This window comes from Propioniciclava sp., from assembly GCF_047602245.1.
Classification (GTDB): domain Bacteria; phylum Actinomycetota; class Actinomycetes; order Propionibacteriales; family Propionibacteriaceae; genus Propioniciclava.
Genome location: NZ_JASGHT010000001.1, coordinates 795,031 through 1,245,917, shown reverse-complemented (window position 1 = coordinate 1,245,917; position 450,887 = coordinate 795,031). Strand labels below are relative to the sequence as shown.

The window sequence follows — 450,887 nt, the reverse complement described above, 5'->3', positions numbered from 1 at the left end:
GTTCCGCATGATCGGATCCGACTGGTACGGCATGCGCATCGAGATGCCGTCGACGGCGGCGAGGGCGCCATCGTGCTCCGGTGCGGTCGAGGCGCCGGTGTAGGAGGCGATCTTGAACTCCTCGCCCCGGTCGTGCGCCTCCTTGATGCGGGCGGCCAGGGCATCGGGAAGAGCCTTGGGGTAGCCGGCACCGGTGAAGCCGGAGAACCCGACACGATCACCGTTGTTGATGAACTTGGCGGCCTCCTCGGCCGACATCACCTTGGAGCGGTACTTGTCGCTAGCAATGCGTGACATCCATTTCCTCCCTGAAATGCTCGGTGGGCACACAGTAGCCAAAGACCGCCCGCGTGTGCGCATCCGTGAGTCCGGACGCCGCGGGCGGCCCTTGAACGTGGGTCAGGCGAGCGTGATGCGCTGCTTGAGGCAGTGCACCTGCCCGGGCAACAGCGTGATCGCGTCGCCGAGGACGTTGCCAGCCTCGATGCAGACGAACTTCGACCACTCGTCGTCACCGATGTCGGCCACCTCGGCGGCCTTCTCGGCCCACGGGTTCCACACGATGGTGTTCGCCGAACCCGACTTGCTGATCACCAGCTTGCGGCCCAGGCCCGGATCGTCGACGACGACATCGGCGGTGCTGGAGTAGACGCGGTCGGTCTCGCCGGTGAGGGTGAGCGGGCCGTCCTGGGTCTCGGTCTGCCCGGTGAGCTTGTCGAGGTAGCTGGAGCCCTCCAGCCCGGTGATGGTCACGTTCTGGACATCGCTGACGGCCACGTAGGTGTGCAGCGCGCCGTCGAAGGTGATCGGCTCGTCGCCGACATTGGTCACCTCGAGCTCCACCCGGACGTACTCGGGGGTGAACTTGGCCCGCACGTAGGCGCGATACGGGTGCGGCCAGTTGTCCTGCTGGCCGGTCATCGCCTCATCGAGGCTGTATTCGACGATCAGACGGCCGTCACGATCGAGGGTGTCCTTGGTGTCGGACAGATGCCAGGTGTGCAGGCGCGCGAAGCCGTGCGACGGCTGCAGGTCGCCGCTGCTGCCCGGGCCGAACCACGGGAAGCAGACCGGGACGCCGCCGCGGACGGGCTGACCATCGGCGAACCACGATTTCTCGCTCAGCCACAGCACCGGGGCCGCGCCGTCAGGTTGCCAGGACCATACTTGCGCGCCGTGTTCGAACACGCCGTAATGCCCGGAACCCGGCTTGGCCTCGACGCCTCGAAGCGGGTTCGTGGTGATCTCATACGCCATTGGAAAGACCTCCTCGTTGTCCTTGAACCTTGACCCTAGCCCTCCGCAGAGGGCCGTGCACCCCCGTAGGGAAAACCTTTCGGGGGCCGGTCTTCGCGGTCGCGGATCAGCCGAGCGCGGCGGTCGGGCGCAGCACCAGTCCGGTGCGCAACTTCGGGGTGAAGAAGGTCGACTTGGGCGGCATCAGCAGGCCTTCGCGGGCGGTGCGCTCGATCTCCTCGATCGAGGTCGGGCGGATCAGCACCGCGGCGGCGACGGCACCCGAGCGCACCAGCGCGGACACCTCGTCGAGGCCGTGCTGGTAGTTCACCTCGGCGCTGCTGGCGGCCAGCGTGTGCTCCAGCCAGGCCCCGTCGAGGGCCCGGACGCCGTCGAAGGCGCCCGCGCGCGGCGTCAGCCAGTGCGCGCCGCCGGGGGTGAGCAGGATGAGGCGTCCGGTGGCGGTCATCTCGGCCAGCGTCGCCGGCGTGGGATCGGCGGCCGGCGTCAACTCGAAGGTCGAGGCCAGCTCACTGGCCAGCTGCTCGGCGGTGGTGTTGGTGTAGATCCGATGGATCGCCTCGATGGACAGCTGCTCCTCGACGAGCTCGTTGACGAAGGTGAGGGTCAGCTCGGCGTCGGTCTGGTTGCTGCCGGACGCCGCGCGCACCTGGTCGCGGTAGGTGCGCGAGATGGCGTAGCGGTGGTGGCCGTCGGCGATCAGGACGTCGTCGGAGCCGACGATGGCACGGATCTCGGCGATCCGCTCCGGATCGGTGATCCGCTCGACGGCGTGCGTCACACCGTCGACGACGAGCGATCCGACCGGCTCACCGGGGGCGCGCAGGGCGTCGGTCAGACCGCGGGCCAGCGACAGGCCCCACACCGGCGAGAGGTTCACCGCGGTCGCGCGGGTCAGGTCGAGACGGTCGGTCTTCGCCTTCGGCGTGGTGCGCTCGTGCGGCAGCACGCCGCCCGCGCCCTCGTCGACCACCTCGAGCCCGCCGAGCACGCCGACGATCTCGCGGGCAGCCCCCGTGGCGTCGGTGAACGACATCCGGTACACGGTGAAGCTGGGCTGGTCGTCGGTCACCAGTGCCCCCTCGGCCAGCCAGGCGTTCAAGGTGGCGGACGCCTGCTCGTAGCGGTCCTCGCCGCCGCGCGGGACGTCCACGTGCACGATATTGCGCGGGTCGCGTGCGGCCAGTGCGTCCACGTCAGCGTCGCTCAGCACGTCATAGGGAGGCGCGATTACGGCGTCCAGGTCGGTCCCCGGGGCGTAGCGATGGGCGCGGAAGGGCTCGAAGGAAGGCATGAGGGCAAGCCTAAGGCACCCGTGCGCGAGGACGGCAGCGCCCGCCGCGCGGCTGAACGAGAGCCCACCCCGATCGGGGATGGGGGACGGTTCAGGGTCACGAGTCGTCTGTGAACGGTTGTCGCTTCGGGGAGCACGCACCAGACTGGAACGCATCCGAGCAGGAGGAGTGAGATGTCCGAGCAGAACAACGAGACGCCCCGTCCCGACGAGGACGCCGTCGTGGCCCCGGAGGCGGACGAGCACCTGACCGCCGGTGAGAAGTTCACCCCCGAGAAGCTGGGCGAGGCGGCGCTCAAATTCGCTGCCGAGACCGTGTACGCGGCCGCCGGTGTCGCCGACATGATCGCGGCCAAGGCCCGCGAGCTGTACGAGATCCAGCGTGCGCAGATCGCGGAGAAGACGCCCGAGGGGGTCGACCCGAACTTCCGCAAGATGGTGGATTCGATGCCCGACCAGTTCAAGGGTTTCCTCGACGAGGCGACCAAGGCCTACCACGAGATGGCCGAGCGCGGCCGGCATGCCGTCGCCGATCTGCAGAACCAGGTGGCCGCGGCGCGTGACGCCAAGCCGGAGAAGCCGGAGCCCGTCGGTGTGTTCGACCTGAACGACGACGCGGGTGCGGACGCCGAGGCGGCGGACGCGGTCGCGCCCGAGGAGCCGGTCGTGGACGAGCCGGTGGAAGATGCCGCCGAGGCCGCCCCGGAGACGGCACCCGAGGCGTCCGGAGCGCCCGAGGACGGCGAGCAGCGCTGAGGTTCCCGCGCGAGTTCAGCCGCAGGTGACTCCGGTGGCGTGCACCGGGCAGTAACCGTGCGGGTTCTTGACCAGGTACTGCTGGTGTTCGGCCTCGGCCGGATAGAACGGCATCGGCCCGGTGATCAGTTCGGTGGTCACCGGGCCGAACCCTGCCTCGGCGAAGGCCGCGGTGGAGCGGGCGAGCACGGACGCCGCGGCGTCCGCCTGGCCGGGTGAGGCGAAGATCGCCGACCGGTACTGCGTGCCGATGTCGTTGCCCTGGCGCATGCCCTGGGTGGGGTCGTGGTTCTCGAAGAACACCGCGAGCAGCTGCTCCAGGCTCACCTGGGCGGGATCGAAGCAGACCCGGACGGCCTCGGCATGGCCGGTGCGGCCCGAGCAGACCTCGGCGTAGGTCGGGTTCGGCGTGAAGCCGCCCTGGTAGCCGACCGCGGTGTTGGTGACGCCGGGCGTCGTCCAATAAAGCTTCTCGGCGCCCCAGAAGCAGCCGAGCGCGAGATGCACCACCTCGGATCCCGCGGGGGTGGCCAGGATGTCGCAGCCGAAGATCTCGTGACGGACGCCGGCGGGCAGGATCGGCTGATCGCGCCCGGGGAGCGCGACGCGCGGGTCGACCATGCGCGGGGTGTAGCGGGCCCAGGGATTGTTCATCGCTCCAGGGTAGACGGCGTCGGTTCCGGGGCGTCCGCACCGTTAGGCTGACCCCCATGACTGCCGCCTTCGCTCCGGGCTTCTACACGACCTCAGCCGACGCCGCGTCCGTGTCGGGCGACTGGCGGCTGGCCGGCTGGACGCCGAAGGTGCTGCGGCTGCCCGACGAACTCGGCGCCCACGCCCGCCGTGAGGTGCTGCTGGAGTTGGGGCGCGCGCTCGGCGCGGCCGATCCCGTCCTGAACACGGGCGCCCTCGATGCCGCACTCGGACGCCTCGAGCCGCAGACCGTCGTGGTGTGGGCGCGCGGCGCCGCCTTCGCCGACGAGCATGCCGCGGTGTGGTCGTCGCTGGCCGACGTCTTCGTCGCGCGCGCCCGGCGCGCGCCTGCGTTCGCCGTCGTCCTGGCGGGCGCCGACAAGAAATCCAAGGAGAGGGACCGGTGAGCCGGATGAAGAAGACCATCGGACGCCGCGGCGCGATCGCCCTGTTCGCCGCCGCGGGCGTCGTCCTGTCCGGCTGTGCCGGGGCCCCGACCGTGGGCGGGACGTCCCCGAGTGCCGCCGCGCCCGCCGAGAAGGTGCTGGAGATCGGGATCGCGCAGATCGTCGACCATCCCTCGCTGAACTCGCTGCGCGAGGGCTTCAAGGAGGGCATGGCCCAGGCGGGCTACGCCGACGGCATCCAGGTGCGCTACGAGAGCCGCAATGCGGCCGGCGACATGAGCACCCTCACCTCGATTGCCGCGTCGTTCGAGGCCAAGGACCTGGTGGTGGCCATCGCCACCCCGACCGCCCAGACGATGGCGCAGAGCATCACCGACAAGCCGATCTTCTTCGCCGGCGTGACCGATCCGGTCGGCGCCAAGCTCGTCGAATCGCTGGAGGCGCCCGGCGGCAACGTCACCGGCACGTCCGACTACCCGCCGGTGGCCGACCAGTTGGCGCTGATCCGCGACATCGCCCCCGACGCGAAGACGATCGGGCTGCTCTACAGCTCGGCCGAGACCAACAGCCACATCCATGCCGAGCTGGTCAACCAGGTGGCGCCCACGCTCGGCTTCGAGGTGAAGGAGGCGACGGTGGCGAACTCGTCCGAGGTCGCCCAGGCCGCCGAGTCGCTTCGTGACGTGGATGTCTTCTTCGTCGGCACCGACAACACCATCGTGTCGGCGATCGAGTCGGTGGTGCAGGTCGCCGAGACCGCCAAGATCCCGCTGATCGTGTCCGACCCGGACTCGGTCCCGCGCGGTGCCGCCGCGGCCTACGCCGTGGACTACCGCGCCCAAGGCGTCCAGACCGGCCGGATGGCCGCGGACATGCTGAAGTCGGGCCGCACCCCGGCGAGCGTCCCGGTTGAGCGGGTCAAGGATATGAAGCTGTCGGTGAACCCGGCCGCCGCGCAGCGGATGGGGATCACGATTCCTGAGATGGTCCTCAAGCGGGCCGACCATACGATCGACTGAGCTGGCCCGGGCGGTTCGTCCGCGGGCGGTTCAGGCCGCCGGGCGGGCGAGGCCGTCCACGCGTTCGGCGTTCGGCAGGCTGAGCAGGGACGCCGCGGTGAGGAACAGCTTCGAGCCGCGGATTCCCGAGCCGATGCACAGCCAGGTGGTGTCGGCGACCGCGCCGTCGACCCACACCGGCCAGTCCGCGGGCGCGCCCACCGGATTGATCCCGCCGTACTCCATGCCGGTCGCCTCGACGGCGTAGTCCATCGGCGCAAACGACGCCTTGCGCGCGTCCAACCGGCGCCGGACCAGGCCGTTCACGTCAACGCGATGGGTGGCCAGGGTCATGCAGACGGCGTGCTTCTCGACGCCCGCGCGGGTGCCGCGCACCACGACGGCGTTCGCGCTGGCGTCCATCGGGACGCCGTAGGTCGCGCACAGCGTCTCGGTGTCGGCGTGCTCGGGATCGATGGCCGCCACCAGCGCGTCCAGGCCGATCGCCTCGATGGCTGCCGCGACCGGTGCGGCCAGCAGGTCGGGCCGGGTGAGTGCGGGGACGGCGTCCAGATGTCCGAACACGGGATTGCTCATGGCCCCAGTGTGGCGCCCGGGCGGGGTGAGGCCTGGTCCTGTCGAAATGTCGGACGCGGCTGTCACGATGCTGACGTCCGTGACACGCGGGCCATGACCGAAAGGAAGTCACCCCATGTCCCAGATCCTCAATCCCTACCTCACCTTCCCGGGCACCTGCGCCGACGCGATGAGGTTCTACGCGGACGCCCTGGGCGGCACGCTCACCCTGACCACGTTCCGCGAGTCCGGCATGGACATGGACGGCGTGATGCACGCCTCGGTGGACACCGAGTCCGGCTTCCATCTCTTCGCCAGCGACGACATGCCCGGCATGGGCCCGGAGTACGTCCACGGCAACAACATCCAGATCAGCCTGTCCGGCGACGAGCCCGAGCCGCTGCGCGCGATCTGGGCGGCGCTCGGCGAGGGCGGCCAGACCGTCGTCCCGCTGGAGGTCGCCCCCTGGGGCGACGAGTACGGCCAGCTCATCGACCGTTTCGGCATCGCCTGGCATCTCAACATCACCCCTGCCGCGAGCTGATCCCCGTCGGTTCGGCGCCCTCGGGTTGTGCCGGTTTTCGTTTGCTCGCGGGGATGTGAGGAGTATCGGGTCGGTACCCACGCTCGATACTTCTCACTTCGGTTTCAAGGGGTGCTCTTTACCCTTGTCGCAGGCGCCTCCGATCACCAGCGGACGCCGTCATCCGCAGTGGTGATCCACATGGGTGCGCTTCCTCTTGCCGCAAGCAAGTCCGATCGCCAGTAGGGGGTGGCGTCCCGCCCGGGGTCCGCACCGACGCCCGGGTTATGCACGGACGCCCGTCACACCGCCCGGCTCCGGCTCAGTCGCCCGGGCAGGAAACAGGGCGACAGCGCGGAAACCGGGCGACAAAGCCGCGGCCAGGCGACAGCGTCACCCCGCATCCGGATGCCACCGCTTCTTCGGCCCCCATCACGCCCAGTGCAGGCTCTTGGTCCGAACGCAAACCAAAATCCCGCACTGGGCCTCCGGGCATCAAGGGACGCCTCCATCTCACCCGGGGTGAGCGCGACGACGACGGAGCGTAGGCTCCGTCGTCGCGCCCTGCTTATTCGCTCCACGCGCATGCTGCAACCTATGCGCGACGACAACTTCTCGCGTTTGAGCGCGGAGCGTACGCTCCGTCGCCACCACAGCAGGCACGATCGCAGGCTTCGGCCCGTGTTGGCCTGGGGTTTGATGGCCCCGTCGGGGCCATTGGGTTGGTGATAGCCGCGGACTTGGTCGTGACCAGGGTCGGGGGTCACCACCGGCTGGGGCGTCGTGAGGACGGTGCCCGTGGGCCAGCCACGCGGGTGCCTTGGAGGACGCGTCCTTTGCCGCCTGGCTCCCGTGCATTCGCCCGGGTTCCTCCCCGGGCGAATGGGACTACGCCGGGCGTGTGTGCGTAACCCGGGCGAACGTGCCGGGGCCGGGCGGCGCGGCGTAGGCGATCGTGAACTCGGGCGAGGTGATCGGGACGCGATGTGGGCGAGGTGATCGGGACGCGGACGCGGACGCGGACCGGGGCGCACCCCGGGGAATACCCTCGGTGTTCCCGTAGTTGAGTCGGGTGAACTCAACTTGTCGATTGAGTCTGCTAGGCTCAACGCGAACCACCCGATCAATGGAGGTAACCCACCATGGCCCGTGCAGTCGGTATCGACCTCGGCACCACCAACTCTGTCGTCGCCGTTCTTGAGGGCGGCGAGCCCACCGTCATCCCCAATGCCGAGGGCGCCCGCACGACGCCGTCGGTCGTGGCCTTCGCCAAGGGTGGCGAGGTCCTGGTCGGCGAGGTCGCCAAGCGCCAGGCGGTCACCAACATCGACCGCACCATCCGTTCGGTCAAGCGCCACATGGGCACGAACTGGACCGTCGACATCGACGGCAAGAAGTACACCCCGCAAGAGATCAGCGCCCGTGTGCTGCAGAAGCTGAAGCGCGACGCCGAGGCCTACCTGGGCGAGCCGGTCACCAATGCGGTCATCACCGTCCCGGCCTACTTCTCCGACGCCGAGCGCCAGGCCACCAAGGAGGCCGGCGAGATCGCGGGCCTGACCGTTGACCGCATCATCAACGAGCCGACCGCGGCCGCGCTGGCCTACGGCCTCGACAAGGGTGACATCGAGCAGACCGTGCTCGTGTTCGACCTGGGTGGTGGCACCTTCGACGTGTCGCTGCTCGACATCGCCGACGGCGTGTTCGAGGTGAAGGCCACCAAGGGCGACAACCGCCTGGGCGGCGACGACTGGGATCAGCGCGTCGTCGACTGGCTGGTCACCCAGTTCAAGAACAACAACGGCATCGACCTGAGCAAGGACAAGATGGCCCGCCAGCGCCTCCAGGAGGCCGCCGAGCGCGCCAAGATCGAGCTGTCCAGCGCGCAGGAGACCCAGATCAACCTGCCCTACATCACCGCCGGCGCCGAGGGCCCGCTGCACCTGGACGAGAAGCTGACCCGTGCGGAGTTCCAGCGCCTTACCCAGGATCTGCTCGACCGCTGCCGCGCCCCGTTCAACAACGTGATCAAGGACGCCAAGACCACCGTCGGCAAGATCGACCACGTCATCCTGGTCGGCGGCTCGACCCGCATGCCGGCCGTCGTCGACCTGGTCAAGGAGCTGACCGGCGGCAAGGAGCCGCATAAGGGCGTCAACCCCGATGAGGTCGTGGCCCTGGGCGCGAGCCTGCAGGCCGGCGTCCTGAAGGGCGAGGTCAAGGACGTGCTGCTGCTCGACGTCACCCCGCTGAGCCTCGGCATCGAGACCAAGGGTGGCGTGATGACCAAGATCATCGAGCGCAACACCACCATCCCGACCAAGCGGTCGGAGGTGTTCACCACCGCCGAGGACAACCAGCCGTCGGTGATGATCCAGGTCTACCAGGGCGAGCGTGACTTCGCCCGCGACAACAAGTCGCTGGGCAACTTCGAGCTGACCGGCCTGATGCCCGCCCCCCGTGGCGTCCCGCAGGTCGAGGTCTCCTTCGACATCGACGCCAACGGCATCGTGCACGTCAACGCGAAGGACCTGGCCACCGGCAAGGAGCAGTCCATGACGGTGACCGGCGGCTCGGCGCTCGGCAAGGACGACATCGACCGGATGATGAAGGACGCCGAGGCGCACGCCGAGGAGGACCGCAAGCGCCGCGAGTCCGTCGAGATGCGCAACGAGGCGGACGCCCTCGCGTTCCGCACCGAGAAGCTGCTCAAGGACAATGAGGAGTCGATCGGTGACGACGTGAAGGCCCCGGTCCAGGAGTCCCTCGACAAGCTGAAGGAGGCCCTGAAGGGCACCGACAACGACGACGACGTGAAGGCCGCGATGAACGACCTGAACGAGAAGGCGTCCGCGATGGGCCAGGCGATGTACGCCGCCGCCCAGGCCTCGCAGGCCAGCGCCGGCGACGACCAGGCCTACACCAGCGAGGGCTCCGGCGATGCCGGTGCGGCCGGTGATGACGACGTGGTGGACGCCGAGATCGTCGACGAGGACAACGACAAGAAGTGACGCGCGGCCGGCTGGGTAGGCTCCGATGCCAGGACGCCTACCCAGCCGGCGCCGCACTCGAACGAGGAGCAGCAGCACTGTGACCGAGAACCCCACGGGTGAGAACTTCGACGCCCCCGACCAGTCCGCCGGCGATGCCGAGGAAACCACCTTCGAGGTGCCCGACGACCTGTCGTCGCTGACCGAAGAGGGCGCCCCCGTCGAACCGGCCGCCGGCCAGGCCGCGCCGCCGGCGTCCGCCGATGGTGATCTGCGCGCCCAGCTGGACGAGCGCACCGCCGACCTGCAGCGCCTGCACGCCGAGTACGTCAACTACAAGCGTCGTGTTGACCGTGACCGCGACGTGGCTCGTCAGCGCGGTGTCGAGCAGGTCGTCAACGACCTGCTGCCGGTGCTGGACGCCATCGAGATGGCCAAGCAGCACGAGGGGCTCGACGGCGGCTTCAAGCTGGTCGTCGACGCTTTGGAGAAGGTGACCGGCAAGTACGGCCTGGTCGCCTACGGCGAGGTCGGCGAGGTGTTCGACCCGACGGTCCACGAGGCGCTGATGGCGATGCCGATGGAGGGCGACCACACCGAGCAGGTCGTCGCGGCGGTGATGCAGAAGGGCATCAAGCTGGGCGAGCGCATCGTCCGCCCGGCCCGCGTCGGCGTCGCCGACCCGAACTGAGCCGTCCCACGAACCAGGAGAGGAGGCGCCGATGAGCACCAAGGACTGGCTTGAGAAGGACTACTACAAGGTCCTGGGCGTCTCCAAGGACGCCAAACCCGAAGAGATCAAGAAGGCGTTCCGCAAGCTGGCGCGCGAGAACCATCCCGACCAGAACCCGGGCAACGAGGCGGCCGAGCGCCGCTTCAAGGAGGTCTCCGAGGCCAATTCGGTGCTCTCGGACCCGAAGAAGCGCAAGGAGTACGACGAGCAGCGTTCGCTGTTCGGTGCGGGCTTCCGCTTCCCGGGTGGCGGCGGGCGTCCGGGCGGGTTCGGTGGGGCGTCCGGGCCGTCGATGGAGGACGTGTTCCGCAATGCGACCGCGGGCGACCAGAACATCTCCGACCTGTTCAGCAACCTGTTCGGCAACACCACCAGCCGGCGCACCACCCGGCAGCCGCGCCGCGGCACCGACATCGAGGGCGAGGTCAGCATCGACTTCACCCAGGCGGTCGAGGGCACCACGGTCTCCATGCAGACCGTGTCGGACGCCGCCTGCGCGTCCTGCCGTGGCACCGGCGCAAAGGCGGGCACCGTCCCGAAGGTGTGCACGTCCTGCCAGGGCTCGGGCATGAAGGAGGCCCGCTCGTCGTCGGGCTTCTCGATCGCCGAACCGTGCCCCGACTGCCGTGGCCGCGGCCTGGTCGTCGACGATCCCTGCCCCGACTGCCTCGGCTCGGGCCGCGCCCGTTCCACCAACACCATGCAGGTGCGGATCCCGGCCGGCGTCACCGACGGCCAGCGGATCCGGATCAAGGGCAAGGGCGGTGCCGGTGAGAGCGGCGGCGCGCCCGGCGACCTGTACGTGCTGGTCAACGTGCGCCCGCACCGGCTGTTCGGGCGCAAGGGCGACAACCTGACCCTGACGGTGCCGGTCACCTTCACCGAGGCCGCGCTCGGCGCCGAGATCGAGGTGCCCACCCTGAACGGGCCGCGGGTGCGGTTGCGCGTGCCGCCGGGCACCCCGAACGGGCGCACCTTCCGCGTCCGGGGCAAGGGGGTGCGCAAGTCCAACGGCGAGCACGGCGACCTGCTGGTCACCGTCGAGGTGCAGGTGCCGGCCACGCTGTCCAGCGACGCCACCCAGGCGCTGCGCGCCTACGCGGACGCCGTGGGCGCCACCGATCCGCGGGCCGCGCTGTTCCGCGGGTGAGCGACATGTCGGAGTTCCTGCCCGCCCGGATGGACGTGGACGCACCCCTGTTCACGGTGACGGTCGCCGCCCGGCTGGCCGATATGCACCCCCAGACCTTGCGCGGCTACGACCGCCTCGGCTTGGTGGTGCCTTCCCGCTCCAAGGGCCGCGGACGCCGGTACTCGCTGCGCGACGTCGCCCGGCTGCGGCACATCCAGACGCTGTCCCAAGACGAGGGCATCAATCTGGAAGGCATCCGGCGCATCCTGGCGCTGGAGGCCGAACTCGACGACGCTCAGGCCCAGATCGCCCGGCTGATCGAGATCGTGGCCTCCCGCTCCGAGGAGCCACGCGAGGGCGCGCGCACCTTTACCGCGGGCTATGGCACGGTCCATCTGGGCCGCACTGTCCGCGCCCGCTCGCCGCGGGCGCTCACCTCGGGGCGTTGACGTCCGGACCCGGAGACCCAGCCCGGCGCGGTGTGCCGGTCAGCGTAGGTGGCGCAGGAATCGGCCGGGATCGGCGAGGAAATAGCGCTCGTTGACCACCAGATCCAGGTCCTCCCACGGGCACCGGCTGAGGCCGTCGCCGTCCAGTTGCACGATGGTCGCGCCCGGCAGGGACGACAACACGGGGGAGTGCGTGGCCATCACGATCTGAACCCCCGGGTCGGCCAGCAGGTCGACGAGAATCGCGAGCGCGTGCAGGCTCGAGGTGAACGACAGCGCCGATTCGGGCTCGTCCAGCAGATACAGACCGGGGCGGATGCGGCCGCGTCCGTCACGCGTCTTGTCCTCGAGCACGGCCCGGAACGATTCCCCGTGACTCAGATGATGGAACGAAGGACCCGAGGAAGCCAGATAGGTGAACAACCCGTGCATCGTCTCGGCGCGCAGAAAATACCCACCCCGGCTGCCGCCCGCCCCGCGTACCAGTTGCAGGCATTCGGCCAAGGGCGATTCGGTGCGTGCCGTCGAGAATCGGGCGCCCGTGGAGCCGCCCTCGGGATTGAGCCCGTACACCTCGGCGATCGCCTCCAGGATGGTCGACTTGCCCGACCCGTTCTCGCCCACCAGCACCGTCGCCTGGCCCAGGTCGAGCCCGTCGGCCAGCAGCGCCGATACCGCCGGAATCCGGTAGGGCCACGCCTTGCGGTGCCACTGCGCGCCGGTGCGCGCCTCGACCCGGCGCACTGGACGCCCGACGCCGGCGATGGTCGGCTTCGCCATGGTTGCCCCCTCGTGTCTTCCGCTCTTCGGCCTGTCTTCGGTTCATCCTCGTCATCGACGACCTTAGGATGCGGCACCGACGATTTGCCGGGGCGGGCAAATCGGGCGACGCCAGCCGAGGCGAGCACCGGTGCAATACCGCAAAGGCGACGGTCACGTCACGATTGGTCCATCTGCCCGCTCACCCGGTGGGGAAACTCCGATCGGTGTGGTTGAATCTGCCCTGGGGGACAGGCTCGCGGTATTCGGCGAGCCCGCGTCGAGAAGGGGACCATATGAGTGGAACGGCGGCGTCAGCGAAGGTATGGCGACGTATCGGGTCGCTCGCTCGTGACGCCCTGTTGAAGTCACTCGCCCCGCTCGAACTCCGCGCCATCCTCGCCGATGTCGCGCGTTCGCGCGCCCTCGACCAGACCCCGGCCGACATGATCAAGCGCTGGCGTGAGGACCGCCTGCTGGCTCCGTCCTTGCTCGATCCGCGCGAGGCGTTGCCGATCACCGGCAAGCTGTGGGAGCTGACGCCCAAGGAGTTCGTCGGGGTGACGTTGTCTCAGCTCACCTCGCTCGGCTCCGGCGTCCACCTGGGCGGGCGCGGCCAGAACCGGGTGATCAGCACCATGCGGCTCACCGAGGTGCTCGCCGACCCGGTGCACGGGCTCGCGCTGGAGGCGTCCCGGCGCCGGCGCAACGGTCATTCCCGCGTCCATCTCGCCACGCACGCCCGCTGCACCCACGCCTGGGATTCCACCGAGGAGTCCTCGCACGAGCTGCGGTTCTCCCTGGTCTCCAGCGCACCGGACGGCGGCGGGCTGAGCACCGAGGCCGAACTCCTCGACCTGCACCTCGACTTCTGGCGCGAGGCGATCGGCGCCATCGTGCCCGGCGGCCGGATCGAGCTGTCGGTGTGGGATGCGACGCTCGCCGCGCTGGTCGCCGAGCGCGGCACCTGCGACGGCATCATCGTCATCGACGGTGACGCCCGCGGCACCAGTTCCGAGCGGACGCCGTGGCGCAACCCCTACGCGACCGCCGCGTTCCGGTTCGTCCTCGACGAGGACGGCCAGAGTGTCGAACTCGGCGACGGCGGCTTCGTCACCTGGACCCAGTCGCTCACCCGCAACCGCAAGGACCGCTGCCTGGTCTCGGGGATCAGCGTCGACGCGATCGTCGCCCACACCTGGGAGAGCGAGTAGTCCGCTACGACGCCAGCCAGGCCGCGTAGGCGTCGAAGCTGTACGGACGCCCCAGGAAGTCCTCGACCAGATCCGCGGCGTCCTTGCGCCCACCCTGGGCGAGAATCCGGTCGCGGTACCGGGTCGCGACGTCCACATCGAACAGATCATCGGGGTCGAACGCGCTGAACAGGTCCTTGGCGATCACCAGGCTCCACATGTAGGTGTAGTAGCCCGAGCTGTAGCCGGTCAGGTGGCCGAAGCTGGCCGGCATGCAGGTGCCGGGCAGGTAGTCGAACATCGAATAGCGCGCCTGCAACTCGGCGGTGCGGCCGGGAAGATCCTCCGGGTTCTCCAGGTGCAGGTAGTAGGACAGCGCCGCGTAGAACATCTGGGTGCGGGCGATGTAGCCCTTGCCGAAGTCGTCGGCGCTGCGCATCCGGTCCACCAGGTCGGCGGGAATCGGCTCACCGGCCGCGTCGCGCGCGAAGGTGCGCAGCACGCCGGCGTCCCAGGCCCATTCCTCGAGCATCTGGCTCGGCGCCTCCACGAAGTCCCATTCGGTCGCCACGCCGGAGAAGTCGACCCACTGCTGGGCGCCGCCGACCAGGTGATGCACCAGGTGCCCGAACTCGTGGAACAGGGTGACCACATCGCTGTGCTCCATCAGCCCGGTCGGGAAGTTGCAGACCAGGACGCCTTCGGGCAGCTGCTGCCCGGCGACCCCGTTGCTCAGCGTGAACTGGGCGGCGTGCTTGAACTTGCCCTCGCGGGGGTGCAGGTCGAGGTAGATCCGGCCCAGCGGCGCGCCGTCGTCGCGGCGGGCGACGTCGAAGGCGACCACGCTGGGGTGCCACACCGGCACCTGCACCGGCGTGTAGGCCAGGCCGAACAGGCGTCCGGTCACCTCCAGCAGTCCGGCGCGCACCCGGGCGGCGTCGAAGTAGGTGCGCACCCGCTGGGCGTCCACGTCGAGCCGCTCGCGGCGGTGCACCTCGGCGTAGTAGGCCACATCGGACGCCTCCACGCGGGCGGCGTCCGGGCGGTCGGCGCGCAACCGGTCCAGCAGGACGGCCACATCGCGGCGAGCGGGGCCCTCGGCGGCGTCGGCGATCTTGTCGATGAAGGCGGCGATCGCCTCGCCGGAGCCGATCATCTTCACCTCGGCGTCGAAATCGGCCCAGTTGGCGTAGCCGAGCAACGCGGCGTACTCGGCGCGCAGGGCGAACAACTCGTGCAGCACCGGCACGTTGTCGGGGTAGCCGATGGTCAAGGACGCCTCGTGCAGCGCCCGGCGGGCGTCCGCGTCGTGCGCGAAGGTGCGGAACGGGATCGAGTCCGGGTAGTCGGTGGTGATCGTGACCAGGCCGTCGTCGGCGGCCGGGTGGGCGTCGATCCAGTCCTGCGGCATCCCGGCGAGCTGGCCGGGGGTGACGGTGATCGAGCGGGTGCCCTCGCGGATGGTGCGCGCGAAGGTCTGGCCGAGCACGGTGAGCCGGTCGTCGATCTCCTTGATCCGGGCCCGCACCTGTTCGCCGGCGGCCACACCCGAGCGCCGGAACGACCGCAGCGTGTGCTTCAGCAGCCGGGCCGCGTCGGCGTCCAAGCCCTCGGCGTCCAGCCCGGCGAAGACGGCGTACAGCTCGGTGTCGAGACCCAACTCACTGGACAGCTGCCGTGCGGCCAGGGCGGCCTGCTCGGCGGCGGCGCGCACCTCGGCGTCCGGGTGCACCTCGCTGAACAAGGACGCGCGCGCGGCGGTATTGCTCAGCGCGACCGACACCTCATTCCACGCGGTCAGCGCGTCGAGGGCGGACGCCGGCGGCGCGGCCTTGAGCGCGGCGGCCCCGGCGCGGGCGGCGTCCAGGGCCTCGTCGCTGGAGCGGGTGATCCAGGGGTGGTAGGCGTCGGCGGCGGGCAGGGTGAGGGGGGTGAGGTCTGTCACGCGCCCACCCTACCCACGGCGGCGACGAGCGGTCAGGGGCACGCGGCATCGTTCGGTGCGACAATGGGTTCTTTGGGCCGAGCCCGGGGAAGAGGAGCGTCATGCAGTCGGAGAAGCGCGCAGACACGGGCGCGGACGCCTCGGGCGAGCGAATGGGCACGCCGACGGTGGCCGGACGACTGTCGCCGGCGTTCGGCGTCCTCGCGGTGGTGCTGCTGGCGATCAACCTGCGCCCCGGCGCCACCTCGCTCGGGCCGGTGCTCGCCGAGATCCAGCAGGACCTGGGCATGAACGCGGCCGTGGCGGGGATGCTGACCGGCGCGCCCGGGTTCGGGTTCGCGATCTTCGGCGCGACGGCGGTCGCCCTCGGCGTCCGGGTCGGCTTGGCGGCAGGGTTGACGATGGGGGCGATCGCGGCGGCGGTGGGACTGCTGGGCCGCTCGGTGGTCGGCTCGGTGCCGCTGTTCCTGCTGCTCACCGTGGTCGCGTTCGCGGGCATGGCGATCGGCAACGTGCTGGTGCCGGCCTACATCAAGAGCCGCTACCCGTCGCGGATCGCCTCGGTGATGTCGGCCTACACCGTGAGCCTGGCGATCGGGGCGACGAGCGCGACGATGCTGTCGGCGCCGATCGCCCATCTTCCGGGCAGCAGCTGGCGGGTCTCGCTCGGCATGTGGGGGGTGGTCGCGGCGGTGGCCGCCGTCCCGTGGCTGGTGCTCGCGGTGCGGGAGCGCCGGCGGCGGGCGTCCGGCGAGATCGGCCCGCGGGTGTCCGGGTCGGTGTTCGCGGTGATCCGCTCGCGCAAGGCGCTCGCGCTGGCCTTGTTCTTCGGCATGCAGTCGATGCACGCCTACATCCAGTTCGGCTGGATCGCGCAGCTCTACCGTGACGGCGGTCTGCCACCGACCTACGCCGGCGCGATGGTGTCGCTGCTGGCCTCGCTGGGCATCCCGGCCGGGTTCGTGATGCCGTGGGTGGCCGCCCGGGTGCGGGATCCGCGCCCGCTCGTGGTCGCGCTGTTCGTCTTCATGGTGTCGGGCTACCTGGGGGTCTGGCTGGCACCCACGACCATGCCGTGGCTGTGGGCGATCCTGATCGGCCTGGCCGGTTGCGCGTTCCCGCTCGCGATGACGCTGATCACCGCGCGTACCCGGGATCTGCACATCACCACCCAGGTGTCGGGGTTCACCCAATCTGCGGGCTACCTGCTCTCGGCCGCCGGCCCGCTGCTGGTGGGCGTGCTGCTGCAGGTCACCGGTTCGTGGACGGCCCCGATGATCTTCCTGCTCGGGTGCGCGGTGGTGTTCCTGATCGCCGGGCTGCTCGCGGCCGGTCCGGGTTTCGTCGACGACGAACTCGCCCAGGCCTCCGCCGTGGATGCCGGGGCGAGGTAGCCGATGCGCACCGAGGACGCCCGCGGCCGGGTCCTGCTCGCGGCCGGCCTGGTGCCAGTGGGGCGGGTGGCGTCCTACGGTGACCTGGCGCGCATCGTCGGGATCGGCCCGCGCCAAGTGGGCGCCATCATGGCGACCTGCGGTCCGGGGGTGCCCTGGTGGCGGATCGTCGGGCACGACGGCGTGCTGGCCCCGCTGGAGAAGGCGCGCCCGCACTGGGAACGCGAGGGCATCGAGGTGCGCCCGGACGGCCGCGGCTGCCGGATGCGGGTCTACCGGGCCGATATCGCCGAGCTGGCCGACGAATACCGCTTCGCGCTCGCCGAACGGGGCTGAGCGGCGGCGTCCGGGGCCAGCGTGGGGTCGGCGAGACGGTGTTGCCGTGCGGGCGGCGCGCGCTGCGGAACGGTGGAATACTGGACCTCGGAAGCAAGTTGAGTCTGGTGATATCAACTTCGCCCCGAACCTAGGGAAGGACCGTTCGTGGACACTGCCAAGCTCACCACCAAGAGCCGCGACGCCGTGAGCGCCGCCCTGCGTCACGCCCTCACCCAGGGCAACCCGCAGGCCGAACCCAGCCACCTGCTGCACGCGCTGCTCATGGTCCCCGACAACACGGTCGGCGCGCTGCTCAGCGCCGCCGGCGCCGACCCGGCCGCGATCGATTCCGCCGCGCAGGCCGTGATCGCCAAACTGCCCAGCTCGACCGGAAGCTCGGTCAGCCAGCCCGGCCTGTCCGGCTCGCTGGCGCGCGTGCTCGCCGACGCCGAGACCCGGGCGGCGAAGATGGGCGACGAGTTCGTCGCCACCGAGCACCTGCTGATCGCGCTCGCGACGGTGGCGTCCGATGTGCAAGCGGTGCTGCGGCGGGCCGGCATCACGCCCGAGAAGCTGACCACCGCGTTCAACGACGCCCGGGGCGGCAAGCGGGTCACCTCGGCCGAGGCCGAGGGCGGCGAGTCGGCCCTCGACAAGTACTCGGTCGACCTCACCGAGCGCGCCCGCGACGGCAAGCTCGACCCGGTGATCGGCCGCGACGCCGAGATCCGCCGCGTGGTGCAGGTGCTCAGCCGCCGCACCAAGAACAACCCGGTGCTGATCGGCGAACCGGGCGTCGGCAAGACCGCCGTCGTCGAAGGGCTCGCCCAGCGCGTCGTCGCCGGCGATGTGCCCGATTCGCTGAAGGGACGCCGCGTCGTCTCCCTCGACCTGGCCAGCATGGTCGCGGGCGCCAAGTACCGCGGCGAGTTCGAGGAGCGGCTCAAGGCGGTGCTGAACGAGATCAAGGAATCCGAGGGCCAGGTCGTCACCTTCATCGACGAACTGCACACCGTCGTCGGCGCGGGGGCGTCCGGCGAGGGCGCGATGGATGCCGGCAATATGCTCAAGCCGATGCTGGCCCGCGGCGAACTGCGGATGATCGGCGCCACCACCCTGGATGAGTACCGCGAGCGGATCGAGAAGGATCCGGCGCTGGAGCGCCGCTTCCAGCAGGTCTACGTCGGGGAGCCGTCGGTGGAGGACACCATCGCCATCCTGCGCGGCCTGCGCGAACGCTACGAGGCGCACCACAAGGTGCGGATCACCGACGGCGCCCTGGTCGCCGCCGCCCAGCTGTCCAACCGGTACATCACCTCGCGTCAGCTGCCCGACAAGGCGATCGACCTGATCGACGAGTCGGCGTCCCGGCTGCGGATGGAGATCGACTCCAGTCCCGAAGAGATCGACCAGCTGCGCCGCCAGATCGACCGGATGACCATGGAGCAGTTCGCCCTCGACAAGGAGCAGGACGCCGCCAGCACCGAACGGCGTGCGCGGCTGGCGTCCGACCTGGCTGATGCGCAAGAAGAACTGCGCGGCCTGGAGGCGCGCTGGGAGGCCGAGAAGCAGGGCCTGAACCGGGTCGGTGAGGTGAAGGCCGAGATCGACCGGTTGCGCGCGGACGCCGATCGCGCCCAGCGCGAAGGCGACCTGACCCGGGCCTCGGAGATTCTCTACGGCCAGATCCCGGCCCTGGAGGGCGAACTGGAGAAGGCGTCCGCCGAGGACGCCTCGCGCGCCCCCATGGTCGCCGAGGAGGTCTCGGCCACCGACATCGCCGAGGTGGTCAGCGCCTGGACCGGCATTCCCGTCGGCAAGATGCTGCAAGGCGAGAGCGAGAAGCTGCTGTCGATGGAAGACCATCTGGGCGAGCGGCTGATCGGCCAGCGTGAGGCCGTCCAGGCCGTCTCCGACGCCGTCCGCCGCTCGCGGGCCGGGATCTCCGACCCGAACCGCCCGACGGGTTCGTTCCTGTTCCTCGGCCCGACCGGCGTCGGCAAGACCGAACTGGCCAAGTCGCTGGCCGCGTTCCTGTTCGACGACGAGCGCGCCATGATCCGGATCGACATGAGCGAATACGGCGAGAAGCACTCGGTCTCGCGCCTGGTCGGAGCCCCTCCGGGCTACGTCGGCTACGAGGAGGGCGGCCAGCTGACCGAGGCGGTGCGCAGGCGTCCGTACTCGGTGGTGCTGCTCGATGAGGTCGAGAAGGCGCACCCGGACGTGTTCAACATCCTGCTGCAGGTGCTCGACGACGGACGCCTCACCGACGGCCAGGGCCGCACGGTCGACTTCCGCAACGTCATTCTGATCCTCACCTCGAACCTGGGTTCGCAGTTCCTCGCCGATCCGGCGCTGAGTGCCGAAACCAAGCACGAGGCGGTGATGGGCGTGGTGCGGCAAGCCTTCAAGCCCGAGTTCCTGAACCGTCTCGACGACGTGGTCATGTTCGACCCGCTCACCCAGGACGACCTGACCCACATCGTCGGCATCCAACTGCGCCGGGTCGCCGATCGCCTCGCCGACCGCCGGATCACCCTCCAGGTGACCGACCCCGCCAAGACCTGGCTCGCCTCGACCGGCTTCGACCCCGTCTACGGCGCGCGCCCGCTGAAGCGGCTGATCCAGACCACCATCGAGGACGCCCTCGCCCGGCGGATGCTGGCCGGCGAACTGCACGACGGCGAGACGATCACCTTCGACGTCAACCCGGATTCCTCGGGTCTGATTGTCGCCTGATCTGGCGCTGTTTGGTTCGGACGCCCCGGTCGCATGGCCGGGGCGTCCGGCATGTAACGCGGCGTGCGGTGCTGGACATGATGAGGGTGTGCACCCACCACCCTCGCCCGAGGAGCGCTTCAACGCGCTGTTCGCTGCCCACCGGCTCGCGCTGATGAGCTATGCCGTGCGGCGAGTCGCCGATCCGCAGGATGCCGCGGATGTGGTCGCGGACACCTTCCTGGTCGCCTGGCGGCGGATCGATGAGGTGCCGCCGGGTGAGGGGGTGCGACCGTGGCTGTTCGGGGTCGCGCGCCGAGTGCTGGCGAACGTGCATCGTGGCGAATCGCGCCGGACGGGGCTCGCGCGACGGCTGGGCAACGAGTGGGGGCGGGTCTGGATCCCGGCGCCCGAGCCGGAGCCGCCGACGGTCGTCCGTGCGCTGCGGCTGCTCAGCGACAGTGACGCGGAGATCGTGCGCCTGCTGGCCTGGGAGGAACTGGCCCCGTCCGAGATCGCCGTGGTGCTGGATCTCGCGCCAGGGACCGTCCGGGTCCGGCTGCATCGCGCGCGCCGGCGCCTGGCGGCCGCGATGGAACGGATCGAGGCCGAGGAGACGCGAGAACCCGATGGAAAGTCCGCGGCGCCGACGAAACGCTGGGCGGCGTCCGGACATGTGATGAGTGAGCCGTCACCCGCCGGCTCCGGCAATGAGGAGACGGCATGAAGCGCGATCCGCTGGCAGCACTGAAGCTCGCCGATCCGGCGCGACGGGTCGACCTCGACGCCGTCGACGACCGGGCGTTCGAGACGCTCAGACAGGCCATCACCATGACCCCAGGAACCACGCCGCAGACTCCCCGCACCAAGCGCGGACGCCGCATCGTCGCCATCGCGGCGGCCACGACGGTGCTCGGCGGAGGCGTCGCGTACGCCACCTACTCGACCATGTTCGCCGGCGGTGCCAGCGACGGCCTCACCTGCATGGCGGCCTTCGTCGACCCCGACACCCTCGACCGTGCGAACAACCCGACGTTCGGCGGGGTCAAGCTGACCGCCGACCCCGTCGCCGACTGCGTCACCTACGCCCGCGAGGCGGGGGTGGCCACGATCAAGGATCCGGTGGCGTTCCGGTACAAGGGATTCCTCGTGGTCGCTCCAGCGGATCAGGTGCCGCAGGGCGCCGAACGATTGCTCATCCCTGGCTTGGGTGACGATGCTCCCGCCTCGGACGCCGCCGCGGGTGACCGCGTCCGACTCGCTCAGGCGCTCGACGATCTGGTCGATCGCCCGGCCGGCTGCATGACGGCGGAGCAGGCCCGCGCCTTCGCGGCATTCGCGTTGAGGGAGACGGGGCTGACCGGATGGACCGTGGATGCGGAGGTGGAAGGATCCGGTGAATGTGTCTGGCCGCTGGCCGACGGCGCGCAGCCGGTGATTCGGCTCAGGAGCGATTCGGCGGAGCTGGAGAGGAATGTTCCGGAACAGCCGAAGGCGACGGAAGATCCGAAGTACGCCCGCATCGATGCTCAGTCGGCGTCGATGAGGGAGGCGCTCAGGACGGGCATCAGCGAGGGCTGCCTCAACCTCACCGACGCCCGGAAGATCGCCGAAGTCCAAGCCCGCGAATCCGATCGGGTCGTCCGTGAAGTGCTGGGCGCGGCGGGTGCGGAAACGCCCGTGATCGGCGAGCGGGACGATGCGCTGGCATGCAGCACCGTGGACATCAAGCCCGGCGGCGCGTTCACCGTCGTCGTTCGCGGGCCTCAGACGGCGAAGGGGTGAACGAGGACGCGCCGGGGCGCGAATCCGAGAACCGTCAGCGCGGCCAGATCGTGCGCAGGAAGGTCTTGGACTCGGCGATCTCGGCGCCCGTCAGTTGGTGCATCACCTCGACCGAGAGGGTGTCGTCGTAGCCGATCGCGGCCAGATGGCGGGCGAAGGCCGGGTAGTCGTACGCGCCGGTGCCGGGGTGGCGGCGTCCGGTGTCGGCGGTCTGGATGTGGATGATCCAGTCGCCGTAGGTCTCGATGTCCTGCAGGGGCACCTTTTCCTCGTCGTGGTGGTAGAAGTCGAGGACGACCTTGATCGAGGGGTGATCGACCGCGACCGCGTACTCGACGGCCTCGGGCAGGGTGCGGACGATGTTGGCTTCCTTGAGGTTCTGCGGCTCGATGCCGACGGTGCAGCCGGAGCCCTCGAACGCGTGGGCCGTCCAGGTGAAGGCGTCGATCAGCTGCTCCTTGGCGCGGGCGCGATCCCAGCCCTCAGGCACATTGCGCGACCAGGCGGCGCCGAACACCGCCTTGGTGGCGCCGACGGCCTGGCACAGTTCGGCGGCGCGGCCCAGATAGGTCTTCACCCGGTTCTCGTCCACCGCGGGGCCGCTCACCGGCAGTTCGCGGGGCAGGAACGACTGCGCGACCGTGCAGGGCAGCGACAGCGAACCCATCAGCGCGCGGGCCTCGGCGTGGCGTCCCTCGTGCAGGCCGAGCGGGGCGAGCGGGAACTCGAAGAAGTCGTAGCCGGAGCGCCGGGCGACCTCGCACACATCCCTCATGTTCTGCGGCGTGGACAGGGGTGCAGCGAAACCGACCTTCATGCCCGCGATGCTAGCCCGCGGCCGCGGCGTCCGCTGTGATATACCAGGGGTGAGATCGCCTGACCGCCGGATCTTGATCCTGAGCGTGATTGAAACCGTAACAAGGCGGTAGCGCACGGGAAACTGACTGGTGACAAGGCGCCCATAGCGTCCGTGCCATGAAGATCATCATCATCGGAGCGGGTATCGGCGGGGCGAGCGCGGGCATTGCGTTGAAGCGGCTGGGGCACGAAGTCGTCATCTACGACCAGATGCGCGAGAACAAGCCAGTCGGTGCAGCCCTGTCGCTGTGGTCGAACGGCGTCAAGGTGCTCAACTGGCTGGGGCTGGCCGACGAGGTCGCCGCACTCGGCGGAGACATGGCCGACATGTCCTACGTCGACGGCCTCACCGGCGAGACGCTGTGCCAGTTCTCGCTGGCTCCGGTGACCGAACAGACCGGCCAGAAGCCCTACCCGGTGGCGCGCGCCGACCTGCAGGCGCTGCTGATGGAACGCTTCGGCATGGACGATATCCACCTCGGCATGCGCATGGAAGGCATCGCCGACGACGGCGAAACGGTCACGGTGACCTTCGCCGACGGCTCCACCGACACCGCCGACATGCTGATCGGTGCGGACGGCGCGCGCTCGCTCACCCGCGACTACGTCACCCCCGACGGGGCGCCGGCGATCGAACGCGAATACTCGGGGTACACGAACTTCAACGGGCTCATTCCCGTCAACGAGGCGATCGGCCCCGCCACCCAGTGGACCAGCTATGTCGCCGATGGCAAGCGCGCCTGCGTGATGCCGGTCGCCGGTGATCGCTTCTACTTCTGGTTCGACGTCACTCAGCCGTCCGGGCTGCCGTACGACCGCTCGGAGGGCAAGGCTCCGCTGGAAGAGGCCTTCGCCGGATGGGCGCCGGGCGTGCAAGCGCTCATCGAGTCGATCGATGCCGAGAAGTCGCTGAACCGGGTCGAGATCTGGGACATCACCCCGTTCCCGAACTGGGTCAAGGGCCGCGTCGCGATCCTCGGGGACGCCGCGCACAACACCGCTCCCGACATCGGCCAGGGTGCCTGTTCGGCCCTGGAGGACTCGTTCGCCTTGGCGATCGCGGTGTCCACCAACACGGTCAGCGTCGAGGACACCCTGCTGCGCTACGAGAAGATCCGCGCCGAGCGCGCCGGTGACCTCGTGCTGCGCGCCCGCAAGCGCGGCGAGGAGACGCACGCCTACGACAAGGCCGCCACGGACGCCTGGTACGCAAGCCTGCGTGGCACCGACGGCGCGGGCATCATCAAGGGCATCGTCGGCAACATCGTCGACAGCCCCGTGAATTTGGGAGGCGGCATCCTCGTCTGAGGACCGTCTCGGGGGAGACGGCGCACGCTGAGGAGGCTGTGACCTCGGGAGAGGTCGCTCGCGCCTACGTTCTGCACCGTTGCGCACGAAATTTCGTGCGCAACGGTGCAGAACGTGCGTATGGGCACGTGGCTGCCGAGGCATCTGCGAATGGGGTAGTTAAGGTCCTGCGAATGGGATACTAGAACGCCTGCGAATGGGATAGTAGGGTGGACGTGTCCTAGTCAGGTAGGAGTCGCCCGTGAGCATCGAGTACATCCCCAGGATTTTGGACGCGGAGCTCTCTGAGCTGCTGGCCGAGATGCCTGCGATCCACATCGCCGGCGCCAAGGCAACGGGAAAGACCGCGACTGCCTCTCGGCGAGCGGGTTCGATGGTGCGGCTCGACAGCGAGGCCGCGCGTCTGCGGATCGAGGGTGATCCCGGTTTTCTTCCCTCCCTGGTCACCCCCATCCTTCTCGATGAGTGGCAGCGCATGCCGTCGGTGTGGGACACCGTCCGCCGTAGCGTGGATGATGGCCCGACCCCCGGTCGATTCCTCCTCACCGGGAGCGCGCATCCGAGGGACGCCGTGATTCATTCCGGTGCCGGACGCATCATTTCGCTGAGGATGCGCCCCATGGCACTCGCAGAGCGCAGGCTCGTGAGCCCGACGGTTGGGCTCACGAGCCTGCTCGCCGGCGCTGCCACGATTGAGGGGGCGAGCCCGCTTGTGCTGCCGGACTACGTTGAAGAAGCGCTGGCGTCGGGTTTCCCTGGTATTCGACGCCTGTCAGGCCGCGGCCGGGCGAGTCAACTGGCCTCGTATGTCGAGAACATCATCTATCGCGAGTTCCCCGAGCAGGGCTATCAACTACGAGCGCCCGACACCCTCCGGCGCTGGCTGCGTTCATACGCGGCGGCGGCAGGGACGACCGCGAGCTACGCGAAGATTCTCAACGCGGCAATGCCCGGTGAACTCAACCCGGCCAAGAAGACCGCGGCCGCCTACCGCGACGTCCTCGATAGCCTGTGGTTGCTCGACTCGATCCCTGCGTGGATGCCCGGAGTGGAGCCGCTGGGACGTCTCGCCGAATCTCCCAAACACTTCCTGGCTGACCCGGCACTCGCCGCGGTCCTGCTGGACGTGACTGCTGACGACCTCCTTGATGGTGATGCGGATCGTGATCCGGTCGTGCAAGCGGTTGCGGACGGACAAGGCCGCATCGCCGGCCGTCTCTTCGAACAGTTGGTCGCATTGAGTCTCAAGACCTACGCCCAAGCTGCAGGTGCGCGTGTTTCGCACCTGCGGACCCGAAACGGTGACCACGAGATCGACTTCATCGTGGAGCTTGGTCGCTCGACTGTCGCGTTCGAGGTGAAGCTGTCCCCGATCGTCCGCGATGAGGATGTCCGTCACCTGATCTGGCTTCGGGAACGGCTTGGTCCGCAACTCAAGGACGCAGTGATCGTGACCACTGGGCCGGATGCTTACCGCCGCAGGGACGGGGTTGCCGTCGTCCCGGCTGCGCTTCTCGGTGTCTAGGCTTCAGGTCGCGGAGAGGGGCGGCGGTCACTGGGGTGGCTGGGCTTCGATTCGCAGAACGAAACGGTCGGAGGAGCCCGGTATGTTCCCTCGGTTATGCCAGCGGAAGGATGGCGGGCGATGCTGCGGCACTGACATCGGGTTCGATCCCGTCCGGACGACCTTGATATGGGCGGCTTGCGTGTCCGGAAATGGCGTGAGCCTGGCTCGTCGACCGTCCGGAAGACTGCCAGGCTCGCTTCGCGGGGCTACTGCCCGTTGCACTGACTACTTTAAGTGATCATCTGGGAAGCGGCAAGGATGAGGGTCTGCGACGGACAACATATTCGCTTGTCGGACAACACTTTCCGGGGGTGATTCCCTTGGTTGGGAACCTGTGTTCGAATAGAATTGAGGCATGTCCACCACCCCCGGCATCGAACTCGCCAGCGTCGCTGACGCGCTTGCGGCGCTCGATCATGCGACCGGCATGATCGTTGCCGGCGAGGTCGCGCAGGTGCTGGCGATCGCGGCGGTGTGTGACCTGCATCAGGTCGATGAAACGGTGCTGGTCGAGGGGTGTGAGCGGTGGGTGCCCGGTGGTGCGGACGGTACGCCGAAGATCGGCGAGTTCATCGCGGCCGAGATCGGTGCCTTGCTGGGCGTGAGTCCCGGCAGCGCGATGGTGCGCATCGCCCGGGTGCTGAACGTGCGGCACCGGCATCCGGTGCTGTGGGCGTCCGTTCTCGCCGGTGACGTTCGTTTCCATGAGGCCGCACGGGTGGCGGACGCCTGCGCGCAGGCCCGGCTCGACGCGCGGGCGTGCGGGTGGGTCGACCGGCAGTGCGCGGTCGCGCTGCTCACTCAGCCGTGGGCGCGGGTGCGCAACCAGATCGACGGCTGGATTCTGATGGCCGATCCCGCCCTCGCCGCGGAACGCGCCACCCGGGCCGCCGAAGCCAGGCGAGTCGGTATCGGGGCCATCGTCGACGGTCATTGCGACCTGTGGGGTCGTCTGGACGCTGCGGACGCCATCGCCTTCGACCAGGCTCTCACCGTGATCGCGCAGACGCTGCCGGCCGGTGACCTTGACGCACGCGCCGGCGGTGATGGCGGTGACCGTGTCTGCCCGGGCGAAACCGAAGGCCGAGGGGATCTCGGGCTGGGTGGCGCCGGTCGGTCGCTGGATCATCGCCGCGCCGCAGCGGTGGGCGTCCTGGCCCGTCAGGCGCTCGGTCAAGCCGAACTTCCGCGCGCGGCCGAGATCATCGTGCGTATCGACGCGACGGTGGCGGGCGATGTCGGCCGCGACGAGAATCTGCGGATCGCGGCGGCTGCTGGCCATGCGGCGTCCGGACGCCCGATCCATCCCGACCACTGCAATCAGACTCCGCGGCTCGCGCCTGTGGCCACCGTCCAGGGCTGGGGTGCCGTGCTCGCCGGGCAACTCCGCGATCTGCTGAGTGGCTGCAAGGTCACCGTCCGGCCCGTGGTCGATGCGCGCACCCTTCCCGTCGCGAGTAGTTATCAGATTCCCGACGCGATGAGGCTGGCGGTCACCGAACGCTGGCCGGTCGATGCCTTCCCGTACGGAATGAGCGCCTCGACCATGTGTGACCTCGACCACTCGGAGCCCTATGGAGCCGGCGGGCGAACCGAGGTGGGCAATCTCGCACCGCTGAAGCGCTTCGGTCACCGCGTCCGTACCCATGGCGGATGGCGACTCGACCAGCCGGCGCCGGGTGTCCTGACCTGGACGTCGCCGCACGGTTACACCTACGCCACCACACCATCGGGAACCATCCGGATCGGCAGGCCATCCCCACGCGAGTACCGGTGGTGGCAACAAGAACCACCCGACTGGATCGACCCCGGCACCGCCACACCCGAATCGATCGGATCGTCGTCGGCGCGAGCGCCGTCGTCCAGAATGATGCTGCGCGCATCCGATCGCCAAGATGACCCCGGGCCACAGCAACCGCTCCTCGCGTTGGCGCCACTCGCCACAGTGTGATCAGGTGGCCCGGGAGGACTCCCGCTAAACTCCCAAAACTTTGGTTATCGAGCCGCTGAGGCTTGTTTGCGACTGCGCTCCCTCCGGAGAAGATCCTTGTCCGGAGGAGGTTCTCAGGGCGAATTCGACAGCGTGAGTGAGCTTCGATCGTGTAGCCAACTCCCATAACTTTGGTCGTCAGACGCGGCCGCAGGAACCGGAACTGCCCTGGTCAGTGGTGTTCGCCGGCCAGGTGCAGGACGGCCTCGGCGAAGGCCCAGATGCCGGCGGCGACGTCGTTGACGCTGACGAACTCGTCGGGGTGGTGGCTGATGCCGCCGGGGTTGCGCATGAACAGCATGCCCACGTCGGTGATGTCGGCGATCGACATTCCGTCGTGGCCGGCGCGGCTGAACAAGGTGGCGGGGGCGTCCACCCCGGCGGGCAGGGTGGCCATGATGCCGGCGCGCACCACGTCCTGTAGCAGGGGAGCGCAGAACACGGCCGGCGCACTGTGTATCTCGCGGGCGCGCCAGCGCAGGCCGCGGCGTCCCATGATCGCGTCCAGGTCGCGGGCGATCGCGTCCCAGACCTTGTCGCGCGAATCGTCGAACTCGCCGCGCAGGTCGAGGCTGAGCCGGGCTTCGCCGGGCACGACGTTCACCGCGCCGGGGAAGGTCTCCAGCTGTCCGACGGTGCCGATGATGTGGTGTTCGGCGCGGCAGATCCGCTCCACGGCGAGTGCGGCCTCGCTGGCACCCAGCAGGGCGTCGCGGCGGGTCTCGTACGGGGTGCCGCCGGCGTGCCGGGCCTCGCCCTCGATGGTGATCTGGAACCGGCGCGCGCTGGCGATCGATGACACTACGGCGAGCGATTCCCCGCGCGCATCGAGTTCGGGGCCCTGCTCGATGTGCGCCTCCAGGTAGCCGACCAGCTGGTCGGGACGGTAGGCGGCCTCGCCGATGCGTCCCGGGTCGAGACCGAAATCCAGGAAGGCCTCGCGCAGGGTCACGCCGCTCTCATCGGTGAGCCCCCACCATTCGTCGTGCCAGCCGCCCGCGGACGCCGCCGAGCCGAGCAGCGCCTTGCCGAACCGGGTGCCCTCCTCGTCGGAGAACGCGATCACCTCCAGCGCGAACGGCAGCGGCACCCGCGCGGGGCGTCCCGAACCGGCGGGTGCGCGCAACAACCGGACCACCTCGAGCGCCATCAGCACGCCGGCGATGCCGTCGAAACGTCCCGCGTTCGGGACGGTGTCCAGGTGCGAGCCGAGCAGCAGCGCGGGCGCCTCGGGATCGCCGTAGAACGGCAGGATCCGGCCCACCTGGTTGCCGGCGGCGTCCTGGTGGGTGGCCATGCCGATCTCGCGCATCCACTCGGCGACCAGCCGGTTCACCCGGGCATGCTCCGGCGACAAGTAGACCCGCTCGATGCCGGCACCCGGCGTCGCCGTGGCCCGCGCGAGCTCGTCGCAACGCGCCACCACGCGGCGCGCGGCGGCGAAAATACGGTCGGGACTGACGTCGGCCAGGCGTTGGTGCTCGTTCACCGGACTCACCCCGCCCGGTACACGTCGCTCGCCGCCTGGACGCCACCTCCGCTCGGAACCGGGACGCCGAAGCGCCGCAGCGCCGCTTCGAGTGCGGCCAGCGTGGTGTAGACCGCGTCCGGGCGGGCGTTGTAGCCCATGGTGCCGATCCGCCAGACCCGGCCGTGCAGCGGGCCGAACGAGGTGCCGATCTCGATGCCGAAGTCGTCCAGCAGCATCGCGCGGACGGCGTCCCCGTTCACCCGCTCGGGGATCTCGACGGCCACCACATTGTTCATCTTGTGCGCGATGTCGCCGAATACGCCCAGCCCGAGGGCCTGGACGCCGGCCAGCATCGCCGCGCCGGCCAGCCGGTGCCGGGCGATCGCCTGCGCGCGCCCCTCGATCAGCATCAGTCGGGCGCATTCGCGGGCCGCGTACAGCATCGAGGTCGCCTCGGTGTGGTGGTTGAGCCGGCGCGGTCCCCAGTAGTCGAGGATCATGCCGAGATCGAAATAGTTCGACCGGATGAAATCGGACGCCTGTGGGTCGCCGTCCTCGCGGATGCCCGCCTCGACCCGGCCGCGGGAACGGATCACCTCGACCGCGCGCTCCGACAAGGTGATCGGCGACGAACCCGACGGCCCGCCCAGGCACTTCTGCAGGCCGGCAGTGGCGGCGTCCAAGCCCCAGGCGTCCGTCTCGAACGCATTGCCGCCCAGCGAGGCGGTCGCGTCGGAGTAGAACAGGACGCCGTGACGCGCGCACAGCGCGCCGATCTCGTCCAGCGGCTGCGCCATCGTGGTGGACGTGTCACCGTGCACCAGCGCCAGCACGGCCGGCTTGACCCGGACGATCGCCTCCTCGATCACCGAGACCGGGAAGACCTGGCCCCAGTCGGTCTCGATGGTGTGCACCTCGGCCATCGCCCGCTCGGCGATCTCGGCGAGCAGATGCCCGAACCGGCCGAAAACAGGCACCAGCACCCGGTCGCCGGGCCGCAGCAGCGACACCAGCGCGGCCTCGATGCCCGAGCGCGAAGTGCCGTCCACCAACAGCGTTGCCTCGTTGGCGGTCGCCCACACGCCTCGGTAGAGCTGCTGGGTTTCGTTCATCATCGCGGTCATGAACGGGTCGTATTGGCCCACCAGCGGCGCCGACATGGCGCGCAGCACGCTCGGGTAGGCCGAGATCGGGCCGGGGCCCATCAGCAGGCGGGCCGGCGGATCGATGGGGCCGGGGACGGTCATGTGGGTTCCTCCTGAGGGGGAGCGGGGTGATGAGGTCGGGGCGGTGGCGGCGGGGCTCACCGCGGCCGGCCGGAACGCTGGACGAGCGGACTCATGCCAGCAACGCCTCGATCCGGCGGGCCAGGCGCACCAGCGCGATGTCGGTGCCCTCGCCCGAGATCAGCGCCACGCCGACCGGGGCCGGGCCGAGTTGAGACATCACGGTCATCAGCGGCGCCGACAGCGACGGCAGTCCGCCGATCGCGGCGGGCGTGGTCATCCGCAGCGTGGCCGCGCGGACGGCGTCCACCTGCGAACCCGACCGGGTGCGCATCGGCGCGGGGCCGGGCACGGTCGGCATGATCAGGACGGCGTCGGCGACGAGTTCGCGCAGCGAATCGCGCAACTGGCTCAGTTCGGCGCGGGCGGCCGTCTCCTGCTCGCGGGTGATCTCGGACGCCGCCCGGAACCGTTCGGCCACGGCGGCACCGGTCGCGCCCGGATGCTCGCGCATCCATTCGCCGTTGTTGCGCCACGCCTCGGCGCCCTGCACGATCCGGAACGGCTCGTAGTAGCGGTCGAGATCGCCGATGTTCACCGTGCGGATCTCGGGTGCGCCCGGGGCGTCGGCGAGCTGGCCGAGCAGCGCGCCGAAGGCCTCGCGGGTGGCCGGTTCGGCTGCCTCGACCGCCTCGGCGACCACCAGGAAACGCCAGGGCAGATCCTCCCCTGAGGAGCCGTAGACCCGCTCGGTGGACGCCGACCCGTCGTAGGCCAGGCACCAGTCGGCAACCCGCTGCAGCGTCGCCGAATCACGGGTCAGCCAGCCGATGGTGTCGAACGACTGCGCGAGCGGTAGCAGCCCTTGCCGGGGCACCAGATTGTGCGTGGTCCGCAGCCCCCACAAGCCCTGATAGGACGCCGGCACCCGGATCGAGCCGGCCGTGTCGGTGGCCAGGCCGATCTCGGTCTGGCCGGTGGCGACCGCGCTCGCGGGCCCGTTGGAGGAGCCGCCGGGCAGCGCGCCCGGCACGGCGCCGTTGGGCGGCGTCCCGTAGTGCGGGTTGTCGCCGGCGATGCTGTAGGCGAACTCGTCGGTGCGCGCGATGCCGCGCAGCGAGGCGCCGCCGAACAGCAGATCGCTGACCGCGGGCGCGGTGGTGCCCTCGGGGCGGGCATGCCGCAGATAGGTGGGATTGCCGGCGCCGATGCGGCGTCCCTGAATGGCGAACAGGTCCTTCACCGCGAAGGTGAGCCCGTTGAGCGGGCCCTCCGCCTGGGCGTGCCAGAACGGGTCGCCGACATTGCGCCACACCGAACGGTCCAGCGGCTGGGAGCGCGGCGTCACGTGCGCGACGGTGATCAGCCAGCGCCCGTCGATCTTCTGCCACAGCTGCGTCTGCAGGCCGGTGCCGCCGGCGGCATAGCGGGAGATCGACACCAGCAGCACGGCGTCCTCACCGAGCGGACGGCTCTCCAGACGCTCGATGCGCCGCGCCGGGACGCCGCCTCGGGTGCCGCGGAACGCCGAGATCGCATCATGGCCGACGAGCAGGCCCGCCGCGTCGCCGCGCATCGTGGTGGGGGTGTCGGCGAACGAGTCGTCGAGCACGTCGAGGTCGTCCTCCATGATCGCCCGCTCGTAGCGCCAGAACGCCTCCAGCAGGTCGGGCGGCACCTCGGACGCCCCCCGCACGCCGCTCAGCGGGCCGGCGGAGTCACTGCGCTCGGTCACGGAGCACCTCCTCGAAGTCGGATTCACGGATGCGGGCGTGCACGCCGCAGGTGATGTCGACCACCTGCGAGATGTCGAAATCGGTGGCCGCGCTCAGATAGGCGTAGGCGAGATGCTCGTCCATGCCCCAGCGGGCCCGCAGCAGCGACAGCGCCGCGCGCACGCACGCCCGCATCGCCTCGTTCAGGTCGGGATCGAGCCCGGTCGGCACCAGATAGCCCGCCGCGCGCACCAGCGGGCCGGTCACCTCGCCGAACTCGGCCAGTGCCTCGTCGCGCGGCACCACGTCGAAACGCAGCGTGGCGCGCAGGGACGCCTCGAGCGCGGTGAGCGCCACCTCGCCGTCGCCCTGGGCGAAGTGCGGGTCACCGACATAGGCGAGCGCGCCGTCCACCTGCACCGGCAGGTAGAGCACGCTGCCCTCCACGAGCAGGTTGATGTCGATATTGCCGCCGTGCGCGCCGGGCGGCACCGAATGCGGGCGGATGTCGTCGTCGACGGCGATGCCCATCGTGCCGAGGAACGGCGCGAGCGGGAACTCGACGATCCGCGGGCCGCCCTCGGTCACCGGCAGCAGCCCGACCAGCTGGCCGGCCCGCTCCTCGACGGGGCAGAACACGCTGACGTTGCCCGGGGTGCGCGGCAGTTCGCCGGCGAGCGCGCCGCGTCCGTGCCGGTTCGAGATGACGCCGTAGGGCACGCGCGGGGTGAGCGTGACCACGGTGACCTTGAGCAGGTCGCCCGGGCGGGCGCCCTCGATACGGATCGGTCCGGTGACCACGTGCGGGCCGTCGGTCGCCGGATCGTGTCCGGGGCCGGCGGCGATCTCGATCGCGTCGCCGAGCACGGACGCCGCGGGCACCCCGTGCCCGGTGAAATACGCCAGCGGGTCGCGTCCCTGGTCTTCGAGGATGCCCTCGTGGCTGACCGTGTCGATCGTCACCGTCGTGCCGGGGGCGATGGTCAGCACCGGGGCGTCCGTGCGGCAGGGCAGCCGGCCCCACAGGACGTGCGCGGGCGTCGCGGGAAGGTAGACCTCGCCCGGGATCGGGCCGGTACCGCGCTGCAGGATGGTGTTGGGCGCGGTGTCGGTCACGCCGGGGCCGCCGTCCCCGCGCGCAGCAGATGCCCCGCAGGCGGACGCCGCAGGTGCGGTGCCTCGCCGGCCTCGCCGAGGGCGGCGTCGAACACGACCTCGCCGTGCAGCCAGGCGCGGCGGACGCGGCCGGCGAGGGTGCGGCCGTCATAGGCGCTGATCGGGTGGCGGTGCTCGAGCTGCTCGGCGTTCACGGTCATCGGCTCCTCGGGGGCGAACACGGTCAGGTGTGCCCGTCGACCCTCGGCGATGACGCCGACGCCGTCAAGCCCGGCCACCGCCGCCGGGCCGGTCGTGTAGAGCGGCAGCACCGTCGCGAGCGGGATGCCGCGGCTTTGGGCCTCCGTCCACGTCGCCGCCAGCCCGACCTGCAGGCCGGCGATCCCACCCCAGGCCAGCCCGAAGTCGCCGTCGCCGGCGCGCTTGAGATCGACGGTGCTGGGGGAATGATCGCTGACGATGGCGTCGATCGTGCCGTCGACGATGCCCTCCCACAACTGATCGCGGTTGCTGGCCTCGCGGATCGGCGGGCAGCACTTGAACTCGCTCGCGCCGTCGGGGATCTCCTCGGCGACGATGGTCAGGTAGTGCGGGCAGGTCTCCACGGTCAGCGGCAGGCCCTCGGCCTTGGCCGCGCGGATCGCGGGCAGCGCGCTCGCGTCGCTCAGATGCAGGATGTGGGTGCGGCAGCCGGTGCGCCGGACGCCGTCGATCACCGTCTCGATCGCCGAGCGTTCGCTCTCGGGCGGACGCGAGCGCAGGAACCCGTCATAGCTGGCGCCGAGCGCGCCCTCGCCGGCGAGCAGCGCCGGATCCTCGGCATGCACGATCAGCCGCGAGCCCAGCCCGGTGATCTCGGTCATTGCGCGCAGCAACTGCTCGCGGTCGAGGTGGCCGAACTCGTCGACGCCGGAGGGGGACAGGAAGCACTTGAACCCGTACACGCCCGCGTCGTGCAGCGTGGCCAGCGTGCCCAGATTCTCCGGCACCGCGCCGCCCCAGAAACCCACATCCACGTAGGACGACCGCCCCGCGCACAACCGCTTGATCCGCAGCGCGTCCGCGGTCGTGATCGGCGGCCACGAGTTGAGCGGCATGTCGACGATGGTGGTGACACCGCCGGCCGCGGCGGCCAGGGTGGCCGAGCGGAAGCCCTCCCACTCGGTGCGCCCGGGCTCGTTGACGTGCACGTGCGAGTCGACCAATCCAGGCAGCAGCACCGCATCGTCGGGAATATGGACGATATCGGTGGAATCCCCGTCACCGGGCTCATCGAAGGCGCGCTGCGCGAGCGTGATCTCGGTGATCACGCCGTCGTCGATATCGAGGCGTGCGGGACGGAAATCACCGTCGATCCAGGCGTGCCGTGCAATGATCGCGAAAGGGCGCGCCAAGGCCATCTCGTGCCTCTTTCCTGATGTGTCGGTCGTGTCGTCCAGCAGGCTAATCCGGGCATATTGCGTGCGTGTTTCGATCGCCTTACCGTGGATCGGCCGATTTCGGAACGTGGTTGTTACACGCCTGAAATGTCCACCACTTAAGTTCGGGCGAATGGACCTCGACGAGTTCAACCTGGCCCCGCCCGCCGACGCCCGCGCGGTCGCGATGGTGTGGGCCGCGATCCCGGCCTGGGCCGATGCGCTCGTGGCCGGACGGCCCTACCCGACGGTGGACGCCGCCGCCGCGGCGGCCGAACAGGGGGCGGCGTCCTGGACCGTCGACGACCTCGATGCCGCGCTCGCGCACCACCCCCGGATCGGGCAGCGCCCCACCGGCGGCGGAGCCGAAGCCGCGGCCTCCCGCCGGGAACAGTCCGCGATGGGGGCGGCGTCCGATGAGCTCAGCGCAGCGATGGCCGAGGCCAACGCCGCTTATGAGAACCGGTTCGGGCGCGTCTTCCTGATCCGCGCGGCGGGGCGGACGCCCGAGGAGATGCTCGCCGAGGCCCGCCGCCGGCTGGGCAACGACCCCACCGCCGAAGCGGCCGAGGCCCTCGGCCAGCTGGCGCAGATCGCCGTGCTGCGGCTGCGGCAGGCCCTCGGTGCCGGCGTCCGGGCCGGCGGCGCGACGATAGGAGCACGATGATCAGCCACCTCACCACCCACATCCTCGACGCCACCTCGGGCATGCCCGCCAGCGGCGTCGAGGTCGTCCTCACCACCACCTCGGGCGACGAGATCGCGCGCGGCCTCACCGACGCCGACGGACGCCTCGGGCTCGGCCCCCAGGTGCTCGCCGAAGGCGACTATGCGCTCGTCTTTGCGACCGGAGCCTATTTCTCCTCCCACGGTGTGGAAGCGTTCTACCCTCAGGTGAGCGTCGCGTTCACCGTCGGCGGGCGGGCGCATTACCATGTGCCGCTGCTGCTCAGCCCGTTCGCTTATTCGACCTACCGCGGCAGCTGATCCTTCGTGAGGTTTCCGGTGGTCTGAAACGCGATTTTAACGCGACGGAAATCGGCCGTCGATCTTCGAGTCATAACTTTGTCGGGTAAGCCGCAGCTGACCGATCGAAATGGAGATCGACCCATGACTCAGACCACCAACCCCGTCGTGGAGGCGCCGCCCGGCGCCAAGACGACCCGGCCGGAAGACGAGAGCCTCGGGCTGGGCCGTACCGTCGGTTACGGCGTCCAGCACATTCTTGCGATGTTCGGCGGCGTCATCGCGGTGCCGCTGATCGTGGGCGGCGCCGCCGGCCTCGACACGGCAGAGAAGGCCCTGCTCGTCGCCTGCGGCCTGTTCGTCAGCGGCCTCGCCACCATGCTGCAGACCCTGGGTGTCCCGTTCTTCGGCGCCCAGTTGCCGCTGGTGCAGGGCACCTCGTTCGCGGCGGTGTCGACGATGCTCGCCATCATCGGCGACAACGGCGCCGAAGGGCTGCAGCACGTCTTCGGCGCGATCATCGTCTCGGCGATCATCGGCCTGGTGATCGCACCGTTCTTCGCGAAGGTCGTCCGGTTCTTCCCCGAAGTGGTGACCGGCTCCATCATCACCATCATCGGCCTGTCGCTGATGCCCGTGGCCGCCCGCTGGATCACCGGCAACGAGATGATCGTCGTCAACGGTGAGAGCGTGGCGAACCCGTCGTTTGCGTCGCTGTCCAACATCGGTCTGGCCCTGTTCACGTTCGCGGTCGTCATCGTGCTCAGCAAGATCCAGACGCTGTCCCGGCTGGCCGTCCTGCTCGGTTTGGCGGTCGGCACCATCGTGGCGCTGATCCTCGGCATGGCGGACGCCTCGGTCGTCACCCAGTCCTCGGTCTTCGCGTTCCCGCAGCCGATGGCCTTCGGCATGCCGCTGTTCGAACTCGGTGCCATCATCTCGATGACCATCGTGATCCTGGTGATCATGGTGGAGACCACCGCCGACCTGCTCGCCGTCGGCGAGGTGATCGGCTCCAAGGTCGACTCCCGCCGCGTCGCCGACGGCCTGCGCGCCGACATGATCTCGACGCTGTTCGCGCCGGTGTTCAACGCCTTCCCGGCGTCCGCCTTCGCCCAGAACGTCGGCCTGGTCGCCCTCACCGGCATCAAGAGCCGGTTCGCGGTCGCGGCCGGTGGCGTGATCCTGGTGGTGCTCGGCTTGTCTCCGATGGCGGCGGCTGTGTTCAGCCTGATCCCGGGCCCGGTGCTCGGCGGCGCGGGCATCGTGCTGTTCGGCACTGTCGCGGCCAGCGGCGTCCGTACCCTGGCGAAGGTCAACTACCAGGGCAACAACAACCTGGTCATCGTCGCGGCCTCGATCGCCTTCGGCCTGATCCCCGTCGTGTCGCCCGACTTCTGGCACGCGTTCCCGACCTGGTTCGTGACCATCTTCCACTCCGGCATCAGCGCGGCGGCTGTCGTCGCGGTGCTGCTCAACCTGTTCTTCAACGTCCTGCTGCCCGGCAAGCCCGAGGATCCCAGCGGCTTCGCCGCCGCCCCGGCGCTGCGCGTGCAGCAGGCCGAGTCCGAGATCCTGCGTGCCGGTGGCACGCTGGATCCTGATTCCTACGAGCCGGACGACCGGGTCGAAGGTACTCGTGCGAAGGGTCCCGGCGCCTTGCACTGAGCGTCACGGGAAACCGGCAACACGAGTAAGTTTGCCGGGGCGGCTGACCATCGACGGCCGCCCCGGCAACGCATGTCAACACACCGGCGGCCGTCGAGGACGGTCGCACGACCACGAAACGTCACCCAACGAATCACGAATCACGAAGAACGCGGAGGGTTTTCTTCCATGGACCAGCCTGTGCGCCCGGGCGTACTGCCACTCCTTCTCGTCGGCGTCGCCGGGGGCCTGCTGTCGGGCATGTTCGGCATCGGCGGCGGCACGATCATCGTCCCGGCCCTGGTGCTGTGGCTCGGCATGCAGCAGAAACTGGCGGCCGGCACCTCGGTGGCGGCGATCCTGCCCACCGCGGTCGTCGGCGCGACCAGCTACGCGCTGCAAGGGCACGTGGACTGGATCGCGGCCCTCTGCATCGCCGCCGGCGTGATCGGGGGTGCGCAGGTAGGCACGCTGCTGCTCGCCAAGCTGCCCACCGGCGTCATCCAATGGTCGTTCATGGTGTTCCTCGCCTTCGTGATCGTCAGCCTGTGGTTCGTGGTGCCGTCGCGGGCCGACCGCCTCGAACTGGACGTCCTCAGTGGCGTCCTGCTCGCCGTGATCGGCTTCGTCACCGGCATCCTGTCGGGCGTCCTCGGCGTAGGCGGCGGCATCATCGTCGTGCCGGTGTTGATGTTCTTCTTCGGCGCCAACGACCTGCAGGCCAAGGGAACCTCGCTGCTGATGATGATCCCCGGATCGATCTCGGGAACGCTGGGCAACATCCGCCGCGACAACGTCGACCTGCGCGCCGCCGTCTGGGTCGGCCTCGCCGCCTGCATCTGCGTGCCGCTGGGCACCTTCATCGCCGGCTGGGTCGATCCGTTCTGGGGCAACGTGATGTTCTCGCTCTACCTGGCCTTCATCCTCGGCCAGATGATGGTGAGAAAGCTCCGCGCCAAGAAGGCTTGAGCCGACGGTATGACCGGGTCATACTTGGCGCATGAAGGCGGCGATCTCTGTACCCGACCACCTCTTCGACCGGGTCGATGAGGTGGCCAAGAAGCATGGGATGAACCGGTCGCAGTTCTACGCGGCGGCCGCCGCCCGTTATGTGGATGAGCTCGAAGCCGCTGACCTCACGGCGGCGATCAACGCGGTCGCCGACCTGGTGAACGCCGACGATTCCAACGAGTTCGCTGTCGCCGCAGCGCACCGGCTGGTGGTGGGGGCCGACGACGAATGGTGAGGCGCGGCGACATCCACTGGAGTGATCTCGGTGATCCTTGGGGTAGTGCGCCCGTGAAAAGGCGTCCAGTGCTCATCCTTCAGGCCGACAGCTTCAATCAGAGCAGACTCGCCACCACGATCGTCGTAGTGATCACCTCGAACACCGCGTTGTCGCAAATGCCGGGCAACGTCTTCCTTCCCGCGCATGCCACGGGATTGCCGAAGGATTCGGTCGCCAACGTCACCGCGCTCATGACGGTTGACCGGCGCCATCTCGATCCGCATCCTGTCGGAGACGTTCCACCCCACCTCCTGGCTGATATCGAACGTGGTGTCCGGGGAGTCCTCGGTTTGGATGTCACTCTTGGCGGAACTCGATGACCACGCGCCGGTTCTTGGCTCGGTTCTGTTCGGTGTCGTTCGGGTAGGCGGGGCTCGACTCGCCGCGTCCGGTGACCTGCTGGCGGCCGCTCGCGATGCCGTGCTCGCCGAGATAGCCGGCCACCGCATGAGCCCGTTCCTCGGATAGCCGCTGGTTGGACGCGTCGTCACCGGTGTTGTCGGTGTGGCCCTCGATGCGCACCTGGCCGTCGAAACCCTTGTCCTTCGCGTCGGCGAGGATCGCGTCCAATGCCTGTGCCGCGTTCGGCAGCAGGATCGCCTTGTTGTACTCGAACAGCACCGACTCGGACGCCTCGTACGTCACCGAATCCTCGGCATCGACCGCGCTGACCGCTGAAGTGAGCTTGCGCCAAGGCAAGTAGCCGTGCGGGACGTATGCGTGGCGCAGGTAGACATGGGGCACATACAAGCTGGGGATGTAGACGCGGGGCACATACTCGCCGTCCTCATTCACGCTGTCACGGGATGAGGATGTCCGAGTGTCGCTGGGGCGGGTCATGCTGGGGCGCGTCATGCTCGGCCGGGTGACGCTGGCCGCGGAGCCGTCCTGCTCGACCTGGCAATACTGCGGAGTGGAGGTCGCTTCCTCCGTGATGGCGGGAAGGTCGAGGCCGGCTCGCTCGAAGAGGCGTCCGCCCGCGTCGCGGAATGAATACCCATCGATCCGGGCGGCCGGGATCCACGCTCCGGAGATGGTCACGGCCGGCAGGCATCCTGCGGGGGCGTCATAGGTGACGATGCAGCCGGCTTCGGCTTTCGTGGACGGAATGCTGACGGCCGGGATGTCGATGGCCGGCACCACCACGCGACCGACGCGCCATTCCGGCTCGGAGACCCGGGACCACTGCACCGCCGGGATGGTCTCGTCGCGGAGCATCTCGATCGTCTTGCCCGGGCCGGGCGAACACAGTTCACGCGTCTCGTCGATGAGGCGCTGTTCGACTCCCCAGGTCGAGGTGTCCGCCGCCGGTGTGGGACTGGCGGGCGCCGGGGGAGTGCCGGGTGGGGTGAGCGGCGACAACGAGCATCCTGCGAGCAAGAAGGTGGCGACGCAAGCGGCAGTGGCCGGGACGTTCGTGAGCGGATGTGTGGCGCGAGATGAGTTCATGGGGCTGGCCTCCTTGGGATGCGACCAGTCTTCCGAGGTGGATCTGAGCGGGGCCACCAACCCGCAGCCAAGCTGTGGATAACTCCGAGAGGCAATCGCTTCCGCCGCCGTCGGCGGCTGGATAGGGTCATGGCCAGAGGACATTTTCCGCAGCGAGGAGGAAGCCATGCCCCGATTGACCGTTCCCGGCGACACCCCGATCACGCTGTACTACGAGGATTCCGGCGGTGACGGACGCCCCGTCGTCCTGATCCACGGCTGGCCGCTGTCCGCGGCGGCGTGGCAGACGCAGGTCGGGCCGCTGGCGCAGGCCGGCTACCGGGTGATCGCTTATGACCGCCGCGGCTTCGGGCGCTCGGAGAAGCCCGCGTCCGGCTACGAGTACGACACGCTCGCCGCCGACCTCGACGTGCTGATCACCCAACTCGACCTCACCGGCGCCGTGATCGTCGGCTTCTCGATGGGGGGCGGCGAAGTCGCCCGCTACATCGGCAGCTACGGCGAAGAGCGCCTGGCCGGAGCCGTGCTCGCCGGTGCGATCACGCCCGCGCTGTGCATCACCGAGGACAACCCCGACGGCGGCATGCCGATCGAAGGGTTCGAGGGACTGCGCGACGAATGCGCCGCCGACCGCGAGGCGTTCCTACGCAAGTTCATGACCTGGTTCTTCTCCAACCCGTCCGAGCTGGCGATCACGCCCGAACAGTTCGAGCAGGTGCTCGCCATCACCGCCGAAGGCTCGGACGACGCGCTGCTGCAGTGCATCATCGCCTGGGCCACCGACTTCCGCGCCGATGTTGAGAAGTTCACCGTGCCGACGCTGGTCATCCACGGAGACTCCGATAACAACGTGCCGTTCGAGCCCTCCGGCAAGCGCGCGGCCGCGATGATCCCGTCCGCGACGCTGCACGTGGTCAAGGGTGGGCCGCACGGATTCAACGTGTCCCACGCCGGCGAGTTCAACGAGGCGCTGCTCGCCTTCCTGGCCGGGTTGCCCGCCTGACAAGCTGGTTGCCGCCGCTCGTCGGACGCCGTGGGCTCGCCTGACCCAGGCGCGGCCTGAATGATCCCGAAGCCCTGTCGGCTACGGGTTCTGCGGGCCCGGTGGCGCTACACACACGAGGGCCCTCCTCCCGCTAGGGAAGGAGGGCCCTCGTTGCTGTGCGACCGCATCACTCGGCGGTGCTGGTCGCCCCGGCGTCCTCGGGCCGCCGCGCGTTGAATCCCTGCGCGAACCCTGCCGCGAAGCCACGCTCGTACGCGCGCAGGATCTTGCGGCCGTGCCCGCGGCCGCGCCCATGGCGCGGACCGTGCTCGTGGTGATGGTGGCCGACGTCAGCGCCGGGACCGAATGGCCGGCGGGGCGCGAAGTCGGTGCCCGGGCCGTACTCCGGACGGGGATCGAACGGAGAGTGCAGGCCCGCGTCGCCCTCGGGACGTTCCTCCCGTGGGCCGCGACGGCCGCGGCGCCGCCCGAACTGCGGAGCAGAGTCGGAGTCGCCCTCGGGGTGGCTATCCCACGGACCGCGGCGGCGTCCGCCGCCGCGGTGCTCGCGCTCGCCGCGGCGCTCCTTGCGTGCCGTGCGGCGCTCGCGCCGTTCCGCGCACTCAGGGCAGGGGGACTCGGTGTCCGGCTCGCTGGGGTGGGTGTCGTGTTCGTTGATGTTCTCGGTGGTCATGATGTGCTCCTCGGATGTCTGGTCGCGCCACCCGGTGCGGCGCATTGCATGTCATGCAGCATGTATATGTAGAGTGACATGAGTTCAGATGCATGTCAAGTGGCATGTAATGGTGGATCGTGAGGGTGGACTGCCGGGATCGTCACAGGAATCGTCGTCGCGGACAGGTTTGGAGCCGGTGAGTGTGACGATTTCGGCATTGGCATTGGCATTGGCATCGGCATCGGCATCAGGCGAGGCGTTGGCATGCGTCGATGCATGTCATGTCGCATGTAGTCTGCTGCCGTGAGTGAGTCAACTGCTGCCAGCTCCGCCGAGCGCATCGCCGCCGCGCTCGCGCGTCTCCGTGGCCCTCGCCCCGGTGGTCCCGGGGGCGGATGGGGCCGGCATCACGGCCACCATGGCGGCGAGGCTCGCGGATTCGGTGGTCCCGAACGCAGTGGATTCGATGGTCCCGAACGTAGGGGACCGCATCCCTCCTTCGAGGGTGGCCCGGATGGGAGAGGCCGGGGTGCCGGTCGTGGGCCAGGTGGAGGGCCTCCGCCCGGCTTCGAGCCCCAGCGTGGTTTCGAGCCTCAGCGCGGTTTTGGCGGTCCTGGCGGTGCCGGGCGCGGGCCGCGCGGACCCTGGCACGAGGGTGGCCCGCTCGGCCGGATGGCCGCGCGTTTCCGGCTGCTCGAGGTGCTCGCCGCCGCCTCCGCTCCACCGAGCGTGAGCGAACTCGCGGTGTCGATGGGCGTCGATCAGCCGCGTGCGAGCCGCTTGGTGCAGGCCGCCGTCGAGGCGGGGCACGTTCGCCGCGAGGCGGATCCCGCCGATGCCCGCCGCACTCAGGTGGTGCTCACCGACGAGGGCCGCGCCATCGTGGAGCGCACCCATGGCGAACGGATGTCTGCCGTCGAGCGGGCGCTGGATGGCTTCACCGACGCCGAGCGCGAACAACTCGCCACGCTGCTCGGCAAGCTCGCCGACGCCTGGCCCCGCTGAATCCACCCGGGCCGCAGACGCCTCCCCGCCGACGGCCCCCTCATGGGGCGCGTCTCCCAAACCCGACAATGACCGATGTAGCCCCGCGTGGCCCTCACGCGGGGCTACATCGTGTTCAGTACATCGGCACCGTCGTGGTGTTGGGCTTTCTGGTGCCGCGTGGCCCTCACGCGGGGCTTCATCGCGTTCAGCCGTGGCCGTTCAGGCGGAGGTGTGTGCGCTCGCGTGGTCGAAATCTATGTCCAGTTTCGAGGCGGGGTGCTGCGACAAGGGGTGATGCGCGCGGCGATGAATCTGGACATAGAAAATGGACACGCGACGCCCGTGACGCCCACGCAGGGGTGCGCCCACGCCGAGGTGCGCGCCGGGGAGTTCACCCAGGGCCGATAGGGTCGCCGCATGCCAGCACGCGTGGAGGCCGACCCGTTCAACCTCGGGGCTTTCCGCGTCATGGCCGGCGACACGGCCCAGTCGTGGGTCGACCCGAACGACCCGCTCCGGCTGGAGTTCGAGTACGTGCAGCGCATCTGCGAGGCCCTCGATGCCACCGTGCTCGCCCGGACGCCCGAGGAGCGGGTCCGCGTCGTGCACCTGGGCGGGGGCGGGCTGACCATTCCGCGGTATGTCGCGGCGCGCCGCCCGGGCAGCGCGCAGATCGTGTGCGAGCCGGATGCCGACCTGATCGACGAGGTGCGCCGGCTGATGCCGCTGCCGCGGCACTCCGGGATCAAGGTGCGCACGGTCGATGGGCGCGGGGGTCTTGCGGCCATGCCGGCCGGCTATATCGACGCGCTCGTGCTGGATGCCTTCGACGGCCCGCGGGTGCCGGCGTCGCTCGCCACCGCCGAGTTCTTCGACGAGGTCGCCGCCAAGCGGCGGCCCGGAGCCCTGTTCGCGGCCAACGTCACCGACAAGGCGCCGTTCGCGTGGGCGCGGCGTTTTGTGGCCGGCGTCCGCGCCGTGCACCGGCATGTGATCGTCAGCGCCGAGGCTCCGGTCTGGAAGGGCCGCCGCTACGGCAACCTGGTCGTCGTCGCCTCGGATGCCGCGCTACCCACGACGGCCCTGTCGCGGCACGCCGCGCGGGCGGCGTTCGCCTACCGTGTGCTGGCCGGCCGCGAGGTCGCCGACTGGGTCGGCGGGGCTGAGCCGTTCACCGACGGCGAGCCGCAGCCCTCACCGGTGCCGCGCAAGGGCACTTGGTTCTCCTGAGACCGGACCGATCGCGACGCCCCCGGACGAGAAGCCACCGGGGCCCCGCCGCGACGAACCGCGGGACCCCCGGTGGATCGGATGAAAGCTCAGTCCGCGGCGTCGGCCTTGGCGAACTGCGCTTCGAGCGCAGCCACGTTGACATCCTCGGCCGAGACCAGTTTGGTGCCGTTGTAGACGTCCTTGTCGAGTTCGCCGTTCGCGTTGGCGACCATCATCGCGACGAAGGTGTCGCCGTTCACGTTCAGGAAGGTGCGGAAGATGCCGGCGAACCAGTCGACGGCGATCAGCAGGCCGACGGCCTCGAACGGCAAGCCCAGCGAGGTGGCCAGGAACATCGCCACCACCGGGAAACCGCCCGGCACGGTGATGGTGCCCATGTTCAGCAGAATCGCCAGCGCCATGCCCATGAAGATCTGCCCGACGCTCAGCTCGACGTTGCCCGACTGCGCCAGGAACATCACCACCAGCATGTAGTTGAGCACCGCACCGTAGGACCCCATGGTCAGGCCGACCGACAGGGTGAAGTTGGCCACCCGCTGGCTGACGCCGATCTTCTCGATGGTGTTCTTCAGCACGGTCGGGAAGGTGACCGCCGAGCTGGTGGTGGTGATCGCGATCAGGGTCTGCTCGGTGAGCTTGCCGGGCAGCAGTGCCGGGTTGATGCCGGTGCGCAACCACACCACCAGCACGAACAGCGCGGTGACGATGAGGACGCCAGCCAGCGTGGCCCCCAGGTACTTCAACCCGGTCGTCACGACGGCGATGCCGACCTCGCCGGCGATGGGCGCCAGCAGGCAGAACACGCCGATCGGGGCCAGGTGCATCACGAAGCGGATCATGGTGAGCACCACCTGCTGCACCTGGTCGAGCAGGTCAACGACCGCACGGTTGCCGGTCTTGCTCACGTAGCTGTTCAGCGCCACGCCGAACAGCAGCGAGAACACGATGATCGGCACCATCGCGGCACTCGACATCGCCGCGAAGACGTTGGTCGACACGAACCCGAGGATCGTCGCCTGCCACCCGGTCGCCGCACCCGCCTGGTCGGACAGCGACGGGTCGACGCCGCCGTCGAAGGTGATGCCGGCGCCGGGCTGGATCGCGGTGCCGAGCAGCCACGCCACGATGGCGGCGACCACAGAGAAGCCGATCATCCACTTGAACGTGCGGAAGGCCATCTGCCCCATGCCGGATCCGGTCATCGAGCCGGTCGCCACGATGACCGAGGTCATCACCAGGGGCACGATCGACATCTGGATCAACCGGATGAACAGGTCGCCGACGAACTTGATGTTGCCGGCCCAGTCACCGACGATGAGGCCGAAGACGATGCCGAGGACGGCCGCGCCGCCGATCTGCGCCGCCGGGTGTTTGAGGAATTTCATCACTGCCTCCGCAGGTGGTGGGGGAAGGTCCCGGTGGTCCGGTTGTTGCCTGACGCTACGAATGGCGTGTGATGCCGGTGATACGTCCGTGTTCCGATCTCGTGTCGGTGGCGGACGCCGGGCTGGCCGGTGTGCTTCCGGACGCCGGACGCCGGCCCCTGGCCCCTGGACCCGGACGCCGGGACGCCGCGACGCCGGAGCCCCTCGACCCGCGCGGCGAGGAGGCCGGTCGGTCCGCTGGCATACTGGCGCCCATGACCACCGAATCCGCGCCGGACGCCGCCCCGCGGCGGGCCGAGCGTCGGCGCGGACGCGGGCTGCTCATCTCGGGCGTCCTGTGCCTGGTGCTCGGGTTCGGCGGACTGGGCTGGTCTGCCTGGGATCTGTTCTGGAACCCGCTGGTCGACCCCGGCGTGGCCGCCGCGCAGGCGTCCGGCCTGCGCGAGGAGTGGGCCGCACCTGCGGAAGCGGCCCGTCCGCTGCCCGGGGACGCGGTGGCGCTGCTGCGCATCCCCGCGTTCGGGGCGGACTTCGAGCAGCCGGTGCTGGCGGGCACCGATCAGCGCACCCTGAAGAAGGGGCTCGGCTGGTACGCCGGCACCGCGGCGCCCGGCGAGGTCGGCAACTTCTCGGTGGCGGGCCACCGCGGCGCCACCGGGCCGTTCTCGCGGATGCACGAGCTGAAGGCCGGCGACGAGGTCGTCGTGGAGACCCGCGAGGCCGTCCACACCTACCGGCTCACCAACGACCCCGCCGAGACCACCGTGATGGATACCGACACCTGGGTGATCCAGCCGGTGCCCGGACGCCCCGAGGTGAAGCCCACCGAGGCGCTGATCACGCTGACCACGTGCAACGACCTGTTCCGCTCGCCGCGCCGGATGATCGCCTTCGGGGTCCTCGCCGACACCCGGTCCAAGTGAGGCCGCACGCTCTCCGGGGGACCGGTACGCGTCACGACACCGGCGAACACCCGCGCGTGGAAGGCATCGCGGGGCACTAGGCTCGGCGGCATGTCCGACCGCGAGCAGCTCATCACCCACATTCTCGATCTGGCCGTCGTGCACGGCCGCGTCACCCTCGCCTCGGGTCGCGAGGCCGACTATTACATCGATCTGCGCCGGGTCACCCTCGACGGTGCCGCCGCCCCGGTGGTCGGACGCGTGATGCGCGAGCTGGTCGCCGACTGGGACTTCGAGGCCGCCGGAGGCCTGACCCTAGGCGCCGACCCGGTCGCCGTCGCGATGCTGCACGCCGCGGCCGCCGCGGGCGAGCGCCTGGACGCCTTCGTCGTCCGCAAGGCGAGCAAGGCGCACGGCCTGCAGCGCCAGATCGAGGGCACCGAGGTGGCCGGACGCCGCGTGCTCGTCGTCGAGGACACCTCCACCACCGGCGGTTCGGTGATGCAGGCCGTCGAGGCCGTGCAGGCCGCCGGGGGCGAAGTGGTCGGCGTGGTCACGATCGTCGACCGCAACACCGGCGTCCGTGAGCGCATCGAGGCCGCCGGCCTGCCCTACCGCTACGCAGTCGACCTCACCGACCTCGGTCTCGCCTGATCCGGACGACCGGCGGCGCCGCCGCCGGTCGCGAGGCAATCTCGCCCGTCCGCCCCATGTTTTCTGTCAGGGGGAGGGGTTAGGGTGGCCAGCATGGAGTTCCTGCCCATCATCCTCGTGGTCATCCTGCTGGTCGCCGTCGGCGGTGTCGTGTGGGCGATCGGCGCCTACAACGGGTTCATCAAGCAGCGCAACCTGATCCAGGAGTCCTGGCGCCAGGTCGACGTCGAGTTGAACCGGCGCTACGAGCTCATCCCCAACCTGCTCGAAACCGTGCGCGCATTCGCGGCGCACGAGCGCAACACGCTCGAGGGCATCGTCCGGCTGCGCACCCAGGCGCAGCAGCTGGCCTCCACCGAGCGCGGCGCCGTCCCGTCGGCGCAGCGCGCCCAACTGGAGGAACAGCTCACCAGTGCGGTGCGCGGCCTGATGGTCAGCGTCGAGGCCTACCCCGAGCTGCGCAGCAACCAGAACTTCCTCGAGCTGCAGCGCCAGCTCGCCGAGACCGAGGACCGGATCGCTGCGGGCCGGCGCTACTACAACGCCAACGTGCGTAACTACAACACCCGCGTCGAGTCGGTGCCCTCCAGCCTGATCGCGAACTCGTTCAAGTTCGAGAAGGCCACCTATTTCGAGGTGAACGAGGCCGAGGTGCGGCGTGCGCCCGAGGTGAACTTCGGCGAGATCAGCTACCGCGGTGACGCGCCGGGTGCTCCTGCGGTCGGCGGTGGCCAGCAGCCCGGGGCACTCCCGGCGCCGCAGCCCCCGCAACAGGTGCCGTACCAGGCTCCCGCGCCGCAGCAGCAGGCGCAGCCGGCCCAGCCTCCGTTCCCGCAGGCGCAGCAGCCCTACCAGCCGCCCAGCTACGGCTCCCAGGCGACCCCGCCGCCGTCCAATGAGCCCTACCGTCCGCCGAACTACGACGCCCAAGGCTGACCTGGAGTGACCACGTACCCCACGCCCGCACCGTTCGAGTTCGCGAAGGTGCGGTGGATCTACTACGGCCTGATGGTGGGCATGTTCACCGCCTCCATCAGCCAGACGATCGTCAGCCCGGCGATCCCACGGATCATCTCCGACCTCGGTGGCGTCCAGTACTACGCCTGGCTGTCGACGATCGTGATGCTCACCTCGGCGGTGATCACCCCGATCAGCGGCAAGCTCGCCGACATGTTCGGCCGCAAGCGGTTCTACGTGATCGCGCTGGTGGTGTTCATGCTCGGCTCGATGCTCTCCGGTGTCGCGCAGAGCTTCACCTGGCTGATCGTGTCCCGCGCCTTCCAGGGGATGGGCATGGGCGTGATCATGGCGCTGTCGCAGACGATCCTGGGTGACGTCATCCCGCCGCGCCAGCGCGGCCGCTATGCGGGCTACATGGGCGCGATGATGGGGGCGGCGCAGGTGGCCGGCCCGCTCATCGGCGGCGTGGTCACCGACGCCTTCACCTGGCGGGTCCTGTTCTATATCAACCTTCCCGTCGGCCTCGCGGCGCTGTTCCTGATCGTGCGGTTCATGCACGTGCCCGAACTCGACATTCCGCGCACGATCGACTACGGCGGCATCACGACCATGACGATCGGCGTCACCGCGGCGCTGCTGGGCATCAGCTTCGGCCCCGACCGGGGCTGGCTCGACCCGCTCGTCGTCGGCCTGCTGTTCATCGGCGTGGTCGGGCTCACGTTGTTCGTGATGATCGAGCGCCGTGCCGCCGAGCCGATCGTGCCGATGTACCTGTTCCGCAACTCGATCTTCACCTGGTCGGTGATCGCCGCCTGCCTGATGAACGCTGCGCTGATGGTGCTGATCATCTACACGCCGGTCTACGCCCAAGGCGTCCTGGGGGTTACCGCGACGGTGTCGGGGCTGATCCTGATCCCGATGAACGTGGCGCTGTTCCTGATGGGCGTGGTCATCGGCAACCTGGTCACGCGGACGGGGCGCTACAAGTCCTTCATGGTGGGCGGTGCAGCCCTGGTGATCCTGGCGTCGATCCTGCTGCTGCGGCTCGACAGCCATTCGTCGCCGTGGGAACTGGGCGGCTACACGCTGCTGTTCGGGCTCGGTACGGGCATGACCTTCCAGCTCTACACGCTGGTGGTGCAGAACGCGGTTCAGCGCCGCGACCTGGGCCCGGCGACGGCGTCCCTGCAGTTCTTCCGCAACACCGCCAACACCCTCGCGACCGCGGTGGCCGGCACGCTGATGACCTCGCATCTGGTGCAAGGCATCGACGCGCGGATGACCGACGAGGTACGCGAGCACCTTCCGCCCGAGGGTCTCGACCCGAACGTGGTGCTCAACCACGATGCGCTCCTCGCACTCGCCGAGCCCGTCGCGCAGGTGCTCAAGCTGGCGCTGGCCGAGGCGATGCACGGCGTCTACCTGCTGCTGCCGTTCCTGGGCGTCGTGGTGCTGGCCGCCACGCTGGCGATCCGCGCCATCCCGCTGCGGGACTCGTTCGAAGGAACCGAGGAACGCGGTCTCGAGGCCGCCACGCGCAGCAATGCCGACCCGAATACCATCCAGACCGCGGCGGCTCATCACGCGCGCGGCAAGGAGCGGATGATGGCGGCCCACCTGATCCTGCTGGCCGATCACGCCTCGCGTGGCGGCAACGAGATCCTGCGTGCCGCGGTCGCGGAGTTCGGCGGGGGAGACCTGGCCCGGGGCGTCCGGTTGCTGCATTCGACGGCGACGATGCTGCTCGCCGAGGATCCCGACGTCATCGACGAGCATGAGCGCTTCGCGGTCGAACTGTCGGCGCTCGGACGCCGCGAGCAGATGCTGAGCCCCGGGCTCACCGCGCGCCTGGACGACATCGCGACCCGGGTGGCGGCCCGGGCCGCCGACGTGAACGAGCCCTCGCCCGCCACCGAACCGCGGCTGGCCAGTGTGGAGGGCGTCGACGTCCGGTCGCTCAACCGCGCCGTGTGGATGCTGGACACGGCCTTGGTGGCGGACGCCGCGGCCCGCTACTGGCTGCTCGACGACGAAGACGAAACGGACGCCGAGTCGAGAGGATGACCCGACCATGACCGCGATCGATCTCAATTCCGATCTGGGCGAGAACGTGCCCGACCGGGTGGTCGGTGACGACGAGAGCATGCTCACGATCGTGACCAGCGCCAATGTCTCCTGCGGCTACCACGCCGGCAGCCCCGAGGGCATCCGCGCCACGTTGACCGCCGCCGTCGCCAACGGCGTCACCATCGGGGCCCACCCCGGCTACCGCGACTATGAGAACTTCGGCCGGCGGCCGATGGAGGTCGGTTCGGCCACGCTGCAGGCCGAGGTCGAATACCAGCTCGGCGCACTCGCCGGCCTGGCCAGCGCGGTGGGCGGCCGGGTGCGCTACGTGAAGCCGCACGGCGCGCTGTACAACACGATCGCCCGCGACGAACGCCAGGCCAAGGCGGTCGTCGCCGCGATCAAGGCCTTCGATGCGACGCTGGTGATGCTCGGCCTGGCCGGCGGCGTCGCGCTGGACGTCGCCCGGGCCGCGGGCCTGGAGGTGGCCGCCGAGGCGTTCGCCGACCGGGCTTATGCTCCGGACGGGCAACTCGTCTCGCGCACCCAACCCGGGGCTGTCCTGCACGACCCGGCCGTGGTGGCCGAGCGCATGCTGCGGCTGGCGCACGAGGGCGTCGTCCGCGCGATCGACGGCACCGACGTCGCCCTGTCGGCGCAGTCGATCTGCGTGCACGGCGACAGCCCGGGATCGGTGGCGATGGCCGGCGAGATCCGCCGTCTGCTCGAGGACGCCGGCGTGCGGATCACCCCGTTCGTGCGCTGAGGCGACCCGGTCGTCCGGGGTGGAAGGGGCTCGTCAGCGCCCGGACTCGATCGCCTCGCGCTGGTCGGAGTAGCGGTCCTCGATCTTGCTGAAGCCCCAGGAGGCCAGGATGCCGAGCACCAGCATCACCGCGCAGAACGCCAGGAAAATCCCCAGCCCGAGGCCGGCCTTGTCGATCGCCTCGGCGGTGAACACCACGGTCGGAAAGATGGCCAGCGACGAGCCGGCCACCATGCCCAGGATGAAGTGGTACATGCCGGCGTAGTGCGTCTCGAAGGCCCAGTTGGCGGCCTTGGCGAACAGCACCACGCACAGCGCGAGACCGAGGAACAGCGGGATGAACACGACGGGGTCGAAGTCCTTGATGCCGTCGGTCATCTTGGAGTAAAGACCGAAGTAGATCAGGAAGTTGGACGGGCTCATCCCGGGCACGATCACGCCCAGGCCGATCAGGGCGCCCGAGCCGAGCCAGACCGGGATCGACGGCGGCACCTGCAGGTTGAGCCCGCCGCCGGCCATCATGATCGCGAAGATCACCACGGCCGACACCGCGAGGATCACCAGGTGCTTGGTGGCGCGCCCGTTCTTGCCGGCCTGACGCCACAGCGACGGGAAGGTGCCGATCACGAAACCGATGAACAGGCAGACGAAGGCCGCCTCGTAGCGTTGGAATGCCGCCGACACCGCATAGGAGAACAGCACCACGCCGACGATGCCGCCGATGCCGACGGGAAGGAAGTAGCGCACCTGGGTGACGAAGTTCTTGAACGGGTTGGCCAGGAACTTGATCAGCGGGTCGTAGATCTTGAAGATCACCGCCAGGACGCCGCCGGACAGGCCGGGCAGGATGAAGCCGATGCCGATCGCGATGCCCTTGAGCAGGCGCACCAGCCAGGCGCCGATACCGCGCTCGTCGGGGAGTGTGGCGTTCGCCGGGTTGGGGCGGTCGGGGGTCTGGTCGGTCATCCGTGCTCTCTCGATTGGGTCCAAGTCCGTCGTTCAGGGTACAAGGCTAAGGTTGCGGCCCATGAACGAGTCCGACGACCCGACCGCACCCACGGTGGGTGTCGGGTCGCACCCGCACCCCTGGCCGGACGATCCGCGCCTGGACCCCGGTCTGCTGGAGCAGGGCGACCGGCGCAACGTGATCGACCGCTACCGCTATTGGCGGATGGAGGCGATCGTCGCCGATCTCGATTCCCGCCGCGCGCCCCTGCATGTCGCGATCCAGAACTTCGAGCACGACTTCAATATCGGTTCGGTGGTGCGCACGGCCAATGCGTTCAACGTGGCCGGCGTCCACATTCTCGGACGCCGCCGCTGGAACCGGCGCGGGGCGATGGTGACCGACCGCTACCTGCGCGTCCACCATCACGCCGACGCGGACGCCTTCGCCGCCTGGCTGGCCGAGCGCGGCATCACCCCGGTGGGGGTCGACAACCTGCCCGGCTCGGTGCCGCTGGAGGCCGCCGAACTGCCGCGTTCCTGCTGCCTGGTGTTCGGCTCCGAGGGCCCCGGCCTGACCGAGGAGGTGGTCGCGCGGTGCGCGCGCCTGGTCGCGATCAGCCAGACCGGCTCGACCCGCTCGCTCAACGCGGGGGCGGCCGCGGCGATCGCCATGTACCACTGGACCCTGCAGCACGGCGAGGGTGAGCGCTGGTTCCGCGGGTAGGATCGCCGCCATGAGCCAGCCCACTCCCGCGCCACCGGCAGGCCCCGCAGGCCCCGGCGCGGACGGGTCACCGGCACCGGGCCTCGCGCCGGCGACGGCGTCCGCCCCGCGCTGGACGCCTCCGCCGCGGGAGGCGCTCGACTTCCCGGTCTTCTACGACCCGGCACCCGCCGTCGCCTGGTGGCGGGGGCACCGCCGGGTGATGATCGGCCGGATCATCGGGCTGGGCATCTCGGCGGTGATCTGGGGCGTCATCGCCTGGTTCAACCGCGACAACCTCGACACCGTCTTCTGGGTGATCCTGTCGGTCAGCCTGGCGATCACCCTGGTCACCCTCGTGGTCGCGATCGTGCGCACCGTGCGCGCCAAGCGGGCGGTGAAACGGCTCAACGAGGGCCTGGCGCTCGGCATCGGCCGCGGCGGGCTGCACCTGGACACCTACCTGGCCTGGGAGGACGTCGACCATCTCGTCGCCGTCCCCGGCGGTGGGCGCGGCAGCGGACGCCTCATCGTGGTGGCCCGCAACGGGGCCTGGCGCGAACTGCCGATCGACTGGCTCAGCCATGCGCCGTCCGCCGTCGACGGGGCCGTCCGTGCCCTGTCCGGCAACCGGTTCCGGATCGACCTCGATCCGCTGGACGCCTGAATCTCCACCGCCGACGACGCCCTCACTAGGGGGCGGGCGGTGCGGCGTCCACCACCTGGATCGAAGATGGCACGCGCGCCACCGTTTTGCGGTTGAATGGTGAGTGTTCGTCGCCGAGCACCCACCAAGGAGTGACATGCCTATTGCAACACCCGACGTTTACGCCGAGATGATCGACCGCGCGAAGTCGAAGGGCTTCGCCTACCCGGCCATCAACGTGACCTCGTCGCAGACCCTCAACGCGGCCATCAAGGGCTTCGCGGACGCCGGTAGCGACGGCATCATCCAGGTCTCGACCGGTGGCGCGGAATACGCCTCCGGCCAGAACGTCAAGGAGATGGTGACCGGTGCGGTCGCCCTCGCCGAGTTCGCCCACGTGGTGGCCAAGAAGTACTCGATCAACATCGCGGTGCACACCGACCACTGCCCCAAGGACAAGCTGGACACCTACGTCCGTCCGCTGCTCGAGATCTCCGCCGAGCGCGTCCGCGCCGGCCAGGATCCGCTGTTCCAGTCCCACATGTGGGACGGCTCGGCCGTTCCGATGGCTGAGAACCTGGACATTGCCGAGGAACTGCTCGCCAAGACCTCCTTCAACAAGCAGATCCTCGAGATCGAGGTCGGCATCGTCGGTGGCGAAGAGGACGGCGTCGCCCACGAGATCAACGACGAGCTGTACTCCACCGTCGAGGACGGCATGGCCACGGTCGCCAAGCTCGGCCTCGGCGAGAACGGCCGCTACCTGACGGCGCTCACCTTCGGCAACGTGCACGGCGTGTACAAGCCCGGCGGCGTCAAGCTGCGTCCCGAGGTGCTCAAGGAGATCCAGGACGCCGTCGGCGCCAAGTACGGCAAGGACCGCCCGTTCGACCTGGTCTTCCACGGTGGCTCCGGCTCCTCGCCGCAGGAGATCGCGGACGCGGTCAAGTACGGCGTCGTGAAGATGAACGTCGACACCGACACCCAGTACGCGTTCACGCGTCCGGTGGCCGACTGGATGTTCAAGAACTACGACGGCGTCCTCAAGATCGACGGCGAGGTCGGCAACAAGAAGACCTACGACCCGCGCGCCTGGGGCAAGACGGCCGAGGCCGCGATGGCCGCGCGCGTCGTCGAGGCCTGCGAGAACCTCGGCTCGGTCGGCACCCACGCCTGATCCGGTCCGCTTCTCGCTGACAAGCACGCGGCGCCCCGTCCTCTGCGGAGGGCGGGGCGCCGCCGCGTGTGCGGACGCCGAGCGCCGCGGGCGGTGCGGGCGTGCGTTGGCGGTGCGGCCGGCTGAGGTCAGGATGGTTGACGGTCGGCGATGCCGAACGACAACCCGGGCAGCCCTTGGACCATGCCCCAGTTCGCGAACGAATCCCACAATGGAGCGAGCAGGCGTCCGGCCATGCCGAAACGGCGCCGGCCCGCGGTGCGGGTCAGCTCGGTGCCGCCCGGCGCGGGGGTGCAGGTGAAGGTGTCGTACAACAGCGCCTGGCCCGCGTGCGGCGGATCGAGCATCTCGGCGATCCAGGTCACCGTCTCGATGTCGCCGGTGCGTTCGTGCTTGTGGTGATAGCGCAGGGTGAGGGTACGGTCACCGCGGCGGTGCCGGATCGTCTCGCCGTCATCGCTCAACTCCGACTTGGCCGGATCGGCCGCCCACAGCGCCAGCGTGCCCGGCTCGGAGAGCACCCCGGCCACCAGCGACGGCGGCGCCGCCACGAAGATGCGGGCGCGGTGCGCGCGGGCCGGTGCCGCCAGGATGCGGTCGTCCACGGCCACCCGCTCGGTCGAGTACAGGTCGTCGGAGCCCTGACGCAGCTCGGGCACCAGCGATTGGGGCAGGACGCCGTCGGTGCCGACCAGGCGCCGCACCGTCGCCGAGGGCTCCTTGAGCAGCGCGATCAGCAGGCCGAAGGTGTCGGGGGCCTTGGACGCCGCCGCGATGAGCTCCTCGGCACGCGGGGTCGCCGGCCAGGTGCCCTCGCCGAGCTCCCGGATCGTCAGCGGCGGCAGATCGACGGTGTCGCCCACCGCCAGGACGTCGCGGACGCGACGGCGAGCGGACGCCAACGTGATGCCATGGCGTCCCAGCAGGCGGGCCGCCGACCCGCCCAACAGGAACAGGCCCAGATAGAGGTGAGGCAGGTCGATCTCGGCACAGCCCAGGCGTGCCGCTTCGCGCGAGGAGGCGTGCGACCACAAGGCGGGCAGCTTCACGCTCACGAGGTCTCCCTTCTCCCGGTGAGGTTTGTGCGAGCCTAATGCGCGGCCCACCGGCGGGGGTGGGTCCGTCTCACGGCTGCGGCGGGGTGAACGGACGCGACGGCACCGTCGGCACCCAATGCATCGAGACCGCGAGCGCCAGCGAGGCGAGCACCAGCCCGCCGGCCAGCGCGGCCACCGCCGGCCAGCCACCCGACGACCAGGCCTGCCCGGCCAGCGCCCCGCACGCCGAAGAGCCGAAATAGTAGAACGCCAGATAGAGCGACCCGGCCATGCCGGTGCCGCGGCCCTTCGCGGCAGCCCGCGCGGTCACCCACCCCGAGGTGGTGCCGTGCGCGGCGAAGAACCCGAAGGTGATCAGCATTACCCCGGCCGCGATCGTGGGCAGGCTGTCGGCGAGCGTGAGTGCGACGCCCGCGCCGAAGACGAGCAGCGACAGCGGCACCACCGTCCGGGAGCCGTGCCGGGCCGCGAGGCGTCCGGCCAGCGGGGAACTGAACGAGCCCACGATGTAGGTGACGAACACCACCGAGGCCGCGCCCACGCCCAGCCCGAACGGCGGTCCGACCAGCCGGAACGCCAGCCCGTTGAACGCGGCCACGAAACCGCCCATCGTGGTGAAACCGATCGCGTACAAGGTGAGCAGGCCACGGTCGGCCAGCATCCGGTGGGCATTCGCGCGCAACTCGTCGTGCCGCAACGGCGTCGGCTCGAACCGCAATGCCGGCGGCAACAGCAGTCCCAGCACGACCGCGATCAGCAGCGCCATCGCGCCGACCGCACCCAAGGCCGTCCGCCAGCCGAACCACTCGGCGACCAGCCCGGTGAGCAGCCGGCCCGACATGCCGCCGATCGCGGTGCCGCCGATGTAGAGGCCGGTCGCGGCGGACGCCCACGCGGGCGCGATCTCCTCGCGCAGATAGGCGGCCGCCACCGCGGGCAGGCCCGCCACCGCCAGCCCGACCGCCGCACGCAACACCAGCAGCAGCACCCACGAGGAGGCGAACGCCGACCCGATCGCCAGCAACGCCGCCGCCAGCAAGGTGAGCCGCATCAGCGCGAGCCGGCCCACGGCGTCCGACAACGGGCCGTAGAACAGCAGCGCCACCCCCATCGCGACCGTGGTCACCGACAGCGACAACGTGGACGCCGCCGGCGTCACCTCGAAACCCGCCGCGAGCACCGGCAGCAACGGCTGGGTGCAATACACCAGCGCGAACGTCGCCAAACCCGCCAGGAACAACGACACGGTGATGCGCCGGTACTGCGGGTCGTCCGGAAGCCACCCGCCATGGCTGGACGCAGGGATGGGCACCATCCCATCCTCCCACCGCGACCCGTCCCGCGGTGACCTTCGCTTCGCGGCCTCCGGCCCCGGGACGCGTAGGCTGGGGTGCATGTCGGACGATGCGCGCACCCTGTTGCTGGCCCCCGCGGTGGGGCGCACCGAGCTGCCCGAGGACCCCGCACTGGCCGAAATCCTCGGTGGCGACCAAGGCGACTTCCTCGAAATCGTCTCCCGCCATCCCGACTCGTCACTGGGCTGGGCGCTGCTCGCCGAAGGCGCGCTCAGCGCCGAATCGCTGCAAGGCGACCTGAGCGCCTACGCGTTCGCCCGCACCGGCTACCACCGCGGCCTCGACGCGCTGCGCCGCGCCGGCTGGCGGGGGACCGGGCCGATCCCGTGGGCGCACGAACCCAACCGGGGATTCCTGCGGGCGCTATGGGCGCTGGCCCGCGCCGCGCAGCGGATCGGCGAGACCAGCGAATACCAGCGCTGCGTCGACTTCCTGGCCGAGGCGTCCCCTGAGGCGCATGCCGAGCTGACCGCGCTGGCCCAGGCCGACGAGCATGCGCGTGGCAAGCGGCGCAAGCGGCGCTGAGGCGTCCGCACCTCGTCGATGAGAGGCCGGATCGGCGTTGCGGGCGCCCATCGGCTAGAATGCCGTGGTAAGAGCCCGGGCGCTGAGAACTAGGTGCCGGGCTTTGTCCATGCGCAGAGGGGCAACGTATGCCAGGCATCGTCGTGATCGGAACCCAATGGGGGGACGAGGGCAAAGGTAAGGCCACCGACCAACTCGGTGACGCCGTCGACTACACGGTTCGCTACTCGGGCGGCAACAACGCCGGCCACACGCTGGTGGTGAACGGCGAGAAGTACGCGCTGCACCTGCTGCCGTCCGGAATCCTGAACAAGGGTGTGCCGGTGATCGGCAACGGCGTCGTCGTCGACCTCGAAGTGCTGTTCGAAGAGATCGACGCGCTGAACGCGCGCGGCATCGACACCTCGCGCCTGATCATCTCGGCCAACGCCCACATCATCGCGCCCTACCACAAGGTGCTCGACAAGGTCACCGAACGCTTCCTCGGCAAGCGCAAGATCGGCACCACCGGACGCGGCGTCGGTCCCGCCTACGCCGACAAGATCAACCGCGTCGGCATCCGCATCCAGGACCTGCTCGACGAGCAGCTGCTGCGGGACAAGGTCGCCGCCTCGCTGCTGCAGAAGAACCAGCTGCTGGTCAAGGTCTACAACCAGCTCGCCGTCGACCCCGGCGAGGTCGCCGACCACCTGCTCAGCTTCGCCGACCGGATCCGGCCCATGGTGCGCGACGTCGCCCGCGAACTGAACGACGCGCTGGAGGCCGACAAGCTGGTCGTCTTCGAGGGCGCGCAGGCGCACCACCTCGACGTCGACCACGGCACCTACCCCTACGTCACCTCGTCCAACCCGATCGCGGCCGGCGCGTGCACCGGCTCGGGGGTGGGGCCCAACCGCCTCGACCGGATCGTCGGCATCGCCAAGGCCTACACCACCCGCGTCGGCGAAGGCCCGTTCCCGACCGAACTGCTGGACGCCGACGGCGAGACCCTGCGCCAGGCCGGCGGCGAATTCGGCACCACCACCGGGCGTCCGCGCCGCTGCGGCTGGTTCGACCCGCTGGTCGTCGAAGCCGCCTGCACCTACAACGGCGTCACCGACGTGTTCTTGACCAAACTCGACATCCTCACCGGATGGGAGAAGATCCCGGTGTGCGTCGCCTACGACGTCGACGGACGCCGCGTCGAGCACTACCCGGTGATCATGGACGAGATCGTCGCGGCCAAGCCGATTTATGAATACCTCGACGGCTGGACCGAGGACATCTCCGACTGCCGCACCTTCGACGAACTGCCCGCCACCTGCCAGGCCTACGTGAAGCGCCTGGAGGAGCTGATCCGCTGCCGGATCTCCGGCATCGGCGTCGGCCCGGGCCGCGAGCAGACGATCTTGATCAACGAGCTGATCTGATGGTTGTTGACGGCGATCCTGCTTGTGCGGGGTCGCCGTCGGCTTTTTGCTGGGGGAGGTTTGCTGTGGTGACGTCCGGTGAGAGTGGGGTTGCGTCCGGTGAGGGTGGCGGGGGCCGTTCCCGCCCACGGCCTGGCGATGCGCGTTCGCGCATCGCGGCCGGTATGCCCGACCACGCCCTGAACGGCCCCCGCCACCCTCACCTCTGCTCGTTGGTGCTGTACGACTCCGACTGCGGGTTTTGCACTCGGTCGTCTCAGTGGCTCGCTCGGATCACTGCGGCGCGGGTTGAGCCGTTGCAGGCGGCCGACTTGGGGGCGCTCGGTGTGTCACCGGAGCGGGCCGAGCGTGAGATGCCGGCTGTTCTCGCCTCCGGGGCAGTTGTGTATGGCGCGGATGCTGTTGCGGCCGCGCTGGCGTCTGGGCCCTGGTGGGCGCGCGTCGGAGCGTTCTTGCTGCGCGTTCCCGGGCTTCACTGGGGCGCGGGGATGGTCTACGGCTGGGTAGCGCGCAACCGACATAGCCTTCCGGGTGGTACCGGGGCCTGCCGGCTCCGCTGATCGCGGGGGTCTCCTGGTGTCGGCGAACGCCAGGCCTCGGCCATTCGGCCGGCTCCGCTGATCGCGGGGGTCTCCTGGTGCCGGCGAAGGCCAGGCCTCGGGCATTCGGCCGGCTCCGCTGAGTGCCGGGGTCTTTGCGTCAGGCGCGCACGGCCTCCGGGATCAACTCGTCTCCGTCGTTGAAACGGATCGTCCGGCGGATGGTGGAGTCGTCTTCCAGAACGGCGGCGATGACGCCGGCGACGTTCGCTCGTGGGACGTGGCCCGATTGGGTGGTCCGCGTGTCGATGCGGCCTGTCGGCGCCTCGAGGGTGAGGGTGCTCGGGCCGAGGATCGTCCAGTCGAGATCCGTCGCGGCCAGGTAGACGTCGGCGGCTGCCTTGGCTTCGGCGTAGGCGAAGAACGGGTGGTCGGGCGCGACCCCATGGTCGGGGGAGGCGCCGAAGTAGGACACCATCACGTAGCGACGTACGCCGGCGAGCGCGGCGGCGTCCATCGAGCGGATCGCGGCATCCTGATCGACGGCCTTCGTGCGGGCCGGGTTGCCGCCACCGGCACCGGCGGACCACACCACGGCGTCCTGATCGGCGATCAAGCCGGCGATGCCGGCCACGTCGAGGCGTTCGAGGTCGGCGACGAGCGGGGTGGCTCCGGTCGCCTCGACATCGGCGGCGTGATCGGGATTGCGGATCACCGAGGTCACCGTCTCGCCGCGCCGGGTCAGCATCGCCGAGGCGATGAGAGCGACCTTGCCGTGTCCACCGAGAATGAGGATGCGTGCCATGAACCCACCCTACGTGCGATCGCTAGGTGCCGACCGGCGAGTCAGCCGAAGCCGCCGGTGGCGAGGTGGTGCAGTTCGAACGCCTGGGCTACTTCGCCGCCGCGACCCGGGGTCATCGTCGACGGGAGAGTAAATCGCTTCACTCAATTTTGAAGAGGCCGCCAGAACATCAGTCCCACTGATGTTTTTCGGGACCGGCCGAGAACGAGTGAAGCGATTTACTCTCGTGCCGCCGCTGACCCGGCGCCGCGACGCTGTCGGCCGGCGCTCGGTGGGCCGAAAGCGGGCTCGGGCGGATACTCTGTGCGGGTGCCCCGTGATTTGAACGTTCTCGTCCTTGGCAATGGCGGCCGCGAGCACGCACTCGCGCTCGCGCTGCACCGCGATCCTTCGGTGGTCGCCCTGCATTGCGCGCCCGGCAATCCCGGGACGGCGTCGATGGCCACCAACCATGCCGTCGATGCCTCCGACGGCGCCGCGGTGGTCGCGCTCGCCCGCGAACTCGGCGTGAACCTGGTCGTGGTCGGTCCCGAGGCGCCGCTGGTCGCGGGCGTGGCGGACGCGGTGCGCGAAGCCGGCATCGCCTGCTTCGGTCCTTCCGCCGAAGCCGCGCAGATCGAGGGCAGCAAGCAGTTCGCCAAGCAGGTGATGGTCGCCGCCGACGTGCCGACGGCCGCCTCTGTCTACTGCACCAGCGTCACCGAGGTGGCCGCGGCCATCGACGAGTTCGGCCCGCCCTACGTCGTCAAGCAGGACGGCCTGGCCGCCGGCAAGGGCGTCATCGTCACCTCCGACCGCGCCGCCGCCCTCGCGCACGCCGAAGGCGCGCTGCCCGCGATCGTCGAGGAGTACCTCGACGGCCCCGAGGTCAGCCTGTTCGCCGTCACCGACGGGATCACCGCGCTGCCGCTGCAGCCCGCCCAGGATTTCAAGCGCGCCCTCGACGGCGACGAAGGCCCCAACACCGGCGGGATGGGCGCCTACACGCCGCTGCCGTGGGCGCCCGAGGGCTTGGTCGAGGCGATCATGGCCGACGTGGTGCAACCCACCGTCGACGAGATGCGCCGCCGCGGCACCCCGTTCACCGGCCTGCTCTACGCCGGGCTCGCGCTTACCTCGCGCGGTCTGCGCGTGGTCGAGTTCAACTGCCGCTTCGGTGATCCCGAGACCCAGGCGGTGCTCTCCCTGCTCGAATCCCCGCTCGGCGAGGTGCTGGACGCCGCCGCGACCGGCCGGCTGTCCGAGGTCGGCGAGCTGGTGTGGGCACCGGGCTCGGCCGTGATCGTCGTGCTCGCCGCCAACGGGTATCCGGGCGTTCCCGACCAGGGGGGACGCATCGCCGGCCCCCGGTTGTTCGCATCGGATGACAACGTTCACCTCGTGCATGCGGGCACCGCGCTCGACGGCGACGACCTGGTCGCCTCCGGTGGCCGGGTGCTCGGGGTGGTCGCCCGGGCCGCCGACCTCGATGCGGCTCGAGCGGACGCCTACGCCGCCGTCGACGCGCTCGACGCGCCTAGCCTGTTCTGCCGCCGCGACATCGCCGCGCGGGCGGCGTCCGGCCTGATCGAAACGCCGACGCTATGAGCCAGTACCGGCTGCGATCCTGGCGCTCGGCGGATGCCCCGGTGCTGCTGCGCAGCGTCGCCGAGCCCGAGTTCGCGCGCGACCTGCCTCCGCTGCAGCACCTCGCCGACGCCAAGGCCTACGTCGCCAAGCTGGCCGGCGACGACGACCTGATCGCGTTCGCGATCGTCCGTGACGACGAGGACGGCGACATCGTGCTGGGCGGCGTGCATGCGCGGATCGACCGCGTGATGCGAACGGCCTGGGTGTCCTACTGGCTGCTGCCGGACGCCCGCGGCCTGGGGTTGGGTTCCCGAGCAACGGTGGCGCTGGCGGACCATCTGTTCCGCCAGGATGTGCACCGCCTCGAGGTGGCCAATCGCCTCGTCAACGTGTCCGCGCGCAGGGTGGCCGAGCGGGCCGGCTTCATTCCCGAGGGCATCATGCGTTCGGAGCTCGAGATCGACGGCGTCCGTTACGACACCACGCTGATGAGCCGGCTGGTCACCGATCCGGCGCCTGCGACCGAACCGCTGCCCGGCCTGAGCTGAGTCACGCCGGGTCGAGGACGATCGGGACCTTTGCCCAGCCGCTCACCGGCGGGCGCTCGCGGATCGGGCCGCGCTCGCGCGACATCGTGATCCGGGTGGTCTGGGCGAGTAACTCCCCGATGATGACGCGCAATTCCATCAAGGTGAGCGCGCGGCCGGGGCAGACGTGCGGGCCGATGCCGAAGACGAGATTGTCCTCGGCGTGCGCGGCCGGGTTGAAGGCGTCCGGGTTGTCGAAGACCTCGGGATCGCGGTTGGCGGCCGTCCAGTTGAGCACCACCCGGGTGCCGGCCTTGATGGTCTCGTCGCCGACGGTCACGTCGCGCGTCGTCACCCGGCGGTTGGAGACGAACGGGTCGTCGATGCGCAGGATCTCCTCCAGGGCGTCCTCGACATCACCGGTGCGCCCGGCGGTGATCAGCGCGCGCAGGTGATCCTGCAGGGCGACGTCGCTGGCTAGGTGGTGCACGATCACGCCGACGCAGGCGGCCAGTGAACTGAGGTCACCGGCGGTCCAGTTGCGCAGGATCGACACGATCTCCGAGTCCGGCAGGGCATGCCCGTCGACCCGGTCGCGCATCAGCCGCGCGGTGACATCGTCGGCGGATCCGTCGCGGCGGGCGTCCAGCAGCCGGGTGATGATCGCGTCGAAACGATCGGCCACCTCGGCCAGCCAGGCGCGATCGCCCGAGCGGGACGCCTCGCGGTTGTCGGCCACCCAGGCGACGAGCTCGTCCTCGATGGCGGCCGGCCAGCCCAGCCAGGTGCTTTGGGCCCGCACCGCGAACGGGGTGCCGATGTCGAGCACCGTCCGGACGGTGACCCCGCGCGGCAGCGCGCCGACGATGGCACGGGCGTGCTCGCGGCACTGCGGCTCCTGGGCGGCCACCTCGGTGGGAGTCATGTAGGCGTCGATCAGCGCGCGGTAGGCCCGGTGCTCGGCGCCGTCGAGGCTGTTGGGCAACGCCCGGTGCGCCGACACCGCGCTGGAGAAGGTCGCTGCATCGAGCGCGGCCGCCTTCACGTCGGCATGCGCCAGCAGGGTCACGGTGCCGTCGGCGGCCCGGACCACCGGGCAGGCCGCGCGTTGGGCGTCCAACTGGACGCGCAGGTCATCGTGCGCGCCGGCCTCCGCGTGCGGATCGGTGTGGGCTCGGCCGGCGGTGGTGGTCATACATCCACCCTAGAATCCGGACGCCGCGCCCGGGCGCGGTTTCTACCGATAGCGCGACGACTGGGCCGAGGTCAGGACGCAGGCCTCTTGATGATGCGCAGCTGGGTGAGGGCGCCGAGTTGGTCCACCCGTGACGGTGGCGGCACGGCGGCCGTCCGGGACCGGGGGTTATCCCCACCTCAAGTCGGCGGCCCGGCCCCACGCGGCGGACGCGGGCGCTCGGCGAGGCTGACACCTGTGAATGGCGCGCCCTCGAATCCTTGTCGACTTCTGGTGTGGATCAGCGCGGTCGTGGCCGCCGGCGTCCTGCTGTCCGGGTGCGGGGCTGGCCCCGCACCGGCCGAACCGGACGCCTCCGCGCGCCCGATCAGCACCGGCGGCGGGATCATCCCTGAACCGTTCGCCGCCGTGCTGGCGACCGTGGACGAGCATGCGCGCGACCGGCACGACCGGGTGGAGGCCGAGACCGTCCGGTGCATGGCGGCCCAGGGATTCACCTACACGCCCCTTCCGTTCTGGCAGCGCGAGCAGCGTTTCCAGCGCTTCGGGGATATCGAGCACGCGTCCCGGTACGGTTTCGGCCTGTCGCCCGAGGAGGACCGGCGCGGGCGGCAGGACTCCCTTCCCGACGACACAGCGAAGCTCTCCTCACAAGAGAAGGAGGCCTGGTTCAGGGCACTGCTCGGCGACATGGACTCACCGAACCGGATCAGGATCGAGCACCGCGACGGCAGCGTCAGTGAGGGTCCGGGTGAAGGGTGCGACATCGAGAGTCAGCAGGCCCTCTACGGCGACTATCGAGCGTGGCGTGTGGCCCAGGTCTCGTTCGAAGAACTCGACCACCTGGTCCGCCAGGGCACCGACAGCGACCCTGCCTGGCAACGGGCGTTGGCCGACTGGCGGTCCTGCATGACGGACGCCGGCTACGCGCGCTACGCCACGGACAGCCGAGTCGAGGCGTCCGAGCTGCTGTCGGAGGAACACAGGCGTGGACGGGTGTACGAGCCGGACACGGTCGTGCCGGTCGACCCCGCCGACGCGAAGCACGAACGCGAGGTCGCGGTGGCGTCCGCGACGTGTGAGAAGAAGCTCGGCATGGCCGACACCTATGCGCGGGTGCAGGCCGTCCACGAGAAGAAGGTGAGCGAGACCGAACAAGGCGTCATCACCGGCTACCTGGAACTCGTCGTCACGGGCACCGCGAAGGCCGGCGGTGAGGTGGAGGCTTCCCCGAGCACGGCCTGATGCCGAGGCGGACGCCGCCAAGACCCCGGCCACGCGCCGGCGGATCCATGCCGTCACCGCGGCCGGCGTGGGCGTCCTCGTCGTCGCGGTCATCGCGGCGCTCGCCTTGCTGCGCCCGCCGCAAACCCTCGACCAGCGCAAGCCGCCGCCGACCGAACTCACCGTGCCGGTGGAGCGTCGTGCGCTGACCTCGACGGTGGTCACCCGCGGTACGGTTGGCAGCGTCGGTGACGTCCCGGTGAGCTGTCTGCCGTCCTCGGCCGGCGGGGACGCCACCGTGTTCACCCGCCGCCCCGAGGCCGGTGCGCAGGTCGCCGAGGGCGGTCTGCTCGCCGCCGTGAACGGACGCCCCGTCCTGGCGCTGCAAGGGGAGACGCCGGCCTTCCGCACCATGCTTCCCGGCGCGAAGGGCGCCGACGTCGCACAGCTTCAGGCCGGCTTGAAGCGGCTCGGCCACACGATCACCGACGCCGAGGGCGTCCTCGGGCCCAGCACCCGGCAGGCGGTCAGCCGCTGGTACGCCGAGGTGGGGTTCGCCGCGAACGAGCCGGCGCCGGAGGCGTCCGCTGCCCTGCGCGCCGCCCGCGACCAAGTCGCGCAGGCCGAATCGCAGGTGGAGACCGCCCGGCGCGCGCTCCGCACCGCGCAGGCCGGCCCCGCGCGCAGCGCCGTCCTCGCCTCGGAATCCGCGCTCGCGCAGGCGCGCGAAGCGGTGCGCGCCGCCACCACGGACGCCGAACGCGCCGCCGCCACCCGGCAGTTGCAGCTCGCACAAGCCCAGGACAAGGAGTTGCGCGCGATCGACCTCGGCGAGCCACGGGCGGCCGTCGCCGCGGCCGAGCAGGCGCTCGCCCGCGCCCAGGAGGACCACGCCGCGCTCGTCGCCAGCACCGGGGTGTCGGTGCCGTTCTGCGAGGTGGTCTTCCTGCCCACGATGCCGGTCCGGGTCGTGCAGGTCCGCGATACCACCGCCGCGGGGCAGGCGGCCGAGGGGGCGGACCCGGGCGCGGGGGCGTCGGAGGCCTGGGTGAGGGTGGCGTCCGGCGAACTGCGGTTGCTCGCCGAGGTGAGCACTGCCGAGACCGCGCTCATCTCGGCGGGGGCGCAGGTCCGGTTCCGGACCGACGCCCAGACCAGTGAGCGCACCGGGACGGTCACCGCCGTCAGCGCCGCTGAGGGCCGGGCGCGGGTCGAGATCGCTCCCGAAGAGGCCTTCGACGCCGCCGAACAGGGCCAGGGCATGAGGGTCGCCATCGAGGTGGGCGCCACCGAGGGCGAGGTGCTGGTGGTGCCGCTCGCGGCGGTCTCCGGATCGGCGAACGGCCTGGCCCGGGTGCAGCGGCGCGGCCCGAACGGGCGCACCGACATCGAGGTGCGCGCCGGGCTGGTGGCCGACGGCTACGTCGAGATCGCCCCCGTCGACCCCGGCACCCTGGACGCGGGGGACGAGGTCGTGGTCGGTGGCTAGCGCACTGCTGGAACTGCGCGGCGTCCGCCGGGCATTCGACGGACTCGAGGTGCTGCGCGCCACCGACCTGGCCATCGCCCGCGGCGACTATCTCGCGATCAGCGGCCCGTCGGGTTCGGGCAAGTCGACGCTGCTCAACCTGCTCGGACTGCTCGACCGGCCCTCCTGCGGCAGCGTGCTGGTGCGGGACCAGCCGGTCGATGACCTGCCCGACCCTGCGCGCTCGGCCATCCGCGGGCGGACGATCGGCTTCGTCTTCCAGGCCTTCCACCTGCTGGCCAGCCGCACGGCCGTCCAGAACGTCGAACTCGGGATGATCTACCGTGGCATCCCGCCCGCCGAGCGCCGCGACCGGGCCCGGCGGGCGCTGGCCCGGGTCGGCCTGGAGCACCGCCTGGACGCCCGGCCCACCACCTTGTCGGGCGGCGAACGCCAGCGGGTCGCCATCGCTCGCGCGCTGGCCTCCGAGGTCTCCTTGCTGCTCGCCGACGAGCCGACGGGCAACCTCGACTCCGCCACCGGTGACCGGGTCCTCGCGCTGTTCGACGACCTCCGCGCCGACGGGATGACCCTGGTCGTGGTCACCCACAGTCCCGAGGTGGCTGGCCGCGCGGCCCGCCGGCTGAGCATGGCCGACGGCGTCCTGACGGAGGAATCATGACCGAGGCTTCCACGCTGACACCGCGCGATGCGATCCGGGAGGTCGTCCTCGACCTGCGCTCGCGCCCGGCGCGCGCCGCGCTGACCGCGGTGGGCACCCTGATCGGCATCGCGGTGCTGGTCAGCACCCTGGGGCTGGCCGCGAGCCTGGACGCCCAGATCGCCGCGCGCTTCGACGCGCTCACCGCCACCGAGGTGACCGTGCGGGCGCGCTCGGCCGACCCCGGCCTGCCCCCGGCGCTGCCCGCGGACGCCGCCCGGCACGCCCTCCGGATCGACGGCGCCGTGGCGGCCGCCACCTTGTCGGAGGTGAGGGGCATCACCCGGGTCACCGGCACGCCCGGCTACGACCCGGCGGCCCCGGCCAGCACCGACCTGGCGGTGTTCGCGAGCAGCCCCGGGCTGGCGCGGCTCGTCCACGGCGAGGTGACCGGAGCCTTCCTCAACGACTGGCACGACGAAACCCGGCAGCCGGTCGCCGTCCTCGGGCGCGACGCGGCCGACCGGTTGCACATCGACGACGTCACCCGGCGTCCGGTCGTCTTCCTCGACGACCGCCCTGTCGTGGTGATCGGCATCCTGGAGTCGGCCGCGCGGCACCCGAGCCTGCTCCGGGCGGTGATCCTGCCGCAGGGCTACGCCCACGCCCTGCTGGGGCTGGCCGGCCCCGAGGCGCTGCACGTGGAAACCGAGGTCGGCGCGGCGGAGGTCGTGGGCGGGCAACTCGGCCTGGCGGTGCGGCCCGACCAGCCGGACCTCCTGAACGCCGAGATCCCGCCGTCGCCCGAGACGACCCGGCGCCAGGTGGCCGGCGACACCCAGGCGCTCTTCCTGGTGCTCGGCCTGATCAGCCTGGTCATCGGCGGGATCGGCATCGCCAATATGACCTTGGTGTCCGTCCTGGAGCGCACCGCCGAGATCGGGCTGCGCCGCGCCATCGGGGCCCGCCGCCGGCACATCGTCGCCCAATTCCTGCTCTCCAGCGTCGTCACCGCCTTCCTCGGGGCGCTGGCCGGCACTGCGCTCGGCCTGATCGTGACCGCCGGCGTCGCGCTCGCGCAGCACTGGCCGCCCACCATGCCGCCGGCGGTGCCGGCGTCCGCCCCGCTGATCGGCGCGGTGATCGGACTGGCCGCCGGCGCCTACCCCGCCTCGCGGGCGGCCCGGATCGAACCCATCGACGCATTACGGGTGGCGTCATGACCGCTTCCTCCTTGCGGCGCGGTCCGTGGCAGGCTGAGGTCATGCGCCACGTCCTCCGCCCGTTCCCATGGTGGTCGCTGGCGCACCTGGCCCTCGGCATCGTGCTGGCGCCGGTGCTCGCCCTGGCCGGGGTGGCGGTCGCGCTGGTGACGCCGCTCGCGGTCTTCGTGACCTCGCCGTTCCTGCTGCTCACCCGGCTGTTCGACGCGCTGATCGGGTTCGATCGCGCCCGGTTCGCCGTGCTGCTCGACCGCCAGGTCGGCGTCCCGCTGACGCTGCCCGATGCCGCGGACGCCCATGCGCGCGTGCGCGCGGTGCTCGCCGATCCCGCTCATCAGCGGGCGGCCGGCTATGCGGTCGTCCGGGTCGCGCTCGCCGTGTTGCAGGGATGGGTGCTGACCGCGGTGGCGCTGGTTCCCGCCCTGCTGCTCGCGACGCTGGTGGCGTCCGTGGTGATCGGCTACCAGCCGCACGGCAGGTCCTACTACATCCCGGATCCGCAGACCATGGTGGTCGGCGTCCCGGTGCTGATCGGCCTGGTGACCATCGCCACCCCGCTCGTCATCCGCGGCCTGGCCTGGCTGGATGCGTGGGCGAGCCGGGCGCTGCTGGGCAGCGTGGACGCCGAGGAGCTCGAACGCCGGGTCGGTGAGCTGGTGGACGCCCGCGCCCGCACGGTGAATGCCGCGGACGCCGAACGCGCCAAGCTGGAGCGCGACCTGCACGACGGCGCCCAGCAGCGGCTGATCGCGCTGTCGGTGCTGCTCGGCCAGGCCGAGGCGCGGCTCGCGGACGCCGAGGCCGACGACGGCGCGCTGGCGCTGGTCCGCCGCGCCCGCGCCGAGACCACCGGCACCATCGACGAACTCCGCACGCTCACCCGCGGGCTGCGCCCGCCCATCCTGGAAGCGCGCGGCCTGGACGCCGCCCTGTCCGCGGTGGCGGCGCGGCTGCCGATGACGGTCGGGCTCGATATCCGGCTGCCCGAGCGCCCCGACCCGGCGCTGGAGGCGATGCTCTACTTCGCCGTCACCGAGGCGCTCACCAATGTCGCCAAGCATGGGGGCGGAGCCACGGCGTCCGTCACCCTGGAACGCGACGGGGGACTGCTGCGCGCCACCGTCGCCGACGACGGTCCTGGTGGCGCCGACGTCGCCGGCGGCACCGGATTGCGCGGCATCGCCGACCGGTTGTCCGGGGTGGACGGCCGCCTGTTCCTGTCCAGCCCGCCCGGCGGGGGAACCGTCGTGACCGTGGAGGTGCCATGCGCGTAGTGCTCGCCGAGGATTCCGGACTGCTCCGGGAGGTGCTCACCGGGGCGCTGATCGACCGGGGCGTCGAGGTGGTGGCCGCGGTGCCGGACGCCGAACAACTGCTGCGCGCCGTCGAGTCCACGCCGCGGCTGGACGCGGCGATCGTCGATGTCCGGATGCCGCCGACCTTCACCGACGAAGGGCTGCGCGCCGCGCTGGTGCTGCGCAAGCGCTGGCCTGACCTGGGGGTGCTGATCCTCAGCCAGTACGTCGAGGAGCGCTACGCCACCGAACTGCTGGCCGCAGGCGCCCGCGGGCTCGGCTATCTGCTCAAGGACAAGGTGGGCGACCTGGCCGAGTTCTCCGATTCGCTGGCGCGGGTCGCGGCGGGCGGCACCGCGCTCGACCCGGGCGTGGTCACCCAGCTCGTCGCCCGCAGCCGGCACACCGGACCGCTGGCCCGGCTCACCCCGCGCGAACGCGACGTGCTCGCCGGCATGGCCGAGGGACGCTCCAACGCCGGCATCGCCGCCCAGCTGTTCATCGGCGAAGGGGCGGTCGAGAAGCACGTCACCAACATCTTCGCCAAACTCGACCTGGGTGTCGCCGAGGGCCAGCACCGCCGCGTCCAGGCCGTGCTCGCCTACCTGCGTGGGGACGCCTCGTGAGGGCCCGTGCGGTGAAGGCCGCCGCGGCGGTGTCCGTGCTCGTGCTGCTGGTCGCCGGGGTGTGGAATCAGCGGCACCTGTTCGTCGAGCAGGTCTACCGCAGCTTCACCCTCCGCATGGTGGACGGCACCGAGACCACCTGGGTCGAGGGCAGCGGCGGATGGTTCCCCGACCCTCCTTACCTCATCCCGCCGGTGGTGGAGGTGGACGCGGGCGACGGCGTCCGGGTGCGGGTGGAGCGGGGCTCGGCGCCCTACATCCAGGTCGAGGGCCGGGCGACGCTGGCTCGCGTCCTGGCCGGTGGCACCCCGACCGGCGTGGTCGCGCGGTGCGAGACCCCGACGCCGCTGAGCCGCTGCGCGATCTGGGTGAACGTGATGGTTCCCGACGGCGGCACCCGGGTCACCATCCTCCAGCGTGCGGGGGCCGACGTGACCGACCTCGATCCGCGCGTTCCCGTGGACGTGGTCACCGCCCCCTGAACCTGCGTCGCCGCGACGGCAGCCGGGGGATAGCCCCCCGGTCTCCGGTGGCTCGCCCCGGCGCGACCGGACGCCGTCCGCCGCGAGGGTTGAAGCATGCTTCCCGTGCTGCTGCGTCCGCCCTCCCGCCGGGTCCATGGCTGGCTGATCGCGTGGGTGGTGATCGCGGCCTGTGCGATCTCCCTGGGGGCGGGATCGATCGATTTGGCCGTCTATCTGCGCGCGGCGCAGGCGGTGGCCGCCGGTGGTGATCCGAACCTGACGCCGCCCGGTGAACTGCCCTGGTTCTACCCGCCGTTCGCGGCCGCGCTTTTCGTGCCGCTGCTGGCGTTGCCGTTCCCCGTCGCGGCGATGGCGATGGCGCTCGCGTCCGCCGCCGCGCTGGCCCGCCTGCTGCACCTGGTGATGGCGCGGCTCGGCCACCCCGAGCTCACCCTGGTCGCGCTCGCCGGCGCCGTCGTCGCCGAGCCGGTGTACGCGACGCTCGGCTACGGGCAGGTCAACCTCATGATCGCCTGGCTGGTCGCCGAGGGTTTCCTCGGGCGGCAGCGCTGGCTGATCGGCGTGGCCGCGGGCATCAAGCTGACCCCGTTGGTGTTCCTGTTGCCGCTGCTGGTCCGCCGTGACCTGCGCGGCGCTGGGCTGGCCACTGCCGGGCTGGCCGGCACGATCGGTCTTGGTTGGGTGGTGGCACCGGCGGCGTCCGGGGAGTTCTGGTCGGGTCTGTTTCTCGGTGCCACCGAACGGATCGGCACCTCGTACGCGGCGAACCAGTCGCTCACCGGGGCGCTGTGGCGCGCCGCCGGGCCGGGCGGTGTCCCGCTGATGGGGGCGGCGCTGACCGTCGCGGTCGTCCTGGTGGGCGCGGCCGTGCTGCGGCGTCCGGACATCGACGACATCCTTGCGCTTGTCGTGACCGGCATCGCCGGCCTGCTCGTGTCGCCGCTGTCGTGGGTCCATCACTGGATCTGGGTGCTGCCGCTGGTGCTGTGGTCGGTGACGAACGGACGCCGCCGGCTCGCCCTCGCCTGGTCGATCCTGCTGGTGGGGCGGGTGACCTGGTGGTTCCCCAGTGGGGGCGAGGCCGAATACGCCCACGGCCTGGTGGGCAAGCTCACCCAAGACTCGTGGACCATCCTCGCGCTGATCACCCTCGGGGTGCTCGCCTTCGCGCGGACGTCCGTCCGCGGAGTTGCCGCCTCCGGGTCGGCGTCCGGCTTGCGCGGTCGGGATGAGTGCCTCCGGATCTCCGGGGAGGGTGAGGTGGCGCCGGACCGCACCGGCGGTGTCCTCGGCGAACCGGCGCTCGATATCGGCGATCCTCGCGGCGTAGCAGGTGTCCGTCGGGAGATGTCCGGCGCGAGCGTGCGGGATGCGCGATGAGAAGGGCGATCGTCCTGATCGGGGCGCTGATCGTGGGCCTGCTCGGGGTGTGGGGCGGCGTCCAGGCGCTGGCGTCGACCGGCTTCGGCCAGCCCGGCGGACTGCCGGTGCTCCCCGACGACCGGGCATCGAGCGGCCATGCCCGGCCGTTCGAGGTGAACGGGGTGGTGCTGGTGAACGCCCGGCATCCGGTCGCGCCGGAGTACGTGCCTGAACTCGCCGAACCGCACCAGCTGACGCCCGCGGCGCACCGGGCGTACGTGGCGATGGTGAAGGCCGCCAAGAAGGCCGGCCGGACGATCGTCTGGAGGGTCGGCTACCGCAGCTACGACACCCAGGCCGAGGTGCTGGCGTCCTCGATCGAAACCCGCGGAAGCTACCGGGCGGCGCTGGCCTACACCGCCGAACCGGGGTGCAGCGAGCACCAACTCGGCCTGGCCGTCGACATCGCCGCGCCGAAAGCTCGAGGCCTGGCATTCGCCGACACCCAGGAGTTCGCCTGGATGCGGGAACACGCCCACGAGTACGGGTTCATCCTGCGCTACCCCGACGGCAAGAGCGACATCACCGGCATCGCCTACGAGCCCTGGCACTACCGCTACCTCGGCGTCGACCACGCCCGCGCCTTCGGGCCCTGGTCGTCCCTGACGCTGGAGGAGTACCTCGGAGGACGATGAATGCTCCTACGGAAGGAGGTCGAGCATGTGCGGCCGTGCTTTCATCGCGTGGATCACGAGTTCGTTCCCGCTGTCGAAGACGAGCACGATGGTTTCAAGGAGGCGCCCACGAGTGTCGAAGCCGAGCCTGAGCTGCCGTGATGGGCTCTCGTCGTCGAGGTCCTCAATCCACAGTGACCATGTCGCTGCCTGAATTGCGTCATCGGCGGACACTCCGTGCTTGAGTGCCGAAGGGTGGACCTTCACGCCGCTGATGCTGCTAGTGCTTCGCGGATCACTTCGGAGCGAGTCTTGCCCTCGCGCTTGGCCCGTGCGTCGAGCGAAGCGAGTTCGTCCGGGGTGAGTCTCAGTGCGACGACCAGGGACGGTTCGGCGCCGCGGCCGGGGCGGCCACGGCCGCGGCGCTTCAGTGCCTCGACGTCGTAGCCGGATTCGGCTTCTGCGACCCAACCCGCAATCTGCTCCTCGGTCACGGGCACGCCGTTGATCGTCTCGTTCATCGACATGGGTTTAATGTAATACGCAAATCCTGAAGAGTCGAGAGCGGTTCGGAAGGTGCTCACTCGGGCCCTTGCTTATCCTGTGTGCCAGGTGCGAGTGGCGCCATGTGTGGGGGCAGCCGGCCTGCAGGGCGGGTTGCCCGCACGAGACCGTGATCGTCACTCGAGGAACGGTCTCCGGCGTTGTTCGCGCACGACCCGCCAGCGGAACCACACCTGCGCGACGATGATCAGCACGCCGCCGGCGATCTTCTGTGGCGGAAGCTGCTCGCCGTACCACAGGGTGGCCGCGAGGGCGGTGAACACCGGCTCCAGCATCATGATGATCGCCGCGTTGGCGACGGCGGCGTACTTCTGCCCGCGCAACTGCACGGCGAACCGCAAACAGGTGGTGATCAGGATCGATGCCGCCAGCCATCCGAACACCGGGAGCGTCATGGGTTGTGTCCAGGTCTCCGTGGTCAGCGAGATGGTTACTCCTGCGATGCCGGTCATGCCCATCTGCACCGCGCTGAGCGGGAGCAGGGGCACCTCGCGGGCTCGGTTGCTGCTGTAGACGAACCAGATCGACTGGCCGGCCGCGGTGAGCAGCCACCAGCCCTGGCTGGGATGGGTATGGATCGGGATCTGCAGGCTCAGCAGCGCCAGACCCACGATCGCGACCGGAAGGCACTCCCAGTAGGCCCGTGAGGGGCGCGTCCTCATCATCGCCCAGGCCGTCAGCGGCACGAACACCATCGACAAGCTCATGATGAACGCGCCCTCGCTGAGGGTCGGCGAGACCGACAGCGAGAACACCCACAGGCACAGGTTGAGTGCGAATAGGGCTCCGCTGATCAGCATCGGGCGCCAGTGTTCACGGCGGAGGCCGGCGCCGCGGCAGAACGGCAGCATGATCAGCGCGGCGCAGGTGAACCGGATGCCGAGAAACGCATAGGTGGGCATGCCCGAGATCGCCTCGCGCGAAAAGACCCAGCCGAACGCCGCCAGGATCGTGGTGACGATCAGCAGCAGGTCGGCCTGGCGTTGCCTGGCCATGAAAACCTCCCCGGCGACGCTACCCCCGTGCCGCGCCGTGAGCCGCCGGTGTCCACGGAGCGGTGCCGGTGCGGGATGAAGCCTGCGGAATGAGGCGGTGTGGCCTGAGGGTCGGCTCCGCACCGATCTCGGCGTGGTGGGCGCCGGGCGAGGTCGCGCCCGGGCGTGGTCGTTTTCTATGTCCAGATTCACGCTCCTCGGCGTTTCCCCTTGTCGTGAGACCCCCCTCCGAATCTGGACATAGAAAACGACCACGCGATGCCGGCGCCGCATCCGACGGGTGGGCGCCGGGAGCCCGCTGAGTGCCAGAATGGGCGGGCCGTCGTCCTGCCGAGGAGAACCATGACCGTGCCCAACGTGCTGGCCACCCGCTACGCGTCGCCTGCGATGCGCGACATCTGGAGCCCCGAGCACAAGATCGTCGCCGAGCGGAAGCTCTGGCTGGCCGTGATCGAGGCCCAGCGTGACTTGGGCGTCGATTTCGGCGGCGCCGACCCGGAGGCCGTGTTGGCCGACTACCGTGCGGTGCTTGACCGGGTCGATCTGGGTTCGATCGCCGCCCGCGAGCGGATCAGCCGGCACGACGTGAAGGCGCGCATCGAGGAGTTCAACGACCTCGCCGGGCACGAGCAGGTGCACAAGGGGATGACCTCGCGCGACCTCACCGAGAACGTCGAGCAGTATCAGGTGCTCACCTCGCTGAAGCTGGTCCGCGAACGCGTCGTCACCGTGCTGGTGTCGCTGGCGCGGCTCGCGGTGCAGTACCGCGACCAGCCGATCGCCGGGCGTTCGCACAACGTCGCCGCGCAGATGACCACCCTCGGCAAGCGCTTCGCGACCGCGATCGACGAGTTGCTGATCGCCTACGACCGCATTGACGACCTGATCGGCCGCTACCCGGCCCGCGGCATCAAGGGCCCGGTCGGCACCGCGCAGGACATGCTCGACCTGCTCGGCGGCGACTCCGCCAAACTCGCCGACCTGGAGGAGCGCGTCGCCCACCATCTCGGCTTCGAGCGCGTGCTCACCTCGACCGGCCAGGTCTACCCGCGTTCACTCGACGTCGACGTGCTGTCGGCGCTCACCCAGGTGGCGGCGGCACCGTCCAACGTGGCCACCTCGATCCGGCTGATGGCCGGCGCCGAACTGGTCACCGAGGGATTCAAGGAGGGCCAGGTCGGCTCGTCGGCGATGCCGCACAAGATGAACACCCGCTCCTGCGAGCGGGTCAACGGCCTGGCGGTCGTGCTGCGCGGCTACCTGTCGATGGTCGGCGAACTGGCCGGCGACCAGTGGAACGAGGGCGACGTGTCCTGCTCGGTGGTGCGCCGGATCGCACTGCCGGACGCCTTCTACGCCCTCGACGGCCTGTTCGAGACCTTCCTTACCGTGCTCGCTGAGTTCGGCGCGTTCCCGGCCGTCATCGAGGCCGAACTGCAGCGCTACCTGCCGTTCCTGACCACCACCAAGGTGCTGATGGCCGCCGTCCGTGCGGGCACCGGACGCGAGGAGGCGCACGAGATCATCAAGACCAACGCGGTCGCCGTCGCCCTCGACATGCGCCACAGCGGCCGCAAAGACAACGACCTGCTCGACCGGCTCGCCGCCGACCCCCGCCTGGGCATGACCCGCGAGCAGCTCGACCGGGCCGTCGCGAACCCGCTCGAACTCACCGGATCGGCCGCCGCCCAGGTGCATGCCCTGGTCGGACGCGTCCGCGAGCTGGCCGTGAAGCACCCCGAGGGCGCCTCCTACGCGCCGGGCGAGGTGCTGTAGCCCGAGCGTGTGCGCCCTGGTGCTGCTTTTCGTACCCCAGCGGGCAGGTCATGCAGCACCGAACCGCACACCCCAGGGGCGTCCGACGGAGCCCCCGCGTAGCCTGCTCCCATGAGCACTGAGCAACCCGCCGAGCGGACGGCCCTGCGGGTCGGGTTCGTGCCCGGGGTCACGTTGCGCAAGTGGCGGACGATCTGGGAGGAACGTTTCCGCCGCGTCGACCTCGACGTCGTCGAGGTGCCGCAGAACGAACAACGCCGCATGCTGGACGCCGGCGAGGCCGACCTGTGCTTCGTCCGTCTTCCCCTGGACACCGACGGCCTGCACCTGATCCCGCTGTACGAGGAGATTCCGGTGGCGTGGACGTCCAAGGACCACGCCATCGCCGCGGTCGACGACCTCGCCCTCGACGATCTGGACGGCGAGGTTGTGCTCACCGAGGTCACCCCGGACGCCCTTCAGCAGGCGGCGTTCGCCGACGCCGTCCTGGTCGTGCCCATGTCGATCGCCCGCACCCATTCGCGCCGCGACCTGATCTACCGCCCGATCACCGACGCCCCCACCACCCGGATCGGCCTGGCCTGGCGCGTCGATGACGACAACCCCTGGATCGACGAGTTCATCGGCGTGGTCAGGGGCCGGACGGCCAACAGTTCCCGCAGCGCCCAGGAACGAGCCAAGACACCGAAGCCCGCGCCGGCGAAGACCCGTGGCACCAAGCAGGCTCGTCCTGCACACTGGAATCGTGGACGCCGCTGAGAACGAAACCGCTCAAGCGATGTCGCTGGAGGACGCCTACCGTGAGGCCGATGAGGAGTGGCGCGCCTCCGGCGAGGCCGAGGTGTGGGATGGCTTCGTTGGCGACGTGATTGACGACTGATCGATCAGAGTGTGTCTGCTGTGCGAGGTTCGGGTGGTGAGCTTGCCCGGGGCAGGCTCCTCCGTTTCTGGTCTTGCTGTGATGGTTTCAATTAAGATGCTTCCATGGCGCATTCTGCGAGTATTGAGAGCCGGATGAAAATTCGGCGAGCCCTTTCGGACGGTGAAACGCTGTCGGTTGTGGTCGAGGATGAAGAGCACGGACGGTTGATTGCAGCTACCGATCGGCGACTGTTGATAATCGAGAGGGACGGGTCCTGGCCGGCGATTAATCGATCCCACCTATCTGTCGTAGAGGTGAGGCCAACTGGCCGAGGGGAAGAAGTACTCTTCACGCTCCTTTTTGGCGGTGGGCTGGAACGTGTATTGGGCGTGCCCGACGAGGCACAGGCCTTGATGCTTGCTGCTGCCCTGTCCTAAGGTTTGATCTCCTGCGGTCGTTAGTTCGGTTCGGCGTGCAGGACCGGGGAGGGTGTGGTGGTTTCCTGGGGGTGAGGTGCTTCGGGTAGGCGTTTCTCTGGCGGGGTTATCGGAAATCCTGGATCTGCGTATACGGTGGGGTTTCCGTGTCGCGGTGGTTGGGTGGGGAAGGATCGAGCATGAGTGCGAGCCCGATCCTTCCAACCTCGTCCTCGTTCCATCAGGCAGGCCCCAGAGCCCGGGGATGTGAGAACAATCGGGTTGGACTGCCGGCCCGATTGTTCTCAGGTCTTCGCCGAGTGCCAGCACTGACGCGCGACCGACGACGCCAGTTGCCCATCGCGGCGTTTACGCAGATCGATGCCTAATGCCAGTCCCTCGCGGCGGTGTTCAGGCCAGCCTGCCTCAGTGATGGTGACGGAGCGCAGGCCCGGTGGCGTGGCGCTGCTTAGTAAGTTGACGGCATTGGGTCTAGGGCGGTCACCTACAAGCAACGCAACACCGTGGAGCGCTCGTTCAACGATCATAAGCAATGGCGCGGCATCGCCACCCGCTACGAAAAACTCGCCAACGTCTACCGGGGTGGGGTCGTCCTACGCGCGGTCACAATCTGGCTCCGTGAATAAGGAGACAGCCCTAGGGCTAGCCACCGTGCCCCTGGCAGGGCGCCCGTTCTCGGAGGAAAATGGGGCTGTGCTCGCCCGGTCGACGTCGTATCGCCCTTGGCCCGTGATGAGGCCGTGGACTAGCCAGAACGCGGGGACCGGCCATGCGCCCTTCACTGTTGCCGTGACCGCCAGGTCACGAGCACGAGATTCGCTGTTACCTCAGGTCCCCCCGGGCGAGCAGCCGTCCCTGTCCCGACACACCCAGATGGAGCCGCCCACAATCAACTGAAGATAGGCCAACCCCGCTGCGGCCCGCCGCGGGGGCTGCTGGTTTGCGTTATCACCCCGGGATCTTTTTCGGATCAGCGCGTCTCTTCGGCATCTAGGAGGTTCAAGGCGGCCTTGTAGAGAGCCGAGTCCCGGTCTGCTTCCGGGAAAGTCACTACCTCGATAAACGCCTGCCCCTTGTGGAAGGAGGTTTCGAAGATCGCGATCTCCTGTGAGAACCCCAGGTATGCCGGGATGCTGATGTGATCTCCCCGGTAGGGGTTTTCCGTGTAACCGCGTTCGTAGTCGTCACGGCTGCGGAAGTGGCGGCTGAGAACGAACACCGGGTGGATCTCGTCATTCTCCGGGTTGTCAGGCATGGGGATCATCACCGTGCTACCCGCCGGATTCCTGTACGGGATGGGCCGGCGGCTCGGTTTTCCGAATTCGCGGACCATTGCCTCGAATGCGGAGCGAATTAGCTCAGTACGGTCGACAGTTGTCATATTCAGTTCCTTGCTCCGGAAGTGATCCTCTGCTGGCGCGTGCTCGGCAGTCAGCGGAGGTTGGACCCCCAGTTTACCAGAGACCTGATTGACTCCTCCGGGCTCGTGTGTCGCACCACTCTCTGCTGTCCTACGGTCTCGGCCTGGCGCATGCTGCAGCATGCGCGTGGTGCCCCTTTCTCGCCAGCCAATCGGGCAGATGTGACCACGGTGGCAGCAAGGCGATGTCGCGAATGCCGACGTTCTGGTCGGAGGTGCCGCACGCCGCCCGGTTTCCGCTCTGTCGCCCGGTTTCCTACCCGGGCGACAGTGATTACACCGGGCGGTATGCCGGGCGAGTGTGACTAACCCGGGCGAATGTGACTAGCCCGGGCGGTGTGGTCGGACCACTTCCCCCAAACGAAGGTTCCGATAACCCTCGTGGTTCGGTGGGGCTGAATGGTCATTCGAACTCGACGCGGCAGGCGCCGGGTTCGGCGAAGGGGATCAGGCGTACTTCTGATTCGCCGGAGGCGGCCTCGATCAGGCCGGCGTGGATCGCGCAGACCACCTCGGGGTGCGCCGTGGCGGCCCCGAGCAGCGGGCAGGAGCGCAGGTGGAAGGCGTCGGCGTCCTCGGCCGGGTTGAAGCCCAGGTCGGTGAGGATCGCGAGGGCGTTCGCGCGCGAGGGGCGTCCGCCGCGCCGCTGGCCCCATTCGCGGCCGATCCGCCGGGCGAGGCCGGCGGCGTCCGGTTCGTCGGCGAGGTGGGCGGCCATCGCGGAGACCAGTTCGGAGTAGGCGTCCCGGGTGGGGTCGCCGGCGAGGCTGCGCTGCCCCGACGGGGTGAGCGCGTAGCCGAGCGCGGGGCGCCCGCGGCCCTCCGGCGGCAGCCGGGAGGCTGAGACGTGCCCGTCGGCGACCAGGTGTTCCAGGTGGGCGCGGGTGGCGTTGGGGTGGCCGCCGAGGTGGCGGGCGAGGGTGGCGAGGGTGACGGTGCCGCCGAGTTCGGCGAGCGCGGACGCTACCCGGGCGCGCGCGGCGGGCATCGCGGGCGCGGCTGGGACGGGGGCGGGCCCCCAGTCCTCAGGGGTGGGATCCGAGGTCACGGGTGAATCTTACTGGAATAAATACATAGAACTATGTAACAATCTGATCAGGGGTCGCCCTGCTCGAATTCACCCTGGGGGCGACCCCTCCGCCACGCCCGGACGCCGTCCGCCGCCACGCCCTGCCCCGTGCAGTGAGGAGAGACCTCTGATGTCCCGTCCGGACCTTCCCCGACCGGCCGGTTCCGCCGATGATCGTGACGGCCACGGGCGGCCGGCCGGCCCTGATCAACCGGGCGCGGGCCAGAGGGGTCCGATGAGCCGGCGTCCGCGGCGGCGCCGCCTGCGCGACCATGTCGCCATCGTCTGGCTGGCCTCGGCAGTCATCGTCGCGCTGGTGCACCGGTGGGTGCAGGCGTCCACCTGGCTGATGATCCACCTGGTGCTGCTCGGCGCGCTCACCCATTCGGCGCTGGTGTGGAGCGAGCACTTCGCGCACACCCTGCTGCGCACGCCGCCCGATGAGTCCACCAGCCGGCGCCAGGACGCCCGGGTCGGCCTCAACGCCCTCGGCGCGCTGGCCGTGTTCGCCGGCGTCCCGGGGCAATGGTGGTGGCTGGTGGTGGCCGGCGCGAGCCTGGTCGCGGTCGCGATCGGCTGGCACGGCGCCCATCTCGTCGCGACGCTGCGCCGGGCGCTGCCCAACCGGTTCCGGGTGGTCACCCACTCCTACGTGGCGGCGTCCGCCTGCCTGCCGATCGGCGCCGGGTTCGGGGTGGCGCTCGCCTTCGGGCTGTCCGAGGAGTGGCACGGACGCCTGCTCATCGCGCACATGGTCACCAACCTGCTCGGCTGGATCGGCCTCACCGTGACCGGCACCCTGGTCACCTTCTGGCCGACGATGCTGCGCGCCCGCATGGACGACCGTGCCGAGCAACTCGCCCGCGAGGCGCTCCCGATCCAGCTCGGCGGCATCGCGACCGTCGTGGCCGGCGCGCTGTTGGGCTGGCGTCCGCTCGCGGTCGCGGGCCTGGTCATCTTCGCGCTGGGACTGCTGTGGTGGGGGCGGGCGCTCGCCCGGCCGCTGCGCGCCAAGGGGCTGCGCGAGTTCGCGCCGGCGTCCGTGCTCGCCGCGCTCAGCTGGGGCGGCGTCGGGCTGGTCTGGGTCGGCTGGCTGCTGGTCTCGGCCGGTTCGTGGGCGGCGCTCGCGGACGCCGTGCCCACCGTCGCCGGGGTGTTCGCGGCCGGATTCGCCGCGCAACTGCTCTCCGGGGCGCTGTCCTATCTGGTGCCGTCGGTGATGGGCGGCGGGCCGTCGGTGGTGCGTGCCGGGCGGGCCTGGTTCGACCGCGCCGCCACCGGGCGCCTGGTGGTGATCAATGCCGGGCTGCTGCTGTTCCTGCTGCCGGTGCCGTCCTGGGTGAAGGTGACCGTCTCGACGGCCGGGCTCGTCGCGCTGGCCTCCTTCCTGCCGCTGCTGATCGGCGGCGCGAAGGCGTCCGCGCGGGCGCGGCGCGCCATCGCGACCGGAGCGCCTGCACCCGAGGTCGCCGAACCCCGGGTGTGGTCGTCGCGGCAACTCGTCGGCGGGCTGACCGCGCTGGCGCTGGCCGCCGGGCTCGGCATCGGCCTCGACCCCACCGCCGCCGGGATCGTCCTGCCGGGCGCCGGCGCCGGGGCCACGGTGGCGCCCACCGGGCGCACCACCCGCGTCGAGGTGGTCGCCGACGGCGTGGCGTTCATCCCCAACCGGATCACCGTTCCCGCGGGCGACCGCCTGATCGTGGTGGTCCGCAACGCGGACCCGCGGATGTCCCACGACCTGATCATCGGCGCCGCCCGCACGGCCCGGCTGTTCCCGGGCGAGACCACAGAGCTGGACGCCGGCGTGATGGCCGCCTCCACCCAGGGCTGGTGCTCGGTCGCCGGCCACCGCCAGATGGGCATGACGCTGCAGGTCGTCGTCGAAGGCGCCCCCGGCGCGAGCGTCCCGGAGCCGGGAACCCCGAACGATCCCGCCGCCGGGCATGCCCTGCATGCCGGAACGAGCGGTGCCTCGTCCGGAACCGGGGCGGTCATTCCGCCCAATCCGTCGGATGTCGTGAGCCGGACGGTCGACCCGGTGCTGCCGCCGCTGTCCGGCGACCGCGTCCGCAAGGTCACCCTCACCGTCACCGAGGCGCCGCTGGAGGTGGCGCCCGGACTGTGGCAGACCCGCTGGACCTACAACGGCGCGAGCGCCGGCCCTGTGCTGCACGGGCGGGTCGGCGACGTGTTCGAGGTCACCCTGATCAACGACGGCACCATCGGGCATTCGATCGACTTCCACGCCGGCGCGCTCGCCCCCGACGTGCCGATGCGCACCATCGCCCCTGGTGAGAGCCTGGTCTACCGCTTCACCGCCGAGCGGGCCGGCATCTGGATGTACCACTGTTCGACGATGCCGATGAGCACCCACATCGCCGCGGGCATGCACGGCGCGGTGATCATCGAACCGGACGGCTTGGCGCCCGTCGACCGCAGCTACGCCCTGGTGCAGTCCGAGGTCTTCCTCGCCAACGCCGCCACCACGGCCGAGCAGGCCCAGGAGGTGGACGCCGACAAGGTGAACGCCGAGCGCCCCGACCGGGTCGTCTTCAACGGCATCGCCAACCAGTACGACCTGGCGCCCTTCGCCGCGAAGGTGGGGGAGCGGGTCCGGTTCTGGGTGCTGGACGCCGGCCCCAACCGGGCCAGCGCCTTCCACATCGTCGGCGGCCAGTTCGACACGGTCTGGACCGAGGGCGCCTACACCCTGCGCGGCGACCCGCGCACGGGCGCCCAGGTGCTGCCGCTCGCGCCGGCCCAGGGCGGCTTCGTCGAACTCACCTTCCCCGAGGCCGGTCACTACGCGGTGGTCTCGCACGCGATGGTGGACGCCGAACGCGGCGCCCACGGCATCGTCGCCGTCACCGAATGACAGCCTCCCGCGAGGATCGTCCGCGAGCGGCCCGCGCCTGCAGGGCCGTGATGGCCCGGATGGTCAGGGCCAGTCCAGCGCGATCCGGGACGCGAACGATCGCGGCACGCCGTCGACCGGATCGGTGAAGGCCAGGGTGCGGGCGACCAGGCGCAGCGGCGAGGCCGGATCCTCGGGGGCGTCCGAGACTGCCGGGTAGAGGGGATCGCCGAGGATCGGCGCGCCGAGTCCGGCCAGGTGTACGCGCAACTGGTGGGTCCGGCCGGTGACCGGTTCGAGCCGGTACCGGGCCAGGTCGCCGCGGGACTCGACCAGGGTGATCTGGGTCTCCGCGTTCGGTGCGGCGTCCGGCGCCTCGATCGCCTGCAGGCTGCCGCGCGGCTTCACCAGATGGTTGCGGACCGTGCGTGGCCACGGCCCGGGCAGGGCGGGCGCGAGCGCCTCGTAGGTCTTGGATGCGGCCCGCTCCTGGAACACCCGCTGGTAGGTGGCGCGCCATTGGCGCGTGGTGGTGAACAGCAGGACGCCCGCGGTGAGCCGGTCCAGCCGGTGCGCGGGGGCGAGCTCCGGAAGGCCGAGCGCGGTGCGCACCATGATCAGCACGGTCGCGCGCACATGCATCCCACCCGGGGTGGTGGCGAGGAAGTGCGGTTTGTCGACCACGACGATCCTCTCGTCGCGATACAGCACCGGCACCTCGCCGGGGAACGCGGGCTCGGGGCGAAGGTCCTTGTGGAACCACACGAACGTCGCCGGGGTGTACGGCGCACCAGGCGCCAGCGGGGTGCCCGCGGCGTCCACGAACCGGCCCTCGGCCAGCCAGTGCTCCACCGGGACGCGCGCGGGCAGCCGGTCGCGCAGGAAGGCGTCCAGGGTCGGCCAGGGCGCGGGTTCGTCGCCGACGCGGGCGGGGGTGCGCACCCAGACGGCGTTCCAGCCCGTGCTGCTGGGGCAACGGCGAACGCCGTCTCCCGCGGGCGGCGTGGTTCATCCGGCCATCCTGGCACGGTGTCTCGGTGTGGTCACCCCGCCGGGTCGAGGCGCAGCAGGCGTCCGCTCGGCGCGTCCTCGAGCAGCCACAGGGAGCCGTCCGGGGCCTGGGCGACCGCGCGGATGCGGGCGGCCAGATCCCACGTGTCGGCGATCGTGGCGCGCTCACCGTCCAGGTCGATCCGGATCAGCGCCCGGCCCGACAGGGCTCCCACGAACGCGTCGCCGGTCCAGGCCGGGAAGCGGTCGCCGGAGTAGATCAGCAGCGAACCCGGCGAGACCGACGGATTCCACCAGGCCACCGGGGCGATGAAGCCGTCACCGGCTGCATGATCGGGGATCGCGCGGCCGCCGTAGTGCGAGCCCTGCGAGGCCCGTGGCCAGCCGTAGTTCGCGCCCGGGGTAATCAGGTTGAGTTCGTCGCCGCCCTGGGGGCCCATCTCCGTACTCCACAGCCGCCCGTCGGTGTCGAAGGCGAGCCCGAGCGGGTTGCGGTGACCGTAGCTCCAGATCTCGGCGGCGGCCCCGCCGCGATCGGCGAACGGGTTGCCGGGCGCGGGCGCGCCCTCGGGCGTCAGCCGGACGATGGTGCCCAGCGTGGTGCCGAGATCCTGCGCGGGCTCCATCTTCTGCCGGTCGCCCGAGGACACGAACAGGTGCGCGCCGTCGGGGGAGAAGGCGATCCGGTGGCTGAAATGCCCGCTGCCGTCGGTCTTCGGGGCCTGGCGCCAGATCACCGACAGCCCCTCCAGGTGGGCGGTCGCCCCGTCTGCGACCAGCCTGGCCCGGCCGACCGCGGCCCCCACGCCACCGTCGCCGCGCTCGGCCCAGCTCAGATAGAGCAGGCCGTTCTCGGCGAAACCCGGAGCGGGAACCACGTCGCCGAGGCCGCCCTGCCCGGCCGCGACCACCGCGGGCACTCCGGTCACCTCGACGCGGGCGCCGGTGTCCTGGTCGCGCAGCCACAGCGTGCCGGTGCGTTCGGTGACCGCCAGCCAGCGGGTACCGGGCAGGAAGCTCATCGCCCACGGATCGCCGAACTGATCCTGAGCCGTGACCGCGAAAGGGCGCCCACCGGGCGCCGGAGCCGGCGAGGAGAGTGCGGAGGGTGAGGATGCCGGGATCGAGGCCGGATTCGGCGCGGGCGTCGGGGCGGAGCCCGTGCAGGCGCTCAGCGTGGCCAGGGCCGCCGCCAGGGCGGCCGAAGCGAGAGGTCGTCCCATGGCTCGACGCTACCGGATGGTCGAAATCCCATTCCAGATTCACGCCCGCGCGCATCGCCCCTTGTCGCGAACGACCCCCGGCGAACTGGACATAGATTTCGACCACCGGACCGAGGCTGCTGTCCGGCCGGGCCCGCACACTAGGATCGACGCGTGATCGACGACTATGGCCTCGACCTCCCGCTCGTCCATGCCGGCAAGGTGCGGCGGCTTTACGCGCTGCCCGACGCCGAGGATCCCGGCGACCGGGCTCCCGGCCGGCTGCTGATGGTGGCGACGGACGCCATCTCGGCGTTCGACCATGTGCTCAGTTCGACGATCCCCGACAAGGGTGCGGTGCTGACCCGGCTGAGCCTGTGGTGGTTCGAGCAACTCGCCGACGTGGTCCCGAATCACGTGGTCTCCACCGAGGTGCCGGCCCCGGTGAAGGGCCGCGCGGTGATCACCGAGCGCCTGGAGATGATCCCGGTCGAATGTGTCGTCCGCGGCTATCTGACCGGCTCGGGCTGGGCCGAATACCAGAAGTCGGGCACCGTGACCGGCATCCCGCTGCCCGAGGGTCTGCGCGACGGCGACCGGCTGCCGGGGCCGATCTTCACCCCCGCGATCAAGGCCGAACTCGGCGAACACGACGAGAACGTGCCCTTCAGCACCATCGCCGATCTGCACGGGTTCGCCGCCGCCGAGCAACTCCACGACACCTCGCTGGCCATCTACGAGCGCGCCGAGCAGATCGCCAGCGAGCGGGGCGTGATCCTGGCCGACACCAAGTTCGAGTTCGGGCGCCGCCCCGACGGCGCCCTCGTGCTCGCCGACGAGGTGCTCACGCCCGACTCGTCGCGGTTCTGGGACGCCCAGCAGTGGCGGCCCGGAGGCGCGCAACCCAGCTTCGACAAGCAGTTCGTCCGCGACTGGCTCGCGCACGAGTCGGGCTGGGACAAGAGCTCCGACCTCGCGCCGCCCCCGCTGCCGGCGTCGGTCATCGCGGCCACCCGCGATCGCTACGTGGAGGCGTACACCCGGCTGACCGGGCGTCCGTTCAACTGAGATGGGCCGGCTCGGCGCGCCGGCCGGTTCGGATAGGATCGCGGGCATGGCGCGAGTGATCGTTGACGTGATGCCCAAGCCCGAGATCCTTGACCCGCAGGGCAAGGCCGTCACCGGCGCGCTCAGGCGCCTCGGTTTCGATGGCCTCACCGTGCGCCAGGGCAAGCGGTTCGAGGTCGAGGTCGAAGGCGAGTTGACCGACGAGCGGCTCGATCAGGTGCGCGAGGCGGCCGAGAAGCTGCTGGCGAACACGGTCATCGAGGCGTTCGACGTGCGGGTGGAACAGCAGTGACCCGCATCGGCGTCGTCACCTTCCCCGGTTCGCTCGACGATCACGACGCCGCGCGCGCGGTCTCGCTCGCGGGCGCTACGCCGGTGCCGCTGTGGCACGCCTCCCATGATCTGGAGGGTGTGGACGCGGTGATCCTGCCGGGCGGGTTCTCCTACGGCGACTACCTGCGCTGCGGCGCCATCGCCCGGTTCAGCCCGATCATGACCGAGGTCATCGATGCGGCGAACAAGGGCATGCCGGTGCTCGGCATCTGCAACGGATTCCAGGTGCTGTGCGAGTCGCACCTGCTGCCCGGCGCGCTGATCCGCAACGACGTGCGCACCTTCGTGTGCCGCGACCAGAAGTTGCGCGTCGAGACCCGCGACACGGTCTGGACCTGCGCGATGACCGAGGGCCAGGAGATCACCATCGTGCTGAAGAACGGCGAGGGCGGCTACATCGCCGACGCCGAGACGCTGGCCCGCCTCGAGGGCGAGAACCAGGTCGTCTTCCGCTATCTGGAGGTCAACCCGAACGGCTCGATGAACGACATCGCCGGCATCACCAACGAGCGCGGCAACGTCGTCGGCCTGATGCCGCACCCCGAGCACAATGTGGAGGAACTGACCGGCCCCTCCACCGACGGACGCCTCTTCTTCGACAGCGTGATGGGTTTCGTGGTGGCCGCCGCCCGCTGAACCGCTCCAGCAACACTTCCCCGCCCGTCACGGTTCGCCGTGGCGGGCGGTCTAGCGTTCGGCGATCGAGAGCTGGGGGAACAGCGGATGGCCGGGCGGCAGATCGAACAAGGCGTCCGCCCCGTCGATCCCGGTGCCGATCGGCTCGGTGAGCGCGAACTCGGGCCAGTGCAGGGTCAGGTATTCGGTGAACCGGCGCAGGACGCGGTCGGAGGCGAACACCCCGCCGAGGGCGGCGACCTTCGGCGCGGCCGGCCCGTGCAGGTGCGCGCGCCGGATGCCGGCCTGCACCGCCTCGGACAGGTGTGCGGCGGCCTTGTCGAGGATGTTGCCCGCCACCCGGTCGAACTCGGCCATCGCGGCCACCGTCTCGGCGAACGCGGCGATCCGCGCCACCCGGTCGGGTGCCGACTGTAGGTCAAGGTAGGCCAGCTCGAGGTCGGGATACAGGTCGGTCAACGCGCCGGTGAGCGCGGTCATCTGGCGGCGTCCGTCGTGACCGCGCAGGGCGGCCTCCATGCCGGTGCGCCCGATCCAGTACGCGGAACCGGCATCGCCGAGCAGGTGGCCCCAGCCGTCGACGCGGGCCCAGTGATCGGGGCCGACGGCCAGGCAGATCGATCCGGTGCCGGCCGCGATCACGCAGCCGTGCTGATCGCCGAGCGCGCCCAGGTAGGAGGTGATGGAGTCGTGGGCGACGATGATGTGGTGGACGCCGTCGTCGGCGACCAGGCACATCAGGTCGTGCGCCGTCTCCCGGCCCAGCCCTGAGGATCCGATCGCGACCGAATCCACGCTCATGCCCGGTTGCTGGGCCACGACGCTGTCGACGATCGCCCGCCACTGCTGCGGAAGCGGCTGGGCCGTGTTGACGCCGGCGGCCCTACCCTCGGCGCGCACACCAGCACCGCCGGTGGCGGCGGACATACGCCACTTGGTCGATGTCTGACCGACATCAAGTGCGAGACGAACCTTGTCAGCCAACGGAAACCCCTTTCGTGGCCCGCCCGATGACGGGCGTGCCCGCGACATTCCCCAGACTACCTGCGGGGCGCCCGCGGCGGGGCGAACCGGCGAGGAAAGATGGCCGGGCGCGCTCGGGCACCGGCGCCCGCCCGCGCCGTCTCGCGCTAGATTGTGTGCGTGGTCGACACCGTAGAAAACGCCCTTGCCACCCCGGACGCCTCGCAGCCCTGGTCCGAACTCGGGCTGAAAGCGGACGAGTACGCGAGCATCCGCGAGATCCTCGGGCGCCGCCCGACCGGCTGCGAGCTGGCGATGTACTCGGTGATGTGGTCGGAGCACTGCTCCTACAAGTCCTCCAAGGTGCACCTGCGCCGCTTCGGCGTGCTCGAGCCGCACACCCCGCGCGGGCCTCTGCTGGCGGGCATCGGCCAGCAGGCCGGCGTGGTCGATGTCGGCAACGGGCTGGCGGTTACCTTCAAGATCGAATCGCACAACCACCCCAGCTACGTCGAGCCCTACCAGGGCGCCGCGACCGGCGTGGGCGGCATCGTCCGCGACATCATCGCGATGGGCGCCCGCCCGATCGCGGTGATGGATCCGCTGCGCTTCGGCCCCCTCGACGCCCCCGACACTGCCCGCGTGCTGCCCGGCGTGGTGGCCGGCATCGGCGGCTACGGCAACTGCCTCGGCCTGCCCAACGTCGGCGGCGAGGTCATCTTCGATGAGACCTACTACGGCAACCCGCTGGTGAACGCCCTGTGCGTCGGCGTCCTGCGCCACGATGGCATGTACACCAACGCGGCCACCGGGGTGGGCAACCAGGTGATCCTGTTCGGCTCGGCGACCGGCGGCGACGGCATCGGCGGCGCCTCCATCCTCGCCTCGGAGACCTTCGACGCCGACGGCCCCGCCAAGCGGCCCAGCGTGCAGGTCGGCGACCCGTTCATGGAGAAGCTGCTCATCGAGGCCTGCCTGGAACTGTTCGCCGCCGACCTGATCGTCGGCATCCAGGACTTCGGTGCCGCCGGCATCTCGTGCGCGACCTCCGAGATGGCCGCGGCCGGCGACGGCGGCATGCACGTCGACCTCGACAAGGTGGTGCTGCGCGACCCGACGCTGTCGCCCGAAGAGATCCTGATGAGCGAGAGCCAGGAACGGATGATGGCGGTCGTTACCCCCGAGAACGTGGACGCCTTCATGGCGATCTGCGCCAAGTGGGATGTGCTCGCCACCGTGATCGGCGAGGTGATCGAGGGTGACCGGCTGCTGATCGACTACCACGGCGAACGCGTCGTGGACGTCGACCCGCGCACCGTCGCCGACGACGGCCCGGTCTACCAGCGTCCGATCGCCCGCCCCGACTGGATCGACGCCCTCAATGCGGACGCCGCTGAGAAGCTGCCGCGGGCGGCGTCCGGCGACGAACTCGGCGTGCAGGTGCTCGCCCTGGCCGGCTCGCCGAACCTGTGCGACAAGAGCTGGATCACCGACCAGTACGACCGCTACGTGCGCGGCAACAGCGTGCTCGCCCAGCCTGAGGACTCGGGGATGATCCGCCTCGACGAGGAGTCCGGCCTCGGCATCGCGCTGGCCACCGACAACAACCCGCGGTTCTGCCTGCTCAACCCGTACCTGGGTGCGCAGCTGGCGCTGGGGGAGTCCTACCGCAATGTGGCCACCACGGGCGCCGAGCCGGTGGCGATCACCGACTGCCTCAACTTCGGCTCGCCGGAGGATCCCGAGGTGATGTGGCAGTTCCAGGAGGCCATCAAGGGCCTGGTGGACGGCTGCCGGGCGCTCGGCACGCCCGTCACCGGCGGCAATGTGAGCTTCTACAACCAGACCGACGGCACCAACATCCATCCGACCCCGGTGGTCGGCATGCTGGGCGTGATCGACGATGTGGCCGACCGGATTCCGATGGGGTTCGTGCACGCCGGGGACGCCGTGGTGCTGCTCGGCGACACCAAGGAAGAACTGTCGGGCTCGTCGTGGGCCGACGTTGTGCACGGCCATCTCGGTGGCGTGCCGCCGCAGCCGAACCTGGACGCCGAGATGGCGCTCGGCCGGGTGATGATCGCCGCCGCGAAGGGTCACCTGCTCAGCTCGGCGCACGATCTGGCCGACGGCGGGCTCGCCCAGGCGCTGGTCGAGTCGGCGCTGCGCCGCAACCTCGGCGTCGCGCTCACCCTGCCCGAGGGCGACCCGACGGTCGCGCTGTTCTCGGAGTCGCCCGCCCGCGGGCTGGTGTCGGTCTCCGCCGAGCACTACGCCGCGTTCGAGACGCTGTGCCGCGAGCACGGCGTCCCCATCGAGCGCCTGGGCGAGGTCGTCGCCGAGCCGGTGATCGAGGTGCGCGGCCAGTTCACGCTCGGCCTCGCCGAGGTGCGGGCGCGCTGGGAGGCGCCGATCCGCGACGCGATGACCGCCCACTGATCATGACCCAAGAGCCGCAGCCGCCCTACGGTGCGCCGCCGGGTTATCCGCCGCCGTACGGGCAGCCGCAGCAATCCTACGGTCAGCCGCACCCGCAGCACGGGACGCCGCCGCAGGGGCCGTATGGCGCGCAGGCCCCGGGCCCGTGGAGCCAGACGCCCGGGCCGCCGTGGCCGCCGGCGCAGCCCTGGCCCCACCCGGGCACGACGCCGGCGTGGCCCCCGTACGACCCGAAGGCGCCGCGCAGGCTCGTCGGTGCGGAGCGGTTCTGGGTTCCGGCCGCGCACTGGCTGGCGCTGATCAGCAGCTGGTTGGGGCCGCTGGTGGTGCTGCTCACCGTCGGCGAGAGCCATCCGCGGGTGCGCGAGCACGCCAAGGAGTCGCTCAACTTCGAGGTGACCATCGCGCTGGTGATGCTGGTGGTCGCGCTCGCCGGGCTGCAGACGGCCGGATCGGTGCTGTGGGTGGTGCCCGTGTGGGTGCTGTGGATCGTGGCCCGGCTGTGGGCGACCGTGCACGCGGCCGCGGGCCGGACGGTGCGCTATCCGGTCAGCCTGCGCATCGTTCGATGACCGCGGCCCGAAGGGGACCTTCGCCCGGGTAGACTGCTGCAGTGAGTCACGCCCTGCACCTGCTGGATCCGGTCGGCGACCCCAAGCCCAAAGAGGAATGCGGCGTCTTCGGCGTCTGGGCTCCCGGCGAGGAGGTCGCCAAGCTCACCTACTACGGTCTCTTCGCCCTGCAGCACCGCGGGCAGGAGTCGGCCGGCATCGGGGTCAGCGACGGCGACCGGATCATGGTCTACAAAGACATGGGCCTGGTCTCGCAGGTGTTCGACGAACCCACCCTCAACTCGCTCACCGGGCACATCGCGATCGGCCACGACCGCTACTCGACCACGGGCGCGTCGGTGTGGAAGAACGCCCAGCCGACCTACCGGGCCACCCCCAACGGCGGAGTGGCGCTCGCGCACAACGGCAACCTGACCAACACCGGCGAATTACAGGCCTGGCTGCGCGAGCGCGACGCACACGCCCGGGTCGCCGCCAAGGACCGGATGGACTCCACCAACGACACCTGGCTGGTCACCGCGTTGCTGGCTAGTCTCCAGGGCTCCACCTGGGACGCCGCCCTCCAGGTGCTGCCGCGGCTGCAAGGGGCGTTCTGCTTCACCTTCATGGACGCCGGCGCGCTGTACGCCGCCCGCGATCCGCAAGGCGTCCGCCCGCTCGTGCTCGGACGCCTCGAGCGCGGCTGGGTGGTCGCCTCCGAGACCGCCGCGCTCGACATCGTCGGCGCCACCTTCATCCGCGAGGTGGAGCCGGGCGAACTGATCTGCATCGACGACGGCGGGCTGCGCTCGGCGCGGTTCGCCGAGGCCAACCCGAAGGGGTGCCTGTTCGAGTACGTCTACCTGGCCCGTCCCGACACGATCATCGCCGGACGCCGCGTGCATTCGGTCCGGGTGGAGATCGGCCGCACCCTGGCGATGGAGTCGGCGGTGGACGCCGACCTGGTCATCCCGACCCCCGAGTCGGGCATCCCGAGCGCCATCGGCTACGCGGAGGCGTCCGGCATTCCCTACGGGCTCGGCCTGGTGAAGAACTCCTACGTGGGGCGCACCTTCATCGAACCGAGCCAGACCATCCGCCAGCTGGGCATCCGGCTCAAGCTGAACCCGATCCGCGACATCATCGAAGGAAAGCGGCTCGTCGTCGTCGACGACTCGATCGTGCGCGGCAACACCCAGCGCGCGCTGGTGAAGATGCTGCGCGAGGCGGGCGCGGCTGAGGTGCACGTGCGGATCAGCTCCCCGCCGGTGGAGTGGCCGTGCTTCTACGGCATCGACTTCGCCACCCGCGCCGAACTGATCGCGCCCGGGATGAGCGTGGACGAGATCTGCCGCTCGATCGGCGCCGACTCGCTGGCCTACATCTCCCTGGAGGGCCTGGTCGCCTCCAGTGGCGTGTCGAAGCGGCGCCTGTGCCGGGCCTGCTTCGACGGGCAGTACCCGATCCCCGTGCCCGAGGGCACGGCCGAGAAGATGCGCCTGATCGCGCAGGAAAGCGACGACGATGAGTGAGCAGCCCACCTCCGCCTACGCGGCGGCCGGCGTCGACATCGAGGCCGGCGATCGCGCGGTCGAACTGATGAAGGCGCACGTGGCGCGCACGCGGCGTGAGGAGGTGCTCGGTGGCCTGGGCGGCTTCGCGGGCTTCTTCGACGCCAGCGCGTTGAAGAACTTCGAGCATCCGGTGCTGGCCACCTCGACCGACGGTGTCGGCACGAAGGTCGCCATCGCCCAAGCCCTCGACAAGCACGACACGATCGGCTTCGACCTGATCGGCATGCTGGTCGACGACCTGGTCGTGGTCGGCGCCGAACCGCTGTTCGTCACCGACTACATCGCCTGCGGCAAGGTCGTTCCCGAGCGGATCGCCGCGATCGTCTCCGGCATCGCCGCCGCCTGCGAGAAGGCCGGTGCGGCCCTGCTGGGCGGCGAGACCGCCGAGCATCCCGGCCTGCTGGACGCCGGCGAGTACGACATCGCGGGCGCCACCACCGGCGTGGTGGAGCGGGCGAAGATCCTCGGCCCGGACCGGGTCCGCCCCGGCGACGTGGCCATCGCGCTGGGGTCCTCGGGCCTGCATTCGAACGGCTACTCGCTGGTGCGCCACGTGCTGTTGCAGCAGGCCGGCTGGTCGCTGGAGCGACACGTCGACGAGCTGGGCACCACCCTCGGTGAGGCGCTACTGACGCCCACCACGGTGTACGCCCGCGACATCCTGGCCCTGATCGAGGCCGCCGAGGTGCACGCGATCAGCCATGTCACCGGCGGCGGGCTGGCCAACAACCTGGTCCGGGTGCTGCCCGAGGGCATCACCGTCACCGTCGAGCGGTCCTCGTGGACGCCGCCGGCGATCTTCTCGCTGGTGCAGTCGGTAGGGGCGGTCAGCCGCCCCGACATCGAGGCGACCCTCAACCAGGGCGTCGGCATGGTGCTGGTGGCCCCGGAGGCGTCCGTGGGCGCCTTGCTGCGCGAATCCGCGGCGCGCGGGCTGGACGCCTGGGTGCTCGGCCGCGCGACGGCGTCCGGCGCAGCGGCCCGCGTGGATGTGGTGGGGGAGCACGCCTCCGCCTGAGGACGGACGGCCGTGGCGCCCGCGTCCACGGTTCTGCTTTGTCCGGGGTGGGAACTCGGGTAGCATCTGCCTCACGACAGATACATCCTCACGCGGCTAGACCGCCACAACGCTAAGGGGGTCGACCCGGATATGGGGCGCGGCCGTGCAAAGGCGAAGCAGACCAAGGTCGCTCGCGATCTCAAGTACCGTACCTTCAATACGGACTTCTCCTCACTGGAGCGCGAGCTCCGCGGTGAGAGTTCCTACCAGGTGTACCAGCCCGACTCCGACGAGTACGACGACGCGTATTCCGACGACGGCGAGGAGGAGGACTACCCCTCCTATGGGCGAACCTCCTGACGGTCGTCCTGGTCACGCCGAGGGGTGGTCGCCTGACGAGCACCTGGCGGGTTTCGAGTGTCTGAGGCTTCCCCTGGCAGCCGACCCCCTTCCTGAAGAGGACGGCGCTCCGCTGGTCGGCACCCTGATCCGCCGCAGCGATCCCGCGTTGCGCGCCCATGCACGGGCCATCCTGCACGTGCACGGGTGGAACGACTACTTCTTCCACGGGCATGTCGCGGAGTTCTACGAGGCCCAAGGCATCGCGTTCTACGCGCTCGACCTGCGCCGCTACGGGCGCAGCTGGGTTGAGCCCCAGTTGCGCGGTTTCATCACCGATCTGTCGGACTACACCGAAGAACTCGCCGCTGCGCTCAGCGTGATCGGTGCCGGCCATCCGGTGGTGCTGCTCGGCGGGCACTCGACCGGGGGGCTGGTGGTGACCCTGTACGCCTCGGATCATCCCGGGACGCTGGCCGGGCTGGTGCTGAACTCGCCTTGGCTCGATATGTGGGTCACCCCGGCGTTGACCTCGGTACTGCGCCCGGTGTTGTCCCAATGGAGCCGGCGCAACCCGACCTTGCCGCTGCCGCTGCCCGACAGCGACGAGACCCCATTCTACGCCCAAGCCATGCACTCGGCCTACGGCGGCGAATGGAACTACTCCCTCGACCTCAAGCTGGAGCGCGCCGATCACCCGAGGGTGGGCTGGCTGCGCGCGGTGATCCAGGGTCATCGTCGCGTCGCGCGGGGACTGAACCTCGACTGCCCCGTCCTGGTCACCACCTCGACCAAGGACGCGTGGCTACGGCCTTCGCTGGAATCGGCACGCGAGTCTGACATCGTGCTCGATGTGGACCGGATCGCCGCGGTCTCCTGGAGACTGGGCAACGTCGTCGCGCTGGCGAGGATCGAGGGCGGCACCCATGACCTGTCGCTATCGCCCTCACCCGCGCGCGAGCGCTTCTTCGAGGCGGTCACCGCCTGGTTGCGCGGGTACGTCCCCGCACCGTGAAACGGCCTCAGAGCGTGAGTGCCGCGGACGCCGCCCGCGCGGCCTGCGCCCCGTAGCCGCCCCCGAACAGCATCGCGTGCACGAGCAGCGGATGCACCTGATGCAGCGGGATCAGCGCGCGCCAATCCGTCGGCAGGTGATCGCTGGCCCGCGCGTAGGCGTCCAGGATCTCGTTCAGGTAGGGGACGGCGAACAGCGCGAGCATGGCCAGGTCGGTGATCCGGTGGCCGCCGTGGGCGGCGGGATCGATCAGTGCCGCACCTGAGGGCGTCCACATCACGTTGCCGCTCCACAGGTCGCCGTGGATGCGTGCGGGTGGTGCCGGATCGTCGAAGTCGCCGCGCTCCAGACGTGCGCACAGCGCGGTGAGCGGCCGGTACTGCTCCAGGGTGAGCGCGCCGCGGTGGTGGGCGCCGTCGGCGTAGGGCAGCACGCGGTGGCGGGAGTAGAAGGCGCCCCAGCTGGGTTCGGGCCGTAGCGGGAGCGGGGCGTCGCCGATGAAGCCGTCGCCTGCCCAGCCGTCGGGCGGCGACCCGAACGCGGCGGCGCCGGCGTCGTGCATCGCCGCGAGTGCCCGCCCGAAATCGCGAGCGTGGCTTGGGGTGGGGGAGGCCGTCGGGAGGCGTTCGAGAACGATGCTGTCGGCGTCCACGCTGATCACGGACGCGACCTTGACCGCGCGGGCGGACGCGAGCCAGTTCAGCCCGGCGGCCTCGACGGCGAAGAAACCGTCCGGGGCCCGATGGCGGTGCTTGCGGAACGTCTGCATGGCTCCAGTGTGCAACGGGAGAGCGGGAGCCCGGGCGCTTCGGGTGAGGATCGGTGCCGCTGCCCGCCCTGGCGCCCCCAGAGCGGGGCGGGCGCGGCCACCTTTGATCCCCCCGATGTTCGCTGGCCGACTTCCCCCCGGAATCGGCCAGCGGCCCGTCGATGCGGCGTATCTATTCTCGCCGGCCGGCGCTCCGGAGAGGAGGCCCTCGCGGGCCTCGTGCCGCAGGGGTTTGGGACGCGAGTCCCACATTCAGGGACTGGGCGCGCGCCTGCGCAATGTTCGGGTTCCTGCTGTGCGCCATCAACCCCTTCGATAGGGTCGAATTGCCTACGGAGAGGGTGAACGTGCGACAGAAAGGCGCGGTGACCGGCCGGCGTGGGGTGCGCCTCGCGGCGGCTGCGGGCGCGGCCTTCTTCGCTGTCCTCCTCATTGCGCTGCAGCGGTGGGCTCCCTCGGAACCGCCGTCGGGGCGGGCTTGGGCCCCAGACGCATCTGGCACGGTCGGGGTGATGATCATGCTCGTCAGCGCCCTCAGCGCCTGGGGAGTCACCGCCTATCAGCGCTGCTCCGACGCGACGATCCGCCGCTACGTGGCCTGGGCGACTGCGCTGGCGGTGTGGTGGATGATCGTGGCGCTGATCAAGAGCTCCGCGCGAGAACCGCTCATCGTGGAGGCGTGCTGGTACCTGTACTACATCCCGATCCTGTTCCTTCCGCTGCTGGTGATGTTCGGCGTGCTACGCGCGGCGGCGCTGGACGACGGGCCGCGGGTGCGCGCGATGATGCGCGCCGCGATCGTGTTGTGCGTCCTGTGCGCGACTTTGGTGCTGACCAACGGGCTACACCAAGCGGCCTTCCTGTTCGACCGTGCGGATCCGGGGTTCGTCACCCACTACAGCTACGGGGCCGTGTACTGGGTGATCGCCGCCTGGACGCTGCTGGTGCTCGGCGTATCCGGCACCATCCTGTTCGCCTTCGCCCGGCGGCAACTACGGCCGGCGACGCTGTTGCTGCTCGCCCTCATCGGGGTGGGCGTCCTCTACTCGGTCCTCTACGCCTTCGGGATGCCGTCGGTGTTCGCGAGCAACCTGGCGCTCATCTACGTGCTGATCTTCGTGCTGGCCACCGAGGTCTCGCTGCGGCTGGGCGTCCTGCCCGCCTACGCCTGGGATCAGGAAGCCTTCCGCACGCTGCCGTTGTCCCTGTGGGTGCTCACCCGGCAAGGCCGGATCGCGTACGCGACCGCGCGCGCCGGTGACCTGGACGCCTACGTGGCGACGACGGTCGCCGCGCTCCGGGTCCGCGGACACGGTGCCGTGTCGTTCAGTGACCCAGGCGACGTCAACACCGAGTATCTGGCCTACGGCCTCGACGGGGGCGTCGCGCTCCTGGCCACGGACGTGTCGCGGATCACCGCGCGCCGCAGCCTGCTGGACGCCAAGCGGCGCCGCCTGCAACGGCAGAACCTGTTGCTGGAGCAGGACCAGCTCGTGCTGGCCCGCTTGCACAAGCTGTGCCACGAGCACGATCTGCTCGACGAAGTGGAGGGGACGCTGGCCGCGACGGCCGACAACATCAGAGAACTCCTGGCGGAGCTGGCGACCCTCGAATCCCCGGCCGGTGACGCAGAGCGGAAGCGGCTGTTGACCGCGATCAAACTGCTCATCGCCTACTGCAAGACCAAGGGCAGCCTGATCCTGACCGAGCGGGAGGATGCCGTCCTGGACCGGGAGCGGATGCAGCTGATCGTCGCGCAGACCGTCGCCGATCTGCGCAGCTGTGGCGTCCGGTGTGCCGCCACGGTCGACCTGACCTCGCCGCTCCCGCCCGCGCCTGGCAGCGCGCTGTACGACTGCTTCTACGAGATCGCGATGGCGTCCTTCCTCGGCGGCGACTCCGCGCTCATGGCGCATTTCAACGACCGCGAGCCGGGGATGGCCGAACTCCGCATCGCCCACCAGTGTGAAGGGTCGTGCCTGGTGGCCCCGCTGGTGGCCTCGCCCGACTGGTCCGATCGCCTACAGCAGGACAACCTGACCTGCGAGGTCGAGGGGGAACCAGGCGCGCTGACCCTGCGCATCCTGGCTCCCGTGGGCGGAGGTGGCCGCTGATGGGTGTGCTCGCCACGCTGAACCTCGCCACACTCACCGTGGCGCTGGTGGCCGTGTGCCTGCTGATCGCTGGCCAGACCTTGCACGTGCACGTGGTGGCCGCGCGCAGACAGGTGCGTGCGGGCGTCCTCGCCTATGAGGTGCTGCTGGTCGGGCACCTGATCGTCACCGCGGCGATCATCACTGCGGCGGCCCACGGGGAGTGGTGGACGCTGCATACCCTCGGCCTCCACGTGCCGCTGGAACCCCTGCTGTGGGGCAACGCGGTGGTGGCCGTGCTGGGTGCGGCCCTGCGGTGGAGGGGGTGCCGGATCGCGCTGCTCGAACTCGGTGTGCTGCTCGCCTGCACGCCACCGGTGTTGCGCCTGTCCGGCGACGGCGCGTGGATCGTCCTTCTGGTGGTGTTGTGTTTCTTCGCCGCCCGGGTGGCGAGCGAGCTGGTGCTCGATCTCGGGCGGCCGAGACGTGAGCTGTCGCAATGGTCGACGACAGAGGCGATCGTGCGGTTGCCGCAGGGACTGCTGCTCGCCGATGACAGCGGCCGCATCCGCCTGATGAACGACGCCATGCGCGCGTGCCTGATCGCCCTCGGCTTCCCGACCGACCTCGCCGACGCCCGCCAGGTGTGGACGGCGCTGCGGGCGAAGGCCGCCGACGAGCAGGACGTCATCGCTGAAGACAGCGTGGTGCTCAGACTCCCCGACGACCGGATGTTCCTGTTCTCGCTCGACTCGTTCGACATGGGCGGCGCCCCCTGTTGGCGGCTGCTCGCCCGCGACATCACCGACGAGGACCGCCTGATCAGACGTCTGGCCCGCACCAACGACGAACTCGCGCGCGCGGCGTCCGAACTGCGCGCATCGCTGGCCAACGTGCGTGACGTGGCCAGGGGCGAGGCGCTGCTCGCCGCGCGGGCGCGCGTGCACGACGTGATCGGGCAGCGACTGTCGATCCTGCACCGCTACCTGGAGGATGACGAGATCACCGACGCTTCGCTCGCCTCGCTGGAGCCGATGCTGCGCGCGATCCTGTGCGACCTGTCCGAGGTCGGCCGTACCGAGAGCGCCGCCGAACTGGACGGCATCGTGACCTCGTTCTCGCTGATCGACGTCCGGGTGAGCGTCGAGGGTGAGCTTCCCGCTGCGCCTGCTGCGGCCGACACGTTCGTGCAGGTGATCCGCGAGGCGGCGACCAACGCCGTCCGGCACGGTCAGGCGCGCGCGATCACGGTGGTGATGACGGCCGCGCAGGACGCCTGGCGCCTGTCGGTGAGCAATGACGGAACCAGTCCCGCAGCGGTGACGCGGGAGGGCCTCGGCCTGCGCGGCATGCGCCACGCGGTGTGCGAGCTGGGCGGGACCCTCAGCGTGATGCCGAATGCGCCGTTCACCGTGGAGGTAGCCGTGCCGCGCCGGCGCAGCGTCGAGGAGGCGGTGGCCGAGAGCATCCTGGCCCACGAGGCGGCCGTATGAACGCTCCGCAGAGCAGTGAGCGACCCACCAGGATCATCGTCGTCGAAGACCAGACCATCCTGCGCGAATCGCTGGTCGCCGCCATTGACGGCGAACCTGACCTGGAGGTGATCGCCTCGCTGGCGGACGCCGCCGACGCGGTCGAGTTGGCCGAGCGGCTGCGCCCCGACCTGATGCTGATGGACGTCTACACCGACCACGGCTCCTCCGGCATCGTGGCCGCGCGCCGGATCAAGGCTTCGCAGCCGGGCGTCTACGTCGTGATCATGACCGGGATGCCCGAGATCACCTTCGTGCGACAGGCGCGGGACGCCGGCGCGGACAGCTTCATCTACAAGAACGTCGGCACCGGGGAACTCCTCGGCGTGCTCCGCTCGACCCGCGACGGCTACTCGACCTACCCACGTGATACGATCCCCACTCGATTCGGTGCGGCGGGCCTGACCGACGATGAGATCGAGATCCTGCGCCTGGCCTGCGAGGCCAAGTCGCGCAAGGAGATCGCCGCCGAGCTGTACCTCAGCGAGGGGACCGTCAAACGCCGCATTTCCGAGATGCTGGCCAAGACCGGCTACGACCACATCCTCAACCTGGCCGTGGACGCCGTCTCGGACGGCTATATCGCTCCGAGGATCGAGCGCGAACGCTAGGCCACGGCGTCCTGGTTGCCGGGGCGGTCGGGCATGAAAAAAGGGATCACGCGCGACGTGATCCCTTTTGGAAACTCTGGGTGGCCAGGACCGGGGTCGAACCGGTGACCTTCCACTTTTCAGGCGGACGCTCGTACCAACTGAGCTACCTGGCCGGTTGTTCTCTTCAGAACAGCGACCCCGACGGGACTCGAACCCGCGACCTCCGCCGTGACAGGGCGGCGCGCTAACCAACTGCGCTACGGGGCCTTTTGAAGGCCGCTCCCCTCGCGGGCAGCTTGAGAAGCATAGCGTGCCCCTCGCGCCGATGTGAAATCGAGCCGCTGGGTAGGCCTGAACTCGTGCGAGGGGCGGAGGTGATGTCAGTGATCCTGGTTCTCGTAGATTCTCGCGGCGATCGGGTAGGACGCGAGGTAGGCGAGGATGCCAACGGCCGGTCCGGCCCAGGGCAGCCAGGACTCGCTGCCTTCCAGCACTCGGGTGAGGGTGAGGCCGATCGGCAACTGTCCCGCCAGGATCGCGATCCCGGACAGGCCGAACGCGAAGAACAGGAAGGCGAAGCCAGCGAAGCGGGTTCCCCAACGCAGATAGCACGGCTGCATGATGGCCATCATGGTCAGGAAGGAGGCCGTGGTGACCGCAGTGGCCAGGCCCAACTCGGCGACCGGCTCCCCGCGGAAGGCCGAGGTCGCGGCGGCGATGAGCCAACCGAGTGCCGTCGCTGCGACCACGACGCCTCCGGAGATCAGGTAGTGCGCCTGCACGACCGTCCGGCGCCGGAGCGGAAGGGTTCCGAAGAGAAGGTTCAGCCGGTTGCTCTCGCCGACGCTGAACAGGTTCATGCTGACGATCACCCCGGCCAGGCCGACCATCGTCAAGCCCATCTGGGTGCCCAAGGCCACCATGTACACGATGGTGAAGCCGAGATAGGCCGGCAGAACCCGGCGTAGTGAGACTAGCGACATCAGGTCGAGGCGCAGCATCGGGGTGAGTTCAGACATGGCTCGGCTCCTTTCCGAGATGGACGACGATCTCCTCCAGCGTGGGCGCTTCGGCGAGCGTGCGGCGTCCGAGCGCCACCGTGTCGTCGGTAGCCATCAGGCCCTCCCATCCGGCACCGTGCTCGCGCAGACCGAGGACCAGCGGGCGCACCGCGTCCAGCTCCGCAGCCGGGCCGCGGACGAGGCGGTAGCCGTCGATCAGTTCGTCGCGGGTGGTGGCGCTGACCACACGCCCCGCGTGTAGCACGGTGATGTAGTCGGCCACCTTCTCCAGATCGGAGGTGATGTGGGTCGAGAAGAGCACCGAGTGTGACGCGTCGGTCATGAAGTCGGCGATCATCTCCAGCAACTCGCTGCGGGCCAGTGGATCGAGGCCACCGGTCGGCTCATCGAGCACGAGAAGCTCCGCGCCATGGCTGAGTGCGACGGCGAGTTGCAGCCGCATCCCCATGCCGCGGCTCAGCTCCTTGACCTTCTTCGACGGCTCGATGCCGCTCCAGGCCAGGAGTTCGGCGTAGCGGTCGGCGTCCCATTCCGGGTAGAAGGGCGCCAGCGCGCGGCCCACGTGGGTGGCTGTCCAGTCGCCGACGTAGCTCGGCTGATCGAACACCACCCCGATGCGCGCCTTGTCGATCAGGTGCGCCTCCCCGCTGTCCGGCCGGACCAGGCCGAGGGCGATCTTGATGGCGGTCGTCTTGCCCGCGCCGTTGGCCCCCACCAAGCCCGTCACGTAGCCGCGCGGCACGGTCAGGTCGAGGGGGCCCAGGGCGAAGGTGGTGGTGTCCTTGCCTTTGCCGCGCGCGTACCGCTTGGTGACCGCGTGCAGCCGGAATGGATCGGTGGTGGTGGGCGAGTGCATCACGGCTCCTCGGGGTTGCTGAGCAGGGAATCGAGCACGGCGTGGAGTTCGGCGTCGGTCAGGCCGGCGAGGCGGGCTTGGCGAACGCCGTCGGCGAAGTGCTGCTCGACCTCGCGCAAGATCTGCTCGCGCACGAGCGCGCTGTCACGCGGGAGCACGTAGCTGCCCTTGCCGGGAACGTTCGTGATGAAGCCCTCGGCGGCGAGGTCGGAGTAGGCGCGGGTGGTGGTGATCACGCTGACCTGCAGGTCGCGGGCGAGTCCGCGGATCGAAGGCAGCATCGCACCCTCGGCCAGGTCGCCCCGCAGGATCGCGGCCTTGAGCTGAGCCTTGATCTGTTCGTAGATCGGCACGCCGCCGGTGTTCGCGAGCACGATGTCGACCACCCCACACCTCCTTACTGTCTATATGCACTATATACAGTTGGCTTGGGTTGTCAACGACTCTCGGCGGGTGGATGGTCGATTTCTATGTCCAGATTCGAGGGGGTGGTCTGTGACTAGGGGTGATGGCGGAGGGCTTCGATCTGGACATAGAAAATGACCATGCGAGGATCGTGACGGTGCGTGGAGCCGGGAACAACCGCCGGCCGGCCCGGCGTTGGCCCGGCATGAGGATTGACATCTGGTCCGATATCGCCTGCCCGTGGTGCTACATCGGGCTGGCCCGGTTCGAGCAGGCCCTCGCATCATTCGCGCATCGTGACGGTGTCGAGGTGCGGCTGCACAGCTTCCAGCTCGACCCCGGCCTGCCCGAGGTCTACGAGGGCGGTGAGGCCGAGTACCTCGCCTCCCGCAAGGGGATTCCCGTCGAGCAGGCGCGGCAGATGTTCGCGCAGGTGGCCGAAGCCGCAGCCGGTGACGGTCTCACCATGGACTTCGACGCGCTGTCGGTGGCGAACTCGCGCCGCGCCCACCGGTTGCTGCACGCGGCTCGCGATGTCTCGCCTCAGGCGGCGTGGGACCTCGAACGTGCACTGTTTGGGGCGCACTTCACCGACGGCGAGTCCATCGCCGACGCCGAAGTGCTGGTGCGCCTGGCGGTCGAGGCGGGCCTGGACGCCGAGGCGGCGCGCGCGGCCCTTGACGATCCGGAGCGAGACGCGCAGGTCGCCGCTGACATCGCCCAAGCCACCCGGCTAGGGATTCGCGGCGTGCCTTTCTTCGTACTGGCCGAGAAGTACGGCATCTCCGGCGCGCAGCCACGGGAGGTTTTCGGCCAGGCGCTGACGCAGGTGTGGGACGAACTCCATCCGGTCGTCCAGCCGCTCGCCGTGCCCGGCCTGGAGGGCTTCGGCGGGGGAGCGGCCTGCGGTCCGGAAGGGTGTGACTGAGACGTCGAACGCGAATCGGGTGAGTGGGCATGATCCCCACTCACCCGATTCGCGTTCGGTCCTCCGGTGCCGGACGGCCGTCGGTCAGCCCTTGACGGCACCTGAGGTCAGGCCGCTCACGATCTGCTTCTGGAAGACCATGACCACGATGAGCAGCGGCAGTGTGACGATGACGGACGCCGCGCTGATCGTGCCGATCGGCATGTCGTATTCGTTGGCGCCGCTGAACATCGCGATCGCGACCGGAATGGTCTGGGCGTTGATCGTCGAGCTCAACGTGGCCGGCAGCAGGAACTCGTTCCACGACGAGATGAACACCAGGATCGCCGTCGTGGCGATGCCCGGCATGGCGACCGGCAGGATGACCTGCCAGAACGTCCGCCACGCGGAGGCTCCGTCGATCGAGGCGGCCTCCTCCAACTCCATCGGGATCTCACGGAAGAACGACGTCAGCGTGAAGATCGCCAGCGGCAACGCGAACGTGAGCTTCGGGATGATCAGGCCCAGGAGAGTGTCGTAGATCCCGATCAGGCTCCACAGGTTGAAGATCGGCGCGGCGATCGCGATCACCGGGAACGTCGAGATCGACATCACCATGGTGAGCAGGAATCCCTTACGGCTCAGCGGCAGCCGGGCCAGCGCATAGGCGGCGGACGCCCCGAACAGCAGCGCGAGCGAGGTCACGGACACGCTGACGATGATCGAGTTACGGACAGCGAACCCGAACTTGGGCGTATTGATGACCTCGACGTAGTTCTGGAATGTCGGGCTGGCCGGCCACAGGTCGGCCGACGACAGGCCCGCACCGGACTTCAGCGAGGTGTTGACCAGCCAGTAGACGGGCACCAGGGACCCGATCATCACCAGTGCGATCAGCACCCACACCAGCGGGTGGATGTACACGGCGGTCGGCGATGTGCGGCGGCGGCTCATTTCTCCCCCTTCGAGACGTCGCGCAGGTTTCCGCCCGCGAAGCGCAGGTAGACCATGGCGACCAGCATCACTGTGGCGAACGTGAGGATCGACAGCGCCGAGCCTTCGCCGATCAGCCGGTTCTCGCGCAGTTGCACGTAGGAGATCAGCGACATCGTCGAGGTTCCGTTCGCGCCGTGGGTCAGCACGAAGGGCAGGTCGAAGATGCGCAACGCATCCAGCAGCCGCAGGATCGCGGCGAGCAAGATGGCAGGCCTGATCAAGGGCAGGGTGACTTGGAAGAAGGTCTGCATCTTGGTCGCGCCGTCGATCGCGGCGGCCTCGTAGACATCCGCCGGGATCACCTGGAGTCCCGCCAGCACCAGAAGCGCCACGAATGGTGTCGTCTTCCAGATCTCGGCGATGATCACGATCGTGATCGCGTAGCCCGGCTCGGCCAGCCAGATGATGTCGCCCGCGGGTAGACCGAGCGTCTGCAGCACGTTGGTTACCAGACCCAGGCGGGGATCGAACATGCTCTGCCAGGTGATGGCGCTCACTACGGTGAGCACCGCGTACGGCACCAACAGCACCGACCGGAGTACCGCTCGCCCACGGAATGCCAGGTTCAGCAGCATCGCCATCATGGTCCCGAGCACGACCTCGATCGTGACCGACACGAAGGCGATCGTGAACGTGGTGGACACGGCTTGCCACCACTGTCCGGAGGTGAGCGCGGCGATGTAGTTGTCGAGCCCGACGAAGCGGCTCAGGCCTTGGACCCGGACGCTGTACTGGTGGAGCGACAGCCAGATCGCGTAGGCGATCGGTGCCGCGGCAACCACGATCATCAAGATGATCGCTGGGGCGACGAACAGCCGGGCGGTCCGGCGGGCATCGGCATCGATCTTGCCTGCCCGCCGGGCCTTTCCGGCTGCCGCTTCCCCGCGTGAGGAAGTGGTGGCCGTCATGGCTTAGAAGGTCTCCTGCGCCTTCTGGATCTCGTCGGCCATCTTCTTGATGGCGGCGTCCACATCGGAGCCTTCGCTGAGGACGGCGTAGACGTTCTCATAGATGGCCCGCGAAATCTGGGCGTAGACCGGCGACTTCGGGCGTGGCTTGGCGTTCTCCAGAGAGGTCTTCAGCTGGGGTGCGAACGGGATCTTGGCCACGACCTCCGGGTCGGAGTAGAGCGCCGCGCGGATCGGAGACTGAGCGGTCTCCAGCACCATCTGCCTCTGGGCTTCCTCACTGGCGACGTACTTGATGAACGCGACCGAAGCGCCCGGGTTCTTCGCCTTCTGCGCGACCGCGAGGTTCCATCCGCCGAGGACGCCGGCGGGCTTACCCGTCCCGTCGAAGGACGGCAGGGGCGCCACGGCGGTCTTGGGGCCGGCCTCGCTGGCCTGCGTGCCGTTCCACGCGCCCGGCCAGTTCCGCTGGAAGCCGCCGAGGCCGGACTCGTAGGCGCGGCGCACACCGGTCTCGTCGTAGGTGAGCGATGCCGGATCGATCGAACCGTTCTTGAAGCCGTCACGCATGAAAGTCAGTGCGGTGCGCGCCTGGGGCGAGTCGATGACGACCTTGCCCTGCTCGTCGATGACGCTGCCACCGGCCGAGTAGAGCAACTCGAGGAAGTTCACGGTGAGGCCCTCATAGGCCTTGGCCTGCAGCAGCAGCTTGTGCTCCGGGTCGGCGGCCGCCTGCGCGTAGAGATCCTTCCACGAGGTGGGGGCCTTGACGCGGTCGGTGCGGTAGTAGATGAGCGCGGAATCGGTGTAGAACGGCATCGCCCAGTTGCGGCCGTCGTATTCGGTGGTGGAGAGAATCGACGGGATGATCTCGCCGCCGACCGCCTTGACCAGGTCGGTCTGGTCGTACAGCCATCCCTGCTGGGCCCATTCGGGCGTCCACACGACATCGGTCATGTAGATGTCGCAGTCGGTCGAGCCGCCCTCGAGTCGCTGGATGGCCGCGGTACGCGCGGCGCTCGTGTCGGCGCCGAGCTCGAGATAGCTCACGCGTATCGCGGATTGCATGGCGTTGAAACGCTTGGCGGTCGCCTCGCGGATGCCGGTGTCCTTGCCGCCGCAGAAGACGATGTCGCCGGTCGCGCCTTTGTCGGCGTCGGGTGCGAGCATCGGTGCTTGAGGAGCGCGGGCCTGCGGCGCCTGGCCTCCGGCGGCCGAAGGAGCCGCACCCGGGGAACTGCACCCGGAGAAGACGAGCGCGGCGACACCCGCGGCGGCGATGAACGGAGTAATGCGGCGCCGGCTGGCGCGGGTATTCGACTTCATTCGCAGATCACTTCCTTGTAACTGGCGACCGTCATGGACGCCTCCGCAAATTGGCTGCTGGATCGATGCAGCAGTGGCGTCAGAGTCGCACGCCGAGATGGCTGTGTCAACGGCTCGCGGCGAAATGAATCAGAGGTGTGCCGCTGCCCCGCGTGTGCGCCCGCAGCCGCACGACTCGCGTACGACGAGGTCGGGCTCGGTGTAGTGCACCTGGGGGGCGGGTCGCTGTCCTTCGAGGCGCTGCACCAGCAGCCGGGCGGCCAGGCGTCCCATGCGATCGGGATGCGACGACACCGTTGTCAGGCTCGGGTCGCAGTAGGACGCCAATTCGACGTCGTCGAACCCGACGATGCGTGGCAGCGTGCTGAGGCCCGCCTCGCGGAGGGCGCGGATGAACCCGAACGCGATCGCGTCGCTCAGGCAGATGATCGCATCCGGGAGCGGTCCGGCCTCCAGCAGGGCGTGGCCGGCTTCGTAACCGCCCCGCATCGAGGCTTCGCAGGTGGTCGAGATGAGGGGGGTGCGAATGCCGGCTTCGTCGAGCACGCTGCGGATCCCGGACTGCCTCATGTGGGACACCGAAGAAGGGCGTTGCCCGCCGACGAAGGCCAGGGTTTTCGCGCCGTGAGTGAGCAGGTGCTCCGCCGCCAGACGGCCCCCTTCGACGTCGTTGGGTCCGACGTAGTCGACGGCTGGGTCGTAGCGGGTGTAGCTCAGGCATGCGACGCCGGCCGCCTCCAGTTGGGCCGAGGTGTCCGCGACGGCGTCGCCGACGGATGCGAAGATGACGCCGGTCACGCCGAACTCGCGCATTGAGCGCAGGACCTCCTGCTCGCGCATCGTGCTGCGCAGTGAGGACGCGGTGATCACACCGTAGTCGAGCCGGGCCAACTCGACCTCGATGGCCTGCAGTGATTGGGTGTAAAAGGGGTTGTCGAGCGTGGAGAGGACGACTCCGACGAGGCGGCGGTTCTTCTCGCGAAGGGCGGCGGCCGAGCGGTTGTAGACGTAGCCCAGTTCGTCCATCGAGCGCAGAATGCGCTCGCGGGTCTGTTGGGCCAGTCGGCCGTCCCCGCGCACGGTCAGTGACACCGCCGACCGCGACACGCCTGCGTGCGCCGCGATGTCGTTCAGGGTGACTCGCTTGACCATGGTCCCGAGGATAGGCCAGCGCCGCCTCTGCGGCATCGCGCGTGTCTGGCTGGCCGAGAAGTGTGGGCACTTCGTCCCGGGTGCCTATTTGTCGCTCCCTCCTACCTTTCATCCGCCGGAACACCTAGGCTGGTGGATCGTTCTAGTTAGTCGTTCCAGGAGCAGTCTGACATGTGCAAGGAAGCACCGCAGATCAACAAGCAGCCCTCGCTCGAGGCGTCCGATGCGCCGTGGTGGCAGGCGGCGGTCGCCTACCAGATCTATCCGCGCAGCTTCGCCGACGGCAACGGTGACGGCATCGGGGATCTGCGCGGCATCATCGATCACATCGACCATCTGAGTGACCTCGGGATCGACGTGCTGTGGCTGTCGCCGATCTATCCGTCACCTCAGGATGACAACGGGTATGACATCTCCGACTACTGCGACATCGAGCCCGACTACGGCACCCTCGCCGACCTCGACGAGTTGGTGGCGGCGCTGCACGCGCGGCGTATGCGGTTGATCATGGATCTGGTGGTCAACCACACCTCCGATGAGCATCCCTGGTTCGTCGAGTCGCGCGCCTCCCGCGACAATCCGAAGCGCGATTGGTATGTGTGGCGCGATGGCAAGGGCGAGGACGGCCTCGTGCCGCCCAACAACTGGGAGTCCCACTTCTCCGGCCCGGCTTGGACCTACGACGAGACGACCGGGCAGTGGTATCTGCGCATCTTCTCCTCCAAACAGCCCGACCTCAACTGGGAGAACCCCGAGGTGCGCGAGGCTGTCTATTCCATGATGCGCTGGTGGCTCGATCGTGGGGTCGACGGGTTCCGGATGGACGTGATCAACCTCATCTCCAAGCCCGACGGTCTTCCCGATGCGCCCGCCCAGCCGGGGCAGAGCCTGGCGAATGGGCGTGCGCTGTACTCGAACGGGCCACGCCTGCTGGAGTACCTGGACGAGATGCGCCGCGCGGTGCTCGACGCACACGAAGGATGCCTGTTCACCGTCGGGGAGACGCCGAACATTGAACTCGACACGGTGAGGAAGATCACCGATCCCGGCGTCGGCGGGCTCAAGATGGTGTTCACGTTCGAGCACGTCAACGTGGACCAAGTCGGCTCCAAGTGGAATCCCGTTCCGTTGGAACTGCCGAGTCTGAAGCGCACGATGGACCGGTGGCAACGTGGGCTGGAGAGCTCCTGGAACAGCCTCTACTGGAACAACCATGATCAGCCTCGCGCCGTCTCTCGCTGGGGCGACGATCAGGACGGCCGGGTCGCGTCCGCGAAGGCCTGGGCGACCGTGCTGCACCTGCATCGTGGCACGCCGTATGTCTATCAGGGTGAAGAGATCGGGATGACGAACATCGACATCCGCAGCGAGGACGACCTGCTGGACGTCCAGTCCCGCAATTTCTTCCGTGGTGAGAAGGAGGCGGGCTCGGCGCCCAACGACGAGATCCTGAAGCGGATCCGGCCGATGGCCCGGGACAACTCCCGTAGCCCGATGCAGTGGACGGCTCAGGCGCACGCCGGGTTCACCACCAGGACGCCGTGGATGCCGGTGAACGCCAACCACGCCACCATCAACGTCGAGGACGATCGCCGCCGCGACGATTCGGTGTTCGCGCACTACCGCGCGCTGATCGACCTGCGCCACACCAGCCCGGTGGTGGCCCTGGGCGACTGCCACCTCGAAGACCTCGACGACGAGCGGCTCTACGTGGTCGTCCGTGACCTCGACGGACGCCGCGCGGTGATGATCGCCAACCTGTCGGGTGAGGCCACCGACGCCTCGGCCGTCGCCGCCCGCCACGCCGGGCGCGGCCTGGTGGTCGCGCTCGGCGGCACCGGGGGCGTCCGTCTCGACGATGTCACCGAACTGGCCCCCTGGCAGGCGATCGTCGCCCTGCCGTCCGATGACCCCTACCTGGACGGCCGCGCCTGATCGTGCGTCGTAAACGGGGTGATCCCGGGCGGGGCATAGCCGCCGGGATCACCCCGTGGTCACTCAGGTGTCCAGCCAGACCGCGGCATCGGGCGGCAACGCATGCCCGGTCAGCGGGACGCTCGACAGCAGCACCGTCGCGTCACCGGGAAGAGACAGGTCTCGGCCGGAGAAGTTCAGGATGCAGCGGAATCCGGGCGCCCGGCTGAAGTCCAGGATCTCGGCCCCGGACTCGTTCCAGGCCATCGTGCCGTCGCCGAGCGCGGGGTGGCTACGGCGGATGCTCAGCGCGGCCCGGTACAACTCCAGGGTCGAGCCGGGATCACCGGCCTGATCGGCGACGGTGTGCCCGGCCCAGTCGGATGGCTGCGGCAGCCAGGGTGAGGCCGGCGCGGCCGTCCCGAAGCCGTAGGGTGCCCGGTCGCCCGACCAGGGCAGCGGAACACGGCAGCCGTCGCGTCCGCGGCGGGTGTGACCGGTGTTCTCCCAGATCGGGTCCCTCAAGGCGTCCTCGGGCAGGTCTTCGACCTCGGCCAGGCCGAGTTCGTCGCCCTGGTAGATGTAGCAGCCGCCGGGCAGCGCGAGGGTGAGCAGGGCGGCCGCCCGCGCCCGCCGCCGGCCCAACTCCAGATCGAGGGGGCCCTCGATGGCGTAGTACCCGCCATTGCCCCACCCCTTCGGGGGGCGCCCGAACCTGCTGACATGCCGGACCACATCGTGATTCGACAGCACCCAGGTGGACGGGGCGCCGACGGCACCCAGCGAGTCCAAGGTGTCGTCGATGACCGCACGCAGCGCCACCGGCTCCCAGGGGGTGCGCAGGAAGTTGAAATTGAAGGCGGTGTGCAGTTTGCCCGGTTGCACGTAGCGGGCCAGCCGGTCGGTGGAGGGAACCCAGGCCTCGGCGACGAAGGTGCGGTCACCGTCGTACTCGTCGGCGACGCTGCGCCATTCGGCGAAGATCTCCTGCAGCCCGTCCTGGTCGCGGTAGGGATGGCTGCCGTCGCGCGCCTCGTCGGCCCCCGGCTGAACGTCGGGCAGGCCCTCCTGCTTGATGTTGCCGTGCGCCACGTCGATGCGGAAGCCGTCGATGCCGCGATCGAACCAGAACCGGAGGATGTCGCGGAACTCGGCGTGCACTTCAGGATTCGCCCAGTTCAGGTCGGGCTGCTCGGGTGCGTAGAGGTGCAGATACCACTCGCCGGGGCGTCCGTCCGCCTCGATGACGCGCTCCCACGCGGGCCCGCCGAAGCGCGAGGGCCAGTTGTTGGGCGGCAGTTCGCCGTCGGCTCCGCGGCCCGGACGGAAGAGGTAGCGTGCCCGCTCGGGGCTGCCCGGGCCGGCGGCCAGTGCGGCCTGGAACCAGGCATGCTGGTCGGAGGTGTGGTTCGGCACGATGTCGGGAAGCACGCGCAATCCCAGTGCGTGGGCCTCGGCGACGAGTTGCTCGGCTTCTTCGCGGGTGCCGAACGCCGGATCGATGTCGCGGTAGTCCGCGACGTCGTAGCCGTTGTCGACCATCGGGGACCGGTACCAGGGCGTGATCCAGATCGCATCCACGCCGAGGTCGCGGAGGTAGGGCAGCCGAGACCGAAGGCCGGCGAGATCCCCGTACCCGTCCCCGTTGCCGTCGGCGAAGCTCTGCAGATAGACCTGATAGATCACGGCGTCACGCCACCACGGTTTCGTCATGCTTGAGGATAATCGTTTGCGGCCGGCGGTGGTTTGGTCGAGAATCAAGACAGTAGATCGGTCCATCCCGTGCCCCGTCAGGGTGGGGTCACGCGCGGAGGCGTCCTTCCGCACGGATGTGCGGCTGCCTCGACCGTCGAAGGGAAATACTCATGATCGCCATGTCGGACGGGCGTTTGGCGCCCGCGCACCCGGATGCCGTCGTCCGCGGGGACACCTACCGGTTCACCGTGCTCAGCGCGGGATTGATCCGGATGGAGTGGGCCGAGAACGGCGTCTTCGTCGACGAGCGCACCCAGCTGGTGGTGAGCCGCGACTTCCCGGTGCCCGACTTTACGGTGACGCACCGGCCCGAGGGCGGGCTGGAGATCGTCACCGACAACCTGGTGCTGGCCTATGACGGCCAGGAGTTCTCCTCGGCGGGGCTGACCGTCACGCTGCGCCGCGGCGCGACCGACAACCACTACTCGGTGTGGCGCTACGGCTACGCCTACCCGCAGGAGCTGCCGATGCGGGGCAACCTGTTCGGCACCGCGCGCACCGTCGACCTGGCCGATGGCGCCGTCCCGCTCGAACAGGGCGTGCTGTCCACCTTCGGGTTCACCTCGCTCGACGATTCCACCTCGGCGCTGCTCACCTCCGACGGCTGGATCGCCGCCCGTCCGGACGCCGGATCGCGGCCCCGCCAAGACCTCTACCTGTTCGGGCACGGCCGCGACTACGCCGCGACGATCGCCGACTACCACCGGCTCGCCGGGCCGATCCCGCTGGTGCCGCGCTACGTGCTCGGCAACTGGTGGAGCCGGTACTGGCCCTACAGCGAGACCGAATACCTCGACCTGATGGACCGCTTCGCCGCCGAGCAAATTCCCTTGTCGGTGTCGGTCATCGACATGGATTGGCACATCGTCGATGTCGATCCCGAGATCGGCACCGGCTGGACCGGTTACACCTGGAACCCGGAGCTGTTCCCCGACCCGCAGCGTTTCCTGGACGCCTTGCATTCCCGCGGGCTCGCGGTCACCTTGAACGTGCACCCGGCCGACGGCGTCCGGCGCCACGAGGACGCCTACCCGCAGATGGCCGAGGCGATGGGTATGGATCCCGACAGCGGGCTGCCGGTGCCGTTCGATGTCACCTCGCGCCAGTTCGTGGACGCCTACCTGCGCTACCTGCACCATCCGCTGGAAGAGCAAGGCGTCGACTTCTGGTGGCTCGACTGGCAGTCCGGCGGGGCCACCGCCATCGACGGCCTCGACCCGCTGTGGATGCTGAACCACATCCACTACCTCGACTCGGGGCGTGACGGACGGCGTCCGCTCACCTTCTCGCGCTACTCGGGCCTGGGCAGCCACCGCTACCCGATCGGGTTCTCCGGCGACTCGGTGGTCACCTGGGCCTCGCTCGACTTTCAGCCGTACTTCACCGCGACCGCGGCCAACGTCAGCTACACCTGGTGGTCGCACGATGTCGGCGGGCACATGTTCGGGGCCAAGGACACCGAACTGGTGGTGCGCTGGTTCCAGCTGGGCGTGTTCTCGCCGATCAACCGGCTGCATTCGACGCTGAGCCCGTTCATGAGCAAGGAGCCGTGGAGCTTCGAGCCGCGCGCCCACGGCATCATGGCGCGCTTCCTGCGGTTGCGGCACCGGCTGATCCCGTCGCTGTACACCGCCGCCTGGCAAGCGCATACGGACGGCGTGTCGGTGGTGCGCCCGATGTACCACGACCACCCGCTGACCCGCGAGGCCTTCCGCGTCCCCAACCAGGCGATGATGGGGGAGCACCTGCTGCTCGCCCCGATCACCGCCCCCGAGGACGCCGCCGCGCAGCTCGGCTCGGCGCGCGCCTGGCTGCCCGAGGGCGCCTGGTACGACCTGTTCACCGGCCAGCGTTACGCCGGCGGACGCCACGTCACCCTGCATCGCCCGCTGGAGCAGTCCGCGGTGCTGGCCCGGGCCGGGTCGGTGCTGCCGCTGGCCGACGCCTTGGCGCCGATCGTCGATGCGCCCGAGTCGTTGACGCTGCGCGTCTTCCCCGGCACCGGGGTCTCGCACCTGATCGAGGACCGTGGCCAGGGTGCGCCCGAGGCGTCCGACCGGAACGTGACCCGGTTCGTGCAGGAACTCATCACCCGCGACGACGGTTCGGTCGACCTGCACCTGGTGATCGAACCGACCACCGGGCCGGACGCCGTGGTGCGGCGGGATATCGCGCTCGACATCGTCGGCGTGGCTGGGTTCACCAGCGCCGCCATCAGCGGCGACGTCGATCCTCGCGTGCGCCAGGCGATTCTGGTCGGCACCGATGAGATCCTGTCGCCGGCCCTGCACATCCCGGTGCGGTCGATGGACTTCACCACGCGCAACGAGGTGCTGATCAGCGGTGTGAGGTGGGCCCCGGTCGACGTGGTCGCCGAGGCCTTCGCGGTGCTGGACGCCGCCGAGATGCCGTTCCTCGCCAAGGACGCCGCCTGGAAGGCAGTCAAGGAACTGCGCGGACTGGCGTTGGCTCAGGAACTCTCCACCATCAAGGGCCTGCCCCCGGTGGTGCGTGACGCGATCCTGGAGCGTGCCGATGGATAGACCGGCATGAGCCGGGTCCTCGGCAGGCTACGGGACGGCACTGCCGTGAGTTCAACCACGGTCAAGCGGGTGATCGGGCCTCTCTCACCGCCACCGTCCGCGTACACCGAGGACGCGGTATTCACCCACCCTGGCGGCGACGCAGAGCTGCGGTGCACATACGAGCGCGACGGCGAGCTGTTCATCGGCGGCCTGCGGTTCCGGCGGGTCCGTGCCTACCGATTCCGAGCGGAGGGGCACTGCACGCTCTGGCACATCGAAGACGCCTACGACACCCTCGTTGAGGTCGAGGGTTCGGACTGGGTCGGCGAACTGCTCGCGGCCGAGCCGAGTGAGACCGGGGGTCACTGGAAGATCCGGCACTTCCTGATCTACATCGATGGTGCGGGTGCCTACGAGGTCGCTGCCGAGGACGTCGAGTGGCTGCTGGAGGTGTCCGCTTCGTGAGTTGGGCGATGCTGACCTGAGCCGGGCCGTCTCTCATGCCTTGCGCCAATTCACGACGACGGTTTCCGGGTCATCAATGCAAAATCGTGGTGCGTCTACTCGCCACATCTTTACATTGACGGAGACCTGGATCGAGATCCAGGCTCATGGGCTGTTGCCGTTGGGGCGCCAGTTCGTGCACTTGTGGGTTGACCACGGGGTGATCGTCGAACTCGACGGCCGCCTTCGCCACCTCCGAATCACGAATAGCGGGCGGATCTCGGCACAGCAGTTGGTGCCAAGATCCGCCCACTATCCAGAAGCTCCCTGGTGGCCTCAGTTGCCCAGGATGGACGCCGTGTCGGAGATCGTCAGCTGAGGCGGATAGAGGCCCATCACCTGCAGCGCCGCCGCGTTGTTATCGGCGGTCGAGCCGGCGCAGGCGTCCGCGGCGATGACCGCGTAGGCGCCGGCGTCCGCTGCGGCCAGTGCCGTGGACAGCACGCAGCAGTCGGTCGAGACGCCGGTCAGCACCACCCGCGGGGCGTGGCCGACGATGGCCTCCATCTCCGGGCCCCACTTGCCGAACGTCGGCCGGTCGAGGGTGGGACGCGTGGTCAGGTCCTGGACGGCGGGCACCAGGTCGAAGATCGGGTCGGTCGGCGGACGGTCCGCGAACGGCCAGTCGGTGAAGTACTCACCCCACGAGGTGTCGCGGTCGGCGGTGGGCAGCCAGCGGGTGATCAGCACCCGGTCGCCGAAAGCCGGGGCCAGCCGCCGGATATTGGCGACCGCGTCGTCGAAGAACGGCGACGCCCAGTCGGAATCGGGTGCGGCGAAGATGTTCTGCGGGTCGATCACGACCAACCAATGATCGAGGGCGCGGAAGCCTGTCGAGGGAGTGTTCATGCGATCTCCTGTTGTGGGGGTGTGCGCACTGCTTCGTGCGGTCAGGCATGGTCATTGAACCACACGTGTTCTGGGATCGGCTAGGGGTGATACTTGAGAATGGGGCGTTGGCTAACCCATTCGACGGCCTGGTCCGAGAGGGCTTGGCGGGTGGAACGGGTCGGGTTTCGCTGTTGCGCACGAGTTGCACCGTTGCCTACGAAATTTCGTGCGCATCGGTGCAACTCGTGCGCGTGAGCATGGGGTAGGGGATGCGTGACGCGCCAAGGCCGCGAGAGGCCGTCCGAGGCGATCTGCGGGTCGTCGCGCATTACGGGATTGTGAGAGGTTATGCCCATGCAGGGAATCCGTCTGAGTACTGTCACGCTGGGGACCTCCGACCCGGTGACGCTGGCGCGGTTCTACGCGCGATTGCTGGGCTGGACGCTGGGGCCGACCGACGACCCGGCCTGGGTTGGGGTGTGGAACCCGGACGGCGGCGTGAGCATCGCCTGCCAACTCGAGAAGAACCACGTCCGGCCGACCTGGCCCGGCGCGCCCGGCGATCAGCAGATGCAGGTCCACCTGGAGATCCAGGTGGACGATCTGCAATCCGGCCTGCAGCACGCCCGGCGATGCGGAGCCCGGATGGCCGGCAACCAGCCGCAGGCCAACGTCCGGGTCTGCATCGATCCCGCCGGGCACCCGTTCTGTCTATGGGTCGCCGGCTGAAGGCTGCGCGCCCGAAACCGCAGCATGGCACGCCGGCGTCGCCCGGAGCGCACGTGGGTGTGGCTTCAGTCGGTGTGCTGGTGACGAAGGCCCTGCCGGACCGAGGTGGTCGGGCAGGGCCTTCGCGTTGGCATCCCCAACGGGATTCGAACCCGTGTTGCCGCCGTGAAAGGGCGGAGTCCTGGGCCACTAGACGATGGGGACAGGGCCGGGTTCAGCATAGTGCACGCCCCGCGGACGCCCCAAGTTGGGTTCGGCCGGCTCTGCTCAGGGCTGAGGTGCCTCGTCCGTCCGGTTGCGGGCGGCGTCGATGGTCGCCTTGGCTCCGTCGAGCCAGGTCTGGCACAGCGCCGCCAGTTTCTCGCCGCGTTCCCACAGGGCCATCGACTCCGACAGCGGCACGCTGCCCGATTCGAGCTTCTGCACCACCTGGACCAACTGTTCGCGGGCCTGCTCGTAGCTGAGCTTCTCGTCGCTCATCGTTCCTCCTGGTCGTGGTCGTGGGGTTCGACGTCGATCACCGCGGCGGCGATGTCGCCGTCGATCAGCCGGGCGATGATCGCCTCGTCGGGCTCGACGTCGGTGATGGACGCCACGGTGCGGCCGTCGTCGGTGGTCAGGATCGCGTAGCCGCGCTGCAGGGTCGCCTGCGGCGACAGCGCGCGCACGCGCGCCCGGCTGGAGGTGACGAAATCCTGCTCGCGGACGATCGCCCGCCGGATGCCGCGGTCGAGGCGTCCGGCCAGGTCGGCGATGCGCTCGCTCTGCAGCGCGATCGCGCCGCTCGCGTCGCGCAGCACCGGCCGGGAGCGTTGCGAGTCGAGCCAGTCCTGCTCGGTGCGCACCTTGCGGACGATCGCGTCCCGCAGCCGCTGGCGCCCGGTGGCGATGACGCGGGCCTCCTCGGCGGCGTCCGGCACCACGCGTTTGGCGGCGTCGGTGGGGGTGGAGGCGCGCACATCGGCGACCAGGTCGAGGATCGGGGTGTCGGTCTCGTGCCCGATCGCGGACACCACCGGCGTCCGGCACGCGAACACCGCGCGGGCCAGGGACTCGTCGGAGAAGGGCAGCAGATCCTCCAGCGAGCCGCCGCCGCGGGCGACGATGATCACCTCGACGTCTGGGTGCGCATCAAGGGCGCGCAGGGCGTCGGTCACCTGTTCGGCGCACTGCTGGCCCTGCATCAGGGCATGCCGGATCTCGATCCGGGCGCCCGGCCAGCGGCGGCGGACGTTCTCGACCACGTCACGCTCGGCGGCGGACGCCTTGGCGGTGACCAGGCCGATCGCGCGGGGCAGGAACGGCAGTCGCTTCTTCAGGTCGGGGCTGAACAGGCCCTCGGCCTGCAGCGCGCGCTTGCGCTGTTCGAGATGGGCGAGCAGGCGTCCCTCACCAGTCGGGCGGATCTCGCGGCACTCGAACCGCAACGATCCGTTGCCAGGAAACACCGTCGCCCGCACCCAGGCGACGACCAGCGTGCCCTCGGTGAGCGGGCCCGCGGCGTCCAGCACCGCCGTGCTCACCCCCACCTGAACGCTCACGTCGGCGAGCTTGTCGCGCAGCGTCAGGAAATGGATCGAATACCCGACCCGGCGTTTGAGCTGGATCACCTGACCCTCGACCCACACCGGCCCGGTGCGCTCCACCCAGCCCTTGAGCAGCGTGACCACCTCGCGCAGCGGCTGGGGCTGCTCGGGAGAGGACGTCAACGGCATGGCACCCACCCTAGAGTGCGCCGCCGACGTTTTCGGCGCGGGGCTTCACGCCTTCTTCTTGAGGTCCTTGCGGAGCTCGGGCGGCAGGGCGAACGTCAGGTTCTCTTCGGTGAGACGCTCCTCGACCGCCTCGGGGAACCCGTTCTCGACCAGCAGATCGAGGACGCCCTGCACCAGTTCGTCCGGCACCGAGGCGCCCGAGGTGACCCCCACCTTGCCGACACCGTCCAGCCAGGCCAGGTCGATCTCGCCGGCGTTGTCGACGCGATAGGACGCCTTCGCGCCCGCCTCGAGGGCCACCTCGACCAGGCGCACCGAATTGGACGAGTTACGCGAGCCGACGACGATGACCAGGTCGGCGTCCTGGGCGATCTGCTTGACCGCCGACTGCCGGTTCTGCGTCGCGTAGCAGATGTCGTCCGAGGGCGGACTGGTCAGCAGCGGGAACTTGGTCTTCAGTCGTGACACCGTGTCCCACGTCTCGTCGACGCTCAGCGTGGTCTGCGACAGCCAGACGATCTTCGAAGGATCCTCGACCTCGACATGCTCGACGTCCTCGGGACGCTCCACCAGGATGGTCCGGTCGGGAGCCTCGCCCATGGTGCCCTCGACCTCTTCATGGCCGGCATGCCCGATCAGCAGGATCTGATTGCCCTCGCGCGCGTACCGCTTCGCCTCGTTGTGCACCTTGGTGACCAGCGGGCAGGTCGCATCGATCGTCTTCAGCTGTCGCTGCGCCGCCTCGACATGCACCGTCGGCGCCACCCCATGCGCGGAGAACACCACGGTGGCACCCTCAGGCACCTCATCCAGTTCCTCGACGAAGATCGCGCCGCGGGCCTCCAGGTTCTCGACGACGTGCTTGTTGTGCACGATCTGCTTGCGCACGTACACCGGAGGACCGTACAGGTCGAGCGCCTTCTCGACGGTCACGACAGCACGGTCCACGCCCGCGCAATACCCGCGGGGCGCGGCGACGACAACGCTTTTGGTCATGCGTTCCAGGGTACAAGGACGCCGCCCGCGCGCCCGACGCCGATCCATCCACGCGCCGAGGATCGGTGCCGAGTAGATCGGGCGCCGCTCAGAGACCGAGCTGCTTCGACAGCTGCTTGGCCTCCTTCTTCGGTGCGCGTGAACCCCACCAGTCACCGGCGCGGAACTTCGCGTCGCCCAGGTTCTCCAAAGCGGCGACCAACTCGGCCCCGTAGCCGGCGGGGTCGGCATCGCCGAGCGGGCGGAGCGCCTCCACCAGCGCGGTCGCCGCTGCCAGCACCTGCTGCCGGTTGCCGGACGCCCGCGCGGCCGCGTACTCCGAACGCGCCGACTCCAGTTCCGCGAGCGCCGGGGGCCCCGCCGGCGCAGCGGACGTCGCAACCGTCCCGGGCTCCACCGCAGCCGTGGTTTCTGGTTCGGCAGCGGACGCCGCGGGCTCGTCCCGGTGTTCCCAGGCAGGAGTGGGCTCGGCGTGGGCCGCGGGAAGGGGCTCTGCTACGCGCCGTGGCGCGGACTCGGACGAGGTGGCCGCTGCGTCCGGAGCCGGTTCGGCCGCGCGGCGTGGTGTGGACTCGGCCGCAGGCGCCGCCTCCGCAACGGGCTCGGGCGCCACCATGCCGACGGGCTCCGGCTCGACGTCTGCCAACGCCGGTTCCACGACCGGTGTGGGTGCCGAGACCGGTGCGGGCTCCGCGATGGGGGCGGGTGTGATCGCCGGAGCCGGAGCCGGAGCCGGAGCCGCAGCGGGCGCGGGCGCGGGCGCCGGAATCGGAGTGCCCGTGCTCGGAGTGACCGGCGGTTCGGGTTCGGGCAGCGGCAGCGCGGACCGGGTTGAGGCGGTGAGCGCGAGGGCATCGGACAGGTTCGACCACGAGGGGGTCGGGAGCGGCGAGCGGGTCGCCACCCCGCGCGCGCGATCGCGCGCATAGACCAGGTTGGGCACGTCCGCGTACAGCGCGGCGGCGGTGCCGGATGCCGCGCGCAGGCCAGCGATGAGCGTGTGGAAGGTGCGCAGGGACTCCTCGGACGCTTGCTCGTCGCCGAGGGCACGTTCGGCGTCGGCTTGGGTGAGCGCGGTCACCGCGAGCCAGGCGTCGAAGCCGGCCGGCTTACGCAGCGAGGCGTAGCGGTCCTGCAACGAGGCGAGCGCCTCGGCGGCCTCGGACGGCTCGCCGGCGGCCACCAGCGCCCGGGCGAGCGCGGTCACGGCGGCGAACTGGGCGTCCAGATGCTCGCCCGGAACAGCCTCGGCGGCGGCCAGCGACCCTGCCGCCTCGGCGGCTTGGCCGGCGGCGTCCAATGCCTCGTCGGGGCGATCGAGGGCGAGCAGATCCCAGGCAAGGTCGGCGAGCGTGGTGGCGAGGCCTGCCCGTGCCGGAGCGCCGAGCCGGGTGACGTGCACGCCCAGCTGGTCGGCGAGATGGCGGCGCTCCGCCAGCGCACCCTCGGTGTCGCCGGTGCCGAACAGGCGGTCGGCGAGGTCGCGACGACTGGCGATCCACGGCGGCAGCACCCGCTGTGTCCAGGCGTCCGCGACGCGCGCATCGCCGTGCAGCACCGGGGCGGCCACCTCGGCGGACGCCGCCACGGCCTCGCGGCTGACCTGCACGGCGTCCGTCACGACACCGGCCGACCAGCGGACGTCGGCGACCAGGCGCAGCGCATCCACCAGCACCGGTGCGTCCTCGCCCGAGGACAGCCCGCCCTCGGTGGCGCGGGCGAGGGCGGCGTCCGCGTACGCGTTGGCGGTCGCGAGATCGCCGGCTGCCGCCGCTCCGGACGCCTGCGCCGCCAGCAGCCACACGGCCGTGCGCGGCCCCAGATAGGGGACGAGGTCGACGTGGGGCAGCAACGTCATCCAGCCGCGTGCGGCCTGCGCCATCTGCGCGCCCTGAACGGCGTTGCCAGCACCGGATTGCGCGCAGGCGAGGTGGGTCGTCGCGGCCACGAACCGGACGCCGTCGTCCACGGGCGTGAACGGCCCGACGGCACCGTGTTCGGCGACGAGCTTGTTGGCGCGGGTGAGGGCGTCCTGGGCGTCGGCTGCGGCGTCCAGGGAGCGGTGCGCGACCAGGCGGCGCGCGGTGAGCTCGTTGAGCGCGTCGACCAGCGGTTCGGCCTTGCTCGGATCGGACGCCACCCAGCCGCGTAGCTTCTTGACCTGGGAGATCAACTCCTTGAGTCGTCGCGCGTGCTGGTCGGCGGAGGGTGCCATCAGGACTCCTTGACGTCGGGCCCGCCCATCTTATCGGGGGCCGCGGATGGCCCGATCCGGGGAGTCTGCAGCGTCGATTCAGGGTCTCACCGGCGTGTCGCCACAAACGTTCAAACGTTGTTTTCCTAGAGTTCACCTTCGAGGTTGACTGTTTCCCGGGCTGTGCCATGCTGTTCAGAGTGAGCCTTGAACTCCTGCTCTTGATCCTTGTGATCGTCACGGCGATCGCCTTTGACTTCACCAATGGCTTCCATGACACCGCCAACGCGATGGCTACCTCCATCGCGACCGGTGCCCTCAGCCCCAAGGCGGCAGTGACGCTGTCGGCCATCCTCAATCTCATCGGCGCCTTCCTCTCCGTCGAGGTGGCGCTCACCGTGACGAACGCGGTGATCCGCATCCAGGACGCCTCGGGCGCGCCGCGGCCGGAATTCCTGGCCGACAGCGGCCACACCCTGCTGCTCATCGTGTTCTGCGGTCTGGTGGGTGGCATCGTGTGGAACCTGCTCACCTGGCTTCTCGGCCTGCCGTCGAGCTCCTCGCACGCCCTCTTCGGTGGCCTGATCGGCTCGACGCTGGCCGCCTTGGGCTTCAACGGCGTCAACTGGTTCGGTAATGGCGCCAAGATCGATGGCGTGGTCGGCAAGGTCATCCTGCCTGCCTTCGCCTCGCCCGCGGTGGCCGGCATCGTCGCCACCGTCGGCACTTGGCTGGTGTTCCGGATCACCGCGAACGTCGTCGAGAAGCACCGCGAGGCGGGATTCCGCTGGGGGCAGATCGGCACGGCGTCCCTGATCTCGCTCGCGCACGGCACCAATGACGCCCAGAAGACGATGGGCGTCATCACGCTGGCCCTGATCGCCTACGGCGTGTGGACCGACACCACGCAGGTGCCGCTGTGGGTGAAGGTCGCCTGTGCGGTCGCGATCGCCGCGGGCACGTACTCGGGCGGGTGGCGGATCATCCGCACCCTGGGCAAGGGCCTGGTCGAGATCTCCTCGCCGCAGGGCCTTGCGGCCGAGGCCTCCTCCGCCGCGGTCATCCTGGTGTCCAGCCACATGGGCTTCGCGCTGTCGACCACCCATGTCGCCACCGGTTCGATCCTGGGTTCAGGACTCGGCAAGCGGGGCGCCGAGGTGCGCTGGGGCGTCGCCGCGCGCATGGTGATGGCGTGGTTCACCACGCTGCCCGCCGCGGCCCTGGTCGGCGCGCTGTGCTACTTCGTGGGCAACGGGGTCGGTGGTTACGCCGGCGTCCTGCTCGTGCTGGCGGTGCTGCTCAGCCTCACCGGTGCCATCATCTGGCAGTCGAAGAAGGCGCCCGTCCATGCCGGCAACGTGAACGCCGAGTGGAGCGAGGGGGCCACGCCGGCGCCGTCGGCCGAGACCGCGTCCACCGTAAACGTGACCGCCACGCCTCCGGCGGGTTCGGCCCCGTCTCCCGCTATTCTGGACGCCTGAGGAGGTCGCCATGCTGCAACTGTTCGGTACTGCGGTCGGCGAAGTGCTGGTCATCTCGTTGCTCGTTGGCGCGGGGCTGCCTGCGCTCTTCGCGTTCGGCATGCGCGCCTACGCCTATGGCGAGGGGGGCGCGGCCGTCGTGGATGGCGGCCCGCATCATCTGATCGGCAAGGTGGTCGGCATCGCCTGCTTCGTGCTGGTGGTGGCCATCATCCTGCTCGGCCTGGCCGTGATCGTCTCGTCCGGCTTCGGCTACCACGTCTCCTTCGACGGCGTCCTGCCGGCTTTCACCAAGAAGTGACCCATGGCCCCCGCGGTCGGATCCAGCCTGTTCGAGCGGATGCTCCGCTGGTTGCGTGCGGGTTATCCGCAGGGCATTCCGCAGCAGGACTACGTTGCCTTGTTCGGCATCCTGCACCGCTCGCTGACGGACGCCGAGATCGAGGAGATCGCCCGCGCCCTGCATGAGGGCGAGGGCGGCCTCGACTCCAACATCCCGGCCGAGCGCATCCGCGAGATCATCAGGCACACGGTCCATCAGGACCCGACCGCCGAGGATGTCCGGCGCGTCGCCAGCCGGCTCGCGCTCGGTGGCTGGCCGCTGGTGCCGATGGCCTCGCTGGCGGCCGCTCATCCCGAGCCTGAAGTACCGCTCGAGCCCGAGGCGTCCCCGGGGTCTGCTCCGGACGCCGAGCCCGGCGTGGCCGCCCAGGCCGCGCCGCCGGTGGTTCCGGCCACGCCGGCCCTACCGGCGCCGGTGGCGCCTCTCGATCCGGCTCCCGCGCCGTCGGTGTCGGCGTCCGCGCCCCAGCCCAGGCCAGTTCCGGCCCCCGAGCCCCTGCGTCCGCCCACCCGGGCCGAGCGCGTGTTCAGCTGGCTCAAGGCGGGCTATCCGCGTGGCATTCCCGAGGCCGACTTCGTCCCCTTGCTGGGTTTGCTGCAGCGGCGGCTGTCGGCCGACGAGCTCACCGTGCTGGCCGACCGGTTGCGCGGGTCGGGCCTGGTGCCGGCCAACCGCGTCGATGTCGGGGCCGAGTATCTGCGCATCACCCGGGAGCTTCCCGACGAGGCCGAACTGCAACGCGTCGTGGACCATCTGCGTGCGGCCGGCGTGGAGCTGGCCGACGACGACGGCCCGGTAGCGTAGAAATACCCCCGGGGGTACTCTGGATTCGCGCGGGCGCCCAGCCTGCCGGACGAGGAGGCATCCGATGAAGATCGAACCCGGCGAGATGGCGGCCGTGATCGCCCGCCTCAAGCGCGCGCAAGGCCAGATCGGCGGCATCATCACCATGATCGAGTCGGGCCGCGAGTGTGAAGACATCGTCACCCAGATCGCCGCGGTCTCCAAGGCGATCGACCGCGCCGGTTTCCAGACCATCGCGACCGGCCTGCGGCAGTGTGCCGCTGACCCCGAGACCGCCGACGTCGACGTGCCCAAGCTGGAGAAACTCTTTCTGTCCTTGGCGTGATGGATCAGCGAGCCGCCTGCTGCGCCGCACGCCCGGCCGCCCAGGTCGCGTAGCCGCCGTCCAGGTTGACGGCGTCGCGGCCCAACTGGGTGAGCAGGCGGGCGGCGGTATGGCCGCGGACGCCGACCGCGCAGTGCACCACCAGCGGCCCCGCGGGCAGGTCGGCGGCGCGTGTGCGCAGATCGTCGACGCCGACCAGGATCGCGCCCGGGATGGATCCGCGCGCGTGCTCGCCCGGCGTCCGCACATCGAGCACGGTGGCGCCGGCCGCCACGGCGGCGTCCAGCTCGTGCCACTGCAGCGCGCGGGTGGTGCCGCGGCGCAGGTTGTCGGCGACATGGCCCAGCATGTTGATCGCATCCTTCGCCGAGCCGTACGGCGGGGCGTAGGCGAGTTCGAGTTCGGCCAGGGCGGACGCGGTGAGGCCGCCGGTGATCGCGGTGGCCAGCACGTCGATCCGCTTGTCGACGCCCTCGCCGCCGACTCCCTGGGCGCCCAGGATGGCGTCCGTCTCGGGATCGACCAGCAGCTTCAGCGCCATGCCCTGGGCGCCCGGGTAGTAGCCGGCGTGCGAGGCCGGGTGGGTGTGGATCGCGCGGTAGGGGCGTCCGGCGGCGCGCAGCCGCTTCTCGTTCCAGCCGGTGGTGGCCACGGTCAGGTCGAATACCTTGACGATCGCGGTGCCCAGCACGGGCCGGTTCGAGGACGGCAGGCCCGCGATGTGGTCGGCGACGCGGCGTCCGGCCAGGTTGGCGGTGTTGGCCAGCGGCACCAGGCAGGCGTCGCCGCTGAGCGCGTCGACCTTCTCGGCGGCGTCGCCGATCGCGTAGATGTCGGGATCGTTCGTCCGGTGTGCCTCATCGACCGCGATGCCACCGAGCGCGCCCACGGCGAGGCCGGCCGTGGCGGCGAGGGTGGTGTCGGGCCGGACGCCGATCGCGGCGACCACGGCGTCCGCCGGGATCTCGCTGCCGTCGGCCAGGGTCACCGACTTCTGGTTGATCGCGGTGACGCCCGAGCCCAGGCGCAGATCGATGCCGGCGGCGCGCATCGCGTCGTGCACCCCAGTGGCCATCTCGGGATCGAGTGGCGCCATCACCTGCGGTAGCGCCTCGACGAGCGCGACCTGCAGGCCGCGATGGATGAGGTTCTCGGCGACCTCGATGCCGATGAACCCGCCGCCGATCACGACGGCCGTCGTCGCATCGGCGGTGGCGGCGACCAGGGCGTCGGTGTCCTCGATGTCGCGCAGGCTGAGAGCGCGCTCGATGCCCGGGATCGGCGGGCGTACCGGACGGGCGCCGGGGGAGAGGATCAGCTTGTCGTAGGGGAGTTCGTCCGTCTCGCCCGTCTGGGTGTTGCGGACGCCGACGACCTTGCGGTCGCGGTCGATCGCGGTCGCCTCGGTGTGCACCCGGACGTCCAGGGCGAAGCGTGCCGCCAGCGACTCGGGGGTCTGCAACAGCAGCTGACCGCGCTCTTCGATGATGCCGCCCACGTGGTACGGCAGTCCGCAGTTGGCGAACGACACATACCCCGAACGCTCCAGCACGGTGATGGACGCCTGCTCGTCGAGCCGCCGCAACCGCGTCGCCGCGCTCATCCCGCCCGCGACTCCTCCGATGATGATCACTCGCATGACCCGACTATACCCCCGGGGGTATCTATTTGTCGCGTGAGGTGCGGCTACGCGGTGGCGGACGCCGCGGCGGCGGCAGCCTTCGGCAAGGCGGCGATGATGTCTTCCAGAGCCTCGTCGTCGTGGGCGGCGGACAGGAACCACGCCTCGAAGACGCTCGGCGGCAACGCGACCCCGGCGTCCAGCATCGCGTGGAAGAACGGGGGGTAGCGGAAGGTGTCGGCGGCCTTGGCTTCGTCGTAGTTCCGGACGCCGTGGGCGGCGGCGTCCTCACCGAAGAAGACGCTGAACAGGCTGCCCGCGGTCTGGATGCGGTGCGGAACCCCGGCGGCGGTCAGGGCCGAGCCGACGGCGTGCCGCAGGATCAGGGAGGCCTGGTCGACGTGGGTGTAGACGTCGGCGTCCGCGAGCGCGAGGGTGGCGATGCCGGCGGCGGTGGCCAGCGGATTTCCCGACAGGGTGCCCGCCTGGTACACCGGGCCGAGGGGGGCCAACAGGTCCATCAGGGTGGCGGGGCCGCCGAGCGCGGCCAGCGGCATGCCGCCGCCGACGACCTTGCCGAAGGTGACCAGATCAGGGGTGTAGCTGGGAGCGTCGACACCGGCTTCGAGTCCCCACCAGCCGGCCGGGCCGACGCGGAACCCGGTCAGCACCTCGTCGAAAATCATCAGTGCGCCGTGCTCGCGGGTGATCCGGCGGATCGCCTCGTTGAAGCCGGGCAGCGGGGTGACGACGCCCATGTTCGCCGGGGCGGCCTCGGTGATCACGCACGCGATCTCGGCGCCGCGGGCGGCGAAGACCTCTTCCAGCGCGGCGACGTCGTTGTAGGGCAGCACGATGGTGTCGGCCGCGGACGCCGCGGTCACCCCCGCCGAGCCGGGCAGGCCCGCGGTGGCCACCCCCGAACCGGCGGCGGCCAGCAGGGCGTCGGAATGGCCGTGGTAGCAGCCAGCGAACTTCACGATCACGTCGCGCCCGGTCGCGCCGCGCGCCACCCGGATCGCGGTCATGGTCGCCTCGGTGCCGGTCGAGACGAAGCGCACCTTCTCCGCGAACGGTACCCGCGCGCGGATCATCCCGGCCAGGTCCACCTCGGCGGTGGTCGGTGCTCCGAAGGACAGTCCGTGGCAGGCGGCCGACTTCACGGCGTCCACCACATCGGGATGGGCATGCCCGAGCAGAGCAGGCCCCCACGAGCAGACCAGGTCGACGTAACGCGAGCCGTCGACGGCCAAGACGTGCGCGCCGCTGGCGGCCATCAGGAACACCGGCGTGCCGCCGACCGAGCCGAACGCGCGCACCGGCGAACTCACCCCACCCGGGATCACCTCGCAGGCGGTGCGGTAGACCTCTTCCATCGACAGGCGGTGCTGCGGCATGGCGTCCTTTCCTTCGTTGACCGTTCATTCTCACCGCCGGGCTGACCATGTGCCAAGCCCAGAGGTGGCAGAACGGACCGCGAAGGACCCGTTCCGGGCCGGGCGCCGCCGAATCAGGCGCTGGAATCCTGGGCCGGTGGTTCAGTGACTCCGGCGGGCCAATTCCAACGCGGCATAGGTGAGCACGATGTCGGCGCCGGCACGCAGGATGGCGGTGACGGCTTCGGCGAGGGCGGCGTCACGGTCGATCCAGCCGCGCTCGGCGGCCGCGCAGACCATCGCGTACTCACCCGACACGTGGTAGGCGGCGACCGGCACATCGGATGCCGCGGCGACGTCGGCGAGCACGTCCAGGTAGTAGCCGGCCGGCTTGACCATCACCAGGTCGGCGCCCTCGGCGAGATCGAGCAGGGTTTCGCGCAGGCCCTCGCGGCGGTTGGCCGGATCCTGCTGGTAGGCGCGCCGGTCGCCCTGCAGCGAACTCGCCACCGCCTCGCGGAAGGGACCAAAGAAGGCGGAGGCGTATTTCGCCGAATAGGCCAGCACCGACACGTCGGCGTGACCGGCGGCGTCCAGGCCCTCACGGATGGCCAGCACCTGGCCGTCCATCATTCCCGAGGGGCTGACGACGTGCGCGCCGGCGTCCGCCTGGGACACCGCCAGGCGCACATAGGCCTCGACGGTGGCGTCGTTGTCGACCGCACCGGTCGCGTCCAGGACGCCGCAGTGGCCGTGGTCGGTGAACTCGTCGAGGCAGGTGTCGGCCATCACCACGATCGCGTCGCCCACCTCTTCGCGCACGGCGCGCAGGCCGCGGTTGAGGATGCCCTCGGGGTCGGCGCCGCAGGAACCGGCGGCGTCCTTGTCGGAGTCGAGCGGGACGCCGAACAGCATCAGCCCGCCCAGCCCGGCCTCGACCGCCGCGGACGCCTCGCGGCGCAGCGAATCCAGCGTGTGCTGCACGACGCCGGGCATGGACGCGATCGGCTTGGGCGCGTCGATGCCGTCGGCGACGAACACCGGCAGCACCAGCTGGCCGGGATGGATGCGGGTCTCGCGAACCAGGGTGCGCATCGCGGGCGTGGTGCGCAGGCGGCGCGGGCGGACGAGGGTCATGGCTGCTCCTTGCTGAGGGCGCGGATGAGTGCGTCAACGACCCCGGGGCCGTCCTGGGTGGCGGCGACCGCGTCCACGCGGAAACCTGCTTCGGCTGAGGCCCGGGCGCTCGGGTCGCCGAGCGTGGCGACGGCCACCTGCTCGGGTGGAAGGCCGAGCAGCGACACGACGGCGTGGGCGATCGAGCCGGAGGTGAGCACCAGCGCGTCGTAGTCGGGCCACGGCCGGGCGGCGGACGCCTCGGCGAGCGGCGCGGTCGTGTAGGTGTGCACGGTCTCGACCTGCCAGCCGTGGGCGGTGAGCCCGTCGGCCAGCCGTGGGCTGGACAGCGCCGAACCGGCGATGATCGCCGAGGCCGGGGTGTGTCCGGACGCCTCGAGCAGGGCGTCGAGCAGGGTCCCGGCATCGGAGCGCCCCGAGGGCACCACGTCGACCGGGGCTCCGGCGGCCTCGATGGCGGACGCGGTGGCGCGGCCCACGGCGGCGATCCGGACCGAGAGGGTGGTGAGGTCGACGCCGGCGTCGGTGAGCGCGACCACGCCCGCGGCCGAGGTCAGCACCAGCCAGTCGGCGCGCCCGGGCAGTTCGAACGGCAGCGCGCGCGGCTCGGTGACGCGCACGGCGTCCACTTCGGCGCCGGCGGCGCGGATCGCCCGCGCCAGCGCGCCCTCGGCGCGGGGCAGCAGCACGCGGCGTCCGACCAGCGCCTCGGCGGTGCCGGGCGCCCACAGCGCGCGCTCGTGGTGAAAGACCTGGTCAGTTGGGGGATGGTCGGTGTGGAAGCTCTCCAGCTGGCTTTCGCGGCTCGCACCCAGCGGCGTCACCTCGGCGGCGCCCTGCGCCAGCAGATCGGCGGCCGCGGTGGCGCCGAGCGCTGCGGCATCCAGTGGCAGCGCCTGCGACAGCCGGGTGGTCACCTGGCGGGTGCCGCACGCGTTGAACACCGACGCGGTGAACTCCAGGTGGCCGTTGACGATCCGCCCGAAGGCAGCGATCGGCGCCGCGCAGCCGGCCTGGAGTTCGGCGAGCACCGCCCGCTCGGCGGTCACGCACAGCCGGGTGGCCTCGTCATCGAGCGGTGCCAGCGCCGCGCGCACCGCCTCGTCGCCGGCGCGGCATTCGACCGCGAGCGCCCCCTGCCCGGGTGCGGGCAGCAGGTCGAGGGTGTCGGTGATCGCGTCGAAGCGGCCCAGCCGGGCCAGGCCGGCCCGGGCCAGCACCACGGCGTCCAGGTCGCCGGCGGTGGCGGCGTCCCCGTGCACGCGGGCGAGCCGGGTGCCGACGTTGCCGCGGATCTCGACCACGGTCAGGTCCGGACGCCGCGCGCGCAACTGGGCCGCCCGGCGGGGCGATCCGGTGCCGACGCGGGCCATCGACGGCAGCTCGCGCAAGCTGAGCCCGTCGCGGGCACACAGGGCGTCGAAGGGCAGTTCGCGTTCGGGGATGGCCGCCAGCACCAGCCCGTCGACCGGTGCGGTCGGCAGGTCCTTCAGCGAGTGCACGACGAGGTCGACCTCGCCTTCGAGCAGCGCCACCCGTAGTGCGGCGGCGAACAGGCCCAGCCCGCCGGAGTCGAGCAGCGATCCGGTGGTCACATCGCCCTGGGAGCGAATGGTGATCAGCTCGACCTCGTGGCCGAGCGCCTCCAGTGCCGCGGCGACGTGCCCGGATTGGGTGCGCGCCAGTTCCGATCCGCGGGTGCCCAGTCTCAACTTCATGCGCTGCGCACCTTCGTGAACGTGGTCTGGCCGGCGGACGGCTCGGTGGCGGCGGGCGCGGCGTCGCCGCCTGGTGTGGGGGCGGTCTGGTCGGCGAGCCGGTGGGCGGCGACCTCGGCGTGCGGGATCACCGCGGCCAGCCCGGTTCCGGCGAACCAGGAACCGATGATCGCCACGCCGGGCAGGGCGTCCACCCGTTCCGCCAGCGCGGCGACGCGCGCGCGATGCTCGGGGGTTTGTGGCGGCAACGAGTTCGGGAAGCGGATCACGGCGTGGCCGGCGATCTGGTCCTCGGTCAAGTGGACGCCGAGCAGGGTCGAGGCGTCCGCCAGTGCCCCCGCGAGGGTCGGCTCGGGGGCCGGGCCGTCCGCGCGGCCGTAGCTGACCCGCAGCACATGCTTGCCGGTGCCCGCCACCACCCGCGGCCATTTGATCGAATAGTGGGTGAGCGCCTTGCAGGCCACCCTCGCGGGCGCGCCCTCGGTGTCGGGAGCGACCAGCAGCCCCGAGCCGCGCGGTCCGGCGTCCAGTTCGGGGGCGTCCAGCACCAAGCAGACGTGCGCCAGGTCGGCGCCGCGCGGCAGCGTCCAATCGCCGGCCTCGAACTCCGGCACGGTGCGCAGCAGATCGAGCGCCGCCCGGCCGTCGAGGGCGATCACCAGGCGTGCGGTGGTCAGCTCGACCGGGTCACCGTCCGGCACCGGGGTGCCCGCCGGATCGGCCGGACGCCCGGCCGCGCAGTGGGTGACCCGCCAAGTGTCGCCGTCGCGGGCGATCGCGGTGACGATCCGCCCGGTGGCGATCTGCCCGCCGAGCTCGCCGATCCGCCTCACCAGGGCGCGGGGCAGGGTGAACATGCCGCCGGACGCCGAGGCGACCACGGCGCCCTGAGGTGCGGACGCCCGCACGGCCGCCGCGGCGCGGACCAGGGAACCCTCGCGGGCCAGCGCCTCGCGCAGCCCGGGAGCGACGACGTCGACCGCCAGCGACGACGGGCGCGCCGAATGGATGCCTCCGGCGATCGGCTCGACCAGCCGGGTGAGCAGTTCGGGGCCGAGCCGGGTCTCGACCAGACTGGCCAGGTCGGCGGCGTCCGCCCCGGGGCCGGGGCCCATGGTGAGGTCTTCGCGGGCCCGGGCCAGGCCGTCGTCCGACAGCAGGCCGGCGACGTCGGGGTCGTCCAGGTCGGCCGGGATGCCGAGGATGCCGTGCGGGATGCGGACGGCGAAGCCGCCGTCGCGGTGCGACCACACCCAGGAGGCGCCGGCCGGGTCGACGGTCTCCAGGCCGAGTTCGGCGCACAGCGCGGCCACCGCCGGCTGGCGCTTGGCGAACGATTCCGCACCCAGGTCGACCCAGACGCCGCCGATCGGCGCACCGAAGATCAGGCCGCCGCAGCTGCCGCGCGGCTCCAGCAGCAGCGGGGACAGGCCGAGTTTGGCCAGCGTGTGGGCGGCCTGGAGGCCGCCGATTCCGCCGCCGATGACGAGCGATTCGACATGGGTCATGCCTGATGCACCAACTCCACCAGCCGGGTGAGGACGCCCGGGTCGGTCTCGGGCGGGACGCCGTGACCGAGGTTGACCACATGCCCGGGCGCGGAGCGGCCCCGGCGCAGCACGTCGAGCGCATGCGCCTCGAGGGCCGGCCAGCCGGCACCCAGCCGGGCCGGATCGATATTGCCCTGCAACGGCACTCCCGGAACCAGCGCGGCGGCCACGTCGAGCGGGGTGCGGTAGTCGACGCCGACGGCGTCCGCACCCTCGGCCATCGCGGCCAGCAGGTGCCCGGTGCCGGTGCCGAAGTGCAGCCGCGGCACCCGGCCCTCGACGGCGGCCAGGGCGCGGCGCGACCAGGGCGCCACGTGGGCGGCGTAGTCGCCGGCGGTCAGCGAACCGGCCCAGCTGTCGAACAACTGGACGGCCGAGGCGCCGGCGTCCACCTGCACCCGCAGGAACGCCCCGGAGATCTCCGCGCACCAGGCCATCAGCCGCGCCCAGGCGTCCGGGTCGGCGTGCATCAGCCGGCGGGCGGCGAGATGGTCCCGGCTCGGCCGCCCCTCGACCAGGTAGGCGGCCAGGGTGAACGGCGCCCCGGCGAAGCCGATCAGCGGCGTCCAGGAGGCCGATCCCGACGGCGTCGAGGCGAGTTCGGCGGTGATCAGCTTGATCGCGGCGGTGATCGCCGAAGTGTCGCCCAACTCGTGCGCGACCAGCGCCTCCACATCGGACGCCGTGCGCACCGGTTCGGCGATCACCGGACCGACGCCGGGCGCGATGTCGACGTCGACACCGGCCAGCTTGAGCGGGACCATGATGTCGGAGAAGAAGATGGCGGCGTCCACCCGGTGCCGGCGCACCGGCTGCAGGGTGATCTCGGCGGCCAGCTCGGGAATCAGGCAGGACTCCAGCATCGCGGTGCCGCGGCGCACCTGACGGTATTCAGGCAGCGAACGCCCCGCCTGGCGCATGAACCACACCGGATAGGTCGCGGGACGCTCGCCCGCCAGGGCACGCAGCAGAGGGGGCGTCGTCGCGTCGGGAGTCACTCCCCGATCATAGGCCGGTGCGCGCCGATGGGCGTGGAGCGTTCGAATAACTCCAGACAAGGTGGTTCAATGGGGTGGTCATGGGGCTTCATCTGATCTCGATTCACCACGCCGAGCACGGGCTCGCCGCGGTCGAGGCCGTGACCCCTGCCGTGGCCGGGCTCGGCCGCCGGGTCGTGGAGAGCGCCGAGAAGGTACGCGGCGCGGTGGTGCTGGCCACCTGCAACCGTCTCGAGGTCTACGTGGACGCCGACGCGCCGGTCGGTTTCGTGGCCGCTCAGGTGCGCCGGGCGATCCTCGCCGGGCTGCCCGCGCCGGTGCGCGTGCGGGTGTCGATGGGCGCCGATACCGAGGCGCTGCACCATCTCTTCGACGTGGGCGCCGGCCTCGACTCGATGGTCGTCGGCGAGCGCGAGATCGCCGGCCAGTTGCGCCGTGCGCTGCGCGAGGCGCGTGACGACGGCACGGCGAGCGGCCTGCTGATCGAGACCATCGAACAGGCGCTGCGGACGTCCCGGAAGGTGTCGCACTTGACCAGACTTGCCACCACCGGCCGCTCGGTCGTCGACGTCGGCCTCGACCTGCTGCGCCGCGACTGGCCGTCCACGAGCGTGCTGCTGATCGGCACCGGCGCCTACGCGGGCGCCGCGGTGGCCGCGCTGCACCAGCGAGGCGTCCGCGACCTGGCCGTGTTCTCGTCCTCGGGGCGGGCGGCCGCGTTCGTCGGCACGCATCCCGGCACCCAGGACGCCGGTGCCGACCTGCTGCAGGCGGTGGCCTCGGCCGATGTGGTGGTCACCTGCCGTGGGCTGGGCCGGCCGATCCTGACCGCGTCCGCGCTGGCCGAGGTGATGGAACGCCGCGACCACGCCCAGCTGTTCCTGGTCGATCTGGCCGTCTCGCGCGATGTCGAACCCGAGTCGGCGGGGCTGGAGGGCGTCGTCCTGCTCGACCTGCCCACCATCCAGCATCACGTGCCGGACGCCTCGCAGCGCGAGGTGGACCGGGCCCGCTCGCTGGTCGACCAGGGCGTCCGCGACCTGGTGGCCCGGCTGAAGGGGCGCCAGATGGACCCGGCCGTGGTGGCCTTGCGCGACACCGTCAACGAGATGGTGTCCGACGAGATCGACCGGCTGCCGCAGGGGCGTCCGATCACCGGTGAGGAGGCCGCGCACGCGCTGCGCCGGCTGGCCGCCCGCCTGGTGCACGTGCCCAGCGTGCGCGCCCGCAAGGCCGCCGAGGAGGGCCGCACCGGCGAATACCTGACCGCGCTCAGCGAGCTGTGGGGCATCGAACCCCAGGTGCGGCCGCTGCTGCGCAATCTCGAACTCGACGTCGCGCGCGCTGCGCCGGCGGTGTCACCGGACGCCCTCGACTGCGCGACCTGCCCGATCACCGGGCTCGGCCTGGTGGACCTGGGCGAACCCGCTCACCTGGAGGCGATGTGACCTTCCCCTACGACGCGATCCTCGTGGTGTCCTACGGCGGACCGCGCGAACCCGACGATGTGCTGCCCTTCATGCGCAACGCCACCCGCGGCCGGGGCATCCCCGACTCGCGGCTGCTGGAGGTGTCCGGGCATTACCAGATGTTCGGCGGCGCCTCGCCGATCAACGAACGCAACGCCGAACTGATGGACGCCCTGGGCGCCGAACTGGCCAGCCGCGGCATCACGGTGCCGATCGTGATCGGCAACCGCAACTGGACGCCCTATGTGTCGGACGCCGTGCGGGAGCTGGAGGCGTCCGGTGCCCGCCGGGTGCTCGTGCTGGCCACCGCCGCCTACGCGTCGTATTCGGGTTGCCGCCAGTACCGCGAGGACCTGGCCGCCGCGCTGGCCGAGACCGGGGCCTCGCTGGAGCTGACCAAGATCGGTCCCTTCGCCGAGACCGAGGGTTTCCTCACCGCCAATACCGACGCCGTCCGCGCGGCCCTGGCCGTCGCCGAGGGCGAGCCGCGGGTGCTGTTCGTCACCCACTCGATCCCGCTGGCGATGGACGCGGCCTCAGGCCCCGGCGGCGAGAACCGCTACTCCGACCAGCACCGCCGGGTCGCCGAAGAGGTGGCCGCGCGGGCCGGTCTGGACGCTGATGGGTGGGAGATCGCCTACTGCAGCCGTTCCGGTGCGCCGCACATTCCGTGGCTGGAGCCCGACGTGAACGACCGGATGGAAGAACTCGCCGGCGAGGGGGTGGGGTCGGTGGTGACCGTGCCGTTCGGGTTCATCAACGACCACATGGAGGTCGTCTACGACCTCGACACCCAGGCCAACGAGACTGCCGCCGATCAGGGCCTGGCCTATGTGCGGGCCGCGACCGTCGGCGTCCACCCCGCCTTCGTGGCGATGCTGGCCGACAAGATCGTCGAGGCCGCACCCGGCGAGGTCGGCGGGCTGCCGACCTGCGGGGTGAACTGTTGCGCTTCCGGGCATCCGGGACCGCCGCGTCCGGCCGCCTGCTCGCTGGCCGACCGCACCGCCGGCGTGGCTGGATAACCTACCACCCCACCTGATGGACGATCCCGCGTCGACGCGGGGGAGGAGAGAGATGTCTCACACACCGCACGGCAAAGTTCCCGGCGCCCCGTTCAGCGGCGACCCTCGTGACGTGTACGTTGCGCCCGAGGAGATCAACGCCTCCTCGCACTACGTGATGTACAGCGTCTTCTCCTCGGTGGTGCCGCTGCCGGCTGAGGACGCCGAGCGCGCCGACGAGGTCACCCAGGCCGTTGCCGCCGTCGAAGCGACCGGCGTCACCGTGCGCGGCTGGTACGACGTTGCGGGCTTCCGCGCCGATGCCGACCTGCTGGTCTGGACGCTGTCGGAGGACCCGGCCGCGCTGCAGGCCGCCTACCACGCGCTGCGCGGCTCTGAGCTGGGCGGACGCCTCGCCCCGGTGTGGAGCGTCGTCGGCGTCCATCGGCCCGCCGAGTTCAACACCTCGCACACGCCCGCCTGCTTCTCTGGCATCGCGCCGCGCCCGTGGCTGACGGTCTACCCGTTCGTGCGCTCCTACGAGTGGTACTACATGGACCCGGCCAAGCGCTCGCACATGCTGCGCACCCACGGCGGTGCCGCCCGTGAGTTCCCCGACGTGCTCGGCTCCACCACCCAGGCGTTCGCGCTCGGCGACTACGAATGGCTGCTCGCCTTCGAGGCCGACGAACTGCACCGCCTCACCGACGCCATGCGCACCCAGCGCGGCGTCGAGGCGCGCCTGCACGTGCGCGAGGAGACCCCGTTCTTCACCGGCCCGCGCGTCGAGTTGTCCGAGTGGGCTGACCGCCAGCCGCGCGCCTGATCTGTTCGCGGAGAAGTAAGGGCGTCGGGCTGGGAGCGCCTCTCGGCGCGTGGCCGCTCGTGGCGGCTAAAAGTGGAGCCCGGGGCTACCGCAGCCCGACGCCTGCACCAGGGTACGCGTTCGATCCCGATCCGGCGAGTCGCTCCGCTGAGCGCGAACGAGGCCGCGACCCGGGATGAGTCGCGGCCTCGTTGCTCGGGGGGCGGTTCTAGATCGCATCCTCAGGGTCGGTGAGGTCGCGGCCGGCGACCTCCGGCATGAAGATCGCCGCGATCAAGGCGGTGGCGGTGAAGAAGCCGATCATGACGATGACGGGCCAGACGGAACCCGCGGTGGCGGCCACCAGGGCGGCGGCGACCACGGGGCCGATCCCGGTGGCGATGATCGAGGAGATCTCGCGCGTGACCGCGACCCGGGCGTAACGGCTCCGCGAGCCGAACAGTTCCGGCAGCGTCAGGTTCTCCAACGAGGCCAGCGCCATCACCGACACGTTGTGCAGGATGATGTAGCCGGCGAAGACCGTGGGGATCGATCCGGAGATCATGAACAGCACCATGGGGACCACCAGGATCAGGGAGATCGACGACATGATGATGTACATCGTGCGGCGCCCGAACCGGTCACCCAGCGCCCCGATCACCGGAACGGTGATGAAGGCGAGCGCGGAGGAGATCATCACCACCGAGGTGCCCACCGAACGGTCCATCATCAGCGTGATGGTCAGGAACGAGATCAGGTAGGTCTGGATCATGCCGGAGTTGCCGGCCTGGCCGAATCGCAGGAAGAACGCGATCGCGACCGCCTTCCACGGTGCCTTCGGCCGGGCGGCACGGTCGGCGTGCTTGGCCAGGTAGCGCGCGGACGGGGTGTGGAGGTCCTTCGCGGTCATCACGGCGTCGCCGGCCGTGGTGCCGGTGGCGATCGTCTCGGCGACCACGGCGTCCTGCTGTGCGGCCTCGAAGACGGGGCTCTCCTTCAGGCGCGAGCGGATCCACAGCGCGACGAGGAGCACCACGAAGCTACCCACGAACGGGATGCGCCAGCCCCAGGTCAGCAGATCCTCTTCGCTGAGCGCGGCGATCAGGACGAACCAGATGGCGGACGCCAGCAGGGTGCCGCTGTTGGTGCCGAGGGCGACCAGCGAGGCGATGATGCCGCGCCGGCGCGCGGGGGCGTACTCGGCGAGCATCACGCCGGCACCGGCGATCTCGGCGCCCGCGCCGAAGCCCTGGCCCAGCCGCAGCACCATCAGCAGGATCGGGGCCATGATGCCGATGGTCTGGTAGGACGGCAGGAAGCCGATCAGCGTGGTGGATATGCCCATCAGCGAGATCGAGTAGACCAGGACCTTCGTCCGGCCGACCCGGTCACCCATGCGGCCGAAGTACCAGGCGCCGATGGGCCGGGCCACGTAGCCCACACCGTAGGTCGCCATCGCGGCCACGACCGCGATCGCCGGTGAGACGTCGGGGAAGAAGAGCTGGCTGAACACGAGGGCGGCGGCCAGCGAGTACAACTGGAAGTCCATGAACTCCAGCGCGGTGCCCAGCCAGCCGGAGACGGCTGCGCGGGCGAGATCCCGTGTGCTGCGTTCGACGACGCGCGGTCGGTTGGCACCTTGTTCTGCGGTGGATGGATCGGTTGCCATGTTTTGTCTTTCTTCTAACGAGGGGAGTGGATCGGGGTCAGCGCTCGCCGGGATCGGCGTCGTGCCACAGGGAGACGAGGACCTTTCCGGAGGCGGCGGCGTCCTTGGCGACGGCGAACGCGTTCACGACCTCGGCGGCGGGGAACACGTGGGTGATCACGCCGGCGATCTCGGGCCGGGTATCCAGCAGGGTGATGGCCTCGTCGATCTCGTCGATGAACCGGAACGAGCCGGTGAAGGTGACCTCGCGGACGGGAAGCGGGGCCAGGTTGACCGGGAGCTCGCGGTTGGCCGGCATGGCCACCTCGACCACGGTTCCGGCGGGGGCGACCGTCTGCATGGCCAGGCTGATGGCCGGCCCGGCGCCGGCACATTCGAAGACGATCCCGAATCGCGCCTGGGGGATGTCGGCCTTCCCGATCAGGAAGGTCCGGCCGGCGCCGAGATGCTCGGCCCGTTCCAGCGGTCCGTCCAGCAGGTCGGCGATCCCCACGCTGGCCGCCCCTTTGGCCACCGCCGCGGCGGCGACGAGCTGGCCGATCGGGCCGGCCCCGATGACGAGGACGTCCTTGCCCTCGACACCGCCGGAGCGCTTCAGGGCGTGCAGGGCGACCGCGAGCGGTTCGGCGAGCGCGGCCGTCCGCAACGACAGCGAGGCGGGCAGCGGGCGGACCATGAAGTCCTTCACGATGAGGTATTCGCTCATCCCGCCTTGGGTGTGCGGCCAGGTCGAGGCGCTGCCCAGGTAGTTGCCTCCGGGGCGCAGGTGCGGCGCGGACTCCAACCCGGGGGTGTGCGGGCCGAACTGCGCGGGATGGATGGTGATCGGCGTGCCACGGCCGAGAGCGCCGGAGGGGTCCAGGTCGACCGTGCCCGACAACTCGTGACCGGGGGTGAAGGGCTCGCGGATCTCGAAGGCGCCGTTGGCCCCCTCGAAGTAGTAGTGGATGTCGGAGCCGCAGATGCCGGCGTAGGCGACGCGGATGCGCACCTCGCCGTCGCCGGGCTGGACCAGGTCGGCTTCCTCGCACCGGATGTCTTCGGCGGAGTGGATCTTGAGTGTTTTCATGGTGGTCTCCGTTTTGAATGGGTGGGGGCGCCGCTCAGACCACCGAGGTCATGCCGCCGTCGACGAAGATGTTCTGGCCGGAGACGAACGACGAGGCGTCCGAGGCGAGGAAGATCAGCGCCCCCACCAACTCCTCGAAGTCGCCCCAGCGCTGGGCCGGCGTGCGCGCCTTGACCCAGGCGTCGAACTCCGGGTCGTTGATCAGCGCGGTGTTCATCTCCGAGGCGAAGTAGCCCGGCGAGATGGTGTTCACCTGAACGTTGAAGCGGGCCAGATCGGCGGCCATGCCCTTCGACAGCATGGCGACGCCGCCCTTGGCGGCGGTGTAGGGGACGACGGTCTGGCGCGCCAGCAGGGTGACCACTGAGCCGATGTTGACCACCTTGCCGGAGCCGCGTTCGGCCATCCGGCGCGTGATCGGCTGGGACACGTAGAAGACCGAGCTGAGGTTGGTGGCGAGCACGGCGTCCCAGTTCTTCGCCTCGATCTCGTTGAACGGCGCCCGGGACTGGATGCCGGCGTTGTTGACGAGGATGTCCGGCACGCCGACGGTGTCGAGGACGCCGTCGAGTGCCCGGGCGGCGCCGTCGCGATCGGTGACGTCGAACAGTGTGGTGGACACCTTTACGCCGTAGTCACCGGCGATCGCGGCCGCTTCGCGCCGCACGCGGTCGGCGTCGCGACCGTGCAGCACCAGGTCCGCGCCCGCGGCGGCCAGGCCGCGGGCCAGGGTGTTGCCCAGGCCACGCGACGAGCCGGTGACCAGCGCGAGGCGTCCGGACAGGTCGAACAGCTTTGCTGACATGGATTCCTCTTTCTGAAAAGGCCCGGCATCGTCGCCGGGCGATCGAGTGGGTGGTGCCGCGTCCGTCACCAGTCGGCGACGGTCCCGTCCAGACGGCGGGCGTACGGCAGGTAGGCGGCCTCGTAGGGGTACTTCTTGGCGGCTTCCTCGTCGAAGTCCACGCCGAGGCCCGGGGCGTCGCCGAGGGTGAAGTAGCCGTCGGCGAAGGTGTAGGAGGTGGTGAACACGTCCTTGGCGAGATCGGGGTAGCCCATGTACTCCTGGATCCCGAAGTTCCGTTGCGCCAGGCCCAGCTGCATCGAGGCCGCCATGGTGATCGGGGAGACGTCGGACGGCCCGTGAGGGGCGCCCTGGATTCCGTAGAGATCGCCGAGGTCGAAGATCTTCCGCACATGCGAGAGCCCGCCGGCGTGCATGACGCAGGTGCGAATGAAGTCGATGCTCTGGGTCAGGATGAAGTCCTTGACGTCCCAGATCGTGTTGAACACCTCACCGATCGCCAGCGGCACGGTGGTGTGCTGGCGCACCAGGTGCAGGATCTCCTGGTTCTCACCCGGGGTGACGTCCTCGAGCCAGAACAGGCCGACGTGCTCGATCGCCTTGCCGAGCCGGGCCGCCTGGATGGGGGTGAGCCGGTGATGGACATCGTGGAGCAGTTTGATGTCGGGACCCACATGCGCCCGGATCTCCTCCAGCATCGCGGGGGCGGTCTTGAGGTAGAGATCCGAATCCCAGTCCTCTTCCGGGGCGACGGCCGAGCGCTGGGCCGGTTCGTAGGCGCCTCCCCGGTCGTTCACGCCGTAGACCCGGTTGAGCCCGGGCACGCCTGACTGGACGCGGATGGCCCGGAAGCCGGCCTCGAGCTTCTCTGCGACCGACTCCTTCAACTCGGCGATGTCGCGGCCGGTGGTGTGGGTGTAGGTCAGGATCCGGTCGCGGACCGCTCCGCCGAGCAGCTGGTAGACCGGGACGCCGAGCGACTTGCCCTTGATGTCCCACAGGGCCAGGTCGACCGCGCCGATGGCGGCCATGGTGACCGGGCCCCGGCGCCAGTACGCGCTGCGGTAGAGGAACTGCCAGGTGTCCTCGATCCGGTCGGCTTCCCTGCCGATCAACAACGGGACGACATGATCGGCCAGATAGGACGCGACGGCGAGCTCGCGCCCGTTGACGGTGGCATCGCCCCACCCGACGACGCCGTCGGAGGTGACGATCTTGAGGGTCACATAATTGCGGCCCGGACTGGTGATGATGACATCGGCGGATGTGATTCTCTGCGTCATTGCCTGTTCTCCTATCGGTCGACCCGGGCGCTGCCGCCGGAGGCGAGCTTGAGGACTTCTGATTTGGTGGCCATCGAGGTGTCCCCGGGCGTGGTCATGGCGAGGGCGCCGTGAGCGGCGCCGTACTCGAGGCTGGTGGCGAGATCCTGGCCGCTGAGCAGGCCGTAGATCAGCCCCGAAGCGAAGGAATCGCCACCTCCGACGCGATCGAGGATCTCCAGGTGCCTGCGTTGGGTGGCCTCGATCAGGCCGGTTTCCGGTGACCATGCCACCGCGCTCCAGTCGTTGTCGGAGGCTGAATGAACCTGCCGGAGCGTGGTGGCGATGGCGGCCAGGTTCGGATAGGCGCCGGCGACCTCGCGGATCATCCGGGCATACCCCTCGAGCGGCAACCGGGTGAGATGCTCGTCGAGCCCGTCGACCTCGAAACCGAGGGCGGCGGTGAAGTCCTCCTCGTTGCCCAGCAAGAGATCGACGTGCCGGACGAGTTCGCGGTTGACCTCCCGGGCCCGCTCCTGCCCGCCGATCGCCTTCCACAGGCTGGGGCGGTAGTTGAGGTCGTAGGAGACCCGGGTCCCGTGTCTACGGGCTGCGGTCATCGCCGCCAGCGCCGTCTCGGCGGCGGTCTCCGACAGCGCGGCGTAGATGCCGCCGGTGTGCAGCCAGCGGACGCCTTGGACGCCGAACAACTCGTCGAAGTCGACCTCATCGGGGCGCAGTTGCGCGATGGCGGTGTGCCCGCGATCGGAGACGCCCTTGGCGCCGCGGACGCCGAAGCCGCGTTCGGTGAAGTTCAGGCCATTGCGCGCCTGCCGCCCGACCCCGTCGGAGGGCACCCAGTGCAGCCGGCCGGTGTCGACGCCTCCGGCCATGATCAGGCTCTCGACCAGGTGGCCGACCTCGTCGTCGACGAGGGCGGTGACGACGGCGGTGGGCAGGCCGAAGACCCGGGCGAGGCCGCGGATCACGTTGTACTCCCCGCCGCCCTCCCAGGCGGCGAAGGTGCGCGCGGTCCTGATCCGCAGTTCGCCGGGGTCGAGGCGGAGCATGACCTCGCCGAGGGCGACCGCCTGGTAGCGGCACTCGTGCGCGGGGCGGATGTCGAGAACCGGCATGTCAGGCCTCCAGGGAACGTGCGAGGGCGACGGCGGCCCGGGCCTGCTCGCGGACGAACGCGAAATCGCCGGCGTCCACGGCGTCCGCGGGAACCATCCAGGAGCCGCCGACCGACACCACGTTGGGCAGCGCGAGGTAGTCGGCGAGGTTCGCGGCGGTGATGCCGCCGGTGGGCACGAACCGCATCGCGCCGAAGGGACCGCCCAGCGCCTTGATCGCGGCGGCCCCGCCGTAGACATGGGCCGGGAAGAACTTGCAGGTGGTCAGGCCGGCGTCCAGCGCGGCCATGATCTCGGTGGGAGTCACCGCACCGGGAAGGACCGTCAGGCCCAGATCCCGAGCACGGTCGACCACCGCCTGACTGAAACCGGGAGACACGATGAATCGCGCCCCCGCCTTAGCGGACGCCTCGACCTGAGCGGGGGTGAGCACCGTGCCCGCCCCGACCAGGAGTCCGGGGTTGGTGGCCATCCGCCGGATCACGTCGACGGCCCCCGGCGTGCGCAGGGTGACCTCGACGACCGGCAAGCCTCCCTCGACGAGCGCGGCGCCGAGGGCATCGGCCCGTTCGGCGTTCTTCACCACCGCGACGGGGATCACCGGAAAGTCACTCAACTTCATCGTCGACCTACCTCGAGCTAGCGTTTCTGACATTGAAACGTAACGGTTCATGTAGTGAAATGAGTCTGACATGCGGCGGGCCGCTTGGCAACCCGGAATCGGCCTAGGTGCCTCCCGCAGCGGTAAGCTCGCCTGGGTGATGTCGGTCGCTGTCAAGGTCCTGCAAGGAGGGAAACGTGGGCTCAGTCGCTAGTGGGCCGCGCGTGGAGGCGATCGACCGGGCGCTGCTGCTGTTGACCGCGCTCGCCGGCGCAGGTCCGGAGGGCGCCTCGCTGGCCTCGCTCGCCGAGGAGACGGGGATCCCGAAACCGACCGCCTACCGTGCGCTGAGCACGATGAGACTGCGCGGGTATGCGGATCAGTCGGAGTCGACCGGGCATTACCGGCTCGGGCTGGCGGCCATCTCGTTGGCCCAGCAGCTCGACACCCCTCGCGATCTGGCGCTCGCGCTGCACCCGGCGCTGGTCGCGCTGTCGAGGAGCGCGCAGGAACTCGTGCACCTGGGGGTGCTGTCGGGCGGGCACGTGGTCTACATCGACAAGGTGGAACCCGAGCGCGCGATCAGGGTCTGGTCGGCCGTCGGGCAACTCGTCCCGGTCGCCAGCAGCGCCCTCGGACGGGCCTTGCTCGCGGCCCGCGGGGTTCCGCTGAGCCATCTCGGCGGCTACCTGGACATCCCGGAGCGGCGCGAGGTCACCCTCGACCGGCTGGCCGAGGCGGTGCTCAGCGCTCGCCGGCTCGGCTACGCGGTGGAGCGGGGGGAGAACGAACCCGGCGTGGCGTGCGTGGGAACGGCGGTGCTGCGCGGCTCCCACGCGGTGGCCGCCATCTCGATCACCGCGCCGGAGGACCGGATGACCGACCGGCGGCAGGCCGAACTCGCCGAGATGCTGCACGCGGTGCTGACACCGCTGCTTCCCGCCGGACTCTCGTTGCTCACGCCGGATCCGTCCGCGCAAGCGGACTGAGGGACGGCTGCGGGCCTGCTCAGATCAGCTTGCCGGACCGCCACAACTCGGCGCAGGCGGTGAGGTCGCGGGCGGTGTGCTGGAGGCGTCCGGCAAGATCGACGGCGCGCTGACCGGCGGAGACGTCGGCGCGTCCGCAGGCGACGACGTGGCAGAAGGAGGCCGCCCGCTCGAGCGCGACCGCGAAGTCGCCGGTGAAGGCGCCGCGCAGGATCTCGTCGGCGACCCGCAGCACCTCCTCAGGGCCGGGGGGTTCGGCGCCGGCAACGGCATGGTTGGGTTCGGTGAAGCGGACGCCCGCCGCGTACTCGCGGGCGACCCCGTCGGGGTCGTTGCGGATCCACTCGCGCAGCAGGTACAGCCGCCACAGTGCGCCGGGCAGCGAATGCGCCGGGCGTTCGGCCCACAGGTCGGCCAGCGTCGAGAGCCCGGTCTCCTCGACCAGGGCGACCAGCCGTTGCGTGACGGCCGGATCGTTGGCGGCCTGGCCGGTGCGCAGCAGCACCGCCGCGGTCTCGTGGGCTGCGTGCAGGGCGGCGATCGGGTCGGAGCTCTCGCCCAGCGGTTCGAGCCGTGCGGGTTCGCGGATGGTGGGGCGATGCATGCGGCGGGGTTCGCTCACGGGAGGGTCCTCAGATCAGGAAGCGGTAGAACGGGCTGTCGGGGTCGACCCGCTCGGCGCTGATCGGGCTGCGCTCCAGGCGGGCGAGCAGGTCGGGCAGGCTGGCCGGGTCACCGAGTTCGAGGCCCACCAGAGCGGGACCCATCTCGCGGTCGCTGCGCTTGACGTATTCGAAGTGGGTGATGTCGTCATCAGGCCCCAGCACGTCGTTGAGGAAGCGGCGCAGCGCCCCCGGCTCCTGGGGAAAGTTCACCAGGAAGTAGTGCTTGTGGCCCTCGAACACCAGCGAGCGCTCGATGATCTCGGCGTAGCGGGACACGTCGTTGTTGCCGCCCGAAACGATCACCACGACCACTTCGCCCGGCTGGGGCGGGTAGCGGCGCAGCGAGGCGGAGGCGAGCGCCCCGGCGGGCTCGGCGACGATGCCCTCGGTCTGGTACAGCTGCAGCATCTCGGTGCAGATCGCGCCTTCGCGGACGGAGACCAGCTTCGGCTGGTACCGGTCGGCGATCGCGAAGGTGAGGTCGCCCGCGCGCCGGACGGCGGCGCCGTCGACGAACGTGTTGATGCTGCGCAGCGTGGTCGGACGCCCCGCGTCCAGGGCGGCGGCGAGGCAGGCCGCACCGGAGGGCTCGACCGCGATCACCTTGGTGCGCGGGCTGTACTCGTGCAGCCAGACCAGGCATCCGGCGACCAGGCCGCCCCCGCCGACCGGGATCACCATCCGGTCGGGTTCGCGGCCCAACTGCTCGACGATCTCCTTGGCGACGGTGCCCTGGCCGGCGATGGTGCGCGGGTCGTCGAACGCCGACACCAGGATCGCGCCGGTCTCCTGCGAGGCGGCGCGTGCGGCGGCATAGGCGTCGTCATAGGAGTCGCCGGTCACCACCAACTCGACGATGTCGCCGCCGAAATGCCGCATCCGTTCGCGCTTCTGGCGCGGGGTGGTGGACGGGACGAAGATGCGCCCGCGAATGCCCAGCTTGGCGCACGCCATCGCGACGCCCTGGCCGTGATTGCCCGCGGACGCGGCGATCACGCCGGCCGCGCGCTCGGTCTCGGTGAGCTGGGCGATCAGGTTGTAGGCCCCGCGAATCTTGTACGAGCGGACCGGTTGCAGGTCTTCGCGCTTGAGCCAGACCTCGGCGCCGGTCGCCAGCGACAGGCGCTCGTTGTACTGCAGCGGGGTCTCCGAAATCACGCCGCCCAGCCGTGAGGCGGCCGCGTTGATGTCGGACGCGCTCAGCGGGATGGTGCGGGTCTCGGTCGTCGACGGATTCACCGCTCAATTGTGCACCCCGCCCCCAGCGCCTCACGACCACGCTGCTCGCGACGTGGTCGTGGAGTGCGCGACGCGGGGACGTGTGCAGGACCGGGACCGGTCAGGCGTGCCGTCGTCCGGTGGCGCGTGCGGGAGCGGGCGCGGTGGTCACCTCGATGAGGGCGTCCACACTCGGGTCTTCGGCGCGCAACACGGACGCCTCGGGCAGCATCTCCGCGGCGGGCCGGGCCTCTGCAGCAGACCGTTCGGTGCGGCCGACCAGCGTCGGAGTGGCGGTCGCGTCCTCCACCAGTTCGGGGGCGGTGATCGACCGGGGATGCTCCTCCGACGGCTTCAGCGCGGACAACTCCTTCTCCACCACCTTCAGGTCACGGAACCGGCGCGCGCTGACCAGCACCCGCGACTCCATCGACCCGAGCGCCTCGTTGTACGCCTTGACCGTCGAGCTGAGCGAGCGGCCGATCCGGTCGAAGTGGCCGCCCATCGTGCCGAGCCGGTCGTACAGTTCGCGGCCGAGCTGGAACACCTCGGCGGCCGAATCGGCCAGCGCGGCCTGCTTCCAGCTATAGGCGACCGCGCGCAGCATCGCGATCAGCGTGGTCGGCGTGGCCAGCACGATGCCCTTGCCCGCGGCGTACTCGTGCAGGTCGGGGATCTGGGCGAGTGCCTCGGCGGCCAGCGCCTCGCTGGGGATGAACAGCACCACGAACTCGGGCGTGCTGGTGTCGGCCTTGAAGTAGTTCTTGCCCGAGAGCTGATCGACATGACTGCGCACGTTTCTGGCGAACGACGCCAGCAGCTTCTGCTGCTCGGCCTCGTCGGAGGTCTCGTGCGCGTCGAGGAAGCTGGTCAGCGGCACCTTCGAGTCGACGTAGACGAACTTGCCCTCCGACAGCATCACCTTCATGTCGGGCCGGATCGTCCGGTCCTCCGAGGTGGTTGAGGTCTGCTGCAGCGCGAAGTCGCAGTGCTCCACCATGCCGGCCAGTTCGGCGACCCGCTTGAGCTGCATCTCACCCCAGGTGCCGCGCACCTGCGGCTTGCGCAGCGCCTTCGACAAGGCGGAGGTCTCCCGGCGCAACTCCTCGCCGGTGACCCGCACCGCCGCCACCTGGTCGCGCAACTGGGTCGACATCTCCACCCGTGACTTCTCGACTTCGGCCAGGCGCGCGTTGAACTGCGCCAGCCCCTCGCGGATCGGCGCCATCAACTGCTCGGTCGCCTTCAGCCGCTGCTCGGCGGACGCCTCCGCCTTGCGATGCTGCTCATCCAGCGCATGCCCCGAGGCCAGCTTGAACTCCTTCACGGCCGCATCCCGGTCGGCGGCGATCTCGGCGGCCCGGGCCAGCGCGGCGTCGCGCTCGGCGACGGCCGCGACCACCTTCGCCTCCCAGCGCGCGGTCTCGGCCTGGTGGCGGGCGGCGTCGCTTTGGGCGTCCGACACCTGCGCGTGCGCCTCGGCGATCAGGCGCCGGGCCCGCTCGGCCTCGCTGTGGGCCTCGGCCAGGCGCACCTCGGCGTCTTTGACCCGCAACTCGGTGGCGGCCAGGTCGGCGCGGGCGCGTTCGGCGTCCGCTCGCGCGCTCGCCTCGGCCGCACGCAGCCGGTCGGACGCCGCGGCGTCCGCCGTCACCGCCTGCGCGGTGCTGCGGCGCAACACCACCCACGCGCCCAGTGCGCCGAGCGCGATACCGACGATGAGGGTCAGCAGGATGATGCCGAGGGAATCCATGTCTTGATCCTCTCAACCGGCTCCGACATTTTTGCCGAGCCCGCGCCGGGAGGCGTCCGATGCCGTGGTGTGACGGGTCACCGACGTGTCGATGCTGGTCCCCGGGCGGGGGAGAGGCGACCTACGGCAGGATGGGGGTCATGGACGCCCGCTCGCACATCGCTGACCTCGCGGCCTTCGTGACCGCGTCCCCGTCCTCGTTCCATGCCGCCGCCGACGTGGCGCGCCGGCTGGCCGAGGCAGGCTTCGCCGAACAGCGCGAGACGGACGCCTTCGGCGACACTCCCGGCGGGCACTACGTGCTGCGCGACGGCGCGATCGTGGCGTGGTGGGTGCCCGAGGGGATCGACCCCGAGCGCGCGGGTTTCCGGATCGTCGGCGCGCACACCGACAGTCCCAGCCTGAAGCTCAAACCGCAGCCCACGGCGTCCGCCTTCGGCTGGCAGCAGGCGGCCGTCGAGGTCTACGGCGGACCGCTGCCCAACCAGTGGCTCGACCGCGAACTCGGCCTGGCCGGACGCGTCATCACCCGTAGTGGTGAGCAGATTCTGGTCGCCACCCCCGCCTGGCTGCGGGTGCCGCAGGTCGCGCCGCACCTGGACCGGTCGGTGCGCGACACCCTGCACCTCGACCCGCAACAACACCTCAAGCCGGTCTACTCCGTGGGCCGCCCCGACCTCGATCTGCTCGCGCTGGTCGCCGAGCAGGCCGGGCTGGAGGCGTCCGATATCGCCGGGCACGACCTGTACTGCTACGTCACCGAACCGCCGGCCGTGTTCGGCCCGACGGGGGAGTTCTTCGCCTCATCGCGGCTCGACAACCTGTCCTCGGTGCACGCCGGGCTGACCGCGCTGCTGACCGCCGAAGAGGGCGCGGACGTCACCGTGCTGGCCTGCTTCGACCACGAGGAGGTCGGGTCGGCGTCCCGTTCCGGCGGCGCCGGACCGCTACTGGAGCAGGTGATGCGCCGCATCGCGGGCACCCTCGGCGTCCGGGGCGACGGTTGGCACCGGATGCTCGCCCGCAGCTCGTGTATCTCGGCGGACGCCGGGCATGCGGTGCACCCCAACTACGCGCACCTGCACGATCCCGAGCATCGCCCCTTGCTGAACGCGGGACCGTTGCTCAAATACAACGCCGACCTGCGCTACACCACGGACGCCGCGGGCGCGGCCCTGTTCCGGCGGGCGTGCGCGGCGGCAGGCGTCCCGGTGCAGGATTTCGTGTCCAACAACGCGGTGCCTTGCGGCTCGACGATCGGCCCGATGAACGCCGAGCGCCTGGGCGTGGTGATGTGCGACGTCGGCGTCCCGCTGCTGAGCATGCATTCGACGCGCGAGCTGTCCGGCGTCCGCGACCCGGGCTGGCTGGCCGGAGCCCTGGCCGCCTACTACGCGGGCGCCTGACACTAGCCGCCGATGCACATCGCACTCCTCATCTCGCTGCTGGCGGGACTGGCCACCTCCATCGGTGGCCTGATCGCGCTCGGTCCGGGCGCGCACCGTCGCTCCCGGCTCGCGGTCACGCTCGCCTTCTCATCCGGGGCGATGCTGGTGGTCAGCCTGGTCGAGCTGATGCCGCTCGGCATCGCGTCGCTGGAGCACCAGTTCGAGCCACGGACGGCCGCCGCGCTGGGCTATCTGTCGTTCTTCGTCGGGATCGGATCGGTGCTCGCCATCGACCGGTTCCTGCCGCATTCGCTCAACCCGAACGAGACCGAGGGCCGGGAGGGCGAGGTCGTCGCGGGCGAGGTGCACCAGACGCGGGCGCTGCTGCGCTCCGGCATGCTGGTGGCGGTCGTGCTGGCCTTGCACAACCTGCCCGAGGGTATGGCGACCTTCTTCTCCAGTTACTCGGATCTGTCGGTCGGCCTGCCGCTGGCCGCCGCGATCGCCATGCACAACATTCCCGAGGGCATCGCGGTCGCCGCCCCGGTGTACGCGGCGACCGGCTCCCGTGGCAAAGCGCTCGGCTGGGCGACGGCGTCCGGTCTCACCGAACCGCTGGGCGCGCTGATCGCGGCCGGGCTGGTGACCTGGGTGATCCCCGAGGCCCTCTTCGGCCTCTTCTACGGACTGGTCGCCGGCATGATGGTCTTCCTCGCGCTCGACGAACTGCTGCCGGGCGCCTGGCGTTATCAGACCGACAAACACCAGACCGTCTACGGCATGCTCGTCGGCATGGCGGTGGTCGCGGCCAGCTTCGTGCTGTTCGCCTGAGGCGTCCGTCGTTGCTGCGGTGGCGTGCCCGTGCCTGGCTTCTGGGTGCTGCCGGTTCTCGCGGGGGCGCCCGAACCAGGGACGCCGCGGGCACCCCCAGTAGGATGTCGGGTTGTGGCACTCACCATTGGAATCGTCGGACTCCCCAACGCCGGCAAGTCGACCCTGTTCAACGCGCTGACCCGCAACGATGTTCTCGCGGCGAACTACCCGTTCGCGACCATCGAACCCAACGTGGGCGTGGTCGGGGTCCCCGAGCCGCGGCTGGAGAAGCTCGCCGAGATCTACGGCTCGGAGAAGATCCTGCCCGCGACGGTGTCGTTCGTCGACATCGCCGGCATCGTCAAGGGCGCCAGCCAGGGCGAAGGCATGGGCAACGCGTTCCTGGCCAACATCCGTGAGGCGGACGCGATCTGCCAAGTGACCCGGGCGTTCGCCGACGACGACGTCACCCACGTCGACGGCGCGGTCAACCCGTCCTCCGACATCGAGACCATCACCACCGAACTGGTGCTCGCCGACCTGCAGACCCTCGAAAAGGCGCTGCCGCGCCTGGAAAAGGAAGCGCGGATCAAGAAGGAGGCCCAGCCCAAGCTGGCCGCCTGGAAGCAGGCCTACTCGGTGCTGTCCGAGGGACGCGGCGTCTTCGCCGCAGGTCTGGACTTGGAGCCGCTGCGCGAGCTGTTCCTGCTGACCGCCAAGCCGTTCATCTACGTGTTCAACTGCGACGCCGACCAGGTGACGGACGCCGCCCTGCAAGCCCGTCTGTCGTCGCTGGTGGCACCCGCCGAGGCGATCTTCCTGGACGCCAAGTTCGAATCCGAACTGATCGAAATGGACGACGACGAGGCCCGCGAGTTCTTGGCGGACGCCGGCGTCGAAGAACCCGGCCTCGACAAGCTCGCCCGGGTCGGCTACGACACCCTTGGCCTGCAGAGCTACCTGACCGCCGGCCCGAAGGAGGCCCGGGCATGGACGATCCGCAAGGGCGCCACCGCCCCCGAGGCCGCCGGTGTGATTCACACCGACTTCCAGAAGGGCTTCATCAAGGCCCAGATCGTCTCCTTCGACGACCTGGTCGAGGCCGGCTCCGAGGCGGCCGCGAAGGCCGCCGGCAAGATGCGCCTCGAAGGCAAGGACTACGTCATGCAGGACGGCGACGTCGTGGAGTTCCGCTTCAACGTCTAATCCATCGTCCCGTCCCCCGATTGCTAGACCGTGTCCCGGGGGCGTCGAACGCTGAGTCAGTTGGTCCCGGATTCGTAGGCCGGTTCGCACAGGCGCAGCGCGATCCTGTTCCTTGCAGAACCTGTATGGTCTACGATGGTTCCATGTGGAATGTCGACGTCGAGTTGATCGAGGAGTGGCTCGACTCGCTCGACAAGGCGTCATGGAAGCAGGTAATGGCCGCCGTCGAGGTACTGCAAGAGATCGGCCCCGGCTCGGCCGTCCGCTTGTGGACACGCTGACGGCGTCTCGGCACAAGAACATGAAGGAACTCAGGCCAGGCTCGTCCGGTCGGTCCGAGTTGCGCATCCTGTTCGCGTTCGACCCTGAACGGTCGGCCATCATGCTGGTCGCCGGGGATAAGGCTGGGAACTGGACGCGCTGGTACAGGAAGAACCTCCCCGTGGCCGACGACCTGTTCGACGACCACCTGCACAGGCTGAGAACCACCAAAGACTGAGAGGAGAGTGAAGGGGATGGCACTGAGCTACGAGGAGTACCTCACCAAGCATCCCGTGAGCGCCGAAGATCGCGCCGAGATCGACGCGCACAAGGCCCGCATGCTCGCCGAGGTGCGTGCGTACCGCCTGCGCGAGCTGCGCGAGCAGGCCGGGCTCACACAGGCACAGCTGGCCGAGCGGATCGGTGTCGGGCAGCGCCAGGTCTCCAAGATCGAGCGCGGCGACCTCGACAGCGCGAAGATCGGCACCATCCGCCGCTACCTGGAGGCCGTTGGTGGTGGGCTCGCCGTCGAGTACGTGATGGGTGGCGAGCGCGTCCAGGTCGCCTGACAGGCGAACAGGAGGCCGCTCCAAGGCAGATGGCTTTGTCTATTTCCTACCCATGCCGTACCTGCGAACCCTTGATGCGCCGCATCTGGACGCCGCTGTTCGGCTCGATGCTTCGGCGATTCTGACCTACGACCACAGGCTCAGCGAGGCTGCTCGAGTTCTCGGGCTCGACGTCATCGCTCCGCGCTGAACTCCTGTTGCTGGGGGCCGGACTCGCCGGTATCTCCGCTCGGCTGACGTCGACCCAGCGAGGGCGGAATAGAGTCAGGATATGAATCTCCTGCTGCTCTCGATCAGTCTCAGTGCCGTACCGAGTTTTCTCGCGGAGTGCGTGGGAGACCTCGGCCGTCCTCTCCGGCTGGGCTACATCACGGACGCCGCCGAGGGCATGCCGCTCGCAGGGGTCGAACTCGACGGGGTCAAAGCCCTCGGCCACGAGGTCGTGGAGATCCGCGTGCGTGATGCCGGCGGTGAAGCGTTCGGTGCATTGCTTGACTCGCTCGATGCGATCTACGTGGCGGGCGGCGAGACGTTCGTGCTGCTCGAAGCGCTGCGCGCCAACGGTGCGGGTGATGTTCTCGTCGAGCGCGTGCGCGCGGGGCTGCCCTACATCGGATGCAGCGCCGGGTCGGTCATCACGGGGCCGTCGATCGCTCCCGTCGAACTGCTGGACGACCGAGCACTCGCTCCGGGGTTGCGCAGCGATGACGGACTTCAACTCATCGACGATGTGATCATCCCGCATGCCGACGGCCAGATCCCGCCTTATCCGCTGGAACTGATTGAGCGCATCGTCGCGACCTACGGTGACCGCTACCCGCTGCTTCTGCTGCGCGACGACCAAGCACTGCGCGTCGATGCCAACGATTCGAGGGTGATTCCATCGCTTTGACCAAGGTGCGCGGCGCTCGCCACGGGTCGTCCGCCCGCGGGGGAGTGGGCGCCTCGCCCTGCGCGTCCTGTCTCGCGTGACTCCGAGCCCGATAGGTTCCACGCATGGAGATACAGCGGGGTGAATTCGAGCGCACCACCACTCACTGGTGGTGGCGACCGGGGTGGGGACCGGAGACCCGCTATCTCACCTTCCATCTCACGTTCACCGAAGAGCCCGCACTCGCGGCCACGGCCGAGCGCTACTCGGGGGTGCTGAACTCGCTCGCGAACCTCGATCCGGTTCCGGTGCCCTGGCTGCACCTCACGATGACCGGGGTCGGGCATGCCGCCGAGGTGTCCGACGAGATCGTCGATGCCCTGTGTGAGCGAGTCCTCGCAGACGCCGCCCGCCGCATCGATGGGCAGCCCCCGATCGTTTTCGACACGCTCTACTTCGGGCGTGACGGGTTGAGCCTCACCGGGCAGGCGCCGGACTGGCTGATCCTGCTCAGGCAGCGGCAAGAGCAGGCGGTGGAGGATCTCCTCGGTGGGCCTCGCGCATGGCACCGGGCGCGTCCGCATGTCACGCTCGCCTATTACGACGGTGAGGTTGACGAGTCCGCTCTGCTGGACGGGGTCAAGGCGGCCGGGCTCGATGGTGTCGTCTTGACGCGGCCGACGCTGTCCCTGCTCGAACTGCGTCGTGACGGCCACCTTTATCGCTGGCGGACCGTCGGCGAGTGCCCGCTCGAACTCGGTGACGGGCGCTGAGCCGCGGCGTCCGATCAACACGGCACGACGAGGTTCAGGTGGACGCCGGCTGAGCGGCGAGCAACGGTCAATCGCCGCGTGGCCAGGGCTGGGAGCGCTGCGCCTCCACCTTCTCGTTGAACCGCCGCATCAGCTCCGCGAACCGGCGCACGTCGGCGGGGCTCCAACCGTCGAGGACTGCCGCGAAGGCCGTCCGTCGTGCCGCGAGCTCTTCGGTGAGCCGGGCCCGGCCTTCCGCAGAGGGCTGGTGCAGCCAGGCGGCACCGCCTCGCGGGTCGCGGAACTTCTCGATGAGCCCGTGCCTGATCGCCGCGGTCAGCTGCCGATGCACCGTGGACACGTCGAGCCCGAAGGCGTCCGAGAGTTGCGCCACCGTCATCGGCCCCTCTGCTTCGAGGCGGGCGAGCAGGACGGTCGCACTCCGGTCGAGATGGGCCTGCCGTCCGTGCGGCGCCGTCTTGTGGACGGCGTGCCGCTGCAGCAGCATCTGCTCGTAGACCAAGGAGTCGAGGTCGTCGGGCATCGTCACTCCCACTGTTCCGGTGAGCGATCCCTGTCGTCACGCTCGTTGTTTGTATGATACAAAATTGCATCGTACAAATCTCAAGGAAGGTGGCCGAGTTGACGGCGACTGACCAACAGGAACGGTCCCGCCGAGGGGTCACGGCTCACGCGGAGGGGCTCGCCAAGCGGCAACCGCTCGTCACGCCGCCCTTCGCGCTGGCCTGGCTGGTGAACTTCTGCCAGTACCTCGCGTTCTACATCCTGGTGACCACGATGGCGCTGTACGCGGTCAAGCAGTTCGCCGCCTCGGACGCCGCGAGCGGTCTGGCGTCCAGCGCGTTCGTGGTGGGGGCGACGGTCGCCCGCGTCTTCGCCGGATACCTGGTCGACACCTTCGGCCAACGCCGGACGCTGGTGGTGTCCCTGCTCGTCGTCGTGCTGGCCTGCGGGTTCTATCTTCCGGCCGGATCGCTGCCGTTGCTGATCGCCGTGCGCATGCTTCACGGCATCGGCTACGCCTTCGCCAGCACGGCCACCATGGCCTTGGCGCAATCGGCGATCCCGCCCGAGCGGCGCGCCGAGGGCACCGGCTACTTCGCGCTGGGGTCGACGTTGGCCACCGCGATCGGTCCGGCGGTCGGGCTGATGATCGTGAACGACTTCGATTACGGGGTGTTGTTCTGGACGTCGCTCGGCACCGCGATCGTGGGCCTGCTGTTCGGCGTCCTGCTGCACCGCTACACCCGTCAGCCCATTCCGGACGCCGCACCAGCGCCGGCGGCGTCCGCGAAGCAGGGATTTTCGCTGCGGAACATCGCGCACCCGGCGGTGGTGCCGATCGGCACGTTCATGCTGATCGTGGGCCTGTGCTACGCCGGAGTGATCACCTACCTGAACGCCTACTCGCAAGAGCGGGGCCTGGTGGTCGGCGCGAGCATGTTCTTTCTGGCGTATGCCGCCGCGATGTTCGTGATGCGTTTCGTGCTCGGCAAACTCCAGGATCGCCGCGGTGACAATGTGGTGGTCTATCTCGGCCTGGTCAGCTTCGCCATCGCGCTCGCGGTGCTCGCCTTCGCGACCCAGGACTGGCAGGTGGTGCTCGCCGGCGCCCTCACCGGGCTCGGCTACGGCACGCTGATGCCGGCCTCGCAGGCGATCGCCGTCCGCCTGGTTCCGTCGCACCAGCTCGGCACCGGAATCTCGACCCTGTTGCTGCTCGTGGACGCCGGTGTCGGCCTCGGCCCGGTCTTTCTCGGCTTCCTCGTGTCGAGTTGGGGATACGGCTCGATGTTCGCGCTGCTGGCCATCCTCGTCGTGGCCGCCGCGCTCTTTTACCACCTCGCTCATGGCCGCAAGGAGGTCGCGCGTGTCGTCGGGGTATCTTGACCGTCATGAGTGCTGACAGCGAGTCGCGCAAGGCCGCCGAGGAGCGGGTGCTGCAATTCGGGATCGAGTTCGACGCGCAGTGGCGGATCGCCGCTGTGGCGTTCCGGGAGCGGGATCCTGAAAACCCGCGGTACCGGTTCGATCTCTGGCGCGAGTTGATGGCGCAGACGCAGCGGAATCACTGCACGGAGGCGTCCGCTGTCGACCTTGCGCAGTCGTTCAGCGGAACCCCCGATCATGGGCCTGAGGCGGAGCAACTCGTCCGCTCGGAGATCGACGGCGAGGTCGCCTATGTGCTCACACGGGTCGAATCGCCGATCACGAAGTTTTACGAGTACACGCTGCACGCGCAGGGCGGGGAGTGGCGGATCGCGGCGATCGCCCAGCATTTCAACGATCCCACCCAGCCTTTCGCGGACCGGGCGACGATCGAGAAATATCTGAGTTCCTGCTCGGCGGACGCGCCCCTGGAGGAGGTGCCCGCAGAACAGGCCCCGTTGGATGAGGTATTCAATTTCACCGCCCGTGAGGTGCGCCGGCCTCGCGATGGCGAAATCGCGCAGACGGAGATCTCCCAGATCGGCACGCTCGTCACCAGCACGGGAGCGCTGTCCGTCCTGGATTTCGGATATGACAACGACGACGCCCGCCCCTTGGCGCGCACGGTCGCGCCGGGGTCCTATCCGGTCGACCGAGTGACCGGGTTCGAGCGCAATGCCGCCATCCGCGTCCGGTTCAGCGACGAGGTACCCGTTTCGTGGCACGCGGCCTCGCGGACTGGCGGTGGCCACGTGTTCGGTGTGGACGCCGGCTGTGCCTGCGTCGTGGACTATGTCGCCTACTCGGAGATGACGCCGCGTGCGAAGGCGGCGGTATTCGACCAGCTCACGGCGGCCCCGCTCCCAGCGGTGTTCGAATTCCCGCTCGGGAACCAGAATGTGGGCGTCGCATTCGACTCCGGATACGGCGACGGCGGATATCCGGCCTACTGGGGCCTGGACGCGCAAAGTCGCGTGGCGCAACTCGTCATCGATTTCCTGGTGCTCGCCACCCAGGACGACGACGGCGTCCTCACCCACTTGTAGGGGGTCGGTCAGGCGGCACTCTCACTGATGCTTGAGAGCCTGAACACGGGCTTGCCGCTGGACCGGGCATACGCCATCTCGCGCGAGGTCGACTCGCCGATGTAGCCGCCCGGGTCGACGATGAGCACGGCGTCCGCAAGGTCGATCTTCTTCAGATGAAGCTCATCGAGCACCTGCTTCTGCTCGTCGGTGATCGTGTCGCCACGGTGCTGAAACAAGGCTGGCGCCACGACGATGACCCCGGCCAGGGTCAGCCGCTGGTTGGCCTCCATGATCTCGTCGCGGAAGCGGGTCGACCCGCAGATGCAGACTATCCGAGGGCGGTCCTCTGTTGCCTTCCGCACGATCGCGGCCATGTCCGAGTCGTCCACGAGTGATGCGTGTTGATTTCCGTGTGGTTCTTGAGTGGCATCCTCATCCTGGTCGAGATGGGGGTTGCAGTCTGATAGCTCCTCAAGGAGACTTTCCAAGGGAACAAGCCGGGCGCCTTCTGACCGGATATCGAGAATATCAAGCCTGCTGTCTTGGCGCATGTGTTCGAGGTCGCGGGCCAGTTCCTCGAATGATTTTCCGTAAGGCTTCACGGAGCTCTCCGTGTATCCGAACGATCCGTCATCGCTTGGGTAAAGTTCGCGGATCTCCCATTCGAATCCGTCATCATCCTTCGCGTTCGCGCAACTGACGACGTATCTCCAGATGCCCATGGCGCAAGGGTAGCGGATGGGCTCGGCGCCTGTTCGACGGGCTGGATTGCGGGCTTCGGCGGTGATGCTGCGGCAGACGGGCGTCCGTGACGACGTGAACGCCCTGAATGCTGGAGGTGCTGCCGTCCGAGCATCTACATTCGTTGCATGAGCGTCACTGATCCCCAGGAAGAAAGCTCGTCGCGCCACGAGTCGCGCAGCGAGGCCGAGCGGGTCTCGCGCGCTGTCGGTGAGGGGCAGAGCCTCATCCTGACGAACGGTGGTGTACGCGTGGGAAGGATCGTGCCGATCGATGATCCCGCCCCTGGGTTGACGCTTTTGCGTCCGGCCCAGCGTCGAGGTGGCTGGGCGGAGTTGGGCATCAACCGAGAGGTGGTTGAGAACAGCGCCCATACTCTTGACGAACTGCGGGAGGACCGGATCTGAAAAGGATCGGCGTGACTACCAACCCGGTTCTTCTCGCGTCAGCCTCAGCGCGTGACGTTGGCTCCGGTATCCGGAGAAGTGAGAACAATCGGGCTGGAGTACCGAGCCGGTCCTTCTCACGTCTTCATGAAGTGGTCGGACTCGACTTCTGCCATCAGGCGTCGATAACCCGGTGATCGAGTGCTTGCTGACGAAACAAGCCCGAATCTCGCGACGGCTAATTCCACAGTGACTGGTAGGCGTCGATCGCCGGTTGGCCACCGAGGTGTGCGTACAGGACGGTTGAGTCCTTCGGGATGTCGCCGCTCTTGACCAGGTCGATGAGGCCCGCGAGGGACTTTCCTTCATAGACAGGGTCGGTGATCATCGCCTCAAGCCGAGCGCCGAGCGCGATCGCGTCCATCGTGGAGTCGACCGGAATGCCGTACAGGTCACCGGCCCACCCGTCGAGCACCTGAATCTCGTCGTCGCGCAGATCGCGGCCGAGTTCGATCAGGGCGGCGGTGTTGCGGGCGATGCGCGCCACCTGGTCGCGGGTCTTGTCGATCGTGGCGGACGCGTCGATGCCGAGCACGCGGCGCTTCACGCCGGTCAACTCCTCCAAGGCGGCGAAACCCGCGATCATCCCGGCCTGCGTCGAGCCCGTCACCGCACACACGATGATCGTGTCGAAGAACACGCCCAGCTGCTTCTCCTGCTCGGCGACCTCGAATGCCCAGTTCGCGAACCCGAGCCCGCCGAGAGGATGCTCCGAAGCGCCGGCCGGAACGGGGTACGGCTTGCCGCCGGCGTCCTCGACCTCCTGCAAAGCCTGCTTCCACGAATCGCGGATGCCGATGTCGAACCCCGCATCATCCAACCGGGAATCGGCGCCCATGATGCGCGACAGCAGGATGTTTCCGACCTTGTCGTTCAGCGGATCCTCCCAGGGCACCCACTTCTCCTGGACGAGCCGGGCCTTGAGCCCCAGGTGCGCGGCCACCGCAGCGATCTGCCGGGTGTGATTCGACTGGTAGCCGCCGATGGAGACGATCGTGTCGGCGCCGGACGCGAGAATGTCCGGCACGATGTACTCGAGCTTGCGGACCTTGTTGCCGCCGAACGCCAGCCCGCTGTTCACGTCTTCGCGTTTCGCCCAGACCTGTGCTCCGCCGAGATGCTGGCTGAGACGCTTGAGGTGATGCACCGGGCTCGCGCCGAAGGTCAGCCGGTAGCGGGGAAAATCATCGAGCTTCATCAGTGCTGTCCTTCGGTCGGGAGCGGGTCCGGCCAGAAGACCGGACCCGCGCAACGCTACCCTCGCGATGTCCGCCCTGACTACGGTCGACCGCCGACGCGCTCGGCAGGCTCAGCGACCGCCGAGGTACTCCTCGAGCGTCAGGCCGGAGGCCCCCGCGAACGCAGCCGCGTGGGTGACGCCCACGTAGCGGTAATGCCACGGCTCGTAGGCGATGCCGGTGATGTGTTCCTTGCCCGCGGGGTAGCGCAGGATGAACCCGTACTCGTGGGCGTGGGCACGCAACCAGGCGAACTCCTTGGTCTTGGCGAACGCCTCGCCGCGCGCGCTGGGCGCGGCGACGTCCACGGCGAGCCCGAGCTGATGCTCGCTGGTCCCGGGCGCGGCGGTGTACCGCAGGGCCGCTTGGCGACTGCCGCGTTTCGCGATGGACGATGCCAGCAGCTTGGCTTGGGTGTCGTAGCTGCGGTACCCGTAGCGCCACACGATGGTCAGCCCGGCGCGCTTGGCGTCCTTCACCATCCGTGCGTAGGCGTCGTGGGCGTCCGGCGCGAGCAGGAATTCCTTGTTGATCGTGGGGATGTAGTCCCGCGATATCGGGTGGTGCGCGTTGATCAGGGCGACGCCGTTGACGACGAACGGTTTGGTCAACTGCGACCCGGTCCGATGATCCGGCAGGACGCCGAGCCCGAGCCATGTGCCGTCGTTGCGGAAGCTCTGCAATCGGCCCTCGATCCGGTGCTGCCCGGTCAGCATGGGCCCGTTCGCACTCAGGTAATACCAGGTGCTGCGTAGCTGCAGCCAGCCGGTCTGCATGGCGCCGTTGCTGTTGAAGAAGTACCAGGACGTGCCCACCTTCGCCCAGCCGGTCGCCATCACCCCGTTCGCCCACAGGTAGTACCACGACCCGCCGACCCGGACCCACCCGGTGGCCATGGCGCCGCTCGCCTTGAGGTAATACCAGGCGCCACCGTCCTTGACCCATCCGGTCCGCATCAGACCGCCCGAGCCGAAGTAGTACCAGGCGCCGCCGCTCTTGACCCATCCGGTCTTCTTCGTGCCGTCGGCGTTCAGGTAGTAGCGGCCCTCCGGACGCTCCAGCCAGCCGGTCGTTGTCGCGGTGGCGATGGCGGTGGCAGCGTCCGGCGTTCGCACCTCGGACGGCCCGGCGGCTGTCGCCGTGGTGACCATGGTGGCCACCATCGCAGCGGTCACCGCCAGGACTCCCGACGTTCTGATCCACTGTCGCTCCGGCCTCATGGAGGCACCTTCCTTCTCGCCGATCGTGCGTCTGCGGAGGACCCTATACCCCAGGGAAGCGGACCCCAGATGGCGAACGAGTCTGACGCCTTGGCTGATCGCGGTCGGCCTTGGGGGGCGTGTGCTGCACCTCGGCGAAGCGTCTTCATGACACCGCCATGCCGAAAACGTCACACGAATCGACATGTGTGGACCGGTCGGCTCTGAATCGTGTGACGTTTTCGGCAGGCGCCGGGGTGTTCCCGCTGGGGGATTCACGCCTGGGGCAATCACAGCCGCCCGCGCAGGAAACCGGGCAACGGTGCGGGAGCCGGGCGGTGGGGATTCCCCAGGACGACGACCACCCCATCACACCGGGTGCGACGTCGTTGCGTGCTTGATGTGGTCGAAATCTATGTCCAGATCGGAGCCGGTTCGTGTCTCCCCTTGTCACTGGGATCCGCTCTGAATCTGGACATAGATTTTGACCATCGGAGTCCGGCAACGGCCGTGCCGGCTTCCCGGCGCGGCGATCATGTCGCACGAATGGGCAGAGACTCCGCCGGGCCGGGCGGGCGTGAGGAGTTGTCGGCTTGCTCTACCGAGACGGGTCGATCATCGTCATCCCGGCTACCGACGCGGTGTCGAACACGGGCAGAAGCGCGGCCGCCTCATCGAGGCCGATGGTGCGTTCGATCAGGCGCTGCGGCTGCAGGGCGCCCTGTTCGATGAGGGACATCATCGCCGGGTAGTCGGACGCCGCCATGCCGTGGCTGCCGAGCAGTTCGAGTTCCCAGCCGATCACCCGATCCATCGGGACGCGCGGGTGGCCCTCCACCGGCGGAAGCAGTCCGACCTGAACATGGCGCCCCTGCCGGCGCAGGCCGAGGATCGCATCGGAGGCGGTCTGCTCGCTGCCCACGGCGTCCACCGCGACATGACTGCCGCCGCCGGTCAGCTCACGAACGGCCGCCGGAACGTCGCGACCGTCCGCGACCACCGTGTGCTCGCATCCCAACCGTTCGGCGACCGCCAGCGCCCCCGGATTGCGGTCGACCGCGATCACGTGGGCGCCCAGGGCGCGGGCGATCATCACCGCGCTCAGCCCGACCCCACCGGCGCCGACGACCGTCACCCATTCGCCCTCGCGGACGCGGGCGCGCGCGGTCAGCGCCCGGAACGCGGTCGCGAACCGGCAGCCGAGACTGGCCGCGGTCGCGAAGCCGACACTGTCCGGCAGGGCGACCAGGTTCACGTCGGCGGCGTGCAGCGCCACGTATTCGGCGAACGAGCCCCAGTGCGTGAAGCCGGGCTGCTCCTGGGCGGGGCAGACCTGGGCTTGTCCCGCGCGACACCAGTCGCAGCGTCCGCAGCCGCACACGAACGGCACGGTCACCCGGTCGCCGACCGCCCAGCGCCGCACCGACGGCCCGGTCTCGACGACGACGCCGGCCAACTCGTGGCCCGGCACGTGCGGAAAGACGATGTCGTCGTGGCCGGCCCAGGCGTGCCAGTCGCTGCGGCACATGCCGGTCGCCCGCACCTGCACCAGGACGCCGTCAGCCGGCACGTCCGGCCTCGGCACCGAGCGAATCTCGGTGCGGCCCTGAACTGTATCGATGACGACTGCGCGCATGCTGGATGGCTCCTTCGAGCGGATCGGACTCGACTGCCGAGAATGTCACACAAATCTCCCGAGATTCCGGTCGGACGGGCAATGACTGTGACGTTCTCGGCACCGCGCCTCCGGAGTAGGGTGCCGCAATGGCCGACGAGTACACCCACGGGCACCATGCCAGCGTGCTGCGTTCGCATTCCTGGCGCACGGCCGAGAACTCGGCGGCCTATCTGTTGCCGCGGCTGAAGCCCGGAGTCCGCCTGCTCGATGTGGGGTGTGGGCCGGGCACGATCACCACCGACTTCGCCCGCCTGGTCGCGCCCGGCGAGGTGGTCGGCGTCGACGCGTCCGGCGCCATCGTGGCCAAGGCGCGTACGGACGCCGCACCGCTCGGGCTGGCGAACCTGCGCTTCGAGACCGCCGACGCCTACGACCTCGAGTTTCCCGACGAGAGTTTCGACGTCGTGCACGCCCACCAGGTGCTGCAGCATGTTGGTGATCCGGTCGCGATGCTGCGCGAACTGCGCCGGGTCACCCAACCGGACGGGATCGTCGCCGCCCGTGACGTCGACTACGAGGGCGTCATCTGGGCGCCACGCTTGCCGGGGCTGGACGAGTGGATCGCGCTCTACCTGCGGGTGCATCGCGGCACCAGTGGTGAGCCTGCCGCGGGCCGCTACCTCAAGACCTGGGCCCGGCAGGCCGGATTCTCCCGCGTCGCCTCGACCGCCACTGGGTGGCTGTTCGAGAACGACGAGGATCGCGCCTGGTGGGGCGGCATGTGGGCTGAGCGGGTGGTGGCGTCAGATTTCGCCGCGACAGCCCAGCGGCTCGGGCTCGCCGATCAGGCGATGCTGGAGCGCATCGCGGACGCCTGGCGGGAGTGGGCCGCCGACCCCGACGGGTGGATTCTGCTGCCGCACGGCGAGATCCTCGCCGGCCGCTAGGGTGGCGAGCATGGCCAGGCGCAGCAAAGGACCGCTTCCGCCGCGCACCTGTGCGCCCGACCTGCCCGTGCACCTGGATGACGTCACCACGCTGAACCCGGGTGACGACCTTGCCGATGCCCGCATCGCCGGCCTCGTCGGCGAGGTGGACGCCCAGCACGGCCGTCTCGACGCCTGTGTGATCGAGGACGCCTCCGTCGACCGGATCGATCTGTGCGGCGCCACCCTCACCGACGTCCGCCTCAGCGGGGTGCGCGCGACCACCCTGGCGGCCCGCGACGGGCGCTGGCGCAACGTCCTGTTCACCGGCGGGCGGATCGGGACGCTCGACCTGCTCCGCGCCGAACTCGACGGCGTCGAACTGCGCGGGCTGAGGATCGACTACGTCTCGCTGGCCTCGGCGTCCGTGGACGATGTGCGGTTCGTCGATTGCGTCATCGGTGCCATCGACCTGCCGGACGCCCGCGCCGAGCGCGTCGCGTTCGAGGACTGCCGCGCCGATGAGGTCGACACCCGGGGATTGCGCGCCACCGAGGTCGATCTGCGCGGCCTCGACGCGTTGTCGTTCGCCGATCCCGCCGGCCTGCGCGGGGCGACGATGACCGAGCTCCAGGCCGCCCAGCACGCGGCATCCTTCGCCGCGGCCCTCGGCGTCCGTCTGTACTGAGGGCGACGCGGACCAGAGAAGAATCGGGTTGGTACTCATGCCTGATCCTTCTCATCAACGCGCATGGTCAGCGTTGATGGCTGCGTGGAGTTCAGTTCAGCGAGAGGAAATCGCCGAGCCAACGATCGACCTCGCGCATGGTCGCGGCGTCGACCATACCCGCGATGCCTACGAACCGGTCGCGCGTGACCGTGCGGGGCTGCTCGGTCATAGCGAAGGCCGGATGCTCCAGATCGAGGCCCTTGCCGCGCAGCAGCACATGGTTGGGCCAACCGCGGTCGGTGGTGGTCGCGGGCAGGACGATCGCGAGCGTGTCGGCCTGTTCCAGATAGAGATCGCTCGCGATGACGAGGACGGGCCGGCGTCCGGCTTGCTCGCGCCCGCGGACGGGATCGAGGTCGGCCCACACCACCGATCCGCGGCGGAGCTCACTCATCGAGAGCATCGCCGAGGGCGACATCCCAGGAGCGGAACTCGTCCCAATAGCCGGCGTCGGCGTCCCTGAACGCCCGTCCGAAGGCCTCCAGGCGCCGACGTCGTTCGTAGGCGTCCAGCAGGTTCTCCAGCAGGCCGGCCGCGGAGAGACCGCGTTCGTGCGCATCCTTGTTGATCCGGTCGCGGAGTTCGACCGGAACCTTGATCGTCGTGGTCGCCATGCCAGTGAGTTACCAATCGGTATACCGTCAGGGTAGTCCGGGTCGGCGTACACGCCGATCGCTCAGTCGGCGTCGTGCAGGCGTACCGACAGGCAGGTGACGCAGCCCTCCAGCTTGATGAACTCGCTGATCGGAACCTCGACGACCGTCAATCCGCGCGAGCGGAACAACTCAGCGCTGAGCGGAGCCTGGTCCGACATCAGCACCGTGTCCTCGCCGATCACGATCACGTGGCTGCCCTCGGGTTCGGGCACGGCGAGGAAGCCGGGCCAGAACGAGGGATCGTCCACCAGCGGTTCGTAGCCGATCACGGTGCCGTCGGGCAGGGCGGTGACCTGGCTCTTCAGGTGCAGCGTCTTGGCGATCGGCACGGCGACGACCTCGCGGCCCACTGTGGCCAGGTGGTGCTTCAGCGCCAGCGCGCCGGCCTCGTTCGTCCGGCCGCCCACACCCACGTAGACGGTGGTGCCCACCTTGAGGACGTCGCCGCCATCGAGCGCGACCGGGCCGTCGACCGGGGCGTCCGCCAACTCGACGACCGTCAGCCCGGCGGCCTTCGCGGTGACCCGCGCGGTGTCGACCTCGGGGGCGCGCGACGGCGCGGGCGGAGCGGAGATCACGGCGAGCCCGCCGGCGACCACCATGGTGTCCTCGATGAAGACGCCGTCGGGGCACTCGGGCGCGGGCTCGACCTCGAGCGTGGTGTACCCGGCGTCCTGCAGCGCGGCGACGTAGGCCTGCCATTGCTCCAGCGCCCGCTCGGGATCGACGTCGTCGCTGCGCTCGACGTGCGTGACCAGGCCTTCGGCCAGGCGCGGGCTCGGACGCCGCACCAGCGCCACCGGGCCGGCCGCTGGTGCGCCGCTCGCCTGATCCGCCGCGATCGTCGGGGTGTTTGCCATCGTGCTGCCTCCTTGAGGGAATTCTCGCCGGACGTCCATCGTCGCAGCGCCGCTCGCGCGAAACCTTACCGTTGCGTCACGACTCGGACCGCACCTGGTGAATCTGCCCGCGCGAGGCGTCCGCGCGTGCCAGACTCGGCGCATCCCGCTCCGGACAGAAAAGGGTGCACCGATGGCAGGTCTCTCCACACAACTCTGGCGTCGCAAGCCCGTGGGCAGTTACGCAACTGAAGGCGACACAGGCGAAGGGGGGCTGCCTCGCACGCTCGGGCTGGTGCAGCTGATGATGCTGGGCATCGGCGGCACGGTGGGCACGGGCATCTTCTTCGTCCTCAACCAGGCGGTGCCGGTGGCGGGGCCGGCCGTCATCATCTCGTTCATCGTGGCCGGCATCGTGGCGGGCCTGACCGCGCTGTGCTACGCGGAGATGGCGAGTTCGGTGCCGGTGTCGGGGTCGTCCTACTCCTACGCGTACGCGACCATGGGCGAACTGCCGGCCATGGGTGTCGCCGCCTGCCTGATGCTCGAATACGGCGTGTCCACCGCGGCCGTCGCCGTCGGCTGGTCGGAGTACCTGAACCGCCTGCTCGGCAACCTCTTCGGCATCCGGCTGCCCGACGCGCTGTCGCTGTCGCCGGAACAGGGCGGCATCATCAACCTGCCCGCCGTGATCTTGGTGCTGCTCTGCATGCTGCTGCTGATCCGCGGGGCCAGCGAGTCGGCCACCGTCAACGCAGTCATGGTGTTCATCAAGCTGACGGTGCTGGTGGTCTTCGCCGCGGTCGGTTTCCAAGGCTGGAACACGAATAATCTCGCCGACTTCGCGCCCTTCGGCGCCGCCGGGGTGACGGCGGCGGCCGGCATCATCTTCTTCTCCTTCATCGGCCTGGACGTCATCGCGACCGCCGGCGGCGAGGCGAAGAACCCGCAGCGGAACCTGCCGCTGGCGCTGATCGGCGCGTTGTTCGTGGTCACCGGCATCTACTTCCTGACCGCGATCGTCGCGGTGGCGGCGCAGCCGTGGCAGCAGTTCGAGGGCCAGCAGTCCGGTCTCGCGGCGATCCTCGAGCACGTCACCGGCTCCACCTGGCCGGGCACCGTCGTGGCGGCGGGCGCCATCATCTCCATCTTCAGCGTGACGCTGGTCGTGCTCTACGGCCAGACCCGCATCCTGTTCACCATGTCGCGCGACGGCATGGTGCCGAAGATCTTCCAGAAGGTGAACCGGCGGACGCTCACACCCGTCCCCAACACGCTCATCGTCAGCGCCATCATCGCCGTGATGGCCGGCCTGATCCCGCTCAACTTCCTCGCGGAGATGACGAGCATCGGCACGCTGGTCGCGTTCCTGGTGGTGTCGATCGGCCTGATGGTGCTGCGGCGCCGCGAGCCCGACCTGCCCCGCGGCTTCAAGGTGCCGCTGTACCCGGTCACCCCGATCCTGTCGATCCTCGGCTGCCTGTGGATCATCAAGGACCTGCGCCCGGTCACCATCTACGTCTTCCTTGGCTGGACCGCGATCGTGCTCGTCTTCTACTTCTTCTATGGACGCAAGCACTCCACGCTCGCCCACCCCGGCGCGGCGGAAGAGGCCGGGTCGTGACGGTCGTCGTCGGAACCTCGCCCACTCACCACACCGCGGAGGGGATTCACCTCGGAGCGCTGCTGGCCCGATCGGTCGACGCCGACCTGGTCATCGTGTGCGTGATCCCGTCGCCCTGGGAGGAGCGCGGGGTCGGCATCGATCGCGACCACCTCGACCTCCTCACCGAGCGGGCCAAGACATCGGTGGACGAACTGACCCGGGTGATCCCCGACGATCTCCGGTGGCGCGTGGTGGTGCTGGAGTCGCCGTCGGTGTCGATCGGACTGCTCGAGGCCATCGAGCACTTCGAGGCGTCGTGGCTGGTGCTCGGCTCCTCGACCGCCGGGCTGCTCGGGCGGGTGGCGCTGGGCGGCGTTACCGAACGGCTGCTGCACAGCGCGCCCGTGCCGGTTGCGGTGGCGCCCCGCGGATTCACCGCGGGGCCGGATGCTCGCCTCGAGCGCGTCTCGGTCGGTTTCGTCGCGGCCCCCGACGAGTCGGCGCTCGTGCTGAACGCCGCCGAGATGGCGGCCTCGGTGGGGGCGCGGCTGCGGCTGGCGTCCTTCGCGGCGCGCCCCCCAGGTCCTGAGACGAGCGGCATCGGTCTGCATGCCGAGGACGATGTGATCGACGTCTGGGCAGCCGGGCTCGCCGAGGCGGCGGCTGGCCTGCAAGGCGAGGTCGCCGCGCTGGCGCAGGCCCCCGCCCAGGAGGATCCGGTGATCGGGCGGGGCCCGACCTGGATCAGTGCGCTCGAGAGCGTGCCATGGTCGGCGGGCGACGTCCTCGTGGTCGGCTCGAGCCGGACGGCGCGGGTGGCGCACGTGTTCCTGGGCGGCACGGCGTCCAAGATCGCCCGGCACTCACCCGTGCCCGTGATCGTGGTGCCGCGCGGGGCCATCGAGCGGTAGCCGCCGGGCAGGGTGCCGACCGCTTTGGCCCCGACTGGCAGCTCAGCGGCCCGGGCCCCGAGCGGAAGCCTCGACCGTGGCTTGGTGATCTCAATCGTGCGCGATCGCCTCTGACACGCGCGCGGCCAGTTGAGGTGACGGGCCGCCGAGGTCGCGCAGGCTGATCGTGATCTGGCTGTTGCGCGGGGTGAAGCTGGTGATGCCGTGCGCGACCGGGGCGTCCGCGGCATCGAACACGGTCGAGGTCATCGCCAGGATCGGCTCGCCCTCGGCCAGCCCGAGCGCCAGCGACACGTCACTGTCGGCGCGCGCGAGACGCACGACGAGGTCGTTGCGCGCCAGCACGATGCCCGTCTCGTGCTCGATGAACTCGTACAGCGATCCTTCGGAGAAGTCATGCTCGAGAACGCCGCGGTAGGTGAGCGCGGGAAGCCAGGTGGTCGAGCACTGCTGAAGGGTGCCGTTGACGTAGCGGATGCGCGTGAGCTCGATGAGGGCGGATGAGGTGGGCAGTCGCAGGGACGCCGCGGCGTCCGCGTTGACGACGATCCGGTTGGCGAGCACCCGGCTGGAGACGGTGTAGCCGGCCTCGAGTTGCTGGCGGTAGAAGCCGACCACCCGATTGGCGAACGACTCGGTGAACACGGCCGCCTTCGAGGGTTCGGTGACGAACGTGCCGCGGCCCTGCTGCCGGACGAGGAGTCCCTCGTCGATCAGGTCCTCGACCGCGCGCCGGACCGTGATGCGCGAGACGCCGAACTCGGCGCACAGCTCGGGCTCGGTCGGCAACTGGTCGCCGGGCGCGGCGGCGCGGACGCGGCGGACGAGGATGTCGCGCACAGCCACGTACTTGGGGATGCGCCCGCGCATGTCCTTCACCCCTGTCGGTTCTCGGGCCACCATGGCCTGGTGAGGCCAGCATATACGTCATGATGAATGCCGGTGAGGCGAATTCGTCAGATCTCTGGCGGGCTCAACGGTGGCGGGATATGCTGACCGACGTCATAACGTTATGATGAATCGGAGGATCCAATGACGGAACCTAACGGATCGGGCGACGTCGCCCGGCTCGCTGCCTCGCGCATCCAGTTCACCGACGAGGAACTCGATTGGCGCAGCGCCATCCGGCTGGCCGGGCGTCCGCTGGTCGAGGAAGGGGCAGTGACCGAGAACTACATCGAGGACGCCATCCGGATCGCGGAGGAGAAAGGCCCCTACTTCGACCTGGGCCGTGGCATCGCGATGCCGCACGCGCGTCCCGAGGCCGGGGTGAACCAGATCGCCCTGTCCTACCTGCGCACCCGCACCCCCGTCCTTCTCCTCGATCGCGAGGATCACCCGATCGAGGTGTTCATCATGCTCGCGGCGATCGACAACAAGGCGCATCTGGGCGTGCTGCGCATGCTCGCCGGCGTCCTCACCGATGCCGGCAAGGTGGCCGAACTCAAGGACGCCACCACCCCGGAGCAGGTCCTCGCCATCTTCGGCGACCAGTGATCACCCACCCCATCCCCACACCAAAGCCCCATCCCCACACCAAAGAAATCGAAAGGTAGGAACGATGAAGTTCATGGCTGCTTGTGGATCCGGTCTCGGCTCCAGCTTCATGGTCGAGATGAACATCAACAAGGTGCTCAGCGAGCTCGGCGTCTCGGGCGTCGAGGTCGAGCACTCCGACGTGTCGAGCCTGCACCCCGGTGCGGCCGACGTGTTCTTCCTGGCCCGCGACGTGGCCGAGGGTGTCAGCCTGGAAGGCGCGAAGATCGTCGTGCTCGACAGCATCATCGACATGGACGAGCTGCGCACCAAGGTCACCCAGACCGTCGAGGAACTCGGCCTCAAGTAGGCCGCGAGCCGATTTTCACGTAGTCACTTCCCACTCCTCACAGAGAGACTCGTATGAACGCATTCGTCTCGGTGCTGCTCGACATTGTCAGCACCCCGGCCATCCTGGTCGCGCTCATCGCCCTCGTCGGTCTGCTGCTTCAGAAGAAGAACGCCAGCGACACGGTCAAGGGCACGCTCAAGACGTTCGTCGGCTTCCTGGTGCTCACCGGTGGCGCGAACGTCGTGGTGGGTTCGCTCGAACCGTTCGGCGACATGTTCCAGCAGGCCTTCAACGTCCAGGGCGTCGTGCCCAACAATGAGGCCATCGTGTCCCAGGCTCTTCAGGAGTACGGCACGACCACCGCGCTGATCATGTTCTTCGGCATGGTGGCGAACATCGCGATCGCGCGCTTCACCAAGTTCAAGCACATCTTCCTCACCGGCCACCACACGCTGTACATGGCGGCCATGCTCGCGGTCATCTTCACCGTGGCGGGCTTCAACGGTGCCGCGCTGGTCGTGGTCGGCTCGCTGGCGCTAGGCGCGATCATGAGCCTGTCGCCGTTCTTCCTGCAGAAGTACATGAGGACGATGACCGGCAACGACGGCGTCGGGCTGGGGCACTTCGGTGGTGGCGGCTACTGGATGGCCGGCGCGATCGGTCAGGCGCTGCGCGGCAACAAGGAGAAGGTGACCTCCACCGAGGACGTCAACTTCCCCAAGGGTCTGGCCTTCCTGCGGGACAGCACCGTGGCGATCGCGATCACGATGATGGTGGTTTACGTCATCGTCGCCCTGTTCGCCGGGCCGGCCTGGATGTCGGAGAAGTACCCCGATGCGGGCAACTACGTGGTCTACTCGCTGACGCTGGGTGCCACCTTCGCGGCCGGCGTGTTCATCATCCTGGCCGGCGTCCGGCTGATCCTGAACGAGATCGTCCCCGCCTTCAAGGGCATCTCCGAGAAGCTGGTGCCGAACGCCATCCCGGCCCTGGACTGCCCGATCGTGTTCCCGTTCGCCCCGAACGCGGTGCTGATCGGCTTCCTGTCCAGCTTCGTGGGCGGCATCATCTCGATGCCGATCATGGTGCTGTCCGGCCTGCCGGTCGTCATCCCCGGCGTCGTTCCGCACTTCTTCTGCGGCGCCACCGCCGGCGTGTTCGGCAACTCGCGCGGCGGCCTGCGGGGTGCGGTGGTCGGCTCGTTCGCCCACGGTGTCGCCATCAGCTTCCTGCCCATCGCGCTGATGCCGGTGCTCGGGTCGCTCGGCTTCGCCAACACCACCTTCTCCGACTTCGACTTCACGATCGCCGGCATCTACTTCGGCTGGCTGGGCAACTCCTTCAGCCAGATTGGTGTGGTGATCGGCCTCGCCGTGATCTACCTGGCGATGATCGCCTACTCGATCGTCAAGAAGTCGCCGAAGGCCGAGGCGGTCGCCGCCTGAGCGGCGTCCGGACCCAGCACTGACCGAAAGGGAAAGACCTTCATGGATAAGGATCTGAGCGTCTTCGCCGCAGAGATCAGATTCCTGACCGCGCGCATGCTCCATGCCAAGGGCTATGGCCACTTCGGTGGCAGCCTGTCGATCGTGGAGGCCCTGGCGGCCCTCTACGGCCGGGAGCTGCGTGTCGACCCGCACGACCCGTTGTGGGCCGGCCGTGACTTCTTCGTCCTGTCGAAGGGGCACGGCGGCCCGGCCCTGTACGCCACCTTGGCGGCCCGGGGATTCTTCGGGATCGAGCGGCTGTACACGCTGAACGACAACGGCACGCTGCTGCCCTCGCACCCCGACCGGGTCAAGATCCCCGGGGTGGAGATGACCACCGGCTCGATGGGCCAGGGCATCTCGGCGGCGGCGGGCATCGCCTACGGGCTGCGCGCCCAGGGGCGGGCCAACCGGGTGTACACCATCGTCGGCGACGGGGAACTCAACGAAGGTCAGTGCTGGGAAGCCGCCCAGTTCATCGCCCATCAGCGCCTCACCAACCTGGTGGTGATGGTCGACGCCAACTTGCGCCAGCTCGACGGCTGGACGAAGGACATCTGCGAGACCTTCGACTTCGTCGAGAAGTTCGCCGCCTTCGGCTTCGCGGCACAGCGGGTCGACGGCCAGGACGCCGAGGCGATCGCGGACGCCCTGCAGCGGGCGCGGTCGGCCTCGGATCGTCCGGTCTGCCTCGTCCTGGACACCACCAAGGGCGCGGGGGTGGACTACGTCGCGCAGGCGTCCGACAACCACCACATGCGCCTGGACGAGGCGGGGCTGGCGACGATCGCGTCCCGGTTGCAGGAGTTGGAGGCCGAACTGATGAAGGCGGGGATCATCCATGAGTGAGGTCGTTGGGCTCGAGATGCGCAAGGCGTACGCCACGGTGGTGGCCGACCTCTTTCGCGAGCACCCGGACGAGATCTTCGCCCTGGAGGCCGACCTGTCCAGCGCGATGGCGACCGGCGGGCTCGGCCAGGTGATGGGCGACCACTACGTCAACGTCGGCATCATGGAGGCGCACATGGTCAGCGCCGCCGCCGGCATCAACGTCAGCGGCGGGTTCGCGTTCGTGCACTCGTTCGGCCAGTTCCTGGCCCGGCGCGCGCTGGACCAGATCTTCGTCTCGCTGGCCTACGCCCAGCTCAGCGCCTGCCTGGTCGGTTCGGACGCCGGCGTCACCGCCGAGCACAACGGCGGCACGCACATGACCTTCGAGGACATGGGCATCGTCCGGGTGATCCCGGGGGTGCACGTGTACGAGGTCTGCGATCCGGTCCAGTTCGCCGCCGTGCTGCGCGGTGCCCACGCCCGCAGGGGGCTCACCTATGTGCGCACCATCCGTAAGCTGCCCGCGCGGGCGATCTATCCCGCCGGCACCGACTTCGGCGATGCCGGCGCCCGGATCCTGCGCGCGGGAACCGACGTGTCGCTGCTCGCCTGCGGCGTCGAGGTGGCCGAGGCGCTGCAGGCCGCCGACCTGCTCGCGGCCCAGGGCATCTCGGCCGACGTGGTCGACGTGTTCCGGATCAAGCCGCTGGATTCCGGGGTGATCCTCGATTCGGTCCGGCGCACCGGGGCGGTCGTCACCGCCGAGAACCACAATGTGATCAACGGTCTCGGCTCGGCGGTCGCCGAACTGCTGGCCGAACACCAGCCCACCCCGCTGTACCGGGTGGGTGTCCGCGAGCGCTTCGGACAGGTCGGTACCACGGATTGGCTGATGGGCGACTACGGCCTCACCGCCGCCGACATCGCCGGCGCCGCGGCCCGCACGATCGCCCGGGCGAACAACGTCAACGCCCGCTGACGGTTCTCGGGCGGAAGGTAGGCCAAGCCGAGTCCCGGCTCGGCCAGCTCGACCTCCATCACGACCGGCCGGCCCCCCACCTCGATCAGATCGATGCGCGCGTAGGTGGGGGTCCTTGGCAGGGACTCCAGGATGCGGTCGGCGAGCGCGAGCGCCGCGGCGGGCGGATGCGGCACATGATCGGCCCGCGCCCGGGCCCGGAACACCGCGGGGAACCGCAGGAACGCGTGACTGAAGCTGCCGCCGAAATACACCAGCGCGAGTTCCCCGTCATCGATCTCGGGATGGAACGGTTGCAGCAGCACCGCCCCACGCCCCGGGCGCGCGATGACCTCGCTCACGAGACGTTCGGCGTCGGAGAATCGCGCGGTGGCGCGGCCCGGCCGACGGTGCGGATCCAGCAACAGTGTGTGATGGCCGCTCGCCGAGATGGTGGGCTTCATCACGTAGCCGGCGGCGTCCGGAAACACGGACGCCGCGAGCGCAGCCAGGTCGGCGGCCGTTAGCGGATCTCTCACCAGCGAACTGCGCACCCGCGGAATGCCGGCCGAATCCAGCCAGGCGAACTGCCGCTCCTTGTCGATGTTCGCGCGCACCATCGCGGCGGGATTCTGCACGCCTGGCTCGACGCGGTCGAGCCAGGCGTGGAAGGCCGCCAGGCGGTGCTGGTAGCCCCACGTCGACCGGATCACCACCGCGCCGGCGTCCCAGTTCTCGTGCGGGTCGTCCCAGGCCGCCAGCCGTGACGCGACCCCCTGGTGGGTGAGGGCATCGACGAGCCAGCGGTCCTCGGGGACCTGCCCGTGGTCCTTGACCGAGGTTGCCACCAGGACGGACCCCGCCTCGACACCACGGGCCTGATCGCCGCTCATGCCACGCGCTGCGGCAGGTCCTCGAACAGCTCGATGAGCTGCCGGGTGTAGTCGTGCCTGCCGGGGTCGAACAGCTGGGAGCGATCGAAGTCGTCGACGACGACGCCGTCTTTCATCACGATCAGGTGCTGGCTGATGAAGTGCACCGAACTCAGGTCGTGCGAGATGAACAGGTACGACAACCCGAGGGCGTCCTGCAGATCCTTCAGCAGATTGAGCACGCGCGCCTGGGTGGACACGTCGAGGCTGGCCGTCGGCTCGTCGAGGACGATGAAGCTCGGCTCGGTGCTGATCGCGCGCGCGATCGAGACCCGCTGCTTCTCGCCGCCACTCAACTGGGTGGGCAGCTTGTCGAGGTAGTCCGCAGGGAGCTGTACCAGGTCGAGGAGCGCCGCGGCGACCGTGCGCGGGTCGTCGCCGACATCGAGGAAGCTCGGCGCACGGCGTCCGAGGCACTCCAGCGGTTCCATCAGCGACGCCAGGATCGGCAGGCGCTCGTTGAAGGACGCGTTCGGATTCTGCAGGACCAGCTGCATCCGCTGCCGGGCCGAACGGAGCGCGGCACCGCTGAGCGTGTTCACATGCTGCTCACCCAGCCACAGCTCACCGCTGGTGATCCGCTCCAGGCTGAGCAGGCAGCGCGCCAGCGTCGACTTGCCGCTGCCCGACTCGCCCACCAGCCCCAGGCAGCTGCCCGCGGGCAGGCTGAGGTTCACGCCGTCCACCGCGCGGGTGCCGGAGCCGTACACCTTGACGAGGTTCTCCGCGCGCAGCACGGGGGCGGACGAGGCGGTGGACGTCCGTAGGTGGTCGCGCACCGTCACGTTCAGTCGTGCCGGTTCACCCAGCACGGGCAGCCGGGATGCGTCGCTGCGCAGCGGCGGGATGGAGTCCAGCAGATCGCGGGTGTAAGGATGCTCGGGCCGCAGCACGAGGGAGTCCTTCGACCCGTGCTCGACGATCCGTCCCTGCTGCATGATTGCCACCCGGTCGGCGTAGCGGTTCATGATGCGCAGGTCGTGCGTGATGAACAGGATCGAACAGCCCGTCGCCTGCTTGATGGCGGCGAGCTCGTCCAGGACTACGCTCGAGCTCCACGAGTCCAGAGCTGTGGTCGGCTCGTCCGCGATCAGCAGGGTGGGCTCGAGCAGCACGGCGGACGCCAGCGCGAGCCGCTGCAACTGCCCGCCCGAGACCTGGAACGGGTAGCGCTCGACGAGTGCGGGATCGAGCCCGACCGCCTCGACGCTGGACGCGATCCGCTCGCGCCGCTCCGCCACCGAGAACGACCGGTGCGCCTTGAGCATCTCGTGCATCTGATTGGCCACGGTGTAGTACGGCGTGAACGCGCTTTGGTAGTCCTGGAACACGTACGCGATCTGCTCGCCGCGGAGCGTGCGGAGTTGCTGCTTGCTCAGGGTCAGCAGGTCGATGCCGTCGAAGGTAAGGGCGTCCGCCGTACGCACCAGATTGGCTGCGGTCAGGTTGGTGAGCGCGCTCGCCGTGATCGACTTGCCGCTGCCGGATTCGCCGATGAGCGCGAACCACTCGCCGGCCTCGACGGTGAAGTCGATGCCCTTCACCAGCTCCCGCCCGTGCCGGGTGCGGATCGTGAGATTCGAGACCTCAAGCAAGGACATTGGTCAGCCTCTCGTCTTCGGCACTGATCGTGTAGCGCTTCATCAGCTGGTCGCCCAGCCAGCTGGCCAGGGCGACGACGAGGAAGATCGCGAGCCCGGGAATGATCATCAGCTGCGGTGCCTGGGCGAAGTAGGCGCGTCCGTCGTTGAGCATCGCGCCCCACTCCGGCGACGGCGGCTGCACGCCCATGCCGATGAACGACAGCGACGCCACCAGCAAGATGACCTTGCCGATGTCCATCGTCGCCAGCGCCAGCGTCGGCCCGACGATGTGGGGCACCATGTGCTGGCGCAGGATGCGCCAGGTCGAGCCTCCGGCGAGTTTGGAGATCATCAGGTAGTCACGGCTCTTCTCCTGCATCACCAGGCTGCGGGTCAGCCGGGTGTAGCCCACCCATTTGACGACCAGGATCGCGACCAGCATGTTCACGAATCCAGGGCCGAGCAGGCCCGACAGGATGATCGCCACGATGTAGTCGGGCAGCGCGATGAAGGTGTCGACGACGCGCATCACGGCCCAGTCGAAGCGACCGCCGATCCAGCCGGACAGCAGCCCCAAGGGCACCCCGACCAGGATGGACAAGGCGAGCGCGAGCAGGCTCAGCCCCACGGTGACCTGCGCGCCGGTAAGGACGCGCGAGAGGAGGTCGCGGCCCAGATTGTCGGTGCCCAGCCAGTGCTCCGATGACGAGGGACGCAGCCTGCTCGCCAGGTCGACCAGTTCGGGATCGTGGGGCGCGAGGAGCGGACCCAGCATCAGCAGGGCCAGGAAAACGGCGGCCGCCACGACGCCCCAGGGGATGCGGCGCTTGTTCATCGGCGCTCGGCTCCCTTCAAGGAGATGGCCGGATCGAGGATCCGGTAGGAGAGATCGACGAGCATGTTGATGACGAAGACGCCCATGCCGACGACGATGATGAAGGCCTGCACCACGCCGTAGTCGCGCCGGGCGAGCGCTTCCACCGCGAGCTTGCCCACCCCCGGGATGCCGAAGGTGATCTCGACGATCACCGTGCCGCCGAGCAGGCTGCCCAGGCTCACGCCGAGGATGGTCACCAACGGGATCAGCGAATCGCGCAGCGTGTGCTTGGCGAAGATCACCGGCTCGGCCACGCCGCGCGCTCGCGCGGCCCGCACGAACTCGCGTCCGGACGCCTCGATCAGGCTGGTGCGCAGGATCTTGATGTAGGGCGGAGCGATGGCGATCGCGAGCGCCACCGTTGGTAGGACGAGGCCCGCCGACGTGGCGAGGCCTGAGGAGGGCAGCAGATGCAGCCGCACCGAGAACAGGTCGATGAGCAGCAGGCCCAGCCAGAACGTCGGCACCGCCGCACCCGCCATGCAGAACACGCCCACCGCCTTGTCGATGACCGTCTTCGGGTAACGCGCGGCCAGTCCGCCCAGGACGAAGGTGATCACGACGACCACCAGCATCGTGACGCCCGCCAGCAGCAGCGTGTACGGGAACGCCCGCGACAGCTCGGTCATGACCGGCTTGCCGGTCATCAGCGATGTGCCGAAGTCGCCCCGCAGCACGCCGCCGAGGAAGCGTCCGTACTGCTGCCAGACCGGGTTGTTGAGACCGAGCTGCTGGCGGAGCGCCTGCATCTCCTCGGTGGTGACGGCCACCGTGTCGATCCTGAGCATCGACAAGACGGCATCGCCGGGAGCCAGCTGCAGGACCAGGAAGCTGATGAGCGTCAGCACGAAGAAGAAGCCGGCTCCCTGAAGGATCCAGCGGATCGCGGCTGGCACCTTAGGCAATGTCGAGATCCTTCGTGATCATCGGGAACTCGAACTCGTTGGCGGGCGTCCGCCACCCGGTGACCTTCTTGTTGTACGCCGAGGTCTCGTTGGGCACCACCAGATAGGAGTAGATCGACTCTTCCTCCAGCCACGCCGCGATCTTCTTGGCTTTCTCGTTGCGGGTGGTGGGATCCAGTTCGGAGTTGTAGTCGTCCAGCATCGCGTTGAGCGTGGGGTTGTTCAGGTGCCCGTGGTTCTGCGCGCCGCCCTTGCCGAAGGTGCCGTTGAGGAAGAATGATCCGTCGCCGCGCGTGATCGTCAGCAACGAGTAGGTCATGATGTCGAACTCGTTGGTCTCCACGTAGTCGTCGATGTTGTCGGCGACCTGGATCTCCATCGTGATGCCGACCTTGGCCGCGGAGTCACGCAGTAGCTGGGCGATCAGCGGCAGTTCGGGGCGGGCGATGTAGGTGACGACCTTCAAGGTCAGCGGCTGGCCGTTGCGGGTCACCTTGCCGTCGGTGACGTCAAGCCCGGCGGCCGCGAAGTTCTTCAGCGCCTCCTCGGTGCCACTTGGATGCGCCAGCGGGGTGGGGGAGAAGGGCCAGTTGCCCGGGAACGGGTTGTACGCGACCGTCCCCTCACCGGCCATGATGCCGTCCACGATCGCCTGGCGATCCATCAGGGCGTCGATGCCACGGCGGAAGTCCTTGTTGTTCCACAGCGCCGCGTTCTGCCCGCGGTAGTTGTACATCAGGTGGTACACCCGGTTGCCGGGCACCGATTCCACCGTGATCGCCGGATCTTTCGACAATGTCTGGATCGACTCGGTCGAGGGCCGGTAGATGACGTCGGCGTCACCGGCCTGGATCGCGAGCATGCGCGCGTTGGCGTCCGGGTTGGCGGCCATGATCACCTTGTCGAGCTTGGCCTGGCCGTTCCAGTAGCCCGGGTTACGGACCAGGACCGCTTCGGTGTTGGGGTCGAAGCTCTCGAACTTGAACGGCCCCGTACCGACCGGCAGTTCGCCGGGATCGGTCACATCGGTGATGACCGCGTTGAAGTGGATCAGGTTCGAGATCAGGGCCGGATAGACGCTCTCGGTGGTGAGGGCGAGCGTCTGATCGTCGATGGCGCGCAGTTCCTGGATCTTCAGCGCGGCCTTGACGCCCGGATTGACCTCGATGGCGTCGGCCAGGCTGGCGCGGACGGCCTCGGCGGTGAGCGGCTTGCCGTTGTGGAACGTGACGCCCTGACGGATCGTGAAGGTCCAGTGCTGGGCGTCTGTTGTCTCCCACTTCTCGGCGAGCCACGGGTAGGGCTTGAGGGTCTCCGCATCGATGCCGACCAGGGACTCCACGGCTCCCGAGTTCAGCACGAACGCCGCGCCCACGAGGTGGGCGTTGGTGGTGTTGGGCGGATACACCGTGACGAACCGGAGGGTCTTGTTCCCCGAGGCGGGCGGGCTGCTCTCGGTGGGGGCGGGCGTGCAGCCGGCCAGGAGGCCGAGACAGAGCACGAGAACGGCGGCGAGCGCCCGTGCGAGACGGGTGCGCGGTGCGGACATGGAAGTCACCTCTTCAGTCAGACCCTTGACGCGGGGTCGTTGCCAGAACGTGAGCCGCCTCGTCTTCGGGCTCGGGTTCGTCCTCCTCCGGCGCCTTCCCGGGAGTCGCCTCCCCGTGGCCGTGTTGCCGGATTCGTTCCCCATACCGCTGCGCGTCAGCCCCGGATTCTCACCGGATTCCATGCATCTGGGATGCCGACGGCTCACTACGCACTGTAGTTGTCGGGCGCCGCTGGCGCCCGTTTCGGTGCCCGAAGGTCTTGACAGAGGCGGTTCGGCGTGCTTGGTGCAGGCGTCCCGCGCGAGGGGTTCGCCCTGGCCAAAAGCCTGCGGACAAGGCTGAATTCCGGCAAAATAGACGAAAGGCCTCACCGGCGAAGCCTCGATCCTGAAGGAGCGGACTGAACCATGCACGCACTCCCGGAGTTGATCGCCGGACTGTTGGCCCTCATCGCCGGAGCGGAACTGGTCGTCCGGTATGGTTCGCTGCTCGCCGCGCGGATGGGCGTCCCGCCGATGGTCATCGGCCTCACCATCGTCTCGATCGGTACCTCGGCTCCTGAGCTCGCCGTCGGCATCGACGCCATGCACGTGAACGCGGGATCGCTGGCGGTCGGCAACATCGCGGGCACCAATATCGTTAATCTGCTGCTCATCCTCGGGCTCAGCGCCGCGGTGCGCTCGATCCCGTTCGGGCGCCGCACCAAGCTCCTCGACCTGCCGGCCATGGCGCTGGCCGCCGTGCTCGTGCTGGTCTTCAGCCTCGATGGGCAGCTTCAGTTCTGGGAGGGGATTCCGCTCCTGCTCGGCGCGATTCTCTACACGGCGGCGCTGGGCTGGTGGATGTGGAAGCAGAAGGCCGAGATGGCCGTCAGTGACATCGTGGATGACGCCGAGCCGGAGCCGGATCGTCCGTCCCCGCTCAGCAAGGCCTGGTGGTACGTGGTGCTGCTGATCGCCGGCATCGTGGTGATCGTGGTCGGTGCCGACTGGCTCGTGCAGGGCGCCGTCGCGATGGCCCGGGAATTCGGGGTGTCGGATGCCTTCATCGGCCTCACCGTCGTCGCGATCGGCACCTCGGCCCCCGAACTGGTCACCACCATCGTGGCCACGGCGCGCGGCGACCGGGACATCGCCATCGGCAACCTGATCGGTTCGAGCACCTACAACCTGACCTTGATCCTGGGCGTCCCGGTCCTCGTTGCGCATGGCTCAGGGCCGATCGACCCGCACTTGCTCCGGTTCGACCTTCCGGTGATGACGGCGGTGGCACTGCTGTGCTTCCCGCTGTTCGTGGTCGGGCAGAGGTTGTCACGCCGCGAAGGGGCGCTGATGGTGATCGGCTACGCGGCTTATCTGACCTACCTCATCTCGACCCGGGGGTGACCAAGGCGGCTGGGCCAGCCACTAGAGACCGAGCCACTAGAGACCGAGGAACTCCCGCCAGCGGGGGAGTTCGCGGGTGGCCTGGTTCAGGCCGCGCGCGTGCGCGGCGAGCAGGCGCGGCACGCTGCGCTCGCCGTTGCCGATCGCCATGGTTTCGGGCACGAACAGGTAGGCCTCTCCCGAGCTCTCCAGGTCGAACAGTTCCTCGCGGGTGGCGTTGTAGCGCTGCCAGCGGTCGTTGAGGGCATCGGCGACCGCGGGCGTCTCGCGGAAGTGCCGGCGGAAGAACCACGGGTTCGACGGCGGCTTCTTGCGGTAGCCGCGCTCCTGGGTGAGCACCACGAAGAAGCGGCGGTAGCCGGCCTCACGGGCGGCGTCGATCGCGATGCCGCCGGTGGTGCACAGCGCGCCGTCGACGTAGGTCTCGCCGTCGATAGTGACCGGCGGCATGATCACCGGCATCGTCGACGACGCCTGCGCGCGCACGCTGAGCGCCTCCAAGTCGGGCATGTCGGCCCGGCCCCAGCGCACGGTGGCCCCGTCGCGGGTGCGGAACGCGGTCATCGACACCTCGCCCGGGTGGGCCCCGAAGGCGTCGAAGTTCAGTGGCAGCGCCTCGCCCGGGCGTGAGGTGCGCCGGTAGATGTAGTCGGAGTTGAACAAGCCCTGCCCGCGCAGGAAGGTGCGCCAGTTACCGAACTGAGGGTCGCCCGCGAACGTGGTGACCGCCGTCTTGGCCCGCCAGACGTCACTGGAGAGGTAGTTGATCGTATTCGTGCACCCGGCGGAGATGCCGGCGACGAACGGGAACACGATCCCGGACTCGATCAGCCGCACCGCGACGGCCGAGGTGTAGGCGGCGCGCATGCCGCCCCCCTCGAAGATCAGGGCCACGCCGGGCGCGTTCACGCGCAGCGGCGCGGGGGCGGGTGCTTCGGGGGTGCTCGCCACGATGCTCCTTCGACGGTGACCCCTTCAGGGTAGTACGCCGGTGGTGTCCCATTTCTATGTCCAGATTCTTGGCGGCCTCTCACGACAAGGGCGAACGCGCGGCGGGGTGAATCTGGACATAGAAAACGACCACGCCGTCGCCGAGGCTTGCCCCGCGCGCGCCGACGGCGTAGGAGAAAGACATGAGCTTCAGCGACGACGCCCTTGCCCTGCGCGACGACCTGGTCGGCCTGCGCCGCGACCTGCACCGCGACCCCGAGGTCGGCCTGGACCTTCCCCGCACCCAGCGGCGCATCCTGGAGGCGTTGGAGGGCCTCGACCTGGAGATCACCCTGGGCCGCGGCTGCACCTCGGTGACCGCCGTGCTGCGCGGCGGGCACCCGGGGCCTGCGGTGCTGCTGCGCGGCGACATGGATGCGCTCCCCGTCGTGGAGGAGACCGGGCTCGACTACGCCTCGACCAATGGTGCGATGCACGCCTGTGGCCACGACCTGCACGTCGCCGGGCTGGTCGGCGCCGCCCGCCTGCTCGCGGCGCACCGCGACGAGTTGCCCGGATCGGTGGTGTTCATGTTCCAGCCGGGTGAGGAGGGCTACGGCGGCGCGAAGATCATGGTCGAGGAGGGTGTGCTCGACGCGGCCGGCGAGCGGGTCGTCGCGGCCTACGGGGTGCATGTCGCCACCGGCGCCCACGGCCGGTTCGAGACCAAGCCCGGCGTGCTGATGGCCGGCTCCAACAACCTCGACGTCACCGTGCACGGCCGCGGCGGGCATGGCTCACAGCCGCACACCTCGGTCGATCCGGTGCCCGCCCTGCTGGAGATCGGCACCGCGCTGCAGGCGATGGTGACCCGCCGGTTCTCGGTATTCGACCCGGTGGTGCTCACCATCACGCGCCTCAAGGCGGGGCAGGCCTACAACGTGATCCCGGCACAGGCCTGTCTCGGGGCGACGGTGCGCACGCTGTCGCACGCATCGGTGGAGGCGATGATCGCCGAGACCAAGCGTCTCGCCGACGGCATCGCGGCCGCGCACGGCTGCACCGCCGAGGCCGAGTTCCGGGTGATCTACCCGGTCACCGTCAACGATGACGCCGAGGCCGCCTTCGCCGCCGAGGTCGCCGCCGAACTGTTCGGTGACGAGCGCTTCGAGGCCTGGACGGATCCGCTGATGGGATCGGAAGACTTCAGCTTCGTGCTCGAACAGGTGCCGGGAGCCTTCGTGTTCCTCGGCTGCACCCCGCCTGAGCGGGATTGGCAGACCGAACCCTGGAACCATTCCGCCCTGGTGCTGCACGACGACGCGGTGCTGCCCGACCAGGCCGCCTTCCTCGCCGAACTCGCCTGGAGGCGCCTGCACCGCGGCTGAACCCGGCCGCCGCCCCGCGCTCGGTGCGCCCCCCGCGCGCACCCGGCTCGTGGGTGAGCTACGCCGGGTCGAGGACCTTCTTCCAGCCCGACGGATACGACACGGGCACGTACCCGATCGCCTCGTTGATGTCGAGCATCGGCCGGTTCTCCTCCGCATTGAAGGTGACCGCGTGCGATGAACTGGGCATCAACCGCATCCAGGCCAGCAGCCCGGTGCACTTGACCAGCATGCCGAGCCGGTGGCCGCGGTGCTCGCGCAGCACCAGCGTGTCCTCCTGGTGGGTCACCTGGGAGTGGTCGGGGCCGATCACCAGTTCGTTGAAGGCGCACAGCCTGCCGGACGCCTCGTGCTGCGCGGCGGTGACCAGCACGGTCTGACCGCCACCGAGGTAGCGGGCCTCCATCCGGGCCAGCCGGGCCGCATCCCAGATCTCTTCGTCCCACTCGAACTCGCCGGCCGGGCTGTCGGTCGACATCCGCGATTTCATCCAGGCGTAGCCCTCGACGAACTCCGACGGAGTGGGCAGCTGCCACTGCACCACCCGGTAGCCGGACGCCGCCGCTACGGCCTCGGCGTGCAGCCGCTCGACGCGCGGGCGCGCGGTGGTCAGGTCGAGCCGGGAGAACCGTTCGACCTGCGCCAGCGTGTACCCGTGGCGCAGGAAGAACCGCGCCGCGCGATCGCTCCTGGGTACCGACCCGAACCCGGTCGGCGCCGCCAAGCGCTCACCGGGGGACTCGGGATGATCGGCCCACGACTGCAGCACCGTGCGCCCGTGTTCGAGCGCGGACGCCTCGACATGCGGATAGGCCGCGCCACCGATGCCGCGCCTCCACGCTGCGGGCAGCAACTCGATGGTCCATTCGAAGTTGTTCGAGCCGTTCTCCAGCGGAACCGCGATCAGCATCCGGCCGACGAGCTCGCCGTCCAGCAGGATCGACCAGGATTCGCGATGCCAGTGCGGGTCGGGCCGGAAGTACTCCAGCAGCGCCGCCGGAGTGTAGGCGTGGTCGTCGTGCCCGGTGATCTCGCGCGCGATCCGGTTGCGGACGTCGGTGAACGCGAGGAAGTCGCCCGCATCCGCGTCGTCGATCGACGCGGGCACCACCAGCGGCCGGAACACGACGTGCCCGCCGTCGGCGAGCCGGATGTCCTCGATGTGCATGACGCCCCCTTCCCGTGGGCCAGTGAGAGCTGATCCACGCTATGCCCGCCACGCCCGCCCGGCAACGGGGACGCCTCCTCCCCGGCCGGTGAGGGGCCGCGTCACGGCGACGAGGGCCAGGTCCGCCAGGCGAACCGGGCGGCAGCCGCCCGAGCCGTGGTGAACGGGCCGGCCGCAGGAAACGGAACGTCCGGGGTTACGCGCCTGGTGACGCGTAACCCCGGACGGCCGGTGATCGGTTCCGACTAGCGCAGCGCGTCGATGATCGCGTTCAGCGTCGCCGAGGGACGCATCACCGCGGACGCCTTCTCCGCGACCGGGCGGTAGTAGCCGCCCAGGTCGGCCGGCGAACCCTGCACCGCGATCAGCTCGGCAGAGATCGTGTCCGCGTTGGCGCGCAGCTGCTCGGCGATCGGCGCGAACGTCGCCGCCAACTCCGGATCGGTGGTCTGCTTGGCCAGTTCCTCGGCCCAGAACACCGCCAGCCACGCGTGCGAGCCGCGGTTGTCGATCTGGCCGACCCGGCGGGCCGGCGACTTGTTCTCGTTCAGCAGGGTGCCGGTGGCGGCGTCCAGCGCGGTGCCGAGGACGGCCGCCCGCTCGTTGCCGGAGGTGCGCGCCAGGTGCGCGAGGCTCTCGGCCAGGGCCAGGAACTCGCCGAGCGAATCCCAGCGCAGGTAGTTCTCCGCCTGCAGCTGCTGCACGTGCTTGGGCGCCGAGCCGCCGGCGCCGGTCTCGAACAGGCCGCCGCCGTTCATCAGCGGCACCACCGACAGCATCTTGGCCGAGGTGCCCACCTCGAGGATCGGGAACAGGTCGGTGTTGTAGTCGCGCAGCACATTGCCGGTCACCGAGATGGTGTCCAAGCCCTGGCGGATGCGCTCCACCGACTTCTTGGTCGCCTCGACCGGCGACATGATCTCGATCGACAGCCCCTCGGTGTCGTGGTCGGCCAGGTACTTCTCGACCAGCCCGGTCAGGTTGCGGTCGTGGGCGCGGGCCGGGTCGAGCCAGAAGATCGCCGGCGTGCCGGACACCCGGGCGCGGGTGACGGCCAGCTTGACCCAGTCACGGATCGGGGCGTCCTTGGTCTGGCAGGCGCGCCAGACGTCGCCGGGGGCGACGTCGTGCTCCATCAGCACCTCACCGGACGCGGTGACCACCTGCACCTTGCCCGCGGTGGTGATCTCGAAGGTCTTGTTGTGCGAGCCGTACTCCTCGGCCGCCTGGGCCATCAGGCCGACGTTCGGCACCGAACCCATGGTGACCGGGTCGTAGGCGCCGTGGGCCTTGCAGTCGTCGATCACGGCCTGGTAGACGCCGGCGTAGGACGAATCGGGGATGACGGCGAGGGTGTCGGCCTCGCGGCCGTCGGGGCCCCACATCTTGCCGCCGATGCGGATCATCGCCGGCATCGAGGCGTCCACGATCACGTCGGAGGGCACGTGCAGGTTGGTGATGCCCTTGTCGGAGTTCACCATCGCCAGCGCCGGTCCGTCGGCGATCTCGGCGTCGATGGACGCCTTGATCTCGGCACCGTTGGGCAGCGCGTCGAGGCCGGCGAGGATCGCGCCCAGGCCGTTGTTCGCCGACAGACCCGCCGCGGCCAGGTCGTCGCCGTACTGCGCGAAGGTCTTCGGCAGGAACGCCGACACCACATGGCCGAACAGGATCGGGTCGGAGACCTTCATCATGGTGGCCTTCAGGTGCACCGAGAACAGCACGCCCAGTTCCTTCGCGCGGGCGACCTGCTCGGTGAGGAAGGCGTCCAGGGCGGCGGCGCGCATCACGGTGCCGTCGACGACCTCGCCGGCCAGCACCTTCAAGCCGTCCTTGAGCACGGTGACGTCACCCTCATGATCGACGAGCTGGATGCGCAGCGTGTCGTCCTCGGGCAGGATCACCGACAACTCGTTGGAGCGGAAATCGTCGCGGCCCATCGTGGCGACCTCGGTCTTCGAGTCGGCCGACCAGGTGCCCATCGAGTGCGGGTGCTGGCGGGCGTAGTTCTTCACCGCCAGCGGCGCGCGCCGGTCGGAGTTGCCCTCGCGCAGCACCGGGTTGACCGCCGAGCCCTTGATGGCGTCGTAACGCGCCGTGGCGTCCGCGTCGGCGTCGGCATAGGACGGCAGGCCGAAGCCGAGCGCGTTCAGTTCGGCGATGGCGGCCTCCAGCTGCGGCACGGACGCCGAGATGTTGGGCAGCTTGATGATGTTCGCCTCGGGCGTCTTCGCGAGCTGGCCCAGCTCGGACAGCGCGTCGGCGACCCGCTGCTCCTCGGGCAGCCGGTCGGCGAACGCGGCCAGGATGCGGCCGGCCAGCGAGATGTCGCGGGTTTCGACGTCGACGCCCGCGCTCGCGGTGAAGGCTTCGACGATCGGAAGGAACGAGTAGGTGGCGAAGAGCGGGGCTTCGTCGGTGAGCGTGTAAATGATCTTGGCCATCGCGCGCAGGTCTTCCTTGAGCTAGTCCGACTGGGTGTCCTCACAGTAGCGGACCCAGGGTTGCCGCCGTCGCGGTCGTGGTCATTGACCTGATGCGAGACGACGGCCGTCGTCGTCCTGTGCAGCCCACCCGGGTGGCAGGGTCGTCCTCCGGATACCTCCGCGCGAGCCCGGCGAGCGTGCCAAACTGGGCAGATGTCACCCCATCGCCTTCTTCCTCGTGGCCGCCCGGAGGCAGTCGGGGTGGACGCGCGCGGGGTGAGCGCCTTCCTCGATCAGCTGGCGCGCCGGCACATCGAACTGCACACGATGATGCTGGTGAGGCACGGACGGGTGTGCGCCGAGGGTGCCTGGTATCCGCACCGGCTCGATCACGCGCCGCTGCTGTATTCGCTGTCGAAGACGTTCGTCTCGGCCGCGGCCGGGATCGTGGTCGCCGACGGCGCCTTCGGCTACGACGACCGTCTCGTCGATCTGTTCGCCGATGTGGTCGAGGACGCCGGGCCGGTCGCGTCCCGGATCCGGGTGCGCGACTGCCTCGCGATGGCCACCGGCCACACCACCGACGTGTGGCCCGGCGACAAGCTGGCGGCGATGCCGGGCCGCAAACCGTGGCGTGCCTGGCTGGCCACCGAGCCGCCCGGCGAGCCGGGCGTGACGTTCTGCTACAACCAGATCGCCACCTGGACGCTGGCCGAGATCGTGCGGCACGCCACCGGTATGACGGTGCTGGAGTTGCTCCGCGAGCGCGTGTTCGGCCCGCTCGGCATCGGTCACGCCAGCTGGGACACCGATCAGCGCGGCCGGATCCTGGGCTGTTCGGGGCTGCATCTGGCTCCCGAGTCGATCGCCGCCTTCTTCCAGTTGCTGCTCGATGAGGGCGTCCATGACGGCGAGCAGCTGCTGCCGGCCGAGTGGATCACCCGCTACCGGCAGCGCCAGGTGGAGACGGCACCGGTCAAGACCGATCCCGACTGGGCGCAGGGCTACGGCTGGCAGGTGTGGCTCGACCGGCACGGCGGGCACCGCGGTGACGGGGCGCTCGGCCAGTTCGGTCTGCTGATGCCCGCCCACGACGCGCTGCTGGTCACCACGGCGCGCACCGACTCGATGCAGGGCGTCCTGGAGGCGGCGTGGGACCACCTACTGCCCGCGTTCGACGCCCCGGCGTCCGCGGCCGACACCGACGCCCTGACCGCCCGGCTGGGGCGCGCCTCGCTGCGCACCGTCGGCGGCGAGCGGGGCGGGTTCGTCCACCTGTCCTTCGAGAACCGGCGCAACCGCTGGCGGCTGATCGATGCCCCCGAGGGCTGGACGCTGCGCTGGATCGACGCCTTCGGCGGCGACAACACCCTCACGGTCGGGCACAAGTCGTGGGAGATCGGCGCGATGCGCTGGGGCAAGCGGACGCTGCGCGTGGCGGCGTCCGGCGCGTGGGTGGAATGGGGGCACTGGGTCGGTCACATGGTCGCCCTGGACGCCCCGCACGCGCTGCTGGTACGGCTGCGCGACGACGGCTCCGGCAAGATCGAATGGGTCGGCGAGAAGCCGCTCGGCACCGGCACCTGGCCGAGCCTGGCCGTCGAGCGCTGACGCCGGCCGCGCCCCCGGAGCGTCCGGGAACGCGGCCGCCGGCCTCAGGCCCGGGCGTCCTGCGGCACGAACGCGCGCCGGCGGTGGCCGGTGTAGATCTGCTTGGGACGCATGATCTTCTGCTCGGGATCGGTGACCCCCTCCAGCCACTGCGCGCACCAGCCGGCCGTGCGCGGCACGGCGAACAGCACGGTGAACATCTCCGGCGGGAAGCGCAGCGCCTCGTAGATGAGGCCGGAATAGAAGTCGACGTTGGGGTAGAGGCGCCGGGTGGCGAAGTACTCGTCCTCGAGCGCGACCTTCTCCAGTTCGACCGCGATCTGCAGCAGCGGGTTCACCCCGGTCACCTCGAACACCTCGTCGCAGGCCTTCTTGATGATCTTCGCGCGCGGGTCGTAGTTCTTGTAGACCCGGTGCCCGAAGCCCATCAGCCGCGCGTTGCCGGCCTTGACACCCTCGATGAACTCGCCGACCCGGTCGGCCGAGCCGATCTCGCGCAGCATCTTCAGCACCGCCTCGTTCGCGCCGCCGTGAGCGGGACCGAACAGGGCGCCCACCCCCGCCCCGGCCGAGGTGTAGACGTCGTTGCCCGCGGACGCGACCGCCCGCACCGCGTTCGTCGAACAGTTCTGCTCGTGGTCGGCGTGCAGCACGAACAGCACCTCCATCGCGTGCGACACCCGCGGGTCGGGCCGGTAGACGCGCTGCTGGCTCTGGAACAGCATGGCCAGGAAGTTGTCGACGTAGCCGAGTTCGTCGTTGGGGTAGACGTAGTGGCGCCCGATCGACTGCCGGTAGGACCAGGCCGCGATGGTGGGCATCTTGGCGATGAGCCGGACGATGTTCATTCGCCGGGCCTCGGGATCGTCGATCCGGCGCGCGCTGGGGTAGAAGGTCTGCATGGACGCCACGCCCGACATCAGCTTGCCCATCGGGTGGGCGTCGTAGCGGAAGGACTGGATGATGCCGCGCACGTTCTCGTGCACGAACCGGTGGGTGTTGATCTCCTTCTCCCAGGCCGCCAGCTGCTCGGTGGTGGGCAGTTCGCCGTACAGCAGCAGGTAGGCGACCTCCAGGTGGCTGGCGTTGCCGGCCAGCTGTTCGATCGGGTAGCCCCGGTATTCGAGGACGCCGGCGTCGCCGTCGATGTAGGTGATGGCGCTGCGACACGACGCGGTGTTCATCAGTCCGGGGTCGTAGGTGGCCAGCGGGCCTGCCGAGGTGGGGACCGCCTTGAGGTCGGTGGCCTTGATGGTGCCGTCGGTGATCGGCAGGTCGAGGGTGACCTGCTCGGTGCTGATCTTCAATGCCTCTGCCATGGTCGGAGACTAGGGACGCCTCGGCGGAGGTACCGGGCGGCTCAGTCCGCGAACCGGGGTTGACGAGGGTGGGGTAGGGATGCTCAGAGTGCGGCGTCCGGACGCGTCGAGGCACGCTCGATCAGCACCGGCGGCACGATGATGTGCGCCTCGGCCGGGCCACCGAGGCCGAGGGCGGCCAGCATCTGCCGGGCCAGCGCGGCCCCGATCTGCTCGAAGGGCACGTGCATGGTGGACAGCCCGACGATGTCGGACATCTCGTGCCCGTCGTAGCCGATCAGCGCCACATCGCGCCCGGGGGTGAGGCCGCGCTCGCGGAGCGCCTGGACGGCCCCGTAGGCCATCTCGTCGGAGAACGCGAACACGCCGGTCGGCGGCTCGGGCCGGTCGAGGAGTTCCAGCATCGCCCGGTGCCCGCCGCGCATGATGAAGCCGCCGGGGCGGCGCCGTTCCTCGGGCAGCGGCAGGCCGAGCCGCTCCAGGACGTCCTCGACGCCCTGGCGGCGCTGGTATTCCAGCACCGACGGGTTGTCCCATTCGCGTCCGTAGATCACCCCGATCCGCCGGTGCCCGCGGTCGGCCAGCAGTTGCGTGGCGGACGCCGCACCGCCCCGGTCGTCGGTCTCGACGCCGGCCACCCCCGGCGCCTGCGGGCCGAACATCACCGTCGGCAGCGGCAGCTTGAGGATCTCGGCCAGGTCGGGGCTTTCGGCACTCAGCGACAGCACGATGAAGCCGTCGACGCGGCGGGCCAGGCGCTTGTGCGGGGGGACGGGGTGCGGGTCGCTCGGGTCGCCGGTGCAGTGCAGCATCAGGTCGACGCGTTCGGCGCGCAGCTCGTGTTCGACGCCGGCGAGCATCCGCTGGAAGGCGAGCCGGTTGACGAAGGGAGTGATCACGCCGACGCATCCGGTCCGCCCGGTCGACAGCGCGGCGGCGGCGTGGGAGCCGACGTAGCCGAGCCGGTCGGCGGCGTCCAGCACCTGCGCGCGGATGTCCTCGCCGACGGTGGGGAAGCCGCGCAGCGCGCGGGACACCGTCGCGGTGGACACACCGGCGAGTCGGGCCACATCCCGCACCGTGACGCTCACAAGGCCTCCTTCAGCACCACGGACACTACACCGACGAAGTGTGAAAACGGTTGCTCAACGCGTGGGGATGAGAGGGCGCTACTGAAGGCGTCCCTTTTCGGGTGGATTCCCGAGAATGAGAAACCGATTACTTGACAAGCGGTCGTCCCGGGTGCACGCTGGCCGGGTCACCGCAGGGTGTCCTCGGCATCGGGGCCGCGGTCCTGATCCGGGCATCGCAAGAACTCAGAGGAGAGTGCCGTGCGTATCAACCGACGCGTGGTGGCGGCCGGTGCCGCGACCAGCATGTTCGCCCTTGCCCTCGCCGGATGCTCCGGCGCTCCGGCAGCCCCCAGCGGCTCCGCCGCGGCCGAGGGTGTGGGCCCGATTACCTTCGCCTCCGGCAAGGACCTCACCGGGGCGATGCCCCAGCTGATCGAGGTGTGGAACAAGGCCCACCCCGACCAGCAGGTCACCTTCCTGGAGCTGTCCGCCTCGCCGGACGACCAGCGGAACTCGTTCATCCAGGACTTCCAGGCCAAGAGCGGCAAGTACGACGTCGTCTGGATGGACGTCGTGTGGACCAGCGAATTCGCCGCCCGCGGCTGGATCGAGGCGATGGACGAGGCCAAGGTCGGCGGCCCCGCCGTCCTGCCCGCCGCCAAGGCGACCGCGATGTACGACGGCAAGATGTACGGCGCCCCGTTCATGACGAACGCCGGCCTGCTGTTCTACCGCTCCGACCTGGTCCCGACCCCGCCGAAGACGTGGGCCGAGCTGAACGAGGCGTGCAAGGTCGCCACGGCCAACAATATGGACTGCTACGCGGGCCAGTTCGCCCAGTACGAGGGCCTCACCGTCAACGTCGCCGAGGCGATCACCTCGGCCGGCGGCTCCTTCCTCAGCGAGGACGGCAAGACGGTCACCGTCGACAGCCCCGAGGCGCGCGAGGGCCTCGGCCACCTCGTCGAGATGTTCAAGTCGGGCCAGATCAACGAGGCGGCGATCACCTACAAGGAGCAGGAGAGCGCCAACGCGTTCCTGGAGGGCAAGGCGCTGTTCCTGCGCAACTGGCCCTACGTCTACTCGCTGGCCGGCGCCGATGACTCGGCGATCAAGGGCAAGTTCGGCGTCGCGCAGATCCCGGGCAAGAGCGACTACGCGACCTCGTCGCTGGGTGGCATCAACTTGGCCGTGTCGTCCTACTCCAAGAACAAGGCCACCGCGAAGGCCTGGGCCGAATGGATGCAGAGCGAGGAGGCGCAGAAGGTGCTGGTCAGCGTGATGAACCAGGCGTCCGTGCTCACCGACCTGTACACCGATGCCGACCTGGTCAAGGTGTCGCCGTACCTGCCCACCCTGCAGAAGTCCGAACTGACCGCCGTCCCGCGCCCGCGGACGCCCAACTACAACGCGGTCAGCCTCGCCATCCAGAAGAACGGCTACGCCGCGCTTCAGGGCAAGGTGAGCGTCGATGAGGCGATCACCGCGATGGCCGCCGACCTGCAGCAGGCCATCAAGTAGCCATGGCCAAGCCCGAGAATGACAACCGCACCGCCTTCTGGCTGGTGATTCCGTCGATCGTCGTGCTGACGGTCGTCATCGGCTATCCAGTCGCCTCCAGCCTCGTCCGCTCCTTCTTCGGCGACGGCATCGGCGAGGTGCCCTTCGTCGGCTTCGACAACTACGCCAGCGCCCTGTGGGGCACCGGCGCCAAGGAGTTCTGGGGCGCGACGGGGTTCACCTACGGCATGGGCGCGATCACCATCGTGCTGGAAACCCTTCTCGGGCTGGGCATGGCCCTCATCATGAACCGGGCGTTCCGGGGGCGAGGACTGCTGCGCGCCAGCGTCCTCGTCCCCTGGGCGATCCCGACCGCCGTCGCGGCCGTGCTGTGGAAGTGGGCCTTCGACCCGGCCGGCATCGTCAACGCGCTGATCGGCCAGCAGATCGTGTGGACCGGCTCCGAGCTGCCCTCCTTCGTCGCCATCGTCATCGCCGACACCTGGAAGACGGCGCCGTTCATCGCGCTGCTCATCCTGGCCGGCCTGCAGGTGATCCCCGAAGAGGTCTACGAGGCGGCCAAGATCGACGGGGCCGGCGCCTGGCGGCGATTCACGAACGTGACGCTGCCGCTGGTCGCGCCCGCGCTGGGTGTGGCCGTGCTGTTCCGGCTGCTGGACGCCTTGCGGATGTACGACCTGCCGGCGATCCTGACCAACGGCGCCAACGGGACGACCACGCTGTCGATCCTGGTGGTGCAGTCGACGCTGAGCCAGCTCAAGCCGGGCTACGGCGGTGCGCTGGCCACCTTGACCTTTCTGTTCATCTTCCTGACCGCGTACCTGTTCGTCCGTCTCCTCGGGGTGAACGCGGTCGACACCGGTGCCGAGCGTCCCCGGCCCGCGCGCCGAGGCCGGAAGGAGGGCGTCCGATGACACCGCTGACCCGCCGCCGCCTCGGCGATGCCGGCCTGTACCTGGGCATCGCCGCGATCATCCTCTTCTGCGTGGCGCCCTTCTACTGGATGGTCGTCTCCAGCCTGAAGGACCCGAAGGCGATCTTCGACAACTCCCTGGTTCCGCGCGCGCCGACGCTGATGAACTACGAGGCCGTCTTCGGGGCGCAGAACACCTTCGTGTTCGCGCTGCGCAACAGCCTGATCATCGCCGGCACCGTCACCGTCGTGGCGCTGGTGTTCGGCGTGTTCGCGGCCTACGCGATCGCGCGGCTCGACTTCCGCGGCAAGAACGTGGTGCTCGGGCTGTTCCTGGCCACGTCGATGTTCCCCGGCGTGGCGATCCTGACGCCGCTGTTCCAGCTGTTCGCGAACCTGGGCTGGATCGACACCTATCAGGCGATGATCATCCCCGACATCAGCTTCTCGCTGCCGCTGGGGGTATGGATCCTGACCAGCTTTTTCCGGGCGATGCCGTGGGAGTTGGAACAGGCCGCCCGCGTGGACGGCTGCACCCGCGGGCAGGCCTTCCGGCAGGTGATCCTGCCGCTGGCCGTGCCGGGGGTGTTCACCACCGCGATCCTGGTGTTCATCTCGGCCTGGAACGAGTTCATGATCGCCAACTCGATGTCGGTCACCCCGGCCTCCCAGCCGGTCACGGTCGCCATCGCGCAGTTCTCGGGCATCTCCCAGTACGAAACCCCCTACGGTACGCAGTTGGCGGCCGGTGTCATCGTCACCGTCCCGCTCATCGTGCTCGTCCTCATCTTCCAACGCCGGATCATCTCCGGCCTGACCGCCGGAGGCGTCAAGTGAATCCCCTACGCGTGCTGTTCATCGGAGGCAGCGGCATCATCAGCACGGCCTGCGTCGCGCAGGCGCTCGCCTGCGGCCACGAGGTGCACGTCCTCAACCGGGGGGCGTCCACGCTGCGCCCGGTGCCCGAGGGTGTCGTCGTGCACCGGGCGGACGTCCGGGACGCCGCCTCGGTCGCCGCGGCCGTGGGCGACCTCAGCTTCGATGTGGTCTGCCAGTTCCTCGGGTTCGTGCCCGAACAGGTGCTGGCCGATGTGGCGTTCTTCGCCGGACGCACCGAGCAGTACGTCTACATCAGCTCGGCGTCGGCCTACCAGACCCCGCCGACCCGGCTGCCGGTCACCGAGTCGACGCCCTTGCGCAACCCGTACTGGCAGTACTCGCGCGACAAGATCGCCTGCGAGGACGCGCTGGTCGCCGAATACCGGCGCTCGGGGTTCCCGGTCACCATCGTCCGCCCGTCGCACACCTACGACCCGACCATGGTGCCCTTCGACGGCGGCTGGACCGTCGTCGACCGGATGCGCCGCGGCCTGGAGGTCGTCGTGCCCGGCGACGGCACCTCGCTGTGGACCATCACCCACCACACCGACTTCGCCCGCGGCTTCGTGGGCCTGCTCGGACGCCGCGAGGCGATCGGCGAGGCCTTCCACATCATGGGGGACGAGGCGCCCACCTGGAACGCGATCTACACCCTGATCGGCCACGCCGCCGGTGTTGAGCCGCGCCTGGTGCACGTGCCCTCGGACGCCGTCGCCGCCGTCGATCCGGAATGGGGCTCGGCACTGCTCGGCGACAAGGCGAATTCGATGGTGTTCGACACGACCAAGCTGCGGTCGTTGGTGCCCGATTTCGGCGCGCGGGTGCCCTTCGAGCAGGGTGCGCGCGAGATCATCGCCTGGCACGACGCCCACCCCGAAGCCCAAGCGGTCGACCCGCACTACGACCGGTTGATGGACCTGCTCGTGGACGCCTACCGTCCCCGCGACCTGCGGACCGCCCGATGATGCCGGCTGCGTGGGCTCCTCGCGATCGGGGGATGGTGCGATGAGGTACGGAACGCTGGGCCGCTCGGGACTGGTGGTTTCGCGGCTCGCGCTGGGCACGATGACCTTCGGCGCGGAGACCGGCGAGGCGGAGGCGTCCGTCATGCTGGGGGCGTACCTCGACGCGGGCGGCACCGTGATCGAGACCGCCGATGTCTATGCGGGTGGGCGCTCCGAAGAGATCGTCGGACGCTGGCTCGGACGCCTCGATGCGTCGTCGCGAGGGGAGGTGATCCTGGCCGGCAAGGGGAGATTCCCGGTCGGGGTGACCCCGCGGGACGCCGGCTTGTCGCGGCGGCACCTGCGCCGCGCGCTCGAGGCGACGCTGCGCCGGCTCGGCGTGGAGCATCTCGACCTGTACCAGGTGCATTCCTGGGATCCGCTCACCCCCTGGGAGGAGACCCTCGGGTTCTTGGAGGACGCCGTCCGCGGCGGCCTGGTGTCCTATGTGGGACTGTCGAACTTCACTGGATGGCAGATCGCGATGGCCGCCGCCGCGGCGCGCGGACGGGTGCCGCTGGTGTCGATGCAGCCGCAGTACAACCTGCTGGCCCGCGAGGTCGAGTGGGAGATCCTGCCCGCCTGCCGGGCGTCCGGTCTCGGCGTGCTGCCGTGGTCGCCGCTCGGTGGCGGCTGGCTGACCGGCAAGTACCGCCGCGACGTCGCGCCCACCGGAGCGACCCGGTTGGGGGAGGACCCGGAGCGCGGCGTGGAGGCGTACGGTCTGCGTGGCCGCGAGGAGCGCACCTGGCGAGTGCTGGCCGCCGTTGAGGGCATCGCCGCTCGCCGCGGAGTGCCGTGGTCGCAGGTGGCCCTGGCCTGGTTGGACGCCCGTGACGGCGTCGCATCGACGATCATCGGCGCCCGGACCCCGGCGCAGCTCGCCGAGAACCTCGCCAGCGCCGACCTGAGGCTCACCCCCGAGGAGATCACCATGCTGGACGCCGCCAGCGACCCCGAACCCTCGCCCTGGCCCTACGGCGCCGCAGGCATCGAGCAGCGCAGCCGTCCCCTGTCCTGAACCTGCGAGGAGGGCTGCTCAGCGGACCGCCGGGGTTTGCTGCTCGAACCGCAGACGCCAGGTGTCACCTTGGCGCACCCAGATCGAACTGCGCAGGGTGACCGCGGAGCGCGAACGCGCCCGCCAGCGCAGCAGCACCACCCAGGGGGCCAACTCGTCGACACCCTCGACCTCGACGGTGACCGGATCCTCCAGCGGGGCCAGCGAAGCCAGGGTGCGGCCCTTGCCGGAGGCGCGCCCGCGGGCATCGTGCTCCATGAACCGGGGGTGCAGCAGGGCGTCGGCCTCGGCGCGGTCACCGCGGACGGCGTCCGATACCCAGGCGCGCTGCAGGGCGATGACGGGGTGTTCGTCCGTGGGCGGCTCCGGATCGGGGGAGGCCTCGAACAGGTCGGGCTCGTGGGTGGGCGTGCGCGGGATCGCGACCTCGTCGCGCGGGCGCGGCGCATCGGGCGAGAAGCCGGGGCCGGCATCGACCGCGGTGCCCTGCTGATAGGCGGTCGCGGCGGCGCGGGCGCGGGTGTCGGCGGCCTCGTTGAGGTCGTGGCCGGCGTGCCCCTTGACCCACTCGAAGGTGACCCGGCGTCCGGCCAACTCGCGATCAAGCTCGGCGAGAAGGTCGACGTTCAGCACCGGCTTGCCGTCGGCCTTCTTCCAGCCCTTGCGCTTCCAGCCCGGCATCCACTTGGTCAGGGCGTTGATCACGTACTGGCTGTCGCACAGCACCAGCAGGTCGTCGCCGGCGTCCTTGGTCTGCCGGAGCAGATCGAGCACCGCCATCAGTTCGGCCTTGTTGTTGGTGGCGTGCTTCCAGCCTCCGGCCGCCCAGCGGTCCCCGTCCACGAACCAGGCCCACCCCGCGGGGCCGGGGTTGGACAGCGACGATCCGTCAGCGGCAGCAACAATCACCGGGCCATTGTGCCGGACGCCAGGACGCCCCGGTTCCGGCGCCTCCGCCGGTGTTGCCGCCGTCGTGAGAGCAAATCACTTCACTCGATTCGCGGCCCGCGCCGAAAACATCAGTGGGACTGATGTTCTGGAGGGCCGCCAGAAATCGAGCGAAGTGATCTGTCCTCCGGTCGGCCGTGAGCACGGGGCACAACGTACTGCTCAATCCGCCGGAGCCGGCCAGAACATCAGTGGGACTGAAGATGTCGCGCATTGAGCAGCACGATCTGGTCAGCCGGCCGCCGTCATCCCACGGGTGGAGGGGGTCGTCCCGGGGGAGGAGCGCCGAGCCGGGACCGCGGGAGGTTCCCCGATGAGGGCGCGCACCGAAAGGCTGGGTGCCCCGACCAGAACCGAGGAGCCTCCCCATGCCCATCGCCCCACCGGCCCCCGCGCCACTCGCCACGGCGGTTCGCGCCGTCAACCTCACCAAGGTGTACGGCGACGGACCGACCGCCGTGCGGGCGCTCGACGGCGTCACGCTCGACATCCGCTCGGCGGAGTTCACCGCGATCATGGGACCCTCGGGTTCGGGCAAGTCGACGCTGCTGCACCTGCTCGCCGCCCTCGACACCCCCACCTCGGGGCAGGCGTGGGTGGGCGATGCCGAGCTGACCTCGCTCGATGACGCCGGCCTGACCAAGATCCGCCGCGACCGGGTCGGCTTCGTCTTCCAGTCCTTCAACCTGGTGCCCACCCTCACCGCCGCCGAGAACATCGCTCTGCCGCAGCGCCTCGCGGGCCGGCGTCCGGACGCCGCCTGGCAGGCCGAGGTGGTGGAGAGCCTCGGGCTGTCCGACCGGCTCGGCCACCGGCCCGCGGAGCTGTCCGGCGGGCAGCAGCAGCGGGTCGCCGTCGCGCGGGCGCTGGTGATGCGGCCCACGGTCATCTTCGCCGACGAGCCGACCGGGGCGCTGGACTCGGTTGCCGGCGCCGACGTGCTCGGCCTGCTGCGCCGGGCGGTCACCGATCTGGGCCAGACGGTGGTCATGGTCACCCACAACGCGGACGCCGCCGCCTCCTGCGACCGGATCATCCGGCTCGCCGATGGCCGGATCGTCTCCGACGAGCGGGGCTGAGCATGCTGCGCGAACCTCGCCGCCTGGTGGCGTCCGCCCTCGCCATCGCGCTGGGCGTCGCCTTCACCTGCGCCACCCTGCTGCTGGGCAGTTCCCTGGAACGCGGCTACGCCGACCGGGTGGCCGGCTGGCTCGGCGGCGCCGATGTCATCATCACCCCGTCCGCAGCTTTGCCCGCGGACGCCGTGCCCCAGATCGCGGCCGTCCCGGGGGTCACCGCGGTGGATCCCCGGGTCGACCACTGGGTCATGTTCACCGGTGGCGCCTATTCCCATGTGCGGACCCAGCCCGCGCTCACCGAATCGACGCGCCTGGTCAGTGGCCGGCTCGCCACCGCCCCGGGTGAGATCGTGATCAACCAGGCCCTCGCCCACGCGGGCCCGTTCGACATCGGTTCGACGCTCACGCCGGAGACCATGCCCGGCGCGGACGGCGCGGACGGCGCGGACGGCGCGGACGGCGCGGACGGCGCGGACGGCGCGGACGGCGGATCGGAACCCGCATCTCCCGCCGAGACGTTCACGGTGGTCGGCATTCTGGAGCCCGGCTACGACGCCAGCGACAGCCCCGACTTCCCCGAGGCGTACGCGCCGGGCGAGCACCTGCTCGCGGTGTCCGGCGGCTACGACGTGGTGCTGGTGCGCGGTGCGGTCGCCGATGGCTGGGACGCCGTGCCTGCGCTGCGGGCCGAGGGCACCTTGATCGAGAGTGCCGCGGACTACACCACTCGGCAGGTCTATGAATTCACCCAGGGCACCCGCGCCATCACCTCGCTCCTGCTGGCCTTCAGCGTGATCGCGTTCACGGTGACGGCGTTGGTCATCGCCAACACGTTCGGGATTCTGGTCGCCCAGCGGACGCGGGCGCTCGCGTTGCTGCGCTGCGTCGGCGCCTCGCGCCGTCAGGTGTTCGGCCAGGTCGTGCGCGAGGCGGCGCTGACCGCGGCGGTCGCCGGTGTCGCCGGTGTGGCGCTCGGCATCGGCCTGGTCGCGGCGCTGCCGAAGCTCGCGCCCGGGATCGCCGACTACTCGGTGGTCGCCCCGACCCCGGTCGGACTGATCGTTCCCTGGGCCGCGGGCGTCGTCGTCGCCACCGCCGCGGCGCTCGTTCCGGCCCGGGCAGCCACCCGGGTCGCCCCGCTCGCCGCCCTGCGCCCGACGCCGATGGCGGCCTCGGGCGGGACCAGGATGAGCCGCGCCCGGCTGATCTGTGGCCTGGTGTTCACCGGAGGTGGCGCGGGGATGTTGATCGCAGGCCTGCGGTTGTCCGATCAGGTCGCGCTGCTGGTGGGCCTGGCCGGCGGCGTGGCGAGCTTCCTCGGCGTCCTGCTGCTGGGGCCGGTCGTGGTGCCGGCGCTGACCCGGTGGGCGGCGCGCCCGTGGCGGACCACCATCGTGGGCCGGCTGGCCGTCGACAACACGGGCCGGAACCCGCACCGCTCCGCCGCGACCGCCGGAGCGCTGCTGATCGGCACCACGCTGGTCACCCTGGTGCTGGTCGGCGCGGCGACGGCGCAGACGACCGTCACCGCGACGATCGACCGGCGCTACCCGGCCGACATCCTCGTCCATGGGCAGGTGACCGCCGCCGACCGCGATGCCGCCGCCGCGGTGCCGGGGGTGAGCGCGGCGGTGCTGTCCTCGGCCGTGGACGTCGAACTGGAAGGCCGTAGCGGGTGGGAGTCGGCGATGAGCCTCACCCCGGCCGATGTGGCCGCGCTCGGCTGGCAGCAGGCGGGAGCCGGGCTGACCGACGACACGATCGTGCTGCCCCGCTCCGCCGGGTACCCCGACGGCGACCGGATCAAGGTCACCGGCCGAGCGGGCACCGTGACGCTCACCGTCTCGTCGATTCCGCAGGCCGGTCTGGTGGCGGTCACCCCGGCCACCGTCGCGAAGCTGACCGACCAGCCCGGGCACCTGCTGTTCGTCAAGCTGGCCCCCGGCGCCGACCCGAACGTGGCCCTGGGACAGGTGCGCCAGGCGCTGCCCGGGGACGGCCTGTTCCTGTCGTCGGCCGCCGAGGTGCGGGCCAGCATCAACGATTCGGTGACGATGGCGCTGCAGGCGGTGCTGGGCTTGCTCGCGGTGTCGGTGGTCATCTCGTGGGTGGGCATCGGCAACACCCTCGGGCTTTCGGTCCTGGAGCGCACCCGCGAGACGGCGCTGTTGCGCGCTCTCGGCCTGGAACGGCGCCAGGTGCGGCGCTTGCTCGGTTTCGAGGCGCTGCTGCTCGGCGGCGTCGCTGCAGGCCTGGGGGTCCTGCTCGGTATCGGCTACGGGCTCGCGGGGGTTTCGGTCCTGCTCGGTGGGCGCACCCCGCTGACGATCGACATCCCCTGGTGGCAGGTGGGCCTGGTGGCGGCGATCACGCTGGCGTCCGCGTGGCTGGCCTCGGTGGTTCCGGCCCGCCGGGCCGCCCGGGTCGCGCCGGCCGCGGCGTTGGCTCAGGAGTAGCAGGGGAAAACGTACTGCTCAACCGGCGCGGGGCTTCAGGAACATCAGTGGGACTGAAGCCCCCGCGGGTTGAGCAGTACGTTGTGTCGCGCCGGTGCGGGCCATCACGGCTGGGGGCGCACCAGCCCCGCGTCGTAGGCGAGCACGACGAGCTGGACGCGGTCGCGCGCGTTCAACTTGGCCAGCAGGTGGCTGACATGGGTTTTCACGGTGGCCTCCGCGAGCCACAGCTGCTGGGCGATCTCGGAGTTGGTCCGCCCCTGGGCGATCGCGGTGAGCACCTCGGTCTCGCGCTCGGTGAGCACGCGCAACTTCTCCTTGGCCTGCTCGCCGGCGGGCCCGGACGCCGGCAGCGTCGGCATGAACCGCTCCAGCAGGCGGCGGGTCGCGGTCGGCGCCACGACCGCCTCGCCGCTGTGCACGGCGCGGATGCCGGCGAGCAGTTCGGCCGGGCCGGCGTCCTTGAGCAGAAAACCGGACGCCCCGGCCTGCAGCCCCGCGTACACATACTCGTCGAGGTCGAAGGTGGTCAGGATCAGCACCTTCGCCGTCGAGCCGGACGCCGCGATCTTCCGGGTCGCCTCGATGCCGTCCATCACCGGCATCCGGATGTCCATCAGCACCACATCGCACCCACCGGGCGCCGCGGCGGCACGGACGGCGTCCGCACCGGTGCCGACTTCGGCGACCACGGTCATGTCGGCCTGGGCGTCGAGCACCATCCGGAAGCCGAGCCGGACGAGTTCCTGGTCGTCGGCGAGGACGAGCCTGATCGGTGAGGTCACGAGATGCTCCTGGTGAGGTGGTGGGCGGTGGGTGAACAGTGGATGCGGTGCCCGGGCGTTCGTCGCGGCGAGAGGTGCCGCGTGACGGCGAAAGGGCCGGGCGGGGTCACAGCACCCCCGCTTGCGGGGTGGGCAGGTGGGCGGTGACGACGAAGCCGCCGTCGGGGTGGTCGTGGGCGCTCAGCGTTCCGCCGAGCGCGGTGACCCGCTCGTTCATACCGATCAGGCCGTGTCCGCGTCCATCGCTGGGCTGGGTGCCGCGGCCGGTGTCGCGCACGGTGACCGACAGCAGGTCGGGGGAATGATGCAGGTGCACCAGGACGGCGGCATCGTCGCCGGCATGCTTCACGGCGTTGGTCAGCGCCTCCTGGACGACGCGGTAGGCCGCCAGTTCGAGCGTCGGGCTGAGATGACGGCGCAGGGTGACGTCGCCGGTCACCCGCATCCGCACGTCGCGCCCGGCCGTCGAGAGGCCTTGCACGAGCGCGAAGATGTCGCCGAGGCCCGCGTTGGGGGCCATCTCGGTGGGCTGGTCCGAGCGCAGGACGCCGACCAGCCGCCGCGTCTCGGAGAGCGCCTCGTGCGCGGTGGTCCGGATCGTGGTGAGGGCCCGCTCGGCGGTGGCGAGGCGTTGCTCCAGCGGCCCTTCGGCGGACGCCGCGTAGGCGCCGCCGTCGGCCTGCACCACGATGACCGCCAGGCTGTGGGCGACGATGTCGTGCATCTCGCGGGCGAGGTTCTGGCGTTCCTGGGTGGCGGCCAGCTGCGCCGCCTGCGCGTACTGCACCTGGTGGGACTGGGCGACGTCCGCCGTGGCGACCTTCGCCTCGCCACGGGCGCCGACGTAGGCTCCGGCGGCCCAAGAGGTGGCGACCAGCAGGGCCATTCCCACCATCCCGACCAGGACGCTCACTGGCTCGCTGGTCGTGCGCCAGTCGAGCACGGCGATCACGGCCGCGGCCAGGCCGAACACCAGCCACCAGACCCGCCAGCGGCGGCGTCCGTACGCGGCGACGGTGAACAGGGCCAGCGGGACGGTGACATTGCCGGGGGTGGGCACATGGACGAGCGCCAGTTGCAGCAGGTGGGCCGGGATCAGGGCGAGTGCGCTCAGGTCGGGGTCGGCACGGCGCCACAGCACGGGCAGCACGTACAGGGCGCCCCACACCACGCCGGTCAGCGGGGCGACGCCGAACGGGTACCCGGCGAACAGTCCGCCGAAGAACACCAGCAGCGCGACGCCCAGGGCCAGAACGACGTCCTCCAGACGCGGCGCGGGCGGGCGCCAGGATGCACGGGTCACCCCGCCAGACTACGAGGCTTGGCGCGCGGGCGCTTCCGCCTGCGGGCTGGTCGGTTCCTCATCCCACGGGATCGTGTGCAGGCTGGCCCGCCCGGCGATCAGCAGCAGGGTGAACAGCAGGCCGACCGCCGAGACCGCCATCGGGACGCCGAGGGCGTCGGTCGCGGTGAACGCGATGACCGCGCCGCTGGCCAGGCAGACAGCCATCAGCACGCCGGCGACCGTGCGCGCGACCGGGGCGGTGCCCCTCGCGCAGGCCTCGCGGATGGCGAGCACGATCAGGACGGCCGCCAGCGCGGCGAGCGGGAACCGGAGCCACTGCGCAGCCAGGCTGCCGTGCAGGTCGGCGTCCAGGATGCGCCACACCGGCCAGCTGACCACGCGGGTGTACGAGTTCGGTCCAGCGCCGTACAGGCCGGCGACGTGCATCAGGTACAGGCTGCCGAGCGCTCCCCACCCGAACACGCCCACACGGGTGACCGACCAGCGCACGGGCGCCCGTTCCAGCGCGATCGCCGCGATCACCATCGAGGCCATCGTGACCTGCGCCGCGGTCAAGTCGAGGGCGCTGACCCACATCGGGTAGGTCTCGCCGAGCACCAGGCCGCGGCCCACGAAGCCGGCGATGAGCGCGCCGACCACCGCGAACCAGGGCAGGATGCGCACCAGCGGGTGCACCCCGCGCAACCGCACCCCGACGATCGCCGCGATCAGGACGGTGGGCGTGGTGAGGGCGGCGGACGTACGGTGGATCATCTCGATCCACGGGTTGCGGTAGAGCAGCTCGTTCACCACACCGCCGGGCAGCAGCGCGTCGGCGGTGCAGCCGGGCCAGTCGCCGCACTCGAAGCCGGAATGGGTGGCCGCGACGACGGCCCCGCCGATGTTGGCGAGCAGCGCGAACAGCGCGCCGAGGCGGAACAGGGTGATGGCGGATCGTGGCGCTGACGCCATGAGGGAGACCTCCGACTATGCGTAGTAGACGCCCCCACCCTAAAGGGATTCGCCACGGCCCGCGCCGATTCCGGCCCAGACCCCGCGCCCGGACGCCGACAGCGTCAGTGCGGGTGGGCGTGCCGTCCGTGGTCGTGCTGGGGGTGGGCGCCGTCGGCGTGCGGGTCGTCCACGAAGGTGCCCTCGCTGGCGTGCAGGGAGCCCAGCCCGTAGGCGGTCTCGAGGTTGCGCCGGGTGAGCACCACCGAGGGCGGGCCGGCGGCGATGACGCGTCCGTTCATCAGGATCACCCAGTCGGCCGCGCGCGCCTCGTCGAGGTCGTGCGTGGTGAGGACGACCGCGTGCCCGCGTTCGCGTTCGGAATGGATGATCTCGTCGATGGTGCGTGCCGAGACCAGGTCGAGGCCGGTGAGCGGCTCATCGAGCAGGATCGCCTCGTGCGGCTGGGTGAGCCCCTGCGCCACGTAGACCCGCTGCCGTTGCCCGCCGGACAGTTCGTCGAGGTGCCGTTTGGCCAGGTCGGTGATCCGCAGCCGTTCCATCGCGTCGCCGACGCGCTGGCGCTGGGCGGCGTCCGGGCGCCGGAACCAGCCCAGCACCGGGTAGAGCCCCATCCCGACCGCCTCGCGGACGGTGATCGGCGTCCCGGCCGGAAAGGCCAGCGACTGCATCACGTACGAGACGGCGCTGCGGCGTCCGCCCGGGGTGCGGCCCAGCACCGACAGGCGTCCCGAGCGCGGGGTGACCACCCCGGCGAGCGCGTTCAGCAGCGTCGACTTGCCCGACCCGTTCGGGCCGATGATCGCGGTCACCTGCCGGTGGGGAATGGTGAAGCTGGACGGCCGCACCGCCACGTTGGTGCCGTAGCCGAGGGTCAGTTCGGACGCCTGGGCGAGCCATTCGGTCCCGGTCACGATGCCACCGCCCCGGCCTGGTCGTGGCCGGCCTCGTCGCGGTCGGCGTCCGCCTGCGCGCGGTGCGCCCGCGCCTCGCGCGCCGAACCGAACACCCGGGTCACGGCCAGGGTGAGGAAGAACAGCGTGATCGCGACCAGCGTGATCGTCGCGGCGCCGGCGGTGTCGAGGTGGTAGCTCAGCACCAGCCCGAGCCACACCGACAGCGCACCGAGCGCGATGGACGCCACGAACATCTGCGGCACGGTGCGCGAGATCAGCGCCGCGGTCGCGGGCGGCCCGACCAGCAGACCGAACACCAGCAGGGTGCCGACGGCCTGGAAGTTCGCGATCACCGAGGTGGCGATCAGCACCAGCAGCGCGGCGTGGGTGAACCGCGGGTTCATCCCGAGCGTGCTCGCCTTCGTCGGCGAGAACGACAGCGCGAGCAGCGGGCGGTAGAGCAGCAGCGATCCGAGCAGGACGGGCGTGCCGAGGGCCGCCATCGTGGCGAGCGTCTCGGGGGTGACCCCGAAGATGTCACCGAACAGGATCGTGTTGAGTGCGGCCGTGTACGACTTCGATTTGCTGATGATGGTGACACCCAGCGCCATCATGCCGACGAAGAGCAGGCCGATCGCGGTGTCCTCCTTCAGCGCGGTCTGCCGGTGGATCAGCTCGATGCCGCCCACCATCACCAGTGCTGCGATCGCCGCACCCAGGTAGGGGTTGAAGCCGGCGATCATCGCCGCGGCGATGCCGGGCAGCACGCCGTGCACGAACGCGTCGCCGAAGAAGCTCATGCCGCGCAATACCAGCCAGACGCCGACCACCGAGCTCATCAGGGCCGCGACCAGTCCGCCCATCAGGGCCCGCTGCTGCAGTCCGAGCAGGAACGGTTCAGTCCACCAATCCACGACTGGTCAGGCTACTTCAGTGCGTCGGCGATGCGCTGGGCATCGGTGATCATCATGCCGGTGTAGGTGTCCGCACCCGAGCCCTGCGGGCCGACCGACCCCTCGAACAGCTCGACGATCTTCACCTCGGTGCCCGACTCGCGGGCCAGCGCCTCCATCATCCGCGGGCTGACGGTGTTGTTGCTGAAGATCACCTTGATGTGGTCGTGCTTGATCGTCTCGACCAGCGAGGCCAGTTCGGCGGAGCTGGGCTCGGCATCGGTCGAGCCGCCCGGGATCACCACGGCGGCCACCGTGAAGCCGTAGGCCCGCGCGAAGTAGTTGTACGCCTCGTGGTCGGTGACCAGGACGCGGTTCTGCTCGGGGATCGCCGACAGGATCCGGCGCACCTCGGCGTCCGCCTCGCGCACCTTGCCCGCGACCTGTTCGGCGCACCCGATGTAGGCCTGGTCGCCGGTCTTGGTGGCCAGTTCGGCGCCGATCAGGGTGGCGGCGGTGGCCATCCGGGCGGCATCCATGTGCACGTGCGGGTCGTACTCTCCGTGGTGATGGCCGTCGTCGGCACCGGTGTGCTCGTGATCGTCGTCAGCGTGGTCGTCGTGACCGTGCTCGTCCTCGGCGCGCTCGCCTTCGCGCTCGGTATGGATGTCGGCGAACTTTAGTGGGTCGAGCCGGGGGGCCACCTCGAACACGGTCGCCCCTTCGCGCTGGACGCCGTCCAGCACCGAGGTCAGGCCGCCTTCGAGGCCGAGTCCGCTGGAGATCACCAGCCCGGACTTGATCATCGCCGCGACCTGGCTGGACGACACCGAGAAGTCGTGCGGGTCGTCGCCGGGGCCCATCAGCGTCGCCGAGGTCGCGCCCGCGCACTGGGTGATATCGCCCAGCAGCGACCCCAGGTGGGTGGTGGTCGCGATCGCGACGGGTTCGGACGCCGCGGGCGCGCTGGCCGACGGGGATCCGGCCGGGGCCGCCGAGCATCCGGCGAGCAGGAGTCCGAGACCGGCACAAACCGCGGGGAGAAGACGCATACCCCGATTCTAGATCGACTGATAATCGTTCTCAAACGGCGCGGCGACGGTGGACTCCACCCTCCTCAGCCTCCGAGATAACCTCGGCAGGGGAGGAGGTGGCGATGACGGATTTCCTGGGCGGAGGATTCGGCGGAGGCGGTGGTCCCGAGCGCGGCCCACAGCGGATCGATCCGCGCGATCGCGCCCAATTGGCCGAATCGCCGGTCGAGGCGCGCCGGGTGCTGGCGCTGTTCCGTCCGCACGCAGGCCCGCTCGCCGTGGTGATGATCGCGGTGGTGGCGGCGTCCGTGGTCGGGTTGGCGCAACCCTTCCTGCTGCGCGCCGTGATCGACGTCGCACTGCCGCAGCGCGATGTCGGCCTGCTCGCCGCGCTGGTCGCGGGCATGATCGGGGTCGCGATCGCCACGGCCGTCCTCGGCGTGGTGCAGACCTGGCTCGCCACCACGATGGGGCAGCGGGTGATGAGCAAGCTGCGCTCGGACGTGTTCGCGCATCTGCAACGGCAGTCGATCGCCTTCTTCAAGCGCACCCGCGGCGGCGAGATCCAGTCGCGGCTGATCAACGACATCGCCGGCCTGCAATCGGTGATCACCATGACGGCCACCGCGGTGGCGTCCAACCTGACCACCGCGATCGGGACGGCCGTGGCGATGGCGGTGCTCGACTGGCGGCTGTCGCTGCTCTCGCTGGTGGTGCTGCCGCCGGCGATCATCCTGACCCGCCAGGTCGCGCTGATCCGCCGCGACGTCACCCGGCAACGGCAGGAGGCGATGGCCGATCTGCACGCCCAGGTCGATGAGGCGCTCAGCATCAACGGGGCGATGCTCACCAAGACTCTCGGCATCGCGCAGGCACGAATGGACGCCTTCGACGCCACCTCGTCGCGGCTGGTCGCCTTCGAGATCCGCAGCCAGCTGGCCGGCAAGTGGCGGATGGCGACCATGCAGATCGTGTTCGCCGTCATCCCCGCGCTGATCTACTTAGCGGCCGGGTTCCCTCCGCTCAGTGGCGACCTCACCATCGGCACCGTGGTGGCGTTCACCGCGCTGCAGGCGCAGATCTTCCGGCCGGTGCTGGGCCTGCTCAGCATGGGCGCGCAGTGGATCGGGTCGATGGCGCTGCTCAGCCGCATCTTCGGCTACCTCGACCTGCCCGTCGAGGTGCCTGAACCGGCCGCTCCGGTGCGCCTGGCCCCGGACGCCGCCCGCGGCGAGATGCGCTTCGAGCAGGTGTCCTATCGCTACCCCGACGGCGACGCCGACGTGCTGCGCGACATCGATCTGGTCATCGAGGCCGGCCATTCCGTGGCGATCGTCGGCGAGACCGGCTCGGGCAAGTCGACGATGGCCGCGTTGTGCAGCCGGCTCGCCGATCCCACCCGCGGCCGGATCACCCTCGACGGCGTCGACCTGCGCGACCTGGCGTCGGCCGATCTGGCCCGGCTGGTCGGCGTGGTCAGCCAGGAGACCTACCTGGCGCACGCCTCCATCCGCGCCAACCTGCTGCAGGCGAGGCCGGACGCCGGCGACGCCGCGCTGTGGGCCGCGCTCACCGCCGCCCAGGTTGCCGAGACAGTCCAGGCGCTGCCGGACGGCCTCGACACCGTCGTCGGCGCGCGCGGGCACCGCTTCTCCGGCGGCGAGCGGCAGCGGATCGCGGTGGCGCGCACCCTGCTCGCCGACCCGTGCGTGCTGATCCTCGACGAGGCCACCAGCGCGCTCGACACCGAGACCGAGCGCGAGTTCCAGCTCGCCCTGGATGCGCTTGCGCACGGCCGCACCACGCTCACCATCGCGCACCGGCTCAGCACGATCCGGGCCGCCGACGAGATACTCGTCCTCGACGCCGGCCGGGTGGTCGAGCGCGGCACCCATGACCAGCTTCTCGCCGCGGGCGGGCGGTACGCCGCGCTGGCGTCGTAGGGTGGGGTCATGACTGGGGCGTCGACCGATCTCGCCTTCTCGCGAGGGTTGTGGCTGACCCCCGAGGCGATCGCCTGGCCCAGTTGCGCCCTCCCCGAGGATGTGGACCCGGGCTCGCTGGACTGGGTGCTGCACACCGCCACGGACGGCCGCATCGATCTGAGCCGGCGGGAACCCTACCCGTGGGCGAACGTGCCGCTGACCGTGCGGCCCGCCGGCCTGCCCGAGGCGATCGTGGCCGGCCGTCCCTACCTCAGGAGCGCCATCGGGTTGGACGTGCCGGAGGTGTCCGATCTGCTCGGGGTGCTGGCCGGCCAGGTGGTCGTCACCGCCCAGCACCGCTCGGGCCGGCTGGTGGAGGCCAGCGGCGTCCAGATGGCCCCGCTGCTCGATGCGCTCTACCCGGACGCCGTGCACGCCACCCTGGGCGCGGACTGGGCCGACGGCGCACCCACCGTCCGGGTGTGGGCGCCCACCGCCCGCGCGGTCGATCTGTTGCTGTGGCCGGTCGGGCTGTCGCTGGAGGACAGCCCCGAGCGGCGCCGCATGCACCGGGCGCCCGACGGAACCTGGGACGTGCGCGGCGACCGCTCCTGGCGCGGCGCCCGCTACCAGTACGCGGTCACCGTCTACGCGCCGACCTTCGACCGGGTGGTCGAGAACCGGGTCACCGACCCGTACTCGGTGGCGCTGACTGTCAACTCCACCCATTCGGTGCTGGTCGACCTCGGCGACGCCGACCTGCGCCCGCAGCAGTGGGAGCGGACACCGAGCCCCCCGCTGGCCCACCCGGTCGACCAGGTCGCCTACGAACTGCACGTGCGCGACTTCAGCAAGGCCGACAAGACGGTGCCGGACGAACTCCGCGGCACCTTCGCCGCCTTCGCCTGCGACTCCCAAGGCACCCGGCACCTGCGCGCGCTGGCCGAGGCCGGGCTTACCTCGGTGCAGTTGCTGCCGATCTCCGATTACAGCTCGGTGGACGAGGAACGCGCCGCGCGCTTGCGCGACGATCTGGCCGCGCTCAAGGCCGCACCCCCGGATTCGGACGAGCAGCAGCGCCGGCTCGCCGCGGCCCGGGACGGCTACAACTGGGGCTACGACCCCTGGCACTACCAGGTGCCGGAGGGGTCGCTGTGCGTGCGGGCCGCCGACAGCGCGCGCGAGCGCGTCCGCGAGGTGCGCGCGATGGTGGGCGCCCTGCACGGGCTCGGCCTGCGCGTGGTGCTGGACGTGGTGTTCAACCACACCGTGAGCGAGGGGCAGGCGACCACCTCGGTGCTGGGCCGGATCGTGCCCGGCTACTACCATCGCCGCGACGTCAGCGGGGCGGTCGCGCTGTCGACCTGCTGCCCCAATGTCGCCACCGAGCATGCGATGGCGCAGAAGCTGATGGTCGACTCGGTGGTGCACTGGGCCCGGCACTACCGGGTGGACGGCTTCCGCTTCGACCTGATGGGGCATCACAGCCGCGACAACATGCTGGCCGTCCGCGCCGGCCTGGACGCGCTCACCGTGGCGCGCGACGGAGTGGACGGCCGGGCGATCACGCTGTGGGGCGAGGGCTGGGACTTCGGCGAGGTCGCCGGGAACGCCCGCTTCGTGCAGGCTACCCAGGGGCAGCTGGCCGGCACCCAGATCTCGACCTTCGCCGACCGGCTGCGCGACGCCGTCCGTGGCGGAGCCCCCTTCGACGAGGATCCGCGCGTGCAGGGCTTCGTCACCGGCCTGGCCGGGGAGCCCAACGAGGCGCCGGTCAACGGCGACGCGGACGCCCAGCGCGAGCAGCTGCTGCGTGACACCGATCTGATCCAGGTCGGCCTCGCCGGCCACCTGAAGGACTTCTCGTTCACCTCGGCGTTCACCCGCCGGGGCGCGCGGGGCGACGAGGTGCCCTACAAAGCGGGCACCTTCGCCGGGTACGCGACCGAGCCCGACGAGGCGATCGCCTACGTGGACGCGCACGACAACGAGACCCTGTTCGACGCGCTCACCCTCAAGCTGCCGGTCCGGGTGCCGATGGACGAGCGGGTCCGGGCCAATACGCTCGCGCTCGCCCTGGCCACCTTCAGCCAGAACCCGGTGATGTGGCATGCCGGCACCGACTTCCTGCGCAGCAAGTCGCTGGACCGCAACAGCTACGACTCGGGCGACTGGTTCAACTACCTCGACTTCTCGCTGACCGACAACGGTTTCGCCGCCGGGCTGCCGCCGGCCGCCGACAACGCCGACAAGTGGGAATACATGCGGCCGCTGCTGGCCGATCCCGCGCTCAAGCCGCGGCCGCGCCACATGAAGCGCGCGCACCGGATGGCGCTGGATCTGCTCCGGATCCGCTCCTCGACCCGGCTGTTCCGGCTGGGAGACGCCGAGCAGATCCGCCGCAAGCTGAGCTTCCCGGTCTCGGGCAGTTGGGCGCAGCAGCCGGGCGTGATCGTGATGGTGATCGACGACGCCCTGGGCGAACCGGTCGACGACCGGTTCGGCGCGGTCGCCGTCGCGGTGAACGCCAATCCCTGGCCGGTGCGCCAGGTGGTGTTCGCCCTGGTGGGGCCGGCCTGGTCGCTGCACCCGGTTCAGCGCGACGGTGCGGACGCGGTGGTCAAGGCCGCGCGCGCCGACGACGGCGTGCTGGCGGTGCCAGGGCGGACGGCGGCGGTGTTCGTCCGCCCCCGCATCTCATAATTTGGTGATCACTACTAGAAGTCGGGTCTTGGTCTGATTAACATGTGCCCAGCTTTCCCGAACCCCGGGGATCCGAGTCAGTGGAGCGGGCATGACCACCATGACCACGATGACGCGCGCAGAGCGCCTCGACCGGCTGCCCTTCGGCCGCCGGCACATGAAATTGCTCGTCGGTTCCGGAATCGGCTGGGCCCTGGACGCCATGGATGTCGGGCTGATCTCCTTCGTGATGGCGGCGCTGGCCGTGCAGTGGAAACTGGACGCGACCACGCTCAGCTGGATCGGATCGATCGGCTTCGTCGGCATGGCGCTCGGCGCCAGCCTCGGCGGCCTGCTCGCTGACCGGATCGGACGCCGCCAGGTGTTCGCGCTCACCCTGCTCGTCTACGGCATCGCCACCGGGGCGTCCGCGCTGGCCGGTTCGGTCGCCGCGCTGATCGTGCTGCGCTTCTTCGTCGGTCTCGGCCTGGGCGCGGAGTTGCCGGTGGCGTCCACGCTGGTCAGCGAGTACGCGCCGCGCAAGATCCGGGGGCGGATCGTGGTGGCGCTGGAGGCGTTCTGGGCGCTCGGCTGGGCGATGGCCGCGCTGCTGGGCTACCTGCTGGTGCCCGCCAGCAGCGACGGCTGGCGCTGGGCGCTCGCAGTGGGCATCGTGCCCACCCTGTACGCGCTGGTGGTCCGCTACGGCCTGCCCGAATCCGTCCGCTTCCTGGAGAGCAAGGGCCGCTTCGACGAGGCCGAGGCGTCCGTACGCGGCTTCGAGGACGGCTCCGGGGTTGAGTCCGTGCCCAGCCCCGATGTGGCGCCTGCGCCGAAGCGCAAGGGCACGGTTTCGATCTGGCGCGAGGATCTGCGCTCGCGGACCCTGGCGCTGTGGGCGGTGTGGTTCTGCATCAACCTGTCCTACTACGGCGCGTTCATCTGGATCCCGAGCCTGCTTGTCACCCGCGGGTTCCCGCTGGTGAAGAGCCTCGAGTTCACCTTGATCATCACCTTGGCCCAGATCCCCGGCTACATCGTCGCCGCCTGGCTGATCGAGGTGTGGGGACGCCGCATCACGCTGTCGGTCTTCCTGGCCGGATCGGCGCTGGCCGCGGCCGCCTTCGGCTTCGCCGCCGACCCCAGCATGATCCTGGTCACCGGCTGCCTGCTGTCCTTCTTCAACCTCGGCGCCTGGGGTGCCCTCTACGCGGTGGGACCCGAGCTCTACCCGACCAATATCCGCGGCACCGGCACGGGCGCGGCGGCCGCCTTCGGCCGGATCGCCTCGATGATCGCCCCGCTGCTGGTGCCGGTGATGATGGGCGCCGGCGGCATGGCGCTCGTCTTCGGCGTCTTCGGCGTGGCGTTCCTGATCGCCGCGGGTGCGGCGCTGGCGCTGCCCGAACGGGCCGGCACCGAGCTCGTCGAGGCCTGAGCCCGGCGCCACGGCGAAGCCCCGGACGCCGGGACCGCGGAATCCCTGAGAGCAAGCGAAGATCCCGTCCCACCCAACGGAGGTGGTCGGCGGGGCTGGGCGTGTTCGCCCGGGTTAGTCACGTTCGCCCGGGTTGGTCGCATCTGCCCGGGTTAAGCGCAGTCGCCCGGCAAGTCGCCCGGTGTAGTCGCTGTCACCCGGGTAGGAAACCGGGCGACAGTGCGGAGACCGGGCGGTGTGCGGCACGTGCGGCCGGGGCGTCGGCGTCCGGGACGGCCGCTTTGGTGGCCCCGTGGTCGCGTCTGCCCGATGGGCGGGTGATGGAGCGTACGCTCGGTCGCCGCGCGTGGGAAAGGGTCGCCGCGCGCATGTTGCAACATGCGCCACGCTCGGGTAAGTAGGGCAACGTCACCGAGCGTACGCTCCGTCGCCCTCGGCTGGGGCAGGGTGACGTGGACGCCGTCACGGGGGAACTGGCGTGGGTGTGCGTGGACGCCGCCAGGGGCGACTGGCGCCGCTGGTCGTGTGTCAGTGCTGGCGCGCGGCGAAGATGTGAGAGAAAAACAGGGTTGGTCGTGCATCCCGATTGTTCTCATATCCCCGGGGTCGGGGGCCTCTGTGATGGAGCGAGGATGAAGTGAGAAGGACCGGGCTGGTAGTTCAGCCCGGTCCTTCTCGCATCTCCAACCGGCGTTACGCGGAGAATCTCACCGTTGAGGCAGGTCGAGGGTTGCCGATAGCCCTCCTGCGGTCTCAGCCGTGGGCGTGCGGCGTGGCCGAGTGGTCGTGATCGTCGTGGTCGTCGTCCGCCTCGCCGTGGGCGTCCGGCTTACCGGTGGCGACGGCGATCTCGACCGGGGCGTGCGCCAGATCGAAGGTGCGAGTCACGGCCTTGCTGGTCAGGTCGATGACGACCAGCTTCTTGTTGGCGGCGTCCGTCACGTAGGCGAAGTTTCCGGCCGTCTTGATCGCCGGGCCGGGCTGCTGCCATTCGGTGTTCTCGGTCCAGGGCGCGACGGCGTCGATCTGGGCGGTGACCTTGCCGCTGTCGGGGTCGATGACGTTCACGTGTCCGTCGTAGGTGAGCACCAACGCCTCACCCTGCGGGCCGCGGGCCAGCGAACGGAACCAGTAGGCAGAACCCAACTCGACCAGGGTCAGCTTCTCGGTGCGGGTGTCGACCAGGGCCACCCGGGTCGGGCGCTCGAACTCGGCGTCCTTGTCGGACTTGTAGTCGGTCAGCACCACCGGGGAGACCGGGCTGCCCGCGGCGTTGCCGGTGCGCGCGTAGGAGTCCGGCGGCGTCACCTTGTGGAACGCGCCGTCGCGGTAGACGACCGGGCCGTCGGAGCAGCCGACCAGGATGACGTCACCGGCCTCGGTGGGCTTGGCCGCCGCCTCACCGTGGCTGCCGGGGCAGGCGTCGGTCTGGGTGACGACCGCGCCGTCCTTGAGCACCTGGACGACCGAACGCGCCTCCTCGGTGCCCTGGGTGGTGAGCAGGGAATCGTCGGCGAGGACGACCGCGACGCCGTGGTGCGGTGCCTCGGTGCGCGCGGTGCGCACCAGCGGGCCCGGGTCGGAGATCTGGTCGCTGGGCATCGACCAGATCTCGCCGGTGCCGTCGGCGAACAGGGTGGTCCAGCCGTCGTGGGCGACGACGTGCCCGGCGCGCGGGGCGGCGAAGGTCTGCGCGGTCATCTGCGGATCGGACTCGTAGTAGTGGTCGTGGTCGCCGTGGCCCCGGGCGCGGATGCCGGCGTCGAAGACGCGGAACGTGTCGCCGTCGGTGACCACGATGTGGCGTCCGTCACCGGCGCTGTTCAGCCGCAGGAATCCGGAGCGGTCCTCGGAGTGGACGACGTCACCGGTCACGGTGTCGAGCAGGACCAGGCCGCCGGCGTGGGCGTACAGCAGTCGCGGGTTGAGCGAGGAGACCTCGCGCGACTCCGGTGTCGCCGCGGCGCTGGCCGGGCTCTGGGCGGGCGGGGTGGTGGCAGGCGGGGCGGAGGAGCAGGCGGCCAGGGTCACGCAGGTGGTGAGCGCCAGGCCGGTCAGCAGCAGGCGTGGTGTGAGCAGAGACATGGCGACATCCCATCATGAATGAGAACCGTTATCAAACAATGTCGTGATGGGAGCCACCCGGTGTCCATCCCTGTCTCGTTGGCGCAGGTGAGGGGCTAGGTAGATGGCCGGGCGAGGTTCACCGGTGACAGTCATGCGGATCGTCGGGGCGGACGGCCGGGCATCCCTTAGGCTGGTTGCATCCCTCGTCGCTGAGGCACGAACACACGACGTCATACCTGTGAGGATGCACATGAACGCACTGGCCTGGACCGATCTCGACTCCAAGGCGGTCGACACCGCGCGCGTGTTGGCGGCCGATGCGGTCGAGAAGGTCGGCAACGGTCACCCCGGCACGGCGATCTCGCTCGCACCGCTGGCCTACCTGCTGTACCAGAAGGTGATGGCGTCGGATCCGGCCGATCCCCGTTGGCTGGGCCGCGACCGGTTCGTGATGTCGGCCGGGCACAGCTCGATGACGCAGTACGCCCAGCTGTTCCTGGGCGGCTACGGGCTGGAATTGTCCGATCTGCAGGCGCTGCGCACCTGGGGCTCGCTCACCCCGGGCCACCCGGAGTTCGGCCTGACCAAGGGTGTGGAATGCACCACCGGCCCGCTCGGCGCGGGCGTGGCCAACGCCGTCGGCTTCGCCATGTCGGCGCGCCGCAGCCAGGAACTGTACGACCCCGAGGCGACCCCGGGCACCTCCGTCTTCGACCACTTCGTCTACTGCATCGCCGGCGACGGCTGCATGCAGGAAGGCGTCTCCGGTGAGGCGTCCTCGCTGGCGGCCACCCAGAACCTGGGCAACCTGATCCTGTTCTACGACGACAACCGGATCTCGATCGAGGGCGACACCTCGATCGCGTTCTCCGAGGACGTCTCGGCCCGCTACGACGCCTACGGCTGGCACACCCAGCACGTCGACTTCACCAACGGCGGCACCGGCTATGAGGAGAAGCTCGCCGAGCTGCACACGGCGATCGAGGCCGCCCAGGCGGTCACCGACCGTCCGTCCTTCATCAAGGTCACCACCGTGATCGGCTGGCCGCTGCCCACCCTGGCCGGCCACCACTCGGTGCACGGCGCCAAGCTGGGGGCCGCCGAGATCAGCGCGCTGAAGGCCGAACTCGGCTTCGCCGATCAGCCCTTCGCCATTGATGAGGAGGTCGTCGGCTACGCCCGCGCCAACGCGGCCGCGCGTGCGGCGTCCGTGCGCGGCGAATGGGACGCCCGCTTCGAGGCCTGGCGCGCCGCCAACCCCGAGCGCGCCGCGCTGCTCGACCGCGTGGTCGCCCGTCAGGCCCCCGAGGGCCTGGACGCCGCCCTGCCCGCCTTCGAGCCCGGCTCGCTGGCCACCCGTGCGGCGTCCGGCAAGGTGCTCGGCGCGCTCGCCGAGGTCGCGCCCGAACTGTGGGGCGGCTCGGCCGACCTGGCCGGCTCGAACAACACCACGATGTCGGGGGTGGCGTCCTTCATCCCGGCCGCACGCAGCAGCCACGACTTCACCGGCGCCCCCGGCGGCCGCACCCTGCACTTCGGCATCCGCGAGCACGCGATGGGCAATATCCTCAACGCGATCGCCATGGACGGCCTCAGCCGTGCCTACGGCGGCACCTTCCTGGTGTTCTCCGACTACATGCGCACCACGCCGCGCCTGGCCGCGCTGTCGCATGCGCCGTCGATCTTCGTGTGGACGCACGACTCGATCGGCGTCGGCGAGGACGGCCCGACCCATCAGCCGGTCGAGCACGTGATGAGCCTGCGCCTGATGCCGAACCTGGACGTGGTGCGCCCCGGCGACGCCAACGAGACCGCGCACGCCTGGGCGCGGATCCTGCGCACCGACAACCGGCCCTCCGCGCTGATCCTGTCCCGGCAGAACGTCACCACCTTCGACCGCTCCGAGACCGGCGGCTTCGCCCCGGCCGAGGGCACCGCGCGCGGTGGCTACGTGCTCAAGGAGGCATCCGCGGCGCCGCAGGTCGTGCTCGTCGGCACCGGTTCCGAGGTCGAGATCGCGGTCGCGGCCGCCGAGGCGCTGGAGGCCGAGGGCGTGCCTGCGCGCGTCGTCTCGCTGCCGTGCGTGGAGTGGTTCGCCGCCGAGAGCGACGACTACCGCGAAGAGGTGCTGCCCGCCGACGTGCCGAAGGTGGTCATCGAGGCCGGCGTCACCGTCGGCTGGAAGGACCTGCTGGGCGGCAACACCGAGGCGGTCGGCATCGACCACTTCGGGGCGTCCGCGGCCGGCACGGTGCTGTACGACAAGTTCGGGATCACCGCCGAGGCCGCCGTCGCGAAGGCGAAGGCGCTGCTCGGCTGAGCAATCCGGCCGAGCAGCGGGGCTGCTGTGCACGGTTGTCCGGTGCGCCTACGATGGGGCGGACGACGACGTGAACCAGGAGCCCTATGTCTCAGACTCCCGCGAATCCCGGCACCGCTGATCCCGCTCGGCGCCGGCGAGGACGCATCATCGCGATCCTCGCCGGCGCCGTCGTGGTCGTCTTGGGTGGCGCGTACGGCATCGCCTACGCGCTCTCGGGCAACACGCTCGCCCCGAACGCGACCATCGAGGGTGTCGCCGTCGGCGGGCTGACCGCCGACCAGGCGGTGGCGAAACTGGACGCCGAACTCGCCGAGCGCGTCCAGGCGCCGATCACGCTGACCGCCGCCGATCAGACCCTCACCCGCACGCCCGCCGAACTCGGCCTCGCGGTGGACGCCGCGGCGTCCGTGCGCGCGGCCGGTGCGGAGAAGTCGTTCAACCCGGTCACGATCTGGGACAACCTGACCGGCGGGCGCGCCCACGAGGCGGTGCTGACCCGCGACGATGCCGCGCTGCAGGCCGCCGCCGACGAGCTGGGCCAGCTGGCCGACAGCGATCCGGTCAACGCCATGCTGGTGATCAACCAGGGCGAGGCCGTGCTCAACGAGGCGGTGCCGGGCCGTTCGGTCGACCGGGCCGCCACCGCGGACGCCGTCGCCGCGGCCTTCCTGGACGCCACCGAGGTGCCCGCCGTCGTCACCGAGACCCCGGCCGAGATCACCACCGACGAGGCGCGCAAGGCGCTCGACGAGGTGGCCACCCCGGCGCTGTCGGCGCCGGTGACGCTCACCGCCGGGCAGAAGTCGTTCGAGATCACGCCCGCGATGATCGGCGCCGCCCTCACCTTCGAAGAGGCCGAGGGCGACCTCAAGCCGGTGCTCGACCCGGCTGTGCTCGCCGAGAAGGCAGCGCCCGCGCTGGAGGACCTCGGCGTCAAGAAGCCCCAGGACGCCCGGTTCACCTTCACCGACGGCACGCCGTCGATCGTGCCGTCTCAGGACGGCACCGGCATCGCGCCTGAGGAGTTGGCCGCGCAGGTGTCGCAGGCGATGGTCAAGGCGTCCGGCCGCACCGGCAGCGTGACCATCGCGCCGCTCAAGGCGTCCTTCACCACCGAGATGGCCGAGAAGGCCGGAGTGAAGGAGATCACCGGCGAGTTCACCACGCACTTCCCGGCGACGGCCTACCGGGTGAACAACATCGGCAAGTCGGCCGGATTGATCAACGGCGTCTACGTGAAGCCGGGCGAGACGTTCAGCCTGAACACCGTCCTCGGGCCGCGCACGCTGGCCCGCGGCTGGATGGCCGGCGGCGCCATCGACGGCGGACGCGTTGTCGAACGCATGGGCGGCGGCATCTCGCAGACCACCACGACCCTGTTCAACGCGATCTTCTTCGCCGGCCTCGAAGACGTCTACCACAAGCCGCACTCGCTGTACTTCAGCCGCTACCCGATGGGCCGCGAAGCCACCTTGGACTACCACTCGGTCGACATGAAGTTCCGCAACAACACCGACCACGGCGTCCTGCTGCAGGCGTTCACCAACGACCCGAAGGTGGGCGGACGCGGCTCGGTCACCGTGCGGGTGTGGTCGACGAAGATCTACGACGTCAAGGCGTCCGACCCGGTGCGGAGCGCCTTCCGCGCCCCCGGCGCGGCGATCCGGAACAACTCCGCGGTGTGCAGCCCGCAGAGTGCGATGACCGGCTTCCGCGTCGACTACAACCGGCTGTTCTACAAGAACGGCGAACTGGTGAAGACCGAGCCGTTCCACTGGACCTACAACTCGCTCACCCCGGTGATCTGCACCAACCCCAACGCCCGCGCCGACCGCATCGAGCGCTGACGTTTAGCCCAGCCGGGTGAACCCGGCGGCGGTGAGGTCGTCCGTCGTTGGGTCGTCGGCCTCCTCGGCGCGGATCTGAACGCTGCGGGCGCCCATCCGGGTCGCCCACCAGGCGGCCTCCACGATCGTCTCGACCGGCGCGAGGGGGAGCGTCACCCATTCGCCCTCGAACCGGGCGCGGACGCCGCCGAACTCGGCCCATTCGCCCCAGGCGGGGACCGACGCCGGAGGCGTCCGGTCGGCGAGCAGGGTGCTGATCCGGCCCACCCAGCAGGCACCGCGGACGCCGGCCCGGGTGGCCAGGGCGTCCAGGAGGTCGCGCGGGGTGGATTCGGGACGGCGCCCGAGCGCGACGGCGACCGGGCGGACGGCGTCCACATCGGCTGTGGCGAGCAGATGCTCGGTGCCGCGGCGGTCGACGATGCCGACCTGATCGGCCGACAGCGAGGTGAGGAATCCGATCACCTCGCGGCGTCCGCCGGGGGTACGGACGCGCAGGCTGGCACGCATCCCCACCGCCAGGGGGGCCCACGCGTTCCCGGGGTTACTGATCGGCTGGGGCACAGGACCTCCACGGTTGTATTGTTAGCCGGTATCCCCATCCGGGGCCGCACTCAAGGAGCAGTTTTCATGACCTATGTGATCACCCAGGCCTGCGTCGATGTCAAGGACCTCGCGTGTGTCGAGGAGTGTCCCGTCGACTGCATCTATGAAGGCAACCGCATGCTCTACATCCACCCCGACGAGTGTGTGGACTGTGGCGCCTGCGAGCCGGTGTGCCCGGTGGAGGCGATCTACTACGAGGACGACGTCCCGGGCGATCAGAGCGAGTTCTACGACGCCAACGTCCAGTTCTTCGACACGATCGGCAGCCCCGGCGGCGCCGCCCGCCAGGGCAAGATCGACGCCGACCACCCGATGGTCGCGGCACTCCCGCCCCAGGGCGAGTGAGCGGCGGGCTGTCGGGCAAGCTGCCCGACTTCCCGTGGGACACGATCGCTGACGCACGCGCGAGAGCGCAGGCACACCCCGGTGGACTGTGCGACCTCTCGGTCGGGACGCCCGTCGATCCGGTGCCCGAGGCGGGCGTGCGCGCGCTGGCGGACGCCGCGGCGTCCTGGTCCGGCTATCCGACCGTGTGGGGCACACCCGCGCTGAGGGCGGCGATCCGCGACTACCTGGAGTCCCGCTGGGGCACCGTGCCGCTGACCGACCGCAACGTGCTGCCCGTGGTCGGCACCAAGGAGCTGGTGGCGCATCTGCCGCTGCAACTGGGTGTCGGCCCCGGCGAGACGGTGGTGCTGCCCACGATGGCGTACCCGACCTACGAGGTCGGCGCGCGCATCGCGGGCGCGAACGTGCTCGCCACCGACGATCCGGGCGAGGCCGCGGCGGCGCGTCCGGCCCTGATCTGGATCAACAGCCCCGGCAACCCGACCGGCGCGATCGCCTCGCCCGGCGAACTGCGGGCCTGGGTGGCCGCCGCACGCTCCACCGGTGCGGTGCTCGCCTCCGACGAGTGCTACGGCGAGTTCGCCTGGGACGCCGAACCGTTCTCGGTGCTGCACCCCGACATTTGCGGGGGCAGCGCGGAGGGCCTGATCGCGGCCCATTCGCTGTCGAAGCGCAGCAACCTGGCCGGCTACCGCGCCGGGTTCCTGGCGGGCTGCTCGACCCTGCTCACCGAACTGCTCGCCGTGCGCAAGCACAGCGGGCTGATGATGTCGGGTCCGGTGCAGGACGCGATGACGGTGCTGCTCGGCGACCAGGAGCATGTCGAGGTGCAGCGCCGGCGCTACCTCGCCCGCCGTGCCCTGCTCGCCCCCGCACTGCGCGCGGCCGGTTTCACGATCGACCACTCCCAGGGCTCGCTGTACCTGTGGGTGCGCCGCGGCGAAGAGACCGGACGCGAGATTGTCGCCTGGCTCGCCGAGCGGGGCATCCTGGCCGCGCCGGGTGACTTCTACGGTGAAGCCGGGCGGTTCCACGTCCGCGTGGCGCTCACCGCCACCGACGAGCGGATCGCCAGCGCTGCACAGCGGCTCACCGCCCACTGACCATGAAACGGGACTACCGGATCGAGCCGCGCCGCTCCAGCGCTCAGGAAAGCCTGGCCGGGGTCTTCGGGGTGGTCGGGGAGCACCTGATCAGCCTCAAGGGCTTGTGGCCGCGCGGTTCCGACTATGCCGGGCTGCGCCGCAGCTGGAACCGTGATCTGCTGGCCGGCGTCACCGTCGGCATCGTCGCGCTGCCGCTCGCGCTCGGCTTCGGCGTCGCCTCCGGCGCGGGTGCGGCGGCCGGCCTGGTCACCGCGGTGGTGGCCGGCATCGTCGCGGCCGTGTTCGGCGGCAGCCACCTGCAGGTCTCGGGACCGACCGGCGCGATGACCGTGGTGCTGCTGCCGGTGATCGCCCAGTACGGCGTCCAGCAGGTTCCGCTGCTGGCGGTGATGGCCGGGATCATGGTGATCCTGATGGGGCTCACCGCGATGGGCCGCGCCGTCGAGATGGTGCCCTTCCCGGTCGTGGAGGGGTTCACCACCGGAATCGGCATCATCATCTTGCTGCAGCAGTTCCCGTTGCTGCTGGGGGCGCCCAAGGGCGAATCGGAGTCCACATTGGTGGCCACCGCGCAGACCTTGCAGCACACCGACTGGTCGCACGCCTGGGCGCCGCTGCTGGTCGCCGCACTGACCGCGGTGCTGCATCTGCCCGGATTGAAGTTCCCCAAGCTGCCGATCTCGTTGCTGGCGATCATCGTCGTGACCGTCGTGGTCGAACTGGTGGCGCTGCCGGTGGACCGGATCGGCGCGCTGCCGGCCTGCCCGCCCCGGCACTGCCGGCGCTGGACTGGGCGACCGTCCGCCATCTGGCTGCGCCCGCGTTGGCAGTTGCCGCGCTGGCCGCCTTGGAGTCGCTGCTGTCGGCCCGGGTCGCCGACGGGATGGTGCCCGACATCGAGCGCACCCAGTCCGACCGGGAGCTGGTCGGCCAAGGACTGGCCAATGTGGCGTCCGGCCTGTTCGGCGGGCTGCCGGCCACCGGCGCCATCGCGCGCACCGCGGTCAATGTGCGTTCGGGTGGGCGGACGCGGCTCGCCTCGATCACCCATGCCGCGGTGCTGCTGGTGATCATGGCCGCGCTGGGACCGATCGTGTCCCGGATCCCGCTCGCCGCACTCGGCGGCGTCCTGGTGGTGGTGGCATTGCGGATGGTCGACCCGGGCGTGTTCCGGACGATCTTCCACACCACCCGCGCCGACCGGAACACCTTCTTGTTGACCCTGTTCGCCACCGTCTTCCTCGATCTGGTGATGGCCGTGCTGCTGGGCGTGGCGATGGCCGCGGTGATGAGCCTGCGGCACATGGCGAAATACTCGATCGTGCGGCGCCAATACCTGCCCGCCGACACCCGCGAGGGCGTCATCGACTACACCTCCGCCCAGGAGCATTTACGCTCCCGGATCGCGCTGTTCCGCGTCGACGGCGCCCTGTTCTACGGCGACGCACACCGCTTCACCGACCTGGTCACCGGCGTCGAGGACGTCGACGTGGTGATCATCCGCTTCCACCGCATGCAGATCCTGGACGCCTCGGGCGGCGAAGCCCTCAAGGACGCCGTCCGCCAACTCCGCCGCCGCGGCATCCGCGTGATCGCCCAAGGCATGACGGACGCCCAACTGCGCACCGTCGTCGCCGTCAACGCGTTCGACCCAGCGATGCACGTGGTCGAACTCTCCGAGGCGATCACCAAGGCGGAGTCACTGATCTCCGCGCGGAAATCGAAGTAGCCTCAAAGGCGCCTGAGACCGGAGCGGAGCGTCCATCTCGCCCCCGTCGCCCGGTGTACGCGCAGTCGCCCTGTTTCCTGCGCGGGCGAGTGTGCTCAAACCGGGCGACTTAGCGGGCGAGTGTGCTTAACCCGGGCGAACGTGACTACACCGGGCGGCGTGACTAGACCGGGCGAGCGTGGCCGACTATTTCTTCCCAGCATCGGCCCTTGGCCGGACCGAGTTCAGCGCGATGGTGTCGGGGTGACCGGAGCGGCGAAACGAATGGTCGCGGTCGTCGCGTTGTCGGGGGTGCCCGTCCAGGACGCGAATGAGTCACCGGCGACGGTCCAGCTGCGTCCGCCGACCTCGACGCTCGAGGTGCCGTAGACCGCGGTGGTGGCCACGGCCAGCTGTGCGGCGGCCCAGGCGGTGCGGCTGTTGGTGGCTTTCACCGTCACGGCGTCCCCGGTCTGGCTCACCGTCGTGCCTGCGGGCAGCGCGCTCGTCAAGAAGGCCGCCATGCCGGCGGAATCCGCCTGGGGCAGGTTCTTCACCACGCAACTGAAGGACGCCGGGGTCTCGCCGGTCAACGAACTGGCGATCCGGCGGGCGTTCTCGACGTGCCGCACGTAGCCCTTGGGGTGTCCGCTGCGCTGCACGGCCTGGGCAACGTCGTTGACGTCGCCACTCTGCCAGCCGTTGACCTTCAGCAACGCGTCATAGAACTTGTTGGACGCGTACACCGGATCCCGCACCTGCGCCGGCGTGCCCCAGCCTTGCGAGGGGCGCTGCTGGAACAGTCCGAGCGAGTCACGGTCGCCGTAGTCGAGGTTGTACAGGCCCGACTCCTGATACACGGTCGCCAGCGCGATGGTGGACGCCCGCGGCGCCAACTCCCGCTGCACCGCGACCCCGACGATGATCGCGGCATTGTGCGCCTGTTCGGCGTCCAACGCCGCGCTCATCTCGGCGACCCGCGCGACGCACTGGTCCTGCAGGGGGAGCGGGGCCTTCTGGTACCGGTACAGCATGGTCAGCCCGGCCACCATGCCCACCGCGATCACCGCGAGGATCAGCAGTCCGATCGCGACCCGGCCCAGCGCCCTCATCCAGCTCCCTGCGTCAGTTGGCGTGCAGCGCGGCCGTCAGTTCGACGGTCTTGCCCGCGCGCGGACGGATCGCGACCGCTCCGGTGAGCGAGTCGCGGTAGAACAGCAGGCCCTTCGCCCCCGACAGTTCGATGGCCTTGACCACGCCGCCCTCGGGCAGGGTGACTTTGGTGCCGGCGGTCACGTACAGGCCGGCCTCCACCACGCAGTCGTCGCCCAGCGAGATGCCGACGCCGCTGTTGGCGCCCAGCAGGCAGCGCTCGCCGATCGAGATCTGCTCCTTGCCGCCGCCCGACAGGGTGCCCATGATGGACGCGCCACCGCCGACGTCGGAGCCGTCGCCCACGACGACGCCCGCCGAGATCCGGCCCTCGACCATCGAGACGCCGAGCGTGCCGGCGTTGAAGTTCACGAAGCCCTCGTGCATCACGGTGGTGCCCGAGGCCAGGTGTGCGCCGAGGCGGACTCGGTCGGCGTCGGCGATCCGGACGCCGGAGGGCACCACGTAGTCGACCATGCGCGGGAACTTGTCGACGCCGAACACGGTCACCGGGCCGCGGGCGCGCAGCGCCGCACGCACGTTCTCGAAGCCCTCGACGGCGCACGGGCCCGCCGAGGTCCACACCACGTTCGGCAGCACGCCGAAGATGCCGTCGAGGTTGAGGGTGCGCGGCGCGCACAGCCGCGCCGAAAGCAGGTGCAGGCGCAGGTAGGCGTCCGGGACGCTCGCCGGGGCGGCGTCCAGATCGATCTCGGTGAACACCACATCGAGGACCACTCCACGGTCCTCATCGCTGCCGACGGCGGCCAGCAGCGAGGCGGGGGCGTCCGAATCGTCGGAGACGCCGAGTGCGGGGGACGGGTACCAGACGTCGAGGACGTCTCCGGACAGGGTCGTGGTGGCGAGGCCCCAGCCCCAGGCCGTGCGCGCGGAATTCGTCATGGCGTTCAGCGTACCGGCCGCCGCAGACAGTCCTCGCGGCGGCCGGTACCTGGGGACGATCAGCGCCAGACGACGACGCGCGGATCCTTGCTGAGGTCGACCTCGTACGCGCGGTCGGCCACCTGGGACCGGGAAACGTCACCGGTGAGGCCGAACGCGGTCGCGGTGGCGGTGCCCGTCACCTCGAAGTGGAAGGTGCCGCTGGCGAGCAGGGTGGCCGGGTCCACGGTGGGCGCGAAGTCCGCCCACGGATCGTTGGTCAGCGAGAACCGCACCGAATCGGGAGCGATCTCGACGCCGTCCTCGCTGAAACCGAACGGGCAGTCGGCCGGCCGCGACACCGTCGAGGCCAGGCACTCATCGAAACGGGTCTTCACCGTGCTCAGCACGGCCTCGCGGCCGGCGTCCGACAGCGCGGCGGTCACCGCGATGGTGCCGCCCTCCTGCGCGGGATCGGTGACGACCGCCTGCGTCTGCTCGCCGGTGACGCTGAGGAACTCGCTCGACGCCGCGGCGGTGTAGACGCCCGGGAAGACCGGGTTGACCGTCTCGGTGAGCGAGGCGCCGTTGATGGCGACGCCGGCGACCACGGGCACGCTCAGATCGGCGGTGCCGTCGGCGATTTTCCAGTCCCGGCCGGCCTTGCCGACGATCTGCAGCTGGGTGGAGACCTCGCGATCACCGAGCTTGTAGGTCGCGCGGACGGTCGCCTGGTCGCCGTTCTCCTGAGCGTCGCTCACCTCGATGCCGGTGAGTGGCGCGTCGCGCAGGGACGCCTCCAGGACGCCGCGGGTGAGCAGTGCCGTGTTGGCGGGGCGCTCCGCGAGCGAGTCGAGGGCGGCGTCGGCGTCCGCGGTGGAGAGTGCGGTCAGGTATGTCATCGCCGAATTCTTGATGGCGTTGAGCCGGGCTGTGGTGCTGGTGGAGATCGCGGCCCACGCCACGACGGCGATGAGCACGACCACCAGGAGCGCTGAGCCCGCGATCACGAGCGGACGCCGCGAGCGTTTCGCGGGCTGGTCCTCGGTGGCGGATGCGGGTGGGGCGGGGGTGTCGGCAGGCTCGGGGGTTGCCTTCGACGGGGTGGGATCGGTCTGGTCCACGGTGTCCTCCTCGGGGTCGACCACATGCCATGATGCCATGCCGCGGTGAGCGTGCCTCGCCAGTAGGGTGGCGTGCATGGCGCTTGACCTCACCGCTGACCTGCCCACCCTCCTGCAGCAGATCACCGACATCGAGTCGGTCAGTGGCAACGAAACGGCCCTCGCGGACGCGATCGTCGCGACGCTGGCCGGCCACGCTCACCTCACTATCCACCGCGACGGGGACGCCGTGGTGGCACGCACCGATCTCGGCCGCCCCTCCCGCGTCGTGATCGCCGGGCACATCGACACCGTGCCGGTCGCCGGCAACCTGCCCTCGTGGCGCGAGGGCGACCTGATCTACGGCCGGGGCACCTGCGATATGAAGGGCGGCGTCGCGGTGATGCTGGACGCCGCGGTCGCGCTGAGCGCCCCCCGCCACGACGTCACCTGGATCTTCTACGACCACGAAGAGGTCGAGGCCGCCAAGAACGGTCTCGGACGCCTCGCCCGCACCCGTCCCGACCTGCTCGAGGGGGAGTTCGCGGTGCTGATGGAGCCCACGGGCGCCCGGATCGAGGGCGGCTGCCAGGGGACGCTGCGCTTCGAGGTGACCACGACCGGACGCGCCGCGCACTCGGCCCGCAGCTGGCTGGGTCACAACGCCATCCACGACGCCGGCGCGCTGCTGCGCACCCTCGAGGAATACCGCCCGCGCACCGTCGTGGTCGACGGCCTGGAATACCGCGAGGGCCTCAACGCGGTCGGCATCAGCGGCGGCATCGCCGGCAATGTGATCCCGGACCGGTGCACGATCGTGGTCAACTTCCGCTTCGCGCCCGATCGCAGCGTCGAGGACGCCAAACAGCACTGCCGCGACGTGTTCGCCGGCCACGAACTCGTCTTCACCGACGAGTCACCCGCGGCGCGCCCCGGGCTCGACCTGCCTGCGGCGGCCGAGTTCCTGGCGGCCGTCGGCGGCGAGCCGCGCGCCAAGTACGGATGGACCGATGTGGCGCGATTTTCCGCGCTCGGCATTCCGGCGGTGAACTTCGGCCCGGCCGACCCGGGCAAGGCCCACGCCGACGACGAGTTCTGCCCCGCGACCGACCTGGACATCTGCTCGGCGGCTATCCGCCGCTGGCTGAGCTGAGAAAGGAGACCCCGATGGCTGACAAGGCGAAGGCCGCCGACAAGTCCAAGACCGGCAAGGTGAAGGCGGCCCGCAAGCGCGCCAAGAAGCGCCAGCGCGACCAGTACCAGGGCCCGGTGATCCGCCGCGACGACCAGGTGCAGGAGACCACCACCGATCAGCGGCTGCTGGAGTCGCGCAACGGCGGCGACTGGGTGCACACCGATCCGTGGCGGGTGTTCCGCATCCAGGCCGAGGTGATCGAAGGCTTCGGCACCCTCGCCCCGCTCGGGCCCGCGGTCACCGTGTTCGGTTCGGCACGGACGCCGTCGGATCACCCGTCCTACGATGCCGCGCGCCGACTGGGAACCGCCCTGGTCAACGAGGGGTACGCGGTGATCACCGGCGGCGGTCCCGGGATCATGGAGGCGGCCAACCTGGGCGCACATGAAGCCGGCGGCACCTCGGTGGGTCTGGGCATCGAACTGCCGTTCGAGCAGGGCCTCAACCAGTACGTCAACCTTGGCATCAACTTCCGCTACTTCTTCGTGCGCAAGCTGATGTTCGTCAAGTACGCCCAGGGCTTCGTGGTTCTGCCCGGCGGCATGGGCACCTTCGACGAACTGTTCGAGGCGCTCACCCTGGTCCAGACCCGCAAGGTGACCCGGTTCCCGATCGTGCTGCTCGGCTCCGACTACTGGGGCGGCCTGGTCGACTGGCTGACCGCGACCGTGGCGGAACAGGGATACATCAGCCCCGGTGACCTGCAGCTGTTCCACGTGGTCGACGATGTGGACGAAGCGGTCGCGATCATCCGCAAGCACACCGGGGCGAACTGATGGTCTGGTTCCTGGGATTGTGCGCGTTCGCCGTGCTCGGCCTGGCCGCGCTCGCCGGCAGCGGGCGTTTCGGCGAACTGCCCCCGCCCGTCCACGACACGCCCGTGCTCGACCTGCCCGCGGGGGCGCTGGGCGGGGCCGATCTGCGCGCGCTCCGGTTCGCCAACGGTGTGCGCGGCTACGCCCCCGCGCAGGTGGACGAGGTGCTCGGGCGGCTCGCCGCGCAGTTGGACGCCGCCCAGACGTCCGGGTGGCCGGCGCCGTCGGATGGTCAGGCGGACGCCGGCACCCACGACGACGCTCCGCCCCAGGCGTCCACAGCGGATCGAACGCACGGATTTTGACGTTCTGCGATAATGGACGACGAACGAGTTCTCGCAACCAGGCAGAGAGGGAGAACATGGCAGCAATGAAGCCCCGTACCGGTGAGGGCCCCATCGAGGTCGCGAAGGAGTCCCGCGTCATCGCGATGCGCATTCCCGCCGACGGTGGTGGCCGCCTGGTCATCGAGATGAACGCCACCGAGGCAGCCGAGCTGTTGGAAGCACTCAAGGCTGTGGTCGGCTGAGGTTCCGCCTCGCTCGCAACGTGACGAATCCCCCGGACGCTCGGCGTCCGGGGGATTCGTTCGTGTGTGGGGCTACTTGGCCGTCTTGGCCTTGCGGTGCTCCGCGGCCGCCTTGTACACCTCGACCGTCTCCTGGGCGATCTTCTCCCAGCTGAACTCGTCGATGCAGCGCTGGCGTCCGGCGATGCCCATCGCCTTGGCGCGGTCCAGGTCGCGGGTCAGCTCGTTGACCTTCGCCGCGAACTGCGACTCGAACGCCGCCACGTACTCGGCGTCGCCGGCCTGAGCCGGGTCGTAGGGAACCAGCAGGCCGGTCTCGCCGTCCACGACGACCTCGGGAATGCCGCCGACCGCGGACGCCACGACGGCCGTCTCGCAGGCCATCGCCTCAAGGTTGACGATGCCGAGCGGCTCGTAGATGGACGGGCAGGCGAACACGTCGGCCGCGGTGTTGACCTGGCGGACGGCCTCGCGCGGCAGCATTTCCTGCACCCAGAACACCTTGCCGGGGCGCTCATTGTTCAGCTCGGCGAAGGCCTCGTTGAACTCGGCGGCGATCTCGGGGGTGTCAGGCGCGCCGGCGAGCAGCAGCAGCACCGTGTCGGGATCGAACTGGCGGGCCGCGCGGACCAGGTGGATCAGGCCCTTCTGGCGGGTGATCCGGCCGACGAAGACGACCAGCGGGGAGCCCTGCGGGATGCCCAGCTTCTCCAGCACATCGGTGTTGTGATCGGGCTTGAACTCCTCAGGATCGATGCCGTTCTTCACCACATGGATCCGCTCGGTCTCCACGAACGGGTAGGCGTCCTGGATGTTCTTGATCATGGCTGCGGAGACGGCGATGACGGCGTCCGCGTTCTCGTAGGCGGTCTTCTCGATCCAGCTGGAGACGCGATAGCCGCCGCCCAACTGCTCGACCTTCCACGGTCGGTCGGGCTCAAGGCTGTGGGCGGTGACCACCAGCGGCACGTCCTGGTATTCGGAGGCGACGATGCCCGCGAACTGGGCGTACCAGGTGTGGGCGTGGATGACGTCCACCTCGGGAACGGATGCGGCCATCGACACGTTGGCACCCAGGGTGCGCAGCGCGCCGTTGGCGCCTTCGGGGAAGTCCTCGGCATGAGCCGTCGCGCCTTCGCGAGGCTCGCCCATGCACTGGACGTCGACCGAGTCGGTGAACTTTTCGAGCTGAGGCACCAGCTGCCCCACATGAACGCCGGCGCCGCCGTAGATGTGGGGAGGGTACTCGCGGGTGAAGATCGATACGCGCATGGGCCGATCGTGTCACACATCACTGCGCTCTGCGAGGGATCGCCCCAGACCGTGGGCAGGGCCGCCCTCGTCGTCCACGATTGTCCGGGTTCGATGGCCGAACACGGCCGTTGTGGCCTAGGTTGAGCACATGAGCGATCGACCGAACGTCCTGTCGATTGTCCTGGCCGGTGGCGAGGGCAAGCGGCTGATGCCCCTGACTGCCGACCGGGCCAAGCCGGCGGTTCCCTTCGGCGGAACCTACCGCCTTATCGACTACGTCTTGTCCAACCTGGCGAACTCTGGCCTGACCAAGATTGCGGTACTCACCCAGTACAAGTCGCACTCTCTGGATCACCACATCGCCCAGACCTGGCGCATGTCCACGTTGCTTGGCAGCTTCGTGGCCACCGTCCCGGCGCAGCAGCGCACCGGCAAGCAGTGGTACATGGGCAGCGCCGATGCCATCTACCAGTCCCTGAACCTGATCACCGATCAGGATCCCGACTACGTCGTCGTGTTCGGGGCCGACAACATCTACCGGATGGATGTGGACGCCATGATGGCGGCGCACATCGCCTCCGGGGCGGAGTGCACCGTCGCGGGCATCCGCGTGCCGCGCTCCGAGGCGTCCGCTTTCGGCATCATCGACGCTGCCGACGACGGCCGCATCCTCCAGTTCCTGGAGAAGCCGGCCGACCCGCCCGGTCTGCCCGACAGCCCCGATGAGTCCTTCGCGTCCATGGGCAACTACATCTTCACCCGCAAGGCGTTCGTGGAGTGCCTGCAGGCCGACGCCGAGGACGACAGCTCCAAGCACGACATGGGCGGCAACATCGTGCCGTTCTTCGTGAACAAGGGCCAGGCCAACGTCTACGACTTCACCAAGAACAATGTGCCCGGCTCCACCGAGAAGGACCGCAACTACTGGCGCGACGTCGGCACCATCGACGCCTACCACGCGGCCCACATGGACTTGGTGAGCGTCGACCCCGACTTCAACCTGTACAACCGCAAGTGGCCGATCTTCACCCAGCAGGCGCAGGCGCCGGGCGCGAAGTTCACCTTGCGCGGCACGGCCGAGGATTCGATCGTGTCGGCGGGTTGCATCATCTCCGGCGGCGATGTCGACCGCTCGGTGCTGTCGCCCAACGTGGTGGTCGACAAGTGGGCGAAGGTAGAGGAGTCGGTCATCTTCTCCGGCGTCAAGGTGGGCCGTAACGCGGTCGTGCGCCGCGCGATCCTCGACAAGAACGTCGTCGTCGAGGACGGGGCCGAGGTCGGTGTCAACCATGATCACGATCGCGCCCGTGGCTTCGATGTCTCCGAGGCGGGCGTGACCACCGTCAGCAAGGGCGGACGCGTCACCGTCTGAGACTCCCATATCAAAGGCCCCGGGGATTCGTCCCCGGGGCCTTTGATATGGGACGGTGCGGCACGCGACGCGTGGCCGCGGCGGCGTCCGTTGCCGGCGGTGGTCAGGCGCGGCGCGCCACCAGCAGTCCCTGGCCGACCGGCAGCAGCACGGGGGTCAGGTCTTCGGAGTCGGCCACGGCCGTCAGCGCCTCGCGGATGATCACCGTGTCGTCGTCGGTGTTGGCGGCGTCGGCCACCTTGCCGTCGGCCAGCGCGCGGTGGATGGCGAGCAGGCCGCCTGGGCGCAGCAGGCGCAGCGCCGCCTCGACGTACTCCACGTATTCCAGGGGATCGCCGTCGATCAGCACCAGATCGTAGACGCCGTCGCTCAGCTTGGGCAGCACCTGCAGCGCCTCGCCGGCGATCAGCCGGGCGCGGCGGGGCGCGATCCCGGCGCCGGCGAACACGGTGCGCGCCGCGGCCTGGTGCTGCGGCTCGATGTCGATGGAGGTGAGAATGCCGTCGGCGACCATGCCCTCCAGCAAGGCCAGCCCGGACACACCCGTGCCGGTGCCCACCTCGACGACCGCGCGCGCGCCGATCAGCTCGGCGAGGAAGCGGAGCAGGGTGGCGGTGCCGGGGGAGACGGGCTGGATTCCCAACTCGGCGGACGCCGCGCGCGCCTGGCGGGCGTCGTCGCTCTCGGGGATGAAAGCCTCGGCGTAAGCGGCCGAGGCGGATACGGCGGAGGCCGGCTGCTTGTTCGGTGCAGGGTTCACGCGGCAAGCCTACAGCGGGCGCCGCCGGTGGGGTGGCCTAGACTGTCGCTCATGGCTCATGCTCCTTTTGGACGGCTCATCACGGCCATGGTGACGCCGTTCTCCTCCGATTGTTCTCTCGATCTGGATCAGGCACGCCGGCTAGCGGCCTACCTCGTGGACGAACAGGGCAACGACGCGCTGGTGATCAACGGGACGACCGGCGAGTCGCCGACGACCAACGACGAAGAGAAGCTGGCGCTGCTGCGCGCCGTCAAGGCCGAGGTCGGTGATCGCGCCAAGGTGATCGCGGGCGTGGGCACCAACGAGACCGCCGCGACGATCCAACGCTGCCGCGACGCCGAAGAGGCCGAGTGCGACGGCGTCCTCGTCGTGACGCCGTACTACAGCAAGCCGCCGGCCGACGCGCTGCTCGAGCACTTCCTGATCGTCGCCGACTCCACGCAGCTCCCGGTGATGCTGTACGACATTCCCGGTCGCTCGGCCATCCCGATTCCCGAAGACACCATCATCGAGCTCGCGCGCCACCCCCGCATCGTGGCGGTCAAGGACGCGAAGGGTGACCTGGTCAGTTCCGCGAAGGTGATGGCGGCCACCGACCTGGCCTACTACTCCGGCGACGACGCCGTGACGCTGCCCCTGATGTCGGTCGGCGGTGTCGGCGTGGTAGGCACCTCGACGCACTTCACCGGTGCGGCGACCCGCGAGTGGATGGACCTGCTCGCGGACGGTGCGCGTAGTGACGCTCTGGCCCTCTACCGGCGACTGCTCCCGGTCTACACCGGTGTGTTCGCGACCCAGGGATGCATGCTGGTCAAGGCAGGCCTCGCGGCCCGCGGCTTCGGCCCGGCGGCGCTGCGTCGTCCGCTCAAGCCCGCCACCCCGGTGCAGGCGCGCGCCTTCGTGCAACTCCTGGAGGCGGCCGGCCTGTAGGCCCGGCCACCTCACACCCACCCCCCCGGGAGTCACCCTGTGAACATGTCCATGTCGGAGATCATCGGCCTGGTGATCCTCGCGATCATCGTGTTCGGTCCCGAGAAACTGCCCGAACTGGCGCGTAAGGCGGCGCGCATCCTGGCCTACCTGCGCCGCGTCGGCAACGACGCGCGCGGTCAGCTGCGCAAGGAACTGGGGCCCGAATACGACGACATCCGGCTGTCCGACCTCAACCCGAAGAACCTGGTCGCCCGGCACCTGCTCTCGACCGAGGAGGTGTCGGATCTGCGCCAGATCCGCGACGAGGCGATGGCCGAGGGGCGGATCATGAAGGACGCGCTCGACGAGGCCGCGGGCGTCCCCGACGGGGGAACGGCCTTCTCGGCCACGGTCTCGGCGCAGGATTCACCGATTGTTCGCTTCGACCCCGAGGCGACCTGATTCCCGTGCGCTAACCTTCGATGGTGAGCGGAACCGCTGCCTCGATCTTCGTTTCGCGCATCAAAGGCCTGCCCGTCCTCGACGCCAGTGGCGATCAGGTCGGTAAGGTGCGCGACGTCGTCGTCCAGAACCGGATCAACGCCAGGCCACCCCGGGTGAAAGGCCTGGTGGTGGAGTTGTTGCGCCTGAGACGGGTCTTTCTGCCGATGGAACGGGTGCGCTCGATCGACGGCCAGCAGGTGATCATCGCCGGTGTGGTGAACACGATCGTGTTCCAGCGCCGGGAAGCCGAACGGCTCGTCGTGTCCGATCTGTTCGACAAGCGCGTCGACCGCCCGGGTGCGGCGCCGGCGTCCATCTTCGACGTGGCGATATGCCAGACCCGAACCCGCGCCTGGGAGGTGAGCGAGGTCGCGCTCAAAGAGGTCACCAGCCGCTCGCCGTTCTCACGGGGCCATGTCGTCGTCGTCGACTGGAACGAGGTGCCCGACTTCTTCGGGGTGTCCGGGCAGGGCACCGCGCAGGTGCTCGCCGAACTGGCCGAGATGAAGCCCGCCGACATCGCCCGCGAACTGCACGAGATGAGCCCCGAGCGCCGGGCCAGCGTGGTCGCCGCGCTCGACGACGAGATGCTCGCCGAGGCATTGGAGGAGATGCCCGAGGCCGAGCAGGTGCGCGTCATCGTCGCGCTCGACACCGAGCGTGCCGCCGACATCCTCGAAGAGATGGATCCCGACGACGCGGCCGACCTGATCGCCGAACTCGCCCCGGAGCTCGCCGAGACGCTGCTGGAGCGGATGGAGCCCGAGGACGCCGCGGACGTCCGCACCCTGCTCAACTATGACGCCGCGACCGCCGGCGGCCTGATGACCCCCGAACCCGTCGTGCTCGGCCCGGACGCCACCGTCGCCGACTGCCTCGCCGAACTGCGGGTCGAGGAGGTGACGCCGGCGCTGGCGGCCCTGGCGTTCATCTGCCGCCCGCCCTTGGACACGCCCACCGGCCGCTATGTGGGCGCCATCCACATCCAGCGCCTGCTGCGCGAACCGCCGTCGCTGCTGGCGGCCTCGCTGGTCGACTCGGGCATCAAACCGTTGCGCCCGGACGCCGACGTCGCGCTGGTCAGCCGCTATTTCGCCACCTACGACCTCGTCTGCGCGCCCGTCGTCAACGACAAGGGCCAACTCGTCGGCGCGGTCACCGTGGACGACGTGCTCGACCACATCCTGCCCGCCGACTGGCGGCGGCTCCAGCTCGCGGAGGGAGTGAGCGATGGCGCGACCGTCTGATCGCCTCAACACGCCCGGGCGCCGCACCACCTGGTTGCCGCGCTTCAAGCTGCGCGAGGACGCCTTCGGCTCGTTCGCCGAAGGGTTCGCCCGCTTCATGGGCACGGCCAGCTTCCTGTTCTGGATGACGGTGTTCATCGTCGCCTGGATCGTGATCAACAACATCTGGCCGGGCATGTTCTCCGATCCGTTCCCGTACATCTTCCTCACCTTGTTGCTGTCATTGCAGGCGTCCTATGCGGCGCCGTTGATCCTGCTCGCGCAGAACCGGCAGGAGGCGCGCGACCGGGTGACCACTGAGAACGACCGCCGGGTCGCCGCCCAGTCACGCGCCGATATGGACTTCCTGGCGCGCGAGCTCGCCAGCCTGCGGATGCGGATCAACGACATGCCGACCCGCGACTTCCTGCGCGGCGAGCTGCGCGATCTGCTGGAGGAGCTCAACCGCGACGACGACGGCGACGAGGACCAGACTCCCCCCGGGCGGCGCCGCGCCGCTCGGTAGAGTGGCCCCTATGTCTGAGACGAATCTGGTCCAAGCTGTCTGGGACGTGCTCGCGCGCGTCAACGACCCCGAGATCCACCGCCCGATCACCGAACTGGGCATGGTGGAGAAGGTCGAGGTCGACGAGACCGGCCAGGCGTTCGTCAAGGTGCTGCTCACCATTACCGGGTGTCCCATGCGCGGCACGATCGAGCACGACGTGCACGCCGCCCTGCAGGGTGTGGAGGGCCTGACCGGGCTCGAACTCGAGTTCGGCGTGATGAGCGACGAGCAGCGCTCGGCGTTGAAGACCCAGCTGCGCGGCGGCGTCCGGGAGCGCGAGATTCCGTTCAGCCGTGACGGCAACCTCACCCAGGTGCTGCTGATCGCCTCCGGCAAGGGCGGCGTCGGCAAATCGTCGGTGACGGTCAACCTCGCCCAGGCGATCGCGGCGCGCGGCAAGAAGGTGGGCATCCTGGACGCCGACATCTACGGCCATTCCATCCCGCCCATGCTCGGCATCGCCGACGCCGACGTGACCGGCATCGACGACATGATCCTGCCGGTGACGGTGAGCGGCATGAAGGTGATCTCGGTCGGCATGCTCAAGCAGTCCCGCGAGCAGGTGATCGCCTGGCGCGGGCCGATCCTCGACCGCGCCCTGCAGCAGTTCCTCGCCGATGTGTACTGGGGTGATCTGGACTACCTGCTCGTCGACCTGCCTCCGGGCACCGGCGACGTCGCGATGAGCCTGGGCACCAAGCTGCCCAACGCCGAGGTGATCGTGGTGACCACCCCGCAGCAGGCGGCCGCCGAGGTCGCCGAGCGGGCCGGCACGATGGCGTCCATGGTGGAGCAGAAGGTGCTCGGTGTCGTCGAGAACATGGCCTACCTCGACTTCACCGCCCCCGACACCGGCCACACCTACCGGATCGACCTGTTCGGCTCCGGCGGTGGCGCGCGCGTGGCCGAGGCGCTGACCTTGCGCCTGGGTTATGAGGTGCCGCTGCTGGCCGAAGTCCCGCTGGACGCCGAGATGAGCGTCGCCGGCGACTCCGGCGTCCCGTTGGTGGCCACCGACGCCTCGCGTCCCGCCGCCGCCGCGTTGGACGAGTTGGCCGAGCGCCTGATCGCCCGCAAGCGCGGCCTGGCCGGCCGCAAACTCAGCCTGATGGTGAACTGACGCGCTTTTCGCGCTGCCTTCACGACGCCTTGTCCGCCCGCGCGCACGATCTGCACCGTCGCGCACGAGTTGGACGGCCGCATTGCGGCCCGCCGCGCTCTTGCGCACGAGTTGCACGGTTGCGCACGAAATCTCGTCGGCAAGCGTGCAACTCGTGCGCGTGAGGGCGCGGAGGGCATCCGGATGCCTGTGGATGATGGCGACACGGCCTGGCGAGTTATCCACATCTGCTCAGATCGCTCTCGTCAGGTGGTTCCTGATGTGGTGGAGTCCTGCCATGCAGGACCTCAGCCCCAGGACACTGACCCAGCTTCGAGCCGAAGGATGGTCGACGCGGCGGGTCGCGCAGGCCGTCCGTGACGGGCAGTTGATCAGGCCCACCTACGGCATGTACGCCGCCGCGACCAAGGTGACCGACGCCGACGCCCACCTGAATCGCGCCCGCGCGATCCTCATGCGGCAGTCGGCCTCGGCGGTGCTGTCGCATACGTCCGCCGCGGTGGCGCACGGGTTGCCGCTGCCGCAACGCAACCCGGCAACCGTGCATTTCACCGTGGCGCCGCCGGTGCGCGGACGCCGACGACCGGGGTATCAGGCGCATGGCGCCGCCCTTGACGCGGACGAGGTGGTGTCGATGCACGGAATCCTGGTGACCTCGTTGGAACGCACAGTCATCGACGTGATGCGGTCGTCGCCGTACCTGTGGGCGGTGATCGCTGCCGACTGGGCGCTCAACCAGGGTGTGTCGCGCGAGGCGATGCTGTCGTATGCCGATGAGCATCCGGGTTGTCACGGGGTTCCGGTGCTGCGGCAGGCGGCGTTGTTCGCCGACATCGGTGGGAAGTCTCCGGCGGAGTCGGCCAGCCGGGTCTCGATCGCGCGTGCGGGCTTGCCCGCACCCGTGCTGCAGTTCGAGGTGATGAGTCCCTACGGGTGGGAGGCCACCTCCGATTTTGCCTGGCTGGACCAGGGCGTGGTCGGTGAGGTGGACGGCAAGTCCAAGTACGGACGATTGCTGCAACCGGGGCAGACGGCGGAGGAGGCGATCATGGCGGAGAAGGCGCGGGATGAACGCATCCGGCAGGCCGGATGGTGGCCGGTCCATTGGGATTGGGCGACCGCGTTCACCCCGTCCGCCCTGGCGATCCTGGTCCGGGGCGCCTTCGAGGATCCGGCGGCGCGGCGGATCAGGCATCGGTCATGCTGATCACGACCGCGGAGCCTCGTGCGCACGAGTTGCACCGTTGCCGACGAGATCTCGTGCGTAACGGTGCAACTCGTGCGCAAGGGCTGACGGGACGCGGAGGGGGTCAGGGGGTCTCGATCGCGAAGGTGACCGGGGTGCCCAACTCGATGGTGCGCGAGACCGTGCAGTCGCGGTCATGGGACGCCTTCACCGCGGGGGCGATGCGGGCGCGGGCCTTGTCGCCGTCCGGGCCCTCGGGGAAGCGGAGCCGGAACCTCACCTGCAGGCCGGTCATGTGGTTGCCGCCCTCGGCGGACTTGGTGCCCGAGGCGACCACCTCGAAGACCTCGGGCTCGGCGCGGCGTCCGGTCATCACGTCGACGTCGACCGAGGTGCAGCCGGCCAGGGCGGCCAGCAGGAGTTCGACGGCGGAGAAGTTGCCGTCGCCGTTCACGGTAAGGGCGGCGCCGCGTCCGTTGCTGGCCTGGTAAACGCCTTCGCTCACCCGGGTCAGGGTCACGGCGTGGGTCGGTGTATCCGTCATGGGGCCATCATGCACGCCGCGACGATGGGTGGGAATGTCCCACCCGGCGACTAGGCTGGACGCATGACTTCTCCGACTCGTCCCGCCCGGGTGCGGCGCACGGTGCTGGCCGTGCCCGGGTCGTCCGACCGGTTCATCGCGAAGGCACGCGGGCTCGAGGTGGACGCCTTGTTCCTCGATCTGGAGGACGCCGTCGCTCCGCCGGTGAAGGCCGAGTCGCGGGCGCGCATCGTGGATGCGCTCAACTCTGGCGAAGGGTTCGCCGCGGCCACCGTCACGGTGCGGGTCAACGACTGGTCGACGCCGTGGACGTTCCGCGACGTCGTCGACGTCGTCTCGGGCGCCGGCGCGCGGATCGACTGCCTGGTCATGCCGAAGGTGACGCGCGCGTCCGAGGTGAAGGCGCTCGACCTGCTGCTCACCCAGGTGGAGCACGAGGCTGGCCTTCCGCTGGGCAAGATCGGGCTCGAGGTGCAGATCGAGGACGCCCTCGGTCTGCTGCACGTCGCCGAGATCGCGGGCTCCTCGCCACGCCTGGAGTCGCTGGTCTTCGGTCCGGGTGACTTCATGGCGTCGATGGGTATGGGTGGCCTCAACGTGGGCGCGCAGCCGGCGGGGTATCCCGCGGACGCGTTCCACCATGTGCTGATGTCGATCCTGGTCGCCGCTCGCGCGCACGGCCTGCAGGCGATCGACGGCCCGTTCGTGGCGATCCGCGACACGGCCGGTTTCGAGGCGTCCGCGGCGCGCTCTGCGGCGCTCGGCTACGACGGCAAATGGGTACTGCACCCCAATCAGGTCGAGCCCGGTAATGCCGCCTACACCCCGGTGTCCGCCGACTTCGCGCGCGCCCAGCGCATCATGGACGCCTACGCCGCCGCCACCTCGCTGGCCGGCGGAGCGACGGGCGCGATCGTGGTCGATGACGAGATGGTCGACGAAGCAGGCGTGAAACTCGCCTCCGCGCTGCTGGCGCGGGGGATCGCCGCCGGTCTGGCGGCAGGAAAGGACGCATCATGACCCAGCAGGGCTTCAACGCGGACAACACCAACCAGGGCTTGTTCAAGCTGGAGTATCCGCAGACGCTCGGCGTCTACGGTTCCTACCCGGACGCCCAGAAGGCGGTCGACTTCCTCGCCGACCAGAACTTCCCTGTGTCGAACCTGGCCATCGTGGGTACCGACCTGCGGCTGGTCGAACGGGTGACCGGACGCCGCACCTGGGGCACGGTGCTGGGACAAGGGGTGATGAGCGGTCTGTCGACGGGCTTCATCGTGGCCATTTTCATGATGATCCTGTTCCCGAGCGAGAACTTCCTGGGCCAGTTGCTCACCGCTTTGGTGATCGGCGTCGTGATCGGGTTGCTGTTCGCCGTCCTGGGGTACGCGGTGAGTCGTGGCCAGCGCGATTTCACCTCCGTCAGCCAGACGATCGCCACCAAGTACGAGATCCTGTGCGAACACAAAGTCGTGGCCCAGGCCCGCGAGATGCTCGCGAAGGCGCCCGGGGCACGGGCGGCGCAGTTCGGGCCGAACATGACTCCCGGCGGTCTGCCGCCGCAGCCCGCACAGCCGCAGGCCGGTTACCCGGCGGGGGGCTACGGCCAGCCGGGCGGGTACGGCCAGCCGGGCGGGTACGGGCAGGGTGGTTACGGTCAGGGACCGTACGGGCAGCCGGGTTACGGCCAGCCGCCTCACCCGCAGCCGGGCGGCTATCCACAGCAGAGCTACCCGCAGCAGCCGGCCGCTCCCCAGCAGCCGGCCGCCGCGCCGCAGCCGAAGGACGATCAGGCGTCCAGCATCGACCCCGACAAGAACTCGGAGTAGGCCGGCAGGTCGAGCTGGCCCGAGCCGGACACGCCGATCAGGATCACCGGGCTGGCGCCGTCCTCGGTCGCCTTGCGGGCCTGATCGAGGGCGCCCGCGATGGCGTGGCAGGACTCCGAGGCGGGCACGATGCCCTCGGCGCGGGCGAACTCCACGCCGGCGGCGAAGGCGGCCCGCTGCTTGACGGCGATCGCCTCGATCAGACCCTCGTGGTAGGCGTGGCTGACCAGCGGCGCCATGCCGTGGTAGCGCAGACCGCCGGCGTGCACCGGGTCGGGCACGAACTCGGCGCCGAGGGTGTACATCTTCAGCAACGGCGTCATGCCCGAGGCGTCCCCGAAGTCGTAGCGGTACTCGCCCTGGGTGAGCGAAGGAGCCGCGGCGGGCTCACAGGCGATGATCCGGGTCGACGCTCGGCCTTCGATGTTCTCGCGCAGGAACGGGAAGGCGATGCCGGCCAGGTTCGATCCGCCGCCGGCGCACGCGAACAGGTAGTCGGGAGCCTTCTCGCCGAACTTCTCCAGCTGCTTGAGCGCCTCCAAGCCGATCACGCTCTGGTGCAGGGTGACATGGTTGAGCACCGAGCCGAGCGCATAGGACGCCCCCGAGTCCTTCGCGGCCTCCTCGACGGCCTCCGAGATCGCCATGCCGAGGCTGCCCGGAGTGCCGGGGAACTTCGCCTGCAGGGCGCGTCCGGCATCGGTGCGGTCGGACGGGCTCGGGGTGACGGTCGCGCCGAAGGTCTCCATCAGCATCCGCCGGTACGGCTTGGACTCGTAGGTGTTGCGCACCTGCCACACGTCGCAGGTCTGGCCGAAGATCTGGGTGGCGAACGCGAGCGCCGAGCCCCATTGGCCCGCACCGGTCTCGGTGGTGATCCGCATCCGGCCCTCGAGCGCGTTGTAGTACGCCTGGGGCACCGCCGAGTTGGTCTTGTGCGACCCGACCGGGGATTCGCCCTCGTACTTGTAGTAGATCTTCGCGGTCGTGCCGAGTGCCGCCTCGAGGCGGTGGGCGCGGTGCAGCGGCGCCGGACGCCACAGCTTGTAGATGTCGCGCACCGGCTGCGGGATCTCGATCCAACGCTCGGTGGACGCCTCCTGCGCGATCAGCCCCATCGGGAACAGCGCAGCCAGATCATCGGGCTGCAGCGGCTCCTTCGTGCCCGGATGCAAGGGCGGCGGCGGGGGAGTCGGGAAGTCGGCGACGATGTTGTACCAGTGCGTCGGGATGTCGTCCTCATCGAGGAACACCTTGGTGGGTTCAGCCATGACCGCACTCTAGAACGATCTCGCCCTCATCGGAGGGCGACGCGTCTAGGCGATCCACGCCCCACTGCGATTCAGGTGATACCAGGTGCCGTGCACGCGGATCCATCCGGTGGCCATCGCCCCGCTCGCGGGGTCGAGGTAATACCAGTGCTGGCCGTCGTGGAGCCATCCGGTGGCCATCGCCCCGCCCGGATGCAGGTAGTACCAGGTGCCATGATCGTTCAGCCAGCCGGTGGCCATGGCGCCGCTGGAGTTCAGGTAGTACCAGTGCCAGCCGTCCTTCACCCACCCGGTCGCCATCAGGCCGTCGGATGCTAGGTAGTACCAGCTGCCCTGGTCGAGCAGCCATCCGGTATGCAGGACGCCGGGTGCGGCGTAGCAGAACCAGTGACCAGGACCGGCCTCCACCCAGCCCCGTCGCGGCGCGGGCATCAGGCTCGCCCCCGCGGCAGGCTTGTCCACGAGCACGACCTGGATCGCCTCGATCGCCTGGGTCGCCCCCGCCAGTCCGGTCTCTTGGCCGTTCTTGACCCAGTCCAGCCAGCCCATCGAGTGGGTCCGGACCCGGTAGTGCAGGTCATAGCGGGAGGTGAGGCCTCCGGTCAGCCGGATCCTGATGGCCTGCAGATCCGCGCCGCCGGGGTTTCCGACCGTCGTGCCGGCCGGCTTCCACCCCACCCAGCCGCCGCCGGCCACGCGGGCGTCCGCCTCGACTGACCCGGCGACCACCGTGCCCTGGGCACCCGGAAGCAGGGCGAGCGTGAACGCCTCCAGGTCGCGGCCCTCCCGGTTGCCCTGCATGGCACCGGACGAGTGGGCCGGGCTCCACCGTCCTGCTTCGGTGAACACCGATGAGGTGAGCACCGGACGCGACGGGTCGCCGTAGACGGCGTCCAGGAATGCGGACCGGGCCGAGGCCCACGCCCGCAGTTCGTTCACCGCCTGGGCGTGGGAGGCGACCGGCGTCGGCCAGTTCAGCGAGTTCGGCCACACCGTGAAGTTCTCGTTCGCCGCCGTCGATATCTGGGCGGCGGTGGGGGCGATGGACGCCGTGGCGGAGGCGATCGCCTGCCGTCCGATCCGGTCGTACTCGGTATGGATGCGGCGGATGAACTGCGGGTGCCGGAACAGCTGGACGTACCAGTCGTTGGCCGGCGCCGATCCGTACCAGTCCGCGTTCACCACGGAATAGGACCATGGCAGGATGCGATCCGGGTCGCCATAGCCGCCCATGGAAAGGTCGTAGTCCCAGGCCGGTCCGGCGTGGAGACGATCGTCAGGGCCGTCCTTGTAGAAGAAGCGCGAGGACCGGGAGGCGTCGATGTCACCGGTGAACTCGTCGAGAAGATAGAAGCGGGCGAAGGAATCGACGTCGATCAGCGACGCGATGGTGTTCCAGTCGGGTTTGTCGACGTGCAGGGCGCGATCGAGGGTCGTGATCGTCTGCTGGATGTCGTTCCAGCCCCGGCGCACGTCGGCGTCCATCACGTGGTCGTCATCGACCTCGCCCACCTGGTCCTTGAGGACGAACTCGGTTCTGGAGGCAGCCGAGGTGAAGCGCAGCGCCGGCGGTTCCAGATGCGCCCAGATGTTGTCGAGTTCCACCAGGATTCCCGCGGGATCGGAGAGCTCCAGCCGGTTCTCGCCGACCTCGATCTTCTCGGTGATCTGGTAGAGCCCGAGCTTGTGCCCGTTGACGACGAGGTTGACGTGACGCGATTCGTGAGGGGTACCTGCCAGGCGGAGCCCGTTGGCCACCGACAGGGCCGTGTGGTTGCGCAGCAGGCTGGCCTCGGCATGGTTGGCCAGGAGCACCCAGGCCTTGGCCTTGGGCATCCCCAGCACCGAGGTCTTCTTCGGGAACTTGATCTGGTACGGCTTCTTCGGCCAGGTCCAGCTGGTGTTTCCGCGTCCCTTGAACTCGACGGCGGTGGAGGCGAGATTGTGCGCCGGATCGGCCGCGCCAACGATCGACGTGACCGAGGGCCACGTGACCTCCTTGTCCCGGTGCACGTCGGCGAGTTGGCCGCGGTCCATGGTGATGCTGAGCGTGGGGACGCCGCCGGTGGCCGCCGCGGCTGCCACCGGTGCGCCTGCGGGCCCAGCCGCGGCGACTTCGGCAGCGGCCGGTGCGACGGACGCGCAGGCCACCATGAGCCCGACGACGCACGCGAGCAGGTACCTCCATGCCTGGCTGGGGAAAGACGGACGTGCGGCGGACCGAGGTCCGCCGGTGTGCTGTGGCGGCGAAATCGCCATGGACGATGCTCCGATCGTGCGCCCGGACGCGTGACGCTCAAGGGTTCCGCGCCCGCGTCTCGAGCCTAGACCGCGGGTGTCGCCCTGGTTGCCCGATGACGCAAATGCCGACGCTTATCCGGCGCGCCGCTACCCCCGCAGGCCGGCCATCCAGGCCTGCACGGCGTCCGCCTCGCGCGGGAGCGCCGCTGACAGGATCACGGGGTCGCCGTCGGTGATCACGATGTCGTCCTCGATCCGGACGCCGATGCCGCGCAGTTCCTCGGGCACCAGCAGATCGGTGGAGCGGAAGTACAGGCCCGGTTCGACGGTGATGCACATGCCTGGGCGCAGGGTGCCCTGGCGGTAGAACTCGTTGCGGGCCTGCGCGCAGTCGTGCACGTCGATGCCGAGGTGGTGCGAGGTGCCGTGCACCATCCAGCGCCGGTGCTGGCCGCCACGGGCCGGGTCGAGGGATTCCTCGACCGATACCGGCAGCAGGCCCCAGGCATGCAGGTGCTCGGCGATCACCCGGATCGCCGCGTCGTGCACCGCGTGGAAAGTGGCGCCCGCGCGCGCCGCCGCGATGCCGGCGTTCTGTGCGGCCAAGACCGCGTCATACACCCGGCGCTGCGGTTCGGTGAACGTGCCGCTGACCGGCAGCGTCCGGGTGACATCAGCGGTGTAGAGGCTGTCGAGTTCGACGCCCATGTCGAGCAGGATCAGGTCGCCGTCGTGCAGGTCGCCGTCGTTGCGGATCCAGTGCAGCGTGTTGGCGTGATCGCCGGAGGCGCAGATGCTGCCGTAGCCGACGTCGTTGCCGAGGTGGCGGGCGTGCAGGGCGAACACGCCCTCGCACCAGCGCTCGCCGCGCCCTTGGGCGACCGCCGTGGGCAGGTCGGCCGCCACCGCCGCGAAGCCGGCCGCGGTCGCGTCGCAGGCGCGCTGCATCTCGGCGAGCTCGAAGTCGTCCTTGATCAGGCGCAATTCCGACAGCATCCGTTCCAGCTCACGGTCGGACGCCTCCAGGGCGTCGGTCTCGACCGGGCCGCCGGCGCGGCGCATCTGGTCCAGCAGGCGGGTGAGCTGCTCATCGGCGTCCCGGACGATCCGCGCCCCGATCCGGTCGCTGCCGGACGCCAGCGCTTGCGTCAACTCGCCGATCGGGCGGCAGTCCAGGCCGGTGCGCGCGGTCATCTCGTCGAGCGAATCCCGGTGCCCGACCCACATCTCGCCGTAGCGGGCATCGGCGTAGAACTCGCGGTCGGTACGGGGGGCGCGGGGCTTGAAGTAGAGGGTGGCGGCATGCCCGGACGCCGTCAGTTCGCTCGGCTGCCCGGTGAAGGTCGGCTCCAGCACCAGCACGGCGTCCGGCTCGCGATCCGAGCCCAGGCCGGTGAGGTGCGCGAACGCCGAGTGCGCGCGGAACCGGAAGTCGGTGTCATTGGAGCGCACCTTCAACCCGCCCGCCGGGATCACCAGGCGCTCGCCCGGGAAGGCGGCGCTCACCGCGTCCCGGCGTGGCTGGGTGTGATCGGCGGCGGGCAAGCGCGGCGGAAGGCCCGGGTAGGGTGCCCAGCCGGTGGGAATGAAGTCGATGAAGGCCTGTGAGAACCCCGGCGTGCGCGGCTCGGCAGTTTCGACGGGCGCGGCCTCGGGCTGCGCGGCGGGCTTGTCGTGCATGCTGATCCCCCTCATCGGTGATGCAGCGATGCTACTCCCCGCCGTCGCGTCAGCTGTTCCAGCGCAGGACCGCCCACGACTCTTTCTCGCGGCCGAGCACCGAAACCGACGCCGTCTCGACGGGGAACGCCTGGCCGAAGATCAGCGGGAAATCGAGCCAGCACAACGCCAGCACCCGGCTGGCGTGGCCGTGCCCGAAGCAGATCGCCTTCTCGACGCCTGATTCGCGGACGCGGTGCACGACGCGGGTCAGCCGGGTGCGCACCTGGTCGTGCGTTTCCCCGTTCGGGACGCCGTTGAACCACAGCCTCCAGCCCGGATGGTGCCGCTCGCGGATCTGCTGACTGGTGATGCCCTCGAAGTCGCCGTAGTTCCACTCGGCGAGGTCGTCGGTGACCTCATAGTCGGTGAACCCGGCCAGTTCGGCGGTGCGCCGGGCCCGCAACCGCGGGCTGGACAGCACCAGCCCGAACTCGGACGGATCGAGGCGCTCGCGCAGCGCCTTCGCCTGCTCGACGCCAGTATCGGTGAGGTCGAGGTCGGTGTAAGAGGTGTGCTGCCCGGACTTGCTCCACTCCGTCTGGCCGTGACGGACGAGATACAGGGTCGTCATGGCTGCCATCATGGCAGGATGCGCGTGCTCGCGGAGGGGAAGCCGTCGCGTGCGCCCTGCGGTATCGTGCCGCTGACGCCTGAACCAGGAGGATTCATGAAGGCTGCCGCCGAGGCGCAGCAGAGGCTGCTCGCCCTGCAGGCCGTCGACACCGCGATCGCGCAGCTCGACCACCGCAAGAACACCCTCGACGAGACCGCTCAGGCGCGCGCGCTGCAGGCCCAGCGTGCGCACGCCGCCGAGCGTGTCATCGAGGTGGAGACCCGGGTCTTTGATCTGGAAGCCGACCTCGCCAAGGCGGAGGCCGATCTCGTTCCGGTCCGCGAGCGCCGCGAGCGCAACCAGAAGCGCGTCCAGGACGGCTCGGTGGGCGATCCGAAGGCGCTGCAGGGCCTGCTCGCCGAGATCGACCATCTCGGACGCCGCATCAGCGAGCTCGAGGACGCCGAATTGGACGCGATGCAGGAGTTGGAGGACGCCCGCGAACTCGCGGCCGAGGCGGTCGCGGCGAAGGGCGTCATCGAGGACGAGATGCGCGCCGTGCTCAAGGTGCGTGAAGAGAAGCTCACCGAGATCGCCGCCGACCGTGGACGCCGTGAGGCCGAGCGCGACGCCATCGCCGCCGCGCTGCCGCCGGAACTGCTGTCGCTGTACACCCGGATCGCCCAGAAGGCGGGCGGCGTCGGTGCCGCGCTGCTGCGCGGCGGACGCTGTGGCGGCTGTCAACTGGAGGCCAACTCCGCCGATCTGACCCGCTACCGCGAGGCCGCCTCCGATGAGGTGCTGCGCTGCGAGGAATGCAACCGCATCCTCGTCCGCACCGAGGAATCCGGCCTGTAACCGTGCCGTCTGCGCAGCTGGCCGGTGTGGTCCCCAGCCCGATCCGGGACGGCATTCAGCGGCTGCGCGCGTCGTTGCACATTCCGGACGCCTTTTCCGCCGAGGTGGAGGCCGAGGCCGCGCGGGCGGCGTCCGCTGTGGTGCTGCCCGAACTGGACCGCACCGATCTCGCCTTCGTCACGATCGACCCCGAAGGGGCCACCGACCTCGACCAGGCGCTGTGCCTGGAGCGCGACGGCGACGGCTACGTGGTTTGGTACGCGATCGCCGATCTGGCCTCGTTCGTGACACCGGGCGGGGCGGTGGACCGCGAGGCCCATGCCCGCGGGGTCACCCTGTACTCGCCCGCGGGCCGCACGCCGCTGCACCCGCCCGTGCTCAGCGAGGACGCGGCGTCCCTGCTCGCCGGGCAGGTGCGGCCCGCGCTGTTGTGGGAGCACCGGCTGGACGCCCGCGGTGAGCGGGTGTCGTCGCGGGTGCGGCGAGCGCGGGTGCGCAACCGGGAACAGCTCAGCTACGCCGGCGTCCAAGCATCGCTGGATGCCGGGACGGCCCCCGAATCCTTGATGCTGCTGCGTGAGGTCGGACGCCTGCGCGAAGCCCTGGAGGCCGAGCGCGGCGGCGTGAGCCTGCCGATCCCCGCGCAGGAGGTCGAGGTCGCCGGCGACTGCTGGGAGCTTGTGCTGCGCTCGATCCTGCCGGTCGAGGGTTGGAACGCGCAGATGTCGCTGCTGACCGGCATGGCCGCGGCCGAGCTGATGCTCGGGGCGAAGATCGGGGTGGTGCGCACGCTGCCGCCGGCCCCCGCCGACGGTGTGGCGCGACTGCGCCGGATCGCGCGCGGCCTGCGGATCTCCTGGCCGGCGTCGATGGGCTATCCGGAGTTCGTTCGCAGCCTGGACGCCGCCCACCCGCAGCATCTGGCGATGCTGAATGCCTGCACGTCGCTGTTCCGCGGTGCCGGGTATGCCGCCTTCGACGGTGAGCTGCCCGAGCAGCCGCTGCACGGGGCGATGAACGCCGCCTACGCGCACTGCACCGCGCCCATTCGCCGCCTGGCCGACCGCTACGCCGGCGAGATCTGCGTGGCGATCTGCGCCGGACGGCCGGTGCCGGACTGGGTGCGCGCCGCCCTGCCTGCATTGCCCGCGACGATGGAGGGCGATCTTCGCCGCTCCAACGCCTACGAGCGCGGCATCGTCGGTCTGGTCGAAGCGCTGGCCCTGAGTGGGCGCATCGGCGAGACGTTCCGCGGCACGGTGGTCGATTGGCGCGATTCCGGACGCGGCGAGGTGCAGCTGGAATCTCCCGCCGTGACCGCCCCGCTGGTCGGCGGCACCCCCGCCCTGGGTGCGGAGATCGATGTCGTCTTGATCAAGGCGGACCTGACCACGGGCGAGGTCGAGTTCGTTCCGGAGGTCGTGGCCGAACTGGGCATCGATCCCGACGGTGAGTGACGAAGCACGGCGTCCGGTAGTGTTGGCTGCTGGACGAGTCGGCCGGGTGATCGCGGCACCGTGAGGTGCTGAGGAAAGTCCGGACTCCACAGGGCAGGGTGGTGGGTAACACCCACCCGGGGTGACCCGCGGGACAGTGCCACAGAAAACAGACCGCCTCCGCTCGCGGAGGTAAGGGTGAAACGGCGGTGTAAGAGACCACCAGCACCCTCGGTGACGGGGGTGGCTCGGTAAACCCCACCCGGAGCAAGACCAAGAAGGGCTTCGGCCCGCGGATGCCGTTCGAGCGCTGCCCGCGCGAGGCATCCGGGTAGGTCGCGCGGCGTCGGTGGAAGCCGGCGTCGGAGGCCGTCGGCAACGGCGGTCACAGTTGGATGATCACCCGTCGCTTCGGCGGCGACAAAATCCGGCTTACAGGCCGGCTCGTCCTCTCATGCCAGGGCTGCTCCGCTCGCGCGCACGAGTTGCACCGTTGCGCACGAAATTTCGTAGGCAACGGTGCAACTCGTGCGCGCGAAGGTTTGCTCCAGGGCTGAGCGGGGGCGGATCGGAGTATGTGGTGCGGTTTCGGTGGCGGCGGTCAGAAGCCGGCCAGGCTGCGCAGCAGCGCCGACACCTCGGGATCGGTGCGCAGCGGGTGGTGGTCGAGGTGGCTGATCTCGCACACGCCGCGCCCGGCCGACAGCAGCCAGGCGCCGTCGGCGTCCGATACCTCGGCGGGCGTCATCAACCGTTCGGTGAACCGGACGCCGCGGGCGCGCAATCCATCGGCGACCACGCCGACCGTGACCGAGTCGAGGATGCCGGTGCCCGCCACCGGGGTGGTGGCGTAGTCGGCGCCGAAACGGACGATCAGTCCCGAGCGCGGGCCTTCGAGGCAGAACCCGTCCGATGAGGTGAACAGCACGTCGTCGTCACCGCGCCGGGCGGCCTCGCGGGCGGCGGCCACGTTGATCGCGTACGCCAGCGACTTCACCCCGCCGAGCAGCCAAGGGGCGGCGGCGAAGGCGTCCGAGGCGTAGCCGCGCGGCAGCAGGCTGACCCGCAACGGCACACAGGCGGGGGAGTCGTTCTCGGTGATGGTCAGGAACGCCGACCCCGGCACCGAGGGGTCATGCTCCTGGCCGCGGGTGGCGATCAGCTTCAGGATCGCCGGGCCCGGCACGTCCCACGCGCCGAGGGTCTCATCGATCAGGGCGCGCCAGGCGTCCAGGTCGGGGGCGGGCATCTCCATCGCGGCGTGCGAGCGAGCGAACCGGGCCAGGTGGGGCGCGAGATGATCGACGCGGACGCCGCCGGCGTCCACCACCACGCGGGCCGCGTCGAAGATGCCGTCGCCGCGGTTGATGCCGAGATCGTCGGCGCGCACGATCGGTTCGGTCGCCGGCACCACGCCGCGCCCGAGCACCGCGACGAGCTGGCGGACGCTCATCCCCGGTCCTCGGGGGCCGTGGTGAGGATTTCGGCGCCAGTGTCGGTGACGACGAGGGTGTGCTCCCATTGCGCGCACCGGGAGCGGTCGTTGGTGACCACCGTCCAGTCGTCGTCCCAGACGTTGCTGGACGGATCGCCGAGGGTCAGCATCGGCTCGATCGTGAAGGTCATTCCGGGCTCGAGGACGTCGCGGTAGGCGGTGGAGTCGTAATGCAGGATCACCAGGCCCGAATGGAACGCCGTGTGCACGCCGTGCCCGGTGTACTCGCGCACCACGCCGTAGCCGAACCGCTTGGCATAGGCCTCGATCACCCGGCCGATCACGTTGATCTCGCGCCCGGGCTTGACCGCGCGGATGCCGCGCATCATCGCCTCCTTGGTGCGCTCCATCAGCAGCCGGGAGTCCTCGTCGAGATCGCCGCAGCCGAACGTGCCGCAATTGTCGCCGTGCACGCCGTTCTTGAAGGCGGTCACGTCGATCTTCACCAGGTCGCCGTCCTCGAGCGGGCGGGCGTCCGGGATGCCGTGGCAAATCACCTCGTTGACGCTGGTGCAGGTCGACTTCGGGTAGCCGCGGTAGCCGAGTGTGCTCGGGTAGGCGCCGTGGTCGCAGATGTACTCGTGAGCGACGGCGTCCAACTGGTCGGTGGTGACGCCGGGTGCGATCGCGGCGGCGGCCGCGTACATGGCGCCGGAGGCGATCCGGCTCGACTCGCGCATCAACTCGATCGTCTCGGCGGACTGCACGTGCGAGCCCGTGTAACGATCCGGCGCGGGGCGATCCACGTAGTGGGGGCGCGGGATGGACGCGGGCACCGGACGGCGCGCGGAGACTGGGAAAGGCTTGATGGGAGTCACCCGCCGATCATAGTGTGGCGGCACGAGCCTGGCGGGGTGGAGGTGCACGGATGTGGAACGACGGCTGGTATTACTGCCTGGTCCACAAGGCCGTCGAGCCTTACGAGGCCTGCCGCGCCGCCCAGCGGCTGGGCCCCTATCCGACCCGTGAGGACGCCGCTGAAGCCCTCGCGAACGCCCAGGCGCGCAACGACGCCTGGGACAACGACCCCCGCTTCAACGATCCCGACGAGGACGACGACGACTACGGAACCTCGGCGTTCGACACCTTCCGCCCCTGACCTCGGTGCCGCCCGTCTCACATCAACAGCACGGCCGAGGCCAGCGCCAACAGCAGGCTGGTCAGCGTGCCGACCAGGAAGTACTCGGTCACCTCGTCGGCCTCGGCCGAGCCGGACTTCGCCGCCGCCTGCAACTCGGGGAAGCGCAGCAATCCCTTGGCCGCGATGATCAGCCCGGATGCCTCTAGGTAGCCCGCGGCGCCGAAGCCGAGGATGATCAGCCGCTCCAGCGGCCCGAGCAGGCGTCCGCCGCGCAACCGTTCCGACGCCGGCGCCACCGCGTCCGCCGAGGACGCCTCGGCCGTCCGGCCCGGTAGCCGGGGCGGCCGGGCATGGCTGGCGATCAGCACCAGCCGGACGATCCGGTTGCCGGCCGAGGTGTTGGCCACCGCGAGGGCGAACAGCAGCAGCAGGCGCTCGGGCGGCTGGTCGGGACCGGGCAGGTCCATCCAGGTCAGCCAGGACGCCAGCGGCGCCGACACCGGCCCGGCGAAACCGGAGAACCCGACCAGGACCGCCGCCGGAATCACCAGGCCGAGCAGAGCGCCGCGGGCATGCCAGGCGTCCCGCTCGCCGTTCACCGAAAGCCAGCGCCACACGACCACCGCCCCGGCGACGAAGGCGGTGGCGAGCCAGTCGGCGACGGTGGCGAAGCCGCCCAGCGCCCCGACCGCGACGATGCCCGAAACCAACGCCGCCACCGGACGCCGCGGGAACGCCGCCGCCACGCATTCGGCTACGCCGACGCCGAGGATCAGCCAGGTGAGCCAGATCATTCGGCCTCCCCGAGCCGCAGCAGCGAGTCGGCCAGGATGGCCAGCCCGTTGCGGGCGACCCGCTGGCTGACCGCCGAGCGGGAGACGCCGATCTGTTCGGCGGCCTGAGCCTGCGGGCGTCCGTGGAGCAGAAGCGTCAAGATCGCGCGGGATTCGGCGTCCAGGCCGGTGAGCATCGCGTCGGCCAACTCGACCGCGGCGACCAGGGTGGGTGGCGCCGGTGGCATTCCCTCGGCGGTGCCGAGGCCGGTGCGCAGGGCGCGGTGCGAGCCGCGGGCCCGCTTCTTCACGTCGTCGATGGCGGCGCGCGCCGACCACCAGGCGCTGCCGTCCTGCACATTGCCGGTGGTGTCGATCACCGACACGGCGCCGCGCCCGATCCCGAAGCGCACGTCGTCGCCGAGCGCCAAGCGCACGGTGTAGGACGCCGCCAGCGCGTCGCCCAGCGTGCCGAACACACCCTGGAACTCATCCCCGACCGTCACCCGAAGGGCGTCCAGCGGGTGATGGCGCCGGTTGGCGAGGGTGAGAGCGTCCGAGAGCCGGGCGTGCAGCGCGACCCGGTCGCTGGAGGCGCGCGAGTCGACCAGGTCGCCCAGCAGGGCGACCGAGGTGCTCGCGTCATGGTTCATGTGAAGATCGTATCTTCACTCACTGACAATTCAGGGTGGGCCTTCACCGCGGGCGACCCTCGGCGTCCAGGCGGCAGCCCGCGTAACCCGCACGTAACACGACTCGCGGCAGGATGGTTGCATGGACAAGCAGACTGAATTCGTCCTGCGAACCATGGAGGAGCGGGACGTTCGTTTCGTCCGCCTCTGGTTCACTGACGTGCTGGGCACCTTGAAGTCGGTCGCGATCGCGCCCGCCGAGCTTGAGGGCGCGCTCAGCGAGGGCGTGGGATTCGACGGGTCTGCGATCCAGGGGTTCGCGCGCGTGTACGAGGCCGACATGGTGGCGCACCCCGATCCGTCCACCTTCCAGCTGCTGCCGTGGCGTGGCGACCAGGGCGGCACCGCGCGCATGTTCTGCGATATCGCGCTGCCCGACGGCTCGCCGTCCTTCGCTGACCCGCGGCATGTGCTCAAGCGCGCCATGAAGAAGGCCGCCGACATGGGTTTCACCTTCTATGTGCACCCCGAGATCGAGTTCTATCTGTTCCAGCGGCCGATCGTGCCCGGCGTCGAGCCGACCCCGGTCGACACGTCCGGCTACTTCGATCACACCACCGACACCGCGGGCACCGACTTCCGCCGCCGTGCCATCACCATGCTGGAGCAGATGGGCATCTCGGTGGAGTTCAGCCACCACGAGGCCGGCCCCGGCCAGCAGGAGATCGACCTGCGCTACGCCGACGCGCTCACCATGGCCGACAACATCACCACCTTCCGCGTCGTGGTCAAAGAGGTCGCGCTCACCCAGAACCTGTTCGCGTCCTTCATGCCGAAGCCGCTGGCCAACCACCCCGGCTCGGGCATGCACAGCCACGTGTCGCTGTTCGAGGGCGACACCAACGCCTTCTACGACGCCGCGGGTGAATACAACCTGAGCAAGACCGGACGCCAATTCGTCGCCGGCCTCCTGCACCACGCTTCCGAGCTGAGTGCGGTGCTCAACCCGTGGGTGAACAGCTACAAGCGCCTCGCCGGCGGTGGCGAGGCCCCCAACTACATCTGCTGGGGCCAGAACAACCGCTCCGCGATGGTGCGCATCCCGATGTTCAAGCCGACCAAGGCCAGCTCGGCCCGCGTCGAGCTGCGTTCGCTGGACGCCTCGGTCAACCCGTACCTCGCCTACGCGCTGATCCTGAACGCGGGCCTGTCCGGCATCGAGAACGAGATGGTGCTGCCCGATCCGGCCGAGGACGACGTGTGGTCCCTCACCGACCGGCAGCGCCAGGCGCTGGGCATCCGGCCGCTGCCGCACTCGCTGCATTCGGCGGTCAGGGCGATGGAGTCCAGCCAGCTGGTCGCCGACACCCTCGGCGAGCACGTCTTCGACTTCGTGCTGCGCAATAAGCGCGCCGAGTACGCCGAATACCGCCAGCAGGTCACCCCGCTGGAACTGAGCAAGCTGCTGCCGTCGCTGTAATCCCGTTTGCTCGCCCCGGAGAGCGGGGCTGTGGTTCCGCCGGGTGCGGTTCGTGAGTGATGCTGTTGTGATGCCTGCGGGTAGCGCTCCCACCCTGGGAAGGACGGCGACGGGTTGGGTGCTGTCCATGGCGGTGAATCCTGTGATGCGGCGTCCACGTGTACCACGCCCGGGTGACCTGCGCCGCGACGTGGGACGCGTCCGGCATGTGAGCGAGCGTATGTCACTGTGGATGCATCGTGAACGCACTTTTCGCCCCTTTTGCCCCCGACGCCGGCGGTCAGCCGCTGGCGGGACTGGTGGTGCGCCCGGGCACTCCGGATGACCTTCCCGCCACCGCGGAACTCGCGGCCCAACGTGAGTGCGGCGACGTCGCCGAATGGGTCGCGGTGCACGGCCGGCGGCTTGCCGACGAGCGCCAGCGGCTGTTCGTCGCCGAGTTCGAGGGTGGCATCGTCGGTTACGCGTGGGCGAGTTGGCTCACCCCCGTCGACGACGGCGGGCGTGGCGCTCCCGACGGCTGGTACCTCAGCGGCATCGTCGTCGTCCCTGCCCTTCGCCGGCGCGGCATCGGCCGTCGGCTCACCCAGGCGCGGGTGGCGTGGGCGCTGGAACGCAACGACGACATCTACTACGTGGTCAGCGCCTCCAACCGGGCGTCGCGTACCCTGCACGCCGCGCTCGGGTTCCGCGAGATCTCGACCGACTTCGTCCTGCCCGGAGTGGTGTTCGCGAACGCTGACGGCATCCTGTGCCGTCTCGACAAGCGCCCGGACGCAGACGTGATCGACCTGGCGTCGCGTCGCTGAGTTTAGGCTTGAGCCATGTACTTCATCGTCGTGAAATACCAGGTCAAGCCCGAGTTCGCCGAGGTCTTCCCCGAGCGCACCGCGGAGTTCACCGCGGCCACCCGTGCCGAGCCCGGGAACCTCTGGTTCGAGTGGAGCCGCTCGCTGGAGGACCCGAACGAGTACGTGCTGGTCGAGGCCTTCGCCGACGACGACGCCGCGAGCGCACACGTCAACGCACCCCATTTCGCCCGAGGACTCGACGCGATGCGCCCGCTGCTCGTCGCGACCCCGAAGATCGTCTCCCGGAAGGTCGAAGGCTCCGGCTGGGATGAGATGGGTGAGCTGAAGATCGACTGAACGAGGCGCCCCCGCGGGACCTCGACGCCTGCCAGAACTTGCTTCCGGGGAGCCCGCCTTCGTTAGCGCCGCCCCCACGTGGGATCTCGACGCCCGCCCGAGCTCGCTTCCGGGGGGCACACCTTCGTCAGCGCCACCTCACGCGGGAGTTTCCGGCGAGAACAGCCGTTCCGCGGCTTCGGGCTAAGAAAGTGTCGTTTTCAGAGGCGGCGGAACCCGCTGAAGCGGTAAGGGCCGAGATGTTGTCGTTCTGAAGCCATGTCAAGGGGCTCAGAACGACCACACCTTGGCCCTTGTCTGTTTCTGCCCGGGCCAGCGCCCTGTAAACGACCACTACCTAGCCCAAGCACGGGAAATGTGCCTTGGTTCAGTTCGCCAGGTCGCCGGCAGTGTTGTCGAGAGGCTCAGTCCGTGTGCCGAGCCGCTCAGAGGACCGGCAACTGTGATGTGAGAAGAATCGTGTTGGTCGTCAGGCCTGTTTCTTCTCATATCGCGGCGCACATCCCACCCGTTGGCGTCTGAAACTTCGTCACCGATCGAGGCGTGCTGCTCAGAAAACGGGCAACATCCCATGAAGAGACGCGTGGGTGCCGCTCGCCGACACCTGATGGGCGGCGCGCGCATCATCCCAGCCGAGGCGTCCGCTCGCGAGCGCAAGCCAAGTGGCCGGGTCGGTCTCCACCACGTTGGGTGGAGTGCCGCGGGTGTGCACGCTGCTCGCGCCGGGGGCTCCGATCTGGACGGCCGCGAACGGGGGAACGCGCACCTCGACGAGGCGTCCGGGGTTGCGGTGGGCGAGTTCGGCGAGGGTGACGCGGACGGCGGCCGCAAGATCCGGGCGCGCGACCGTGTCACCCGAGGAGATCCGGGCGGCGGTGCGGGAGGCGGCATCGAGTGCCGCGGCGTCCGGACGGCGGCGACTCATCGGCGGGCCGGAGCCGGGCTGGCAGCCCGCGCGGGTTGGTACTGCCCGATGCCGCCCGGCACCGGCAGGCGCCGGTCGGCCAGTGCGACGAGCTGGCCCTCGGCGAGCCCCGAGACGATCTCGACCCTGCCTTGACCGAAGCGTCCGGTGACCACCATGGTCGTGGTCGCCTCCTGGTCGCGCGCGTTCGTGACCACCTCGACGGTCGCCGTCGTGTCCGTCAGCTTCGTGACCGCGGACGCCGGCACGGTCAGCACGTCCTTCGCCTGCCCCAACTCGAGGGTGACTTCGGCGTAGGCACCCGAGGGGATCGTTCCGGCCGGGTCGTCGGCGAGCACCTCGGTGGCGAACGTCGGCGTGCCCTCGCCGGTGGGCAACACGCTGACCTGGCTCACCCGCGCGCCGAGCGAGGTGCTCGCGGCGAGGTTTCCGGCCCGTGCCGCCATTCCGGGGACCACCGAACCGCGGTGTGCGAGCGGCACCTGCACCGTGACCTGCGCCGCCCCCTCGCCGACGATGGTGGCCGAGCGACCCGAGGAGTTCTCGCCTGTCACCAGGTCGAGCGCGCCCACGGTGCCACTGATCGGGCTGGCCAGCGTCGCCCCGGCCAGGTTCGCCTCGGCGGTCTCGAGTTGCTGGCGCGCCTGCAGCAGCTGTGCCCGGTTGCCGGCGATCGTGGCGTCGGTCACCGAGCCGCCGAGAGCGGCCAGCTGCTTCTCGAGCTGAGCCTGCGCCTCGCGCAGCACCTGTTCGGACGCCTCGCGTGCCGCCTGCTCGATCTCAGCCTGGGCAGCGGCCAGCGCCGCCGCGATCTGCTGGGTACTGGCGGCCATTCCCTGGGTGGCGGTGATGATCGCCTGCCCGGCCTTCGCCTCGGCCTGCGCCAGGCCGACCATGGCGTCCGAACACGCCTGAACCTGGTCGGCCATGCCGACCAGCTGGTCGAGCAGTTCCTCGGGGATTCCCGGGATGCTCGCGGAAGGCGTCGGTCCCGGGGGCGTGCTGGGCTTCGGTCCTGGTGAGACGGACGCCGACGGGCTCGCCCCGGCCGGCGGTGACGTGTCCGGTGTCTCGGCCGGGGGAGTAGCCGCAGAGGCGTACGGGGTGCTGGGCAGCGCTGTCCGCCCTGTGCTGGGCGGCGAGGTGGGCAGGGTGCTGGGGAGCGACGTGGGCAAGGTGCTGGGGAGCGAGGTCGGGAGGGCGCTCGGCCATCCGCTGGGCAGCGCGGTCGGCACCACCGTGGGCAGACCGTCGCGCAACTCCTTGAGTTGGGAGAGCGCGCTGAACACGGGCGTGCACTGCGTCTGCTGCTCGCCGACGGCCGCCTGCAGTTCGGTCAGCGCCGACTCCATGCCGGCGAGGTAAGCGGGACGATCCAGGCCCGCGCCGAGCCCGGCGAGGCCGCCCACACCCGATCCGCCCGCTGATGGCTTCCCACCTGAGGACGGGGCGGAGGAGGGCAGGCCTCCCAGGCCGCCGAGCAGCCCTCCGAGGCCGGCTCCGCCCAGCCCGGAGCTACCACCCGAACCACCCAGACCGGAACCACCCAGCCCGCCCGCGCCCGGTGTTGAACCAGTTCCCGCGCGCTGGGCGGTCAGGTTGGCATCCAGCTGAGCCTCGGCGCCGGCGACGTCAGCGCGTGCGCGCAGCACAGCTAGGCGCAGCGGCGCGGGATCGAGGGTGGCCAGCTGCTGGCCGGCGTCCACGTGATCACCGACGCGAACGTTGACGGCCGTGACCAGGCCGTTCGTGCCGAAGGAGGCGGCGGCCTGGCCGGTGCGCGTCACGGGGCCGACCAGGGTCAGCGTTTGGGTGACGGAGCCGCGGGCGGCCGGAGCGGTGACGTAGGCGGCGGACGCCGACGGGCGCGGCCACAGCGCCCAGGTGGCGAGAGCGAGTACCACCACGCCGATGGCGGCGGCGATCAGCCGGGTGCGCTTCATCACTCGCTCCTCAGCGCGTCGATCGGGGGAAGATTGGCGGCACGGGCCGCGGGATACACCCCGGCGCCGAGGCCGACGCCGAGGGCCACCGCGAGGGCGAGCAGCGTCGCCGGGATCGAGATGGTGACCTCGAGGGCGAGCAACGGCGTCAGGATCGCGGCACCGACGACGCCGAGCGCGACGCCCATCGCGCCGCCCAGCAGGCCGAGGATGCCGGCCTCGACCAGGAACTGCCGCCGGATGAGGGCCGGGGTGGCTCCGAGCGCCTTGCGCAGGCCGATCTCGCGGACGCGCTCGGTCACGGACACGAGCATGATGTTCATCACCCCGATGCCGCCGACGACAAGCGAGATGCCCGCCAGGCCGCTGAGCAGGGTGGTGAGGACGCCCGTCATGGTGTCGGCGGCGGTCAGCAGCGCCTGGAACGTCATGATGGTGAAGCCCTGGTCTGCGGCCGTCGTCGCATGGTTGACCGTCAGCGCGCGGGTGATCTGCTGGTGTGCGGAACTGATCGATGCGTCATCGCGGGCAGTCACGTAGATCGTCGACAGCATCCGCGCGGACGCCGGCGCCGTCAGCCGTTGAGCCATCGTGGTGATCGGCACGATCACGGTGTCGTCGTCGTTGCTCAGCGAACTGGCCCCCACCGAGTCGAGGACGCCCACCACCAGGAAGCTCTGGCCTTCGATGCTCACCTCACCCCCGACCGCGGGCGAGTCCGGGAACAAGGTGGACGCCGTGATCGGCCCCAGGACGGCCACCTGCGCGGCGGAGGCCTGTTCGGCGTCGGAGAAGAACCGGCCGTCGACCAGTTTGCGGGCGCGGACGCCCGGCCAGTCGATGGTGCTGCCCGAGACGCCGGTCGTGGTGCGCAGGGTGTCGTGCGCGACGCTGAATCGGTTGGCCATGATCGGCGCCACGCCGACGACGTCGGGCGCGACGGACGGGTCGGCGATAAGCGCCGCGTCGTCGAGGGTGAGCATCGCTGATGGCCCCAGCGTGCGGACCCCGGAACTGGACGGCGAGCCCGGCATGACGATCAGCAAGTTGGAGCCGAGGTTGTTGATCTCTTTGCTGATCTGACGGCGAGCGCCGTCGCCGAGCCCGACCGTGAGCATCACCGCGGCGATGCCGATCAGGATGCCGAGCATCGTCAGCATGGACCGCATCCGGCGTCCGAGCAGCGCCTCGGCGGCGGTGCGGAAGGTCTCGGCCCAACTCATCCGCGCCCCCCGGTGGGTAGGGCGGTCTCGCTGAGCAGGCCGTCGGCGATGCGCAGCGTGCGGCGCGCCTCGCCGGCCACCTCAGCCTCGTGGGTGATCAGCAGGATGGTGCGCCCGGCGTCGTGCAACTCATGGAAGAGGGCGAGCACATCGCGGGTCGACACCGAGTCGAGGTTGCCGGTCGGCTCGTCGGCGAGCAGCAGGGTCGGGTCGGTGACCAGCGCGCGCGCCACCGATACCCGCTGCTGCTGGCCGCCGGACAGTTCGCCGGGCCGGTGTTCGACCCGGTCGGCGAGACCGACCCGCGCCAAGGCCGCCTGCGCGCGCTCGCGGCGCTCGGCGCGTCCGACACCGGCATAGATCAGCGGCAACTCGACGTTGCGCAGCGCCGTCATCGACGGCAGCAGGTTGAACTGCTGGAACACGAAGCCGATCTGCGCATTGCGGACGACCGCCAACTCGGCCTCGCTCATATGGCTCACATCGATCCCGCCGAGCTCGTAGGTGCCCGCGGTGGGTACGTCGAGGCAGCCGAGGATGTGCATCAGCGTCGACTTGCCCGACCCGGAGGGACCCATGATGGCGACGAAGTCGCCCTCGTCGATATCGAGGTCGATGCCGCGCAGGGCTTCGACGGCGACCGCGCCGGTGTCGTAGGTCTTGCGGACGCCGCGCATCCTCAGCAGCGTGCTCATCGAGGGGCTGTCGGGGTCGCGTCGGGGGAGGCCAACGCCCCGCCCGGACCGAACTGAGGACGTGGCGGCCGGGTGACTACCACGCTGCGCCGGGCGATCAGTTCGTCGCCGTCACCGATCCCGCTGAGGATCTCGACGCGGTCGCCGAAGCGGCGTCCGGTGGTGACCGTGACCACCTCATGAGTCGAGCCCTTCGGACGCCGCACCGTGGATTCGCCCTGTTCCAGCCAGATCGCCTCGCCGGGTACGGTGAGCACCCCCTCGACGGTGCCGGTGGTGACGAGCGCGTCGGCGTCCGACCCCGAGAACAGCGCGTCGGAGGGCTGGGTGATCTTCAGCGTCACCGGGAAGGTGGCCGCCTGGCCTGCGGAGGCCGATGCCACGATTCCGACGGTGTCGACCACTGCCGCCACGTTGATCGAAGTGCCGGTGGGGGTGACGATAGCGTCCTGACCAGGCTTGATGCTGGGCAGATCGGCGGTGCCGACCTGGGCGTCGAGCTTCCAGGCGCCCGGGGCGATCACGACGATATGGGCACCCCCGGACGCCGCGGGTGCGGCGGCACCGCCGAGCGATCCGGCCAGCCCCGACAAACCGGACAGCCCGGACAGGCCGCCGCCCAGGCTGGACAGGTCGGGGCCGCCCGCGAGCCCCGCCGACCCGGACACCTGATCACCGACCTCGATCGACACCTGCGCGATCACGCCGTCGATCGGGCTGGTCAGGCTGGCGTCCGCGAGCCGGGAGCGTGCCTGCTCGACCGATGCCTCGGACGCCTCGACCGCCGCGCGGCCCGCGGCGAGTTGGGCGGCGGTGACGGCGCGTGCCTCCTGCGCCGTCCGGAGTTGGGCGCGCGCGGCGGAGAGTTGGGCTTCGGCGAGCGTGACCGCGTTGCGCAGGTCGCGGTCGTCGATCTGCGCCAGCTCCGTCCCTCGGCCGACCCGTTCACCGACGCGCGCGGCGATGGACGTGACCGTGCCCGCGACGGCGAAGGACACGTTCGCCTGCTGCTGCGGTGCGAGGACACCGGTGAGTGACACCGTGGTCGTCTCCGTGGTGCGCGCGGCACGCACGACCTCGGTTGGTTGCGGCGCCGGGGCGCGCGAAGCGTTCCACCACACCACGCCCGCGATGAGCGCGATCACGACGAGGACGGCCCCGATCGTGAGCACCCGGCGCCGGCGCGACCAGGGTGTGCGCGGGCGGGACTGCTTCATGGGACGGCTCCTGTCGGTGCGTGCCATGTCAGCCTAGTCCGCAGGTCTGACAACCCAACGGCGTCCGGTGAAGCGTTGGCCATAGGCGAACATCGGTGGGCGTGATGGAATAGATGGCGAGTTCGCCACCACCGCGCCAAGGAGCCTTTGCATGACCGTTGAACCTCGCCAATCCGCGCTCGCCGCCCGACCTGATGGCTGGTGGAGGTCGGCGGTGGTCTACCAGATCTATCCGCGTTCGTTCGCCGACTCCAACGGCGACGGGATCGGTGACATCCCGGGCATCACCTCGCGGCTGGACTACCTGGCCGAACTGGGCGTGGACGTGATCTGGCTGTCGCCGGTGTACCGGTCGCCGCAGGTCGACAACGGCTACGACATCAGCGACTACCAGGACATCGACCCGCTGTTCGGCACCCTGGCCGACATGGACGCCCTCCTGGACGCCGCGCATGAACGCGGTCTCAAGATCGTGATGGACCTGGTGGTGAACCACACCTCCGACCAGCACCCCTGGTTCGTCGAGTCGCGCGATCCGGCCTCGCCGAAGCGGGACTGGTACTACTGGCGCCCGGCCCGTGCGGGCTGCGAGCCGGGTGCCCCGGGCGCTGAGCCCGACGACAGCCGCGCCGCCTTCGCGCCGTCGGCGTGGACCTATGATCCGGTCAGCGGCGAGTACTACCTGGGCATCTTCAGCCCCGGCCAGCCCGACTTGAACTGGGAGAACCCGGACGTCCGTGAGGCCGTCTACGCGATGATGCGCTGGTGGGTCGACCGCGGCGTCGACGGGTTCCGGATGGACGTGATCAACCTGATCTCCAAGCCGGCGGAGCTGACCTGTGGCGGCCCGATCGACCCGGCGCCCAGTGGTGTTCGGCGGGTCGCGAACGGGCCGCGGCTGGACGAGTTCCTCGCCGAGATGAACCGCGAGGTCGGCCTGGACGAGCTCAACCTGATCACCGTCGGCGAGATGCCCGGCGCCACCGTGGAGGTCGCGCAGCGGGTCACCGATCCGGCGCGCCACGAGCTCAACATGGTGTTCACCTTCGAGCACATGAACCTCGACCAGGCCTCGGCAAGCAAGTGGGATCTGGCCGACCTGCCGCTGCCGGTGCTGAAGGGCAACCTGGCCTCCTGGCAGGACGGGCTGGCCGAGTCGGGCTGGAACTCACTGTACTTCGACAACCACGACCAGCCGCGGGCGGTGTCGCGGTTCGGTGACGATTCACCCGAGTTCCGGGTGATGTCGGCCAAGACCCTGGCCACGGTGCTGCACCTGCACAAGGGCACCCCGTACGTGTACCAGGGCGAGGAGTTCGGCATGACGAACGCGCCGCTGGTCACCATCGACGACTACCAGGACGTGGAATCGCTGAACCACTACCGGCTGGCGATCGCCGACGGCGTCCCCGAGGCGGAGGTGCTGGCGTCGCTGAACCGCAAGAGCCGCGATCACGCCCGGACGCCGGTGCAATGGGACGCCTCCGCGCAGGCCGGCTTCACCACCGGGACGCCGTGGATGCCGGTGAACCCGAACTACCTCGAGATCAACGCCGAGGCGGCGCGCCGCGATCCTGAGTCGGTGTTCGCGCACTTCCAGAAGCTGATCGCGCTGCGTCACGGCAGCGAGGTCGTCCAAGAGGGCCGCTTCGCGTTGCTGCTGCCCGAGCACGAGCAGATCTGGGCGTTCACCCGGACGCTGGGCGATCAGGTGGTGCTGGTCGTGGCGAACTGTTCCTCTGCGGCCGTGGAGTTCCCGGCCGGGCTCCCGGACGTGTCCGGCGCGGCGTTGCTGCTCGGCACGCACGAGGCGTCCGATGCGCCGACGCTGGCGCCGTGGGAGTCCCGCGTCCTCAAGCTGGCGTGAGCCGGTCACGGACGTGTAACGGTTGGCGGCCGGCCCCGGGCAAAACTCAAGATAAGACCCGCCGCGGGTGGTGGACTCCTAGGCTGACGCCGGCTACGACAAGGCAGCACCGACGAGAGGAATGGCCATGTCCAGTAAGAGTTCGCCCCCGGTGGAGCCGGTCGACAAGACGGTCACCAACCGGCGCGTCCTGATCGGCTCGCTGTCGGGCAGTGCCATCGAGTGGTATGACTTCCTGCTGTACGCGTCCGTGGCGCCGATCATCTTCAACAAGCAGTTCTTCGGGGTGGACGACCCGTTCCTGGCGTTGATGCTGGCCTACTTCGGCAACCTGCTCACCTTCGTGGTCCGCCCGTTCGGCGGCGCGATCTTCGCCCACATCGGCGACCGCGTGGGCCGCAAGGGAACCCTGGTGGCGACGCTGACCATCATGGGTCTGGGCACGGTCGCGATCGGCCTGCTGCCCACCTACGCCCAGATCGGCATGGCGGCGCCAGTGCTGCTGTACACCGCACGCGTCATCCAGGGCTTGGCCATCGGCGGTGAGTGGGGCGGTGCGCTGCTGCTCGCCTACGAGTACGCGCCCAAGAACCGGCGTGGCTTCTTCGGCTCCATCCCGCAGATCGGTGTCACCGTCGGCCTGCTGATGGGTAACGGCGCCGTGCTGCTGGCCAATCTCCTGCCCGCAGACCAGTTCGAGGCGTGGGGCTGGCGCATCCCGTTCGTCGCATCGATCGTGCTGGTGTTCATCGGCCTGTGGATCCGCAAGGGTCTCGACGAGACCCCCGCGTTCCGGGCCATGAAGAAGACCGACAAGGTCGAGAAGATCCCGCTGGTCACCGCCTTCACCAAGCACTGGCGGGCCGTGCTGGTCGCGGTCGGCACCAAGGCCGCGGAGACCGCACCGTTCTACATCTTCGTCACCTTCATCATCAGCTACGCCATCGGCGAACCGCTCAACTACAGCCGCGGTGACGCGTTGAGCGCCGTGCTGTGGGGCGCCCTGGTCGCCAGCATCGTGGTTCCGCTCTTCGGCCGCTGGTCCGACACGACGGGGCGGCGTCCGATGTACATGACCGGCGTGGCCGTACTCGGCGTGGTCGGCTTCGTCTACTTCATGCTGGTCGAGACCGGCGAGGTGCCGCTGCTGATCCTCGCGTCCGTTCTCGGCCTCGGCCTCGCCTGGGCGCCGGTGACCGCCACGCTGGGCACGATGATGTCGGAGACGTTCAGCGCCGAGGTGCGCTACACGGGCGTCACGCTGGGCTACCAGATCGGGTCGGCGCTGTTCTCGGGCACCGCCCCGATGATCGCCGTCGCGCTGGTGAAGGCCTACAACGGCAGCTGGGTGCCGGTGTCCATCTACATGGCGGTGATCTGCGCGATCTCGTTCGTCTCCGCCTACTTCGCCAAGTACATCGCCATCGTCGAGGACCATGCCGACGAGCTCGCCTGAATGGATCGGCGCCGGCGAGATCCTGCGACGGGTCTCGCCGGACGCTGCCCGCCAGCTGCTGCGCCAGGCACTGGCCGACGGGTTCGATCCGGCCACCGACCCGCCGCGTTCGGGGCCGCGTGCGGGGGCCGGCCAACTCCTGATCATGCCGTCCGCGCTCGATGACGCCGTCGGGGTCAAGGTGCTGTCGGTGGCCCCGGACAATCCTGCCCGCGGATTGCCGCGGATCCAGGCCTGGTACGTGCTGATGGATGCTGCCACGCTGACCCCCTCGGTGCTCCTGGACGGGGTCGCGCTCACCTCGCTGCGCACGCCTGGCATGTCGATGGTCGGGGCGGACGCTCTCGCGCCCGCCGAGATCGACCATGTGCTGATCCTCGGCAGTGGACCGCAGGCGATCGCGCATGCCGAAGCCCTGCTCGCGATCCGCCGGCCCCGGCGCTGCCTGGTCCACTCACCGACCGCGGCGAAGGCCGAGGCGGCGGCGTCCGCGATTGCCGCGCTCGGCCTGCCCGCCACGGCGATCGCCAGCGCCGCGGTGCCCGGCGTGGTGGCGGACGCCGACCTGATCCTGTGCTGCACCTCGGCCGCCACACCCCTGTTCGACGGCTCGCTGGTCAGCGAGGGAGCCTGCGTGGTCGCGATCGGCTCGCACGAGCCCGACCGGCGCGAACTCGACGGCAGCCTGATGGGCCGCGCCCAGGTGGTGGTCGAGGACGCCGGCACCGCGCTCCGCGAGGCGGGCGACGTGGTGATGGCGATCGAGGAGGGCGCGCTCGCGGCATCCGGTCTGGTCACGATCCGGCAGATCGTGACCGGCGAGGTGAGGCCGGCCACCGATCGCCCGCGGGTGTTCAAGACGGTGGGGATGTCCTGGCAGGACCTGGTGATCGCGTCGGCCGCCGCGCATCCCCGGGCGTGACCGGCGCGTCGTCCTTAGTCAGAGCGTCCTTCACAGTCGGCGAAAGATCTCTCTTAAATTCGTCCGGCTTTCGCGTCATCATCGGCGGCCTGGTGGGTCTTCATGGATAGGCGACCTTCGGGGGAGGGTCGTACTGCAGGCAGTGTGGCTGGGAGGCCGATGTCGTAGGAGTGACGCACTCGGGGGAGGGGCGTCCGGGGAGGGGCATCGAAGGACAAGGCTTGTAGCAGGCGGTACGCCTCGTTGGCCCGGAGTGACTCAACTCCGGGCCAACGTCATGTCCGGCCCCTTCATCGTGGGCTGGGGAGAGCGCCTTGACTACGGGATTCGCAGCATCGGAAAAAAATCCAGAAAAACTGGGGAGGTTCGCGTCATCATCCACTCCCTGGCGGGTCTTGTTGAGTAGGCGGCCTTGGGGAGAGGGTCGTACTGCAGGCAGCGTGGTCGGGAGGCCGATGCCACATGGAGTGACGTACTCGGGGGAGGGCGTCAGGGGACGTGGCATCGAATGGGCAAGGCCTGCAGGGGACAGTACGCCTCGTGGGCCCGGAGTTGGCAGGACTCCGGGCCCACGTTTTTGCGTCCGAGATGTTCCCCCAGGCTGGACGGCGCGGCCGCCGATCGTGAGGATGGGCGGGTGCGGCACATCTCCGACGACCAGCGCAGGATCAGACTGGCCCGGCGCCACGGCGTCCACCCCGGCCATCGCCACCCGGACGCCGAGACCGCGACCCGGGCCATGGTCGTCCTGCATGCCACCGAGGCGCCCTCGGTGCACCTGTCGCTGGCGGCCCGCGTCGACCCGATCACGATCGACGACGTGGAAACGGCGCTCTACGGCGAACGGACCCTGGTGAAACAGCTCGCCATGCGGCGCACGCTGTTCGCGTTCCCGCGCGAGTTGATGCCGGCCACGCTGGCCAGCGCGAGCGCCCGCGTCGCCGAGGCGCAGCTTCGCCGGATCGCCTCGGTCGCGGTGCAGGCGGGCGTCACCACCGACGGCGTCCGGTGGGTGGAGGACGCGCTGCTCGCGGTCCTCGACGAGTTCGGCAGCGGTGCGGAACTCGACACGGCCGCCGTCCGCGAACGGGTTCCGGTCGCGGCCACCAAGCTGGTCTGGGGGTCGGGGCGCTGGGCTCAGGAGCAGTTCGTCGGCGGGCATCTGCTGTTGCTGCTCGGCGCGCGCGGCGTCCTGGTGCGCGGCCCGAACAACGGTCATTGGCGCATCGCCAGGCCCAGTTGGACGCCGATGCGCAGTTGGCTGGGCGAGGAGGTCGCGACCCTCGATGAGGCGTCCGGCTACGCCGAACTCGTGCGCCGCTGGCTGTGGGCGTTCGGGCCCGGCACCGAGACCGACCTGGTCTGGTGGCTGGGCTCGACCAAGACCGCCGCGCGGCGGGCGCTGGCCGCGGTGGACGCTGTGCCGGTCTCGCTCGATTCGGGCGACACCGGCTGGGTGCTGCCCGGGGATGACCTGCCTGAGCCCGAGGTGGCGCCGTGGGCGGCGCTGCTGCCCGCGCTCGATCCGACCACGATGGGCTGGAAGCAGCGTGACCACTACCTTGACCCGGACGACGTGCCGTACCTGTTCGACAGCGTCGGCAACGGCGGTCCGACCGCGTGGTGGAACGGCCGCATCGTCGGTAGCTGGACGCAGGATCCGGACGCCCGGGTCCGGCTGGTGCTGCGGTCGGATCCAGGTGCTCAGGCGCGAGATGCACTCCAGGCAGAGGCCGAGCGGCTGACCACGTTCTTCGCCGGCGACATCGTGAACTCGGTGTACGCCGCGCGGCAGGTGCGCGGCGAGCGCCTGCCGTAGGCGTCCGATGAGCGGCACCGGGACGGGGGAGGGCTGGGCCTTCTTTTTTGTCGGAGGCGGCCCTTACGCTCGGGTTCACCCGCAGCCGACCGCGGGCGTCCGACGAGAGGAGCCGCACATGCAGCGGATCGTTCCCACTATCTGGTTCGACCACAACGCGGCCGAAGCCGCCGCGTTCTACGCCTCGGCCTTCCGCGACGCGCGCGTGATCGAGACGCAGCATTATCCCGCCGAGGGACTGCTCGACTTCCAGGCCGAGATGGCCGGTGAGGTGCTCACGGTCGTGTTCGAGATCGGCGGCTACCGGATGATGGGCATCAACGCGGGCCCGGAGTTCCGTCCCAACCCGTCGGTGTCGTTCTTCGTCAACTTCGATCCCTCGGTCGATCCGGACGCCCGCGCCCACCTCGACGAGCTCTGGGCGAAACTCGGCGACGGCGGCCAGGCCCTGATGCCGCTGCAGGACTACCCGCACAGCCCGCGCTACGGCTGGATCGAGGACCGCTACGGCGTCAGCTGGCAGCTCATGCTCACCAATCCCGACGGCGACCCGCGTCCGTTCATCATCCCGAGCATCATGTTTGGGCACACAGTGCAGGGCCGCGCGAAGGAGGCGATCGACTTCTACACCTCGGTCTTCGACGGACGCCCCGGCGTCTTCGTGCCCTATCCGCCGCAGATGGGCCCGGTGGCCGGCCAGGTGATGTTCGCCGACTTCCAGCTGCTCGGCCAGTGGTTCACCACCATGGACGCCGCCGGCCAGGACTTCACCTTCACCTGCGGCGTCTCGCTGATGGTCGAATGCCACGGTCAAGACGAGCTCGACCACTACTGGAGCCGGCTCAGCGCCGTCCCCGAAGCCGAAGCCTGCGGCTGGTGCGCCGACAAGTTCGGCCTGTCGTGGCAGCTGGTCCCCGCCGACCTCGGCGAGTTGATGGCCAAGCCGGACTCCTACGCCAAGCTGATGGGCATGAAGAAGATCGACATCGCCGCCTTCGGCTGACCTCGAACGCTACTTGACTACGGGGGACGCACCGATGTCGCTATGTCTTAATCATAAGGACATCGGCTCGTCCGGCCCGGATGCCGCAATGATCGAGACATGGAGACATCGGATCGTGCAGGCGGGGTGCTCGACGGCGGGCGTCCGGTGGGGGAGAGTGGAGGCATGGCTCCGATCAACCGCGGGCTCGCGTCCCTGGCGCGGCGGCTGCATGCGCTTCCGGGGGACGAACACCGGGTCACCTCGGCGCTGGGCGTCTGGCTGTTGCTCGCCCTGATCGCCCGCGCCGCCGACGACCGGCAGCCGCTGCCCGCGCTGGACGAGGCGCTCGGCATGCCCCGCGCGGACGCGGTCGCGCTGGCGGACGCCCTGATGCGGCAGGGGCATCCCGCGGTGAAGGACGCCTACGCGGCCTGGGCGCGCGCCGATCTGCTCGATGGGCCGCTCGGCGCCTTCCTGCGTGCCCTTCCCGCCCAGGTCGAGCGCGGAGCGCTGCCCAGCCAGGCCGAAGCGGACGCCTGGGCTTCCCGCTCGACCGGCGGGCTGATCCCGAAATATCCGGTCTCGTTGCACCCCGGCACCTGGATCACCCTCGCCAGCGCGCTTGCGACCCAGGTCGACTGGACTACTGCGTTCGACCTGGCTTCCTCCGACGTGCTCGGCCCCGGACCGTTCGCCCGCTCGGTCAAGCGGGTGCTCTCGGCCGAACCCGGTCTCGGCCATCGCGCCTGGATCGCCGGCACCGCGGGTCTCACGGTGGCCGAGGCGAGTTCGGGATCCGTCGCGACCGGCAAGAACGCCGACGTCACCGGGACCGGCAAGAACGCCGGCGTCGCCGGGGTCGGTGTGAATGCTGGCGTCGCCGGGGTCGGTGTGAATGCTGGCGTCGCCGGGGTCGGCATGAACGCCGGCATCACCGGGATCGGCCCGGTCGCGGTGCACGTCGCCGAGAGTGAGCACCTCGAAGTGTGGTCGGTGAGCGCGGCACCCGAGGTGCCACCGGCCGTCGTGCTCGATGTCGCCCATGCGCTGGCGGGCGGGCCGCTCAGCCGGCTGGCGCTGGCCGATCTGCCGTTGGGCGAGGGGCACTCGTGGACGCTGACCGAGAAGACCGGATTCGGTGAGGACCGCATCGAGCGCGTCCATCTACCGGCGTGGGAGGCTCGCAACGACCTCGGTCTCAGCGGCGATCCGGCGTTCGGTGACGCCGGCCAACTCCTCGCCTCGCTGCTTGGCCGGCGCGAGTTCGCCTTGGACGCCGCCCAATCGGCGATGGCGCGCTACCACCAGCACGGTTTCGAGGCCGCCGCCGTGACCGGCGTCGCGATGCGCGCCTCCGCGTTCGTTCCCGAGCGGCGCCGCGTCCGGCTCGCCACGCTACGGTTCGCTCACCCCTACGCGGTCGTGGCGATGACCACCCCGCATGCGGACGCCGGCGCCTGGGCGGGGATTCCGGTCTTCTCCGCCTGGGTCGCACATCCCCAGGAGCCACCGCGCTCACGCCGGGGACGAGGCCGTCGAAACTGACCCAGGCCCGAGCCATGCCGCGCAGCGCGTCCGGTGGGCGAACTGCCGGGAATGTCACACAAATCGGGCCCCCGACGGCCGCGGCGTCCGATTCCTGTGACGTTCTCGGCATTCGTGGGCAGGGCGGACCGAGCCACCGCGCCCTCCCGCGTCAGGGGCGGCCCATCTATCGCGGACGCATGTTGTGGCAGTCGCCATCGTGTCTTCATGCGTCAGGGTCGGCCCCAGTAGTCGTCGGGTCGCTGCGTCTCCCCTCGCCGGGACGCCCGTGAGGTGACGATGTCGCGGACGATCGCCACGAACTCGTCCGTATGGTGCAGCACCAGGTCGGAGGGGACCCGGATGACTTCCCATCCGAGGCGTTGCAGGCGACGATCGCGCATGGTGTCGCGGGCGCGTGCGTCGTATGAGCCGTGGTGGGCGACCGAGTCGAGTTCGATGATCAGGGAGAGGTCGTAGAAGACCAGATCGCCGTAGCCGACCCGCTGATCGTGGGTGGCGTAGATCGCACGGTTGGCCCGCCAGCCGGTCACGCCGGCGGCACGAAGCTGCTCGTGGGCGAGGCGTTCCAGCTTTGACCAAGGCCGGTCGCGGACAGACTCCACCACGGGTCTCAGTGCCGCGAACCCGCGGCGTTTGCCGCTGTAGGCGAGGGCCTGTTTGAGCTTGGCCGGATCGACGCCCCGGCGCAGGGCGTCGTCGATGCGATCGTCGCCGAACTCGGCGGCGAGATCGAGCGCGGTGAGCGGGAACGTCGTGACCGGGATGCCGTCGACCCTCTTGATGAACGCACGGTCGATCACGCGGCGTTCGAACGCGAATCCGGCTTGCGGACGCCGCTGGCGTGGGCATGCGACGGTCACGGCGTCCGGGGTCGCGAAGCCGTCCCAACCACCGATGATCGCGGCGGACACTCCCGTGATCACCGCATCGGGATCGGCGACGGACGCCGCGCGGGCACGTAGGCGGACGTCGCCGGCGTCGTCTGCGGTGACATAGACGCCGGGGAGCAAGCGGACGAGTTCACCTCGGCGTGCCGCATGCTCGATGACGTGGATCAGGTGCGGGTACGCGTCGCGGGTGACGACGCCGCGTCCGTCGGCGAGCGCCTGGGTCAGTGGGGTGCGCATCACGCCAGTGAACCGGACGCCCCCGGCCTCGGCCAGGTGCTTGGCGCGATTGGGGGATAACTTCGCGGTTGTCCACAGCCCCGGCCTGTGCGCGTGCGCCGCCACACGGCCGTACTGCCGATATCGATGTGGACGCCGCCCCGGCCTGCGTGTGGGGGCCGCCAAGTGCCAGAAACGTCACAGGAATCTGCCACCGGGGCGCTCAGCGCCAAGATTCGTGTGACATTCACGGCAGGCACGGCAGGCACGGCAGGTACGGCAGGCACGGCAGGCACGGCAGGCACGGCAGGCACGGCAGGCACGGCAGGCACGGCAGGTGCGGCGGTGATGGCGGAGGTGGAGGCGGTTCGCGCCGAGCGTCGTTCGGCGTAGCTGCGGCAGTGACGGGGCTACGGCCGTGACGGGGGTCTCAAGTGCCGGAAACGTCACAGGAATCTGCCACTGGGGCGCTCAGCGCTCAGATTCGTGTGACATTCCCGGCAGCTACGACAGCTACGGCAGCTACGGCAGCTACGGCAGCTACGGCAGTGATGGCGGAGGTGAAGGTGGCTCGTGCCGCGTCGTTGGGCGCAGCTGTGGCGGTGGCGGCGGCTACGGCGGTGATGGCGGAGGTGGAGGCGGTTCGCGCCGAGCGTCGTTCGGCGTAGTTGCGGCAGTGACGGGGCTACGGCCGTGACGGGGGTCGTCAAGTGCCGGAAACGTCACAGGAATCGGACCCCGAGGCGCTCAGCGTCCAGATTCGTGTGACATTCCCGGCAGTGATGGCGGAGGTGAAGGTGGCTCGTGCCGAGCGTCGTTCAGCGTAGCGGCGGCGGTGATGGGGACTGCGGCGGTGATTGGGGCTGCGGCAGTGACGGGGCTCAGCGCTCAGGCGCGTGAACGCAGGACGCCGCGGATCTGGCGGTAGGCGTCCTCGTCGAAGGCCATCAGGATGGCGGTCTCGACCTGGGTCGGGGTGGCGGCGATGGTGTCGACGGCGGCTGCGATCGCGTCTTGGCGCGGCCAGCCGTAGGTTCCTGCGCTGATCAGCGGGAACGCGACGGTGCGGGCGCCGAGTTCGTCGGCGACCTCGAGCACGCGCCGGTAGCAGGATTCGAGCAGCGAGCGATCACGCTCGCCGGCGGCATGATTGGGCCCGACCGTGTGGATCACCCACTGGGCCGGCATATTGCCGGCGGTGGTCCAGCCCGCATCTCCGGTAGCCAGGCCGTCGGGGAAGCGCGCGACGCAGTCGGCGAGCACGGCCGGGCCGCCCGCCCGGTGGATCGCACCGTCGACACCACCGCCCCCGCGCATCGCGTTGTTCGCCGCGTTGACGACCGCGTCGACGTTCTGTTTGGTGATGTCGCCCTGCACCACGGTGATGTTCGGCATAGGTCTATTCTGCGCCCGGCGTTCACCTGCCCGCCATCTGTTCATGGCAAAGGGCGGCCTGTGGAGTGTGCCAAAGTAGGCGAGGTCCGGTGGCGATGAGCCAGTACTGGTCGATGAGGCGCCCCGAGCCTGGCAGCGGCATTGATCAGACGAGGAAGACAACCGGCATGACTCACCACCCGGCGCCCACGAGCGCGCCATCAGCCCCCGTGAAACCTGACGCTTACGCCTGGAAGGCGATCGGAGCGTCCATCGTCGGATACGCCATGGACGGATTCGACCTTCTCATCCTGGGTTTCGCGCTTCCGGCGATCACGGCCGAGTTCGGCCTGAGCCCGGTGCAGGCGGGCTCGCTGGCCACCATCACCCTGGTGGGTGCGGTGCTCGGCGGCTTCGTCGGCGGCATCGCGTCGGACTACATCGGCCGCGTCCGGGTGCTCACCTACTCGATCGTGGTGTTCGCGGTGTTCACCGGCCTGACCGGCCTGGCGCCCGACTTCGTGTCGCTGGCGATCTTCCGGTTCATCGCCGGCATCGGCCTGGGTGCGGAGTTCGGCGTCGGTATGACGCTGGCCGCCGAGGCGTGGCCGGCCAGGATGCGCGCCCGCGCCACCAGCTATGTGGCGCTCGGCTGGCAGCTGGGCGTCCTGCTCGCCGCCGTGGTGTCGGCGGTCGCGATCCCGCTGATCGGCTGGCGCGGACTGTTCCTGATCGGCGTGTTGCCCGCGATCGTCGCCGCGTTCGTCCGCCACGGTGTCGATGAGCCGGAACTGTTCAAGAAGAAGATCGCCGCGCGCACCGGCAAGCGCCAAGGACCGTCCCCGCTGGCGATGCTGTTCAGCACCCCGCAGGCGTTCAAGTCGTCGATCGCGATGATCACCCTGACCAGCGTGCAGAACTTCGGCTACTACGGCGTGATGATCTGGCTGCCCAGCTACCTGGCCACCCGCTACGAGATGAGTCTCACCCAGTCGGCGGTGTGGACGGGTGTCACGATCGTCGGCATGGCCGCCGGCATCTGGGTGTTCGGCGCTCTCGCCGACCGGTACGGACGCCGCCCGATCCTGATCATCTTCCAGGTCGGCGCGGTGGCCAGCGTGCTCGGCTACAGCCAGCTCAGCGACCCGACCGCCCTGCTGATCGGCGGCGCGGTGATGGGCGTCTTCGTCAACGGCATGATGGGCGGCTACGGCGCCCTGATGGCCGAGCTGTACCCGACCCAGGCGCGCGCCACCGCGCAGAACGTGCTGTTCAACATCGGACGCGGCGTCGGCGGCTTCGGCCCGATCGTGGTCGGCGCGGCGGCGCTGGCGCTCGGATTCCCGGGCGCGATCGCGCTGCTGGCCGCGATCTACCTGCTCGACATCGTCGTCACCGTGTTCCTGATCGAGGAGCGCAAGGGCGCCGAATTGCAGTGATCCAGGGGCGCCGGTCACCTGGCCGGCGCCTCAGCCCTCGGCGTCCCTCACCAGCAATGCCAAACGGACCCGGTTGGTGTCGCCGATCTTGGCGAACACCCGGGTGAGGTGGGTTTTCACCGTCGCCTCGGAGCAGAACAGCTGCGCGCCGATCTCGGCGTTCGACAGCCCCTCCGCGACGCCACGGGCCACCTCCTGCTCGCGCGGGCTGAGCCGGTCGAGCGCCTCGCGGGCGTCGTCGCGGCGCCGGTCGCGGCCCGAGTCGGCGAAGTGCTCGATGAGCGCGCGGGTGTGTGACGGGCTGAGCATCGCGTCGCCGGCAGCGACGACGCGCACCGCCTCGATCAGGTCGCGGGGCGGGGTGTCCTTGAGCAGGAACCCGCTCGCGCCGGCCTCAATGGCCGCGAACACGTGCTCGTCGAGCTGGAAGGTGGTCAGCACCAGCACCCGCACGCCGGGGTGGTCCGCGAGCCGCCGGGTGGCCTCGATGCCGTCGACTTTCGGCATCCGGATGTCCATCACGACGACGTCGGGGTGCTCGCGCGCGACCAGGGCGGGCACGTCGGCGCCGTCCTCGGCCTCGCCGACCACGATCAGGTCGTCGGCGGAGGAGAAGATCGTGGTGAGCACGGCGCGCACCAGGGCGTCGTCGTCGACGATGGCGACACGGATCATGAGTCCTCCCAGGGCAGGTGGGCGTGCAGTTCGAAGCGGCCGCGGGTGGCGCGGGCCTCGAAGGCGCCGCCGAGCAGTTGGACGCGGTTGCGCAGCGAGTCGAGCCCGGTGCCGGCGCCGCGCTCGCCGCCAGGCCCGAGCTGGTTGCTGATGGTCACCTCGACGCCGTCGCCCGGACGGCCGGACAGCGCGATGTCGACGGCCACCCCCGGCGCGTGCCGGTGCGCGTTGGTGAGGCCCTCCTGCACGAGGGTGTACAGCACCCGCCCCAGCGAGGCCGGCAGCCGGGCGCCGTGCTCGTCGATCTCGTGCAGGAAGCCGACGGTGGCACCGGCGCTCCGGCTCGCCTCGACCAGCTGCGGGATCGCGGCCAGGCCGGGGGCCGGGTCGCGGCGATCGTCCTCACCGAGGGCCCGGACCACCGCGCGCAGGTCGGCCAGTCCGGTCCGGGCGGTCACCCTGATCGCCTCGGCGGATGCCGCCACCTCCGGGTCCTTCGCGCTCATCTCGAGGGCGCCCGCCTGCATGGTGAGCAGGGCGAGCACGTGCCCGAGCGAGTCGTGCATATCCCGGGCGATCCGCTCCCGCTCGTTCTGCGCGGCCTGGCGCGAGGCGAGTTCCCGGTCGAGTTCGGCGCGCACGGCGCGCTCGGCGACGGACGCCTCGAGCCGGCGGTGCGCCTGGACGTAGCGGCCGACCAGGGTGGGGGCCAGGCCGAAGACGAAAAAGCCGAGCAGGGCGAACGCCAGCACCTCGGCGGTGGGCGGGCTCCCGGACGCGTCGCGCAGGGTCAGCTGGACGGCGGCGACCGCGCCCCCGGCGGCGGCGACCACCCAGACCAGCGGCCCGGTGCGGCGCACCGCCAGGCTGATCATGCCGACCAGGAAGACCGACGTCGTCCCAGCAAGGGTCGCCAGGATGCCGAGGATCGCGAGCGCGTAGGGGAACCGGACCCGCAGCAGGACGGCGGCGATCACGCAGGGCGCCAGCACCAGCTGCAGCGCCCACTGCCAGTGCTGCATGAACTGGGGAAGGTTGTTGACGTAGAGGACGCCGATCGCCGCCAGGTAGAGCAGCGGGGACACCCACCGCACCGTGCTCGGCGCCTGGGGGCCTGCGGCGGTGGTGGTCGTCATGGCGACGACCCTACCCAGCGGCACCGACAAGATGACCAGATGTGAGCAAGACATGATCGAAAAGATCATGAAAGCGCTTGACAAGTTGCTCAGGTTCGATCATCTTTGGGGTAGCCGCTCCCGATCGGGGTGGACCAGCTCTTGAGAGGATCAACGATGACCGCATCAATCAAAGCCGTCCTGCTGGGCGACGCCATGATTCCTTCCCCGGGCTTCGAGCAGGCCTGGCGCAAGCATCTGGGCGCCTTCGGCGAGCCGCTGGTCGTGGGCGAATGGGAGCCCGACTGGAGCAAGCTGCAGTACCGCCGCCTCGAGGTCGAGAAGACCGGACCCGAGCACGAGACCGTGCCGGACCAGATCGTCGCCGACGGCGCCGACGGCGAACTGCTCGCCGGCCTGTTCGTGCCCGTCTCCAGCAAGGTGATGGACGCCATGCCCAACCTGCGCGTCGTGGGCGTGTCCCGCGCCGGCGTCGAGAACGTGAACGTGGCCGAGGCGACCTCGCGCGGCATCGCGGTCTTCCACGTGATGGGCCGCAATGCGCACGCCGTCTCCGACTTCGCCATCGGCATGATGCTGGCCGAGGCCCGCAACATCGGTCGCGCGCACCACGCCATCAAGACCGGTGAATGGCGCAAGACCTTCTCCAACTCGGCGATCGTGCCCGAGATCTCCGGCCGTACCATCGGCCTGGTCGGCTTCGGCTACATCGGCTCGCTGGTCGCCAAGAAGCTGTCCGGCTTCGACGTCCGCGTCCTGGTCTACGACCCCTACACCGCCGCCGAGGTGCTCACCGAGGCCGGCGTCGAGCCCGCCTCTCTGGAGACGGTGCTCAGCGAGTCCGACATCGTGTCGCTGCACGCCCGCCTCAGCGACGACAACAAGGGCATGATCGGTGCGGAGCAGATCGCGCTGATGAAGCCGACCGCGATCCTGGTCAACACCGCCCGCGCCGGCCTGATCGACGAGCCCGCCCTGGCCGAGGCCCTGCGCGAGAACAAGATCGCCGGCGCCGCCCTCGACGTGTTCAGCACCGAGCCGATCCCCGCCGACCACCCGTTCCTGGACCTGGACAACGTGACGCTGACCACCCACTTGGCCGGCACCACCGCGGATGCCCTGGCGAACTCCCCGTTCCTGTTGATGGCCGACATCGCCGCGCTGCTCACCGGCGGCAAGCCCCGCTTCCTGAAGAACCCCGAAGTGCTGCAGGATCCCCGCTTCGCCGCGTGGCTCGAGTCGGTCAAGCAGGGCTGAGGCGATGCTGACCAATATGACCGCGATGCTGGCGCGCGCACAGCGCGACCGGTACGCCGTCGGCAACTTCAACGTCTACAGCTACGAGACCATTCGGGGTGTCCTGCAGGCGGGGGCGGCGACGGGCCGGCCCGTCATCGTCGCCTTCGGCGAGCGCTACCTGGAGAACATGAGCTTCGGCACCGTCGTGGCGATCTGCCAGACGGTGGCGGCCAACCTGGACGTCGAGTACGCCATCCACCTCGATCACTGCAAGTCGCTCGACAACGTCTACCGCGCCATCAAGGCCGGATTCACCTCGGTGATGTACGACGGGTCGGCGCTGCCGTTGGAGGAGAACCTGGCCAACACGGCCGCGGTGGTCACGGTGGCTCACGCCCTCGGCGTGAGCGTCGAGGCCGAGCTCGGCTCGCTGGCGTCCGGGGCCAACTCCCAGGAAAGCGAGGACAACGAGCAGCAGGTGTACACCGATCCGGCCCAGGCGTCCGGCTTCGTCGCCCGCTCGGGCTGCGATGCCCTCGCGGTGTCGATCGGCACGGTGCACGGCTCCTACCAGGGCGAACCGAACATCCGCCTCGACATCTTGGCCGGCCTTCGGGAGAAGCTCGACACTCCGATGGTGCTGCACGGCGGTTCGGGCACTCCGGACGACGTGATCGCCGCCTGCATCGCCGGGGGCATCACCAAGATCAACGTGAACACGGAGATCTCCCTCGATGCGGCCACCCGGCTCAAGGAGTCGCTGGCGGAATCCACCCCTCACCTCTCGGTGATCTCCGGCCGCATCGTCGACTACGTCACCGCGTCGGTGACGGGCTACATCCAGCAGTTCAGCCGCTGAACCCCGCAGCGGCGGCGCTGCTGAACGCCGTCCGGCGGATCGTCCGCCGAACACCCGGAGGCCGGGGTCATCGACGACCCCGGCGCCGGGCCAGACACCAACCCTTTTCCCTTCCTTCTGCACAGCTACGGCTGAGAGAGGTGCCATTGCCATGAGCGTGGTCTATCTCCTGGGGGTCCTGATCGCCGCGATCGCCCTCATCGTCTTCCTCATCATGAAGGTCAAACTGCAGGCCTTCGTCGCCCTCACCATCTCGGGCCTGGCCCTCGGCATCGCCGCGGGCATGCCGCTGGACAAGGTGGCCGTCTCCTTCCAGAACGGCATGGGTGGCACGCTGGGCTTCCTGGCCACCGTGCTGGGCCTGGGCACGATTCTGGGCAAGATGCTCGAGATCTCCGGCGGCGCCCAGCGCCTGGCGCAGACGCTGATCAAGTCGTTCGGTGAGCGCAACGCCCACTGGGCGATGATGATCGTCGCCTTCATCTGCGGCATCCCGGTGTTCTTCCAGGTCGGCTTCGTCCTGCTGATCCCGGTCATCTTCTCGATCGCCAAGCAGACCGGCATGTCGCTGGTGAAGATCGGCGTCCCCGTCGTGGCCGCCCTGATCACCGTGCACGCCATGGTGCCGCCGCACCCGGCCGCCCTCGCCGTGGTCAACCAGCTGGGCGCCGACATCGGCACCGTCATCGTGCTGAGCCTGGTCGCCGGCCTTCCGGCCGCCATCATCGCCGGCCCGATCTACGGTGGCATCGCCGCCAAGAAGGCCGTCGCCAACCCGCCGGCCAGCCTGACCATCGACGAGGTCATCCCCGAGGAGAAGCTGCCCAAGTTCGGCATCACCCTGTTCACCATCCTGCTGCCGATGCTGATCATGGTCGCCAAGACGATCCTCGAGTTGGTCTTCCCGAAGGAAGCCTCCTTCATGCCGGTGGTGGCCTTCCTCGGCAACCCGATCACCGCCCTGCTGATCTCAGCGCTGTTCTCGTACTGGTCGCTCGGCCTGGCCCGCGGCATGACCATGGACGCGATGGGCAAGATCACCGAGGAGTGCTTCAAGCCGGTCGCCAGCATCCTGCTCGTCATCGGCGCCGGCGGCGCGTTCAACCAGGTGCTGCAGGACAGCGGCATCGGCAAGGTGCTGGGCGAGGTGCTCACTGACCTGCACATGAACCCGGTCATCATGGCCTGGCTGATCGCCCTGATCATGCGCTTCGCCGTCGGTTCGACCACGGTCGCCATGGTCACCTCGGCGGGCATCGTCCTGCCCCTGCTGGCCACCATTCCGGACGCCAACCCGGCGATCCTCTGCCTGGCCATCGGCGCCGGCGGCATCGGCCTGTCGCACGTCAACGACTCCGGCTTCTGGATCGTGAAGGAGTACTTCGGCATGACGCTGACCGACACCTTCCGTAGCTGGACGGCCTCCACGACGATCGCCTCCGTCGTGGCGCTCGTCGGCACGCTGGCGCTCGACCTCGTCTTCTGACCGGCTCCCCTCCGGGTGGGCCCAGCGCCCCCAGGGTCCACCCGCGTCCTTTCTCCTTCACACGAACGAGGTGTCAACGATGACCAACTTCCTCACCATCGATGCCGGCACGATGAGCATTCGCGCCATCATCTACACACCCCAGGGCAAGATCCTGCACGAGGCCGCCTACGAGTACAGCGCCAATTTCCGCCCGCCGGGCCTGGTCGAGCAGAACCCGTCGGACTGGCGGATCGGTCTGCTGACGATCCTGAGTAGCGCCGGCTCCTACGTGTTCGAGCACAAGCTGGAGCTGGCCGCGATCGCGGTCACCTCGCAGCGGGCGTCGGTGATCCCGGTCGACTCGACCGGCTATCCGCTGCACCACGCCGTCACCTGGCAGGACAAGCGCAGCCTGCCGCAGACGCAGCAACTGGTGGACGCGCTCACCTTCGAAGGCCTCTACCGCAAGACGGGCCTGCGCCCGAACCCGTACTTCTCCGCACCCAAGATGATGTGGTTCGCGCAGCAGGAGCCCGGCATCTATCGCGACGCGGCGAAGCTGATCGGCGTCCAGGACTATCTCATCTACCTGCTCACCGGGCATTTCGTGACCGACTGGACGCAGGCGGCGCGCACGATGCTGATGGACATCAACACCTTCTCCTGGGCTCCGGAACTGCTGGAGGCGAGTGGGGTCGACGTCAACAAACTGGCCGATCTGGTGCCCCCGGGGACGTCCGTCGAAGGCGGGCTGCGCCGCAGCATCGCCAAGTCGGTGAACCTGCCCGAAGGCCTGCCGGTCATCATCGGCGGCGGGGACCAGCAGTGCGCGGCGCTGGCGCTCAACGTGCTCGCGGCCGGCCAGGCCGAGGCCAACACCGGCACGGGCTCCTTCGCGATCGCCCATGCGGACGCCCCCGTCCATCATCCCGAGCAGCGCGTGCTGTGCAGCGCCTCGGCGATCCCCGGCAAGTGGATCACCGAGGCGGGCATCTTCAACTCCGGCGCGATCCTGCGCTGGTTCCGCGAGCTGCTCGGCGGCGAGAGCGCCACCTCCTACCCGGAGCTGGACAAGGCCGCCTCGTCGTCCCCGGTGGGCGCCAACGGCGTCGTCATGCTGCCCCACTTCGAGGGCAGCGCGGCGCCGAACTGGAACTCGCTGGCCAAGGGTGTGTTCTTCAACCTCTCGATCGGCACCACCCGCGGCGACATGGCGCGCGCCATCCTTGAGGGCGTCGCCCTGGAGCTCACTGAGAACCTGCGCCTGATGGAGGGCCTGATCGGCCGGATCGATACCCTCAGCGTGGCCGGCGGGATGGCCCGCTCGGACACGTTCAACCAGATCCAGGCGGACGCGCTGCACCGCAACGTCGTCCGGCACGAGAACGCCGAGGCGTCCTCGCTGGGCGCGGTCATGTCGGCGATGGTGACGCTGGGCCAGGTCGACTCCTACGAGGCCGCCTTCGCCGAGGTGGCACCCCAGGAGAGCGTGACCTATGCCCCGGACCCGGAGGCGCACGTGATCTACGAACAGGTCACCGAGCGCCGGCGCACGCTCTACCGGGTGCTCGACGAGCAGGGGATCTATGAGACCTTCAGCGCGGCGCTCGGAGCCTGACGAGCCGATCCGCTGAAGAAAACGAGGGGCCGTGCGGGCGACAGCACGGCCCCCTCGTCATGCCCGCAGGCCCCGGCTCACTCCGCTGCCACGGCTCACTGTGGTGCCACGACGTGCACTCCGACGCCGGCGCCCCGGAATGCCTCGATCGCGTCCAGGCCCGCCTGATGGGACGGCCGGACCGTGACGATCCCGGCCGGCGCCTTGATCGGCGTCCAGTGCCGGAACGGCGGCGGGTGGCCGATCTTCGACTCGTCACCGACGAACCAGCTCGTCGTGGACCGGCCGATCACCCGGGCCTTGAAGATGGCCTGGCCCAGCTCGGGATAGTTGGCGCCCAGGTGGGGGTCGAGCATGTCGGTGCCGAGGATCGCGACATCGGGGGAGACCATATCGAGCAGCAGGTCGGCCGCCTGGCCCAGGAAGCTGGCGCTGCGGCGCCGGAACCGCCCGCCGAGCACGATCACGTTGGGTGCGCCGTCGGCCAGCTCGAGCAGGGCGGCCAGGCCGGCGACCACGACCGTGACGTCCTCGCGGTGGGCCAGCTGGCGCGCGACGGCGGCGGGGGTGGTGCCCGAGTCGATGAACACCACGTCGCCCGGGGAGATCAGCTCGCTCGCGACGAACTGGGCGATCCGCATCTTCGAGTCGGCGTGGGCGGCCGCTTTCTCCCGCCAGGTGGTCTCGGCCGGACGCCCCGGGGCGACGCCGCCGTAGACGCGGACGAGCTTGCCGTCCTTCGACAAGGCGGCCAGGTCACGCCGCAGCGTCGCTTCGGAGACATCGAAACGGTCCTGGAGTTCGTGCAGCGAGATCGGGCTGCCCTGTTCGGCCACCAACTGGGCCATCCGCAGCCGGCGTTCCCGGGTGCCGCGGCGGGGATGGGGGGTGCCCGACTCGTCGTGTGGCGTCATCGCTCCTCATTCCCTGACAAGCCGGCTGATTACGCTGGTCACGCAACGCCAGCCTAGTGTCGGTGATCGGTGGTGATCGAATCAACGGTGTGCGAAGGTGTCAGGCGTGGACCTGCATGCACCTGATCATCCGCTGATCGCGCACAAGATCACCCTGTTGCGCGACGCGAACACCGACTCTCCGACCTTTCGTGCCCTCACCAGTGAGCTGGTGAACCTGCTCAGTTACGAGGCGACCCGCGACGTGCGGGTGACCCCGTGCGAGGTGACCACCCCGCTGACCACGACCACCGGGGTGGCGCTCAGCCGCCCCCGTCCGCTGGTGGTGCCGATCCTGCGCGCCGGCCTGGCGATGCTGGAGGGCATGATGCAGCTGGTGCCCAGCGCCGAGGTGGGCTTCCTGGGCATGATCCGCGACGAAGAGACGCTGCAGCCGATGACGTATGCCGAGCGGCTGCCGGCCGACCTGTCCGGACGCCAGTGCTACGTGCTGGACCCGATGCTGGCCACCGGCGGATCGCTCGGCGGCGCGGTGGAGTTCCTGGCCGCGCGGGGTGCCGACCACATCGTCTGCATCTGCATCCTGGCCGCCCCCGAGGGGATCGCCTATATGCGTGAACTGACCGACAAGCTCGGCATCCGCTGCGACCTGGTGGTCGCCTCGGTCGAGGAGCGGCTGAACGAGCACGGCTACATCATGCCGGGCCTCGGTGACGCCGGGGACCGGCTCTACGGGGTCGCGCACTAGGCCCCGGCGGCCTCCCGTCGGGGCCGGGGATCGCGCAGCGCCGGCGGAGAATCTTTCGCCTATTGGCGGAAAGAGGCATAGATTCTTCGGCGAAACCCGGCTAGCATCGGCGAATGGGAGCGATGAGCACCGCTACCGGCCGGGCGGTCACGGCCGATCAGGTCCAGGAGGTCCTGGGCCGTCACCTGTTGCTGGACGGGCTTCCGCTCGTCCTCGACCTCGCCCGCTCACACGGGACCACGCTGGTCGACGAAGCGTCCGGAACCGAGTTCTGCGACATGTTCACCTTCTTCGCCAGCAACGCGCTCGGGATGAACCACCCCGGGCTCACCGAGGACGAGGTGTTCAAAGCCGAACTGCTCGAAGCCGCGCTCAACAAACCCAGCAACTCCGACATCTACACCGTCGCGCTCGCCCGCTTCGTGCAGACCTTCGCCCAGGTGTTGGGCGATGAGGCGATGCCGCACTACTTCTTCATCGAGGGCGGCGCCCTGGCGGTGGAGAACACCCTCAAGACCGCCTTCGACTGGAAGTCGCGGCTCAACGAGTCCCAGGGCCGCTCGCCGGCGCTCGGCACCCGGATCATGCACCTGACCGACGCCTTCCACGGCCGGTCGGGCTACACGATGAGCCTGACCAACACCGACCCGAACAAGACCGACCGCTTCCCGAAGTTCGACTGGCCACGGATCGAATCGCCGTTCTGGGCCTCCGAGCGCGATATGGACGCCGTCGAGGCGTCCGCCCTCGCCCAGGCTGAAGCCGCCTTCGAGGCGCATCCGCACGACATCGCGGCGTTCATCATGGAGCCGATCCAGGGTGAAGGTGGCGATCACCGGTTCCGGGCGAGTTTCCTGGCGGCGATGAAGGAACTGTGCCACCACCACGATGCGCTGTTCATTCTTGATGAGGTGCAGACCGGCGGCGGGATGACCGGGACGCCGTGGGCCTGGCAGCACTACGGCGTCGCGCCCGACGTGATGGCCTTCGGCAAGAAACTGCAGGTGTGCGGCCTGACCGCCGGCGGGCGCGTGGACGAGGTGCGCGGCAACGTCTTCGAGACGCCGAGCCGGATCAACTCGACCTGGGGCGGCAACCTGACCGACATGGTGCGGTCGCGCCGGATCCTGGAGATCATCGAGGCCGACGACCTGATCGGCAACGCCCGCCGTGAGGGCGGCTACCTGCTCGGACGCCTCGAAGAACTCAGCCATCGGCACCCGATCGTCACCAACCCGCGCGGCATCGGCCTGATGTGCGCGATCTCCCTGCCCGAGCGGGCGGTGCGCGACGAGGCGATCCGCCGGCTCGCCACCGACGAGCATGTGCTGATGCTCGGCTGCGGCGTCCGCTCGCTGCGGCTGCGCCCGCCGCTGACCGTGACCCGCGGCGTCCTCGACCACGCGCTGGACGCCCTCGACCGCGTGCTGACCGCGCTCGCCCGCTGACCCGCTGACCCGCCAGGAGGACCGATGTACGACACCCACCAGTTGCGGGCCGCGTTCGCCCGCTCGCTCTCGGCGATGTACGGCCGCGAGGTGCCCGCCTACACCACCCTGGTCGACACCTCGACCGCGGTGAACGCCGACTACGTCGCCGCCCACCCCGACACCGCCGAACGGCTGGGCCGGATCGACCGGGTCACCGCCGAGCGGCACGGCGCGATCCGGGTCGGCACCGCCCGCGAACTCGCCCGGGTGGCGCAGATCTTCGCCGCGCTCGGCATGGAGCCGGTCGGCTTCTACGACCTGCGCGGCGACGAGGCCACCTCGCTGCCGATCGTCTCGACCGCCTTCCGGCCCACCACCCCCGAGGCGCTGGCGATCAACCCGTTCCGGGTGTTCACCTCGGTGCTGGTCACCGACGACCGCCGCTACTTCGACGCCGCCTTGCAGGCCGAACTGGACGCCTTCCTGGCCGGCCGCGAACTGTTCGGCGACGACGTGGTCGCGCTCGCCGCGCGCGCCGAGGCCGAGGGCGGCCTGCCGGACGCCGACGCCGAGGAATTCCTGCGCGCCGCCACCGCCTGCTTCGAACTCACCGCCGAGCCGGTCGACCGGGCCTGGTACACCCAGCTCGCGGCGATCTCGGGGGTGGCCGCCGACATCGGCGGCGTCCCGCGCACCCACATCAACCACCTCACCCCGCGGGTGCTCGACATCGACGACCTGTACGCGCGGATGAGCGCCCAGGGCATCGTGATGATCGACGAGATCCAGGGCCCGCCCGCCTGGGAGGGGCCCGACGTGCTGCTGCGGCAGACCTCGTTCAAGGCGCTCGCCGAGCGGCGCCGGTTCCGCGAGCCCGACGGGTCGGTGGCCGACGGGACGCTCAGCGTCCGGTTCGGCGAGGTGGAGCAGCGCGGCATCGCGCTCACCCCGGCCGGCCGCGACCTGTACGACCGGATGATCGCCGAGGTCGACGCGCGCGCGGCGGGGGTCTCGCCCGAGCAGAAGGACGCCGTCAAGAAGGACGTCTGGCGTGCCCACCTGCCGGCCTCCGAATCGGCGCTCGCCCAGGCGGGACTGGCCTGGTTCAGCTACCAGGCCGCGTCCGTCCGCCCGGGCGGCGAACCGCCCAGCGACCTGGTCTCGCTGGTCGCGGGAGGTTGGCTGGTGGCCACCCCCATCGTGTACGAGGACTTCCTGCCGCGCTCGGCGGCGGGGATCTTCGCCTCCAACCTGGATTCGGCCGGCAGCCGCGACGTCTCCCGGGCGGGGTCGCACCGCGACGAGGACTGGCTGGCCGCGGCGATGGGGCGCACCGTGCACGATCCGATGGCGCTGTACGCGGCGCAACGGCAGGCCTCGCTGGACGCCGCGGCGTCCGCTCTGGGCATCGAAATACGGCATACGGCAGCAGGGGAGCGTTGATGAAGACCACCGGACAACTGATCGAGCTGGTCTGTGAGGCTCTGGACGCCCTCGGCGTCGACCGCGCCCGCTGGTGCGACGACGACGGCGCGGTCCGCGCCCGCTCGCCGCTGACCGATGCCGAGCTGTGCGGCGTCCGGGCCCATAGCGCTGACCAGGTGCGCGAGGCGATCGCGCGCGCGCAGGAGGCCTTCGGGGCGTGGCGGGTGACGCCGGCGCCGGTGCGCGGCGCGCTGGTCAAGCGCCTCGGCGAGCTGATCGGCGAACACGCCGAGCAGTTGGCGACGCTGGTCACCATCGAGGCCGGCAAGATCCACGCCGAGGCGCTCGGCGAGGTGCAGGAGATGGTCGACATCTGCGACTTCGCGGTCGGGCTGTCCCGCCAGCTGTACGGGCGCACCATGCCCTCGGAGCGGGTGGGTCACCGGCTGCAGGAGACCTGGCAGCCGCTGGGCGTGGTCGGGGTGATCTCGGCGTTCAACTTCCCGGTTGCGGTCTGGTCGTGGAATACCGCGATCGCGCTGGTCTGCGGCGACACCGTGGTGTGGAAGCCGTCGGAGCTGACCTCGCTGTGCGCGCTCGGCTGCGACGCGCTGCTGCGCCGCGCCATCGCCGAGACGGGCGCGCCGGCGAGCGTGCACGAACTGGTGGTGTGCGGGCGCGAAGCGGGCGCGGTGCTCGTCGACGACCCGCGGGTGGCCTTGGTGTCGGCGACCGGATCGACCCGGATGGGCCGTGAGGTCGGCCCCCGGGTGGCGGCGCGCTTCGGCCGCTCGCTGCTGGAGTTGGGCGGCAACAACGCGGTCATCGTCACCCCCAGCGCCCGCCTGGACCAGGCGGTCAGTTCGATCGTCTTCGGCGCCGCGGGCACCGCCGGGCAGCGCTGTACCTCCACCCGCCGCCTGATCGTGCACCGCGACATCGCCGATGAGGTGATCGGACGCGTCGCGCGCGCCTTCGATTCGCTGGTGGCGGGCGACCCGTTCGCCGGCGGCGTCCTGCTCGGCCCGCTGATCGACGCTCGCTCCTTCGCCGCGATGCAGGACGCCCTCGCCGCGGCCCGCGCCCAGGGCGGCGAGGTGATCACCGGTGGGGAGCGGATCGACACCGGCATGGGCGGTCACTGGGTGCGCCCGGCGCTGGTCCGGATGCCCGCCCAAGACGGCGTCGTGCTCACCGAGACCTTCGCACCGGTGCTGTACGCGCTCGTCTACGACGGCTTCGACGAGGCGCTGGCCCTGCACAACGCCGTCCCGCAAGGCCTGTCGAGCGGACTGTTCACCTCCGATGTGCTGGAGGCCGAGAAGTATCTGGGGCCCGAGGGCGCCGACACCGGCATCGCCAACGTCAACGTGGGCACCTCGGGGGCGGAGATCGGCGGGGCGTTCGGCGGAGAGAAGGAGACCGGCGGCGGACGCGAATCCGGGTCGGACGCCTGGCGCGCCTATATGCGCCGCGCGACCAACACGATCAACTACTCCGGATCGGTCCAATTGGCCCAAAAGGTGGATTTCGGCTGAGCTGACGCATCGTCCGGGGTGTCGCCCCGTCCTCACTGGGCGCGTTTGTTACCGTCTTCGCGGCCGGCCGGACGCGGGGAGGAGAACGATGACGTCCACCCTTGCTTCGACGCCCGAACGGGGCGCTGTAGCGCCTAGTCCCGCCCCCCGGCGCAAGGGACGGCCGGTGGTCAATTCTCGCAGGCCCGGGTATCGAGCCGAACTCAACGGCCTGCGCGCGGTCGCGATCGGCATGGTCGTGGTCTACCACGTCTACTTCGGCCGGGTCAGCGGGGGCGTCGACGTCTTCCTGCTCATCTCGTCGTTCCTGATGACCACCTCGTTCGCCGACCGGCTGGAGCGGGGGCGTCCGCTACGCGTCGGCGGCTACTGGGTCAAGGCGTTCAAGCGGCTGCTGCCGCCCGCGGTGATCACCATCCTCGGCACCTTGGTGCTGATGTACCTCTTCTTCCCGGCCTTCCGGTGGCGCGAGATCCTCACTCAGGCGTTGGCCACCGTGTTCTACGCCGAGAACTGGCACCTGGCGGCGTCCGCCGTCGACTACTACGCCGGCAACAAGGCCGAAGCGAGCCCGCTGCAGCACTTCTGGTCGCTGTCGGTGCAGGGACAGGTGTTCCTGCTGTGGCCGCTGCTGTTCCTGCTGGCCGGCCGGCTGGTCCGCAGGGGCGGCTGGCGGGTGCGGCGCGCGCTCACCCTCGTCTTCGGCACGGTCTTCGCCGCGTCGCTGGCCTGGTCGGTCTGGTCGACGGCGAACCTCCAGGCGTTCGCCTACTTCGACACCTTCGCGCGGTTGTGGGAGTTCGCGCTGGGCTCGCTGCTCGCCGTCCATCTGCCCCGCATCGAGGCCCGCTTCGTGTTCGGGCCGCTACGGGCTCCCGGCCGGTATGCCGGCGTCCGGGCCGTACTCGGCTGGGTGGGCATGATCGCACTGCTGTCGTGCGGTTTCCTGATCGAGGTGGAACGCTCCTTCCCCGGCTGGATCGCGCTGTGGCCGCTGGGGGCCGCCTGCCTGATCATCGCCGCCGGGCGCACCGGGAAGCGCTGGGGTGTCGACCACTGGTTGTCCTCGCCGATCCTCGACCGGCTCGGCGACATGTCGTATGCGCTCTACCTGGTGCATTGGCCGATCCTGGTCACCCTGCTGGTCATTCAGGACCGGCCGGTCGCGGGCCCGCTCGAGGGAGTGGTGATCCTGGCACTGTCGCTGCGGCTGGCCTGGGTGCTGACCAAGAACGTGGACGCGCCCATTCGCCGCGCGGCGGCCTTCGCGCCCAAGGCGGCGCGCGGGCTGGTGGTGATCGGTGCCTGCCTGCTGCTGGTGGTGCTGCCGGTGTTCGGCGCCCAGGCTTCCCTCGATGCGCGGGCGGCGGCGATCATCGCCGGCGCCGCGGAGAACAATCCGGGCGCGGCCGTGTTGCTCAACCCGGAGTTGCGCCCGGTGGATCCCGACGCCGAACCGCTGCCGCTGGTCACCGAGCTCGAGGACGACTGGACGCCGGCCGACCGCCCCTGCACCGGGCGCTTCGTGCCGGCCGACCGCGGCCTCGCCGAGGCCTGCGAGCAATCCGCCGAAGGTGAGCCGGGCAAGCTGCTCGTCGTCGTCGGCAATTCGCGGATGCAGCAGTTGGCCGCGGCCGTACGCCCGCTGGCCGAGCAGCGTGGCTACACCCTGGTCACCCTGCTCAAGGGCGGATGCCCGCTCGGCTTCGAGGGGGTCCCCGAGTTCTGCCGTGACTGGAATCGCGCCGTCGTCGACTATGTGCGCCAGGTGCGCCCGCGCGCGCTGATCAGCACGACCACGTTCATTCCCAAGAGTGGGCCCGAAGCCGTGCTGGGCGGCGTGAGCGACATGGTCGGACAGCTCACGGCCGAGGGGATCGACGTCATCGGCCTGCGCGACCAGCCGCGGTTCGCGTCCTCGCCGGTCGCCTGCCTTCTGGACCGCGGCGAGTCCGCGTGCGCGGTTCCCGCCGCGAAGATATTCGACCCCAAGCAGCCCAACAATGCCCTGGTGAAGTCCGCGACCGGCCGCGGGGCCTTCCGCGCGGTCGATCTCACTCCGTGGATCTGCCCCGAGGGGCAGTGCGTCCCGCTGATCGGCAACGTGTTCGTCTACCTCGACCCCAACCATCTCACCGCCACCTACGCGCGCACGCTCGCGCCGATCCTGGACGAGGAGCTACGCGCGGCTGGCTGGCGCTGGTAGGTCCTCCTCCTGGACGGCGTCCGTATCGTCGGTGTACCGGAGGAGGTCCCCGGGCTGGCAGCCGAGGACGCGACACAGGGCGTCCAGGGTGGTGAACCGGACGGCCTTCGCGCGGCCGTTCTTCAGCACGAACACGTTGGCCGGCGTGATGCCGATGGCGGACGCCAGTTCGGCGACGGTCATGCCGGTGCGGGCCAGGTGCACGTCGAGGTCGACCTCGATCATCAGACCACCTGGGCCATCTCGGTGGCGAGGGCGGTCGCGCGGCGCAGCAGCCCGAGCATGACGGCCACCACGAGAGCGAAGGCGACCGCGAGCAGGCCGGCGCCCAGCAGGCCGTACATCACCAGCGGCGGCGTCCACGTCAGCGCGGCGAGCGCGAGCCAGGCCGCGGCCAGCAGTGCGGCCATGGCGTAGGCGAAACCGATCATGGCCCGCACCCAGGTGAAGGCCGTCTCGGTGAAGATGCCGTCGCCGGAGGCGAGCGCGGTCAGCCGCCACAGGATCACCAGGATGGCCTGCGCGCAGGCGAGGGTGAGCACCGCCCAGACGAACGCGGGGACGGCGACCCTCCCGGTTTCGGGGTAGACCTGTGTGATCTGCTCGATGCCGAGCGGCACGAACAGCGCCTCGATCAGGACGGTGAATCCCACCAGCAACGCGAGGGCGATCTTCACGCCGACGCTCGTCATCTTCCGCATGGCCAACCTATCGTTGTTCGATATATCGAAAAACGATAGTCGGGAGGCGTGGGTTTGGCAAGCCCGTGCGGCGTCGGGATCGGGTCGTTGGTCCGGCCCTGAAGGCCTCGGGGCTGGGGTAGGCTGGGCGCCAGAACACATACGTGCTCCGGGGTCGGTGCAATTCCGAACCGGCGGTGACAGTCCGCGACCCGCTGGCCGCAAGGCCAACGGTTGATTCGGTGAAATTCCGGGACCGACGGTGAAAGTCCGGATGGGAGGCAGCACGATGACGTGATCGGCGTGTTCGCGCATCCGCGCGGAGCCGTCTCACGCGTGACCTCCCGCACCCATACCCCGGCGCACCGCGCACGGGGGAGGGATGATGAGCGGCAGCAGTCGCCGGACGCATCGGCGTCCGCGGCCGACCGGCCTGCTCGCCGCCGCGCCCTGGCTGTTCGGCGCGGCGCTCCTGCTCGGCTGGGCGCTCTTCGTGGCGCTGGCCGCACCGCCGCCCTACCTGATGCCGTCACCGGCCGCGGTCGCCGGACGCCTCGCATCGTCCCTGGCCAACCCCGGATTCTGGCCGTACGTCAGCACCACCTTCGCCGCCGCGCTCGGTGGCTGCGCGCTGGGGGTGGCCGTCGCCCTGCCGATGGCGATCGGCATCCACCGCAGCCGGTTCCTGTCGGCCGCGATCACGCCCTTCCTCGGCGCCACCCAGGCGATCCCGGCGATCGCGATCGCCCCACTGCTGGCGATCTGGGTGGGCTACGGGCTCGGCCCCATCGTGCTGCTGTGCGCGCTGATGGTGTTCTTCCCCATCCTGGTCAGTTCGGTGGTGGGCCTGCGCCACGTCGATCCCGACGTGGTGGACGCCGCCCGGATGGACGGTGCCGGACGCCTCGCGCTGCTGGCCTTCATCGAACTGCCGCTGGCGCTGCCGAACGTCCTGGCCGGCCTGCGCAACGGCTTCGCGTTGTCGGTCACCGGCGCGGTCGTCGGCGAGATGGTGATGGGTGGCGCCGGGCTGGGGCAGTTGCTCACCGTCCAGCGTGACGCCGTCGACACCGCCGGCATGTTCGCGACCATCGCCGTGCTGTGCGCGCTGGCGTCCGGGCTCTACGGCCTGGTCTATCTCGTCGAGCGCCGTTCCCCGACCCTGGCGGCCTTGCGCCGTTCCGACCGCTGACTTCCTGTTTTCCATCGAAAGGAACCATCCGATGTCCCGTATCCGTCGCCTGATCGCGGCCGTGGCGATGCTCGCGCTGCTCGTCACCGGCTGCAGTGGCACGCCGTCGCCCACGGTGGTTCCGTCGTCGGCAAACATCCTGTTCACCCCGACCCTCGGGTTGACCTACATCCCGAATGTGCAGTTCGCGCCCTTCTATGTTGCCGAGGCTGAGGGCGCGTTCGCCGAGCACCAGGTAGCCGCCACGCTGCGCCACCATGGGGCCCAGGAGGGGCTGTTCACCGCGCTGGCCGCAGGCCAGGAGCAGTACGTGATCGCCGCCGGCGACGAACTCGTCCAGGCGCGCTCCCAGGGCATGGACCTGGTCGGCATCGCCCAGTACTACCAGCGCTACCCGGTGGTCATCATCGTGCCGGAGGACTCCCCGGTGCAGTCGGCCGCCGACCTGCGCGGGAAGAAGGTCGGCGTGCCGGGCCGCTACGGGGCGTCCTGGTTCGCGCTGCAGGCAGCCCTCGCCGACGCGGGAATGACCGAGTCCGATATCGAGGTGGTCGAGATCCAGTACACCGCTCAGGTCGCGCTGCCCACCGGCCGGGTGGACGCGGTCGTCGGCTTCTCCAACAACGACTCGGTGCAGTTCGCCCTGTCCGACATCCTCACCCGCGACGTGCCGCTGACCTCCGACGGCGAGGTGCCGCTGGTCAGCGTGGTGCTGGTCACCACCCACGAGCATCTGCGCGCGCAGCCGGCCGAGGCGGCGGCCGTCGCGAAGGCGATGGTGGCCGGCATCGAGCGCACGGTGAAGAATCCCGACCTTGCGCTGACCGCCTCCGCCCGGCATATTCCGGGCGGTCTGGCGGACGAGAAGGCCAAGGAATCCGCCCAGGCGACCCTCGAGGCGACCATCCCGCTGTGGACGAACGCCGACGGCGAGGTCAGCGGTGATCTGGACCCCGAGGCATGGAAGGCGATGACCGACTTCATGCTGGACAAGGGCCTGATCGCCAGCCCGGTCGATCCGGCCGAGGCGATGACGAACCAGGTCATCGCCGGCTGAGCGGCCTCACCGGTGCGGGTCGTCGACGTCCTCGTCGAGTTCCCGGATGACCACCCAGTGCGGGCGGGCGCCCTCCCAGGCCATCCGGACCTTGAGGTGGTCGCTGCGCATCACCCACCAGGTGGAGGCGACGGCCATGGCGCCGACGCCGATCACGCCGACCATCACGGTCATCCGGGGGCCGGCGACCTCACCGATCCAGCCGACGAGCGGGCCGACGATGGGGGTGCCGCCCATGATCAGCAGCGCCCACAAGGCCATCACCCGTCCGCGGACGGCCGCGTCGAGCGATGATTGCACCAGGGTGTTGGCGGTGACCAGGGTGGTGATCGCGCAGAACCCGATCGGGATCATCAGCAGCGCGAACACCCAGAACGACGGCGCCAGCGCCGAGGCCAGCGAGAACGCCGAGAAGCCCGCCTGGGCGGCGAGCAGGTAGCGCAGCCGTGGCCGCCGCCGTGAGGCGGCGGTCAGCGCTCCCGCCAGTGCCCCCAGTCCCATCAGGGTGCCGACCAGGCCCAGTTCGGTGGCGCCGCGCGAGAAGACGGCGGTGGTCATGATCGGGTTGGTGATCGCGAAGTTGAAGCCGAAGTTGCCCATCACGAAACCGACCGCGAGCAGCAGTTTCAGGTCCGGTCGTGACGCGACGTAGCGGATGCCCTCGGTCAGGTGGCCCTTGCCCCGCGGCACCCGCGGCGAGCGATGCAGCGCGCCGGCGTCCATGCGCGCCAGCATGACCAGCAGCACGATGAAGCTGACCGCGTTGAGCAGGAAGACCGGGCCGGTCGATCCGGCGGCGGCGATCAGGATGCCGCCCAGCCCGGGACCGACCAGCCGCGCCCCGTTGAACGAGGTCGAGTTGAGACTGATCGCATTGCCGAGCATCTCGGGCTCGACCAGTTCGGAGGCGAACGCCTGCCGGGCGGGGGCGTCGATCGCGGTCGCGGTGCCGTCGAGCAGAGCGATCGCGAACACATGCCACAGCTGTGCGTGACCGCTGACCACGAGCAGGCCGAGCACCAACGAGTCGAGCAGCTGCATGGTCTGGGTGAACGCCATGATGCGCCGCTTGGAGAACCGGTCGGCGAGCGTGCCGGCCCACACCGACAGCAGCAGCGACGGCACGAACTGCAGGCCGGTGACGAGCCCGAGCGCGCTCATATTCCCCGGGGTGAGTTCGACCAGCACCAGCCAGCTCAGCGCCGTGCGCATCATCCAGGTGCCGATATTGGAGGTCAGCCCACCGAGGAACCAGCGGCGGTAGTTCCCGACGGCCAGCGAGGCGAAGGTGCGCCTCACAGTCTGCGCAGGAAGTCCGGGTCGTCGTCGGGGGCGATGGTGCGGCGAGGCCCGCCCTCGGACGGTCCTTGGCCCCGAGGGCGGCCGAGTGCGAACCAGCCGAGCGCGCCGATCCCGGGCAGCAGGACGATGGCGACGATCCACAGCCAGCGCGGCATCAGCCGGACGCGGCCGGGACTGGCCTGGGAGGCGTCCACCAGCGCGTACACGATGATCGCGACGAGGATGAGGACGGCCAGGACTCGGGGCATGACGTCCAATCTACCCCCTGCCTGGCGTGGGAGAATGGGCTCGGCCTCAGGGCGGGCCGACGAGCAAGAGAAGCGGGGTGGGCGGTGGCGACAGCCTCTGACTGGGTCGAGGGTGCACGGCTGCGGACCCTGCCCGCGGCCCTCGCGCCGGTGCTGGCCGGCAGCGCGATCGCCGGCCATGAAGGCTCCTTCGTGCCCGGACGCGCCCTGCTCGCGCTGGTGGTCGCCCTCGCGCTGCAGGTGGGCGTCAACTACGCCAATGACTATTCCGACGGTGTGCGCGGCACCGACGCCGACCGGGTCGGCCCGATGCGCCTGGTCGGTTCGGGCGCGGCGAGCCCGCGCGCGGTCAAGGCGGCCGCCTTCGCCAGTTTCGGCGTCGCCGCGCTGGCCGGTCTCGCCCTGGTGGTGGTGACCGCGCAGTGGTGGTTGCTCGCCGTCGGCGTCGCCTGCATCCTCGCCGCCTGGTACTACACCGGCGGGCGCCGTCCCTACGGGTATGCGGGGCTGGGCGAGGTGTTCGTCTTCGTGTTCTTCGGTCTGGTCGCCGTGGTGGGCACCACGTTCGTGCAGACCCTGACCGCCCCGCCGGCCTCGATCGCCGCCGGCGTGTTCGCGGGAGCGCTGGCGTCCGCGGTGCTGGTGGCGAACAATCTGCGCGACCGCGCCGGCGACGAGGTTGCCGGCAAACGGACCCTCGCCGTCCGGCTGGGCGACCAGGGCACCCGGATGCTGTACGCCGGCCTGATCGCGCTGGGCGGGGTGGCCGTCGTGGCGGTGGCCGCGCTCACCTCGTGGTGGCTGCTGCTGGGCCTGCTCGGCTTCGCGCTCGCGCTCGCGCCGCTGCGCGCGGTGCTCGGCGGCGCCCAGGGGCGGGCGCTGATCGTCGCGCTGAAGTGGACCGGGCTGGCGGAACTGGCCGCCGCCGCCGGATTGGCCCTCGGGGCGGTGATCGGCTGATGGCCTCCAGCTCGGGAGCCTTCACCGGGCCGATGGCGGTGATCAGCTGGGTGGTGTCCGCCGGCTGGGTGGCTTTGGCCGTCTTCGCTCTCACCGCGGCGCCCGCGCCGACGGGCTGGGTGATCGGCGGCGCCGCCGTCGCCGGGGCGCTCGGCACCGGATGGCTGGCCCGTTCGTTGCGGGTGCCCTACGACGAGACCGGCCTGCGGCTACCGCGCCGCGGCCACGTGCGCTGGGATCAGGTGGACGCGGTCGACCTCGCCCCCGGGCTGGTGTGCATGCCGGTGATCACGATGCACGCCGGACGCCTGGTCGAAGAGGTGCCTCTCGACGGCCTGGGCTGGTTCGGTGGCACGAACGGCCTGGCGCGACGGCTCGCCGAGAAGGTGGCCCGCGAGGCGGGCCTGGACGCCGTCGGCGTCCGCGGCGACGACCGCGACCTGCCGGGGGCCTGAGGCGGCCGGTAGCTCACCGGGGGCCGGAGGCGCCGAGGCGCACCGGGGCCGGCTCAGGTCAGCGAACGCAGCCAGCGGCGCAGATGCCAGGTGGCGAGCACGTCGTCCTCGTTGTATTCCAGCACGCGGACGCGGGCCCGGGCGCGCGCCTCGGGATCAGGGTCGCCGACCGCCTCGGCGAACCAGCTCAGCGAGTTGAGCCCGCCGGGATCCTCGTCGCGCCAGGCGAAGCCGGTCACGGCCGTGACCACGGCCTTCAGGCCGAGCCCGTTGGCGCCGAAGAAGTGGGCGCGCATCATCGGGAACAGGTCCACGAAATGCGCCGAGGCCCAGGTGGTCGCCCAGGTGCCGAGTTCGCCCAGCTTGGGGGCGAGCCGGGCCAGCCGGATGGTCTCGTAGTCGGAGTAGTGATAGGCGGCCGCGTCCCGGCCGTCGACCAGTCCGCGCAGCCAGCGCAGCGCCTCGACCGCGAGCGCGGCCTCGCCGGCGGCGTCCAGATCGGTGAACGCGCCGAACTGACGGGTGAAGGACTCCCCGCGGGTGCGGTCGTGCACCCGGAAACCCCACAGGTACAGCCGGTCGCTGGCGGAGGTCTCGATGTCGATGTCGACCTCGAGGTCGTGCTGGGGCAGGTGAAGAGGGCCGGTGGTCTGGCGCTCCACCTCGATGCCGGCGCTGAGCAGCCGGGCGCGGTGATGGGCGCGCTGCAGGCGCACCTCACCGCCGTCGCGGTGGCTGGTGCGCCGCAGGAAGCGCTCGGTGAGCGAGGGTAGGTCGGACGCCGCCAGCTGAGCCACCGTGGTGATGCCGAACTCGCGCAGGGCGCGCAGTTCGTGCACGTCCAGCGGAGCCTTGGTGATCCGCAGCGAAAGGTCGTCGGGATCCAGCTGGGCCTGGCAGTGCTGCTGCCACACGCAGCCGCGGCATTCGGCCGAGATGACGGGGGTGATCAGCGTCTGCGGCGGTATGCCCGCGCGGGCGGCGCGGGCGATGTCGACGCGGTAGCGATGCTCGGCGTCGTAGCGGGCCAGCGCCGAGATCGGCGCGGCTTCGGCAGGCACCGGCACGGTGCGCGGGTTCGGCGGGACGCGGGGCTGGTCGAGGTCGAGCCAGGCGATCACGGGCTCGACCTTCGCGCGGCGGCCGGACGGGGCGGTGTTGAGCCGGTCGACCCCGATCAGACCCGCCCACGGCAGCGGCGCCGCGTAGCCGCACGCCTGCAGCATCCGCCAGTAGTGCGCCACCTGCAGGGCGGCGTTCAGCCGGGTCGCCCAGCGGAACTGGCGTCCGGAGGCATGCCGGGGCGAGCGCGGCGCGTGCAGGCGGGAGACCAGCAGCGGTTCGGCGTCCGGCGGGCAACTCTCCATCACGCGATGGAACTTCAGCTGCACCGGGTGGTAGCCGTCACCGTCGCGGGCACGCACGAGCAGTGACGGACGCCCAGCCCGGTGATGGGCGTCGTCGCGGGGCAGCACCGGGGCGATGATCGTGTCGGCGCCGGAGGCCATCGCCTCCAGGCTGGCCTGCGCCCACTCGGTGCCGCCCACGGCGCGCTGCGGGCGCAGGTCGACGATGGTGCCGCGGCCGGCGAGGATCGCGCCGAAGACGGACGCCTCGATGGCGTCGGCGTCCCGGAAGAACGGCGGATCGGCGCGCTCGGTGAGCGGCGGATCGACGTGCGGTGAGAACGCGTTGACCGTCTTGAGGGGACACGAGCGCGCCGCGTAGGCGTCCAGGACGAAGCTCATCTCAGGCTCAGACGGCTCAGGCCACCGCCCGGTGCAGCGCGACGATGCCGCCGGACAGGTTCTTCCACTCGACGTCGCGCCAGCCGGCCTCAGCGATGAGCCGTGCCAGCGTGGGCTGGTCGGGCCAGGCCAGGATCGACTCGGCCAGGTAGTTGTAGGCGCGCGGGTTGGACGAGAAGGGGCGGGCCAGCCCGGGCAGGGCGGCCATGATCCACTCCTGGTAGACGGTCCGGAAGGGCCGCCAGGTGGGCGCGGAGAACTCGGCGATCACCAGGACGCCGCCCGGCGCGGTCACCCGGCGCATCTCGGCGAGCGCCGCCGCGGTGTCTTCGACATTGCGTAGCCCGTAGCTGATCGTGACCGCGTCGAAGGTGGCATCGGCGAAGGGGAGCTGCAGCGCGTCCGCGTTCACGAAGCCCAGGTCGGGCTGGCGCTTGCGGCCCTCGGCGAGCATCTGGAACGACAGGTCGGCCGGCACCACGAGCGCGCCCGCGTCGGCGAGCGGACGCGAGGAGGAACCGGTCCCGGCGGCCAGGTCGAGGATCCGCTGCCCGGGGCGCGGGTCGATCGCCCGCACCGTCTCGATGCGCCACAGGCGCTGCAAACCGCCCGTCATCAGGTCGTTCATCAGGTCGTAGCGGCCGGCGACACCGTCGAACATGGCGGCCACGTCGGCGCGTCGTTTGGCCAGCGTCGCGCGGGCATCGAACTTCTGCACCTGACGATCCTGCCAGACTGGGGGCATGGCGTCCCGCGCACCCGTCCTTTCGGCTACCGACCTGGCCAAGTCCTTCGGTCCTGTCCGCATCGTGGATCACTTCTCTCTCGAGGTCAGACCGGGGGAGGCGGTGGCCCTCACCGGGCGCAATGGCGCGGGCAAGTCGACGATCCTGCGGATGCTGGTCGGCGCCGTGCGGCCCGATGAGGGCACGGTGACCTTCGAGGGACGCCGGATGAGTGAGACCGACGTCGACGTGCGCCGCGGCATGGCGTCGGTGATCGACGACCTGGACTTCTTCCCCGACCTGTCGGTGGTCGAGCACCTTGACCTGCTGGCCCGCGCCCACGGCGTCCCCGACCCGGAGCCGGCCGTCGACGAGGTGCTCGAAGAGGTGCAGTTGGTGCCGCAGTCGGGCCAGCTGCCCGGCACGCTCAGCTCGGGCCAGCGCCGCCGGCTCGCGCTGGCGACCGCCTTCGTGCGCCCGCGCCGGCTGCTGGTGCTGGACGAGCCCGAGCAGCGCCTCGACGTCGAAGGGGTGGCCTGGCTGGCCGCCCGGCTGCGCGCCGAGCGCGCCCGCGGGCTGGCGATCGTGTTCGCCTCGCACGAGCCCTACCTGGTCAAGCAGGTCGCGACCCGGATCGTCCGCGTCGGCGATCTGGCGCCCGACCCGGCACAGGCGGCCACCGAGACCGGGGGAGAGGCCTAATGGCCCGCGCCCGCCGCAAGCGCAAACCGGACGCCGCCCCGCAGCCCGAACCGGAGCTGCCCGTCGAGGTGCCCGCCGACCCGTACGCCGAGTTCGGCGGCCGCGAGTGGGGCTTCGCCTGGCTTCCGGACGCCGAAGCCGAGGTGGTGAACGAGGGCGCGCTGCACGCCCTGGTGAAGCAGTGGCGTCACGGCCGGGCCACCCGCACCCTCGGCGATGTGCTCAGCGACGCCTACATCGCACTGTTCAGCGTGGTGATGATCGGCGCAATGGTGGTCAACGTGATCATCGGATCGCAGCACGCCTCGGCGGCCTGCGAGACGGCGGCCTGCCTCAACGGCCGGATGCTGGTGCCGTGGGGGCTGTACTTCGCCCTCGGCGCGCTGGTGCTGTCGGCGGCCCGCCTGTTCGGGCCGGTGCTCGCCTCGGCCGCGGAGGGATTCTTCCTGCTGGACGCGCCGATCGCGCGCCGCCCGGTGCTGCGCGGACGCCTGTGGGCCGCCGTGGCCGGCGCCGCCGTGGTGGCGGCCGCCCTGACCGCCGTGGTCACCGGGGTTGCCGGCGAGCCGGTGGACGTGATCGCTGCCTGGAGCGCGGCGTCCGGGGTGACCGCGTCCGCGCTGGTCGGCTGGGCCGCCTGGGAGCAGTCGCGCGACCGCGTCCGGCTGCTGCGGATCGCCCAGGCGGGGTTCGCGATCGCGGCCGCGGCAACCCTGCTGCTGATGGTGGCCGTCGCTGCCGCGCTGACCCATGTCGACCCGCCGTCATGGTTGCGCCTGGTGCCGTGGGCGCTCGCGGCGGCTGGGGGCATCGGCACGGTGGTGTGTCTGGCCGCGGCGTACCGGCGGCTGGAGGAGTTCAACCGGTCCCGCCTGACCAGTGGCGGCTCGCTGGTGTCGGGGTTGCAGGGTGCGATGTTCGCCCTCGACCTGGGCCTGGCCCGCGACATCCTGGTCGACCGCGAGGCGATCGCCCGCGGCCACGTGCGGCCGGTGCGGGGCCGGGGCACCGGTTCGCGCGCGCTGATCTGGCGCGAGGCGCAGCGGCTGCTGCGCTTTCCGCGCCCGCTGCTCGGCCTGGCCGGCGCGGCGCTGGCCCCGTACGCGTGCGACGCCATCGGCCTCGCGGCGATGACCCCGTTCCTGGCGGCGGTCGCGCTGATGGTCGCGCTCATCCCGATGCTGGGCACGCTGCGGGTGCTGTCGCGCACCCGCGGGCTGGCCCGCGCCTTCCCGCTGTCCACCGGTGACCTGCGGGTGGCCTGCACCGCGGTGCCCGCTGCGCTCGCGGTGATCTGGGCCGGCGCCACCTTGCCGGCCTTCGCGGGGGTGGTCGCCGCCACCCCGCGCGACCTGGGCGTGGCCGCGGCGATGGCGCTGTCCTGCGCACTGGCCGGGTTGGCGGCGGCCGTCCGCTGGCAGAACGCCAAGCCGGTCGACTTCGGGGTCCCGATGATGGCCACCGCCGGGGGTGCGCTGCCGCCGACCCTGATCTTCAACCTGATCCGCGGCTTCGACGTGGCTGCGCTGATCACCGCGCCGCTGCTGCTCGGCGTTGCGCCGATCTGGTCGTTGGGCATTGGCGCCGCGGTGCTGCTGTTCATGCGCGCCGGGATCAACTGGGAGGACCTCTCCGAAGAGGCGAAACAGAGCCGCCGTCAACTGGACGAGGTGAAGGCGGCCCGGCGTTGACGCGCCACCCGCACCAACCCTGATTTAGCGAACTACTACATGACGTAAATTCCGCTCTGGCTTGGGCGGACGCGCGGGTGGGGCCGAATGGCCAACCCCGTGAGGAGTCCCTAAACTTGCGCGGAGTGAGACCCAGGGTGGGGCTCAGGAGGTGGGGTTCGATGGCCGAGGAGCGCGAGGTGCGCACGGTGGTCGAATCCGACGTGATCGTGGTCGGCGCCGGCCCCGGTGGGGCGACCACGGCCAAATGGCTGGCCGATCGCGGGCTGAGTGTCAGCCTGCTGGAGAAATCCACCTTCCCGCGTGAGAAGGTCTGCGGCGACGGCCTCACCCCGCGCGCCACCAAGCAGCTGATCCGCCTCGGCGTCGACGTGTCCGAAGAGGCAGGATGGGTGCACAACCGCGGCCTGCGTACCTACGCCGGGCATCCGACGCCCTTCGAGTTCGCCTGGCCCGAGCTGGAGCAGTTCCCGAGCTACGGCCTGACCCGGCCGCGGTCGGAATTCGACGCGATGCTCGCCGACCTCGCGGTCGCCTCCGGCGCCACGCTCTACCAGAACACCAACGTCGCCGAACCCATTCTTGATGAGGCCAGCGACCGCATCGTCGGCGTCCGTGCCAAGAACGGCGCCGAGTTCCGCGCCCCGATCACGGTCGCGGCCGACGGCAACTCCAGCCGGCTCGCGCTCGCGATGGGGCTGGAGAAGAACCGGCTGCGCCCGATGGGCGTCGCCGCGCGCGCCTACTTCCGCAGCCCGCGCACCGGCGATCCGCTGATCGAGAGCCACCTGCAGCTGTGGGACGGCGTCCCCGGCAAGTCGAACCTGCTGCCCGGCTACGGCTGGGTGTTCCCGATGGGCGACGGCACCGTCAACGTCGGTCTCGGAACGGTCGGCTCCACGGCGTCCAGCCAGAAGCTGAAGTTCCGCGAACTGATGTGGAAGTGGCTCGACAACACCCCGCCGGAGTGGGAGTTCAACCGCGACACGATGATCGGCCAGATCTCCTCCGCCGCGCTGCCGATGAGCTTCAACCGCAAGCCCGCCTACGGCCGCGGCCTGGTGCTGGTCGGGGATGCCGGCGGCATGGTCAGCCCGTTCAACGGCGAGGGCATCCCGTACGCGATGGAGGCGGCCGACTTCGCCGCCGACGCGATTGCGGACGCCCACGCGCGCGGCCTCGGCACCCGATCGGCGGAGAAGGCGCTGCAGGGCTACGTCTCCCGGCTCGAGCACGAGTGGGGCGGCTACTTCCGTCTCGGCCAGATCTTCGTGGCGCTGATCGAGCGCCCCGAGGTGATGTACCTGTGCACCCGCTACGGCCTGCCCAGGCCCACGTTGATGAAATTCGTCATGAAGCTGTTGGCTCACCTGTACGACACCAACGATGGTGATTGGATGGACAAAACGATCACCGCGTTGACGAAGGTGGTGCCGTCGGCATGACGCTCCACCAGAAGGGAAGGGTGTGATGAGCCCCTACATTCCTATCCTCGGGGTGCTGTTCTTCGCGGCCGCTCTGCTGGGGGTGATGGTCATCGCCTCCCTGGTCATCGGTCCCAAGCGCTACGACCGCGCCAAGTACATGCCCTACGAGTGCGGCATCGACCCCACGCCGAAGGCCGCCGGCGGCGGCCGCTTCCCGGTGAAGTACTACATCACCGCGATGATGTTCCTCGTCTTCGACATCGAGATCGCCTTCCTCTACCCCTGGGTGGTCGCGTTCAACCAACTGAGCATGTTCGTCATCGTCGCCATGATCGTGTTCCTCCTGCTGCTGTGCATCGCGTACTACTACGAGTACAAGCGCGGCGGCATGGAGTGGGACTGAGCGGGTAGGAAAGGAATCGACTCATGGGTATCGAAGACGCCCTTCCCGAAGAGGGAATCCTCACCACCACCGTCGAGGCCGTCGCCGGCTGGATGCGCCGCACCTCGTTCTGGCCGGCCACCTTCGGCCTGGCCTGCTGCGCCATCGAGATGATGACCTACGGCGGCCCGCGTTTCGACGCCGGCCGCTGGGGCCAGGAGGTGTTCCGCGCCTCGCCGCGCCAGGCCGACCTGATGATCATCTCCGGCCGGGTCAGCCAGAAGATGGCGCCGGTGATGCGCCAGGTCTACGACCAGATGCCGAACCCGAAGTGGGTGATGGCGATGGGCGTGTGCGCCAGCTCGGGCGGCATGTTCAACAACTACGCGATCGTGCAGGGCGGCGATCACATCGTGCCGGTCGACATCTACGTTCCCGGCTGCCCGCCGCGGCCCGACATGCTCATTGACGGCATGTTCAAGCTGCGCGAGCTGGTGATCAAGCACCCGATGGGCAAGCACCAGGCCAAGGTGCTGGCCGATCTCGAAGAGCTGGCCCTGATCGCCACGCCCACCCTGGAACAGAAGGGGCTCATGCGATGAGCGACGAGAAGCTTCCCGCCGGCGTCGGACGCGAGGACGCCGAGCCGGCCCCGGTGCTCGCCACCCGCACCGGCATGTGGGCCGACGGATCGCCCGACGTGTCCGGCTACGGCGGCATCGTCCGCCCGTACCTGCCCCAGCGTTACACCGAGCGCCCGCTGGATGATGAGCACGAGCGCGTGCTGGGCCGGCTGGAAGAGCTCGTCGAGGAGCCCTTCCATCACGTCCTGTTCGACCGCGGCGAGCTGACCGTGTTCGTGCCGCGCGCCAAGCTGCTCGAGGTCGTCGCCGCGTTGCGTGACGACGCGCACCTGCGCTACGAGGGCTGCCTGAGCGTGTCGGGCGTCCACTACCCCAGCGACACCGGCGCCGAACTGCACTCGGTGTACCACCTGCAATCGTTCACCCATAACCGCCGGCTGCGGCTGGAGGTGACCTGCCCGGACGCCGACCCGCACATCCCCAGCGTGTGCGCCACCTACCCGGCCGCCGACTGGCACGAGCGCGAAGCCTGGGACATGTTCGGGATCATCTACGACGATCATCCCGCGCTCACCCGCATCCTGATGCCCGATGACTGGGTCGGCCACCCGCAGCGTAAGGATTACCCGCTCGGCGGCATCCCGGTCGAGTACAAGGGTGCGGTCGTCCCGCCCCCGGACCAGCGGAGGAACTACCGATGAGTGCATCGAACACCGACTTCTACGCAGGCCCCGGCGAGGAAACCACCGGGCCGGTGTACACCGCGATGGGCGGCGACTGGGCCGACATCGCCCAGGAGCACGCCGAGCGCGGCGACGAGACCCTGGTGATCAACATGGGCCCGCAGCACCCGTCCACGCACGGCGTCCTGCGGCTCATCCTGGAGTGCGACGGCGAGACCGTGATCAGCATCCGCCCGGCCATCGGCTTCCTGCACACCGGCATCGAGAAGAACATGGAATACCGGACCTGGACCCAGGGCACCACGTTCGTGACCCGGATGGACTACGTCGCGCCGCTGTTCAACGAGGCCGCCTACTGCCTGTCGGTGGAGCGCCTGCTCGGCATTGAGGACCAGATCCCGCAGCGCGCCAACGAGATCCGGGTGCTGGTGATGGAGCTGTGCCGGATCGCCTCCCATCTGGTCGCCATCGGCACCGGTGGCATGGAGATCGGCGCCCTCACCGTGATGACGATCGGCTTCCGCGAGCGCGAGATGATCCTCGACTTCTTCGAGGCGCTCACCGGCCTGCGGATGAACCACGCCTACATCCGTCCCGGCGGTGTCGCCAACGACCTGCCCGAGAACGGCCTGGCTCAGCTGCGCGAGGTGATCAAGTGGCTGGAGGATCACCTGCCCGAGTACGCGGCGTTCTGCAACGAGAACCCGATCTTCAAGGGCCGGATGATGGGCATCGGCCACATGGACCTGAGCGCCTGCATGGCGCTCGGCGTCACCGGCCCGATGCTGCGCTCGACCGGTTATGACTGGGATCTGCGCAAGAAGCAGCCCTACTGCGGGTATGAGACCTACGACTTCGACACCCACTACTGGAAGCCGACCGACGGTTGGGCCAGCTCGGACTCCTACGCGCGCTTCCGCGTCCGCCTCGACGAGATGTGGGAGTCGCTGAAGATCGTCAAGCAGTGTGCCGACCGCCTGGAGGCCTCGGCCGGGCAGCCGGTCATGGTCACCGACGCCAAGGTGGGCTGGCCCGCCCAGCTCGCCGTCGGCCCCGACGGCCAGGGCAACAGCCACGAGCACATCAAGCACATCATGGGTGAGTCCATGGAGGCGCTGATTCACCACTTCAAGCTGGTCACCGAAGGATTCAAGGTGCCGGCCGGCCAGGCGTACGTGCCGATCGAGTCGCCCAAGGGCGAGATCGGCTGCCATGTCGTGTCCGACGGCGGCACCCGGCCCTACCGCGCGCACATGCGGGACCCCGGGTTCCACCACCTGCAGACCGTCCCGCTCCAGTGCGAGGGCGGCATGATCTCGGACGTCGTCGTCGCGGTCGGCTCGATCGACCCCGTCATGGGAGGTGTGGACCGGTGAGCGGTCACGAGTTCCAGAGCTTCTTCCCCTCCTCGGGGACGGTCGACATGACCGATACCTCGACCAACATCACCGAGGCGACCCTGGAGGAGATGCGCGAGCTGGCCTCGCGCTACCCGCAGGCCCGCTCGGCGCTGCTGCCGATGCTGCACCTGGTGCAGTCGGTGGACGGCCGGGTCTCGCCCCGCGGCATCGAGGCGTGCGCCGAGGTGCTCGGCATCACCGCGGCCCAGGTGTCCGGCGTGGCCACCTTCTACACGATGTACAAGCGGCGTCCGGCCGGCGAGCACCACATCGGCGTCTGCACGACGGCGCTGTGCGCGGTGATGGGCGGCGACGCCCTGATGGACCATGTCAGCGACCAGCTGGGCGTCCAGCCAGGCGAGACGACCGCCGACGGCAAGTTCAGCTTGGAGGCCGTCGAATGCAACGCGGCCTGCGACTTCGCGCCGGTGATGATGGTCAACTGGGAGTTCATGGACAATATGGACCCCGGCAAGGCCGATCAGCTGCTGGACGACCTGCGCTGCGGCCGCGAGGTGCAGGCCACCCGCGGGGCCACCATCACCAGCTGGAAAGAGGCCGAGCGCGTGCTGGCCGGCTTCCCCGACGGGCGTGCCGATGAGGGCCCGACCGCGGCGGGTGCCTCGCTCGCCGGTCTCACCATCGCGACCGAGCGCGGCTGGCGCGCCCCGGATGCGCCCGCCCCGGTGAAGGAGGAGGAGCAGTGACCGACACGCTCACCCCGGTGCTCTCGGCCAACTGGGCCGACGAGCGCGCCTGGAAGATCGCCAACTATGAGCGCCGCGGCGGTTACCGGCCCTTGCGCAAGGCGCTGCAGATGACCCCCGACCAGGTCATCGGCGAGGTCAAGGACGCCGGCCTGCGCGGCCGTGGCGGCGCGGGCTTCCCGACCGGCATGAAGTGGAGCTTCGTGCCGCAGGACAACCCGAACCCGAAGTACCTGGTGGTGAACGCCGACGAGTCCGAGCCGGGTACCTGCAAGGACATCCCGCTGATGATGGCCAGCCCGCACACCCTGGTCGAGGGCGTCATCATCTCCTCCTACGCGATCCGCGCCCACCATGCGTTCATCTACGTGCGCGGCGAGGTGCTGCACGTGATCCGCCGCCTGCAGCAGGCGGTGCGCGAGGCGTACTCGGCCGGTTACCTCGGCAAGAACATCCTCGGCACCGGTTACGACCTCGACATCATCGTGCACGCCGGCGCCGGCGCGTACATCTGCGGCGAGGAGACCGCGCTGCTCGACTCGCTCGAGGGACGCCGCGGCCAGCCCCGGCTGCGGCCGCCGTTCCCCGCCGTCGCGGGCCTGTACGCCTGCCCGACCGTGATCAACAACGTCGAATCGATCTCCTCGGTGCCCGGCATCATCGGCAACGGTGCGGCCTGGTTCGGGCTGATGGGCACCGAGAAGAGCAAGGGGCACGGCATCTTCTCGTTGTCGGGCCACGTCGCCCAGCCCGGCCAGTACGAGGCCCCGATGGGGATCACGCTGCGCCAGCTGATCGAGCTGGCCGGCGGCATCCGCAATGGGCACGAGCTGAAGTTCTTCACCCCGGGCGGGTCGTCGACCCAGATCCTCACCGGCGACGCCCTCGACATGCCGCTGGACTTCGACTCGGTCGCCGCGGCCGGCTCGCTGCTCGGCACCCGGGCGCTGCAGATCTTCGACGAGACCACCTCGGTGGTGCGCACCACGCTGCGCTGGATCGAGTTCTACAAGCACGAGTCCTGCGGCAAGTGCACCCCCTGCCGCGAAGGCAACTGGTGGCTGGTGCAGATGTTGAAGAAGTTCGAGGCCGGCCAGGCCGCCGAGGGCGACATCGAGAAGCTGCTCGATGTCGCCGACAACATCGGCGGCAAGTCGTTCTGCGCGCTCGCCGACGGCGCGGTGGCGTGCGTCACCTCCGCGGTGAAGCAGTTCCGCTCCGAGTTCGAGGCCGGCTACCACACCCCGGCCTGGGAGCTGTTCCCCTACGAGCGCAGTGCCCTGTTCCCCGTCAAGACCGCTGGAGGCCACGCATGAGCGTTCAAGCCAAGCCCGGCGCCGTCGAGAAGTCGGATCTGATCTCGGTCTTCATCGACGGCACGGAGGTGCAGGTGCCCAAGGGCACCCTCGCGATCCGCGCCGCCGAGATGATCGGCATCGAGATCCCGCGCTTCTGCGACCACCCGCTGCTCGACCCGGCCGGTGCCTGCCGCCAGTGCATGGTGGAGGTGCCCGATATGGGCAATGGCCGCGGCATGCCGAAGCCGCAGGCGTCCTGCACCCTCGAGGTCGCGCCCAATATGCAGATCCAGACCCAGCTGTCCTCGGCGCGGGCCAAGAAGGCCCAAGAGGGCATGCTGGAGCTGCTGCTGATCAACCATCCGCTGGACTGCCCGATCTGCGACAAGGGCGGCGAATGCCCGCTGCAGAACCAGGCGCTCAGCCATGGTCACGCCGAGTCGCGCTACGACGGCGTGAAGCGGACCTTCCCCAAGCCGGTGCCGATCTCGGCGCAGATCCTGCTCGACCGCGAGCGTTGCGTGCTGTGCGCGCGCTGCACCCGGTTCTCCGAGCAGATCTCGGGCGACCCGTTCATCGCGCTCGTCGAGCGCGGCGCGTTGCAGCAGGTCGGCATGTATGCCGACGACCCCTACGACAGCTACTTCTCCGGCAATGTGGTGCAGATCTGCCCGGTGGGTGCGCTCACCTCGGCCGACTACCGGTTCCAGGCCCGCCCGTTCGACCTGGTGTCGACGCCGGTCACCTGCGAGCACTGCGCGGGCGGCTGCCAGCTGCGCGCCGATCACCGGCACTTCCAGGTCAAGCGCCGCCTGGCCGGCAACGCCCCCGAGGTCAACGAGGAGTGGAACTGCGACCGGGGCCGGTTCGCCTTCTACTCCGGCCGCGTCGGCGACCGGCTGCGGACGCCGCTGGTGCGTGACGGCGACGTGATGCGCCCGGCGTCCTGGCCCGAGGCCATCGACGCCGCCGTGGCGGGCCTGTCGGCGGCGGGCAGCCGGGTCGGCGTCCTCACCGGCGGACGCCTGACCGTCGAGAACGCCTACGGCTACGCCAAGTTCGCCCGGGCCGTGCTCGGCACCAACAACGTCGACTTCCGCGCCCGGGCCCACTCGGCCGAAGAGGCCGCCTTCCTCGCGCACGCCGTGGCCGGCAAGCGCGTCGGCGACGGCGTCACCTACACCGCCCTCGAACACGCCAAGCAGGTCATCTGCGTGGCCTTCGAGCCGGAGGAGGAGATGGGCGCGGTCTTCCTGCGCCTGCGCAAGGCCGTCCGCAAGAAGGGCCTGAAGGTCGCCACGCTGGCGCCCTACCTGACCAACGGCGCGCACAAGCTGAAGGCCACCTTGATCCCGACGGTCCCGGGCACCGAGGCCGAGGTGGTCGGCACCCTGGCCGCCGACGCCGAGACGATCATTCTGGTCGGCGAGCGCGCGGCCACCCTGCCGGGCACGCTCACCGCGGTGCTCGATCTGGCCGAGCGCACCGGCGCCGCGTTGGCGTGGATGCCGCGCCGCGCGGGCGACCGGGGCGCGATCGAGGCCGGCTGCCTGCCGAACCTGCTGCCGGGCGGTCGCCCGATGGCGGACGCCGGCGCGCGCGTCGACCTGGCCGCCGCCTGGGGCGTCGACCGGCTGCCGAGCCAGATCGGCCTGGACGCCGACGCGATGCTCAAGGCCGCCGCCCTCGGCGACCTGGACGCCCTCGTGGTCGCTGGTGTGCAGCCGACCGACTTCGCCGACGCCGCCCTGGCCCGGGACGCCTTCGAGAAGGCGGGCTTCGTGCTCAGCTTGGAGCAGCGGTCCTCCGAGGTCACCGAGCGCGCCGATGTGGTGCTGCCGATCGACCTGCTCGAGGAGCAGGCGGGCACCTTCCTCAGCTGGGAGCACCGTGAGGGCCGGGTCAACCGGGTGATCAAGCAGGCTCCCACCTCGATGAGCGACCTGCGTGCGCTGGCCATGCTGGCCGACGCGCTCGGCTCCGACCTCGGCGTCCGGACCGCGGCCAAGGCCAAGGCCGAGATCGACGAGATCGGCACCTGGGACGGCGCGCGCGCCGCGGCACCGAGCGTGCCGGTGCCCGCGCTCGACCTGGGCGAGGGCATTGTCCTCGCCTCCTGGCGCCAGCTGCTCGACGGCTCGGCGAGCAACGACGGGGCCGACTTCCTGCTGGCCACCGCCAAGCCGCCCGTGGCCCGGATGAGCGCGGCCACCGCGCATGCCCTCGGCGTGAGCGAGGGCGACACCGTCACCGTGGCCGCCGGCCCGGAGCTGACCCTCCTGGTCGAGGACTCCATGGTCGACGGCGTGGTCTGGATTCCCAGCAACGTCTCCGGACGCGGGCTCGGCGAGCTTCGCGTCACACCCGGCGCAACCGTCACTGTCACCGGAGGTGCGGCATGACTCCCGATTCAGTCGTCATGAACGATCCCTGGTGGATCGTGCTGATCAAGGTCGTCGGCGTGGTGATCCTGCTGCTGACCTGGACGATCTTCAACGTGTGGTTCGAGCGCCGGCTGGTCGCCAAGATGCAGCACCGCCTCGGCCCGATCATGAACCCGATCAAGCTCGGCGGCCTCGGCCAGGCCCTCGGCGACGGCATGAAGCTGCTGTTCAAAGAGGACTTCGCCCCCGGCATGGTCGACAAGGTGCTGTTCACCATCGCCCCGCTGATCGCCGGCGCTTGCGCGTTCACCGCCTGGTCGGTGATCCCGCTGGGCGGCGAGGTGAACATGTTCGGCGTGACCACGCGCCTGCAGGTGGCCGACATGGACGTGTCCGCGCTGCTGATCCTCGCGGTCGCCTCGGTGGCCATCTACGGCTTCGTGCTCGCCGGCTGGAGTTCGCAGTCGCCGTACTCGCTGCTCGGCGCGCTGCGCTCCTCGGCGCAGATGATCAGCTACGAGATCTCGATGGGCCTGTCCTATGTGGCGGTGTTCCTGATGGCCGGCTCGATGTCGACCTCGCGGATCGTCGAGGCGCAGGGACAGCCGTTGTCCCTGTTCGGCCTCAGCGGCCTCGGCCTGCAGTCGTGGTACTGGACGATGATCATTCCGTCGTTCGTGATCTATGTGATCTCGATGGTCGGCGAGACCAACCGCGCCCCGTTCGACCTGCCCGAGTGCGAGTCCGAGCTGGTCTCGGGCCACCTCACCGAGTACACCGGCTTCCGGTACGCCATCTTCTTCCTCGCCGAGTACATCAACATGGCCACGGTGTCCGCCGTCGCCACCACGCTGTTCCTCGGCGGATACAAGGCGATCTGGCCGCTCGGCTTCCTGATCCCCGACACCGGGTACTGGGGCTTCTTGTGGTTCGCGATCAAGGTGCAGCTGTTCATCTCGCTGTTCGTGTGGCTGCGTGGCACCCTGCCGCGTCTGCGCTACGACCAGTTCATGACCCTGGGCTGGAAGTGGCTGATCCCGATCTCGCTGGCCTGGGTGATGGCGGTCTCGCTGCTGCGCGGCCTCACCAACCACGGCCTGCTGCAGGGCCCGGTGCTGTTCATCGTGCTCGGCGTCGCCGCGATGGCGGTGCTCGGGGTCGCCTTCTTGGGCGGCGAGAAGGCCGAGCCCGAGCCCGAATGGATCGAGGGCCCGTTCGACGCCTTCGCCGGCGGCTATCCCGTCCCGCCCAGACCCGGCCAGACGCTACCCGAGTTCGCCGACGTGGTGCCCGGCTCCAGCGCGGACGACGACCAGGCCGCGCCGGCGGCGTCCGACGACAGGAAGGATGGCTGAGCCATGGGTCTGTTCGATGCTTGGGCCGGATTCGGCGTCACGTTCCGCACCATGTTCCGCAAGACCTTCACCCAGGGGTATCCGCTCCCGGGCCGTGAGAAGGTCACCGCACCGCGCTTCCATGGGCGTCACCAGCTGAACCGCTGGCCCGACGGCCTGGAGAAGTGCGTCGGCTGTGAGCTGTGCGCGTGGGCCTGCCCGGCGGACGCCATCTACGTCGAGGGCGCCGACAACACCGAGGACGCCCGCTACTCCCCGGGGGAGCGGTTCGGTGCGGTCTACCAGATCAACTACCTGCGCTGCATCCTGTGCGGCCTGTGCATCGAGGCGTGCCCGACGCGCGCGCTGACGATGACCAACGACTTCAAGCTGGCCGACACGAGCCGCGAGAAGATGATCTACACCAAGGACCGGCTCCTCGCCCCGCTGCTGCCGGGCATGGAGGAGCCTCCGCACCCGCGACGCCTGGGCGACGACGAGAAGGACTACTTCCTCGGCCTGCCACCCACCGGCGTCCCGGATACGCGCACGGGCACCGCGCGCACTCAGGAGGTCGTCAAGTGAACACCGCACTGCTTCCCCTGGTCACCGGGGCGGAGGTGACCTTCTGGATCGCCGGGCCGCTGGCCGTCCTCGGCGCGCTCGGCCTGGTGCTGAGCCGCCGGGCCGTCTACGCCGCGCTGTCGATGGCCGTCGCCATGATCGCGCTGGCCGTGCTGTACGCCTCGCTGGGCGCCCCGTTCCTGGCGATGACGCAGATCATCGTCTACACCGGCGCGGTGATGATGATGTTCCTGTTCGTGCTGATGATGGTCGGCATCGACACCCCGGACTCGGCGGTCGAGACGCTCAAGGCGCAGCGCCCGCTCGCCGCGCTGATCGGCATCGGCGTCGCCTCGCTGCTGTTCTTCGGCATCGGCGGTGCCCTCCACGCCGCGCCGGCCACGGTCACCGAGGCCAACGCCCAGTTCGGCGGCAACGTCCAGGGCTTGGCCAACCTGATGTTCGGCCGCTACGTGTTCGTGTTCGAGCTGGCCTCGGCGCTGCTGATCGTGTCCGCGGTCGGCGCCATGCTGCTGTCGCATCACCAGCGGGTCAGCAAGAAGCTCGGCCAGCGTGAGCAGGCCCAAGCCCGGATGAAGGCGTACGCGGACGCCGGCGAGCACCCCGGCCCGCTGCCCAACTCGGGCGTCTACGCCACCACGAACGCCATCGGCGCCCCGGCCCTGCTGCCGGACGGCTCGGTCTCGGAGAAGTCGCTCAGCCGCACCCTGGTGCTGCGCGGCGCCGCGGTCGACCCGCTGCCGCTGAAGCAGCTCACCGGCCAGACGTTCGCTGCCATCGAGGCGATCCGTGACGAGGACGAGGTGGACCAGTGATGATGAACCCCGAGAACTACCTCATCCTCGCGGCGCTGCTGTTCGCCATCGGCGCCGTGGGCGTCCTGATCCGCCGCAATGCGCTGGTCGCGTTCATGTGCGTGGAGTTGATGCTGAACGCCTGCAACCTGGCGTTCGTCGCCGGCTCGCACATCACCGGCGTGCTGGACGGTCAGGTGGTGGCCTTCTTCGTGATGGTGGTGGCCGCCGCCGAGGTCGTGGTGGGCCTGGCCATCATCGTGTCGATCTACAAGACGCGCCGCTCGACCTCGGTCGACGACGCCAACCTGCTCAAGCTCTGAGGTGGGCGACGTGATTCTTCTCGAAACCATCGCCGAACCGGTCGCCGCGACCGGGATGTTCACGTGGGCGTGGACGATGATCGCCGTACCGGCGGTCGTGGCGGGTGTCCTGCTGCTGGCCGGCAAGCTGTCGGACGCCTGGGGTCACCTGCTCGCGACGGCGGCCGTGCTGTTCTCGTTCGCGATCGCCGCGTGTCTGTTCGGCTCCCAGCTGACGACCGACGCCGCGCACCGCGCGGTCGAGGTGCCGCTGTACACCTGGTTCAGCGTGGGGGAGTGGACCTTCGAGGTCGGCCTGTTGGTCGATCAGCTCTCCATCCTCTTCGCGCTGCTGATCACCGGCGTGGGCAGCCTGATCCACATCTACTCGATCGGCTACATGGCGCACGACGCGCGCCGCCGCCGGTTCTTCGCCTACCTGAACCTGTTCATCGCCGCGATGCTGGTGCTGGTGCTGGCCAACAACTACCTGGTGCTGTTCGTCGGCTGGGAGGGCGTCGGCCTGGCGTCGTTCCTGCTGATCAGCTTCTGGCAGCACAAGCCGTCCGCGGCCGCCGCCGGCACCAAGGCGTTCGTGATGAACCGCGTCGGCGACCTCGGCATGCTGGCCGCGATCGGCTCGATGCTGGCCATGTTCGGCAGCTCGTCGTTCGCTTCGGTCAATGCCGGCGCGCACGGACTGGACCCGCTGTGGGCGACCCTGATCGGCGTGTTCCTGCTGCTGGCCGCCTGCGGCAAGTCCGCGCAGGTGCCGCTGCAGGCCTGGCTGCTGGACGCCATGGAGGGCCCCACCCCGGTGTCGGCGCTCATCCACGCCGCCACCATGGTCACCGCGGGCGTCTACCTGGTTGTCCGCAGCCACGCGATCTTCGAGGCGTCCGCCACCGCGCAGCTCGCGGTCGTCGTCGTCGCCACGGTGACCCTGCTGGCCGGCGCCTGGATCGGCACCAGCCAGGACGACATCAAGAAGGTGCTCGCCGGCTCCACCATGAGCCAGATCGGCTACATGATGCTCGCCGCGGGCATCGGCCCGGCCGGGTACGCGTTCGCGATCTTCCACCTGCTCACGCACGGCTTCTTCAAGGCCAACATGTTCCTGGGCGCCGGCTCGGTCATGCACGGCATGAACGACGACGTGAACATGCGCCACTACGGTGCGCTGAGCTCGGCGATGAAGTGGACCTTCGGCACCTTCGCGATGGGCTACCTGGCGATCATCGGCTTCCCGCTGTTCGCCGGCTACTTCTCCAAGGACCACATCATCGAGACGGCCTTCCACGAGAGCACGGTCATCGGTGCATGCGCGCTGCTGGGTGCCGGTGTCACCGCGTTCTACATGACGCGGCTGATGATCATGACCTTCTTCGGCTCCAAGCGCTGGCAGCCCGGCGTCCATCCGCACGAGTCGCCGCGGGTGATGACCGTCCCGCTGGTGATCCTGGCGATCTTGTCGATCGCGTCCGGTCTGGTGATGAACAACTGGATCCAGGGCTGGCTCGAGCCGGCCGTCGGCAACCACGCCCATGAGGTGTCGCTGATCCCGACGCCGGTGGGCTGGGCCACCATGGCGGTCGTCGCGCTCGGCGTGGCCGTCGCCTACCTGGCATTTGGCCGCGGCTCCATCCCGGTGACGGCACCGGCCACCCGCAACCCGATCACGATCGCGGGCCGCAAGGTGTTGTTCGGCGACCAGATCAACCAGGCCGTGTTCGTGGGCCCCGCCGCCGCGGTCGCCGCCGCGGTCGATACCACGGACGCCCGCGGCATCGACCGGGCCGCCGATTCGTCGGCCGACGCGTTCGCCGGCCTGTCCACGCAGGTTCGCCGCCTGGAAACCGGCTACGTCCGCAGCTATGCGCTCACCATGCTGGGCGGCGTGCTGCTCGTGGGTGTCGTTGCAATCCTCAGCCAGCTGGGTTGAGGGAGGAGTTGAGATGACTTTCCCCTGGTTGACCATCCTCGGGCTGGTGCCGCTGGTCGGCGGCCTGCTCCTGCTGCTGCCGATGGGCAAGGGCGCCGCACGTGTGCTCGGCTTCGGCGCCTCGCTGCTGACGCTCGGCATCGGCCTTGCCGTCGCCGGCCTGGCCAGCACGGGCGCCGACCTGGCGGTGCAGGTGCCCTGGATCCGCGCGTTCGGCGCCTGGTGGGCGCTCGACGTGGACGGCATGGGCCTGGCCATGGTGCTGATGACCGTCGTGCTCACCCCGGTGGTGCTGCTCGCCGAGTGGAACCCGCCGGCCTGCCGCTGGAGCGCGCAGGCGTTCTTCGCGCTCGTGCTCGTGCTGGAGGGCCTGTCGCTGTTCGTCTTCATGGCGGGCGACGTCTTGCTGTTCTACCTCTTCTTCGAGGCCACGCTGATCCCGACCTACTTCCTCATCGTCGGCTTCGGCGGCGAGCGCCGGCGCTACGCCGCGGTGAAGTTCCTGCTGTTCAGCCTGGCCGGCGGCCTGATCATGCTCGCCTCGGTGGTGGGGCTGTTCGCAGTGAGCGCCGCCCAGGGCACCCCGTCCTACCTGGTCGCCGACCTCGCCGCGCTGGGCATCGAGGGCGAACTCGGCCGCTGGATGATGGTGGGCTTCCTGATCGCCTTCATCATCAAGGCGCCGATGGTCCCGCTGCACACCTGGCTGCCGGACGCCGCCGAGCACTCCACGCCCGGCACGGCGACGCTGCTGGTCGGCGTCCTCGACAAGATCGGCACCTTCGGCATGATCCGCTTCTGCCTGGGGCTGTTCCCCGAGGCCTCGGTGTGGGTGACGCCGTTCATGGTGTGGTTCGCGGTGCTCTCGATCCTGTGGGGCGCCTTCGGCGCCATCGGCAGCCGCAACCTGATGCGCCTGGTCGCCTACACCTCGGTGAGCCACTTCGGCTTCATGGTGCTCGGCATCTACGCGTTCACCACCAGCTCGCTGGCCGGATCGATGTTCTACATGCTCAACCACGGCTTCTCGACCGCGGCGATGTTCCTGGTCGTCGGCTTCCTCGCCAAGCGGCGCGGCAGCTACGACATCGACGCCTTCGGCGGCGTCCAGAAGGTCGCCCCGATGGCCGCGGGCCTGCTGCTCGTCTCGGGCCTGTCGGCGCTGTCGCTGCCCGGTCTGTCCACCTTCGTCAGCGAGTTCATGGTGATCTCGGGCACCTGGAGCCGCTACCCGGTCGTCACGGGTGTGGCGATGATCGGCGTCGTGCTCGCCGCCGTCTACGTGCTGCGGATGTACCAGCGCACGATGACCGGACCGGTCACCGACGCCACGGCCACGCACTTCACCGGGCGCGACCTGACCGGCCTGGAACGGGCGATCATGATCCCGATCCTCGGGGTGCTGCTGTTCCTCGGTTTCGTGCCCGCACCGGCCGTGCAGCTCGTTGAGCCCACCGCACAAGCGATCCTGACCCACGTCGGCGTGTCCGACCTGGAGCCGGTCGTGAAGGGAGCCAAGTGATGACCTACCCGATGCTGCTGGAGATGGCCGCCCCCGTCCTGGAGTGGCGCGCACTGGCGCCGGTGCTGCTGCTGTTCGGCGCCGCCTGCCTGGGCATCCTGGTGGAGGCCGTGTTGCCGCGCGCCTACCGCTTCACCGCGCAGATCGTGCTGGCCGCGGTCAGTGTGGTGTTCGCGCTCGCGTTCCTGGTGCTGAACGTGCGCACCCTGCACGGCGGCAACGTCGCGATGGGCTCGCTGATGCTGGACGGCCCCACCTACTTCATGTGGGCCGCGCTGCTGGTGTTCGGCTCGCTGGCGCTGATGGTGTTCTCCGAGCGCAGCCTCAACGGCGGGGCGTCCGCGTTCGCCGCCTCGGCCGCATCGGTGCCCGGCTCGCGCGATGAGGCCGAGGCGTCCGCCGCCCGCAACGAGCACACCGAGGTCTACCCGCTGGTGCTGTTCGCCCTCACCGGCATGATGGTGTTCCTGGCCTCGTCCGATCTGCTGGTCATGTTCGTGGCCCTGGAGGTCTTCTCGCTGCCGCTGTACCTGCTCTCCGGGATGGCGCGCCGCCGCCGCCTGCTCAGCCAGGAAGCCGCGCTGAAGTACTTCCTGCTCGGCGCGTTCAGTTCGGCCTTCTTCCTGTTCGGTGCCGCGATGCTGTTCGTGGTGACCGGATCGCTGGACCTGTCGGCGATCCACGACGCGACCGCCGGCGCCACCACGACGCGCGGCCTGGTCTTCATCGGGCTGGGGCTGCTCGCGGTCGGCCTGCTGTTCAAGGTCGGCGTGGTGCCCTTCCACAGCTGGACGCCCGACGTGTACATGGGCGCCCCGACCCCGGTCACCGGCTTCATGGCGATCGCTACCAAGCTGGCGGCCGTGGGCGCCGCCATGCGCGTGTTCTACGTCGCCCTCGACGGTGAACGCTGGACCTGGCAGCCGCTGTTCGCCGTGCTGGCCGTGCTCACCATGGTGATCGGCGTCGTCGGTGCGCTGACCCAATCCGACATCAAGCGCCTGCTCGCCTACAGCTCGATCGCGCACGCCGGCTTCATCCTGACCGCCGTCGTCGGCGCCAGCCAGCTGGTGCAGGCCGGCCAGGCCACCTCGGCGGCGTCCATCATGTTCTACCTGGTCGCCTACGGCTTCGCGACGATCGGCGCGTTCGCGATCGTCACCATGGTCCGCAATGCGGCCGGCGAAGAGAACGGGCTGGCGGGCTGGGCGGGCCTGGGCCGCAAGAGCCCGTGGGTGGCCGGCCTGTTCGCGCTGTTCATGCTGAGCTTCGCGGGCATCCCGCTCACCGGCGGCTTCATCGGCAAGTGGGCCGTGTTCACCGCCGCCTGGCGCGGTGGCTATTGGTGGCTCGTCGTGGTCGCCGTTATCGTGAGCATCGTGGCGGCCTACCTGTACCTGCGTGTCATCGCGGTGATGTTCGCGACCGAATCGGCCCCGGGCACCTTCGTGGGCCGGGCCAGTGGCTGGACCTGGGTTCCGGTCGCGATCGGCGCCGCAGCGACGGTGTGGATGGGCCTGCTCCCCGATCAGGTGATGCAGTGGGCGTCGATGGCGGGCGGCTTCCTGCGGTGACCGACCTTTCCCTGGACGCCGTCGACCACGCGTTCGAGACGGCCGTGCGTGGCCGCCTCGACGCGATCGAGGCGTTGCTGCAGGACACGGCGGCGGCCCAGACGGCCTTCGTGACCGACGCGGCGCAGCACCTGCTCAACGCCGGCGGCAAGCGGTTCCGGCCGTTGCTGGTGGTGCTCGCCTCGCAGTTGCACGAAGGTGCGGACGCCTCGGCGATCGACCGCGCGGCGGTGGTGATGGAACTCACCCACGTGGCGAGCCTGTACCACGACGACGTGATGGACGAGGCGCAGGTGCGCCGCGGCGTCCCGTCGGCGAACAGCCGGTGGGACAACACCGTCGCGATCATGGTCGGTGATTTCCTGTTCGCGCGCGCCTCCTCGACGGTGGCCACGCTGGGCACCGAGTACGTCTACCTGCAGGCCGAGACCTTCGCCCGCCTGGTCCAGGGCCAGATCGCCGAGACCCGCGGCGCGCAGCCGGGCGACGACCCGCTGGAGCACTACCTCGGCGTGATCGCCGACAAGACCGGATCGCTGATCGCGGCCTCGGCCCGGTTCGGCGGCATGGTCTGCGGTTCCTCGCCCGAGGTACTGGATGCGCTCGCCGCTTACGGCGAGGAGGTCGGCGCGGTCTTCCAGCTGTCGGACGACCTGCTCGACATCGACTCCGATTCCTCAGGCAAGAGGCCCGGCACCGACCTGCGCGAAGGCGTGGCCACCCTTCCGGTGCTCATGCTGCGCCGGAACGCGGAGGCCTGCGACGCGCGCCTGCTGGATCTGACCTCCCGCCCGCTGACCGATGAGGACGAGGTGGCCGAGGCGCTGGCGCTGCTACGCGCCCACCCGGTGATGGACGCCGCCCGCGCCGAGGTGGCGCGGCGCGCCGACCTCGCCAAGGCCCACCTGGCCGTGCTGCCCCAGGGGCCGGCGCGCGCGGGGCTCGAGGCGCTCTGCGACCAGGTGGCCAACCGCTCGCGCTGACCATTCCAGGTTTCCGCCGCGCGGTGAACTACGGTGGCCGGCATGAGTGTCGATGCACACGCGAGCGCCGCTGAGGTGGCGTGCCGGGTCAGGTCCGGCGAATGGAGCGCGGTGGAGGTCGCCCAGACGGCGCTGGACGCCGCGGAGGCGTCCGAACCGGTGATCGCCGCCTTCGCCGCGCTGACCCCCGAGCGGGCCTTGGCGCAGGCAGCGGCCGTGGACGCCGCCCGCGCCCGCGGCGAGGAACTCGGCCCGTTGGCCGGGGTTCCCTGCCCGATCAAAGACCTCGCCGAGGTCGACGGGCTGCCCTATCAGGCCGGCAGCCGTGCGCTGGCCGGCAACGTGGGCCAGCGCACCGACCCGGTCGCGGCGCGGCTGATCGCCGCCGGCGCGCTGACCCTCGGCAAGACCGCGACGCCCGAGTTCGGCTTCCCCTGCTACACCGAACCCGCCGGGCGGCCCCCGACGGTCACCCCGTGGGACCGCCACCGCGGCGCCGGAGGCTCCTCGGGCGGGGCAGCCGCGGCGGTGGCCGCCGGAGTGGTCCCGATCGCGCACGCCTCCGACGGCGGCGGCAGCATCCGGATCCCGGCGTCCTCCTGCGGCATCGTCGGCCTCAAACCCTCCCGCGGCCTGGTCTCGGCGCTGCCGTTCCGCGCGCCCGGCCCGGGACTGGCCTGCGACGGCGTGGTGTCGCGGACGGTCGCCGACACCGCGTTGGGACTCGCGGTGATGGCGGGTGGTGTCCCCGCGGGGCCGGACGGTGCGGCGTCCGGTGTTCGGGCGGGATTGAGCGCTGCGGTCGGCCGTGACCCGGGACGGCTCCGGATCGGTGTCACGACGGTGCCGGTGATCTCGGACACCGCGATCGTGCATCCGGCGTGCGTCGCGGCGGTCGAGCAGGTCGCGGGCTGGCTCGCCGAGTTGGGCCACGAGATCGTCGACGCCCCGCGTGCCTTCCCCGCCCAGCGCTGGGCCGCCTTCGACGCGGTATGGACGACCGGAGCGGCGTCCCTGCCGCTGCCGGAGCAGGCCGAGGCGGCGCTCACGCCGATGACGGCCTGGCTGCGTGCCCGCGGGCGTGCCGTATCGGGTGCCGATTACGCCCGCGCGATCGCGGCCATCCAGCTGCTGGAACACGAGGTGGCCTGGAACTGGGCGGGCCTGGACGTCGTGCTCACCCCGACCCTGGCCCGTCCGCCGGCGCGCGTGGGCGAGTTGCGCGACGACGCCGACCCGGCTGCCGACTTCGCCGCACAGATCGACTACACCCCGTGGACGTCGATCGCGAACCTGACCGGACGCCCCTCGGTCAGCCTGCCGCTGGTGCGCGCGCTCATCGACGGTGTCGAGCTACCTCTCGGCGTGATGCTCACCGGCGTCCTCGGCCACGACGAGGTGCTGATCTCGCTGGCAGCCCAGCTGGAGGCGGCTCACCCGTGGCCCCTGGTGCGGCCGGTCGGCTGAGTCCGGACCACGGGCAGGAGGCGGGCATTCTCGCCGATCGCGTAGCGTGGGCGTTATGGCGTCCTGGTACCGCGACCACCCGTACGTGCAGCGTTACGGGCCCGTCGCCGCGCTTCCCGTCTACGCGCCGATGTTCGCGGTGGGCGCCGTGCTGTTCCTGATCGGCGCGGTGATCATGCCTTTCGTCGCCGTGTTCGCGTCCCGCGACACGGTCGCCGAAGGCGCGGCGGGCACCCCGCTCGTGGTGGTCTGGAACAGGAGCGACAACCGTGGCGCCGACCTGCTCATCGCCTCCAGCACACCCGTGGAACCGCGCGCGGTGACCTGCACGGCCCGCGGCGCGGACGGTACGCCGTACCGCTTCGGTCCCGAACCGGTCACGAAGCCGGCCTTCTCGCTCGACGGCGTCAGCTGGCAGCCGGTGGCCACGATCAGGTTCCTGGACAGCGGCGACTCGGTGACCTGCACCGGGGCGGGGCTCGGGGAACTGCGCGTCATCGCCGACAAGAGCACCATGCATGGGGTGCTGGCGGTCATGCTCGCCGTCGGAACCGTGGTGTCGGTGCTCATGACACTGATCGGGTTCGCGATGCGCCGCCGGGTGGCCCGGGATCCGGGCCGACGGCAGGCTTAGCGCGACGGCGCGGACCGGGACATTCGCGTCCGCAGCCAGACCGCGCCGACGAACAGGCCGACCCACCACACCGCGTCCAGCGCGAAAGCCGCGAACGGATTCCCGGTGACCTGGCCGAACAAGGCCCGGCCCGACCAGGACAACGGGTTGATCAGGTACGAGACCAGCCCGACGGCCGCGTAGGGCGGCAGCGAGGCCGGACGCCACCGTGCGGCATGCTGGGAGGCGATCAGCACGATCATCAACGACCCGGCGGTGCCGCGGAGCAGCACGGCCACGCCGACCAAGCCCTGGATGACTCCCACCGTGGCGGCGAGGAACGAGACGAGGAATACGCCGGCGGCGCTCGCCAGCGCCAGCAGGACCAGCCGACCTGGCCCCGGCGCGGTGGCCGTCCCGGGGACGGTGGGCATGGTGGGCTCCTTCCGATGGGGTAGTACGACCAGGGTAGGCGCTCGGAGGCGCCGCCGCGCAGGGCCTGGGGGCCCAGCCCGGTTGGGCCTGTCGCCTCATGCATCGGGTGAGGGCGCCAGGCGAGAATGGCATGGTCACCACCCCGAGCCAGGAGGACCCCATGCGACGACGGCCCGATCGAGGCGTGGCCACGCTCGAAAGCGTCGGCATCGTCGCATTGGCGGCGGTCTTGATCGGGGGCGTCTTCCTCAGCGGCGCGCAGACGCAGCTCGGCGATCGATTCCGCGAGGGAGTCTGCGCGATCCTCGGAATGGAGTGCGCCGGCGGGACCGAGACCGACTCACACCTGCCGACCGAGCCCTGCGTGATCTCCCAAAGCGGCTGGGGCGGCTCGCTCAACGTGGCCGTCGGGGTCAGCGTGGGCCGGGACGTGTCGGTGGTCACCGAGCAGCTCAGCGATGGCACCTATCGGGTGACCGTGCTCAGCGGAGGCAAGCTCGGTGCCGAGACGGGCATCGGGTGGGACGCGCGCGTGGAGTGGAACGGGTCGAGCTATGGGCACGACGCCAGCGCCAGCGCACAGGCCCACCTGGAGGGCAGCACCTCCCAGGTCTACACGGCGTCCTCGGCGCAGGAGGCCGAGGCCATTCAGGAGTGGGCGATCTACCAGCACTCGCGCGACCTCGTCCTCGGCAGCGGCAACCCGCTGGGCTGGGTCAGCGACGGGATCGCCTCGATGCTGGGGATGCAGGCACCGCCCACACCGGCCGCGGTCACCTACTACGGCGGCCTCACCGCTGACGCCAGCGCGCACCTGACCACCTATGCGATGTTCGGCGCGGACGGCGAACTGGGCGCGGGCTCGATCCTGGGCTACACGCAGTACGCGGACGGGAGCACCGAGGTGGTCACCAAGATCCAGGGCACCGCCCAGGTGTCGGGCAACGTGGGCCCGAAGTCCGGCCAGCTCGGGGGAACCGGCGAGATGTACACCGTCGAGACCTTCGATCCCCAGGGCAACCGCACCGGCATCACGCTGAACTACACCGGCGACGGCGCGAACGACAACACCATCACCTCCTACCACCTGCCGATCACGAACCAGTCGCAGCAGGACGCCGCCACCCGCCTGATGTGGGATCCGTTCTACTTCGGTGATTTCCAGGATCTGGCGATGAAGGAAGGCCAGGTCAACCGGGTCACCTACGCCGAAGAGGGCTGGGACGGCGCGCTGGTCGTGGGCGGACGGTTCCTGGCGGAGGTCGGTGTCGAGCTGACCGCCGAGGGGATCAGCAACCGCCCGACCCAGGCGGAGTACTGGGACGGCAACGACTGGACGCGTTGGGCTCAGTGCTTCCCGAAGTGACGCCGTCCGGCCCGGCGCCGGCCGTACTGCGACCCGCCGCTGGCGCGGCATGATGGAGGAATGATGAAGCGACGTATGGTCTGCCTCGGACTCGTCACGGCGGTCGGTCTTGGTGTGACCGCCTGTGCACCGGGCGGCGAACGCCTGCCCGACCGCCTGGAGGAGATCCGTCCCACCCAGGTGCTGCCGTCGCCGACCGCGGCGGCACCGGGCGGCTTTCAGCAAGTCGCCGGGGACCACTTCACCCTGAGCATTCCTTCCGGCTGGGCTGAGGCACCGGTCGGCAACTCGCCGATGCAGAAGGTGTACAAGGCCGCGGCGAACGAGCGGATGCTGCTGGGGATCGTCGTGGAGAAGCAGCCGCGATCAGGGGTGATCGAGCAGTCGAAGGTGACCGAGGTCGGGCTACGCTCCCGCGGCGGTACCGGCATCACCCGTAGTGAGGTGGCCTGGCCGGACGCCGAGCGCGCGATCATCCTGGATTGGCGGCAGAAGGCGGGCGGGCCCCAGGCCCCCGAGCTTCGCTACCGCCAGCTGATGATCGAGGTCAACCCGTCCCTGCTCGTCACGGTGGTGGGGGCAGCACCGGTCGATGACTTCGAGGAGAGCGGCATCCTGGCTGCCATCGAGACGTTCCGCGCGAAGGCCTGAGGCCGCCGTCGGAGGTTGTTTACTGGGGCGGGAGGACGGTGACCCGGCGGTTGGCCGCCTTGCCCGTCTCGGTCTCGTTGGGCATGGCAGGCTCAGCCTCGCCCTTGCCGTCGACGGTGAACGTGTAGCCCGATCCCAGCAGCGGTGCCAGAGCGTCGGCGACGGCCCGGGCGCGGCGCTTGGACAGGTCGAGATTGGCCAAGTCCGAGCCGTCGGAGTCGGTGTGCCCGGTCACGCTGACCGTTCCGGACCTGCCGGCGGCCTTGATCTTCTCCGCCGTCGCGGTGAGGACGGCCTGAGCGCCGGGGGTGAGGGTGGCCTGGTTGTAGTCGAACAGGACGGTGGAGTCGAGGTCGAGCTGTTCGCCGGAGGAGGTGATCGCCCCCTCCTTGGCCACGTTGCGCAGGTCGCCGGTCGACAGTGTCGCGAGGTCGGCGGTCACCTTCGCCAGGCGGTCGGCGGGGATCTCGGGCCAGCCGGTCCCGAGCGCGGGCGCCTCCTCGGTGGAGACCGGGGTCATCGCGCCGGAACTGACCGGGACGTCCTGCAGCAGCGCCTTACCGCCTAGGACGACATCGACCTGTTGGGTGGCCGGATCCAGCGCCGGCAGCAGCGCCCAGCACAGATGGGCGAGCTGGTCCCCGGCGACCGCCGGGCCCAGTGCGTCGTAGGTGCAGCCGTAGTCGAAGGTGGTCGGGCCGAGCTGGCTGTAGCCCTTCATCGCGGCGCGGTCGAGCAGGCCGAAGTTCTTGGTGAACGGAAAGCTGCCCGCGAAGCGCTGGTTGAGGACGTTGCTGCCGCCGCCCCACCAGGTGAGGCGCACCGGGGTGACGCCCTCGGGGAAGACCGCCGAATAGTAGAGGGCGGTGGCGTTGTCGAGGCGGCGGACGCCGTGCAGGCTGAGGATGAGCGGATCGGCGTGCCCGGCGTCGAACTGGTCGCGGTAGACGGCGCGGCCCAGGACCGGCACGTCCGCACTGCCGGACGGGGGCGTCTCGGCGACCCGGTCGACCGGGATCGTCAGCGGCGCGTCGATCAGCGGCGTCGCCACCTCGACCTCAGTCACGGTCGCGGGCAGCGGCCCGTAGCTGCCGAACAGCGGGGAGGGGTCGGGGCGCAGTTCGTACTGGTTGGCCGCGACCGGCGCCCAGACGCCGGACGCCATCTGGTACTGCGTCATCGAGTAGGTGACCTCGCCGGCCTTCAGCGTCGGGAGCCACGGTGAGCGCACGCGGTCGTCCAGGATGCCGCTGGCGGTCTTGGCACTCGGGTGGGTGATCACGTAGTCGAGGCGGGTGGAGGTGCCGGTGGCGCGCACCGAATACACATGGAAGGTGCCGCCTTGGAGTTCGCCCTCGGCGGTGATCGGGGCGCTGGCCACCGGCGTCGCCTCGCGCGCGCCGGCGCGAACCAGCGCGGTCGCCGCCTCGGCGGCCCCGGTGGGCGTGGACGGGGCGGGCACGGTCGGGGAGGGGGTGTGGTCGCCGTTCGTGGGCACGCACGCCACCAGGGACAGCGAGGCCAGGGACGCGACGGCGGCCAGACGGAGCTTCACGAGCGGGGATCCTCTCTGGGGCGGGACGAGCCGTCCTCCATCCTACAGCGGGGGATGGCGCGCCCCTTCGGGTCAGCGGGCCAGCGCCGGGGCGAAGTGAGACTTGATCTGCGCGTCGCTCATCTGCACCGTCACCTGCTGGTCCTCGCCGTCGACCTTGACGGGCACGGTGAACTCGCCGCAGGACGCGTTCCCTGAGTAATCCGGCGGGGGAACCGGCGGCGCGGGCGGCTCGTCCGGGTGGGGCGTCGGGGCGGGCGTGGGCTTGGGTTTGGGCTTGTCCGGCAGTGAACAGGCGCCGAGCCGGAGGCCGACGCGGGCGGTGGCGGAGGCTTCCTCACGACGGCCGGACTCGAGTCGAGCCGAACTGCGGACGCGGACCTCGAGCCGTCCGGTGGACGCCGCGTAGTGGTAGTGGACCAGGGAAGCGCCGTTGCGGGCGGCGAAGGTGCTGGCCGCGGACTGGCCCTCGCCTCCGGCAGGCAGGCCGTACCCGTTGACGAGCCGGCGCAGCAGGGTGGGCGAGTCGGCGACGATCATCTGGGCGCCGGCGAGCGCCGCGGCGTCCGCAGCGGTCTGGAGCGCCCCCGCCTGATCCTCCATCTTGGCCACCCGCTGGGTGTACCAGAAGCCGAGCGCCAGCAGTAGCACGCTGGCCATGATGATGATCGCGGTGGTGGCGATGCCCGCTTCTTTGCCGGTGTCTCGGCCCATTCGATCGTCTCTTCCCGTCTCCCTGTGATCCTGAGAAGCGTGTGGCACCGGCGATGGTGCCACACGCTTCTCAGGAGAACAACTGCTGGTCGTTCAGCGGATGGACTATCCTCAGCCGCCGATGCCGAGGATCTTGTTGGCCGCCGTCGAGAACTTCTCGGCGAGGTCGAGGTCCCCGGCGATGCCGAAGACGCCGCCGATGATGACGGCGGCCAGCAGGACCATGCCCACGTACTCGAGGATGTCCGCGCCGCGCTCACGGCGCTCGGCCAGCTTGGCCTGCAGCTCGTTGAGGGCGATCTCAGCCTTGACCGCGGAAGCAAGAATCAGGTCCGACATTGGTGTCTCCTTTGGGTCTGGGTGGGGCGGGTTGCCCATCTCGTTGACAAGAAGAAATCTACGGTCCGCGCGGGGTGTCCTCCGAGGGCCGACGGGCCCAGGTAGGGCCCAACCCGGGGCCCCCGCTCGCTAGGGCTGGGTGCCCGGACCGGTGCCCAGCCAGGTCGCGATCGCCTGTCCGCGGTTGCTGGCGGACAGCTTCATGAAGATCTGGTTGATGTGGTTCTTGACGGTCTTCTCGGTGAGGAAGAGCTCGCGGGCGATCTCCCGGTTGGACCGGCCCTGCGAGATGAGGTCCATCACCTCGGCCTGCCGGACGCTGAGTCCCCATGCGGACGCCTTGCCCGGCCGTGGGCCAGCAGCAGGCTGGTCGCCGGCCATCATCGCCGTCAGCGCCGGACCGCTGAGTGCCGCCATTCCGGACGCAGAACTCCGCACCGTGGCCGCCAGGGAGTCGGCGTCGAACGTGCCGTGCACCAGGTAGCCGGTGGCGCCGGCGGCCATGGCTTCGCGGACCACGTGCGACTCGTCGGAGAAGGTGAGCATCAGCACGCGCGCCGTCCGGGTCAGTTCGGCGACGATCGACAGACCGTCGCGCCGCGGCATCCGGACGTCGAGCAGCACGATGTCGGGCGAGGTCTGCGCCGCCATCGCCAAGGCGGCGTCCCCGTCGCCCGCCTCTCCGACCACCTCGATGCCGTCGTCCAACTCCAGCAACGTGCGAATGCCGCGGCGCATCACGGCGCTGTCGTCGACGATCAGAGTCCTAAGCCTGTTGGGCATTCCAAACCCCCTCAACCTCGATCAGACCGCGCCGGGGCGCGGAGAGCGTGACGGTGGTGCCACGCCCGGGCGTGCTGACCAGGGCGGCGGTGCCGCCCACCTTGGCCAGGCGCTCTTCCATGCCGCGACGCCCGTAGTGGCCGTCGCGTTCGGCCTCGAGGAGGCGCTCATCGCTGACACCCACCCCGTCGTCGGCGACGGTCACCCTCACGTCGTCGCTGGTGCCGTCGAGGCTGACCCGGACCAAGCGGGCGCCGGCATGCCGGCGGGCGTTCTCGAGCGCCTCGGAGACCGCCATCAGCAATTCGTAGCGGACGAGTTCGTCGGTCACCTCGATGCTCTCATCGATCTCGGTGACGATCGAGGTGCCGGTGCTCTCCTCCCAGCTGACGCACAACTGCTGCAGCATGTCGGGAAGCGAGTCGCCTGCGGGCTGGCGGCGCAGGTGCGTCATCAGCGCGCGGGCCTCGCCGATGGCGTGCGCGCTCAGGTCGCGGATCTCGAGCGCGTGCGCGGTGCTGGCCTGCTGGTCGCGGGCCACCAGCGTGGGCAGGGCGACCGCCATCATGTGCAGGCCTTGCAGCGACTTGGCCAGGGTGTCGTGCAGGTCGCGGGCCAGCCGGTCGCGCTCCTCGCTGGCAGCGGCGACGCTGACGGCCCGCTGCAGCGCGGCGCGGGCGCGGGATTCGGCTCGCGAGGACTCCTGGACGGCGAAGCCGAGCCACCACAGCACGAGGTAGCAGAACGGGATCGCCATCGCCGAAATCCCGGCGATGCCCCAGTTCTCGGTCCACAGCATGAGGTAGAGGACGATGGTGACCACGATGGTCGCGAAACCGATCAGCGGCGGCGCCCAGACGCCGACGAGGATGGCGGTGGTCATGAAGGTGAGGACGAACGGGCTGTTGCCGCCGGACAGCACCGCCACGCCGGCGAGCAGCAGCGTGTCGGCCATCACCAGCCAGGGGTGGCGGCTGACCAGCGAGTCGCCCCGGCGCGACAGCAGCAGCCACAGCGCGATCACGCCGATCGCGATCTGGCCGAGCAGGGCGGGCACGCTCACCTGCCCCAGCGAGGTGAGCACCAGCAGCAGCGAGGTGAGCCGGAGCACCAGCGCGACCCGGGTCACCTCGACCGCGACGTCTGCGGATCCCTTCCTAGCCACCGAACAGCGCTCCGAAGTCGACCCCGGAGCCGAGGATGAGGCCGGCGACGATCAGGATGAGGGTGGCGGGCACCATCACGATGGTGGTGACCAGGGTGATCCGCGGGGTGACCCCGTTCGCGCGCTGCAGGGCGCGCTGCGCGTCGGCGCGGCGCATGTCCGCCGCGATCTGGTTCAGCGCCTCCACCAGCGGGGCACCGAGCTCTTCGGCCTGCAGGTAGGCGGTGACGAACTCCTCCATGGCCTCCGACCCGGACCGGTCGCGCAGGTTCTTGAACGCCGAGCGCACCGTGGCGCCGTTGGCGATCTGGTGCAGGGAGGTGGTGATCTCCTCGCCGAGCGGGCCGCCGAACCGCTCGGCGACGGTCGCGATGGCGGACCGGAAGCCGATGCCGGCGCTCACCGTGACCGCGAGAACGTCGAGGAAGTCGGGCAGGTCGCGGTCGATCTGCTCGCGGCGCTTGCGTGCCAGCGTGGTCAACCGGATCAGCGGCCACAGGACGGCGAGGGCCACCACCCCGAAGATCAGCGCCCCGAAGCCCGCTTGGGCGTAGATCAGCGCCAGCGGGAGCGCGGCCAGCAGCAGGCCGGCCTGCTGTGCCAGCACGCCGTCCACGGTGACACCGTCCGGGCGTCCGGCGAGGTCGATCTGGCGCTGCAGGCGGCGCAGTGCGGTGGCGGGCAGCGCGCGCCGGACCAGCGGCACGAACCGGGTTCCCAGCCGTGCGAACACATTGCGTTTGGTTCCGGGCGAGGTGGAGCGCAGCACGCTGGCGTCGATCAGCTCGGCCGGGTCGATGGCATCGACGGGGTTGTAGCGCCAGCCCCGGAGGCCGACCGCCAATAGCCATACGGCCAGCGCGGCCACCAGGCCGGGAATGGCGCCGATCAGCAGGTTGATCACGGCTCCACCTTCGCCATCGCCCGGATCACCAGGTAGCCGACCGAGAACAACAGCCCGGCCGCCGCGAGCGACAGCACGCCGGCCGGTGATTGGGTCATCGCCTGCACCGTCCCGGGCTGGATCAGGTTCAGCACGAAGAGCAGCGCGATGCCGATCACCAGGATCGCGTTGGCCGTGGCCATCGGGCCGCTCAGCGTCGTCTTGATCTGGCGGCGGGTCTCCTTGCGCTGCTCCAGGCTGCGGGCGATGTCGCGCAGTGCGGTGACCAGCGAACCGCCGCTGCGGGAGGACACGATGAGCGTGGCGATCAGCACGCCGGCCTCGCGCGAGCGGACGCGCTGCCGGAATTCCTGCAGCGCGGACTCCAGCGGTGCCCCGAACCGGAGCCGGTCGGCGATCCGGGCGAGCTCGCCCCGCGCGGGTTCGGCCAGTTCACGGCTCGCGACGGCCAGCGCGGTGGGCAGCGACAGCCCGGCGTAGGAGGCGTTGGCCAGGATGCGGGCCAGCTCCGGCATCTGCGCGACGATCGCGTCCTGCCGCCGCTGCTGGGCGCGGTGCAGGTACGCCCGCACCAGGACGAACCCCGCGACCATGCCGAGGATGGCCAGTGCGGGCGCCAGGAACCTCCAGATCATCCAGGTGATGCCGGCCCCGACCGCGAGCGTGACGAGCGCCACCACCAGCGGCGGGAAGGACAGGCCGGCGAGATCCAGTTCGCCGGCGAACCAGCGGCCGGGCCGGGTCCTGCGGAACCGCGCGTCCCACGCCCGGAGCGCGGAGGTGACCTGCTCCTCCTGGCTCTCCAATTCGGCGGCGGCCACATAGCGGCGCCGGTCGCGGGCGATGCGGAGCAGCTCGCGGATGCCGAGCAGGAGGGTGACCGCGACGGCGGCGGCGAGCACCGGGATGAGGGGGGCGAACGTCATGCCTGATGCCCCCACCACTCGTCGAGGTCGTCGTGCTCGGCGGAGAGCCGTCGCCGCAGCCCTTCGGGAAGGGGGTGGTGCACGAAGCGGCCGTCACGGTTGCGATGGGAGCCGTTCCACTCCAGCACGGGCTCCAGGCGGAATGGCTCGTGCCGGCGCGAGGCGACGTAGGCCACCTCGGTGACCCGGCGGCGTCCGTCGGAGCTGCGCCCCAGTTGCACGATCAGGTCGATGGCGGAGTTCACCTGGTCGCGCACGGCCTGGAACGGGATCTGTACGTCCGACATCGTCGCCAGCGTCTCCAGCCGGCTCAGGGCGTCCTCGGCGCTGTTCGCGTGCACCGTGGTGAGCGAGCCCTCGTGGCCGGTGTTCATCGCCTGCAGCATGTCGAGCGCCTCCCCGCCGCGGCACTCGCCGACGACGATCCGGTCCGGGCGCATCCGCAGCGAGTTCCGGACCAGGTCGCGGATGGTCACCTGTCCGCGGCCCTCCGCATTGGGCGGGCGCGTCTCCAGGCGCACGGTGTGCGGCTGGTTGAGGCTCAGCTCGGCGGCGTCCTCGACCGTCACGATGCGCTCGGAGGGATCGATGAACGACGACAGCGCATTGAGCATCGTCGTCTTGCCCGAGCCGGTGCCGCCCGACACCACGATGCTGAACCGGGACTGCACGCAGATGCGGAGCAAGCGTGCCATCGGCTCGGTGACGCTGCCCCATTCGATCAGCCGCTCCAGCGAGATCGCCTGCGGGAAGAGCCGGATCGTCACCGTCGGGCCATCGAGTGCCAGCGGAGGCAGCACCACGTTGACGCGGGCTCCGCGCGGCATCCGCGAGTCGGCCGGCAGGCGGGCGTCCGCCATCGGGCTGGACTCGTCGACGCGGCGGTTCACCGTCGAGACGATCCGGTCGATCGTCTGCATCAGTTGCTCTTCGCTGGTGAAGGCGCCCGGCCAGCGTTCGAGGACGCCGGCGCGCTCGACGTAGATCGTCCGGTAGCCGTTGATCATGATCTCGCTGACCGAGGCGTCGGCGAGGATCGGTTCCAGGACGCCGAGCCCGACCGCCTCGTCCACCACGCGGCGGATCAGCCGGTTGCGCGCCGACGTCGAGAGGATGACGCCCTCGCGCGACACCAGGTGGGCGATGACGCGCTCCAGGCGCGCGCGCCGCTGATTCGCGTCGAGCTTGCTCAACTCGTTGAGGTCGACTTCTTCCAGCAGCATCCGCCGGAAGGTCATGATCAGGCCGTCGTCCTCCGCCTGGGGGCCGGTGTCGCCCGGACTCGCGCCGACGAAGGACGCGTAGCTGCGGGCGCTCATCGGTACGCGGGCATGTCAACGGTGCGGCTGACATGGCCGAGGTTGAAGATGGGCACGATCGAGGGCACCGACACCGTCACCGTGTAGGAGTACCCGTCGCCGACGCGTGAGCCGGTCACCGACACCGGAGACAGGCCGCCGGGGAGCGCACCGGCCGCGGCGGCCTGCGGGCTGTGGCCCAAGGATGCGGCCCGGGCGGCGGCGCGGGCGGCGTCGTGGGTGGAGAGCGCGGTCCAGCCGACCAGGCCGAACTGCAGGGCGATCGCGCCGACCAGCATCAGGATGGGGGCCCCGGCGACGAACTCCAAGGCGGCGGTTCCGCGTTCGCGGAGGGTGCGGTGCTTGCTCATGACGGCTCCTGGACCACGGTGTGGGTGGAACTGATGCTGGGCAGCAGGGACATCCCGGGCGGCAGGTGGAGCGTGACGCGGACGGTGCCCGAGCCGCCCGAGACGGCCACGCCGCTGGAGAAGGGCTCCGGGATGGTGCTGCGTGCGGCCTGGGTGGCCTGGGTGATATTGCCCGAGATGGCGTAGCTGCGGGTCGCCTCGGTCGAGGCCTGCCCGAGCCAGAGCGCGCCCAGGCCGAGGACGGCCACCTGCCACATCACCACGGCGATGCCGAGCGCCATCGGGATCACCGCGACGTTCTCCAAGGTGATGGCACCGGCTTCCTTGCTGCGGCGCAGCGAGAACCGGCGGCGCTTGCCGGGTTCGGCCGGCTCGGGGTCGCTGAGCGGTGCGATCGCCCGCCGTGCCGTCGGCTGGGCGCCGATCGTGGCGAGTTCGGTGCGCACGCGCGCCATCAGCTTCCACCAGTTGGTGTCGGCCACCGCTTGAGGGTCGCGTTCGTTGACGGCCGGCTCCAGCACGCGGGTGAGGAGCGGGATGTGGCTGCCGAGGACGGCGGCCGTGGTCAGCTTGGGCACCGCATCGGCGGGGAAGATCGACGAGCGGTCCACCTTGTTGACCAGCACCCGCAGTTCGGCCTCGTGCCGGACGCCGAGGGCCTCCCAGGCCAGGATCCGCTTGCGCATCGCCCGCAGGGTGAGCACGTCGGGGGTGGTCACCACGACCGTGTCGTCGGAGAGCTCGATGGCGGCGCCCTGCGCCGGTGACACGTAACCGCCGGCGTCCAGGATGATCAGGTCGAAGTCGCGCCGGAGCAGCGCCACGATGGCGCGCAGGGCCTCGGGGGTGACCGCCTCCGACTGGCGCACGTCGATCGGGGCCAGCAGCACGTGGATCCCGCTCTCGTGCTCGATGACGGCATCGCTGACGGTGGTGGCCGACAGGTCGTGGTAGACCTTCGCCAGGTCGGCGACCGAGACCGACTGGCGAACGTCGAGGAGCGCGCTCACGTCGCCCTTCTCGATGTCCAGGTCGACCACGCAGACGCGCGACCGGGGATGGTTGGCGTGGTGGTCGATGGCCAGGTGGAGCGCCATCGTGGTGACGCCCACGCCGCCCTTGGCGCCGACGAAGGTGAGGACGGTGCCCCGCTCGCGCTGGGCCGCGGCGGCCGCGCCCTCGAGGATGCTGTGCATCTGCCGGGACCAGTCCAGGGCGTCCTGGACGCGGGAGGAGAAGTCCTCGAAGGCGAAGGGGAACGCCACCACGCCGCGGGCGCCCGCCTCGAGCGCCCGGATGACGGTGCTGCTGGAGCGTTCGGGCGAGACCTGGATGATCGCGGAGGCGGGGTGCCGGATGGTGAGGTCGCGGATCACCGCCGTGGCCGGCTCGGGGCCGAGCTCGTCGTGCAGCAGCACCAGGTCGGGCTCCAGCCGGGTCACGTACTCGGCCAGCCGGCCGGTGTCGGCCGCGACCGCGGACACCTCCACGTCCGGCAGCTCGTCCAGCAGCGACCTGAGATCGGAGACCAGGTTCTCGTTGGCCATGCCGATCACGACTTTGGTGCTCATCGGTTACCCTCCGGAATCGCCTCGCCACCCAGGTGGCTCGCATCGAACACGTCGATCTCGTCGGTGCGGTTGACGCCGACGTCGGACGGCAGCGCTACCAGCCGGACCTCCTGCGCGAACGCCGCGGCGTAGCTCACCGACAGCGCCGCCTCCGGTTCGAGGGCCAGCGTCACCGGGATCACCTGATCCTCGCGGACGCCTTGGGCGTTCTGCTGGGTCACCGTCTGCTGGCCCGCGATCGAGACCACGCGCACATTGCGCTGCAGGATCCGCACCTGCTTCGGCAGGCCGGGGACTTCGCTGAACACCGCGTAGACATCCACGCGGTCGCCGGGCCGCACGCGGCCGGCGACGCCCGTGACGGGATTGACGTTGATCGCCAGCTCGCGCTCGGTCGACGACAGCGACGAGTTGGGGATCAACATGTCGGAGTTGATCGTGCTGCCGGCGTTCAGGCGGAAGCCGACCCGGCGTCCGGTGAGTTCGCTGAGGCTCACGATCGAGGACTCCGAAGCCCACCGGCGCGGCACCTCGACGGGCTCGATGTTGTCGGCCGACAGCGGCGTGTACGGGTCGATCGGGGTCTTGGCGCGGTAGACGGTCACCCGCTGGCCCACCTGGCTGTTGACGTCAGCGACGAACGTCGACACCGCGAAGAAGGTGCCGAGAGCGATCAGGAGGGCCACCGCCATGAACAGCAGACCTCGGCGTTGGCGTGGATTCACTCGTGAACACTCCTTGCGGTGACGACATGGCAGAACGGGCAAGCGCTCTGATGAAGGGGCTGGCGGCACACCCGGCACGCGACCGCGGCAGGCCCGGGCAGCGGCACGGGGGCGCCGTCGTCGACGACGAACTCGACGCCCGCGCTGCCGTAGGCGTCCCGGATGGGCGGCCCCGGACGCTCCTGGAGCTCCAGGCCGGGGAACGTCGCACGCAGCGCGTGCACGACCGTCTCCTCGGCGCCCGGCCCGACCAGCAGACGACCAGACGCCGGGGCGTCCGCGATCGCAACGGCGGCCTTGTGAATGCCCGGTTCGGGGCCGAGCACCGCGACGAAGCGTGGGCCGCCGGGGAACATCGAACGCACATACTGACCGAAACCCGGGTTCGGGCCGCTCATCGACACCACCGACTTCAGCCAGGCCCCGGACCAGTCGCGTGCGGCGAGGGTGTCGAAGGCGGCGATGCGGGAGCTCGGGTCGGTGTCGAGTCCGACGACCCGCGAGGCGTGCGCGAGCGCCGCCAGCGCGCTGCACGGCACGGTCCGGGTGGCCACGAGCATGTTGCGGCGGGCGCCGGTGATCACGTTCGCCACGTAGTGCAGCGGGCGCTTGCTGGTCGTGCGGCCCACCAGGAGGACAGCGCCGATCTGCCGCTCGTCGAGCCAGGCGACCATCTCGGGCCCGGCGTGCGGGCCCACGACGAGCGTCGCGCCGTCGGACCCGTCGGGCCACGGCGCGAGGTGCTGAGGGGCGAGGCCGGGATCAACCCAGGCAACGGCCATTCTCATGGCTGCGACTCCTGTCGTTGAGTGGGGGCCACGGTAGCGGGATCGCGACGCGGGGCCGGAGGGCGTTCAAATCCGCGTGGGTGCGAGCTTGAGCGCTGTTGGTGCCAGAATGGGTGATTATGGCCCGACCGTTGCGCAGAGTGAAGAAGCGCCACGGCCGCGCCGATTTCCGCCGGCGTCGCGGGATCGCGGCGGTCGTGTCGCTCGTTCTCGCCGTGCTCGGGCTCAGCCTGGTGACCGTCGGCGTCATCGCCTGGTCGTCGCCTCGCCAGGATCCCGCACTGTTGAGCCGCGAGGTCTGGGTGCCGGTGCGCCCGACGCCCTGGTTCGATCCCGGCACCACGATCTTCGCGGTGACTCGTCCCACCGCGATGCCCACCGCCGAGCAGCTCAACTGCTCGCTGCGGACGCCGGACGGCGTAGTCACCCCGCTGGCCCGGCTCGCCGATGCGGACCGCCTCGGCTCGCGCGTGAAGAGCGGTGTGTCGCTGAGCCCGGTGCTGGACGTGGGACGCACCGGGGCTGGCACCGAGCTCGCGTGCGCGGGTCTCGCGCTCGATGACGGCGAGGTGTGGCTGCTGCCGACGCTGCCGTTCATGTCGACCACGCCGTTGTCGGTGGTGATCGCGGGCGTCGGCTGCTTCGGGTTGGCGCTGCTGATCAATCCCCGCGCCCGCGGCCAGCACCGCGCCTGAACCTCCGCCGCTCACCCGAGCGCCCCCGTGACCAGCGCGAACGCGCCCGGCGCGCAGAAGACGATGGCGGCGCCCAGCGCCATGTGCGGGCCGAAGGCGATCTCCGTCTTACGTCCCGCCCGCCGCGCGAGCATCAGGATTCCTCCGAGCAGCAGTGCGCTGAGATAGGCGGCCAGCGTGCTGACGAACACGTGCGGCCATGACAGCAGACCGCAGGCCAGGCCGAGGCTGACCGCCAGCTTCGCGTCGCCCAGGCCCATGCCGGCTCCGCGGCCGATCAGCACCTGAACGAAATAGAAGGCACCGAGCGCGAGGCCGGCCTGCACCGCGCGCCACGCGTCGCCGAGCGCGTTCTCCATCACGGCGACCACGACGACGCCCGCGAGGGTGACCGGGATCAGCGGCAGCGTGATCGCGTCGGGCAGCCGCCGCACGTCGAGGTCGATCGCGGCGAGGACGCCGAGCACGATGCAGTAGCCCGACAGCAGGATGGCGGTGGGGATGGACAGCTGCCACCAGCCGGCCACGATGAGCCCGACGGCGAACGGCAACACGGCGATCAGCCATCCTGTGTTGAGCAGTCTCAGATCGCGTTCGTCGTCGTAGCGGTAGCGGCGGCGGCGCAGCCAAACGTCCGCGCCCATCCCCGCGATCAGGCCGACCAGAAAGCCGGCGCCCGTGACGGCCATCATTATTCGCACCCCGTCCAGGTCTGCCAGGAATCGCCGTCCCAGTACTGGGCCGGTGGGGCATCCTTGCGCGCCTGCTTCATCGTCGCTCCTAGTTCAGCCAATGCGACCGGGGATCCGCCGTCGGCCAGCCCGGCGCCCGGGGCGCGGGACACGTAGCCTGCCTCGGCGGCGGCCGCACGGAAGGCGTCCAGTGGGCCGGCGTCCGCGAGCGGACCGGCCGGTGGCCCCGGCGCGTAGGCGTAGCGCCGCTCAGAGGCGACGCCCAGTCCGGTCAGCAGCGCCTCGGCGTCGCTCGCGGAGGCGTCCGAGGTGACCGGCAATGAACTGACCTGGCCGCCCACGCCGGTGCGCGTCGCGCGCACTTCGGTGACGAAGCCGCCGGCGTCGCGGTCGAGTTCGATCACCACGCCCGCGCGATCGGCGCTGGTCATCCCCCCGACGAGCAGCTCGGTGCTGCCGCCACCCTGCCAGGTGGTGGTGCCGACGCTCACCGCCGTGCCCTGCGCGGTGACGGCCTGGGCAAGGTCATAGGCGTAGGACGAGGGCATCAGCCCGGGGCCTGAGGATTCCCACACCCCGGTCGGAACGGGCGCCGCCGGCTCGCCGGCGGCGGTGAACAGCAGCGATCCGGTCGCCGCCCAGACATCGGCCGCCGGGTGACCGCCGGCCCCGAACCAGGATTCCTGCCGTTGCTGCCGCTGCAGGCCGGCGAGCAGGGTGCCCAGCTCCGCCTGCGAGGCCGCCGTGTAGACGCGAGCCCGCGACGCGCTCGCCCGCGGTCCCGCCGCCGCGGCGGCCAGCGCGGGGGTGATCGTGCCGGCGTCCCCCGCGGTGACGGTGTAGGCGCCGCCGGCGGACTCCGCGACCACAACCGGTGTTCCGGCGCCCAGATCGACCCGGTAGCTGAGCCGGGTGGCGCCCGAGGGACCCGTGGTGGGCACGGTGCAGCGCGCGGCGTCCTCGAACCCGGCCGGCACACGTGGATCGACACACGAGCCGCCGGTCACCGTGCAGAAGCCGTACGAGGCCGTCGCGGCCACCCGCCCCTCGGAGACGACGGCGAGCAGGCTCGCCGCGAGCACGCCGGACAGGGCCACCATGCCGACGGTTTGCAGCACGCTGACGCCGCGCTCGGCGCGAGAGGGGAGAACAGGCATGGGCACGACCTCAGCTCATGACCGAGAAGGTCGAGGAGGAACGGGGGAGGTCGGTGGTCTCGAACAGGGCGTCGGGCGCAAACGCCACGACGCTGAAGATCACGCCGTCGTTGGCCTGCACCATCAGCTGCTCGATGCGGCGCGCCTCGCCTCCGCCGCGAGGAGCCTCCTGCCACACTACGAACTGCGCCGAGCGGGCCCCCGGCCAGGTGAGCCCCACACGTGCGGCGTCGACGTCCTCGTCGCGCAGGCGGCGGACGAGCGCGGCGGCCTGCTGCTCGGCCGACTGGGTCGGCGCCGCCTCCCGCACCACGGTGATCGCGGTGGAGAGGGCTTCGCCCGGGTGTGGCGCCCGCCACTGGCTCACGGTCACGCCGTTGGGGAAGGCGGTGATGACCTCCTCATAGGAGGACGGGACGCCGAGCCGGAAGCCCGCACCGCTCACCCGGCGGTAGTCGAGCGGAGGCTCGGTGGGCTGCAGAGGCTGGTCCTCGGGGGCGGGCGTCGGAACGGCCGGGGTCTCCGGGGTACCGCTCGCGCATCCGGTGAGGAGTGCGAGCGTGGCCGTCAGCGTGCCGGCGATCGCGGTGCGCGCGAGGCCGATCGAGGACCGTTCGCCCATGGCACCTCACCACCTCTCGCCGCGTCGACACTCGTCTCCGCCGGTAGCATAGGAGCGATCGCGCCCGGTAGCCGAGGGCCCTGAGGCCCAGCGGTGGGCCCGTCCTCACCGGCCGCGGGCCCACTCCGGCTACTCCGGGCGATCAACGGCTCTCACTGAGGTAGGCGTAACTGGTCCCGATCCACCAGAGGAAGGGCTCGGAAGTGGTCACGTGGTTCAGCGCCTCCTCGTCGAAGGATCCCTCCTGCAGCCAGAACCTCGACGACCCCGGGGTGGGGGGCGCGTTGAGCCGGCGAGCCTCGTCGATGCTGGTGAACCAACGGACGGTCAGGTTGATGCCGGAGCACCCTCCCGCGACGTAGACCCCACCGCCGCCGTGGGCGACATCGCGGCCGAGTTGCTCGTCGGTCAGTTGCGCGCCGGTACAGCCCGCGGCCGCGAGCGCCTGCCGCATCGCGGCGACCGCGTCGGTGACGCTCGCGGCTTGAGGCTCGACGAGCACATGACGCTCGACCTGGCATTTCAGCGGCGCCCGCTGCCAGGGGGTGCTCTCGCCCTTGGAGACACACCAGTCCGCGGGACGCCGGGCGACGATCTCGCCGAGGGCCTCGAAGGCGCGCAGAGCGCGCTCGCTCCGGGTGATGCCTTCGCGCCGTTCGATGGCGGCCGCGCCGCTCTGCGCGTGCTGATGAGGATCGGCGGCACATCCGGCGAGCAGCGTGATCGCCATGACCAGGGCCATGGGCGCGATGGTCCGTCGCGCGACGTTCATGGCGTCCTCCTTCGGGTCGCCTGCCCACCACGGGCGCCCTGGTGCCGGCTCGTCGCGGCACCGGCCGGACGGGCGGTCAGAACGGGCGTGCCGCGGCGGGCGGCTCCTGGGGGCAGGTTGTCTTTCCGCACCACTACCTTGGCAGCCTGGGGAGGGGCGGGCGAGGGCCGGCGGGCCCAGAGCTGGGCCCGTGCCCCCTGGGCACAGGGACTCAGGCGCAGGCCGCTTCGCTAGGCTGGGCGAATGCGTTACGTCTCCACCCGCGATGCCTCGGGCGCGGCCGGGCTGCCCTTCTGCGACATCCTGCTCGAAGGTCTCGCGCCCGACGGTGGCCTGTACCTGCCCGAGTCCTACCCGGCTCTGGACGCCGCGACGCTGACTCGCTGGCGGACGCTGCTCGCCGAGCAGGGCTATGCGGCGCTGGCCGCCGAGGTGCTGGCGCTCTACATTGATGACATCCCGGCCGAGGATCTGCGCGCGCTCTGCGCTCGCGCCTACTCGGCGGCGAACTTCGGCTCCGACGCGGTGGTGGGCGTCACCGATCTGGGCGGCGGCGTCCTGATCGGGCACCTGAGCAACGGCCCCACGGCCGCCTTCAAGGACATGGCGATGCAGCTGCTCGGCGAACTGTTCGAGTACGAGCTCGACCGGCGTGACCAGCGGCTCACCATCGTGGGTGCCACTTCAGGCGATACCGGGTCGGCGGCCGAGTACGCGATGCTCGGCAAGGACCGTGTCCGCGTCTTCATGCTGACTCCCGCGGGGCGGATGACCCCGTTCCAGCAGGCGCAGATGTTCAGCATCGACGATCCGGCGATCGTGAACCTGGCCGTCGACGGTGTCTTCGACGACTGCCAGGATCTGGTCAAGGAACTCAACGCCGACCTGGGGTTCAAGGCCGAACACCATCTGGGCGCGGTCAACTCGATCAACTGGGCCCGCCTGGTCGCCCAGGTGGTCTACTACATCGCGCTTTACCTGCAGGCCACCACGGAGCCGGGCCAGAAGGTGAGCTTCGCGGTGCCCTCGGGTAACTTCGGCAATATCTGCGCCGGCCACATCGCCCGCGAGATGGGCCTGCCCATCGAGACCCTGGTGCTGGCCACCAATGAGAACAACGTGCTGGCCGAGTTCTTCGGCACCGGCATCTACCGGGTGCGCGGCACCGCCGAGACGCACGAGACCTCCAGCCCGAGCATGGACATCTCCAAGGCGTCCAACTTCGAACGCTTCATCTTCGACCTGCTCGGCCGTGATGCCGCCGCCACCGCCGAGTTGTTCGCGGTCAAGGTACCGGGCGAGGGCCGCTTCGACCTCAGCGCGACGGACGCCTTCGCGTCGTTGGCTGGGCGGTTCGGCTTCGTCGCCGGCTCCTCCACGCACGCGGACCGATTGGCGACCATCGCCGCCGAGGCGTCCCGGACCGGCTACGTGGTCGACCCGCACACCGCCGACGGCGTGAAGGTCGCCCGCGACCTGCTCGAGGCGGATGCCGTGCGCCCGCCCGTGATCGTGCTGGAGACGGCGCTCCCGGTGAAGTTCTCCGCGACCATCGTCGAGGCGCTGGGCCACGACGTGGAGCGCCCCGCCAAGTTCGCCGGCCTGGAGGACCTGCCCCGCCACGTCACCGACCTCCCCGCCGACGTGGACGCCCTCAAGCGCCTGATCACTGCCTCCTGAGGTTTTCGCCCCGGGCGACGTGGCGGGCGAGGGTGCTTAACCCGGGCGAACGTGACGACACCGGGCGGCGTGGTCGGATGGTGTCTCAGCAGAGTTGGCGGTGACCCCCACGGTGCGGGAGGTGGGGCCACTGTGCGAAGTAAAACGTGCGTCTCAATTCCTGCCGAGTGCCGAGAACATCAGTCCGACTGATGTTTTTCTGGTCCTGCCCGGATTGAGCAGTACGTTGTGTCCCGATCCGCCGATCTCCAGCACCCTCAATGTAAATTCGTGGTGCGTCTACTCACCACATCTCTACATTGACGCCGTCTCTCTCTCACCCCCTCAAGCGACTTCCCAGTGCCGCGCGTCCAGGACGAGGCGTGTTCAGTTCTTGTGCGCTTCTATGACGAATTGCAGAGGAAGGCGCTCGGGATTATCTCGGAGTCTCCACCGGCCGTCAGCCTCTTGAACCATGAGATGCGGCCAGGCACACCAGGCCGAGAACGGGGTCTCCTCGACCACATCGATCACCAGGCCTGCCCGGATCAGGGCGGTGATGATCTCTGCGAGGGAGTGGTTCCACTGGTGGTTCGTGGTGCGCTTGATCCGAGGTGCTCCGGGAGCGTCGGCGTAGCTGCCCTCGTCCTCCCACGTCAAGGGATGCACCTGCTGGAAATAGCTTTGTTTGACCAGGAGATCGTCCGGTGCGTCGTCGCCGATATCCCAGATGGTCATGAACATCGGATGGTCGTCACGGATGAAGAACGCACCACCCGGTTTGAGCAGCGAGGCCACGGTTCGTGCCCAGCGGTCGATGTCGGGGAGCCAGCACAGCACTCCCAGCGAGGTGTAGACCAGGTCGAAGTCGCCCTCCACCGCCGCACGGGCGTCGTAGACATTGGCGTGCACGTACTCAACGCTGAGGCCCGCCGCGTCCGCGATGTTCCGTGCATCGCGCAGTGAGTTCGCCGACAGGTCAACGCCGACGACCCGGTTCGCGCCGCGTCGTGCGAACCCGATCGTGTCGGTGCCGAGGTGGCATTGGAGGTGGATCACGTCTTTGCCGGACAGGTCGCCGAAGCGAGCGAGATCCTGGGCCAACTCGTTGCTGATCGCCGATTTGTCCGCGATCAGCCCGTCGATTCCGGAATACCCTCCGCCCATGTGGAGGTCGGCGCGATCGTCCCAGTTGGCTTCATTGTCAACGAACCACGTGTCTGGCGTGGGGGTGGTGCCGGGCTTCATGATCGCGCTCACTCCTTGGGCTGGGGCTCGGCCGTCACCCTACGCGATGCGGGGCGAGCGGACGCCACATCGCGAGAATCCGCCACTCGACGGGCCCAGGGGGGCGCCCAGCGACCGTCGAGTGGCGGATTCTTGCGAAACGAAGGACTACAGCACCGTCCAGGTGTCGCGGCCGGTGATCAGCTTCTGCAACTCCGACGTCCGGTCCAGCGGCATGGTGACCTGGCGACGAGCCTGGTCATCGAACGCGGGACGATCGATGTCGCGGAAGATGCCGATCGGGGACGCCAACAGGGCCTGGGTGTCGGTGAGCTGCGACAGCTCGAACGCCAAGGTGGCGTCCTTCGCGTGCGCGTCGTGCACGATCAGGTCGGCGGGGTCGACATCCGACACAGCCCGGACGCGCAGGCGTCCGTCGCTGCCGCGCACCACGCCCAGCTCGCCCTTGGCGAAGGTGATCGGCTGGCCGTGCACCAGCGGGATCACCGCGGGGGAGTCGACCTCCTTGAGCCCGTCGAAGGCGCCGTCGTTGAAGATCGGGCAGTTCTGGTAGATCTCGACCAGCGAGGCGCCGCGATGGTTGACCGCCGCGGTCAGCACTTCGGTGAGATGCTTGCGGTCGGAGTCGATGGTGCGCGCCACGAAGGACGCCTCCGCGCCGAGCGCCAGGGTGACCGGGTTGAACGGGTGGTCCAGCGATCCGGTCGGCGAGGACTTGGTGACCTTGCCCTCTTCGGAGGTCGGCGAGAACTGGCCCTTGGTCAGGCCGTAGATCCGGTTGTTGAACAACATGATGGTGATGTTCACGTTGCGGCGCAGCGCGTGGATCAGGTGGTTGCCGCCGATGGACAGCGCGTCGCCGTCACCGGTGACCACCCAGACCGCGAGATCCTCTCGGGCGATGGCCAAACCGGTCGCGATGGCGGGGGCGCGCCCGTGGATCGAGTGCAGGCCGTAGCTGTCCACGTAGTAGGGGAACCGCGACGAGCAGCCGATGCCCGACACGATGACGGTGTTCTCCCGCTTGATGCCGAGTTGCGGCATCAGCGACTGGAATGCGGCCAGCACGGCGTAGTCGCCGCAGCCGGGGCACCAGCGCACCTCCTGGTCGGAGACGAACTCCTTGCGGTTCAGCGGGGTCAGCGACAGGGGGACCTTGGCGAGTCCGGTGCTCATCAGGCTTCCTTTCCGGCGAGCGCGGAGGCCGCGGCGAATTCGTCCGCGACGCTGATCAGGTAGTCCGACAGCTCCGCGGGGCTGATCGGCAGGCCGCGCACGCGGCTGAAGGAGTGCACGTCCACCAGGTACTTGGCACGCAGGACGGTGGCCAGCTGGCCGAGGTTCATCTCGGGAACGATGACGCGCTTGTAGGCGCGCAGCACGTCGCCGGTGTTGGCCGGCAGCGGGTTGAGGTGGCGCAGGTGCGCGGTGGCGATCTTGCGCCCCGCCTTGGTGGCGAGCCGGCGTGCAGCGTCGATCGGGCCCCAGGTCGAGCCCCAGCCGAGCACGAGGACGTCCGCCTCACCCGAGGGGTCGACCACTTCGAGGTCGGGGATGTCCGCGACGATGCCGTCCACCTTGGCCTGGCGCAGCCGCACCATCCGGTCGTGGTTGTCGGGGGCGTACGAGATGGCGCCGGTGCCGTCGGCGCGTTCGATGCCGCCGATCCGGTGCTCCAGCCCGGGCGTGCCGGGGATGGCCCACGGCCGGGCCAGCTTCTCGTCGCGCGCATACGGCAGGAAGGTGCCGTCGGGACCGTTGGGTTCGGTCGCGAAGTTCACCTCGATCGGCTCGATCGAGGCCAGGTCGGGCACCAGCCACGGCTCGGCGCCGTTGGCCAGGTAGCCGTCGGTGAGGATGATCACCGGCGTGCGGTAGCGCACCGCGATCCGGACGCCTTCGACGGCGATCGCGAAGCAGTCGGCCGGCGACTGGGCGGCCAGCACCGGCAGCGGGGCCTCGCCGTGGCGTCCGTACAGCGACTGGAACAGGTCGGCCTGCTCGGTCTTGGTCGGCATGCCGGTGGCGGGGCCGGCGCGCTGGATGTCGCAGACGACCAGCGGCTGCTCCAGCATGACGGCCAGCGAGATGGTCTCGCTCTTCAGCGCCATGCCCGGCCCGGACGTGGTGGTCACCCCGAGGTGACCCGCGTACGAGGCGCCCAGCGCGGCACCGGCGGCGGCGATCTCGTCCTCGGCCTGGAAGGTGGTGACGCCGTGCTCCTTGGCGCGGCTCAGCTCATGCAGCACATCGGAGGCCGGCGTGATCGGGTACGCCCCCAGGAACAACGGCAGCCCGCAGCGCTCCGCACCGGCCATCAGGCCGAGCGCGAGCGCCTTGTTGCCGGTGATCTGCCGGTATTCGCCGGGCGGCACCTCGGCGGCGGCCACCTCGAAGCGGACCGCGAAGGTCTCGGTGGTCTCACCGAACGCATGCCCGGCCAGGAACGCGGCCTTGTTGGAGTCGCGGATCTCGGGACGGTGCGCGAACTTGGAATCCAGGAACGACAGCGTGTGCTCGACCGGGCGGGTGTACAGCCAGGTGAGCAGCCCGAGCGCGAACATGTTCTTGGCGCGGGAGGCCTCCTTGCGGCCCAGCCCGAACGACGACACCGCGCCCACGGTCATCCCGGTGAGGTCGATGGCGTGCAGCTGGTAGTCGTCCAGCGAGCCGTCGGTGAGCGGGTCGGAGGTGTAGCCGACCTTGGCCAGGTTGCGCCGGTTGAACTCGTTGCTGTCGGCGATGAGGACGCCGCCGCGCTTGAGGTCGCCGAGGTTGGCCTTCAGCGAGGCCGGGTTCATCGCGACGAGCACGTCCGGCTTGTCGCCGGGCGTCTTCACCTCGTCATGGCTGAAGTGCAGCTGGAAGCTGGACACGCCCGCGATGGTGCCCTGGGGGGCGCGGATCTCGGCGGGGAAGTTCGGCAGCGTCGCGAAGTCGTTGCCGAGGGTGGCGGTATCGGAGGTGAACCGGTCACCGGTGAGCTGCATGCCGTCGCCGGAATCGCCGGCGAAGCGGATCACGACACGGTCGAGGGAATGGACGTCTGTCACGACACAAGGCTTTCGGTGAAAGGGGGACTCAACGACCAAGATTAGCCGCTGGGAGGGACAAGAACGCGCGGTGGCGTGCCGCGATGGCCGTGGCGATGCTCGCATGCTGGCCGAGTGGTTCCGCGATCCGGACGCCGAGGCCCGCGACGCGGTTCATCCACAGTCCCGGAGCCAGGGTGTAGGGCACCACCACGACGTCGGACGCGCCCGCCGCGCGGGCGGCCTCTACCTGGTCGGTTACCGAGGGCGACCCGAACAGATCACCCACGTAAGCGCTGACTCCGAAGTGCCGCCCGAGCCGGGACGCCACCCGTGCCACCTCGGCCTGGGCGCGCAGCCGGCGCGAGCCGACCACCGCGAGCACCAGCGCGTCGCCCGGGCCGCCGGCCTCGGTGACCCGCTCCACGAGGGCGCCGTCGGCGACCCCGTCCAGGTGCGGGGCGACCTGCACCGTGTACGGCGAGGCGGCGACCGCCTCGGGAATGTCGTGGGTGACGTGGTAGCCCTCGGCGAGGAAGCAGGGCACCAGGGTGCAGTCCCCGGCGGCGGCCAGCGCCTCGGGCAGGACGCGGTGCCGGTCGTGCGCGCCGCCGGCGGTCTGGGCGTCCACCCAGGCGGTGTGCACGGTGACGCCCGGCAGCAGGGTGCGGACCCGGTCGGTGATCGAGGCGATCACGGCGTGCCCGGCGGGATTGCGGGTGCCGTGCCAGGCCAGGACGAGGGTGTCGGCGGTGCTCAAATCGAATACTCCCCTTCGGCGGCCTCGCGTGCGCGGCGCGCCTTCTCGTGGCGGAATGCGGTCCAGGCGGTCAGGCCGAGCCAGATCGCGGCGAAGAACGTGAACCCGACGGTCATCTGTTCGGCGGTCAGGTTGGTGGCGTCGAACAGCGTCTTCAGGTTGGTCATGATGATCAGCCCGCCCACCGCGACGCCCATGATCCGCGCGGGAATCCGGGAGACCAGCCAGGCCGCGATCGGGGCGGCGAGCAGGCCGCCGGCCAGCAGCGCGATGACGATGCCCCATTCGATGCCGAGCAGGCCCAGGTTGATCACGAAACCCAGCGAGGCGGCCATCGAGACCAGGAACTCCGAGGTGTCCACCGACCCGATCACCGTCCGCGGCGCGGTCTTGCCCGCCGACAGCAGCGAGGTGGTCGAGACCGGGCCCCAACCCCCGCCGCCGGTGGCGTCCACGAAACCGCCGACCAGGCCGAGCGGCACCAGGAACCGGCTGCCGTGCGGCGAGACCCGGGCGGACGCGACGGCCGGCGGCTTGAACGCGTACCGCATCAGGATGTACATGCCGAGCACGCCCAGGATCACCGCCATCACCGGCTTGGCCGCCTCGGTGGACAGGTTCGACAGCACGGTGGCGCCGGCGAAGGCGCCGATCGCTCCCGGGACGCCGAGGCGTCCGACCAGTTTCCAGTCGACGTTGCCGAGCCGCCAGTGCGAGATGCCCGAGGCGACGTTGGTGCCCAGCTCGGCCAGATGGACCGACGCGCTGGCCATCGCCGGGCTGAGCCCGACAATGAGCAGCAGCGACGTCGAGGTCACCCCGTAGCCCATGCCGAGCGAACCGTCGACGAGCTGGGCGGCGAACCCGACGATGCCGAGCAGCAGGAGTCGCTGCATCAGATCGACCAGTTCAGGGTCTCGGCGGCCTCGGCGGCCTCGTCGAACGGCGTCCGGCCGCGCACCATGCCGGCGGCGAGGGTGCCGCCGGTCTGCGGGTCGATCAGCAGGAACGATCCGGTGCGCCGCGAGACGGTGTAGTCGTCGGACGCCACCGGCGCGGACAGCCGCACGTGCACCCGGCCGATGTCGTTCAGCTCCAGGGTCTCGGTGGGCACCGGGGCGAGCGTGTCCAGGTCGAGGCGTCCGCCGATGCCGCGCACGATGCCCTGCACCGTGGTGGTGCCGTGCTTGACCAGGACGCGGGCGCCGGCGCGCAGCGGGCGTTCGGCGAGCCACGACACCAGGCCGGTGAGGTCCTGGCTGGCTTCGGGGGCGCCGTCGGCGGCCGCGATCAGGTCGCCCCGGTTGACGTCGGTCTCATCGGCCAGCCGCAGCGCCACCGATTGCGGCGCGAACGCCTCCTCAAGGGGGCCGTCGTAGGTGTCGATGCCGGCGATGGTGGTGCGGCGCCCGGCGGGCAGGACGACGACGGGGTCGCCGACCCGGACCACGCCCGAGGCGATCTGCCCGGCGTAGCCGCGGTATTCGCGGTATTCGGGCTTGGCGTCCTGGGGGCGCAGGCTGAGCTGCACCGGGAACCGGAACGGCAGCGCGGTCAGCTCGGCGCCGGCCGGTGCGGCCTCCAGGAACTCCAGCAGCGAGGGGCCCTGGTACCACGGCGTCCGCTCGGAGCGCTCGACGATATTGGCGCCCTCCAGCGCCGAGACCGGGATGGTGTGCACATTCGGTACGCCCAGTTCGGCCGCCACCGCCAGCACCTGGGCGGCCACGGACTCGTAGCGGGCCTGGTCGTAGTCGACCAGGTCCATCTTGTTGACCGCGATCAGGATGGTGGGCACCCGCAGCAGCTGGCCCACGGCCAGGTGGCGGCGGGTCTGTTCCAGGACGCCCTTGCGCACGTCGACCAGCAGCACCAGCAGGTCGGCGGTCGAGGAGCCGGTCACCGTGTTGCGGGTGTACTGCACGTGCCCGGGGCAGTCGGCGAGGATGAAGGTGCGCTTCGCGGTGGCGAAGTAGCGGTAGGCGACGTCGATGGTGATGCCCTGCTCGCGTTCGGCGCGCAGGCCGTCGGTGAGCAGCGCCAGGTCGACGTGCCCCAGCCCCTTGGCGGCCGAGACGCGCTCGACGGCGTCCAGCTGGTCGGCGAGCACCGACTTCGAGTCGTACAGCAGCCGGCCCACCAGGGTGGACTTGCCGTCGTCGACGGACCCGGCGGTCGCCAGGCGCAGCAGCGTGGGTTGGCTCATCAGAAGTAGCCCTCCTTCTTGCGGTCTTCCATGGCGGCCTCGGTGAGGCGGTCATCGGCGCGGGTCGCGCCACGTTCGGTGATCCGGGTGGCGGCCACCTCGGCGATCACGTCGGCGACGCTGGTGGCGTCGGATTCGACGGCGCCGGTGCAGCTCATGTCGCCGACGGTGCGGTAGCGGACGCGACGGGTCACGACCTCTTCGCCGGGCCGGGGCTGGGTGACGTCGCCGACGGCCAACCACATGCCGTCGCGCTGGAACACCTCGCGCTCGTGGGCGTAGTACAGCTCAGGAAGCTCGATGTTCTCGGCCTCGATGTAGCGCCACACGTCGAGCTCGGTCCAGTTCGACAGCGGGAACACCCGCACGTGTTCGCCGGGCCGGTGCCGCGGGTTGTACAGCGTCCACAGCTCGGGGCGCTGGTTGCGCGGATCCCATTGGCCGAACTCGTCGCGCAGGCTGACCACGCGCTCCTTGGCGCGGGCCTTCTCCTCGTCGCGGCGCCCGCCGCCGAAGACGGCGTCGAACCGGTTCTCGGCGATGGCGTCCAGCAGCGGCTGGGTCTGCAGCGGGTTGCGGGTGCCGTCGGCGCGCTCCAGCAGGCGTCCGTCGTCGATGTAGTCCTGCACCGAGGCGACGACCAGGCGCAGCCCGTGCCGGGCGACGGTGGCGTCGCGGTAGTCGATCACCTCGGGGAAGTTGTGCCCGGTGTCGACGTGCATCACCGGGAACGGCACCGGCGCGGGCCAGAATGCCTTGATCGCCAGGTGCAGCATCACGATGGAGTCCTTGCCGCCGGAGAACAGCAGCACCGGCCGCTCGAGTTCGCTGACCGCCTCGCGGATGATGTGGATGCCCTCGGCCTCCAGTTCGCGCAGGTGCGGCAGGGTGCGTGCCGGCCCGTCCTCGGCCGGAGCGACCGTCTCGGCGGGAGCGGCCGTCTCGCCGGTCTCGGCGGGAGCGGGGGTGTTGGACGCCGTGGTGGGCAGGGTCAGGTTCACGAACGCCGCGGTGGTGATGGGCGTGGTCACGGGCTCCTCCTCGGGATGGGTGCTGGTCACGTGCAGGCCGCACTCGGACTTGGCCAGGCCGGCCCAGCGTCCGGCGCGCGGATCCTCACCCGGCGCGACGCGGCGGGTACAGGGTTCGCAGCCGATGGACGGGTAGCCGTCGCTGAGCAGCATGTTGACCACGACCCCGTGGGTGGTGGCGTAATCGAGCAGCTCGTCGAAGGACCAGGCGGCGATGGGGTTGATCTTGACCATCTGGTGGGCGGAATCCCACTCGACGATCGGGGTGTCGGCGCGCAGCAGCGAGTCCTCGCGGCGCAGGCCGGTCACCCAGGCCTCGTAGCTGGCCAGTTCGCGGTTGATCGGCTCGACCTTGCGCAGCGCGCAGCACTGCGAGGCGTCCCGTTCGTACAGCTGGGCGCCGAAGCGGGCGTCCTGCTCGGCGACGGTCTGCACCGGCATCACCTCGACCAGGCGGATGTCGGTGGTCACCGCCAGCGCGTCGCGGGTGCCGATGGTCTCGGCGAAGTGGTAGCCGGTCTGCAGGAACAGCACATCGACGCCGGGGCGATGCTTCGAGACCAGGTGCGGCACCACGGTGTCGCCGGCCATCGAGCAGGCCACCGCGAGCGAATCACCGAAGGTCTCGGCGGCCCAGGCGAGCACCTCATCGGCCGAGGCGTCCGCGAAACGCACGGTCGCCTCGTGGGCGATCGCCTCGAGTTCGGACGCCGACCGGCGCCGGCCGGGGCCGTGCGGTGCCGGGATCGGCCCGAGTTCGGAGGCTGCGACGGCGGTCATCGCAGCGCCTCTTCCTCGGCCCGGTGCACCCAGGCGGAGAACGACTCGTCGGCGTCGCGCTGGTCGGCGAACCGGCGCACCACGCGTTCGACGTAGTCGGGCATGTCTTCGGCGGTCACCTTCAGGCCGCGCAGGGTGCGGCCCAGGCCGGGCTCGTCGCGGTCGGAGGAGGCCAGCCCGCCGCCCAGGTGCACCTGGAAGGCGAACTCGTCGCCGCCGTCAGGGCTCTTGGCGATCTGCCCCTTCAGGCCGATGTCGGCGGTCTGGATCCGGGCGCAGGAGTTCGGGCAGCCGTTCACGTTGAGCGTGATCGGCACGTTCAGGCCCAGATCAGCGAGCCGGTTGTCCAGGGTCTGCGCGGCGGCGGTGGCGGTCGCCTTGGTCTCGACGAAGGCGAGCTTGCAGTACTCAATGCCGGTGCAGGCCATCGTGTTGCGGCGGAACAGACCGGGCTTCGCGGTCAGGTCGAGTTCCTCGGCGGCGGCGAGCAGGCCGTCCACGTTCGCTTCCGGCACGTCGAGGACGATCAGCTTCTGGTGCGGGGTGAGCCGGATCCGGCCCGACCCGGCCGCCTCGACGGCGTCCGCCAGTGCGAGCAGCTTGGAGCCGGACGAGCGGCCCACCCGCGGGGCGAGGCCGACGTAGCGGCGTCCGTCGCGCTGGGTGTAGACGCCGACATGGTCGGGGTTCGGGGTGGTGGCGACCGCGGCCGGGCCGTCGGGCAGCGCGTAGCCGAGGTATTCGTCTTGCAGCACCTGGCGGAACTTCTCCGGGCCCCACTCGGCGAGCAGGAACTTCAGTCGCGCCTTGTTGCGCAGCCGGCGGTAGCCGTAGTCGCGGAAGATCCGGATCACGCCGTACCAGACCTCGGCGGCGCGCTCGGGGGCGACGAAGACGCCGATCCGCTCGGCGAGCCGCGGCGCGGTGGACAGCCCGCCGCCGACCCATAGGTCGTAGCCGGCGCCGAGTTCGGGGTGCCGGACGCCGACGAGTGAGATGTCGTTGATCTCGTGCACCACATCGAGGCTCGGATGCCCGGTGATGGCGCTCTTGAACTTGCGCGGCAGGTTCGACAGCTCGGGGTCGCCGATGTAGGTGTCGACGATCTCGCGGATCTGCGGGGTCGGGTCGAGGATCTCGTCGGCGGCGATGCCGGCCACCGGCGAGCCGAGCACGACGCGCGGGGTGTCGCCGCAGGCCTCGGTGGTCTGCAGCCCGACCGACTCCAGCCGGCGCCAGATCTCGGGGACGTCCTCGATCCGGATCCAGTGGTACTGGATGTTCTGCCGGTCGGAGATGTCGGCGGTGTCGCGGGCGAACTCGACCGAGATCTGGGCGACGGTGTGCAACTGCTCCAGGCTGAGCTCGCCGCCGTCGAGGCGGACCCGCATCATGAAGTACTCGTCGCTCAGCTCGTCGGCCGACAGCTTGCCGGTGCGGCCGCCGTCGATGCCCTGCTTGCGCTGGGTGTAGAGACCCCACCAGCGCATCCGGCCGTGCAGGTCGTCCTCGGGGATGGAGGAGAACCCCTGGTGGCAGTAGATCTGCTCGATGCGCTCGCGCACATTGAGGCCGTTGTCGGCGGCCTTGAAGGCTTCGTTGGGGTTGAGTGGGGCCTGGCCGTCGACGAGCCACTGGCCGTTGCTGCGGCCCTCGCGGGGCGGACGGACGCGTGCACCGGTGGGGGTACTGGTCATGGATCGGGTTCCTCGTGGTGTGGGACCCCGTCGACCGGCCACGTAGGCGTACAGAGGGCACGCGTGCTACGGGTTGTGATGCCGGGCGACGCGGCCCGGCGGTCAGATCAGAGTGTGCGGGCGCGTCAGCAGCCGCGACAACACTGCGAGGAACGGACGCGCAAGAAATCCACGGGGGCATCGCCCACGAGGAGAAGCGCGGTCCGGTTCGTCATGGATCGAAACGGTAGCCGATGATTCCGTATCGCACCAATCGGCCGCCAGAGGGCGTCCATTATTTAGGCAACCCTAATCTCGGAGTCTGGACCGTCGTGAACCCGCTCTCACCAGGCGGAAAGACCGGCGTCCGCGGGCGGATCGTCGGTCACCGCGGCGAGGAGGGCACGCTCCAGACGGGCGAATGCGGGGGTCGTCGTCACCGCGGCGTCGCGCGGGCGCGGCAGGTCGACCTCGAGCACCAGTCGCACCGAGGCGGGCCGCGGGCTGAGCACGACGACGCGGTCGGAGAGGATGAGCGCCTCGCGGATGTCGTGGGTGACCAGCAGCGCCGTCCAGGAATGCTCGGCCCAGACCTGCTGCAGCCAGAGCTGCATCTGCATCCGGGTCAGCGAGTCGAGCGCGCCGAAGGGCTCGTCCAGCAACAGGGTCTCCCGGCGCTGCGCCACCGTCCGCAACAGCGCGGCGCGCTGGCGCATGCCGCCGGACAGCTCGAACGGGTAGGCGTCCTCGAAACCGGCCAGCCCGAACCGGCCGAACAGTTCCCGCACCTGGTCGCGGGCGCGCCGCCGCGGCACCCCCTGCACCTCCAGGCCGAGGGCGGCGTTGGCGGCGACGGTGCGCCACGGGAAGAGCAGGTCGTTCTGCGGCATATAGGCGGTGTGCGCGTGCGGGCCGTTGATCACGTCACCGTCGATGGCGATGCGGCCACAGGTGGGCCGGTCGAGCCCGGCGATCAGGTTGAACAGCGTGCTCTTGCCGGCCCCCGAGGGCCCGACGATCGACACGAATTCGCCGGGGGCGACCGAGAGGGAGACCTGGTCCAGCACCGGCAAGGTCCGCCGGCCGCGCAGCGGGAAGCTGCGGGAGACGCCGGTCAGCTCCAGCCGGGGCGGCGTCCGAAGCCCGGACGGTGACGGCTCAGTGCTCATCGGCGGCTCTCCTCTGCTTGACGTTCCACGGGATGATCGCGCGCTCGATCAGGTAGGTGGACAGGTAGAGCGCCACGCTGACCAGCGCGGTGATGGCGACCGCGGCGAGCACCAGGTCGGTGCGGAAGGCGTTCTTCTGCACGCTCATATAGATGCCCAGGCCCTGGCGTGCGCCGACGTACTCGGCGAAGATCGCGCCGGTCACCGCGTAGGTGATCGCGATGCGCAGCGCGGTGAAGAAGCCCGGCAGCGCCGAGGGGAGCCGGACCAGCCGGAAGGCCTGGATGCGGCTGGCGCCCATGCTGCGCAACAGCCGGGACGCCTCCCCGTCGGCCGCCGCGAAACCCTCGACCAGCCCGACCACGACCGGGAAGAAGGTGACCAGCGCGACCACCAGCATCTTCGGCCACAGGTCGAAGCCGAACCAGATCACCATCAGCGGCGCGATCGCCACCACCGGGATCGTCTGGGACGCCACCAGCAGCGGCATCAGCCCGATCCGGAGCACCGGCCAGAAGTCGGCCGCCACCGCGATGATCCAGGCACAGATCAGCGACAGCGTGAAGCCGGCGGCCGTCACGGTGAGGGTGGCGAGGGTGTGATCGAGGATCGTCGCGCGCTGTTCCCAGCCCTGGGCGAGCACCCGGGTGGGCGCCGGCAGCACCTGCGGGCGCACCCCGGTGGCGTGCACGGAGAACTCCCACACGGTGATCGCCACCACCACGAACACCACCGGCGCCCATACCCGCAGCCCGGCCGGCTCGCGCCGCTCGGCGGCGTCCGAGGACGGCATCTGGTCTCCCTTCGTCGATCGTTGTCCGGGCAGGTCAGCGATCGAGGTACTCGTTGGTGAAGAACCGCGACCAGTCCGGCTCCTGGGTCAGTCGCGTGCCGGCCCCGTCGGCGAGCAGGCCCGCCTCGAACAGGAACCGGCCCAGGTCGCGCCACTGCTGCTCGGTCTGCCGGCCGAACTTCCCGTTCTGGTCGAGCATGTAGTTCTTCGAGAGCATCTCCTGGCTTTCGACCAGGAAGTCCAGATCGGTGAGCACGTCGCCGTTGAGTCGCTGCAGGATCGTCGCGGCGGCGCGGGGATCGGCGGCGGCGTCCTCGTACCCCCGGGCCAGCGCCTTCACGAACGCGGACGCCAGCGCGGGATTCGCGTCCAGCCAACGGCCGTTGCCGATCACGATCACCTGATAGCTGGCCGGGAAGCCGTAGTCGGTGTAGGCGAAGTTCTTCAGCTTCACGCCGCGGTGCTCGGCCTCGATGCCCTCCCAGGCGACGAAGGGCACGGTGAAGTCGACCTTGCGCTCGTACAGCGCCTCGTAGGCGGTGGTGCCCAGCACGACGGTGTCGAAGGTGCCGTGACCGCCGGCCTTCTCGATCACCGCGCTCATCACCTCACGCTCGGCGACATCGCCGAAACCGCCGTGGATCAGGCCGTCGAGGTCGGCCGGGCTCTGGATGTCGTCGCGCTCGGCCAGCACGCTGATCACGGTGGTCCAGTTCTGCTGCACCGCCAGCACCGAGCGCAGATCGGCCCCGGCCGCCATCGAGATCGAGGTGTTGTTCTGGAAGCCGATGCCGAACTCGGCCTGACCGGAATCGACCAGGACGTCGGGGCTGCTGCTGTTGTAGGGCACCACCTCCACCTCGATGCCCGCCTCGGCGAAATAGCCCTTGTCGATGGCCACATAAAGGCCGGTGTGGTTGGTGTTCGGCGTCCAATCGAGCGCGAACCGCACCTTCGCTTTCGGTTGCTCCGGGCTCGCCGACGGTGAGCCGGGAGCCGCGCCGCAGGCGGCCAGGGTCAGCACGGTCGCGACGGCGAGGGCGGCCCGGACGCCGCGGGCCCACCGGGGGCGTCGGACGCCGCGGGCGGAGGTAGTGGGGGAGGTCATCGGATGCTCCTTTCTTGCGAAGGGAGAATCGGCGGCGCCGCCACGCGCGGACGCCGGGGCAGGCCACCACCCCGGCGTACGCGGCGAAGATCGAGACAATCCCTTCGCCAGTACGAACTGGATCAGGTTCGACGGGTGTACTCTCAGCCGGCTTTCACGGCACCCCGTGTCACTTCGCACGAGGCTACTGCATCGGGCATCCCGGCACGAGGTTCGGTCCACGAACGCGGCGGCCGCACGCAAGTAGGCTGTTGCGGGACAGGTGCGAGGCGAGGAGGATGCGCGGTGATCTCGACGGTGCTCGCGCGGGTGCGCCAGCGCTGGGTCGACTTCTGGGCCGCGCTCCGGGTGGGCCCGGTGTGGCTGGGACTGGCCGGCACCGCCTTGCTGGCGCTCGGCGCGCTGTCACCGGCCTACCTGCCGCAGGCGTCCCCGTATTGGCCGACGATGCGCGCCCTCGGCCTGGACTCGTGGTGGGCCCGGGCGCTGGCCACCGCGATGGTGATCGGCGCGATCGGGTTGCTGATCATCGCCTGGTTCCGGATTCGCGGCGCGATCTACCGCGACGTCAAGCACTGGGCCGTGCTGGTGTGGTGGTCGCTGCCGTTGCTGGTCGCGCCGCCGATCTTCAGCCACGACGCCTACAGCTATGCCGCCCACGGCTGGCTGCTGCACAACGGGCTCAACCCCTACGAGGCGTCCCCCTCGGTGCTGCCGGGCGCGTTCGCCGACCAGGTCGCCTGGCTGTGGCGCTACACGCCCTCGCCTTATGGGCCGCTGTCGCTGACCATCTCGCACTGGCTGGTCGAGCTGGCCGGCCTCAACCCGTACTACTCGGCCGTGGCGCAGCGCATCCCGGCGCTGATCGGCGTCGGCCTGCTGGTGCACTTCCTGCCCCGCATCGCCGTCCAGTTGCGCCTCGATCCGCGCCGGACGGCCTGGTTCGCCACGATCAATCCGCTGATGGTGATCGACCTGGTTGGCGGCGCGCACAACGACGCGCTGATGCTCGGCCTGGCCGCGCTGGCGATCCACCTCGCCTACCGGGGCTGGTTCTGGCCCGCCGTGATCGCCGTCGGGGTGGGGATGTCGATCAAACAGCCTGCCTTGCTGGCCGCCGTCCCGGTGGCCGTGATCGGGTCGGGCTGGGCGTCGTGGCGGGCACCCGACCTGCTCCGCTTCGCGCCGCGGGCGCTGGTGACACTGCTGGGCGTGATCGGCGTGTTCGCCGGCGTGACGATGCTGACCGGCCTGGGCTTCGGCTGGATCTCGGCGATGACCGTGCCCGGCATGATCGTCACCCTCGCCCCGTTCAGCCTGATCGGCTGGGGGCTGCAGCACCTGCTCGAGCTCGCCGGGCTGCTGACCGCGGCCGCCTGGGCGATGCCGGTGGCGAAAGCGGTCTCGCTGGCGATCATGGTCGCGCTGATCGGCTGGATGCTGGTCCGTTTCGTCCGCACCCGCCCGCTGTCGTTCATGACCTGGGCCTATCTGGCCTTCGCGATCCTCGGGCCGGCCCTGCACACCTGGTACCTGCTGTGGGGGGCGCTGTTCCTGCCCCTGGCCCGCACCAGCGACCGGACGCTGCGGGTCGCGGCCGGCCTCACCTCGGTGCTGCTCGTCTACGGGGCGGGCAATCTGGCCTGGCGCAACGACGCGGTCTCGCTCGCCTTGGCCGCGGTGGCGGCCGCGAGCGGCTGGCTGCTCAGCCGCACTGGACGCCGGCGCCCCTCGGCGCGCCCGCGCGACCCGGCGTCCTATGTGCCGGTCGGTTCGCCGTATGAGGCGATGCTGGCGTCCGAGGCGGCCCGGCTGGAGGCGCTACGTGTCGCGGATGCGCGTCCGGATGGCGGGGCGTCCGTTGGGGATGGCGGCACTGATCCGCAGGCCGTCCCTCAGGCAGTGCCGTTGGCCACTGACGGTGCGGAGACGGCAGACTTCGCGGTGGGCGGCGAAGCGGCCGCCGGAGGCGAATCCGACGACGAAGAAGGACGACCATGACCGACGAACTCATCGTCGAGGTGCGCGACGGGGTCGGGCACCTGCTGCTCAACCGCCCGCGCGCGATCAACGCGCTCACGCCCGGCATGCTCTCGGGCATCCATCGGGCCCTGGACGCCTGGGCGTCGGATGATTCCGTGACCAGCGTCGAGATCGCGGGCGCGGGGGAGCGCGGGCTGTGTTCGGGCGCCGACGTGCGCGCGCTACGCGAGGCAGTGCTCGAGGGGGAGGGGTTCTTGGGCTTCTTCACCACCGAATACGCGATGAACAGCGCGATCAAGAACTTCCCCAAGCCTTACATCGCGCACCAGCGCGGTGTGGTGATGGGCGGCGGGCTCGGCGTGTCGGCGCACGGCTCGCGCCGGATCGCCTACCCGGGCGCGGTGTTCGCCATGCCCGAGACGATCATCGGCTTCGAACCGGACGTCGGCATCCTGCTGTACCTGGCCCAGGCACCCGGAGAGCTGGGCACGCACGTCGCGTTGACGGGCAACCCGATCAACGCCACCGACGCCGTCCTGGTCGGCCTCGCCGACGAGGTGGACACCACCGAGGCTCCGGCACCCGCCGGCGAACTGGAGGGCTGGCGAGCCTGGATCGACGAGTGCTATGCCTCGGACGATCCCGCGGCCGTGATCGTGGCGCTGGAGTCCAGCGAGCACGAGCCGGCCCGCGCGGCGGCGTCCGACCTGCGCAAGCGTTCGCCGCTGTCGGTCGCGGTCACCCTGGAGGCGATCCGCCGCGCCCGCGCGATGACCACCGTGGAGGAGGTGCTGGCCCAGGACTTGCAGCTGGCCCGCACCCTGATCCCCGCCCCGGACTTCCTCGAGGGCGTCCGCGCCCAACTCGTCGACAAGGACCGCACCCCGCGCTGGCAGCACGCCCGCATCGAGGACGTCACCCGAGCCGAGGTGCTCGCCTGCTTCGGCGAGTGAAGATTCTTCACCCTGTGTGCCTGCGCACCCCGTGTCCTCGCCGTTGCCTACGATATGAACCGTTGCCTACGAAATATCGTGCGCAACGGTTCATATCGTGCGCGCGAAGGAACCTAAACGCCACGCAGGCGAACGAGTCGTGCGCGACCGTGCAACCGCGCGCTCACTTGGCCCGACGGCTTGCGCGGTGCCTTGCGAAGCGGGCGTCCACCGACCAGCGGCCGGCGCCGACGAACATGAACATGATGCCGAGGGCGGCGAGCAGCACCTCGAACTCGGCGGCGAAGCCGTAGCCCTCGTAGCCGATCATCGACGCGGGCCAGCCGAGCACCATCACCAGCGCGCCGGCCATCACCACCAGGACGCCGAGGCCGGCCAGGCGGGTCAGTACGCCGAAGAGCAGTGCGGCGCCCGCCAGCACCTCGACCGTGCCGAGGGCGAGGGCGGCCAGCCCGGGTTGCGGCAATCCGAGCGAGGTCATCATGCCGGTGGTGCCTTGAAGGTTGAGCAGCTTCTGGGCGCCGTGGACGGCCATGATCGCCGCCACCACGACGCGCACCAGGAACAGGCCCAGTGCGGGCAGGTGGTCGGAGGTGGGAGGAGTGATCGCGCGGGGCGGGGTCACGGGAGTGGTCCGCTGCGGCGTCGTCTCAGGGGGGTCTGCTTGGAGGGTGTGGTCGGTGACCATGGGGATAGTCCTCTCCTCGAAGGTGGTCGGGTTATCCTCACGCGTGGGCGCCGAGGGCCTCGTGACACGAGAACCGGACGGCGTGGGCGACGCTACCACGCCTTCAGTATTTAAGTCACGGATGTATCACCTTTTTACGATTCACCTTGTCCAAGGCGTGTACCGGGCATCATCGCGAGGTTCCGGACGCCCCGGCCGGTGGGGGCGTGACGGCGCCGTCGCTTGAACCGAGCCGTCCCGCGGCGATCAGAGCGCGTAGTCGACGACCACGGGGGCGTGGTCGCTCATCCGCTCCTCGTAGCTGGCGTCGCGGTGGGTTCCGGCGACCACGGCGGCCCGCGCGAGCGCCGGGGTGGCCAGGTGGTAGTCGATCCGCCAGCCGGCGTCGTTGGCGAAGGCCTGGCCGCGCCAGCTCCACCACGAGTAGGGACCTTCGGCGTCCGGGTGCACGTGGCGCACCACGTCGATCAGGGTGCGCGGCCCGAGGATGGAGCCGAACCATTCCCGCTCCTCGGGCAGGAACCCCTCCGAGCGCTGGTTGGAGCGCCAATTGCGCAGGTCGTTGCGGGTGTGCGCGATGTTGAAGTCGCCCATCACCAGGAACTCGCGCCCCTGGCGCGCGGCCTCGCGACGTGCCTTGGTCAGGTAGGCGCGGAACGAACTCAGGAAGCGCATCTTGCGCTGGTACTTCGCGGGGTCGGCGTCTGGGCCGTCCCAGGTGGCGCCCTTGGGCACGTACACCGATCCCACCGTGAGCCGGACGCCGTTCAAGTCGAGATCGGCCTCGATGTAGCGCCCCTCGGAGTCGGAGCGATGCCCGAATCCGATCCGGACCGCTTCGGGCGGCCGCGTGGTCAGCAGGGCGACCCCGTTGCGTCCGGCCAGCTCACCCGGGTGATAGCTCAGGTGATAGCCGCCGAGCGCGTCGGCGGGCACCAGGTCGGCCGGGCAGCGCATCTCCTGCACCGCGACGATGTCGGGAGCGGTGGACGCCAGCCACCCGGGCATTCCGCGGCGCTGGGCGGCACGAATCCCGTTGACGTTGAACGAAGCTACGCGAAGCACCCCGACACCCTAGCGGCGCGCGATGCCCGCTACCCGGCGACCGACGACGGCTGGTCGCGCTGCTCCTCGGCGAGGGCGGCGACAGCCGTCAGCGCGCCGAGCACCAGCGCCGGCACGGTGTGCGCGAACCGGACGCCGCGGGCGCGCCGTCGCTCGCCGAACGCGAAGGTGGCCTTCTCGCCGATCACCGACACCGCGGTGCCGGCCGTGACCACCACCGCGGCGATGGCAGCCGCCTTGCCGGGATTCTCACGGATCGCCGCCAAAGTCTGGTCGAAGCCGTCCGGGCCTGGCTCCTGGACCGGCTTGACCCGCAGCAGGGCCCAGGCCGCCCCGGCGGCGCAGAGAATCCCGACTTTCAGGACCCCACGGGCGCCACGGCTACGGACGGCATCGGGTAGCGCGTACCAGGCGGTGGCGGCCAGGCCGGTGCTGATCGCGACGGGAAGATTGGCTGCGATGGCGGGCATCTGAGAACCTCAGCGGTAGTTGGTGAACTGGACGGCGAAATCGTAGTCCTGCGCCTTGATCAGGCGCTGCACCTCTTGCAGGTGATCGCGGCTCTTCGAGCTGACCCGCATTTCGTCGCCCTGGATCTGCGTCTTCACGCCCTTGGGGCCTTCGTCGCGGATCATCTTCGCGATCTTCTTGGCGTTCTCGGTCGAGATGCCCTTCTTCATCGTCGCAGTGATCTTCCACATCTTGCCCGACAACCGCGGCTCGCTGGCGTCCAGCGCCTTCAGGGAGATGCCGCGCTTGATCAGCTTGCCCTGGAACACGTCCAGGACGGCCTTCACGCGCTCCTCGCCGCTGGACTCCATCTCGATCGCCTCGCCCGACTTGCGGATCGAGGACTCGGTTCCCTTGAAGTCGAAACGCTGGTTGACCTCCTTGGCGGCCATGTTGAGCGCGTTCTCGACCTCCTGGGCGTCGAACGTGCTGACAACGTCGAACGAGCTGTCGGATGCCATGGTGTCCCTCTCGATTTGGAATCGGTGGTAGGTGGCTTGCTAGAGTATCCACCCGCTGAGCAATCAGCACGGCAGGTTGCCCGAGCGGCCAAAGGGAGCGGTCTGTAAAACCGTCGGCACAGCCTACGTAGGTTCGAATCCTACACCTGCCACCCGCGAAACCCGGCTTGTCAAGCCGGGTTTCTGCGTATCTGGACGCCGGATGTGGGAGGGCCGGGAACTGGCCTGTCCCGGGCGCCTGAGCGGGTCCGGAATACTGAGGTCCCATGAGCCCCTCCCACCTCGCCGTCATCAGCGTGGCCCTGGTCGCCTGGATCGTGGCCGGCGTCGCCGGACTGGTCGTCCGCCGCCGTTCCCGCGATGAGGTGTTCGCCGGGATCACTCCGGGTCTGCTCCCCGAGCCGGGGGCGCCTGCCAGCACTGAACGGGTGAAGGGTGACGAATGGGCTGGTGAGATCGCGGTCGCGTTCGCGCCACCGGCCGGGGTCGGTCCGGCGCTGGCAGGCGTGGTCGTGGACGGCCGGGTGGATTCCCGCGACCTGACCGCAGCCCTGGTCGACCTCGCGATCCGTGGCTACCTGCGGATCACCGCCGTTCCCGCGGACGCCGCGCCGTCGCGGGCGCGCAAGCTGTGGGGCCGGCGTCCCGACCCCGCCGAGGGCAAGCTCGTGGACTGGCTGCTGACCCGTGCGTCTCCCAGCAGCCGGGAAGGGGTGAGTGCCACCACCTGGGAGCTCGGGCTCCTTGACGGCTTGTTCGGCGGACGCGGCCAGGTGCGCCTGGGGCAACTCGACGAGAGCGGCATGAAGACCCTGCGCGAGGCTCAACTGGGCCTGTACCGCGAGGTCGTCGACCGCGGCTGGTACCCCCGCCACCCGCAGCAGCGCGGACGCCTCGGCTGCCTGCCCCCGATCCTCGGCGTCCTCGGTGCCGGGGCCTGCGTGGCGGTCGCCACCGACCTGGTGGGTGCGCTCACCGGGCTCGCGGTGCTCGCGGCGTCCGGTGTTGCCTTGATGGTGGCCCGCGGCCGGACGCCCCGCACGGCCGCCGGCACAGCGGCGCGGATTCAGGCGCTCGGGTTCCGCCGCTATCTTCAGACCGCGGAGGCCGACCAGTTCCGGGTGGAGGAGGCGATGGGCGTCTTCACCCGCTACCTGCCCTGGGCGATGGCGTTCGGTGTGGCCGGTCACTGGGCGGGCGTGTTCCGCGACCTGCTGCGCGATCTGGACGCCGGCGATGCCTGGCTCGCCGCCGACCTGACCTGGTTCGACGTCTCGCCCGCGTTCGATCTCGCCGAGGGCATCGGCGACCTGGCCTGGCTCACCGATTCGCTGCTGCATGGTGGTGCGGACGAGGGCGTCCCCGGCGTGGGAGCAGATATCGCCGACGCCGGTGACGGCATCCCCGACATCGGCGAGGCGATCGCAGACCTCACCGCCGGCATCGGCGACTTCATGGGCTCCCTCGACGTGCTCGACCCGCTCACCTCCGGCTGCGGCGACGGTTGTGGGGGCGGATGCGGCGACATCGGATGCATCGATTTCTGAGCCACGGACGCCCACCGGCGGCCCGATTTGGGGATCGGCCCGAACCTGTTGTAAGTTGTTCGTCGCTGTCCGGCCCCTATAGCTCAGTAGGCAGAGCGTCTCCATGGTAAGGAGAAGGTCTGCGGTTCGATTCCGCATGGGGGCTCTGATCGCCGGTTCAGGCCGGCGGCAAACGGCGGGGTAGCTCAGCTAGGTAGAGCAAGCGGCTCATAATCGCTGTGTCACGGGTTCAAGTCCCGTCCCCGCTACCATTGCTGGTGACCTACGGATGAGGAGAGGGCTGTCATGGCCAAGAAGTCTGGCGATATCCGCCCGAAGATCACGCTCGCATGCACCGAGTGCAAGGAGCGCAACTACATCACCAAGAAGAACAAGCGCAACGATCCCGACCGCCTGGAGCTGAAGAAGTTCTGCCCCAAGTGCAAGTCGCACACCGCGCACCGCGAGACCCGCTGATCCTCGCACGCTGACCCGAAGAACGGGCCGTCCCTCAGGGCGGCCCGTTCTTGCGCGTGCGGCGCGGACGCCGGAGGCGTCCGTCAGCGCCACGATCCATCCGTCGGCACCAGACCCTCGATGATGCGGACGCCGACCTGATCATCGCCTTCCCGATCTTCATCGAGACCGACAAGCTCACCGAGGATGCCGCCTGGAAGGCGCTCCCGGCCGTGGCCGCCGGCCGCGCGGTGGTCATCGACGGCGACATCGCCTCGGCGTACTCGCTGGGCACCACGCGGGCCTCGAAGTACGCCATCGAGCAGCTGGTGCCGAAGATCGAAGCCGCGCTGAAGTAACCGTCAGGCTGACGTCACCGTTACCTACGGACGCCACGAGGCCGGTTCCCACCCCGGGGACCGGCCTCGTGCTTTGCGTCCGGCTATCGCCCGGCGAGCTGTTCGTAGGTTTCCGCGAGCCGGACGGCGATGTCGTGCCAGCGGAACCGGCGGGCGTGTACCCGGGCGATTACGCCCAGGCGGGCGCGCAGCGTGTTGTCGTTGAGGATCCGGCCGAGCGTGCGTCCCCAACTCACCGGGTCGCGGTCGTGCATCAGATAGCCGGTCTCCTCATGCACGACCACCTCGCGCAGGCCGCCGGTGGACGAGGCGAGCACCGGCACCCCGGACGCCGCCCCTTCCAGCGCGACCAGGCCGAACGTCTCCGAATGCGAGGGCACCATCAGCGCGATCGAGTGCCGCATCAGCCGGGCCAGGTCGGGGCGGGACTGGGCGCCCACGAAGTGGACGTGGTCGCGCATGCCGAGGTCGTCGATCAGCCGTTCCACCTCGTCGCGGTAGTCGGCGAAGTCGTGGCTGACGTCCCCGGCGATGACCAGGTCGGGCCGCAACAGCGAGGGCAGCTGCGCCAGCGCCCGGATCGCCAGATCACCGCCCTTGAGCGGTTGTAGCCGGGCCGCCATCAGCACGTAGCCGGCCCGCGATCCGCACCAGGGGCAGACCGGCGGGGTGTCGGTGCGCTGAGCGGGCCGGAAGGTGTCCAGATCGACCCCTGGCGGAATCACGATCACCCGGTCGGGATCGGCGCCGCACCGCTCCACGACGGTGCGCGCCTCGGCGGTGCTGACCGCGATGATGGCGTCCGACTCGCGGGCGATCAGCGCCTCGCCGGCCACGCGGGCGTCCGATTCGGGCGGCTCACCGTCGGCCAGCGGACGCCCCGGGTGCGCGGCCACCGAGTGGAAGCTCTGCACGTGCGGCACCTTCCAGGCGCGGGCGATCGGCAGCGCCGCCACCCCGCTCATCCAGTGGTGCGACTGGATCAGGTTGTAGGGCTCCAGCCGGGCCAGGCCGGCGGAGAACTCCTCGATGTGGGCGTCGATGGCGCTCTTGGCGAGGTCGGTCTGCGGTCCGGCGTTGAGATGCAGCAGCCGGACGCCGCCGTCCAGTTCCATCACGTCGGGCTGATCGGGAGCCGAGCGCCGGGTGACGATGTCGACCGAATAGCCGAGCCGGGCCAGCGCCAGCGCCTGGTGCATCTCGACCACGTTCATCCCGCCGGCGTCGCCGGCCCCCGGCGCGGAGGCGGGCGAGGTGTGCATGGACACGAAGAGCAGGCGCAGCGTCACACCGCGACCCTACGGCACGCGGTAGCCTGCGGGCATGCCGATCACGGACGCCCACCTCGGCCGGGCCTACCCGGCCACCGACCCCTACCTCGTCAGCCGCGAGAAGATCGCCGAGTTCGCCGACGCCCTCGGCGACGCCAACCCGGCCTACCGCGGCGCGACGCCGATCGCCCCGCCCACGTTCGCCGCCGTGCTGGCCGCGCGCGCCTGGGACGGCCTGTTCGGCGACCCGGACCTCGACATGAAGCTGTCGCAGACCATCCACGGCGACCAGTCGTTCAGTTGGACGCGCCCGCTGCGCGCCGGCGACGAGGTCACCGCCACCCTGCGGATCGACAAGATCCGCGCCCGCGGCGCCTCGGCGTTCATCACCGTCGCGGTCGCGCTGACCACGACTGGCGGCGAGGCGATCTGCGAGGCCACGTCCACCCTGCTGCACACCTGGCCGAAGGAGGAGGCATGAGCATCACTGCCGAGGTGGGCACCGAACTGCCCCCGCTCACCCTCACGTTCACCCGCGAGCACTTGGTCCGCTACGCCGGCGCGTCCGGCGACTTCAACCCGATCCACTGGTCGGACCGTGCCGCCGCGAAACTGAACCTGCCCAGCGTGATCGCCCACGGCATGCTCACCATGGGCCGCGCTCTGCGGATCGTCACCGACTGGTGCGGCGACCCCGCGCGCGTGCTGAGCTACGGCGTCCGCTTCACCAAGCCGGTACCGGTGCCCGACGACGATGAGGGCGTGGACGTCGAGGTGACCGCCACCATCACCGCCGTCGACGGCGGCGTCGCGACCATCGCCATCAACGCCACCCTGGACGGCGGCGTCAAGGTGCTCGGCTCGGCGAAGGCCGAGGTGCGCGTTGACTGAACTGCTGTCCGAGCACACCACTCTGCGGGTCGGCGGCCCGGCCCGGCGCTGGGTCGAGGCGACCACCACCGAGGAGTTGGTCGCCGCCGTGGCCGAAGCGGACGCCGCAGCCGAGCCCGTGCTGATCCTCTCGGGCGGATCGAACGTCGTCGTCGCCGATGAGGGCTTCGACGGCGTCGTGGTGCATGTCGCCACCAAGGGCGTAAAGACCGAGGGCGCCAACTACTGCGAGATCGACGCGGACGCCGACCCGATGGATCTGGTCTCCGGTCCCGCCTCCTGCGGCGGGGTGATCGTCGAGGTGCAGGCGGGGGAGTCCTGGGACGACTTCGTCGCCTGGGCGGTCAGCCAGCAACTGGTTGGCATCGAGGCGCTGTCCGGCATCCCCGGGGCGGTCGGCTCGACGCCGATCCAGAACGTGGGCGCCTACGGCCAGGAGGTCAGCCAGACCATCTGGAGCGTCCGCACCTGGGACCGGCAGACCCGCGAGTACGCCACCTTCGCCAACTTCGACTGCCGGTTCGGCTACCGCACCAGCCGGTTCAAGGCCGAACCCGGACGCTACGTCGTGCTGACCGTCACCTTCCAGTTCCTGCAAGGAGACCTGAGCGCGCCCGTCCGCTACGCCGAACTCGCCCGCACCCTCGGCATCGAGGCCGGCGGCAAGGCCTTGATGACCGACGTCCGCGCGGCCGTCCTCGGCCTGCGCCGCGGCAAGGGCATGGTGTTGGACGCCGCCGATCACGACACCTGGAGCGCGGGCTCCTTCTTCACCAACCCGCTGCTCACCCAGGCCCAGGCCGACGCCCTCCCCGAGGGGGCGCCGCGCTTCCCGGCCGGCGACGGACGGGTCAAGTCCAGCGCGGCCTGGCTGATCGACCGGGCCGGCTTCGGCAAGGGCTACGGGACGCCGCCCGCCACCCTGTCCACCAAGCACACGCTGGCGCTCACCAATCGCGGCGGGGCTAGGGCTTCCGACATCCTCGCGCTCGCCCGCGAGGTGCGCGACGGCGTCCGGGACCGGTTCGGCGTGACGCTCGTCCCCGAACCCGTGTTCGTGGGCGTCTCGCTGGACTGAGAGCCGCCCAGTTCGACTCGGGGCGCGCGAATGCGTATGCTTTCGGTCTTGGTGGCGCTGGTCCAACGCTGCGGGTGGCCTTCGGGGCACTCGGGTAGGGTTGGTGACACCGAAGGGCAATAGCTCAACTGGCAGAGCAGCGGTCTCCAAAACCGCAGGTTGGGGGTTCGAGTCCCTCTTGCCCTGCTGGGTCCACCGGGGCCTGGAAGGCGACGATCAGCAGATGTGAGGTTGTGCAGTGGCACCCAACGACGACTCCTACGAGTCCTTGGCGTCCCCTGCCAACGACGACGACGCGCTGAACGAGAACACTGACGCCGACGGCGTCCCCGCAACCGCCCCCTCCGTGGCGGAGCAGGCACGCGGAGCACGCCCGGTACGCAAGAGCGCCGCGACCGCCGAGGTGGCGAAGAAGGGCGCGGCCACACCGCGCCGGCGCGCCACCCATGACGAAGACGACGCTCACCGCGCCGGCCCCGTCCAGTTCGTGGGCGAGTCGGTCGACGAACTGAAGAAGGTCGTCTGGCCGACCTGGCCTCAGGTGCAGCAGTACTTCTGGGCCGTCCTCGTCTTCGTGCTGATCGTGATGGGGTACGTTGGCCTGCTTGACCTCGGTTTCGGCTGGCTGATGCTGAAGCTGTTCGGCTGAGACGCAGACGGAAGGTAAATCACACGCATGGCTGACTTGGACGCGCACGACGCGACCCCCGACGACATCGAGATCGACCTCGGCGCGCCCGAGGAGTCGACCGACGACATCGAACTCAACCTCGACTTCGGCGACGACACTTCCTCCGACGTGACGGACGCCGACATCCTGCTCAACCTGGGCGGCGATGACGACGAGGACGAGCCGGAGCCCGAGGCCTCTTCGACCGACGACGACGCGGTGATCGCGGAACTGCGCGAGAAGCTGGCCGGCCAGTTCGGCGACTGGTACGTCATTCACACCTACTCCGGCATGGAGAACCGTGTGAAGCAGAACCTGGATGCCCGTATCCAGACCCTCGGCATGGAGGACTACATCTTCGAGTCCGTGGTGCCGACCATCGAGACCGTCGAGATCCGCAACGGCCAGCGCAAGAACGTGACGCGCACCTCGCACCCGGGCTACGTCCTGGTGCGCATGGAGCTGACCAACGAGTCCTGGTCCACCGTCCGGCAGACGCCGTCGGTCACCGGCTTCGTCGCGTTCGGCAACCAGCCAGTGCCGCTGTCGCTGGACGAAGTCGTCGGCATGCTCGCCCCGGCCGCGCTGGCCAAGGCCGCGCAGGCGGCGTCCGGTGCCGCGGCGCCCAAGAAGAAGAAGGTCGAGGTCGCCGACTTCGCGGTGGGCGACTCCGTCATGGTTGTGCAGGGGCCGTTCTCCGGCGTGCACGCGACCATCACCGAGATCAATGCGAACCACCAGCGCCTCAAGGCACTGGTGGAGATTCTGGGGCGGGAGACCCCCGTGGATCTCACCTTCGCGCAGGTCCAGAAGGGCTGAGCGCAACCGTTCGCATCGACCCCTCCCGGGGTCACGAGACAAACCCAGGCGCGCTGTCCCGAGCGTGCCGCGATGTAGCAAGGACCCAAACATGCCTCCCAAGAAGAAGGTGGCAGCGCTCGTCAAGGTTGCCTTGAACGCGGGCGCGGCTACCCCCGCACCTCCGGTCGGTACCGCCCTCGGTCCGCACGGCGTCAACATCATGGAGTTCTGCAAGGCGTACAACGCCGCGACGGAAGCCATGCGCGGCAACGTCATCCCCGTTGAGATCACCATCTACGAGGACCGCACGTTCACCTTCATCACGAAGACGCCGCCGGCCGCCGAGCTGATCAAGAAGGCCGCCGGCCTGAAGTCGGGCTCCGCCAAGCCGCACGTGGACAAGGTGGGCAAGATCACCCGCGACCAGGTTCGCGAGATCGCCACCACCAAGCTCCCCGACCTGAACGCCAACGACATCGACGCCGCGATGAAGATCGTGGAGGGCACCGCCCGCTCGATGGGCGTCACCGTCGACGGCTGAGCGCACACTCACTCATCAACACCGTGGTAGGGCCGGCGCGGCCCGCACACCACACCTGGTAGACCTTCCGGGGTCGTGAAAGGAACCAGACATGAAGCGCAGCAAGGCTTACCGCGCGGCAGCCGAGAAGATCGACGCCGCCCAGCTGTACAGCGCCGAGGAGGCCCTGGCACTGGCCAAGGCCAATGCCTCGGCCAAGTTCGACGAGACGATCGAGGTCGCCATGCGCCTCGGCGTCGACCCGCGCAAGGCCGACCAGATGGTCCGCGGCACGGTGAACCTTCCCAACGGTACGGGCAAGACGGCACGGGTCCTCGTCTTTGCCACCGGTGAGAAGGCCGCCGCCGCCGCGGAGGCCGGCGCCGACGAAATCGGTGCCGACGACCTGATCGAGAAGATCACCGGCGGCTACCTCGACTTCGACGCCGTCGTGGCCACGCCCGACATGATGGGCAAGGTCGGCCGGATCGGCCGCATCCTCGGCCCCCGCGGCCTGATGCCGAACCCGAAGACCGGCACCGTCACCATGGACGTCGCCAAGGCCGTCACCGACATCAAGGGCGGCAAGATCGAGTTCCGCGTGGACCGTCACGCCAACCTCCACTTCATCGTGGGCAAGGCGTCGTTCACCGAGCAGCAGCTGGCCGAGAACTACTTCGCCGCTCTCGACGAGGTTCTGCGTCTCAAGCCGTCCGCGGCCAAGGGTCGCTACCTGAAGAAGATCACCGTCGCCTCGACCATGGGTCCCGGCGTCGCCGTCGATCCGCAGCGTCTCAAGCCGGCGGACGCCGTCTCCTGACCTCTCTGCGAGGGCCCTCACCGGATTTCCGGTGGGGGCCCTTTCGCATGCCCGGACGGAGGGACTTCTCGACGCGGAGCATGCCGCGGGCGTCGATTGAGGAACGCCTCGATGGCCGCAAAGATCGCCGGTGGCGCCGGGACTCCTGCCCGTGCCCGGCGCGAAGACCAGGCTCGAGACGAGGGTATCGCCGCCTGCATCGAGGGCGCGGACACGTGCATCACCGGACCGTGGGACGCCACGCTTGAGACGATGGCGTCGCCAGCGGCATCGAGGGCTACGGGTGGTGCTGTGTCGGCATCATCCCGGGGACGGCGGCGGGGTCCGGGATGTGGGCTGCCGGCGGTCGGGTTCGGGTGGGATGCGGCGGTGCGGGCGCGCTGTGTCCTGTTGTGTTGCTCGGGCGCGGTTGGGCGGTGGGTTGCGTCAAAAAGGGATAGGCGCCCGCACCGCCGCATCCCACCCGAACCCTTGCGGTGTCATGCGCTGACTCTTCGAGGGGCCCGGCGCGAGCCGTGATGGGAGAGGAATCGGGTTGGTAGTCAGACCCGCTTCTTCTCATATCGCGGTGCGCGTCCGACCTGTGGCGTCGGAGACCCCGTCATAGGTCGAGGATGGTCTGCGGCCGGGGAACGCGGTGATGGCGGAGCCCAGGTTCCAAAACCCCAGCGGTGCTTGGGGGCGCGCGGATCTCGCGCCAGGAGGCGTCCCGGGGTGGTGTCCCGTGTTGTGGTGGGGTTTCTCGGTACCGTGCGGGTCAGTGGTTCTGATCATGCCGTCATGAGTTCTGGTTTGGCTACCTCCTTGGTGTTCTTGCTGGTGCCGGTGATGAGTTCCATGGAGTGTTCGGACAGGTAGCGGCGCTCTGAACCGTCCCAGGTTTGATGCCGCTGTCTTTCGAGTTGGAAGGATGGCGTCATGCCGAAGAAGATTGATCCCGCGCTCCGTGAGCGAGCTGTCAGGCTCGTGGTGGAGCATCGGGCTGAGTACCCGTCGACCGCGAAGGCGATCGCTGCCGTTGCCCGCCAGGAGGGCGTCGGCGCGGAGTCGTTGCGTCGGTGGGTGGTCCAAGCGGAGATCGACGCGGGTAACCGTGATGGCCAGACCAGTGAGGAACATGCCGAGATCCGTAGGTTGAAGGCGGAGAACCGTAGGTTGCGTGAGGACAACGAGATCTTGAAGGCGGCCTCGATTTTCTTCGCGTCAATGCCACAGTGATTGCTGCCCGACTGGGGTTCGCTCCTTTCTTTGCTGCCTCGGCCTGGTTCGCTGGGTCGGTGGCTTGTCCTCGATGTGCGGCCCTGGTCGGGTGTCCTGGCATCCGCGGGTGCGTGGCTTGATAGGAGCCTGCTTGCGACCACGGTTCGCGCTGCATTGAGGCGTGCCCGCCTCGCGGGCGCCAGGACACCCGATTGCATCCGAGCATCTGGAGGTTCTTCGCATGGTCATGATCGGCACCGACTCCCACAAGCGGACCCATACCGTGGTCGCACTCGACGAGGTTGGGCGACGGCTGGGCACCAAGACAGTGCGCACGAACAGCGAGGGACATCTCGCGATGGTCGAGTGGGCGAGCACGTTCGCCGACCATGATGACGATGGTGTCCGGTTCGCGCTTGAGGACTGTCGCCACCTGACGCGGCGGTTGGAGTCGGATCTGCTGGCCGCGGGCCAGTCCGTGATCCGAGTGCCGACCCGGCTGATGGCTAGCGTGCGACAGTCCAGCCGGGAGCCAGGGAAGTCTGACCCGATAGATGCCGAGGCGGTCGCACTCGCGGCGCTGCGGCACCCGGACCTGCCAGTCGCCGAACTAGACGGCCCCGCTCGGGAAGTCAAGCTGCTGTCGGATCACCGCCGTGACCTGGTTGTTCAGCGCACCCGGATCGCTGCCCAGGTCCGTTGGCACCTGCACGAGCTCGATCCCGATCTGCAGGTTCCCGGCCGAGGCCTACGCCGCCACTGCGTGGTGCGCGACCTGCTCGCCGAACTCGATCGGTTCGACAGCGTTGTGGCCCGGCTTGCGCGTAGCCTGCTCGAGCGCTGCCAGGAACTGAACACCCAGATCAACGACCTCGAGAAGGAGCTGCGCATCCTCGTCTGCCGGTTTGCTCCGTCGCTGCTCGAGATTCCCGGCTGTGGGGTATTGTCCGCAGCGGTGATTGTGGGCGAGACTGCCGGTGTGCACCGGTTCCGCGACAAGGACGCCTATGCGCGGTTCACCGGCACCGCACCGGTGCCGGTGTGGTCCGGTTCGAGCAAGGGCAAGGTCCGGCTCAACCGTGGCGGGAACCGCTCGATGAACTGTGCGCTGCACATGATCGCGGTCACCCAGGCGCGCGGCGTGGGTCCGGGCAAGGCCTACCTCGACAAGCAGCTGGCGCGTGGCAAGGACCGCGTCGCCGGCCTTCGGCTGCTGCGTCGCCGGCTGTCTGACGTCGTCTTCGCCGCACAGCGAGCCGACCTCCAGGCCGATGTCGCCGAAGCTTCCGCAGAGCCATTGCGACTGGTTGCTTGACATAGGAGCATCGGGGAACTCGACCCCCGCAACCGCTGATGATGGGGTTCATCGATCAGATGCGCGCCGAGGGCCATGCAGTCGAGTCGGTCGTTCGTGTCCTGCGTGAGCAGGGCGTGAAGATCGCTGCACGCACCTATCGGGCCTGGCGCAAGCCCCGGATCGCTGCTCGGGTCGTGACTGACGCGATGGTCCTCGACGCGGTCCGTGACGCAGCCTGGACGACCGTGGTCGACGCTGCCGGTGTCGAGCGTCGGAAGATGACCCCGGAGGGCTTGTACGGGCGGAAGAAGATGACCGCGCTCATCCGACGCACCGCGATCCCGGACGGGTCCAGTGGTGCTGTCGACCGGGCGATGCGGACGCTGGGCCTGTCGGGTATCACCCGCGCGAAGGCGATCCGGACCACGATCCAGTCCAAAGACGGGACTCGGGCCGGGGACCTCCTCAACCGGGACTTCACCGCTCCACGCCCTGATCACACCTGGGTGACCGATTTCACCTACGTCCGTTCGTGGGCGGGCTGGGTGTACGTCGCGTTCATCCTCGACGTGTACTCCCAACGCATCGTGGCCTGGCATGCCCAAACCAGCAAGCACGTCGACCTGGTGATGATCCCGCTGCGGATAGCGTTGTGGGAACGCGGCCGACAAGGCCACCCGGTCCAGCCCAAGCAGCTCCGTACGCATTCGGATGCCGGGTCGCAGTACACGTCGCTGGTGTGGACCGAGAAACTCGCCCTCGACGGGATCGCCCCATCGATCGGGTCGGTCGGCGACGCCTACGACAACGCGCTCATGGAAACGATCAACGGCCTGTACAAGACCGAGTGCGTCCGCACCACGATCTTCCACGACGGCCCGTACAAGACCATCGCAGACGTCGAGTACGCGACCGCGGGCTGGGTCGACTGGTACAACAACCGCCGGCTCCACGGTAGCCTCGGAATGGTCAGCCCCAACGAGTACGAGGCCGACTACTACAGCACTCTCACCCAAGAGCTGCTCCCCGCATAAAAGCGGCAGAGAACCCGGGACGGTTCACTCGGCGGTGACCTGCCATTCATCGTGTGCTTCCACCAGCACGGCGCCTGCCAGACGCAGGAGCGCGGCGGGGTTGGGGAAGACACCGACGACGTCGGTGCGGCGCTTGACTTCTTTGTTGAGCCGCTCGAGCGGGTTGGTCGACCAGACCTTCTTCCAGTGCGATACCGGGAACCCGGTGAACGCGAGCAGGTCGTCGTGGGCATCGTGGAGCATCTGCTCAACCTTCGGTAGTTGCTTGCCGAGCATCACCGTGATGACGTCGAACTGCTCGCGCACATGCTCGGCATCGGGCTGAGCGAAGATCGTGCGGATCGCCGCGGCGACCATCTCGGCGTTGCCCTTCGGCACCACCGCGAGCACGTTACGCATGAAGTGCACCCGGCACCGCTGCCAGGCAGCACCGAGGAACACCGACGCGATGGCCTGTTTCAGCCCGGTGTGGGCGTCACTGATCACGAGCTGGGCCCCACCCAGGCCGCGGGCCTTCAGTCCGCGTAGGAACGCGGTCCAGAACGCGCCGTCCTCGCTGTCACCGACATCGAAACCCAGAACCTCACGGCGGCCATCGGCGGTGACTCCGGTAGCGATCACGACCGCCTGCGACACCACCCGCCGATTGACCCGGGCCTTGCAGTAGGTGGCGTCCAAGAACACGTAGGGGTAGGCGATATCGCCCAGGGAACGGTCGCGGAACGCGCCGACTTCCTCGTCAAGATCGGCACAGATCCGAGAGACCTCGGACTTGCTGATTCCGGTATCGGCACCCAGCGCCTTGACCAGATCATCGACCTTCCGCGTCGAGACACCGTGGAGGTAGGCCTCCATCACGACCGCGAACAACGCCTGATCGACACGGCGCCGGCGTTCCAGCAAGGACGGGAAGAACGACCCGACCCGCAGCTTCGGGATCCGCAGTTCCAGATCCCCTGCTGTCGTGGACAGCGTCCGTGCCCGTGATCCGTTGCGCTGGGTGGTGCGCTGATCAGTGCGTTCCCAGGGGCCGGCGCCGATCACGCTGGTGAGTTCGGCGTCGATCAACGCCTGGTAGATCGTCTGAGCCGCGATCCGGACGCGGTCCTCGACCCCGCCCGCCTGCATAGCTTCCAACACCTCAAGTAGTGCAGCATTGTCCAAGGCCATCGTGCTTCGTGTCCTATCTGTGAGTTTCCGTCGCAAGTACTCACTGACCGTCGCACGATGGCCGCCTACCTCACCGGCAACACGACGAACCCAACACCAAGGGAACTACACCACTCAGCGGGACGTCACCGCCCGGACTCCCACATTCGGCAAGAGGTGTGCGGATCTTGCACCAGCAGGCGTCCCGGCCCAGGCATCTGGCTCGCCCCCGCGGCGGGAGCTGCGTCGATCCGCACCAGGACGAACCAGCCCGGCTGGGGTGACCTGTCTCAACCCCAACCCCTTGAGGTCGGGCCCTTTTGAGGTGTCAGGTGCGTCGAACAGCACACCTGTGGAGCGTCACCTCCGACGACGGAGCGTACGCTCCGCCGCGCGGCCCGAGAAGTTGGTGCCGCGCGCATGTTGCAGCACGCGCGCGAGCACAGTTTCTAGCGCGCGAGCACGGAGCCTACGCTCCGTCAGCCCGGTTGGTTGCACCGGGCCGGGAACACCGGGTCAGGTGCACGCCTCCAGGGTGCTGCTGTGTCTCGTCGGAAGCTGTGCTGTCATGTCGGGATGGCGCCTGGGCCCTCGCGCGCATGATCAAGGAGCTCCGCAGGGTGTGAGCAAGGCGTGCATCCAGGACGGGGTCGGGTGGGCGAACGACTCGATGCCGCCGGCTGCACGGTGAAGGTGTCGCGTCTGCTGGGACGCCGCCATGCCTGGTTCCGGTCCTGGAGCGTGTTTGGCCTAGTCACAAGGACGTAGTACCTCGGAGTTGCATCGGCGCTAGAGGACGTGTAATGTTTACCAGGCGCTCGGGGGCCAGGAAGCTAGAAGCTTCAAGGACTTCGAGGGCCGGGATCGAAGATCCGGGATGGGCTTGATTGCTCAGTCGGAACGGAAGTCCTGAAGGGAAGTAAATCCCCGATTTGACTCGGTGGAAATGCTCCTCTAAGATTTATCGAGTGCCTTACGGAAGGCCAGAGGAAAATAACTTCTGGGTTTCGGTTTGGTGGTGGAAGTTTGAGAACTCAACAGCGTGCTTAGGTCAATGCCAGTCGATCATGGCTAGCCGATTTTGTTTGGTTGGTTGTGGTTGTATTTTTTGCACATGAATCATGTCATATTGGTTTGTGTGTCCTCGTTGCCAACACTTGTGTTGGTTTCTTTTGAGTAGTTGAAATTTTTCAACCTTTTTATAAGGGTTGGGTTTCATACTTTTTTGTCGAGTTTTCGATGGAGAGTTTGATCCTGGCTCAGGACGAACGCTGGCGGCGTGCTTAACACATGCAAGTCGAACGGACTTCAGAGACTTCGGTTTTTGTGGTTAGTGGCGAACGGGTGAGTAACACGTGAGTAACCTGCCCCCCTCTTTGGGATAACTGCCGGAAACGGTGGCTAATACCGAATATTCACTTTATGGCGCATGCTGTGGGGTGGAAAGATTTTTTGGTGGGGGATGGGCTCGCGGCCTATCAGCTTGTTGGTGGGGTGATGGCCTACCAAGGCTTTGACGGGTAGCCGGCCTGAGAGGGCGACCGGCCACACTGGGACTGAGATACGGCCCAGACTCCTACGGGAGGCAGCAGTGGGGAATATTGCACAATGGGCGAAAGCCTGATGCAGCAACGCCGCGTGCGGGATGAAGGCCTTCGGGTTGTAAACCGCTTTCGCCAGGGGCGAATTTGGACGGTACCTGGAGAAGAAGCACCGGCTAACTACGTGCCAGCAGCCGCGGTGATACGTAGGGTGCGAGCGTTGTCCGGATTTATTGGGCGTAAAGGGCTCGTAGGTGGTTTGTTGCGTCGGAAGTGAAAACCTGCAGCTTAACTGTGGGCTTGCTTTCGATACGGGCAGACTTGAGGAAGGTAGGGGAGAACGGAATTCCTGGTGGAGCGGTGGAATGCGCAGATATCAGGAGGAACACCGGTGGCGAAGGCGGTTCTCTGGACCTTTCCTGACGCTGAGGAGCGAAAGCGTGGGGAGCAAACAGGCTTAGATACCCTGGTAGTCCACGCCGTAAACGGTGGGCACTAGGTGTGGGGGACATTCCACGTTCTCCGTGCCGTAGCTAACGCATTAAGTGCCCCGCCTGGGGAGTACGGCCGCAAGGCTAAAACTCAAAGGAATTGACGGGGGCCCGCACAAGCGGCGGAGCATGCGGATTAATTCGATGCAACGCGAAGAACCTTACCTGGGTTTGACATCTGCCGGAAGCATCCAGAGATGGGTGTGCCTTTTTGGCCGGTTGACAGGTGGTGCATGGCTGTCGTCAGCTCGTGTCGTGAGATGTTGGGTTAAGTCCCGCAACGAGCGCAACCCTCGTCCTATGTTGCCAGCACGTTATGGTGGGAACTCATGGGAGACTGCCGGGGTCAACTCGGAGGAAGGTGGGGATGACGTCAAGTCATCATGCCCCTTATGTCCAGGGCTTCACGCATGCTACAATGGCTGGTACAAAGGGTTGCGATCCCGTGAGGGTGAGCGAATCCCGTAAAGCCAGTCTCAGTTCGGATTGGGGTCTGCAACTCGACCCCATGAAGTCGGAGTCGCTAGTAATCGCAGATCAGCATTGCTGCGGTGAATACGTTCCCGGGCCTTGTACACACCGCCCGTCAAGTCATGAAAGTCGGTAACACCCGAAGCCGGTGGCCCAACCCTTGTGGAGGGAGCTGTCGAAGGTGGGATCGGTGATTAGGACTAAGTCGTAACAAGGTAGCCGTACCGGAAGGTGCGGCTGGATCACCTCCTTTCTAAGGAGCCCGTCATGTTCATCACGCTTTACTGGGCGTGGGGACTGTCCATCTAGCACAGCCGTTCGTGTTGTGGGGTGGCCGGGTTTACTTTTGTGGAAGCATTGATCGAGTCTCATGCACTCTTTAAGCATCATGTCTAGTACTACCAACCTTCCTTTTGGGGGTGTTGGTGTGGAACGGGTGGTGTAGTCGGGGTGTGTGGGGTGTGCACGTTGTTGGGTTCTGGAACTTCCACCCACACACTCTAGTGACAATCCCAGACTTTCGGGTTTGGGGTTGTTGTGTGTGAGGGTGTTGGTTCTGTTGAACGATGCTCGTCATTGCACCGGATGGTTTGTTTGGTGTGGTGGTGTGTGTTTGTTTGTTGTTTGAGAATTGTATAGTGGACGCGAGCATCTTTAAGTAGATTTTTGTTGTTGATCGTTTTGTTTGGTGACAAGCTACTAAGGGCGATCGGTGGATGCCTTGGCATCAAGAGCCGATGAAGGACGTTGTAACCTGCGATAAGCCACGGGGAGTTGGTAAACGAGCTTTGATCCGTGGATGTCCGAATAGGGAAACCTCGAAGTGACCGGAGTTATGTCCGGCGACCTCCACCTGAATATATAGGGTGGTTGGAGGGAACGTGGGGAAGTGAAACATCTCAGTACCCATAGGAAGAGAAAACAATTGTGATTCCGTGAGTAGTGGCGAGCGAAAGCGGAAGAGGCCAAACCTGGTGTGTGTGATAGCTGGCAGGCGTTGCATGCTGGGGGTTGTGGGACCAGCCTCACCATACTGCCTTGTGGTGAACGAGTGATAAAAACAATACGAAGCCGAACCGTTTGAATGGCGGACCAGAGTGCGTGATAGTCGTGTAGGTGTATGTGTTGTTCTCGTGGTTGGTATCCCAAGTAGCACGGAACCCCTGAAATTCTGTGTGAATCTGGCGGGACCACCCGTTAAGCCTAAATACTCCTTGATGACCGATAGCGGACAAGTACCGTGAGGGAAAGGTGAAAAGTACCCCGGGAGGGGAGTGAAATAGTACCTGAAACCGGTCGCCTACAATCCGTCGGAGCCTCTTTAATGGGGTGACGGCGTGCCTTTTGAAGAATGAGCCTGCGAGTTAGTGGTGTGTGGCGAGGTTAACCCGTGTGGGGGAGCCGTAGCGAAAGCGAGTCCGAATAGGGCGTTTGAGTCGCATGCTCTAGACCCGAAGCGAAGTGATCTATCCATGGCCAGGGTGAAGCGACGGTAAGACGTCGTGGAGGCCCGAACCCACTTGGGTTGAAAACCGAGGGGATGAGCTGTGGATAGGGGTGAAAGGCCAATCAAACTTCGTGATAGCTGGTTCTCCCCGAAATGCATTTAGGTGCAGCGTCGTCTGTTTCTTACCGGAGGTAGAGCACTGGATGGTCTAGGGGGCCCACAAGCTTACCGAAATCAGCCAAACTCCGAATGCCGGTAAGTGAGAGGACGGCAGTGAGACTGTGGGGGATAAGCTTCATAGTCGAGAGGGAAACAGCCCAGATCATCAGCTAAGGCCCCTAAGGGACTGCTAAGTGGAAAAGGATGTGGAGTTGCTGAGACAACCAGGAGGTTGGCTTGGAAGCAGCCACCCTTGAAAGAGTGCGTAATAGCTCACTGGTCAAGTGATTCTGCGCCGACAATGTAGCGGGGCTCAAGCAGTCCGCCGAAGCTGTGACATTCACACAAGAACCTGCGGTTTTCCGCCAGGTGTGTGGGTGGGTAGGGGAGCGTCGTGTGTCCGGTGAAGCGGCGGGGTGACCCAGCCGTGGAGGGCACACGAGTGAGAATGCAGGCATGAGTAGCGAATGACGGGTGAGAAACCCGTCCGCCGAATATCCAAGGGTTCCAGGGTCAAGCTAATCTGCCCTGGGTAAGTCGGGACCTAAGGCGAGGCCGACAGGCGTAGTCGATGGACAACCAGTTGATATTCTGGTACCGGCGAAACAACGCCCGTGCTGAGGCTGGTGATACTAAGCATGCAAGAGCATCCGTCGCATCCTTCGGGGTGTGTGGGTGTTTGAGTCTGTGACCTGAACTGGTAGTAGGCAAGCTGCGGAGGGACGCAGGAAGGTAGCCCATCCCACGCGATGGTTGTCGTGGGCTAAGAGCGTAGGCCGGCACGTTGGCAAATCCGCGTGCCATGCAGGCTGAGACTTGATGGCACTGCACCTTTGGGTGTGGTGTGGGTGATCCTATGCTGCCTAGAAAAGCTTCGTGAGCGAGTTGTGAGCCGCCCGTACCCTAAACCGACACTGGTGGATAGGTAGAGAATACCAAGGCGATCGAGAGAATCGTGGTGAAGGAACTCGGCAAAATACCCCCGTAACTTCGGGATAAGGGGGACCTGACCCGTGACAACCCTTGCGGTTGGTAGCGGTGATGGTCGCAGAGACCAGGCCCAAGCGACTGTTTACTAAAAACACAGGTCCGTGCCAAGTTGTAAGACGATGTATACGGACTGACTCCTGCCCGGTGCTGGAAGGTTAAGGGGAACCGTTAGCTGCAAGGCGAAGCGGTGAACTTAAGCCCCAGTAAACGGCGGTGGTAACTATAACCATCCTAAGGTAGCGAAATTCCTTGTCGGGTAAGTTCCGACCTGCACGAATGGAGTAACGATTTGGGCGCTGTCTCCACCACGAACTCGGCGAAATTGCATTACGAGTAAAGATGCTCGTTACGCGCAGCAGGACGGAAAGACCCCGGGACCTTTACTATAGTTTGGTATTGGTGATCGGTACGACTTGTGTAGGATAGGTGGGAGACTGTGAAGTCCGGACGCTAGTTCGGGTGGAGTCATCGTTGAAATACCACTCTGGTCGTTCTGGTTATCTAACCTAGGACCCTGATCGGGTTCAGGGACAGTGCCTGATGGGTAGTTTGACTGGGGCGGTCGCCTCCCAAAAGGTAACGGAGGCGCCCAAAGGTTCCCTCAGCCTGGTTGGCAATCAGGTGTTGAGTGTAAGTGCACAAGGGAGCTTGACTGTGAGACCGACAGGTCGAGCAGGGACGAAAGTCGGGACTAGTGATCTGACGGTGGCATGTGGAAGCGCCGTCACTCAACGGATAAAAGGTACCCCGGGGATAACAGGCTGATCTTGCCCGAGCGTCCATAGCGACGGCATGGTTTGGCACCTCGATGTCGGCTCGTCGCATCCTGGGGCTGGAGTCGGTCCCAAGGGTTGGGCTGTTCGCCCATTAAAGCGGCACGCGAGCTGGGTTTAGAACGTCGTGAGACAGTTCGGTCCCTATCCGCTGCGCGCGTTAGAGTCTTGAGAAGGGCTGTCCTTAGTACGAGAGGACCGGGACGGACTAACCTCTGGTGTGCCAGTTGTACCGCCAGGTGCACGGCTGGTTGGCTACGTTGGGAAATGATAACCGCTGAAAGCATCTAAGCGGGAAGCATGCTTCAAGATGAGGACTCTCACCACCATCGAGTGGGTAAGGCCCCCTACAGACCATGGGGTTGATAGGCCAGACGTGGAAGCACAGCAATGTGTGGAGCTGACTGGTACTAATAGGCCGAGGGCTTGTCACACCACCAACAACTGGTTGACAACCCAAACTACTTAACAGCTCTGCTCGCGTCCACTATACGATATCCCAACCAACAAACAACGTTCGGTAATTCCCCCATGCTTGCGGGTGTGGGAAGACAACTCAAGATTGTTACGGTGGTCATAGCGTCAGGGAAACGCCCGGTCCCATCCCGAACCCGGAAGCTAAGCCTGACAGCGCCGATGGTACTGCACCCGCCAGGGTGTGGGAGAGTAGGACACCGCCGAACACACCCAACAGGGTAAACAAAGGAGGGCCTCAGCAATGAGGCCCTCCTTTGTTATACCCGCACACGGTGACGAGGACGCAGTACGCTGACGTCATGCTCGCTGCCCTGGGCGCCGAGGTACTGGCCGCCGACGCCGACGGCAAACTCCAGGACGCACGCCGAGCTGCGGAGCGGTTGGTGCTGGCCTCAAATCAGCAGGGGAGTCTTCGCCAGCAGGTGGAGGCCATTGTTCTCCTAGCGAGGATCTGCCGGCACAGCCGCGACGCTGACAGCTTGCGGCGTGGGCGTGATGCGGCCGGGATCGGCGTCCGGCTGGTACGAACACCGCGATTGCGAACCGACGAAGGCCTGGTCATCGCGACCGAGCTCGAGCGTGCGGCAGGTCTGGTGGCCAGCGGACGTTTCGGTGAAGGGTGGGCGGCCGCCAGGCAGTGGTGCTTCTATCCTGAGGCGGATCTGGCCGGGTGGGTATGGACGTCGATGGGCCGGACGCCGCCGGTCCTGCTCGGGCGGCCCACCCGAGCAGATGGTGGACGATTGGGTCATGGCTGACATAGGAGGCGACCGTTCTGCGTCCGGCGAGGGCGTGCGGCGGTTCAAGAGCGCCGCGGTCGCCGATCCGGGCGACTGGATCGTCACCGCCGCCCAGGGCACGACCTGGCCTGTTCCCGCCAGTGAGTTCGAGGTCCTCTACGAGGAGGAGCGGTAGGCCATGCCTGTCTTGGTACCAGCATGGTGGTGAAACGGCGAAGAGGTGGTGGCGAAACGGCGAGCAGAGGCTGGTAAAACGGCGAGATCGTAGTGGTGAAACGGCGAGCCGTGGCCTAGAGTCGCTGGCATGGACACATCGGTGACTCTGGAGAGGTTCGTACGGCGGCGCGTCGTGGAGGCTCTGGCGGACACACGGATCGTCGTCCTCCAGGGAGCGCGTCAGGTGGGAAAGTCGACGCTCGCGGAAGTCGTCGCAAGGCCAAGGGAAGCGCTGGTGGTGACCTTGGACGATCCGGACGCGCGGGTCTTTGCCGAGACTGATCCAGTCGGTTTCGTGACACAGACGCCCGGAAAGCTGCTCGTCATCGACGAACTCCAGCGTGTGCCCGAGTTGGTGATTGCCATGAAGGCCGCTGTTGACCGGGACAAACGTCCAGGGCAGTTCCTCGTGACGGGATCGGCGAACCTGCTCGACCTGGCGGCTACGCACGAGTCGCTGGCCGGGCGCGCCGAGAGCGTCGAGTTGCACTCGTTCAGCCAGGGTGAGTTGAGTGGTATCCGGAGTTCGTTCATCGACGCAACCTTTGCCGGCCGTTCCTTCACTGGATTCGAGAGTGCGCTGACGAGGCGCGACTACATCGATAGGGCCTGCGCCGGTGGGTACCCCGAAGCGTTGCAGAGGGAGAGCGCACCTCGGCGGAAGGCCTGGTACGACAACTATCTTTCGCAAATCGTCCGGCGTGATGCCGCCGACATCACCGGTCTTCAACGGCTTGCGGAGCTACCTCGAATCCTGCGGCTGATCGCGGCGCGCAGCGGCGCCACCATGGTGTGGTCGTCGTTGGCCAACGACACCGAGATCCCTCGACGAACCCTCGAGCCGTACATCCGTCTGCTGGAGACGCTCTACCTGATCAACGTTCTTCCTGCTTGGTCGGCCAACCTCACCTCGCGCGAAGTGAAGCAGCCGAAAGTGTTCCTCTCCGACAGCGGACTCGCCGCGTCCTTGTTGGGCTTGACCCCTGAAACCGCCACCACGGCACCCGCGTACGCGCAACTCGGAGGGCTCCTGGAGGGGTTCGTCGTGGGAGAGCTCCGGCGCCAGATTGGCTGGAGTGAGCAGCAGCCCACGATGGGGCACTACCGCGACAGTAGAAACACCGAGGTCGACATCGTCCTGGAGTCACCCGACGGCCGAGTGGTGGCACTCGAGGTCAAGGCGTCCGCGACGATCCAGCGAAAGGACCTCACGGGACTGTCTCACTTACGTGACCGCCTTGGCGATCGCTTCCTCGGCGGATACATCGCATGCACAGCGCCGCGGGCGCGTCTGGTCGGCGAGCGCCTCACGATGCTGCCGATCGGCGCTCTCTGGCAGTCGTGAGGTGCGCCCGCTGGGCGCCTTCGCCATGCGGTGTCCGTCGCCGAGGCGTGGCTGATGAGCCAGCGCCGATTTGGTGGTGTGCGCGTTCGTCGCCTACCCTTGTTCGTGAAGCCGAAGACCGCTGGTATCTCGCGTGAGCGAGTGCAAATCCCGCGCAGGTGTCACGAACGACTGGTTCTCCAGTTTGCCCCGTGGTGCCGCGCACCCGGGGTTTTTCCATGTCTGAGGCCTGAACCAACAGAAGTGGGAAGGAGACCCATGGCGAGGCCGGACAAGGCAGCCGCGGTCGAGGAGCTGAAGGAAGCCTTCAGCGCGTCGAACGCCGCTGTGCTGACCGAATACCGTGGTCTCACCGTGAAGAGCATCAAGGACTTGCGCCGTGCTCTCGGTGAGGACGCCACGTACGCCGTCGCGAAGAACACTCTGACCCAGATCGCCGCTCGTGAGGCGGGCATTGAGGGGCTCGACGAGCAGCTCAGCGGCCCCACGGCGATCGCGTTCATCAACGGCGACGTTGCCGCCGTTGCGAAGGGTCTGCGCAACTTTGCGAAGGACAACCCGCTTCTGGTCATCAAGGGTGGCGTCATGGACGGTCGTGTCCTCGGCGCCGATGAGGTGAAGAAGCTCGCCGACCTCGAGTCGCGCGAGGTTCTGCTCGCCAAGCTGGCGGGCGCCCTGCAGGCGAACCTCAGCCAGGCCGTCTACCTCATTGCCGCTCCGCTGTCGCAGGCCGCTCGCGTCCTCGGCGCGCTGGAGGCTGCGGCGGGGGAGAACCCGGCCCTTATCGGCGGAGCCGGCCAGGCTGCCGCCATCGACCAGGAGCCCGAAACCGCCGAGGTCGCCTCGGCATCCGACGCAGCGCCCGCTGCCGAGGCCACCGATGACGCGGCTGAGGCTGCGGAGTAATTGAAAGGAACGCCCACCATGGCGAAGCTCACCAACGAAGAGCTCCTTGAGGCTTTCAAGGAGATGACCCTGCTCGAGCTCTCTGAGTTCGTGAAGCAGTTCGAGGACGCCTTCGGCGTCACCGCTGCTGCCCCCGTGGCCGTGGCCGCCGCCCCGGCCGCCGGTGGCGTCGAGGTCGTCGAGGAGGAGGTCTCCTCCGAGGTCGACGTCATCCTCGAGTCCGTCGGCGAGAAGAAGATCCAGGTCATCAAGGAGGTGCGCGCGCTCACGTCGCTGGGCCTCAAGGAGGCCAAGGACCTGGTCGAGGGCGCCCCCAAGGCCGTCCTGGAGAAGGTCGCCCGCGACGCTGCCGAGAAGGCCAAGGAGCAGCTCGAGGCTGTCGGCGCCACCGTCAGCTTCAAGTGACGCACCTGATCTGCTGAGATCACCTGCGTGGGGCCCCCGGTTCGTTCCGGGGGCCCTTCGTCGTTCCCGGGGCGGACGGGGTGGCCGAGAGATGTCCGGACAACCGGCGTGTCCAGGCGGTGACGCCGGCGTCCGTGCCCGCTACACTGAGAAACGCCCAGGGGGCAAAGACGGCCCCGGGCGGCGAGGATGCCGCGCACGCCGACTTGCGTACCCCGTGCGATGTCGGTTAACATGACACTCTGGCTCATTTGGCGACCCGTGACAACTTGACGCGGGGCGTTTTGCATGCAAAGAACCTCCCAGCCGGGTTTCTTTTGGAAGGACCATAGTCTTGGCCGTCTCGCGCACTGCGTCGAAGAACACCAACGTCATCTCCCCCAGCGGCCGGATCTCGTTCGCGAAGATCCATGAGCCCATGGAGGTCCCGAACCTTCTCGATCTGCAGGTCGACTCGTTCGACTGGCTCGTCGGTAACGACGCTTGGCGCCAGCGGGTCGCCGCGGCGCTCGAGCAGGGTCGGACGGACATCAACACCAAGTCCGGTCTGGAGGAGATCTTCGAGGAGATCTCGCCGATCGAAGACCTGTCGGAGACGATGTCGCTGAGCTTCCGCGACCATCGCTTCGAGGATCCGAAGTACACGGTGGAGGAGTGCAAGGACCGCGACGTCACCTACGCCGCGCCCCTGTTCGTGACCGCCGAGTTCGTGAACAACGAGACCGGCGAGATCAAGAGCCAGACCGTGTTCATGGGCGACTTCCCGCTGATGACGCCCCAAGGCACCTTTGTCATCAACGGCACCGAGCGCGTCGTGGTGTCGCAGCTGGTTCGCAGCCCGGGCGTCTACTTCGAGCAGACCCCCGACAAGACGTCCGACAAGGACATCTTCACCTGCAAGATGATCCCGAGCCGCGGCGCGTGGCTGGAGTTCGAGGTCGACAAGCGCGACATGGTCGGCGTCCGCGTCGACCGCAAGCGCAAGCAGAACGTGACCGTGCTGCTCAAGGCCCTCGGCTGGACCAACGAGCAGATCCTGGAGGAGTTCGGCGAGTACGAGTCGATCCGCCTCACCCTGGAGAAGGACAACACGGCGACCACCGACGAGGCGCTGCTCGATATCTACCGCAAGCTGCGCCCGGGCGAGCCGCCGACGCGCGAGGCAGCGCAGGCGATGCTGGAGAACTACTACTTCAACTCCAAGCGCTACGACCTGGCCAAGGTCGGCCGCTACAAGATCAACAAGAAGCTGGGGCTGGAGCAGCCGTTCGATCAGCAGGTCCTCACCATGGAGGACATCGTCAGCTCGATCCGCTACGTGGTCGCGCTGCACGAGGGCAAGGAGACCCTGGGCGATGTGCCGGTGGAGACCGACGACATCGACCACTTCGGCAACCGCCGCCTGCGCACGGTCGGCGAGCTGATCCAAAACCAGCTCCGCATCGGCCTGGGACGCCTCGAGCGCACCGTCCGTGACCGGATGACGACCCAGGACATCGAGGCGATCACGCCGCAGACCCTGATCAACATCCGCCCGGTCGTTGCCGCGCTGAAGGAGTTCTTCGGCACCTCGCAGCTGTCGCAGTTCATGGACCAGAACAACCCGCTGGCCGGCCTCACCCACAAGCGCCGCCTGTCGGCGCTGGGCCCCGGTGGTCTGTCCCGTGATCGCGCCGGCATGGAGGTCCGTGACGTCCACCCGTCGCACTACGGCCGCATGTGCCCCATCGAGACCCCTGAAGGCCCGAACATCGGCCTGATCGGCTCGCTGGCCTCCTTCGCCCGCGTGAACGCCTTCGGCTTCATCGAGACGCCCTACCGCAAGGTCGTCGACGGCGTGGTCACCGATCAGATCGACTACCTCACCGCCGATGAGGAGGACCGCTACATCGTCGCCCAGGCCAACGCCAAGGTGGGCGAGGACGGCCGCTTCGTCGAGGATCGCGTCCTGGTGCGCGTCAAGCACGGCGACGCCGACGAGGTTCCGGCCACGGACGTGCACTACATGGACGTTTCGCCGCGCCAGATGGTGTCGGTCGCGACCGCGCTGATCCCGTTCCTCGAGCACGACGACGCCTCCCGGGCCCTGATGGGCGCCAATATGCAGCGCCAGGCCGTGCCGCTGCTGCGCAACGAGGCTCCCTATGTCGGCACCGGCATGGAGTACCGCGGTGCGGTGGACGCCGGCGAGGTGACGGTCGCGAAGAAGGCGGGCGTGGTCACGTCCGTCTCCGGCGACATCATCGACGTGATGAACGACGACGGCACCCAGACGAGCTACCGGATGAGCAAGTTCGTCCGCTCGAACCAGACCACCTGCATCAACCAGCGCCCGCTGGTCGCCGACGGTGATCGCGTCGAGGTGGGCACCCCGCTCGCCGACGGCGCCTGCACCGACAACGGCGAGATGGCGCTCGGCCGCAACCTGCTGGTCGCGTTCATGCCGTGGGAGGGCCACAACTACGAGGATGCGATCATCCTGAGCCAGCGCCTGGTGCAGGACGACATCCTCACCTCGATCCACATCGAGGAGCACGAGATCGACGCCCGCGACACCAAGCTCGGCCCCGAGGAGATCACCCGGGACATCCCGAACATCGGTGACGACATGCTGGCCGACCTCGACGAGCGCGGCATCGTCCGCATCGGCGCCGAGGTGGGCACCGGCGACATCCTGGTGGGCAAGGTGACCCCGAAGGGCGAGACCGAGCTGACCCCCGAAGAGCGCCTGCTGCGCGCCATCTTCGGCGAGAAGGCCCGCGAGGTGCGCGACACCTCGATGAAGGTGCCGCACGGCGAGACCGGCACCGTCATCGGCGTCCGCGTCTTCGACCGTGACGAGGGCGACGAGCTGCCCCCGGGCGTCAACCAGCTGGTGCGCGTGTACGTGGCGCAGAAGCGCAAGATCTCCGACGGCGACAAGCTGGCCGGACGCCACGGCAACAAGGGCGTCATCTCGAAGATCCTGCCCGTGGAGGATATGCCGTTCCTCGAAGACGGCACGCCGGTCGACATCGTGCTCAACCCGCTCGGCGTCCCGAGCCGGATGAACGTCGGCCAGGTGCTGGAGACGCACCTGGGCTGGATCGCGCATTCGGGCTGGGACATCACCGACATCGACGCGCCGTGGGCGAACCGCCTCAAGGACGTCGGCCTGGGTCACGTCCCGGAGAAGTCGAACCTGGCCACCCCGGTGTTCGACGGCGCCAACGAGGAGGAGATCGCCGGTCTGCTCGAGCACGGCCTGCCGCAGCGCGACGGCCTGCGCCTGGTGGACGCCGGCGGCAAGGCCCAGCTCTTCGACGGCCGCTCCGGTGAGCCGTACCCCGAGCGCGTGGGCGTCGGCTACATCTACATGCTGAAGCTGCACCACCTGGTCGACGATAAGATCCACGCCCGCTCGACCGGCCCGTACTCGATGATCACCCAGCAGCCGCTCGGCGGTAAGGCCCAGTTCGGTGGCCAGCGCTTCGGTGAGATGGAGGTGTGGGCGATGGAGGCCTATGGCGCCGCCTGGGCGCTGCAGGAGCTGCTCACGATCAAGTCCGACGACGTCCCCGGCCGCGTGAAGGTGTACGAGGCGATCGTCAAGGGCGAGAACATCCCCGAGCCCGGCATCCCTGAGTCGTTCAAGGTGCTGGTGAAGGAGATGAAGTCGCTGTGCTTGAACGTCGAGGTGCTCTCCTCCGACGGCACGGTCGTCGAACTGCGTGACTCCGAGGACGATTTCCATCGCGCGGAGGAGTTCGGGATCGACCTGTCCCGCCGTCCGGGTGCGGATTCGTTCGCTGACATCGAGGAAGTCTGATTTGAGGGGTGCGGGGCTCCCACCGGAGTCCCGCACCCATCACTCGCCGGGGGCCGATCAGCCCCCACCCCGTCCGAGGCGCCTTGGACGGTAGTCCGGATCGGCGGCCACCGGTCCGTACGAGTCCCCCACAGGGAGAGAGAGAACAAACGTGCTGGACGTCAACTTCTACGACGAGCTGCGCATCGGTCTGGCGACGGCCGATCAGATCCGCGAATGGAGCCACGGCGAGGTCAAGAAGCCTGAGACGATCAACTACCGCACCCTCAAGCCTGAGCGCGACGGCCTGTTCTGCGAGAAGATCTTCGGCCCGACCCGTGACTGGGAGTGCTACTGCGGCAAGTACAAGCGGGTGCGCTTCAAGGGCATCATCTGTGAGCGCTGTGGCGTCGAGGTCACCCGCTCCAATGTGCGCCGCGAGCGGATGGGCCACATCGAGCTGGCCGCCCCGGTCACGCACATCTGGTACTTCAAGGGTGTGCCGAGCCGTCTGGGCTACCTGCTCGACGTCGCGCCGAAGGACCTGGAGAAGGTCATCTACTTCGCCGCCTACATGATCACCTCGGTCGACGAGGACGCCCGCCACCGCGACCTGCCGTCGCTGGAGGCGAAGGTGGAGGTCGAGCGCAAGCAGATCGCCGCCCGCCGCGACGCCGACATCGAGGCGCGCATGCAGAAGATCGAGGAGGACGTCGCCGCCCTGGAGGCCGAAGGCGCCAAGGCCGATCAGAAGAAGCGGGTCCGCGACGTCGGCGAGCGCGAGGTCAAGCTGACCCGCGACCGCGCGCAGCGCGAGCTCGACCGCCTGGATGCGGTCTGGGCACGCTTCAAGGGCCTCAAGGTGCAGGACCTCGAAGGCGACGAGATCCTCTACCGCGAGATGAAGAACCGCTTCGGCCGGTACTTCGAGGGCTTCATGGGCGCGGAGGCGATCAAGCGCCGCCTGTCCGACTTCGATCTCGCCCTGGAGTCCGAGCGGCTGCGCGAGATCATCCAGACCGGCAAGGGCCAGCGCAAGACCCGCGCCCTGAAGCGGCTCAAGGTGGTCTCGGCGTTCCTGAACACCACCAACAGCCCGACCGGCATGGTGCTGGACGCCGTCCCGGTCATCCCGCCGGACCTGCGCCCGATGGTGCAGCTGGACGGCGGCCGCTTCGCGACCTCCGACCTCAACGACCTGTACCGCCGGGTGATCAACCGCAACAACCGCCTCAAGCGACTGCTCGACCTGGGCGCGCCCGAGATCATCGTGAACAACGAGAAGCGGATGCTGCAGGAGGCCGTCGACTCGCTGTTCGACAACGGACGCCGTGGGCGTCCGGTCACCGGCCCGGGCAACCGGCCGCTGAAGTCGATCTCCGACATGCTCAAGGGCAAGCAGGGCCGGTTCCGCCAGAACCTGCTCGGCAAGCGCGTCGACTACTCGGGCCGTTCGGTCATCGTGGTCGGCCCGCAGCTGAAGCTGCACCAGTGCGGCCTGCCGAAGAACATGGCGCTGGAGCTGTTCAAGCCGTTCGTGATGAAGCGCCTCGACGACCTGAACCTGGCGCAGAACATCAAGTCGGCCAAGCGCATGGTCGAGCGCCAGCGCCCGGTGGTGTGGGATGTCCTCGAAGAGGTCATCATGGAGCACCCGGTGCTGCTGAACCGTGCGCCCACGCTGCACCGCCTCGGCATCCAGGCGTTCGAGCCGCAGCTGATCGAGGGCAAGGCGATCCAGCTGCACCCGCTGGTCTGCACCGCGTTCAACGCCGACTTCGATGGCGACCAGATGGCCGTCCATCTGCCGCTGTCGGCCGAGGCTCAGGCTGAGGCCCGCGTCCTGATGCTGAGCACGAACAACATCCTCAAGCCCGCCGACGGCCGTCCGGTCACCCTGCCTACGCAGGACATGATCATCGGCCACTACTTCCTCACCACCGCGCGTGAGGGGCAGACCGGCGAGGGTCGCGTGTTCGTCAGCAAGGACGAGGCTTACATGGCCTTCGACCGGGCCGAGATCGAGATCAACTCGCTGATCAAGATCCGGATGGAGGGCATCGAGCCGCCGCGGCGTCGAGGCACGCCAGGACGGCTCCTTCCTGATCGAGACCACGCTGGGCCGCGCCCTGTTCAACGAGGCGCTGCCCTCGGACTACCCGTACGTGAACGCGTCGGTGGGCAAGAAGCGCCTGGGCCAGATCGTCAACGAGCTCGCCGAGCGCTACCCGAAGGTCGCCGTGGCGCGCACCCTCGACCGGCTCAAGGACATCGGTTTCCGCTGGGCGACCCGCTCCGGCGTGACCGTGTCGATCGCCGACATCCAGACCCCGGCGAGCAAGCCGGAGATCCTGGCGTCCTACGACGCGCGTGCGGCCAAGATCACCCGCCAGTTCGAGCGCGGCAAGGTCACCGAGGAAGAGCGCCAGCAGGAGCTCGTCCAGCTGTGGACCGACGCCACCGCCGAGCTGACCGCGGCGATGGAGGCGAACTTCACCACCGAGAACCCCATCTTCATGATGGTGAACTCGGGCGCGCGAGGAAATATGACGCAGATGCGCCAGATCGCCGCCATGCGTGGCCTGGTGGCCAACCCGAAGGGCGAGATCATCGCCCGTCCGATCAAGTCGAACTTCCGCGAGGGCCTGTCGGTTCTGGAGTACTTCATCTCCACCCACGGTGGCCGTAAGGGCCAGGCCGACACCGCGCTGCGGACCGCCGACTCGGGTTACCTGACCCGTCGTCTGGTGGACGTCTCCCAGGACGTGATCATCCGCGAGGAGGACTGCGGCACCGAGCGCGGCCTGACCAAGACCATCGTGGCCGTCGGTCGCGACGGCCGGGTCGGCGCGGCGTTCAACGTGGAGACCTCGGTCTACGCGCGCACCCTGGCCGCCGACGTGGTGAGCGCCTCGGGCGAAGTGCTGGCGCAGGCCGGCATCGACCTGGGCGACGAGGTGATCGGACGCCTCATCGAGGCCGGGGTCACCGAGGTGAAGGTGCGTTCGGTGCTGACGTGTGAGTCGGCGCTGGGCACCTGCGCGATGTGCTACGGCCGCTCCCTGGCCTCCGGCAAGCTCGTCGACGTCGGCGAGGCGGTCGGTATCGTCGCCGCGCAGTCGATCGGTGAGCCCGGAACCCAGCTGACGATGCGTACCTTCCACACCGGTGGTGTGGCCGGTGACGACATCACCCAGGGTCTGCCGCGTGTCGGCGAGCTTTTCGAGGCCCGGACGCCGAAGGGCAAGGCCCCGATCGCCGAGGCCGCCGGCCGGATCCGGATGGAGGAGGGCGACCGCACCCGCAAGCTGGTGATCGTCCGTGACGATGGTGAGGAAGACCTGGAGTACCCGCTCCCGCGCCGTGTGCGCCTGGAGTGGGAGGACGCCGCCATGGTCAAGCACTCCATCAACGACGGCGATCGCGTCATCGCCGGTCAGCAGTTGTGGGCGGGCACGCTCGACCCGCAGGACATCCTGCGCGTCAACGGCCTGCGGCGGGTTCAGGAGCACCTGGTCGAGGAGGTGCAGGCCGTGTACCGGACCCAGGGGGCCCCGATCCACGACAAGCACATCGAGATCATCATCCGCCAGATGCTGCGCCGGGTGACGGTCATCGAGTCGGGCGACACCACGATCCTGCCCGGTGACCTGGTGGACCGCGCGCTGTTCGAGTCCGAGAACCGCAAGGCGATCACCGAGGGCCGTACCCCCGCGCAGGGGCGTCCGGTGCTGATGGGCATCACCAAGGCGTCGCTGGCCACCGAATCGTGGCTGTCGGCGGCGTCCTTCCAGGAGACGACCAAGGTGCTCACCGACGCGGCCATCCAGGCCAAGTCGGACTCCCTGGTCGGCCTGAAGGAGAACGTCATCCTGGGCAAGCTGATCCCGGCGGGTACCGGTCTGGACCGGTACCGCAACATCCGGGTGGAGCCGACGGCCGAGGCACGGGCTGCGGCCTACGACCTCGGCTATGACCCGTACGACTACGACATCGCCGGTGGCGGTGCCGCGGGCGGGGACGACTTCGACCTGGGCGACTTCAGCTGAGCTGAGACCTGCGCAAGCCCCGTCACCGGTGGTGGTGGCGGGGCTTTCGCATGCCCGGACCAGGGGCGGCGGGCGTCCGTCTTGGGGGATCGCGGGGTAGCGCGCTAGTATGGTCGGTGCGTTCTTCGGCTAGTCATGGCCCGGGGCATCCACGGTTGATTTTGACCGCCCCAGGGTCTAACCACTAGCCTTTGTCGTTGTGTTCGGGTAGCCGAACCGACCGTGCATGCCACAGCGCCCGCAGCGGCTCGCCTGGCACTCACATCCGCGACAGGCCGACACGGCCGGACTCCTCGCCGAGTTCGCCGCAAGGTCAGCGCGTCACAGCGTGGCCCACCAGGGGTCAACAACCGAACAACGAAGGAATACCAGCCGGTGCCCACCATCCAGCAGTTGGTCCGCAAGGGCCGCACTGACAAGGTCAGCAAGAACAAGACGCCTGCCCTCAAGGGCTCGCCCCAGCGCCGGGGTGTGTGCACGCGTGTGTACACCACCACCCCGAAGAAGCCGAACTCGGCGCTCCGCAAGGTGGCGCGCGTTCGCCTGTCCTCCGGCGTCGAGGTGACCGCCTACATCCCGGGCGTGGGTCACAACCTGCAGGAGCACTCGATGGTGCTGGTGCGCGGCGGTCGTGTGAAGGACCTGCCCGGCGTTCGGTACAAGATCATCCGCGGCTCGCTCGACACCCAGGGTGTCAAGAACCGCAAGCAGGCCCGCAGCCGTTACGGCGCGAAGAAGGAGAAGTAATGCCTCGCAAGGGTCCGGCCCCGAAGCGGCCGATCGTCGTCGATCCCGTCTACGGCTCGCCGCTGGTCTCCCAGCTGGTGAGCAAGATCCTGCTGGACGGCAAGAAGACCACCGCTCAGAACATCGTCTACGGCGCGCTGGAGGGCACCCGGGCCAAGACCGGCGTCGACCCGGTGCAGACCCTCAAGAAGGCGCTGGACAACATCCGTCCCGCCGTCGAGGTCAAGTCCCGCCGTGTCGGTGGCGCCACCTACCAGGTGCCCGTCGAGGTGAAGCCGGCCCGCGCGACCACGCTGTCGATGCGCTGGCTGGTCAGCTTCTCCCGCCAGCGTCGTGAGAAGACCATGACCGAGCGCCTGATGAACGAGATCCTCGACGCGAGCAACGGGCTCGGCGCAAGCGTGAAGAAGCGCGAGGACACGCACAAGATGGCCGAGGCCAACCGCGCCTTCGCCCACTACCGCTGGTGATCTGCTGAAGCTCTTCCCCGCCCTGGAGCGGGGAAGAGCTTCCTGCCTGTCCCGAGTCGCACGAAACTTTACGTAACAAGAGGGGAAACATCCCGTGGCCATTGACATCACGACCAACCTGGCCAAGGTCCGCAACATCGGCATCATGGCCCACATCGACGCGGGCAAGACCACCACCACCGAGCGCATCCTGTTCTACACCGGCATCAACTACAAGATCGGTGAAGTGCACGAGGGTGCGGCCACCATGGACTGGATGGAGCAGGAGCAGGAGCGCGGCATCACCATCACGTCGGCCGCCACCACCTGCTACTGGCACGACCACCAGATCAACATCATCGACACCCCCGGCCACGTGGACTTCACCGTCGAGGTGGAGCGCTCGTTGCGCGTCCTCGACGGCGCGGTCGCCGTGTTCGACGGTGTCGCCGGCGTCGAGCCGCAGAGCCAGACCGTGTGGCGCCAGGCCACCAAGTACGGCGTGCCGCGCATCTGCTACGTCAACAAGCTCGACCGCACCGGCGCGTCCTTCGACTTCGTCGTCAAGACGATCCGCGAGCGCCTGAACGCCACCGCCGTGCTGCTGCAGCTGCCGGTGGGTGCCGAGGCGCAGTTCCAGGGCGTCATCGACCTGGTCGGCATGCGCGCCCTGATGTGGCGCGGCGAGACCGCCATCGGCGAGGACTACACCGTCGAGGAGATCCCGGCCGACCTGGCCGACGCCGCTGCCGAGGCGCGCGAGGAGCTCATCCAGACGCTGGCCGACCACGACGACGACTTCGCCGAGACCTGGCTGCTGGCCGAGGACTCCGGCGAGGAGATCGACGTCGACACCATCAAGGCGGCCGTCCGCCGCGGCGTCCTGGGCAACAAGTTCACCGCCGTCGTGTGCGGCACGTCGTTCAAGAACAAGGGCGTGCAGCCGATGCTGGACGCGGTCATCGACTACCTGCCGTCCCCGCTGGACGTGCCGGCCATCGAGGGCTTCAAGCCCGGTGACGAGTCGGTGCAGCTGCTGCGCAAGCCGAGCAGCGACGAGCCGCTGAGCCTGCTCGCGTTCAAGGTCGCCGCCGACCCGCACCTGGGCCGGCTCACCTACGTGCGCGTCTACTCCGGCGTCCTCAAGGCGGGTTCGCAGGTGCTGAACGCCACCAAGGGCAAGAAGGAACGGATCGGCAAGATCTACCAGATGCACGCCAACAAGCGTGAGGAGATCGCCGAGATCGGCGCCGGCATGATCTGTGCGGTGATGGGCCTGAAGGACACCACCACCGGCGAGACGCTGTGCGACCCGGCCAAGCCGATCATCCTGGAGTCGATGGAGTTCCCGAACCCGGTCATCGAGCAGGCCATCGAGCCGAAGACGAAGTCGGACCAGGAGAAGCTGTCGACCGCCATCCAGCGGCTCGCCGAGGAGGACCCGACCTTCCGCGTCCACACCGACGAGGAGACCGGCCAGACGATCATCGCCGGCATGGGCGAGCTGCACCTGGAGGTGCTGATCGACCGGATGCGCCGCGAGTTCAAGGTCGAGGCCAACATCGGCAAGCCGCAGGTGGCCTACCGTGAGACGCTGCGCCGCAAGGTCGAGAAGGTCGAATACACCCACAAGAAGCAGTCGGGTGGTTCGGGCCAGTACGGCAAGGTCATCATCGCGCTGGAGCCGCAGGAGGCGGGCGCGGGCTACGAGTTCGTCAACGGGGTCACCGGTGGGCGCATCCCGCGCGAGTACATCCCGGCGGTCGACCAGGGCATCCAGGAGGCGATGGCCTTCGGCCCGCTGGCCGGCTACCCGGTCGAGGACATCAAGGTGACGCTGCTGGACGGCGCCTACCACGATGTTGACTCCTCCGAGCTCGCCTTCAAGATCGCCGGTTCGATGGTCTTCAAGGAGGCCGCCCGCAAGGCCGACCCGGCCCTGCTCGAGCCGCTGATGGCCGTCGAGGTCACCACCCCCGACGACTACCTGGGCACCGTGATCGGCGACATCAACTCCCGCCGTGGCCACGTCCAGGGCATGGAGGAGGCGCACGGCAACCAGATCGTTCGCGCGCTGGTGCCGCTGTCGGAGATGTTCGGCTACGTCGGCGACCTGCGTTCGAAGACCTCGGGCCAGGCCTCCTACTCCATGGAGTTCCACTCCTACGGCGAGGTGCCGAAGTCGGTGGCCGAGGAGATCATCGAGAAGGGCCGCGGCGGCGAGTGATCCTCGCCGGGCGGCTCACCTAGGCCGAGTGGTGGTCCCGGGGGAGTCAGTTTGACTCTCCCGGCTCACTCGACAAGACTTGGTTGGGTCCGCGTTTCGCGGGCCGACCAGATGTAAGCAAGTTCGACCTGCTCCGCGCGAGCCCCGCCGGAGCGACAGAAAGAGGAGCCCAAGTGGCAAAGGCCAAGTTTGAGCGGACCAAGCCGCACTGCAACATCGGCACCATCGGGCACGTCGACCACGGCAAGACCACGCTCACCGCGGCGATTACGAAGGTGCTCCACGACAAGTACCCCGAGCTGAACGCTGTGTCGGCCTTCGACCAGATCGACAAGGCCCCCGAGGAGCGCCAGCGCGGTATCACCATCTCGATCGCGCACGTCGAGTACCAGACCGAGGCGCGTCACTACGCCCATGTCGACTGCCCCGGTCACGCTGACTACGTCAAGAACATGATCACCGGTGCCGCTCAGATGGACGGCGCGATCCTCGTGGTCGCCGCCACCGACGGCCCGATGGCTCAGACCCGCGAGCACATCCTGCTGGCCCGTCAGGTCGGCGTCCCGGCGATCGTCGTCGCGCTCAACAAGTGCGACATGGTCGACGACGAGGAGCTCATCGAGCTCGTCGAGATGGAGCTGCGCGAGCTGCTGTCCGCTCAGGAGTTCGATGGCGACAACCTGCCGATCGTTCGCGTTGCCGCCTTCCCGGCGATGCAGGGCGACGCCAAGTGGGCCGACTCGATCCTCGAGCTGATGGACGCGGTGGACGAGTACATCCCGCAGCCGGAGCGCGACACCGAGAAGCCCTTCCTGATGCCGATCGAGGACGTCTTCACGATCACCGGTCGTGGCACCGTCGTCACCGGTCGTATCGAGCGCGGCATCGTCAAGACCGGCGAGACCGTCGACATCATCGGTATCCGCGAGACCAAGCAGTCGACCACCATCACCGGTGTCGAGATGTTCCGCAAGATCCTCGACGAGGGTCGCGCGGGCGAGAACGTCGGCCTGCTGCTCCGCGGCACCAAGAAGGACGACGTCGAGCGCGGCATGGTCGTGTGCAAGCCGGGTTCGGTTACCCCGCACACCGACTTCGAGGCGCAGGTCTACGTGCTGAACAAGGAGGAGGGTGGCCGTCACAAGCCGTTCTTCTCGAACTACAGCCCGCAGTTCTACTTCCGCACCACCGACGTCACCGGTGTGGTCCAGCTGCCCGAGGGCACCGAGATGGTGATGCCCGGTGACAACACCGGCATGACCGTGCACCTCAACAAGCCGATCGCGATGGAGGAAGCCCTCAAGTTCGCGATCCGCGAGGGTGGCCGTACCGTCGGCGCCGGCAACGTGACCAAGATCATCAAGTGAACTGAGTCACGCGAAGCCTGAAAGGGCCCGCACCTCTTCGGAGGGGCGGGCCTTTTCGCATGCTCGCACGCGTGATGGTCGTGCTCTCGCGATCGCGGCCTTCTACTGCTACGATCTGTAGTAGTAGAAATTTCAGTCGTATCCGGATCAATGATTGAGCGTTCACGATCCGGCCACGTCCCTTCCACTCGGATGCAAGGAGCAACCAATGAACCTCAAGCCGCTGAAGTTCGCCGGCGTCGTCTCGATGATCATGGGCATCCTGTTCACCATCACCGGCGGTGTCGTGTGGGGACTGGTCACCAGCCAGCTCGCCGCCGAGAAGATCACCGTGTCCGCGGACGCCCCGTTCGCCGGCGGATCGCAGGTGCAGGACCCGATCTCGGCCTACGCGCAGGCCGAAGCGATCAATATGCACGCCCTCAAGGGGTCCAAGGGCCTCACCTACGCCGAACTGGGTGCGGCGGCCACCGCCGCCAAGAACGAGGCCACCAAGGCCAAGGAGGCCGGCGACCTGGCCAAGGCCGAGGAGCTGACCGCCCAGTCGGAGGAGTTCACCAAGCAGCGCACCACCGCGATGAACGGCTCGTTCCTGCGCGCGTCGCTGTTCACCTCGGTGCTGTCCTACGGTGTCTGCCTGTTCGCCATCGGGATCGGCCTCACCCTGATCGTGGTCGGCTGGGCCTTCACCAAGGTGGCACGATCGGCTTCGTGAGTATTCATCGCGAACACCCCTTCGCCGTTCCGCCGTCCGCCCGCGACGCCGCCCGCCGGCTGCGCGGGCGGTTGGCTGCCCCGGTGACGTTGTGGGCGTCCGGACGCGGTGCCGGCCGGGCCGGGCTGACGGTGAGTTCGACGCTGGTGGTGCCCGGCGAGCCGCCGCGCGTGCTGGGCCTGGTCGATCCCGACACCGATCTGGCCGACCTGCTGGTTCTGGATGCCCGGTTCGTGGTGGCGGTGCTGACCCCCGCGCAGCGGCGTCTGGTCGAGGTGTTCGCCGGGCTCGGCCCGGCGCCGGGCGGGCCGTTCGCGGCGGCGGAGTTCCTCGACACCGACTGGGGGCCGCGACCGGCGGCGTCCGGCACCTGGGCGGGAGCCCGCGTGACCGACGTGCGGCCGATGGGCTGGTCGGTGGAGGTGTCCGGCGTCCTGGAACACATCGAGGTGGCCGACGAGGCCGGGCTGATCCAGCTGCGCGGACGCCTGCGGGAGCCCTGACCGCGCTGGCGTGCTCGGGCGGTAGTCTGGGGCCACCATGACTGATGCCACCTCCACGCCCGCGCGCCTGCGCGTGGCGCCGTCCCCGACCGGTGATCCGCACGTCGGGACGGCGTACATGTCCTTGTTCAACCTGGCCTGGGCCCGCAAGACCGGCGGTGCATTCGTGCTGCGCATCGAAGACACCGACCGTGCCCGCTACGTCGCCGATTCCGAGCAGCAGATCTTCGGCACGCTCAGCTGGCTCGGGCTGACCTGGGACGAGGGCCCCGACAAGGGCGGACCGTATGCGCCCTACCGGCAGTCGGAGCGCCTGGACACCTACCGTCCCTACGTCGACCAGCTGATCGCCGCCGGGCACGCCTACTACTGCTGGTGCAGCACCGAGCGGCTCGCGCAGATGCGGGCCGAGCAGCAGGCGTCCAAGCAGGCGGTGACCGGCTACGACCGGATGTGTCTGGGTAAGACCCGTGAGGAGCGCGCCGCGCTGCCCGGGTTCAGCGAGACCCCGGTGGTGCGGATGCTGATTCCCGATGATGTCGAGATCGCCTTCGGCGACCTGGTGCGTGGCCCGGTGAGTGCCCCGGTGCCCGATGACCAGGTGATCCTGAAGACCGACGGGTTCCCGACCTACCATCTCGCCGTCGTGGTCGATGATCACCTGATGGGCATCACGCATGTGGTGCGCGGCGAGGAGTGGATCAGTTCCACGCCCAAGCACATCCTGCTCTACCGCTGGCTCGGCTGGCAGGTGCCCGCGTTCGCGCACATGCCGCTGCTGCGCAATACCGACAAGTCGAAGATCTCCAAGCGCAAGAACCCGGCCGCGCGGCTGCTGTGGTTCCGCGAGCAGGGCTACCTGCCCGAGGCGCTGGTCAACTTCCTGCAACTGCTGGGCTATCCGCCGGCCGACGACGACTCCGAGGTGTCCTCCTTCGAGGAGTTCGTGGCCGGCTTCGACTGGGCCAAGGTGAACACGGTCGGGCCGGTGTTCGACCTGGACAAGCTGAACTGGCTGAACGGGCACTACATCCGTTCGCTCGCGCCCCAGGCGCTGGCCGAGCGGATCGTCGAGCACCTGCGGTTCACCGGCGTGTGGGCCGATCCGAGCGAGGACGAGGTGGCGAAGCTGCATGCGGCGACGCCGTTGATCCAGGAGCGGCTGGTGTTGCTGTCGGAGGCGCTCGGCAAGCTGGCGTTCCTGTTCGCCGCCGACGCCGAGTTGGTGGTCGAGGATGCCGCGCGCGCCTCGCTTCCCGAGAACGCCGCCGAGGTGCTGGACGCCGCGGCGTCCGCCCTGGAGGCGCTGCCGTTCTGGGAGCACGCCTCCATTCAGGCGACGCTGCGCGCCAGCCTGGTCGAGGGCCTCGGCGTGAAGCCGAAGTTCGCGTTCGGGCCGGTGCGGGTGGCGATCACCGGGTCACGGGTGTCGCCGCCGCTGTTCGAGTCCATGGAGATCCTCGGCCGCGCCTCCTCGCTGGCCCGCATCCGGGCGCTGCGTTCGGCGCTGTGAGCGGGGTCGTCGCGGTCTTCGGTGGCCGCTCCGAGATCGGTCTCGCGATCGCTGAGCGGCTCGCGGCGGACGCCTCCTGCGTCGTGCTCGCCGTCCGGCCCGGGGCCGATGCCTCGGACGGGGTGGATGCGATGCGTGCGGCGGGTGCCGCGCGGATCGAGGTGATCGACTTCGACGCCGACGACGTCGCGGCACATCGTGAGGTGGTGCGCCGGATCGAGCAGGTGGCCGGGCCGATCGCGACGGCGGTGCTGGCGTTCGGCATCCTGGGCGACCAGGACGCCGCCGAACACGACGAGGCCGAGGTGGTGCGCGTCCTACACACCGACTTCGTCGCGCAGGCGTCCCTGCTGACGGTGCTCGCCGGCGTGATGCGCGCGCGACCGGCCGGGACCAACGGCGTCCGGGGCCGGATCGTGGCGTTCTCGTCGGTCGCCGGCGTGCGGGTGCGCCGCGCCAACTACGTCTACGGCTCGGCGAAGGCCGGCCTGGACGGCTTCGCGTCCGGCCTGTCCGACGCCCTGCACGGGACCGGTGTGGAGGTGGTGATCGCCCGGCCCGGCTTCGTGGTCGGCCGGATGACCCGCGGCATGAAGCCCGCCGTGTTCGCCTCGACGCCCGGCCAGGTAGCGGACGCCGTCGTCACCCGCCTGCGCGGCGGCGGAGCATCGGTGCTGTGGATCCCCTGGCAACTACGGGTGATGTTCTCAGTGGCACCGTTCGTTCCGCGCGCGATCTGGCGAAGGATGCCGCGATGACGGCCTCGTGCTCCGCGCTGTGGGACACGCTGTCGGCGTGGGGGACGGCCGGGCGGGCGTCGTTTTGGGTCGCGCTCGAACAGAACGGTTCGTGGGGGCGGGATGCGCTCGTCGAGTCGGGACTCGATCCCGAGATCGGGGCGGCCTTGTCGGCGGCGGCCGGGGCGGCGGGGGGCAAGATCCTGCTGATCCGGCGTCCGGGACGGCATGCGCAGCAGACCACGCCGCACCGGGTGGCCTACGTCGCGGGCGGGTTGTCGTCGTCGCCGTGGTTGCGGCGGGTGGACGTGTCCGATCCGGCCGAATTGCTCGGGCTGCCGTGGGACGAGCTGGCCGGTTCGCGTCCGCTGGACGCGCCCGGATTCGAGGAGTCCGGGCCGGTGCTGCTGGTCTGCACCAATGCCAAGCGCGACCGCTGCTGTGCGCTGCGCGGGCGTCCGGTGCTCACCGAGTTGGCCGCCGCCGGGCGGGACGTATGGGAGTGCACGCACACCGGCGGCCACCGGTTCGCGCCCACCGGAGTGGTGCTGCCGTCCGGCCAGGTGCTCGCGCGGGTCACCCCCGAACTGGGGGCGGCAGCGCTGGACGCCGCGGCGTCCGGACGCCTCGCGGTGGAAACGTTCGGCTGGCGGCACGACCGCGGCCGCAGCCACCTCGACCCGCGCGCCGCGGCCGCCGAGTCCTGGGTGCGTGCCGAGACGGGCGAGACCTCGCTCGCGGCCTTGAACGTCGAGGGTGCCGACGATCATTGGGTGGTTCGTCACGGCGACGGACGGTCCTGGGCGTTGCGTGTCGAGTCGATCACCGGCGCACCCCTGCCGGAGTCGTGCGGCAAGGAGGAGAAGCCCTCGAAGATCTACCGTGTGGCGGCGGTCGGGCCTGCCTCCCGGCAGCTTCGCTAGCGTGGGTCTATGGATCTTTCCGAGTTTCTCGAGCTGATGGCACGGCATGAACTGGTGCAGGCGGGGTCGCCAGCGCATCAAGTGATTAACGAGTATGCGCAGAAAGCCCTCCAGGTGACCGCCCGGATCAACGGTGCCTATCGCACGCCCGACGAGATCCGCGCCCTGCTGTCGGAACTCACCGGGCACAAGGTTCCCGAGTCGCTGGCGGTCTTCCCACCGTTCTACAGCGAGTTCGGGAAGAACCTGCGCTTCGGTGAAGGGGTCTTCATCAATATGGGCTGCCGATTCCAGGACGCCGGCGGCATCACCATCGGCGACGGCACGCTGATCGGGCACGGCTGCACGTTCGCGACCCTGAACCACAGCGAGGACCCGGCCGAACGCGGCAACATCACGCCCGCCCCGATCGTGATCGGGCGCAACGTCTGGTTCGGCGCCAACGTCACCGTCGTTCCCGGTGTGACCATCGGGGACGGCTCCATCATCGCCGCTGGTGCGGTGGTCACCAAGGACGTTCCGGCCGGAGTCGTCGTCGGAGGAGTTCCCGCGAAGATCCTGCGTCCGGTCAACTCGTCAGTTCAGAGTGGGGCCGTGCAGGACGCCCGCGGGCAGAGGTAGTAGCCGGACGAACCTGATGGTCGAGCCAGTCGGGTGGTTCTTGTTGCCACCATCGGTGCTCGCGGGCTTGGCGTCCGATTCTGATGGTTCCCGACGGGGTGGTCGCGTAGGCGTAACCGTGGGGTGATGTCCAGACGAGCAATCCGGGCTGAGGCTGAGTGAGTTCCCATCCACCGTGGGTGCGGGCGCGATGGCTGAACCGCCGTAGCGGTGCCAGGTTGTCGACGTGCGTGGCTCCGCCCTCGCCGTACGGTGTGCTGTGGTCGAGATCGCAGGTGGCCGAGCGATGGGTGCCGTAGGGGAAGGCGTCCACTGGCCAGCGCTCGGTGACGGCCAGACGCATCGCGTCGGGAATGTGGTAGCCGCCGGCCGTCGGCAAGCCGCGCACATCGACGACAGGCCGGATGGTGACGTTGCAGCCGCTGAGGAACTCCGGGAGTTCCTTGGTGAGGATTGCTCCCCATCCCTGAACCTCGGCGACCGGCGACAAAGGGAGTGGTGCCAGTTCAGCGCTGGGGGTGGTGTGTGGGCTCGGGGTCGGCGCGGACTCGGCTCGCGAGCGCCCGCTGATAGGACTCGGCATGGCATCCTGCGCCACGGGTGTGGCATCGATGCGGATGATGATCTCCGCCGGGCGGGGGAGTTCGGGTTGGCCCAGTGCGTTGCGGGCGAGAATCCCGAGCGCCGTCGCCCGCCGATGGCCGAGCGACGGACGTCCATCGGCGGTGTTTGCGTCGTTGTCGTCTTCGCCGTTGGTCGTGAGGGTGCCGGCGATGGTGGTGAGGGCCTGGTCGAGAGCGATGCCGTCGGCGGCGTCGAGGCGTCCCCACAGGTCGCAGTGGCCGTCCTTGATCTGGCCGACGCCGACATCGCGGGCCTCGGCAGCGCGCGCGGCGCGCTCGGCGGCCAAGCCCGGGTCGGCGAGCAGGATCCAGCGGTCGATCTTGGTGCGGACCCGCGACCACGGCTGCATCGCCAGGCTGATGGCGCATTGACGGTCAACCCACTGGCACGCCTGGGCCGACAGGCCGGCGCTCGCGCAGGCGTCCGCGACCTGGGTGGCCTCGTAGAAGCGGAGGGCACCGCCGGCGAACGCCTGCCACAGCACGGGGTGCCGGTGCCGGACGTTCAGCACCCGTGCGATCCGGATCATCGCGCCCGCCGGGCTGACACCGAGCAGGGCACCGATCTCGGCGGCGATGAACTCGCCGATCCGCGGCGTGCCGTCGGCGCCGCCGGGCACCCAGCGTTCGCACCCCTCGACGAGCTTGCTCTCATCGACCCGGTGCAGGTCGCACACCGCCGCGATCGCGAGCGCTTGGGCGATCTCGCCCGCCCGGATGGCCTCGCTGGCGTGCTCCAGCGCGGCCAGCGCGTCGGAGACGCTGGTGAGCTGGAGGCCGGAGGTGGTGGGCATGCCCCCATTTTATTAGAACGAATGTACGATCCCTAGGGGTTGAGGGCAGATGGTGTTGTCCGTTACGGGAAGGTGTTGTCCGTAGCCATGGACAACTTTCGGTGTCCGCACCATCTGGTTTGCGGGGAGGTCTCGTCGGTGCGCTGACCTACATGCGACGGGTCGCTGTCGAGCGGTCCGCACCACGGCAAGTCGCGGTGGGCAGCGGCGTGAATCCGCGTCACGATGATGGCCAGTTCTTCGAATCCGGGCGTGGGTGTCGCGAGCCGTGCCAGAAATCTGGACGCCTCCGGTTCGGTCACCGTGACGCGCTGAACGTGGGCGGCGCGGAATTCGCCAGCAGCCCGGAGCCCGGGGGCGGGACGGCGCAACCGCAGGACTCGCGGTGTTCGAACGTGGTGGCCAACCGCAGTTGGCGCGGCGGCAAGCCGGGATCGGCCAACCGGGACAGGACCAGTTCGGCAGCATGGGCCCCGAGGCTGCGCGCGGGCTGGGACACCGCGGTGAGGCTGGGGGAGACGAGTTCGGCCCACTCGAAGTCGTCGAAGGAGGCCAGGGCCACGTCGGACGGAATGCGGACGCCGCGCACCTTCGCGGCGCGGAGCGCGCCGACGGTCATCGAGTTGTTGGCGGTGATCAGGGCGGTCGGGGGGTGGGACAGGCTGAGCAGCCGCATCAGCGCCGCGGCAGCGCCATCGATCGTGGAGTCGCCGCGTTCGTGCAGGTCGGCGCGCCAGTCGAGGCCGTTGCGCCGCAGCCCGAGCCGGTAGCCGTCCTCGCGCTCGACGGTGGTGCCCAGCCGGTCGCGTCCGCCGATCAGGGCGATCCGCTGGTGGCCGAGTTCGGCGAAATGGTCGACCAGGCGCGCGGTGGGTTCGGTGTTCTCGACGGCGACCTGGTCGACATCGTGCGCGACCGGACGGTCGATCGCGACCACCGGCACCTCGCGTGACTCGATGAATCCCAAGACGCGCCCGGCATCGCCCACCGGCGCCAGGATCACGGCGTCGACGTGCTTGCGCAGCAGTTGCGTCACCGCCTGGGACTGTCCCTCCTCGTCGTCGTGGGTTTCGGCCAGCAGGATGGAGTAGCCGGCCCGCGACAACGTCTCCTCGATGCCTTGCACGGCATAGCCGAAGTAGGGGTTGGAGATGGCCGACATCGCCAATCCCACCGTGCGCAGCCCGCGGGTGCGCGACTCGCGCAGCAGGTCGTCGGGAACGTAGCCCAGCTCGGCGGCGGCGCTGACGATGCGCGCCCGGGTGGCGTCCGCGACGGCGCGGCTTCCGTTCAGCGCGTGAGAGACGGTGGTGACGGAAACGCCGGCCTTGCGCGCCACGTCCGCCATGGTCGGGCCCTTGCCAGGTTTCCGACCGACCATGCCCCGGATGCTACCACGCACGTTGCGCAATCTATTGCGCAATGAATTGCACGCCGCTAGCCTCAGTGCCACCGCACAACGCGGGCACGCTCAGTGAGGAGCAGGCATGGTCACGGCAGACCGACCGGTGGGAAGCGACCCCGGCTACCTGGGGATCGACCTCGGCACCAGTTCCGTCAAGGCCGTCGTCGCGCTCGCCGACGGGACGGTCCTGGCCCGCGCCTCGCACCCCTACCCGGTCGAACACCCCGAACTCGCCCACGCCGAGACACCCGCCGCGTTGTGGTGGGACGCCGTCGTCCGGGCCGTGCGCGCCGCCGTCGCCGAGGGCGGCGTGGACGTTCGCGGCATCGGCCTGTCGGGACAGATGCACGGCGTGGTACTCACCGGCGACGACCTGGAGCCGCTGCACCCGGCCATGCTGTGGGCCGACTCGCGCGCCACCCGCGAACTGGACGCCTACCGCGCCCTGCCCGACGGCGTCCGGCGCCGGCTGGGGAACCCGCTGATGCCCGGCGCCGCCGGACCCCTGCTCGGCTGGACCGCACGGCATACGCCCGGACTGCTCGCGCGGGCCCGGTGGGCGCTGCAGCCGAAGGACTGGCTGCGCGCGCGGCTCACCGGCCAGGTCGCCTCCGAACCCAGCGACGCCTCCGCCACCCTGCTGTTCGACCTGATCGGTGGCGGCTGGGACGCCGATGTCGCCGGCGCGCTCGGCGTCGACCCCGCCCTGCTGCCCCCGCTGCTCGACCACGCGGGAGTGCTCGCCGGCGGCCTCACCCCGGACGCCGCCGCCGCGCTCGGCCTGCCCGCAGGCCTGCCGGTGGCCGCCGGAGCCGCCGACGCGGCCGCCGCCTCGCACGGTTCGGGGCTCGCCCGCGGCACCGCCCAGATCACCGTCGGGACCGGCGCGCAGGTGGTGTCCCGCCTGGCCGGGCCGCCCGCCGTCCTATCGGACCAGCCGGTCACCCACCTCTACCGCGACGTCACCGGCGAGGGGTACTACGCGATGGCGGCGGTGCAGAACGCGGGCCTGGCCCTGCAATGGGTCCTCGACGTGCTGCGCGCGGACTGGGATGAGCTGTACGGAGCACTCGACGGCGAACCGGCGTCCGCCCAGCCGCTGTTCGTGCCCCACCTCACCGGCGAGCGGACGCCCTACCTCGACCCGGCGCTACGCGGCTCCTGGGTGGAGCTCTCGGCCGGCCACACCCGCGCGGACCTGCTCCGCGCCAGCCTCGAAGGCGTCGCGTTCGCCGCCGCCGACGCCCTGGACAGCCTGCCCGGACTGGCCGGCATCGAGCGGCTATGGCTCAGCGGCGGCAGCAGCAACGACCCACGATGGTGCCAGCTGATGGCCGACGTCACCGGGCGCGCGCTCCACGTCGTCTCGGTGCCGGACGCCTCGGGCCGCGGCGCGGCCATGCTCGGCGCGCAGGCGGCCGACGACACCGACGGCTTCTGGACGCCGCCCGCGGACGCCGCCGGCGAGCGAGCCCTCCATACCCCCCGCCCCGACCACCACGACCGGCTCACCGAGCGTCGCGACCGTTTCCACGTGGTGGTCGAGAGCCTCCGCACCCAGCGGGCCTGACCAGCCCGACCTTCCGAACGAAAGGGGTTCCATGACCAGCCCATCCGTAGCGGCCGCCGGCGACGGGGCCACCGTGACGGCCGATCCGGCGGTCCTCGCCGAACTCGTCGACGTCTCCAAACGATTCGACACCATCTACGCCGTCCGGCACGTGTCGGTCGCGCTGCGCCGCGGCGAAGTGCTCGCCCTGGTGGGGGAGAACGGAGCCGGCAAGAGCACCTGCGTCAAGATGCTCGGCGGCGTCTACCACCCCACCGACGGCGTCGTGAGGGTGAACGGCGAGACCGTCGAGCTGCGCACCCCGCTGGACGCGCAGAAGCTCGGCATCGCCGTCGTCCACCAGCACCCGGGACTGTTCCCCGACCTGCCCATCTACGAGAACGTCTTCGCCGGGCAGCCGCTGACCACCAAACTCGGGCTGCTCGACCACGCCCAGATGCGCGAGCAGGCCCGCCAATACCTGGAAAAGCTCGGCCTGCGCGCCGACCCGGGCATGCGCACCGGCCTGCTGAGCACCTCCGAGCAGCAACTGGTCGAGATCGCGAAGGCGCTGGCCTTCAACGCCCGCATCCTGATCCTGGACGAGCCGACCGCATCGCTGACCATGGGCGAGACCGAGCGCCTGTTCGGGGTGATCGAGGACCTCAAGGCCCAGGGCGTCGCGATGCTCTTCGTCGGGCACCGGCTTGAGGAGATCCTGGCCGTCTCGGACCGGATCACCGTGATGCGCGACGGCGGCTGGGTGGCCGACCTGCCCACCGCGGGCACCACCGAGAACCAGATCGTGGAACTGATGGTCGGCCGCGAACTCGACGACATCTACCCGGCCAAGAGCGGCGAGCCGGGCGAGGTCGTGCTGCGGCTGGAGCACCTCACCGTGCCCGGCAACTTCACAGACGTGTCGCTGAACGTGCGCGCCGGCGAGATCGTCGGCATCGCCGGCCTGGTGGGCGCCGGGCGCACCGAGGTCGCCCGGGCCGTGTTCGGCGTCGACCGGCCGTCGGCGGGCACGATCTCGCTACGCGGCGAACCGGTCAAGGTGGCCTCACCGGCGGACGCCCTCGCGCACGGCATCGCTTATGTGTCCGAGGACCGGCGCGGGCAGAGCATCATCGAGGACTTCTCCATCCTCGACAACGCCACCCTGCCCAGGGTGCGCCAGGCGTCCCGGCTCGGGCTGATCCAACGCCGGCTCGAATACGCCCTCGTCGACGGGCCGCTCACCCAGATGCGGCTGAAGTTCACCAACTACCAGCAGCCGATCAGCAGCCTGTCGGGCGGCAACCAGCAGAAGGTCGTCCTGGCCAAATGGCTGGCGACCAACCCGACCCTGCTGATCCTGGACGAACCCACCCAGGGCATCGACATCCAGGCCAAGGCCGAGGTGCACCGCATCATCGCCGACCTCGCCCAGCAGGGCCTGGCCATCTTGATGATCTCCTCCGACATGCCCGAACTGCTCGGCACCTGCGACCGGATCTACGTCATGTACCAGGGCGAGGTGAGCGCCGAGTTCGATGCCGAGCACGCCAACCAGATCGACATCGGCCTGGCCGCCACCGGTGTGGTCGGCATCGACCGCAAGCCGGGCGAGACGAAGGCCGAGGCGATCGAGGAGGCCAAGAAGGAGGTCGTCACCATCGGCGCGGACCATCCGTCCTGGTGGCGCCGGCTGGTCTCGCGCCGCGAGTTCGGCCTGCTCGGCGCGATCATCGCGATCCTGGTGCCGTTGAGCATCATCAACCCCAACGTGCTGAGCGGCTCCAACCTCGCCGACCTCGCGGTCACCACGGCACTGTACGGCGTCGCCTGCCTGGGCCAGATGGCGGTCATGCTGACCCGCAATATCGACCTGTCGCTGGGTTCGGTGATCGGGCTGTCGGCCTACGTGGCGGCGTCCACGATGAGCGACACGCCCGGCGCGTCCATCTTCCTCGGCATCGCCGTCGCGGTCGGCGTCGGTCTCGCCTGCGGCGCGATCAACGGCGTCGTGGTCGCCTACGGCGGCGTCCCCTCCATCGTGGTCACCCTCGGCACCTTGGCGATCTTCCGCGGCATCGACGCCATCTTGTCCAACGGACGCCAGATCTCCTCGGGCATGGTCCCGCCGGAATGGCTGGCCTGGACGTCCGGACGCCTGCTCGGCATCTCGCTGCTGGTCTGGATCGGGCTCGCGCTCGCGCTGATCATGGGCGGATTCCTGCGCTGGACCCGGTTCGGCCGCGACATCTACGCCACCGGATCCAACCCGGACGGGGCCGCGCTGATCGGCATCCGCACCAAGTCGCGCATCTTCGCCTCCTTCGTGATCTCCGGCACCCTCGCCGGCCTCGCCGGAGCGATGTGGGCCTCCCACTACGCCACCGTCGACGGCCAGCTCGCCTACGGGCTGGAGACCACGCTGGTGGCGTCGGTGGTCGTCGGCGGCGTGTCGCTGCGCGGCGGCGCCGGGTCGGTGACCGGCGTCGTGATGGGCACCCTGGCCCTGATCATCATCCAGAACGCGATCACCATCGCCCGGATCAACCCGTCCTACCTGCAGGCGTTCTTCGGCGGCGCGATCCTGCTCACGGTCCTGATCGACGTCGTCGTGTCCAGCCGCAACGCCCGCCGCGCCAAGGAGGTCCGGTCATGAAGTCCGCGCTGATCAAGCAACTCAAGTCGTGGGAGGCCGTCCTGCTGCTGCTGGTCGTGGTGGTCGTCGGGGCCGCGTCCGCGCTGGTACCCGGCTTCACCCAGCCGTTCAGCATCTCCACCGCGCTGGCCACCTTCGCCCCCGCGGCGCTGATGGCGCTGCCGCTGGCGCTGCTGATCATCGCCCGGCACATCGACATCTCGGTGGCCAGCACCTCGGCGCTGTCCTCGGTGGCGGCGGGACTGGCGCTCCAGGCCGGCGCGCCGGTCGCGGTCGCGCTGGGGGCCGCACTGGTCACCGGCATGGTGTGCGGCGCGATCAACGGGGTGTTCGTGGCGGTGCTCGGGCTGCCCGCGCTGCTGGTCACCCTCGGCACCCTCGCCCTGTTCCGCGGCCTGTGCTACGTGCTGCTCGGCGGCAGCCCGATCTCGCCGGTGCCCGACTTCTTCACCGTGCTCGGCAACGACAACGTGCCCGGGATGATCGTCCCGTGGGCGATCGTGCCGTTCGTGATCCTGGCCATCGTGTTCGCCGTCGTCCTGCAGGGCGGTGTGGTCGGACGGCGCATCTACGCGATCGGCGGCAACCCCGACACCGCCTACTACAGCGGCGTCCAGGTCACCGGCATCACCTTCGGCCTGTTCGTCGTGTCCGGCATGGTGGCCGCGCTGGCCGGGGTGATCAACACCGGCATCACCAGCCAGATCGCGCCCGACGCCGCGCTCGGCATGGAACTGGACGCGATCACGGTCGCCTTCCTGGGCGGGATCAGCTTCCTCGGCGGCAAGGGCAACATCACCGGGGTGGTGCTCGCGGCCACGCTCATCCTCACCCTCCGCAAGAGCCTGCAACTGCTCAACGTCAGCGGCTACACCCAGGGCATCGCCATCGGCGGCGTCCTGATCGGGTCACTGCTGATCACCAACATCTCCGCGGCGATCATCCGGTCGCTGCAGGAGCGTCGCCGCAACGCCCAGGCGAAGGCCGCCTGAGCTTCGAGCCGCACCACCGCCGAACGATCAACCACAAAGTAAGGAGCAGTCCCGTGAAGAAACTCGTCAGGGCGTCCGCCATCGGCCTGGTGGCCGCGATGGCCGTCACGATGGCCGCCTGTTCGTCCACTCCCAGCGCAGCCCCCTCCGCCGGTGCCGGCGCGGGGCAGGAGCGGTGCGTCACCGGGCCGGTCAAGGTCGGCATCATCCCCAAGCTGGGCACCGACCCGTACATGGTGACGGTCAAGAACGCCGCCGAGAAGGCCGCCGCCGCCGACGGCTCGCAGGTGATCTACACCTCGCCCAGCGACGCCACCGGCGCCGCCCAGATCCCGTTCGTCAACCAGCTGATCTCGCAGAACGTCGACGTGATCATGATCTCGGGCAGCGACCTGAACAGCACCTCGGCCGCCCTCGCCAAGGCGAAGGAAGCCGGCATCAAGGTCATCTCGTGGGATTCCGACATCGCCCCGGCCTCGCGCTCGTTCTTCCTCAACCAGGCCGACACCGCCAAGATCGGCAACCAGATGCTGAAGTCGATGGCGCAGATGATGGGCAACGAGGGCGAGTTCGCGATCCTGTCCTCCACCCAGACCGCGGTCAACCAGAACGCCTGGATCGACAGCATCAAGAACCAGCTGGCCAGCGATCCGGCCCTGGCGAACATGAAGCTCGTCACCGTCGCCTACGGCGAGGAGAAGGCCGACGTCAACGCCCAGAAGGCCAAGGAGCTCGTGCAGGCCTACCCGAACCTGAAGGGCATCATGGTGCCCGCCGGGCATCGGTCTGCCGGCCGCCGCCGAGGCGCTGTCGCAAAGCGGCGACCTGGGCAAGATCAAGCTGACCGGCCTGGCGCCGGTCACCCTGATCAGCCAGTACATCAAGACCGGCCAGGTCGAGGCCGTCTGGTGGAACGTCGGCGACCTGGGCACGCTGGCCTTCCAGACCGCGCACCAGTTCGCGCAGTGCAAGATCAAGCCGGAGACGGGCACCAAGTACACCGTCGAGGGCCTGGGCGAGTTCACCGTCGGTGCCGACGGCGTCGTGCTGCTGGGCGAGCCGGTGATCGTCACCCCGGACAACATCAGCCAGTTCCCGTTCTGATCCCACACACGCCACGGGCGGCGGCTCCCCTCGGGGAACCGCCGCCCGTGGCGTGTCTGGCCGTGGTGTGGCCGTGGTGTGGCCGTGGTGTGGTCTGTGTCAGGAATGCCGGTCAGAAGTCGGCGCGGAAGGCGTCCAGAATCTGCCCGGACGCCTCGACGGCACTCAGCTCGCCGCGCGAGACGGCCGCCTCGAGATCCTTCGTGATCGCCTTCACCCGCGGGCTGCGCCGCAGCGAGGTGGTCAGCTCGTCCATCACCAGAGCCCACATCCAGTCCCGCTGCTGCTCGGCGCGCCGGACGTCCAGCTCGCCTTCGGAGGCCAGTGTCGCCCGGTGGTCGAGGACGGCCTGCCACACCTCGTCCAGGCCGTCGCCGGTATAGGACGAGCAGGTCAGCACCGGGGTGGGATGCTCCGAGTCGGACTTGATCAGCCGCATCGCGATCTTCAGCTCGCGCGCGGTCACCCGGGCCTCGCCCTGGTTGTCGCCGTCGGCCTTGCTGACGGTGATCACGTCGGCCAACTCCAGGATGCCGCGCTTGATGCCCTGCAGCTGGTCGCCGGTGCGGGCCACCATCAGCAGCAGGAAGGTGTCCACCATGCCGGCCACCGCGACCTCGGACTGACCCACGCCGACGGTCTCGACGATGATCGTGTCGAAGCCGGCCGCCTCCATGATCAGCATGCCCTCGCGGGTGGCCCGCGCGACGCCGCCCAGGTGATTGCCGGTGGGGGAGGGACGGATGAACGCGTGATCGGTCATCGCCAGGTCCGACATCCGGGTCCGGTCGCCGAGCACCGAGCCGCCCGAGCGGGTCGAACTCGGGTCGACCGCCAGCACCGCGACGTTGTGGCCGCGCTCGATCAACCGGACGCCCATCGCGTTGATGAACGTCGACTTGCCGGCACCGGGAACCCCCGAGATGCCGACGCGGACCGCCGAGCCCGTGTGCGGGCGCAGCAGGGTGAGCAGTTCGCGTGCCTGGGCGCGATGGTCGGGACGTGAGGACTCGACCAGGGTCAGTGCGCGCGCCACATGGGCACGAGACCCGGCGACCACCTGCTCTGCGAGGGCCGCCGGGTCCAGTGCTTGTCTCATGCCGGGGCCGCTCCCTGACGCTGCAACAGGATCTCCAGGAGTTCCTGGGCGCACTCGGGGATCTTCGTTCCGGGCGGGAAGATCGCATCCGCACCCTTCTCGCGCAGCTCGGCGAAGTCCTGGGCGGGGATGACGCCGCCGACCACGATGAGCATGTCTTCGCGACCGAGCTTGTTCAACTCCTCGCGCAACGCCGGGACGAGGGTGAGGTGGCCGGCCGCCAGCGAGCTCGCGCCCACCACGTGCACGTCCGCCTCGATGGCCTGGCGGGCCACCTCTTCCGGCGTCTGGAACAGCGGGCCGACGTCGACGTCGAAGCCGAGATCGGCGAACGCGGTCGAGATCACCTTCTGGCCGCGGTCGTGGCCGTCCTGGCCCATCTTGGCGACCAGGATGCGCGGACGGCGTCCCTCGGCCTCTTCGAACTTCTCCACCAGCGCCCGGGTCGCCTCGGTCGCCTCGGTCTTGCCGGCTTCCTTGCTGTACACCCCACTGATGGTACGGATCTGCGCGGTGAAACGCCCGAACTCGGACTCCAGCGCGTCGGAGATCTCGCCCAGGGACGCCCGCGCGCGGGCCGCGTCGATGGCCAGCTTGAGCAGGTTGCGGTCCGGATCGGTCGGATCCGGGTTCGCCGCCGCCCAGGTGAGCCGCTTCAGCGCCTCCTGGGTGACCGGCTCGTCGCGCTCGGCGCGCAGCTTGGCCAGCTTGGCGATCTGCTCGGCGCGCACGGTCGCGTTGTCGACCTTGAGCACCTCGATCGGCTCCTCGTCCTCGACCTCGTACTTGTTGACGCCGATCACCGGCTGGCGGCCGGAGTCGATGCGCGCCTGGGTACGGGCCGCGGCCTCCTCGATGCGCATCTTCGGGATGCCGGCCTCGATCGCCTTGGCCATGCCGCCGGCGTTCTCGACCTCCTCGATCAGCGCCCAGGCCTTGCTGGCCAACTCGTTGGTGAGCCGCTCCACATAGGCCGAGCCGCCCCAGGTGTCGATCGGACGGCAAGTGCCCGACTCCTGCTGGATGAACAGCTGGGTGTTGCGGGCGATCCGGGCGGAGAAGTCGGTCGGCAGCGCGATGGCCTCATCCAGCGCGTTGGTGTGCAGCGACTGGGTGTGGCCCTGGGTGGACGCCATCGCCTCCAGGCAGGTGCGGGTCACGTTGTTGAACACGTCCTGAGCGGTCAGCGACCAGCCCGAGGTCTGGCTGTGCGTGCGCAGCGACATCGACTTCGGGTTCTTGGCGCCGTTCTCCTTCACCAGGCGGGCCCACAGCATGCGCGCGGCACGCATCTTGGCGACTTCGGTGAAGAAGTTCATCCCGATGGCCCAGAAGAAGCTCAGCCGCGGCGCGAACTTGTCCACGTTCAGGCCGACCGCCTGGCCGGCGCGGATGTACTCCACCCCGTCGGCCAGCGTGTAGGCCATCTCGATGTCGGCCGTCGCGCCCGCCTCCTGCATGTGGTAGCCCGAAATCGAGATCGAGTTGAACTTCGGCATATTCGCGGAGGTGAACGCGAAGATGTCGGAGATGATCCGCATCGACGGCGTCGGCGGGTAGATGTAGGTGTTGCGGACCATGAACTCCTTCAGAATGTCGTTCTGAATCGTTCCGGCCAGCTGCTCGGGCTTGACGCCCTGCTCCTCGGCGGCGACCACGTAGAAGGCGAGCACGGGCAGCACCGCGCCGTTCATCGTCATCGAGACCGACATCTGGTCCAGCGGGATGCCCTCGAACAGCTGGCGCATGTCGAGGATCGAGTCGACCGCCACGCCCGCCATGCCGACGTCGCCGGAGACGCGCGGGTGATCGGAGTCGTAGCCGCGGTGGGTGGCCAGGTCGAACGCGATCGAGAGGCCCTTCTGGCCGGCGGCCAGGTTGCGGCGGTAGAAGGCGTTGGACTCGGCGGCGGTGGAGAAGCCGGCGTACTGGCGGATCGTCCACGGCCGGTTCACGTACATCGTCGAGTACGGGCCGCGCAGGAACGGCGGGATGCCCGGGCGGGTGTCCAGGAAGTCCAGCCCCGCCAGGTCGGTGTCGCCGAACAACGGCTTGACCGCGATCTGCTCGGGCGTCTCCCACGAGGCGTCGGACGCCCCCGCCGAGGCGAGTGCGGCGGCATAGGCGGCCGCGGCCTGCTCGGACGGGCGTCCGTCACCCAGCGGGACGGAATCGAAACGGGGGATCATCGGGCCACTCCCAGGGTCTCGAAGACGGATTCAAGGTAGGTGACGACGTCCATGCCCAAGGCGATGGTGCCGTCGAAGAGGCCCTCAGGGACGTCCCCGGCCTCCCTCAACTGGCCGGCCAGGTAGACCTTCTCGACGCCGGCGTCCTTCAGCGCCTGGGCGACGGGAACGGCCTGCTCGGCGTAGATGGCCGCGGAACTGGCGAGCACCACGATCTTCTGGCGCTGTTCGACGGCCTTCGCCGCGATCTCCTGAGGCGTGCCGCCGTGGCTCTGGGTCGGGTTGATGCCGCCCACCAGCAGGACGTTGAGCGCGAAGCCCTGGCGTCCGCCGAAGTCGCGCTGGGCGCCCAGGCAGGCCATCAGCACGTCGGGTGCCGCACCGGTGGCCGCCTCATGGGCCCAGGCGCGGTTGCGCAGCCCCTCGAAGACCTCCGAGTCGCGGATCTGCTTCAACCCGGCCAGCACCGGCGCCTCGGGACGCGCCTTGGCCTCGAACGGCTTCTCGCCGGCCAGCGGGAACATGTTCACGCCGGTCAGCTCGATCTTGCGGGTGGCCAACTGCTTGGCCCGGGCGGCATTGCTGGCGTCGATGCGGGCCGCGACGTCGCCGCCGGCCAGCGCCTTCACCATGCCACCGGACGCCTCGATCTCACCCAGCAGCGCCCAGGCCGCCTGTGCGAGATCGTCGGTCAGCGACTCGACGTACCACGAGCCGCCCGCGGGATCCTGCACCCGGCCGACGTGGCTCTCCTCGGCCGCGATCGCCTGGATGTTGCGGGCGATCCGGCGGCTGAACGGGGTCGGCAGGCCGGCGGCGTGATCGAACGGCAGCGCGGTGACGACCTCGGCGCCACCGACGGCGGCGGCGAACGTCGCGATCGTGCAGCGCAGCATGTTCACGTGCGGGTCGACCCGCGACATCATCCGCGGGCTGGTCACGGCGTGCGTGCGTGCGCCGCGGTCGGCCTCGCCGACGCCGCACTCGGCCGCGACCCGCGCCCACAGCCGGCGCAGCGCGCGCAGCTTGGCGATGGTGGCGAACTGGTCGGCCGTCGCGGCCACCCGGAACTCGAGCAGCTTCACGCCCTCGGACGCCGCGATACCGGCGTCCTCCAGGTCACGCAGATACTCCACGCCGGTGGCGATCGCGAACGCGAGCTCCTGGGCGTCCGTGGCGCCGGCGCCGTGGTAGGGCAGCACGTCCACGGTCAGCGGGGTGACCTTCGGCATGCCGGCGACCTCGGCGACCCAGCGCCGGTGCGAGGACAGGTCGGGCTCGGTGCCGTGCAAGGCGGCGAACGCCAGCGCGTCGATCCCGAGGTTGCCGCTCACCTGCGCGGCGTCACCGGCGGCGCGCCAGTAGCCGACCAGTGCGGACGCCGCGGCGTCCTGATCGGTGTTCGACGACACCCGCACCGGCGCGAGGTCGGCGAAGAAGCCGTCCAGGGCGTCGGCGAGACGGCCGGCGGGCAGCGCGTCCGGATCGACGCGGAACCACACCGAGGTGGCGCCCCGCTCCAGGTCGGTGAGGACGGCCTTGTTGGTGGCCGCCACGTCGGGGTCCTCGTGCAACTGGGCGACGTCCCAGGCGATCGCGTCCCCCCCGCGCACCGTGGCGCCGCGGGTGAAGGGCATCGCGCCCGGGTAGCCGAGCGGCCCGTCGTCATCGCGCGCCACATACAGCGGGGCGATGTCGATGCCGTCGAGGGTCGTGTTCGTCAGCCTCTTCAGGCCGGTAGCAGTGTCGAGCTGCTTTCCTTCGGGACGCCCGCGATTGAGGACCTTGAGGACCTCTCGCTCCCAGTCTTCGTCCGTGGCCTGCGGGAAGAAGCCGGCCAAGGTGAGCTGTTCGGGGTCAGCCGTCATGGGGACCTACCATTCACTCGTTGGATCGGTCCGGCCGCGCGACCGGACCGTGTTGCGCACACTCGTGAAGACACCGAGGCCGATGTCCGGATGCGTGGGTCCGGGACGCCGACCGAGAATCTCCTACGTTCGGTAGTATACGCACCGGATGTGGCGGTCGTCCTATTCGTGCCGCGCGTTCCACCCCGCATGACGTCCGGCGCGAGGGCTGCGCGGCGGCGCGCACAGGCCGCCCGCGACCGCGGCGCCGATGTTGGGGTGTGTTGGGTGTTAAGTCCATAGATCGACTAAAGGGGGGCGGTCGGAGACGTCCGTCCCCTACGATCGAAGCTGGTCTGGCGGGCCGATCCGCCACGAGAGGAACATTCATGGTTACCGTCATCATCGCCGCCCACGGGCATCTGGCGCCGGCGCTCATCGATTCGTCCCAGATGATCATGGGCGAGCAGGACGGCGTGAAGGCCGTCACGTTCGACACCACCGAAGGTCCGGACGACCTGCTGGCCAAGTACGCCGATGCCGCCGAGGGCGAGACTCTTCTGCTCGTCGACTTCTTCGGTGGCAGCCCCTACAACGCCGCCGCGCGCTTCGCGGCGAACCGCGAGGGGACCGACATCGTCACCGGCGTCAGCCTCGCGATGCTCATCGAGGTGCTCGGCAAGCGCCGGGGCAACGCGGACCTGGCCAAGCTCGTGGCCACCGCAAAGAAGGCGGGTGCGGTCGGCGTCCGGGTCTTCTCCGAGGTCTACAAGCCGGCCGCTACCACCACCGAAGACTCCGACGAAGGGGATGAACTGTAATGAAGGTCAAGCTGATGCGTATCGACTCGCGCCTCGTGCACGGTCAGATCGCGAACAACTGGGTGAACTTCCTGGGCGTCAACACCATTATCTGTGCCTCGGACGCCGCGGCCAACGACGAACTGCGCAAGACGCTGCTGCTGCAGGTCGGCTCCGCTCCGACGAAGACCCACGTGCTCACGGTCGCCAAGGCCGCCCGCGTGTTCAAGAACCCCAAGTACGACACCATGGATTCGATCTTCATCGTCGAGACCCCGGCCGATGTCGTGCGCCTGCTCGATGAGGGCGTCGAGTTCGACGAGGTAAACGTCGGCGGCATGACCTTCAAGCAGGGCCAGACGCAGATCTCGAAGGCCGTCTCGGTCTTCCCCGAAGACGTCGAGGCCTTCCAGGAGCTCGAGCGCCGCGGAATCAAGACGTACCTCCAGCAGATCCCCGGCTCCGAGCGCAGCGACCTGATGCCCGCGCTCAAGGCCAAGGGTCTGGTCTGACCGGCCACCTTCCCCCTCACCTCTAGGAGAACTAATGTCCCCCGTGGCATTGATCCTCGTCATCCTCGTGGCCATGCTCGCCGGCATGGGCAGCGTGTGTGACGAACGCCAGTTCCACCGTCCGCTGGTGGCCTGCACCCTCACCGGCCTGGCGCTGGGCGACGTGACCACCGGCGTCATGGTCGGCGGCACGCTCGAGCTGATCGCTCTCGGCTGGATGAACGTCGGCGCCGCCATGGCTCCCGACGCCGCCCTCGCCTCCACCGTCTCGACCGTCATCGTGATCCAGGGTGGACAGTCCGCCCAGGAAGCGATCACGGTCGCGATCCCGCTGGCCGTCGCCGGCCAGGCGCTGACGATTTTCGTCCGTACCATCGCGGTCTTCTTCCAGCACCAAGCCGACAGATTCGCTGAGAACGCCAACTTCAGAGGCATCGAGATCATGCACTTCTCGGCGCTGCTGCTGCAGGGCCTGCGCGTGGCCATCCCGACCGCCGTCGTGGCCGTGATCGCCTCCGGCGACACGGTGAAGAACGCCCTCGAGGCGATCCCGCCGGTGATCACCGGCGGCCTGCAGGTGGCCGGTGGCTTCATCGTCGTGGTCGGTTACGCGATGGTCATCAACATGATGAAGGCGCGCGCGCTGATGCCGTTCTTCTTCCTGGGCTTCGTGGTCGCCACCTTCATGACGACCCTGAACACCGGTATCACCCTGGTGGCGCTCGGCATCATCGGCGCCTGCCTCGCCGTCATCTACATCCAGCTCAACCCGCAGTTCCACGACTCAGTCACCCTCCCGGCGCGTCAGCCGGCGATGGCCGGTGGCGGCGCGGCGGATCTGGACGACGACCTCGACGACGAGCTGGACTGAAGGAGCTCTCATGACCACTACGGAAACCAAGGCACCCGAGAAGCAGCTCACCGCGGGTGATCTGCGCAACATCTACATCCGCTCGTCGTTCCTGCTCGGCTCGTTCAACTTCGAGCGCATGCAGGCCATCGGCTTCTGCGTCTCGATGATCCCGGCGATCAAGCGGTTCTACACCAAGAAGGAAGACCAGGCCGAAGCTCTCAAGCGTCACCTGGAATTCTTCAACACCCAGCCGTGGGTCGCTTCGCCGATCCTCGGCGTGACCGCGGCCATGGAAGAGTCCAAGTCCCGTGGCGACGAACTCGACGAGGCGGCCATCACCAACGTGAAGGTCGGCTTGATGGGCCCGCTCGCCGGTGTCGGCGACCCGGTCTTCTGGGGCACCCTTCGTCCGGTGCTCGCCGCGCTGGGTGCGGCGTTGGCGCTGTCGGGCAATATCGCCGGCCCGCTGCTGTTCTTCGTGGGCATCAACGCGCTGCGCATCCTGACCCGTTGGTACGGCTTCAAGCTGGGTTATGACCGCGGCACCAACATCGTCGCCGAGGTGGGGGGCAACCAGCTGCGCAAGATCACGCAGATGGCGTCCATCCTCGGTCTGTTCGTCATGGGCGCGCTCGTGTCGAAGTGGACGTCGATCAAGTTCCCCGGCATCGTGTCCGAGTACACGAACTCCGCCGGAGAAGAGGTCGTCACCACGGTGCAGGGCATCCTCGATTCGCTGCTGCCCGGCGTCGCGGCCCTGCTGCTGACGTTCCTGTGCATGTGGCTGCTGCGCCGCAAGGTCAACGCTATCTGGATCATCCTCGGCATGTTCGTCGTGGGTATCGTGGGCTACGGCCTCGGCTGGCTCGGCCTCTGATCGGCCCGAACTAAGGGTGGGGTGGCGACCCGGTCGCCGCCCCACCTTCGTTTTTTTCGAGTAAGGACTCATCCATGACCCGACGCCTGTTGGCGACCGACCTCGACGGCACGATCGTGTTCGATCGTGCCGTGCCGCCCGCGGCCAAACAGGCGCTGGACCGTTGGCGCGCGGCCGGCAACCTGCTGGTCATCTCGACCGGCAAGTCGATCTTCGCCACCGACGACGTCCTGCGGCCCTCAGGTCTGCAATTCGACTACTGCGTCTGCTACTCGGGGGCGGTGATCACCGATGGCGCCTACGCTGTCGTGGACGCCTCCTACATTCCGGTGGAGCTGGTCACCGACATCCATGCCCGGCTGAAGGACCTGCCCGGGGTGGCGACCTATGCCACCACGATCGACAACGACTATCTGCTGAGCGACAACGCCGAGTGGGTGGATCCGATCCTGTCGAAGTTCACCCCGCTGGCGCCTGAGCAGTTCGCCGAGCACCGGTTCATCGGCATTCCGATGCTGATCACCGACGATGCCGAACGCGACCGCATCGAAGCCATGCTGCGCACCGACTACGCCGGCCGGTTCGAGGTGCACCGCAACCAGACCTTCCTCGACATCGTGCCGCCGGGCGCCGACAAAGGCGCGGGGCTGCGCCGTCTGCTGGACGGGCAGTTCGGCGGCACGGCCGTCGAACTGTGGACGCTGGGCGACTCGTGGAACGACATCCCGATGCACGAGAACGCCGACCACGCCGTCTGTTTCACCTATTCTCCCGACGAGGTGAAGTCGGTTTGCGAGTCCGAAGTCGCGCGCGCCGAGGACCTGATCGACCGACTGCTGGAGGAAACCCGATGAGCCGCATCTCCGACTGGATGACCCGCAACCGGACGCATGGCCGCGTCGATGTCAAGGAATGGGCGCTGGGCACCGCGGGCCCGGCCGGGTTCACCTACGGCACCCACTACGTGGTCACCGGCCTGATGGTGCTCGCCATCGTGCTTTACCCGCTCACCCAGGGCATCGGCTCGATCGTGGCGGTGTCGGTGGCCATCGTCGCGATGGCCGGACGCCGCATGCTGGAGAACCAGGTGCGCCGCGACTTCTCCGATCTGGAGGAGGCCAAGACGCAGTACCAGCGCACCCGCAACGCCGAGTACCTGGAGTTCATCCGGCTGCGGGTGACTCAGATGCTGAACGACAACAAGATGCTGCGCCCCGAAACGAAGCAGGCCCTCATCGATTACGTCGAATGGGCCGAGAAGCGCGCCGCGCGCGACGAACGCCGGCGCGGCGCGTGACTTCTCAGATGACCCGGGCCGACAGCACGCCGGGGACGGCGCGCAGCCGCTCCACCAGTGCGCCCGGAACGGGCCCGTCCACGTCCACCTGCGTGTAGGCGAGTTCGCCCCGCGAGCCGTTGAGCAGGTCGGCGATGTTCAGGCTCGCCTCGCCCAGCAGGGCCGAGATCTGCGCCACCATGTTCGGCACGTTCGCGTTGGCGATCGTGATCCGCTGGCGGCCCTCGGCGCGCGGCAGCTCGGCGCGCGGGAAGTTGACCGAGTTCCGGATGGTGCCGTTGACCAGGTAGTCGCGCAGCTGGTCGGCCGCCATCAGGGCGCAGTTCTCCTCGGCCTCGCGCGTGGACGCACCCAGGTGGGGGAGGGTGACCACCCTCGGGCGCTTGTTGAGCGTCGGGGTCGGGAAGTCGCACACGTAGCCGCGCAGCTCATTGCCCTCCAGGGCCGAGATCAGCGCCTGCTCGTTCACGATCGGGCCGCGCGCGAAGTTGATCAGCACCGCCGAGGACTTCATCGCCGCGAACTCGGGCGCACCGATCAGGTTGCGGGTGCCGTCCACCAGCGGGACGTGCAGGGTGATGATGTCGGAGCGCTTCAGCAGCTGCTCCAGCTTGGTCACCCGCTCGACCTGAGCCGACAGGCTCCACGCATGCTCGACCGTGATCGCCGGGTCGTAGCCCAGCACGCGCATGCCGAGCGAGATGGCGACGTTGGCGACCTCGACACCGATGGCGCCCAGGCCGATCACGCCCAGGGTGCGGCCCGGCAGTTCGAAGCCGACGAAGTTGCGCTTGCCGGCCTCGACCATCTTGTCCATCGTGGCGTGGTCGCCCTCCAGGCGGTGGGCGAAGGCCGCGGCGTCCACGATATTGCGTGCGGCCAGGAAGATGCCGGCCACCACCAGCTCCTTGACCGCGTTGGCGTTCGCGCCGGGGGTGTTGAACACCGGGATGCCGCGCTTGGAGTACTCGGCGATGGGGATGTTGTTGGTGCCCGCGCCGGCCCGTGCGACGGCGAGCACCGACGCCGGGATGGGCTGGTTGTGCAGGCTGGCCGAACGCAGCAGCAGGGCGTGCGGGTCGGCGATGTCGGGGCCGACGGCGAACTGGTCGGCGGGCAGCCGGGAGAGTCCGGCCTGGCTGATCGCGTTGAGGGTGCGAATGCGGTACGTCATGGTCATGTGAGCGGACGGCCTCAGCCGTGGGTGCGCTCGAACTCCTTCATGAAATCGATGAGGGCCGCCACGCCTTCGGGCGGCATGGCGTTGTAGATGCTGGCGCGCATGCCACCCACGGAGCGGTGGCCGGCGAGGTTGGTGAGGCCGGCGGCCTCGGCCTGGGCGACGAAGGTCTTCTCCAGCGACGGGTCGGCCACCAGGAACGGGACGTTCATCCAGGAGCGAGCCTCGGGCGCGACCGGGTTGGAATAGAAGCCCGACGCGTCGATGAACGAGTACAGCGCGTCGGCCTTGGCCTTGTTGCGCGCGGCGACGGCGTCCAGGCCGCCCAGTTCGGTGATCCAATCGAGCACCAGGCCCAACAGGTAGATCGCGAAGGTCGGTGGCGTGTTGATCATCGAGTCGGCGCCGGCCTGCACGGTGTAGTCCCACACGGTCGGCGTCTGTGGCCGGGCCCGCCCGAGCAGGTCGCGGCGGACGATCACGACCACCAGGCCGGAGGGGCCCATGTTCTTCTGGGCGCCGCCGTAGATGACGCCGAAGCGGGACACGTCGACCGGGCGGGACAGGATCGTCGAGCTCATGTCGGCCACCAGCGGCACCGCGCCGGCGTCGGGAACATAGCCGAACTCCACGCCGCGAATCGTCTCGTTGGGCGTGTAATGCAGGTAGGCGGACGCCTGGTCAACCGTGAAGGAACCGGGTTCGGGGGTGCGGGTGAAGTTCGACGCCGATTCGTCGGCGGCCACGTCCACCTCGCAGTAGCGGCGCGCCTCGGCGATGGCCTTCTTGCTCCAGTCACCGGTGTTCAGGTAGGCGGCCCGCTGGCCCGGGGCGGTCAGGTTGAGCGGCAGCGCGGCGAACTGGCCCAGCGCGCCGCCCTGCAGCAGCAGCACCGCGTAGTCGTCGCTGATGCCCAGAACGCGGCGGAGGGAGGCCTCGGCCTGCGCCGCGCAGGCGACGAACGCCTTGCCGCGGTGCGAGACCTCCATCACCGACATGCCCGAACCACCCCAGTCGAGCAGTTCCGATTGGGCTCGCTGGAGCACCTCGAGCGGCATCATGGCCGGGCCGGCGGAGAAGTTGTAGACACGCATGACCCTCAGTCTCCCACCACCGCGCGCCTGCGCCCGCAGGCGGTCACTGGACGAAAAGTGCCCGGGGGGCGCAGATTTGCCGCTGCTAGGCGTCCGTGACAAGATAGTGGGGTTGCTTTGACGCTGGTGGCGGCAAGGTTGGGAAAGGCCGTCCGGCCCTCCTGGCTCCGCCGGAAAGCCTCTCCGGCAGCTCCGGTGGTCACCGCCGGGCCCTACCAAGATGACGAGATCGTGATCTTGTGCGGCCCTGAAAAGCGCGACACGCCCGAGCGCGGGGGTCGGAGTGACTAGGGGTTTTTCAACCGAGAGGCCCCACCCGAGGGCAGGCAAGATGCGGCCTGGCCACGACTCAGTAGAAGGATATCCATGGCGGGACAGAAGATCCGGATTCGACTCCGGGCCTATGACCACGAGGTCATCGATACGTCGGCGAAGAAGATCGTCGACACGGTCACCCGTACCGGCGCTCAGGTTGCCGGCCCGGTGCCCCTGCCGACCGAGAAGAACGTGTACTGCGTCATCCGGTCGCCCCACAAGTACAAGGACAGCCGCGAGCATTTCGAGATGCGCACCCACAAGCGGCTCATCGACATCCTCGACCCCACGCCGAAGACGGTTGACTCGCTGATGCGTCTCGACCTTCCGGCCGGTGTGGACATCGAGATCAAGCTTCCGTGAGGTCCGCTGCCATGAACAACGAACGCACCGTCAAAGGCATCCTGGGCAGCAAGCTCGGCATGACCCAGCTCTGGGACGAGAACAACAAGGTCGTCCCCGTCACCGTCATCCAGGCGGGACCCTGCGTGGTCACCGCCGTCCGGACCCCGGAGACCGACGGCTACTCGGCCGTCCAGCTCGCCTTCGGCGCCGTGAAGCCCAAGAGCGTCAACAAGCCGGAGACCGGCCACTTTGCCGCCGCCGGCGTGACACCGCGCCGCCACCTCGTCGAGCTCCGCACCGCGGACGCCTCCGAGTACACCCTGGGCCAGGAGGTCGCCGCGGCCGACGTCTTCGACGCCGGCCAGATCGTCGACGTCACCGGCGTCACCAAGGGTAAGGGCACCGCGGGCGTCATGAAGCGTCACGGCTTCCACGGCCTGCGCGCCAGCCACGGTGTGCACCGCAAGCACCGTTCCCCGGGTTCGATCGGCCAGTCCTCGACCCCCTCGCGCGTGTTCCCCGGCATGAAGATGGCCGGCCGCATGGGCGTGGAGAAGGTCACCGTGCAGAACCTCACCATCCACTCGGTGGACGCCGAGCGCGGCCTCATCCTGGTCAAGGGCTCCGTCCCCGGCCCCAAGGGTGCGCTGGTCGTCGTGCGCACCGCCGCCAAGAAGGGAGCCCAGGCATGAGCGACTCGCTGAACGTTGCCATCATCGGCACCGAGAAGACCGCCGAGCTGCCCGCAGCGCTGTTCGGCGTCCAGACCAACGTCCCGCTGATCCACCAGGTCGTGGTGGCCCAGCAGGCCGCCGCCCGCCAGGGCACGCACTCCACCAAGACCCGCGGCGAGGTCCGCGGCGGTGGCGCGAAGCCGTGGCGCCAGAAGGGCACCGGCCGCGCCCGCCAGGGTTCGCGCCGCGCGCCCCAGTGGACCGGCGGTGGCATCGTGCACGGCCCGCAGCCGCACGGCTACGCGCAGCGCACCCCCAAGAAGATGGTCGCCGCCGCCCTGCGCGGTGTGCTGTCCGACCGCGCTCGTGACGGCCGCATCCACGTCGTGGAGTCGTTCGTCGCCGGCGACAAGCCGTCCACCAAGGCCGCCCTGCAGGCGATGGAGACCGTCGCCGGCAAGCGCGTCCTGGTGGTGCTCGCCCGTGACGAGGACCTCGCCTGGCTGAGCCTGCGCAACGTCGCCTCGGTGCACCTGATCGCCGCCGACCAGCTCAACGCCTACGACGTGGTCGTCGCCGACGACGTGGTCTTCAGCGCTGCCGCGCTCGAGGCCTTCGTGGCCGGCCCGGCGAAGGGCAAGTCGGTCAAGGCTGTCGCCACCGAGTCCGAAGCCAAGGAGACCGAGAAGTGAGCAACGCCCTGAAGATCAAGGACCACCGCGACATCCTGCTCGCGCCCGTGGTCAGCGAGAAGAGCTACGGCCTGCTGGACGAGAACAAGTACACGTTCCTCGTGGCGCCGGATGCGAACAAGACCGAGATCAAGATCGCCGTGGAGAAGGTCTTCGGCGTCAAGGTCACCGCGGTCAACACCATCAACCGCCAGGGCAAGGCCCGCCGCCTGCGCTACGGCACGGGCAAGCGTCCCAACACGAAGCGTGCGATCGTCACGGTGGCCGAGGGCCAGCGGATCGACATCTTCGGCCAGGGCGCCTGAGGCAGAAGGACTGAGAAGACATGGCTATTCGCAAGTACAAGCCGACGACCCCGGGTCGCCGCGGCGGGTCGGTCTCGGACTTCGCCGAGCTGACGCGCTCGACCCCGGAGAAGTCGCTGACCGTCCCGATCAAGAAGACCGGCGGCCGTAACAACCAGGGCCGGATCACCACCCGTCACATCGGTGGTGGACACAAGCAGGCCTACCGCATCATCGACTTCAAGCGGTACGACAAGGACGGCGTCCCGGCGAAGGTCGCTCACATCGAGTACGACCCGAACCGCACCGCCCGCATCGCGCTGCTGCACTACGTCGACGGCGCCAAGCGCTACATCATCGCTCCCGAGGGCCTCAAGCAGGGCGCGAAGGTCGAGGCCGGCGAGGGCGCTGACATCAAGCCCGGCAACAACCTGCCGCTGCGCAACATCCCGGTCGGCACCACGGTGCACGCGGTGGAGCTGCGCCCCGGCGGCGGTGCCAAGATGGGCCGCTCGGCCGGCGCTCGTATCCAGCTGGTCGCTCGCGAGGGCCGCTTCGCCACGCTGCGTCTGCCCTCGGGCGAGATGCGGATGGTGGACGTCCGCTGCCGCGCGACGGTCGGCGAGGTCGGCAACGCCGAGCAGAGCAACATCAACTGGGGCAAGGCCGGACGCAACCGCTGGAAGGGCATCCGCCCGACCGTCCGCGGTGTCGTGATGAACCCGATCGACCACCCGCACGGTGGTGGCGAGGGCCGCACGTCCGGTGGCCGTCACCCCGTCAGCCCGTGGGGCAAGCCCGAGGGCCGCACCCGCAACAAGAACAAGGCGAGCACCAAGCTCATCATCCGCCGTCGCAAGTCCGGCAAGAAGCGCTGATCGGGGAGTAGGAAGAGATGCCACGCAGCCTGAAGAAGGGCCCCTTCATCGACGAGCACCTGGCCAAGAAGGTCGATGTGCAAAACGAGAAGGGCACCAAGAACGTCATCAAGACCTGGTCGCGCCGATCCATGATCAGCCCCGACATGATCGGTCACACCATCGCCGTCCACGACGGCCGCAAGCACGTCCCGGTCTTCATCTCGGAGTCCATGGTGGGTCACAAGCTGGGCGAGTTCGCCCCGACGCGTACCTACCGTGGACACGTGAAGGACGACAAGAAGTCGCGCCGGCGCTGACGAACGAGAAGAGGAACGAGATTTCATGAGCAACAACGAATCGCGGCCGAGCCGTCGCGCTGCGCTGCTCGGGGACCGTCCCGGCTCGTACGCCATCGCGCGTCACGTCCGGATGTCTCCGACCAAGGTGCGTCGTGTCGTGGACGTCGTCCGCGGCATGGGCGTCAACGAGGCCCTCGCGGTGCTGAAGTTCGCACCGCAGGCCGCCTCGGAGCCTGTCTACAAGGTGGTCGCGTCCGCGGCCGCCAACGCAGAGAACACCGAGAGCCTGCGGGTCGACGACCTGTTCATCTCCCAGGTGTTCGTGGATGAGGGCGTCACGCTGCGCCGGATCCGCCCGCGGGCCAAGGGCTCCGCGAGCCGGATCCTGAAGCGTGGATCGCACATCACCGTCGTCGTCGAGCCCAAGGGCACGAAGGGAGCCTGAGCATGGGACAGAAGATCAACCCCCATGGCTTCCGCCTGGGCATCACCACCGATCACAAGACGCGTTGGTACGCGGACAAGAACTACGCGGCCCTGGTGGCCGAGGACGTCAAGATCCGTGAGTGGCTGACGAAGAACCTCGAGCGTGCCGGCATCAGCAGCATCGAGATCGAGCGCCGCTCCGAGCGCGTCACGATCTTCCTGCACGCCGCGCGTCCGGGCATCGTCATCGGCCGCAACGGTGCCGAGGCCGAACGCGTCCGCAGCCAGCTGGAGAAGCTGACCGGCAAGCAGGTGCAGCTGAACATCCTCGAGGTGAAGAACCCCGAGATCGATGCCCAGCTCGTCGCCCAGGGCATTGCCGAGCAGCTCGGCGCCCGCGTAGCCTTCCGCCGCGCGATGCGCAAGGCGCAGCAGACCGCGATGCGGTCCGGCGCCCAGGGCATCCGGATCCAGTGCTCGGGCCGTCTCGGTGGCGCCGAGATGAGCCGCTCGGAGTTCTACCGCGAGGGTCGCGTCCCGCTGCACACGCTGCGCGCCGACATCGACTACGGCTTCTACGAAGCTCGCACCACGTTCGGCCGCATCGGCGTGAAGGTGTGGATCTACAAGGGTGACGTCTCCGGGTCCCGCGCCGAGCGCGCCGCCCAGAAGGCCGCCCGCGCCGCCGCCACCGGTGGCCAGCGTCGCCCGGGCCGTGGCCCGCGCCGCGACGGTGGTGGCCGTGGCGATCGTCCCGAGCGTGGCGGACGCCGCCGCGCCGAAGCCGCTGCCGAGGCCCCCGTGGCCGAGGCGGCGCAGAGCGAAGGAGCATGACCCATGCTGATTCCCCGTCGCGTCAAGCACCGTAAGCAGCACCACCCGAAGCGTGATGGCATGGCCAAGGGCGGCACGAAGCTGGCCTTCGGCGACTACGGCATCCAGGCGCTGGAGTCCTCGTACCTGACCAACCGTCAGATCGAGAGCGCTCGTATCGCCATGACCCGTCACATCAAGCGTGGCGGCAAGGTGTGGATCAACGTCTACCCCGACCGTCCGATGACCAAGCACCCCGCGGAGTCCCGCATGGGTTCGGGTAAGGGTTCGCCCGAGTGGTGGATCGCGAACATCAAGCCGGGCCGTGTGCTCTTCGAGCTCTCCGGCGTGCCGGAGGACGTGGCCCGTGAGGCCATGCGTCTGGCCATCCACAAGCTGCCGTTCAAGGCACGCTTCATCAAGCGGGAAGCAGGTGAGATCTGATGGCGAAGTCTCTCGTCGCCGCGGACCTGCGCGGCCTGAGCCGCGAGGAGCTGGACAAGAAGGTCGTCGAGCTGAAGGAGGAGCTGTTCACGCTGCGCTTCCAGGCCGCGACCGGTCAGCTCGAGTCGCACGGACGCCTGCGTGAGGTCCGCAAGGACATCGCTCGCGTCTACACCGTGATCCAGGAGCGCAACCTGGGCATCGTCGAAGACCCCGACCTCCAGAAGTAAGGCACGAACCTGATGAGTGAGACTGTTGAGCGCAACGCGCGCAAGGTGCGCGAAGGCGTCGTGGTCAGCGACAAGATGGACAAGACCATCACGGTGGCCATCGAGCAGCGCGTGAAGCACGCCCTGTACGGCAAGGTCATGACGAAGACGCTGAAGCTCAAGGCCCACGACGAGGAGAACTCGGCGGGCAAGGGCGACCGCGTCCGGATCATGGAGACCCGGCCGCTGTCGGCGACCAAGCGCTGGCGCCTGATCGAGATCGTCGAGAAGGCCAAGTAAGCCCGACCGGAGGCGCGAAGGCCAGCTGACCCCGGCTTGGAAACCCGACCAGTGGAAACCTTCGCACCTCTCGCGCCTGGAGCGCGAAACCGGTCAACCGTTCCGCCAGGCCCTTCAGGTGAGGGAACCGGCGAAACTACAGGAGAAGACATGATCCAGCAGGAGACGCGACTGAAGGTCGCCGACAACACTGGTGCCAAGGAGATCTTGTGCATCCGTGTGCTCGGTGGCTCGAAGCGTCGCTACGCAGGCCTGGGCGACACCATCGTCGCCACGGTCAAGGACGCCATCCCCGGTGGCAACGTGAAGAAGGGCGACGTCGTGAAGGCGGTCGTCGTCCGCACCGTGAAGGAGACCCGTCGTCCCGACGGCTCCTACATCAAGTTCGACGAGAACGCGGCGGTCATTCTCAAGAATGACGGCGAGCCCCGCGGCACGCGCATCTTCGGTCCGGTGGGCCGCGAGCTGCGTGACAAGCGCTACATGCGCATCATTTCGCTCGCTCCGGAGGTGATCTGACATGGCGAACTCGCTGCACGTGAAGAAGGGTGACACCGTGAAGGTGATCGCCGGTCACGACAAGGGCAAGGTGGGCGAGATCATCGCCGTCTTCCCCAAGGAGAACCGGGTGATCGTCGAAGGCGTCAACGTCGTCAAGAAGCACCAGGCCGCGAACCCGCAGGCCGGCCAGAACAGCGGCGGCATCGTCGAGACCGAGGCGCCGATCCACGCGTCCAATGTGGCGCTCGTCGTGTCCGGCAAGGGCAAGAACGCCAAGACGACCCGCGTCGGCTACAAGCGCGTCGAGGTCACCAAGCGTCGTCCCGACGGCACCGAGTACACCGCGACCCGTTCGGTTCGCATCGCCCGCGCCACCGGAGAGGAGATCTGAGATGGCCGACACGTCCGTTAAGGAACTGCCCCGCCTGAAGCAGAAGTACCGCTCCGAGATCAAGGACGCGCTGAACGCCGAGTTCACCTACGACAACGTCATGCAGATCCCCGGTCTGGTGAAGATCGTGGTGAACATGGGCGTCGGCGAGGCCGCGCGTGACTCGAAGGTGATCGACGGCGCAGTCCGCGACCTCACCGCGATCACCGGCCAGAAGCCGACCGTGACCAAGGCCCGCAAGTCGATCGCGCAGTTCAAGCTGCGCGAGGGCATGCCGATCGGTTGCCACGTCACCCTGCGCGGTGACCGGATGTGGGAGTTCGCCGACCGTCTGCTGACGCTGGCGCTGCCCCGTATCCGCGACTTCCGCGGTCTGTCGGCCCACCAGTTCGACGGCCAGGGCAACTACACCTTCGGCCTGACCGAGCAGGTCATGTTCCACGAGATCGACCAGGACCGGATCGATCGCGTGCGCGGCATGGACATCACGTTCGTCACCTCGGCGACCACCGACGAGGAGGGCCGCGCGCTGCTGAAGCACCTCGGCTTCCCGTTCAAGGCTCCCGAGAACGATCCGAAGAAGGCCGTCGCCCGCAAGCGCGCCTTCACCGGCTCGAAGAGCCAGATCAAGAAGCAGTTGTCGTCGAGGAAGAAGTGAGCTGACAGATGGCAAAGACTGGCCTGAAGGTCAAGCAGAGCCGCAAGCCCAAGTTTGCGGTGCGCGCCTACACCCGCTGCAACAAGTGCGGCCGCCCCAAGTCGGTGTACCGCAAGTTCGGCCTGTGCCGCATCTGCCTGCGCGAGATGGCTCACCGCGGCGAACTGCCCGGCGTGACCAAGTCCTCCTGGTGAGCGACACCACCACCCACGATTCCTGACGCGGTAGGTCCCCGGACGGACGTCCGGGGAAACCCCTGCGAGAAAAGAGGCCCTACAAGCCATGACAATGACGGACCCGATCGCGGACATGTTGACGCGTCTGCGGAACGCCAACCAGGCGTACCACGATTCGACCTCCATGCCGCATAGCAAGATCAAGGTGGGCATCGCCGAGATCCTCAAGCAGCAGGGCTACATCACCTCGTATGAAGTGATCGAGCCCGGCGAGGGTGAGGTTGCCAAGACCCTGAAGATCACCCTCAAGTACGGCAACTCCCGCGAGCGTTCCATCGCGGGCCTGCGCCGCATCAGCAAGCCCGGCCTGCGCGTGTACGCGAAGAGCACAGCGCTGCCCAAGGTCCTCGGTGGCCTCGGCATCGCGATCATCTCGACCTCGCAGGGCCTCCTGACCGACAGGGAAGCATCCCTCAAGAGCGTGGGCGGCGAAGTGCTCGCCTACGTCTGGTGAGCGGGAGGTACGAGTAAATATGTCGCGTATTGGAAAGCTCCCCATCGCGGTCCCGGCCGGCGTCGAGGTCACCCTCGACGGTCAGGATGTCGCGGTCAAGGGCCCCAAGGGCACGCTGTCGCTGACCGTTTCCGAGCCGATCAAGGTCGCTCGCAACGACGAAGGCCAGATCGAGGTCACCCGGCCCGACGACGAGCGCATCTCGCGTTCGCTGCACGGCCTGACCCGCACGCTGGTCAACAACATGGTCATCGGTGTCACCGAGGGCTATGAGAAGAAGCTCGAGATCGTGGGCGTTGGCTACCGCGTGATCAGCAAGGGCCCGCAGCAGCTCGAGTTCCAGCTCGGCTTCAGCCACCCGGTGATCGTGGACGCCCCCGAGGGCATCACGTTCGTCGTGGAGAAGCCGACCGCATTCTCGGTGCAGGGCATCGACAAGCAGGTTGTGGGCGAAGTTGCGGCGAACATCCGCAAGCTCCGCAAGCCCGAGCCCTACAAGGGCAAGGGTGTTCGCTATTCCGGCGAACGGGTTCGCCGCAAGGTCGGAAAGGCTGGTAAGTGACGATGGCTATCTCCCTGTCGAACAACAAGGGCATGGCCGCGCGCGCCAAGGCGCGCCTGCGCCGTCAGGCGCGTGGCCGCAAGAAGATCACCGGTACCGCGGAGCGTCCGCGCCTGGTGGTCACCCGGTCCTCGCGCCACATCGTGGCTCAGGTGATCGACGACGTGCAGGGTCACACCCTGGCGTCCGCGTCCACCATGGAGGCCGACCTGCGCGCGGCGTCCGGCGACAAGAGCGCCAAGGCCAAGCAGGTCGGGGCCCTCGTCGCCGAGCGTGCGAAGAAGGCGGGCGTAGAGTCCGTCGTCTTCGACCGCGCCGGCAACCAGTACCACGGACGGATCGCCGCGCTGGCTGACGCTGCGCGCGAATCCGGCCTCGGATTCTGATCAGAGCGGAAAGGAAGACAATGCCGAACGAAAACGCGAACGCTCGTGGCCAGCGTGGCCCCGGCGGTGGCGATCGTCGCGGCCGCGATGATCGACGTGGCCGCAACGACTCCCGCGAGGAGAAGAGCCAGTACCTCGAGCGCGTGGTAGCGATCAACCGGGTCGCCAAGGTCGTCCAGGGTGGCCGCCGCTTCAGCTTCACCGCGCTGGTCGTGGTGGGCGACGGCGACGGCACCGTGGGTGTCGGCTACGGCAAGGCCAAAGAGGTGCCGGCGGCGATTGCCAAGGGTGTCGAGGAGGCGAAGAAGCACTTCTTCCGCGTTCCCCGCATCCAGGGCACCATCCCGCACCCGGTCCAGGGCGAGAAGGCCGCAGGCGTCGTGCTGCTGCGTCCGGCGTCCCCGGGTACCGGCGTGATCGCGGGCGGCTCCGCCCGCGCCGTGCTGGAGTGCGCGGGTATCCGCGACGTCCTGGCCAAGTCGCTGGGCAGCGCGAACGCCATCAACGTGGTGCATGCCACCGTTGACGCCCTGCAGCAGCTCGAAGAGCCCGAGCAGGTGGCGCGTCGCCGCGGCCTGCCGGTGGAGGACGTCGCCCCGGCGGCGCTGCTCCGTGCTCGGAAGGAGGGCGCGGCCTGATGGCGACCCTTCGTGTGACCCAGGTTCGTAGCGCGAACAGCGTGAAGAGGAACCAGGCCGAGACGCTTCGCACCCTCGGTCTGAAGAAGATCGGCGACGTCGTGGAGAAGGAGGACCTCCCGCACTACCGCGGCATGGTCAACACCGTCATCCACCTCGTCACCGTCGAGGAGGTTGACTGACATGGCGCTGAAGGCTCACCACCTGCGTCCGGCCCCCGGGGCCAAGACCGATAAGCACCGCGTGGGACGCGGTGAAGGTGGCAAGGGCGGCAAGACTGCCGGCCGTGGCACCAAGGGCACCGGCGCGCGCAAGAACGTCCCCGCGGCGTTCGAGGGCGGCCAGATGCCGCTGCACATGCGGCTGCCGAAGCTGCGTGGCTTCCAGAACCCGTTCCGGGTTGAGTACCAGGTCGTCAACGTGGGCAAGCTCGGCGAGCTTTTCCCCGAGGGCGGCAAGGTGACCGTGGCCGATCTGGTCGAGAAGGGCGCCGTCCGCAAGGGCAAGCTCGTCAAGATCCTCGGCACCGGCGAGGTCTCCGTGGCCCTGGACGTGGACGCGCACGCGTACACCGGCTCGGCCAAGACCAAGATCGAAGCCGCTGGCGGCAAGGCCAACGAACTCTGACTTCGAGTTCTCCTGTTGATGGGCGTCCCCTGTTGGGGGCGCCCATCAACGCGTTCGCGGCGTTTGCTGTTCGCCGCGCCGAGCCCGCGAGCCGTGCGCGGCGAAGATAGAAGAAGAATCGGGCCGGTAGTCCGACCCGGATCTTCCTATCTCCGAGGTCGAGCCCCGAGCTTGGTCTCGCGACTGGATGAGAGAGGAATCCGGGGTATTTCGTCCCGGAACTTCTCATTTCGTCCCCGGCGTGCTGGTGCAGGCGCTACGGGTGGCAAGGGCCGACGGTGATACGCGCTCGGGGACGAAGGCTGCCGCTGACAGGGCCGGGGTGACCGTCGCTACTGGTGACGGAGGCTGCCAGTGATAGAAGCCGCGAGGTGACAGGCGCTGCCTAATGTCTGGGCGTGAAACCTCGTCAAGATGTTCCTGAATCCTTGCTGGCGCTCGCCTCGACTCAGGGTGGCGTGCTGACCAGAGCGCAGATCGATGCCCATCTTGGGCGCTCGCCTTTGCGCAGGCTGGTGGGCGCGGGCGCCTGGCGGATGATCACGCCGGGTGTCTACGCCGTCGGCGGAAACGAGCCTGCCGACGTGCAATGGTGGTGGGCAGGGCACCTGATCGGTGGACGAGGTTCGGCGCTGGGTGGTTGGTCAGCGCTGGCCCAGGCGGGGCTGGCGGAGCTTCGCTGCGAAGGAGCGGCCTCTCGCCGGGAGGCGGAGGTCTGGATACCCCGCGGACGGCGGCGTCAGGACCGGGACGGCCTGTTCTTCCGCGTCGACAATTGCGGACGCCTCGATCACCGGGTGGGGAGCCTTCCTCGCATCCGTCTGGAGGAAGCGCTGATCGACGTCGGACAGACGCTGGAGGTGGAGGACTGGGTCGGTCTGCTGGCAGAAGCGGCACGCCGTGGCCTGGTCGCGCTGCCTCGCGTCCATGACCGCCTCGCTGCCCGCTCACGGGTGGGGCAACGCACGATGCTGACGGAGGTCGTCCGCGATCTGGAGGGCATCGAGAGCACGCTCGAATGGGTCTACCGCCGCGATGTGGAGCGCGCTCACGGACTGCCGGAGGGTAGCAGGCAGGTGCGCGTGGTCGGACGCTGGCGGTGTGACGTGCGCTATGACTCGTTCTTCACGATCGTCGAGGTGGACGGCGCGCATCATCTCCGGCAGGCCGACCGCGATGCCCGGCGCGACAACGCGCACGCCCTACGCCAGGAGACGACGCTGCGCTACGACTCGGCCGACATTCGGGGCCAGCCCTGCCGCGTGGCGTCCGAGGTGGCGGCCGCCCTGACCGTCCGGGGATGGACCAGGACGCCGAAACGTTGTCCCCGTTGTCCGGCGGTGGACGGATAGCGCCGGGTAGGGTGCGGACATGTGTGGACGGTACGCGTCATCGGCTGATCCGGACGCCTTGGTGGCGACCTTCATCGTCGACGAGGTCGACGAGATCGTGCCGCCGTCGTTCAATGTCGCGCCCACCGATCCGGTGCCGGCGGTGGTCGAGCGCATCGACAAGGAGACCGACGCCATCGTGCGCAAGCTGGTCGCGCCGCGCTGGGGATTGGTGCCGTCGTGGTCGAAGGACGCCCGCGGAGCAGCGCGGATGATCAACGCCCGTGCCGAGACCGTCGCCACCAAGCCCGCCTATGCCCAGGCGTTCGCGTCCCGGCGCTGCCTGCTACCGGCGGATGGCTACTACGAATGGCAGACGCTCCCCGGGCCGGGCAGCAAACCGGTCAAGCAGCCCTGGTTCATCCGGCCCGTGGGCGGGGGAGTGCTCGCGATGGCGGGGTTGTACGAGTTCTGGAAAGACCGCTCCCTCGGTGCGGCGGCACCGTGGCTGGTCACCTGCACGGTGATCACCACCTCTGCGATCGACGCGCTCGGTCACGTGCACGACCGGATGCCGATGATGATCGCCCCCGGCGACTGGGCGGCCTGGCTCGACCCGCACGCCCACGATCCGGCGGACGCCCACGCGCTGCTCCGGACGCCGGCGGCCGATGAGATCGAGACGTTCATGGTGGCCCCGCTGGTGAACAGCGTGCGCAACAACGGCCCGGATCTGGTCCGCCCGCTGGACTGATCGGCCGGCGGACGCGGCAGGCGCCGGCGATATGCGTCCAGCCCGCCCCAGCGGGCGCGCGTGGTCAGCCGAGGCTTGGTAGAGTCTGGGAGGTTGGGCCCTGTGGCCCGGCTTCGTGCTGTCCCCTTCGATTGGATCCGGATGCTCTCCGCCTTCGCCCACGCGCTCAGGACCCCCGACCTGCGCCGCAAGATCCTGTTTACCCTCGGTATTCTGGCGGTATTCCGGTTCGGTTCGGTCGTGCCGACCCCGAACGTCAATATGCAGAACGTCCAGGAATGCACGGTGCAGGCGAGCACCGGTGCGTCCGCCGGCCTGTATTCGATGATCAACCTGTTCTCCGGCGGCGCTCTGCTGCAGTTGACGGTGTTCGCGCTCGGCATCATGCCCTACATCACCGCCTCCATCATCCTGCAGCTGCTCACCGTGGTGATCCCGCGCCTGGAGACCCTCAAGAAGGAGGGCGGTGCCGGCCAGCAGAAGATCACCCAGTACACCCGCTACCTCACCTTGGTGCTGGCTGTCATGCAGTCGACCGCGTTCGTGACGATGGCCGTCGGCGGTCAGTTGTTCCCGGGGTGTGGGCTGGCCCTGGTGTACGACGCCACGATCTTCCCGATCCTCACCATGGTGCTGACCATGACCGCCGGTACCGGCATCGTCATGTGGCTGGGCGAGCTCGTCACCGAGCGCGGCGTCGGCAATGGCATGTCGGTGATGATCTTCACCCAGATCGCGGCTGCCTTCCCCGCGCAGGTGTGGGGCATCGCGATCAGCGCCGGCACCATCGAGTGGAACGGCTTCACGCTGCCGAACTCGGCTGGCTGGCTGGCCTTCCTGGCTGTGCTCGCGGTCGGAGCCCTGGTCATGCTGGGTGTCATCTTCGTCGAGCAGGCGCAGCGACGCATCCCGGTGCAGTATGCCAAACGCATGGTCGGACGCCGCCTGGTCGGCGGCAGCACCACCTATATCCCGATCAAGGTCAACCAGGCCGGTGTCATCCCGGTCATCTTCGCGAGTTCGCTGCTTTCGCTGCCGATCATGCTGTCGCAGTTCGCGCCCGAGAGCGCGGCGTCGAGCTGGATCGCAGCCAACCTGGGCGGCCAGGGCTTGTGGCACAACCTGCTGATGTTCGCGCTGATCATCGCTTTCGCGTACTTCTATGTGTCGATCACCTTCAATCCCGAAGAGGTCGCCGACAACATGCGCAAGTACGGCGGCTTCATCCCGGGCATTCGTGCCGGCAAGCCGACCGAGCGTTATCTCGGCTACGTGCTGTCCCGGCTGACCGCACCCGGCTCGCTGTACCTCGGCCTGATCGCGCTGCTGCCGGCCTTTGCCTTCATGTTCCTCCCGGGCGGGCAACAATTCCCGTTCGGAGGTACCTCAATTCTCATCGTGGTGGGCGTCGGGCTTGATACCGTCAAGCAGATCCAAAGCCAGCTCCAGCAGCGCAACTACGAAGGATTCCTGCGATGAGAATGTTGATCACCGGCCCGCCGGGCGCGGGCAAGGGCACTCAGGCCGACGGCATCGCCCAGCGTTACGGCGTTCCGGCCATCTCCAGCGGCGACCTGTTCCGCGACAACATCAAACGCCACACCCCGCTGGGTGAGCGGATCGTGGAGATCATCGGCCGCGGCGACTTCGTTCCCGACGTGATCACCACTTCCCTCATTTTCCAGCGCATCTCCGAGCCCGACTGCTGGCGCGGCTGGCTGCTCGACGGCTATCCGCGCACGCTCGGCCAGGTCGAGGCGCTCGATATCGTCCTGAACGAGACCGGCACCAAGCTGGACGCCGTTATCGCGCTCACCGCCGACCCCGACGAGTTGGTGGAGCGGATGCTGCTGCGCGCTCAGCAGCAGGGGCGAGCCGACGACAACGCCGACTCGATCCGCCATCGCATCAAGGTGTACCACGCCGAGACCGCCGACGTGATCAAGCACTACCGTGCGCTGGGGGTGCTGGTCGAGGTGGACGCCATCGGCACGGTCGACGAGGTACGCGACCGCATCGTGGCGGCGCTCGAGGCGCTGCCGACCCGATGATCCGAGGACGGGGCATCGAGCTCAAGAACCGCGACCAGCTGCTCGTGATGCGCCGGGCGGGGCTGGTCGTGGCGCAGGTGCATGCGGCGGTCCGCGATGCCGCCGCACCCGGCGTCACCACCGGGGAACTCGACCAGATCGCGCGCGGCATTCTCGCGCGTCACGGGGCCGGATCCTCTTTCCTGAACTACGGCGCCGACTGGGGCTATCCGCCCTACCCGGCGGTCACCTGCATCTCGGTCAACGAAGAGGTCGTGCACGGCATCCCCGGCGACCGGGTGCTGGCGTCCGGAGACCTGGTCTCGGTCGACTTCGGCGCGATCGTCGACGGCTGGCATGGTGACGGCGCGATCACCTTCGGCGTCGGCGACCTCGCCGAACCGGACGCCCGCCTCAGCGAGGTCACCCGCGAGTCCTTGTGGGCCGGCATCGGCGCCGTCCGCCTCAACGGACGCCTGGGCGACATCTCGCACGCCATCGAACGCAGCATCCGGTCCCGCCCGGAGCACTACGGCATCCTGAAGGACTACACCGGTCACGGGATCGGCTCGGCGATGCACCAGCCGCCCGATGTGCCCAATACCGGACGCCCCGGGCGCGGCCTGCGCCTGGTGGAAGGCCTGGTCCTGGCCATCGAGCCGATGATCACCCTGGGTTCCTCGATCGGGATCACCCTGGACGACGAGTGGACGGTGGTGACCCAGGACGGCTCACGCGCCGCGCACTGGGAACACACCGTCACCGCCACCAAGCACGGCCTGTGGGTGCTTACCGCGCTCGACGGCGGCGAGGCGGAGCTTGCGGCGCGTGGTCTCCCGTTTGGTCCGCTCGCCGACTGACGTGCCGACCGATCTGGAGATCGCCCAGGCGGCGACGCTGAAGCCGAGCTCCGAGATCGGCGCGGCCCTCGGCCTGGCCGAGGATGAACTCGAGCCCTATGGACGCCACGTCGCCAAGATCGCACCGACCTCGGAACCGCCGGGTGCTGGCTCGCGGTACGTGGTCGTCACCGCCGTCACCCCCACGCCGCTGGGCGAGGGCAAGACGACGACCACGATCGGCCTCACCCAGGGGCTCGCCCGGCTGGGGGAGCGCCCGGTGGCGGTGCTGCGCCAGCCCTCGCTCGGACCGGTGTTCGGCATCAAGGGCGGCGCGGCGGGGGCCGGGCTGTCGCAGGTGCTGCCGATGGAGACGATGAACCTCCACCTCACCGGCGACTTCCATGCCGTGACCGCCGCGCACAACCTGCTCGCGGCCATGATCGACAACCACCTCCAGCACGGCAACGCGCTGCGCCTCGCGCCGCACAGCATCACCTGGGGACGCGTGCTCGACGTCAACGACCGCGCGCTGCGCAACCTCGTTCTCGGTCTGGGCGGACGCCTCGACGGCGTGCCGCGCCAATCCCGCTTCGACATCACGGCGGCATCCGAGGTGATGACCATCCTCGCGCTAGCCACGTCGCGGGCCGATCTGCGCGAGCGCCTGGGCCGGATCGTGATCGGCTTCGACGCCGACGGCGCCCCGGTCACGGCCGAGGACCTGAAGGCCGCCGGCTCGATGGCCGTGCTGCTCACCGACGCCGTCCGCCCCAACTTGCTGCAGACGCTGGAAGGCCAGCCGGCTCTGGTGCACGCCGGCCCCTTCGGCAACATCGCGACCGGGCATTCGTCGATCCTCGCCGACCAGGTGGGGCTCGCCCGGGCGGGCGTGGTCGTCACCGAGGCGGGCTTCGGCGCCGATCTCGGCTTCGAGCGGTTCATCAATGTGAAGTGCCGCACCTCGGGCCTGGTGCCACACGCCGCGGTCGTGGTCGTGACGGTGCGCGCGCTGAAGGTGCATTCCGGCCGGTACCAGGTGGTGGCCGGGCGTCCGTTGCCCGAAGGACTGCTGGCCGAGAACCCGGACGACGTCGCCGCCGGTCTGGTCAACCTGGCCCACCATCTCGACGTGGTCGCCGCCGCGGGGGTGCCCGCGGTGGTCGCGATCAACGTGTTCCCCGATGACCATGCCAGCGAGCACGCGGTGATCACCCGGTTCGCGGCGCAGCGCGGCGTCCGGTGCGCGGCCACCCGGCACGTCGCCGAGGGCGGGGCGGGCGCTGAGAAGCTGGCCCGCGCCGTGCTGGCGGCCTGCGGCGACGGAACCACGTTGCGCTACAGCTATGAGCTGGACGCCCCGCTGACCGGCAAGCTGGAGGCCTTGGCCACCGGAGTGTACGGCGCCTCGGGCGTCGATATCGCGCCGGTCGCGGCCGCCGAACTGCGCCGGCTCACCGATCTCGGCTTCGGGAGCCTTCCCGTTCTGGTGGCCAAGACCCACCTGTCGACCACGGCGACGCCGAGCGATCGGGGCGCGCCCAAGGGTTGGCGGCTGCCCATTCGCGAGGTGCGCCTGGCCGCCGGCGCAGGGTATGTGTACGCGCTCGCGGGCGCCATGCAAACCATGCCTGGGCTGGGCTCGCATCCGGCCGCCGAGCGGATGGATCTGGACGCCGACGGACGGATCGTCGGCCTGGTCTGAGCGACGTGCTCAGGCGAGCAGCGTCCGGTCGGAGACGGCCTTGATCTGCTCGAACTGGTGCAGCAGGTCCTCCACGGTGGCGCGCTTCTTCTGCTCACCGGCCAGCTCGTAGATGATCCGGCCCTCGTGCATCATGATCAGCCGGTTGCCCAGATTGAGGGCCTGGTGCATGTTGTGGGTCACCATCAGCGTGGTCAGGCCGTGCCGGGCGACCGCCTCCTCGGTCAGGCGCAGCACCAGCGCGGCGCGGGCCGGGTCGAGGGCGGCGGTGTGCTCGTCCAGCAGCAGGATCTTGGGACCGCTGAAGGTGGCCATCAGCAGCGAGAGCGCCTGGCGCTGGCCACCTGAGAGCAGGCCGACGTCGGTGCGCAGGCGTTCCTCCAGCCCCAACTCCAGCCCGGCCAGAGCCACTCGGAAGAACTCGCGTTTGGCCTTGGTGACGCCGCGGCGCAACCCGCGGGTCTTGCCGCGCGCGTAGGCCATGGCGAGGTTCTGCTCGATGGTGCCGTGCGGCGCGGTGCCCGCCATCGGATCCTGGAAGACGCGGCCGACCCAGCGGGCCACCTTGTAGTCCGGCAGCCGGGTGACGTCGTGGCCGTCGATGGTGATCGTGCCTGCGTCGGGACGGAACTCGCCGGCCACCACGTTGAGCAGGGTCGACTTGCCGGCGCCGTTGGAGCCGATCACGGTGACGAAGTCGCCCTCGTCCAGGTGCAGGTCGACCCCGTCGAGCGCTATCTTCTCGTTCGGCGTGTGCGCGAAGAAGACCTTGCGGACGCCGTTGACCTCAAGCACGAGCCTCTCCCGTCTGCGCGCGGGCCAGCAGGGCTTCGCGCCGGCGCGCCCGCAGGCGCCGGAAGACCGCGAGACGGGGCAGCAGCAGGGCGGCCACCACGAGCACCGCCGAGATGAGCTTGGTGTCGTTGGGATCGAAGCCGGCCTGCAGCGCGAGCTGGATCACGATGCGGTAGACCACCGAGCCGATCAGGACGGCGAGGGTGGCGAAGATGAAGCGCCGGCTGGGCAGCAGCGCCTGGCCGATGATCACCGACGCCAGCCCGGCCACGATCAGGCCGATGCCCATGCCGATGTCGGCGAAGCCTTGGTATTGCGCGATCAGGCCGCCGGCGAGCGCGACCAGCGCGTTGGACAGCGCCAGGCCGAGGATCTTGGTCGCATCCGTCGACACCCCTTGCGCGCGGATCATCCGCTGGTTGTCGCCGGTGGCCTGCAGCGCGAGCCCCAGGTCGGTATTGAGGAACCAGTCCAGGGCCAGCATGAACGCGATCGCGACGGCGGCGAAGAGAGCCGCCGACGTCCATGTCGCCAGCAGCTGGGCGTCGCGCAGGCCCGACAGCATCGTGTCGGTGCGCAGCAGCGGCAGGTTCGCCTTGCCCATGATCCGCAGGTTGATCGAGTACAGCGCGATCTGGGTCAGGATGCCCGCCAGCAGCGGATTGATCGAGCCCTTGGTGTGCAGCAGCCCGGTGACCAGGCCCGCCGCCGCGCCGGCCACCGCACCCAGCGCGGTGGCCAGCCACGGCGATTGACCGGCGATGATGGCGGACGCCGTGACGGCCGCCCCGGTGGTGAAGCTGCCGTCCACGGTCAGGTCGGGGAAGTCCAGCACGCGGAACGTGATGTAGACCCCCAGCGCCATCAGCCCGTAGATCAGGCCCAGATCGAGAGCGGACAGCATGGTGTTACTTGGTGCCCTCGGCCTCGGCGGAGTCCACGATCTCGGCGCCGGCGAGCAGGCTCTCGGGAATGGTCACGCCCATTCGCTGGGCGGCGGCCTTGTTGACGTAGACGGTGAGGTCCTTCTGGGTTTCGACCGGCATGGTCGCGGGGTTGGCGCCCTGGGTCAGGATCCGGATCGCCATCTCGCCGGTCTGGTGGCCGAGCCTGGTGTAGTCGAGGCCGTAGGTGATCACGCCGCCCTTGCGCACCGAGTCACCCTCGCCGACCACGAGCGGGATCTTCTTGGTCTCGGCCACCTGGATCACCGCGCCGAGCGCGGAGACGACCTTGTTGTCGGTGGGAACGTAGAGGGCGTCCACATCGAACGAGGCGAGGGCCTGCTGGACGTCACGGGTCTCCGCGATCGCCTTCTCGGTGACGGCCAGGCCCTCCTTGGCGGCCGCCTCGCGCGCCGCCTTCACCTGCACTTCGGAGTTGATCTCGCCGGAGCTGTACAGGATGCCGACGCTGGTGGCGTCCGGCTTGATCTTCTTGATCAACGCGATCTGCTCAGCGACCGGGTTCATGTCGGAGGTTCCGGTCACGTTCTTGCCGGGGGCGTCCATGCTGGTCACCAGGCCGGCCGTCACCGGGTCGGTGACGGCGGTGAACAGCACCGGGGTGCTGCTGACCACCTGGGTCAGCGCCTGCGCCGACGGTGTGGAGACCGCGAGGATCAGATCGAGGTCGGCGCTGGCCAGCGTGCTGGCGATCGACACGTTGGTCGACTGGTCGTCGTTGGCGTTCTTCTCATCGAAGGTGACGGTGAGCCCGGCGTCGGTGAACGCCTTCTTGAAGCCCTCACGTGCGGCGTCGAGAGAGTCGTGCGAGACGATCTGGGTGATGCCGACCTTGTAGGACTTCGCCGCAGACGCCGACGGGCTGGGGGCGCCGCCGGCCGACGGCGCGCAAGCGGCCAAGGAGACGGACAACGCGGCGACGAGCCCCGCGATGACGGTGCGCTTCATGAGGAAATCCTTCCGGGTGGCCGGTACGGCGACGGTGCCGAACATGACGCGCACACCCTAGCGAGGGCGGCCCGTCCGCGGGGCACATCTCAGTGATATCGGCGAGTGGCTAGGCTTGAGCCCATGGCCGAACTGCCTCGCTCGTCGAAGTACCGCGCAACGCCCGGCGCGCCGCTGCCCGAGGATGAGCGCGCCCGGTTGATCGAGCGGCTCAACGCCGCCTACGAGCGGGGCGAGGTCTCCGCCGACGACTACCGCCCCTATCTGGACGCCGTGTTCGCGGCGTCCACGCTGGGTGAGGTGGCCGAGGTCGTCGAGGCGCTGCCGCCGGTCACGACCCACGAGGTGCCCGCGATCGTGCCGGTGGGACAGGGGGCTCCGGGTGAACTGGCTCCCGCGCGGCCTGTGGGGCGCCGGCTCACCGCCGCCGCTGGGATCGCCGCGGCGGTGCTGATCACCACGATCGTGATCCTGCTGGTCGCGCTGCTGTAGCGCGGCCGGGTGACCGGTCAGGCCTGATTTGGGAGCCCTGCGAGGCCTGGAGTAACATGGGATGTCGGTCACCTGTGTTCTCAGGTGGCGAAGCACCGTTGTACCAAGGAGATCATGGCCAAGAAAGAAGGAGCCCTCGAGATGGAGGGCACCGTCGTCGAGGCGTTGCCCAATGCGATGTTCCGAGTGGAGCTGACCAACAAGCACAAGGTTCTCGCGACCATCAGCGGCAAGATGCGGCAGCACTACATCCGCATCCTCCCCGCTGACCGTGTGGTCGTCGAGTTGTCACCCTACGATCTCACGCGCGGTCGCATCGTCTACCGCCACAAGTGACCGAAGTTCTCAACGAATCCATCCACGCTGACGCAGCGCTGTGCGCTGCCCAGCACCGAGAGAAAGTAGCTCGATGAAGGTTCAGCCGAGCGTGAAGAAGATCTGCGACAAGTGCAAGGTGATCCGCCGGCACGGTCGCGTGATGGTGATCTGCGAGAACCCTCGCCACAAGCAGCGCCAGGGCTGAGTCCCCGACGCGTGGCCGGAGGGACGCAATCACCGTTGGAGCCCCTCCAACAACAACTGAAATAACGTGACGGCACACCCGGGACGGGCGCGGAGCATTGCTCCGCACGCCAGCCCTCCCGACACCACCTCCGGACGAAGGCCGGGGCCCGCGCTCAGGCGCACGGGACGCCGCACGCCACACACCTTCGCAGCCCACCTCGGGCTGGACAATGGAAAGGGAACCGCCTGATGGCACGTCTCATCGGTGTCGATCTGCCCCGCGAGAAGCGCGTGGAGATCGGCCTCACCTACATCTTTGGCATCGGTCGCACCCGTGCCAAGGAAATCCTGGCCGCTACCGGCGTGAGCGGCGACGTCCGCGTGAAGGAGTTGACCGACGAGCAGCTCGTCGCGATGCGTGACTTCATCGAGGCGAACTACGAGACCGAGGGCGATCTGCGCCGTACGGTCGCCGCGGACATTCGCCGCAAGATCGAGATCGGCTCCTACCAGGGCCGCCGCCACCGCATGGGCCTCCCGGTCCGCGGACAGCGCACGCGGACGAACGCCCGCACGCGCAAGGGCAAGAAGAAGGCTGTCGCCGGCAAGAAGAAGGCCCGCTGACGCGGCGCCTGAGAGACCAGGAGAACAACACAAGCAATGGCCACTGCAGGTCGTACCAAGGCTCAGGCCGCCGCCGCAGCGAAGAGCAAGATTCGCCGCAAGGAGAAGAAGAACATCGTCTCCGGGCAGGCCCACATCAAGAGCACGTTCAACAACACCATCATCACGATCACCGACCCGACCGGTGCGGTGATCTCGTGGGCGTCCGCCGGCACCGTCGGCTTCAAGGGCTCCCGCAAGTCGACGCCGTTCGCCGCCCAGATGGCCGCCGAGGCCGCCGGGCGTCGTGCCATGGACCATGGCATGAAGCGCGTGGACGTCTTCGTCAAGGGCCCCGGCTCCGGCCGTGAGACCGCCATCCGTTCGCTCGGTGCGCTGGGCCTGGAGATCGGCCCGATCTCCGATGTGACCCCCGTGCCGCACAACGGCTGCCGTCCGCCGAAGCGCCGTCGCGTCTGAGCCCGAGAAAGAAGGACTGATCAACCATGGCCCGTTACACCGGCCCCATCACCAAGAAGTCCCGCCGGCTCGGCACCGACCTGGTGGGCAACGACAAGGCGTTCGAGCGCCGCAGCTACCCGCCGGGCATGCACGGCCGCGGCCGCATCAAGGAGTCGGAGTACCTGCTCCAGATGCGCGAGAAGCAGAAGGCGCGCTTCGCCTACGGCGTGCTGGAGAAGCAGTTCCGCCGCTACTACGAAGAGGCCGTGCGCAAGCAGGGCAAGACCGGTGAGGTTCTGCTGCAGATCCTCGAGTCGCGCCTCGACAACGTCGTGTACCGCGCCGGCTTCGCCTCGACCCGCCGCCAGGCGCGTCAGCTCGTCGTGCACGGCCACTTCCTGGTCAACGGCAAGAAGGTGAACATCCCCAGCTTCCGCGTGTCGGCCTACGACATCATCGACGTCAAGCCGAAGTCGCTGAACCTGGACGTGTTCATCATCGCCCGCGAGCTGCACCACGAGCGCGTCGTCCCGGCGTGGCTCACCGTGCGCCCGAACCGGATGCGGATCCTCGTCCACCAGCTGCCAACGCGCGAACAGATCACGGTCGACGTCAACGAGCAGCTGATCGTCGAGCTCTACTCCAAGTAGTAGAACAACCCGCACCCGACACCCGCCCCACGGCAACCAACGTTGCGAGGCGGTTCGGGACCAGCGGCCGGCCATAAGGCCGTGGATGGGCCTGGCCCCCTGCGGCGCGCACGCGCCGCAGGGTGGTTGGCCGTTGGCCGGCCGCTGGTCCCGAACCGCCGGACAGCACCACAGCTAGTAACACACTAGGTTTGAAGGGTTCGGCAACAGCCGGGCCCACTTTGACACCGTCAAATAGTGGGCGGTGGAAAGGAATGATTCATGCTCATCGCACAGCGCCCCACGCTGACCGAAGAGGTTGTCTCCGACAACCGTTCGCGTTTCGTCATCGAGCCCCTGGAGCCGGGCTTCGGCTACACGCTCGGTAACTCGATGCGCCGCACGCTGCTGTCGTCCATCCCGGGCGCGGCCGTGACCAGCATCAAGATCGAGGGCAACCAGCACGAGTTCACCACGCTTCCGGGCGTCGTCGAGGACGTCACCGAGATCATCCTCAACGTGAAGCAGCTCGTGCTCTCCTCCGAGGAGGACGAGCCCGTCGTCATGTACCTGCGCAAGGCCGGTGCCGGTGCGGTGACCGCCGCCGACATCGCCCCGCCCGCCGGCGTGGAGATCCACAACCCGGATCTGCACATCGCGACGCTGAACGCGACCGGCAAGCTCGACATGGAGCTGGTGGTCGAGCGTGGCCGCGGCTACGTGTCCGCCGCCCAGAACAAGAGCGTGGACTCCGAGATCGGCCGCATCCCGGTCGACTCGATCTACAGCCCGGTGCTGAAGGTCACCTACAAGGTGGAGGCCACCCGCGTCGAGCAGCGCACCGACTTCGATCGCCTGATCGTCGACGTGGAGACCAAGCCCGCCATCAGCCCGCGTGACGCGATGGCGTCCGCCGGCAAGACCCTGGTCGAGCTGTTCGGCCTGGCGCGCGAGCTCAACGTGGACGCCGAAGGCATCGAGATCGGCCCGTCGCCGGTCGACGAGCAGTACGCGGCCGATATGGCGCTTCCGGTGGAGGAGCTGAAGCTGACCATGCGCAGCTACAACTGCCTCAAGCGCGAAGGCATCCACACGGTGTCCGAGCTGGTTTCCCGCTCCGAGCAGGACCTTCTCGACATCCGCAACTTCGGCTCGAAGTCGATCGAGGAGGTCAAGCTGCGCCTCCACGAGATGGGCTTGTCCCTGAAGGATTCGGCGCCCGGCTTCGATCCGCTGGCCGCCCTCGGCAGCTACGACGACGAGGCCGACGACTTCGCCGCCGACAACGACCAGTTCTGATACCGCTTTAGGAGATAGTCATCATGCCCACGCCCACGAAGGGTCCCCGCCTCGGCGGAAGCCCGGCCCACGAGCGGATCATTCTGGCCAACCTCGCCAGCCAGCTCTTCGAGCACGGCCGGATCACCACCACCGAGGCCAAGGCCAAGCGCGTCCGTCCGCTGGCGGAGAAGCTGATCACCAAGGCCAAGCGCGGCGATCTGCACAACCGCCGGATCGTGCTGCGCACGATCACCGACAAGGGCGTCGTGCACGTCCTGTTCACCGAGATCGCGCCGAAGATGGCCGACCGTGACGGCGGCTACACCCGCATCACGAAGATCGGCAACCGTCAGGGCGACAACGCCCCGATGGCCGTGATCGAGATCGTCACCGAGACGGTCGAGGAGTCCCGCAAGGCGAAGGCCAAGGGCACCGGCGCGAAGGCGGCCAAGCCCGCCGCCAAGCCGGCTCCGAAGGCCGAGCCGGTCGCGGAGCCCGCGGTCGAGGAGGCGGCCCCGGAGGCCGCCGCTGCCGAGGCGAGCACCGAGGACGCCCAGGCCTGAGCCCTGGCGCCCTGAGCGCAGACAACGAAGAGGCCCGGTCCCCCTGTGGGGCCGGGCCTCTTCGTTGCGTTGTTCTGCGGTGGCACGTGGGTGTCGCTGGCGTGACCGTGGTGGCTCAAGCGACGCGGCGTCCGCTGAGGGCGGAGCTGAGGACAAAAGGATGCCCCGGACGGCCAAGGGGGGAGGAGTTCGGCCGTCCGGGGCATGTGGGGTGGGATCAGGCAGCGTGGCGGCAGCCCCAGGGCTGCAGGCCGCGCTTGGCGTAGAGCCGGTTCGCGACGGTGATCTGCTCGGCGCGGGAGGCCTGGTGCGGGTAGGCGGCGAAGTCGGTGCCGCCGACGGAGCGCCAGGTGCCCAGGTTGAACTGCAGGCCGCCGTAGTAGCCGTTGCCGGTGTTGATGTTCCAGCGGTTGCCGGACTCGCACTTGGCGATGCGGTCCCACATGTCGGCGCGGGACAGGTCCAGGGCCTTGCCGCTGGAGCTCGAGCCGGAGTTCTCGACCGGCGCCGGGGCGGCGTCCGTCTTCGGCTTCGACGTGGCAGGTGCCTTCGTGCGCTCGGTGGAGCGCGAGGTGGCCTGCCGCTCTTCGGTCTTGGGGGCTTCGGTCTTGGCGGCCTCGGTCTTGGTGCCGACCAGGATGACCTCGTTCACGGGCTCCTTGGTGACGGTCTGCGAGACGGTGTTGGTGGACTCGACGACGCCGTTGGCGGTGACGGTCTCGATGACGTCTTCGCGGGTACCTTGCTCGCCCTTGGTCTTGACCTTCTTCTCGCCCTTGTTCAGCGAGGAGTCTTTGACTTCGGTGCTGGTGAAGGCGAGCGGCACGACCGTCGTTTCCTGCGTGACGCTCACCCGGACGACCGACACCATGGTGGAGGCGTCGGCGGTGGCGTCGAGCTCGGGCATGACGCGGTCGGTCTCGGACAGCGTGATGTTGGCTGCCGCGAGGGCGGCGGCGACGGTGCCCGGCTCGGACAGCTGGGCGACGTGGATCGTGTTGTCGGCCCAGATGCGCACCGACGTCGTCGGCGCAGCGGACTGCGTGATCGGGGCGGGAGCGGGAGTGGCCTGACCTTGAGAGTAGGCGAGGGCAATGCCTGCCCCGCTGCCGAGCACGAGGGTGCTGGCGGCGATCGCCACGATCTTGGTTGAGAGGGGCACTACGAACTCCTGACGGTGTAACAACGACTTGCGTCATCAACTATCCGCTAAAGCTGAGAAAAACGCAAGCTGGCTCTCAGGCTTTCATCAGGAGAATTGTGAAGGATGCCCCGACGCGGACCGTCCCCGGCGTCCGTGACGGGGCACCGGGGACGGCGTGCGGGTGGGGCCGGATGCGCTCAGTAGGCGATCGCGGCGCCGCGGGCGGCGGCGAAGCGATCGGTGACGTTCGCCCAGTTCACCACGTTCCACCACGCCTTGACGTAGTCGCCCTTCACGTTCTTGTACTGCAGGTAGAAGGCGTGCTCCCACATGTCGAGCTGCAGGATCGGCAGCTGGCCCACCGGCAGGTTGCCCTGCTGGTCGAAGAGCTGGTTGATGTTGAGACGCTGACCCAGCGTGTCCCAGACCAGCATCGACCAGCCGGAGCCCTGGATGCCGTTGGCGACCTCGTTGAACTGGTTCTTGAAGCCGTCGAACGAGCCGAAGAACTCATCAATGGCCGCGCCCAACTCGCCGTCGGGCTCGCCACCGCCGTCGGGCGACATGTTCTTCCAGAACACCGAGTGGTTCAGGTGGCCGCCCAGGTGGAAGGCGAGGTCCTTCTCGAGCTTGTTGATGGCGGCGAAGTTGCCGGACTCGCGCGCCTCGGACAGCTTGTCCAGCGCGGTATTGGCGCCGGCCACGTAGGCGGCGTGGTGCTTGCTGTGGTGCAGCTCCATGATCTGCGCACTGATGTGCGGCTCCAGCGCGCCGTAGTCGTAGTCGAGCTCCGGAAGGGTGTACGTCATCGGGTCTTCCTCTCCGTCGGATGTGTCCGGTGCAACTGACACCGCCTCCACCCTATTCCCCGACGCGCCGCGGCCCAATGCCGAGGTGTCTCTCAGCGGGGAGCGAAGGCCGCGCGGCGGGCGGCCCGGCGGAGCACGTGCAGCAGCCCGGGGGCCAGGACAAGCAGCAGGACGACGGTGGTGAGGGCGCGTCCGAGGTTCCAGCCCATCGAGGTGGCCAGGTTGAACAGGGCGAAGGTGTGCAGGTTCTCCCACACCCCGGCATGGGGGTCGAAGGAGAACTGGGTGGCCGGGCCGATCCCGAACGGCCAGAACGCGAAGTCCATCAGCCAGCCGTAGACGAACGCGGAGACGAATCCCCACACCGAGAGCCAGGCGAGCTCACCGCGTCCGCTCACGCGCGGCAGCAGGCCGCCGCCCAGGCCGACGAAGCCGGCCGCGACCATCTGGTAGGGCAGCCAGGGGCCGACGCCCGCGGTGAGCAGGGCGGAGGCGAACAGGGTGACCGCGCCCTGGGCGAAGCCGAACCCGGGCCCGAACGCGCGCCCGCCGAGGACGAGCAGGAAGAAGATGGGCTCCATGCCCGCGGTGCCCGCGCCGAGCGGCCGCAGCACGGCGCCGACCGCGGACAGGACGCCGAGCAGGGCGAGACCCTTGACGTCCATCCCGTTGCCGGTCAGCTCCGAGACGACCACGGCGAGCACCACCGGCAGCACCAGCGCGAAGAGCAGTGGCGCCTGCATCGGGTCCACCGCGGAGTCCGGGCGCAGGAACAGCGGCCAGGCGAAGGCGAGCAGGCCGAGCACCGCCGCCAGCGCGAGCATGATTCGTGCCCGGACGCTGACCGCCGTCGCCGCGACGGAGGCGCCGGTCATGGTGTCATCACCCGGACCTCAGCCGGGATCAGCACCGGCACGGGCGCGAACACCTTGGCCGTCTGGGGGGCGAACGTCGGGGAGCTGACGCAGACCTGACGGGTGGGACCGTCGGCGATGATGTCGCCGTCGGCCATCACGATCGTGCGCTGGGTCGCCGTGGCCGCGAACTCGACATCGTGCGTGCTGACCACCACGGCGTGGCCGCGTGCTGCGAGCCCGGCGAGAATGACGGCCAAACGGTCCTTCATGGCGTAGTCGAGGCCGCGGGTGGGTTCGTCGAGAGCCAGGACGCCAGGGCTGGCCGCCAGCTGGATGGCCAGCACCAGGCTCAGCCGCTGCCCCTCGGAGAGATCGCGAGGGTCGGCGTCCGGGGCAAGATCGGCGCCCAGCTCGGCCAGCAGCGCGGCGGCGGTCCCGGCCGGACGCCCCGACTCGCGATCGGCCTGGGCGAGTTCATCGGCGACCCGCGGCAGGTAGAGCAGATCGGCCGCCGTCTGCGGGACGAGGCTGATCAGGGCGCGGGCCGCCGCGGCCGGCAGCGGCCGCGGGTCGGTTCCGTCGACGGTGACGGTGCCGGTGCTCGGCGTCCCCCCTTGCATCGCCCACAACAGTGACGACTTGCCGGCGCCGTTGCGGCCCATCAGGCAGGTCACCTCGCCGCCGTGCAGATCCAGACTCACGCCGTTGACGGCCACCGTCGCGCCGTAGGCGACCCGCAGGTGGTCCAGGTGGGCGCGGACGGGACCGGCCGAGACCGGCTTCTCGGTGGGAGCGGCCACGGTGAGGCGCTCGCGCTGGGCGCGGCGGCGGGCGTCCCGGACCGACGCGGGGACGGCGTCCCAGCCCAGCACGGAGGAGAGCTGGGCCAGCGGGGGCCGGACGTCGCAGTCGAGCAGCACCTGGGCGGGCGGCCCGACCACGGCGTCGCGGCGTCCGCTGGGCAGCCACACCAGCGTGTCGGCCTGGTGCAGCACCCGTTCGAGGCGGTGTTCGGCCAGCACCACGGTGAGGCCGACCTCGTGGACGAGGGTGGTGATCGCCGACAGCACGTCTTGTGCGGCGGTGGGGTCGAGTGCCGAGGTGGGCTCGTCGAGCACGAGCACCCGGGGCTGGGCGGCGAGCACGGCCGCGATGGCGACCCGCTGCTGCTGGCCGCCGGACAGGTCGGCCAGCGGCCGGGCGCGCAGTTCGGCGATGCCCATCAGGTCGAGGGTCTCCTCGACCCGCTTGCGCATGGCGTCCGGGTCGACGCCCAGCTGCTCCATGCCGTAGGCGATCTCGTCGGCGACGGTGTCGGTGACGAATCCGGCCAGCGGATCCTGGCCCACCCAGCCGACCACGTCGGCCAGATCGCGCGGCCGGTGGGTGCGGGTGGAGCGGCCGTCCACGGTCACCTCGCCGGTCATCAGGCCGCCGGTGAAGTGCGGCACCAGGCCGTTGATGGCGCCGAGCAGCGTCGACTTGCCGGTGCCGGTCCGTCCTACCACGACGGCCAGATCACCCTCCTCGAGGGTGAAGCTGACCTGTTCCAGCGTGGGCGCGGTGGCGCCGGCGTAGCTGAGGCTGACGTCGTCGAAGTGGATCATGAGGTCCTCCTGCCGGGTGCTCCGGGGGCCGGGGTCAGCGCCAGCGGTGCCAGCACCATGGCCAGCACCGGGATCATCGCGGGGTGCAGGGCCGGCCACACCAGCGGGTCGAACGAGGGATTGAAGGCGTCGAACAGCCCCGGCAGCGCGCCGCCATTCGCCAAGGCGGGAGTGGCCAGCGCGCCGGCCCCGCACAGCGCGAGCGCGGTGTCGCGGGCTGTCCAGGGTTGCCGGCGGTAGCGGGTGACGCCCAGCGCGCGCCCCGACCGCCGCAGGCCGAGCACGGTGCCGATCACGCCCGCGACCAGCATCCCGGCACCCCACCCGGTGAACTCGGGGGCGCCGAGCAGCACGAAGACGCCGAGCGTGGCGAGCAGCGCGGTGAACACCAGGCCGGCCGTGAGCCAGGCCGAGGGGCGCGCAATGCCGCGGGTGCGGCCGAAGCCGCGGGCCTCCATGCCGGCGGCCAGGCGCAGGGAACGGTCGATGGCGTCCGCGAGTACGGGAATGACGACCGCTGATACAGCGTGCCAACCGGTGGAGGCGCCGCCGCGGAGCCGGCGGGCGCGCCGAACCCGCTGGGTGGATTCGATCAGCTGCGGCGCGACCGACAACGCGACCACGACCGCGACGGAGGCCTCATACAGCGCCGCGGGGACGCTCCGTAGCGCCTGTTTGGGGTTGGCCAGGCTGTTGGCCGCGCCGAGGCACAGCAGCATCACCGCGAGGCGCAGCGCGTCGTACACCGCCCAGGCGACGCCCTCGGCGGTCACCTGCCCGCCCAGCCTGATCCCGGCGGCCCACGCAGGCAGCTTGATCTCGGGCAGGGTGAGGATCACGGTGCTGCCCAGACCGCCGCCGAGCAGCACCTGGAAGAACAAGCGGATGCCGATGATGATGCCGGCGAGTATGAAGTAGGCCGACACCGAGCGCGCCCAGGGCGCGTCCGTACGGCGGAGCAGGATGACCGCGACCACGGCGAGGGCGACCAGGACGTTCAGCAGCGGGTTGGTGGTCATCGAGGTGGCGGTCGCCACGCCGAGGGCCCACGCCCACCACGCCCAGGGGTGCATGGGATCAGGCGCCGCGCCGCTTGACGAACCACCATCCGCCGAGCGCGGCGCCGCCGGCGACCAGGACGCCCACGGTGACCAGGACGCCGGTGGGGCCGCCGTCTTGGGTGGCGAGCGTCGGCTCAGCCGCGGGTGCGGCGGAGGTCTCCGGGCCAGGCTCGGGGGAGGGCGTCGCCTCGTCGATCGGCTCAGCGGACGGCTCAGGGGTGGCGGACGCCTCGGCTACCGGCGCCGACGGCTCTGCGCCGGTGCTGGCTGAGGCCTGGGGGCGCGGCGCGTCCGGCGCCTTCGTGCCCGGCGCCGGCGCTTGGGCGGCACGGTTCGAGGTGCCGGACGAACCGCCGGAGGGCGGTTGCGGCGCGGGCGCCTGCGTGTTCGGTCGTGACGGTGTGGTCGGCTTCGTCTGGGTGGGGGGCTGGGTGGGCTCGGACGGCTTCGCCTTCACCGTCGGCGGGCTCGGTGGGCGCTGCGAGCCGTTGCCGAACGCCCACCCTTCGGCGTCGCCCTGCTTGGGTTTGCGGTTGGTGTAGCCGAGCTGGGCGTAGGTCCACGGGCCCCAGGTGCCGTCGGCGTTTCGGCTGGCGTGCCAGTAGGACCAGTAGGCGTCCACCGTGATCACGCAGGTGGAGGGGGAACCGTTGATCTGGCACAGGAAGCCAGGTGTCTTGTCCCGCACGGTGAAGCCCGCGCTCTGCAATGCCTGCTTGCCGGTTCCGTGCGCGGTGGCGCACGCGGTGCCCTGTCCGGCCACGACGACCCACACGCCCGCGCAGGACGTGTCGGCGAGCGCGGGCGCCGCGACGGCGGAGGCCGGGACGAGCCCCGCCGTCGCGAGCAGGGCGGCCGCGAGTCCGGCCGCGATGCGGGCGATCAGCCTCATCGCGTCGCGCGGCGGCGGACGATCAGCAGCACCGCACCCGCCAGGACCAGCGCGCTGGCCGCCGCGACGAACCACGGATCGGTCGCCGTTCCGGTCTGCGGTAGCGTGCCGCCGTTGTGGCCGGGGACGGGAGCGGCGGTGGCGCTGGGCGAGGGGAGCGGGGCGGCGGTCGGCGTGGGCGCCGGGGTGGCGGTGGCCGTGGGCGTGACCGACGGGGCGGGGGACGGCGTCGCGGTGGCGCTCGGGCTCGGCGTCGCGCTGGGCGACGGGGTCGTGCTGGGTGAGGGGGTCGCGGTGGCGGACGGGGTCGGGCCGACCGCCAGGTCCCACGCGACGTCGAGGTAGGAAACCTCGGCGAGCAGCAGGACGGCCTGGGTCGTGGCCATGGTGTCCGGGCTGTCGCCGTTGAGGAACGCACCGGAGGCGGTCTGCTGGGACAGCAGGAACGCCACGGCGGCGTCCATGTCGAACCCGGCGGTGGCCAGCGCCGATCCGAGGATCGCGGTGGAGTTCACCGGGTTGTATCCGGCCCAGGAGCCGTTCGCGGCCTGATGGTCCGCGGCCCACGCGGCCGCGGCTTCCGCTTCGTCGCCGATCTCGCCGGCCGCCAGCAGGGCGAGCAGGCCCATGCCGGTGTTGTCGGCGTCCGGCACGACCGGCTGGCCGTTCCAGTCGAGCTCATCCAGCGTCGCCTCGAAGCCGCCGGTCTCGTCTTGGAACTGCAGCACGTAGTCCAGCAGCGGGGCGGGCACCTCGACGCCGGCCCGCGCCAGCGCGATGGCGGCGAAACCGGAGTTGAACGGCCCCGGCCAGGCGCCGATGCTGCCGTCGGCCTCGATGCCGTCGCGTACCGCGTTGATCAGGTCGATCCCGGGCAGGAAGGTGCGCGGGTTCTCCCCGACCGCCGACAGCGCGACCGCGAGCTTGGCGGCGGCCTCCGGCGTGCCCTCCACGTAGTCAGGGCCGGTGGTCTTCAGCGAGGTGAGGAGCGCGGCGACCTCGTCGGCCGTCGACGGGTCCTGTGCGGCGGCGAAGGCGATCAGCATGTCGGACGCCGACGACGCGAACTCGAACGCGTCCTGCATCTGCGCGGGCTGCGCGAGCCAGCGCGCCGCCTTCTGCGCGGCGGTGACATCGGCGGCGCGGGCCGGGACGGCGACGGCGGTGAGTGCGAGCAGGACTGTGACGAGCGCCGTCACGAACGGCCTGAGCAGGCGAGACATGGTGGTCCTCACGGAGGCGGCGAATGGTCAGGCCGCATCCTAACCTTTCGGTCCCGGGAACGAGCAACCGGGGCGCACGCAGGTACGCCCCGGTTGGGTTGTTGGATGATGGCCGGCTCTTAGGTTCCGGCCTTTGTCGAGATCGTGTCAGGGTTACCCATATTCACTCCTCTCCGCGACGGTCCAACCGCCGCTCCGATGGCCCTACGGTAAACCGGTCTGGCTCACGACTCAAGGGGTGCGACCTCAAAAACTCGGAAGCCTTTCGCCGAGGCGGTCCGATCGCAGCGGTAACCCTGGCCGATCAGCCAGCGCTGCAGTGAGTCGGCGCCGAGATGCCGGCCCACCACCAGGCGGGCCACGCCGCCGGGCGCCAGCCGCGGCAGCCAGCGCAGCAGCAGGTCGTGCAGCGCCTGTTTCCCGATCCGGATGGGCGGGTTGGACCAGATCTCGTCGTAGCGGACGCCGTCGGCCACCTCGTCGGGCAGGCAGGCGCTCACCCGGTCGCCGACGCCGAGCGCGGCGGCGTTGCGCGCGGTCAGGTCGAGGGCGCGTGCGTTGACGTCGACCGCGTCGACGTGCGCCTGCGGGGCCGCCGAGGCCAGCGCGATCGCCAGGACGCCGAACCCGCAGCCCAGATCGAGCATCCGCCGCGAACCCGCGCGCGGAGTGTGCGCGCGCAAGAGCACCGCGGTGCCCTGGTCGAGCCCCTCGCCGCTGAAAACGCCCGCGGCGGTGGTGAAGGTCCACTCGGTGTCCCAGAACCGCGCCTGCACCTGGCGCTCGCGCCCGGGACCCGACGGAGTCTCGAAGTAGTGGGTCATCGCGGTCGGTCCTCCTGCTGTGCCGGATCTGTGGGCGCCGGTTCGTCGCGGCGGGCCCGGGCGGCGCGCGCCCGTGCCGCGAGGTCGGTGTCGGCCGGGTAGCCCACCTCTTCGAGCACCAGGCCGTGCGGGGGCAGCACGGTCACCTCGCCCGCCCGCGCGGGCCGGTCGATCAATCCCGCGAACCAGGCCGCGTCGCGGCGTCCAGTGCCGACGTCGACCAGCGCCCCCACCACCGAGCGCACCATCGAGTGGCAGAAGGCGTCCGCGCGCAGGGTCACCTCGAGCAGGCCTGAGGGGGCCCGCTCGGCGCGGCACTCCAGCATCTCGCGAATCGTGGTCGCGCCCTCGCGCTGCTTGCAGAACGCGCCGAAGTCGTGCAGCCCGACCAGGCTGCTCGCGGCGGCATGGGTCGCGGCCACGTCGAGTGCGCCGCGCACCCGCACGGCCAGATGCCGCTCCAGCGGGTCGGGGGAGCGGTCGCACAACCGGAAGACGTAGCGGCGCCAGATCGCGGCGAACCGTGCGTCGAACCCGTCGGGCGCCACGCTGACCGCGTGCACGACGACATCGCCGGGCAGCACCCGGCCCAGCCGCCGGAGCAGTTCCGGGGCGAGATCCTCATCAGGCAGATCCAGATGCGCCACCTGCCCGCGGGCGTGCACGCCGGCGTCCGTGCGGCCCGCGACGGTCAGTTCGGCGGGGGCGCCCAGGCGCAGCACGGTGGTGATCCAGTGCTCCAGGACGCCTTGCACGGTGCGCAGTCCGTCCTGGCGGGCCCAGCCGTGGAAGGCGGCGCCGTCGTAGGCCAGATCGATCCGGTAGCGCGTCGTCACAGCGCGGCCTCGCCGTGGGCGTCCGGTCGCGGCGTGCGGTGCAGCAGGTCACCGACGGTGGGGGCGTCCCCGTTCGCGGTGGGCGTGCGCTGGTAGGTGAGGTCGAAGACGCTCCGGCCGGCGGCCAGGCCGCGAGCCTCGTACTTGGTCACCGGGCGCTCGGCCCAGCGTGGTGCCCAGCCTCCGTGCACGTTCTGCAGGCCGGGCGCGCCATCGAGCACCTCGCGCATCGCCAGGGCGTAGTCCTCCCAGTCGGTCGCCAGCCGCCACAGCCCGCCCGGGCGCAGCTTGGCGGCGACCAGGGCCGCGAACTCGGGACTGACCAGCCGGCGCTTGTGGTGGCGTGCCTTGTGCCAGGGATCGGGGAAGAACGTCCACACCTGCTCCAGTGCGGAATCCGCGAACAGATGCTTCAGGCCTTCGGCGCCGTTGGCCTTGACGATCCGGACGTTGCCGACCTCGTGCCGGGCGATCCGCGACATCGTCGAGGCGATCGCGGGGGCGAACACCTCGAAGGCCACCACGTTGGCGTCCGGGTGCCGCAGCGCGAGCGCGACCAGCGCCTCACCGCGTCCGGAACCGATCTCGACCATCAGCGGCGCCTCGCGCCCGAACGCGGACGCCCAGTCGATCCGGGCGTCCGGGTGCACGGACGTGTCCAGGCCGCGGGAGGGCACCGGGATCAGCAGCCGGTCGGCGTGGGCCGCCCAGGCCTTCTCCTGCGAGGGGTTCATCCGCTCGGAGCGGCGCACATAGGACACCACTTCGCGGTGGACGCGCAAGGATCGATCAGGCACCCGAACATGCTAGCGGGGCGCGGGTACAGTGAGAGACGAGCGCCCGGTGGGCGCCCGTCGACGAAGGGAGACATCCGTGTTGCGCGCAATCCTCAACATCGTGTGGCTGGTCACCGGAGGAATCTGGTTGTCCCTGGGCTACTTCCTCTTCGGCCTGCTGGCCTGCCTGCTCATCGTGACGATCCCGGTCGGCGTCGCCTCCTTCCGGATGGCCTCGTTCGCGCTGTGGCCGTTCGGCAAGACCGTGGTCAACAAGCCGGGCGCGGGCGCCGGATCGGCGATCATGAACGCGCTGTGGTTCGTCATTGGCGGCCTGTGGCTCGCGATCGGGCACCTGACCACCGCAGCCGCGCAGGCGGTCACCATCATCGGCATCCCGCTGGCCATCGCCAACGTGAAGATGATCCCGGTGACCTGTTTCCCGTTCGGCAAGCAGATCGTGGATTCGGACGCGATTCCCGCCGGGACGCGCCCGGTCTTCACGCTCTGAGTTGAAACGGTGCGCGTCGCCGCGAGGACCCCTTATTGTTCTCAGCATGCGCACAGACGGCGAGGACGGGGCAGCGGCCCTGTGGTTTGCCGCCTTCACGGCCCGGCTACGGGCGGCGCTGCCTGAGTGGCTCAAGGCGCTGCTGCCGGTGACCTTCATCGGCTACGCCATGATCAACGGCAGCGCCTTCGTGCTCGACATGGGCTTCTTGACCCTGATCGGGCACTTCTGGGATCTGCCGTACCCCATCGCCTTCTCGATGGGGTACGCCCTCGCGTCGGTGTACGCGTTCATCCTGAACCGGTGGCTCAACTTCCGTGAGCACGGCGACCTGGGCAAGCAGACCTCGAAGTACACCTTCGTCATCGTCAGCAACTACCTGATCTGGATCGTCGGCTTCGGCTCGCTGCTGGACTGGTTCGGCGTCCAGTTGCAGGTGGCCCGGGTCACCGCCGCCTGCCTGGAGGGCGTCTACATCTACCTGATGCTGCGGTTCTGGGTGTTCCCGCGGCACACCTTGGACGCCGACGGCGTCGACGACGGCGTGCTGCCCGGCCCGCCTGGGCCCGAGGACGCCGATGCCGG

422 protein-coding genes, 7 tRNA genes, 3 rRNA genes, 1 other RNA gene, 12 pseudogenes and 3 riboswitches (1 of these 448 running past the window's edge) are annotated in these 450,887 nt (G+C 69.5%); of the genes and pseudogenes, 268 read left to right on the top strand and 177 right to left on the bottom strand.

All coding sequences use genetic code 11. The features are described 5' to 3' along the window. The 3 genes from QM708_RS06110 to QM708_RS06100 all read right to left on the bottom strand — a co-directional run. Positions 1–297: the 5' end (the start) of an acetyl-CoA hydrolase/transferase family protein gene (locus tag QM708_RS06110; RefSeq protein ID WP_415105472.1), read on the bottom strand. Its footprint begins 1,212 nt before the window's first position; only the first 297 of its 1,509 coding nucleotides appear in the window; the start codon lies at positions 295–297; its stop codon lies off the left edge, out of view. 102 nt (positions 298–399) lie between these two features. Continuing rightward, positions 400–1,257, bottom strand: coding sequence for a D-hexose-6-phosphate mutarotase (locus tag QM708_RS06105; protein ID WP_415105469.1), 858 nt, complete (start codon positions 1,255–1,257; stop codon positions 400–402). A 106-nt stretch (positions 1,258–1,363) separates the two neighbouring features. Next, entirely contained in the window at positions 1,364–2,551 is a 1,188-nt protein-coding gene (locus tag QM708_RS06100; RefSeq protein ID WP_415105466.1) for a DUF1015 family protein, read from the bottom strand. 174 nt (positions 2,552–2,725) lie between these two features. Here QM708_RS06100 and QM708_RS06095 point away from each other — a divergent pair, with 174 nt between their 5' ends. Continuing rightward, positions 2,726–3,307 (top strand): hypothetical protein, encoded by a 582-nt coding sequence (locus tag QM708_RS06095; protein ID WP_415105463.1) that lies wholly within the window; start codon positions 2,726–2,728, stop codon positions 3,305–3,307. A gap of 15 nt (positions 3,308–3,322) precedes the next feature. On the opposite strand, the gene msrA is transcribed toward QM708_RS06095, so the two are convergent. Further along, positions 3,323–3,961, bottom strand: a complete 639-nt coding sequence (gene msrA, locus QM708_RS06090) for a peptide-methionine (S)-S-oxide reductase MsrA (protein WP_415105460.1) — start codon at positions 3,959–3,961, stop codon at positions 3,323–3,325. Positions 3,962–4,017: 56 nt separating this feature from the next. On the opposite strand from msrA, the gene QM708_RS06085 reads away from it, so the two are divergent. Together QM708_RS06085 and QM708_RS06080 are read left to right on the top strand one after the other, a co-directional pair. Next, positions 4,018–4,407, top strand: coding sequence for a hypothetical protein (locus QM708_RS06085; protein WP_415105457.1), 390 nt, complete (start codon positions 4,018–4,020; stop codon positions 4,405–4,407). 5 nt (positions 4,408–4,412) lie between these two features. After that, complete coding sequence (locus QM708_RS06080) at positions 4,413–5,426, top strand: ABC transporter substrate-binding protein (RefSeq protein ID WP_415111307.1); 1,014 nt, start codon at positions 4,413–4,415, stop codon at positions 5,424–5,426. 30 nt (positions 5,427–5,456) lie between these two features. Here the strand turns inward: QM708_RS06080 and QM708_RS06075 are convergent, their stop codons facing one another. Next, positions 5,457–6,002 (bottom strand): YbaK/EbsC family protein, encoded by a 546-nt coding sequence (locus tag QM708_RS06075; protein WP_415105454.1) that lies wholly within the window; start codon positions 6,000–6,002, stop codon positions 5,457–5,459. Positions 6,003–6,117: 115 nt separating this feature from the next. Between QM708_RS06075 and QM708_RS06070 the strand changes: the two genes are divergently transcribed. The 5 genes from QM708_RS06070 (at position 6,118) to QM708_RS06050 (ending at position 11,808) form a co-directional block, all read left to right on the top strand. Continuing rightward, a complete protein-coding gene (locus tag QM708_RS06070; protein ID WP_415105451.1) occupies positions 6,118–6,525 on the top strand; it encodes a VOC family protein in 408 nt (135 codons plus the stop codon). A 1,121-nt stretch (positions 6,526–7,646) separates the two neighbouring features. Then, on the top strand, positions 7,647–9,515 hold the full coding sequence (dnaK, locus tag QM708_RS06065; protein WP_415105449.1) for a molecular chaperone DnaK: 1,869 nt from the start codon (positions 7,647–7,649) through the stop codon (positions 9,513–9,515). A gap of 79 nt (positions 9,516–9,594) precedes the next feature. Beyond that, the gene (locus tag QM708_RS06060) at positions 9,595–10,185 is read left to right on the top strand and encodes a nucleotide exchange factor GrpE (RefSeq protein ID WP_415105446.1); all 591 of its coding nucleotides are present in this window, start codon (positions 9,595–9,597) and stop codon (positions 10,183–10,185) included. A 31-nt stretch (positions 10,186–10,216) separates the two neighbouring features. Beyond that, positions 10,217–11,377, top strand: a complete 1,161-nt coding sequence (gene dnaJ, locus QM708_RS06055; protein WP_415105443.1) for a molecular chaperone DnaJ — start codon at positions 10,217–10,219, stop codon at positions 11,375–11,377. Between the two features lie 5 nt (positions 11,378–11,382). Then, entirely contained in the window at positions 11,383–11,808 is a 426-nt protein-coding gene (locus QM708_RS06050) for a heat shock protein transcriptional repressor HspR (protein WP_415111304.1), read from the top strand. A 39-nt stretch (positions 11,809–11,847) separates the two neighbouring features. On the opposite strand, the gene QM708_RS06045 is transcribed toward QM708_RS06050, so the two are convergent. Further along, the gene (locus tag QM708_RS06045) at positions 11,848–12,588 is read right to left on the bottom strand and encodes an AAA family ATPase (protein WP_415105440.1); all 741 of its coding nucleotides are present in this window, start codon (positions 12,586–12,588) and stop codon (positions 11,848–11,850) included. A 341-nt stretch (positions 12,589–12,929) separates the two neighbouring features. On the opposite strand from QM708_RS06045, the gene QM708_RS06040 reads away from it, so the two are divergent. After that, positions 12,930–13,781: a hypothetical protein gene (locus tag QM708_RS06040; protein ID WP_415105438.1), complete on the top strand. Its 852-nt coding sequence runs from the start codon at positions 12,930–12,932 to the stop codon at positions 13,779–13,781. 4 nt (positions 13,782–13,785) lie between these two features. Here the strand turns inward: QM708_RS06040 and QM708_RS06035 are convergent, their stop codons facing one another. Beyond that, positions 13,786–15,705 (bottom strand): M3 family metallopeptidase, encoded by a 1,920-nt coding sequence (locus tag QM708_RS06035; RefSeq protein WP_415105435.1) that lies wholly within the window; start codon positions 15,703–15,705, stop codon positions 13,786–13,788. 101 nt (positions 15,706–15,806) lie between these two features. Between QM708_RS06035 and QM708_RS06030 the strand changes: the two genes are divergently transcribed. The 5 genes from QM708_RS06030 to QM708_RS06010 all read left to right on the top strand — a co-directional run bounded on the left by QM708_RS06030 (position 15,807) and on the right by QM708_RS06010 (position 21,923). Then, positions 15,807–17,099 (top strand): CynX/NimT family MFS transporter, encoded by a 1,293-nt coding sequence (locus tag QM708_RS06030; RefSeq protein ID WP_415105433.1) that lies wholly within the window; start codon positions 15,807–15,809, stop codon positions 17,097–17,099. A 3-nt stretch (positions 17,100–17,102) separates the two neighbouring features. Then, a complete protein-coding gene (locus QM708_RS06025; protein WP_415105431.1) occupies positions 17,103–17,435 on the top strand; it encodes an MGMT family protein in 333 nt (110 codons plus the stop codon). Between the two features lie 147 nt (positions 17,436–17,582). Beyond that, positions 17,583–20,159 carry an ATP-dependent chaperone ClpB gene (gene clpB, locus QM708_RS06020; protein WP_415105428.1) on the top strand — a complete coding sequence of 859 codons (2,577 nt, stop codon included), beginning with the start codon at positions 17,583–17,585 and terminating at the stop codon, positions 20,157–20,159. 88 nt (positions 20,160–20,247) lie between these two features. After that, positions 20,248–20,865, top strand: coding sequence for an RNA polymerase sigma factor (locus tag QM708_RS06015; protein WP_415105425.1), 618 nt, complete (start codon positions 20,248–20,250; stop codon positions 20,863–20,865). Further along, positions 20,862–21,923: a hypothetical protein gene (locus QM708_RS06010; RefSeq protein WP_415105422.1), complete on the top strand. Its 1,062-nt coding sequence runs from the start codon at positions 20,862–20,864 to the stop codon at positions 21,921–21,923. The genes QM708_RS06015 and QM708_RS06010 overlap by 4 nt, the downstream gene beginning before the upstream one ends. A 34-nt stretch (positions 21,924–21,957) precedes the next feature. Here QM708_RS06010 and QM708_RS06005 read toward each other — a convergent pair whose 3' ends face one another. After that, entirely contained in the window at positions 21,958–22,740 is a 783-nt protein-coding gene (locus tag QM708_RS06005) for a sugar phosphate isomerase/epimerase family protein (protein WP_415105420.1), read from the bottom strand. Between the two features lie 158 nt (positions 22,741–22,898). Here QM708_RS06005 and hpxO point away from each other — a divergent pair, with 158 nt between their 5' ends. The 3 genes from hpxO (at position 22,899) to QM708_RS05990 (ending at position 27,607) form a co-directional block, all read left to right on the top strand. Beyond that, positions 22,899–24,089 (top strand): FAD-dependent urate hydroxylase HpxO, encoded by a 1,191-nt coding sequence (gene hpxO / locus QM708_RS06000; protein ID WP_415105417.1) that lies wholly within the window; start codon positions 22,899–22,901, stop codon positions 24,087–24,089. A 241-nt stretch (positions 24,090–24,330) separates the two neighbouring features. Beyond that, complete coding sequence (locus tag QM708_RS05995; RefSeq protein ID WP_415105414.1) at positions 24,331–25,614, top strand: ATP-binding protein; 1,284 nt, start codon at positions 24,331–24,333, stop codon at positions 25,612–25,614. Positions 25,615–26,011: 397 nt separating this feature from the next. Then, entirely contained in the window at positions 26,012–27,607 is a 1,596-nt protein-coding gene (locus tag QM708_RS05990) for a DUF222 domain-containing protein (RefSeq protein ID WP_415105412.1), read from the top strand. Positions 27,608–27,818: 211 nt separating this feature from the next. Here QM708_RS05990 and QM708_RS05985 read toward each other — a convergent pair whose 3' ends face one another. The 5 genes from QM708_RS05985 to allB all read right to left on the bottom strand — a co-directional run bounded on the left by QM708_RS05985 (position 27,819) and on the right by allB (position 34,574). Then, on the bottom strand, positions 27,819–29,135 hold the full coding sequence (locus tag QM708_RS05985) for a Zn-dependent hydrolase (protein WP_415105409.1): 1,317 nt from the start codon (positions 29,133–29,135) through the stop codon (positions 27,819–27,821). A 5-nt stretch (positions 29,136–29,140) separates the two neighbouring features. Continuing rightward, a complete protein-coding gene (locus tag QM708_RS05980; protein WP_415105406.1) occupies positions 29,141–30,364 on the bottom strand; it encodes a pyridoxal-phosphate-dependent aminotransferase family protein in 1,224 nt (407 codons plus the stop codon). Positions 30,365–30,455: 91 nt separating this feature from the next. Next, positions 30,456–32,078, bottom strand: coding sequence for an AtzH-like domain-containing protein (locus QM708_RS05975; RefSeq protein WP_415105403.1), 1,623 nt, complete (start codon positions 32,076–32,078; stop codon positions 30,456–30,458). Beyond that, positions 32,062–33,174 carry an acetamidase/formamidase family protein gene (locus QM708_RS05970; protein ID WP_415105401.1) on the bottom strand — a complete coding sequence of 371 codons (1,113 nt, stop codon included), beginning with the start codon at positions 33,172–33,174 and terminating at the stop codon, positions 32,062–32,064. Before QM708_RS05970 ends, QM708_RS05975 begins: the two co-directional genes overlap by 17 nt. Then, complete coding sequence (gene allB, locus QM708_RS05965; protein WP_415105398.1) at positions 33,171–34,574, bottom strand: allantoinase AllB; 1,404 nt, start codon at positions 34,572–34,574, stop codon at positions 33,171–33,173. The genes QM708_RS05970 and allB overlap by 4 nt, the downstream gene beginning before the upstream one ends. 151 nt (positions 34,575–34,725) lie before the next feature. Here allB and uraD point away from each other — a divergent pair, with 151 nt between their 5' ends. The 6 genes from uraD to QM708_RS05935 all read left to right on the top strand — a co-directional run bounded on the left by uraD (position 34,726) and on the right by QM708_RS05935 (position 38,813). Continuing rightward, positions 34,726–35,259, top strand: a complete 534-nt coding sequence (gene uraD / locus QM708_RS05960) for a 2-oxo-4-hydroxy-4-carboxy-5-ureidoimidazoline decarboxylase (protein WP_415105395.1) — start codon at positions 34,726–34,728, stop codon at positions 35,257–35,259. Further along, entirely contained in the window at positions 35,256–35,579 is a 324-nt protein-coding gene (uraH, locus tag QM708_RS05955; RefSeq protein ID WP_415105392.1) for a hydroxyisourate hydrolase, read from the top strand. The genes uraD and uraH overlap by 4 nt, the downstream gene beginning before the upstream one ends. Positions 35,580–35,702: 123 nt before the next feature. Beyond that, the gene (locus QM708_RS05950; RefSeq protein ID WP_415105389.1) at positions 35,703–37,226 is read left to right on the top strand and encodes a nucleobase:cation symporter-2 family protein; all 1,524 of its coding nucleotides are present in this window, start codon (positions 35,703–35,705) and stop codon (positions 37,224–37,226) included. Between the two features lie 168 nt (positions 37,227–37,394). Beyond that, on the top strand, positions 37,395–38,174 hold the full coding sequence (locus QM708_RS05945; RefSeq protein WP_415105386.1) for a sulfite exporter TauE/SafE family protein: 780 nt from the start codon (positions 37,395–37,397) through the stop codon (positions 38,172–38,174). Positions 38,175–38,205: 31 nt separating this feature from the next. Further along, positions 38,206–38,451: a ribbon-helix-helix domain-containing protein gene (locus QM708_RS05940; protein ID WP_415105383.1), complete on the top strand. Its 246-nt coding sequence runs from the start codon at positions 38,206–38,208 to the stop codon at positions 38,449–38,451. Continuing rightward, the gene (locus QM708_RS05935; protein WP_415105380.1) at positions 38,445–38,813 is read left to right on the top strand and encodes a type II toxin-antitoxin system PemK/MazF family toxin; all 369 of its coding nucleotides are present in this window, start codon (positions 38,445–38,447) and stop codon (positions 38,811–38,813) included. Before QM708_RS05940 ends, QM708_RS05935 begins: the two co-directional genes overlap by 7 nt. Here QM708_RS05935 and QM708_RS05930 read toward each other — a convergent pair. Beyond that, entirely contained in the window at positions 38,791–39,942 is a 1,152-nt protein-coding gene (locus QM708_RS05930; protein WP_415105377.1) for an OmpA family protein, read from the bottom strand. The genes QM708_RS05935 and QM708_RS05930 overlap by 23 nt on opposite strands. A 166-nt stretch (positions 39,943–40,108) precedes the next feature. Here QM708_RS05930 and QM708_RS05925 point away from each other — a divergent pair, with 166 nt between their 5' ends. Further along, a complete protein-coding gene (locus tag QM708_RS05925) occupies positions 40,109–40,945 on the top strand; it encodes an alpha/beta fold hydrolase (RefSeq protein ID WP_415105374.1) in 837 nt (278 codons plus the stop codon). A gap of 169 nt (positions 40,946–41,114) precedes the next feature. Here QM708_RS05925 and QM708_RS05920 read toward each other — a convergent pair whose 3' ends face one another. Further along, a complete protein-coding gene (locus QM708_RS05920) occupies positions 41,115–41,621 on the bottom strand; it encodes a hypothetical protein (protein WP_415105371.1) in 507 nt (168 codons plus the stop codon). 654 nt (positions 41,622–42,275) lie between these two features. Here QM708_RS05920 and QM708_RS05915 point away from each other — a divergent pair. Together QM708_RS05915 and QM708_RS05910 are read left to right on the top strand one after the other, a co-directional pair. After that, a complete protein-coding gene (locus QM708_RS05915; RefSeq protein WP_415105368.1) occupies positions 42,276–42,608 on the top strand; it encodes a MarR family winged helix-turn-helix transcriptional regulator in 333 nt (110 codons plus the stop codon). 399 nt (positions 42,609–43,007) lie between these two features. Next, entirely contained in the window at positions 43,008–43,820 is an 813-nt protein-coding gene (locus tag QM708_RS05910) for a spermidine synthase (protein ID WP_415105365.1), read from the top strand. An 89-nt stretch (positions 43,821–43,909) separates the two neighbouring features. On the opposite strand, the gene QM708_RS05905 is transcribed toward QM708_RS05910, so the two are convergent. Beyond that, entirely contained in the window at positions 43,910–45,208 is a 1,299-nt protein-coding gene (locus QM708_RS05905; RefSeq protein ID WP_415105362.1) for a dicarboxylate/amino acid:cation symporter, read from the bottom strand. 254 nt (positions 45,209–45,462) lie between these two features. Here QM708_RS05905 and QM708_RS05900 point away from each other — a divergent pair, with 254 nt between their 5' ends. The 5 genes from QM708_RS05900 to QM708_RS05880 all read left to right on the top strand — a co-directional run bounded on the left by QM708_RS05900 (position 45,463) and on the right by QM708_RS05880 (position 50,557). Continuing rightward, positions 45,463–46,131, top strand: coding sequence for a class E sortase (locus tag QM708_RS05900; RefSeq protein ID WP_415105360.1), 669 nt, complete (start codon positions 45,463–45,465; stop codon positions 46,129–46,131). Positions 46,132–46,221: 90 nt separating this feature from the next. Next, a complete protein-coding gene (gene pyrE, locus QM708_RS05895) occupies positions 46,222–46,764 on the top strand; it encodes an orotate phosphoribosyltransferase (RefSeq protein WP_415105357.1) in 543 nt (180 codons plus the stop codon). Positions 46,765–46,857: 93 nt separating this feature from the next. Continuing rightward, positions 46,858–47,700, top strand: coding sequence for a LemA family protein (locus QM708_RS05890; protein ID WP_415105354.1), 843 nt, complete (start codon positions 46,858–46,860; stop codon positions 47,698–47,700). Positions 47,701–47,706: 6 nt separating this feature from the next. After that, complete coding sequence (locus QM708_RS05885; RefSeq protein WP_415105351.1) at positions 47,707–49,788, top strand: MDR family MFS transporter; 2,082 nt, start codon at positions 47,707–47,709, stop codon at positions 49,786–49,788. 7 nt (positions 49,789–49,795) lie between these two features. Continuing rightward, complete coding sequence (locus tag QM708_RS05880) at positions 49,796–50,557, top strand: LamB/YcsF family protein (protein WP_415105348.1); 762 nt, start codon at positions 49,796–49,798, stop codon at positions 50,555–50,557. 33 nt (positions 50,558–50,590) lie between these two features. On the opposite strand, the gene QM708_RS05875 is transcribed toward QM708_RS05880, so the two are convergent. Then, positions 50,591–51,523, bottom strand: coding sequence for a DUF368 domain-containing protein (locus tag QM708_RS05875; RefSeq protein WP_415105345.1), 933 nt, complete (start codon positions 51,521–51,523; stop codon positions 50,591–50,593). Between the two features lie 61 nt (positions 51,524–51,584). Here QM708_RS05875 and QM708_RS05870 point away from each other — a divergent pair, with 61 nt between their 5' ends. From QM708_RS05870 to fbaA, 3 genes are all read left to right on the top strand, one after another. Further along, complete coding sequence (locus tag QM708_RS05870) at positions 51,585–52,229, top strand: TrmH family RNA methyltransferase (protein WP_415105343.1); 645 nt, start codon at positions 51,585–51,587, stop codon at positions 52,227–52,229. 10 nt (positions 52,230–52,239) lie between these two features. Beyond that, a complete protein-coding gene (locus tag QM708_RS05865; protein WP_415105340.1) occupies positions 52,240–52,875 on the top strand; it encodes a hypothetical protein in 636 nt (211 codons plus the stop codon). Between the two features lie 136 nt (positions 52,876–53,011). Further along, positions 53,012–54,031 carry a class II fructose-bisphosphate aldolase gene (fbaA, locus tag QM708_RS05860; protein ID WP_415105337.1) on the top strand — a complete coding sequence of 340 codons (1,020 nt, stop codon included), beginning with the start codon at positions 53,012–53,014 and terminating at the stop codon, positions 54,029–54,031. Between the two features lie 128 nt (positions 54,032–54,159). Here the strand turns inward: fbaA and QM708_RS05855 are convergent, their stop codons facing one another. Further along, positions 54,160–55,086: a Clp protease N-terminal domain-containing protein gene (locus tag QM708_RS05855; RefSeq protein ID WP_415105334.1), complete on the bottom strand. Its 927-nt coding sequence runs from the start codon at positions 55,084–55,086 to the stop codon at positions 54,160–54,162. A 70-nt stretch (positions 55,087–55,156) separates the two neighbouring features. Then, on the bottom strand, positions 55,157–56,404 hold the full coding sequence (locus QM708_RS05850) for an MFS transporter (protein ID WP_415105331.1): 1,248 nt from the start codon (positions 56,402–56,404) through the stop codon (positions 55,157–55,159). A gap of 79 nt (positions 56,405–56,483) precedes the next feature. Here QM708_RS05850 and QM708_RS05845 point away from each other — a divergent pair, with 79 nt between their 5' ends. The 3 genes from QM708_RS05845 to QM708_RS05835 all read left to right on the top strand — a co-directional run bounded on the left by QM708_RS05845 (position 56,484) and on the right by QM708_RS05835 (position 58,938). After that, positions 56,484–56,969 (top strand): DUF3151 domain-containing protein, encoded by a 486-nt coding sequence (locus tag QM708_RS05845; RefSeq protein WP_415105328.1) that lies wholly within the window; start codon positions 56,484–56,486, stop codon positions 56,967–56,969. Between the two features lie 128 nt (positions 56,970–57,097). Then, positions 57,098–58,378: an adenylosuccinate synthase gene (locus tag QM708_RS05840; RefSeq protein ID WP_415105325.1), complete on the top strand. Its 1,281-nt coding sequence runs from the start codon at positions 57,098–57,100 to the stop codon at positions 58,376–58,378. Further along, entirely contained in the window at positions 58,378–58,938 is a 561-nt protein-coding gene (locus tag QM708_RS05835) for a thiol-disulfide oxidoreductase DCC family protein (protein ID WP_415105322.1), read from the top strand. Before QM708_RS05840 ends, QM708_RS05835 begins: the two co-directional genes overlap by 1 nt. Before the next feature lie 139 nt (positions 58,939–59,077). Here the strand turns inward: QM708_RS05835 and QM708_RS05830 are convergent, their stop codons facing one another. Further along, a complete protein-coding gene (locus QM708_RS05830) occupies positions 59,078–59,722 on the bottom strand; it encodes an NAD(P)H-binding protein (protein ID WP_415105319.1) in 645 nt (214 codons plus the stop codon). 321 nt (positions 59,723–60,043) lie between these two features. Here QM708_RS05830 and purD point away from each other — a divergent pair, with 321 nt between their 5' ends. Together purD and QM708_RS05820 are read left to right on the top strand one after the other, a co-directional pair. Beyond that, a complete protein-coding gene (gene purD / locus QM708_RS05825; RefSeq protein ID WP_415111301.1) occupies positions 60,044–61,309 on the top strand; it encodes a phosphoribosylamine--glycine ligase in 1,266 nt (421 codons plus the stop codon). Next, a complete protein-coding gene (locus tag QM708_RS05820) occupies positions 61,306–61,839 on the top strand; it encodes a GNAT family N-acetyltransferase (RefSeq protein WP_415105316.1) in 534 nt (177 codons plus the stop codon). The genes purD and QM708_RS05820 overlap by 4 nt, the downstream gene beginning before the upstream one ends. Position 61,840: 1 nt before the next feature. Here the strand turns inward: QM708_RS05820 and QM708_RS05815 are convergent, their stop codons facing one another. After that, the gene (locus QM708_RS05815) at positions 61,841–63,013 is read right to left on the bottom strand and encodes a cytochrome P450 (RefSeq protein WP_415105313.1); all 1,173 of its coding nucleotides are present in this window, start codon (positions 63,011–63,013) and stop codon (positions 61,841–61,843) included. Positions 63,014–63,286: 273 nt separating this feature from the next. Between QM708_RS05815 and QM708_RS05810 the strand changes: the two genes are divergently transcribed. From QM708_RS05810 to QM708_RS05770, 9 genes are all read left to right on the top strand, one after another. Further along, the gene (locus QM708_RS05810; protein WP_415105310.1) at positions 63,287–64,258 is read left to right on the top strand and encodes a hypothetical protein; all 972 of its coding nucleotides are present in this window, start codon (positions 63,287–63,289) and stop codon (positions 64,256–64,258) included. Then, on the top strand, positions 64,227–65,726 hold the full coding sequence (locus tag QM708_RS05805; RefSeq protein ID WP_415105307.1) for a peptidoglycan-binding protein: 1,500 nt from the start codon (positions 64,227–64,229) through the stop codon (positions 65,724–65,726). Before QM708_RS05810 ends, QM708_RS05805 begins: the two co-directional genes overlap by 32 nt. Further along, on the top strand, positions 65,719–66,387 hold the full coding sequence (locus QM708_RS05800; RefSeq protein WP_415105304.1) for an ABC transporter ATP-binding protein: 669 nt from the start codon (positions 65,719–65,721) through the stop codon (positions 66,385–66,387). Before QM708_RS05805 ends, QM708_RS05800 begins: the two co-directional genes overlap by 8 nt. Continuing rightward, positions 66,384–67,589, top strand: a complete 1,206-nt coding sequence (locus tag QM708_RS05795) for an ABC transporter permease (protein ID WP_415105301.1) — start codon at positions 66,384–66,386, stop codon at positions 67,587–67,589. The genes QM708_RS05800 and QM708_RS05795 overlap by 4 nt, the downstream gene beginning before the upstream one ends. Before the next feature lie 41 nt (positions 67,590–67,630). Next, positions 67,631–68,863, top strand: a complete 1,233-nt coding sequence (locus tag QM708_RS05790; protein ID WP_415105298.1) for a histidine kinase — start codon at positions 67,631–67,633, stop codon at positions 68,861–68,863. Beyond that, complete coding sequence (locus QM708_RS05785; protein WP_415105295.1) at positions 68,854–69,510, top strand: LuxR C-terminal-related transcriptional regulator; 657 nt, start codon at positions 68,854–68,856, stop codon at positions 69,508–69,510. The genes QM708_RS05790 and QM708_RS05785 overlap by 10 nt, the downstream gene beginning before the upstream one ends. Next, positions 69,507–69,992, top strand: coding sequence for a hypothetical protein (locus tag QM708_RS05780; protein WP_415105293.1), 486 nt, complete (start codon positions 69,507–69,509; stop codon positions 69,990–69,992). The genes QM708_RS05785 and QM708_RS05780 overlap by 4 nt, the downstream gene beginning before the upstream one ends. A 96-nt stretch (positions 69,993–70,088) precedes the next feature. Continuing rightward, positions 70,089–71,375: a glycosyltransferase 87 family protein gene (locus tag QM708_RS05775; protein WP_415105290.1), complete on the top strand. Its 1,287-nt coding sequence runs from the start codon at positions 70,089–70,091 to the stop codon at positions 71,373–71,375. Then, on the top strand, positions 71,372–72,052 hold the full coding sequence (locus tag QM708_RS05770; RefSeq protein WP_415105288.1) for a M15 family metallopeptidase: 681 nt from the start codon (positions 71,372–71,374) through the stop codon (positions 72,050–72,052). Before QM708_RS05775 ends, QM708_RS05770 begins: the two co-directional genes overlap by 4 nt. Before the next feature lie 6 nt (positions 72,053–72,058). Here the strand turns inward: QM708_RS05770 and QM708_RS05765 are convergent, their stop codons facing one another. The 3 genes from QM708_RS05765 to QM708_RS05755 all read right to left on the bottom strand — a co-directional run bounded on the left by QM708_RS05765 (position 72,059) and on the right by QM708_RS05755 (position 73,590). After that, the gene (locus tag QM708_RS05765; protein ID WP_415105285.1) at positions 72,059–72,298 is read right to left on the bottom strand and encodes a hypothetical protein; all 240 of its coding nucleotides are present in this window, start codon (positions 72,296–72,298) and stop codon (positions 72,059–72,061) included. Next, the gene (locus QM708_RS05760) at positions 72,295–72,558 is read right to left on the bottom strand and encodes a ribbon-helix-helix protein, CopG family (protein ID WP_415105282.1); all 264 of its coding nucleotides are present in this window, start codon (positions 72,556–72,558) and stop codon (positions 72,295–72,297) included. The genes QM708_RS05765 and QM708_RS05760 overlap by 4 nt, the downstream gene beginning before the upstream one ends. 153 nt (positions 72,559–72,711) lie before the next feature. Further along, a complete protein-coding gene (locus QM708_RS05755; protein ID WP_415105279.1) occupies positions 72,712–73,590 on the bottom strand; it encodes a DMT family transporter in 879 nt (292 codons plus the stop codon). Between the two features lie 342 nt (positions 73,591–73,932). On the opposite strand from QM708_RS05755, the gene purB reads away from it, so the two are divergent. The 5 genes from purB (at position 73,933) to QM708_RS05730 (ending at position 77,291) form a co-directional block, all read left to right on the top strand. Then, positions 73,933–75,366 carry an adenylosuccinate lyase gene (purB, locus tag QM708_RS05750; protein ID WP_415105277.1) on the top strand — a complete coding sequence of 478 codons (1,434 nt, stop codon included), beginning with the start codon at positions 73,933–73,935 and terminating at the stop codon, positions 75,364–75,366. A gap of 111 nt (positions 75,367–75,477) precedes the next feature. Beyond that, positions 75,478–76,125: a LysR substrate-binding domain-containing protein gene (locus QM708_RS05745; protein WP_415105274.1), complete on the top strand. Its 648-nt coding sequence runs from the start codon at positions 75,478–75,480 to the stop codon at positions 76,123–76,125. Further along, positions 76,112–76,246, top strand: coding sequence for a hypothetical protein (locus QM708_RS05740; RefSeq protein WP_415105271.1), 135 nt, complete (start codon positions 76,112–76,114; stop codon positions 76,244–76,246). Before QM708_RS05745 ends, QM708_RS05740 begins: the two co-directional genes overlap by 14 nt. A gap of 104 nt (positions 76,247–76,350) precedes the next feature. Beyond that, entirely contained in the window at positions 76,351–76,665 is a 315-nt protein-coding gene (locus tag QM708_RS05735) for a hypothetical protein (RefSeq protein ID WP_415105269.1), read from the top strand. A 464-nt stretch (positions 76,666–77,129) separates the two neighbouring features. Then, positions 77,130–77,291: a transposase gene (locus QM708_RS05730; protein ID WP_415111298.1), complete on the top strand. Its 162-nt coding sequence runs from the start codon at positions 77,130–77,132 to the stop codon at positions 77,289–77,291. Positions 77,292–77,635: 344 nt separating this feature from the next. Here the strand turns inward: QM708_RS05730 and QM708_RS05725 are convergent, their stop codons facing one another. Together QM708_RS05725 and QM708_RS05720 are read right to left on the bottom strand one after the other, a co-directional pair. Continuing rightward, positions 77,636–78,046 (bottom strand): hypothetical protein, encoded by a 411-nt coding sequence (locus QM708_RS05725; protein ID WP_415105267.1) that lies wholly within the window; start codon positions 78,044–78,046, stop codon positions 77,636–77,638. Between the two features lie 442 nt (positions 78,047–78,488). Beyond that, on the bottom strand, positions 78,489–79,133 hold the full coding sequence (locus tag QM708_RS05720) for a helix-turn-helix transcriptional regulator (RefSeq protein WP_415105264.1): 645 nt from the start codon (positions 79,131–79,133) through the stop codon (positions 78,489–78,491). Between the two features lie 256 nt (positions 79,134–79,389). Between QM708_RS05720 and QM708_RS05715 the strand changes: the two genes are divergently transcribed. Continuing rightward, entirely contained in the window at positions 79,390–82,032 is a 2,643-nt protein-coding gene (locus QM708_RS05715) for a multicopper oxidase domain-containing protein (protein ID WP_415105261.1), read from the top strand. Between the two features lie 63 nt (positions 82,033–82,095). Here the strand turns inward: QM708_RS05715 and QM708_RS05710 are convergent, their stop codons facing one another. Beyond that, positions 82,096–82,893 (bottom strand): pseudouridine synthase, encoded by a 798-nt coding sequence (locus tag QM708_RS05710; protein WP_415111295.1) that lies wholly within the window; start codon positions 82,891–82,893, stop codon positions 82,096–82,098. A 161-nt stretch (positions 82,894–83,054) separates the two neighbouring features. Next, on the bottom strand, positions 83,055–84,245 hold the full coding sequence (locus QM708_RS05705) for a PQQ-dependent sugar dehydrogenase (protein ID WP_415105258.1): 1,191 nt from the start codon (positions 84,243–84,245) through the stop codon (positions 83,055–83,057). Between the two features lie 156 nt (positions 84,246–84,401). Here QM708_RS05705 and QM708_RS05700 point away from each other — a divergent pair. Further along, positions 84,402–85,584 (top strand): annotated as a pseudogene (locus QM708_RS05700) (phosphoribosylaminoimidazolesuccinocarboxamide synthase). Then, positions 85,581–86,261 carry a phosphoribosylformylglycinamidine synthase subunit PurQ gene (gene purQ, locus QM708_RS05695; RefSeq protein WP_415105255.1) on the top strand — a complete coding sequence of 227 codons (681 nt, stop codon included), beginning with the start codon at positions 85,581–85,583 and terminating at the stop codon, positions 86,259–86,261. The pseudogene QM708_RS05700 and the gene purQ overlap by 4 nt, the downstream one beginning before the upstream one ends. A gap of 51 nt (positions 86,262–86,312) precedes the next feature. On the opposite strand, the gene QM708_RS05690 is transcribed toward purQ, so the two are convergent. Further along, positions 86,313–87,293 (bottom strand): N-acetylglucosamine kinase, encoded by a 981-nt coding sequence (locus tag QM708_RS05690; protein ID WP_415105252.1) that lies wholly within the window; start codon positions 87,291–87,293, stop codon positions 86,313–86,315. Positions 87,294–87,404: 111 nt separating this feature from the next. Here QM708_RS05690 and purL point away from each other — a divergent pair, with 111 nt between their 5' ends. The 6 genes from purL to QM708_RS05660 all read left to right on the top strand — a co-directional run bounded on the left by purL (position 87,405) and on the right by QM708_RS05660 (position 94,142). Beyond that, positions 87,405–89,663: a phosphoribosylformylglycinamidine synthase subunit PurL gene (gene purL / locus QM708_RS05685; RefSeq protein WP_415105249.1), complete on the top strand. Its 2,259-nt coding sequence runs from the start codon at positions 87,405–87,407 to the stop codon at positions 89,661–89,663. A gap of 2 nt (positions 89,664–89,665) precedes the next feature. After that, on the top strand, positions 89,666–90,235 hold the full coding sequence (locus QM708_RS05680) for a DUF4870 domain-containing protein (RefSeq protein ID WP_415105246.1): 570 nt from the start codon (positions 89,666–89,668) through the stop codon (positions 90,233–90,235). A gap of 41 nt (positions 90,236–90,276) precedes the next feature. Next, positions 90,277–91,746, top strand: a complete 1,470-nt coding sequence (gene purF / locus QM708_RS05675; RefSeq protein WP_415105243.1) for an amidophosphoribosyltransferase — start codon at positions 90,277–90,279, stop codon at positions 91,744–91,746. Further along, positions 91,739–92,806 carry a phosphoribosylformylglycinamidine cyclo-ligase gene (gene purM, locus QM708_RS05670; protein ID WP_415105240.1) on the top strand — a complete coding sequence of 356 codons (1,068 nt, stop codon included), beginning with the start codon at positions 91,739–91,741 and terminating at the stop codon, positions 92,804–92,806. Before purF ends, purM begins: the two co-directional genes overlap by 8 nt. A gap of 132 nt (positions 92,807–92,938) precedes the next feature. Next, positions 92,939–93,148: a DUF3073 domain-containing protein gene (locus tag QM708_RS05665; RefSeq protein ID WP_415105237.1), complete on the top strand. Its 210-nt coding sequence runs from the start codon at positions 92,939–92,941 to the stop codon at positions 93,146–93,148. After that, complete coding sequence (locus QM708_RS05660) at positions 93,132–94,142, top strand: alpha/beta hydrolase (protein ID WP_415105234.1); 1,011 nt, start codon at positions 93,132–93,134, stop codon at positions 94,140–94,142. The genes QM708_RS05665 and QM708_RS05660 overlap by 17 nt, the downstream gene beginning before the upstream one ends. A gap of 7 nt (positions 94,143–94,149) precedes the next feature. Here QM708_RS05660 and QM708_RS05655 read toward each other — a convergent pair whose 3' ends face one another. Further along, a complete protein-coding gene (locus tag QM708_RS05655) occupies positions 94,150–95,163 on the bottom strand; it encodes a fructosamine kinase family protein (RefSeq protein ID WP_415105231.1) in 1,014 nt (337 codons plus the stop codon). 260 nt (positions 95,164–95,423) lie between these two features. On the opposite strand from QM708_RS05655, the gene QM708_RS05650 reads away from it, so the two are divergent. Genes QM708_RS05650 through QM708_RS05640 form a run of 3 tightly spaced genes read left to right on the top strand, consistent with a single transcriptional unit; the run spans position 95,424 to position 99,147 of the window. Continuing rightward, positions 95,424–97,025 carry a histidine kinase N-terminal 7TM domain-containing protein gene (locus QM708_RS05650; RefSeq protein ID WP_415105228.1) on the top strand — a complete coding sequence of 534 codons (1,602 nt, stop codon included), beginning with the start codon at positions 95,424–95,426 and terminating at the stop codon, positions 97,023–97,025. Continuing rightward, entirely contained in the window at positions 97,025–98,497 is a 1,473-nt protein-coding gene (locus QM708_RS05645) for a sensor histidine kinase (RefSeq protein ID WP_415105225.1), read from the top strand. Before QM708_RS05650 ends, QM708_RS05645 begins: the two co-directional genes overlap by 1 nt. Next, positions 98,494–99,147 (top strand): response regulator transcription factor, encoded by a 654-nt coding sequence (locus tag QM708_RS05640; RefSeq protein ID WP_415105222.1) that lies wholly within the window; start codon positions 98,494–98,496, stop codon positions 99,145–99,147. Before QM708_RS05645 ends, QM708_RS05640 begins: the two co-directional genes overlap by 4 nt. 81 nt (positions 99,148–99,228) lie before the next feature. Here QM708_RS05640 and QM708_RS05635 read toward each other — a convergent pair. From QM708_RS05635 to QM708_RS05615, 5 genes are all read right to left on the bottom strand, one after another. Next, positions 99,229–99,302, bottom strand: a tRNA-Phe gene (locus QM708_RS05635). Between the two features lie 20 nt (positions 99,303–99,322). Continuing rightward, positions 99,323–99,396, bottom strand: a tRNA-Asp gene (locus QM708_RS05630). Positions 99,397–99,509: 113 nt separating this feature from the next. After that, positions 99,510–100,148: an ABC-2 transporter permease gene (locus tag QM708_RS05625; RefSeq protein ID WP_415105219.1), complete on the bottom strand. Its 639-nt coding sequence runs from the start codon at positions 100,146–100,148 to the stop codon at positions 99,510–99,512. Beyond that, complete coding sequence (locus QM708_RS05620) at positions 100,141–101,007, bottom strand: ABC transporter ATP-binding protein (protein WP_415105216.1); 867 nt, start codon at positions 101,005–101,007, stop codon at positions 100,141–100,143. Before QM708_RS05620 ends, QM708_RS05625 begins: the two co-directional genes overlap by 8 nt. After that, the gene (locus QM708_RS05615) at positions 101,007–101,393 is read right to left on the bottom strand and encodes a GntR family transcriptional regulator (protein ID WP_415105214.1); all 387 of its coding nucleotides are present in this window, start codon (positions 101,391–101,393) and stop codon (positions 101,007–101,009) included. Before QM708_RS05615 ends, QM708_RS05620 begins: the two co-directional genes overlap by 1 nt. A gap of 122 nt (positions 101,394–101,515) precedes the next feature. Between QM708_RS05615 and QM708_RS05610 the strand changes: the two genes are divergently transcribed. Further along, positions 101,516–102,340, top strand: coding sequence for a DsbA family oxidoreductase (locus tag QM708_RS05610; protein ID WP_415105211.1), 825 nt, complete (start codon positions 101,516–101,518; stop codon positions 102,338–102,340). 84 nt (positions 102,341–102,424) lie between these two features. On the opposite strand, the gene QM708_RS05605 is transcribed toward QM708_RS05610, so the two are convergent. From QM708_RS05605 to QM708_RS05590, 4 genes are all read right to left on the bottom strand, one after another. After that, entirely contained in the window at positions 102,425–103,273 is an 849-nt protein-coding gene (locus QM708_RS05605; protein ID WP_415105208.1) for a carbohydrate ABC transporter permease, read from the bottom strand. Beyond that, positions 103,270–104,223 (bottom strand): carbohydrate ABC transporter permease, encoded by a 954-nt coding sequence (locus tag QM708_RS05600; protein ID WP_415105205.1) that lies wholly within the window; start codon positions 104,221–104,223, stop codon positions 103,270–103,272. The genes QM708_RS05605 and QM708_RS05600 overlap by 4 nt, the downstream gene beginning before the upstream one ends. A 3-nt stretch (positions 104,224–104,226) precedes the next feature. Then, a complete protein-coding gene (locus tag QM708_RS05595; RefSeq protein WP_415105202.1) occupies positions 104,227–105,549 on the bottom strand; it encodes an ABC transporter substrate-binding protein in 1,323 nt (440 codons plus the stop codon). Positions 105,550–105,678: 129 nt separating this feature from the next. Continuing rightward, entirely contained in the window at positions 105,679–106,701 is a 1,023-nt protein-coding gene (locus QM708_RS05590) for a LacI family DNA-binding transcriptional regulator (protein WP_415105199.1), read from the bottom strand. A 171-nt stretch (positions 106,702–106,872) separates the two neighbouring features. Between QM708_RS05590 and QM708_RS05585 the strand changes: the two genes are divergently transcribed. Then, positions 106,873–108,636, top strand: a complete 1,764-nt coding sequence (locus QM708_RS05585; protein WP_415105196.1) for an alpha-glucosidase — start codon at positions 106,873–106,875, stop codon at positions 108,634–108,636. 63 nt (positions 108,637–108,699) lie between these two features. Here the strand turns inward: QM708_RS05585 and QM708_RS05580 are convergent, their stop codons facing one another. Next, the gene (locus QM708_RS05580) at positions 108,700–110,328 is read right to left on the bottom strand and encodes a glycoside hydrolase family 13 protein (protein ID WP_415105193.1); all 1,629 of its coding nucleotides are present in this window, start codon (positions 110,326–110,328) and stop codon (positions 108,700–108,702) included. 152 nt (positions 110,329–110,480) lie between these two features. Between QM708_RS05580 and QM708_RS05575 the strand changes: the two genes are divergently transcribed. After that, a complete protein-coding gene (locus tag QM708_RS05575; protein WP_415105190.1) occupies positions 110,481–112,913 on the top strand; it encodes a TIM-barrel domain-containing protein in 2,433 nt (810 codons plus the stop codon). A gap of 45 nt (positions 112,914–112,958) precedes the next feature. Continuing rightward, positions 112,959–113,360: a hypothetical protein gene (locus QM708_RS05570; protein ID WP_415105188.1), complete on the top strand. Its 402-nt coding sequence runs from the start codon at positions 112,959–112,961 to the stop codon at positions 113,358–113,360. A gap of 315 nt (positions 113,361–113,675) precedes the next feature. On the opposite strand, the gene QM708_RS05565 is transcribed toward QM708_RS05570, so the two are convergent. Continuing rightward, positions 113,676–114,248 carry a cysteine hydrolase family protein gene (locus tag QM708_RS05565; RefSeq protein ID WP_415105186.1) on the bottom strand — a complete coding sequence of 191 codons (573 nt, stop codon included), beginning with the start codon at positions 114,246–114,248 and terminating at the stop codon, positions 113,676–113,678. A gap of 336 nt (positions 114,249–114,584) precedes the next feature. Between QM708_RS05565 and QM708_RS05560 the strand changes: the two genes are divergently transcribed. Beyond that, positions 114,585–114,959, top strand: coding sequence for a VOC family protein (locus tag QM708_RS05560; RefSeq protein WP_415105184.1), 375 nt, complete (start codon positions 114,585–114,587; stop codon positions 114,957–114,959). Between the two features lie 128 nt (positions 114,960–115,087). Here the strand turns inward: QM708_RS05560 and QM708_RS05555 are convergent. The 5 genes from QM708_RS05555 to QM708_RS05535 all read right to left on the bottom strand — a co-directional run bounded on the left by QM708_RS05555 (position 115,088) and on the right by QM708_RS05535 (position 119,885). Continuing rightward, positions 115,088–115,163, bottom strand: a tRNA-Glu gene (locus tag QM708_RS05555). Between the two features lie 63 nt (positions 115,164–115,226). Then, positions 115,227–115,439 carry an exodeoxyribonuclease VII small subunit gene (locus QM708_RS05550; protein WP_415105182.1) on the bottom strand — a complete coding sequence of 71 codons (213 nt, stop codon included), beginning with the start codon at positions 115,437–115,439 and terminating at the stop codon, positions 115,227–115,229. Then, positions 115,436–116,674 (bottom strand): exodeoxyribonuclease VII large subunit, encoded by a 1,239-nt coding sequence (xseA, locus tag QM708_RS05545; RefSeq protein ID WP_415105180.1) that lies wholly within the window; start codon positions 116,672–116,674, stop codon positions 115,436–115,438. The genes QM708_RS05550 and xseA overlap by 4 nt, the downstream gene beginning before the upstream one ends. Positions 116,675–116,719: 45 nt before the next feature. Beyond that, a complete protein-coding gene (locus QM708_RS05540; protein WP_415105178.1) occupies positions 116,720–117,670 on the bottom strand; it encodes a 4-hydroxy-3-methylbut-2-enyl diphosphate reductase in 951 nt (316 codons plus the stop codon). Positions 117,671–117,758: 88 nt separating this feature from the next. Continuing rightward, a complete protein-coding gene (locus QM708_RS05535; protein ID WP_415105176.1) occupies positions 117,759–119,885 on the bottom strand; it encodes a hypothetical protein in 2,127 nt (708 codons plus the stop codon). 179 nt (positions 119,886–120,064) lie between these two features. Here QM708_RS05535 and QM708_RS05530 point away from each other — a divergent pair, with 179 nt between their 5' ends. From QM708_RS05530 to QM708_RS05515, 4 genes are all read left to right on the top strand, one after another. Further along, a complete protein-coding gene (locus QM708_RS05530; RefSeq protein ID WP_415105174.1) occupies positions 120,065–121,345 on the top strand; it encodes an inorganic phosphate transporter in 1,281 nt (426 codons plus the stop codon). A 10-nt stretch (positions 121,346–121,355) separates the two neighbouring features. Further along, entirely contained in the window at positions 121,356–121,646 is a 291-nt protein-coding gene (locus QM708_RS05525) for a hypothetical protein (protein ID WP_415105172.1), read from the top strand. 3 nt (positions 121,647–121,649) lie between these two features. Continuing rightward, on the top strand, positions 121,650–122,492 hold the full coding sequence (locus tag QM708_RS05520; protein ID WP_415105170.1) for a DUF3349 domain-containing protein: 843 nt from the start codon (positions 121,650–121,652) through the stop codon (positions 122,490–122,492). Between the two features lie 64 nt (positions 122,493–122,556). Next, positions 122,557–122,817 carry a metal-sensitive transcriptional regulator gene (locus tag QM708_RS05515; RefSeq protein WP_415105168.1) on the top strand — a complete coding sequence of 87 codons (261 nt, stop codon included), beginning with the start codon at positions 122,557–122,559 and terminating at the stop codon, positions 122,815–122,817. Positions 122,818–122,821: 4 nt separating this feature from the next. Here QM708_RS05515 and QM708_RS05510 read toward each other — a convergent pair whose 3' ends face one another. From QM708_RS05510 to hemE, 7 genes and pseudogenes are all read right to left on the bottom strand, one after another. Continuing rightward, on the bottom strand, positions 122,822–124,456 hold the full coding sequence (locus QM708_RS05510) for an FAD-dependent oxidoreductase (protein WP_415105166.1): 1,635 nt from the start codon (positions 124,454–124,456) through the stop codon (positions 122,822–122,824). A gap of 47 nt (positions 124,457–124,503) precedes the next feature. Beyond that, positions 124,504–125,835, bottom strand: a complete 1,332-nt coding sequence (hemL, locus tag QM708_RS05505; protein ID WP_415105164.1) for a glutamate-1-semialdehyde 2,1-aminomutase — start codon at positions 125,833–125,835, stop codon at positions 124,504–124,506. Positions 125,836–125,976: 141 nt separating this feature from the next. Next, a complete protein-coding gene (gene hemB, locus QM708_RS05500) occupies positions 125,977–126,951 on the bottom strand; it encodes a porphobilinogen synthase (protein ID WP_415105162.1) in 975 nt (324 codons plus the stop codon). Continuing rightward, positions 126,948–127,640: a uroporphyrinogen-III synthase gene (locus tag QM708_RS05495; RefSeq protein WP_415111292.1), complete on the bottom strand. Its 693-nt coding sequence runs from the start codon at positions 127,638–127,640 to the stop codon at positions 126,948–126,950. The genes hemB and QM708_RS05495 overlap by 4 nt, the downstream gene beginning before the upstream one ends. A gap of 114 nt (positions 127,641–127,754) precedes the next feature. Continuing rightward, positions 127,755–128,669: pseudogene (gene hemC, locus QM708_RS05490) on the bottom strand (hydroxymethylbilane synthase); the annotation flags it as partial. After that, positions 128,666–130,177 (bottom strand): protoporphyrinogen/coproporphyrinogen oxidase, encoded by a 1,512-nt coding sequence (locus QM708_RS05485; protein WP_415105160.1) that lies wholly within the window; start codon positions 130,175–130,177, stop codon positions 128,666–128,668. The pseudogene hemC and the gene QM708_RS05485, both read right to left, overlap by 4 nt. Beyond that, entirely contained in the window at positions 130,174–131,217 is a 1,044-nt protein-coding gene (hemE, locus tag QM708_RS05480) for a uroporphyrinogen decarboxylase (RefSeq protein ID WP_415105158.1), read from the bottom strand. The genes QM708_RS05485 and hemE overlap by 4 nt, the downstream gene beginning before the upstream one ends. Before the next feature lie 80 nt (positions 131,218–131,297). On the opposite strand from hemE, the gene QM708_RS05475 reads away from it, so the two are divergent. From QM708_RS05475 to hemQ, 3 genes are read left to right on the top strand one after another with little or no spacing between them, the layout of a single operon-like run. Beyond that, positions 131,298–132,665, top strand: a complete 1,368-nt coding sequence (locus tag QM708_RS05475; protein WP_415105156.1) for a glutamyl-tRNA reductase — start codon at positions 131,298–131,300, stop codon at positions 132,663–132,665. Further along, positions 132,662–133,711 carry a ferrochelatase gene (locus QM708_RS05470; protein WP_415105154.1) on the top strand — a complete coding sequence of 350 codons (1,050 nt, stop codon included), beginning with the start codon at positions 132,662–132,664 and terminating at the stop codon, positions 133,709–133,711. Before QM708_RS05475 ends, QM708_RS05470 begins: the two co-directional genes overlap by 4 nt. Before the next feature lie 52 nt (positions 133,712–133,763). Further along, a complete protein-coding gene (hemQ, locus tag QM708_RS05465; protein WP_415105152.1) occupies positions 133,764–134,516 on the top strand; it encodes a hydrogen peroxide-dependent heme synthase in 753 nt (250 codons plus the stop codon). Positions 134,517–134,724: 208 nt separating this feature from the next. Here hemQ and QM708_RS05460 read toward each other — a convergent pair whose 3' ends face one another. The 6 genes from QM708_RS05460 to eda form a co-directional block, all read right to left on the bottom strand. Continuing rightward, entirely contained in the window at positions 134,725–136,164 is a 1,440-nt protein-coding gene (locus QM708_RS05460; RefSeq protein ID WP_415105150.1) for an MFS transporter, read from the bottom strand. Between the two features lie 37 nt (positions 136,165–136,201). Beyond that, positions 136,202–137,233: a zinc-binding dehydrogenase gene (locus tag QM708_RS05455; RefSeq protein ID WP_415105148.1), complete on the bottom strand. Its 1,032-nt coding sequence runs from the start codon at positions 137,231–137,233 to the stop codon at positions 136,202–136,204. Between the two features lie 34 nt (positions 137,234–137,267). Beyond that, positions 137,268–138,038: an SDR family oxidoreductase gene (locus QM708_RS05450; RefSeq protein ID WP_415105146.1), complete on the bottom strand. Its 771-nt coding sequence runs from the start codon at positions 138,036–138,038 to the stop codon at positions 137,268–137,270. A gap of 65 nt (positions 138,039–138,103) precedes the next feature. After that, positions 138,104–139,321 (bottom strand): D-mannonate dehydratase ManD, encoded by a 1,218-nt coding sequence (gene manD, locus QM708_RS05445; RefSeq protein ID WP_415105144.1) that lies wholly within the window; start codon positions 139,319–139,321, stop codon positions 138,104–138,106. Positions 139,322–139,332: 11 nt separating this feature from the next. Further along, positions 139,333–140,436 (bottom strand): sugar kinase, encoded by a 1,104-nt coding sequence (locus QM708_RS05440; protein ID WP_415105142.1) that lies wholly within the window; start codon positions 140,434–140,436, stop codon positions 139,333–139,335. Position 140,437: 1 nt separating this feature from the next. Beyond that, on the bottom strand, positions 140,438–141,058 hold the full coding sequence (eda, locus tag QM708_RS05435) for a bifunctional 4-hydroxy-2-oxoglutarate aldolase/2-dehydro-3-deoxy-phosphogluconate aldolase (RefSeq protein WP_415105140.1): 621 nt from the start codon (positions 141,056–141,058) through the stop codon (positions 140,438–140,440). 176 nt (positions 141,059–141,234) lie between these two features. Between eda and QM708_RS05430 the strand changes: the two genes are divergently transcribed. Next, complete coding sequence (locus tag QM708_RS05430) at positions 141,235–142,026, top strand: IclR family transcriptional regulator (protein ID WP_415105138.1); 792 nt, start codon at positions 141,235–141,237, stop codon at positions 142,024–142,026. A 19-nt stretch (positions 142,027–142,045) separates the two neighbouring features. Here the strand turns inward: QM708_RS05430 and QM708_RS05425 are convergent, their stop codons facing one another. The 3 genes from QM708_RS05425 to rmuC all read right to left on the bottom strand — a co-directional run bounded on the left by QM708_RS05425 (position 142,046) and on the right by rmuC (position 145,662). Next, positions 142,046–142,648, bottom strand: a complete 603-nt coding sequence (locus QM708_RS05425) for a hypothetical protein (protein ID WP_415105136.1) — start codon at positions 142,646–142,648, stop codon at positions 142,046–142,048. A 10-nt stretch (positions 142,649–142,658) separates the two neighbouring features. After that, a complete protein-coding gene (gene ilvA, locus QM708_RS05420) occupies positions 142,659–143,930 on the bottom strand; it encodes a threonine ammonia-lyase IlvA (protein ID WP_415105134.1) in 1,272 nt (423 codons plus the stop codon). Positions 143,931–144,030: 100 nt separating this feature from the next. Beyond that, positions 144,031–145,662: a DNA recombination protein RmuC gene (gene rmuC / locus QM708_RS05415; RefSeq protein ID WP_415105132.1), complete on the bottom strand. Its 1,632-nt coding sequence runs from the start codon at positions 145,660–145,662 to the stop codon at positions 144,031–144,033. Between the two features lie 131 nt (positions 145,663–145,793). On the opposite strand from rmuC, the gene QM708_RS05410 reads away from it, so the two are divergent. The 9 genes from QM708_RS05410 (at position 145,794) to QM708_RS05370 (ending at position 151,543) form a co-directional block, all read left to right on the top strand. Continuing rightward, complete coding sequence (locus QM708_RS05410) at positions 145,794–147,068, top strand: M18 family aminopeptidase (protein ID WP_415105130.1); 1,275 nt, start codon at positions 145,794–145,796, stop codon at positions 147,066–147,068. 12 nt (positions 147,069–147,080) lie between these two features. Next, positions 147,081–147,881: a zinc transporter ZupT gene (zupT, locus tag QM708_RS05405; RefSeq protein ID WP_415105128.1), complete on the top strand. Its 801-nt coding sequence runs from the start codon at positions 147,081–147,083 to the stop codon at positions 147,879–147,881. Positions 147,882–147,995: 114 nt separating this feature from the next. Next, positions 147,996–149,069 (top strand): redox-regulated ATPase YchF, encoded by a 1,074-nt coding sequence (gene ychF / locus QM708_RS05400; protein WP_415105126.1) that lies wholly within the window; start codon positions 147,996–147,998, stop codon positions 149,067–149,069. Positions 149,070–149,212: 143 nt separating this feature from the next. Next, positions 149,213–149,350 carry a hypothetical protein gene (locus tag QM708_RS05395; protein WP_415105124.1) on the top strand — a complete coding sequence of 46 codons (138 nt, stop codon included), beginning with the start codon at positions 149,213–149,215 and terminating at the stop codon, positions 149,348–149,350. After that, a complete protein-coding gene (locus QM708_RS05390) occupies positions 149,338–149,568 on the top strand; it encodes a type II toxin-antitoxin system RelE/ParE family toxin (RefSeq protein ID WP_415105122.1) in 231 nt (76 codons plus the stop codon). Before QM708_RS05395 ends, QM708_RS05390 begins: the two co-directional genes overlap by 13 nt. 16 nt (positions 149,569–149,584) lie before the next feature. Further along, a complete protein-coding gene (locus tag QM708_RS05385) occupies positions 149,585–149,899 on the top strand; it encodes a helix-turn-helix domain-containing protein (protein WP_415105120.1) in 315 nt (104 codons plus the stop codon). Positions 149,900–149,951: 52 nt separating this feature from the next. Continuing rightward, a complete protein-coding gene (locus QM708_RS05380) occupies positions 149,952–150,089 on the top strand; it encodes a hypothetical protein (RefSeq protein WP_415105118.1) in 138 nt (45 codons plus the stop codon). An 81-nt stretch (positions 150,090–150,170) separates the two neighbouring features. Continuing rightward, a complete protein-coding gene (locus QM708_RS05375; protein ID WP_415105116.1) occupies positions 150,171–150,791 on the top strand; it encodes a Type 1 glutamine amidotransferase-like domain-containing protein in 621 nt (206 codons plus the stop codon). A gap of 104 nt (positions 150,792–150,895) precedes the next feature. Further along, positions 150,896–151,543, top strand: a complete 648-nt coding sequence (locus QM708_RS05370) for a hypothetical protein (RefSeq protein ID WP_415105114.1) — start codon at positions 150,896–150,898, stop codon at positions 151,541–151,543. A gap of 67 nt (positions 151,544–151,610) precedes the next feature. On the opposite strand, the gene QM708_RS05365 is transcribed toward QM708_RS05370, so the two are convergent. Then, positions 151,611–152,066, bottom strand: a complete 456-nt coding sequence (locus QM708_RS05365) for a MarR family winged helix-turn-helix transcriptional regulator (RefSeq protein WP_415105112.1) — start codon at positions 152,064–152,066, stop codon at positions 151,611–151,613. A 98-nt stretch (positions 152,067–152,164) separates the two neighbouring features. Between QM708_RS05365 and QM708_RS05360 the strand changes: the two genes are divergently transcribed. After that, positions 152,165–153,433 carry an MFS transporter gene (locus QM708_RS05360; RefSeq protein WP_415105110.1) on the top strand — a complete coding sequence of 423 codons (1,269 nt, stop codon included), beginning with the start codon at positions 152,165–152,167 and terminating at the stop codon, positions 153,431–153,433. Positions 153,434–153,438: 5 nt separating this feature from the next. Next, the gene (locus QM708_RS05355; RefSeq protein ID WP_415105108.1) at positions 153,439–154,518 is read left to right on the top strand and encodes a DUF4241 domain-containing protein; all 1,080 of its coding nucleotides are present in this window, start codon (positions 153,439–153,441) and stop codon (positions 154,516–154,518) included. Positions 154,519–154,526: 8 nt separating this feature from the next. On the opposite strand, the gene QM708_RS05350 is transcribed toward QM708_RS05355, so the two are convergent. Continuing rightward, the gene (locus QM708_RS05350) at positions 154,527–155,222 is read right to left on the bottom strand and encodes a hypothetical protein (protein ID WP_415105106.1); all 696 of its coding nucleotides are present in this window, start codon (positions 155,220–155,222) and stop codon (positions 154,527–154,529) included. Between the two features lie 147 nt (positions 155,223–155,369). On the opposite strand from QM708_RS05350, the gene QM708_RS05345 reads away from it, so the two are divergent. Continuing rightward, on the top strand, positions 155,370–155,648 hold the full coding sequence (locus QM708_RS05345) for a hypothetical protein (protein ID WP_415105104.1): 279 nt from the start codon (positions 155,370–155,372) through the stop codon (positions 155,646–155,648). 217 nt (positions 155,649–155,865) lie between these two features. On the opposite strand, the gene QM708_RS05340 is transcribed toward QM708_RS05345, so the two are convergent. The 3 genes from QM708_RS05340 to QM708_RS05330 all read right to left on the bottom strand — a co-directional run bounded on the left by QM708_RS05340 (position 155,866) and on the right by QM708_RS05330 (position 159,760). Next, positions 155,866–156,885 carry a 1-aminocyclopropane-1-carboxylate deaminase gene (locus tag QM708_RS05340; protein ID WP_415105102.1) on the bottom strand — a complete coding sequence of 340 codons (1,020 nt, stop codon included), beginning with the start codon at positions 156,883–156,885 and terminating at the stop codon, positions 155,866–155,868. A 111-nt stretch (positions 156,886–156,996) separates the two neighbouring features. Further along, positions 156,997–158,145 (bottom strand): D-alanyl-D-alanine carboxypeptidase family protein, encoded by a 1,149-nt coding sequence (locus QM708_RS05335; protein WP_415105100.1) that lies wholly within the window; start codon positions 158,143–158,145, stop codon positions 156,997–156,999. 577 nt (positions 158,146–158,722) lie between these two features. Next, positions 158,723–159,760, bottom strand: a complete 1,038-nt coding sequence (locus QM708_RS05330; RefSeq protein ID WP_415105098.1) for a zinc-dependent alcohol dehydrogenase family protein — start codon at positions 159,758–159,760, stop codon at positions 158,723–158,725. A 128-nt stretch (positions 159,761–159,888) separates the two neighbouring features. Here QM708_RS05330 and QM708_RS05325 point away from each other — a divergent pair, with 128 nt between their 5' ends. Both QM708_RS05325 and QM708_RS05320 read left to right on the top strand, forming a co-directional pair. Next, on the top strand, positions 159,889–160,689 hold the full coding sequence (locus QM708_RS05325) for a methyltransferase domain-containing protein (RefSeq protein WP_415105096.1): 801 nt from the start codon (positions 159,889–159,891) through the stop codon (positions 160,687–160,689). A 10-nt stretch (positions 160,690–160,699) separates the two neighbouring features. Further along, complete coding sequence (locus tag QM708_RS05320) at positions 160,700–161,356, top strand: pentapeptide repeat-containing protein (protein WP_415105094.1); 657 nt, start codon at positions 160,700–160,702, stop codon at positions 161,354–161,356. Positions 161,357–161,447: 91 nt separating this feature from the next. On the opposite strand, the gene QM708_RS05315 is transcribed toward QM708_RS05320, so the two are convergent. The 3 genes from QM708_RS05315 to ddaH all read right to left on the bottom strand — a co-directional run bounded on the left by QM708_RS05315 (position 161,448) and on the right by ddaH (position 162,914). Further along, positions 161,448–161,792 carry a type II toxin-antitoxin system PemK/MazF family toxin gene (locus QM708_RS05315; RefSeq protein ID WP_415105092.1) on the bottom strand — a complete coding sequence of 115 codons (345 nt, stop codon included), beginning with the start codon at positions 161,790–161,792 and terminating at the stop codon, positions 161,448–161,450. Further along, positions 161,785–162,012 carry a hypothetical protein gene (locus QM708_RS05310; RefSeq protein ID WP_415105090.1) on the bottom strand — a complete coding sequence of 76 codons (228 nt, stop codon included), beginning with the start codon at positions 162,010–162,012 and terminating at the stop codon, positions 161,785–161,787. The genes QM708_RS05315 and QM708_RS05310 overlap by 8 nt, the downstream gene beginning before the upstream one ends. 62 nt (positions 162,013–162,074) lie before the next feature. Continuing rightward, positions 162,075–162,914 carry a dimethylargininase gene (ddaH, locus tag QM708_RS05305; protein WP_415105088.1) on the bottom strand — a complete coding sequence of 280 codons (840 nt, stop codon included), beginning with the start codon at positions 162,912–162,914 and terminating at the stop codon, positions 162,075–162,077. A gap of 274 nt (positions 162,915–163,188) precedes the next feature. On the opposite strand from ddaH, the gene QM708_RS05300 reads away from it, so the two are divergent. Both QM708_RS05300 and QM708_RS05295 read left to right on the top strand, forming a co-directional pair. Continuing rightward, complete coding sequence (locus QM708_RS05300; RefSeq protein ID WP_415105086.1) at positions 163,189–164,517, top strand: amino acid permease; 1,329 nt, start codon at positions 163,189–163,191, stop codon at positions 164,515–164,517. Continuing rightward, complete coding sequence (locus QM708_RS05295) at positions 164,514–165,410, top strand: universal stress protein (protein WP_415105084.1); 897 nt, start codon at positions 164,514–164,516, stop codon at positions 165,408–165,410. The genes QM708_RS05300 and QM708_RS05295 overlap by 4 nt, the downstream gene beginning before the upstream one ends. A gap of 90 nt (positions 165,411–165,500) precedes the next feature. On the opposite strand, the gene QM708_RS05290 is transcribed toward QM708_RS05295, so the two are convergent. Next, a complete protein-coding gene (locus tag QM708_RS05290; protein WP_415105082.1) occupies positions 165,501–166,280 on the bottom strand; it encodes a GntR family transcriptional regulator in 780 nt (259 codons plus the stop codon). Positions 166,281–166,442: 162 nt separating this feature from the next. Between QM708_RS05290 and QM708_RS05285 the strand changes: the two genes are divergently transcribed. The 5 genes from QM708_RS05285 (at position 166,443) to QM708_RS05265 (ending at position 170,535) form a co-directional block, all read left to right on the top strand. Further along, a complete protein-coding gene (locus QM708_RS05285) occupies positions 166,443–166,907 on the top strand; it encodes a PTS sugar transporter subunit IIA (RefSeq protein ID WP_415105080.1) in 465 nt (154 codons plus the stop codon). 73 nt (positions 166,908–166,980) lie between these two features. Next, on the top strand, positions 166,981–167,256 hold the full coding sequence (locus QM708_RS05280; RefSeq protein ID WP_415105078.1) for a PTS sugar transporter subunit IIB: 276 nt from the start codon (positions 166,981–166,983) through the stop codon (positions 167,254–167,256). 53 nt (positions 167,257–167,309) lie between these two features. Then, positions 167,310–168,683 carry a PTS ascorbate transporter subunit IIC gene (locus tag QM708_RS05275; protein ID WP_415105076.1) on the top strand — a complete coding sequence of 458 codons (1,374 nt, stop codon included), beginning with the start codon at positions 167,310–167,312 and terminating at the stop codon, positions 168,681–168,683. A gap of 42 nt (positions 168,684–168,725) precedes the next feature. Continuing rightward, positions 168,726–169,574, top strand: a complete 849-nt coding sequence (locus QM708_RS05270; protein ID WP_415105074.1) for a transketolase — start codon at positions 168,726–168,728, stop codon at positions 169,572–169,574. Then, positions 169,567–170,535 (top strand): transketolase family protein, encoded by a 969-nt coding sequence (locus QM708_RS05265; protein ID WP_415105072.1) that lies wholly within the window; start codon positions 169,567–169,569, stop codon positions 170,533–170,535. The genes QM708_RS05270 and QM708_RS05265 overlap by 8 nt, the downstream gene beginning before the upstream one ends. Here QM708_RS05265 and QM708_RS05260 read toward each other — a convergent pair. From QM708_RS05260 to QM708_RS05240, 5 genes are read right to left on the bottom strand one after another with little or no spacing between them, the layout of a single operon-like run. Beyond that, entirely contained in the window at positions 170,457–171,407 is a 951-nt protein-coding gene (locus tag QM708_RS05260) for an ATP-grasp domain-containing protein (RefSeq protein ID WP_415105070.1), read from the bottom strand. The genes QM708_RS05265 and QM708_RS05260 overlap by 79 nt on opposite strands. Then, entirely contained in the window at positions 171,404–173,047 is a 1,644-nt protein-coding gene (locus tag QM708_RS05255; RefSeq protein ID WP_415105068.1) for an ATP-binding cassette domain-containing protein, read from the bottom strand. Before QM708_RS05255 ends, QM708_RS05260 begins: the two co-directional genes overlap by 4 nt. Continuing rightward, on the bottom strand, positions 173,034–173,864 hold the full coding sequence (nikC, locus tag QM708_RS05250; RefSeq protein WP_415105066.1) for a nickel transporter permease: 831 nt from the start codon (positions 173,862–173,864) through the stop codon (positions 173,034–173,036). The genes QM708_RS05255 and nikC overlap by 14 nt, the downstream gene beginning before the upstream one ends. Beyond that, the gene (gene nikB, locus QM708_RS05245; RefSeq protein ID WP_415105064.1) at positions 173,861–174,802 is read right to left on the bottom strand and encodes a nickel ABC transporter permease; all 942 of its coding nucleotides are present in this window, start codon (positions 174,800–174,802) and stop codon (positions 173,861–173,863) included. Before nikB ends, nikC begins: the two co-directional genes overlap by 4 nt. A gap of 1 nt (position 174,803) precedes the next feature. Then, entirely contained in the window at positions 174,804–176,360 is a 1,557-nt protein-coding gene (locus QM708_RS05240; protein ID WP_415105062.1) for an ABC transporter substrate-binding protein, read from the bottom strand. 38 nt (positions 176,361–176,398) lie between these two features. After that, positions 176,399–176,578: riboswitch (cobalamin riboswitch) on the bottom strand. Between the two features lie 190 nt (positions 176,579–176,768). Between QM708_RS05240 and QM708_RS05235 the strand changes: the two genes are divergently transcribed. Next, a complete protein-coding gene (locus QM708_RS05235; RefSeq protein ID WP_415105060.1) occupies positions 176,769–177,746 on the top strand; it encodes a calcium/sodium antiporter in 978 nt (325 codons plus the stop codon). A gap of 36 nt (positions 177,747–177,782) precedes the next feature. Here QM708_RS05235 and QM708_RS05230 read toward each other — a convergent pair whose 3' ends face one another. Continuing rightward, positions 177,783–178,697 (bottom strand): patatin-like phospholipase family protein, encoded by a 915-nt coding sequence (locus QM708_RS05230; protein WP_415105058.1) that lies wholly within the window; start codon positions 178,695–178,697, stop codon positions 177,783–177,785. A 182-nt stretch (positions 178,698–178,879) separates the two neighbouring features. Between QM708_RS05230 and QM708_RS05225 the strand changes: the two genes are divergently transcribed. Then, positions 178,880–180,064, top strand: coding sequence for a M20 metallopeptidase family protein (locus tag QM708_RS05225; RefSeq protein WP_415105056.1), 1,185 nt, complete (start codon positions 178,880–178,882; stop codon positions 180,062–180,064). A gap of 58 nt (positions 180,065–180,122) precedes the next feature. On the opposite strand, the gene QM708_RS05220 is transcribed toward QM708_RS05225, so the two are convergent. Next, positions 180,123–181,232 (bottom strand): GNAT family N-acetyltransferase, encoded by a 1,110-nt coding sequence (locus QM708_RS05220; protein ID WP_415105054.1) that lies wholly within the window; start codon positions 181,230–181,232, stop codon positions 180,123–180,125. A 245-nt stretch (positions 181,233–181,477) separates the two neighbouring features. Beyond that, positions 181,478–183,685, bottom strand: coding sequence for an NADP-dependent isocitrate dehydrogenase (locus tag QM708_RS05215; RefSeq protein WP_415111289.1), 2,208 nt, complete (start codon positions 183,683–183,685; stop codon positions 181,478–181,480). A gap of 186 nt (positions 183,686–183,871) precedes the next feature. Between QM708_RS05215 and QM708_RS05210 the strand changes: the two genes are divergently transcribed. Continuing rightward, on the top strand, positions 183,872–185,269 hold the full coding sequence (locus QM708_RS05210) for a serine hydrolase domain-containing protein (protein WP_415105052.1): 1,398 nt from the start codon (positions 183,872–183,874) through the stop codon (positions 185,267–185,269). A 44-nt stretch (positions 185,270–185,313) separates the two neighbouring features. On the opposite strand, the gene QM708_RS05205 is transcribed toward QM708_RS05210, so the two are convergent. Both QM708_RS05205 and QM708_RS05200 read right to left on the bottom strand, forming a co-directional pair. Beyond that, positions 185,314–186,588 carry a citrate synthase gene (locus QM708_RS05205; RefSeq protein ID WP_415105050.1) on the bottom strand — a complete coding sequence of 425 codons (1,275 nt, stop codon included), beginning with the start codon at positions 186,586–186,588 and terminating at the stop codon, positions 185,314–185,316. 83 nt (positions 186,589–186,671) lie between these two features. Continuing rightward, on the bottom strand, positions 186,672–187,679 hold the full coding sequence (locus QM708_RS05200; RefSeq protein WP_415105048.1) for a LacI family DNA-binding transcriptional regulator: 1,008 nt from the start codon (positions 187,677–187,679) through the stop codon (positions 186,672–186,674). A 240-nt stretch (positions 187,680–187,919) separates the two neighbouring features. Here QM708_RS05200 and QM708_RS05195 point away from each other — a divergent pair, with 240 nt between their 5' ends. From QM708_RS05195 to QM708_RS05175, 5 genes are read left to right on the top strand one after another with little or no spacing between them, the layout of a single operon-like run. Then, positions 187,920–189,182: an ABC transporter substrate-binding protein gene (locus QM708_RS05195; RefSeq protein ID WP_415105046.1), complete on the top strand. Its 1,263-nt coding sequence runs from the start codon at positions 187,920–187,922 to the stop codon at positions 189,180–189,182. A 2-nt stretch (positions 189,183–189,184) separates the two neighbouring features. Then, positions 189,185–190,096 carry a carbohydrate ABC transporter permease gene (locus QM708_RS05190; protein ID WP_415105044.1) on the top strand — a complete coding sequence of 304 codons (912 nt, stop codon included), beginning with the start codon at positions 189,185–189,187 and terminating at the stop codon, positions 190,094–190,096. Beyond that, positions 190,093–190,932: a carbohydrate ABC transporter permease gene (locus QM708_RS05185; protein WP_415105042.1), complete on the top strand. Its 840-nt coding sequence runs from the start codon at positions 190,093–190,095 to the stop codon at positions 190,930–190,932. The genes QM708_RS05190 and QM708_RS05185 overlap by 4 nt, the downstream gene beginning before the upstream one ends. Next, a complete protein-coding gene (locus tag QM708_RS05180; RefSeq protein ID WP_415105040.1) occupies positions 190,929–191,939 on the top strand; it encodes an SDR family oxidoreductase in 1,011 nt (336 codons plus the stop codon). The genes QM708_RS05185 and QM708_RS05180 overlap by 4 nt, the downstream gene beginning before the upstream one ends. 40 nt (positions 191,940–191,979) lie before the next feature. Beyond that, entirely contained in the window at positions 191,980–192,999 is a 1,020-nt protein-coding gene (locus QM708_RS05175) for an aldo/keto reductase (protein ID WP_415105038.1), read from the top strand. Between the two features lie 18 nt (positions 193,000–193,017). Here QM708_RS05175 and QM708_RS05170 read toward each other — a convergent pair whose 3' ends face one another. Next, complete coding sequence (locus tag QM708_RS05170; protein ID WP_415105036.1) at positions 193,018–193,908, bottom strand: RNase H family protein; 891 nt, start codon at positions 193,906–193,908, stop codon at positions 193,018–193,020. Between the two features lie 407 nt (positions 193,909–194,315). Here QM708_RS05170 and QM708_RS05165 point away from each other — a divergent pair, with 407 nt between their 5' ends. Both QM708_RS05165 and QM708_RS05160 read left to right on the top strand, forming a co-directional pair. Next, positions 194,316–195,026, top strand: coding sequence for an ABC transporter ATP-binding protein (locus QM708_RS05165; protein ID WP_415105034.1), 711 nt, complete (start codon positions 194,316–194,318; stop codon positions 195,024–195,026). Positions 195,027–195,028: 2 nt separating this feature from the next. Next, positions 195,029–197,482 carry an FtsX-like permease family protein gene (locus tag QM708_RS05160; RefSeq protein WP_415105032.1) on the top strand — a complete coding sequence of 818 codons (2,454 nt, stop codon included), beginning with the start codon at positions 195,029–195,031 and terminating at the stop codon, positions 197,480–197,482. A 104-nt stretch (positions 197,483–197,586) separates the two neighbouring features. Here QM708_RS05160 and QM708_RS05155 read toward each other — a convergent pair whose 3' ends face one another. The 6 genes from QM708_RS05155 to QM708_RS05130 form a co-directional block, all read right to left on the bottom strand. Continuing rightward, positions 197,587–198,267, bottom strand: a complete 681-nt coding sequence (locus QM708_RS05155; protein ID WP_415105030.1) for a response regulator — start codon at positions 198,265–198,267, stop codon at positions 197,587–197,589. A gap of 106 nt (positions 198,268–198,373) precedes the next feature. Next, entirely contained in the window at positions 198,374–199,570 is a 1,197-nt protein-coding gene (locus QM708_RS05150; protein WP_415105028.1) for a histidine kinase, read from the bottom strand. A gap of 9 nt (positions 199,571–199,579) precedes the next feature. After that, the gene (locus QM708_RS05145; protein ID WP_415105026.1) at positions 199,580–200,524 is read right to left on the bottom strand and encodes a hypothetical protein; all 945 of its coding nucleotides are present in this window, start codon (positions 200,522–200,524) and stop codon (positions 199,580–199,582) included. Positions 200,525–200,628: 104 nt separating this feature from the next. Then, complete coding sequence (locus QM708_RS05140; RefSeq protein WP_415105024.1) at positions 200,629–201,438, bottom strand: metal ABC transporter ATP-binding protein; 810 nt, start codon at positions 201,436–201,438, stop codon at positions 200,629–200,631. After that, positions 201,435–202,334, bottom strand: a complete 900-nt coding sequence (locus QM708_RS05135) for a metal ABC transporter permease (protein ID WP_415105022.1) — start codon at positions 202,332–202,334, stop codon at positions 201,435–201,437. Before QM708_RS05135 ends, QM708_RS05140 begins: the two co-directional genes overlap by 4 nt. A gap of 11 nt (positions 202,335–202,345) precedes the next feature. Beyond that, positions 202,346–203,365, bottom strand: coding sequence for a metal ABC transporter solute-binding protein, Zn/Mn family (locus tag QM708_RS05130; RefSeq protein ID WP_415105020.1), 1,020 nt, complete (start codon positions 203,363–203,365; stop codon positions 202,346–202,348). Between the two features lie 104 nt (positions 203,366–203,469). Here QM708_RS05130 and QM708_RS05125 point away from each other — a divergent pair, with 104 nt between their 5' ends. The 3 genes from QM708_RS05125 (at position 203,470) to QM708_RS05115 (ending at position 209,392) form a co-directional block, all read left to right on the top strand. Next, the gene (locus QM708_RS05125; protein WP_415105018.1) at positions 203,470–205,290 is read left to right on the top strand and encodes an ABC transporter ATP-binding protein; all 1,821 of its coding nucleotides are present in this window, start codon (positions 203,470–203,472) and stop codon (positions 205,288–205,290) included. Positions 205,291–205,299: 9 nt separating this feature from the next. After that, entirely contained in the window at positions 205,300–207,975 is a 2,676-nt protein-coding gene (gene pulA / locus QM708_RS05120) for a pullulanase-type alpha-1,6-glucosidase (RefSeq protein ID WP_415105016.1), read from the top strand. A 91-nt stretch (positions 207,976–208,066) separates the two neighbouring features. Beyond that, on the top strand, positions 208,067–209,392 hold the full coding sequence (locus QM708_RS05115; protein WP_415105014.1) for an MFS transporter: 1,326 nt from the start codon (positions 208,067–208,069) through the stop codon (positions 209,390–209,392). 753 nt (positions 209,393–210,145) lie between these two features. Here QM708_RS05115 and QM708_RS05110 read toward each other — a convergent pair. After that, positions 210,146–211,477 (bottom strand): hypothetical protein, encoded by a 1,332-nt coding sequence (locus QM708_RS05110; protein WP_415105012.1) that lies wholly within the window; start codon positions 211,475–211,477, stop codon positions 210,146–210,148. 232 nt (positions 211,478–211,709) lie between these two features. Between QM708_RS05110 and tkt the strand changes: the two genes are divergently transcribed. Further along, positions 211,710–213,779, top strand: coding sequence for a transketolase (gene tkt / locus QM708_RS05105; protein ID WP_415105010.1), 2,070 nt, complete (start codon positions 211,710–211,712; stop codon positions 213,777–213,779). 86 nt (positions 213,780–213,865) lie between these two features. Beyond that, on the top strand, positions 213,866–215,629 hold the full coding sequence (locus QM708_RS05100) for a VanW family protein (protein WP_415105008.1): 1,764 nt from the start codon (positions 213,866–213,868) through the stop codon (positions 215,627–215,629). Positions 215,630–215,632: 3 nt separating this feature from the next. Here the strand turns inward: QM708_RS05100 and QM708_RS05095 are convergent, their stop codons facing one another. Continuing rightward, on the bottom strand, positions 215,633–216,139 hold the full coding sequence (locus tag QM708_RS05095; protein ID WP_415105006.1) for a hypothetical protein: 507 nt from the start codon (positions 216,137–216,139) through the stop codon (positions 215,633–215,635). A 120-nt stretch (positions 216,140–216,259) separates the two neighbouring features. Here QM708_RS05095 and fdxA point away from each other — a divergent pair, with 120 nt between their 5' ends. The 4 genes and pseudogenes from fdxA (at position 216,260) to QM708_RS05075 (ending at position 219,418) form a co-directional block, all read left to right on the top strand. After that, positions 216,260–216,580: a ferredoxin gene (fdxA, locus tag QM708_RS05090; protein ID WP_415105004.1), complete on the top strand. Its 321-nt coding sequence runs from the start codon at positions 216,260–216,262 to the stop codon at positions 216,578–216,580. Further along, positions 216,577–217,686 (top strand): succinyldiaminopimelate transaminase, encoded by a 1,110-nt coding sequence (dapC, locus tag QM708_RS05085; protein WP_415105002.1) that lies wholly within the window; start codon positions 216,577–216,579, stop codon positions 217,684–217,686. The genes fdxA and dapC overlap by 4 nt, the downstream gene beginning before the upstream one ends. Before the next feature lie 2 nt (positions 217,687–217,688). Then, a pseudogene (locus QM708_RS05080) lies at positions 217,689–218,402 on the top strand (SulP family inorganic anion transporter); the annotation flags it as partial. Next, positions 218,294–219,418, top strand: a complete 1,125-nt coding sequence (locus QM708_RS05075; protein WP_415111286.1) for a SulP family inorganic anion transporter — start codon at positions 218,294–218,296, stop codon at positions 219,416–219,418. The pseudogene QM708_RS05080 and the gene QM708_RS05075, both read left to right, overlap by 109 nt. A gap of 224 nt (positions 219,419–219,642) precedes the next feature. Here the strand turns inward: QM708_RS05075 and QM708_RS05070 are convergent, their stop codons facing one another. The 3 genes from QM708_RS05070 to QM708_RS05060 are packed head-to-tail and all read right to left on the bottom strand — an operon-like array spanning position 219,643 to position 222,555. Next, a complete protein-coding gene (locus tag QM708_RS05070) occupies positions 219,643–220,509 on the bottom strand; it encodes a hypothetical protein (RefSeq protein ID WP_415105000.1) in 867 nt (288 codons plus the stop codon). A 13-nt stretch (positions 220,510–220,522) separates the two neighbouring features. After that, positions 220,523–221,452 carry a 2,3,4,5-tetrahydropyridine-2,6-dicarboxylate N-succinyltransferase gene (gene dapD / locus QM708_RS05065; protein WP_415104998.1) on the bottom strand — a complete coding sequence of 310 codons (930 nt, stop codon included), beginning with the start codon at positions 221,450–221,452 and terminating at the stop codon, positions 220,523–220,525. A 59-nt stretch (positions 221,453–221,511) separates the two neighbouring features. Next, the gene (locus QM708_RS05060; protein ID WP_415104996.1) at positions 221,512–222,555 is read right to left on the bottom strand and encodes a hypothetical protein; all 1,044 of its coding nucleotides are present in this window, start codon (positions 222,553–222,555) and stop codon (positions 221,512–221,514) included. Between the two features lie 76 nt (positions 222,556–222,631). Between QM708_RS05060 and dapE the strand changes: the two genes are divergently transcribed. Genes dapE through QM708_RS05040 form a run of 4 tightly spaced genes read left to right on the top strand, consistent with a single transcriptional unit; the run spans position 222,632 to position 225,073 of the window. Then, entirely contained in the window at positions 222,632–223,687 is a 1,056-nt protein-coding gene (gene dapE, locus QM708_RS05055) for a succinyl-diaminopimelate desuccinylase (protein ID WP_415104995.1), read from the top strand. A 14-nt stretch (positions 223,688–223,701) separates the two neighbouring features. Then, the gene (locus QM708_RS05050) at positions 223,702–224,505 is read left to right on the top strand and encodes a TIGR00730 family Rossman fold protein (RefSeq protein ID WP_415104994.1); all 804 of its coding nucleotides are present in this window, start codon (positions 223,702–223,704) and stop codon (positions 224,503–224,505) included. Next, positions 224,505–224,849 carry a DivIVA domain-containing protein gene (locus QM708_RS05045; RefSeq protein WP_415104993.1) on the top strand — a complete coding sequence of 115 codons (345 nt, stop codon included), beginning with the start codon at positions 224,505–224,507 and terminating at the stop codon, positions 224,847–224,849. Before QM708_RS05050 ends, QM708_RS05045 begins: the two co-directional genes overlap by 1 nt. Before the next feature lie 56 nt (positions 224,850–224,905). After that, positions 224,906–225,073, top strand: coding sequence for a DUF3117 domain-containing protein (locus QM708_RS05040; RefSeq protein ID WP_232548472.1), 168 nt, complete (start codon positions 224,906–224,908; stop codon positions 225,071–225,073). A gap of 72 nt (positions 225,074–225,145) precedes the next feature. Here the strand turns inward: QM708_RS05040 and glgA are convergent, their stop codons facing one another. Beyond that, positions 225,146–226,345 (bottom strand): glycogen synthase, encoded by a 1,200-nt coding sequence (glgA, locus tag QM708_RS05035; protein ID WP_415104992.1) that lies wholly within the window; start codon positions 226,343–226,345, stop codon positions 225,146–225,148. 130 nt (positions 226,346–226,475) lie between these two features. Between glgA and glgC the strand changes: the two genes are divergently transcribed. After that, positions 226,476–227,699: a glucose-1-phosphate adenylyltransferase gene (gene glgC, locus QM708_RS05030; RefSeq protein ID WP_415104991.1), complete on the top strand. Its 1,224-nt coding sequence runs from the start codon at positions 226,476–226,478 to the stop codon at positions 227,697–227,699. Between the two features lie 103 nt (positions 227,700–227,802). On the opposite strand, the gene QM708_RS05025 is transcribed toward glgC, so the two are convergent. Next, positions 227,803–228,459, bottom strand: coding sequence for an O-methyltransferase (locus QM708_RS05025; RefSeq protein ID WP_415104989.1), 657 nt, complete (start codon positions 228,457–228,459; stop codon positions 227,803–227,805). Between the two features lie 51 nt (positions 228,460–228,510). Here QM708_RS05025 and dapA point away from each other — a divergent pair, with 51 nt between their 5' ends. The 6 genes from dapA (at position 228,511) to QM708_RS04995 (ending at position 233,999) form a co-directional block, all read left to right on the top strand. After that, on the top strand, positions 228,511–229,392 hold the full coding sequence (gene dapA, locus QM708_RS05020; RefSeq protein WP_415104988.1) for a 4-hydroxy-tetrahydrodipicolinate synthase: 882 nt from the start codon (positions 228,511–228,513) through the stop codon (positions 229,390–229,392). 45 nt (positions 229,393–229,437) lie between these two features. Then, positions 229,438–229,836, top strand: coding sequence for a sec-independent translocase (locus QM708_RS05015; RefSeq protein ID WP_415104987.1), 399 nt, complete (start codon positions 229,438–229,440; stop codon positions 229,834–229,836). Between the two features lie 23 nt (positions 229,837–229,859). Beyond that, positions 229,860–231,125 (top strand): magnesium transporter MgtE N-terminal domain-containing protein, encoded by a 1,266-nt coding sequence (locus QM708_RS05010; protein WP_415104984.1) that lies wholly within the window; start codon positions 229,860–229,862, stop codon positions 231,123–231,125. Next, a complete protein-coding gene (locus tag QM708_RS05005) occupies positions 231,109–231,630 on the top strand; it encodes a DUF1003 domain-containing protein (protein WP_415104982.1) in 522 nt (173 codons plus the stop codon). Before QM708_RS05010 ends, QM708_RS05005 begins: the two co-directional genes overlap by 17 nt. A 10-nt stretch (positions 231,631–231,640) precedes the next feature. Next, positions 231,641–232,792 carry an Mrp/NBP35 family ATP-binding protein gene (locus QM708_RS05000; RefSeq protein WP_415104980.1) on the top strand — a complete coding sequence of 384 codons (1,152 nt, stop codon included), beginning with the start codon at positions 231,641–231,643 and terminating at the stop codon, positions 232,790–232,792. A gap of 277 nt (positions 232,793–233,069) precedes the next feature. Next, positions 233,070–233,999: a type IV toxin-antitoxin system AbiEi family antitoxin domain-containing protein gene (locus tag QM708_RS04995; RefSeq protein ID WP_415104978.1), complete on the top strand. Its 930-nt coding sequence runs from the start codon at positions 233,070–233,072 to the stop codon at positions 233,997–233,999. A gap of 103 nt (positions 234,000–234,102) precedes the next feature. Here the strand turns inward: QM708_RS04995 and QM708_RS04990 are convergent, their stop codons facing one another. Beyond that, positions 234,103–234,522 (bottom strand): OsmC family protein, encoded by a 420-nt coding sequence (locus QM708_RS04990; RefSeq protein ID WP_415104976.1) that lies wholly within the window; start codon positions 234,520–234,522, stop codon positions 234,103–234,105. Between the two features lie 63 nt (positions 234,523–234,585). Between QM708_RS04990 and QM708_RS04985 the strand changes: the two genes are divergently transcribed. After that, a complete protein-coding gene (locus QM708_RS04985; protein WP_415104974.1) occupies positions 234,586–235,542 on the top strand; it encodes an HpcH/HpaI aldolase/citrate lyase family protein in 957 nt (318 codons plus the stop codon). Continuing rightward, positions 235,539–236,048: pseudogene (locus QM708_RS04980) on the top strand (general stress protein); the annotation flags it as partial. The gene QM708_RS04985 and the pseudogene QM708_RS04980, both read left to right, overlap by 4 nt. Positions 236,049–236,308: 260 nt before the next feature. On the opposite strand, the gene QM708_RS04975 reads toward QM708_RS04980, so the two are convergent. The 4 genes from QM708_RS04975 to QM708_RS04960 form a co-directional block, all read right to left on the bottom strand. Further along, the gene (locus QM708_RS04975) at positions 236,309–237,619 is read right to left on the bottom strand and encodes a TrpB-like pyridoxal phosphate-dependent enzyme (RefSeq protein WP_415104972.1); all 1,311 of its coding nucleotides are present in this window, start codon (positions 237,617–237,619) and stop codon (positions 236,309–236,311) included. Between the two features lie 45 nt (positions 237,620–237,664). Beyond that, positions 237,665–239,704 (bottom strand): CotH kinase family protein, encoded by a 2,040-nt coding sequence (locus QM708_RS04970; RefSeq protein WP_415104970.1) that lies wholly within the window; start codon positions 239,702–239,704, stop codon positions 237,665–237,667. Between the two features lie 303 nt (positions 239,705–240,007). Further along, a complete protein-coding gene (locus tag QM708_RS04965; RefSeq protein ID WP_415104968.1) occupies positions 240,008–241,540 on the bottom strand; it encodes an aminopeptidase P N-terminal domain-containing protein in 1,533 nt (510 codons plus the stop codon). Between the two features lie 49 nt (positions 241,541–241,589). Then, positions 241,590–242,153, bottom strand: a complete 564-nt coding sequence (locus QM708_RS04960; RefSeq protein ID WP_415104966.1) for a histidine phosphatase family protein — start codon at positions 242,151–242,153, stop codon at positions 241,590–241,592. Between the two features lie 96 nt (positions 242,154–242,249). Between QM708_RS04960 and QM708_RS04955 the strand changes: the two genes are divergently transcribed. From QM708_RS04955 to rnpB, 3 genes are all read left to right on the top strand, one after another. Further along, positions 242,250–242,993 (top strand): zinc ribbon domain-containing protein, encoded by a 744-nt coding sequence (locus QM708_RS04955; RefSeq protein WP_415104964.1) that lies wholly within the window; start codon positions 242,250–242,252, stop codon positions 242,991–242,993. 2 nt (positions 242,994–242,995) lie between these two features. After that, the gene (locus tag QM708_RS04950) at positions 242,996–244,450 is read left to right on the top strand and encodes an RNB domain-containing ribonuclease (RefSeq protein ID WP_415104962.1); all 1,455 of its coding nucleotides are present in this window, start codon (positions 242,996–242,998) and stop codon (positions 244,448–244,450) included. A gap of 34 nt (positions 244,451–244,484) precedes the next feature. Further along, positions 244,485–244,880: RNase P RNA component class A (gene rnpB / locus QM708_RS04945), an RNA gene on the top strand. 150 nt (positions 244,881–245,030) lie between these two features. Here rnpB and QM708_RS04940 read toward each other — a convergent pair. Both QM708_RS04940 and map (QM708_RS04935) read right to left on the bottom strand, forming a co-directional pair. After that, entirely contained in the window at positions 245,031–245,882 is an 852-nt protein-coding gene (locus tag QM708_RS04940; RefSeq protein WP_415104960.1) for an aminotransferase class IV, read from the bottom strand. Further along, complete coding sequence (gene map, locus QM708_RS04935; protein WP_415104958.1) at positions 245,879–246,742, bottom strand: type I methionyl aminopeptidase; 864 nt, start codon at positions 246,740–246,742, stop codon at positions 245,879–245,881. Before map (QM708_RS04935) ends, QM708_RS04940 begins: the two co-directional genes overlap by 4 nt. Before the next feature lie 50 nt (positions 246,743–246,792). Here map (QM708_RS04935) and QM708_RS04930 point away from each other — a divergent pair, with 50 nt between their 5' ends. Further along, positions 246,793–247,023, top strand: coding sequence for a hypothetical protein (locus tag QM708_RS04930; RefSeq protein ID WP_415104956.1), 231 nt, complete (start codon positions 246,793–246,795; stop codon positions 247,021–247,023). A 17-nt stretch (positions 247,024–247,040) separates the two neighbouring features. Here the strand turns inward: QM708_RS04930 and QM708_RS04925 are convergent, their stop codons facing one another. After that, positions 247,041–247,799, bottom strand: coding sequence for a hypothetical protein (locus QM708_RS04925; RefSeq protein WP_415104954.1), 759 nt, complete (start codon positions 247,797–247,799; stop codon positions 247,041–247,043). Further along, positions 247,796–248,431: a SatD family protein gene (locus QM708_RS04920; RefSeq protein WP_415104952.1), complete on the bottom strand. Its 636-nt coding sequence runs from the start codon at positions 248,429–248,431 to the stop codon at positions 247,796–247,798. Before QM708_RS04920 ends, QM708_RS04925 begins: the two co-directional genes overlap by 4 nt. Before the next feature lie 121 nt (positions 248,432–248,552). Here QM708_RS04920 and glnA point away from each other — a divergent pair, with 121 nt between their 5' ends. From glnA to QM708_RS04905, 3 genes are all read left to right on the top strand, one after another. Beyond that, positions 248,553–249,890, top strand: coding sequence for a type I glutamate--ammonia ligase (gene glnA, locus QM708_RS04915; protein ID WP_415104950.1), 1,338 nt, complete (start codon positions 248,553–248,555; stop codon positions 249,888–249,890). A gap of 239 nt (positions 249,891–250,129) precedes the next feature. Continuing rightward, the gene (locus tag QM708_RS04910; protein WP_415104948.1) at positions 250,130–250,699 is read left to right on the top strand and encodes a GNAT family N-acetyltransferase; all 570 of its coding nucleotides are present in this window, start codon (positions 250,130–250,132) and stop codon (positions 250,697–250,699) included. A gap of 15 nt (positions 250,700–250,714) precedes the next feature. Continuing rightward, positions 250,715–251,038: a putative quinol monooxygenase gene (locus QM708_RS04905; protein ID WP_415104946.1), complete on the top strand. Its 324-nt coding sequence runs from the start codon at positions 250,715–250,717 to the stop codon at positions 251,036–251,038. Between the two features lie 550 nt (positions 251,039–251,588). On the opposite strand, the gene QM708_RS04900 is transcribed toward QM708_RS04905, so the two are convergent. The 5 genes from QM708_RS04900 to QM708_RS04880 are packed head-to-tail and all read right to left on the bottom strand — an operon-like array spanning position 251,589 to position 257,041. After that, positions 251,589–251,963 carry a sterol carrier family protein gene (locus QM708_RS04900; protein ID WP_415104944.1) on the bottom strand — a complete coding sequence of 125 codons (375 nt, stop codon included), beginning with the start codon at positions 251,961–251,963 and terminating at the stop codon, positions 251,589–251,591. Further along, positions 251,960–253,906 (bottom strand): biotin/lipoyl-binding protein, encoded by a 1,947-nt coding sequence (locus QM708_RS04895; RefSeq protein ID WP_415104942.1) that lies wholly within the window; start codon positions 253,904–253,906, stop codon positions 251,960–251,962. Before QM708_RS04895 ends, QM708_RS04900 begins: the two co-directional genes overlap by 4 nt. Next, positions 253,906–255,129 (bottom strand): ABC transporter permease, encoded by a 1,224-nt coding sequence (locus tag QM708_RS04890; RefSeq protein WP_415104940.1) that lies wholly within the window; start codon positions 255,127–255,129, stop codon positions 253,906–253,908. Before QM708_RS04890 ends, QM708_RS04895 begins: the two co-directional genes overlap by 1 nt. Then, the gene (locus QM708_RS04885; protein ID WP_415104938.1) at positions 255,126–255,824 is read right to left on the bottom strand and encodes an ABC transporter ATP-binding protein; all 699 of its coding nucleotides are present in this window, start codon (positions 255,822–255,824) and stop codon (positions 255,126–255,128) included. The genes QM708_RS04890 and QM708_RS04885 overlap by 4 nt, the downstream gene beginning before the upstream one ends. Beyond that, complete coding sequence (locus QM708_RS04880) at positions 255,821–257,041, bottom strand: efflux RND transporter periplasmic adaptor subunit (RefSeq protein ID WP_415104936.1); 1,221 nt, start codon at positions 257,039–257,041, stop codon at positions 255,821–255,823. Before QM708_RS04880 ends, QM708_RS04885 begins: the two co-directional genes overlap by 4 nt. Before the next feature lie 151 nt (positions 257,042–257,192). Between QM708_RS04880 and QM708_RS04875 the strand changes: the two genes are divergently transcribed. The 6 genes from QM708_RS04875 to QM708_RS04850 all read left to right on the top strand — a co-directional run bounded on the left by QM708_RS04875 (position 257,193) and on the right by QM708_RS04850 (position 265,635). Further along, complete coding sequence (locus QM708_RS04875) at positions 257,193–258,908, top strand: glycoside hydrolase family 13 protein (protein WP_415104934.1); 1,716 nt, start codon at positions 257,193–257,195, stop codon at positions 258,906–258,908. Between the two features lie 127 nt (positions 258,909–259,035). Next, positions 259,036–260,364, top strand: coding sequence for an MFS transporter (locus QM708_RS04870; RefSeq protein WP_415104932.1), 1,329 nt, complete (start codon positions 259,036–259,038; stop codon positions 260,362–260,364). Then, positions 260,345–261,286 (top strand): ornithine cyclodeaminase family protein, encoded by a 942-nt coding sequence (locus tag QM708_RS04865; RefSeq protein WP_415104930.1) that lies wholly within the window; start codon positions 260,345–260,347, stop codon positions 261,284–261,286. The genes QM708_RS04870 and QM708_RS04865 overlap by 20 nt, the downstream gene beginning before the upstream one ends. 637 nt (positions 261,287–261,923) lie before the next feature. Then, the gene (locus tag QM708_RS04860; RefSeq protein ID WP_415104928.1) at positions 261,924–263,105 is read left to right on the top strand and encodes a winged helix DNA-binding domain-containing protein; all 1,182 of its coding nucleotides are present in this window, start codon (positions 261,924–261,926) and stop codon (positions 263,103–263,105) included. Between the two features lie 118 nt (positions 263,106–263,223). Beyond that, positions 263,224–264,108 (top strand): VOC family protein, encoded by an 885-nt coding sequence (locus tag QM708_RS04855; RefSeq protein ID WP_415104926.1) that lies wholly within the window; start codon positions 263,224–263,226, stop codon positions 264,106–264,108. A 99-nt stretch (positions 264,109–264,207) separates the two neighbouring features. Beyond that, the gene (locus QM708_RS04850; protein WP_415104924.1) at positions 264,208–265,635 is read left to right on the top strand and encodes a hypothetical protein; all 1,428 of its coding nucleotides are present in this window, start codon (positions 264,208–264,210) and stop codon (positions 265,633–265,635) included. Between the two features lie 212 nt (positions 265,636–265,847). Here QM708_RS04850 and QM708_RS04845 read toward each other — a convergent pair whose 3' ends face one another. Continuing rightward, the gene (locus QM708_RS04845; protein ID WP_415104922.1) at positions 265,848–266,765 is read right to left on the bottom strand and encodes a DUF559 domain-containing protein; all 918 of its coding nucleotides are present in this window, start codon (positions 266,763–266,765) and stop codon (positions 265,848–265,850) included. Between the two features lie 867 nt (positions 266,766–267,632). Beyond that, on the bottom strand, positions 267,633–268,139 hold the full coding sequence (locus QM708_RS04840; RefSeq protein ID WP_415104920.1) for an O-acetyl-ADP-ribose deacetylase: 507 nt from the start codon (positions 268,137–268,139) through the stop codon (positions 267,633–267,635). A 209-nt stretch (positions 268,140–268,348) separates the two neighbouring features. Between QM708_RS04840 and QM708_RS04835 the strand changes: the two genes are divergently transcribed. Further along, a complete protein-coding gene (locus tag QM708_RS04835; RefSeq protein WP_415104918.1) occupies positions 268,349–269,557 on the top strand; it encodes an MFS transporter in 1,209 nt (402 codons plus the stop codon). 30 nt (positions 269,558–269,587) lie between these two features. Here QM708_RS04835 and QM708_RS04830 read toward each other — a convergent pair whose 3' ends face one another. Both QM708_RS04830 and QM708_RS04825 read right to left on the bottom strand, forming a co-directional pair. Beyond that, positions 269,588–270,232, bottom strand: coding sequence for a response regulator transcription factor (locus QM708_RS04830; RefSeq protein WP_415104916.1), 645 nt, complete (start codon positions 270,230–270,232; stop codon positions 269,588–269,590). After that, positions 270,229–271,368: a sensor histidine kinase gene (locus QM708_RS04825; protein WP_415104914.1), complete on the bottom strand. Its 1,140-nt coding sequence runs from the start codon at positions 271,366–271,368 to the stop codon at positions 270,229–270,231. The genes QM708_RS04830 and QM708_RS04825 overlap by 4 nt, the downstream gene beginning before the upstream one ends. Before the next feature lie 156 nt (positions 271,369–271,524). Between QM708_RS04825 and QM708_RS04820 the strand changes: the two genes are divergently transcribed. The 4 genes from QM708_RS04820 to QM708_RS04805 all read left to right on the top strand — a co-directional run bounded on the left by QM708_RS04820 (position 271,525) and on the right by QM708_RS04805 (position 276,552). Next, the gene (locus QM708_RS04820; protein ID WP_415104912.1) at positions 271,525–272,625 is read left to right on the top strand and encodes a 2-hydroxyacid dehydrogenase; all 1,101 of its coding nucleotides are present in this window, start codon (positions 271,525–271,527) and stop codon (positions 272,623–272,625) included. A gap of 16 nt (positions 272,626–272,641) precedes the next feature. Beyond that, positions 272,642–273,466 (top strand): class II fructose-bisphosphate aldolase, encoded by an 825-nt coding sequence (locus QM708_RS04815; protein ID WP_415104910.1) that lies wholly within the window; start codon positions 272,642–272,644, stop codon positions 273,464–273,466. A 151-nt stretch (positions 273,467–273,617) separates the two neighbouring features. After that, positions 273,618–274,952 carry a GntP family permease gene (locus tag QM708_RS04810; RefSeq protein WP_415104908.1) on the top strand — a complete coding sequence of 445 codons (1,335 nt, stop codon included), beginning with the start codon at positions 273,618–273,620 and terminating at the stop codon, positions 274,950–274,952. 79 nt (positions 274,953–275,031) lie between these two features. Continuing rightward, entirely contained in the window at positions 275,032–276,552 is a 1,521-nt protein-coding gene (locus tag QM708_RS04805; protein WP_415104906.1) for an FGGY-family carbohydrate kinase, read from the top strand. 95 nt (positions 276,553–276,647) lie between these two features. Here the strand turns inward: QM708_RS04805 and QM708_RS04800 are convergent, their stop codons facing one another. Continuing rightward, positions 276,648–277,466, bottom strand: coding sequence for a DeoR/GlpR family DNA-binding transcription regulator (locus tag QM708_RS04800; protein WP_415104904.1), 819 nt, complete (start codon positions 277,464–277,466; stop codon positions 276,648–276,650). 106 nt (positions 277,467–277,572) lie between these two features. Here QM708_RS04800 and upp point away from each other — a divergent pair, with 106 nt between their 5' ends. From upp to QM708_RS04775, 5 genes are all read left to right on the top strand, one after another. After that, entirely contained in the window at positions 277,573–278,214 is a 642-nt protein-coding gene (upp, locus tag QM708_RS04795) for a uracil phosphoribosyltransferase (RefSeq protein WP_415104902.1), read from the top strand. 122 nt (positions 278,215–278,336) lie between these two features. Then, positions 278,337–279,662 (top strand): L-lysine 6-transaminase, encoded by a 1,326-nt coding sequence (gene lat, locus QM708_RS04790; RefSeq protein ID WP_415104900.1) that lies wholly within the window; start codon positions 278,337–278,339, stop codon positions 279,660–279,662. A gap of 24 nt (positions 279,663–279,686) precedes the next feature. Continuing rightward, positions 279,687–281,087, top strand: coding sequence for a 2-oxoadipate dioxygenase/decarboxylase family protein (locus QM708_RS04785; RefSeq protein ID WP_415104898.1), 1,401 nt, complete (start codon positions 279,687–279,689; stop codon positions 281,085–281,087). Further along, on the top strand, positions 281,087–282,607 hold the full coding sequence (locus QM708_RS04780; protein ID WP_415104896.1) for an aldehyde dehydrogenase family protein: 1,521 nt from the start codon (positions 281,087–281,089) through the stop codon (positions 282,605–282,607). Before QM708_RS04785 ends, QM708_RS04780 begins: the two co-directional genes overlap by 1 nt. A gap of 166 nt (positions 282,608–282,773) precedes the next feature. Next, positions 282,774–284,813 carry an acyltransferase family protein gene (locus tag QM708_RS04775; RefSeq protein ID WP_415104894.1) on the top strand — a complete coding sequence of 680 codons (2,040 nt, stop codon included), beginning with the start codon at positions 282,774–282,776 and terminating at the stop codon, positions 284,811–284,813. On the opposite strand, the gene QM708_RS04770 is transcribed toward QM708_RS04775, so the two are convergent. Together QM708_RS04770 and QM708_RS04765 are read right to left on the bottom strand one after the other, a co-directional pair. After that, positions 284,787–285,041, bottom strand: coding sequence for a helix-turn-helix domain-containing protein (locus tag QM708_RS04770; RefSeq protein ID WP_415111283.1), 255 nt, complete (start codon positions 285,039–285,041; stop codon positions 284,787–284,789). The two genes, QM708_RS04775 and QM708_RS04770, sit on opposite strands and share 27 nt — an antisense overlap. Further along, positions 285,038–285,514 (bottom strand): DUF2975 domain-containing protein, encoded by a 477-nt coding sequence (locus QM708_RS04765; RefSeq protein ID WP_415104892.1) that lies wholly within the window; start codon positions 285,512–285,514, stop codon positions 285,038–285,040. The genes QM708_RS04770 and QM708_RS04765 overlap by 4 nt, the downstream gene beginning before the upstream one ends. A gap of 139 nt (positions 285,515–285,653) precedes the next feature. Next, positions 285,654–285,785, top strand: a riboswitch (FMN riboswitch). 93 nt (positions 285,786–285,878) lie between these two features. On the opposite strand from QM708_RS04765, the gene QM708_RS04760 reads away from it, so the two are divergent. Then, complete coding sequence (locus QM708_RS04760; RefSeq protein ID WP_415104890.1) at positions 285,879–286,685, top strand: ABC transporter permease; 807 nt, start codon at positions 285,879–285,881, stop codon at positions 286,683–286,685. Between the two features lie 31 nt (positions 286,686–286,716). After that, complete coding sequence (locus QM708_RS04755) at positions 286,717–287,742, top strand: ABC transporter substrate-binding protein (protein ID WP_415104888.1); 1,026 nt, start codon at positions 286,717–286,719, stop codon at positions 287,740–287,742. A 6-nt stretch (positions 287,743–287,748) separates the two neighbouring features. On the opposite strand, the gene QM708_RS04750 is transcribed toward QM708_RS04755, so the two are convergent. Beyond that, positions 287,749–289,041 carry an MFS transporter gene (locus QM708_RS04750; protein ID WP_415104886.1) on the bottom strand — a complete coding sequence of 431 codons (1,293 nt, stop codon included), beginning with the start codon at positions 289,039–289,041 and terminating at the stop codon, positions 287,749–287,751. After that, positions 289,038–289,292 (bottom strand): PLD nuclease N-terminal domain-containing protein, encoded by a 255-nt coding sequence (locus QM708_RS04745; RefSeq protein ID WP_415104884.1) that lies wholly within the window; start codon positions 289,290–289,292, stop codon positions 289,038–289,040. Before QM708_RS04745 ends, QM708_RS04750 begins: the two co-directional genes overlap by 4 nt. 84 nt (positions 289,293–289,376) lie before the next feature. Here QM708_RS04745 and QM708_RS04740 point away from each other — a divergent pair, with 84 nt between their 5' ends. Together QM708_RS04740 and QM708_RS04735 are read left to right on the top strand one after the other, a co-directional pair. Beyond that, positions 289,377–290,252 carry a 1,4-dihydroxy-2-naphthoate polyprenyltransferase gene (locus tag QM708_RS04740; protein WP_415104882.1) on the top strand — a complete coding sequence of 292 codons (876 nt, stop codon included), beginning with the start codon at positions 289,377–289,379 and terminating at the stop codon, positions 290,250–290,252. After that, positions 290,252–290,707: a hypothetical protein gene (locus tag QM708_RS04735; RefSeq protein ID WP_415104880.1), complete on the top strand. Its 456-nt coding sequence runs from the start codon at positions 290,252–290,254 to the stop codon at positions 290,705–290,707. The genes QM708_RS04740 and QM708_RS04735 overlap by 1 nt, the downstream gene beginning before the upstream one ends. Positions 290,708–290,760: 53 nt before the next feature. Here QM708_RS04735 and QM708_RS04730 read toward each other — a convergent pair whose 3' ends face one another. Together QM708_RS04730 and QM708_RS04725 are read right to left on the bottom strand one after the other, a co-directional pair. Then, complete coding sequence (locus QM708_RS04730; protein WP_415111280.1) at positions 290,761–291,933, bottom strand: TM0106 family RecB-like putative nuclease; 1,173 nt, start codon at positions 291,931–291,933, stop codon at positions 290,761–290,763. A gap of 516 nt (positions 291,934–292,449) precedes the next feature. Beyond that, a pseudogene (locus QM708_RS04725) lies at positions 292,450–293,200 on the bottom strand (demethylmenaquinone methyltransferase); the annotation flags it as partial. Between QM708_RS04725 and QM708_RS04720 the strand changes: the two are divergent. The 20 genes from QM708_RS04720 to QM708_RS04625 all read left to right on the top strand — a co-directional run bounded on the left by QM708_RS04720 (position 293,199) and on the right by QM708_RS04625 (position 315,575). Beyond that, positions 293,199–293,882 carry an ABC transporter ATP-binding protein gene (locus QM708_RS04720; RefSeq protein ID WP_415104878.1) on the top strand — a complete coding sequence of 228 codons (684 nt, stop codon included), beginning with the start codon at positions 293,199–293,201 and terminating at the stop codon, positions 293,880–293,882. The pseudogene QM708_RS04725 and the gene QM708_RS04720 sit on opposite strands and share 2 nt — an antisense overlap. Next, on the top strand, positions 293,882–295,573 hold the full coding sequence (locus tag QM708_RS04715) for a DUF6297 family protein (RefSeq protein ID WP_415104876.1): 1,692 nt from the start codon (positions 293,882–293,884) through the stop codon (positions 295,571–295,573). Before QM708_RS04720 ends, QM708_RS04715 begins: the two co-directional genes overlap by 1 nt. Before the next feature lie 161 nt (positions 295,574–295,734). Beyond that, on the top strand, positions 295,735–297,018 hold the full coding sequence (locus tag QM708_RS04710; protein ID WP_415104874.1) for a geranylgeranyl reductase family protein: 1,284 nt from the start codon (positions 295,735–295,737) through the stop codon (positions 297,016–297,018). A 25-nt stretch (positions 297,019–297,043) separates the two neighbouring features. Beyond that, a complete protein-coding gene (locus QM708_RS04705; protein WP_415104872.1) occupies positions 297,044–297,403 on the top strand; it encodes an NADH-quinone oxidoreductase subunit A in 360 nt (119 codons plus the stop codon). A 23-nt stretch (positions 297,404–297,426) separates the two neighbouring features. Beyond that, positions 297,427–297,984: an NADH-quinone oxidoreductase subunit B gene (locus tag QM708_RS04700; RefSeq protein ID WP_415104870.1), complete on the top strand. Its 558-nt coding sequence runs from the start codon at positions 297,427–297,429 to the stop codon at positions 297,982–297,984. Continuing rightward, a complete protein-coding gene (locus tag QM708_RS04695; protein WP_415104868.1) occupies positions 297,981–298,667 on the top strand; it encodes an NADH-quinone oxidoreductase subunit C in 687 nt (228 codons plus the stop codon). Before QM708_RS04700 ends, QM708_RS04695 begins: the two co-directional genes overlap by 4 nt. After that, positions 298,664–300,025 carry an NADH-quinone oxidoreductase subunit D gene (locus QM708_RS04690; RefSeq protein WP_415104866.1) on the top strand — a complete coding sequence of 454 codons (1,362 nt, stop codon included), beginning with the start codon at positions 298,664–298,666 and terminating at the stop codon, positions 300,023–300,025. The genes QM708_RS04695 and QM708_RS04690 overlap by 4 nt, the downstream gene beginning before the upstream one ends. Before the next feature lie 47 nt (positions 300,026–300,072). Beyond that, positions 300,073–300,756, top strand: a complete 684-nt coding sequence (nuoE, locus tag QM708_RS04685) for an NADH-quinone oxidoreductase subunit NuoE (RefSeq protein WP_415111277.1) — start codon at positions 300,073–300,075, stop codon at positions 300,754–300,756. Further along, on the top strand, positions 300,753–302,072 hold the full coding sequence (nuoF, locus tag QM708_RS04680; RefSeq protein WP_415104864.1) for an NADH-quinone oxidoreductase subunit NuoF: 1,320 nt from the start codon (positions 300,753–300,755) through the stop codon (positions 302,070–302,072). The genes nuoE and nuoF overlap by 4 nt, the downstream gene beginning before the upstream one ends. Continuing rightward, on the top strand, positions 302,069–304,456 hold the full coding sequence (locus tag QM708_RS04675; RefSeq protein ID WP_415104862.1) for an NADH-quinone oxidoreductase subunit G: 2,388 nt from the start codon (positions 302,069–302,071) through the stop codon (positions 304,454–304,456). Before nuoF ends, QM708_RS04675 begins: the two co-directional genes overlap by 4 nt. Further along, positions 304,453–305,793 (top strand): NADH-quinone oxidoreductase subunit NuoH, encoded by a 1,341-nt coding sequence (gene nuoH / locus QM708_RS04670; protein WP_415104860.1) that lies wholly within the window; start codon positions 304,453–304,455, stop codon positions 305,791–305,793. The genes QM708_RS04675 and nuoH overlap by 4 nt, the downstream gene beginning before the upstream one ends. Before the next feature lie 3 nt (positions 305,794–305,796). Then, a complete protein-coding gene (nuoI, locus tag QM708_RS04665; RefSeq protein WP_415104858.1) occupies positions 305,797–306,357 on the top strand; it encodes an NADH-quinone oxidoreductase subunit NuoI in 561 nt (186 codons plus the stop codon). Beyond that, a complete protein-coding gene (locus tag QM708_RS04660) occupies positions 306,354–307,172 on the top strand; it encodes an NADH-quinone oxidoreductase subunit J (RefSeq protein ID WP_415104856.1) in 819 nt (272 codons plus the stop codon). The genes nuoI and QM708_RS04660 overlap by 4 nt, the downstream gene beginning before the upstream one ends. A gap of 2 nt (positions 307,173–307,174) precedes the next feature. Continuing rightward, positions 307,175–307,474 carry an NADH-quinone oxidoreductase subunit NuoK gene (nuoK, locus tag QM708_RS04655; RefSeq protein WP_415111274.1) on the top strand — a complete coding sequence of 100 codons (300 nt, stop codon included), beginning with the start codon at positions 307,175–307,177 and terminating at the stop codon, positions 307,472–307,474. 55 nt (positions 307,475–307,529) lie between these two features. After that, complete coding sequence (gene nuoL, locus QM708_RS04650; protein WP_415111271.1) at positions 307,530–309,395, top strand: NADH-quinone oxidoreductase subunit L; 1,866 nt, start codon at positions 307,530–307,532, stop codon at positions 309,393–309,395. Between the two features lie 13 nt (positions 309,396–309,408). Then, positions 309,409–310,917 (top strand): NADH-quinone oxidoreductase subunit M, encoded by a 1,509-nt coding sequence (locus QM708_RS04645; protein ID WP_415104854.1) that lies wholly within the window; start codon positions 309,409–309,411, stop codon positions 310,915–310,917. After that, a complete protein-coding gene (nuoN, locus tag QM708_RS04640) occupies positions 310,917–312,491 on the top strand; it encodes an NADH-quinone oxidoreductase subunit NuoN (RefSeq protein WP_415104852.1) in 1,575 nt (524 codons plus the stop codon). Before QM708_RS04645 ends, nuoN begins: the two co-directional genes overlap by 1 nt. Continuing rightward, positions 312,488–313,474: a polyprenyl synthetase family protein gene (locus QM708_RS04635; RefSeq protein ID WP_415104850.1), complete on the top strand. Its 987-nt coding sequence runs from the start codon at positions 312,488–312,490 to the stop codon at positions 313,472–313,474. The genes nuoN and QM708_RS04635 overlap by 4 nt, the downstream gene beginning before the upstream one ends. Before the next feature lie 42 nt (positions 313,475–313,516). Next, the gene (locus QM708_RS04630; RefSeq protein WP_415104848.1) at positions 313,517–314,941 is read left to right on the top strand and encodes an amidase; all 1,425 of its coding nucleotides are present in this window, start codon (positions 313,517–313,519) and stop codon (positions 314,939–314,941) included. 55 nt (positions 314,942–314,996) lie between these two features. Next, complete coding sequence (locus QM708_RS04625) at positions 314,997–315,575, top strand: hypothetical protein (protein WP_415104846.1); 579 nt, start codon at positions 314,997–314,999, stop codon at positions 315,573–315,575. On the opposite strand, the gene QM708_RS04620 is transcribed toward QM708_RS04625, so the two are convergent. Continuing rightward, a complete protein-coding gene (locus QM708_RS04620) occupies positions 315,572–315,988 on the bottom strand; it encodes a hypothetical protein (protein WP_415104844.1) in 417 nt (138 codons plus the stop codon). The two genes, QM708_RS04625 and QM708_RS04620, sit on opposite strands and share 4 nt — an antisense overlap. Positions 315,989–316,149: 161 nt before the next feature. Here QM708_RS04620 and QM708_RS04615 point away from each other — a divergent pair, with 161 nt between their 5' ends. After that, positions 316,150–317,355 (top strand): hypothetical protein, encoded by a 1,206-nt coding sequence (locus QM708_RS04615; RefSeq protein WP_415104842.1) that lies wholly within the window; start codon positions 316,150–316,152, stop codon positions 317,353–317,355. 63 nt (positions 317,356–317,418) lie between these two features. Further along, a complete protein-coding gene (locus tag QM708_RS04610; RefSeq protein ID WP_415104840.1) occupies positions 317,419–318,006 on the top strand; it encodes a hypothetical protein in 588 nt (195 codons plus the stop codon). A 19-nt stretch (positions 318,007–318,025) separates the two neighbouring features. Here QM708_RS04610 and QM708_RS04605 read toward each other — a convergent pair whose 3' ends face one another. From QM708_RS04605 to QM708_RS04550, 12 genes are all read right to left on the bottom strand, one after another. Next, complete coding sequence (locus QM708_RS04605; RefSeq protein WP_415104838.1) at positions 318,026–319,561, bottom strand: OmpA family protein; 1,536 nt, start codon at positions 319,559–319,561, stop codon at positions 318,026–318,028. 72 nt (positions 319,562–319,633) lie between these two features. Continuing rightward, the gene (locus QM708_RS04600) at positions 319,634–320,275 is read right to left on the bottom strand and encodes a pilus assembly protein TadG-related protein (RefSeq protein ID WP_415104836.1); all 642 of its coding nucleotides are present in this window, start codon (positions 320,273–320,275) and stop codon (positions 319,634–319,636) included. Between the two features lie 111 nt (positions 320,276–320,386). After that, positions 320,387–320,614, bottom strand: a complete 228-nt coding sequence (locus tag QM708_RS04595) for a hypothetical protein (RefSeq protein ID WP_415104834.1) — start codon at positions 320,612–320,614, stop codon at positions 320,387–320,389. Positions 320,615–320,743: 129 nt separating this feature from the next. Beyond that, positions 320,744–321,397, bottom strand: coding sequence for a response regulator (locus tag QM708_RS04590; protein ID WP_415104832.1), 654 nt, complete (start codon positions 321,395–321,397; stop codon positions 320,744–320,746). Continuing rightward, positions 321,381–322,562, bottom strand: coding sequence for a sensor histidine kinase (locus tag QM708_RS04585; protein ID WP_415104830.1), 1,182 nt, complete (start codon positions 322,560–322,562; stop codon positions 321,381–321,383). Before QM708_RS04585 ends, QM708_RS04590 begins: the two co-directional genes overlap by 17 nt. Continuing rightward, positions 322,555–323,466 (bottom strand): type II secretion system F family protein, encoded by a 912-nt coding sequence (locus QM708_RS04580; protein WP_415104828.1) that lies wholly within the window; start codon positions 323,464–323,466, stop codon positions 322,555–322,557. The genes QM708_RS04585 and QM708_RS04580 overlap by 8 nt, the downstream gene beginning before the upstream one ends. After that, positions 323,463–324,392 (bottom strand): type II secretion system F family protein, encoded by a 930-nt coding sequence (locus tag QM708_RS04575; protein WP_415104826.1) that lies wholly within the window; start codon positions 324,390–324,392, stop codon positions 323,463–323,465. Before QM708_RS04575 ends, QM708_RS04580 begins: the two co-directional genes overlap by 4 nt. Continuing rightward, on the bottom strand, positions 324,389–325,711 hold the full coding sequence (locus QM708_RS04570; protein WP_415104824.1) for a CpaF family protein: 1,323 nt from the start codon (positions 325,709–325,711) through the stop codon (positions 324,389–324,391). The genes QM708_RS04575 and QM708_RS04570 overlap by 4 nt, the downstream gene beginning before the upstream one ends. Beyond that, positions 325,708–326,061 (bottom strand): TadE/TadG family type IV pilus assembly protein, encoded by a 354-nt coding sequence (locus QM708_RS04565; protein ID WP_415104822.1) that lies wholly within the window; start codon positions 326,059–326,061, stop codon positions 325,708–325,710. The genes QM708_RS04570 and QM708_RS04565 overlap by 4 nt, the downstream gene beginning before the upstream one ends. Further along, positions 326,058–327,632, bottom strand: coding sequence for an AAA family ATPase (locus tag QM708_RS04560; protein WP_415104820.1), 1,575 nt, complete (start codon positions 327,630–327,632; stop codon positions 326,058–326,060). The genes QM708_RS04565 and QM708_RS04560 overlap by 4 nt, the downstream gene beginning before the upstream one ends. Next, entirely contained in the window at positions 327,629–328,357 is a 729-nt protein-coding gene (gene cpaB, locus QM708_RS04555) for a Flp pilus assembly protein CpaB (protein ID WP_415104818.1), read from the bottom strand. Before cpaB ends, QM708_RS04560 begins: the two co-directional genes overlap by 4 nt. After that, the gene (locus QM708_RS04550; protein ID WP_415104816.1) at positions 328,354–329,145 is read right to left on the bottom strand and encodes a hypothetical protein; all 792 of its coding nucleotides are present in this window, start codon (positions 329,143–329,145) and stop codon (positions 328,354–328,356) included. The genes cpaB and QM708_RS04550 overlap by 4 nt, the downstream gene beginning before the upstream one ends. A 140-nt stretch (positions 329,146–329,285) precedes the next feature. Here QM708_RS04550 and QM708_RS04545 point away from each other — a divergent pair, with 140 nt between their 5' ends. Further along, positions 329,286–329,840 (top strand): hypothetical protein, encoded by a 555-nt coding sequence (locus QM708_RS04545; RefSeq protein WP_415104814.1) that lies wholly within the window; start codon positions 329,286–329,288, stop codon positions 329,838–329,840. An 11-nt stretch (positions 329,841–329,851) separates the two neighbouring features. Here QM708_RS04545 and QM708_RS04540 read toward each other — a convergent pair whose 3' ends face one another. The 4 genes from QM708_RS04540 to QM708_RS04525 form a co-directional block, all read right to left on the bottom strand. Beyond that, a complete protein-coding gene (locus tag QM708_RS04540) occupies positions 329,852–330,532 on the bottom strand; it encodes a prepilin peptidase (RefSeq protein WP_415104812.1) in 681 nt (226 codons plus the stop codon). Next, the gene (locus tag QM708_RS04535) at positions 330,532–331,689 is read right to left on the bottom strand and encodes a hypothetical protein (protein WP_415104810.1); all 1,158 of its coding nucleotides are present in this window, start codon (positions 331,687–331,689) and stop codon (positions 330,532–330,534) included. The genes QM708_RS04540 and QM708_RS04535 overlap by 1 nt, the downstream gene beginning before the upstream one ends. Before the next feature lie 10 nt (positions 331,690–331,699). Then, entirely contained in the window at positions 331,700–332,311 is a 612-nt protein-coding gene (locus tag QM708_RS04530; protein WP_415104808.1) for a hypothetical protein, read from the bottom strand. Positions 332,312–332,453: 142 nt separating this feature from the next. Beyond that, positions 332,454–333,083 carry a hypothetical protein gene (locus QM708_RS04525; protein WP_415104806.1) on the bottom strand — a complete coding sequence of 210 codons (630 nt, stop codon included), beginning with the start codon at positions 333,081–333,083 and terminating at the stop codon, positions 332,454–332,456. 243 nt (positions 333,084–333,326) lie between these two features. Here QM708_RS04525 and thrC point away from each other — a divergent pair, with 243 nt between their 5' ends. After that, positions 333,327–334,763, top strand: coding sequence for a threonine synthase (gene thrC / locus QM708_RS04520; protein WP_415104804.1), 1,437 nt, complete (start codon positions 333,327–333,329; stop codon positions 334,761–334,763). Positions 334,764–335,129: 366 nt separating this feature from the next. Here the strand turns inward: thrC and QM708_RS04515 are convergent, their stop codons facing one another. The 12 genes and pseudogenes from QM708_RS04515 to QM708_RS04460 all read right to left on the bottom strand — a co-directional run bounded on the left by QM708_RS04515 (position 335,130) and on the right by QM708_RS04460 (position 348,545). After that, positions 335,130–335,990 carry a class I SAM-dependent methyltransferase gene (locus QM708_RS04515; RefSeq protein ID WP_415104802.1) on the bottom strand — a complete coding sequence of 287 codons (861 nt, stop codon included), beginning with the start codon at positions 335,988–335,990 and terminating at the stop codon, positions 335,130–335,132. 147 nt (positions 335,991–336,137) lie between these two features. After that, entirely contained in the window at positions 336,138–337,166 is a 1,029-nt protein-coding gene (locus QM708_RS04510) for a 2-oxoacid:ferredoxin oxidoreductase subunit beta (RefSeq protein ID WP_415104800.1), read from the bottom strand. Further along, complete coding sequence (locus QM708_RS04505; protein WP_415104798.1) at positions 337,166–339,043, bottom strand: 2-oxoacid:acceptor oxidoreductase subunit alpha; 1,878 nt, start codon at positions 339,041–339,043, stop codon at positions 337,166–337,168. Before QM708_RS04505 ends, QM708_RS04510 begins: the two co-directional genes overlap by 1 nt. Before the next feature lie 28 nt (positions 339,044–339,071). After that, the gene (locus tag QM708_RS04500) at positions 339,072–339,782 is read right to left on the bottom strand and encodes a sirohydrochlorin chelatase (RefSeq protein ID WP_415104796.1); all 711 of its coding nucleotides are present in this window, start codon (positions 339,780–339,782) and stop codon (positions 339,072–339,074) included. Further along, on the bottom strand, positions 339,779–340,678 hold the full coding sequence (locus tag QM708_RS04495) for a sulfite exporter TauE/SafE family protein (protein ID WP_415104794.1): 900 nt from the start codon (positions 340,676–340,678) through the stop codon (positions 339,779–339,781). The genes QM708_RS04500 and QM708_RS04495 overlap by 4 nt, the downstream gene beginning before the upstream one ends. Then, a complete protein-coding gene (locus QM708_RS04490; protein ID WP_415104792.1) occupies positions 340,678–341,988 on the bottom strand; it encodes a sulfate adenylyltransferase subunit 1 in 1,311 nt (436 codons plus the stop codon). Before QM708_RS04490 ends, QM708_RS04495 begins: the two co-directional genes overlap by 1 nt. After that, positions 341,988–342,875 carry a sulfate adenylyltransferase subunit CysD gene (cysD, locus tag QM708_RS04485; protein ID WP_415111268.1) on the bottom strand — a complete coding sequence of 296 codons (888 nt, stop codon included), beginning with the start codon at positions 342,873–342,875 and terminating at the stop codon, positions 341,988–341,990. The genes QM708_RS04490 and cysD overlap by 1 nt, the downstream gene beginning before the upstream one ends. Before the next feature lie 177 nt (positions 342,876–343,052). Beyond that, a pseudogene (locus QM708_RS04480) lies at positions 343,053–343,799 on the bottom strand (phosphoadenylyl-sulfate reductase); the annotation flags it as partial. Next, positions 343,796–345,496 carry a nitrite/sulfite reductase gene (locus tag QM708_RS04475; protein WP_415104790.1) on the bottom strand — a complete coding sequence of 567 codons (1,701 nt, stop codon included), beginning with the start codon at positions 345,494–345,496 and terminating at the stop codon, positions 343,796–343,798. The gene QM708_RS04475 and the pseudogene QM708_RS04480, both read right to left, overlap by 4 nt. Positions 345,497–345,819: 323 nt before the next feature. After that, positions 345,820–346,644 carry an ABC transporter ATP-binding protein gene (locus QM708_RS04470; protein WP_415104788.1) on the bottom strand — a complete coding sequence of 275 codons (825 nt, stop codon included), beginning with the start codon at positions 346,642–346,644 and terminating at the stop codon, positions 345,820–345,822. Next, positions 346,634–347,437, bottom strand: a complete 804-nt coding sequence (locus QM708_RS04465) for an ABC transporter permease (RefSeq protein ID WP_415104786.1) — start codon at positions 347,435–347,437, stop codon at positions 346,634–346,636. Before QM708_RS04465 ends, QM708_RS04470 begins: the two co-directional genes overlap by 11 nt. Positions 347,438–347,471: 34 nt before the next feature. Further along, positions 347,472–348,545: an ABC transporter substrate-binding protein gene (locus QM708_RS04460; protein ID WP_415104784.1), complete on the bottom strand. Its 1,074-nt coding sequence runs from the start codon at positions 348,543–348,545 to the stop codon at positions 347,472–347,474. A gap of 81 nt (positions 348,546–348,626) precedes the next feature. Then, positions 348,627–348,722: riboswitch (TPP riboswitch) on the bottom strand. Positions 348,723–348,830: 108 nt separating this feature from the next. Here QM708_RS04460 and mptB point away from each other — a divergent pair. Beyond that, on the top strand, positions 348,831–350,546 hold the full coding sequence (mptB, locus tag QM708_RS04455) for a polyprenol phosphomannose-dependent alpha 1,6 mannosyltransferase MptB (RefSeq protein ID WP_415104782.1): 1,716 nt from the start codon (positions 348,831–348,833) through the stop codon (positions 350,544–350,546). After that, on the top strand, positions 350,543–351,481 hold the full coding sequence (locus QM708_RS04450) for an enoyl-CoA hydratase/isomerase family protein (protein WP_415104780.1): 939 nt from the start codon (positions 350,543–350,545) through the stop codon (positions 351,479–351,481). Before mptB ends, QM708_RS04450 begins: the two co-directional genes overlap by 4 nt. A gap of 163 nt (positions 351,482–351,644) precedes the next feature. Here the strand turns inward: QM708_RS04450 and QM708_RS04445 are convergent, their stop codons facing one another. The 4 genes from QM708_RS04445 to QM708_RS04430 form a co-directional block, all read right to left on the bottom strand. Continuing rightward, positions 351,645–352,169 (bottom strand): DoxX family protein, encoded by a 525-nt coding sequence (locus tag QM708_RS04445; protein ID WP_415104778.1) that lies wholly within the window; start codon positions 352,167–352,169, stop codon positions 351,645–351,647. 246 nt (positions 352,170–352,415) lie between these two features. Beyond that, complete coding sequence (locus tag QM708_RS04440) at positions 352,416–353,234, bottom strand: exodeoxyribonuclease III (RefSeq protein ID WP_415104776.1); 819 nt, start codon at positions 353,232–353,234, stop codon at positions 352,416–352,418. Positions 353,235–353,263: 29 nt separating this feature from the next. Continuing rightward, entirely contained in the window at positions 353,264–353,704 is a 441-nt protein-coding gene (locus QM708_RS04435; RefSeq protein ID WP_415104774.1) for a hypothetical protein, read from the bottom strand. Positions 353,705–353,713: 9 nt separating this feature from the next. Further along, complete coding sequence (locus QM708_RS04430; RefSeq protein ID WP_415104772.1) at positions 353,714–354,205, bottom strand: YajQ family cyclic di-GMP-binding protein; 492 nt, start codon at positions 354,203–354,205, stop codon at positions 353,714–353,716. A gap of 70 nt (positions 354,206–354,275) precedes the next feature. Here QM708_RS04430 and QM708_RS04425 point away from each other — a divergent pair. The 6 genes from QM708_RS04425 to QM708_RS04400 all read left to right on the top strand — a co-directional run bounded on the left by QM708_RS04425 (position 354,276) and on the right by QM708_RS04400 (position 356,546). Beyond that, positions 354,276–354,357 (top strand) — tRNA-Tyr (locus QM708_RS04425). A gap of 114 nt (positions 354,358–354,471) precedes the next feature. After that, positions 354,472–355,752, top strand: coding sequence for a DUF2207 family protein (locus tag QM708_RS04420; RefSeq protein WP_415104770.1), 1,281 nt, complete (start codon positions 354,472–354,474; stop codon positions 355,750–355,752). A 72-nt stretch (positions 355,753–355,824) separates the two neighbouring features. After that, positions 355,825–355,897: transfer RNA gene (locus tag QM708_RS04415), tRNA-Thr, on the top strand. A gap of 29 nt (positions 355,898–355,926) precedes the next feature. Beyond that, positions 355,927–356,003 (top strand) — tRNA-Met (locus QM708_RS04410). A 34-nt stretch (positions 356,004–356,037) separates the two neighbouring features. Further along, the gene (rpmG, locus tag QM708_RS04405) at positions 356,038–356,208 is read left to right on the top strand and encodes a 50S ribosomal protein L33 (RefSeq protein ID WP_415104768.1); all 171 of its coding nucleotides are present in this window, start codon (positions 356,038–356,040) and stop codon (positions 356,206–356,208) included. Positions 356,209–356,258: 50 nt separating this feature from the next. Further along, positions 356,259–356,546, top strand: coding sequence for a hypothetical protein (locus QM708_RS04400; RefSeq protein WP_415104766.1), 288 nt, complete (start codon positions 356,259–356,261; stop codon positions 356,544–356,546). 83 nt (positions 356,547–356,629) lie between these two features. On the opposite strand, the gene QM708_RS04395 is transcribed toward QM708_RS04400, so the two are convergent. After that, the gene (locus QM708_RS04395; RefSeq protein WP_415104764.1) at positions 356,630–357,835 is read right to left on the bottom strand and encodes a glycosyltransferase; all 1,206 of its coding nucleotides are present in this window, start codon (positions 357,833–357,835) and stop codon (positions 356,630–356,632) included. Between the two features lie 34 nt (positions 357,836–357,869). Here QM708_RS04395 and QM708_RS04390 point away from each other — a divergent pair, with 34 nt between their 5' ends. The 8 genes from QM708_RS04390 (at position 357,870) to rplA (ending at position 362,597) form a co-directional block, all read left to right on the top strand. Further along, a complete protein-coding gene (locus QM708_RS04390; RefSeq protein WP_415104762.1) occupies positions 357,870–358,298 on the top strand; it encodes a MaoC family dehydratase N-terminal domain-containing protein in 429 nt (142 codons plus the stop codon). Beyond that, on the top strand, positions 358,295–358,708 hold the full coding sequence (locus QM708_RS04385) for a MaoC/PaaZ C-terminal domain-containing protein (protein ID WP_415104760.1): 414 nt from the start codon (positions 358,295–358,297) through the stop codon (positions 358,706–358,708). Before QM708_RS04390 ends, QM708_RS04385 begins: the two co-directional genes overlap by 4 nt. Continuing rightward, on the top strand, positions 358,701–359,786 hold the full coding sequence (locus QM708_RS04380) for a UDP-N-acetylmuramate dehydrogenase (protein WP_415104758.1): 1,086 nt from the start codon (positions 358,701–358,703) through the stop codon (positions 359,784–359,786). Before QM708_RS04385 ends, QM708_RS04380 begins: the two co-directional genes overlap by 8 nt. A 113-nt stretch (positions 359,787–359,899) precedes the next feature. Then, positions 359,900–359,972, top strand: a tRNA-Trp gene (locus QM708_RS04375). Positions 359,973–360,024: 52 nt separating this feature from the next. Further along, positions 360,025–360,435, top strand: a complete 411-nt coding sequence (secE, locus tag QM708_RS04370) for a preprotein translocase subunit SecE (RefSeq protein ID WP_415104756.1) — start codon at positions 360,025–360,027, stop codon at positions 360,433–360,435. A 27-nt stretch (positions 360,436–360,462) separates the two neighbouring features. Next, positions 360,463–361,275: a transcription termination/antitermination protein NusG gene (gene nusG, locus QM708_RS04365; protein WP_415104754.1), complete on the top strand. Its 813-nt coding sequence runs from the start codon at positions 360,463–360,465 to the stop codon at positions 361,273–361,275. Positions 361,276–361,366: 91 nt separating this feature from the next. Beyond that, positions 361,367–361,798 (top strand): 50S ribosomal protein L11, encoded by a 432-nt coding sequence (gene rplK, locus QM708_RS04360; RefSeq protein WP_415104752.1) that lies wholly within the window; start codon positions 361,367–361,369, stop codon positions 361,796–361,798. A 91-nt stretch (positions 361,799–361,889) separates the two neighbouring features. Beyond that, positions 361,890–362,597, top strand: a complete 708-nt coding sequence (rplA, locus tag QM708_RS04355; protein ID WP_415104750.1) for a 50S ribosomal protein L1 — start codon at positions 361,890–361,892, stop codon at positions 362,595–362,597. 770 nt (positions 362,598–363,367) lie between these two features. On the opposite strand, the gene QM708_RS04350 is transcribed toward rplA, so the two are convergent. Next, positions 363,368–363,517, bottom strand: a complete 150-nt coding sequence (locus tag QM708_RS04350) for a hypothetical protein (protein ID WP_415104748.1) — start codon at positions 363,515–363,517, stop codon at positions 363,368–363,370. Here QM708_RS04350 and QM708_RS04345 point away from each other — a divergent pair. From QM708_RS04345 to QM708_RS04335, 3 genes and pseudogenes are all read left to right on the top strand, one after another. Further along, positions 363,516–363,794: pseudogene (locus QM708_RS04345) on the top strand (transposase); the annotation flags it as partial. The gene QM708_RS04350 and the pseudogene QM708_RS04345 overlap by 2 nt on opposite strands. 244 nt (positions 363,795–364,038) lie before the next feature. Further along, entirely contained in the window at positions 364,039–365,112 is a 1,074-nt protein-coding gene (locus QM708_RS04340) for an IS110 family transposase (protein WP_415104746.1), read from the top strand. Between the two features lie 14 nt (positions 365,113–365,126). Continuing rightward, positions 365,127–366,128 (top strand): annotated as a pseudogene (locus QM708_RS04335) (IS3 family transposase); the annotation flags it as partial. A gap of 33 nt (positions 366,129–366,161) precedes the next feature. Here QM708_RS04335 and QM708_RS04330 read toward each other — a convergent pair. Then, positions 366,162–367,298, bottom strand: a pseudogene (locus tag QM708_RS04330) (IS256 family transposase); the annotation flags it as partial. 1,215 nt (positions 367,299–368,513) lie between these two features. Here QM708_RS04330 and QM708_RS04325 point away from each other — a divergent pair. The 20 genes and pseudogenes from QM708_RS04325 to QM708_RS04230 all read left to right on the top strand — a co-directional run bounded on the left by QM708_RS04325 (position 368,514) and on the right by QM708_RS04230 (position 394,876). Beyond that, positions 368,514–370,033, top strand: a 16S ribosomal RNA gene (locus tag QM708_RS04325). 436 nt (positions 370,034–370,469) lie between these two features. Beyond that, positions 370,470–373,583, top strand: a 23S ribosomal RNA gene (locus QM708_RS04320). A gap of 132 nt (positions 373,584–373,715) precedes the next feature. Beyond that, positions 373,716–373,832, top strand: a 5S ribosomal RNA gene (rrf, locus tag QM708_RS04315). The 16S, 23S and 5S rRNA genes sit together here, the layout of an rRNA operon. A 93-nt stretch (positions 373,833–373,925) precedes the next feature. Further along, the gene (locus QM708_RS04310) at positions 373,926–374,384 is read left to right on the top strand and encodes a hypothetical protein (RefSeq protein WP_415104744.1); all 459 of its coding nucleotides are present in this window, start codon (positions 373,926–373,928) and stop codon (positions 374,382–374,384) included. Continuing rightward, complete coding sequence (locus tag QM708_RS04305; RefSeq protein WP_415104742.1) at positions 374,377–374,541, top strand: hypothetical protein; 165 nt, start codon at positions 374,377–374,379, stop codon at positions 374,539–374,541. The genes QM708_RS04310 and QM708_RS04305 overlap by 8 nt, the downstream gene beginning before the upstream one ends. Before the next feature lie 129 nt (positions 374,542–374,670). Further along, on the top strand, positions 374,671–375,927 hold the full coding sequence (locus QM708_RS04300) for an ATP-binding protein (protein WP_415104740.1): 1,257 nt from the start codon (positions 374,671–374,673) through the stop codon (positions 375,925–375,927). A 258-nt stretch (positions 375,928–376,185) separates the two neighbouring features. Next, the gene (gene rplJ, locus QM708_RS04295; RefSeq protein WP_415104738.1) at positions 376,186–376,833 is read left to right on the top strand and encodes a 50S ribosomal protein L10; all 648 of its coding nucleotides are present in this window, start codon (positions 376,186–376,188) and stop codon (positions 376,831–376,833) included. Between the two features lie 18 nt (positions 376,834–376,851). Beyond that, positions 376,852–377,238, top strand: coding sequence for a 50S ribosomal protein L7/L12 (gene rplL, locus QM708_RS04290; RefSeq protein WP_415104736.1), 387 nt, complete (start codon positions 376,852–376,854; stop codon positions 377,236–377,238). 334 nt (positions 377,239–377,572) lie between these two features. Further along, the gene (rpoB, locus tag QM708_RS04285) at positions 377,573–381,046 is read left to right on the top strand and encodes a DNA-directed RNA polymerase subunit beta (protein WP_415104734.1); all 3,474 of its coding nucleotides are present in this window, start codon (positions 377,573–377,575) and stop codon (positions 381,044–381,046) included. Positions 381,047–381,197: 151 nt separating this feature from the next. Further along, positions 381,198–385,074: pseudogene (locus QM708_RS04280) on the top strand (DNA-directed RNA polymerase subunit beta'). A gap of 375 nt (positions 385,075–385,449) precedes the next feature. Then, positions 385,450–385,821, top strand: coding sequence for a 30S ribosomal protein S12 (gene rpsL / locus QM708_RS04275; protein WP_020488528.1), 372 nt, complete (start codon positions 385,450–385,452; stop codon positions 385,819–385,821). Then, a complete protein-coding gene (gene rpsG, locus QM708_RS04270; protein ID WP_415104732.1) occupies positions 385,821–386,291 on the top strand; it encodes a 30S ribosomal protein S7 in 471 nt (156 codons plus the stop codon). Before rpsL ends, rpsG begins: the two co-directional genes overlap by 1 nt. Positions 386,292–386,436: 145 nt before the next feature. Further along, positions 386,437–388,497 (top strand): elongation factor G, encoded by a 2,061-nt coding sequence (gene fusA, locus QM708_RS04265; protein ID WP_415111265.1) that lies wholly within the window; start codon positions 386,437–386,439, stop codon positions 388,495–388,497. A 173-nt stretch (positions 388,498–388,670) separates the two neighbouring features. After that, positions 388,671–389,864, top strand: a complete 1,194-nt coding sequence (gene tuf, locus QM708_RS04260) for an elongation factor Tu (protein ID WP_415104730.1) — start codon at positions 388,671–388,673, stop codon at positions 389,862–389,864. A gap of 208 nt (positions 389,865–390,072) precedes the next feature. Continuing rightward, entirely contained in the window at positions 390,073–390,579 is a 507-nt protein-coding gene (locus QM708_RS04255) for an aromatic ring-opening dioxygenase LigA (RefSeq protein WP_415104728.1), read from the top strand. Then, positions 390,576–391,082 carry a flavin reductase gene (locus QM708_RS04250; protein ID WP_415104726.1) on the top strand — a complete coding sequence of 169 codons (507 nt, stop codon included), beginning with the start codon at positions 390,576–390,578 and terminating at the stop codon, positions 391,080–391,082. The genes QM708_RS04255 and QM708_RS04250 overlap by 4 nt, the downstream gene beginning before the upstream one ends. 118 nt (positions 391,083–391,200) lie before the next feature. Continuing rightward, entirely contained in the window at positions 391,201–392,595 is a 1,395-nt protein-coding gene (gene gltX / locus QM708_RS04245; protein WP_415111262.1) for a glutamate--tRNA ligase, read from the top strand. After that, positions 392,592–393,353, top strand: coding sequence for an SDR family NAD(P)-dependent oxidoreductase (locus tag QM708_RS04240; protein ID WP_415104724.1), 762 nt, complete (start codon positions 392,592–392,594; stop codon positions 393,351–393,353). The genes gltX and QM708_RS04240 overlap by 4 nt, the downstream gene beginning before the upstream one ends. Further along, entirely contained in the window at positions 393,350–394,255 is a 906-nt protein-coding gene (locus QM708_RS04235) for a sucrase ferredoxin (protein WP_415104722.1), read from the top strand. Before QM708_RS04240 ends, QM708_RS04235 begins: the two co-directional genes overlap by 4 nt. A gap of 9 nt (positions 394,256–394,264) precedes the next feature. Next, entirely contained in the window at positions 394,265–394,876 is a 612-nt protein-coding gene (locus QM708_RS04230) for a DapH/DapD/GlmU-related protein (RefSeq protein ID WP_415104720.1), read from the top strand. Here QM708_RS04230 and QM708_RS04225 read toward each other — a convergent pair. Continuing rightward, positions 394,824–396,293, bottom strand: coding sequence for a DUF222 domain-containing protein (locus QM708_RS04225; protein ID WP_415104718.1), 1,470 nt, complete (start codon positions 396,291–396,293; stop codon positions 394,824–394,826). The two genes, QM708_RS04230 and QM708_RS04225, sit on opposite strands and share 53 nt — an antisense overlap. Positions 396,294–396,591: 298 nt before the next feature. Next, positions 396,592–397,674: a LacI family DNA-binding transcriptional regulator gene (locus QM708_RS04220; protein WP_415104716.1), complete on the bottom strand. Its 1,083-nt coding sequence runs from the start codon at positions 397,672–397,674 to the stop codon at positions 396,592–396,594. A 106-nt stretch (positions 397,675–397,780) separates the two neighbouring features. On the opposite strand from QM708_RS04220, the gene QM708_RS04215 reads away from it, so the two are divergent. The 4 genes and pseudogenes from QM708_RS04215 to QM708_RS04200 all read left to right on the top strand — a co-directional run. Then, complete coding sequence (locus QM708_RS04215; protein ID WP_415104714.1) at positions 397,781–399,268, top strand: xylulokinase; 1,488 nt, start codon at positions 397,781–397,783, stop codon at positions 399,266–399,268. A gap of 31 nt (positions 399,269–399,299) precedes the next feature. Beyond that, a complete protein-coding gene (locus QM708_RS04210) occupies positions 399,300–401,903 on the top strand; it encodes an ATP-binding cassette domain-containing protein (protein ID WP_415104712.1) in 2,604 nt (867 codons plus the stop codon). Continuing rightward, positions 401,900–402,895, top strand: a complete 996-nt coding sequence (locus QM708_RS04205) for an ABC transporter permease (RefSeq protein ID WP_415104710.1) — start codon at positions 401,900–401,902, stop codon at positions 402,893–402,895. The genes QM708_RS04210 and QM708_RS04205 overlap by 4 nt, the downstream gene beginning before the upstream one ends. 98 nt (positions 402,896–402,993) lie before the next feature. Continuing rightward, positions 402,994–403,611, top strand: a pseudogene (locus QM708_RS04200) (substrate-binding domain-containing protein); the annotation flags it as partial. A gap of 46 nt (positions 403,612–403,657) precedes the next feature. On the opposite strand, the gene QM708_RS04195 reads toward QM708_RS04200, so the two are convergent. From QM708_RS04195 to mutA, 4 genes are all read right to left on the bottom strand, one after another. Further along, the gene (locus QM708_RS04195; protein ID WP_415111522.1) at positions 403,658–404,005 is read right to left on the bottom strand and encodes a hypothetical protein; all 348 of its coding nucleotides are present in this window, start codon (positions 404,003–404,005) and stop codon (positions 403,658–403,660) included. Between the two features lie 106 nt (positions 404,006–404,111). Beyond that, complete coding sequence (meaB, locus tag QM708_RS04190) at positions 404,112–405,098, bottom strand: methylmalonyl Co-A mutase-associated GTPase MeaB (protein WP_415104708.1); 987 nt, start codon at positions 405,096–405,098, stop codon at positions 404,112–404,114. Next, complete coding sequence (gene scpA, locus QM708_RS04185; protein ID WP_415104706.1) at positions 405,095–407,287, bottom strand: methylmalonyl-CoA mutase; 2,193 nt, start codon at positions 407,285–407,287, stop codon at positions 405,095–405,097. Before scpA ends, meaB begins: the two co-directional genes overlap by 4 nt. Continuing rightward, complete coding sequence (gene mutA, locus QM708_RS04180; protein WP_415104704.1) at positions 407,284–409,155, bottom strand: methylmalonyl-CoA mutase small subunit; 1,872 nt, start codon at positions 409,153–409,155, stop codon at positions 407,284–407,286. The genes scpA and mutA overlap by 4 nt, the downstream gene beginning before the upstream one ends. A 368-nt stretch (positions 409,156–409,523) precedes the next feature. Between mutA and QM708_RS04175 the strand changes: the two genes are divergently transcribed. From QM708_RS04175 to QM708_RS04150, 6 genes are all read left to right on the top strand, one after another. Beyond that, complete coding sequence (locus QM708_RS04175; protein ID WP_415104702.1) at positions 409,524–409,955, top strand: PTS sugar transporter subunit IIA; 432 nt, start codon at positions 409,524–409,526, stop codon at positions 409,953–409,955. Next, positions 409,955–410,446, top strand: a complete 492-nt coding sequence (locus QM708_RS04170) for a PTS system mannose/fructose/N-acetylgalactosamine-transporter subunit IIB (RefSeq protein ID WP_415104700.1) — start codon at positions 409,955–409,957, stop codon at positions 410,444–410,446. The genes QM708_RS04175 and QM708_RS04170 overlap by 1 nt, the downstream gene beginning before the upstream one ends. Before the next feature lie 34 nt (positions 410,447–410,480). Beyond that, a complete protein-coding gene (locus tag QM708_RS04165) occupies positions 410,481–411,317 on the top strand; it encodes a PTS mannose/fructose/sorbose transporter subunit IIC (protein WP_415104698.1) in 837 nt (278 codons plus the stop codon). A 10-nt stretch (positions 411,318–411,327) separates the two neighbouring features. After that, on the top strand, positions 411,328–412,176 hold the full coding sequence (locus tag QM708_RS04160; RefSeq protein WP_415104696.1) for a PTS system mannose/fructose/sorbose family transporter subunit IID: 849 nt from the start codon (positions 411,328–411,330) through the stop codon (positions 412,174–412,176). A gap of 74 nt (positions 412,177–412,250) precedes the next feature. Further along, positions 412,251–413,030 carry an HAD-IIB family hydrolase gene (locus QM708_RS04155; RefSeq protein ID WP_415104694.1) on the top strand — a complete coding sequence of 260 codons (780 nt, stop codon included), beginning with the start codon at positions 412,251–412,253 and terminating at the stop codon, positions 413,028–413,030. Continuing rightward, positions 413,027–413,473, top strand: a complete 447-nt coding sequence (locus QM708_RS04150) for a hypothetical protein (RefSeq protein ID WP_415104692.1) — start codon at positions 413,027–413,029, stop codon at positions 413,471–413,473. Before QM708_RS04155 ends, QM708_RS04150 begins: the two co-directional genes overlap by 4 nt. A 4-nt stretch (positions 413,474–413,477) precedes the next feature. Here the strand turns inward: QM708_RS04150 and QM708_RS04145 are convergent, their stop codons facing one another. Together QM708_RS04145 and serC are read right to left on the bottom strand one after the other, a co-directional pair. Beyond that, positions 413,478–414,647 (bottom strand): phosphoglycerate dehydrogenase, encoded by a 1,170-nt coding sequence (locus QM708_RS04145; protein WP_415104690.1) that lies wholly within the window; start codon positions 414,645–414,647, stop codon positions 413,478–413,480. A gap of 20 nt (positions 414,648–414,667) precedes the next feature. After that, complete coding sequence (serC, locus tag QM708_RS04140; protein ID WP_415104688.1) at positions 414,668–415,747, bottom strand: 3-phosphoserine/phosphohydroxythreonine transaminase; 1,080 nt, start codon at positions 415,745–415,747, stop codon at positions 414,668–414,670. A 366-nt stretch (positions 415,748–416,113) separates the two neighbouring features. Between serC and rpsJ the strand changes: the two genes are divergently transcribed. The 27 genes from rpsJ to QM708_RS04005 all read left to right on the top strand — a co-directional run bounded on the left by rpsJ (position 416,114) and on the right by QM708_RS04005 (position 432,520). Beyond that, complete coding sequence (gene rpsJ, locus QM708_RS04135) at positions 416,114–416,425, top strand: 30S ribosomal protein S10 (protein ID WP_129459144.1); 312 nt, start codon at positions 416,114–416,116, stop codon at positions 416,423–416,425. Between the two features lie 11 nt (positions 416,426–416,436). Then, positions 416,437–417,099, top strand: a complete 663-nt coding sequence (gene rplC, locus QM708_RS04130; RefSeq protein WP_415104686.1) for a 50S ribosomal protein L3 — start codon at positions 416,437–416,439, stop codon at positions 417,097–417,099. Further along, entirely contained in the window at positions 417,096–417,773 is a 678-nt protein-coding gene (gene rplD, locus QM708_RS04125; protein ID WP_415104684.1) for a 50S ribosomal protein L4, read from the top strand. The genes rplC and rplD overlap by 4 nt, the downstream gene beginning before the upstream one ends. After that, entirely contained in the window at positions 417,770–418,078 is a 309-nt protein-coding gene (gene rplW / locus QM708_RS04120) for a 50S ribosomal protein L23 (RefSeq protein WP_415104682.1), read from the top strand. Before rplD ends, rplW begins: the two co-directional genes overlap by 4 nt. A gap of 20 nt (positions 418,079–418,098) precedes the next feature. After that, positions 418,099–418,935, top strand: a complete 837-nt coding sequence (rplB, locus tag QM708_RS04115; RefSeq protein WP_415104680.1) for a 50S ribosomal protein L2 — start codon at positions 418,099–418,101, stop codon at positions 418,933–418,935. Between the two features lie 17 nt (positions 418,936–418,952). Beyond that, positions 418,953–419,234, top strand: a complete 282-nt coding sequence (gene rpsS / locus QM708_RS04110) for a 30S ribosomal protein S19 (protein ID WP_415104678.1) — start codon at positions 418,953–418,955, stop codon at positions 419,232–419,234. 25 nt (positions 419,235–419,259) lie between these two features. Continuing rightward, a complete protein-coding gene (gene rplV / locus QM708_RS04105; protein ID WP_415104676.1) occupies positions 419,260–419,661 on the top strand; it encodes a 50S ribosomal protein L22 in 402 nt (133 codons plus the stop codon). A 2-nt stretch (positions 419,662–419,663) separates the two neighbouring features. After that, entirely contained in the window at positions 419,664–420,476 is an 813-nt protein-coding gene (rpsC, locus tag QM708_RS04100; protein ID WP_415104674.1) for a 30S ribosomal protein S3, read from the top strand. A gap of 3 nt (positions 420,477–420,479) precedes the next feature. After that, positions 420,480–420,899 carry a 50S ribosomal protein L16 gene (rplP, locus tag QM708_RS04095; RefSeq protein ID WP_415104672.1) on the top strand — a complete coding sequence of 140 codons (420 nt, stop codon included), beginning with the start codon at positions 420,480–420,482 and terminating at the stop codon, positions 420,897–420,899. Continuing rightward, positions 420,899–421,129, top strand: a complete 231-nt coding sequence (gene rpmC / locus QM708_RS04090) for a 50S ribosomal protein L29 (protein WP_415104670.1) — start codon at positions 420,899–420,901, stop codon at positions 421,127–421,129. Before rplP ends, rpmC begins: the two co-directional genes overlap by 1 nt. A gap of 12 nt (positions 421,130–421,141) precedes the next feature. Further along, positions 421,142–421,408, top strand: a complete 267-nt coding sequence (rpsQ, locus tag QM708_RS04085; RefSeq protein ID WP_415104668.1) for a 30S ribosomal protein S17 — start codon at positions 421,142–421,144, stop codon at positions 421,406–421,408. Positions 421,409–421,558: 150 nt separating this feature from the next. Further along, the gene (rplN, locus tag QM708_RS04080; protein WP_415104666.1) at positions 421,559–421,927 is read left to right on the top strand and encodes a 50S ribosomal protein L14; all 369 of its coding nucleotides are present in this window, start codon (positions 421,559–421,561) and stop codon (positions 421,925–421,927) included. A gap of 1 nt (position 421,928) precedes the next feature. After that, on the top strand, positions 421,929–422,300 hold the full coding sequence (rplX, locus tag QM708_RS04075) for a 50S ribosomal protein L24 (RefSeq protein WP_415104664.1): 372 nt from the start codon (positions 421,929–421,931) through the stop codon (positions 422,298–422,300). A gap of 1 nt (position 422,301) precedes the next feature. Next, on the top strand, positions 422,302–422,958 hold the full coding sequence (gene rplE, locus QM708_RS04070; RefSeq protein ID WP_415104662.1) for a 50S ribosomal protein L5: 657 nt from the start codon (positions 422,302–422,304) through the stop codon (positions 422,956–422,958). Positions 422,959–422,966: 8 nt separating this feature from the next. Next, on the top strand, positions 422,967–423,152 hold the full coding sequence (locus QM708_RS04065) for a type Z 30S ribosomal protein S14 (protein WP_415104660.1): 186 nt from the start codon (positions 422,967–422,969) through the stop codon (positions 423,150–423,152). Between the two features lie 88 nt (positions 423,153–423,240). Next, positions 423,241–423,648, top strand: a complete 408-nt coding sequence (gene rpsH, locus QM708_RS04060) for a 30S ribosomal protein S8 (RefSeq protein ID WP_415104658.1) — start codon at positions 423,241–423,243, stop codon at positions 423,646–423,648. Positions 423,649–423,667: 19 nt separating this feature from the next. Further along, on the top strand, positions 423,668–424,210 hold the full coding sequence (gene rplF, locus QM708_RS04055; protein WP_415104656.1) for a 50S ribosomal protein L6: 543 nt from the start codon (positions 423,668–423,670) through the stop codon (positions 424,208–424,210). A 2-nt stretch (positions 424,211–424,212) separates the two neighbouring features. Then, complete coding sequence (gene rplR / locus QM708_RS04050; RefSeq protein WP_415104655.1) at positions 424,213–424,596, top strand: 50S ribosomal protein L18; 384 nt, start codon at positions 424,213–424,215, stop codon at positions 424,594–424,596. A 20-nt stretch (positions 424,597–424,616) separates the two neighbouring features. Further along, entirely contained in the window at positions 424,617–425,234 is a 618-nt protein-coding gene (gene rpsE, locus QM708_RS04045) for a 30S ribosomal protein S5 (protein WP_415104653.1), read from the top strand. Next, positions 425,234–425,416, top strand: a complete 183-nt coding sequence (gene rpmD / locus QM708_RS04040; RefSeq protein ID WP_415104651.1) for a 50S ribosomal protein L30 — start codon at positions 425,234–425,236, stop codon at positions 425,414–425,416. Before rpsE ends, rpmD begins: the two co-directional genes overlap by 1 nt. Before the next feature lies 1 nt (position 425,417). Continuing rightward, a complete protein-coding gene (rplO, locus tag QM708_RS04035; protein WP_415104649.1) occupies positions 425,418–425,861 on the top strand; it encodes a 50S ribosomal protein L15 in 444 nt (147 codons plus the stop codon). A gap of 398 nt (positions 425,862–426,259) precedes the next feature. Beyond that, positions 426,260–427,213, top strand: a complete 954-nt coding sequence (locus QM708_RS04030; protein ID WP_415104647.1) for a type IV toxin-antitoxin system AbiEi family antitoxin domain-containing protein — start codon at positions 426,260–426,262, stop codon at positions 427,211–427,213. Between the two features lie 19 nt (positions 427,214–427,232). After that, positions 427,233–427,946, top strand: a complete 714-nt coding sequence (locus tag QM708_RS04025) for an SOS response-associated peptidase (protein WP_415104645.1) — start codon at positions 427,233–427,235, stop codon at positions 427,944–427,946. A gap of 141 nt (positions 427,947–428,087) precedes the next feature. Then, positions 428,088–429,425, top strand: a complete 1,338-nt coding sequence (secY, locus tag QM708_RS04020; RefSeq protein ID WP_415104643.1) for a preprotein translocase subunit SecY — start codon at positions 428,088–428,090, stop codon at positions 429,423–429,425. Then, positions 429,422–429,997 carry an adenylate kinase gene (locus QM708_RS04015; RefSeq protein ID WP_415104641.1) on the top strand — a complete coding sequence of 192 codons (576 nt, stop codon included), beginning with the start codon at positions 429,422–429,424 and terminating at the stop codon, positions 429,995–429,997. Before secY ends, QM708_RS04015 begins: the two co-directional genes overlap by 4 nt. Further along, positions 429,994–430,836, top strand: coding sequence for a type I methionyl aminopeptidase (gene map, locus QM708_RS04010; RefSeq protein WP_415104639.1), 843 nt, complete (start codon positions 429,994–429,996; stop codon positions 430,834–430,836). Before QM708_RS04015 ends, map (QM708_RS04010) begins: the two co-directional genes overlap by 4 nt. Then, positions 430,805–432,520, top strand: a complete 1,716-nt coding sequence (locus tag QM708_RS04005) for a formate--tetrahydrofolate ligase (protein WP_415104637.1) — start codon at positions 430,805–430,807, stop codon at positions 432,518–432,520. Before map (QM708_RS04010) ends, QM708_RS04005 begins: the two co-directional genes overlap by 32 nt. Before the next feature lie 9 nt (positions 432,521–432,529). On the opposite strand, the gene QM708_RS04000 is transcribed toward QM708_RS04005, so the two are convergent. From QM708_RS04000 to QM708_RS03990, 3 genes are read right to left on the bottom strand one after another with little or no spacing between them, the layout of a single operon-like run. Next, entirely contained in the window at positions 432,530–433,315 is a 786-nt protein-coding gene (locus QM708_RS04000) for an ABC transporter ATP-binding protein (RefSeq protein ID WP_415104635.1), read from the bottom strand. Further along, positions 433,308–434,219 (bottom strand): ABC transporter permease, encoded by a 912-nt coding sequence (locus tag QM708_RS03995; RefSeq protein ID WP_415104633.1) that lies wholly within the window; start codon positions 434,217–434,219, stop codon positions 433,308–433,310. Before QM708_RS03995 ends, QM708_RS04000 begins: the two co-directional genes overlap by 8 nt. 4 nt (positions 434,220–434,223) lie before the next feature. Beyond that, positions 434,224–435,228: an ABC transporter substrate-binding protein gene (locus QM708_RS03990; protein WP_415104631.1), complete on the bottom strand. Its 1,005-nt coding sequence runs from the start codon at positions 435,226–435,228 to the stop codon at positions 434,224–434,226. Positions 435,229–435,351: 123 nt separating this feature from the next. On the opposite strand from QM708_RS03990, the gene QM708_RS03985 reads away from it, so the two are divergent. The 8 genes from QM708_RS03985 to rplQ all read left to right on the top strand — a co-directional run bounded on the left by QM708_RS03985 (position 435,352) and on the right by rplQ (position 439,762). After that, entirely contained in the window at positions 435,352–435,720 is a 369-nt protein-coding gene (locus tag QM708_RS03985) for a DUF1707 domain-containing protein (RefSeq protein WP_415104629.1), read from the top strand. Positions 435,721–435,834: 114 nt separating this feature from the next. Continuing rightward, positions 435,835–436,056 (top strand): translation initiation factor IF-1, encoded by a 222-nt coding sequence (gene infA / locus QM708_RS03980; protein WP_415104627.1) that lies wholly within the window; start codon positions 435,835–435,837, stop codon positions 436,054–436,056. Positions 436,057–436,129: 73 nt separating this feature from the next. Then, positions 436,130–436,243 carry a 50S ribosomal protein L36 gene (rpmJ, locus tag QM708_RS03975; protein WP_020575560.1) on the top strand — a complete coding sequence of 38 codons (114 nt, stop codon included), beginning with the start codon at positions 436,130–436,132 and terminating at the stop codon, positions 436,241–436,243. A gap of 230 nt (positions 436,244–436,473) precedes the next feature. Continuing rightward, positions 436,474–436,848: a 30S ribosomal protein S13 gene (rpsM, locus tag QM708_RS03970; RefSeq protein WP_415104624.1), complete on the top strand. Its 375-nt coding sequence runs from the start codon at positions 436,474–436,476 to the stop codon at positions 436,846–436,848. 36 nt (positions 436,849–436,884) lie between these two features. Then, positions 436,885–437,307, top strand: coding sequence for a 30S ribosomal protein S11 (rpsK, locus tag QM708_RS03965; RefSeq protein WP_415104622.1), 423 nt, complete (start codon positions 436,885–436,887; stop codon positions 437,305–437,307). Between the two features lie 26 nt (positions 437,308–437,333). Then, entirely contained in the window at positions 437,334–437,939 is a 606-nt protein-coding gene (gene rpsD, locus QM708_RS03960; protein WP_415104620.1) for a 30S ribosomal protein S4, read from the top strand. 261 nt (positions 437,940–438,200) lie between these two features. Beyond that, the gene (locus QM708_RS03955) at positions 438,201–439,217 is read left to right on the top strand and encodes a DNA-directed RNA polymerase subunit alpha (RefSeq protein ID WP_415104618.1); all 1,017 of its coding nucleotides are present in this window, start codon (positions 438,201–438,203) and stop codon (positions 439,215–439,217) included. A 23-nt stretch (positions 439,218–439,240) separates the two neighbouring features. Continuing rightward, positions 439,241–439,762, top strand: a complete 522-nt coding sequence (rplQ, locus tag QM708_RS03950) for a 50S ribosomal protein L17 (RefSeq protein WP_415104616.1) — start codon at positions 439,241–439,243, stop codon at positions 439,760–439,762. A gap of 217 nt (positions 439,763–439,979) precedes the next feature. Here the strand turns inward: rplQ and QM708_RS03945 are convergent, their stop codons facing one another. The 10 genes from QM708_RS03945 to trmB all read right to left on the bottom strand — a co-directional run bounded on the left by QM708_RS03945 (position 439,980) and on the right by trmB (position 449,812). Then, the gene (locus QM708_RS03945; protein ID WP_415104614.1) at positions 439,980–440,924 is read right to left on the bottom strand and encodes a transglycosylase family protein; all 945 of its coding nucleotides are present in this window, start codon (positions 440,922–440,924) and stop codon (positions 439,980–439,982) included. Between the two features lie 179 nt (positions 440,925–441,103). Next, on the bottom strand, positions 441,104–441,715 hold the full coding sequence (locus QM708_RS03940; protein ID WP_415104612.1) for a superoxide dismutase: 612 nt from the start codon (positions 441,713–441,715) through the stop codon (positions 441,104–441,106). Positions 441,716–441,807: 92 nt separating this feature from the next. Then, positions 441,808–442,590 (bottom strand): ECF transporter S component, encoded by a 783-nt coding sequence (locus QM708_RS03935; RefSeq protein WP_415104610.1) that lies wholly within the window; start codon positions 442,588–442,590, stop codon positions 441,808–441,810. Next, complete coding sequence (locus tag QM708_RS03930; protein ID WP_415104608.1) at positions 442,587–444,179, bottom strand: ABC transporter ATP-binding protein; 1,593 nt, start codon at positions 444,177–444,179, stop codon at positions 442,587–442,589. Before QM708_RS03930 ends, QM708_RS03935 begins: the two co-directional genes overlap by 4 nt. Next, positions 444,176–445,252: a CbiQ family ECF transporter T component gene (locus tag QM708_RS03925; RefSeq protein WP_415104606.1), complete on the bottom strand. Its 1,077-nt coding sequence runs from the start codon at positions 445,250–445,252 to the stop codon at positions 444,176–444,178. The genes QM708_RS03930 and QM708_RS03925 overlap by 4 nt, the downstream gene beginning before the upstream one ends. Positions 445,253–445,256: 4 nt before the next feature. Beyond that, positions 445,257–446,132 carry a hypothetical protein gene (locus QM708_RS03920; RefSeq protein ID WP_415104604.1) on the bottom strand — a complete coding sequence of 292 codons (876 nt, stop codon included), beginning with the start codon at positions 446,130–446,132 and terminating at the stop codon, positions 445,257–445,259. Continuing rightward, positions 446,129–447,355: an LPXTG cell wall anchor domain-containing protein gene (locus tag QM708_RS03915; protein ID WP_415104602.1), complete on the bottom strand. Its 1,227-nt coding sequence runs from the start codon at positions 447,353–447,355 to the stop codon at positions 446,129–446,131. The genes QM708_RS03920 and QM708_RS03915 overlap by 4 nt, the downstream gene beginning before the upstream one ends. A gap of 224 nt (positions 447,356–447,579) precedes the next feature. Beyond that, complete coding sequence (locus QM708_RS03910) at positions 447,580–448,179, bottom strand: class I SAM-dependent methyltransferase (RefSeq protein ID WP_415104600.1); 600 nt, start codon at positions 448,177–448,179, stop codon at positions 447,580–447,582. Next, positions 448,176–449,015 carry a tRNA pseudouridine(38-40) synthase TruA gene (gene truA / locus QM708_RS03905; RefSeq protein ID WP_415104598.1) on the bottom strand — a complete coding sequence of 280 codons (840 nt, stop codon included), beginning with the start codon at positions 449,013–449,015 and terminating at the stop codon, positions 448,176–448,178. Before truA ends, QM708_RS03910 begins: the two co-directional genes overlap by 4 nt. Continuing rightward, the gene (gene trmB / locus QM708_RS03900; RefSeq protein WP_415104596.1) at positions 449,012–449,812 is read right to left on the bottom strand and encodes a tRNA (guanosine(46)-N7)-methyltransferase TrmB; all 801 of its coding nucleotides are present in this window, start codon (positions 449,810–449,812) and stop codon (positions 449,012–449,014) included. Before trmB ends, truA begins: the two co-directional genes overlap by 4 nt. 76 nt (positions 449,813–449,888) lie before the next feature. Between trmB and QM708_RS03895 the strand changes: the two genes are divergently transcribed. Continuing rightward, on the top strand, positions 449,889–450,302 hold the full coding sequence (locus tag QM708_RS03895) for a YccF domain-containing protein (RefSeq protein WP_415104594.1): 414 nt from the start codon (positions 449,889–449,891) through the stop codon (positions 450,300–450,302). 169 nt (positions 450,303–450,471) lie between these two features. Then, positions 450,472–450,813 (top strand): annotated as a pseudogene (locus tag QM708_RS03890) (GtrA family protein); the annotation flags it as partial. Positions 450,814–450,887 lie beyond the last annotated feature (74 nt).

Excerpts from the sequence above, each read along its gene's own strand:
- QM708_RS04760 (WP_415104890.1), top strand. The coding sequence starts at position 285,879 with ATGAGCGGCAGCAGTCGCCGGACGCATCGGCGTCCGCGGCCGACCGGC.
- QM708_RS04575 (WP_415104826.1), bottom strand. The coding sequence starts at position 324,392 with ATGACGTTCGCCCCCCTCATCCCGGTGCTCGCCGCCGCCGTCGCGGTC.
- QM708_RS04615 (WP_415104842.1), top strand. The coding sequence starts at position 316,150 with ATGCGACGACGGCCCGATCGAGGCGTGGCCACGCTCGAAAGCGTCGGC.
- QM708_RS04340 (WP_415104746.1), top strand. The coding sequence starts at position 364,039 with ATGGTCATGATCGGCACCGACTCCCACAAGCGGACCCATACCGTGGTC.
- QM708_RS04715 (WP_415104876.1), top strand. The coding sequence starts at position 293,882 with ATGGCCCGCGCCCGCCGCAAGCGCAAACCGGACGCCGCCCCGCAGCCC.
- QM708_RS05410 (WP_415105130.1), top strand. The coding sequence starts at position 145,794 with ATGGGGGTCATGGACGCCCGCTCGCACATCGCTGACCTCGCGGCCTTC.
- QM708_RS04710 (WP_415104874.1), top strand. The coding sequence starts at position 295,735 with ATGGCCGAGGAGCGCGAGGTGCGCACGGTGGTCGAATCCGACGTGATC.
- QM708_RS04225 (WP_415104718.1), bottom strand. The coding sequence starts at position 396,293 with ATGCCCACCACCTCCGGCCTCCAGCTCACCAGCGTCTCCGACGCGCTG.
- rplR (WP_415104655.1), top strand. The coding sequence starts at position 424,213 with ATGGCTATCTCCCTGTCGAACAACAAGGGCATGGCCGCGCGCGCCAAG.
- QM708_RS05095 (WP_415105006.1), bottom strand. The coding sequence starts at position 216,139 with ATGCGTGCCAGCCTGCGCGTCCGTACCCCCGGCGGACGCCGCGAGGTG.
- hemL (WP_415105164.1), bottom strand. The coding sequence starts at position 125,835 with ATGCCGCAGCACCGCCTGTCGATGGAAGAGGTCTACCGCACCGCCTGC.
- dapE (WP_415104995.1), top strand. The coding sequence starts at position 222,632 with ATGGCGCTTGACCTCACCGCTGACCTGCCCACCCTCCTGCAGCAGATC.
- QM708_RS05865 (WP_415105340.1), top strand. The coding sequence starts at position 52,240 with ATGAGCCAGCCCACTCCCGCGCCACCGGCAGGCCCCGCAGGCCCCGGC.
- QM708_RS04435 (WP_415104774.1), bottom strand. The coding sequence starts at position 353,704 with ATGCCCGCCATCGCAGCCAATCTTCCCGTCGCGATCAGCACCGGCCTG.
- QM708_RS05565 (WP_415105186.1), bottom strand. The coding sequence starts at position 114,248 with ATGAACACTCCCTCGACAGGCTTCCGCGCCCTCGATCATTGGTTGGTC.
- QM708_RS05905 (WP_415105362.1), bottom strand. The coding sequence starts at position 45,208 with ATGAAATTCCTCAAACACCCGGCGGCGCAGATCGGCGGCGCGGCCGTC.
- glgC (WP_415104991.1), top strand. The coding sequence starts at position 226,476 with ATGAGCGATCGACCGAACGTCCTGTCGATTGTCCTGGCCGGTGGCGAG.
- glgA (WP_415104992.1), bottom strand. The coding sequence starts at position 226,345 with ATGCGCGTATCGATCTTCACCCGCGAGTACCCTCCCCACATCTACGGC.
- pyrE (WP_415105357.1), top strand. The coding sequence starts at position 46,222 with ATGTCCGACCGCGAGCAGCTCATCACCCACATTCTCGATCTGGCCGTC.
- QM708_RS03930 (WP_415104608.1), bottom strand. The coding sequence starts at position 444,179 with ATGATCCACTTCGACGACGTCAGCCTCAGCTACGCCGGCGCCACCGCG.
- fbaA (WP_415105337.1), top strand. The coding sequence starts at position 53,012 with ATGCCTATTGCAACACCCGACGTTTACGCCGAGATGATCGACCGCGCG.
- QM708_RS04870 (WP_415104932.1), top strand. The coding sequence starts at position 259,036 with ATGTCCAGTAAGAGTTCGCCCCCGGTGGAGCCGGTCGACAAGACGGTC.
- QM708_RS04785 (WP_415104898.1), top strand. The coding sequence starts at position 279,687 with ATGTACGACACCCACCAGTTGCGGGCCGCGTTCGCCCGCTCGCTCTCG.
- QM708_RS04215 (WP_415104714.1), top strand. The coding sequence starts at position 397,781 with ATGGTCACGGCAGACCGACCGGTGGGAAGCGACCCCGGCTACCTGGGG.
- zupT (WP_415105128.1), top strand. The coding sequence starts at position 147,081 with ATGCACATCGCACTCCTCATCTCGCTGCTGGCGGGACTGGCCACCTCC.
- QM708_RS04645 (WP_415104854.1), top strand. The coding sequence starts at position 309,409 with ATGACTTTCCCCTGGTTGACCATCCTCGGGCTGGTGCCGCTGGTCGGC.
- QM708_RS05115 (WP_415105014.1), top strand. The coding sequence starts at position 208,067 with ATGACCACCATGACCACGATGACGCGCGCAGAGCGCCTCGACCGGCTG.
- QM708_RS04595 (WP_415104834.1), bottom strand. The coding sequence starts at position 320,614 with ATGTCGGACCTGATTCTTGCTTCCGCGGTCAAGGCTGAGATCGCCCTC.
- QM708_RS04450 (WP_415104780.1), top strand. The coding sequence starts at position 350,543 with ATGACCGACGAACTCATCGTCGAGGTGCGCGACGGGGTCGGGCACCTG.
- QM708_RS04570 (WP_415104824.1), bottom strand. The coding sequence starts at position 325,711 with ATGAGCGCCCGCAGCTACGCGTCCTTCGTCGGCGCGAGTCCGGGCGAC.
- QM708_RS05395 (WP_415105124.1), top strand. The coding sequence starts at position 149,213 with ATGTGGAATGTCGACGTCGAGTTGATCGAGGAGTGGCTCGACTCGCTC.
- QM708_RS05380 (WP_415105118.1), top strand. The coding sequence starts at position 149,952 with ATGCCGTACCTGCGAACCCTTGATGCGCCGCATCTGGACGCCGCTGTT.
- rpsG (WP_415104732.1), top strand. The coding sequence starts at position 385,821 with ATGCCTCGCAAGGGTCCGGCCCCGAAGCGGCCGATCGTCGTCGATCCC.
- rpsC (WP_415104674.1), top strand. The coding sequence starts at position 419,664 with ATGGGACAGAAGATCAACCCCCATGGCTTCCGCCTGGGCATCACCACC.
- QM708_RS04205 (WP_415104710.1), top strand. The coding sequence starts at position 401,900 with ATGAAGTCCGCGCTGATCAAGCAACTCAAGTCGTGGGAGGCCGTCCTG.
- QM708_RS04420 (WP_415104770.1), top strand. The coding sequence starts at position 354,472 with ATGAGCCCCTCCCACCTCGCCGTCATCAGCGTGGCCCTGGTCGCCTGG.
- QM708_RS04985 (WP_415104974.1), top strand. The coding sequence starts at position 234,586 with ATGACTTCTCCGACTCGTCCCGCCCGGGTGCGGCGCACGGTGCTGGCC.
- rplE (WP_415104662.1), top strand. The coding sequence starts at position 422,302 with ATGGCCGACACGTCCGTTAAGGAACTGCCCCGCCTGAAGCAGAAGTAC.
- QM708_RS05015 (WP_415104987.1), top strand. The coding sequence starts at position 229,438 with ATGTCCATGTCGGAGATCATCGGCCTGGTGATCCTCGCGATCATCGTG.
- rpmC (WP_415104670.1), top strand. The coding sequence starts at position 420,899 with ATGGCGAAGTCTCTCGTCGCCGCGGACCTGCGCGGCCTGAGCCGCGAG.
- QM708_RS04995 (WP_415104978.1), top strand. The coding sequence starts at position 233,070 with ATGCAGGACCTCAGCCCCAGGACACTGACCCAGCTTCGAGCCGAAGGA.
- QM708_RS04165 (WP_415104698.1), top strand. The coding sequence starts at position 410,481 with ATGTCCCCCGTGGCATTGATCCTCGTCATCCTCGTGGCCATGCTCGCC.
- QM708_RS03925 (WP_415104606.1), bottom strand. The coding sequence starts at position 445,252 with ATGCACCCCTGGGCGTGGTGGGCGTGGGCCCTCGGCGTGGCGACCGCC.
- QM708_RS05610 (WP_415105211.1), top strand. The coding sequence starts at position 101,516 with ATGGCGGAGGGCTTCGATCTGGACATAGAAAATGACCATGCGAGGATC.
- QM708_RS05850 (WP_415105331.1), bottom strand. The coding sequence starts at position 56,404 with ATGGTGCCCATCCCTGCGTCCAGCCATGGCGGGTGGCTTCCGGACGAC.
- QM708_RS06085 (WP_415105457.1), top strand. The coding sequence starts at position 4,018 with ATGACTGCCGCCTTCGCTCCGGGCTTCTACACGACCTCAGCCGACGCC.
- uraH (WP_415105392.1), top strand. The coding sequence starts at position 35,256 with ATGATCAGCCACCTCACCACCCACATCCTCGACGCCACCTCGGGCATG.
- rplP (WP_415104672.1), top strand. The coding sequence starts at position 420,480 with ATGCTGATTCCCCGTCGCGTCAAGCACCGTAAGCAGCACCACCCGAAG.
- rplA (WP_415104750.1), top strand. The coding sequence starts at position 361,890 with ATGAAGCGCAGCAAGGCTTACCGCGCGGCAGCCGAGAAGATCGACGCC.
- QM708_RS05660 (WP_415105234.1), top strand. The coding sequence starts at position 93,132 with ATGGGCGAACCTCCTGACGGTCGTCCTGGTCACGCCGAGGGGTGGTCG.
- QM708_RS06045 (WP_415105440.1), bottom strand. The coding sequence starts at position 12,588 with ATGGCGAAGCCGACCATCGCCGGCGTCGGGCGTCCAGTGCGCCGGGTC.
- QM708_RS04475 (WP_415104790.1), bottom strand. The coding sequence starts at position 345,496 with ATGACCAGTACCCCCACCGGTGCACGCGTCCGTCCGCCCCGCGAGGGC.
- QM708_RS05515 (WP_415105168.1), top strand. The coding sequence starts at position 122,557 with ATGAAGATCGAACCCGGCGAGATGGCGGCCGTGATCGCCCGCCTCAAG.
- QM708_RS04825 (WP_415104914.1), bottom strand. The coding sequence starts at position 271,368 with ATGACGACCACCACCGCCGCAGGCCCCCAGGCGCCGAGCACGGTGCGG.
- QM708_RS04160 (WP_415104696.1), top strand. The coding sequence starts at position 411,328 with ATGACCACTACGGAAACCAAGGCACCCGAGAAGCAGCTCACCGCGGGT.
- QM708_RS04625 (WP_415104846.1), top strand. The coding sequence starts at position 314,997 with ATGGCGTCCTGGTACCGCGACCACCCGTACGTGCAGCGTTACGGGCCC.
- QM708_RS05070 (WP_415105000.1), bottom strand. The coding sequence starts at position 220,509 with ATGAGGGCGCTGGGCCGGGTCGCGATCGGACTGCTGATCCTCGCGGTG.
- rplQ (WP_415104616.1), top strand. The coding sequence starts at position 439,241 with ATGCCCACGCCCACGAAGGGTCCCCGCCTCGGCGGAAGCCCGGCCCAC.
- nuoE (WP_415111277.1), top strand. The coding sequence starts at position 300,073 with ATGACCGATACCTCGACCAACATCACCGAGGCGACCCTGGAGGAGATG.
- QM708_RS04890 (WP_415104940.1), bottom strand. The coding sequence starts at position 255,129 with ATGAGTTGGGCCGAGACCTTCCGCACCGCCGCCGAGGCGCTGCTCGGA.
- gltX (WP_415111262.1), top strand. The coding sequence starts at position 391,201 with ATGTCCTTGTTCAACCTGGCCTGGGCCCGCAAGACCGGCGGTGCATTC.
- QM708_RS05290 (WP_415105082.1), bottom strand. The coding sequence starts at position 166,280 with ATGCGCGGGCGCATCCCCAAGTACGTGGCTGTGCGCGACATCCTCGTC.
- QM708_RS04565 (WP_415104822.1), bottom strand. The coding sequence starts at position 326,061 with ATGAGCAAGCACCGCACCCTCCGCGAACGCGGAACCGCCGCCTTGGAG.
- nuoI (WP_415104858.1), top strand. The coding sequence starts at position 305,797 with ATGGGTCTGTTCGATGCTTGGGCCGGATTCGGCGTCACGTTCCGCACC.
- rpmD (WP_415104651.1), top strand. The coding sequence starts at position 425,234 with ATGGCGACCCTTCGTGTGACCCAGGTTCGTAGCGCGAACAGCGTGAAG.
- QM708_RS04925 (WP_415104954.1), bottom strand. The coding sequence starts at position 247,799 with ATGATCTGGCTCACCTGGCTGATCCTCGGCGTCGGCGTAGCCGAATGC.
- QM708_RS06100 (WP_415105466.1), bottom strand. The coding sequence starts at position 2,551 with ATGCCTTCCTTCGAGCCCTTCCGCGCCCATCGCTACGCCCCGGGGACC.
- QM708_RS04905 (WP_415104946.1), top strand. The coding sequence starts at position 250,715 with ATGTACTTCATCGTCGTGAAATACCAGGTCAAGCCCGAGTTCGCCGAG.
- QM708_RS03985 (WP_415104629.1), top strand. The coding sequence starts at position 435,352 with ATGGCCGAACTGCCTCGCTCGTCGAAGTACCGCGCAACGCCCGGCGCG.
- rplO (WP_415104649.1), top strand. The coding sequence starts at position 425,418 with ATGGCGCTGAAGGCTCACCACCTGCGTCCGGCCCCCGGGGCCAAGACC.
- tkt (WP_415105010.1), top strand. The coding sequence starts at position 211,710 with ATGAACGCACTGGCCTGGACCGATCTCGACTCCAAGGCGGTCGACACC.
- QM708_RS05845 (WP_415105328.1), top strand. The coding sequence starts at position 56,484 with ATGTCGGACGATGCGCGCACCCTGTTGCTGGCCCCCGCGGTGGGGCGC.
- QM708_RS05880 (WP_415105348.1), top strand. The coding sequence starts at position 49,796 with ATGACCGCGATCGATCTCAATTCCGATCTGGGCGAGAACGTGCCCGAC.
- mutA (WP_415104704.1), bottom strand. The coding sequence starts at position 409,155 with ATGACGGCTGACCCCGAACAGCTCACCTTGGCCGGCTTCTTCCCGCAG.
- QM708_RS04815 (WP_415104910.1), top strand. The coding sequence starts at position 272,642 with ATGACCGCGATGCTGGCGCGCGCACAGCGCGACCGGTACGCCGTCGGC.
- QM708_RS05690 (WP_415105252.1), bottom strand. The coding sequence starts at position 87,293 with ATGTCGCGGGCACGCCCGTCATCGGGCGGGCCACGAAAGGGGTTTCCG.
- QM708_RS05600 (WP_415105205.1), bottom strand. The coding sequence starts at position 104,223 with ATGACGGCCACCACTTCCTCACGCGGGGAAGCGGCAGCCGGAAAGGCC.
- QM708_RS05110 (WP_415105012.1), bottom strand. The coding sequence starts at position 211,477 with ATGTCTCTGCTCACACCACGCCTGCTGCTGACCGGCCTGGCGCTCACC.
- QM708_RS03915 (WP_415104602.1), bottom strand. The coding sequence starts at position 447,355 with ATGTCTCGCCTGCTCAGGCCGTTCGTGACGGCGCTCGTCACAGTCCTG.
- rpsM (WP_415104624.1), top strand. The coding sequence starts at position 436,474 with ATGGCACGTCTCATCGGTGTCGATCTGCCCCGCGAGAAGCGCGTGGAG.
- QM708_RS04855 (WP_415104926.1), top strand. The coding sequence starts at position 263,224 with ATGCAGCGGATCGTTCCCACTATCTGGTTCGACCACAACGCGGCCGAA.
- QM708_RS05580 (WP_415105193.1), bottom strand. The coding sequence starts at position 110,328 with ATGACGAAACCGTGGTGGCGTGACGCCGTGATCTATCAGGTCTATCTG.
- QM708_RS05240 (WP_415105062.1), bottom strand. The coding sequence starts at position 176,360 with ATGTCCGCACCGCGCACCCGTCTCGCACGGGCGCTCGCCGCCGTTCTC.
- QM708_RS04765 (WP_415104892.1), bottom strand. The coding sequence starts at position 285,514 with ATGCGGAAGATGACGAGCGTCGGCGTGAAGATCGCCCTCGCGTTGCTG.
- QM708_RS05275 (WP_415105076.1), top strand. The coding sequence starts at position 167,310 with ATGAACGCATTCGTCTCGGTGCTGCTCGACATTGTCAGCACCCCGGCC.
- QM708_RS04550 (WP_415104816.1), bottom strand. The coding sequence starts at position 329,145 with ATGAGAATGGCCGTTGCCTGGGTTGATCCCGGCCTCGCCCCTCAGCAC.
- QM708_RS04830 (WP_415104916.1), bottom strand. The coding sequence starts at position 270,232 with ATGATCCGTGTCGCCATCGTCGACGACGACGCCCTGGTGCGCGCCGTG.
- QM708_RS05450 (WP_415105146.1), bottom strand. The coding sequence starts at position 138,038 with ATGTCAGCAAAGCTGTTCGACCTGTCCGGACGCCTCGCGCTGGTCACC.
- QM708_RS04390 (WP_415104762.1), top strand. The coding sequence starts at position 357,870 with ATGCCGATCACGGACGCCCACCTCGGCCGGGCCTACCCGGCCACCGAC.
- QM708_RS05130 (WP_415105020.1), bottom strand. The coding sequence starts at position 203,365 with ATGCGTCTTCTCCCCGCGGTTTGTGCCGGTCTCGGACTCCTGCTCGCC.
- lat (WP_415104900.1), top strand. The coding sequence starts at position 278,337 with ATGAGCACCGCTACCGGCCGGGCGGTCACGGCCGATCAGGTCCAGGAG.
- QM708_RS04675 (WP_415104862.1), top strand. The coding sequence starts at position 302,069 with ATGAGCGTTCAAGCCAAGCCCGGCGCCGTCGAGAAGTCGGATCTGATC.
- purM (WP_415105240.1), top strand. The coding sequence starts at position 91,739 with ATGAGTGAGCAGCCCACCTCCGCCTACGCGGCGGCCGGCGTCGACATC.
- QM708_RS06075 (WP_415105454.1), bottom strand. The coding sequence starts at position 6,002 with ATGAGCAATCCCGTGTTCGGACATCTGGACGCCGTCCCCGCACTCACC.
- QM708_RS05325 (WP_415105096.1), top strand. The coding sequence starts at position 159,889 with ATGGCCGACGAGTACACCCACGGGCACCATGCCAGCGTGCTGCGTTCG.
- QM708_RS05725 (WP_415105267.1), bottom strand. The coding sequence starts at position 78,046 with ATGACAACTGTCGACCGTACTGAGCTAATTCGCTCCGCATTCGAGGCA.
- QM708_RS04300 (WP_415104740.1), top strand. The coding sequence starts at position 374,671 with ATGGACACATCGGTGACTCTGGAGAGGTTCGTACGGCGGCGCGTCGTG.
- QM708_RS04620 (WP_415104844.1), bottom strand. The coding sequence starts at position 315,988 with ATGCCCACCGTCCCCGGGACGGCCACCGCGCCGGGGCCAGGTCGGCTG.
- QM708_RS05320 (WP_415105094.1), top strand. The coding sequence starts at position 160,700 with ATGGCCAGGCGCAGCAAAGGACCGCTTCCGCCGCGCACCTGTGCGCCC.
- QM708_RS04965 (WP_415104968.1), bottom strand. The coding sequence starts at position 241,540 with ATGCACGACAAGCCCGCCGCGCAGCCCGAGGCCGCGCCCGTCGAAACT.
- QM708_RS04305 (WP_415104742.1), top strand. The coding sequence starts at position 374,377 with ATGGCTGACATAGGAGGCGACCGTTCTGCGTCCGGCGAGGGCGTGCGG.
- QM708_RS04900 (WP_415104944.1), bottom strand. The coding sequence starts at position 251,963 with ATGAGTCGCCGCCGTCCGGACGCCGCGGCACTCGATGCCGCCTCCCGC.
- QM708_RS04720 (WP_415104878.1), top strand. The coding sequence starts at position 293,199 with ATGGCGTCCCGCGCACCCGTCCTTTCGGCTACCGACCTGGCCAAGTCC.
- QM708_RS04705 (WP_415104872.1), top strand. The coding sequence starts at position 297,044 with ATGAGCCCCTACATTCCTATCCTCGGGGTGCTGTTCTTCGCGGCCGCT.
- QM708_RS05950 (WP_415105389.1), top strand. The coding sequence starts at position 35,703 with ATGACTCAGACCACCAACCCCGTCGTGGAGGCGCCGCCCGGCGCCAAG.
- QM708_RS05100 (WP_415105008.1), top strand. The coding sequence starts at position 213,866 with ATGTCTCAGACTCCCGCGAATCCCGGCACCGCTGATCCCGCTCGGCGC.
- QM708_RS04495 (WP_415104794.1), bottom strand. The coding sequence starts at position 340,678 with ATGCAGCGACTCCTGCTGCTCGGCATCGTCGGGTTCGCCGCCCAGCTC.
- QM708_RS05890 (WP_415105354.1), top strand. The coding sequence starts at position 46,858 with ATGGAGTTCCTGCCCATCATCCTCGTGGTCATCCTGCTGGTCGCCGTC.
- msrA (WP_415105460.1), bottom strand. The coding sequence starts at position 3,961 with ATGAACAATCCCTGGGCCCGCTACACCCCGCGCATGGTCGACCCGCGC.
- purB (WP_415105277.1), top strand. The coding sequence starts at position 73,933 with ATGACCGTGCCCAACGTGCTGGCCACCCGCTACGCGTCGCCTGCGATG.
- rplB (WP_415104680.1), top strand. The coding sequence starts at position 418,099 with ATGGCTATTCGCAAGTACAAGCCGACGACCCCGGGTCGCCGCGGCGGG.
- QM708_RS05605 (WP_415105208.1), bottom strand. The coding sequence starts at position 103,273 with ATGAGCCGCCGCCGCACATCGCCGACCGCCGTGTACATCCACCCGCTG.
- QM708_RS05385 (WP_415105120.1), top strand. The coding sequence starts at position 149,585 with ATGGCACTGAGCTACGAGGAGTACCTCACCAAGCATCCCGTGAGCGCC.
- QM708_RS04170 (WP_415104700.1), top strand. The coding sequence starts at position 409,955 with ATGAAGGTCAAGCTGATGCGTATCGACTCGCGCCTCGTGCACGGTCAG.
- QM708_RS05540 (WP_415105178.1), bottom strand. The coding sequence starts at position 117,670 with ATGACCAAAAGCGTTGTCGTCGCCGCGCCCCGCGGGTATTGCGCGGGC.
- nikC (WP_415105066.1), bottom strand. The coding sequence starts at position 173,864 with ATGAACAAGCGCCGCATCCCCTGGGGCGTCGTGGCGGCCGCCGTTTTC.
- dnaJ (WP_415105443.1), top strand. The coding sequence starts at position 10,217 with ATGAGCACCAAGGACTGGCTTGAGAAGGACTACTACAAGGTCCTGGGC.
- QM708_RS05590 (WP_415105199.1), bottom strand. The coding sequence starts at position 106,701 with ATGGTCAAGCGAGTCACCCTGAACGACATCGCGGCGCACGCAGGCGTG.
- QM708_RS05175 (WP_415105038.1), top strand. The coding sequence starts at position 191,980 with ATGAGGTACGGAACGCTGGGCCGCTCGGGACTGGTGGTTTCGCGGCTC.
- QM708_RS05260 (WP_415105070.1), bottom strand. The coding sequence starts at position 171,407 with ATGAGCGGCGATCAGGCCCGTGGTGTCGAGGCGGGGTCCGTCCTGGTG.
- QM708_RS04530 (WP_415104808.1), bottom strand. The coding sequence starts at position 332,311 with ATGGGCGAACGGTCCTCGATCGGCCTCGCGCGCACCGCGATCGCCGGC.
- QM708_RS05310 (WP_415105090.1), bottom strand. The coding sequence starts at position 162,012 with ATGGCGACCACGACGATCAAGGTTCCGGTCGAACTCCGCGACCGGATC.
- QM708_RS05220 (WP_415105054.1), bottom strand. The coding sequence starts at position 181,232 with ATGCACATCGAGGACATCCGGCTCGCCGACGGCGGGCACGTCGTGTTC.
- QM708_RS05125 (WP_415105018.1), top strand. The coding sequence starts at position 203,470 with ATGACGGATTTCCTGGGCGGAGGATTCGGCGGAGGCGGTGGTCCCGAG.
- QM708_RS04230 (WP_415104720.1), top strand. The coding sequence starts at position 394,265 with ATGGATCTTTCCGAGTTTCTCGAGCTGATGGCACGGCATGAACTGGTG.
- map (WP_415104639.1), top strand. The coding sequence starts at position 429,994 with ATGATCCGAGGACGGGGCATCGAGCTCAAGAACCGCGACCAGCTGCTC.
- QM708_RS05645 (WP_415105225.1), top strand. The coding sequence starts at position 97,025 with ATGGGTGTGCTCGCCACGCTGAACCTCGCCACACTCACCGTGGCGCTG.
- QM708_RS05945 (WP_415105386.1), top strand. The coding sequence starts at position 37,395 with ATGGACCAGCCTGTGCGCCCGGGCGTACTGCCACTCCTTCTCGTCGGC.
- QM708_RS05815 (WP_415105313.1), bottom strand. The coding sequence starts at position 63,013 with ATGACCACCACCGCCGGCCGAGCCCACACCGATCCGCACGCGGAGGCC.
- QM708_RS04430 (WP_415104772.1), bottom strand. The coding sequence starts at position 354,205 with ATGGCATCCGACAGCTCGTTCGACGTTGTCAGCACGTTCGACGCCCAG.
- QM708_RS05235 (WP_415105060.1), top strand. The coding sequence starts at position 176,769 with ATGCACGCACTCCCGGAGTTGATCGCCGGACTGTTGGCCCTCATCGCC.
- hemB (WP_415105162.1), bottom strand. The coding sequence starts at position 126,951 with ATGACCCTCGTCCGCCCGCGCCGCCTGCGCACCACGCCCGCGATGCGC.
- QM708_RS05345 (WP_415105104.1), top strand. The coding sequence starts at position 155,370 with ATGAGCGTCACTGATCCCCAGGAAGAAAGCTCGTCGCGCCACGAGTCG.
- QM708_RS06050 (WP_415111304.1), top strand. The coding sequence starts at position 11,383 with ATGTCGGAGTTCCTGCCCGCCCGGATGGACGTGGACGCACCCCTGTTC.
- QM708_RS05930 (WP_415105377.1), bottom strand. The coding sequence starts at position 39,942 with ATGAACTCATCTCGCGCCACACATCCGCTCACGAACGTCCCGGCCACT.
- QM708_RS05875 (WP_415105345.1), bottom strand. The coding sequence starts at position 51,523 with ATGACCGACCAGACCCCCGACCGCCCCAACCCGGCGAACGCCACACTC.
- rplK (WP_415104752.1), top strand. The coding sequence starts at position 361,367 with ATGCCTCCCAAGAAGAAGGTGGCAGCGCTCGTCAAGGTTGCCTTGAAC.
- QM708_RS05255 (WP_415105068.1), bottom strand. The coding sequence starts at position 173,047 with ATGTCCTTGCTTGAGGTCTCGAATCTCACGATCCGCACCCGGCACGGG.
- QM708_RS04840 (WP_415104920.1), bottom strand. The coding sequence starts at position 268,139 with ATGCCGAACATCACCGTGGTGCAGGGCGACATCACCAAACAGAACGTC.
- QM708_RS05770 (WP_415105288.1), top strand. The coding sequence starts at position 71,372 with ATGAGAAGGGCGATCGTCCTGATCGGGGCGCTGATCGTGGGCCTGCTC.
- QM708_RS05870 (WP_415105343.1), top strand. The coding sequence starts at position 51,585 with ATGAACGAGTCCGACGACCCGACCGCACCCACGGTGGGTGTCGGGTCG.
- QM708_RS03910 (WP_415104600.1), bottom strand. The coding sequence starts at position 448,179 with ATGACCCACTACTTCGAGACTCCGTCGGGTCCCGGGCGCGAGCGCCAG.
- serC (WP_415104688.1), bottom strand. The coding sequence starts at position 415,747 with ATGCGTGTCTACAACTTCTCCGCCGGCCCGGCCATGATGCCGCTCGAG.
- pulA (WP_415105016.1), top strand. The coding sequence starts at position 205,300 with ATGACTGGGGCGTCGACCGATCTCGCCTTCTCGCGAGGGTTGTGGCTG.
- QM708_RS05585 (WP_415105196.1), top strand. The coding sequence starts at position 106,873 with ATGTGCAAGGAAGCACCGCAGATCAACAAGCAGCCCTCGCTCGAGGCG.
- QM708_RS04700 (WP_415104870.1), top strand. The coding sequence starts at position 297,427 with ATGGGTATCGAAGACGCCCTTCCCGAAGAGGGAATCCTCACCACCACC.
- rpsK (WP_415104622.1), top strand. The coding sequence starts at position 436,885 with ATGGCCACTGCAGGTCGTACCAAGGCTCAGGCCGCCGCCGCAGCGAAG.
- rpsJ (WP_129459144.1), top strand. The coding sequence starts at position 416,114 with ATGGCGGGACAGAAGATCCGGATTCGACTCCGGGCCTATGACCACGAG.
- QM708_RS05525 (WP_415105172.1), top strand. The coding sequence starts at position 121,356 with ATGCTGCAACTGTTCGGTACTGCGGTCGGCGAAGTGCTGGTCATCTCG.
- QM708_RS04465 (WP_415104786.1), bottom strand. The coding sequence starts at position 347,437 with ATGCCGTCCTCGGACGCCGCCGAGCGGCGCGAGCCGGCCGGGCTGCGG.
- rpsD (WP_415104620.1), top strand. The coding sequence starts at position 437,334 with ATGGCCCGTTACACCGGCCCCATCACCAAGAAGTCCCGCCGGCTCGGC.
- QM708_RS04810 (WP_415104908.1), top strand. The coding sequence starts at position 273,618 with ATGAGCGTGGTCTATCTCCTGGGGGTCCTGATCGCCGCGATCGCCCTC.
- QM708_RS03995 (WP_415104633.1), bottom strand. The coding sequence starts at position 434,219 with ATGCTGTCCGCTCTCGATCTGGGCCTGATCTACGGGCTGATGGCGCTG.
- QM708_RS05665 (WP_415105237.1), top strand. The coding sequence starts at position 92,939 with ATGGGGCGCGGCCGTGCAAAGGCGAAGCAGACCAAGGTCGCTCGCGAT.
- QM708_RS05165 (WP_415105034.1), top strand. The coding sequence starts at position 194,316 with ATGCCCATCGCCCCACCGGCCCCCGCGCCACTCGCCACGGCGGTTCGC.
- QM708_RS05705 (WP_415105258.1), bottom strand. The coding sequence starts at position 84,245 with ATGGGACGACCTCTCGCTTCGGCCGCCCTGGCGGCGGCCCTGGCCACG.
- QM708_RS05745 (WP_415105274.1), top strand. The coding sequence starts at position 75,478 with ATGAGCACTGAGCAACCCGCCGAGCGGACGGCCCTGCGGGTCGGGTTC.
- QM708_RS05210 (WP_415105052.1), top strand. The coding sequence starts at position 183,872 with ATGTCACCCCATCGCCTTCTTCCTCGTGGCCGCCCGGAGGCAGTCGGG.
- QM708_RS03990 (WP_415104631.1), bottom strand. The coding sequence starts at position 435,228 with ATGAAGCGCACCGTCATCGCGGGGCTCGTCGCCGCGTTGTCCGTCTCC.
- QM708_RS04780 (WP_415104896.1), top strand. The coding sequence starts at position 281,087 with ATGAAGACCACCGGACAACTGATCGAGCTGGTCTGTGAGGCTCTGGAC.
- QM708_RS04235 (WP_415104722.1), top strand. The coding sequence starts at position 393,350 with ATGACGGCCTCGTGCTCCGCGCTGTGGGACACGCTGTCGGCGTGGGGG.
- QM708_RS05205 (WP_415105050.1), bottom strand. The coding sequence starts at position 186,588 with ATGGCAGAGGCATTGAAGATCAGCACCGAGCAGGTCACCCTCGACCTG.
- QM708_RS06105 (WP_415105469.1), bottom strand. The coding sequence starts at position 1,257 with ATGGCGTATGAGATCACCACGAACCCGCTTCGAGGCGTCGAGGCCAAG.
- QM708_RS05980 (WP_415105406.1), bottom strand. The coding sequence starts at position 30,364 with ATGACCGTCCCCGGCCCCATCGATCCGCCGGCCCGCCTGCTGATGGGC.
- QM708_RS04535 (WP_415104810.1), bottom strand. The coding sequence starts at position 331,689 with ATGCCTGTTCTCCCCTCTCGCGCCGAGCGCGGCGTCAGCGTGCTGCAA.
- QM708_RS05640 (WP_415105222.1), top strand. The coding sequence starts at position 98,494 with ATGAACGCTCCGCAGAGCAGTGAGCGACCCACCAGGATCATCGTCGTC.
- QM708_RS04865 (WP_415104930.1), top strand. The coding sequence starts at position 260,345 with ATGCCGACGAGCTCGCCTGAATGGATCGGCGCCGGCGAGATCCTGCGA.
- QM708_RS04895 (WP_415104942.1), bottom strand. The coding sequence starts at position 253,906 with ATGAAGCGCACCCGGCTGATCGCCGCCGCCATCGGCGTGGTGGTACTC.
- QM708_RS04630 (WP_415104848.1), top strand. The coding sequence starts at position 313,517 with ATGAGTGTCGATGCACACGCGAGCGCCGCTGAGGTGGCGTGCCGGGTC.
- QM708_RS05270 (WP_415105074.1), top strand. The coding sequence starts at position 168,726 with ATGGATAAGGATCTGAGCGTCTTCGCCGCAGAGATCAGATTCCTGACC.
- glnA (WP_415104950.1), top strand. The coding sequence starts at position 248,553 with ATGGACAAGCAGACTGAATTCGTCCTGCGAACCATGGAGGAGCGGGAC.
- QM708_RS05560 (WP_415105184.1), top strand. The coding sequence starts at position 114,585 with ATGCAGGGAATCCGTCTGAGTACTGTCACGCTGGGGACCTCCGACCCG.
- dapA (WP_415104988.1), top strand. The coding sequence starts at position 228,511 with ATGGCTCATGCTCCTTTTGGACGGCTCATCACGGCCATGGTGACGCCG.
- rplJ (WP_415104738.1), top strand. The coding sequence starts at position 376,186 with ATGGCGAGGCCGGACAAGGCAGCCGCGGTCGAGGAGCTGAAGGAAGCC.
- QM708_RS05835 (WP_415105322.1), top strand. The coding sequence starts at position 58,378 with ATGGTTGTTGACGGCGATCCTGCTTGTGCGGGGTCGCCGTCGGCTTTT.
- QM708_RS05475 (WP_415105156.1), top strand. The coding sequence starts at position 131,298 with ATGGGGCTTCATCTGATCTCGATTCACCACGCCGAGCACGGGCTCGCC.
- QM708_RS04805 (WP_415104906.1), top strand. The coding sequence starts at position 275,032 with ATGACCAACTTCCTCACCATCGATGCCGGCACGATGAGCATTCGCGCC.
- QM708_RS05790 (WP_415105298.1), top strand. The coding sequence starts at position 67,631 with ATGCGCCACGTCCTCCGCCCGTTCCCATGGTGGTCGCTGGCGCACCTG.
- xseA (WP_415105180.1), bottom strand. The coding sequence starts at position 116,674 with ATGCCGTTGACGTCCTCTCCCGAGCAGCCCCAGCCGCTGCGCGAGGTG.
- QM708_RS05920 (WP_415105371.1), bottom strand. The coding sequence starts at position 41,621 with ATGACCACCGAGAACATCAACGAACACGACACCCACCCCAGCGAGCCG.
- QM708_RS05440 (WP_415105142.1), bottom strand. The coding sequence starts at position 140,436 with ATGCCGGTTCTCGACATCCGCCCCGCGCACGAGTGCCGCTACCAGGCG.
- QM708_RS05915 (WP_415105368.1), top strand. The coding sequence starts at position 42,276 with ATGGCCGCGCGTTTCCGGCTGCTCGAGGTGCTCGCCGCCGCCTCCGCT.
- QM708_RS05265 (WP_415105072.1), top strand. The coding sequence starts at position 169,567 with ATGAGTGAGGTCGTTGGGCTCGAGATGCGCAAGGCGTACGCCACGGTG.
- QM708_RS05315 (WP_415105092.1), bottom strand. The coding sequence starts at position 161,792 with ATGAGTGAGCTCCGCCGCGGATCGGTGGTGTGGGCCGACCTCGATCCC.
- QM708_RS05775 (WP_415105290.1), top strand. The coding sequence starts at position 70,089 with ATGCTTCCCGTGCTGCTGCGTCCGCCCTCCCGCCGGGTCCATGGCTGG.
- QM708_RS04210 (WP_415104712.1), top strand. The coding sequence starts at position 399,300 with ATGACCAGCCCATCCGTAGCGGCCGCCGGCGACGGGGCCACCGTGACG.
- hpxO (WP_415105417.1), top strand. The coding sequence starts at position 22,899 with ATGAAGATCATCATCATCGGAGCGGGTATCGGCGGGGCGAGCGCGGGC.
- QM708_RS05550 (WP_415105182.1), bottom strand. The coding sequence starts at position 115,439 with ATGAGCGACGAGAAGCTCAGCTACGAGCAGGCCCGCGAACAGTTGGTC.
- rpmJ (WP_020575560.1), top strand. The coding sequence starts at position 436,130 with ATGAAGGTTCAGCCGAGCGTGAAGAAGATCTGCGACAAGTGCAAGGTG.
- QM708_RS05840 (WP_415105325.1), top strand. The coding sequence starts at position 57,098 with ATGCCAGGCATCGTCGTGATCGGAACCCAATGGGGGGACGAGGGCAAA.
- QM708_RS05455 (WP_415105148.1), bottom strand. The coding sequence starts at position 137,233 with ATGAAAACACTCAAGATCCACTCCGCCGAAGACATCCGGTGCGAGGAA.
- QM708_RS04845 (WP_415104922.1), bottom strand. The coding sequence starts at position 266,765 with ATGCGCACCCCACTGACCCAGGCGCTCGCCGACGGACGCGGCGTCGTC.
- QM708_RS05335 (WP_415105100.1), bottom strand. The coding sequence starts at position 158,145 with ATGAGGCCGGAGCGACAGTGGATCAGAACGTCGGGAGTCCTGGCGGTG.
- rplC (WP_415104686.1), top strand. The coding sequence starts at position 416,437 with ATGAACAACGAACGCACCGTCAAAGGCATCCTGGGCAGCAAGCTCGGC.
- rplF (WP_415104656.1), top strand. The coding sequence starts at position 423,668 with ATGTCGCGTATTGGAAAGCTCCCCATCGCGGTCCCGGCCGGCGTCGAG.
- QM708_RS05520 (WP_415105170.1), top strand. The coding sequence starts at position 121,650 with ATGGCCCCCGCGGTCGGATCCAGCCTGTTCGAGCGGATGCTCCGCTGG.
- thrC (WP_415104804.1), top strand. The coding sequence starts at position 333,327 with ATGCGTTACGTCTCCACCCGCGATGCCTCGGGCGCGGCCGGGCTGCCC.
- QM708_RS05760 (WP_415105282.1), bottom strand. The coding sequence starts at position 72,558 with ATGTCGATGAACGAGACGATCAACGGCGTGCCCGTGACCGAGGAGCAG.
- uraD (WP_415105395.1), top strand. The coding sequence starts at position 34,726 with ATGGACCTCGACGAGTTCAACCTGGCCCCGCCCGCCGACGCCCGCGCG.
- QM708_RS04445 (WP_415104778.1), bottom strand. The coding sequence starts at position 352,169 with ATGGTCACCGACCACACCCTCCAAGCAGACCCCCCTGAGACGACGCCG.
- rpsH (WP_415104658.1), top strand. The coding sequence starts at position 423,241 with ATGACAATGACGGACCCGATCGCGGACATGTTGACGCGTCTGCGGAAC.
- QM708_RS04470 (WP_415104788.1), bottom strand. The coding sequence starts at position 346,644 with ATGAGCACTGAGCCGTCACCGTCCGGGCTTCGGACGCCGCCCCGGCTG.
- QM708_RS04960 (WP_415104966.1), bottom strand. The coding sequence starts at position 242,153 with ATGACGACCCTGTATCTCGTCCGTCACGGCCAGACGGAGTGGAGCAAG.
- fusA (WP_415111265.1), top strand. The coding sequence starts at position 386,437 with ATGGCCCACATCGACGCGGGCAAGACCACCACCACCGAGCGCATCCTG.
- nuoN (WP_415104852.1), top strand. The coding sequence starts at position 310,917 with ATGACCTACCCGATGCTGCTGGAGATGGCCGCCCCCGTCCTGGAGTGG.
- QM708_RS04590 (WP_415104832.1), bottom strand. The coding sequence starts at position 321,397 with ATGCCCAACAGGCTTAGGACTCTGATCGTCGACGACAGCGCCGTGATG.
- QM708_RS04145 (WP_415104690.1), bottom strand. The coding sequence starts at position 414,647 with ATGACGTACCGCATTCGCACCCTCAACGCGATCAGCCAGGCCGGACTC.
- QM708_RS05535 (WP_415105176.1), bottom strand. The coding sequence starts at position 119,885 with ATGGCACCCTCCGCCGACCAGCACGCGCGACGACTCAAGGAGTTGATC.
- QM708_RS05355 (WP_415105108.1), top strand. The coding sequence starts at position 153,439 with ATGAGTGCTGACAGCGAGTCGCGCAAGGCCGCCGAGGAGCGGGTGCTG.
- rpsQ (WP_415104668.1), top strand. The coding sequence starts at position 421,142 with ATGAGTGAGACTGTTGAGCGCAACGCGCGCAAGGTGCGCGAAGGCGTC.
- nusG (WP_415104754.1), top strand. The coding sequence starts at position 360,463 with ATGGCTGACTTGGACGCGCACGACGCGACCCCCGACGACATCGAGATC.
- meaB (WP_415104708.1), bottom strand. The coding sequence starts at position 405,098 with ATGAGACAAGCACTGGACCCGGCGGCCCTCGCAGAGCAGGTGGTCGCC.
- QM708_RS04540 (WP_415104812.1), bottom strand. The coding sequence starts at position 330,532 with ATGATGGCCGTCACGGGCGCCGGCTTTCTGGTCGGCCTGATCGCGGGG.
- rmuC (WP_415105132.1), bottom strand. The coding sequence starts at position 145,662 with ATGGATTCCCTCGGCATCATCCTGCTGACCCTCATCGTCGGTATCGCG.
- QM708_RS05350 (WP_415105106.1), bottom strand. The coding sequence starts at position 155,222 with ATGGGCATCTGGAGATACGTCGTCAGTTGCGCGAACGCGAAGGATGAT.
- rpmG (WP_415104768.1), top strand. The coding sequence starts at position 356,038 with ATGGCCAAGAAGTCTGGCGATATCCGCCCGAAGATCACGCTCGCATGC.
- QM708_RS05340 (WP_415105102.1), bottom strand. The coding sequence starts at position 156,885 with ATGAAGCTCGATGATTTTCCCCGCTACCGGCTGACCTTCGGCGCGAGC.
- QM708_RS05990 (WP_415105412.1), top strand. The coding sequence starts at position 26,012 with ATGTCCACCACCCCCGGCATCGAACTCGCCAGCGTCGCTGACGCGCTT.
- QM708_RS04880 (WP_415104936.1), bottom strand. The coding sequence starts at position 257,041 with ATGAAGCAGTCCCGCCCGCGCACACCCTGGTCGCGCCGGCGCCGGGTG.
- rpsS (WP_415104678.1), top strand. The coding sequence starts at position 418,953 with ATGCCACGCAGCCTGAAGAAGGGCCCCTTCATCGACGAGCACCTGGCC.
- QM708_RS05045 (WP_415104993.1), top strand. The coding sequence starts at position 224,505 with ATGGTCTGGTTCCTGGGATTGTGCGCGTTCGCCGTGCTCGGCCTGGCC.
- QM708_RS04690 (WP_415104866.1), top strand. The coding sequence starts at position 298,664 with ATGAGTGCATCGAACACCGACTTCTACGCAGGCCCCGGCGAGGAAACC.
- QM708_RS05375 (WP_415105116.1), top strand. The coding sequence starts at position 150,171 with ATGAATCTCCTGCTGCTCTCGATCAGTCTCAGTGCCGTACCGAGTTTT.
- QM708_RS04515 (WP_415104802.1), bottom strand. The coding sequence starts at position 335,990 with ATGAAGCCCGGCACCACCCCCACGCCAGACACGTGGTTCGTTGACAAT.
- QM708_RS05510 (WP_415105166.1), bottom strand. The coding sequence starts at position 124,456 with ATGCGAGTGATCATCATCGGAGGAGTCGCGGGCGGGATGAGCGCGGCG.
- QM708_RS04600 (WP_415104836.1), bottom strand. The coding sequence starts at position 320,275 with ATGGGCCGAGACACCGGCAAAGAAGCGGGCATCGCCACCACCGCGATC.
- dapD (WP_415104998.1), bottom strand. The coding sequence starts at position 221,452 with ATGACGAATTCCGCGCGCACGGCCTGGGGCTGGGGCCTCGCCACCACG.
- QM708_RS05330 (WP_415105098.1), bottom strand. The coding sequence starts at position 159,760 with ATGCGCGCAGTCGTCATCGATACAGTTCAGGGCCGCACCGAGATTCGC.
- QM708_RS04610 (WP_415104840.1), top strand. The coding sequence starts at position 317,419 with ATGAAGCGACGTATGGTCTGCCTCGGACTCGTCACGGCGGTCGGTCTT.
- QM708_RS05595 (WP_415105202.1), bottom strand. The coding sequence starts at position 105,549 with ATGAAGTCGAATACCCGCGCCAGCCGGCGCCGCATTACTCCGTTCATC.
- rplN (WP_415104666.1), top strand. The coding sequence starts at position 421,559 with ATGATCCAGCAGGAGACGCGACTGAAGGTCGCCGACAACACTGGTGCC.
- QM708_RS05830 (WP_415105319.1), bottom strand. The coding sequence starts at position 59,722 with ATGGCACGCATCCTCATTCTCGGTGGACACGGCAAGGTCGCTCTCATC.
- QM708_RS05285 (WP_415105080.1), top strand. The coding sequence starts at position 166,443 with ATGACGGAACCTAACGGATCGGGCGACGTCGCCCGGCTCGCTGCCTCG.
- QM708_RS04920 (WP_415104952.1), bottom strand. The coding sequence starts at position 248,431 with ATGAACCATGACGCGAGCACCTCGGTCGCCCTGCTGGGCGACCTGGTC.
- QM708_RS05935 (WP_415105380.1), top strand. The coding sequence starts at position 38,445 with ATGGTGAGGCGCGGCGACATCCACTGGAGTGATCTCGGTGATCCTTGG.
- QM708_RS05925 (WP_415105374.1), top strand. The coding sequence starts at position 40,109 with ATGCCCCGATTGACCGTTCCCGGCGACACCCCGATCACGCTGTACTAC.
- QM708_RS05785 (WP_415105295.1), top strand. The coding sequence starts at position 68,854 with ATGCGCGTAGTGCTCGCCGAGGATTCCGGACTGCTCCGGGAGGTGCTC.
- QM708_RS04875 (WP_415104934.1), top strand. The coding sequence starts at position 257,193 with ATGACCGTTGAACCTCGCCAATCCGCGCTCGCCGCCCGACCTGATGGC.
- QM708_RS05625 (WP_415105219.1), bottom strand. The coding sequence starts at position 100,148 with ATGTCTGAACTCACCCCGATGCTGCGCCTCGACCTGATGTCGCTAGTC.
- QM708_RS06025 (WP_415105431.1), top strand. The coding sequence starts at position 17,103 with ATGCGCACCGAGGACGCCCGCGGCCGGGTCCTGCTCGCGGCCGGCCTG.
- QM708_RS04065 (WP_415104660.1), top strand. The coding sequence starts at position 422,967 with ATGGCAAAGACTGGCCTGAAGGTCAAGCAGAGCCGCAAGCCCAAGTTT.
- QM708_RS04695 (WP_415104868.1), top strand. The coding sequence starts at position 297,981 with ATGAGCGACGAGAAGCTTCCCGCCGGCGTCGGACGCGAGGACGCCGAG.
- QM708_RS05160 (WP_415105032.1), top strand. The coding sequence starts at position 195,029 with ATGCTGCGCGAACCTCGCCGCCTGGTGGCGTCCGCCCTCGCCATCGCG.
- infA (WP_415104627.1), top strand. The coding sequence starts at position 435,835 with ATGGCCAAGAAAGAAGGAGCCCTCGAGATGGAGGGCACCGTCGTCGAG.
- QM708_RS05370 (WP_415105114.1), top strand. The coding sequence starts at position 150,896 with ATGGAGATACAGCGGGGTGAATTCGAGCGCACCACCACTCACTGGTGG.
- QM708_RS05715 (WP_415105261.1), top strand. The coding sequence starts at position 79,390 with ATGAGCCGGCGTCCGCGGCGGCGCCGCCTGCGCGACCATGTCGCCATC.
- QM708_RS04510 (WP_415104800.1), bottom strand. The coding sequence starts at position 337,166 with ATGAGCACCGGACTCGCCAAGGTCCCCCTGTCGCTGACCCCGCTGAAC.
- QM708_RS06005 (WP_415105420.1), bottom strand. The coding sequence starts at position 22,740 with ATGAAGGTCGGTTTCGCTGCACCCCTGTCCACGCCGCAGAACATGAGG.
- QM708_RS04755 (WP_415104888.1), top strand. The coding sequence starts at position 286,717 with ATGTCCCGTATCCGTCGCCTGATCGCGGCCGTGGCGATGCTCGCGCTG.
- QM708_RS05000 (WP_415104980.1), top strand. The coding sequence starts at position 231,641 with ATGTCTGAGACGAATCTGGTCCAAGCTGTCTGGGACGTGCTCGCGCGC.
- QM708_RS04255 (WP_415104728.1), top strand. The coding sequence starts at position 390,073 with ATGAACCTCAAGCCGCTGAAGTTCGCCGGCGTCGTCTCGATGATCATG.
- rplD (WP_415104684.1), top strand. The coding sequence starts at position 417,096 with ATGAGCGACTCGCTGAACGTTGCCATCATCGGCACCGAGAAGACCGCC.
- QM708_RS04885 (WP_415104938.1), bottom strand. The coding sequence starts at position 255,824 with ATGAGCACGCTGCTGAGGATGCGCGGCGTCCGCAAGACCTACGACACC.
- QM708_RS05655 (WP_415105231.1), bottom strand. The coding sequence starts at position 95,163 with ATGTGGGACTCGCGTCCCAAACCCCTGCGGCACGAGGCCCGCGAGGGC.
- secY (WP_415104643.1), top strand. The coding sequence starts at position 428,088 with ATGCTCTCCGCCTTCGCCCACGCGCTCAGGACCCCCGACCTGCGCCGC.
- QM708_RS04220 (WP_415104716.1), bottom strand. The coding sequence starts at position 397,674 with ATGGTCGGTCGGAAACCTGGCAAGGGCCCGACCATGGCGGACGTGGCG.
- dnaK (WP_415105449.1), top strand. The coding sequence starts at position 7,647 with ATGGCCCGTGCAGTCGGTATCGACCTCGGCACCACCAACTCTGTCGTC.
- QM708_RS03935 (WP_415104610.1), bottom strand. The coding sequence starts at position 442,590 with ATGACCGGCGCCTCCGTCGCGGCGACGGCGGTCAGCGTCCGGGCACGA.
- QM708_RS04730 (WP_415111280.1), bottom strand. The coding sequence starts at position 291,933 with ATGCTGCAGGCGTGCGGCTACGCGGCGCCGCTGCCGTGGGCGGGTCTG.
- QM708_RS04310 (WP_415104744.1), top strand. The coding sequence starts at position 373,926 with ATGCTCGCTGCCCTGGGCGCCGAGGTACTGGCCGCCGACGCCGACGGC.
- QM708_RS05145 (WP_415105026.1), bottom strand. The coding sequence starts at position 200,524 with ATGGCGTCAGCGCCACGATCCGCCATCACCCTGTTCCGCCTCGGCGCG.
- QM708_RS06095 (WP_415105463.1), top strand. The coding sequence starts at position 2,726 with ATGTCCGAGCAGAACAACGAGACGCCCCGTCCCGACGAGGACGCCGTC.
- QM708_RS04150 (WP_415104692.1), top strand. The coding sequence starts at position 413,027 with ATGAGCCGCATCTCCGACTGGATGACCCGCAACCGGACGCATGGCCGC.
- QM708_RS06030 (WP_415105433.1), top strand. The coding sequence starts at position 15,807 with ATGCAGTCGGAGAAGCGCGCAGACACGGGCGCGGACGCCTCGGGCGAG.
- QM708_RS05820 (WP_415105316.1), top strand. The coding sequence starts at position 61,306 with ATGAGCCAGTACCGGCTGCGATCCTGGCGCTCGGCGGATGCCCCGGTG.
- ddaH (WP_415105088.1), bottom strand. The coding sequence starts at position 162,914 with ATGGCAAACACCCCGACGATCGCGGCGGATCAGGCGAGCGGCGCACCA.
- rpsE (WP_415104653.1), top strand. The coding sequence starts at position 424,617 with ATGCCGAACGAAAACGCGAACGCTCGTGGCCAGCGTGGCCCCGGCGGT.
- QM708_RS04850 (WP_415104924.1), top strand. The coding sequence starts at position 264,208 with ATGGAGACATCGGATCGTGCAGGCGGGGTGCTCGACGGCGGGCGTCCG.
- rplL (WP_415104736.1), top strand. The coding sequence starts at position 376,852 with ATGGCGAAGCTCACCAACGAAGAGCTCCTTGAGGCTTTCAAGGAGATG.
- QM708_RS04560 (WP_415104820.1), bottom strand. The coding sequence starts at position 327,632 with ATGAGCACCAAAGTCGTGATCGGCATGGCCAACGAGAACCTGGTCTCC.
- QM708_RS05940 (WP_415105383.1), top strand. The coding sequence starts at position 38,206 with ATGAAGGCGGCGATCTCTGTACCCGACCACCTCTTCGACCGGGTCGAT.
- scpA (WP_415104706.1), bottom strand. The coding sequence starts at position 407,287 with ATGATCCCCCGTTTCGATTCCGTCCCGCTGGGTGACGGACGCCCGTCC.
- QM708_RS03920 (WP_415104604.1), bottom strand. The coding sequence starts at position 446,132 with ATGAGGCTGATCGCCCGCATCGCGGCCGGACTCGCGGCCGCCCTGCTC.
- QM708_RS05900 (WP_415105360.1), top strand. The coding sequence starts at position 45,463 with ATGACCACCGAATCCGCGCCGGACGCCGCCCCGCGGCGGGCCGAGCGT.
- QM708_RS05650 (WP_415105228.1), top strand. The coding sequence starts at position 95,424 with ATGATCATGCTCGTCAGCGCCCTCAGCGCCTGGGGAGTCACCGCCTAT.
- QM708_RS05620 (WP_415105216.1), bottom strand. The coding sequence starts at position 101,007 with ATGCACTCGCCCACCACCACCGATCCATTCCGGCTGCACGCGGTCACC.
- QM708_RS05795 (WP_415105301.1), top strand. The coding sequence starts at position 66,384 with ATGACCGAGGCTTCCACGCTGACACCGCGCGATGCGATCCGGGAGGTC.
- QM708_RS04385 (WP_415104760.1), top strand. The coding sequence starts at position 358,295 with ATGAGCATCACTGCCGAGGTGGGCACCGAACTGCCCCCGCTCACCCTC.
- QM708_RS05280 (WP_415105078.1), top strand. The coding sequence starts at position 166,981 with ATGGCTGCTTGTGGATCCGGTCTCGGCTCCAGCTTCATGGTCGAGATG.
- QM708_RS05755 (WP_415105279.1), bottom strand. The coding sequence starts at position 73,590 with ATGGCCAGGCAACGCCAGGCCGACCTGCTGCTGATCGTCACCACGATC.
- QM708_RS05365 (WP_415105112.1), bottom strand. The coding sequence starts at position 152,066 with ATGCCCGACGACCTCGACTCCTTGGTCTACGAGCAGATGCTGCTGCAG.
- eda (WP_415105140.1), bottom strand. The coding sequence starts at position 141,058 with ATGAAGTTGAGTGACTTTCCGGTGATCCCCGTCGCGGTGGTGAAGAAC.
- QM708_RS05050 (WP_415104994.1), top strand. The coding sequence starts at position 223,702 with ATGGCTGACAAGGCGAAGGCCGCCGACAAGTCCAAGACCGGCAAGGTG.
- QM708_RS04800 (WP_415104904.1), bottom strand. The coding sequence starts at position 277,466 with ATGACGCCACACGACGAGTCGGGCACCCCCCATCCCCGCCGCGGCACC.
- rplX (WP_415104664.1), top strand. The coding sequence starts at position 421,929 with ATGGCGAACTCGCTGCACGTGAAGAAGGGTGACACCGTGAAGGTGATC.
- nuoK (WP_415111274.1), top strand. The coding sequence starts at position 307,175 with ATGAACCCCGAGAACTACCTCATCCTCGCGGCGCTGCTGTTCGCCATC.
- QM708_RS06070 (WP_415105451.1), top strand. The coding sequence starts at position 6,118 with ATGTCCCAGATCCTCAATCCCTACCTCACCTTCCCGGGCACCTGCGCC.
- QM708_RS04955 (WP_415104964.1), top strand. The coding sequence starts at position 242,250 with ATGAAGGCTGCCGCCGAGGCGCAGCAGAGGCTGCTCGCCCTGCAGGCC.
- QM708_RS03940 (WP_415104612.1), bottom strand. The coding sequence starts at position 441,715 with ATGACGTACACCCTTCCGGAGCTCGACTACGACTACGGCGCGCTGGAG.
- QM708_RS05005 (WP_415104982.1), top strand. The coding sequence starts at position 231,109 with ATGGCGCGACCGTCTGATCGCCTCAACACGCCCGGGCGCCGCACCACC.
- QM708_RS04940 (WP_415104960.1), bottom strand. The coding sequence starts at position 245,882 with ATGAGCGTCCGCCAGCTCGTCGCGGTGCTCGGGCGCGGCGTGGTGCCG.
- QM708_RS04155 (WP_415104694.1), top strand. The coding sequence starts at position 412,251 with ATGACCCGACGCCTGTTGGCGACCGACCTCGACGGCACGATCGTGTTC.
- manD (WP_415105144.1), bottom strand. The coding sequence starts at position 139,321 with ATGACGCAGAGAATCACATCCGCCGATGTCATCATCACCAGTCCGGGC.
- QM708_RS04175 (WP_415104702.1), top strand. The coding sequence starts at position 409,524 with ATGGTTACCGTCATCATCGCCGCCCACGGGCATCTGGCGCCGGCGCTC.
- QM708_RS04015 (WP_415104641.1), top strand. The coding sequence starts at position 429,422 with ATGAGAATGTTGATCACCGGCCCGCCGGGCGCGGGCAAGGGCACTCAG.
- QM708_RS05040 (WP_232548472.1), top strand. The coding sequence starts at position 224,906 with ATGGCAGCAATGAAGCCCCGTACCGGTGAGGGCCCCATCGAGGTCGCG.
- rplV (WP_415104676.1), top strand. The coding sequence starts at position 419,260 with ATGAGCAACAACGAATCGCGGCCGAGCCGTCGCGCTGCGCTGCTCGGG.
- nuoH (WP_415104860.1), top strand. The coding sequence starts at position 304,453 with ATGACTCCCGATTCAGTCGTCATGAACGATCCCTGGTGGATCGTGCTG.
- QM708_RS03955 (WP_415104618.1), top strand. The coding sequence starts at position 438,201 with ATGCTCATCGCACAGCGCCCCACGCTGACCGAAGAGGTTGTCTCCGAC.
- QM708_RS06010 (WP_415105422.1), top strand. The coding sequence starts at position 20,862 with ATGAAGCGCGATCCGCTGGCAGCACTGAAGCTCGCCGATCCGGCGCGA.
- nuoL (WP_415111271.1), top strand. The coding sequence starts at position 307,530 with ATGTTCACGTGGGCGTGGACGATGATCGCCGTACCGGCGGTCGTGGCG.
- QM708_RS04490 (WP_415104792.1), bottom strand. The coding sequence starts at position 341,988 with ATGAGCCAACCCACGCTGCTGCGCCTGGCGACCGCCGGGTCCGTCGAC.
- QM708_RS05680 (WP_415105246.1), top strand. The coding sequence starts at position 89,666 with ATGACCCAAGAGCCGCAGCCGCCCTACGGTGCGCCGCCGGGTTATCCG.
- QM708_RS05575 (WP_415105190.1), top strand. The coding sequence starts at position 110,481 with ATGATCGCCATGTCGGACGGGCGTTTGGCGCCCGCGCACCCGGATGCC.
- QM708_RS06080 (WP_415111307.1), top strand. The coding sequence starts at position 4,413 with ATGAAGAAGACCATCGGACGCCGCGGCGCGATCGCCCTGTTCGCCGCC.
- QM708_RS05485 (WP_415105160.1), bottom strand. The coding sequence starts at position 130,177 with ATGACCCATGTCGAATCGCTCGTCATCGGCGGCGGAATCGGCGGCCTC.
- QM708_RS05910 (WP_415105365.1), top strand. The coding sequence starts at position 43,008 with ATGCCAGCACGCGTGGAGGCCGACCCGTTCAACCTCGGGGCTTTCCGC.
- QM708_RS05190 (WP_415105044.1), top strand. The coding sequence starts at position 189,185 with ATGGCCAAGCCCGAGAATGACAACCGCACCGCCTTCTGGCTGGTGATT.
- QM708_RS05225 (WP_415105056.1), top strand. The coding sequence starts at position 178,880 with ATGAGCTTCAGCGACGACGCCCTTGCCCTGCGCGACGACCTGGTCGGC.
- hemQ (WP_415105152.1), top strand. The coding sequence starts at position 133,764 with ATGTCTCACACACCGCACGGCAAAGTTCCCGGCGCCCCGTTCAGCGGC.
- QM708_RS04975 (WP_415104972.1), bottom strand. The coding sequence starts at position 237,619 with ATGGCTGAACCCACCAAGGTGTTCCTCGATGAGGACGACATCCCGACG.
- QM708_RS04525 (WP_415104806.1), bottom strand. The coding sequence starts at position 333,083 with ATGAACGTCGCGCGACGGACCATCGCGCCCATGGCCCTGGTCATGGCG.
- QM708_RS04025 (WP_415104645.1), top strand. The coding sequence starts at position 427,233 with ATGTGTGGACGGTACGCGTCATCGGCTGATCCGGACGCCTTGGTGGCG.
- fdxA (WP_415105004.1), top strand. The coding sequence starts at position 216,260 with ATGACCTATGTGATCACCCAGGCCTGCGTCGATGTCAAGGACCTCGCG.
- QM708_RS04990 (WP_415104976.1), bottom strand. The coding sequence starts at position 234,522 with ATGACGGATACACCGACCCACGCCGTGACCCTGACCCGGGTGAGCGAA.
- QM708_RS05735 (WP_415105269.1), top strand. The coding sequence starts at position 76,351 with ATGGCGCATTCTGCGAGTATTGAGAGCCGGATGAAAATTCGGCGAGCC.
- QM708_RS04460 (WP_415104784.1), bottom strand. The coding sequence starts at position 348,545 with ATGACCTCCCCCACTACCTCCGCCCGCGGCGTCCGACGCCCCCGGTGG.
- allB (WP_415105398.1), bottom strand. The coding sequence starts at position 34,574 with ATGGCCTTGGCGCGCCCTTTCGCGATCATTGCACGGCACGCCTGGATC.
- QM708_RS05185 (WP_415105042.1), top strand. The coding sequence starts at position 190,093 with ATGACACCGCTGACCCGCCGCCGCCTCGGCGATGCCGGCCTGTACCTG.
- QM708_RS05460 (WP_415105150.1), bottom strand. The coding sequence starts at position 136,164 with ATGGCAACCGATCCATCCACCGCAGAACAAGGTGCCAACCGACCGCGC.
- QM708_RS04350 (WP_415104748.1), bottom strand. The coding sequence starts at position 363,517 with ATGACGCCATCCTTCCAACTCGAAAGACAGCGGCATCAAACCTGGGAC.
- QM708_RS04735 (WP_415104880.1), top strand. The coding sequence starts at position 290,252 with ATGGCCTCCAGCTCGGGAGCCTTCACCGGGCCGATGGCGGTGATCAGC.
- QM708_RS04745 (WP_415104884.1), bottom strand. The coding sequence starts at position 289,292 with ATGCCCCGAGTCCTGGCCGTCCTCATCCTCGTCGCGATCATCGTGTAC.
- QM708_RS04930 (WP_415104956.1), top strand. The coding sequence starts at position 246,793 with ATGTGGAACGACGGCTGGTATTACTGCCTGGTCCACAAGGCCGTCGAG.
- QM708_RS04820 (WP_415104912.1), top strand. The coding sequence starts at position 271,525 with ATGACCGCATCAATCAAAGCCGTCCTGCTGGGCGACGCCATGATTCCT.